Source organism: Sporomusa intestinalis (genome assembly GCF_055383785.1).
On sequence record NZ_AP042390.1, the window covers coordinates 3,290,515 to 3,751,887 of the forward strand.

At 50.0% G+C, this 461,373-nt stretch carries 407 protein-coding genes, 4 pseudogenes and 3 riboswitches (2 of these 414 cut by a window edge); of the genes and pseudogenes, 89 read left to right on the top strand and 322 right to left on the bottom strand.

Features of this window, described 5'->3' with window-relative positions; translation table 11 throughout:
• The 3 genes from ACZ481_RS15600 to ACZ481_RS15610 all read right to left on the bottom strand — a co-directional run.
• Positions 1–1,061, bottom strand: the start of a protein-coding gene (locus tag ACZ481_RS15600; protein ID WP_464766272.1) for a PAS domain-containing protein. The gene continues 1,390 nt to the left of window position 1, outside the view; only the first 1,061 of its 2,451 coding nucleotides appear in the window; the start codon lies at positions 1,059–1,061; its stop codon lies beyond the left edge, outside the window.
• Between the two features lie 387 nt (positions 1,062–1,448).
• Entirely contained in the window at positions 1,449–2,306 is an 858-nt protein-coding gene (locus ACZ481_RS15605; RefSeq protein WP_464766273.1) for an alpha/beta fold hydrolase, read from the bottom strand.
• A 107-nt stretch (positions 2,307–2,413) separates the two neighbouring features.
• Positions 2,414–2,578, bottom strand: coding sequence for a hypothetical protein (locus ACZ481_RS15610; protein ID WP_464766274.1), 165 nt, complete (start codon positions 2,576–2,578; stop codon positions 2,414–2,416).
• Between the two features lie 450 nt (positions 2,579–3,028).
• Between ACZ481_RS15610 and ACZ481_RS15615 the strand changes: the two genes are divergently transcribed.
• Positions 3,029–5,311, top strand: a complete 2,283-nt coding sequence (locus ACZ481_RS15615) for a cation:proton antiporter domain-containing protein (protein WP_464766275.1) — start codon at positions 3,029–3,031, stop codon at positions 5,309–5,311.
• A 173-nt stretch (positions 5,312–5,484) separates the two neighbouring features.
• Here ACZ481_RS15615 and ACZ481_RS15620 read toward each other — a convergent pair whose 3' ends face one another.
• From ACZ481_RS15620 to ACZ481_RS15730, 23 genes are all read right to left on the bottom strand, one after another.
• On the bottom strand, positions 5,485–6,969 hold the full coding sequence (locus ACZ481_RS15620) for an acetaldehyde dehydrogenase (acetylating) (protein ID WP_464766276.1): 1,485 nt from the start codon (positions 6,967–6,969) through the stop codon (positions 5,485–5,487).
• Positions 6,970–7,019: 50 nt separating this feature from the next.
• The gene (locus tag ACZ481_RS15625) at positions 7,020–7,655 is read right to left on the bottom strand and encodes a BMC domain-containing protein (RefSeq protein WP_464766277.1); all 636 of its coding nucleotides are present in this window, start codon (positions 7,653–7,655) and stop codon (positions 7,020–7,022) included.
• Positions 7,637–7,780 carry a hypothetical protein gene (locus ACZ481_RS15630; protein WP_464766278.1) on the bottom strand — a complete coding sequence of 48 codons (144 nt, stop codon included), beginning with the start codon at positions 7,778–7,780 and terminating at the stop codon, positions 7,637–7,639. Before ACZ481_RS15630 ends, ACZ481_RS15625 begins: the two co-directional genes overlap by 19 nt.
• 38 nt (positions 7,781–7,818) lie before the next feature.
• Positions 7,819–8,121, bottom strand: a complete 303-nt coding sequence (locus ACZ481_RS15635; RefSeq protein ID WP_464766279.1) for a BMC domain-containing protein — start codon at positions 8,119–8,121, stop codon at positions 7,819–7,821.
• Between the two features lie 112 nt (positions 8,122–8,233).
• Entirely contained in the window at positions 8,234–8,698 is a 465-nt protein-coding gene (locus tag ACZ481_RS15640; protein WP_464766280.1) for a cupin domain-containing protein, read from the bottom strand.
• On the bottom strand, positions 8,695–9,813 hold the full coding sequence (gene eutH, locus ACZ481_RS15645) for an ethanolamine utilization protein EutH (RefSeq protein ID WP_464766281.1): 1,119 nt from the start codon (positions 9,811–9,813) through the stop codon (positions 8,695–8,697). The genes ACZ481_RS15640 and eutH (ACZ481_RS15645) overlap by 4 nt, the downstream gene beginning before the upstream one ends.
• A gap of 79 nt (positions 9,814–9,892) precedes the next feature.
• Positions 9,893–10,174: a EutN/CcmL family microcompartment protein gene (locus ACZ481_RS15650; RefSeq protein WP_464766282.1), complete on the bottom strand. Its 282-nt coding sequence runs from the start codon at positions 10,172–10,174 to the stop codon at positions 9,893–9,895.
• A gap of 9 nt (positions 10,175–10,183) precedes the next feature.
• Positions 10,184–10,861, bottom strand: coding sequence for a hypothetical protein (locus ACZ481_RS15655; protein ID WP_464766283.1), 678 nt, complete (start codon positions 10,859–10,861; stop codon positions 10,184–10,186).
• A 12-nt stretch (positions 10,862–10,873) separates the two neighbouring features.
• Entirely contained in the window at positions 10,874–11,512 is a 639-nt protein-coding gene (gene eutD, locus ACZ481_RS15660) for an ethanolamine utilization phosphate acetyltransferase EutD (protein ID WP_464766284.1), read from the bottom strand.
• An 11-nt stretch (positions 11,513–11,523) separates the two neighbouring features.
• On the bottom strand, positions 11,524–12,360 hold the full coding sequence (locus ACZ481_RS15665) for a hypothetical protein (RefSeq protein WP_464766285.1): 837 nt from the start codon (positions 12,358–12,360) through the stop codon (positions 11,524–11,526).
• A 195-nt stretch (positions 12,361–12,555) separates the two neighbouring features.
• Positions 12,556–12,849: a propanediol utilization microcompartment protein PduA gene (pduA, locus tag ACZ481_RS15670; RefSeq protein ID WP_464766286.1), complete on the bottom strand. Its 294-nt coding sequence runs from the start codon at positions 12,847–12,849 to the stop codon at positions 12,556–12,558.
• Positions 12,850–12,912: 63 nt separating this feature from the next.
• Entirely contained in the window at positions 12,913–13,566 is a 654-nt protein-coding gene (gene eutL, locus ACZ481_RS15675) for an ethanolamine utilization microcompartment protein EutL (protein WP_464766287.1), read from the bottom strand.
• Between the two features lie 18 nt (positions 13,567–13,584).
• Positions 13,585–14,490: an ethanolamine ammonia-lyase subunit EutC gene (gene eutC / locus ACZ481_RS15680; protein ID WP_464766288.1), complete on the bottom strand. Its 906-nt coding sequence runs from the start codon at positions 14,488–14,490 to the stop codon at positions 13,585–13,587.
• 13 nt (positions 14,491–14,503) lie between these two features.
• Complete coding sequence (locus tag ACZ481_RS15685) at positions 14,504–15,868, bottom strand: ethanolamine ammonia-lyase subunit EutB (RefSeq protein ID WP_464766289.1); 1,365 nt, start codon at positions 15,866–15,868, stop codon at positions 14,504–14,506.
• Between the two features lie 25 nt (positions 15,869–15,893).
• A complete protein-coding gene (gene eutA / locus ACZ481_RS15690) occupies positions 15,894–17,324 on the bottom strand; it encodes an ethanolamine ammonia-lyase reactivating factor EutA (RefSeq protein ID WP_464766290.1) in 1,431 nt (476 codons plus the stop codon).
• Positions 17,325–17,456: 132 nt separating this feature from the next.
• The gene (locus ACZ481_RS15695) at positions 17,457–18,878 is read right to left on the bottom strand and encodes a sensor histidine kinase (RefSeq protein WP_464766291.1); all 1,422 of its coding nucleotides are present in this window, start codon (positions 18,876–18,878) and stop codon (positions 17,457–17,459) included.
• The gene (locus ACZ481_RS15700; RefSeq protein WP_464766292.1) at positions 18,871–19,443 is read right to left on the bottom strand and encodes an ANTAR domain-containing response regulator; all 573 of its coding nucleotides are present in this window, start codon (positions 19,441–19,443) and stop codon (positions 18,871–18,873) included. Before ACZ481_RS15700 ends, ACZ481_RS15695 begins: the two co-directional genes overlap by 8 nt.
• A 65-nt stretch (positions 19,444–19,508) precedes the next feature.
• Positions 19,509–19,940, bottom strand: coding sequence for a EutP/PduV family microcompartment system protein (locus tag ACZ481_RS15705; protein WP_464766293.1), 432 nt, complete (start codon positions 19,938–19,940; stop codon positions 19,509–19,511).
• A gap of 14 nt (positions 19,941–19,954) precedes the next feature.
• The gene (eutS, locus tag ACZ481_RS15710) at positions 19,955–20,308 is read right to left on the bottom strand and encodes an ethanolamine utilization microcompartment protein EutS (RefSeq protein WP_464766294.1); all 354 of its coding nucleotides are present in this window, start codon (positions 20,306–20,308) and stop codon (positions 19,955–19,957) included.
• A gap of 50 nt (positions 20,309–20,358) precedes the next feature.
• Complete coding sequence (locus ACZ481_RS15715) at positions 20,359–21,498, bottom strand: 1-propanol dehydrogenase PduQ (protein ID WP_464766295.1); 1,140 nt, start codon at positions 21,496–21,498, stop codon at positions 20,359–20,361.
• Positions 21,499–21,738: 240 nt separating this feature from the next.
• Positions 21,739–22,767, bottom strand: coding sequence for a nicotinate-nucleotide--dimethylbenzimidazole phosphoribosyltransferase (locus ACZ481_RS15720; RefSeq protein ID WP_464766296.1), 1,029 nt, complete (start codon positions 22,765–22,767; stop codon positions 21,739–21,741).
• A 413-nt stretch (positions 22,768–23,180) separates the two neighbouring features.
• On the bottom strand, positions 23,181–23,681 hold the full coding sequence (locus tag ACZ481_RS15725; RefSeq protein WP_464766297.1) for a nitroreductase family protein: 501 nt from the start codon (positions 23,679–23,681) through the stop codon (positions 23,181–23,183).
• Positions 23,682–23,925: 244 nt separating this feature from the next.
• Positions 23,926–24,486, bottom strand: coding sequence for a flavin reductase family protein (locus ACZ481_RS15730; RefSeq protein WP_464766298.1), 561 nt, complete (start codon positions 24,484–24,486; stop codon positions 23,926–23,928).
• A gap of 599 nt (positions 24,487–25,085) precedes the next feature.
• Here ACZ481_RS15730 and ACZ481_RS15735 point away from each other — a divergent pair.
• Positions 25,086–26,090, top strand: a complete 1,005-nt coding sequence (locus tag ACZ481_RS15735) for a DUF362 domain-containing protein (protein WP_464766299.1) — start codon at positions 25,086–25,088, stop codon at positions 26,088–26,090.
• A 73-nt stretch (positions 26,091–26,163) separates the two neighbouring features.
• Here the strand turns inward: ACZ481_RS15735 and nifJ (ACZ481_RS15740) are convergent, their stop codons facing one another.
• From nifJ (ACZ481_RS15740) to ACZ481_RS15810, 15 genes are all read right to left on the bottom strand, one after another.
• Positions 26,164–29,688: a pyruvate:ferredoxin (flavodoxin) oxidoreductase gene (gene nifJ / locus ACZ481_RS15740; RefSeq protein WP_464766300.1), complete on the bottom strand. Its 3,525-nt coding sequence runs from the start codon at positions 29,686–29,688 to the stop codon at positions 26,164–26,166.
• A gap of 71 nt (positions 29,689–29,759) precedes the next feature.
• The gene (locus ACZ481_RS15745) at positions 29,760–31,160 is read right to left on the bottom strand and encodes an amino acid permease (RefSeq protein WP_464766301.1); all 1,401 of its coding nucleotides are present in this window, start codon (positions 31,158–31,160) and stop codon (positions 29,760–29,762) included.
• Positions 31,161–31,176: 16 nt separating this feature from the next.
• Positions 31,177–32,388 (bottom strand): threonine ammonia-lyase, encoded by a 1,212-nt coding sequence (ilvA, locus tag ACZ481_RS15750; protein ID WP_464766302.1) that lies wholly within the window; start codon positions 32,386–32,388, stop codon positions 31,177–31,179.
• 12 nt (positions 32,389–32,400) lie between these two features.
• On the bottom strand, positions 32,401–32,787 hold the full coding sequence (locus ACZ481_RS15755) for a RidA family protein (RefSeq protein WP_464766303.1): 387 nt from the start codon (positions 32,785–32,787) through the stop codon (positions 32,401–32,403).
• A 329-nt stretch (positions 32,788–33,116) separates the two neighbouring features.
• Complete coding sequence (locus ACZ481_RS15760) at positions 33,117–33,779, bottom strand: helix-turn-helix transcriptional regulator (RefSeq protein WP_464766304.1); 663 nt, start codon at positions 33,777–33,779, stop codon at positions 33,117–33,119.
• A 556-nt stretch (positions 33,780–34,335) separates the two neighbouring features.
• The gene (locus tag ACZ481_RS15765; RefSeq protein ID WP_464766305.1) at positions 34,336–35,553 is read right to left on the bottom strand and encodes a CaiB/BaiF CoA transferase family protein; all 1,218 of its coding nucleotides are present in this window, start codon (positions 35,551–35,553) and stop codon (positions 34,336–34,338) included.
• A 37-nt stretch (positions 35,554–35,590) separates the two neighbouring features.
• Entirely contained in the window at positions 35,591–37,231 is a 1,641-nt protein-coding gene (gene fadK / locus ACZ481_RS15770; RefSeq protein ID WP_464766306.1) for a medium-chain fatty-acid--CoA ligase, read from the bottom strand.
• 53 nt (positions 37,232–37,284) lie between these two features.
• Complete coding sequence (locus tag ACZ481_RS15775) at positions 37,285–38,295, bottom strand: electron transfer flavoprotein subunit alpha/FixB family protein (protein ID WP_464766307.1); 1,011 nt, start codon at positions 38,293–38,295, stop codon at positions 37,285–37,287.
• 13 nt (positions 38,296–38,308) lie between these two features.
• The gene (locus tag ACZ481_RS15780) at positions 38,309–39,097 is read right to left on the bottom strand and encodes an electron transfer flavoprotein subunit beta/FixA family protein (RefSeq protein WP_464766308.1); all 789 of its coding nucleotides are present in this window, start codon (positions 39,095–39,097) and stop codon (positions 38,309–38,311) included.
• A 39-nt stretch (positions 39,098–39,136) separates the two neighbouring features.
• Positions 39,137–40,270 carry an acyl-CoA dehydrogenase family protein gene (locus ACZ481_RS15785; protein WP_464766309.1) on the bottom strand — a complete coding sequence of 378 codons (1,134 nt, stop codon included), beginning with the start codon at positions 40,268–40,270 and terminating at the stop codon, positions 39,137–39,139.
• A gap of 176 nt (positions 40,271–40,446) precedes the next feature.
• Positions 40,447–41,619, bottom strand: coding sequence for a CaiB/BaiF CoA transferase family protein (locus ACZ481_RS15790; protein WP_464766310.1), 1,173 nt, complete (start codon positions 41,617–41,619; stop codon positions 40,447–40,449).
• A gap of 110 nt (positions 41,620–41,729) precedes the next feature.
• The gene (locus ACZ481_RS15795; RefSeq protein ID WP_464766311.1) at positions 41,730–42,779 is read right to left on the bottom strand and encodes a zinc-dependent alcohol dehydrogenase; all 1,050 of its coding nucleotides are present in this window, start codon (positions 42,777–42,779) and stop codon (positions 41,730–41,732) included.
• A 60-nt stretch (positions 42,780–42,839) separates the two neighbouring features.
• Positions 42,840–43,628, bottom strand: coding sequence for an SDR family NAD(P)-dependent oxidoreductase (locus ACZ481_RS15800; RefSeq protein WP_464766312.1), 789 nt, complete (start codon positions 43,626–43,628; stop codon positions 42,840–42,842).
• A gap of 425 nt (positions 43,629–44,053) precedes the next feature.
• Positions 44,054–45,328, bottom strand: a complete 1,275-nt coding sequence (locus ACZ481_RS15805) for an MFS transporter (protein ID WP_464766313.1) — start codon at positions 45,326–45,328, stop codon at positions 44,054–44,056.
• Between the two features lie 230 nt (positions 45,329–45,558).
• The gene (locus ACZ481_RS15810; RefSeq protein WP_464766314.1) at positions 45,559–46,863 is read right to left on the bottom strand and encodes an MFS transporter; all 1,305 of its coding nucleotides are present in this window, start codon (positions 46,861–46,863) and stop codon (positions 45,559–45,561) included.
• 472 nt (positions 46,864–47,335) lie between these two features.
• On the opposite strand from ACZ481_RS15810, the gene ACZ481_RS15815 reads away from it, so the two are divergent.
• Positions 47,336–48,268: a LysR family transcriptional regulator gene (locus ACZ481_RS15815; protein WP_464766315.1), complete on the top strand. Its 933-nt coding sequence runs from the start codon at positions 47,336–47,338 to the stop codon at positions 48,266–48,268.
• A gap of 30 nt (positions 48,269–48,298) precedes the next feature.
• Here ACZ481_RS15815 and ACZ481_RS15820 read toward each other — a convergent pair whose 3' ends face one another.
• The 3 genes from ACZ481_RS15820 to ACZ481_RS15830 all read right to left on the bottom strand — a co-directional run bounded on the left by ACZ481_RS15820 (position 48,299) and on the right by ACZ481_RS15830 (position 51,620).
• Entirely contained in the window at positions 48,299–48,829 is a 531-nt protein-coding gene (locus ACZ481_RS15820) for a hypothetical protein (RefSeq protein WP_464766316.1), read from the bottom strand.
• Positions 48,830–49,148: 319 nt separating this feature from the next.
• Entirely contained in the window at positions 49,149–50,333 is a 1,185-nt protein-coding gene (locus ACZ481_RS15825; protein WP_464766317.1) for an acyl-CoA dehydrogenase family protein, read from the bottom strand.
• A gap of 372 nt (positions 50,334–50,705) precedes the next feature.
• Complete coding sequence (locus ACZ481_RS15830) at positions 50,706–51,620, bottom strand: LysR family transcriptional regulator (protein ID WP_464766318.1); 915 nt, start codon at positions 51,618–51,620, stop codon at positions 50,706–50,708.
• Between the two features lie 137 nt (positions 51,621–51,757).
• On the opposite strand from ACZ481_RS15830, the gene ACZ481_RS15835 reads away from it, so the two are divergent.
• The gene (locus ACZ481_RS15835) at positions 51,758–52,618 is read left to right on the top strand and encodes an EamA family transporter (RefSeq protein WP_464766319.1); all 861 of its coding nucleotides are present in this window, start codon (positions 51,758–51,760) and stop codon (positions 52,616–52,618) included.
• A 117-nt stretch (positions 52,619–52,735) separates the two neighbouring features.
• Here ACZ481_RS15835 and ACZ481_RS15840 read toward each other — a convergent pair whose 3' ends face one another.
• From ACZ481_RS15840 to ACZ481_RS15885, 10 genes are all read right to left on the bottom strand, one after another.
• A complete protein-coding gene (locus ACZ481_RS15840) occupies positions 52,736–53,866 on the bottom strand; it encodes a [Fe-Fe] hydrogenase large subunit C-terminal domain-containing protein (protein WP_464766320.1) in 1,131 nt (376 codons plus the stop codon).
• Between the two features lie 719 nt (positions 53,867–54,585).
• A complete protein-coding gene (locus ACZ481_RS15845) occupies positions 54,586–55,287 on the bottom strand; it encodes a response regulator (RefSeq protein ID WP_464766321.1) in 702 nt (233 codons plus the stop codon).
• Entirely contained in the window at positions 55,274–56,848 is a 1,575-nt protein-coding gene (locus tag ACZ481_RS15850; RefSeq protein ID WP_464766322.1) for an ATP-binding protein, read from the bottom strand. Before ACZ481_RS15850 ends, ACZ481_RS15845 begins: the two co-directional genes overlap by 14 nt.
• A gap of 190 nt (positions 56,849–57,038) precedes the next feature.
• Positions 57,039–57,329: a hypothetical protein gene (locus ACZ481_RS15855; RefSeq protein WP_464766323.1), complete on the bottom strand. Its 291-nt coding sequence runs from the start codon at positions 57,327–57,329 to the stop codon at positions 57,039–57,041.
• Between the two features lie 114 nt (positions 57,330–57,443).
• Positions 57,444–58,469, bottom strand: coding sequence for a rod shape-determining protein (locus tag ACZ481_RS15860; protein ID WP_464766324.1), 1,026 nt, complete (start codon positions 58,467–58,469; stop codon positions 57,444–57,446).
• Positions 58,462–58,584, bottom strand: coding sequence for a hypothetical protein (locus tag ACZ481_RS15865; protein WP_464766325.1), 123 nt, complete (start codon positions 58,582–58,584; stop codon positions 58,462–58,464). Before ACZ481_RS15865 ends, ACZ481_RS15860 begins: the two co-directional genes overlap by 8 nt.
• Before the next feature lie 210 nt (positions 58,585–58,794).
• A complete protein-coding gene (gene ppsA / locus ACZ481_RS15870; RefSeq protein WP_464766326.1) occupies positions 58,795–61,404 on the bottom strand; it encodes a phosphoenolpyruvate synthase in 2,610 nt (869 codons plus the stop codon).
• Positions 61,405–61,478: 74 nt separating this feature from the next.
• On the bottom strand, positions 61,479–62,720 hold the full coding sequence (locus ACZ481_RS15875; protein ID WP_464770641.1) for an HAD-IIA family hydrolase: 1,242 nt from the start codon (positions 62,718–62,720) through the stop codon (positions 61,479–61,481).
• A gap of 337 nt (positions 62,721–63,057) precedes the next feature.
• Positions 63,058–63,906, bottom strand: a complete 849-nt coding sequence (locus ACZ481_RS15880) for a hypothetical protein (protein WP_464766327.1) — start codon at positions 63,904–63,906, stop codon at positions 63,058–63,060.
• Positions 63,907–64,041: 135 nt separating this feature from the next.
• A complete protein-coding gene (locus tag ACZ481_RS15885; protein ID WP_464770642.1) occupies positions 64,042–64,569 on the bottom strand; it encodes a DUF3786 domain-containing protein in 528 nt (175 codons plus the stop codon).
• On the opposite strand from ACZ481_RS15885, the gene ACZ481_RS15890 reads away from it, so the two are divergent.
• Together ACZ481_RS15890 and ACZ481_RS15895 are read left to right on the top strand one after the other, a co-directional pair.
• Positions 64,459–64,704, top strand: coding sequence for a hypothetical protein (locus ACZ481_RS15890; RefSeq protein ID WP_464770699.1), 246 nt, complete (start codon positions 64,459–64,461; stop codon positions 64,702–64,704). The genes ACZ481_RS15885 and ACZ481_RS15890 overlap by 111 nt on opposite strands.
• 402 nt (positions 64,705–65,106) lie before the next feature.
• A complete protein-coding gene (locus ACZ481_RS15895; RefSeq protein WP_464766328.1) occupies positions 65,107–65,619 on the top strand; it encodes a hypothetical protein in 513 nt (170 codons plus the stop codon).
• A 121-nt stretch (positions 65,620–65,740) separates the two neighbouring features.
• Here the strand turns inward: ACZ481_RS15895 and ACZ481_RS15900 are convergent, their stop codons facing one another.
• Together ACZ481_RS15900 and ACZ481_RS15905 are read right to left on the bottom strand one after the other, a co-directional pair.
• Complete coding sequence (locus ACZ481_RS15900; protein ID WP_464766329.1) at positions 65,741–70,732, bottom strand: heavy metal translocating P-type ATPase; 4,992 nt, start codon at positions 70,730–70,732, stop codon at positions 65,741–65,743.
• A gap of 142 nt (positions 70,733–70,874) precedes the next feature.
• Positions 70,875–71,663, bottom strand: a complete 789-nt coding sequence (locus ACZ481_RS15905; RefSeq protein WP_464766330.1) for a hypothetical protein — start codon at positions 71,661–71,663, stop codon at positions 70,875–70,877.
• Between the two features lie 561 nt (positions 71,664–72,224).
• Here ACZ481_RS15905 and ACZ481_RS15910 point away from each other — a divergent pair.
• From ACZ481_RS15910 to pstB, 4 genes are all read left to right on the top strand, one after another.
• Positions 72,225–73,016 (top strand): phosphate ABC transporter substrate-binding protein, encoded by a 792-nt coding sequence (locus ACZ481_RS15910; RefSeq protein ID WP_464766331.1) that lies wholly within the window; start codon positions 72,225–72,227, stop codon positions 73,014–73,016.
• A 75-nt stretch (positions 73,017–73,091) separates the two neighbouring features.
• The gene (gene pstC / locus ACZ481_RS15915; protein ID WP_464766332.1) at positions 73,092–74,138 is read left to right on the top strand and encodes a phosphate ABC transporter permease subunit PstC; all 1,047 of its coding nucleotides are present in this window, start codon (positions 73,092–73,094) and stop codon (positions 74,136–74,138) included.
• Entirely contained in the window at positions 74,135–75,052 is a 918-nt protein-coding gene (pstA, locus tag ACZ481_RS15920) for a phosphate ABC transporter permease PstA (protein WP_464766333.1), read from the top strand. The genes pstC and pstA overlap by 4 nt, the downstream gene beginning before the upstream one ends.
• Before the next feature lies 1 nt (position 75,053).
• Positions 75,054–75,827: a phosphate ABC transporter ATP-binding protein PstB gene (pstB, locus tag ACZ481_RS15925; RefSeq protein ID WP_464766334.1), complete on the top strand. Its 774-nt coding sequence runs from the start codon at positions 75,054–75,056 to the stop codon at positions 75,825–75,827.
• Between the two features lie 98 nt (positions 75,828–75,925).
• Here the strand turns inward: pstB and ACZ481_RS15930 are convergent, their stop codons facing one another.
• From ACZ481_RS15930 to ACZ481_RS15940, 3 genes are all read right to left on the bottom strand, one after another.
• Positions 75,926–76,462 (bottom strand): PadR family transcriptional regulator, encoded by a 537-nt coding sequence (locus tag ACZ481_RS15930; protein ID WP_464766335.1) that lies wholly within the window; start codon positions 76,460–76,462, stop codon positions 75,926–75,928.
• A gap of 152 nt (positions 76,463–76,614) precedes the next feature.
• On the bottom strand, positions 76,615–77,442 hold the full coding sequence (locus ACZ481_RS15935; RefSeq protein ID WP_464766336.1) for a hypothetical protein: 828 nt from the start codon (positions 77,440–77,442) through the stop codon (positions 76,615–76,617).
• On the bottom strand, positions 77,439–78,539 hold the full coding sequence (locus tag ACZ481_RS15940; protein ID WP_464766337.1) for a type II secretion system protein GspD: 1,101 nt from the start codon (positions 78,537–78,539) through the stop codon (positions 77,439–77,441). The genes ACZ481_RS15935 and ACZ481_RS15940 overlap by 4 nt, the downstream gene beginning before the upstream one ends.
• A 639-nt stretch (positions 78,540–79,178) precedes the next feature.
• Here ACZ481_RS15940 and ACZ481_RS15945 point away from each other — a divergent pair.
• Positions 79,179–80,069: a phosphate ABC transporter substrate-binding protein gene (locus tag ACZ481_RS15945; protein WP_464766338.1), complete on the top strand. Its 891-nt coding sequence runs from the start codon at positions 79,179–79,181 to the stop codon at positions 80,067–80,069.
• A 157-nt stretch (positions 80,070–80,226) separates the two neighbouring features.
• Here ACZ481_RS15945 and ACZ481_RS15950 read toward each other — a convergent pair whose 3' ends face one another.
• From ACZ481_RS15950 to ACZ481_RS15995, 10 genes are all read right to left on the bottom strand, one after another.
• Complete coding sequence (locus ACZ481_RS15950) at positions 80,227–82,338, bottom strand: TonB-dependent receptor (protein ID WP_464766339.1); 2,112 nt, start codon at positions 82,336–82,338, stop codon at positions 80,227–80,229.
• A 3-nt stretch (positions 82,339–82,341) separates the two neighbouring features.
• Positions 82,342–89,043, bottom strand: coding sequence for a two-partner secretion domain-containing protein (locus ACZ481_RS15955; protein WP_464766340.1), 6,702 nt, complete (start codon positions 89,041–89,043; stop codon positions 82,342–82,344).
• 14 nt (positions 89,044–89,057) lie between these two features.
• A complete protein-coding gene (locus tag ACZ481_RS15960; RefSeq protein WP_464766341.1) occupies positions 89,058–90,791 on the bottom strand; it encodes a ShlB/FhaC/HecB family hemolysin secretion/activation protein in 1,734 nt (577 codons plus the stop codon).
• Positions 90,792–90,823: 32 nt separating this feature from the next.
• On the bottom strand, positions 90,824–91,165 hold the full coding sequence (locus ACZ481_RS15965) for a hypothetical protein (protein WP_464766342.1): 342 nt from the start codon (positions 91,163–91,165) through the stop codon (positions 90,824–90,826).
• Positions 91,162–91,377: a hypothetical protein gene (locus ACZ481_RS15970; RefSeq protein ID WP_464766343.1), complete on the bottom strand. Its 216-nt coding sequence runs from the start codon at positions 91,375–91,377 to the stop codon at positions 91,162–91,164. The genes ACZ481_RS15965 and ACZ481_RS15970 overlap by 4 nt, the downstream gene beginning before the upstream one ends.
• Positions 91,378–91,407: 30 nt before the next feature.
• Positions 91,408–91,860: an OmpH/Skp family outer membrane protein gene (locus tag ACZ481_RS15975; protein ID WP_464766344.1), complete on the bottom strand. Its 453-nt coding sequence runs from the start codon at positions 91,858–91,860 to the stop codon at positions 91,408–91,410.
• 51 nt (positions 91,861–91,911) lie between these two features.
• Positions 91,912–92,316, bottom strand: a complete 405-nt coding sequence (locus tag ACZ481_RS15980; RefSeq protein ID WP_464766345.1) for an ExbD/TolR family protein — start codon at positions 92,314–92,316, stop codon at positions 91,912–91,914.
• Between the two features lie 13 nt (positions 92,317–92,329).
• Positions 92,330–92,917, bottom strand: coding sequence for a MotA/TolQ/ExbB proton channel family protein (locus ACZ481_RS15985; protein ID WP_464766346.1), 588 nt, complete (start codon positions 92,915–92,917; stop codon positions 92,330–92,332).
• A 48-nt stretch (positions 92,918–92,965) separates the two neighbouring features.
• The gene (locus ACZ481_RS15990; RefSeq protein ID WP_464766347.1) at positions 92,966–93,667 is read right to left on the bottom strand and encodes a TonB family protein; all 702 of its coding nucleotides are present in this window, start codon (positions 93,665–93,667) and stop codon (positions 92,966–92,968) included.
• 83 nt (positions 93,668–93,750) lie between these two features.
• Complete coding sequence (locus tag ACZ481_RS15995) at positions 93,751–94,287, bottom strand: PadR family transcriptional regulator (RefSeq protein ID WP_464766348.1); 537 nt, start codon at positions 94,285–94,287, stop codon at positions 93,751–93,753.
• Between the two features lie 493 nt (positions 94,288–94,780).
• Here ACZ481_RS15995 and ACZ481_RS16000 point away from each other — a divergent pair, with 493 nt between their 5' ends.
• Both ACZ481_RS16000 and ACZ481_RS16005 read left to right on the top strand, forming a co-directional pair.
• Complete coding sequence (locus ACZ481_RS16000; protein WP_464766349.1) at positions 94,781–95,050, top strand: hypothetical protein; 270 nt, start codon at positions 94,781–94,783, stop codon at positions 95,048–95,050.
• Positions 95,051–95,098: 48 nt separating this feature from the next.
• Entirely contained in the window at positions 95,099–95,644 is a 546-nt protein-coding gene (locus ACZ481_RS16005; protein WP_464766350.1) for a PadR family transcriptional regulator, read from the top strand.
• An 86-nt stretch (positions 95,645–95,730) separates the two neighbouring features.
• Here the strand turns inward: ACZ481_RS16005 and ppsA (ACZ481_RS16010) are convergent, their stop codons facing one another.
• The gene (gene ppsA, locus ACZ481_RS16010) at positions 95,731–98,370 is read right to left on the bottom strand and encodes a phosphoenolpyruvate synthase (RefSeq protein WP_464766351.1); all 2,640 of its coding nucleotides are present in this window, start codon (positions 98,368–98,370) and stop codon (positions 95,731–95,733) included.
• A 502-nt stretch (positions 98,371–98,872) separates the two neighbouring features.
• Here ppsA (ACZ481_RS16010) and ACZ481_RS16015 point away from each other — a divergent pair.
• The gene (locus ACZ481_RS16015) at positions 98,873–99,724 is read left to right on the top strand and encodes a MerR family transcriptional regulator (protein WP_464766352.1); all 852 of its coding nucleotides are present in this window, start codon (positions 98,873–98,875) and stop codon (positions 99,722–99,724) included.
• A 312-nt stretch (positions 99,725–100,036) separates the two neighbouring features.
• On the opposite strand, the gene ACZ481_RS16020 is transcribed toward ACZ481_RS16015, so the two are convergent.
• Both ACZ481_RS16020 and ACZ481_RS16025 read right to left on the bottom strand, forming a co-directional pair.
• Complete coding sequence (locus ACZ481_RS16020; protein WP_464766353.1) at positions 100,037–101,452, bottom strand: MFS transporter; 1,416 nt, start codon at positions 101,450–101,452, stop codon at positions 100,037–100,039.
• A gap of 253 nt (positions 101,453–101,705) precedes the next feature.
• Positions 101,706–103,427, bottom strand: a complete 1,722-nt coding sequence (locus ACZ481_RS16025; protein WP_464766354.1) for a sigma-54 interaction domain-containing protein — start codon at positions 103,425–103,427, stop codon at positions 101,706–101,708.
• A gap of 635 nt (positions 103,428–104,062) precedes the next feature.
• Here ACZ481_RS16025 and ACZ481_RS16030 point away from each other — a divergent pair.
• The 6 genes from ACZ481_RS16030 to ACZ481_RS16055 all read left to right on the top strand — a co-directional run bounded on the left by ACZ481_RS16030 (position 104,063) and on the right by ACZ481_RS16055 (position 111,237).
• The gene (locus tag ACZ481_RS16030) at positions 104,063–104,983 is read left to right on the top strand and encodes a sugar phosphate isomerase/epimerase family protein (RefSeq protein ID WP_464766355.1); all 921 of its coding nucleotides are present in this window, start codon (positions 104,063–104,065) and stop codon (positions 104,981–104,983) included.
• Between the two features lie 26 nt (positions 104,984–105,009).
• A complete protein-coding gene (locus ACZ481_RS16035) occupies positions 105,010–107,391 on the top strand; it encodes a glycyl radical protein (protein WP_464766356.1) in 2,382 nt (793 codons plus the stop codon).
• Positions 107,392–107,507: 116 nt separating this feature from the next.
• Positions 107,508–108,251 (top strand): glycyl-radical enzyme activating protein, encoded by a 744-nt coding sequence (locus tag ACZ481_RS16040; protein WP_464766357.1) that lies wholly within the window; start codon positions 107,508–107,510, stop codon positions 108,249–108,251.
• Between the two features lie 91 nt (positions 108,252–108,342).
• Complete coding sequence (locus ACZ481_RS16045; RefSeq protein WP_464766358.1) at positions 108,343–109,053, top strand: helix-turn-helix transcriptional regulator; 711 nt, start codon at positions 108,343–108,345, stop codon at positions 109,051–109,053.
• Between the two features lie 72 nt (positions 109,054–109,125).
• A complete protein-coding gene (locus ACZ481_RS16050; RefSeq protein WP_464766359.1) occupies positions 109,126–110,178 on the top strand; it encodes a proline racemase family protein in 1,053 nt (350 codons plus the stop codon).
• Positions 110,179–110,265: 87 nt separating this feature from the next.
• Complete coding sequence (locus tag ACZ481_RS16055; protein WP_464766360.1) at positions 110,266–111,237, top strand: ornithine cyclodeaminase family protein; 972 nt, start codon at positions 110,266–110,268, stop codon at positions 111,235–111,237.
• A 269-nt stretch (positions 111,238–111,506) separates the two neighbouring features.
• Here the strand turns inward: ACZ481_RS16055 and nifJ (ACZ481_RS16060) are convergent, their stop codons facing one another.
• The 15 genes from nifJ (ACZ481_RS16060) to ACZ481_RS16130 all read right to left on the bottom strand — a co-directional run bounded on the left by nifJ (ACZ481_RS16060) (position 111,507) and on the right by ACZ481_RS16130 (position 128,227).
• The gene (gene nifJ, locus ACZ481_RS16060; RefSeq protein ID WP_464766361.1) at positions 111,507–115,028 is read right to left on the bottom strand and encodes a pyruvate:ferredoxin (flavodoxin) oxidoreductase; all 3,522 of its coding nucleotides are present in this window, start codon (positions 115,026–115,028) and stop codon (positions 111,507–111,509) included.
• Positions 115,029–115,108: 80 nt separating this feature from the next.
• Positions 115,109–115,810 carry an ethanolamine utilization protein EutH gene (gene eutH, locus ACZ481_RS16065; RefSeq protein ID WP_464770643.1) on the bottom strand — a complete coding sequence of 234 codons (702 nt, stop codon included), beginning with the start codon at positions 115,808–115,810 and terminating at the stop codon, positions 115,109–115,111.
• A gap of 52 nt (positions 115,811–115,862) precedes the next feature.
• Positions 115,863–117,035: an iron-containing alcohol dehydrogenase gene (locus ACZ481_RS16070; protein ID WP_464766362.1), complete on the bottom strand. Its 1,173-nt coding sequence runs from the start codon at positions 117,033–117,035 to the stop codon at positions 115,863–115,865.
• A 174-nt stretch (positions 117,036–117,209) separates the two neighbouring features.
• A complete protein-coding gene (locus ACZ481_RS16075; protein WP_464766363.1) occupies positions 117,210–118,454 on the bottom strand; it encodes an NAD/NADP octopine/nopaline dehydrogenase family protein in 1,245 nt (414 codons plus the stop codon).
• A gap of 366 nt (positions 118,455–118,820) precedes the next feature.
• Positions 118,821–120,212 carry an MATE family efflux transporter gene (locus tag ACZ481_RS16080; RefSeq protein ID WP_464766364.1) on the bottom strand — a complete coding sequence of 464 codons (1,392 nt, stop codon included), beginning with the start codon at positions 120,210–120,212 and terminating at the stop codon, positions 118,821–118,823.
• A gap of 91 nt (positions 120,213–120,303) precedes the next feature.
• Positions 120,304–121,116 carry a pyrroline-5-carboxylate reductase gene (gene proC / locus ACZ481_RS16085; protein ID WP_464766365.1) on the bottom strand — a complete coding sequence of 271 codons (813 nt, stop codon included), beginning with the start codon at positions 121,114–121,116 and terminating at the stop codon, positions 120,304–120,306.
• Positions 121,117–121,215: 99 nt separating this feature from the next.
• Positions 121,216–121,359: a hypothetical protein gene (locus tag ACZ481_RS16090; RefSeq protein ID WP_464766366.1), complete on the bottom strand. Its 144-nt coding sequence runs from the start codon at positions 121,357–121,359 to the stop codon at positions 121,216–121,218.
• 391 nt (positions 121,360–121,750) lie between these two features.
• Complete coding sequence (locus tag ACZ481_RS16095) at positions 121,751–122,935, bottom strand: MFS transporter (protein ID WP_464766367.1); 1,185 nt, start codon at positions 122,933–122,935, stop codon at positions 121,751–121,753.
• Between the two features lie 324 nt (positions 122,936–123,259).
• The gene (locus tag ACZ481_RS16100) at positions 123,260–123,667 is read right to left on the bottom strand and encodes a DUF2000 family protein (protein ID WP_464766368.1); all 408 of its coding nucleotides are present in this window, start codon (positions 123,665–123,667) and stop codon (positions 123,260–123,262) included.
• A 263-nt stretch (positions 123,668–123,930) separates the two neighbouring features.
• Positions 123,931–124,713, bottom strand: a complete 783-nt coding sequence (locus ACZ481_RS16105) for an AraC family transcriptional regulator (RefSeq protein WP_464766369.1) — start codon at positions 124,711–124,713, stop codon at positions 123,931–123,933.
• 5 nt (positions 124,714–124,718) lie between these two features.
• Positions 124,719–125,315 carry a LysE family translocator gene (locus tag ACZ481_RS16110; protein WP_464766370.1) on the bottom strand — a complete coding sequence of 199 codons (597 nt, stop codon included), beginning with the start codon at positions 125,313–125,315 and terminating at the stop codon, positions 124,719–124,721.
• 366 nt (positions 125,316–125,681) lie between these two features.
• Positions 125,682–126,173 (bottom strand): pyridoxamine 5'-phosphate oxidase family protein, encoded by a 492-nt coding sequence (locus ACZ481_RS16115; protein WP_464766371.1) that lies wholly within the window; start codon positions 126,171–126,173, stop codon positions 125,682–125,684.
• 67 nt (positions 126,174–126,240) lie between these two features.
• Positions 126,241–127,563, bottom strand: coding sequence for a replication-associated recombination protein A (locus ACZ481_RS16120; protein WP_464766372.1), 1,323 nt, complete (start codon positions 127,561–127,563; stop codon positions 126,241–126,243).
• A 198-nt stretch (positions 127,564–127,761) separates the two neighbouring features.
• Positions 127,762–127,887: a hypothetical protein gene (locus ACZ481_RS16125; protein WP_464766373.1), complete on the bottom strand. Its 126-nt coding sequence runs from the start codon at positions 127,885–127,887 to the stop codon at positions 127,762–127,764.
• A 31-nt stretch (positions 127,888–127,918) separates the two neighbouring features.
• Positions 127,919–128,227 carry a carboxymuconolactone decarboxylase family protein gene (locus ACZ481_RS16130; protein ID WP_464766374.1) on the bottom strand — a complete coding sequence of 103 codons (309 nt, stop codon included), beginning with the start codon at positions 128,225–128,227 and terminating at the stop codon, positions 127,919–127,921.
• Between the two features lie 233 nt (positions 128,228–128,460).
• Between ACZ481_RS16130 and ACZ481_RS16135 the strand changes: the two genes are divergently transcribed.
• Positions 128,461–129,042, top strand: a complete 582-nt coding sequence (locus ACZ481_RS16135) for a cyclase family protein (RefSeq protein ID WP_464766375.1) — start codon at positions 128,461–128,463, stop codon at positions 129,040–129,042.
• A gap of 309 nt (positions 129,043–129,351) precedes the next feature.
• Here the strand turns inward: ACZ481_RS16135 and ACZ481_RS16140 are convergent, their stop codons facing one another.
• The 15 genes from ACZ481_RS16140 to ACZ481_RS16210 all read right to left on the bottom strand — a co-directional run bounded on the left by ACZ481_RS16140 (position 129,352) and on the right by ACZ481_RS16210 (position 144,360).
• The gene (locus ACZ481_RS16140; protein ID WP_464766376.1) at positions 129,352–130,461 is read right to left on the bottom strand and encodes an Acg family FMN-binding oxidoreductase; all 1,110 of its coding nucleotides are present in this window, start codon (positions 130,459–130,461) and stop codon (positions 129,352–129,354) included.
• A 28-nt stretch (positions 130,462–130,489) separates the two neighbouring features.
• Positions 130,490–131,080 (bottom strand): hypothetical protein, encoded by a 591-nt coding sequence (locus ACZ481_RS16145; RefSeq protein WP_464766377.1) that lies wholly within the window; start codon positions 131,078–131,080, stop codon positions 130,490–130,492.
• Between the two features lie 70 nt (positions 131,081–131,150).
• Positions 131,151–131,594, bottom strand: coding sequence for a MarR family winged helix-turn-helix transcriptional regulator (locus tag ACZ481_RS16150; RefSeq protein WP_464766378.1), 444 nt, complete (start codon positions 131,592–131,594; stop codon positions 131,151–131,153).
• A 409-nt stretch (positions 131,595–132,003) separates the two neighbouring features.
• Complete coding sequence (locus ACZ481_RS16155; RefSeq protein ID WP_464766379.1) at positions 132,004–133,281, bottom strand: Y-family DNA polymerase; 1,278 nt, start codon at positions 133,279–133,281, stop codon at positions 132,004–132,006.
• Between the two features lie 1,023 nt (positions 133,282–134,304).
• Entirely contained in the window at positions 134,305–136,209 is a 1,905-nt protein-coding gene (locus ACZ481_RS16160) for a TonB-dependent receptor plug domain-containing protein (protein WP_464766380.1), read from the bottom strand.
• A 932-nt stretch (positions 136,210–137,141) separates the two neighbouring features.
• Positions 137,142–137,723 carry a DUF1694 domain-containing protein gene (locus ACZ481_RS16165; protein WP_464766381.1) on the bottom strand — a complete coding sequence of 194 codons (582 nt, stop codon included), beginning with the start codon at positions 137,721–137,723 and terminating at the stop codon, positions 137,142–137,144.
• Between the two features lie 222 nt (positions 137,724–137,945).
• Positions 137,946–138,440 (bottom strand): LptA/OstA family protein, encoded by a 495-nt coding sequence (locus ACZ481_RS16170; protein WP_464766382.1) that lies wholly within the window; start codon positions 138,438–138,440, stop codon positions 137,946–137,948.
• Positions 138,441–138,648: 208 nt separating this feature from the next.
• Entirely contained in the window at positions 138,649–139,266 is a 618-nt protein-coding gene (locus tag ACZ481_RS16175; RefSeq protein WP_464766383.1) for a TetR/AcrR family transcriptional regulator, read from the bottom strand.
• A 538-nt stretch (positions 139,267–139,804) separates the two neighbouring features.
• A complete protein-coding gene (locus ACZ481_RS16180) occupies positions 139,805–140,263 on the bottom strand; it encodes an HAD family hydrolase (RefSeq protein WP_464766384.1) in 459 nt (152 codons plus the stop codon).
• A 165-nt stretch (positions 140,264–140,428) separates the two neighbouring features.
• Positions 140,429–140,776, bottom strand: a complete 348-nt coding sequence (locus ACZ481_RS16185) for a DUF190 domain-containing protein (protein WP_464766385.1) — start codon at positions 140,774–140,776, stop codon at positions 140,429–140,431.
• A gap of 37 nt (positions 140,777–140,813) precedes the next feature.
• Positions 140,814–141,020 (bottom strand): hypothetical protein, encoded by a 207-nt coding sequence (locus tag ACZ481_RS16190; RefSeq protein ID WP_464766386.1) that lies wholly within the window; start codon positions 141,018–141,020, stop codon positions 140,814–140,816.
• 670 nt (positions 141,021–141,690) lie between these two features.
• Positions 141,691–141,753, bottom strand: a riboswitch (Fluoride riboswitch).
• Between the two features lie 97 nt (positions 141,754–141,850).
• Entirely contained in the window at positions 141,851–142,180 is a 330-nt protein-coding gene (locus ACZ481_RS16195; RefSeq protein WP_464766387.1) for an SDR family NAD(P)-dependent oxidoreductase, read from the bottom strand.
• Between the two features lie 133 nt (positions 142,181–142,313).
• Positions 142,314–143,075 carry an SDR family oxidoreductase gene (locus tag ACZ481_RS16200; RefSeq protein ID WP_464766388.1) on the bottom strand — a complete coding sequence of 254 codons (762 nt, stop codon included), beginning with the start codon at positions 143,073–143,075 and terminating at the stop codon, positions 142,314–142,316.
• A gap of 29 nt (positions 143,076–143,104) precedes the next feature.
• Positions 143,105–143,749 (bottom strand): O-methyltransferase, encoded by a 645-nt coding sequence (locus ACZ481_RS16205; RefSeq protein WP_464766389.1) that lies wholly within the window; start codon positions 143,747–143,749, stop codon positions 143,105–143,107.
• A 164-nt stretch (positions 143,750–143,913) separates the two neighbouring features.
• Complete coding sequence (locus ACZ481_RS16210) at positions 143,914–144,360, bottom strand: MarR family winged helix-turn-helix transcriptional regulator (protein WP_464766390.1); 447 nt, start codon at positions 144,358–144,360, stop codon at positions 143,914–143,916.
• A gap of 276 nt (positions 144,361–144,636) precedes the next feature.
• Between ACZ481_RS16210 and ACZ481_RS16215 the strand changes: the two genes are divergently transcribed.
• The 4 genes from ACZ481_RS16215 (at position 144,637) to ACZ481_RS16230 (ending at position 149,955) form a co-directional block, all read left to right on the top strand.
• Positions 144,637–146,373: an exosporium protein gene (locus ACZ481_RS16215; RefSeq protein ID WP_464766391.1), complete on the top strand. Its 1,737-nt coding sequence runs from the start codon at positions 144,637–144,639 to the stop codon at positions 146,371–146,373.
• Positions 146,374–146,712: 339 nt separating this feature from the next.
• Positions 146,713–147,399 (top strand): polyphosphate polymerase domain-containing protein, encoded by a 687-nt coding sequence (locus tag ACZ481_RS16220; protein WP_464766392.1) that lies wholly within the window; start codon positions 146,713–146,715, stop codon positions 147,397–147,399.
• A 20-nt stretch (positions 147,400–147,419) separates the two neighbouring features.
• On the top strand, positions 147,420–148,109 hold the full coding sequence (locus ACZ481_RS16225) for a DUF4956 domain-containing protein (RefSeq protein WP_464766393.1): 690 nt from the start codon (positions 147,420–147,422) through the stop codon (positions 148,107–148,109).
• A 37-nt stretch (positions 148,110–148,146) separates the two neighbouring features.
• Positions 148,147–149,955, top strand: coding sequence for a CotH kinase family protein (locus ACZ481_RS16230; protein ID WP_464766394.1), 1,809 nt, complete (start codon positions 148,147–148,149; stop codon positions 149,953–149,955).
• A 125-nt stretch (positions 149,956–150,080) separates the two neighbouring features.
• Here the strand turns inward: ACZ481_RS16230 and ACZ481_RS16235 are convergent, their stop codons facing one another.
• The gene (locus ACZ481_RS16235; RefSeq protein ID WP_464766395.1) at positions 150,081–151,094 is read right to left on the bottom strand and encodes a zinc-dependent alcohol dehydrogenase; all 1,014 of its coding nucleotides are present in this window, start codon (positions 151,092–151,094) and stop codon (positions 150,081–150,083) included.
• 111 nt (positions 151,095–151,205) lie between these two features.
• A complete protein-coding gene (locus tag ACZ481_RS16240) occupies positions 151,206–152,147 on the bottom strand; it encodes a hypothetical protein (protein ID WP_464766396.1) in 942 nt (313 codons plus the stop codon).
• Positions 152,148–152,439: 292 nt separating this feature from the next.
• Between ACZ481_RS16240 and ACZ481_RS16245 the strand changes: the two genes are divergently transcribed.
• Positions 152,440–153,459: an MBL fold metallo-hydrolase gene (locus ACZ481_RS16245; protein ID WP_464766397.1), complete on the top strand. Its 1,020-nt coding sequence runs from the start codon at positions 152,440–152,442 to the stop codon at positions 153,457–153,459.
• Between the two features lie 292 nt (positions 153,460–153,751).
• Here the strand turns inward: ACZ481_RS16245 and ACZ481_RS16250 are convergent, their stop codons facing one another.
• The 3 genes from ACZ481_RS16250 to ACZ481_RS16260 form a co-directional block, all read right to left on the bottom strand.
• Complete coding sequence (locus ACZ481_RS16250) at positions 153,752–155,641, bottom strand: ABC transporter ATP-binding protein (protein WP_464766398.1); 1,890 nt, start codon at positions 155,639–155,641, stop codon at positions 153,752–153,754.
• A complete protein-coding gene (locus ACZ481_RS16255) occupies positions 155,628–157,367 on the bottom strand; it encodes an ABC transporter ATP-binding protein (protein ID WP_464766399.1) in 1,740 nt (579 codons plus the stop codon). Before ACZ481_RS16255 ends, ACZ481_RS16250 begins: the two co-directional genes overlap by 14 nt.
• A gap of 566 nt (positions 157,368–157,933) precedes the next feature.
• Positions 157,934–158,479 (bottom strand): glutathione peroxidase, encoded by a 546-nt coding sequence (locus ACZ481_RS16260; protein WP_464766400.1) that lies wholly within the window; start codon positions 158,477–158,479, stop codon positions 157,934–157,936.
• A gap of 238 nt (positions 158,480–158,717) precedes the next feature.
• Here ACZ481_RS16260 and ACZ481_RS16265 point away from each other — a divergent pair, with 238 nt between their 5' ends.
• A complete protein-coding gene (locus tag ACZ481_RS16265) occupies positions 158,718–159,596 on the top strand; it encodes a VIT1/CCC1 transporter family protein (RefSeq protein WP_464766401.1) in 879 nt (292 codons plus the stop codon).
• 12 nt (positions 159,597–159,608) lie between these two features.
• Here ACZ481_RS16265 and ACZ481_RS16270 read toward each other — a convergent pair whose 3' ends face one another.
• The 3 genes from ACZ481_RS16270 to ACZ481_RS16280 form a co-directional block, all read right to left on the bottom strand.
• Entirely contained in the window at positions 159,609–159,989 is a 381-nt protein-coding gene (locus ACZ481_RS16270) for a hypothetical protein (RefSeq protein WP_464766402.1), read from the bottom strand.
• A 242-nt stretch (positions 159,990–160,231) separates the two neighbouring features.
• Positions 160,232–160,399 (bottom strand): hypothetical protein, encoded by a 168-nt coding sequence (locus ACZ481_RS16275; protein WP_464766403.1) that lies wholly within the window; start codon positions 160,397–160,399, stop codon positions 160,232–160,234.
• Positions 160,400–160,517: 118 nt separating this feature from the next.
• A complete protein-coding gene (locus tag ACZ481_RS16280; RefSeq protein WP_464766404.1) occupies positions 160,518–161,060 on the bottom strand; it encodes a TetR/AcrR family transcriptional regulator in 543 nt (180 codons plus the stop codon).
• Positions 161,061–161,235: 175 nt separating this feature from the next.
• Between ACZ481_RS16280 and ACZ481_RS16285 the strand changes: the two genes are divergently transcribed.
• Positions 161,236–162,033, top strand: coding sequence for a hypothetical protein (locus ACZ481_RS16285; RefSeq protein ID WP_464766405.1), 798 nt, complete (start codon positions 161,236–161,238; stop codon positions 162,031–162,033).
• A 304-nt stretch (positions 162,034–162,337) separates the two neighbouring features.
• Here ACZ481_RS16285 and ACZ481_RS16290 read toward each other — a convergent pair whose 3' ends face one another.
• The 21 genes and pseudogenes from ACZ481_RS16290 to ACZ481_RS16390 all read right to left on the bottom strand — a co-directional run bounded on the left by ACZ481_RS16290 (position 162,338) and on the right by ACZ481_RS16390 (position 184,815).
• Positions 162,338–162,883: an ECF transporter S component gene (locus ACZ481_RS16290; protein WP_464766406.1), complete on the bottom strand. Its 546-nt coding sequence runs from the start codon at positions 162,881–162,883 to the stop codon at positions 162,338–162,340.
• A 388-nt stretch (positions 162,884–163,271) separates the two neighbouring features.
• Complete coding sequence (locus ACZ481_RS16295) at positions 163,272–163,568, bottom strand: DUF3892 domain-containing protein (protein ID WP_464766407.1); 297 nt, start codon at positions 163,566–163,568, stop codon at positions 163,272–163,274.
• A gap of 113 nt (positions 163,569–163,681) precedes the next feature.
• A complete protein-coding gene (locus tag ACZ481_RS16300) occupies positions 163,682–164,494 on the bottom strand; it encodes an alpha/beta fold hydrolase (protein ID WP_464766408.1) in 813 nt (270 codons plus the stop codon).
• Positions 164,495–164,679: 185 nt separating this feature from the next.
• Positions 164,680–165,111 (bottom strand): EamA family transporter, encoded by a 432-nt coding sequence (locus tag ACZ481_RS16305; protein ID WP_464766409.1) that lies wholly within the window; start codon positions 165,109–165,111, stop codon positions 164,680–164,682.
• A 20-nt stretch (positions 165,112–165,131) separates the two neighbouring features.
• Complete coding sequence (locus ACZ481_RS16310) at positions 165,132–166,790, bottom strand: putative polysaccharide biosynthesis protein (RefSeq protein WP_464770644.1); 1,659 nt, start codon at positions 166,788–166,790, stop codon at positions 165,132–165,134.
• Positions 166,791–166,889: 99 nt separating this feature from the next.
• Positions 166,890–168,185, bottom strand: coding sequence for a sensor histidine kinase (locus ACZ481_RS16315; RefSeq protein WP_464766410.1), 1,296 nt, complete (start codon positions 168,183–168,185; stop codon positions 166,890–166,892).
• Positions 168,166–168,858 (bottom strand): response regulator transcription factor, encoded by a 693-nt coding sequence (locus ACZ481_RS16320; protein WP_464766411.1) that lies wholly within the window; start codon positions 168,856–168,858, stop codon positions 168,166–168,168. Before ACZ481_RS16320 ends, ACZ481_RS16315 begins: the two co-directional genes overlap by 20 nt.
• Before the next feature lie 110 nt (positions 168,859–168,968).
• Entirely contained in the window at positions 168,969–169,661 is a 693-nt protein-coding gene (locus tag ACZ481_RS16325) for a response regulator transcription factor (RefSeq protein WP_464766411.1), read from the bottom strand.
• Between the two features lie 34 nt (positions 169,662–169,695).
• Positions 169,696–171,348 carry an ArnT family glycosyltransferase gene (locus ACZ481_RS16330; protein ID WP_464766412.1) on the bottom strand — a complete coding sequence of 551 codons (1,653 nt, stop codon included), beginning with the start codon at positions 171,346–171,348 and terminating at the stop codon, positions 169,696–169,698.
• Between the two features lie 26 nt (positions 171,349–171,374).
• On the bottom strand, positions 171,375–172,928 hold the full coding sequence (locus ACZ481_RS16335; protein ID WP_464766413.1) for an ArnT family glycosyltransferase: 1,554 nt from the start codon (positions 172,926–172,928) through the stop codon (positions 171,375–171,377).
• Between the two features lie 46 nt (positions 172,929–172,974).
• Complete coding sequence (locus ACZ481_RS16340; RefSeq protein ID WP_464766414.1) at positions 172,975–173,889, bottom strand: NAD-dependent epimerase/dehydratase family protein; 915 nt, start codon at positions 173,887–173,889, stop codon at positions 172,975–172,977.
• Positions 173,886–174,926 (bottom strand): glycosyltransferase family 2 protein, encoded by a 1,041-nt coding sequence (locus ACZ481_RS16345; protein ID WP_464766415.1) that lies wholly within the window; start codon positions 174,924–174,926, stop codon positions 173,886–173,888. Before ACZ481_RS16345 ends, ACZ481_RS16340 begins: the two co-directional genes overlap by 4 nt.
• 713 nt (positions 174,927–175,639) lie before the next feature.
• Positions 175,640–176,143 carry a YqaA family protein gene (locus ACZ481_RS16350; protein ID WP_464766416.1) on the bottom strand — a complete coding sequence of 168 codons (504 nt, stop codon included), beginning with the start codon at positions 176,141–176,143 and terminating at the stop codon, positions 175,640–175,642.
• 591 nt (positions 176,144–176,734) lie between these two features.
• Positions 176,735–177,394, bottom strand: coding sequence for a beta-phosphoglucomutase (gene pgmB, locus ACZ481_RS16355; protein WP_464770645.1), 660 nt, complete (start codon positions 177,392–177,394; stop codon positions 176,735–176,737).
• 30 nt (positions 177,395–177,424) lie between these two features.
• The gene (locus ACZ481_RS16360; protein ID WP_464766417.1) at positions 177,425–178,195 is read right to left on the bottom strand and encodes a nucleotidyltransferase family protein; all 771 of its coding nucleotides are present in this window, start codon (positions 178,193–178,195) and stop codon (positions 177,425–177,427) included.
• On the bottom strand, positions 178,192–179,364 hold the full coding sequence (locus ACZ481_RS16365; RefSeq protein ID WP_464766418.1) for a glycosyltransferase: 1,173 nt from the start codon (positions 179,362–179,364) through the stop codon (positions 178,192–178,194). Before ACZ481_RS16365 ends, ACZ481_RS16360 begins: the two co-directional genes overlap by 4 nt.
• On the bottom strand, positions 179,327–180,373 hold the full coding sequence (locus ACZ481_RS16370) for a carbohydrate kinase family protein (protein WP_464766419.1): 1,047 nt from the start codon (positions 180,371–180,373) through the stop codon (positions 179,327–179,329). The genes ACZ481_RS16365 and ACZ481_RS16370 overlap by 38 nt, the downstream gene beginning before the upstream one ends.
• 793 nt (positions 180,374–181,166) lie before the next feature.
• Positions 181,167–182,297: an MBL fold metallo-hydrolase gene (locus tag ACZ481_RS16375; protein WP_464766420.1), complete on the bottom strand. Its 1,131-nt coding sequence runs from the start codon at positions 182,295–182,297 to the stop codon at positions 181,167–181,169.
• Positions 182,294–182,542: pseudogene (locus ACZ481_RS16380) on the bottom strand (hypothetical protein); the annotation flags it as partial. The gene ACZ481_RS16375 and the pseudogene ACZ481_RS16380, both read right to left, overlap by 4 nt.
• 316 nt (positions 182,543–182,858) lie before the next feature.
• Positions 182,859–183,956 carry a DUF362 domain-containing protein gene (locus tag ACZ481_RS16385; protein WP_464766421.1) on the bottom strand — a complete coding sequence of 366 codons (1,098 nt, stop codon included), beginning with the start codon at positions 183,954–183,956 and terminating at the stop codon, positions 182,859–182,861.
• Between the two features lie 517 nt (positions 183,957–184,473).
• The gene (locus ACZ481_RS16390; RefSeq protein ID WP_464766422.1) at positions 184,474–184,815 is read right to left on the bottom strand and encodes a MerR family transcriptional regulator; all 342 of its coding nucleotides are present in this window, start codon (positions 184,813–184,815) and stop codon (positions 184,474–184,476) included.
• Between the two features lie 522 nt (positions 184,816–185,337).
• Between ACZ481_RS16390 and ACZ481_RS16395 the strand changes: the two genes are divergently transcribed.
• The 4 genes from ACZ481_RS16395 to ACZ481_RS16410 all read left to right on the top strand — a co-directional run bounded on the left by ACZ481_RS16395 (position 185,338) and on the right by ACZ481_RS16410 (position 188,846).
• On the top strand, positions 185,338–185,874 hold the full coding sequence (locus ACZ481_RS16395) for a cyclophilin-like fold protein (RefSeq protein ID WP_464766423.1): 537 nt from the start codon (positions 185,338–185,340) through the stop codon (positions 185,872–185,874).
• 70 nt (positions 185,875–185,944) lie between these two features.
• Positions 185,945–187,009 carry an alpha/beta hydrolase gene (locus tag ACZ481_RS16400; RefSeq protein WP_464766424.1) on the top strand — a complete coding sequence of 355 codons (1,065 nt, stop codon included), beginning with the start codon at positions 185,945–185,947 and terminating at the stop codon, positions 187,007–187,009.
• A gap of 423 nt (positions 187,010–187,432) precedes the next feature.
• Positions 187,433–187,708, top strand: coding sequence for a metal-sensitive transcriptional regulator (locus ACZ481_RS16405; protein WP_464766425.1), 276 nt, complete (start codon positions 187,433–187,435; stop codon positions 187,706–187,708).
• Between the two features lie 478 nt (positions 187,709–188,186).
• On the top strand, positions 188,187–188,846 hold the full coding sequence (locus ACZ481_RS16410; protein WP_464766426.1) for a 4Fe-4S binding protein: 660 nt from the start codon (positions 188,187–188,189) through the stop codon (positions 188,844–188,846).
• Between the two features lie 176 nt (positions 188,847–189,022).
• On the opposite strand, the gene ACZ481_RS16415 is transcribed toward ACZ481_RS16410, so the two are convergent.
• From ACZ481_RS16415 to ACZ481_RS16435, 5 genes and pseudogenes are all read right to left on the bottom strand, one after another.
• The gene (locus tag ACZ481_RS16415; RefSeq protein WP_464766427.1) at positions 189,023–189,271 is read right to left on the bottom strand and encodes a DinB/UmuC family translesion DNA polymerase; all 249 of its coding nucleotides are present in this window, start codon (positions 189,269–189,271) and stop codon (positions 189,023–189,025) included.
• Positions 189,272–189,362: 91 nt separating this feature from the next.
• Positions 189,363–189,911, bottom strand: a pseudogene (locus tag ACZ481_RS16420) (Y-family DNA polymerase).
• The gene (locus ACZ481_RS16425) at positions 189,908–190,312 is read right to left on the bottom strand and encodes a VOC family protein (protein WP_464766428.1); all 405 of its coding nucleotides are present in this window, start codon (positions 190,310–190,312) and stop codon (positions 189,908–189,910) included. The pseudogene ACZ481_RS16420 and the gene ACZ481_RS16425 overlap by 4 nt, the downstream one beginning before the upstream one ends.
• Before the next feature lie 262 nt (positions 190,313–190,574).
• A complete protein-coding gene (locus ACZ481_RS16430) occupies positions 190,575–190,949 on the bottom strand; it encodes a Rid family detoxifying hydrolase (protein ID WP_464766429.1) in 375 nt (124 codons plus the stop codon).
• Positions 190,950–191,091: 142 nt separating this feature from the next.
• A complete protein-coding gene (locus tag ACZ481_RS16435; protein WP_464766430.1) occupies positions 191,092–191,970 on the bottom strand; it encodes a DMT family transporter in 879 nt (292 codons plus the stop codon).
• A 152-nt stretch (positions 191,971–192,122) separates the two neighbouring features.
• Between ACZ481_RS16435 and ACZ481_RS16440 the strand changes: the two genes are divergently transcribed.
• Positions 192,123–193,013: a LysR family transcriptional regulator gene (locus tag ACZ481_RS16440; RefSeq protein ID WP_464766431.1), complete on the top strand. Its 891-nt coding sequence runs from the start codon at positions 192,123–192,125 to the stop codon at positions 193,011–193,013.
• 620 nt (positions 193,014–193,633) lie between these two features.
• On the opposite strand, the gene ACZ481_RS16445 is transcribed toward ACZ481_RS16440, so the two are convergent.
• Both ACZ481_RS16445 and ACZ481_RS16450 read right to left on the bottom strand, forming a co-directional pair.
• Positions 193,634–194,275, bottom strand: coding sequence for a lactate utilization protein (locus ACZ481_RS16445; protein WP_464770646.1), 642 nt, complete (start codon positions 194,273–194,275; stop codon positions 193,634–193,636).
• Positions 194,265–195,179 (bottom strand): LysR family transcriptional regulator, encoded by a 915-nt coding sequence (locus ACZ481_RS16450; protein ID WP_464766432.1) that lies wholly within the window; start codon positions 195,177–195,179, stop codon positions 194,265–194,267. Before ACZ481_RS16450 ends, ACZ481_RS16445 begins: the two co-directional genes overlap by 11 nt.
• A gap of 119 nt (positions 195,180–195,298) precedes the next feature.
• Here ACZ481_RS16450 and ACZ481_RS16455 point away from each other — a divergent pair, with 119 nt between their 5' ends.
• Positions 195,299–195,751, top strand: coding sequence for a DMT family transporter (locus ACZ481_RS16455; RefSeq protein WP_464766433.1), 453 nt, complete (start codon positions 195,299–195,301; stop codon positions 195,749–195,751).
• A gap of 86 nt (positions 195,752–195,837) precedes the next feature.
• Here the strand turns inward: ACZ481_RS16455 and ACZ481_RS16460 are convergent, their stop codons facing one another.
• Both ACZ481_RS16460 and ACZ481_RS16465 read right to left on the bottom strand, forming a co-directional pair.
• A complete protein-coding gene (locus ACZ481_RS16460) occupies positions 195,838–196,071 on the bottom strand; it encodes a hypothetical protein (protein ID WP_464766434.1) in 234 nt (77 codons plus the stop codon).
• A 78-nt stretch (positions 196,072–196,149) separates the two neighbouring features.
• On the bottom strand, positions 196,150–196,491 hold the full coding sequence (locus ACZ481_RS16465) for a hypothetical protein (protein ID WP_464766435.1): 342 nt from the start codon (positions 196,489–196,491) through the stop codon (positions 196,150–196,152).
• Between the two features lie 181 nt (positions 196,492–196,672).
• Here ACZ481_RS16465 and ACZ481_RS16470 point away from each other — a divergent pair, with 181 nt between their 5' ends.
• On the top strand, positions 196,673–198,295 hold the full coding sequence (locus ACZ481_RS16470; protein ID WP_464766436.1) for a peptidase G2 autoproteolytic cleavage domain-containing protein: 1,623 nt from the start codon (positions 196,673–196,675) through the stop codon (positions 198,293–198,295).
• On the opposite strand, the gene ACZ481_RS16475 is transcribed toward ACZ481_RS16470, so the two are convergent.
• The 7 genes from ACZ481_RS16475 to ACZ481_RS16505 form a co-directional block, all read right to left on the bottom strand.
• Positions 198,252–198,626 (bottom strand): hypothetical protein, encoded by a 375-nt coding sequence (locus ACZ481_RS16475; protein WP_464766437.1) that lies wholly within the window; start codon positions 198,624–198,626, stop codon positions 198,252–198,254. The two genes, ACZ481_RS16470 and ACZ481_RS16475, sit on opposite strands and share 44 nt — an antisense overlap.
• Positions 198,627–198,744: 118 nt before the next feature.
• The gene (locus tag ACZ481_RS16480; RefSeq protein WP_464766438.1) at positions 198,745–199,263 is read right to left on the bottom strand and encodes a Y-family DNA polymerase; all 519 of its coding nucleotides are present in this window, start codon (positions 199,261–199,263) and stop codon (positions 198,745–198,747) included.
• A 23-nt stretch (positions 199,264–199,286) separates the two neighbouring features.
• On the bottom strand, positions 199,287–199,508 hold the full coding sequence (locus tag ACZ481_RS16485; RefSeq protein WP_464766439.1) for a hypothetical protein: 222 nt from the start codon (positions 199,506–199,508) through the stop codon (positions 199,287–199,289).
• A gap of 205 nt (positions 199,509–199,713) precedes the next feature.
• Positions 199,714–200,286: a flavin reductase family protein gene (locus tag ACZ481_RS16490; RefSeq protein ID WP_464766440.1), complete on the bottom strand. Its 573-nt coding sequence runs from the start codon at positions 200,284–200,286 to the stop codon at positions 199,714–199,716.
• Positions 200,287–200,545: 259 nt separating this feature from the next.
• Complete coding sequence (locus ACZ481_RS16495; protein WP_464766441.1) at positions 200,546–200,983, bottom strand: ASCH domain-containing protein; 438 nt, start codon at positions 200,981–200,983, stop codon at positions 200,546–200,548.
• Between the two features lie 195 nt (positions 200,984–201,178).
• Positions 201,179–201,760 (bottom strand): DJ-1/PfpI family protein, encoded by a 582-nt coding sequence (locus tag ACZ481_RS16500; RefSeq protein WP_464766442.1) that lies wholly within the window; start codon positions 201,758–201,760, stop codon positions 201,179–201,181.
• Between the two features lie 733 nt (positions 201,761–202,493).
• Positions 202,494–202,832: a winged helix-turn-helix transcriptional regulator gene (locus ACZ481_RS16505; RefSeq protein ID WP_464766443.1), complete on the bottom strand. Its 339-nt coding sequence runs from the start codon at positions 202,830–202,832 to the stop codon at positions 202,494–202,496.
• A gap of 114 nt (positions 202,833–202,946) precedes the next feature.
• On the opposite strand from ACZ481_RS16505, the gene ACZ481_RS16510 reads away from it, so the two are divergent.
• Entirely contained in the window at positions 202,947–203,534 is a 588-nt protein-coding gene (locus ACZ481_RS16510) for a nitroreductase family protein (RefSeq protein ID WP_464766444.1), read from the top strand.
• 285 nt (positions 203,535–203,819) lie between these two features.
• Here ACZ481_RS16510 and ACZ481_RS16515 read toward each other — a convergent pair whose 3' ends face one another.
• From ACZ481_RS16515 to ACZ481_RS16535, 5 genes are all read right to left on the bottom strand, one after another.
• The gene (locus ACZ481_RS16515) at positions 203,820–204,332 is read right to left on the bottom strand and encodes a GNAT family N-acetyltransferase (RefSeq protein WP_464766445.1); all 513 of its coding nucleotides are present in this window, start codon (positions 204,330–204,332) and stop codon (positions 203,820–203,822) included.
• 109 nt (positions 204,333–204,441) lie between these two features.
• Entirely contained in the window at positions 204,442–204,675 is a 234-nt protein-coding gene (locus ACZ481_RS16520; protein WP_464766446.1) for a hypothetical protein, read from the bottom strand.
• A 377-nt stretch (positions 204,676–205,052) separates the two neighbouring features.
• Positions 205,053–205,871, bottom strand: a complete 819-nt coding sequence (locus ACZ481_RS16525; RefSeq protein WP_464766447.1) for an AraC family transcriptional regulator — start codon at positions 205,869–205,871, stop codon at positions 205,053–205,055.
• Positions 205,858–206,814, bottom strand: a complete 957-nt coding sequence (locus ACZ481_RS16530) for a DMT family transporter (protein ID WP_464766448.1) — start codon at positions 206,812–206,814, stop codon at positions 205,858–205,860. The genes ACZ481_RS16525 and ACZ481_RS16530 overlap by 14 nt, the downstream gene beginning before the upstream one ends.
• 149 nt (positions 206,815–206,963) lie before the next feature.
• Positions 206,964–207,128 (bottom strand): hypothetical protein, encoded by a 165-nt coding sequence (locus ACZ481_RS16535; protein WP_464766449.1) that lies wholly within the window; start codon positions 207,126–207,128, stop codon positions 206,964–206,966.
• Positions 207,129–207,495: 367 nt separating this feature from the next.
• Between ACZ481_RS16535 and ACZ481_RS16540 the strand changes: the two genes are divergently transcribed.
• Positions 207,496–207,738 carry a hypothetical protein gene (locus tag ACZ481_RS16540; protein WP_464766450.1) on the top strand — a complete coding sequence of 81 codons (243 nt, stop codon included), beginning with the start codon at positions 207,496–207,498 and terminating at the stop codon, positions 207,736–207,738.
• 140 nt (positions 207,739–207,878) lie between these two features.
• On the opposite strand, the gene ACZ481_RS16545 is transcribed toward ACZ481_RS16540, so the two are convergent.
• The 14 genes from ACZ481_RS16545 to yedE form a co-directional block, all read right to left on the bottom strand.
• Positions 207,879–208,016 (bottom strand): hypothetical protein, encoded by a 138-nt coding sequence (locus ACZ481_RS16545; protein ID WP_464766451.1) that lies wholly within the window; start codon positions 208,014–208,016, stop codon positions 207,879–207,881.
• A gap of 627 nt (positions 208,017–208,643) precedes the next feature.
• The gene (locus tag ACZ481_RS16550) at positions 208,644–209,489 is read right to left on the bottom strand and encodes an alpha/beta fold hydrolase (RefSeq protein ID WP_464766452.1); all 846 of its coding nucleotides are present in this window, start codon (positions 209,487–209,489) and stop codon (positions 208,644–208,646) included.
• Positions 209,490–209,503: 14 nt separating this feature from the next.
• Positions 209,504–210,463 carry a DUF4180 domain-containing protein gene (locus ACZ481_RS16555; RefSeq protein WP_464766453.1) on the bottom strand — a complete coding sequence of 320 codons (960 nt, stop codon included), beginning with the start codon at positions 210,461–210,463 and terminating at the stop codon, positions 209,504–209,506.
• A 546-nt stretch (positions 210,464–211,009) separates the two neighbouring features.
• Entirely contained in the window at positions 211,010–212,398 is a 1,389-nt protein-coding gene (rlmD, locus tag ACZ481_RS16560) for a 23S rRNA (uracil(1939)-C(5))-methyltransferase RlmD (protein ID WP_464766454.1), read from the bottom strand.
• Positions 212,399–212,483: 85 nt separating this feature from the next.
• Entirely contained in the window at positions 212,484–214,904 is a 2,421-nt protein-coding gene (locus tag ACZ481_RS16565; RefSeq protein WP_464766455.1) for a Lon protease family protein, read from the bottom strand.
• 203 nt (positions 214,905–215,107) lie between these two features.
• Positions 215,108–215,845 (bottom strand): lysostaphin resistance A-like protein, encoded by a 738-nt coding sequence (locus ACZ481_RS16570; protein WP_464766456.1) that lies wholly within the window; start codon positions 215,843–215,845, stop codon positions 215,108–215,110.
• A gap of 52 nt (positions 215,846–215,897) precedes the next feature.
• Entirely contained in the window at positions 215,898–217,340 is a 1,443-nt protein-coding gene (gatB, locus tag ACZ481_RS16575; protein WP_464766457.1) for an Asp-tRNA(Asn)/Glu-tRNA(Gln) amidotransferase subunit GatB, read from the bottom strand.
• Positions 217,341–217,344: 4 nt separating this feature from the next.
• On the bottom strand, positions 217,345–218,805 hold the full coding sequence (gatA, locus tag ACZ481_RS16580) for an Asp-tRNA(Asn)/Glu-tRNA(Gln) amidotransferase subunit GatA (RefSeq protein WP_464766458.1): 1,461 nt from the start codon (positions 218,803–218,805) through the stop codon (positions 217,345–217,347).
• A gap of 18 nt (positions 218,806–218,823) precedes the next feature.
• Positions 218,824–219,114 (bottom strand): Asp-tRNA(Asn)/Glu-tRNA(Gln) amidotransferase subunit GatC, encoded by a 291-nt coding sequence (gatC, locus tag ACZ481_RS16585; RefSeq protein ID WP_464766459.1) that lies wholly within the window; start codon positions 219,112–219,114, stop codon positions 218,824–218,826.
• Between the two features lie 56 nt (positions 219,115–219,170).
• Positions 219,171–221,198 (bottom strand): NAD-dependent DNA ligase LigA, encoded by a 2,028-nt coding sequence (gene ligA / locus ACZ481_RS16590; protein ID WP_464766460.1) that lies wholly within the window; start codon positions 221,196–221,198, stop codon positions 219,171–219,173.
• Positions 221,199–221,223: 25 nt separating this feature from the next.
• Complete coding sequence (pcrA, locus tag ACZ481_RS16595) at positions 221,224–223,446, bottom strand: DNA helicase PcrA (protein ID WP_464766461.1); 2,223 nt, start codon at positions 223,444–223,446, stop codon at positions 221,224–221,226.
• Positions 223,447–223,571: 125 nt separating this feature from the next.
• Positions 223,572–223,808, bottom strand: a complete 237-nt coding sequence (locus ACZ481_RS16600; RefSeq protein WP_464766462.1) for a putative Se/S carrier protein — start codon at positions 223,806–223,808, stop codon at positions 223,572–223,574.
• Between the two features lie 38 nt (positions 223,809–223,846).
• Positions 223,847–224,056: a sulfurtransferase TusA family protein gene (locus ACZ481_RS16605; RefSeq protein WP_464766463.1), complete on the bottom strand. Its 210-nt coding sequence runs from the start codon at positions 224,054–224,056 to the stop codon at positions 223,847–223,849.
• 6 nt (positions 224,057–224,062) lie between these two features.
• Positions 224,063–225,133 carry a YedE family putative selenium transporter gene (gene yedE / locus ACZ481_RS16610; RefSeq protein WP_464766464.1) on the bottom strand — a complete coding sequence of 357 codons (1,071 nt, stop codon included), beginning with the start codon at positions 225,131–225,133 and terminating at the stop codon, positions 224,063–224,065.
• Between the two features lie 158 nt (positions 225,134–225,291).
• Here yedE and ACZ481_RS16615 point away from each other — a divergent pair, with 158 nt between their 5' ends.
• The 3 genes from ACZ481_RS16615 (at position 225,292) to ACZ481_RS16625 (ending at position 228,470) form a co-directional block, all read left to right on the top strand.
• The gene (locus ACZ481_RS16615) at positions 225,292–226,224 is read left to right on the top strand and encodes a LysR substrate-binding domain-containing protein (RefSeq protein WP_464766465.1); all 933 of its coding nucleotides are present in this window, start codon (positions 225,292–225,294) and stop codon (positions 226,222–226,224) included.
• Positions 226,225–226,339: 115 nt separating this feature from the next.
• Positions 226,340–227,659: a putative DNA modification/repair radical SAM protein gene (locus ACZ481_RS16620; RefSeq protein WP_464766466.1), complete on the top strand. Its 1,320-nt coding sequence runs from the start codon at positions 226,340–226,342 to the stop codon at positions 227,657–227,659.
• Positions 227,643–228,470 (top strand): TIGR03915 family putative DNA repair protein, encoded by an 828-nt coding sequence (locus ACZ481_RS16625; protein ID WP_464766467.1) that lies wholly within the window; start codon positions 227,643–227,645, stop codon positions 228,468–228,470. Before ACZ481_RS16620 ends, ACZ481_RS16625 begins: the two co-directional genes overlap by 17 nt.
• 22 nt (positions 228,471–228,492) lie before the next feature.
• On the opposite strand, the gene ACZ481_RS16630 is transcribed toward ACZ481_RS16625, so the two are convergent.
• From ACZ481_RS16630 to ACZ481_RS16640, 3 genes are all read right to left on the bottom strand, one after another.
• Positions 228,493–229,677 carry an MFS transporter gene (locus ACZ481_RS16630; protein ID WP_464766468.1) on the bottom strand — a complete coding sequence of 395 codons (1,185 nt, stop codon included), beginning with the start codon at positions 229,675–229,677 and terminating at the stop codon, positions 228,493–228,495.
• Positions 229,670–230,158 (bottom strand): MarR family winged helix-turn-helix transcriptional regulator, encoded by a 489-nt coding sequence (locus ACZ481_RS16635; protein ID WP_464766469.1) that lies wholly within the window; start codon positions 230,156–230,158, stop codon positions 229,670–229,672. Before ACZ481_RS16635 ends, ACZ481_RS16630 begins: the two co-directional genes overlap by 8 nt.
• Positions 230,159–230,419: 261 nt before the next feature.
• Positions 230,420–231,628 carry a divergent polysaccharide deacetylase family protein gene (locus ACZ481_RS16640; RefSeq protein ID WP_464766470.1) on the bottom strand — a complete coding sequence of 403 codons (1,209 nt, stop codon included), beginning with the start codon at positions 231,626–231,628 and terminating at the stop codon, positions 230,420–230,422.
• 251 nt (positions 231,629–231,879) lie between these two features.
• Here ACZ481_RS16640 and ACZ481_RS16645 point away from each other — a divergent pair, with 251 nt between their 5' ends.
• The 4 genes from ACZ481_RS16645 to ACZ481_RS16660 are packed head-to-tail and all read left to right on the top strand — an operon-like array spanning position 231,880 to position 235,386.
• Entirely contained in the window at positions 231,880–233,754 is a 1,875-nt protein-coding gene (locus ACZ481_RS16645; protein WP_464766471.1) for a methyl-accepting chemotaxis protein, read from the top strand.
• Between the two features lie 2 nt (positions 233,755–233,756).
• Entirely contained in the window at positions 233,757–234,089 is a 333-nt protein-coding gene (locus tag ACZ481_RS16650) for an STAS domain-containing protein (protein WP_464766472.1), read from the top strand.
• 39 nt (positions 234,090–234,128) lie between these two features.
• The gene (locus ACZ481_RS16655) at positions 234,129–234,494 is read left to right on the top strand and encodes a response regulator (protein WP_464766473.1); all 366 of its coding nucleotides are present in this window, start codon (positions 234,129–234,131) and stop codon (positions 234,492–234,494) included.
• 13 nt (positions 234,495–234,507) lie between these two features.
• Positions 234,508–235,386 carry a hypothetical protein gene (locus ACZ481_RS16660; protein ID WP_464766474.1) on the top strand — a complete coding sequence of 293 codons (879 nt, stop codon included), beginning with the start codon at positions 234,508–234,510 and terminating at the stop codon, positions 235,384–235,386.
• Positions 235,387–235,444: 58 nt separating this feature from the next.
• On the opposite strand, the gene ACZ481_RS16665 is transcribed toward ACZ481_RS16660, so the two are convergent.
• From ACZ481_RS16665 to ACZ481_RS16695, 7 genes are all read right to left on the bottom strand, one after another.
• Positions 235,445–235,939: a YajQ family cyclic di-GMP-binding protein gene (locus tag ACZ481_RS16665; protein WP_464766475.1), complete on the bottom strand. Its 495-nt coding sequence runs from the start codon at positions 235,937–235,939 to the stop codon at positions 235,445–235,447.
• A 319-nt stretch (positions 235,940–236,258) separates the two neighbouring features.
• The gene (locus tag ACZ481_RS16670) at positions 236,259–238,106 is read right to left on the bottom strand and encodes an ASKHA domain-containing protein (RefSeq protein WP_464766476.1); all 1,848 of its coding nucleotides are present in this window, start codon (positions 238,104–238,106) and stop codon (positions 236,259–236,261) included.
• A 149-nt stretch (positions 238,107–238,255) separates the two neighbouring features.
• A complete protein-coding gene (locus tag ACZ481_RS16675) occupies positions 238,256–238,642 on the bottom strand; it encodes a hypothetical protein (RefSeq protein ID WP_464766477.1) in 387 nt (128 codons plus the stop codon).
• Complete coding sequence (locus tag ACZ481_RS16680; protein WP_464766478.1) at positions 238,635–239,393, bottom strand: GTP-binding protein; 759 nt, start codon at positions 239,391–239,393, stop codon at positions 238,635–238,637. The genes ACZ481_RS16675 and ACZ481_RS16680 overlap by 8 nt, the downstream gene beginning before the upstream one ends.
• Complete coding sequence (locus tag ACZ481_RS16685) at positions 239,362–239,616, bottom strand: hypothetical protein (RefSeq protein ID WP_464766479.1); 255 nt, start codon at positions 239,614–239,616, stop codon at positions 239,362–239,364. The genes ACZ481_RS16680 and ACZ481_RS16685 overlap by 32 nt, the downstream gene beginning before the upstream one ends.
• Before the next feature lie 74 nt (positions 239,617–239,690).
• Positions 239,691–240,323, bottom strand: coding sequence for a cobalamin B12-binding domain-containing protein (locus tag ACZ481_RS16690; protein WP_464766480.1), 633 nt, complete (start codon positions 240,321–240,323; stop codon positions 239,691–239,693).
• Positions 240,324–240,372: 49 nt separating this feature from the next.
• The gene (locus ACZ481_RS16695) at positions 240,373–241,176 is read right to left on the bottom strand and encodes a methyltetrahydrofolate cobalamin methyltransferase (protein ID WP_464766481.1); all 804 of its coding nucleotides are present in this window, start codon (positions 241,174–241,176) and stop codon (positions 240,373–240,375) included.
• Between the two features lie 304 nt (positions 241,177–241,480).
• On the opposite strand from ACZ481_RS16695, the gene ACZ481_RS16700 reads away from it, so the two are divergent.
• Entirely contained in the window at positions 241,481–243,283 is a 1,803-nt protein-coding gene (locus tag ACZ481_RS16700; RefSeq protein WP_464766482.1) for an urease accessory protein UreH domain-containing protein, read from the top strand.
• Between the two features lie 109 nt (positions 243,284–243,392).
• Here ACZ481_RS16700 and ACZ481_RS16705 read toward each other — a convergent pair whose 3' ends face one another.
• The 9 genes from ACZ481_RS16705 to ACZ481_RS16745 all read right to left on the bottom strand — a co-directional run bounded on the left by ACZ481_RS16705 (position 243,393) and on the right by ACZ481_RS16745 (position 254,158).
• A complete protein-coding gene (locus ACZ481_RS16705) occupies positions 243,393–244,802 on the bottom strand; it encodes an aspartate aminotransferase family protein (RefSeq protein WP_464766483.1) in 1,410 nt (469 codons plus the stop codon).
• 215 nt (positions 244,803–245,017) lie between these two features.
• Complete coding sequence (locus ACZ481_RS16710) at positions 245,018–245,296, bottom strand: hypothetical protein (protein ID WP_464766484.1); 279 nt, start codon at positions 245,294–245,296, stop codon at positions 245,018–245,020.
• Positions 245,283–246,632 (bottom strand): L-lactate MFS transporter, encoded by a 1,350-nt coding sequence (locus tag ACZ481_RS16715; protein WP_464766485.1) that lies wholly within the window; start codon positions 246,630–246,632, stop codon positions 245,283–245,285. The genes ACZ481_RS16710 and ACZ481_RS16715 overlap by 14 nt, the downstream gene beginning before the upstream one ends.
• A gap of 170 nt (positions 246,633–246,802) precedes the next feature.
• A complete protein-coding gene (locus tag ACZ481_RS16720; RefSeq protein WP_464766486.1) occupies positions 246,803–248,470 on the bottom strand; it encodes a formate--tetrahydrofolate ligase in 1,668 nt (555 codons plus the stop codon).
• Between the two features lie 38 nt (positions 248,471–248,508).
• A complete protein-coding gene (locus ACZ481_RS16725) occupies positions 248,509–248,682 on the bottom strand; it encodes a hypothetical protein (protein ID WP_464766487.1) in 174 nt (57 codons plus the stop codon).
• A gap of 155 nt (positions 248,683–248,837) precedes the next feature.
• The gene (locus tag ACZ481_RS16730) at positions 248,838–249,554 is read right to left on the bottom strand and encodes a response regulator transcription factor (RefSeq protein ID WP_464766488.1); all 717 of its coding nucleotides are present in this window, start codon (positions 249,552–249,554) and stop codon (positions 248,838–248,840) included.
• Positions 249,541–251,451 (bottom strand): sensor histidine kinase, encoded by a 1,911-nt coding sequence (locus tag ACZ481_RS16735; protein WP_464766489.1) that lies wholly within the window; start codon positions 251,449–251,451, stop codon positions 249,541–249,543. Before ACZ481_RS16735 ends, ACZ481_RS16730 begins: the two co-directional genes overlap by 14 nt.
• A 251-nt stretch (positions 251,452–251,702) precedes the next feature.
• Positions 251,703–252,809: a uroporphyrinogen decarboxylase family protein gene (locus ACZ481_RS16740; protein WP_464766490.1), complete on the bottom strand. Its 1,107-nt coding sequence runs from the start codon at positions 252,807–252,809 to the stop codon at positions 251,703–251,705.
• A 236-nt stretch (positions 252,810–253,045) separates the two neighbouring features.
• Positions 253,046–254,158 (bottom strand): uroporphyrinogen decarboxylase family protein, encoded by a 1,113-nt coding sequence (locus ACZ481_RS16745; protein ID WP_464766491.1) that lies wholly within the window; start codon positions 254,156–254,158, stop codon positions 253,046–253,048.
• Between the two features lie 244 nt (positions 254,159–254,402).
• Between ACZ481_RS16745 and ACZ481_RS16750 the strand changes: the two genes are divergently transcribed.
• Together ACZ481_RS16750 and ACZ481_RS16755 are read left to right on the top strand one after the other, a co-directional pair.
• Positions 254,403–255,353 carry a LysR family transcriptional regulator gene (locus tag ACZ481_RS16750; RefSeq protein WP_464766492.1) on the top strand — a complete coding sequence of 317 codons (951 nt, stop codon included), beginning with the start codon at positions 254,403–254,405 and terminating at the stop codon, positions 255,351–255,353.
• A gap of 231 nt (positions 255,354–255,584) precedes the next feature.
• Positions 255,585–256,313, top strand: coding sequence for a hypothetical protein (locus ACZ481_RS16755; RefSeq protein ID WP_464766493.1), 729 nt, complete (start codon positions 255,585–255,587; stop codon positions 256,311–256,313).
• Positions 256,314–256,642: 329 nt separating this feature from the next.
• Here ACZ481_RS16755 and ACZ481_RS16760 read toward each other — a convergent pair whose 3' ends face one another.
• The gene (locus tag ACZ481_RS16760) at positions 256,643–258,820 is read right to left on the bottom strand and encodes a TonB-dependent siderophore receptor (RefSeq protein WP_464766494.1); all 2,178 of its coding nucleotides are present in this window, start codon (positions 258,818–258,820) and stop codon (positions 256,643–256,645) included.
• Between the two features lie 341 nt (positions 258,821–259,161).
• On the opposite strand from ACZ481_RS16760, the gene ACZ481_RS16765 reads away from it, so the two are divergent.
• Both ACZ481_RS16765 and atpC read left to right on the top strand, forming a co-directional pair.
• Positions 259,162–260,145 carry a helix-turn-helix domain-containing protein gene (locus ACZ481_RS16765; protein ID WP_464766495.1) on the top strand — a complete coding sequence of 328 codons (984 nt, stop codon included), beginning with the start codon at positions 259,162–259,164 and terminating at the stop codon, positions 260,143–260,145.
• A 721-nt stretch (positions 260,146–260,866) separates the two neighbouring features.
• Positions 260,867–261,283 (top strand): ATP synthase F1 subunit epsilon, encoded by a 417-nt coding sequence (gene atpC, locus ACZ481_RS16770; protein ID WP_464766496.1) that lies wholly within the window; start codon positions 260,867–260,869, stop codon positions 261,281–261,283.
• Between the two features lie 86 nt (positions 261,284–261,369).
• Here atpC and ACZ481_RS16775 read toward each other — a convergent pair whose 3' ends face one another.
• The 14 genes from ACZ481_RS16775 to ACZ481_RS16840 all read right to left on the bottom strand — a co-directional run bounded on the left by ACZ481_RS16775 (position 261,370) and on the right by ACZ481_RS16840 (position 278,559).
• Positions 261,370–262,188 carry a methyl-accepting chemotaxis protein gene (locus tag ACZ481_RS16775; protein ID WP_464766497.1) on the bottom strand — a complete coding sequence of 273 codons (819 nt, stop codon included), beginning with the start codon at positions 262,186–262,188 and terminating at the stop codon, positions 261,370–261,372.
• 174 nt (positions 262,189–262,362) lie between these two features.
• Positions 262,363–263,349: a LysR family transcriptional regulator gene (locus ACZ481_RS16780; RefSeq protein ID WP_464766498.1), complete on the bottom strand. Its 987-nt coding sequence runs from the start codon at positions 263,347–263,349 to the stop codon at positions 262,363–262,365.
• A gap of 165 nt (positions 263,350–263,514) precedes the next feature.
• Positions 263,515–263,632: riboswitch (molybdenum cofactor riboswitch) on the bottom strand.
• A gap of 572 nt (positions 263,633–264,204) precedes the next feature.
• On the bottom strand, positions 264,205–265,698 hold the full coding sequence (locus ACZ481_RS16785; protein ID WP_464766499.1) for a sodium:solute symporter family protein: 1,494 nt from the start codon (positions 265,696–265,698) through the stop codon (positions 264,205–264,207).
• A gap of 681 nt (positions 265,699–266,379) precedes the next feature.
• The gene (locus tag ACZ481_RS16790) at positions 266,380–267,636 is read right to left on the bottom strand and encodes a molybdopterin molybdotransferase MoeA (RefSeq protein ID WP_464766500.1); all 1,257 of its coding nucleotides are present in this window, start codon (positions 267,634–267,636) and stop codon (positions 266,380–266,382) included.
• 26 nt (positions 267,637–267,662) lie between these two features.
• Positions 267,663–268,685, bottom strand: a complete 1,023-nt coding sequence (locus tag ACZ481_RS16795) for a molybdopterin-binding protein (protein ID WP_464766501.1) — start codon at positions 268,683–268,685, stop codon at positions 267,663–267,665.
• Positions 268,686–268,699: 14 nt separating this feature from the next.
• Positions 268,700–269,119 (bottom strand): prenylated flavin chaperone LpdD, encoded by a 420-nt coding sequence (gene lpdD, locus ACZ481_RS16800; protein ID WP_464766502.1) that lies wholly within the window; start codon positions 269,117–269,119, stop codon positions 268,700–268,702.
• A complete protein-coding gene (locus ACZ481_RS16805) occupies positions 269,106–269,684 on the bottom strand; it encodes a UbiX family flavin prenyltransferase (protein ID WP_464766503.1) in 579 nt (192 codons plus the stop codon). The genes lpdD and ACZ481_RS16805 overlap by 14 nt, the downstream gene beginning before the upstream one ends.
• A 186-nt stretch (positions 269,685–269,870) precedes the next feature.
• A complete protein-coding gene (locus ACZ481_RS16810) occupies positions 269,871–271,370 on the bottom strand; it encodes a UbiD family decarboxylase (protein ID WP_464766504.1) in 1,500 nt (499 codons plus the stop codon).
• A 160-nt stretch (positions 271,371–271,530) separates the two neighbouring features.
• Positions 271,531–272,865: an MFS transporter gene (locus tag ACZ481_RS16815; RefSeq protein ID WP_464766505.1), complete on the bottom strand. Its 1,335-nt coding sequence runs from the start codon at positions 272,863–272,865 to the stop codon at positions 271,531–271,533.
• A 219-nt stretch (positions 272,866–273,084) separates the two neighbouring features.
• Positions 273,085–273,525 (bottom strand): MOSC domain-containing protein, encoded by a 441-nt coding sequence (locus ACZ481_RS16820; RefSeq protein WP_464766506.1) that lies wholly within the window; start codon positions 273,523–273,525, stop codon positions 273,085–273,087.
• A gap of 30 nt (positions 273,526–273,555) precedes the next feature.
• Entirely contained in the window at positions 273,556–274,539 is a 984-nt protein-coding gene (moaA, locus tag ACZ481_RS16825; protein ID WP_464766507.1) for a GTP 3',8-cyclase MoaA, read from the bottom strand.
• Positions 274,540–274,727: 188 nt separating this feature from the next.
• Positions 274,728–275,573 carry a 4Fe-4S dicluster domain-containing protein gene (locus tag ACZ481_RS16830; protein WP_464766508.1) on the bottom strand — a complete coding sequence of 282 codons (846 nt, stop codon included), beginning with the start codon at positions 275,571–275,573 and terminating at the stop codon, positions 274,728–274,730.
• Entirely contained in the window at positions 275,573–278,158 is a 2,586-nt protein-coding gene (locus tag ACZ481_RS16835) for a molybdopterin-dependent oxidoreductase (RefSeq protein ID WP_464766509.1), read from the bottom strand. Before ACZ481_RS16835 ends, ACZ481_RS16830 begins: the two co-directional genes overlap by 1 nt.
• Before the next feature lie 74 nt (positions 278,159–278,232).
• Positions 278,233–278,559 carry a hypothetical protein gene (locus tag ACZ481_RS16840; protein ID WP_464766510.1) on the bottom strand — a complete coding sequence of 109 codons (327 nt, stop codon included), beginning with the start codon at positions 278,557–278,559 and terminating at the stop codon, positions 278,233–278,235.
• Positions 278,560–278,794: 235 nt separating this feature from the next.
• Between ACZ481_RS16840 and ACZ481_RS16845 the strand changes: the two genes are divergently transcribed.
• Positions 278,795–279,688: a LysR family transcriptional regulator gene (locus ACZ481_RS16845; RefSeq protein WP_464766511.1), complete on the top strand. Its 894-nt coding sequence runs from the start codon at positions 278,795–278,797 to the stop codon at positions 279,686–279,688.
• A gap of 73 nt (positions 279,689–279,761) precedes the next feature.
• Here the strand turns inward: ACZ481_RS16845 and ACZ481_RS16850 are convergent, their stop codons facing one another.
• From ACZ481_RS16850 to ACZ481_RS16900, 11 genes are all read right to left on the bottom strand, one after another.
• Positions 279,762–280,751: a branched-chain amino acid ABC transporter permease gene (locus ACZ481_RS16850; protein WP_464770647.1), complete on the bottom strand. Its 990-nt coding sequence runs from the start codon at positions 280,749–280,751 to the stop codon at positions 279,762–279,764.
• Between the two features lie 35 nt (positions 280,752–280,786).
• Positions 280,787–281,656 carry a branched-chain amino acid ABC transporter permease gene (locus tag ACZ481_RS16855; protein WP_464766512.1) on the bottom strand — a complete coding sequence of 290 codons (870 nt, stop codon included), beginning with the start codon at positions 281,654–281,656 and terminating at the stop codon, positions 280,787–280,789.
• An 18-nt stretch (positions 281,657–281,674) separates the two neighbouring features.
• Positions 281,675–282,412 (bottom strand): ABC transporter ATP-binding protein, encoded by a 738-nt coding sequence (locus tag ACZ481_RS16860; protein WP_464766513.1) that lies wholly within the window; start codon positions 282,410–282,412, stop codon positions 281,675–281,677.
• On the bottom strand, positions 282,409–283,134 hold the full coding sequence (locus tag ACZ481_RS16865; RefSeq protein ID WP_464766514.1) for an ABC transporter ATP-binding protein: 726 nt from the start codon (positions 283,132–283,134) through the stop codon (positions 282,409–282,411). Before ACZ481_RS16865 ends, ACZ481_RS16860 begins: the two co-directional genes overlap by 4 nt.
• Positions 283,135–283,244: 110 nt before the next feature.
• Positions 283,245–284,525: an ABC transporter substrate-binding protein gene (locus ACZ481_RS16870; RefSeq protein ID WP_464766515.1), complete on the bottom strand. Its 1,281-nt coding sequence runs from the start codon at positions 284,523–284,525 to the stop codon at positions 283,245–283,247.
• Positions 284,526–284,830: 305 nt separating this feature from the next.
• Positions 284,831–285,127, bottom strand: coding sequence for a hypothetical protein (locus ACZ481_RS16875; protein ID WP_464766516.1), 297 nt, complete (start codon positions 285,125–285,127; stop codon positions 284,831–284,833).
• 280 nt (positions 285,128–285,407) lie between these two features.
• Positions 285,408–286,343: a cyclase family protein gene (locus tag ACZ481_RS16880; protein WP_464766517.1), complete on the bottom strand. Its 936-nt coding sequence runs from the start codon at positions 286,341–286,343 to the stop codon at positions 285,408–285,410.
• Positions 286,344–286,408: 65 nt separating this feature from the next.
• Positions 286,409–287,197 carry an SDR family NAD(P)-dependent oxidoreductase gene (locus tag ACZ481_RS16885; protein ID WP_464766518.1) on the bottom strand — a complete coding sequence of 263 codons (789 nt, stop codon included), beginning with the start codon at positions 287,195–287,197 and terminating at the stop codon, positions 286,409–286,411.
• A 17-nt stretch (positions 287,198–287,214) separates the two neighbouring features.
• Positions 287,215–287,556 carry a cupin domain-containing protein gene (locus tag ACZ481_RS16890; RefSeq protein ID WP_464766519.1) on the bottom strand — a complete coding sequence of 114 codons (342 nt, stop codon included), beginning with the start codon at positions 287,554–287,556 and terminating at the stop codon, positions 287,215–287,217.
• Between the two features lie 65 nt (positions 287,557–287,621).
• Positions 287,622–288,269: a 3-oxoacid CoA-transferase subunit B gene (locus ACZ481_RS16895; protein WP_464766520.1), complete on the bottom strand. Its 648-nt coding sequence runs from the start codon at positions 288,267–288,269 to the stop codon at positions 287,622–287,624.
• Between the two features lie 21 nt (positions 288,270–288,290).
• Positions 288,291–288,938: a CoA transferase subunit A gene (locus ACZ481_RS16900; RefSeq protein ID WP_464766521.1), complete on the bottom strand. Its 648-nt coding sequence runs from the start codon at positions 288,936–288,938 to the stop codon at positions 288,291–288,293.
• 26 nt (positions 288,939–288,964) lie between these two features.
• Here ACZ481_RS16900 and ACZ481_RS16905 point away from each other — a divergent pair, with 26 nt between their 5' ends.
• Positions 288,965–289,243: a hypothetical protein gene (locus ACZ481_RS16905; RefSeq protein WP_464766522.1), complete on the top strand. Its 279-nt coding sequence runs from the start codon at positions 288,965–288,967 to the stop codon at positions 289,241–289,243.
• A 12-nt stretch (positions 289,244–289,255) separates the two neighbouring features.
• Here the strand turns inward: ACZ481_RS16905 and ACZ481_RS16910 are convergent, their stop codons facing one another.
• Entirely contained in the window at positions 289,256–290,803 is a 1,548-nt protein-coding gene (locus ACZ481_RS16910; RefSeq protein WP_464766523.1) for a sigma-54 interaction domain-containing protein, read from the bottom strand.
• Positions 290,804–290,998: 195 nt separating this feature from the next.
• Between ACZ481_RS16910 and ACZ481_RS16915 the strand changes: the two genes are divergently transcribed.
• Genes ACZ481_RS16915 through ACZ481_RS16925 form a run of 3 tightly spaced genes read left to right on the top strand, consistent with a single transcriptional unit; the run spans position 290,999 to position 293,991 of the window.
• Positions 290,999–292,177, top strand: coding sequence for an acetyl-CoA C-acetyltransferase (locus ACZ481_RS16915; protein WP_464766524.1), 1,179 nt, complete (start codon positions 290,999–291,001; stop codon positions 292,175–292,177).
• A gap of 24 nt (positions 292,178–292,201) precedes the next feature.
• Entirely contained in the window at positions 292,202–293,026 is an 825-nt protein-coding gene (locus tag ACZ481_RS16920; protein ID WP_464766525.1) for a beta-keto acid cleavage family enzyme, read from the top strand.
• 14 nt (positions 293,027–293,040) lie between these two features.
• Positions 293,041–293,991, top strand: a complete 951-nt coding sequence (locus tag ACZ481_RS16925) for a 3-hydroxyacyl-CoA dehydrogenase family protein (RefSeq protein WP_464766526.1) — start codon at positions 293,041–293,043, stop codon at positions 293,989–293,991.
• A 75-nt stretch (positions 293,992–294,066) separates the two neighbouring features.
• Here ACZ481_RS16925 and nifJ (ACZ481_RS16930) read toward each other — a convergent pair whose 3' ends face one another.
• The 16 genes and pseudogenes from nifJ (ACZ481_RS16930) to ACZ481_RS17005 form a co-directional block, all read right to left on the bottom strand.
• Complete coding sequence (gene nifJ, locus ACZ481_RS16930; RefSeq protein WP_464766527.1) at positions 294,067–297,582, bottom strand: pyruvate:ferredoxin (flavodoxin) oxidoreductase; 3,516 nt, start codon at positions 297,580–297,582, stop codon at positions 294,067–294,069.
• Positions 297,583–297,634: 52 nt separating this feature from the next.
• The gene (locus ACZ481_RS16935) at positions 297,635–298,282 is read right to left on the bottom strand and encodes a hypothetical protein (protein WP_464766528.1); all 648 of its coding nucleotides are present in this window, start codon (positions 298,280–298,282) and stop codon (positions 297,635–297,637) included.
• A 22-nt stretch (positions 298,283–298,304) separates the two neighbouring features.
• Positions 298,305–298,721 (bottom strand): hypothetical protein, encoded by a 417-nt coding sequence (locus ACZ481_RS16940; protein WP_464766529.1) that lies wholly within the window; start codon positions 298,719–298,721, stop codon positions 298,305–298,307.
• A gap of 90 nt (positions 298,722–298,811) precedes the next feature.
• Positions 298,812–299,336, bottom strand: a complete 525-nt coding sequence (locus tag ACZ481_RS16945; protein WP_464766530.1) for a molybdopterin-binding protein — start codon at positions 299,334–299,336, stop codon at positions 298,812–298,814.
• A 65-nt stretch (positions 299,337–299,401) separates the two neighbouring features.
• On the bottom strand, positions 299,402–300,433 hold the full coding sequence (locus ACZ481_RS16950; RefSeq protein ID WP_464766531.1) for a hypothetical protein: 1,032 nt from the start codon (positions 300,431–300,433) through the stop codon (positions 299,402–299,404).
• Between the two features lie 39 nt (positions 300,434–300,472).
• On the bottom strand, positions 300,473–300,853 hold the full coding sequence (locus ACZ481_RS16955) for a hypothetical protein (protein ID WP_464766532.1): 381 nt from the start codon (positions 300,851–300,853) through the stop codon (positions 300,473–300,475).
• Between the two features lie 30 nt (positions 300,854–300,883).
• Complete coding sequence (locus ACZ481_RS16960) at positions 300,884–301,054, bottom strand: hypothetical protein (protein ID WP_464766533.1); 171 nt, start codon at positions 301,052–301,054, stop codon at positions 300,884–300,886.
• Positions 301,055–301,066: 12 nt separating this feature from the next.
• Positions 301,067–302,329, bottom strand: a complete 1,263-nt coding sequence (locus tag ACZ481_RS16965) for an MFS transporter (RefSeq protein WP_464766534.1) — start codon at positions 302,327–302,329, stop codon at positions 301,067–301,069.
• 40 nt (positions 302,330–302,369) lie between these two features.
• Positions 302,370–303,125 carry an SDR family NAD(P)-dependent oxidoreductase gene (locus ACZ481_RS16970; RefSeq protein ID WP_464766535.1) on the bottom strand — a complete coding sequence of 252 codons (756 nt, stop codon included), beginning with the start codon at positions 303,123–303,125 and terminating at the stop codon, positions 302,370–302,372.
• A gap of 641 nt (positions 303,126–303,766) precedes the next feature.
• On the bottom strand, positions 303,767–304,558 hold the full coding sequence (locus tag ACZ481_RS16975) for an IclR family transcriptional regulator (RefSeq protein WP_464766536.1): 792 nt from the start codon (positions 304,556–304,558) through the stop codon (positions 303,767–303,769).
• Between the two features lie 564 nt (positions 304,559–305,122).
• Positions 305,123–305,908 (bottom strand): short-chain-enoyl-CoA hydratase, encoded by a 786-nt coding sequence (locus tag ACZ481_RS16980; RefSeq protein ID WP_464766537.1) that lies wholly within the window; start codon positions 305,906–305,908, stop codon positions 305,123–305,125.
• A 25-nt stretch (positions 305,909–305,933) separates the two neighbouring features.
• Complete coding sequence (locus ACZ481_RS16985; protein WP_464766538.1) at positions 305,934–306,797, bottom strand: 3-hydroxybutyryl-CoA dehydrogenase; 864 nt, start codon at positions 306,795–306,797, stop codon at positions 305,934–305,936.
• Between the two features lie 46 nt (positions 306,798–306,843).
• A pseudogene (locus ACZ481_RS16990) lies at positions 306,844–307,095 on the bottom strand (acyl-CoA dehydrogenase family protein); the annotation flags it as partial.
• Positions 307,096–307,480: 385 nt separating this feature from the next.
• Positions 307,481–308,800: a purine/pyrimidine permease gene (locus ACZ481_RS16995; RefSeq protein ID WP_464766539.1), complete on the bottom strand. Its 1,320-nt coding sequence runs from the start codon at positions 308,798–308,800 to the stop codon at positions 307,481–307,483.
• Between the two features lie 217 nt (positions 308,801–309,017).
• Positions 309,018–309,857 carry a 4Fe-4S dicluster domain-containing protein gene (locus tag ACZ481_RS17000; protein WP_464766540.1) on the bottom strand — a complete coding sequence of 280 codons (840 nt, stop codon included), beginning with the start codon at positions 309,855–309,857 and terminating at the stop codon, positions 309,018–309,020.
• A complete protein-coding gene (locus ACZ481_RS17005; RefSeq protein WP_464766541.1) occupies positions 309,854–312,823 on the bottom strand; it encodes a molybdopterin-dependent oxidoreductase in 2,970 nt (989 codons plus the stop codon). Before ACZ481_RS17005 ends, ACZ481_RS17000 begins: the two co-directional genes overlap by 4 nt.
• A gap of 206 nt (positions 312,824–313,029) precedes the next feature.
• Between ACZ481_RS17005 and ACZ481_RS17010 the strand changes: the two genes are divergently transcribed.
• Entirely contained in the window at positions 313,030–313,932 is a 903-nt protein-coding gene (locus ACZ481_RS17010) for a LysR family transcriptional regulator (protein ID WP_464766542.1), read from the top strand.
• Positions 313,933–314,005: 73 nt separating this feature from the next.
• On the opposite strand, the gene ACZ481_RS17015 is transcribed toward ACZ481_RS17010, so the two are convergent.
• The 5 genes from ACZ481_RS17015 to ACZ481_RS17035 form a co-directional block, all read right to left on the bottom strand.
• Positions 314,006–315,073, bottom strand: coding sequence for a hypothetical protein (locus ACZ481_RS17015; RefSeq protein WP_464766543.1), 1,068 nt, complete (start codon positions 315,071–315,073; stop codon positions 314,006–314,008).
• Positions 315,074–315,354: 281 nt separating this feature from the next.
• Positions 315,355–316,830: a sodium:solute symporter family protein gene (locus ACZ481_RS17020; RefSeq protein WP_464766544.1), complete on the bottom strand. Its 1,476-nt coding sequence runs from the start codon at positions 316,828–316,830 to the stop codon at positions 315,355–315,357.
• Between the two features lie 426 nt (positions 316,831–317,256).
• Complete coding sequence (locus tag ACZ481_RS17025) at positions 317,257–318,969, bottom strand: methyl-accepting chemotaxis protein (protein ID WP_464766545.1); 1,713 nt, start codon at positions 318,967–318,969, stop codon at positions 317,257–317,259.
• 157 nt (positions 318,970–319,126) lie between these two features.
• Complete coding sequence (locus tag ACZ481_RS17030) at positions 319,127–320,266, bottom strand: uroporphyrinogen decarboxylase family protein (RefSeq protein ID WP_464766546.1); 1,140 nt, start codon at positions 320,264–320,266, stop codon at positions 319,127–319,129.
• 114 nt (positions 320,267–320,380) lie between these two features.
• Positions 320,381–321,487: a uroporphyrinogen decarboxylase family protein gene (locus tag ACZ481_RS17035; RefSeq protein WP_464766547.1), complete on the bottom strand. Its 1,107-nt coding sequence runs from the start codon at positions 321,485–321,487 to the stop codon at positions 320,381–320,383.
• Positions 321,488–322,340: 853 nt separating this feature from the next.
• On the opposite strand from ACZ481_RS17035, the gene ACZ481_RS17040 reads away from it, so the two are divergent.
• Positions 322,341–323,363 (top strand): LysR family transcriptional regulator, encoded by a 1,023-nt coding sequence (locus ACZ481_RS17040; protein ID WP_464766548.1) that lies wholly within the window; start codon positions 322,341–322,343, stop codon positions 323,361–323,363.
• A gap of 237 nt (positions 323,364–323,600) precedes the next feature.
• Here the strand turns inward: ACZ481_RS17040 and ACZ481_RS17045 are convergent, their stop codons facing one another.
• From ACZ481_RS17045 to ACZ481_RS17070, 6 genes and pseudogenes are all read right to left on the bottom strand, one after another.
• Positions 323,601–324,335, bottom strand: coding sequence for a DUF1638 domain-containing protein (locus tag ACZ481_RS17045; protein WP_464766549.1), 735 nt, complete (start codon positions 324,333–324,335; stop codon positions 323,601–323,603).
• A gap of 1 nt (position 324,336) precedes the next feature.
• Complete coding sequence (locus ACZ481_RS17050) at positions 324,337–324,903, bottom strand: DUF2284 domain-containing protein (protein ID WP_464766550.1); 567 nt, start codon at positions 324,901–324,903, stop codon at positions 324,337–324,339.
• Positions 324,904–326,408: 1,505 nt separating this feature from the next.
• A pseudogene (locus ACZ481_RS17055) lies at positions 326,409–326,624 on the bottom strand (S-layer homology domain-containing protein); the annotation flags it as partial.
• A 51-nt stretch (positions 326,625–326,675) separates the two neighbouring features.
• The gene (locus ACZ481_RS17060; RefSeq protein WP_464766551.1) at positions 326,676–327,782 is read right to left on the bottom strand and encodes a uroporphyrinogen decarboxylase family protein; all 1,107 of its coding nucleotides are present in this window, start codon (positions 327,780–327,782) and stop codon (positions 326,676–326,678) included.
• Positions 327,783–327,813: 31 nt separating this feature from the next.
• A complete protein-coding gene (locus tag ACZ481_RS17065; protein ID WP_464766552.1) occupies positions 327,814–328,989 on the bottom strand; it encodes an MFS transporter in 1,176 nt (391 codons plus the stop codon).
• Positions 328,990–329,005: 16 nt separating this feature from the next.
• The gene (locus ACZ481_RS17070) at positions 329,006–330,142 is read right to left on the bottom strand and encodes a uroporphyrinogen decarboxylase family protein (protein ID WP_464766553.1); all 1,137 of its coding nucleotides are present in this window, start codon (positions 330,140–330,142) and stop codon (positions 329,006–329,008) included.
• A gap of 274 nt (positions 330,143–330,416) precedes the next feature.
• Here ACZ481_RS17070 and ACZ481_RS17075 point away from each other — a divergent pair, with 274 nt between their 5' ends.
• Positions 330,417–331,346 (top strand): LysR family transcriptional regulator, encoded by a 930-nt coding sequence (locus tag ACZ481_RS17075; protein ID WP_464766554.1) that lies wholly within the window; start codon positions 330,417–330,419, stop codon positions 331,344–331,346.
• A gap of 280 nt (positions 331,347–331,626) precedes the next feature.
• Here the strand turns inward: ACZ481_RS17075 and ACZ481_RS17080 are convergent, their stop codons facing one another.
• The 13 genes from ACZ481_RS17080 to hisG all read right to left on the bottom strand — a co-directional run bounded on the left by ACZ481_RS17080 (position 331,627) and on the right by hisG (position 341,444).
• On the bottom strand, positions 331,627–332,343 hold the full coding sequence (locus ACZ481_RS17080) for a DUF1638 domain-containing protein (protein WP_464766555.1): 717 nt from the start codon (positions 332,341–332,343) through the stop codon (positions 331,627–331,629).
• A gap of 13 nt (positions 332,344–332,356) precedes the next feature.
• On the bottom strand, positions 332,357–333,013 hold the full coding sequence (locus ACZ481_RS17085) for a cobalamin B12-binding domain-containing protein (protein WP_464766556.1): 657 nt from the start codon (positions 333,011–333,013) through the stop codon (positions 332,357–332,359).
• 4 nt (positions 333,014–333,017) lie between these two features.
• A complete protein-coding gene (locus ACZ481_RS17090; RefSeq protein ID WP_464766557.1) occupies positions 333,018–333,746 on the bottom strand; it encodes a GntR family transcriptional regulator in 729 nt (242 codons plus the stop codon).
• A gap of 94 nt (positions 333,747–333,840) precedes the next feature.
• Entirely contained in the window at positions 333,841–334,530 is a 690-nt protein-coding gene (locus tag ACZ481_RS17095) for an LrgB family protein (protein WP_464766558.1), read from the bottom strand.
• Complete coding sequence (locus ACZ481_RS17100; RefSeq protein WP_464766559.1) at positions 334,530–334,889, bottom strand: CidA/LrgA family protein; 360 nt, start codon at positions 334,887–334,889, stop codon at positions 334,530–334,532. Before ACZ481_RS17100 ends, ACZ481_RS17095 begins: the two co-directional genes overlap by 1 nt.
• 125 nt (positions 334,890–335,014) lie before the next feature.
• Entirely contained in the window at positions 335,015–335,668 is a 654-nt protein-coding gene (gene hisIE / locus ACZ481_RS17105; RefSeq protein WP_464766560.1) for a bifunctional phosphoribosyl-AMP cyclohydrolase/phosphoribosyl-ATP diphosphatase HisIE, read from the bottom strand.
• The gene (hisF, locus tag ACZ481_RS17110) at positions 335,665–336,423 is read right to left on the bottom strand and encodes an imidazole glycerol phosphate synthase subunit HisF (RefSeq protein WP_464766561.1); all 759 of its coding nucleotides are present in this window, start codon (positions 336,421–336,423) and stop codon (positions 335,665–335,667) included. Before hisF ends, hisIE begins: the two co-directional genes overlap by 4 nt.
• Complete coding sequence (gene hisA, locus ACZ481_RS17115) at positions 336,423–337,160, bottom strand: 1-(5-phosphoribosyl)-5-[(5-phosphoribosylamino)methylideneamino]imidazole-4-carboxamide isomerase (protein ID WP_464766562.1); 738 nt, start codon at positions 337,158–337,160, stop codon at positions 336,423–336,425. Before hisA ends, hisF begins: the two co-directional genes overlap by 1 nt.
• A 7-nt stretch (positions 337,161–337,167) precedes the next feature.
• Positions 337,168–337,800, bottom strand: a complete 633-nt coding sequence (gene hisH / locus ACZ481_RS17120; RefSeq protein WP_464766563.1) for an imidazole glycerol phosphate synthase subunit HisH — start codon at positions 337,798–337,800, stop codon at positions 337,168–337,170.
• Between the two features lie 12 nt (positions 337,801–337,812).
• Entirely contained in the window at positions 337,813–338,400 is a 588-nt protein-coding gene (gene hisB, locus ACZ481_RS17125; protein ID WP_464766564.1) for an imidazoleglycerol-phosphate dehydratase HisB, read from the bottom strand.
• Positions 338,397–339,440, bottom strand: a complete 1,044-nt coding sequence (gene hisC, locus ACZ481_RS17130) for a histidinol-phosphate transaminase (RefSeq protein ID WP_464766565.1) — start codon at positions 339,438–339,440, stop codon at positions 338,397–338,399. The genes hisB and hisC overlap by 4 nt, the downstream gene beginning before the upstream one ends.
• A gap of 1 nt (position 339,441) precedes the next feature.
• Entirely contained in the window at positions 339,442–340,782 is a 1,341-nt protein-coding gene (hisD, locus tag ACZ481_RS17135) for a histidinol dehydrogenase (RefSeq protein WP_464766566.1), read from the bottom strand.
• Entirely contained in the window at positions 340,779–341,444 is a 666-nt protein-coding gene (hisG, locus tag ACZ481_RS17140; protein WP_464766567.1) for an ATP phosphoribosyltransferase, read from the bottom strand. The genes hisD and hisG overlap by 4 nt, the downstream gene beginning before the upstream one ends.
• Before the next feature lie 189 nt (positions 341,445–341,633).
• Here hisG and ACZ481_RS17145 point away from each other — a divergent pair, with 189 nt between their 5' ends.
• Complete coding sequence (locus ACZ481_RS17145; protein ID WP_464766568.1) at positions 341,634–342,590, top strand: D-2-hydroxyacid dehydrogenase; 957 nt, start codon at positions 341,634–341,636, stop codon at positions 342,588–342,590.
• Here the strand turns inward: ACZ481_RS17145 and ACZ481_RS17150 are convergent.
• The 3 genes from ACZ481_RS17150 to ACZ481_RS17160 are packed head-to-tail and all read right to left on the bottom strand — an operon-like array spanning position 342,587 to position 344,614.
• On the bottom strand, positions 342,587–343,114 hold the full coding sequence (locus ACZ481_RS17150) for an HDIG domain-containing metalloprotein (protein ID WP_464766569.1): 528 nt from the start codon (positions 343,112–343,114) through the stop codon (positions 342,587–342,589). The genes ACZ481_RS17145 and ACZ481_RS17150 overlap by 4 nt on opposite strands.
• Entirely contained in the window at positions 343,107–344,291 is a 1,185-nt protein-coding gene (gene hisZ, locus ACZ481_RS17155; protein WP_464766570.1) for an ATP phosphoribosyltransferase regulatory subunit, read from the bottom strand. Before hisZ ends, ACZ481_RS17150 begins: the two co-directional genes overlap by 8 nt.
• Positions 344,292–344,308: 17 nt before the next feature.
• Positions 344,309–344,614, bottom strand: a complete 306-nt coding sequence (locus tag ACZ481_RS17160) for a YerC/YecD family TrpR-related protein (RefSeq protein WP_464766571.1) — start codon at positions 344,612–344,614, stop codon at positions 344,309–344,311.
• 206 nt (positions 344,615–344,820) lie between these two features.
• A riboswitch (SAM riboswitch) is annotated at positions 344,821–344,925 on the top strand.
• Between the two features lie 126 nt (positions 344,926–345,051).
• Between ACZ481_RS17160 and ACZ481_RS17165 the strand changes: the two genes are divergently transcribed.
• Positions 345,052–345,873 carry a MetQ/NlpA family ABC transporter substrate-binding protein gene (locus ACZ481_RS17165; protein ID WP_464766572.1) on the top strand — a complete coding sequence of 274 codons (822 nt, stop codon included), beginning with the start codon at positions 345,052–345,054 and terminating at the stop codon, positions 345,871–345,873.
• 85 nt (positions 345,874–345,958) lie between these two features.
• On the opposite strand, the gene ACZ481_RS17170 is transcribed toward ACZ481_RS17165, so the two are convergent.
• The 6 genes from ACZ481_RS17170 to ACZ481_RS17195 all read right to left on the bottom strand — a co-directional run bounded on the left by ACZ481_RS17170 (position 345,959) and on the right by ACZ481_RS17195 (position 353,233).
• The gene (locus ACZ481_RS17170; protein WP_464766573.1) at positions 345,959–346,549 is read right to left on the bottom strand and encodes a TetR/AcrR family transcriptional regulator; all 591 of its coding nucleotides are present in this window, start codon (positions 346,547–346,549) and stop codon (positions 345,959–345,961) included.
• 13 nt (positions 346,550–346,562) lie between these two features.
• Positions 346,563–347,081, bottom strand: a complete 519-nt coding sequence (locus ACZ481_RS17175) for a DUF456 domain-containing protein (RefSeq protein ID WP_464766574.1) — start codon at positions 347,079–347,081, stop codon at positions 346,563–346,565.
• Between the two features lie 27 nt (positions 347,082–347,108).
• Positions 347,109–348,380 carry a phosphoribosylamine--glycine ligase gene (gene purD / locus ACZ481_RS17180; protein ID WP_464766575.1) on the bottom strand — a complete coding sequence of 424 codons (1,272 nt, stop codon included), beginning with the start codon at positions 348,378–348,380 and terminating at the stop codon, positions 347,109–347,111.
• A gap of 25 nt (positions 348,381–348,405) precedes the next feature.
• Entirely contained in the window at positions 348,406–349,161 is a 756-nt protein-coding gene (locus ACZ481_RS17185) for a YdcF family protein (protein ID WP_464766576.1), read from the bottom strand.
• 178 nt (positions 349,162–349,339) lie between these two features.
• A complete protein-coding gene (locus tag ACZ481_RS17190) occupies positions 349,340–351,073 on the bottom strand; it encodes a glutamine--tRNA ligase/YqeY domain fusion protein (protein ID WP_464766577.1) in 1,734 nt (577 codons plus the stop codon).
• Between the two features lie 192 nt (positions 351,074–351,265).
• The gene (locus ACZ481_RS17195; protein ID WP_464766578.1) at positions 351,266–353,233 is read right to left on the bottom strand and encodes a methyl-accepting chemotaxis protein; all 1,968 of its coding nucleotides are present in this window, start codon (positions 353,231–353,233) and stop codon (positions 351,266–351,268) included.
• Between the two features lie 153 nt (positions 353,234–353,386).
• On the opposite strand from ACZ481_RS17195, the gene ACZ481_RS17200 reads away from it, so the two are divergent.
• From ACZ481_RS17200 to ACZ481_RS17220, 5 genes are all read left to right on the top strand, one after another.
• Complete coding sequence (locus ACZ481_RS17200; RefSeq protein WP_464766579.1) at positions 353,387–355,342, top strand: spore germination protein; 1,956 nt, start codon at positions 353,387–353,389, stop codon at positions 355,340–355,342.
• Positions 355,343–355,359: 17 nt separating this feature from the next.
• Positions 355,360–356,442, top strand: a complete 1,083-nt coding sequence (locus tag ACZ481_RS17205) for a GerAB/ArcD/ProY family transporter (protein ID WP_464766580.1) — start codon at positions 355,360–355,362, stop codon at positions 356,440–356,442.
• Entirely contained in the window at positions 356,427–357,677 is a 1,251-nt protein-coding gene (locus ACZ481_RS17210; protein ID WP_464766581.1) for a Ger(x)C family spore germination protein, read from the top strand. Before ACZ481_RS17205 ends, ACZ481_RS17210 begins: the two co-directional genes overlap by 16 nt.
• Positions 357,674–357,838: a hypothetical protein gene (locus ACZ481_RS17215; protein ID WP_464766582.1), complete on the top strand. Its 165-nt coding sequence runs from the start codon at positions 357,674–357,676 to the stop codon at positions 357,836–357,838. Before ACZ481_RS17210 ends, ACZ481_RS17215 begins: the two co-directional genes overlap by 4 nt.
• Before the next feature lie 167 nt (positions 357,839–358,005).
• On the top strand, positions 358,006–359,328 hold the full coding sequence (locus ACZ481_RS17220) for a lipase family protein (protein ID WP_464766583.1): 1,323 nt from the start codon (positions 358,006–358,008) through the stop codon (positions 359,326–359,328).
• A gap of 58 nt (positions 359,329–359,386) precedes the next feature.
• On the opposite strand, the gene ACZ481_RS17225 is transcribed toward ACZ481_RS17220, so the two are convergent.
• The 3 genes from ACZ481_RS17225 to ACZ481_RS17235 all read right to left on the bottom strand — a co-directional run bounded on the left by ACZ481_RS17225 (position 359,387) and on the right by ACZ481_RS17235 (position 362,169).
• The gene (locus ACZ481_RS17225; RefSeq protein WP_464766584.1) at positions 359,387–360,244 is read right to left on the bottom strand and encodes a hypothetical protein; all 858 of its coding nucleotides are present in this window, start codon (positions 360,242–360,244) and stop codon (positions 359,387–359,389) included.
• Positions 360,245–360,305: 61 nt separating this feature from the next.
• Positions 360,306–361,481: a sensor histidine kinase gene (locus tag ACZ481_RS17230; protein ID WP_464766585.1), complete on the bottom strand. Its 1,176-nt coding sequence runs from the start codon at positions 361,479–361,481 to the stop codon at positions 360,306–360,308.
• On the bottom strand, positions 361,474–362,169 hold the full coding sequence (locus tag ACZ481_RS17235) for a response regulator (protein WP_464766586.1): 696 nt from the start codon (positions 362,167–362,169) through the stop codon (positions 361,474–361,476). The genes ACZ481_RS17230 and ACZ481_RS17235 overlap by 8 nt, the downstream gene beginning before the upstream one ends.
• A 323-nt stretch (positions 362,170–362,492) precedes the next feature.
• On the opposite strand from ACZ481_RS17235, the gene ACZ481_RS17240 reads away from it, so the two are divergent.
• Entirely contained in the window at positions 362,493–363,173 is a 681-nt protein-coding gene (locus ACZ481_RS17240) for a DUF881 domain-containing protein (protein ID WP_464766587.1), read from the top strand.
• Between the two features lie 175 nt (positions 363,174–363,348).
• Here ACZ481_RS17240 and ACZ481_RS17245 read toward each other — a convergent pair whose 3' ends face one another.
• From ACZ481_RS17245 to ilvD (ACZ481_RS17345), 21 genes are all read right to left on the bottom strand, one after another.
• Positions 363,349–364,023 carry an IS630 family transposase gene (locus ACZ481_RS17245; protein WP_464770648.1) on the bottom strand — a complete coding sequence of 225 codons (675 nt, stop codon included), beginning with the start codon at positions 364,021–364,023 and terminating at the stop codon, positions 363,349–363,351.
• Positions 364,020–364,478 (bottom strand): helix-turn-helix domain-containing protein, encoded by a 459-nt coding sequence (locus ACZ481_RS17250; RefSeq protein ID WP_464765965.1) that lies wholly within the window; start codon positions 364,476–364,478, stop codon positions 364,020–364,022. Before ACZ481_RS17250 ends, ACZ481_RS17245 begins: the two co-directional genes overlap by 4 nt.
• A gap of 317 nt (positions 364,479–364,795) precedes the next feature.
• The gene (locus ACZ481_RS17255; protein WP_464766588.1) at positions 364,796–365,206 is read right to left on the bottom strand and encodes a hypothetical protein; all 411 of its coding nucleotides are present in this window, start codon (positions 365,204–365,206) and stop codon (positions 364,796–364,798) included.
• Positions 365,207–365,250: 44 nt separating this feature from the next.
• On the bottom strand, positions 365,251–365,811 hold the full coding sequence (locus tag ACZ481_RS17260) for a C40 family peptidase (RefSeq protein WP_464766589.1): 561 nt from the start codon (positions 365,809–365,811) through the stop codon (positions 365,251–365,253).
• A gap of 23 nt (positions 365,812–365,834) precedes the next feature.
• Positions 365,835–366,296 (bottom strand): hypothetical protein, encoded by a 462-nt coding sequence (locus tag ACZ481_RS17265; RefSeq protein WP_464766590.1) that lies wholly within the window; start codon positions 366,294–366,296, stop codon positions 365,835–365,837.
• Positions 366,283–369,498 carry an efflux RND transporter permease subunit gene (locus ACZ481_RS17270; RefSeq protein ID WP_464766591.1) on the bottom strand — a complete coding sequence of 1,072 codons (3,216 nt, stop codon included), beginning with the start codon at positions 369,496–369,498 and terminating at the stop codon, positions 366,283–366,285. Before ACZ481_RS17270 ends, ACZ481_RS17265 begins: the two co-directional genes overlap by 14 nt.
• Before the next feature lie 11 nt (positions 369,499–369,509).
• On the bottom strand, positions 369,510–370,793 hold the full coding sequence (locus ACZ481_RS17275) for an efflux RND transporter periplasmic adaptor subunit (RefSeq protein WP_464766592.1): 1,284 nt from the start codon (positions 370,791–370,793) through the stop codon (positions 369,510–369,512).
• A gap of 21 nt (positions 370,794–370,814) precedes the next feature.
• Positions 370,815–372,107 (bottom strand): TolC family protein, encoded by a 1,293-nt coding sequence (locus ACZ481_RS17280; RefSeq protein WP_464770649.1) that lies wholly within the window; start codon positions 372,105–372,107, stop codon positions 370,815–370,817.
• Positions 372,108–372,469: 362 nt separating this feature from the next.
• Positions 372,470–372,673, bottom strand: coding sequence for a CopZ family metallochaperone (locus ACZ481_RS17285; RefSeq protein WP_464766593.1), 204 nt, complete (start codon positions 372,671–372,673; stop codon positions 372,470–372,472).
• A 46-nt stretch (positions 372,674–372,719) separates the two neighbouring features.
• Positions 372,720–375,140, bottom strand: coding sequence for a heavy metal translocating P-type ATPase (locus ACZ481_RS17290; protein ID WP_464766594.1), 2,421 nt, complete (start codon positions 375,138–375,140; stop codon positions 372,720–372,722).
• A 68-nt stretch (positions 375,141–375,208) separates the two neighbouring features.
• Positions 375,209–375,478 (bottom strand): metal-sensitive transcriptional regulator, encoded by a 270-nt coding sequence (locus ACZ481_RS17295; protein ID WP_464766595.1) that lies wholly within the window; start codon positions 375,476–375,478, stop codon positions 375,209–375,211.
• A gap of 230 nt (positions 375,479–375,708) precedes the next feature.
• Positions 375,709–376,938 carry an NAD(P)-dependent malic enzyme gene (locus tag ACZ481_RS17300; protein ID WP_464766596.1) on the bottom strand — a complete coding sequence of 410 codons (1,230 nt, stop codon included), beginning with the start codon at positions 376,936–376,938 and terminating at the stop codon, positions 375,709–375,711.
• Between the two features lie 215 nt (positions 376,939–377,153).
• The gene (locus ACZ481_RS17305) at positions 377,154–378,434 is read right to left on the bottom strand and encodes a nickel-dependent lactate racemase family protein (protein ID WP_464766597.1); all 1,281 of its coding nucleotides are present in this window, start codon (positions 378,432–378,434) and stop codon (positions 377,154–377,156) included.
• Between the two features lie 85 nt (positions 378,435–378,519).
• The gene (locus tag ACZ481_RS17310; protein ID WP_464766598.1) at positions 378,520–379,836 is read right to left on the bottom strand and encodes an MFS transporter; all 1,317 of its coding nucleotides are present in this window, start codon (positions 379,834–379,836) and stop codon (positions 378,520–378,522) included.
• 575 nt (positions 379,837–380,411) lie between these two features.
• Positions 380,412–381,284 carry a succinate--CoA ligase subunit alpha gene (gene sucD, locus ACZ481_RS17315; RefSeq protein WP_464766599.1) on the bottom strand — a complete coding sequence of 291 codons (873 nt, stop codon included), beginning with the start codon at positions 381,282–381,284 and terminating at the stop codon, positions 380,412–380,414.
• A gap of 29 nt (positions 381,285–381,313) precedes the next feature.
• On the bottom strand, positions 381,314–382,456 hold the full coding sequence (gene sucC, locus ACZ481_RS17320; protein ID WP_464766600.1) for an ADP-forming succinate--CoA ligase subunit beta: 1,143 nt from the start codon (positions 382,454–382,456) through the stop codon (positions 381,314–381,316).
• A gap of 12 nt (positions 382,457–382,468) precedes the next feature.
• Positions 382,469–383,032 (bottom strand): 2-oxoacid:acceptor oxidoreductase family protein, encoded by a 564-nt coding sequence (locus tag ACZ481_RS17325; protein ID WP_464766601.1) that lies wholly within the window; start codon positions 383,030–383,032, stop codon positions 382,469–382,471.
• A 42-nt stretch (positions 383,033–383,074) separates the two neighbouring features.
• The gene (locus ACZ481_RS17330; RefSeq protein ID WP_464766602.1) at positions 383,075–383,908 is read right to left on the bottom strand and encodes a thiamine pyrophosphate-dependent enzyme; all 834 of its coding nucleotides are present in this window, start codon (positions 383,906–383,908) and stop codon (positions 383,075–383,077) included.
• Positions 383,901–385,046 carry a 2-oxoacid:acceptor oxidoreductase subunit alpha gene (locus ACZ481_RS17335; protein ID WP_464766603.1) on the bottom strand — a complete coding sequence of 382 codons (1,146 nt, stop codon included), beginning with the start codon at positions 385,044–385,046 and terminating at the stop codon, positions 383,901–383,903. Before ACZ481_RS17335 ends, ACZ481_RS17330 begins: the two co-directional genes overlap by 8 nt.
• Positions 385,039–385,251, bottom strand: coding sequence for a 4Fe-4S dicluster domain-containing protein (locus ACZ481_RS17340; RefSeq protein ID WP_464766604.1), 213 nt, complete (start codon positions 385,249–385,251; stop codon positions 385,039–385,041). Before ACZ481_RS17340 ends, ACZ481_RS17335 begins: the two co-directional genes overlap by 8 nt.
• A gap of 43 nt (positions 385,252–385,294) precedes the next feature.
• Positions 385,295–386,965, bottom strand: coding sequence for a dihydroxy-acid dehydratase (gene ilvD / locus ACZ481_RS17345; protein WP_464766605.1), 1,671 nt, complete (start codon positions 386,963–386,965; stop codon positions 385,295–385,297).
• Between the two features lie 140 nt (positions 386,966–387,105).
• Here ilvD (ACZ481_RS17345) and ACZ481_RS17350 point away from each other — a divergent pair, with 140 nt between their 5' ends.
• Positions 387,106–388,017 carry a LysR family transcriptional regulator gene (locus tag ACZ481_RS17350; protein WP_464766606.1) on the top strand — a complete coding sequence of 304 codons (912 nt, stop codon included), beginning with the start codon at positions 387,106–387,108 and terminating at the stop codon, positions 388,015–388,017.
• A gap of 115 nt (positions 388,018–388,132) precedes the next feature.
• Here the strand turns inward: ACZ481_RS17350 and ACZ481_RS17355 are convergent, their stop codons facing one another.
• The gene (locus tag ACZ481_RS17355) at positions 388,133–389,077 is read right to left on the bottom strand and encodes a LysR family transcriptional regulator (protein ID WP_464766607.1); all 945 of its coding nucleotides are present in this window, start codon (positions 389,075–389,077) and stop codon (positions 388,133–388,135) included.
• A gap of 177 nt (positions 389,078–389,254) precedes the next feature.
• Here ACZ481_RS17355 and ACZ481_RS17360 point away from each other — a divergent pair, with 177 nt between their 5' ends.
• Together ACZ481_RS17360 and ACZ481_RS17365 are read left to right on the top strand one after the other, a co-directional pair.
• Positions 389,255–390,469 carry a pyridoxal phosphate-dependent aminotransferase gene (locus ACZ481_RS17360; RefSeq protein WP_464766608.1) on the top strand — a complete coding sequence of 405 codons (1,215 nt, stop codon included), beginning with the start codon at positions 389,255–389,257 and terminating at the stop codon, positions 390,467–390,469.
• A 93-nt stretch (positions 390,470–390,562) separates the two neighbouring features.
• Positions 390,563–391,330, top strand: coding sequence for an aspartate dehydrogenase domain-containing protein (locus ACZ481_RS17365; protein WP_464770650.1), 768 nt, complete (start codon positions 390,563–390,565; stop codon positions 391,328–391,330).
• A gap of 87 nt (positions 391,331–391,417) precedes the next feature.
• Here the strand turns inward: ACZ481_RS17365 and ACZ481_RS17370 are convergent, their stop codons facing one another.
• The 4 genes from ACZ481_RS17370 to ACZ481_RS17385 form a co-directional block, all read right to left on the bottom strand.
• Positions 391,418–392,566 carry an aldo/keto reductase gene (locus ACZ481_RS17370; protein ID WP_464766609.1) on the bottom strand — a complete coding sequence of 383 codons (1,149 nt, stop codon included), beginning with the start codon at positions 392,564–392,566 and terminating at the stop codon, positions 391,418–391,420.
• Positions 392,567–392,752: 186 nt separating this feature from the next.
• Positions 392,753–393,325, bottom strand: a complete 573-nt coding sequence (locus ACZ481_RS17375) for a TetR/AcrR family transcriptional regulator (RefSeq protein WP_464766610.1) — start codon at positions 393,323–393,325, stop codon at positions 392,753–392,755.
• Positions 393,326–393,807: 482 nt separating this feature from the next.
• Positions 393,808–395,112, bottom strand: a complete 1,305-nt coding sequence (locus ACZ481_RS17380) for an amino acid permease (RefSeq protein ID WP_464770651.1) — start codon at positions 395,110–395,112, stop codon at positions 393,808–393,810.
• Between the two features lie 212 nt (positions 395,113–395,324).
• Positions 395,325–396,500 carry a phosphatase PAP2 family protein gene (locus ACZ481_RS17385; protein ID WP_464766611.1) on the bottom strand — a complete coding sequence of 392 codons (1,176 nt, stop codon included), beginning with the start codon at positions 396,498–396,500 and terminating at the stop codon, positions 395,325–395,327.
• Between the two features lie 519 nt (positions 396,501–397,019).
• On the opposite strand from ACZ481_RS17385, the gene ACZ481_RS17390 reads away from it, so the two are divergent.
• Positions 397,020–399,644, top strand: a complete 2,625-nt coding sequence (locus tag ACZ481_RS17390; protein WP_464766612.1) for a heavy metal translocating P-type ATPase — start codon at positions 397,020–397,022, stop codon at positions 399,642–399,644.
• Positions 399,645–399,720: 76 nt separating this feature from the next.
• On the opposite strand, the gene ACZ481_RS17395 is transcribed toward ACZ481_RS17390, so the two are convergent.
• Both ACZ481_RS17395 and ACZ481_RS17400 read right to left on the bottom strand, forming a co-directional pair.
• Complete coding sequence (locus ACZ481_RS17395) at positions 399,721–400,212, bottom strand: ArsR/SmtB family transcription factor (RefSeq protein ID WP_464766613.1); 492 nt, start codon at positions 400,210–400,212, stop codon at positions 399,721–399,723.
• Between the two features lies 1 nt (position 400,213).
• The gene (locus ACZ481_RS17400; RefSeq protein WP_464766614.1) at positions 400,214–400,741 is read right to left on the bottom strand and encodes a ClbS/DfsB family four-helix bundle protein; all 528 of its coding nucleotides are present in this window, start codon (positions 400,739–400,741) and stop codon (positions 400,214–400,216) included.
• A gap of 116 nt (positions 400,742–400,857) precedes the next feature.
• Here ACZ481_RS17400 and ACZ481_RS17405 point away from each other — a divergent pair, with 116 nt between their 5' ends.
• Together ACZ481_RS17405 and ACZ481_RS17410 are read left to right on the top strand one after the other, a co-directional pair.
• A complete protein-coding gene (locus tag ACZ481_RS17405) occupies positions 400,858–401,577 on the top strand; it encodes a helix-turn-helix transcriptional regulator (protein ID WP_464766615.1) in 720 nt (239 codons plus the stop codon).
• Between the two features lie 109 nt (positions 401,578–401,686).
• Complete coding sequence (locus ACZ481_RS17410; RefSeq protein WP_464766616.1) at positions 401,687–402,862, top strand: MFS transporter; 1,176 nt, start codon at positions 401,687–401,689, stop codon at positions 402,860–402,862.
• A 272-nt stretch (positions 402,863–403,134) separates the two neighbouring features.
• Here ACZ481_RS17410 and ACZ481_RS17415 read toward each other — a convergent pair whose 3' ends face one another.
• The 14 genes from ACZ481_RS17415 to ACZ481_RS17480 all read right to left on the bottom strand — a co-directional run bounded on the left by ACZ481_RS17415 (position 403,135) and on the right by ACZ481_RS17480 (position 420,274).
• Entirely contained in the window at positions 403,135–403,551 is a 417-nt protein-coding gene (locus tag ACZ481_RS17415) for a MaoC family dehydratase (RefSeq protein WP_464766617.1), read from the bottom strand.
• A gap of 39 nt (positions 403,552–403,590) precedes the next feature.
• Entirely contained in the window at positions 403,591–404,730 is a 1,140-nt protein-coding gene (locus ACZ481_RS17420; RefSeq protein ID WP_464766618.1) for an acyl-CoA dehydrogenase, read from the bottom strand.
• Between the two features lie 33 nt (positions 404,731–404,763).
• On the bottom strand, positions 404,764–405,354 hold the full coding sequence (locus ACZ481_RS17425) for an indolepyruvate oxidoreductase subunit beta (protein WP_464766619.1): 591 nt from the start codon (positions 405,352–405,354) through the stop codon (positions 404,764–404,766).
• Positions 405,351–407,168, bottom strand: coding sequence for a thiamine pyrophosphate-dependent enzyme (locus ACZ481_RS17430; protein ID WP_464766620.1), 1,818 nt, complete (start codon positions 407,166–407,168; stop codon positions 405,351–405,353). The genes ACZ481_RS17425 and ACZ481_RS17430 overlap by 4 nt, the downstream gene beginning before the upstream one ends.
• A gap of 106 nt (positions 407,169–407,274) precedes the next feature.
• Positions 407,275–408,993 (bottom strand): dihydroxy-acid dehydratase, encoded by a 1,719-nt coding sequence (ilvD, locus tag ACZ481_RS17435; protein WP_464766621.1) that lies wholly within the window; start codon positions 408,991–408,993, stop codon positions 407,275–407,277.
• Between the two features lie 23 nt (positions 408,994–409,016).
• Positions 409,017–409,784: an HpcH/HpaI aldolase family protein gene (locus ACZ481_RS17440; RefSeq protein ID WP_464766622.1), complete on the bottom strand. Its 768-nt coding sequence runs from the start codon at positions 409,782–409,784 to the stop codon at positions 409,017–409,019.
• A gap of 35 nt (positions 409,785–409,819) precedes the next feature.
• Positions 409,820–411,091 carry a nickel pincer cofactor-dependent isomerase, group 22 gene (locus ACZ481_RS17445; protein ID WP_464770652.1) on the bottom strand — a complete coding sequence of 424 codons (1,272 nt, stop codon included), beginning with the start codon at positions 411,089–411,091 and terminating at the stop codon, positions 409,820–409,822.
• Between the two features lie 387 nt (positions 411,092–411,478).
• Positions 411,479–412,252, bottom strand: a complete 774-nt coding sequence (locus ACZ481_RS17450) for an IclR family transcriptional regulator (RefSeq protein WP_464766623.1) — start codon at positions 412,250–412,252, stop codon at positions 411,479–411,481.
• Between the two features lie 313 nt (positions 412,253–412,565).
• Positions 412,566–413,729: a UxaA family hydrolase gene (locus ACZ481_RS17455; RefSeq protein WP_464766624.1), complete on the bottom strand. Its 1,164-nt coding sequence runs from the start codon at positions 413,727–413,729 to the stop codon at positions 412,566–412,568.
• 48 nt (positions 413,730–413,777) lie between these two features.
• Positions 413,778–414,068, bottom strand: a complete 291-nt coding sequence (locus tag ACZ481_RS17460; RefSeq protein WP_464766625.1) for a UxaA family hydrolase — start codon at positions 414,066–414,068, stop codon at positions 413,778–413,780.
• A 143-nt stretch (positions 414,069–414,211) separates the two neighbouring features.
• Positions 414,212–415,558 (bottom strand): MFS transporter, encoded by a 1,347-nt coding sequence (locus ACZ481_RS17465; RefSeq protein ID WP_464766626.1) that lies wholly within the window; start codon positions 415,556–415,558, stop codon positions 414,212–414,214.
• 242 nt (positions 415,559–415,800) lie between these two features.
• Positions 415,801–416,730, bottom strand: a complete 930-nt coding sequence (locus ACZ481_RS17470) for a dihydrodipicolinate synthase family protein (RefSeq protein WP_464766627.1) — start codon at positions 416,728–416,730, stop codon at positions 415,801–415,803.
• 359 nt (positions 416,731–417,089) lie between these two features.
• Positions 417,090–418,493: an FAD-binding oxidoreductase gene (locus ACZ481_RS17475; protein ID WP_464766628.1), complete on the bottom strand. Its 1,404-nt coding sequence runs from the start codon at positions 418,491–418,493 to the stop codon at positions 417,090–417,092.
• Positions 418,494–418,633: 140 nt separating this feature from the next.
• A complete protein-coding gene (locus ACZ481_RS17480) occupies positions 418,634–420,274 on the bottom strand; it encodes an ATP-binding protein (protein ID WP_464766629.1) in 1,641 nt (546 codons plus the stop codon).
• A 196-nt stretch (positions 420,275–420,470) separates the two neighbouring features.
• Here ACZ481_RS17480 and ACZ481_RS17485 point away from each other — a divergent pair, with 196 nt between their 5' ends.
• The 5 genes from ACZ481_RS17485 (at position 420,471) to ACZ481_RS17505 (ending at position 426,716) form a co-directional block, all read left to right on the top strand.
• Positions 420,471–421,163: a response regulator transcription factor gene (locus ACZ481_RS17485; protein ID WP_464766630.1), complete on the top strand. Its 693-nt coding sequence runs from the start codon at positions 420,471–420,473 to the stop codon at positions 421,161–421,163.
• Positions 421,164–421,324: 161 nt separating this feature from the next.
• Complete coding sequence (locus tag ACZ481_RS17490; protein WP_464766631.1) at positions 421,325–422,293, top strand: helix-turn-helix domain-containing protein; 969 nt, start codon at positions 421,325–421,327, stop codon at positions 422,291–422,293.
• 179 nt (positions 422,294–422,472) lie between these two features.
• On the top strand, positions 422,473–424,263 hold the full coding sequence (locus ACZ481_RS17495) for an ABC transporter ATP-binding protein (RefSeq protein WP_464766632.1): 1,791 nt from the start codon (positions 422,473–422,475) through the stop codon (positions 424,261–424,263).
• Positions 424,256–425,998, top strand: a complete 1,743-nt coding sequence (locus ACZ481_RS17500; RefSeq protein ID WP_464766633.1) for an ABC transporter ATP-binding protein — start codon at positions 424,256–424,258, stop codon at positions 425,996–425,998. The genes ACZ481_RS17495 and ACZ481_RS17500 overlap by 8 nt, the downstream gene beginning before the upstream one ends.
• A 274-nt stretch (positions 425,999–426,272) precedes the next feature.
• Positions 426,273–426,716 carry a VOC family protein gene (locus tag ACZ481_RS17505; RefSeq protein WP_464766634.1) on the top strand — a complete coding sequence of 148 codons (444 nt, stop codon included), beginning with the start codon at positions 426,273–426,275 and terminating at the stop codon, positions 426,714–426,716.
• On the opposite strand, the gene ACZ481_RS17510 is transcribed toward ACZ481_RS17505, so the two are convergent.
• The 4 genes from ACZ481_RS17510 to arsM form a co-directional block, all read right to left on the bottom strand.
• The gene (locus ACZ481_RS17510; RefSeq protein WP_464766635.1) at positions 426,713–427,117 is read right to left on the bottom strand and encodes a PadR family transcriptional regulator; all 405 of its coding nucleotides are present in this window, start codon (positions 427,115–427,117) and stop codon (positions 426,713–426,715) included. The two genes, ACZ481_RS17505 and ACZ481_RS17510, sit on opposite strands and share 4 nt — an antisense overlap.
• Before the next feature lie 30 nt (positions 427,118–427,147).
• Positions 427,148–428,248 carry a GTP-binding protein gene (locus tag ACZ481_RS17515; protein WP_464766636.1) on the bottom strand — a complete coding sequence of 367 codons (1,101 nt, stop codon included), beginning with the start codon at positions 428,246–428,248 and terminating at the stop codon, positions 427,148–427,150.
• 48 nt (positions 428,249–428,296) lie between these two features.
• On the bottom strand, positions 428,297–429,103 hold the full coding sequence (locus ACZ481_RS17520) for an MIP/aquaporin family protein (RefSeq protein WP_464766637.1): 807 nt from the start codon (positions 429,101–429,103) through the stop codon (positions 428,297–428,299).
• Positions 429,104–429,205: 102 nt separating this feature from the next.
• Complete coding sequence (arsM, locus tag ACZ481_RS17525; RefSeq protein ID WP_464766638.1) at positions 429,206–430,177, bottom strand: arsenosugar biosynthesis arsenite methyltransferase ArsM; 972 nt, start codon at positions 430,175–430,177, stop codon at positions 429,206–429,208.
• A gap of 353 nt (positions 430,178–430,530) precedes the next feature.
• Here arsM and ACZ481_RS17530 point away from each other — a divergent pair, with 353 nt between their 5' ends.
• Complete coding sequence (locus tag ACZ481_RS17530) at positions 430,531–431,400, top strand: AraC family transcriptional regulator (RefSeq protein WP_464766639.1); 870 nt, start codon at positions 430,531–430,533, stop codon at positions 431,398–431,400.
• A gap of 192 nt (positions 431,401–431,592) precedes the next feature.
• Here the strand turns inward: ACZ481_RS17530 and ACZ481_RS17535 are convergent, their stop codons facing one another.
• Entirely contained in the window at positions 431,593–432,534 is a 942-nt protein-coding gene (locus ACZ481_RS17535; protein WP_464766640.1) for a phosphotransferase, read from the bottom strand.
• A gap of 211 nt (positions 432,535–432,745) precedes the next feature.
• Positions 432,746–433,234 (bottom strand): GNAT family N-acetyltransferase, encoded by a 489-nt coding sequence (locus ACZ481_RS17540; RefSeq protein WP_464766641.1) that lies wholly within the window; start codon positions 433,232–433,234, stop codon positions 432,746–432,748.
• 263 nt (positions 433,235–433,497) lie between these two features.
• Here ACZ481_RS17540 and ACZ481_RS17545 point away from each other — a divergent pair, with 263 nt between their 5' ends.
• Positions 433,498–434,778, top strand: a complete 1,281-nt coding sequence (locus ACZ481_RS17545) for an MFS transporter (protein ID WP_464766642.1) — start codon at positions 433,498–433,500, stop codon at positions 434,776–434,778.
• Position 434,779: 1 nt separating this feature from the next.
• Here ACZ481_RS17545 and ACZ481_RS17550 read toward each other — a convergent pair whose 3' ends face one another.
• Positions 434,780–435,592 (bottom strand): helix-turn-helix domain-containing protein, encoded by an 813-nt coding sequence (locus ACZ481_RS17550; protein ID WP_464766643.1) that lies wholly within the window; start codon positions 435,590–435,592, stop codon positions 434,780–434,782.
• 569 nt (positions 435,593–436,161) lie between these two features.
• On the opposite strand from ACZ481_RS17550, the gene ACZ481_RS17555 reads away from it, so the two are divergent.
• Positions 436,162–437,334 (top strand): MFS transporter, encoded by a 1,173-nt coding sequence (locus ACZ481_RS17555; protein ID WP_464766644.1) that lies wholly within the window; start codon positions 436,162–436,164, stop codon positions 437,332–437,334.
• Between the two features lie 71 nt (positions 437,335–437,405).
• On the opposite strand, the gene ACZ481_RS17560 is transcribed toward ACZ481_RS17555, so the two are convergent.
• Both ACZ481_RS17560 and ACZ481_RS17565 read right to left on the bottom strand, forming a co-directional pair.
• Positions 437,406–438,275 carry a class I SAM-dependent methyltransferase gene (locus tag ACZ481_RS17560; RefSeq protein ID WP_464766645.1) on the bottom strand — a complete coding sequence of 290 codons (870 nt, stop codon included), beginning with the start codon at positions 438,273–438,275 and terminating at the stop codon, positions 437,406–437,408.
• A gap of 156 nt (positions 438,276–438,431) precedes the next feature.
• A complete protein-coding gene (locus ACZ481_RS17565; RefSeq protein WP_464766646.1) occupies positions 438,432–439,235 on the bottom strand; it encodes a penicillin-binding transpeptidase domain-containing protein in 804 nt (267 codons plus the stop codon).
• Positions 439,236–439,924: 689 nt separating this feature from the next.
• On the opposite strand from ACZ481_RS17565, the gene ACZ481_RS17570 reads away from it, so the two are divergent.
• The 4 genes from ACZ481_RS17570 to ACZ481_RS17585 all read left to right on the top strand — a co-directional run bounded on the left by ACZ481_RS17570 (position 439,925) and on the right by ACZ481_RS17585 (position 443,972).
• On the top strand, positions 439,925–440,872 hold the full coding sequence (locus ACZ481_RS17570; protein ID WP_464766647.1) for an ABC transporter ATP-binding protein: 948 nt from the start codon (positions 439,925–439,927) through the stop codon (positions 440,870–440,872).
• Positions 440,869–441,654: an ABC-2 family transporter protein gene (locus ACZ481_RS17575; protein WP_464766648.1), complete on the top strand. Its 786-nt coding sequence runs from the start codon at positions 440,869–440,871 to the stop codon at positions 441,652–441,654. The genes ACZ481_RS17570 and ACZ481_RS17575 overlap by 4 nt, the downstream gene beginning before the upstream one ends.
• Positions 441,651–442,448: an ABC transporter permease gene (locus ACZ481_RS17580; RefSeq protein WP_464766649.1), complete on the top strand. Its 798-nt coding sequence runs from the start codon at positions 441,651–441,653 to the stop codon at positions 442,446–442,448. The genes ACZ481_RS17575 and ACZ481_RS17580 overlap by 4 nt, the downstream gene beginning before the upstream one ends.
• Before the next feature lie 468 nt (positions 442,449–442,916).
• The gene (locus ACZ481_RS17585; protein WP_464766650.1) at positions 442,917–443,972 is read left to right on the top strand and encodes a nitrilase-related carbon-nitrogen hydrolase; all 1,056 of its coding nucleotides are present in this window, start codon (positions 442,917–442,919) and stop codon (positions 443,970–443,972) included.
• A 432-nt stretch (positions 443,973–444,404) separates the two neighbouring features.
• Here the strand turns inward: ACZ481_RS17585 and ACZ481_RS17590 are convergent, their stop codons facing one another.
• The 6 genes from ACZ481_RS17590 to ACZ481_RS17615 form a co-directional block, all read right to left on the bottom strand.
• On the bottom strand, positions 444,405–447,149 hold the full coding sequence (locus tag ACZ481_RS17590; protein WP_464766651.1) for an AAA domain-containing protein: 2,745 nt from the start codon (positions 447,147–447,149) through the stop codon (positions 444,405–444,407).
• A 250-nt stretch (positions 447,150–447,399) separates the two neighbouring features.
• Positions 447,400–447,474, bottom strand: coding sequence for a hypothetical protein (locus tag ACZ481_RS17595; protein WP_464770653.1), 75 nt, complete (start codon positions 447,472–447,474; stop codon positions 447,400–447,402).
• Between the two features lie 66 nt (positions 447,475–447,540).
• Positions 447,541–447,963 (bottom strand): Fic family protein, encoded by a 423-nt coding sequence (locus ACZ481_RS17600; protein ID WP_464766652.1) that lies wholly within the window; start codon positions 447,961–447,963, stop codon positions 447,541–447,543.
• 246 nt (positions 447,964–448,209) lie between these two features.
• The gene (locus ACZ481_RS17605; RefSeq protein WP_464766653.1) at positions 448,210–449,397 is read right to left on the bottom strand and encodes an McrC family protein; all 1,188 of its coding nucleotides are present in this window, start codon (positions 449,395–449,397) and stop codon (positions 448,210–448,212) included.
• A complete protein-coding gene (locus ACZ481_RS17610; RefSeq protein WP_464766654.1) occupies positions 449,394–451,817 on the bottom strand; it encodes an AAA family ATPase in 2,424 nt (807 codons plus the stop codon). The genes ACZ481_RS17605 and ACZ481_RS17610 overlap by 4 nt, the downstream gene beginning before the upstream one ends.
• Before the next feature lie 700 nt (positions 451,818–452,517).
• The gene (locus tag ACZ481_RS17615; RefSeq protein ID WP_464766655.1) at positions 452,518–453,066 is read right to left on the bottom strand and encodes a site-specific integrase; all 549 of its coding nucleotides are present in this window, start codon (positions 453,064–453,066) and stop codon (positions 452,518–452,520) included.
• Between the two features lie 475 nt (positions 453,067–453,541).
• On the opposite strand from ACZ481_RS17615, the gene ACZ481_RS17620 reads away from it, so the two are divergent.
• The 3 genes from ACZ481_RS17620 to ACZ481_RS17630 all read left to right on the top strand — a co-directional run bounded on the left by ACZ481_RS17620 (position 453,542) and on the right by ACZ481_RS17630 (position 457,475).
• Positions 453,542–455,713 carry a TonB-dependent siderophore receptor gene (locus ACZ481_RS17620; protein ID WP_464766656.1) on the top strand — a complete coding sequence of 724 codons (2,172 nt, stop codon included), beginning with the start codon at positions 453,542–453,544 and terminating at the stop codon, positions 455,711–455,713.
• A 60-nt stretch (positions 455,714–455,773) separates the two neighbouring features.
• Positions 455,774–457,084, top strand: coding sequence for a PepSY-associated TM helix domain-containing protein (locus ACZ481_RS17625; protein ID WP_464766657.1), 1,311 nt, complete (start codon positions 455,774–455,776; stop codon positions 457,082–457,084).
• Positions 457,085–457,190: 106 nt separating this feature from the next.
• Positions 457,191–457,475, top strand: coding sequence for a hypothetical protein (locus ACZ481_RS17630; RefSeq protein WP_464766658.1), 285 nt, complete (start codon positions 457,191–457,193; stop codon positions 457,473–457,475).
• Here ACZ481_RS17630 and ACZ481_RS17635 read toward each other — a convergent pair.
• On the bottom strand, positions 457,392–458,291 hold the full coding sequence (locus ACZ481_RS17635) for a hypothetical protein (RefSeq protein ID WP_464766659.1): 900 nt from the start codon (positions 458,289–458,291) through the stop codon (positions 457,392–457,394). The two genes, ACZ481_RS17630 and ACZ481_RS17635, sit on opposite strands and share 84 nt — an antisense overlap.
• An 816-nt stretch (positions 458,292–459,107) precedes the next feature.
• On the opposite strand from ACZ481_RS17635, the gene ACZ481_RS17640 reads away from it, so the two are divergent.
• The 3 genes from ACZ481_RS17640 to ACZ481_RS17650 all read left to right on the top strand — a co-directional run.
• Positions 459,108–460,517 carry a nitrilase-related carbon-nitrogen hydrolase gene (locus ACZ481_RS17640; protein WP_464766660.1) on the top strand — a complete coding sequence of 470 codons (1,410 nt, stop codon included), beginning with the start codon at positions 459,108–459,110 and terminating at the stop codon, positions 460,515–460,517.
• 202 nt (positions 460,518–460,719) lie between these two features.
• A complete protein-coding gene (locus ACZ481_RS17645; protein ID WP_464766661.1) occupies positions 460,720–461,235 on the top strand; it encodes a DUF2867 domain-containing protein in 516 nt (171 codons plus the stop codon).
• 119 nt (positions 461,236–461,354) lie between these two features.
• On the top strand, positions 461,355–461,373 hold the 5' portion of the coding sequence (locus ACZ481_RS17650) for a hypothetical protein (RefSeq protein ID WP_464766662.1). 197 nt of this gene lie beyond the right edge of the window; only the first 19 of its 216 coding nucleotides appear in the window; the start codon lies at positions 461,355–461,357; the stop codon falls past the right edge of the window.

Below are 461,373 nucleotides of genomic sequence, written 5' to 3' on the forward strand. Positions count from 1 at the left end.
AGGTCCTCCCACTGGCGAAGCCGCGCCTTATCCGCAGGCTGCAGCCGCGACCAGAAAACCTCTCGTCCCTTGGCAGCAAACTCGTCCCGGCTGGACGCATACAGGGCCAGCAAGCCATCCGAGCAGGCAAACCGGCCTGTTGTCAAATGCAAATACCAGCTTCCCGTCTTACCGATTTTTTCGGCCTCGGTTAGTTGCCGTTTCATCTCCTGCAGTTCAGTCACATCCATAATGGCGGCAACAATCTTTGTTACCTGGCCATCCGGCGATATGACCGGCTTATATTTACCATAGGACCAGTAATCACTGTCCGCACCGTCCGGCCGGTATTGATCCAGGAACTCCATCGTCTGGCCGGTCAGGCACCTGGCAAAAATCCGCTCATGGCGCGCGCGGATTTGCGGATGGTCCGGCAGTATTTCCAAAAAGTTGCGTCCCACCGCAGTGGCCCGGTCTATGCGGCGATTGTCGGCAAAGCGCTGATTGACCAAAAGAAACCGACCGTCGGTATCGACGCAGCTAAGCATACACGGAGCGGCATCCCAGACGACTTGCAAAAACCGCTCACTATCTGCTAACTGCCGGCATACATCAGCCAGACCCTTTTGCTGGCCAAGACTGCGGCTGATGCCAACTAATTCGGCGCCGCCATCGGCGCGGCGAAAAAGAGAGCAGGCCACCTCGACCCACACGGTTGTCCCATCCCGATGCGGCTGTTCAACTACCTCGAAGAATTGAATTCCGCCGCTGTCAGCACCGGCGACTTGCTCCATCCACTCGGGCAACCTTTCGAGAATCCGTTGATAAGATGACGGGGCCAGCATCTCTTCTAGCGTCACGCCAATAAGCTCGTCCCGGTCATAACCCCGCATCCGTTTTATTGATGGGCTTGTATCAAGCAGCGTCAATGTTTCCACATCAATCCGCCATACCACCTGATCCAAGAGTTCTGTCATGATCTGAAAATATAGTTCCTGGCGGCGCAGTGCATCTTCCCGCCCCGTCCCTGCGCCACCGGCTGTTTCTATCGTGTTCGCGTACCGCCTCTCACTGCCCGTCACTCACCACACCTCCTCAGGTAAATTGCTTTTAAATACGCCTATATATGACACCAGTCTCACCAATCAGTTCAAAATGTATCATTTTATTATAAATAAGGTTTTTATTGATTTCAATTGTATTAGCCATACAAACTAATTGGATCAGAATTATACTGAACGCGCTGAAACAGGTTTCTTCTGATTACAGTATAATCCAAACAGTCCCAAATTATATCGGCGGCAAAACGGCTGGGTAATAAGTTCGCAGCAGTGCTTGAGCGGTGCTGCTGCGACATCAATTATGCCTGTACCGGTGTTTTATTTATCTCATAAGTAAGCTGCCGTAATTAAGAAATAAATTTTATGGGAAGAAAAGGAAAACAAAGAGCATCTGCACTAAACAGATGCTTAATGTGGAATCAATTTTTTGTTTAGGTAAGACTGTAAAGCATTGGCAAATTCTTCGGGCCGTTCCTTTTGCGGCCAATGCCTGCAACCTTCCATCAGGTACAACTCGCAGTCGGGAATTCTCCGGCTGGCAAGGATAGCTCCCTGCACAGGAACCGCCCTATCAAGGCTGCCGTGGATCAGCAGTGTGGGCGCCTTTATTTGTTCCAGCCTGCCGAACAAGTCGGTATGGAAACCGGTCGGTGTGATTTCGCTTCTTTGGAAGGATATGAACGGCTTGCCCGCGCCCGGCTCCAGCATGGCTTTTTGCACTTCGGTGATTAAGGCGTCGCTCACCCTGGCTTTATTGCTAAACAAGTTATATGCCAGTGACCATCTGATGACAGCGCGGCACTTGCCTGTCCATGCGTATAGATAATCGTTGAGCTTTGAACGGATATACCAATAAGTTAAGCGATGCCAGGGCAGTTTATTAAAGAGCCCCCATGCGTCCACCGGCACCAGAATCTTAATAAGCTCCGGACAGGTAAGGGCCATATGCAGAGAGATACCGCCCCCCAGGGACAGCCCGGTCAGGACAACCGGAGTGCCCCCGAACGCGGCAATGATACCCTGGACCACATTTGTATAGAACGTCAGCGTGTATTCGCCGCTGATCCGGTCGCTTGCACCGTATCCCGGCAAATCAGGCGCAATGACCCGATAGCGGCCGGAGAGCAGGGGAATTACCTCTGCCCATGAAAGCATGGCCGAATCCACACCCGCCCCGTGCAGTAATAGGATAGTCGTCTTCTTACCGGCGCCGGCACAATAACAGGTTATACCTATGCCATTCACCCGGATGCGCTTTGTCTCCATTTTATCGGTCATTTCGCTTTTTCCGTTAGCTCCCCTCGACAGCAGATCTCTTATCCGCCTTATGAACGTTAGTCAGTCCCGCCCGCATGTGAAACGTCTATGCGTTCTCAGATACCTCTAATGCTTTTTTGCCATTTGCTCATATTCACCGAGTCCCGATATGGCAGCAAGCTCGCGATCGCAACCGGGTAAGCGGCAGTTAGCTCCAGGATATGCTCTTTCATTTCCGGCCAAACATAACCGCCTGATTGCTGGTATGCCTCCATAAGCAAATCAAGCCCCTCTTCGCCCAATGTCCTGTAATAAGCAACAAAGTCAGCCTTGTAGTTCTATTATGCAGCAAATTCATTTAAATATAGGCCAATCCTGTGCGTACTTAGGCATTATCCTGTAGAACGATCCTGCGTTAGCAACCGCTGGTTACCGACGGTTGAGCGTTCACAAGCATGCTTCGGTGATCGTGATTAGGAGCTGAGTAGCTTTTGCACTTTTAGGGGGAATATGGTAAAATATATTGTCATAGGTGTTTAGTGGCTATTTAGGCAGGCGGAATTTTGGTTGCCGCGCATGGTACTGATGAACACATCATATATTTATTGTATTCGAATGGCATAAATTTCTGGAAAAATCTCTGTGCTGCCTCCCAATACGGCAATCATCCTGCAACATTCCAGGATGATTATGCCGGTTACCCAATATTACTATTTTGAAAGGAGTATGCTATGCACATACCTGAGCTTATTTCTGATTTAGCGCTCATGCTGCTGGTAGCCGGAATGATGACGCTCATATTTAAACGCTTCCAGCAGCCTTTAGTTTTAGGGTATATTATTACCGGCTTTATGGTAGGCCCTTATTTTACGCTGGTCCCGGCAGTCACCGATGTGGTAAGTATTAGTACCTGGAGCGAAATCGGCATCATTATTCTGATGTTTTCGCTCGGATTGGAGTTTAACTTACATAAACTTGCTTCTGTAGGTGGCACGGCAATCATTACCGCGATTACGGAAGTTGTTTCCATGCTGGCGGTTGGTTTTGCCTGCGGCCAGTTGATGGGCTGGAGTATTATGAACAGCGTATTCCTCGGCGGAATGCTGTCTATGTCGTCAACAACCATTATCATCAAAGCATTTGAGGATTTGAACTTAAAAGGGCAAAAGTTTACTGAATTAGTATTTGGCACATTAATTATTGAAGATATCGCCGGCATTTTTATGATGGTCATGCTGTCGACTATCGCCGTCAGCCAGGGGATTTCCGGCGGCGAGCTGGCCGCGCACCTGCTGAAAATGATTTTTTATTTAGCCCTTTGGCTGATTCTGGGGATATATCTTTTGCCAACAATTCTTAAAGATGTGCAAAAGCTGATGAATGAAGAGACCCTGTTGATTGTGTCGCTGGGCATTTGCTTTGGCATGGTTTTTTTAGCCAATCATCTTGGCTTTTCTTCGGCTCTGGGGTCTTTTTTGGCCGGTTCCTTGCTGGCAGGCACCATTCATGCGGAAAAAATCGAGCATATCAATAAACCGATAAAAGATTTGTTTGGCGCCGTATTTTTTGTTTCGGTCGGTATGATGGTCGACCCGTCGCTCATCGTAAAGTACGCAGGGCCGATTGTGCTGATTACCATCGCGACTATTTTCGGCAAGGCGATGCTGTCGGCATTAGGCGTATTGCTGTCGGGACAATCGTTAAAAACCTCTATACTCTGCGGCTTTTCCCTCGCGCAAATTGGCGAGTTTTCCTTTATCATCGCTGCTTTAGGCATCTCGCTGGGGGTAATCAGCGATTATATCTATTCGATTGTAGTCTCAGTTTCGGTTATTACGACCTTTACCACACCGTTTGTCATCCGCGCGGCCGAGGGGAGCTATCTCTTTTTAGATAAATGTCTCCCCAAAAAGGTTTCCAAATACCTGAACAGACATACCTCGGAAAACCAGTCTGAAACAGAAAAAGACAGTGATTGGGCGGCCTTTTTCAAGAAATATTTTTCCCGTTTAATACTTTATACCGTTATTATGCTGGGGATTATTTTGGCCGGTACTTCGTTGCTGGAACCATTTTTGGAGGCGCATATGCCTGTTAAGCTTGCGTCCTGGCTGGCGACGCTGGTTACCTTGTTATTTATGGCGCCATTTCTCAAGCAGTGCTTATTTAAAAAGAATGAATACTTTATCCCGCTGTGGTTCAAAAGCGCAACAAATCATTTGCCGTTGATCATGCTGATTTTATTAAGACTGGGAACATTAGTTTTCTTGATTATGCTGCCTTTTACCATTATGCTTGATTTTCCCACATCATATGTCCTGGTAGTGGCAGTAGGGCTGGTATTTCTTATTGCCCGCTCCGACTGGCTCATTGCTCCTTACTTAAAAATTGAAGCACGTTTTCTGGCTAATTTTAATGAAAGAAAATTAGAGGAAAGAAAAGGCAAGAATATTAGTCATAGCTGGCTGGATGAGCGAATTCATGTAAGTAAGTTCCGTTGCAGCGACCAAATTGCTGTTTTGGATAAAACATTGGCCGATTTACCGGGAACCGAGCGGTCAAAATTGAAAATTATTAAGATTATCCGGGGAGGCAAACATATTAACATTCCGGAAGGGTCGGAACATATCCGGGCCAACGATATTGTTTTTGTTGCCGGCAACGCCAGGGTGCTCGACTCCTTTGCTATTTTGACGCAGGTGGATTTAGACAAAAAAGCAGACGGCTGTTATGCAACGTTGCGCGAGTTTATCAAAAACCAGGAAACCTATGCGGAAGACGACCAGTTGCTTTGCTATGCCGTAACCGTTGAAAAAGATTCGGATCTGGCCGGCGTGGCGATTAAAGATTCTAAAATAAAAGGCGAGTGGGGCGGTTTTTTGCTGGGCTTGGAAAGAGATCTTTACCCAATTGTGGCTCCGGATATTAATATGTATATTCAAGAAAATGATTTGATCTGGATTTTAGGTCCTCAGAGCATGGCCGGGAAGCTGGCTAAAGACGATCTGCTGTAACAGGAATAAGAAAGGACTTGGCTGTGCCAAGTCCTTTAGGGCGACGGCGGAAGCCGCCTGTGCCCTTGGGATATAGTCGTTCTTGGGTCCACAAAATTTATTTATGAATTCTGGTAGACCTAAAAAACAGGAGCCTTTGCCGTTGCAAAGCTCCTGTTTTTTAGTCATCGTCTTTAACTGGCACCTCTGTTTTTCAGCAGCGAAAGGACTTCATAAACAATCTTCGTAACCTGTTCTTCATTGATGGCGGTGATGCCGCCGCTCTGGGCCGTGCAGGTTGTACTAGAAGGAGTTATATTTTCAGTGCAGTCTTTAATTCCATAGGCTACCCGTTTGATATTGATCAGGTGCAGAGGGGTCACATTATCGGCGGTTGCGCTGCCGCCCCAGGTCCCGCAGCCCAGGGTAAAGGCCGGGGAAAGTCCGGTGCTTGCACCCACGCCGCCCTGGCTGGAGGCTGTGTTTACTAAGATTCTGAATACAGGTTTTTCTGCAAATTTCATGGCCATGGCCGGCGTCTCGGTATGAATGGAAAGGCTGTGGCCGATACCGCCGTTATGCAGGAGTTTGATGCACAGGTCGCAAGCCTGTTCCCAGTCTTTTACTGTATAAAAAGCCAGTACGGTAGTCAGTTTTTCATAGGACAGGGGATAGTCCGCCCCTACGCCCTGTTGTTCTCCCAACAGAACTTTTGTTCCCGGTGGAATGGCTATACCGGCACTGGCGGCGATGACAGCCGCTGATCTCCCCACCATGTCAGCGTTCATAGCATGGCCGCGGACAAACAGTTTTTGGGCAACCTGGGCTGTTTCCGCCGGGGTCATGAAGTAGCCGCCCTGGCATCTGAACTCTTCCATAACCTGGTCACGAATGCATTCTTCCACAATAACCGCTTGTTCGGATGCACATATGGTGCCATTGTCAAAGGTTTTACTGGCGATAATATTTTTGACTGCTTTTTGGATGTTGGCAGTTCTTTCGATATAGGCCGGCACATTGCCCGGCCCCACGCCCAGTGCCGGTTTCCCGGCGCTATAGGCAGCCTTTACCATGGCTGAACCGCCTGTCGCAATGATCATGGCGACTTCATCGCATATCATCAGTTCGTTGGTCGCCGCCAGCGAAGGTTTGGCAATGCAGCCAATAATATTGTCCGGAGCTCCGGCAGCCACGGCGGCGTCATTCATCAGCTTGGCGGCTTGCAGCGTGCATTTCAGAGCTGAAGGATGCGGTGAAAACACAATCCCGTTGCGGGCTTTAACGGCAATAATGGCTTTGTATATGGTTGTGGACGTGGGATTGGTCGAGGGAATAATCCCCATGAGCAAGCCTACCGGCTCGGCAATTTCCACGACTTTGTTGGCTTTATCTTCTTTGATGATACCGATAGTTTGCATAGGTTTGATGAATTGGTACAGTTCCGTGGAAGCAAACCGGTTTTTGAAAATTTTATCCTCTACCTTGCCAAAGCCGGTTTCTTCCACCGCCATCCTGGCCAGGGAAACGGCATTTTCCTCAGCTGCTTTCACCATATTCCGGATGATTTTATCAATTTGCTCACTAGTAAACGCAGCCAGCTGCGTTTGTGCCTGTTTGGCTTTACGGGCAAGGGTTCTTGCGTCTTGCACGGATTGCAAGTCATAATCAAGGTTCTCCATTGTGATTCCTCCCCACTGTATTGTTACTTATCTGATTTTAGCTAGCCCGGTTACTGCCCCTGCCGGCTGCCGCTGCTGCCCCGCTCGTAATATTCCCGGAGTTTCTGGATAAGTAGGTCTTTATTTGCTTTGGATATGGCTCTGCCTGCTATGCCAAGCGCCTTATATTCTCTTGCCAGATTCCGCAGTCTTTCCACAGAGAAGGCTTGGAGGGCAGCCACGCTTTTTTCCAGGCCAAAATTCGCTACGGCAGCATCCACGCCTGCTTTCCGAAACTCTGGCAGCATTATTTGTACCGGTTTGATGCTTGCGGCACTGTCCCGGGCCGGCTCTGCTGCCTCGGGTGGCGGCTTCTGCTGGGGCAACGACTGGTTTATGCCCATAGTTGGCTCAGAACTGGGAGAAAAAATTCGGGGTTGAGCGACGATGCAGTCAATCTCCTGGTACGGCCTGGGAATTATATGTTGAGCAACCAGTGACAAGGGACCGAACCTTTCAACTGCGGTAACGCCTGCGGCCACGGCGGCTTTAACAGCCCCCACGTCACCGGTTACGCCAACGGTTACGAGGCCGCCGCCGACAAAGGTTTTCCCGACAAGTTCCACTTGCGCCGTTTTCAGCATGATATCGGCACAGGCAACGGCAGGCAGCAGTCCCCGTGTCTCAATTAAGCCAAGAGCCTGCATTGTTTACCTCCTATTGATTCGCCATAAGACAGGCTGTTTTTTTCGCATAGCCGGGCAGGGGCATTCGCCGGCAGGCGGTTGGCTAATACTGCGTTAACCGCACCGGCGCAAACGATTTTTTTCAATGTAGCACCTCCTTCGGCCAGGGTGTTGCCGATGATTCTTACCTGTTTTTGCCGCTTTCCAGCTTATCCCGGATATCTTTCATAGCGGCCTCCACTGATGCCGTATCGCCGAAAATGGCAAGCATGATCAGATTCTGCGGGCAATGGCCTTTCATATCCTCCACCACCACCCCGGCCGCTTTTTCAGCAATATCGGCAGCGTAAACCATATCAATCAGCCGCCCCTGAAGCAAACCCACAGCGCCGTAGTTTGCTATGGTATTGGCTGCAGGTGAGCTTTTGCGCCGCAGGAGAATGTTTAAGGTTCCCGGCGAGGGGGATCTTATTATGCGGTACTCCATGGGCCAAATACCTCCTGTCTGCAGGATTTTGCGGGTACAGTGTAAAGCAATACCCTCTGGAACAGAACATTGCCTTTTCTGACTACCAGAAAAGGCAATGGCTTTCACTTTCCTATACCTGATTTGCCCAATCCGCCGGATAGGTTACATATAAAAAACGAGCGTAGGCAGGAACAGAAAACTGAATTTTGGTATGTTTGGGGATAAAAATAACCTCGCCTGCGCCGGCGCGTACTTTGCGCCCTGCAATGATAATCTCCAAGACCCCTTCAATCACATAATCAATCTCATCATAGTTGAGCGTCCAGTCGAAGGTAGTTGCCTTCATCTCCATTAAGCCGCAGCCAAGGCGGGGGCTTTCTTTTAGTGACAGCAAGTCTTTAGTATAGACAATGTCCTCACTTTTGCCCGTGTCCAGCCGGTTTGACTCGTCTACAGTCACCGCTGGCAGCTGTATTGCCGCAACACCGCTGGGATCACGCTGGATATGATCCTGCGCAGGCGCGGCTGGCGCCAACTGTTCGGTAATAATCCTGCGCACCAGGTCTTCTAATGCGGTACGGTCAAGCTGGCTCATGCCGCTTCATCTCCCTGCCTCTTTTGCTCCATCTTTCCGGCCAGCTTCCTTTGATAAAGAAATAGGGCCACAAAGATTGCGGTAATCCCGCCAACAAGTTTGCCTACGATCATGGGAAAAATCATTTCTCTGGCAACGCCTGCGGTAAAGCCGAGATGGTCGCCCAGCACAAAGGCGGCCGATACGCAAAAAGCAACATTGACTATCTTGCCCCTGTCATCCATATCCTTTAACATCCCGAACATCGGGATTGAATTCGCCAGGGTAGCAATCATGCCTGCGGCGGCAATTTCATTGATTCCCAGCAAGCTGCCCATTTTCATTAACGGTTTTTTGAACACTTTTGTGAGCACCCATACCAGGCAAAACGCGCCTGCCAGTACGATCGCAATATCGCCCACGATCTTGATGCCTTCTTCAATCGGTCCCAGGCCGGGAATCAGGGTTAACCCCGTCAGTTGCTGAACAATCCCCGCCGCCAGGCCAAGTGTCGCCATAACTACGACAAATTTGCCGAAGATACTGAAGCCTGCTATCATTTGCTTCGGATAAAGCCATAACCCCAATGCGATCAATACCGCCACCAAAATAATGGGAACAAGATTAGAGAGAATCATAGAGAGTGAAAAGCCGGCAACCAAGCCGCCGGCCAGGCAGCCGGCCGGAACAGTAATTAACCCGGCCAGCACGCCTGTGGCCAAAAATTCATGATCTTCCTTATTGATAATCCCTAACGCTACCGGAATATTAAAAACGATGGTCGGTCCGAACATGGCCCCCAGAATAGCCCCCGCAAACAAGCCGGCCTCCGGCGACTGGGCCAGTGCCAAAGCCAGGGAAAAGCCGCCCATATCATTGGCCAGCAGCGTAGTGGCAAACATGGCGGGATCAGCACCAAGCGCCGTATATACCGGTACTACAATCGGACTCAGCCATTGGGCAAGCACCGGGGATAAAGCAATAATTCCCACCATGGCCAGCGTAAGGGAGCCCATCGCCATCAAGCCCTCGTCAAATTGCTCGCCCAGGCCAAGTTTGTTGCCCAGGCATTTATCAATTGCTCCCAGAACCATAAACACAACCATTATATAAATAATGATTTCATTAATACCCATCTGCAACACTCCATTTTCATGATGAATATTTTTTCCTGACCGGCGACGCGAATCATGCCGTATTTCTCATTTGCTTTTTTCAGTACGGCTCACTGTCGGCCAAGGAAACTGTATCTACGATGCCAACAATAATCGCATCAATCGGTGCCTGCTGGCTCTCTGCCAGGATGCGGGCCGCACTGCCCTGCGTAACAAGGACCGTTTCGCCAATGCCGGCACCGACATGGTCAGCCGCAACAAAGCGCTGCCGCTGCTCAGCTTTTCCTGACATCGCCGATTCCACAATGAGGAATGTTAATCCATTCAACTTGTCATGCTTACGCGTTGCCCATAAACTTCCCACAACCGTCCCAACAATCATGTTCTTCCCTCACGCCTTCCTCCGCACAGTCATTTGCTGCGCTTTCAGATAATCATGCGCCAGCGGCGTAAGCAAACTCTGTTGCTCAATGACAATCTCGGTAATATGGTTCAGGTAATATTTTTTCAAATCCGCTTCCGTAATGACTTTTTTGGTCAGCACCTCCGGAAGCTGACCAGTTGCTGAAACCGGTTCCGTCTTTTCCCCTGCCGCGGCTGGCCGCTCATCTCGCAAGAGCCCCGGCAGCAATCCGCTTGCCGGTACAATGCAGATACCGTGCTGGTGCATGATTTCCGCATAATTTTCATACATTTTATATAACCGAAAAGGTGCAGTCTGCTTGTATTGGCGGTGAAGGAAGCCTTCTTCCAGGGCGAATACTTTTTTCCCTGCCAGCAGCATGGTAAAGACAAATTGCTCCCTGCTTGTTGTACTAAGTCCGTTTGCCAGATTCCCCAACAACCGGAGGCAAATTTCCGGAATAAGCACCAAGTCGCAATCGCTTACCCCTTCCCGGTAGTAAGAAATAGCAAACTGTGCTCCCAAAATGGCTTCCAGTTCCGGCAGAGGCTGCGGCGCGAGGATGACCAAATGCGGGCGCTGGGCGGGGATCCTATTCCGCAACCGCTTCTGTACTTCCTCCGTTACCTGCCGGACCAGTGTTTCTAACGCAACATCCGGGTTCATGTAATCCCCCCTCTACTTACCGCCTGGCCGGATAATCCGGCCCCGGATTCCTTTGGCAAATTGGCAGGCGTTTGCTTCATCATAATCAATATGCATATAGGTCTTAAAAGCAGGGCTGACCCGCACCAGCACATCATCAAAAGTAAGCGGCCTTTGGCTGCTGACCGCAACCCGGACGGTATCACCGTTTTTCAGGCAAAATTTTTGCGCATCTTCCCTGCTCATGTGAATATGATTTTTCGCGACAATCAGCCCCCGCGCCAAACGGATCATCGCCTTGTCGGAGGCGATAATCACGCCCGGTGTCCCTTCTATGTTCCCGCTTTCCCGCACAGGGGCATCTATCCCTAAGGAAAGGGCGTCTGTTGAGGAAACCTCCACCTGCGGTTCGCTGCGCTCCGGCCCTAGGACAATGACCTGATGCAGGCTGCCTTTGGGCCCGATTAGAGTAACGCGCTCCCGGCATGCATATTGCCCCGGCTGGGATAAATCTTTCGTTTTTGTCAGTTGATAATCAGGGCCAAACAAAACGTCGATTTCCCGGCGGCTTAAATGGACATGCTTGCCTGAGGCCTCAATTTCCACAGTGATTTCGCCTTGTAGCCTTTGGATAACTTTATTGGCAATATCGGTTATTAATTGCTGGTCCACTTGGGTTCACCTCATGTGTTATAGTACCCGGCGCGAATTCGGAACATAATGATCCAAAACAGGGAGGAAAGCCGGTTGAGCGCCTTAATGATATCTTCCCGCTCAACTTTTCCATAGGGGTTCTTGAATGCCTGGTAAGCGGCAAGTTCGGTTTCTCTGGTTCGGGTGCGCAACGTATTTATAGCAATCAGCGCTTCTCCCATCTCATAACCGGGCTGAAAGTGTCCCATACCGAAATGCTTCTGGGGATAATGAGACTGTTCCCGCAATTCCGCCGGCGTCATTCCCAGCAGCAAAAACTCTCCCAGGGGTTGATTTAATACCTCGTTCCGCATAAGCTGGCGCACAAACAATAAAATGCTTGCCAAATCCTCAACCAGTTTGTCTAAATTCGCCCTGGCGCAGCAAAGCTGTGCCTCCATAATCTGACTCTCCAGCGAATCAACCTTGCCGCGCAATATAATCCGCGGATGATCTTTACATACCAGCATATTGCCGTATAAGTGAGTCATATGCTCCGGTTTTTCCGCAAGCAAGCCGCCAAAAATCGTTTCGTATCGCATTTCCTGCTGCAGGCGTCCGCCTGCAGCCTGCAGTTTTTCCTCACTATTTGTTGGACTCGTTGGCGCCGCTTCCGGTTGCTGGTTGTTTTCGCTACCGACCAATTGCTGTTCATTAGTTCCCGGTTGTTCCGAATATCGCAACTGGATGTGATTCTCCGCCAAAAAACTTCTTGCTGAAGGGGTTACTACCGTTCCGGCCGGAGCTTCGTAGAAGATGGAATCGCCTTTTACCTGCCGCCGTCCCTTAAACAGCTTCCGCAGCTCATTCTCCGTCAGTACTGCCATGCTTTCACATCCTTCTGCACCTGGCATTCAAGCCGGATGGTTCGCTTTTTAAGCCGGAGGGCGGCTGCCTGCCATTAGCAGGTCCGCCCCCTTCTTACCTGTCTTTTTAAACTCCCGCCTCTATAGGCGGCGTCAGTTCAGATGGAGTTGACTCGCCACCTGAACCCGCGAAGGTTCAGCTTTGGTGAAACGAGTTCACTCTGCCGATCTTGCGCCTTTGGGCAGGATTGCATCAACTTCCGTATGCGGCCTGGGGATAACATGGACGGCAATCAGCTCACCCACGCGCTCCGCCGCCGCTGCCCCGGCATCTGTCGCCGCCTTAACAGCGCCCACATCGCCGCGAACCATTACAGTGACAAGACCGGAACCAATTTGCTCCTTGCCGATTAGCGTCACATTCGCAGCCTTAACCATCGCGTCAGCGGCCTCAATCGCCCCTACCAAACCTTTTGTCTCAATCATTCCCAAAGCATTTGCATTTGCCATAAATAAACATCCTCTCAAAATTTATTTTTAGTATGGTTTTGTTCTTTCAAAACGGTACTGATATTAGTTATCTCTGGGTTTATCGGCGATAAAGCTGACGGCGTCGGCAAAAGCGTCGCAGGCAGCCTTGCAGGCTGACTGGCTTCCCGTCAACAGCCCTCCCCCGAAATTGGTTTCCGAAGGCGGTCCAAAAAAAGCGGCAACTCTGACATCTGCTGCTTTTAACGCAGCATCCAAACCATAAATGGCCTCCAGCGGCGGCGCGATCAGATAGGCGAGGGAGCCACCCTCGGCAATGCCCGCAGTCTTTGCTAAATAGGAGCCGGTACGGGAAATGCAGTGGGCGAAGTAGGGAATACTGTTGTCCTCATTGGCGCTGACGAAATGCGCACCATTCTCCACATTCTCAACAACGGCGTTCAGGCCGCTGCGGACCTCGGCCGGGCTGCTGCCGGCAAGGATGCCGATAACTTCACCCGCCAATTTGGTTGACGCATTAGCCGAGCCGGCATACATGCTTTTGGCGTAAACCACTTCCACCTCGGCGACTTTTGTCGCCTCATCCAGCGCGACGTAGGTAACGTCGTCAATATCGGCGGTTACCAGGCCAAGGCTCTTATGGTGCGGTTTTAATTCAAGCTTGTCCGCCAAGTCCGGGCTTACATTAGGGATGAGCTTTACGGCTAATACTCTGGCGCGGATTGTTTCATTTTTCATAGGGTCCTCCTATGGCTCTTAAATTTTTAAATCAATGCCTGAAGCTTTGCGTTCCAGCATGGTCTTAATCAAATCGGCAATATGCGCTCCTGCTTCCACCGCCGGGGTTCCGCCGGCATGGATATTGGAGATAACGTTGCGGCGCGCTTCCTGCATGCCCTTTGTCGGCTTATAAGCAATATAGGCGCTCATAGATTCTGCCGTCACCAGGCCAGGCCGCTCGCCAATCAGCAGACAAACCACCTCCGCCTCGGTCGCATCGCCAATGGGATCCATCGCCGGCACACGGCAGTGCTTTACAAACAGGATATCGCCCGTATCCAGATTGTGCATTTTCAAACCCTGACGAATTGCGGGGATAATGTCGCGAATGTTGGCTTCAATGGCGGCGGAGCTGAGACCGTCGCCCACAACGATCTGCACTCTGGCCTTACGTTTCGTCCTGGCTTGCATTGTGGCGATCATTTCATCGGCAAACTGGCGTCCCAGGTCAGGGCGGGTGATATATTGATCCTTATCCTGACAAAGGGTTGCAACCGGAATCAATCCCATTTCCTGTATCAGTTCCTCAGAAACATCGGAAAAAACGGCATCCTGGGCTGCGGCATGGTCTGCGGCAAAGCGGAGTGACGTGATGGTTTTGTACCGGGTGCCCGCCCGGCCGACGCCCAGTCTGGCCGGTGTTTTTTCTTTCATCTTCAGGTAGCCGTCATAGTCTTCCGGTTCTTCCACCAGCATTTGCTTGCGCAAATCAATCTCAGTGATGTCTTCCAGGCACTGCCCTGCCCCGTCTGCCTCCCGGCCGCTGCCCGCCGCTTGCGCCGGGGAATCAGGCACCGGCGGCTGAACGGCACCATTTCCCTGCGGTGCAACCATTTCCTTCAAAACACTTTCAATGATACTTTTAAGCTCCTGCTCGTTCATCTAATCCCCTCCTTTACTTAAGAAATACCGAAGCATCGCCGGCTTTTTTCGTCAGCCTGCCGTCTTCCATAAAGCCCATTTGCTCCATCCACGCTTCAAACTCGGCGATTGGCCGCAGTCCCAGCATTTGGCGCAAGGTAGCCGTGTCATGATAGCCGGTGGTCTGGTAATTCAGCATCACGTCGTCGCCATGGGGGATTCCCATAAAGAAATTGCAGCCGGCCGTTGTCAAGAGCACCGCCAGATTCTCCAGATCGTTTTGGTCGGCCTTCATATGGTTGGTGTAGCAAGCATCGCACCCCATAGGAATGCCGGTTAGTTTTCCCATAAAGTGGTCTTCCAGGCCGGCGCGAATCACCTGCTTGGCGTCATACAGGTATTCCGGACCAATAAAGCCAACCACCGTATTCACTAAGAAGGGGCTGAATCTCTTGGCAAAACCGTAGCAGCGGGCTTCCATCGTCACTTGATCCACGCCGTGATGGGCTTCTGCCGAAAGCTCCGATCCCTGCCCTGTTTCAAAATACATCACATTAGGACCGTATACCTGTCCCTGGCTTTTTGCCAGCGCCTGTGCTTCCAGCAGGGTGGCGGCATTAAAGCCGAAAGCCGTGTTTCCCTTCTCGGAGCCGGCAATGGATTGAAAAATCAGGCCTGTGGGCGCGCCCCGTTTCACCGCTTCCATCTGTGTGGTTACATGCGCCAGAACACAAGTCTGCGTCGGCACGCTCCATTTCTGCCTGAATTCCTCAAATCGCTTCAACACGCGCATGACACTCTCTACAGAATCATCCACCGGATTAAGCCCCAGTACGGCATCGCCAATCCCGAAAGTCAGCCCTTCCATGAGCGAGGCCATAATGCCGTCCGGGTCATCGGTCGGGTGATTCGGCTGCAGGCGCGCCGACAGTGTGCCTCGCTTACCGATTGTGGTATTAGCGGTGGCGGTAATTCTTATTTTGCTGGCCCCGTAAATCAGGTCCATATTGGACATGATTTTGGCAACGGCAGCGATCATTTCGGCGGTCAGAGCGCGGGAAATCCGCTTGATGTCCTGCTCTGTCGTCGAATCGCGCAGCAGCCATTCGCGCAGTTCACTGACCGTCCAGTTTTTAATCTCATCATAAATGCGCTCATTCACCTGATCCTGGATAATACGTGTAACCTCGTCCGTTTCGTAAGGAACTGCCGGATGATTACGCAATTCGGCCAGAGTAATCTGGGAAAGAACCACCTTGGCCGCTATCCGTTCTTCCGCCGAAGCTGCCGCAAGCCCGGCCAAAGTATCGCCCGATTTTTGCTCATTGGCTTTGGCCATAAGCTCCATAAGTGTCTTGAACTGGTACACTCGACCAAATAATTTTGTTTTTAAAATCATAAGAATGCCTCCTTGCGGTTGTATCTCAGGAAAATACCAGCGTTTTTACAACAACAGGCAGGACCCTGCCATTGGCAATTGGTTTGCCGATATCGATATAATCGCCATTATCCACAAGCACACTATCAATACAGACAATATCTTTTTCATAATTATAAAGAGCATAAAGTGTTTGTCCCAAAACCTTGGCCATATCATGGCGGACAATAACGATGAGTGGGTACTCGCGGGCAACCAGCTCCGCCATGCCCAGCTGCAAGCCCCGCGCGTAACGCTCGACTTCGGCAAAACGCAAATTTTGCTTCCCCTCAATGGCGATTGCCACCTTTTGCAGATCGTCATTAACCCTAAACCAGTCGAGTTTATCGGCAATAGCCTTGCCCAGCCGCTGTTCATCCCCGCTTTCATCCGCTAAGGCAAGTTTTAGGATCGGGATGTTCTTGAGTGGAAAACTATCCTCCGTATAGGTGATTGTGCTGCCGCTAATCTCGGTGGTATGCGACCCGGCGCCTACCACGGTGGCGCGGATAGTCTCAACCGAGCGCACCAGGCTCATTTGCCGGCATAAGGTAGAGGCCGCGATCGCCCGGCCAAGCAGAATGCCGATATCCCCATAGCGGAACACATCCTCGGCGGCTGGCTGATAAATATAGTCGGCTACGCCGCCGGAGAAAGAAATGCAGGCAACCGGCCGGTTCAACCGTAAGCCTTTTTTGGTTATAATCAGCGGATAAAAATCACCGGGGGGCCTGAGGCCCACACTTTCTTCCAATAGATACACCATTTCAGCGATCACAGGCTCCAGATCGGCGGGAGTTACCTGTTGTCCCAGGGTTGGGCCTATATTCTTTTTCATAATCAATTGTTGGATCTTCGGGGCGATATACGTTATTTTGTTGGTATTGCGGTCAACCCGGATGAGTCTGCCGCCGATATCAAGGCAGCCGGTATCAATGAGTTCGCCATTGGCAAATACCGCCAGATTGCTCGTCCCGCCGCCAACATCGATATTGACAATGGACGTCGCATGCTCGTGGGAATAAAGGTGAGCTCCCGCGCCTTTGGCAGAGATAATGCTCTCAAGATCGGGTCCCGCTGTTGCCACTACAAAATCTCCGGCAAACCCGCTTAACGCCTGCAGCACCTCACTGGCATTCTCCTTGCGGGCCGTTTCGCCAGTGATAATCACGGCGCCGGTCTGGATCTCCGCTTTGCTGATCCCGGCTTTGCGATACTGTTCTTCTACAAAAGCCTTAATCTGGGCAGCGTCAATCCGATTGTCAGCAAGCATGGGGGTAAAACAAATCTCGCTGCGAAAAATCACCTCCTTATCAGTAATGACAATACGGGGAACAGTAAAACTGGACGCCATATTCTCAATATGCAGTTTGGACAAAATCATTTGCGTGGTTGAAGTTCCCAAATCAATGCCGACACTTAGCAATCGCTCTCTCATCTTTCTCCCCCAATCGGCCGCTGCCCCATATTACAAAAAAAAGAGCTTAATATAACAACCACCTCCCGTTACTGCAAGGTGATTGAAAACATTAAGCCCCATCGCTCACAAACTACGCCATTGTAGCCTGATCTACCGTTTAAAAGTAAAGGTCACAGTCGTACCGCTACTATTGGATTCGATCTCCAGTTTCCCTTTTAGTTTATCCTTGACATAGCTTCTCACAATTGAGAGTCCCAGGCTGTTAAGAGAAACCTGCCGCATATCAAACCCCTTTCCGTCATCACTTACCGCCAGGGTCACAAGGCCTTCCTCCACCCGCAGGCCAATGTCGACCCGGCCTTTGTCCCGGCCGGCAAAAGCATATTTGTAACAATTCTGCATTAATTCGTTGACAACCAGCGACACCGCCACGGCCCGGTCGCTGTCTAAATATAGCGGCTGGTTTTCCGACATATTTACCCGGACATTGCCGCTATTGACAAAGCACCGTTGAATGTTGGCGCAGATAATTTTAATCACTTCAAACAGATTAACCTGCGCCCCCACTTCCATGGACAACAGCTCATGAATAGCCGCAATGGCCAGCACGCGATTCACATTGTCGGTGAGGTTCTTTTTGGTTTCGGCGCACTCTGTCTGGCGTCCCTGAATACGCAGCAGGGACGCCACGGTCTGCAGATTATTTTTGACACGGTGATGGATTTCCCGCATGGCAACCGACTGGGAAAGAATTTGTGCTTCCTGCCGCTTAATGTGGGTAATATCCTGCAGTACCACCACCAGCCCGAATTCATCGCATTCGCCGATGTTGATGCTAAACCGTTTAATCAGGTAGTACCGATCGCCGACAAAAGCCTCTTTCGGCGGATACGTGCATTCGCTGCCGCCTGCCATGATTTCACTAAATGTAAGCCGGTCAAGCGAAAGATTATCATAGTGCAGTCCCTGAATATCCTCCCGGTAGCCCAGCCGCCGGTAATAGCTGTCCGCCTTGCTGTTTTTCAGTTTGACGTGACCGTTGTGGTCAAACATCAAAATGGCATCATCAAGGTAGTTGAGCACTTCATTTTTCAGACGCAGCAAGGCTTTCTTGCCGAATGTATGTCCATCCAGGTTCTGACTGGAGTTGTCTTCTTCAAAATAAGACTTGATCTCTTCGCTAAAATGCGATTCGTGGATAACCACACAAATTACTTTAGCATTATATTCAACCGGATAAACAATTTGCCGTACAAGATGATCCTCCTGCGTATTCGCGACCAGCCCCCGTGACATAACGCCGGTCTCCAAAGCCCGCAGTACGCCGGGCTCGTTTTCACGCAATGCTTTTTCGCCGACCACAGACCGGCTATACAGCGACGCTCCCCCTGGCGGGCAATAATGATAAACCACAATTGCCTCATTTTCAAATTTGGACAGCACATCAATGAAAACATCATGATCCTCGGCGGAATTCTCGATGGTTGCCGCCACATTCAGGATCTGTTCCATCTCGTCGGCAGTCATATCGGTATGCAGCCTGCATAAATGACGGATTTGCTGTTCAATCATAAGAAATAATGATGGTGGAGGCAATTTCAATGATCGGGCACCTCCGGTCCATGCTCAGTTTGCAAATCATTTGGTAGGCTTCATTTTCCGACAGACCGTTTTCCTTCATTAGGATTCCCTTGGCCTTTTCAACAATCTTGCGTTCCTCCAGTTTCCGGGTAACCGTTGTCAGGTCTTTTTCCAGTTTGCTAATCTCCCGGCCTTTGGCAATGGCCACTTCGATCGTGGGAATGAAAGATTTTTCATCAAGCGGCTTTACCAAATAGCCGAGAACACCGACCGAAGATGCCTTTTCCACCGTTGGCTTGTCACTGTACGCGCTTAACAGGATAACGCCGCCAGCCAATTGTTCTGACATAATCCGCTTACTGGCCCGCAAACCGTCCAACAGCGGCATTTGAATATCCATTATCACTAGATCCGGCCGGTGCTTTTTGCAAATTTCAATTACCTCAAAACCATCGGCAGCTTCACCTACAACATCGTAGCCAGCTTCCTGCAAAATTCCACGAATATCCATTTTTGTAATAGGCTCATCATCGGCTATTACAATTCTTCCATTCATGCCCTGCACCTCATTATTCATTATATTTATCCTCGCTGCCATTAACCGGCTGCAAACGGCCCCACTCACTCTTCCAGATAAGCTCTTAGTTTATCGAAGCCACTGCCGGCGGTGGCAGACACACAAAATATGTCCGCAACCCCCGCCGCTGCCAAAAACTCTTTCGCTCTCCCGATTTCTTCCTCAGCTACCGCCATGTCCACTTTACTGATTATACCGATCACGGGTTTAGGAAATGCGGTTGCAAAACCCGGCGGAAAATAGCTTTCCTCTTTGGTGCAATCCTGGACAAGGGCGATTACATCCGCTTCGACACTGGACACCATCAGCATTCTGAAACGCATCCGGTTTTCGACACACTCGCCCGGTGTGTCAATCGCCTCGCCCAGCTGCTCAATTACCTGTGTTTTTTTGTAATTGATGGCCTGCCCGTTCAGCCGCTGACAAAGAGTGGTTTTCCCCGCCCCGGTACTGCCAAACAAAATCATTTTTTTCATGCTCGCCTCCCCCCTTAGGTCCGTGTAATCGGCGGCGCCGAAAACCCCAGGATCTGCCGCAAACCCTCAAGGCCTTCATTGATCGCCGACTCAACCGAGGCAATGTCCCCCGTAATCACCAGCGAACCGCTGAAGCGATCAACAAAACCAATTTGGATGCCGGCGGCTTTTATCGCCAGATCGGCGGCAATAATCGAGGCTTCACTTGGCGTAATTGTCATTATCCCGATGGCATCCTTAGCCTCGGCCGGCAGGCCAAGCTTCCGGTACAATTCAGAATTAGGATTTGCGATGATGTGGGCAAGCGTCACCTGTTTCCCCGGAACATACTCCTGTATGACGCGTTGCTTCTCCTGTTCTTTATCCATGTTATCACCCTGTCCAAACAAAGTAAATGGTAGCTTGACTTATGGTATATTCAGGAATATACCTTTTCCAGCAAGTCTATAACGTCCTGTTCTGTAGCTATGCGGGGATTGCTTTTTGTGCATACGTCACGCAGGGCATCAGCGGCGATTTCCGCTTTGAACCTTGCCAAATCGCCGGCGGTAACACCGCATTCTTGCAGTGTTTGCGGAATCTGTATCTGTTTCATCAGGTGTCTCACTGCCAGTACCAGACTCCGTACCCCGCCGCGGACCGTAACGGCCGACAAGCCTAACATCCGGGCGATAGCCGCATAGCGCTCAGCCGTTGCAGCGAGTGGCTGCCGGATGTTGCCTGCCTGGTAGCCGGCATTGAATGCTATAATGTGGGGCAGCAGAATGGCATTTATTCGCCCATGGGCAATTTTGAATTTGGCGCCTGCCCCATGCGCAATGCCATGGTTCAACCCCAGGGAAGCAACATTAAACGCCATTCCCGCCATGCAGGAGGCGGCATGCAGCTTTTGACGGGCAGTCAGGTTTGCGCCCTGCTGTACTGCTTGCGGCAGATAATCAAAAACCACTTTAATTGCTTTCTCTGCCAAGGCATCGGCAATGTCATTGGCATTAACGGAAACATAAGCCTCCACGGCGTGAGTCAGCACATCCATGCCGGTATCGGCAGTAACCGCAGGCGGGACACTTGCCACCAGCCGGGCGTCAAGAATGGCCTCTGCCGGCAACATGTCGTCGGCAATCAGCACATGCTTGACATTTTGCTTTTTGTCACTGACAACCGAAAAATTAGTCACTTCCGACCCCGTTCCGCTGGTGGTAGGGATTGTGATAAGTGGCACATATTCACAGCCAAGTGTGCGCTTCCCAAAATAAGTTATCGCTTTAGCTGTATCAATCGCCGATCCCCCGCCTACCGCTATTACCAGATCGGCCTTGCATTCCCCCAGTTTTTTTACACCTGCCGTAACAATTTCCACCGGCGGGTCAGGAACAATATCACTAAACACATGTTGCTCATTGCTGGCGTGTAAACGGCCGGTTATCTGGCTGATCATACCCGAGGTAATCATATACGGATCTGCGACAATAAAAATACGTTTGTTCTCCAGCGTTGCCAGCCGGTCAAGCGCACTCTCGCCCAAATATATGCTTGTGTTAAAGCTGATTTTTTGCATTGATACGAGTCCTCCCAGGCTGAGTTTTCCTTGACGGATTCCTGTCAGTACAGTCTTATTCAGTTTTTAGACAACAAAAAAGAGGCTCTAAAAGAGTCTGAAATCTTTTAAGCCCCATCGCTTTTGCTTATTAAGCCCCCAAGCACGCCATTGTGCCTGTTGATGTAAAAATTCTTATTATTTTGTTTTTATTATAATATCAATTTGAAAGCTTGTCAACTGTTTCTAAAACGAATGAAATTACATTGCCACCTGCTTTTGTTTTGTAGTATTTAATGCAAAATCGGCTAGCCGTGCCGTATTTTGCATGGCAAACATTACGGTTTTTAGCATAATTACCATTAAAACCGCCCCGGTTCCCTCACCTAGAGCCATATTGGCCCGGATTGGCACGTTATCAGCCAAAATATTTCCCTGCAGCAAAGAATATTCCATCCCCCGCTCTTTCGAAAGATGCGAAGGAATGGCATATTTTTCAATGTTGCCTTCTATTCGGGCCGCACATGCATAGGCTACCGCGGTAATGAATCCGTCAATTACAAAGGGAATACGCAGCTTTGCACATTCGAGCATCGCCGCACAGATGGCCACAATGTCAAAACCACCCACGCAGCGTAGAATATCTGTTACGCTTTTAAATTTTTCTTTATGATATTCCACACCTTTGGCTACAACAACCCTTTTTCTTTTTAACAACTCATGATTGTCCGGACTTGCGCCATAACCTACCACAAATTCCGGCAGCATACCTGTTAGTCCATGCAGTACGGCGGAGGAGGTTGTGGTATTGCCAATTCCCATCTCACCGAAGGATAATAAATTATGTCCCTGGCGGGCTAACTCCCTTACTATGTTACTGCCGGCCCGCCAAGCCGCTTGCAGTTCCTCCTCTGTCATGGCTTCGCTTTTAAGAAAGTTTTTTGTCCCCCTGGCGACCCTGCAGTCAAGCCCTGCCACCTTCTCATTATTAATGCCAAGGTCTATCACACAATAGGGGATATGATTGTACTGACAAAAGCAGCTAATGGTTGCCCGTCCGTCCACCATATTCCGGGCCTGCAGATACGTAATTTCGGCTGGAAAAGCAACGACGTCCTCTTCCACCACCCCATTATCCGCGGCAAAGATCACATGGTACGGCTTTATTTCTTCATACATCTCGCCCCAGCCCAGCATCACTTTTTTCAGATATGTTTCAAAAATCCCCAGACTGCCCGCAGGCTTAGCCGCACCATTGATCAAATCCATAATTTTTTTTTCAATATCCATTCTTAACCCTCTCACATCGATAAAATAATGATCTTATTAAATATCCATCTGCAACTTTCCATGGTCATGAGGAATGTTTTTCCTGACCGGCAACGCGAATCAGGTTTGCTTAATCTGCAGTAAACCACCACCTCCCCCGTAATTGCAACCATCCTCCCCTGGCCGATTTTTCCTGACTAATTCCTTTCAATACTGCCTGATTCGGTTTTTTTAGACAATAAAAAGAGGCTCTAAAAGAGTCTGAAATCTTTTAAAGCCTCATCGCTTCTTGCCTATTTAGCCACAAACACGCCATTGTGCTTTGTTTGATATAGAAAATATTCACATTATTTATGCAAAAGTATACTATTAAATCCAAAGCTTGTCAATCCTCTATCGCTCTGTCCGGCAGGTTCGGCAGCACAAGTTAAGATTCAATACTTATCATAATGAATTTTTGCTGTTTCGTATCGGTCTAGATATTGATTCTCTGCTGCCGGATATCCTATTGGTATTACAGCAAACGGCAAAATAGAATCGGGTAAACCAAATAATTCCGTAATGTATTTCATTCTTGCCTCGACCGGTGCAACGCCGAGCCAAACCGCACCTAGTTCTAACTCAACTGCTTGCAGCAGTATATTTTGCGTTGCCGCCGCCAGGTCCTGCTGCCAGTTTTCCGGAAACTTCAAATTGCCTTTATTCCCCAGCACCACTATCGCTACAGGCGCTTCTTTAACAGGCCCTGCATACGGACTCACTAAGGCTAACTGTGTAAGCAATCCTTTTTCCTGAACGACAATAAATTCCCATGGCCGCTGATTGCCTGCAGAAGGGGCCTGCATGGCCGCTCGCAATATCTGTTCCACCTTTTCGCTCTCAACCGGCTTGTTAAGGTATTTTCGAATACTCCGTCTGACAAAAATGGCTGTCATATGACTTCACCCTTTCCCATTTGTTCTAACTGCCTCGCGCTTTAGTCCGTAGCAGCTTTTAATTGTATCTAGTACCTTGACAAAGTCAAATATTAGGTTAGACAGCGCATCTTTTCCCGCATTGCTTCGTTGTCGTCACCTTACAGATTGCCGATCTGCGCGGCTCCTCCGCCTTGCATTGCGAAAAAATCTACGCTGTCTAAAACAACATCCAACTTTGCCAAGGTACTAGCCTTATCGGCAGCTATGCATTTTTATAATCCTTTCCTGCACTCCAGCAATTCGCTATGGCATCACCTGTCTTTAAATAAGTTCTGGTTGGCATCTCAAATAAGATTGGTCTGATTTTTTCATAATTGATCCGGCCATTCTCATCTAACATTTCTTCTTCCACATATGTATTGACTATCTTTAAAATGAAATTGTCGTAGTTGTCATAGTCATAGCTATCAACAACCTCACACTCCATAGCGAGATAGGATTTATCAATCAATGGCGCATTCTTCAATTCACCCATATGATAGGCAAATACTTTTGATTTATCTGTCTTGTTCCCCGTAGCAATACCAACATAATCGGCTTCAACAAGCATATCTTCATTCACCAGATTGATTGAGACGGTCTTATTTTCTTTGATTCCCCGGTTGCTGTAATGATCTTTTCTGCTGCTGATCATAACGCGGTCTAGGCCAATAATACCAATGTGAGCAATGTTTAGCCAATTTACTTTTCCGTTAACTACGGTTCCAACGACTGTTGTTGGTGTAGGATATAATCCGATCACAGAGCCAATATTTTTCTTCATACTATCTCCTTTCCATCATCTTACTACTAATTTTGCAATGCCACCCAACGGACTGGGATTACAAGCTTTGCAGCCATTGGTTTAAAGGTATTCATAGGCTACCTCCTGTGATTTCTGCTCGCTTAATATAGTAAATCATGCTTTCATTCTATCATTCTATTTCACATTAGCAAGTATGCACTTTTTTGTAATATAGTACCCAAATGGAAAGCAAGGAGAAATTCACTGGAAAAGAAACCTACATATTGCTGCCCTGTTGATGCCACGATCAGCTTGATTGGTGAAAAATATAAATCTATCATGAATTAACTACTGCCAGCAAGAAGTTACCTTTTCATTTTACAGGGAAAATTTACAAAACCTCTTGACTTAGAGTGAACTCAAAGTTGTAACATATAATACAAGCTATACTTTGACTTGTTCAGAAAGGGGAACAGAAGCATGTCCAGCAAAGTATCTTTTGCAAATTTGCGAACGGGAACAGACAAAAGTATTCCCTGCTTCGCTGCTTGATCGCAATTTTGAGGCTGGCACAGACAATCACTGCTATTTACAAATAACATAAGACAGTTACGGGAGGGGTGTTAAAAGTGAGCGGTATGTCGCGACGCAGCTTTTTGCTGCTGGCCGGCGGGGCAATGCTTGGTATGGTTTCTTATAGTCTAGTTGATGGCGGGGCTGAGAAAGTAAAAGGTGCTGAGCCAGACAGGTTTGATGCCGCAAAATCCGATGTATATTTTACGAACGATATTAGCGTGAAAGGATTACAGGCGATTTACGCGCATATCAATCAAGGAATTACCGGCAAGGTCGCTATCAAATTGCACACCGGCGAACCGCATGGGCCGAACCTCTTGCCGGTTTCACTGATTAAAGGCTTACAGGCCTCGGTTCCGCACAGTACCATTGTGGAATGCAATGTGCTCTATCCCAGTCCGCGTTATGAAACGGCCACACATCGTGAAGTCATAAGAACGAACGGCTTTGATTTCTGCCCGGTTGACATTATGGATGCAGAGGGCGACATCATGCTGCCGGTGCCGGGAATGAAAGAGTTTTTGGCAAAAGGCCAGGGCTTCACTCCGGGCGATCACCTTACGGAAATAGCGGTTGGCAAGCATTTGGCAAACTATGATTCGCTGCTTGTGTACACGCACTTTAAAGGGCATGCCATGGGCGGGTTCGGCGGATCGCTAAAAAACATCGGGATTGGCCTCGCTTCCGGCCAGGTTGGAAAAGCGATGGTTCATGGCCCGGGCTGGCCCACTGGCCCGGTTTTTCTGGAACGGATGGTCGAATCAGGCAAGGCAATCGCCGATCACTTCACAGGTCATATCACTTATATCAATGTGTTAAAAAATATATCGGTTGACTGTGACTGTGATGCCCATGGCGCTCCGCCCCAATGTGAAGATATCGGTATTCTTGGTTCAACCGATATTGTGGCGATTGACAAGGCCTCCGTTGACCTGGTGTATAATCTTCCGGCCGAACAAAATCATGATATTATTGAACGGATTGAATCGCGCAGCGGCCATCATCAAATTGAATATATGAAGACACTGGGCATGGGTAATACCGACTATAACCTCATCCAGATTTAGAATGAGTGTACAAGATTTTCTGTACTTACTAAAATGGCTACCGCCGCGTGTGACGGCAGTAGCCATTTTTTGCTTATGCTTTTGTCGCAGCAACCTGGGTTACTGCTTTATTCTCCCTATGAGCCAGCCATTTATACGTTGCCAATCTGGCCTTCGCATCCTGCTCCGTCTTGGCGAATAATGCTTCAGCCAGGTCAGGGAATTGCTTTTGCAGGGACGAGTACCGCACTTCACCCAGCAGGAAATCCCTAAAGTTCATTGTTGGCTCTTTTGAGTCCAGCATAAATGGATTGTTGCCGGCTGCCTGCAGTTGCGGGTTATATCTGTATAGTGCCCAGTAGCCGCTGTCAACAGCCCGCTTTGCTTCTAATTGACTGCAACCCATACCCACTTTCAGACCATGATTGATGCAGGGAGCATAGGCGATTATCAAGGATGGTCCCGGGTAAGCTTCCGCTTCGGCAATGGCTTTGAGGGTTTGGCTTTTATCGGCTCCCATTGCGATTTGGGCAACATAAACATAACCGTAGCTCATGGCAATCAGGCCCAAATCTTTTTTCTTGGTTTGCTTACCACCAGCAGCGAATTTGGCAATCGCGGCGGTAGGCGTGGCTTTGGACGACTGTCCGCCGGTATTGGAGTAAACTTCTGTATCCAATACCAGCACATTCACGTTTTCACCCGACGCTAACACATGATCCAAGCCGCCAAAGCCAATATCATAGGCCCAGCCGTCACCCCCGAAAATCCATTGGGATCTTTTCGCTAAAAAATCTCTGTTTTCATAGATTTCATTGAGTAAAGCGTTAGCCGCTTTTATTTCTTCGAGGCAGGCAATCAATTTATCAGCTCTGCTTCTTGTACCTTCGCTTTTGTCTTTGTTCGCCAACCAGTCTTCACAAGCCGCGTTCAACTTGTCGCCGCAATTGAGGGCCAGGGCGGCCTGAACATCAATAGCCAGCTTTTCTCTGATCTGCTTCACACCGATGAACATCCCTAAACCATATTCGGCATTATCCTCAAACAGCGAATTGCCCCAGGCCGGGCCATGACCGCGGCGGTTGGTGGTATAAGGCACTGACGGGGCGCTACCTGCATATACCGAGGAACAGCCCGTGGCATTGGCAACCATCATTCTTTCGCCAAATAACTGTGTTACTAATTTTGTGTAAGGAGTTTGTCCACACCCGGCACAGGCGCCGGAGAATTCCAGGAGCGGTTGCGCAAATTGGCTGCCTTTTACCGTAAACAGGCTCATGGGGTTGGCTTTCGGGGACACTGCCAGGGCATAATTCCATACGCTGGCTTGCTCAAGCTGCGAAGCAAGCGGCTTCATAACTAAAGCCTTTTCTTTTGCCGGACAAACCTGGGCGCAGTTGCCGCAGCCTGTGCAGTCGTACGGTGAAACAGCCATGGTAAAATACAAATCTGGCTTGCCTGGATAATTTTTAGCAGCTAAGGCTGGCGGTGCATTTTTCACTTCCGTCTCTGTCAGGAGTACCGGTCTGATAGCTGCATGGGGGCAGACGTATGAACATTGGTTACACTGAATGCATTGCTCACTCAGCCAACGGGGAACCTCAATGGCAATGCCGCGTTTTTCAAAAGCCGCAGTACCTAGCGGGAATGTCCCGTCTTCCATACCGATAAACGCGCTTACGGGCAGTTTGTCGCCTTCCTGCCGGTTCATAGGCGCCAGAATATTGCCGATAAAGGCCGGCACTTCTTTTTTAGGAGCAGATTCAGGCCTGGCACTTCCCCACGACGCCGGCACGCAGACCTTTTTAATGCCGGTTATCCCTTGATCAATGGCGGCGTGATTCATTGAGACAACTTTTTCGCCTTTGCTGCCGTAGGATTTCACAACCGCTTCCTTTAGGTAAGCAACGGCTTGATCTACGGGAATAATACCGGTGATCTTAAAAAACGCCGACTGCATAATCATGTTGATTCTGCCGCCAAGACCTAACGCCTGCGCTATGCCAACGGCATCAAGCGTATAGAAGCTGATATGGTTTGCGAATATATATTGTTTCATATTGGCTGGCAGCTTATCGTCTAACTCCTCCTCGCTCCAGGAGCAATTGAGCAGGAAACTGCCGCCTTGCTTCAGACCTTCAAGGACATTATATTTATCCACGTAAGATTGATTATGGCAAGCAATAAAATCAGCTTTGTTGATAAGATACGGAGATTTTATCGGCTGTTTGCCGAAACGTAAATGCGATATGGTAACCCCGCCGGATTTCTTGGAATCATAAGCAAAATAGGCTTGCGCATACATGTCAGTGTGGTCGCCAATGATTTTAATCGCACTTTTATTCGCGCCAACAGTCCCATCAGACCCCAGACCCCAGAATTTGCAGGCGGTGGTGCCAGGCAAAGTCGTATCGATATCCAGCCCGGCCGGCAAAGACGAATGATTGACGTCGTCCACGATGCCAACCGTAAAGTTGTCTTTAGGCTGGGACAAATTTAAATTGTCAAATACTCCGAGAATATGACACGGCAGTACATCCTTGCCGCCCACGCCGCAGCGGCCGCCGACAATGACAGGCTGATGCTCCTTGCCATAAAACGCAGTTTTTACATCCAAATACAATGGTTCCGCTTGCGCCCCCATCTCTTTCGTCCGGTCCAGCACGGCAATTTTCCGTACGGTTGTGGGGATATATTGGAAAAAATGTTCCAGCGAGAAGGGCCGGTATAGATGGACAGTAAGCAGGCCTGTTTTTTCGCCTTGCCTGTTAAGATAATCCACCGTTTCTTCTATGGTCTGGCACATTGATCCCATAGCGATTATCATCCGCTCGGCATCAGGAGCGCCATAATAGTTAAACAGATGATATTCACGGCCTGTGATCTTACTAATTTCGGCCATGTACCCTTCTACGATCCCGGGCAGCTGTTGCCAGTAGCGATTTGCTACTTCCCGCTGCTGGAAATGAATATCTGAATTCTGTACTGTTCCCCGTAGAACCGGATGTTCGGGATTCAGTGCTCTCCTGCGGAAAGCATTAACCGCATCTCGATCCAGCAATTTTGCTAATGTGCCGTACTCGAGCACGTCCACCTTCTGTACCTCATGCGAGGTCCTAAACCCATCAAAAAAATTAAGAAAAGGAACTCTCCCTGTAATTGCCGACAAGTGGGCGACTGCAGCTAAATCCATTACTTCCTGCACACTGCCTTCTGCCAGCAGGGCAAAACCTGTCTGCCTTGTCGCCATAACGTCCGAATGATCGCCAAAAATACTGATGGCATTGGCACCGACAACCCGGGCGCTGACATGAAACACGCCGGGCAACAGTTCGCCGGCAAGCTTATACATATTCGGGATCATCAGTAAGAGCCCCTGCGAAGCGGTGTAGGTAGTGGTCAGCGCACCGGCCTGCAGGGAACCGTGTACCGCACCGGCGGCACCGCCTTCCGATTGCATCTCCACCACTTCGACCGTCTGCCCGAAGATGTTCTTGCGTCCCTGAGCCGCCCATTCGTCCACACTCTCGGCCATATTCGACGACGGCGTAATCGGAAAAATCGCCGCTACGTCCGTAAACGCATACGAAACATGCGCTGCTGCCGTATTGCCATCCATGGTCTTCCTCCTGCTCCTGGTATTGTTCATTGCCATCCGCCCCTGTCTTAGATTTTTGAGTGCTGCAATTTTTATTCTTTCCCGACTACCTGGCTATCTGTTTCACTTTGCTGTGCGGCTTGCCGTTTGCCGATACCAAGGACATGGTAGAATATGGTCACGATAACACAAAATGTTGCCCCGGCAATTAAACCGCCCCGCGTATCGCTGTTAAACCACATGCCTACCAGTACCAGGCACAAAAACACAATGGTAAAATAGTTGCTAAGAGGAAACAACGGCGACTTGAAAGGGTGCGTCTCCATTTCCTTACCCCATTGCTGCCGGAATTTAATCTGGCTGATGCATAATACAAACCAGGCAGCCATGCCCGGCAGGACACTGGCGCTGTAGATATATACAAACAGCTTGGAATGAGGATAAATGTAATTAAAGAACACGCCAATCAGCAAGCAGGCAATGGTAATTTTGATGCTGTTAGCCGGCACGCCGCTGGGGGAAATTTTTTTCAGGAATTTCGGCGCCTGGCCATTTTCCGCTAACGTATACAGCATCCTGCCGGCGCTGTAGATGCCGCTGTTCAATCCCGAGGCGGCGGCCGTAAGGACAACAAAGTTGATAATACCGGCGGCGGCGGCAATGCCTACTTTGGCAAACGTTACAACAAACGGGCTGCCGATTGTGCCAATCTGGTTCCAGGGGTAAATAGAGACAATTACAAAAATTGCTCCTATATAGAAAATTAATATTCGCCAGACAATATTTTTTATCGCACTGCGCAAGGTTTGCTGCGGGTTTTGGGCCTCTCCGGCCGTAATGCCCACAAGCTCCACGCCCTGATAAGAGGCTGTTACCAGACACAGCGCAAACAAAAAGCCTTCCAGGCCGCCGGCGAAGAAACCGCCGTGGTTGAACAGATTGCCAATCCCGATGGCCTGCCCGGCATTGCCGAAGCCGAAAAAGACCATGCCAAAACCGATTATTAACATGACGACAATGGTGACGACCTTGATAAGCGCAAACCAGAACTCAAATTCACCATAATATTTAACAGCCGTTAAATTAGCCCCGGCCACGATGGCTACCCCCACTAAAGCCGGTATCCACTGCGGCAGCTCCGGAAACCAATAATTCATGTAAATGCCAAAAACCGTCACTTCCGACATGCCTACCGTCACCCAGAGAAACCAATAACACCAGGCGGTTATATAGCCGGCCCAGGGGCCGATATACTTATGTCCGTAAGTGGCGAAGGAACCGGTCACCGGTTCTAAGTACAGCATTTCCCCCATAATCCGCATAACAAAGAACATAACCAGGCCGGCCAACGCATAAGCCAGCAGTACCGACGGCCCGGCCCACTTGATGGTGCTGGCCGAACCCATAAACAAACCCACGCCAATGGTTCCGCCCAAAGCAATCAATTCAATGTGGCGAGCCTTTAAGCCCCGGGTTAACTGTTGCTCTTCCATTTGTTTTCCCTCCTACTCATCCTATGGTATTTACACAATACTGATGTTGTTCCATCAGCTGTTTGATGGCATCGATCTGCTCCTGATCGGCGGTCTCCAGCTCCAGTTCCACTGTCGCATAGCCTAACGGCACATTGCGGCTTTCCCGGTGGTGAGCAACATTCAGCACGTTGGCGCCTGTTTCGGCTGTCAGTTGCAGTAGCCGCCAGAGCGAACCGGGCTTATCGGGAATGATAATATTAAAAACGACCTTGCGCCCCGATTTCGCCATCCCCTTATTGATAATGCGGCACATCATGTTGACATCAATGTTGCCGCCGCTGATGACAGTGGCAATTTTCCGGTTTTTATAGCCCGGCAGCTTGTTTAACACCGCTGCGGCGGCAACGGCGCCCGCACCCTCGGTAATGGTTTTGACCCGCTCTAAGAGGAGCAGAATAGCACTGGCGATTTCTTCCTCATCCACGGTTACCAGGTCATCAACATAACGCTGGATAATCGCAAAGGTTAGTTCGCCGGGAGTTTTTACCGCAATGCCGTCGGCAATCGTGGGACTGCCGTTACAGGTAATAATTTCTTTTTGGGCAATGGCCTCGACCATGGAAGGCATATTTCGGGTCTGGACGCCGATGACTTTTACGTCAGGTTTTAGATTTTTAACGGCCAGTGCGATCCCGGCAATCAGCCCGCCGCCGCCGATTGGCACGACGACAGCCTCCACGTCAGGCAAATCCTCCAGGATTTCCAGACCAATGGTCCCCTGACCGGCAATGACCAGCGGATCATTAAAGGGATGAATAAACGTCAGCTGCTGTTCGGCTTGAATGCGCCGGGCCTCGGCAAAGGCTTCATCATAAACGGTTCCCTGGAGGACAACATTGGCACCATAGCTGCGCGTAGCTTTCACCTTTGATAAGGGAGCGTTCTTAGGCATTACGATGGTGGATGGTATGCCGAAAAGGGTGCCCGCCAGAGCTGTCCCCTGGGCGTGATTGCCGGCAGAGGAGGCAATAATGCCGTGCTTTTTTTCGGCTGCACTCAAATTCGCGACTTTGTTGTAAGCGCCTCTCAACTTGAAAGAACCGGTACGCTGCTGGTTTTCCATCTTTAGATAAACACGGTTGCCTGTTAAATCGCTCAGCGTATTGGTGTAGGCCAGCTCGGTCCGCACCGCAATTCCTGCCAGGTTTTCCCTGGCTTTATTGATTTCTGCCAATGAGACATTCATGCTAGCATCTCCTTATTTGCTGTGACGGCCAGCGATAACTTCAATTTCGACTAAAACGCCTTTCGGCAGATTCGCCACCCCGACACACGACCGGGCCGGCAGCTTGCCGGTAAAATAGCGCCCATAGACTTCATTTACAGCAGCAAAATTATCCATATTGGTAATAAAGACCGTGGTTTTGACAACATCGTCAAAACTCATTCCCCCTGCCTGCAGCACCTGCTTAAGGTTTTCCATAACTTGTACGGACTGGGCTTCAATGCCGCCGGCAACAACCTCACCGGTGCGGGGATCAATCGCGATTTGACCGGATGTAAACAGGTAGCCGCCAAACAGAGTGGCTTGTGAATAAGGGCCGATGGCCTGGGGAGCGTTTTTGGTTGCAATTACTTCTTTCATTCTTTGCCTCCTTTGTAATGATGGTCAGTAGTTTGATTGCGGTAAGTTTCAGTCTGTTTATATTTGAGACATGTATTTGTCTCCCAAATACAGCATAAAGGCAGGCTCATGCCTACCATTTAAACCGTATTAGACTGCCAAGCTGTAAAAACACCAAAATGCATAATAAATTATTTTTATGATAATTTTTTTTTATTATAAATACGCAAAAAAAATATTGATCCTTTTTATAATGCGAGGCCAAAATTCCCGGCACAAAAGTCGGCGGCGGTGAAGTATTGGTACTTCACCCGCTAAACCCCGCAACTTCTGCACCACAGTCTCTCCGGCTATTTGGCGGCTAGATAGCGGTAGATAGTACTTTCCGAGGTCTGTAACGTACTAGCCACTTTGGTAATGGCGCCTTTAATCTTGAAGATGCCATTCGCATTCAATTTCTGGACAATAGCGGTTTTTTCCTCAATCGACATTCGCTCCACCGGGATATCATAGGTGTCAAGAACTTTGCTTATGGCCGATTCCACCACATTTTCAATCGAGGAGTGCAAGGATTCTACGACTTTCTCATTTTCCTGCACCGATGTATTGCCTGCCCCGTTATTGGCAAATAACACATGGATGAGTTTGTCTGTCAGGTCCTTCACCACCTGGTTATTCGGAGAAACGAGAATATTGACGCACAGCATGCCGATTAATTCATCGTTTTCATCCTTAATAAAATAAGTGGATGACCTTAGTTTCTCGCCGCCGGCAGTACGGCTTAAATAGTTGACAATTGCGTTTTGTTTCAGATAGACTTTGTTTTCCAGCAATTCCAACCCAAAATCAGTCAACGGGCACCCCAGCTGCCGTCCGCTTATATACCCGTTGCGGACAGCTATTACCGAGTGTTGCACATCAACAACATCATGCAGCAGCACTTCACACTGCGGCCCGATAATATCGGCAATAAAATTCACTAGCGGAATATGTGTCTCAAGCTTTGATTTCATAGCATTCTCCCAAATCACATTTTTCAGAATATCTTTTATATTTTACAATATTCTACCACGATAATAAAATTCCTCCTTTAATAATAAAAAATTATTATCATTTTTCATCGCTGCCGCTCAACCGTCCCAGCCTTCAAGCCCGAACGATTACAGCGTAACGTTATTACCAGTATTCGCCGGGTCCCAGCCAAATCGTTCATAATAATTTTTTTGATGTTGCCCAATTTTAACGGTAAGAAAGCACTCCAAAAGCAGCGATTGATTTTAGTGTACACGCATAAAAGCGAATTTTTGCAAGCCCAATTAGAAGCAGGCCGGATTTGTACAAATAAAACCGGCCTGCTTCTTTTGCGGCAATGAATAGCCCTTAAACTCGCCACCTTGCGCATAACGTTTTAATTTGTTTTAAGCCTTCCATCAACAGGAAAGATCCCCGGTAACCCATTTCGCCTGTGTTGACGCCAGAAAAACCGCCATACGGGCTATAGTTGCCGGTTCTCCGCGGCTTGCACGGGATAAAAAGAGATAATCACCGCGCTGAAACGGTCTGGTACAACTATCCTCGAAAGCATTTAACAGCGCCGGCTGCTTCCAATCTAACAATGTCCTGCTCAGAATAGCCATATTTCAACAGGTACTCACGCGTGTGGTAGCCGATTGGCTTAGAAATTCTAAGCTCGGGGTCGCCGACACTCTTCAGTCTGATTGGACTTGTAGGAATAACCCGCCTGCCAAACGCTTGGTAATATAAAGGTCGCAAAATGTCATTCGCGTAAGCTTCCTCGTCGGCAAGAACATCATCAACGGTATGGCATTTTTGGTAGGGAATCTCGTGCTTTCTAAAAATAACTTCCCATTCGGCAAAGGTTTTTTTTGCAAACGCTGCTTCCAGCATGGCAATTACTTCCCCTGTGCGCTTATGCTCGCCGATTGCCTCCAGCGTATTATAATCAGTGTTGCCAACAAGGTGCTCAAGGCCAAATGCGGTAACCATTTCGTCAAAATATTTATTGTAGTTGCCGTTGCAGATGAGGAACCAGATATCGTCCCGTGATTTATAACAATTATTGGTGGGACAGGGAACCTCTTTTCTTGATCTGGGGTACTCGGCACCGGCCTGGCGGGAAACCATAGCAATCTGCATTGCCCAGACAGCCATGTGATAGAGATTGACAACTACTTTGTCACCCCTGCCGGTTCTCTGCTTGTTGACCAGGGCGGCTAAGACGCCGGCGGTTAAAGCAACGGACGCGTTGAAGTCGCCAAAGGCCGCCGGTACGTTAACCGGACTTTCGCCCTTCTGCGGAAAGCTGGTAATCAGGCCGCCGCGGGCCGAATAGGCGGTAGCATCAAAGCCTTTGGCATCTTTTTCCGGCCCTCTTTCGCCGTAGCCGCGCATATGCCCATAAACGATATGGGGAAATCTGGCGCTGAGGGTCTCATAGTCCAGGCCCAGTTTTACCAAAGCTTTATCCCGGAAACTGGTGACAACAATATCGGCGCTCTCCACCAGCTTATAGACGAAGGCAAGGCCCGCGGGGTTTTTGAGGTTCACACTAAGCCAGTTCTTGTTAAGGCTGCTCATATCAAAGGCAGGGTCTTCCTTGTCATTCCGCTTCATACCAAAGCCGGGGCCCTGAGTGCGTTGTTCATCACCGGTAAATGGTTCAACCTTAATGACTTCCGCACCCATTTCGCCAAGAATTCTCGGACAGGCCGGTGCCGCCACATAGGAGGTCAGCTCAACTACCCGTATTCCCTCTAAACCGTTCATATGTGTAAACTCTCTCCTTTATCCAGCTAGGCCAGTGTCAGTTGGCCAACATTTGCCGGTTTAGCTTATTTTTAATATCCTGACGCAATACAAACTTTTGGATCTTGCCTGATGCCGTCCTGGGAAGATTGTCTATTAGCTCCAGGCGCTCGGGATATTTGCACTTGGCCACTTTTTTTTCCGCAAAAAAAGACTGTATGTCGGCCAGGGAAAGTCCCTCCTCCCCTGCTTCTAAAACCACGTAAGCGCAAATTCTTTCCCCCAGTCTGGGGTCAGGCATAGCCACGACCCCGGCAGCCCGGACCGCCGGCATTTGGAGTAAAATATTTTCAACTTCAACACTGCTGATATTTTCCCCGCCGCGAATGATTACGTCCTTCTTCCTGCCGGTAATCCTGATATAGCCGTCCTCATCCATGCAGCAGAGGTCGCCGCTATAGTACCAGCCCTCCTCGTCCAGGACCTGTGCCGTTAGCCCGGGCTCCTTCAGATAGCCCACAAAGACATTGGGCCCGCGGGAGGCTTCTTCACCTTCTCCGCCTGCCGGCACTGGCTGCCGGGCTGCATCCACCACCTTTATCTCCACGCTTGGTACGGCCGCACCATCGGTATTGATCACTTTCTCCAGGGAATCATGGAGCCGTACGGCCGTATGCGGTATACTCTCAGTCGATCCGTAAACCCCCCTGACCTGCAGGCCTGCTTCCCCGGCTTCTTTAACCAGGTGCCGGGGGATGGGAGCGCCGCCGCACAAAAAGAAGCGCAGGGAAGCTATATCATGGCTCCCGCTTTTAAGGGAGCGAAGAATATCGTAGACAAAGGGTGTGGCGCCCATGCTGCAGGTGCACCGTTCCTGCGCGATTAAAGCCAGGCTGGCATCAGCGGTAAATATATCCTGGAGCACGCTTCTGGCGCCAAACAGAAAAGGGGCCGTTACGCCGTGGTGAAAGCCGGTGGCATGGGCCAGGGGCGCCATCATCAGCATGACGTCAAGAAAGTTGAAATTCAAGGCGGCGGCAAAGGCCTTCTCGCTCGCAATAATAGTATTGTGGGTAAACATAACCCCTTTGGGAAAGCCGTCCGTGCCTGAAGTAAACAAAACTGCCGCCAAATCATCCGCCCGGCGTTCGCTTTGCGCGACCAGCGGCGGGTAGCTCCGGATGATCCGGCTTAATGTCCAGCCTCCGGACACCGCCTTTCCTTTTTCCACCGCCACAGCTTCCTTTAAGCTGGGAACCTGAGGGAGCAGCAGCCGTACCATAGGCAGATAGTCAAACCGCCGAAACTCAGATGGGAAAAAAAGTATTTTAGTTTCACATTTATTCAGGATGTATCGTAGTTCGTCCGCCCGGTAACATGGCAGAACGGGATTGACAACCGCCCCCGCCTTCAGACAGGCTATATAAATTACAGTAAATTCAGCCCAACCGGGCATTTGCAGAGAGACAAAATCGCCTGGCGCCACTCCCGCCACTTGCAAAAAAGAGGCTACCCTGCCGGCGGCGTCATCAAGTTCAGCATAGGTATAACGCGTTCCCTGGAAGTCAATTACCGCCGTCTTTTCCGGCGAACTCAACACCGACAGGTTCCAGTAATCAATCAGGGTGGCATCGCCCCAGTAGCCTCGCCGGCGGTATTCCCGCTTCCGGGATTCGTTAATCGTAAGCCCTGCCGACATTCCGCTCAACTCCCCGCTGCTTTTTTAATTAGGTAAGATCAGAACAAAGAAATTCAACTTGCTTTAAGTTTCCTGATCTCTTCAATCAATACGGGAAGAACCTCAAATACATCACCGACAACGCCATAATCGGCAATATCGAAGATGGGAGCGTCCGGGTCCTTATTGATGGCCACAATAATATCGGAGGACGACATTCCGGCCAAATGCTGAATCGCCCCGGAAATGCCGCAGGCAATATATATTCTGGGCCCGACCGTCTTTCCCGTCTGGCCTACCTGCTGCAACGGCGGCACCCAGCCGGCATCCACGGCAGCCCTGGATGCCCCCACGGCGCCGCCCAGGAGCTCGGCCAGTTCTTTCAGCAGGGCAAAATTCTCAGGCTTAGCCATACCTCTGCCGCCGGAAACTATGATCTCGGCTGCCTCCAGATTGACGGCCGCCTCACCCGCGGTTTTGATAAAACCTATAACCTTAGTACGGATTTCGGCGGCAGGGGTTCTAATCTCTTCCCTGATGACCGGCGCCTTGCGAGCAGGATCAGGGCAGGCTTTTTTAAATACGCCGGGCCTTACTGTGCCGATTTGCGGCCGGGTGCCGGAACACAGGATAGTAGCCATCAGATTGCCGCCAAAGGCCGGCCTGGTCCAGGCAACGTCGCCGGTTTCTTCGTTAATCCCCAGGCCGGTGCAGTCGGCCGTCAGGCCGGTAGCCAGCCGGCCAGCTACCCGCGGGCCTAAATCCCGACCATTATTGGAAGCCCCGATTAGCAACGCCGAGGGCTTAAACTTTTCGACCAGCTTGACCATTACATTGGTGTAGCCATCGGTATTATAGTCTTTATATTCCTCACCCTCTACCAGAATGACCTCGTCGGCGCCGTAGGCAATGGCTGCCTGGACGGCTGCCGTCACCTCCTGGCCGATAACCACGCCAATCAGCTTCTCATTATGCGCCCCGGCCAGAATCCTCCCCTGGTTTAAAAGCTCTAAGCCCACATTTTTAGCTTCACCGCAGGCCTGCTCAATAAATACCCATACATGTTTATAATCAGCAATATTCATCTTCACCACTCCTTTAAACCAGCTTGGCTTCCGTTAACTTTCCTAGCAGCTTCAACGCGCATTCGCACCCTGCTTCCCCCTCAATCCTGATGCCCGATTCCTTGCGGGGCGGCGTGAAGGTTTTCTTCACCTTGGTGGGCGAACCCTTAAGGCCGATGCGCGCCGTGTCGATTTCCGGCAAATCGGCAGCCGTGAGCACCGGTATCACTGCTTTATTGGCTGCCATTTTACTCTTGATCGACGGGTATCTGGGCTTATTAATTGATTTTACCACCGTAACTACTGCCGGCAGTTTGGCTGCCACGATTTCATAGCCCTCGTCATGCTCCCGGTTGACGGTAATACTGCCTGCGTTACGCTCCAGCCTGGCGGCGAAAGTTACTTGCGCGATGCCTAGATGTTCCGCTATTTCCGGTCCAACCTGGCCGGTATCGCCGTCTATGGCTTGCTTGCCACATAGAATTAAATCGAAATTGCCAAGCTTTTTGATAGCGGTTGCCAGTATGTAGCTTGTTGCCAGGGTATCTGAACCGCCAAACAGCCGATCGCTGAGCAGCACTGCCTTGTCGGCGCCGAGTGCCAGACATTCCCGTAAGGCATTTTTGGCTTGCTCGGGTCCCATGCTGAGGACGGTGACAGTGCCGCCGTGGGCTTCCTTGAGCTGCACCGCTGCTTCCAGGGCATTGGCGTCAAACGGATTGACAATGCTTGGCACACCGCTTCGAATCAGGGTGTTTGTCACCGGATCGATCTTTATTTCCGCAGTATCCGGCACTTGCTTAACACAAACTAAAATATTCATAAAGTACTTCCTCCCCTTACGTCAAATATGCGAATAAAATTACTTTAACATTTCTCTGGCAATGACTACTCTTTGAATTTGATTTGTGCCTTCGAAGATTTGGAATACTTTTGAATCTCTCATCAGTTTTTCAACCGGATATTCTTTGCTGACGCCGTAGCCGCCAAAAATCTGAACAGCGTCGGTAGTAACCCTCACCACGGTATCGCCGCAGAAGGTTTTGGTAATTGAGCCTTCTTTGACAACAGGCTTATTGTCATCCATTAAAACCATGGCATGGCGAACCAGTTGCCGAGCGGCCTCAGTCTGTATTTCCATATCGGCCAGGAGCATTTGCACGGCCTGGAATTGGCCGATAGGCTTTTTGAACTGCACTCTTTCCTTGGCGTATTTCACGGCTTCGTCAATGGCGGCCTGGCAGATGCCGACAGCCAAAGCGCCAACAAAAGCCCGGGAAACATTCAGGGTATTCATAGCCGTGGTAAAACCTGTTCCCTCTTTGCCCAGTCGATGGCCGGCCGGAACCCTGACATCGGTAAAGGTTACATCGGTAGTGTTTGACAGCCTCAGGCCCATTTTGTCTTCATGCTTGCCAACAGTAATGCCCGGACGGTTTCGTTCCACAATAAAGGCCGATATTCCCTTAATACCCTTGCTCTTGTCGGTAGCGGCGAATACCACGTATACGTCGGCTACGCCCCCGTTGGTAACAAAACACTTATTGGCGTTAATTATATACTCATCGCCGTCTCTAACGGCGATAGCCCGCATTGCTCCGGCGTCCGAGCCGGAATTGGGCTCTGTCAGGCAAAAGGCGCCGAAGGCCCCCGGTACGATAATGTCGGCAAACAGCTTCTTCTGGGCTTCATTGCCGGCCATAATAACCGACCGCAACGCAACAAAGGTGGTGACAAGCGAAATAGCATAGCCGGCGTCCACTTTGGCCAGTTCTTCGAAGATGACGGCGGTTGTCTGATAATCCAGCCCGGAGCCGCCATATTCCTCAGGTATTTCGAGGCAATGCAGGCCCATGTCGAAAGCCTGCCTGAGAAGGGCCAACGGAAATTCGCCTTTTTCGTCAAGCTCTTTAACATGCGGTTTTACTTCTTTAGCCGCAAAGTTTCTTACCATTTCGATCAGTTCTTTTTGCTCGGCTGTTAATATATGTCCCATAATAATCCCCCCAAAAACATATAATGTAACGGCAAAAACAAACTTATAACCGCAACGTCCCTGCCGGTCGTTTGGTCTTGCCATGTTTCAATATATTACACTTCATTTTTGACCACAATATAACATTTTTAAATTATCTAATAATTTTAAAGCTGAACAGCTGGCGGTCTTTCCATTCACAGACCGCCAACCACGCCCTGCTTAGCCAGGGCTTTAATCTCGCCTTCGCTGAACCCCAGATGCGTTAACAGTTCTTTAGTGTGCTCGCCCAAGGCCGGAGGCGGCATAGCCGCCAGCAGCGATACCGGCAGGGCCGAAAGGTTTAACGGCAGGCCTGTTTGCAGTATCCTGCCAACCGCCGGGAACTCCAGATAATTCATAATCCCGGTATTGGCGGCCAGAATATCCTGTACGGCCTCTCCTATGGTCTTGACCGGAGTGATGCAAATATCCCGGCCACTGAGCCACTCCAGCCATTCCGCCTGGGTCTTGCCCTTGACCAGGTCGCACATTGCTTCCCAAGCCGCCGGATCCTCCTGGCGCCGCAAAAATTGCTTGGGAATTAACTCTTCCAGGCCGGTATTTTCACAAAACTCTTTCCAAAATTTATCTTCCACCATGCCAAAGGCCAGCAGCTTTTTGTCTTTGGTTTCATAGGTGTTGTAGCAAAGCGCCGGATATTCTATAGTTTCCGGGGAAATCTCATTCCCCTGGAAGTGGAATCTGCTATAGAGCAGACTGAGCCACCAGACAAAGGCTTCGAACATGGATACATCGACATATTGCCCTTCCCCGGTCACTTCACGGTGAAACAGGGCGGCAAGAACTCCCATCGCCCCAACCATGGCGGTGGCCGCGTCCACTAAATGAATCGGCGAAGGTTTGCCGCCGTTGAGCGACAAATAACCGCTCAACGCCTGCAGGTTTAAATCATGAATGGCTTTGACGCTTAACGGATTGTTCTGTCCGAAACCGGACAAAGAGCAATAAATGACAGCAGGGTTTATCTGCCTGATTGCCTCATAATCAATGCCCAACCGTCCGGTAACGCCGGGCCGGAAATTTTCAACGATTATATCGGCCTCTGCCGCCAGCCGCCTGAAGATTTGCCGGCCGTCGTCACTTTTGAGATTGATGGCCAGGCTTTTTTTGTTGCGGCATAAGGCGGCGAAATAATAGCTGACATCATTGATTTTAGGCTCATCTCCCCGGCAAAAATCGCCTTTTGCGATTTCCTCCACTTTGATTACTTCCGCCCCCAGATCGGCAAATACCTGGGTTGCGTACCCGCCCGGCAAATATCTTGTTAAATCAAGAATTTTCAGGCCAGCAAACGACTTGGCACTCATAGGTATCATCCTCCCCTTTTCTACCTGCGGTTAATCGATGGCTGCTAACAGTAAATTTGGCCCCAAGCTGTGTTGGGACCAAGTTTACCGTCATGTCATTACGCAACAAATCAGGGCTCCAAAATAATCCGCAATCCCTCTCTCCGGTCAAGCAGCTCCATACCTTTTTCCCAGTCCTTAAGTGGAAGCGTATGAGTGCCGATCGGTTCGACGTTCAATCCGCCATCAATCATTCTGGCGGCCTGGAACCAGGTCTTGCGTTCGTAAGCCCGGTTGCCGACAATGCTGATTTCCCGCATGGCGATTTGCGTCATCAGCAGCTCGCTGGGCTTGGCCGGCAAGCCGGATACCCCGATCTTGCCGTGCTTGGCTACCATCTGAACTGCCTGCGGCACTACGGAATGATGACCTGCGGCATCCAAAATTACATCCGCCCCTCTGCCGCCGGTAAGCTCTTTTACTTTGGCCACAGGCTCCTGCTCATCTACATTGATCGTGTAATCGGCGCCTAAGGCGACTGCTGTTGCCAGTCTCTCCCTGTCCGCACCCGCACCGATTACTATTACCTTGCCGACGCCCATATTTTTCAGAACTAACAGCATTAACAACCCAATGGCACCCGGGCCAACAACAACGGCCGTCTCGCCAAAGGCCGGCTTGACCCTTTCCACGGCATGGATGGCAACGCAAAGCGGTTCCATTAAAGCGCCAGATTTGAAGCTTACCGAATCAGGCAGTTTGATTATGTTCTGGGCCCGCACAGCAACATACTGGGCAAAGCCGCCGTTATAATCAGTCCCTAAAAAGGGGCGGTTGTCACAGATATTGATAATGCCTTCGGCGCAATAGCTGCATTGGCCGCAATAAAGTATGGGATTGACAGTAACCCGTTCGCCCACAGCCATGCCTGTGACCTGGCTGCCTACTTCGGCAATGACGCCGGAGAATTCATGGCCGAAGATAGAAGGAAACTCCAGCTTATAAGAATTGGCAATGGCTTCGTTCCAGTGATACAGGGAGTGGTCTGTGCCGCAGATCCCGCTGGCCTTGATCCGGATCAAAACCTGGTCCGGGGTAATCTTGGGAATGGGGACAGAGGCAAATTCCATGCTACAGGGAGCGGCCTTGGTCTTGATAACAGCATCCATCATGCCTTGCATAATAATCATCTCCTCTTAGTTTATTCAGGTTTGAGTGGGTTTGCCCGGCGCTTGGCCGGCTTACCAGCAGGACCAGCCGCCGTCGAGAATAAGAGTCTGGCCGGTGGTATAGGCTGACTGGGGAATGACTAGATACAAAACGGCGGCGGCCATTTCATCCACTGTCCCCATTTTGCGCAAAGGCGTACGGTCGATAACAAATTTCAACCGCTCCGGGTCAGCCAGTAAGCCGGCGACCATATCTGTCTGAACATAGCCGGGTGCGACGGCGTTCACATTTATATTATTGGGCGCCAGATCTATGGCCAGCGCGCGGGTCATGGCCATCAGGGCCCCTTTGGCCGTGCAATAGGCGACAATGCCCGGCAGGGCATTGATCCCTCTTTGCGAGGTCATGTTTACAATGCGGCCGCCACCATTCCTGGCCATAACCCGGGCCACGGCCTGGGAAACGAAAAAGGCCGATGTCATATTCAGGGCAAAGAGTGTTTCCCAGTCTTCTCTGGCCACCTCCAGCATGTTGCACCGCGGCAGCGCCATACCTGAATTATTAACAAGAATAGTAACAGTGCCAAAGGCCTTACAGGTCTGCTCCACCAGGTTATCAATGTCTGCCTGGGCCGTAACGTCGGTACGGATGCCAAGAGCTTCCCCGCCGCCAGCCGCAATTGCCGCGCAGGCTTCCGCCAGCTTATCTTCCCGGCGTCCGGCAACCACTACCTTGGCCCCGGCAGCCGCAAAAGTTTCCGCAATGCCGCGACCAATCCCGGTCCCGCCGCCGGTTACAATGGCAACCTGGCCTTGCAGGGGAAGAGTATTCACCCAATTTTCTTTAGCTGGCTTACTCATGTTTTCAGCTCCTTTTTAATTTTTTAGTTCCTAAGGTCAACCACATCGCATGGGTCTTGAAGAAGTTCGCCGCTTTCCTACAAGGTCTCCCTCAACCTTTACTTCTCAAGCTTCACTATACTCTAGTTAAATATTGCCAACAATTTAATAATCGTAAAGTAAATGTTAGTGTTAATTACAGCTACACCAATAGTAAATTGTTAGCTATTTTAATCAGTCGGAATCATCCGGCTTATTCTTCATAAACTTTTATTATTTAAAATTACTGAATTATTACATTTGTCTTTCAATAAAAAAAACGCCAACAAAGGCAGTTGGCACAATAGACATAACTCACCTATCAAATTTTAGTTTGAAAATAACCTATAATGGAAATGGCTCCTGTTCAGTATGATTGGGACTGGGCAGGAGCCATTGGCAATAATTCAGCCGGCTGCGGCTTTTACTTTAATTGCCGCCACTTTACAGGTTGTAAGCAGAATAACGGCTCCCGCCACGGCAATGCCGGCGCCTAAAAACAAAGCATACTCATAGCTGCCGAAATAATCAATAATAAAGCCGGTTATGGTGGGCGCGCTTATGCCGCCAATTGTGGCGAAAGTGGCAAATAACCCGGTTATTTTGCCGGCATTCTTATGGGAGAAGACCATTGGCATCGAGTAAAACCCGCCCATAGTCAGGCATAACAGGCCATTGGAGGCTGATATGAGCGCCATGGCGGCAGCGGCGCCGGGGGCCTGGGACCCAATTACCAGCAGAAAACCGGCGGCAATCATACCGGCAATAGGATATAGCTTCCGGCCGATATTGTCGCCAAATTTCTTAGCGGCGCGATCGGCTAAATAGCCCCCCAGCGGATACGTGAAAGTGGCAACAATGTAAGGAAACATGGAGTATAGCCCTGTCTTGGCCATGTCCAGGTGCCGACCTAAGGCAAAGTAATTAGGCAGCCAGGTCATGAACAAGTATAGCAGGTAGTTGGCACAAAAATAGGCAATCGCGCAGCTCCACACCGAACCTGTTGAAAATATATCCCGGGCAGTCAGGTTTGCCGTGGAAGCCGCCGGATCCTGTGAACCCTGATCCTCCCTGATATAAGCCAACTCTTCCTGGCTGATTGCCGGATGCTGCTCCGGCCGGTTGGCGCCATATTTTAACCACAGTAAAACCCAGAACGGCGCAATAAAGGCAAAAGAGTAAAATATCATTTGCCAGCTCCAGGTTTGCATAATCCAGATGGAAAGCGGCATGGTAACAACCATCCCGATGGGAACGCCCATAAGGCACAGACCCTGGGCCAGCCCTGATTCTTTCTTGGGCATCCATTGCGCTACTATGGAAGAATTGGCTGGTAAAGTGACACCTTCACCCCACCCCATCGCAATGCGGATTAATATCATTAAGCCCAGGGTTGAGCCAAATGGAGTCAGAAATACGAACACAGACCACCATAGGGCTCCGATCATGACAACCTTACCGCCGCCGTACCGGTCGGCCAGCCAGCCGCCGAGAAGCTGGGTACAGCCATAGCCGATAAAAAACGCGGTGGAAACCAGGCCGTACTCGGTGGCGGTCCAGTTGAAGTGTCGCATCATCACAGGACCGGCGATTGACATACAGGAACGATCCATATATAAAACTACATAACAGAGAACAATCAGAAAAATAATCCCCCACCGTTTATTTCCAACCTTTGCCATAGCGCCTCCTCCTCCCACTATTGTGAATCCTGTTTATCGCCGGTTAGGAAACCGGTCGTACCGTCGTTACAGCAGCTTCTTATCAGCAAATAGACAAAGCATCATTTTCACCAGCGGAAATGGCGATATTCAGGCTCTAAAAAACGCAGGGGCAAGGCACAAGTAGCGGAAATATAGAGCGAGAGTATCGCAGCTAGACTGGGACAGACCTGTTCAGCTCTGACAGAGTTTTACGGAAGCTTAGAAGCAGCCGGAGGAACCTCAACCGCGGCTTTGCTTTCGACCGCTTTTACACTGCAGAGGGTCAGGAGAATAATTGCACCGGCTACGGCTACGGCAGCACCAAAAAACAGGGCATAATCATAACTTTTGGTATAATCGATAATAGCCCCGGTCAATATCGGTGCGGTCAAACCGGCGCAGGTGCCGCAGAAGCCATATAAACCAATAATCTTACCTGCATTTTTGGCGGAAAAAATCGGCGGCATTGAGAAAAAAGGAGCCTGGGTTATGGATAAGAAAAATATCGAAATGGTGATAAGCGCGATAGCCCCCTCCGCACTCGCCACGCGGGTCCCCAGTACCAGGAAGATACCGGCTCCGATCAGCCCGACAATGGGGAATAGCTTTCTGCCCATATTATTGCCGAATTTTTTCGCGGCCCGGTCGGCCAGAATTCCGCCAAGCGGGTAGGCAATCATAGCAAACATATAGGGGATCATGGTCATATAACCACTTTTAACCAGGGTAAAGCCACGGCCATTTACAAAATAGGTCGGTAGCCAGGCAAAGAATAAAAAGAAGAGATAGTTGCTGGTAAAGTAGGCCAGGGCGGAGGTCCATACCGATCCATTCCGGAAGACCTCTCCCGGCGTCACGCTGGCCGCTGCCGCCGTTATTTGTCCGGGTCCCTGATCGGCTCTGATATATTCTACTTCTTCCCTGGTTATGGAAGGGTGCAATTCCGGTTTGTTCTTTCCCAGCTGGCTCCATAGCAAAATCCAAATTGGGCCCAAAAAAGCGAAGGCATAAAAAACAGTCTTCCAGTCATAGTGCTGCATAAAGAAAATTGCCAGCGGCATAGTAAGCGTTATCCCCAGAGGCGTACCAATCATAACGATTCCCTGCGCCGTTGCCGATTCCTTTTTGGGAACCCACTGCGCCAGCAAGGAGCCATTGCAAGGCAAAATTACCCCCTGTCCGATGCCCACTACGGCGCGCAGCAGGATCAGCATGCTGATTGTAGCGCCAAAAGGGGTTAGGAAAGTAAATAAAGAGTACAGTAAAATGCCAAATACCATGATTTTTCCGCTGCCAAACCGGTCGGCCAAATAACCGGCAGGCATCATGGTGAGAGCATAACCTATGAAAAATGCGGTCGAGACCAAGCCAAACTGAGTGGCGCTCCAGTTAAAATCCTTCATCATTACCGGCCCGGCAATAGACATACTGGTACGGCAGATATACATAACAGCATAGCTCAGCAACATCAGAGCTACGATCATCCAGCGTTTATTTCCCGTCTTTGCATTCATAATTATCCTCCTTTAACTATAACTTAATAAGCCATGGATTTTTTTATCGAAAATTTTCTTAATGCTGGCTTTAGAAGGTTTCCTCACTCCCTTTTATTAATAATTTATCCGGCTGGTATTTGTCTTTAGGTTTAGTCATGTTCAATGTACTATAGTTAATAATTTACAACAATTAATTAAGTTTAAATATTAAAAATATTGCGAAGATATTTTACATAGTCAACCCTATCCATTAGCAGCACTAAATAACACATTAGAAAACGCAGGTACATATTTGGCGCAATATCGGCATTCATTTACGATCAATTAGCCAAACTTAATAATTATAGATTATAAAATAACAGCAATAAATTTTTATGGTAAACAGTTTTGCATTTACAGAATAGTAACACTATCCTTTTCAAGCAGGACATTGGTTTGTTTTGACAGAATATTCATTTTAAAATATCAACAACGGAAAGGAAGTCTGCCTATGGAAATATATCAGCTTAAATACGTCTTGACGGTAGCCAAGCACCAAAACTTTTCCCGTGCAGCCGCTGAAGTTTGTGTAACGCCTTCGTCTTTATCCCAACAAATAAAAAAACTGGAGGATGAATTAGGTGTCATCTTATTCGGACGAACCACACGCTCGGTTCACTTGACGCCGGCAGGTATTGAATTTGTTGAAAATGCTAAGAAAATCATGCAGAATATTGATGGTATTAATATTGCGATGCAAAAATATGTAATCGGGGAAAGCGGACAAATATTCATTGGCAATACGCCAGCCCTTGGTGCTTATAGTATCACTTCGCTTATTGCCGAGTTCCAGAAAACCTATCCAAAAATATCCCTCGATTTTCACGAGGCGGAATGCTTTGATTTATACCCCTTACTGTATAGCGGCAAAATCGATGTAGCATTTCTTACCGCTTTCAACAAATACAAGCCCGGAAAGATCCCCTTAGAATCATATCCCCTGGTCAATGATGAAATAGTGCTGATCACCAGCACATCCCACCGGTTTGCGGCCAGAGGGACCATTGATTTGCGCGAGGCTGCACAGGAAGTGTTCATTTGCTTTTCCAAGGCCTCCGGCTTGTTTCTGGATACGCTTGAGGCTTGTAAACGGGCTGGATTTGAACCAAGATTCGGCTATAACACGCAATATACCGATACCTGCCTGGGGCTTGTGGCTGAAGGAATGGGCATTGCAATGATTTCCGGGCGAACAATTATGGCTGCGCCCCGAAAAAATATTGCTATTGTCCGCTTTACACCTAAAGCGCTGAGGACTCTTTCGGTGGTTTTCCAAAAAAAAAGACCGTCTCCGGTTCTTTCTAACTTTAAAAACTTTTTTATCCACTGGATTCGGGACTGTCGCCACACGCCCCTTGAACAGCCGGGAAGCTCACTGCCGTAATAAAGAGTTACGTTGGCCGGCAACAGCTTGCTAAAGTTTAAAATAGCCCGCCAACTTTTCCACAGGCACTGCCAGCAGTCCCTTGTTTTTGATATATAGATAAATAATAAAACCTCGCTTGCAGCGAAAAACACATTCTTGGCACATGCTCCTGTCGCAATATACATAGGCGTCCTCGTCGGCTAAAGGGAATACCAGGGGCGGTCGCTTCCTGGCAGTAACATATTTGAGATAACCGCCGGTAAACGTTTTAAGTAAAACCCACTCTGGTTTATCCTCCGGTTGCTCCATTTCCCAGAATACCTGCACCGCACTCTGATTGAACCCACCAACGATTTTATAGTCCACATTAATTTCGGGTGACAGGTCCATTAAATGCAGCGGTTTTAGCCGCTCCATGGACGCGTCACAGCAGGCCGGGGCCTGAGCCGGGGTGTCATAGCTCAGTCCCTGGTACAGTCTGCCGCAATGACTACAGCGGTAGATTACAATCTCAGGACATTCCGGCCAGGGTTTTCTTGCTGCCCTGCTTCTTAGCGGTCCAAATTCCTGCTTTGCCACACTCCAGACCTCCCAATATATTCTTAAATTTAATCGTAGCTTAAGCTCGCCCTATCTTGCAGGGGCATTATTCGCTCTTCCATATCCTGCATAGCCGGGAGGTACACGCGCTTTGGTCTTTACCCAGAACACTTTCCCAGGTTTCACGAAACTTCCTGATAATCTATTTTAATCTGCTACCTAAATAGCGGGAAGCTGGCCGGCTACATTCCGGATTGGGTTAGAACCGGCTTTGAAGCTAAATCCTCTCCGTATTGTATTAAGAGGGTCATCAGCTTAATACTGATGGCCCTCCGGCATGTCCGCAGATTGCTTTGGATTAATCCAGATATTCTAAATGACCGCCGTGTTTAATAGTCTGGCGGGAAATGGTAATGCGCTGTACGGTGGGAGTGCCTTCCTCCAGCCACATGGCGCGTGAGTCGCGGTACAAGCGCTCAGTAGGACCATATTCGCAATCCTCGAAATAACCAATGCCGCCGAAAATCTCCAGCATTTCATCGCCGCACACCTTGGTAACCCAGATGCTGAACAGCTTGCACATAGCCGCTTTTTCCTCAATATATTCCCCTTGGGGATCCTGTTCATAATCCTTCGCAAAATCATACACCATGGTACGTAGGGCATGGATATGGGTAGCCATGTCGGCAATCTTCATTCGGATAGCCTGGCGTTCAATGATGGGCTTGCCAAAGGTAATACGATCATGGGCCCGCTTAAGGGAAATATCTAGCATACGCTGAGCCATGCCCAAATTGCTGGCCGCGATGTGGACACGGGAGACAGACAGCGAGTGAATGGAGATATGAAGACCATCGCCTTCTTTGCCGAGCAGATATTTCTTGCTGACCCTCATGTTGGTAAACTTTAAGCCAGTATGGCCTGAACCGCGGCACCCCATCATATGGGGCATAGGCGTCACTTCGTAGCCTGGGGTGTCGCAAGGCACCATGAAGGTGGAGAGACGGTGATCCTTATCGGCATTAGGATCAGTAAGAACAGTAATATAGGCATAATTGCAGCAGTCAGTATGTGAGATTAAGAATTTTTCCCCGTTAATGATATAATCATCACCGTCTTTTACAGCCGTTGTTTTAATATCGGCGCCCGTGCCGCCTGTTTCCTCGGTGACGGCCCAGCAGGTAAAGACCGATCTGTCCTGAAAACCGGGCATTAACTCAGACTTAAGTTCTTCGCTGCCAAAGTCGTACAAAGGACGCCAGTTGAGATCCATGGCATAGTGCAGATGCATTCGCATGCCGCCGGGACCACGGCTAAATTCCTCTTGCACCTTCAGAATTTCCAGTTCAGAGAGGCCCCACCCGCCATACTCTATTGGCAGCGAGCAACGATACAGGTTATTTTTAATGCCTAGTTGATAAAATTCCTCGGGAAACACATTCGTAACCTCAATGTCTTTTTGCATCTTATCGAATGTGCCTTCTGTCAATTCTCTGATCTGTTTTAGATACGCTTGGAATTCTTGTTCACTCAATTTTCCCACTTTCTTTCCCCCTTTGCTATTATTGCATCACAAATTTAATATACTATAGTTAAATATTCATAACAATTTAATAATTATAAATATAAAATCTATTTTAAAGCAAAACTACATTGTCCATAAATTTGCGGTGGTGCTAATAAATTGCTGCAGAGGAACTACACCAGGTGCGGAAGAAAAGCACAGAAATCCGGCCCGCACTACATGAAAGGCACCGTAATTCGGTGCCTTTCTATTGCCATGTATTTTCCAATTTAGATAGAGTACGCTACCTTGATAATGCTAGTTTCTTACAGTCTACTGCCTGAGGCGGCTTTTCTATCCATGCCTTCTTAATGGCGGGACTGTGGAGCCTGTTACGTATCTTGATCAGAGCTACTGAATTGAAGATATCCTCCAGCCCTGTTTGTCAAGCAGCCCAAGATACCGGTTCAATATTTTCAGGCCCGCGGCCGCTGCCGGCTTAGGGGAAGCATGGGTTATTTTATAATATACCAGGGGTGGCGGTGGATCGGCTAATTGCTGAATAGCGCATTGCCCTAGCTTCATAAATGCGGTTGCTATTGTTTTAGGAGCAATGGCCCACTGCCTAGGGTCTTGCATCATCGGAAATATCATTCCGGTACTATCGATTTTAATACGTGGGGCACAACCAGTCCCCCACCACCGATCATGCCATATTGGATAAGCGTCGCCCCAGCCGGTAGAATGGATATACAGTTCATATTCACCTCTCAATTCTTGCGGATGAACTAGCCTTGTTTCAATATTTTCCGGTGTTAAAGGCCGAACCAGTACCATCTCATCAACATAAAAACTTTCTATTTCTACATTTGGCACAGACAACTCCCTTTTTACAAAAGCTGCATCTATTTCCCGCCGTTCTACACAGTTGTAAAGTTCAGACGAATGCTCAGTCCGCAGCTGAAGCTGCAATTCAGGTATATGCCGGCTTAGCGCCTGAAATACCGGTGGCAAAAGATAGCGGTTAAGGCTCATGGACCCGCCAATGGCAAGCTGCAATGCGGGGCTATGGTTCTGCCAGGCGTCTGTTTCCAGTTTTAATACTCGCCAGCGTTCGGCAATACCGATAAATTCTTTTCCCGCTGTCGTCAAGGCAACAGTATGGGCGCCTTTATTCCGTTCGATAAGCGTTTTTCCCAGAAGCTGCTCCAATGTTTTCAGCCGGTAACTGATCGTGGCTTGCGTCAAATGCAGCGAATCAGCGGCTTTTTTCAGACTCCCGGTTTGCATAATGGCCAGAAAAGCTTCGATTCCCAGGAAGTACACCCCAATCTCACCACCTATAAAAAACTTCTATAAGAAATACAAAAATATCTCGTTTTACAATTCAATATTCTATATCTAAAATTAACATAGAGAGGAAAAATCAGCAATACTTGTCACTACAACAAGGGGGGAATATTTTGACTGGCCTGGCTTTCCTGCTGCTTCTCAGCGCGGCCTTTTTTCATGCCTTCTGGAACTATATAGCCAAAAAGGCTTGTGGCGGCGCCGTTTTTGTCTGGTTGTTCAATGCGGTGGCATCGGTAATTTATATCCCGGTCGTTATCAGCGCAATGTGGACTACAAAATCCCACTTCACCTGGGAATCCGTCTTTTTTATGCTTGGCAGCGCGCTGTTGCATACCGGGTACTTTGTGTTGTTAAATAAAGGCTATGGTGTTGGCGATCTTTCGCTGGTGTATCCTTTGGCTCGCGGCTCGGGTCCCTTACTCTCCACCCTGGCCGCGGTTTTCTTGCTGGGAGAACAGCCTTCCCTGCTTGCAATAATGGGTACGGTGTGTATCGCGGTCGGGGTCTTCCTGCTGTTAGGCAACCCGGCAAAATATGCGGAGGCCAAAGCAGCCCAAGCCATAGTCTTTGCTATTTTAACCGGCTTTTTTATTGCCAGCTATACCCTTTGGGATAAGTATGCCGTCAGCATCCTGGCCATTCCCCCCATACTGATGTACTGGGGCACCACCGTCTGCCAGGCCCTTTTGCTGCTCCCCTATGCCATGAAAAACCGGGAAACGGTAACAGATCAATGGCAAACAAACCGGCCTGCGGTTTTTGGGGTAGCCGTTTTGTGTCCGTTGTCATATATTCTCGTTCTCACAGCTATGGTTTTTACACCGGTAAGCTATGTGGCCCCCGCAAGAGAAGTAAGCATCTTAATCGGCGCGATAATGGGGGCGCGGCTTCTAGCCGAAGGTGACGCTGCACTTCGTATTGCTGCCGCTCTCGTTATTCTGGCCGGGCTGACCTGTCTGGCGCTGGGCTGATTTTGAACTGTGACTAATGCTGCAAATTGGCCTGCGGAGGGTAAAACAATATGGTGGCATTATGGATAGGGGGCATAGCGCTTTTTGCAAAAGCGCTATGCCCCCCTTTTCCAGTATTTAAAATTTGCGGGTAAAGAACTTATTGTCTTCAATCAGGTTTTCCGGGGTATCAAATCCCAGCCTATGCAGCAGTTCGATCACATATGGATTGTCAATCGGAGTGGGATAAAGCGCCTTGTCACCATAGTCGTTAACATGCTTCGTGGCGGTATCCCGGTCAAGAATGGATTTGGGTCCGCCGACACAACCGCCGACACAGCCCATGCCCTCAAAAAAATTGGCGTTGACCTGTCCGGATTTTAATTCGTCGATCATGGCCTTGCAAGCCGGTACACCATCCGCTTGACGCGTTTTTATAGCGATTCTCCGGTTGGGGTTGAGACGTTCAACGGTATTTTTTACAGCTTCGCTGACACCGCCAACCCGGGCGTAAATTCGCCCGGCCCTGGAGGAATTTTCTTTCTCGCTGGCGGCGAACAGGGTCAAATCGACCTTTAAGAGATCGAATAATTCCTTGGTTTCCTGAAAAGTCAGCACATGGTCGATAGCCCCCTGCAGGTCCGGTTCTTTCGCTTCTGCTTTTTTAGCGACACAGGGGCCGATAAACACCGTCAGGGCGTCAGGATGAAGAATTTTCACCGTCCTCCCGGCCGCGATCATCGGGGATACCGTTGCCGGAACGTGAGGCATCAGGTCGCTGTATATTTTGCGAATCATGGCAATCCACATCGGGCAGCAGCAGCTTGTCAACTGGTAGTCAGTTTCTGTATTAATATTGCGGTCAAACTCAAGCGCCTCTTTGAGCGTCAGGATATCGGCAAACACGGCAACCTCAACCATGCCGTCGAAGCCCATCTGTTTAAAAGCATTGCGCAGCATGCCCGGCGTGACTTCATCGCTGAATTGACCAAGAAAAGCGGGAGCAATCAGCGCATACGCCAGCTTCTCTTTACTATGCAGCGATTCCATACAGGCCTGCCCATCTTTGGAGATTTTAATGCCCGCTTCCGCCGCTTTGGTCAGACAGGTTGCCAAGTTCCAGTATACCGGATGAATTTCGGGGTTGAACAGACAATTCAATTGGCTTTTATCAAAGTCTTCAAACAGATCGCTGGCAGGTGCGCCACTTGAATTGTCCGGCGCCGAAGCAGCTTGTATTCTCCTGTGCAGGTCTTTAAATGTTTCCATGTGTAACGGCTCCTTCCGCAACTTTTCGATTTCGTTTTATAGTATGTTTAGAGAAGTAAATCCTGTATACATGCAGAAGTATCACTGCGGCGCCACTTCCATGCTCTTCTTAACTTCCACTCGCCTAACCTAACCTCCTGCTCCGCCTCAGCCGCTTTAGCAATCTTGTGTTTTACCATAGATTTCCAAAGACCTGCAGCCGCGCGATTTTGTTTTTTCCAGCCTGACTGCCACTCATTTAGAGCCTGTTGCTTTTGCTCCCCACTGACGCTAAAGAGCGGTCAAATAAACGCAGCGGCTTTATGACGGCAGCTTTCTGCAGGGCGTCACCTTCCCGGTATAGCGGCTGTAGACCGCCGGCTATTCCTTATCTGGACAGGAGTTCGATAACGGCATCTAAAAAGATCTCCTTCACCTACCAGAAAAGGAGCTATTTCAAAATGCAATAATTCTTATCCAGCAATTGGGTTGATAGCCTTATTGGACAAAGGCCTTGTGGGGGGCGGTAAAGACAGCATTTTTTTTGTGTTCATAGTATTCTCCATATACTATCCCAGTATCCTGAATTACCATTTTTAGCCAAACAAAGCAGAATTCCTTATGATTATTAACCACTGTTGCAATGATAAAACGGCAGCCGGCTCAAAATGACTTCGTCGTATACGGATATGGCCCGGGGGAACGCATTGTATTGATGGTTCCGCTTTGCGGAAACGAGTTCACTCATCAGCAAGCCGGTAACCGACCCCTATCTCGGTCAGGATATACCGTGGTTTTGCCGGATTTTTCTCGATTTTCCGTCTGAGTCCGGCCATGAGGGCCCGCAGGGCCTGCGTATCACTGCCATAGCCCACGCCCCATATTGCCTTCAGAATTTGCTTTGTTGTCAGCACTTTGCCAATATTTTTAAAAAACAGCGTCAGCAGGTTATATTCCATAGGCGTAACATGAGTTTCTCTGCCCTCGACATAGAGCAAGCGTTTGTCAAGGTCCATTTGCAGTCCGCCTACCTTGAGGATACTTTGCACCTTGTGACCGCTATTTTGCTTATATAAATACCGCAGCACAACACGGATCCGGGCAAACAGCTCGGTTGCGGAAAAAGGCTTGGTCAAATAATCGTCGGCTCCCAGATCCAGCGCAGCCACCTTCTCCTTGTCCTGATCGCGGGCGGAAATAACGATAATCGGCATTTCCGACCATTCGCGCACTTTCCTGATGATCTCCATGCCGTCAATATCCGGCAGTCCCAGATCAAGCAGCATCAGGTCGATTGGTTCTGAGACAAGTATGCTTAATGCACTCTCACCGTTGCCGGCCGCAATGTGCCTGAAACCTTCGGCCTGCAGCAGGTAGCAGATATAATTTCGTATCTGCCTGTCGTCCTCAACCGCCAGGACATAGGTGTTATACGGATTCATGGTCATTCACCTCCAGCGGGAGCGTGAAGACAAGCTCTGCTCCCTGGCCATTCGTGCAGTTGCGGGCCGTTATGGTCCCGCCATGGGCCTTCACCACCGCATCGCATATGGGCAGTCCCAGCCCGATGCCGGGCTGCGCATCGGCATGCTTGACCCGCGATGTGTAAAACATCTGAAAGATATGGGGCAGCTCAGAGGCCGCAATTCCCTCACCGCTGTCGCGCACCGAAAAAACAGCATAACCCTCCCCGGCGTCCTTAGTCGCCGAAACACTGATGCCATTGTGACGTGCCGTGTGCTTGACGGCATTATCCAAAAGATTGATAAGCACCTGCCTGATTAGTTTTGCGTCCATTGGCACAAGCAACAATTCCTCAGGGACATGAACCGCTATTTCATACTCTGGATAATGCCGGGAAATATGGCGGATCGCGGCACCTACGACCTCTTCGGCGGCTTCCTCCTGTTTGGTGATCACCAATCTTCCATCCTGCAAGCGGGTCAGGCTCAAAATATTCTCAACCAGAGAATGAAGCCAGTTGGCATCTTTATGAATGCCCGCCAGCAGAGGGTAGCGCCGGTCGTCCTTCACCGTCATACTCAGCAGCATTTCCGACGTGCCGATGATGCCGGCAAGAGGGGTGCGCAGATCATGAGAAATTGATCGCAGCAGATTGCCGCGAAAGCGCTCTTGGGCAATTTCTTCATTAAATTTTATCCGCTGCTGTGTGGCCCGAAAGCGGTCCATTGCCAAGGCCGTGCTTTCGATCATGGCGTACAGCATTCGGGTTTGTGATTCGTTCATGGTCTTGGCGGCGGCTTGGGGAACCCGGATAATCCCGAGCGTTGTTTCCCGCCCATAGATTGGCCAGTCATAAAACTCCGGACCGATATCATAGTCGGTTTTCAATCCCACAATCCGCTGCAACAGGACGTCCACATCCTCTATTTCCCGGCGAATCTGCGTTTGGGCAGAAATCTGCTGGATAAAAGTCTTCTCCGGCTTTCCATTCGCATCAAACCAAAGGCACCCTACATTACTGGTTAGCATTTTGCTGATAGCGCTTGTTGCAATCCTCGCAATATCATGAATATCTGCTGCATCGGTAAGATGGTTTGTCAATGTATACAAAATCTTGGTGTTGCTTTCTTTTTCACAGGCTTCTGCGGCATTTTGTTTGGCATGGGTGGTGAGGGTACTCGTAACCAGCGCCGCAATGGTCATGATAATAAAAGTAATAACATATCTGTGGGCATGTACTGAAAAATTGAAAAAAGGATCGACAAATAAGAAGTTAAAGAAAAATGACGCCAGTAAGGAAGCCAGGATACCGAAAACATAGCCATCGGTAAAGCGTGCTGTTAACAAAACGGCTAAAAGGTATACAATAGCGATATTGGTTTCCAGTAATCCCACCGCACGAAAAAAATACCCGATAGCGGAAGCGGCGGTTATCAAACCAATCATAATGCCTGCCCGATAGACGACCGCTCCCATGCTGACCTCTTGTTTTGCTGTCTTTATTGATTTTGCAATGCTTTTAGCAATGGTCTTCATCATGGCTTAGGCCCTTTCTGTTTATTCCCAAGGCAACAAAAAAGCCGTCCCACCAGACGGCGGCAAAGACGCTGCCAGATCAGTCCATAAGCATAAGCAATAAAAAACACCATCCTGATTTTTCTGTTTCTTTTTAGTATACCAATAGACAGGCGAAAGCACAATCCTTGACCAGGGCGCGTAGCCGGCCCCCTTAGCTCCTGTACGGCCAATCAGCCTGAACGGAGGTCAGGATAGCCTCAAGCTGCTCTGTCCGTTCTTGCGCCGGCAGATAAGGGACTTCGCTCACTTTGGAGATCCCCTTCACCTGCTGCAATGCCATCATGATCTGCGGCTTTTGCTCCTCAAAAGCAAGCTGGCATTCGAGATAAAGTGCCCCCTTAGCCACTTCGGCAAATACTATTTCGCATTCCTTGTTTGCCAGAACCAGTGAAATATCCAGCAGCAACCCTGGTCTGTTTGCACACGGCATACATAAGCGCACAAAACCCCCTCCTCTCTTGCAATTTTCTCAGCGCTGGTCAGCAATAACCGGAAGGCTTAACAACAGCATAATCCAGGGCCCCTTTCATAAAACCGGAAAATACTTTCCAGATATTTATGGGGAGTGCGTCATCATGCGCAGTATTTTGAGGTTGTCCAATATTTTTCCGGTGCCACGGGCCACACAAGTAAGGGGATCCTCGGCGGTACACACCGTAATGCCGGTTTCTTTTACCAGCAGCACATCCAGCCCCCGCAGCAAAGCGCCGCCGCCGGTCAGGACCATGCCGCGGTCTATAATATCAGCGACCAGCTCAGGCGGTGTACGTTCCAGCGTACTTTTTACCACTTCAACAATGGCAGCGACCGGCTCAGTCAAAGCAAGGCGCACCTCCTGCTCGGACAGGACCAGTGCCTTGGGCAGCCCGCTCAGCATATTGAGCCCACGAATCTCCAGTTGTGCTTCAGCCGCCGGCATGGCGACGGTGGAGCCAATAGCCATCTTGACAGCCTCCGCTGTTCGTTCCCCGATAATCAGGCTGTGTGTTCTTTTTACGTATTGGCTGATCGCTTCGTCCATTTCCGCGCCGCCGATACGAACAGCCTGACTCCTGACAATCCCGCCCAGTGAAATGACCGCCACCTCGGTTGTTCCACCGCCAATATCAACCACGATATTGCCTGTAGGTTCCTCCACAGGCAAGCCTGCACCAATAGCCGCTGCCATAGCCTCCTCAACCAGATATACTTCCTGGGCTCCGGCCTGTGTGGCCGCCGAAACCACTGCCCTTCTCTCCACCTCGGTATTAATCGAAGGAACGCCGATAACCACCCGCGGCTTTCTATAAAAACGGGCGGAAACAGCTTTGCGCATAAAATACTGCAACATTTGCTGAGTAATGTCAAGATCAGCTATAACCCCGTTTTTCAGCGGCCGGACGGCCACGATGTTCCCCGGGGTCCGGCCCAGCATGGCCCTGGCTTCCGTTCCTACGGCCAGCACCTCGCGGGTCTGTTGCAGCACCGCCACTACCGAAGGTTCCTGCAGAACAAGCCCCTGCTCTTTGTCATAGATCAGCGTGTTGGCGGTCCCCAAATCGATTCCCAGTGCACAGCCTGATGCCCGAAACAGCTTAAACATCAACAGTCACCGCCCCGGCAATCTGCCTGACTGTCTCATTGAAGCCGGAAAACCGCCGGCATGGTTGCCCTGGTTCCAATGCCCCCCAGGGTAAATAAACCAACCTATTTATCATGTTATTATATTCTCCCTAAAATTCCTATTCAGTCGTATTAGCTGCTGCACCCTTATCGTTAAATGATTGATTCAGTAACAATCATCATAACAAAAATGCTGTGAGTATGGTGTGAGAAAGCAGGCACCGGTGTGAGCACGGTGTGAGAACTTGACCGCCCGGAAGGAATTCCGGTCCGGGGGGAGACTGAACAGAAAATGCTTCCCCTCTTTATAGGATTTCCACATACCCTTCTGTTCCCTGCACGCGAATTCGTTGTCCGTCTTTTATCAGTTTGGTAGCATTCTCCACCCCGACAACCGCCGGCAAGCCATATTCACGGGCAATAACCGCCCCATGGGTCATCAGCCCGCCGACTTCGGTGACCAGGCCTTTTATGGATACAAACAAGGGGGTCCAGCTAGGGTCGGTAAAGGCGGTGACTAATATATCTCCCGCTTCCAGAGCAGCGTCTTCCATGTTTAAGATGACACGTGCCCGTCCCTCTATCACGCCGGCGGAAACAGCCAGACCGGCAATAGCTTCGGCGGGGAGATTTTTCCGTTTGTACTCACCGGCGAGAGTTTCACCGTCTGACGTGATCACACGGGGGGGAGTTAGTTTCTCGTATAATTTGTATTCGTCTTTTCGGTTGCTGATGATCCGGTAATCCAGTTTTTTTGTGCGTACGATTTCGCGCAGTTCTGCAAAAGCGAGATAGTAGATATCTTCTTTTGCCTGGATTACGCCCGCTTGTACAAGTTGTTCGGCCTCTTGCAGTAAAGCCTGCTTATAAACGAAGTAGCGATTAATCATGCTGTATTTGGGATATTCACGATAGCCGATGAAATTCCGGATTAGGTCGATCATGCGTTTTGTTTCCTGGGCTTTTTGGTCACTATCCGGCAATCGCTTTAATCGTTCTAATAACTCTTGTTCTTTTTGCCAAGCCGCCTGTCGACCCTGCTCAAATTTCCGCTGGCTGGCATTAGGCGCAAAGTTTCTGATGTTACTGAGAATCATAGGGACAAGGGTACTTGGTTTTTCGCTCCAGCGAGGTTTAGTAATATCGATTTCTCCAGCACACCGCATGCCGTATTTGTTGAGATAAGCACAGATAGCGTCCCGGATTTCCTGTCCACCAGCCAACGTAACCATTTTCGCCAAGAAGTTATCGTCCTTTACTTGTTGTAAATAATCAATTACTTCCGGATAAGGGCGAATCACATCGGCGACATTGAGCAGCGCCAGCCCCATTTCCGAAGTGATATTGTTGGGTACAGATTGAGAAAGCGTGTCTGCTGCGTTTTTTTCACCTAACCACTCTTCCATTTTTTCATTGATCCAGGCGGAAGCATCCATCGCAGCCATAATCACACCCAAACTTTGTGGATCAAATAAGATCTTCTGTAATTGCGGGATATCTTCCAGAATAAATTCAAATAAATCCTCTCCTGCTTGCGTTTGGATGTTTTGTTTTAATTTTTCTATCGATGTTTGACTACGTTTAATCAAATCAGAAACGATTGTCGGATCGTTTTCGATTTGTGTGCGAAAACCCGCAGGCGACAGGACTGTATTGCTTTTACCGGGACTCGGTTCCTCATTTGGTGACGATTTTATAAAATCTTTTCGCTCTAGGATGGTCATAAGTGCGTCTTTTATGAGCGGATCGGATTGACCAAAGGTATCTAGTATTGTTTTTCGGCTGATAGGAGAAGCCAAACTATGTGTGACATCAACAAACAACCTGCCACCAGCTTTACACATGGGCGCAGGGGTCGTTAACAGAAAAAAAGACAATCCCAGTGGTTTCATGGGATCGGTCATCATTTGTTGATGACCGACAGACACGTAAACGTGATGCTCTTCATCATTCGCTGCCGGGATGGGGTATAAAGCAGTAATTGGACGACTCTGGACAATATAAAATGTATCATCCGCCATACACCATTCGATATCCTGGGGGCAGCCGAAATGTTCTTCGCTTTTTCTGCCTATGCGCTCAAGCTGCAAAATCTGCTCATCTGTCAGCGCCTGCCTATTCTGCCACGGCGAGGGAATGTCCCGCTGTTTCGTACCGCCATCGTCTACGGGATAGATGGCCAGTTTTTTGACAGCAACCTGCCTTTTGACGATCCGCCCGGCCCGAACTTTGTAAAGGTCGGCGTTAACCAGCCCCGATACCAACGCTTCTCCCAGCCCGAAAGCAGCGTCGATGGAAATCAGCTTGCGATTGCCGGTCACCGGATCAGCGGTAAACATAATGCCGGATACTTCAGGAAAAACCATCTGCTGCACGACTACCGACAGCAGCACCTGGCGATGATCGAAGCTATTTTTCGCCCGGTAGGCTATAGCGCGGTCGGTAAATAGTGACGCCCAGCATTTACGAATATGAAAGAGCAGTTCACCTTCTCCCTTAATGTTCAGATAGGTATCCTGCTGCCCGGCAAAGGACGCTCCCGGCAGGTCTTCCGCCGTCGCGCTGGAGCGGACGGCATAGGCATGTTGACTGCCGGTTTTCCGCCAGGCCTGGAGGATTTCCTGCTCAATAGGGAAAGGAATATCGAGATTTTCAAGATAGGTCCTTATACATTGCCCCACTGCCTTGATAGTTTTCAGTGAGTCAGCATCTATAGCCTGCAAAGATTCCAGCAGTCTGGCAAACTCTTCGCTTCTGTTCACGAAATCGGTATAAGCCCGGGTGGTAACGCAAAAGCCTGCTGGCACGTTAATCCCGGGTATATGGCACAATTCACCAAGGTTTGCCCCTTTGCCGCCGGCCAGGGGAAGACTTGACTTATTCATCTCCGGGAAATAAAGCACATATTGATTCACGCTAATATTCCTTTCTTAAGAAAGTGGACTACAATTATAATATCCCCAAACTCCTCTAACCAATGCTACTCCCGCTATCTGATCCAGGCCCGCTCTCTCTCCGCCAGCGCATCGGCCAGCCAGCGGGGATGCATAGTCATAAGGTGTAAGGGTAAGTCGTCAATATTGAAAAAACCAGCTTCGCTTATTTCCTTCTGATCCACCTGCAAAACTCCCTCTTTTATTCGACAGAAAAAAGACAGGGTAATAAAATGAGTAACTTTGCCCGATGGGTAACGAAATACTTGGGTAACAGGATCTGAATATACACCTACCAACTTCTCAACGCTTACAGTTAGTCCTGTTTCTTCATAAATTTCCCGGCAAACAGCATGAGTAACGGTTTCAGCTCTTTCCACATGACCTGACGGCAGCCCCCATAATCCATTGTCCACTCGTTTGACGAGAAGAATCTGATCTCGCTCGTTAAAAACAACACCTGCTACCCCCGGCGCTAGCGTATCCGGCCAGGGAAAAGCTGCATACTCTTGCCCGGCCGAATAATTTCCGGGGCGGAATAAATCCAGTAAGCTGCCGATTGTGGCCTCCGGATTGGGATAACCTCTATAGGCAGTATTAACAGCCTGTTCCCCTTTCACTAATATTGAATCAAGCCCACATTGACGGGCTCCCATAATATCGGTCTCCGGACTGTCGCCAATCATAACCACTCGTGCTTGCGTAGTATATTGCGCCAGGGCAAGTTGAAACATGGTTGCGTATGGTTTACCAATGAAAATAGGACACTGTCCGCTTACGGCTTGTACAGCCTGTACAATAGACCCTGTCGCTACACAGCGTCCCTGTTTCCCAGGAAATGATAAATCTGGGTTAGTGGCAATAAACCGCGCACCCTTTTGAATGTAATTGACTGCTTGTTGTATTTCGTAAAAAACAGCAGCGTCGCTATATCCAATTACAACGGCCTGGCAATCCTCTCCGCAAGCAGCAACTCTTATCCCGTGCTGGGAAATTTCCGTTTTCAGACTTTCCGTACCAACCACATAAGCACAATTTATTCTGTGCCGGCCAAGATACCATGCCGCAGCCCAGCCGGACGTTACGCACTCTGTTAAACTGGCAGTTATGCCTAAACAAGTCAACTTTTCGCACAGTTCCTGGCGCGAGATCCGGGGATCATTAGTAAGAAAGCAGATTTTTTTGTTCATGCTCCGCAATGTATCCATTGCCGCTTTACTGCCTGGCAGCAGTTGATTTCCGCAATAAATAACCCCGTCCAGATCCAGCAAGAATACATCGTATTTTTCTGCCAACATCAATAGTAACGCCTCCTTTTACTAAAAAAAGCCCAAGAAGGATATCTCGGCGTACGCAAAGTACGCCAAGCTATCCCCCTCGGGCTTTTTATGCCAATAGGTGCTTCTGTCCGGTTGGGACAGAACTGTAGCGCTCGGTCACGGCCCCTTTAGTCCAGGCGGAACCCTAGCTACCTATTCCCAGCTTATTGATTGTATCATACCATAGTAAAACTAAAATGTCATTTTCGAGTTTCACAACAGGTCAGCCAGTATCCACCACGTACCATTTATCAAACAAAATGATCAATTCGGCTGACGCTAAGTCCGCAATGGACCGGGCTTTGAGAGTGTTTTTCTATTTAGGAAAGATGTAGTCTAATTTAGCTATACGAAAAAGACACATTACAATAGGCACCACAATTATCGGCACTAAGATAAGCTGCCACGCCGAAATAGCGTCAACCTGGGGAACAAAGATATGATATTCTCCTATAATCCAGTATATAAAAGTCAAAAATGCAACACCAAGCAACCGATAATGCAGCGGCAGCTTCAGACCTATTAATAATGTAATAATCACGCTAGTGATCAAAAGATAGAGATAAAAAAATCCCTGATGAAATTTTTCGGGATCCCCTGCCCAAGAAACTTGAAATCTAAATAAATGCCCCCCTTTGTTTGCTAAGAAAATGCTGGCATTATGGATGGAGGCATAGGTTAGATAAATGACAGCAAGCCTAAAAACTGAACAGTGCCTCTTTTCCTGAAGCCCTGACCAAATTCGCCTGCTTATTCCATAGAGAATGATAAGCCCGATGCCGGTATAAGCTGACTTCCACCACAAATGCTGATAAATGCCGAGTGCCACGAAGTACCAGTCGATACCAACGAAGATAACAGCAATACCTGCGATATATTCCCAGGTAAGTGAAAACGCATTTATGGCTACCGCAGAAGCCGGTACAATGAGGGAGTTAGATACGTATGATCCCAAATAGTTATCCAGCCTCAGGTCCGCCAGAATACCGGGCAAGTAGCGATATGCATGCAATAAGATCAATACTATGATCTCGAAGGGATGAATTATGCCGGCAATGGTTAGGTGCAACACCAGTAGCTTCCAATCTTTTCTATGTATTAGTGAAGCAGTCAGCAGCACCAAGGCGATAACGACTAATCCATAGTACCAATAAGCGGATGGCATAACTTTCTCCTATCTTAAAGAAAATACACTCCGCTTAGTATTCCCGGGTTATCATAAATCAGTCAAAACAACTGTCTTGTCTAAAGCAAGGGTAAAAAGCCTTTATGCAGATGACGCACGAACTTTTAGAGCTTGTTAGTTTGGCACCCTGTCCACACCGGAATTTAGCGCCGCTAATTTAATCAGTTTGTTGGCAAGATAGCTGCCGACGCCGATAACACTCTCAATGTGGAGGAAATGTTCGATAGATAGATCAAATAAAATAGTGCCGTTGGCCGGAACTTCTTCGTCCCCCTCCCAGATAATCACACAAAGCGGAATCTTGGGGAATACCTGGAAAACAGCTGAGGTAGTGCCGAAACTGGCCGGCTGGCCATCGATCTGTTTGGCACATTCTAAGAGGCGTGCCGACTGGTGGCCAAACGCTTTAATAAGACCACGGATGGAATCTTTATAGAAGGCAGGATAGAACAGCATACCGCCGCCAGGTATTTCCTTAAGGCTGACCCACTTGAGAACAGGTTCTTTCCTGGATGTAAAAAACGTAAGATAATGCAGTATGAGCATACGCGCACCGATGCCGGGAACCAAGCCATCTGCCGCATTATAGATGGTTTGCTTGCTGCAGTCAGCGATGAACTTTTCATTAAAAAACGGGACTATAAACTGCTGCTTGTCGCTAAGGTAAGTTACCTGCATGGCATCGGCAATATTCGCGGGATCTTTGAGTTTAAGATCCCGCCACCCTTTATCAATGGCGATACGGTAATTAGTCTTTTCCAGATAAATTCCTCCTAATACTTAATTGAATTATAGTGCCAACTGCGCACTGTAAGTCCACTAGGCTTCAAGATCGCATCGTAAAACTGGCTAAGCGCTCGAGACGCCCGCCGTAAAATCGATAATGTTCTTTCATGGTATATGCCGCCTTTATGTGTATATACACATTTATTATTTTAAATATACTACTGTAATTTATGCTATGTCAAGTCTCTGGAATAATATTACCTTGCCTTTGCCGCTTCCCCTCGGCCGACTATTCTGCCGGAGAAAGGCTACTGCTGCGTATACCGTATTGCTAGTAATCCAAAATTTGCAGCCGACATGCCAGTCATAACTGCACCGTAAATCACTACTATTTACAATACATAAACACCCTCATAGCGGGAAATTTTAAATATAGCAAAGGAGGTTTTATGGATGAATATTTTTCACATAGGTTCACGCATGCTTAGCCGCAGTTCTCCGGTGCTGCTGGCAGCAACGGGAGCGGCCGTGGTGCTTGCCTTCCCGCCTGTCCGCCGTGGGTTACGCTCCGCTGCCGTCCTAGCCACCAAAGGCGCATTAATGGTCAGCGATAAAGTTAAAGATGCAGCTGCCAAGATGAGGGAAAACGCAGAAAGCATTATGCAAGAGGCTAGAGAGAAGGAAGATTGCAATGATCCCTGTCCCGCCGTTAAAGCGGTGGGCACCTCTGTAAAAAACAAAAGCCGCAAAATGGCAGTATCCACTACCGCCGGCCTGCTGGCCTTAAAAGAGCAGGCAAAGTCCGCCCGTGAAGAATGGAATAGTATTGTCAATGAGGCTAAGGAGCTTAGGACAGCACCCTTTGTCGACAACAAAGCACAACCGCCAGAGCTGAACAGCGAGAAGAAAACCGGTTCTTTTTCTAACGGATTAGAGGGAGAAATCCCGGATATTGGCCCCAGTTAACGCGAAAAAGGCGTTCCGTTGCCAGAAAAACCTGCACCCATACCGGCCCCTCCGAAATAAGTTTCGGAGGGTTTTCGTTATGAGTATCGGTGCCGCAGGCAGTATCTGCGGCAGCTTTAATCTATGCCGGAAGAATGCACCGCCGTTCCAATATGCCCTCAATACCAAAATCAACCAGAGAAGTGACACCCGCTAAAAGAGCGGCTACCATCCAATCTATGCCGGTCAGACTAACCGTACCAAAAATCCGCTGCAGCACGGGAACATGAATAATACCGGCCACCATCCCCATAGAAAGCGCAACCGCGCCAATTAGCCAAGGATTGCTAAAGAGGCCCACTTGACCGGATTCCTTCTCCAGGCGGCAGTCAAAAATATGAATAAACTGACTGATGACAAGCTGCGCAATTACAATGGTCCGCGCCCAAATAAGATCACCGGTCCGTGCCAGTTTCCAGGCGAAAAGCGCTGCGCTGGTCAGACCAATAACCAAGCCGCGGGTAATTACCTTTCGCCCCAAGCCGCCGGAGAAAACACTTTTGTCGGCCGTCTTAGGGAGTTTATTCATTATATTCTTCGCCGGTGGATCATTCACAAGCGCAATGGCGGGAAAACCATCGCCAATCAGATTAATCCACAACAGTTGAAGCGGGATGAGCGGCAGCGGCAGTCCGACAATTGCGGCCAGCAGCATAAGAACTACTTCCCCAATATTGGTTGCAACCAGATAACGGATAGCCTTACGGATATTGGCATAAATCGAACGTCCTTCTTCCATTGCCCTCACGATAGTAGCAAAATTGTCATCCGCCAATATCATGCTGGCGGCCTGCTTGGTTACATCTGTGCCCATAATCCCCATGGCAATACCGATATCCGCTGCTTTCACCGCCGGGGCATCGTTGACGCCGTCGCCGGTCATTGCAACAATGTAGCCCTTTTGCTTTAACGCTTTGACGATACGAAGCTTCTGCTGTGGAGAGGTGCGGGCATAAACATTCGTGGCAACCACGATATTCTCCAGTTCCGTATCAGACATATTCTCCAGCTCACTGCCAAGAACAATACGCCCATCGCTGCACACCAGTCCAAGCTCACAGGCAATAGCCTTGGCTGTCAGAGGGTGATCGCCGGTAATCATGACAACCTTAACCCCGGCAGCCTTGCATTTTGCAATTGCTGCCGGCACTTCCGGCCGCGGTGGATCGATCATGCCAACTAAGCCGCAGAAAACCAGCCCTGTTTCGATGTCGCAACTTTCTGCCGCCTCGGAGAAATGAGATAACTCACAATATGCGCTTGCCAGTACGCGCAACGCTCGTCCGGCCATCTCTGCATTCACCTGCTCGATTTTTTCCCTGACTGCATCATCAAGTAAAAGTACCTGACCGGCCCTTACATAATGGGTACAAGCTGCCAGAATTTTATCGGCAGCGCCTTTGCAATATACTGACTTTGTCTTCTTGTCCTTGTGCTCGTATACCACTGACATCATGCGCCGCTCTGATTCAAACGGGAACTCTTTTATGCGCTGGTAGGTTTCTGCTAACAGGCTTTGAGTGAGACCGGCCTTGGCAGCAGCAACAACAATAGCCGCCTCAGTTGGATCGCCGTCAATTCCCCAGCAAACTGTAGCCTCTTTATGTATAGGTACTACCTTGCCCTGCGCGGCCCGGGTTTCGACCAGCCTGGCATTGCTGCAAAGTGAACCGCTGCTAAGGGTCAGCATTAATTCATTACAGTGCAGCGGATTCATCGTTTCTCCCTGTAAGCGAAATTCTCCCTGTGGTGCATAGCCTTCACCTGTTACCTGCCAGCTGCAGTCTCCGGTATAGATTTCCCGTACCGTCATCTTGTTTTGGGTCAGCGTCCCCGTCTTATCAGAGCAAATCACGGTAGTACAGCCTAGTGTTTCAATAGCCGACAACTTACGGACTATGATATTGCGCTTGCTCATGCGCTGAACTCCCATCGCCAAAGCGATGATGACAATAGCGGTTAGCCCTTCCGGAATGGCCGCCACTGCCAGACTTGCGGCAGTTTGCAGCATGTTCAGTATCCGTTCTCCTCTTAATAGACCTATGAAAAATACCAGGCCCGATACCCCAAGGCAGCCGTACACAAGATACTTGCCAACTTCCTCCAGCCGCCGCTGCAGCGGTGTTACCTCTTCTTCATGGCTTTGAATAAGGGCCGCTATTTTTCCCATTTCCGTAGCCATGCCTGTGGCAACCACAACCGCACTCGCCCGGCCGCGGGTCACACAGGTGCCCATGAATACCATGTTGCGCCTATCAGCCAGCGGATATTCCGCCGGACAAGTCATATTAGCCTCTTTACGAACTGGCAGCGGTTCACCTGTCAGTGCGGACTCTTCCACTTCAAAATGTGAGGTAGCTAGCAAGCGTACATCTGCCGGTATACGGTCTCCGGCTTCAAGTAAAATTACATCTCCCGGCACCAGGCTTTCCGCAGCAAGCCTTACCGTACGCCCCCCTCTGATCACGCGGGCCTGAGGAGCCGCCAGCTTCCTGAGGGCCTCTAAAGAACTGCCCGCCTTCTTTTCCTGCACTACGCCAAGGAAGGCATTAGCCGCCACAATGCCAACAGTCAGCAGCGCATCCTTGGCCTTGCCCAGGGCGAAGGAAAGGCCCGCAGCGCCAAGCAGTACCTGCACCATAAAGTCTTTAAACTGGTCACCGAGCAACTTCCAAAACGAAGGCCGCTCCGCCTCCTGCAGTGTATTGGGGCCATATTGGCCAAAACGCAGCTGGGCGTCGCGGCCAGACAAACCAAAATTAGGCGATGTTTCCAACACACCACACACCTCTGCCCAGGGTGTGGCATGCCAGGGCGAAGAGTCTGCAGGCTTCAGCGCCACCTTATCAGGTACCGCTGTAGCAGCCGCGACTTTACTGCCTGTTGCCGCAAATTGCTGCAGGTCAATCGGTGGGCGCTTTTTCTTTCGCGAAGACAACAACCGGCCCGAGTTAAGAATAACGGCCAATGTGCTAAGATTCAGCAAAAGCCCTGCTGTCACGGGAGATATAAAGCGGGCTGCGGCCAGCGCCATACCCGCCACATTACAACCAACTGAAAGCACTATGTTTTGCCTGACTACCTCGTTGGCATGACGGCTGAGGCGAATGGTTTCGGCCACTTTGCGGGGGTCGTCACAAGCAAGTACAACATCAGCCGTCCGGATAGCCCGCTCCGTACCGCCTAAACCCATAGCAATACCAACATCGCTTGCCGCCAGCGCCGGTGAATCATTAATTCCGTCCCCCACCATTACAATCTTTTTACCTTCATGCCGGAGCCGCTCCACCAGCTTCAGCTTATCCTCGGGCACCATCGAATCCCAGTGCGCTTGCAGGCCAAGTTCAGCTGCAACATGCTCTGCCGGATAAGTCGTATCACCGGTAACAACGCCAATATCCTGTATCCCCAGTGAGCGAAGCTCGTGAATACCGGCGTAGCTCTGAGACTTGATGCTGTCGTGCACGCCGATGAGACCAACCAGCCGTCTGTCTACCGCAACATAGATACTGCTATCACCCAAAAGCTCAATTCTTTTGGCTTTGGTTGTGGCCCGGAAAATCGGGACCTTTTCCTGTTCCATTAGCAGCCGATTGCCTACCAATATCTTTTTGTTATCGACGGTTGCTTTTACGCCATACCCTGCAATCGAACGGCCTTCGGCAGGCAAAATAGGCAGATCCCGGCTACGCGCCTCATTAACCAGCATTCTGGCCAGAGGGTGGCTGGTAGACCTTTCGGCCGAGGCGGCAAGACTAAGTATGGCAGACTCATCAAAACCGGGAACAAGGGTACTCACGGCGGAGATTGTTGGCGACGAGGTTGTTAATGTTCCTGTTTTATCAAACAAAACGGTATCCGCTTGACCGGCCCTCTCAAGTGCCTCAAGATCCCGCACAAAGATTCCCCTGCCGGCAGCTTCGGCGGCTGCAGTCCCCAGCGCTGCACTGCGAGCCAGTGAAATTGCCGCCGGACAGCCTGCCAGGAGTATCGCCAGACTACGCACGCAGTCACGGGTAAGGAAAAAGACCCCGCCGGCGATAACAATTGCCCACCACATTAACTTTCCCGTATATATGTCGGCAGGCGAATCCTTTAGCTGCCGTGCTTGCGCTTGGCTGATCAGGCGGCCAATCTGTGCTACCGAAGCAGCATCGCCTACCTTATCTGCCCGCACCTTGATCGCTCCTGCCTGAACTTGCGCTCCCGCATAGACGGTGTCCCCGCTCACCTTTAGCTGCGGCTGATGATCTCCCGCGATAGCCGCCTGACTGACTGCCGCTTTACCAACAACAATCGTCCCGTCTACCGGGATACTTTCCCCTGGATGTACGACAACAATATCACCTGCTTTTAATTCATTGCCTTGCACTAATTCTTTCTGCTGATTTGACCAGCGCCAAGCTGTTTGTTGTTTGCTGTCTAAAAGCTTCTGGACGCCGCGCTGCGAGCGGATTTGCATCATTAAACGAAACAGGTTGGTAATGTGTACAATCCACAATACCGACAAACCCGTAATGCTTTCTTTCATTGCTAATAAAGCCAAGGTTGCCAAAAACAAAGCCAGATCATGATTTACCTGCTTTTTCTTAGCCAGCGTCTTGATTCCGTTGCGTAAAATCGGGTATCCTGAAATAATGGTAATGAGTGCCGCGAGGTTAAATACATGCGGTGAAGCGGACAAGGGCGAGCGGCCTACGAGAGCACGCTTAGCCACTAATCCGGCTAGTACGCCGCCTGTGGCCAGCGTGTACAGGGCATGCGCCTTTGTTTCTCGTACAGTTCCCGCCGCAGAAACTATTACTGGCTTACGATTGCTTTGCCGGGGGTATTCTTCCCTAACCGCTGCGATTAGTTTTTGCAGCTCAGCCAAACCGATAGCTGACGAATCAAAGTGGACTAAAGCACGGCCGGTCAGCGGATTGGCAGTCACCAGCCGTATTCCTTCTTTCTTCAGCAGTTCGCTGCATAGATACCGGGAAAAATCGGAATTACGCTTTAGTCCCGGTATGACGATGCGCAACCGGCCTGGCAAGAAGCGATATTCATCTGTTACTACTATTTCTGCTGCCAATAGATAACTGCCTCCTCCGCTCAATGCTGAAAAAAGTGAAAGCAAGGATTTCTCCTTGCTGCTTATTACGTTCGTAAGAATATAAATATTATCCCCATTCTTATCCGCTTCATACAAAAAAAGCCATGCATTGCTTTCGCAATTACATGACTTTCGGCACTAAATATAATCGCCTATGCGGCACCGCTACATTTAGCTGATACAGCACGCAGGCAATCTGCTTTGTACAACGCCGCGACAATTGATAATACACATTGGTGAGCATACTGTCTATACACTTTTCAATATTGGCTAGACACCGTTGCCGCTCGTCCGCAGGCTGGCAGCCGGTTGCTTTCAATACAACTGCTGCCATATTGAACTGTTTCAGTGTCTTTTTTATCAGCCAGTGCGGACTCATTTCATCCAAGCTTGTTTCACATGCATGTTGAACTGCCTTATATACTGCTTCCGCTATCGCTACCGTGGTTTTATATTGTCCTATCATCCCCATCGAACTGAGGGGAGTATAGGCCGCAATGTCGGCTGTACTCAATAATGCTTTTGTTACCGGTTCAACGGGGATGTTCCAGGTCTTACTAATCTGGAGGCCTGCCTTTTCCAGGATATTATTAATCGTTTGCTGGTTAATGATTCTCCTGCCGATCGCTTCGGTACGATAAGCTTCTTTTTCCGTCATTAGGTCAATAGCTAAGGACTTGACTTGCTTGCGGGCCTTCGCTAACGACGAGGCTAACAAATTTTGAATTAGTAGTTGGCACTCCGCCACCGCTGCCTGCAGTTCACGTTCCTCCTGCCGTCGCTTTGCTTCCAAATACATAAGCTGCAGTTGGCATCGACTGGCGAATATCTTTTCGGCAAAGGAAAGTTGATGACGCAGCCTCTGGCAGCGTACCGCTGGAGTTTCCGGTTTTATAAGCGCCAAACTCATAAAGCCCACCTAGCCTTTCCTGTCATTACTTCTTAATTATAGTGTAACTATATTGGGCATTTATTGAGTTAATTCAGTATTAATTCTATGTTAAGTTTTTTGCCGGCAAGCCTGGTTTCCCTGAGTATGCAACACAATTTTTCACCGCGTTGGAACGATATGCCCAGCAGTGGTCTGAGCGGTGCCGGGAAATGGCTCTTCTTTCCGCCCTCTTTGTTAAAAATTTGTTAATTATTGGTTAATTTTGGTTAGAGGTTCTTGCTTTTTGGAAAATAATGCTTTACACTATGTTCGAAATCATATAGCAAAATCTATTCAAAATTACTTTAGGTATTTAGTTTAATATTACATAATAGAAATATTTTTATTTATGAAATATTATATTGTAGTTTCATAGTAGAAAACAGCAACTATCCCTGTGCCAAAGATACTAAGCTGCCTGTGGAGCGCATCAGGCGTAGAAAGAGGGAGGGAGGAGCGTGAGCACCAACAATAATAATAACCACGACACTGCGGCTAGGAAAAAAGTCAATCAACAAAATGAAAATGGAGGTATTTACAGTGCGTAAAAAAATATTGGCATGCCTGACAGCAATTCTGCTGATCGGGTCAACCGCTATGGCCGCCCAAGGCAGCCTGAAAATCAGCGGCTCCACTTCCGTTCAGCCCTTATCCGAAGAACTGGCGCAGGCCTTTATGTCCCAGAATCCCGGCGTAAATATCAGCATTACCGGTGGCGGCTCTGGTGTTGGTATCAATGACGCAGCCACCGGCAAAGTAAACATTGGCAGTGCCTCTCGTGATCTAAAATCGACCGAGGCCGCCACAGGACTGGCCTCTACCACCATCGCCCGGGACGCGCTTGCGATCATCGTTCACCCCTCCAACCCGGTAAGCAATCTCACCACCGCTCAGGTAGCCGGGATTTTTAAAGGCGAAATCACCAACTGGTCGCAGGTAGGCGGCAATAACGCCCCGATTCTTGTCAATTCCCGCACCGCTCCTTCCGGAACCTTAGATTACTTTGTTGAACATTTCTTTGGTAAAGGCAATATTGTCGCCACGGCCAAACAGCATGCTTCCAATGGTTTGGTCCGTCAGGCAGTGGCCGCCAACAGAAATGCCATTGGTTTCCTTTCCATGGGCTATCTTAACGCCACCGTCAAAGCCCCCAGACTGGACGGCCAGGAAGTCAATATGGCCGCAGCCCGGTCCGGCAGCTACAAGGTGGTGCGAAATTTCAACTTGATTACCAGCGGTCAGCCCACCGGTTTGGCGAAAACCTTCATTGACTGGATTCTCAGCCCCCAAGGCCAGGCAATTGTAACTAAGGAATACCTGCCACCGCTATAACCGGGGATAAGTTTTAAACTACACAGGTAACGGCCGGCAAAATGCCGGCCGTTACCTGCTAAGAAGGTGAAAAATATGCCCAATATACACCAGCCGTCAAGTAATGCGACGGTTCCGCCAGCAACGGCCGGGCTGAAGGCCGGCCGCGATTGGTGGTTTTGGCGGCGGACAAAAGAAAAATTTGTTGAATATTCGCTGCTGACGGCAACCGTGTTTTGCAGCCTGGTGATCGTCTTCATGCTTTTCTTTATTGTCCAAAAAGCGCTGCCGGTACTGCAATATAACGGCCTGAACTTCATCCTCACCGGCGGCTGGGATCAGCAGTTTTATGACTCCTGGATGGCTGGTGAAATCGGTCCCCAGTGGAAGTTTGGGGCGCTGCCCTTGATCGCCGGCACCGTCTACACTACGGTAGGAGCATTGATTGTGGCGGTCATTCTCGGCTTGGGCTGCGCTATTTTCATTGCCGAGCTGGCCCCTTACCGGCTGCAGTCGCTGCTGGAATCGGTAATCCGGCTGCTGGCAGCCATCCCGTCCGTCATTTTCGGCCTGGTCGGCCTGATCGTCGTGGTTCCCTTTATCCAGCAGACGTTTATCAGCGATGAATTGGCAGCCCGGCACATCAATATCGCCGCCCTTGACGGGTCCAGCCTGCTGGCCGGCATCATCGTGCTGTCATTCATGATCATGCCCATTTTTACCGCGCTGGCGGTTGACGCCCTGCGGGCAGTACCCCGCTCCTACAAGGAAGGCGCCCTGGCTTTGGGCGTTAGCCACTGGCGCACCATTGTCAAGCTGCTTCTGCCGGTGGCCGGCCCGGGCATCACGGCCGGCGCCATCCTTGCTGCCGGCCGGGCAGTAGGTGAAGCCATTGCCCTGTGTATGGTCAGCGGCAGCGTGGCTTTCCTGCCCAACCCGGCGCATGGCCTGGTGTTTTTCCTTGAGCCGCTGCGCAGCATGGCCTCCACCATTGTCGATAACGCCGAAGGGATGAATGTGCCCACCCTGGAGGCGGCGCTGTTCGCCCTCGGCTTTCTGCTCTTACTTGCCAGCCTGGCTTTGAGTCTGATGGCCCGCTTCGTTTCCCGGCGGGTGGAGAAAGGAGTGCTGACAGCAAAATGAAGGCTAGATGTAACGCCGGTCCGCTGCTCTGCGGCGTAGCCAGCCTGATGACCATCCTCGTCTGCGCCAGTATTATTGTTTTCCTGTTCGTTCAAGGCGCAGGCGTGATTAACCCGTCGTTTCTATTTACCGACCCTAAGCCCAGCCTGCAAGAAGAGCTGAGCGGCGGCATTCTCGCACCGCTGATCGGCTCGGTGCTCTTGACCCTGCTCGGCATCGCCATCGCCCTGCCCCTGGCGCTAGGTACTGCCATCTACCTGGCGGAGTACGCCGCCGACAACCGGCTGGTGCGAAGCCTGCGCACAGGCATTGATGTCCTCGCCGGCGTGCCGACCATCGTCTTTGCCATCTTCGGCATCGCCATTTTTACCTATCCCCAGCTGGCATTCCTCAGCACCAAAGTGGAGGCAGTGGCGGTGGCGCGGGCGTTCGGGCGCTCCTTCCTGGTCGCCGGCATCGTCATGGCGATCATGATTCTGCCGTATATCATCAAAACGATGGAGGAGGCGATTAAAGCCGTGCCGGCGAACTACCGCCATGCGGCCTACTCCCTGGGCGCCACCCAGTGGAGCACCATCCGCCGGGTCATTCTGCCGTCGGCCCGCAACGGGCTGGTTACCGGCACGATCCTCGGCATCGGCCGCATCATCGGCGACACGGCCATTGTCTGGCTGTGCCTGGGCGGCAGCATGCGTATGACCGGCGCCAAAGAGTGGTGGCTGCCTGCCAACTGGTGGACGACATTGCAAAACACCGGCAGCACACTCACCTCCTACATCTATTATTCCTCACCGGCCGGAGAGGGCAATTCCCCCAACAAAGCGTTCGGCGCAGCGGTGATACTGATTATCCTCATTCTGACTATCAATTTCTGCGTGGACTATTTTTCGCGCCGCGGGGAGGTAAAAGAATAACATGGAACAAAAAAAACCGAACATAACTGTCCGCGACTGCCGCGCCTGGTACGGCCCGCAGCAAGTGCTGGCGGAGGTTAACCTGGACGTTTATCCGCGGGAGATCCTGGCCATCATCGGTCCCTCCGGCTGCGGCAAAAGCACCTTCCTGCGCTGCCTGAACCGTCTGAACGACCTGCATCGCACTTTTTACCTCCAAGGCCGGGTGTTAATCGACGACAGGGATATTTACCACCGCGACATCAACCTGGCCGCCTTGCGCCAGAACGTGGGCATGGTATTTCAGCATCCCAATCCATTTCCCATGTCCATCTTTGATAATGTGGCTTTCGGTGTGCGGGAAAGCAGCGAGGTCAAGAACATCAGCAAGACTATGCTGGCGGAAATCGTGGAACAGGCCCTCCGGCGGGCCAACCTTTGGGATGAGGTCAAAGACAAGCTGCCCACCTCCGGCCTGTCGCTGTCCGGCGGCCAACAGCAGCGCCTCTGCATTGCCCGTGTGCTGGCAGTAAAACCGGCAGTGCTACTCCTCGATGAACCCTGCGCTTCGCTCGATCCGGCCTCCACCGCCCATATCGAGGAGCTGCTCCATGACCTCCGGCGTCACTATACCATTGTCATCGTCACCCACAACCTTGGCCAGGCCCGCCGTATTTCCGACCGCATCGCCTTTTTCCTGAACGGCCGCCTCATCGAGCACGGCGTGACCGCCGACCTGCTGGTCAAGCCTTGCCGCCAGGAAACTGAGAATTACTTGAACGGCAATTTCGGCTGAATTGGTTCCAGAGAGTGGCGTAAATAGTATAAATAGATAAAAAAGCTTACTGATTGATTTAATGTATCAACCAGTAAGCTAATTTTTTACTTGCAAAATTATAACTTATCAAGCAGGCTGTTGACGAAGGCAATTTCACTTTGTATATATAATAGCGGGTGTTTGAACAGTGCCTGCAGGTTGAACGGCAGCGCCGGCCCCCCTTGCTCTTCAAACAGCGAATTTACACGTTCGGCTGCCTCTTTTAAAAAAGCTTTTCTTTGTTCCAGCGCCGCCACGACTTCTGCGGCCGCCACCAGGGGGCTGGCCGCAAACGCTAAATCGAACCGGTAATCCCTTTCCCTTGCCGACGACAGCGCTGCCCGGATCTCCTGCGCGAACACGTTTTTGCCGGCAGCGGTAATGGAGAATTTTCTGGGCAGCGGGCCTCGGCCATGCTTGGCGGTATTCAGATATGAGCTGACCAGCCGTTTTTTCCCTAACCTGGCCAACCCCACATAGACGGACCCCGTCCCGATACCGGCCCATTCCCGGTAGCCTCGCGCCTTTAGCCACCGGTCAATTTCGTACCCGGAAACCGCCTCTCGTTCATACAGAATGTGCAAGATGATGAATTCAACATTCGTGAGCCTCATTATACTCCACCGCCACTCACCGTAGTAATATTTTTACGAGCGAGGTAAAGTCCGGTAAGGCAAGCTGCTTTACCGGACCTTTTTCCTGTTTCTGCCCGAAAAGGTTACGCTGCAGCAACCTACGACAAATGTACCACACGCTATCATTTTCTTCAGCGATATTCATTATTTTGATAGATGATGGCCGTCTTTTTCAAACGCAGAATATCCTGCAGCAATTCACCGGGGTTGCTTAGCCACGGTATACCATTATGAGTCCATACCCAGGGCGCGGCCGTATGCTTGTAATAATAGCCGTCAAAATAACCCCAGCGGTCGAATACGCGACCGGGTCCGATATCATCGCGGCGCTGCCACAATTCGGCAAGCTTCACTAAACGGTAATAATTTTGCTCTTTAGGCAAACTGCCACCCTCGGGGTAAAACACCCGGGCACCCGGTTGAGGCGAGGTACCGGTGGGTTCCATGGCATGAGAACCTGATTTAACGGCTATCATCAAGCGTTGTTGCGAGGAAAGGCTGTTGCCGGCTTGCCAGCGTTGCCATTTGCCATTGCTGTAGGACAAGAGCATATCGACATTCTCAGCCCCTAATCCGGGCTTGCGCAGCGCCAGCAGCACACCGGTCATGTCGTTTTCATGTTCCTCGCTTCCCCCATAACGCGGATAATACAAATAATAGCCCACAAAATAGTGGGTTGTGCTTTCTACCAGAGAATAATACACCGCCGGGTCAACAACGTTGATAAAAGGTATATTTATTGCATTATTATTGGTACGCCAATCCCGGTCAAAATTTACCCGGGTAAAGACATTAACCCGCTCTACCGGAGTGGTTGAATAATTTTGCTGCTCGATAACCGGAGCCCACCGTAAAACAACCTCCAGCGGCGCTGCGGCCGCCGCTTGCGCAGCCGGTACTAAAGTAAGCAGCAGAACGGCCAGCATGGCCCCTATACAGCTTGTCAGCAGCTTGCTCATGGCTCAACCCGCCGCGGCGTGATTAAAATTACAAGCTCGGTTTCCTTCTTTTGTTTATTGGTAGACCGGAATAAGGAGCCTACGAGTGGCAAATCGCCCAATAAAGGAGTTTTGAACGCATCCTGCGTGTCCTGCCGCTGAATTAACCCGCCGATCACAATGGTCTCGCCGTCTTTTACGCGCAGTGTCGTCTCGGCCTGCCGCGTGCGGATGTTGGGATTGCCGCTTTTGGTCTGATCCGTTTTGTTGCTTACCTCCGGTTTGATATAGGCTGTAATGGTGCCGTCGTCATTCACCGTCGGCATTACCTCCAGCTTTATCCCTACGTCAATATACGTGACAGAGGTAATTTCACTGCCGTTTGCTACCTGCCGGCTCTCTACCGCCAGCTTATCGCCGATGAGGATCTGCGCCCTTTGCCCATCCAGGGCGGCGATCCGCGGGCTGGCCAGGAGGCGGCCTTTTTTTTCTTCGATCAGGTGATTGATCGTAGCCGCAAAGTTAACCCCATAGGCCCCGAAACCAACCCGGAATTTGGAACCGGTCAGGGGGGCGTCTACCAGGGTGTCGGAGGGGGGAACGCTGGGCAAAGCCGTAGTTGCGCCCCAGTCAATACCCAGATTTTTATAGTCTTCCCGTGATATTTCAACCGCCTCGACTTCAAACATGATTTGCCGTGGCGGCAGATCAACCTGCGCGATGATCGCCCTTACCGTGTCATACACCGCCTCGTCGCCGAGGGCGACCAGCTTGCTATTGATGAAATCCACCCTGAGCCGGTCAGCCGGGATCAGGGAGCTGATCAGGTCTTTAACATGAGTCGGCTTGACATATTTCAGTTGAATAACCAACGGCTGCGAGAAAGACCAATCGCTGCCGGCATTCGGCCAAACCGTATCTTGCGGCCAGTTCGGGTCCAGGCCGGCAACAGCAGGACCTTGCCCGTCCTGCGGCGCCGCGGCGTTCGGCTGGGATGGCGAATAAGCGTCAATAACGGTACTTCCGCCGGCAGCGGCCCAGGTCACTAAGGACATATTCAGCAGCAGCAGGATTGCCAACATAGTGACAGCTACCATTTTTCCACAGCTGATACGCATCCGCCATTCCTCCCTTCAGCCAACGATAAAAAATCCCGCGCAATTTATAACTGATGTTACATCATGCGCCTATCTTCTATATTTCTTCCATTATTGGAAATTCCTTCAATGAAAATATTAAGTCTCGTTTAACATTTCGCGTTCTTTTCTTAACAAACTGCCTGCTAAAGGCTGTTCGACAAGCCACCTCGCGTCGCAGATAATCACATTTACATAATATCAATTATTTTCTAATAATTATAATAAATTATTAACAATTCCTTAACCTATTCATGGTCTATTCATAGTACAATGGGAAAAAAAGGAGCTTGTACCAATATATAGCAAGGTATTCGCAGCAAAGCCAACCAACGGCTTTCGCCCCCGGGCTCTCAGCCCCGCTCCCCCGGATTACCGCCCCCGGCGCCAAGCGGGAATTAAGCCCCCCAGGCTTTTATTCCAATATACGGCAATATGCTTGGAGCGACCGCTTCAACCTCAGCCTCGATATCAAGCCGGCTATTATGCTCCCTGCGGACCTATCAGGCATAAAAGCGAAAGGAGGGATCAGCAGCATGCCGCCAGCGTACTATCCATAAGCAGGCCGACCGAACCCGAAAACCCCGAACCAAAAAACAAAAAATGAGGAGGCTACTACAAATGAGTAAAAAAGCCCTGTGGAAAAAACTTTTGGTTGGCACCCTGGCCACCGTGATGCTGGGAGTGACAGGCCTGCAGCCGGCCATGGCCGCCGACGCCCTGAAATTGAGCGGTTCCACTTCCGTCGAGCCGCTGGCCAATGATCTGAAGGCTGATTTTAATAACAGGTATCCCAACACGCTGACCATCACCATTACAGGCGGCGGCTCCGGTCAAGGCATCACCGACGTGCTCAACGGCACATCAGACATCGGCAATATTTCCCGTGACCTGAAACCGGCAGAAGCTCTTCAGGGGCTGGTGGCTACCACCATTGCCCGCGACGCGGTGGCAGTCGTCATTAACCCCTTAAACCCGGTGCAAAATCTCACCAGCGCGCAGGTTGCCGCTATTTTTAAAGGCGAAATCACCAATTGGCGGGATGTAGGCGGCCCTAACGCCACAATTGTTGTCAATTCCCGCACCGCTCCTTCCGGGACCCTTGATTTCTTCAAGGAATATTTCCTCAATAACGGCGCTGTCGCCGCGGCCAATGAGTGGGAGTCCAACGAGGCTCTCCGCGCGGCGGTCGCCGGCGCCAGCCATCGCTACGCTATCGGCTTCCTGTCCATGGGCTATCTCACCAGCGCCGTCAAAGCGCCCAACCTGGACGGCCAGGTAGTCAACCTGGCTGCCGCCCGGTCCGGCCAATACAAGGTCATCCGGAATTTCAACATGGTCACCGTAGGCCAACCTGTCGGCGCTGAGGCCACCTTCCTCACCTATGTTCTCAGCCCCGACGGCCAGGCAATTGTGACCCAGGAATATCTGGCCCCGCTCGCCGGCGGCTCGTCCTCTGCTGGGGCCAAAGGCCAGGTACGTCAGCAGCGTCAGCAGCGTCAGCTCCGCTAAGCGGAATCTAAGCCCTTAGGCTGCCCAGGGTACACGGTAACGGCCGGCGTTTGCCGGCCGTTGCTGTTCCCAGCAGGCGGCGGGAGAAACAGGCGTTCCTATCAACTTCGGCGGCGCCGGGAGTACTCCCGGCGCCGCCGCCAAGCATACAGCCCTGCTAAAACCTGATATCGGTGCCGAATTCGACGTACCGGCCGGGAGCGATCAGATAGGCGCCGGAATAGTACTGCTTATCAAGCAGGTTGTTGAATTTGATATAGTATTCGCGGTTTTTCAGCGCCTTGGTCAGCAGAAGGTCGACGGTGGCATAGGCCGGCAGGGAAACGGACCGGAATTCCGGCGGCACGCCGGGATCGGGGTCATTGGGATTATTGCCGGTGCCGTTGGAAAAATCGCTGAACCGGCTGCCCACATAGTTGAGGGCCAGATAGGCCTTCAGCCCCTGGCTGCCGGTGTAGTTCATGCCCACGGAATATTTATACTTCGGCTGATCGTTGACCTGCCGGCCCGCTTTGGGATTCTCGGCCGAAGTATAGGTGATTTGCGCAAAGGCCTTGAACTGGTCGCTGAGCTTTTGGCTGAGGCCGGCCTCGAAGCCGGTCATCGTTACCTCGGGCAGATTTTCAAACATCGTTTGGCCGATGACCGCCCGGCTCTGAATCTTGTCGGTCACCTTCTTGTTGAAATAGGTGAAGTCCAGCCGCAGTCCGTCCGGGGTGGTGTAGGCCACGCCCAGGTCGCGGTTGAGGGTCTGTTCCGGCTTGACCAGCGGCAGCGTGGTCCCGACCGTCGCGCCGCTGGCGATCTCCGCCGGCTGGGGATAGCGGAAGCTCTTGCCGATCGAGGCGTGCAGGTCGGTGCGGTCGTTGACGGCGTAGCTGAAGCCGGCCACCGGATTTTTAAAGGTCCGGGACGTGGCGACGGTGACCGGCTGGTAGCCGGCAAAGTCGATCGCGTGCTGGTTGGGGTCCATGCGCAGATCATCCTCGACGGTGTTATGCCGGTAGCCCAGGCTGGCGGTCAGCTTGCCCAGCTTCAGCGTATCCTGGAGAAAGTAGCTGCGGCTGTCGTACCGGTACCGCGCCGGGACAAAACATTCGTATTCCAAACGATCATATACCTCATCATACCCTTGCCAGGCGGTATCCTGGTCAAACCGCCGCCGTTCCTGGTTGTAGCCCCAGAGGACGGTGTTGACCGGGCTGGTTTTGATGGTATGTTCCAGTTGGTAGCCGCGCACGCCGGCCGCCGACTCCTGGCCGCCTGTAACCGTTAGCAGACCCGGGACGTGGGTTGCGGTCATGGATTTATTTTCCGCCGCTTTATACAGGGTCAGTTTGAGGTCGCTGCTGTCGCCGAGCCGCTGGTTGTAGGCCAGGCCGCCGCGCCACTCGGTAGCCGGGTCGAGCCGCAGCATGCCTGTGCGGTACCAGAACCCCTTGGTGTTGGACGGATTGCCGACCGTGCCGCCGGTGCCGGGGTTGGTGATCATCACGCCGTTTTCATCATAGCGGTCGGGCAGCTCTTCGTATTTTTTCGCGTAGCTGCCGGACAGGCTGAGCGAGGCGCTGTCGCTGAGCCGGAGGCCGAGCTTGCCGTCGTAGAACCGGGCATTTTTCTCGGTATTCCAGGTATAGCCGTCGGTGGTCTCATGCTTGTAATTGAAAAAATAATCGACTTGCCCGGTGCCGCCGCTCACCGCGGCGTTCTGGCGCTGCGTATTCCAGCTGCCGACCGCAACGGAAGCCGTCGCGGCCTGTTTACCGCCTTGTTTGGTGGTGATGTAGATGACGCCGCCGGCGGCGTCGGAGCCGTACTGGACCGGGGCCGCGCCCTTAAACACCTCGATTTTTTCAATACTGTCGGCCGGGATATTGCTCAGGTCGACGACGCCGTCCCCCACCGGGCTTAAGGGCACGCCGTCAACAAAGACCTTGGTATTGTTGGCGTCGCTGCCGCGAATGCTGACCGCGGCCTTGCCCTGCATGTTGTTGCCGCTGACCGTGATGCCGGCCGCCTTCTCCAGGACCTGGGCCGCGGTTTCCGCCCCCTGGGCCTTGATCTCGGCGGCGGTGATCTCGGTCTTCTGGATGGCCTGGCGCTCCCGCAGCCGGGTGTCGGTGACATCCACCTCCTCCGTGATCACGGTCTCATCGGGCTGCTCCGCCGCCAGGGCCGGCGGCATGTGCCACCAGCTTGAGAACAGCAGGCAGCCCAAAACAAGGGCCAGTCTTTGTTGGCGCGTCATTTTCGTTCGCTTGGTGCTCATTGCTTACTCCTCCTCCTGGTCCGTATCGTCCGTATCAGCCGGCAGGGCCACGCCGCCGTCCACAATAGTAGCTTGCAGGATGTCGTCCCGGACGTCCGGAGTGGCGCTGTCCGCCGCCCGGCCCGGCCGGGCGGCACTATCGGCCTGGGCCGTGGCGGCGGCCCATTGCCGCCGGTCCTGGGCCGCGAAGTAGGCGGGCGTCAGCCAGGGCCGTTCAACGATCCCGGCCGCGGTGCGGGGATCGGCCGCCGTGTAGACAAAACCGCTGCCGGCCGGCAGGGAGTCGCCGGCCTGGTAGCCCCACCGCACGAAGCCGGCCAGGCCGCCGCGCGTGTCGTAGACCAACTGGTCGTTCTGGTGAAGAAGCTGCATGGCGGTTTGATAGGTATAGTCCGTGTAGCGGGTACCGAAGAACAACTCGTTGAGGTTGTTGTATGTCGCCCAATAGTTAGGCATGGAGGGGTCTGCCCCTTCCAGCCAGGAGGCCAGCACCATATCCGGTGCGTAGACAAGGTAGCGGCCGCCGGCCTGGATGGCGTCGGGGCCGCCCCAGTTGACAAATAGTCCGCCCGCGGTGAGGGTGATGTCGCCGCCGGCTATAAACCGCGGCCCGCTGCCGATACCGATCACCATGTTGCCGTTATCGGTGAGGGTGATGTCGCCGGCGGCGGCAAACTTCGCGGTCGCCCCGCCCGCGCTGATCAGTTGCTGAGTATAACCAGCAGCAACGACTTGATTACCGCCAGCTGAAAAAACAGTCACCGGTCTTTGGCTGTTATCGATGGTGATGTCGCCGGCGGCATACGCCGTCTTATGGGTGGTGATACTGCCGCCGTTTATAAAGTTATTTCCGGCATAACCGGTTCGACCAGTAACACCGCTTAGGGCCCAATCGAAGTTTTTGGCCTCAAAATTGCCAGCGACGTCAAGGTCATACATATAAATTTTGCCATGGATGCTGCCGGGGCTATGCCAGTCGTCGGGAAGATGGTAGACCGGTCCCAGGGTAAACATCAGCTCGGGGTACTTGTCGGCGATGGCTGCTGCCACCGCCCCGCTTTTGAATCGACTGTCAAATACGCCTCTGAAGTCAAGCAGGTTTGCCTTAATCATATCGGATGTTCCTTCCAAAGCTACGATCAGGGTATCTTTTTTCAAGTCGTAGAATTGGGGGTAGCCGGCTTCGCTGACCATATAGATGGAATTAGCCTTGTAAGGCTGGCCCGCTACAGTGAGCAGCGCGGTATACGACAGTTTACCAAATTGTTTTGAATTGTATGTCATTCCCCCCTGCGTCATCAAGAACAGGCCGTCGGCGCCGATGGTCTCGGTCGTGTAGGGGAGAATATTGTGGGAGACCCAGTCATAATAGTATTTATTCACCGTTACCCCGGGGCCGCCGTCCTGCACCCGCCCGTAGAGCATGTAGGTAGGTGACCAGTAGAGGCCGGGAAACAGGCCGTCTTGCCAGGTGTACCAGTTGGCGAAGTCCGACCAGCCCGACCAGTAGTCCGCGCTGCCCTGGAGCATCTGGCTGTAAGTCAGCGCCGTGCCGGCGTTCGTGCCGGTTCCCACCCCTTGCTTTTTAAGGTAGCGGGGGTCGGTGCGGGCAAAGGCGGTGTCAGGGTTCCAGACGGCGTTGGCGACCGTGCCGTCATTGCGGCCGATCAGGCCGCCGACGCTGCTGTCGGCCGTGCCGGTTACCGCCCCCAGGGTGTAGGAGGTGTCGAGGCTGCCGCCGGCGTTATCGCCGATCAGGCCGCCGACCTTGCTGCCCGCGCCGCCGCTGCTGACTGCGGCGAGGCTCAGGGTATCGGCGATGGTGCCGCTGTTATAGCCGGCGATGCCGCCGACGCTGCTGTTTGCGCCGTCGCTGCGGACTTTGGCCACCAGGCCGCTGTCGGCCGGTCCGAAGAAGGCGCTCAGGATGCTGCCGCTGTTATAACCGGCGATGCCGCCGGCGTAGCTGCTTGCGCCCCTGGCGGTAACAACGGCCGCCGCATAGGCCTGGGAGATGGTGCCGGCATTGTTGCCGGCCACGCCGCCGACGCGGCTGCCTGCCCCGGTGGCCGTCACCGCGCCGGTGTTATAGGCCGTGCCGGTTGCGGGGTCCCAGGTGTCGACGCCGATGATGCCGGTGGCGGTATTTTGGCCGGCCACGCCGCCGGCATAGCTGCCGTCGCCTTTGGTCGTCACCGCGCCGGTATTGTACACCGTGCCGTCATAGCTGCCGATGGTGCCGCTGTTCACGCCGGCCACGCCGCCGGCGGAGCTGCCGTCGCCTGCGGCCGTCACCGCGCCGGTATTGGAAGCCATGGCGATGCTGCCGGCATTTTCGCCGGCCAAGCCGCCGGCCTGGCTGTCCTTGCCTACGACCGTCACTGCGCCGGTATTGGAAGCCATGGCAATATCGCCGGCGTTGGCGCCGGCCAGACCACCGGCCTGGCTGTTCGCGCCCTTGGCGGTTACCGTGGCCGTGCTGCCGGCATCGGCAATGCTGCCGCTGTTATAGCCGGCCAGACCGCCCACATAGCTGCCCGCGCCGGTTGCCGTGACAATGCCGCTCACCGCGCTGTTCGCAATGCTGCCGCCGTCAACGTAGCCCGCCAAGCCGCCGACGTATTGGTTGGCCGCCCCCCCGGCGATGTTGACGTTCATCAGGGTCAGGTTGCTGAGCGCCGCGCCTTGGGTATAGCCGAACAGGCCGAGGGCGCCGGCACCGTTATTGGCGAGAGTCAGGTTGTTGAGCGTGTAGTGATTGCCGTCGAGCGCACCGGTAAAAGCGCCGGCCGCCGTGCCGATGGGGTTCCAGGCCAGGCCGGCCAGGTCAAGGTCGCCGCCCAGCCGGTACCGGCCGCTGAGATGGTTCTGCAGCGCCTGCAGCTGGGTGGCCGTATAGAGGGTGATCCGGCCGTCCGGCGTTACCGTCCAGGCCAGCACCGGGTTGTTGGCACCGAAGCTGACCCAGTTGCCGTTACCCAGGTCATAGGTGGGAGCGGTAACCGTACCGCTGTTCGCGCCGGTTACCGGCGTGCTGCCGCCTGCGCCGTTGACGCTGCCGGCTTCATCGACATAACTTTCCTCGACCGTACCGCTGTTGTTGCCGACGAGGCCGCCAAGACTGCCGGCGCCGCTGACTTTGGCAGCACTGAACGAGGTAGCAATGCTGCCGCTGTTATTGCCGACAACGCCGCCGACCTTGCCGTCTCCGCTGACCGTGCCGCCGGTGAAGACATTGTAGATGCTGCCGGCGTTGTCGCCGGCCAGAATGCCGACGGCAGCGTTGCCGGCGCCGCCTGTGACCGTAGCGTTAGCCAGCGCAACATCGTGGATTTTCGCGCTGCTGAGCGCAGTGCCGAAGAGGCCGAGGGCGTCGGTGGCGTAATCATGGATATTCAGGTAATTAATGGTATTCCCCTGGCCGTTGAAGCGGCCGCTGAAGTTGTTGATGGGGGCAAAGCCGACGCCCGGCGCCATGTGGTAGCCGCGCAGGTCAAGGTCAGTGTCCAGCGTGTAGTGGGCCGCAGGATTAAGGGCCATGAGCTGGAGCTGGTGAGCATTCCGGATGTTGGTGCTGTATTCCGAACGCAGGAAAGGCGTGGTGTAGCCTTCGAGCATAAACCAGGTGTTGTCAAAGTCCCAGCCGGCAAAATTGCTCTTGTGGGCCACCATCTGGGCGGTGGTCAGGCCGGTGAGACCTGTGTTTTTGCCGGTATTGGCGCCAATGCCCCGGCTTTGACCGGACCGGCCGGTATCCCAGAAGCTTTTCGTAATGGCGCCGCTGTTGCTGCCGATAAAACCACCCACATGGGTCTGCTCGCCGCTGTAGCTCACCTTGCCGGTGCTGTAGGAGTTGGAGATGGTTTCCCCATTATAGCGGGCTAAAATCACGGGGGCCCATTCGGCTCCGTGGTCCCAAGTGTTCAGGGAATCGGTACTCGCCCCTACCAGACCGCCGGCGTGCACGGTGGACTTGGGGTCAGTGCTGGTAACCGTCACCGCGCCGGTGCTATAGGCCTGGTCGATGCTGCCGCCCTGGTTCAACCCCACCAGGCCGCCGGCGTAGATCGTCGAGTGCTGGACGCCGTCCTTACCGGTATTGACGACCGTAACCGGCCCGCTGCTGTAGCTGTCGCGGACAAAATTGGTGTCGGTGCTAGTCTCCAACAGCTTGCCTTCGTACCCCGGTTTATCGGGGGTATTCAGCTCGCTGTTGTATACCAGTTGGCCGATCAGGCCGCCGGCCGCCACACCGTCGGGGGCGTCTCCCGGCGATAGGTTCACGTCCTCAAACTTGCCGCCGGCGGGCGAACCGCCGTTGTTGAAGCCCCGGGCGGTCACCGCCGCCTCGCTGACGGAATGGAGGACGCTGTCCTGGCTGCCCCGCCGGCCCTCGTACACCATCCCGGCCAGGCCGCCCACGGCGTTGGCGTTGATGCCGGTCACCTTGCCGCTCACATAGACATTGTCGATGAGGGCCGATTCCGCCAGGCCCGCCAGGCCGCCCACATTAAACGAGTCCGCTTTGCGGCCGCGGCTGGCCTGCGACCGCGGTCTGCTGGTCGCGGCCAGGTTGGTGCCGGTGATATCCACATTGGTCAGGCTCAGGTTGCGGACCACGCCGCCCTCGCCGAGCATCCCGAACAGCCCGACCGACCGCGCGCCGCCATCGGCAGTCCGGCTGTAATTGATATACAGGTTGTCGATGGTATGGCCGCCGCCGTCCAAGCTCCCCGTGAACGCCTGGGGGTTGCTGCCACTGGTGTAGCCCGGGCCGATCGGTGTAAAGCCCCGGCCACCCATGCCGTCGCTCCAGGTGCGGGTGACGCTGGCGTCGATGTCCCGGCCCAGGGCGTACATGCCGGCCAGCTGCTGGCTGAGGTTCTGCAAATCGGTCGCGTTGTTTACCAGCATATAGGAGCTGAGTTTGCTGGCAGGGGAGGCGCCGTCGCCCTGCTTGACATAGGCGCCGTAAGGGCCGGTTACCGTGCCGCCGCTCCAGGTGGTCTTGTCGCTGCCTTTATAGCCGCCGGCCGGGTTATAGTAGATGGCTACCGCGCCGTCGGTGAACACATGGCCGGTGGCCGCGCCGTCGGTGAAGCGGACGGTGCCGGTGCCGACGCCGGTGTTATCGGCCCGCAGCTTCACGTCCGCCCCGCCGCTGCTCGCAATGTCGGCGTAGACGTTGACGTTGCGGTGGGCGGACAGGGTCAGCGTCGTCGGGCTGGACCAATCAATCCGGGCACCGACGTTGATATCGCCGTTGCCGCTGCCCGTGGCAGCGGTCTGCACCGTGATGTCACTGCTGTTCAGAGCATTACCCAGTGCGATATAGTTCCAGTAGTTGGCGCCGGTTGTACCCGTGCCGATGGTGAAATCCTCCGGGTCTAAGAGCCAATTGCCGGTTTTGCCTTTCGGCGCCAGCGTATTGACCCGGGCTGCATCGCCAAGCGCCAGCGTTTTGTGCCCTGATGTCTCGACCAAGCCGCCGTTGCCGCTATTGGCCCCGCCTCTGGCACTGATCTGGCCGTTGAACTTGGTGGTATCATCGGCCCAGACAATCACTTTACCGCCGTTGCCGGAATCAAGGGCATCGGCGGTAATACTGACATTGTTCTCCACCGTGGTGTTCTTAGCATTCTGTTCCGGGCCCTTGCCCTGGTAATCGCCGCCGATTAAGGCTGTGCCGCCGCCCTGAGCGCCGGACACATCAATGCTTGTCCCGTTGGCAAGCTCTACATTTTCGCCCAGCACCTTGACCGTGCCGCCTTTTCGCCCGGCTTCTTTGCCTGAGGCATCAAGCGTGCCGCTGTTTACCACTGTACCGTGGGCGCCCCCATCAAGACGAATGACGCCGTTTTTATTTTCAATGCTTCTCGCCTGGATAATCCCGCTGTTGTTGACTACCGTACCCACCAGGTCCTTGGCCGCCCGAGCGGTCATGATTACCCGGCCGCCGTCGGCAGCAATCAGCTGATGATTAACTGCGCTGGCATTGACTGCCGCCGCGTCCACTGCCAGGTTTAATAGACCGTCACCGTGCATATCAAGGGTTACCGCCTTACCGGCTCCTAACGCCACCGTACCCTGCCGCGCTACCAGGATGCCTTCATTTCTCACCTGTGGGCCCATCAGCGCAATATAGCCGCCATTCTTAGCGGTGATCGTACCTTGATTGACGACCGCGCCGCTATTGTCATTGCCGGTAAATTTATAGTTGCCGGCTAAAAAATCACTGTCGGCGATGTTGAGACTCGAGGTCACCAAACTGCCTACATTGACCTGTGATCCCTTGCTGAACAGCGTGCCGCCCTCGTTAATTAAAAACAGACCGCCGCTGGCGTTAACATTCCCATAGATGGCCGATGGGTCGCCGCCGGTCACTTTCCATAGGGCCACATCCTGCAAACCCTGGTTCAGATTCAAGGTTTCATTCGGGTTGATGACAAAGGTATCTGAGTTCACAATCAGTTTACGCGAACCCTGGTTGACGTCCATCGTATCATTCGTCTGGGTAATGGTCGCTGTGCCATTTACGATGACCGTGTTCGTCGGCAGGGCAAACGCCGGGCCGGCCGTGCTGAGCAGGATGCCTGCCGCCACGAGCGGTGGCAGCACACATTTGGCCGCTGCTTTTATGACGCTGCTGCCAATGCTGTAGCTTGTCTTTTTCTGTTCCCAGCTGCGCCGCCATTTTCTCTGCATGTCCATTCCCTCCTTTAAAAATATTGGGTGCCTGTGAGCCACCAGCGACCGCTCTTATCCGGTGCTGCCGTGTCTGTTTCGGCACTGATTTTTTTGGCATAATCGAGCCGTACGGTATAGTCTTTATGAATGTTGGCAATGAGTCCAAGCCCGGCGCCACTGAGGATGAGGCTGTTGTCGCCCGAGCCATTCCAGGGCTTCTTATGCACTGTGACCCGGCCGTGATCGATAAACGCTGCCAGCTGCAGTGATGGGACCGACCGCGTCGGCAAACTCCAGCGCAGTTCGCCGGTTACAAGGTAGCCCTGATCTCCGGACGCTTCCCCTTCCGCATAGGCTCTGACCGCGTTCGCGCCGCCCAGATACAGTTTCTGGGACGAATCCAAATTTTTGCTGGCAGTTTGTCCGCTCACGCGGAACAAAAAGCTCAGCCGCTCACTCATAAGCTGCTGGCGGCTGAATCCCAGGTTGATCTTGGTGTACCTCCCGGCGGTTTTGGCTGTACTTTGGTCAATATCTTCGGCTGGCTCGCCAAAAATACTCCGGCCGCCTTTAAAAGATAAATCGCCGGTGGCAATGGTCAGATCATACATATTGAAGCCGCTTTCGTCCCGGCTGGCCCCATTTAAGCCTATAGACCAGACATTATCCCGTTTGTCGCTCATTTTGATGCCAAAGCCGTTATCAGTCAGCCGGCGTACATCATAGCCGATTTGGGCGAAGAGATTCGTGTCACGCGAGCGGATGACGGGATAGCTGGCAAAGATGCCGGCCCCCTTGGACTTGCCGTCGAATTCCAGGGCTTTAAATTCTTTGCCCAGCTTATAGTTCATGGTGGAGTAGCTCACTCCCAGCCTGGCGCCGTCTTTGCCAACCGGCAACAGATACTGGAGGGCGGCATTGTTCAGCCCGCCGCCCGAATAGGTATCATCAAGGCTCAGTACATCTCCCTGGCCGCCAAGGTTGTTGAAGTCCACCGACACCCGGCCGCGCCCCTGGCCGGTATAATAGTTGCCATGGTTGTTTAGGGAAAAGGTGCCTGTGATTTCACCGCTGTCGGTGATGTCGACAATGAGGGTGGTGGTGCCGGTGCTTTTGCCCGGCGCCAGCGTGGCTTTAATGCTGACCCCGCTGGTGTCGCTCATTAAAAGGAGCGCCCGCTCCAGCACGTCTTTTTTGACATAATCACCGGGTTGGATGACGCTCAGCCAGTTCTCGACGATTTTGCTGTCCAGCCGCGACTGATTGCGAATGTCAATGCCTTCGTACTTGCCCGGCACGACGATGATCTCGAGGATGCCTTCGGCTACGTCCTGGGCCGGCAGGTAGGCGTTGGCCACAATGTATCCAGACTTACGGAAATGCTCGGCGATTTTCTGGGCGATGGCCTGCAGTTCGTCCAGTGTCAGATCCCTGCCCACCGAATTCCGGACCAGTTCCTGCAGCTCTTCCTGGCTATAAATATCCTGGCCGGTGATACGGAAGGCCTTGACATGAATCCGCAGGCCCTCCTCTTCCGGCCCGGCTGGCGGCTCTTCCCGCTCGACTTCAATTTCAACCCGGCTTGTTTCCGGCCCGCTCACCGGCGGCTGCTCCACACTGTACCGGATACCACCTGCATCCCCCCCGGGCGGCCGGCTTACCTCCGCCGGCGGCGCCGCCAAGACCGGCGACACCGAGCAGGCCGTGGCCAATGCCAACACCAAACCGAGACATTTCTTGCTGTAAGGCAACTTGTTCTGTGCCATACTCTCCATCCTCTCTTCCAGGTATTTTGGGGTCAGGCATCTGTGGCCGCCGGGGCGGCCTGCTCCCCCGCGCCCGCTTCCCGGCTGACGGCCCGGAGCAGCGGTGCTCCTGCGCCGGGCGGCATGGGTTCAGCCGCTTCCTCCGGGCCCTGCTTGATGACGCCGGCTGCCAGCAACTGCTTGACAATGTTGTCCTGCACGGCCAGCGACTGGATAAATCCTGCCAGCGGCATAATGATGCGCCGATTGATGTTGACCACCGGCTGGCCGTTATCATTTTTAAGCTGCGGCTGCAATGTTATGAGGTCGATCCGGACTAGATGGCCGGTAACATGGATGGCGCTGATGGCGTCCGCGAATAGTTCCTGGTTCATGATGTTCCTCCTAATTTGATTTTCCGGCAGCGAACCGCAAAACGGATATGCTGCTCCAGATCCTCGGCTAATTCTTGCTGGCTGGCAGGCGTGACCCGCTGCCAATACATGGTGCCGGCTGCTTCTTCAATGATTTGCTGGATTTGACAGGGCTGATAGCCCAGCTGTTCAAGCTGTCGAATGAGTGTTTGAATTTTTTCCGGAAGGGTCATCTTTTCATCACCCTCTTCCTCTGCGGCGGCTTAGCGCAGCTTTTTCAGCACGTCTTCGGTAATATCCAGGCCGCCATAGACAACGCTGCTTTTTTGCACCACGACCGTCAGTCCTTTGGCCTTGGCCACTTCCCTGACGGCAGCGTCAATCTTGTCCGCGATGCCTTTCAATAGTTCCTGCTGCTTTTGTCCCACCCGCTGCTGGAGCGCCATTCTCAGGTCCTGCTTTTCCTGGTCGCCCAGACCGGCCGCTTTGGCGTCGAATTCCTTTTGGGCTGCTTCGGCTTCGCTTTTGATGGTTTCATTGGCCTTTGCTGTGTCCGGGTGCTGATTGACTAAGCGGCCGATGTCGACGACGCCGACCGCCGGGGCGGCCGCGGCCTGCACCGTATTTGGCGCAGCTGCAGCCAGCCCGGCAGCCCCCAGTAACACCAGCCCAGCCAGCAGCAATCCGGTTATTTTTTGCTTAACAAAATTGATCATGCCCATTTCCTTCCTGCCCTTGGGGCCATTTTGTTTTCATTGCTTATCTGTTTAGGACGGGCTTACGGCGACCGCTACACTAATGACGCCGCTTTTACGCGTAGCGTCTAAGACTTCCACCACCCGGCCATGCTCCACGCCTTTATCGGCGTTGATCACCACCGACGGCTTTTTGCCATTGCCTTGCAGCGCCGTAAGCCGCGGCGGGATTTCCGCCGCCGAACCAATCGCTTCTTGCTCATAGTACAGTTTGCCGTCCTGCGTCAAGGTCAGCGTCACCACCTGCTTGATTTCATCCTGGCTGCTGGCCGCATGGGGCAGGTTGACCGGCAGGCCGTGCTGCTGGATCATGGAAAGGCTGGCCAGCATAAAAAATACTAGCAGAAAAAACATGGTGTCGATCATCGGGATAATCTCGATCCGGGCCTTCTTCAGCGGTTGACGCGCGATTCTCATGCCCATCCCCTCCTTACTGTTTCACCAGCAGCATTTCCAGCTGGGTGGAATATTGTTCCATGATTTCGCTTTCCCGCTCCACGCGGGCTAGAAAGTAGTTATATGGGACCAGGGTGATTACCGCGACGCCAATGCCGGTGGCGGTGGCAATGAGGGCTTCCGCCACCCCGCCGGTTACGGCGTGCGGCGACCCGCCGCCGCTTACAGTGGCCATGATCTGGAAAGAATCCACCATCCCGATAATGGTGCCTAGCAGGCCCAGGAGCGGCGAGAGCGTGATGATGGTGTCTAAGGCCTGCAAGCCCTGCCGGAGGGTCGCATACTGGGTAATTCCGGCCGCTTCCATCGCTTTGGCCGGATCAGCCGGATTGGCGATACCCGCCGATAGGACTTTCAGCACCGGCAAATGCGATGTTTCCGCCAGTTCCTGGCTGTCACGCAGTTTGCCTTTATGCACCAGTTCCAATACCTCCTCTACGGCGTCCGGCACCTGCAACCGCCGAAAATAGAAGAACCGTTCAATGATAATCGTCAGCGAGATCAGAGAACATAAGGCCAACGGCAGCATCATCCAGCCGCCTTTTACTAACATCTCTAGCATGCAAACTCATTCCTTTCGTTTCCGTTAATAACAGCTGCATAAGAAATCCTATACGGCATCTTTCAGGTCGAAATTGACCCGGACATTGCGGACGCTGCTGACCGGGCTGCCGCTGGCATTGCGGTCCGGCGAATACTGCCAGTTCGATACGGCCGCCACGGCCGCCGTACTAGCGTCCGCGCGGGCACTTTCCAGTACGGACAATACGGTGACCGTCCCGTCGGTGTTGATGCGGATCTGCAGCACGACGCTTCCTTCCCAGCCCTCTTTTCTCGCCGCCGGCGGGTACGATGGCTTGGGCGCATAGACGGCTGTGGCCGCTACGGCTCCGCTGCCGCCGCTGCCGCCGTTGCTTGCTTTAACGCGTGGAATTCCGGTCACTCGCGGTATCCCGGTGCCTTTCCCGGAGCGCAGGCCCACGGAACTCGGCAGCGCCGCTTCTCCCGGCAAAGCCTCGGCCTGGGGCGCCGGCTCGGCTTCCAGTGCCGGCTCAGGACTCAGCGGCTGGTTTGGTGTCTCCATTCTGGTTTCTTCCGGCTGTGGCGGCGTCTGGGCTATTTCCTCTGGCCGGGGCGTAACGAGCGGCTCCGGCGGGGGCGGAACAGGCAGAATTTCCACCTCAGCCAACTGCTGGGGCCGCTCGGTCGGCACGGCCGGCGGCAGGGCGAGGATCGCGGCAAGCAGCAGGACATGCAGAAATACGGATAGCAGCGTGGATTTGCCATAGGTGCTGTTTACCAGCAAAGTCAATGTTGTTCACCCCCTTTCTTCGCAAAGCTGTTTATTCTGCCGGCGCTTCGCCCAAGGCGAGGCACCGGCGGGAAAACTCCCTGTCATAACTCCTGGATCAGGCTGTCGATAAAGGCAATTTCACTTTGGATATATAACAGTGGGTGCTTGAACAGCGCCTGCATATTGAACGGCAGCGCCGGCCCGCCCTGCTCTGCGAACAACCGGTTTACGCGTTCGGCTGCCTCCCTTAAAAAGATTTTTCTTTGTTCCAGCGCCGCCACGACTTCTCCGGCAGCCACCAAGGGGATGGCCGCAAACGCTAAATCGAACCGGTAATCCCTTTCCCTTGTCGACGACAGCGCTGCCAGGATCTCCTGCTTCAACAAGTTTTTACCGGCATCGGTGATGGAGAATTTTCTGGGCAGCGGACCTCTGCCATACTTGGCGGTATTCAGATACGAGCTGACCAGCCGCTTTTTTCCTAATTTGGCCAACCCCACATAGATGGATGTCGTCCCGATATCGGCCCATTCCCGGTAACCCCGTTCTTTTAGCCACTGGTTAATTTCATACCCGGAAACCTCCTCTCGTTCATACATAATTTGCAAAATGATGAATTCAACATTTGTGAGTTTCATTGCATTCTCCTACAATTCATCATAGTAATATTTTAATTGCTTTAATATTACTTATGCGTAGTATTAAAGCAATAAGTAAGCACAATCTTCACATCGAGTCCTTAGGCCAATACCGCCTTCGCATAAAATACATTGCATCCGCGAAACACCCGAAAGAAGGAAAAAAACCTGGATACCGGTCTCCGCCAAGTTAGAACCTCTTATTTTATGCAGAGGCAGCCATTGGGAAATGTAGGATGGATTATATAAAACATTACACCATAACAAATATTACTGATGTGTAATATTTAATTAAAACTATCTTCCTTTATCTACCAAAGGCCTCTTCCGTGCTCAGTGTAAAACATTACCTGCCAATAATCAAGATCTGTAAAAAAAGCTTAACCCACAATTAACATGTTCTTAACAAAACAGAAGTCAGCCCATAAATTACCAAATTAATGAAATAATTGTGAAGGCAGTATACGTGTACTAAGATGACGGCTTATAAATTATGGAAGCTGTCCATAACAAGCTTAGGCAGGCGGCTATTACAGCAGGAGATTTTGGCGGCGCTGGCGGCGGACAGCGTAGGGATGGCCGGTTTGATTTGGTTCTGATTGACGCGCTGTCAGCCACTTGCCGGCGGGCACTCTTGCTGCCCGACACGTATCGTGCACCGTATGGCCTGACGCACCGTTATGAAAAAAAGAGTTGGGGCTGGATCGTGGCGTTTTCGAAAAAGGGTATTGGGTTAACGCTTTTTTACTTGATTAAAATATAACTCGGGTGTAATATTATATATTATAATTATAGATTGGAAAGGATGCCCATGGAACTGTCGAATAGCGAATTTATTCTATTGCAGATTATTTACGACCGGGAAATAATTTCCGGCTATGAAATCAACCAGTTGATCAAGGATCGCGGCTACCGGGAATGGGCCGATATCGGGACGACTTCGATTTATGTCGGTCTGAATAAGTTATATAAAAGGAAGCTGCTGAATTCCTATATCGACATTGAAAAGCAAGGCCGAGGCCCTGTGCCGAGAAAATTTGAAATAACCGAAGAAGGCAAAGCTATTTTGCAGCAGGAGACGCTGGAGGCTCTGTCTTCAACACGAGAACGGGATTTCAAATTCGATCTGGCCCTTGCCGCCATTCCTCATGTGCCGAAAGCAGCAGTTCTAGACGCCCTGCAGCAAAGAAAGCGTTTTTTGACAGAAGTTGCTGATGGTCTTAACCAAAAACTGGAAGCATTTAAGAAAAAACAAGTGCCGGTTAATATGCAGGCATTATACTGGCATCCCCTGATATTGATCAAGAACGAAATGGAATTTATGGATAATTTAATCCAGGAGCTGTCAGAAAAATAGGATTGACGGCAATATACCAAAACTCATTATAGGCTTTCGGGTTTTGTTCAGCATCGCCGTCGGGGCGGGAGCGTTGAGTGGTTATTTTATACTGAAGACCCTCCGTTCAGAATTTCGACATACCCTTCCGTTCCGTTCACCCGGATATGCTGCCCGTCTTTAATCAGGTGGGTAGCATTCTCCACGCTTACTACTGCCGGTAGCCCGTATTCCCTTGCAACAACGGCGCCATGGGTCATCATGCCGCCTACCTCTGTCACCAAACCTTTAATCGCTACAAACACCGGTGTCCAACTGGGGTCAGTGAAGGTAGTGACCAAAATATCGCCTGCTTCGATATTGGCATCCTCCATATTCAATATGACCCGCGCCCGCCCCTCAATGATGCCGGAGGAAACCGCCACGCCGGCCAAGGCACCTTGGGGAATGTTGCCGGTATCGTATTCACTGGCGATAATCTCACCCTCAGAGGTAATGACCCGGGGAGGTGTCAGCTTCTTAAAAACCTCATAGTCCTCTTTTCTCTTTGCTATGATGCTGCAATCCACCCGGTTTGTGCCGACTGTTTCCTTCAATTCCGTGAAAGATAGATAATATATGTCCTCTCGCTCTCTTATCACTCCCTTTTGCACAAGTTTATCGGCTTCCTTCAGCAATGCTTGCTTGATAATCCAGAGATACCGGACAAGCAGATACTTGCTATATTCCCTGTACCCAGCGTAATTGCGCAAAACACGGATCATCTTCTTTGTCTTTCGAACTTTGCTCCTTCCGCCGGGCAGTTGCTCCAAACGGCTTAGAATATCCTCTTCCTTCCTCGCTGCTTCCTCCAGCCCCTGTGCAAATTTCCTGCTGTGGGCGCCAGGCTCGAAAGTCTTGATATTGCTAAGAATCATTGGAATGAGTATAGTGGGCTTCTCATTCCACCGCGGCCGGGTTATATCAATTTCCGCGGAACAACGCATACCGTATTTTTTTAGGTAGGCCCGCAGGGAAGCACTGGCGGCTTTCCCGCCTTCCAGTTTAGCCAAATCCGCAAAAAACGTAACGTCGCTGGCCTGCGCAAAATACTCAATCACTGCCGGATACTTTCTGATATCATCCGCTACGTCCAAAAGTTCCAACCCCATTTCAGAAGTCACATTATCGGGCACCGATTGCGCAAGGGGATCAGCTGCATTTTTTTCCCCCAGCCATTTCTGGATGTTTTTATTGATCCAGGAACTGGCATAGGCGCCTGTGAAAACCACTCCGTAGCCGGCAAAAATTGCGTCCTTTATGTCCTCATAACTCTTAAAAATAAAATCGAATAATTCGTCGCCAGATACGTTGGCAATCCTTTGCTCCAGGTCGTGCATCACCAGTTCATTATCAGTCATCAGATTTTTCACAATAACGTGGTCATTCTTAAAATAGGTTTTTAGTGTGTCGATCCCCCATTGCAGCCACACTGCAACCCCCAACTTCAATCCCTTTTCCCGGGATAATCCTTTGATAAACTCCTTCCGTTTTAGAATATTGTAAACAGCCTTCTGCATCAGAACATCCACCACGTCGATGCTCTTAACCAAATTCTTGCCGATTATCGGTAAGCTGAGTTCACGGGACATATCTATATATAACCTGCCTCCGATTTCAATCATCGCCGACCCGGAAATCAATTTAAAAAAGTCCTGAAAAAAACTGTAACCTAATGGCTTCATGGCTTCGGTCATCATTTGCCGATGACCGAAGGAAAAATACACGTGGTTTTTCCCATCTTTCGCCTCCGGTACAGGATACAGGGTCGTAATGGGGCGGCTTTGGACAATGTAGAGATTATCTTCATTGAGGCACCATTCAATGTCTTGTGGATGGCCGAAATAGGCCTCAACCTTTCTGCCCATCCCCTCAAGCTGCAAAATCTGCTCATCTGTCAGCGTCTGCATATTTTGTTTTTCAGGCTCGATCTCCCGCAGTTCCGTGCCGCCTGCTTTTACGGCATAAATAGCGATTTTCTTGGTGGATATCTTCTTATCGATAATCTTTCCGTCCCGCACCTTATAGATATCGGCATTCACCAGACCGGACACCAGCGCCTCGCCCAGGCCGAAACTAGCGTCGATAGACAGTACTTTCCGGTTGGAGGTGACAGGATCGGCCGTAAATAGTATCCCCGCTGCCTGCGGAAAAATCATCTGCTGGATAATGACAGACAAATAAACCTGGCGGTGGTCAAAGCCATTTTGGATGCGGTAGGTTACGGCGCGGTCAGTGAACAGCGACGCCCAACACTTGCTGCTATGCGCAAGAATGGCAGCTTTGCCGATGATGTTCAAATAGGTATCCTGCTGCCCGGCAAAAGAGGCTGTTGGCAAATCTTCCGCCGTGGCACTGGAACGCACGGCATAGGCGTGTTCTTCACCAAGCTTTGCCAGATAGCACGTGATCTCTGCCTCTATATCCCCAGCAATGGGTATCCCTTCGATGAGACGGCGAATCTTGCCGCTGATCTCACTGATTCTTTCCTGTTCCTCCACCTTAAGCGGTGATAGCTGATCAAGCAACGCGTCAAACCCGGGTGCTCGCCTGATTGTTCTGGTATAGGCTTCGGTGGTAAGGCAAAAACCCTCCGGTACCTGTACCCCTTCAATTCTGGATAGTTCTCCCAGGTTGGCGCCTTTGCCGCCGACTACCATAAGCTTTGTCTTATCAATCTCCTGAAAACCGAGCACATATAGATTCACAAATATCCCCCTTAGCTTGCTGTCCAATTCTAAAACATCTGCGGCAGGGCCAGGACAATGGTGCGGCCGATTTTCTCCCGCTTCTCGCCAGTAATACTATTCTCCGGTTGCTGATCCCGGATACCTAAAAAATGTGAGCCAGTCATGTTGAGTTTCATCCAACCGGCTCACATTTTATTTATTCCATGCGGTAATCATTAGTTATCTAAAACAGAAAGCTTCACAGCCTGTGAACCCAGATGTTGCCTGGCTTCGCAGGCTGCATTATCTTTTCAGCCAAACGCAGCACTCCATAGCAAAATTTATTTGTTTTCCTCCTTCTTTTTAATTTAAATTTTGATATAATGAATGTGACCATTGTAGCTACAATATGAGAAAAACTATGATCGCAGCCTAAGGTTCGACAGAATATTTTCAATCTTCTCTATTTAAATAAATTGTTTTTCAAAACAAAACATGTAACTAATATTAACTAACAATATGGAAAGGTTGGTAAATAAAAATGCTGACAATTGGTCAAATAGCCAAGAAACACAATATTTCCGAGCGAACAGTGCGGTTATATCATGACGTCGGACTGCTTGTCCCCCAAAAGGTCGACGAAACTACTGGCTACCGTTATTACTCTCCCAGTCAGTCGGCAAGATTAGATACCATTATTCAAATGAAAGCGATGGGCTTATCCTTAAAGCAGATAAAAACCATGCTTGATGCCCATGACTTGTCCGCCTTTGAAGCGTTGCTCTGTGAACAGCTCGACACGGTCGAAACAAAAATTAACGAATTAAATGCGATTCGCAACGCACTCCAAAGAAACCTGGCAAGTTGCAAAAGTTTCCAGAATCCACCTACACTTGATCGGGTTTATGTTGAGTATTTTCCCCAACGGAAAATATTCTATTTTGATATCGAACCTTATGATTTTGCCGTTCAGGGCGAAATCAGCAGGAATTGTTGGCAGACAGCGTTACATTCTGTCAAAAGCGCTTTGCAAAAAAGAAAGCTGCCACCGTCATATTTTGGCGCTGTCGGTTGCATCATCAAGCAGGAAGATTTAATGCAGCGTTCTTTAATTTGCAGCGGGGCTTTCATACTGGCCCAGGGAAAGCTGTCTGATTGCGAACAGGAAATGATGCCTGCCGGGACATATGTTTGCATACTGGATAAATGGGCAGCGGGAAATAGCTGCTCAGAGGTAAGAGGGATTACAAAACTATTCGATTTTATTGAAACAAACCATTATAAAATTGCCGGCAAATATTATGGTGAAGTAATAGCCGATTCATCCGTGTTTGATTCGACAAGCAGTAATGTTCTGATGAAGATGCAAATCCCTGTAAAAATAAAACCCTGACATAAGGATAAAGCTTTCCTCTTTTTTAGATCTATCAAAAACCTGAACTTGTCTATAATATATGTCCCCGGCTATGCCGGGGACATATGTATGTTCGCCGCTTCCTCTAGATTTTAAATTGCCGTACCACCGTCTGCAGTTCTTCTGCCAGCTTTGCCAGTGACTGGCTAGAACCGGTTATTTCTTTCATGGAGGCCAGGTTGGAACCCCTTTAGCGGTGCGTTTCTCCGGCCATTGGATAAAGCCGCCTGACTCAGTACCTATGGATAGATATAAAGCACCGGGATGATATTTCGCCTAATGCTCAACGCCTCATAGATTTCCTGTTCGACTACCAATTGTATCAGCCGCTACTTTTTCTTCGAATTGTTTAGATTTGTTCAGAGAAGCAGCATCTGCTAAATTCATATTTTTTGTTTCCGGAGCCATGATTAAGCAAAGTAAAAATCCCAGGAAGAATAATGCCCCACAAATATGCAACGTAGCTGCCAAACCAAATTTATCCATAATGGTCGGGAAGAGAAACGTACCAACGGCAGCTACGATACGGGTTACCGCGGTGACAAAGCCCATTGCCGTTCCCCGCACATGGGATGGGAAAAGCTCATTTGGGTAAATCCAGTCATGAGCTCCCATCGCGACATTAAACGCTCCATAGACGATAAAGACGACTAAGACAAAAGTAAATGACATGTGCATGCCGGAGGTTGCACCCAGTACGAATAAAGCGATGGCAGATATCAAAAACGGCCATATAATAGTAGGTCTTCTCCCCCAGGATTCAACAAGGAAAAAGACAGGGATTAACCCCAGAAGATAAAAAACGTTCATGACTGCCGCTCCCAGGTATTGCATATTTCCCTCGGCAAAACCAAATCCTTCCATAATCATAGGGATATAGGTTCCTATGCCAAAGGTTGGCAGAACTTGAAGCGACCAGAAAGCTGCCACGAAAAATACCCATTTTCCATACCCATGTCGAAATATATCGAGAAAGGCGGTTTTCTTCTCGGGCTCCTGTTCCTCTGGCAGGATGACATTATCGCCGATCAGTTTGAGAACATCGCTTGCCTCTTTTTCTCTGCCTTTGCTAAGCAGCCAACGAGGAGATTCCGGCATAATAGAACGTGCTAAAAGCCAGAGGAATGCAGGGACCGCACTGCTTACAAGCATCCATCGCCAGCTTGTTTCATTTCCGAGGGGCAGTAAAAAGTAGCCTACCACAAAGGAACAGGCGTAACCGAAATACCAGAATGCATTAAGCGCTCCAACTAAGGAACCGCGATGTTTTTTCGGTGAGAACTCCGACATGTAGGGTCCGGCAATAGGGTAATCCGCTCCTAAGCCAACACCTAATAGAAAGCGCAGAACGAATATCTGCATCGGATCAACAGTAAAAAACTGAAGGATCGATATAATCGTAATAAAAAGAAAATCGAGAAAAAACATCTTCTTGCGGCCGATGATATCGGTGATGTAGCCTCCGAACAGACTACCAACAAACATACCCGCAAGAACTGCCATTCCAATTAAACCGGACATGGTTAAAGACATAGGGATTTGCGTACTCATAATAGAAAGTGATATCGCAATGATTCCGAGAACATACCCATCCAAAAATGGGCATCCGCTGCAGCAGGCAAATACCCGCCAATGAAAATTACCTAAGGGTACTTCGTCCAGGGTGGTCCATGGGCCTTTTCCGATCTCAACCTGGGACTTAGACATTAAACTCCACTCCTTACTCATTGTATTTTCCTACGTAACTAGAATGTACGTAAGCTAGAATTAAGGATAACCCTTGACGCAGCGTAAAAGTCAACAGACTTTTTAAACTTTTCCCACTTTTTAAAATTTTCACTTTACCACCAGGTTTTACAGCATATACAAATTATAAGGGTACGAGTTTTAGGAAAATAATTAACAAAAGATAGGGCGTGTCGCAACACGTTTTTTAAAAACGCAAGGCGACACGCCTCTTTTATTGATCGTCCTTCAGGACCTCGTTCAAGTCCATACCGTTCTTTTTTATGCGGTATTGCAGATTCTGCCGGCTCATACCCAGGGCGCGGGCAGTTTTAGAAATATTGCCGCCGTTTTCCCGCAAGGCTTTGCGCAAGACCCGGCACTCGACCTCCTGCAGGATACTGCTCCAGGAAGACTTGTCGGCAACACTGACGTTATTCCCGTCCCCGTTTACCTTGATTAAAATATGCTCCGGCATATAATCAGGCGTGATTACAGCTATGTGATCAGGTAAAATATTCATGGCGTGCTCGATAGCGTGTTGTAACTCCCGTATGTTGCCGGGCCAATCATAGGCATAGAATATCTCCAATGTAGCGGCGTCAACATCGCCGACGTTTTTCAGCAGTTTGCGGTTAAAGCCGCGAATAAAGCTCTTAGCCAGCAAGGGGATATCCTCTTGGCGTGCGCGCAGGGGCGGAATGTTGATGTTGATGGCGCCCAAACGGTAGAAAAGATCCTGCCTCAGCCGGTTTTCCTCGATCGCCCGGTAAGGCGGAATATTGATATTGGAGAGCACTCTGACGTCGACATGTGTTTCCGCCGCGCCGCCGACCCGGCGGACCATGCCGTCCTGCAGGACGCGCAGCAGTTTGGCTTGCAACGCAAGGTTCATCGAGTTTATCTCATCCAGAAACAAGGTACCGGTGTTTGCTTGCTCAAACAGGCCTTCCCGGCGTTCCGCGCCGGTGTAGGCACCCTTTTCCGTGCCGAAAAGCAAGGATTCCAACAGATTCTCCGGAATGGCGGCGCAATTGATGGCCAGAAACGGGCGACCGGCGCGGCGGCTGGCATTATGGATACTTTGCGTTAAGAGTTCCTTGCCGGTCCCGGTCTCTCCGTAAATCATGACAGACGAATCGGAACAGGCAATCTGTTGACATTTTCTCACTACGGTGTTCATCGCCGGACTGGCATGAATGATATCCTTGAACTGGTATTTTGCCGTCAGGGCATTGCTGGCTTGGTTGGGAGAAGTGGACCTTGCCAGTAATTTGCCGCGCAGATCTATAATCTGCTTGTTCAGTTCATCGATTTTAGACCAGTCCTCCATAACGCTGAAACCGCCAAGCGTATGGTCGCCCTCGATAATCGGGTAATTATTGCAGACGATATCCACAGCTTTTCCGTAACAGGTCGTGTAATGCTGGCGAAGGTTTAAGAGCGGCCGCTTTTCGGCAATCACCTGCGGCACGGCGAGATAGCTGCCATTCGCCGTTTGATAGACGCTTGCAATCGGCTTGCCGGAAACGTTCGCCAGCAGCAGGGAGTCCATCTTTGCCGCCGCGTCGTTAAGCAGCAAAATGCGGCTGTATTCATCGCACAGGATTACTGCTTCCTTGATTTGGTTGAAAACCTTCAGCAGCATGTCATGGCGGATGTCCTTGGTGGCATCACGAAAAACAATCAGCCGCGTTTGCGGCGGAAGATCCGCCAAAACCGGCGCCGGACATGGCAACAGGTATGCGTTGAAATCAATATTGACATAAAATGTGCCGCTGTCCTCCAGGCAAAGGAACGGGGCAATCAGTTCGAGCGATTTGCCTTTCAGTTTTCCAGCACCATGCAAAAGACGGTCGCCGGTCTTGTTGATTTCCACAATGGCATTGTCTGCGGACACCACAACGGCGCCTAACCCACAGCAGGAAAGAATATCCATAGCTTCGCAGTATTCCATGATCGTCACCAACTACTTTAAAATATTACCTTGCTATATAAACAGTTATGCAAACCAAAGACTGCCTATATTTTTGCACTACGCATATAAAAGTGCAAAATATTTTGCAATATTATATAAGTAGCTTATAATACATTGCCAGTAGTTGCAAGGATCATTTTTTCTCTGGCTGTGGCGTTTCTTAAAAAAATCGTCCAGGCTGCCTGCAAAATATTTTGCAGGCAGCTTGCTTATGTATGACTTTTGCAATTGCGTGGGACAAAGCCGGTCACTACACGATCGTCAAGGGCCACAGCTATCTTTTCATGATTCGCGCTGAAAATTTTTCTGGCAGGCCACTATTGGCATAATTTTTGCTCTTATCTTAATATCAAGAATATTCCCCATTCTCTGTCGGTTGCGCAACCGCATTGCTTCGCAGCCCTGAAGCATGAGAGAATAAAGCATTTAAAAGAAAATTATAAAAATTGTGTTGACCTTTACGCTGCGTCAACGATTATCCTTATATCGATAGTTATACGCAATGTTATCAAAATAGGATGCATCAAAATTCAAGCATTTCCGCCCGCATTGGTTCAAACGTTCTGCTATGGAACGCTAGAATAGACAATTTATTATTAAGGAGCGTGTGTCCCATGATCAAAAACAACGATAGGCAAATGCAACTCGGCATGCACACCTATACGCTGCATCTTAGCGGCCTGGGAGAGAGTTGGGGCTTTCAGGATAACTATGCCTTTACCCAGACGATTGACCTGATGAAGCTGATGGATCTAGCTGTCGAATGGGGTCTGGATGGCTTGCATGTCACCAATGTTGACCTGGTAACCCTTGATCCCAAGCATCTGGCCGAGGTAAAAGCCGCTGCCGAGGCGCACGGTCTTTATTTGGAGTACAATGTGTCTTTCCATGCCCCCTGCGACCCGCGTATTAACTCGACTGTAAAGGATGCCCTGCTCAACGCCCAGGCCTTCGGTGCCGATTTAGTTAAGTTCAGCCTGGACATTAAGCGCCCGCAAACCTTGTATGGCAGCTGCTGCCACCCGGACGTCATGTACCAGTTGAGCGAACGCTATCGCGAATTTAAAGCCAATATCCCCTTGCTGGAAGAGACCGGCCTCAGAATAGCTATCGAAAACCATTGTGACACCTATGCGGACGAGGTGATTTGGCTGATTGAGCAAATCAATCATCCACAGGTAGGGGCCTGTGTGGATACGATTAACTCCCTCTGCGTGTTAGAAGGTCCGGAAGCAGCGATAAGAAAGATGGCACCCTATGCTTTCTGCTGTCACTTCTGCGACAATGCCATAATCATCAATCCGGACGGCACACATTCCATTGGCGTTGCCATTGGCAAAGGCAGTTACGATTGCGCCAAAATTTTACAGACCCTCAAAGATAACGCACCCCGCTTGGATCGCATTACCATGGAAGTTGAATATGAAATTGGCGGCGATTCGATCGAGGTCGCCCGGGAAAAGGAACTCCAGGCCTGCCTGGATAGTATTGATTACCTGCGGAACGTGCTGAAGGTTGGCGTAAGGGGAAGGTAGCAATTAATAAAAAGGAGGTTGTTTCAATGGCACGCAATTATATGCAGCGCATCGAAGCTCTGCGCAAACAGTACCTGGACACCCGGGTAGACATGGATGTCTACAATGCCAAGTATCTGACCGAAGGCTTTAAGGAGACCGAGGGCCAGCCCTGGATCATTCAGAAGGCAACCGGCTTCCTCCACCAGTGCCGCAAAAAAAACATCTACATCTTGGACCATGAGCTGCTGGTGGGCGGCGCTGGCTTCAAGCCCCGCTGCGGCATCCTGTGTGCCGACAGCTCCTGCTCCATTCTGGACCGGGAACTGGACACCATCAGCACCCGTAAGTTCGACCCCTTCTATCTCAGTGAGGCCGGCAAGCAGATCTTCAAGGAAGAGGTCTCCGATTACTGGAAAAACAAATGCGTGCTGGACCGCTGGCGCGCCCTGGCGCCTGCAGATATGGAAACTCTGCGGGACAATGGGATGATCTACATCGACCGCAAGGCCGTCCGCGGCTACGGCGAGACTACGCCCGGCTGGGACCGGCTCTTAGCTCTGGGTATCGCCGGCATCCGCAAGGAGGCGGAGGACGCTTTGGCCAAGCTGGATGACGCCCAGGTGGGTGACCTGGAGAAGATGTTCTTCCTGCAGTCCGAGATCATCGTCTGCGAAGGCATCGTCACCCTGGCCCACCGCCACGTCCGTCTGGCCGGGGAAATGGCCGCCAAGTGCGCCGATCCTGTCCGCAAGGCCGAGCTGGAGAAGATCGCCGCCGTATGCCGCCGTGTGCCCGAGTATCCTGCCACCTCTTTCTATGAGGCTGTACAGAGTGTGCTGTTCTATGAGTACGCCATTTACATGGAGCAGAACGCTTCCTCCTATAATCTGGGCCGTATTGACCAGTATCTGTATCCCTACTACAAGGCAGATATTGAGAACGGTGTGATGACCCAGGCTGACGCCCAGGAGCTCTTAGACTGCCTGTGGATCAAGATTGCCGAGTTGAGCCTGTTCCAGGATGAGGTCACAGCCCAGTTTGCCGCCGGTTACTGCATCACCGTCCAAGTCACCGCCGGCGGCATTGACCAGTTCGGCAATGACGCGGTCAACCCCCTGTCCTACCAGGTCATCCAGGCCACTATGGACGTCCGGTTCAAAGAGCCCAACCTGTCCGTCCGCTACAACATCTCCAAGAACCCCGACGCCTTCCTGCGCAAAGCGGTCGAGTCCATCCGGCTGGGTCTCACGATGCCTGCAGTCTACCATGACGATGCCGGCATCCGGATGCTGCTCAACAAGGGCGTGCCCCTGAGCGAGGCTTGGGACTGGACCCCCTGCGGCTGTGTGGAAACCAACCTGTCCGGCCGGATGAAACAGTACACTGATATGGCCGACATGAACATGGGCGGCATCATCGAGATGGCTTTAAACGACGGCATCAGCCGCAAGACCGGCAAGCGCGTGTCCGTCTCCACCGGCGACCCTGCCAGCTTCAAGACCTTCGACGACTTCTTCGCGGCGGTCAAGGCCCACATCCGTTACTTTGTCGATGTAATCGTCTCCGGCAACCAGCTGCTGGACTACCTGAGCATGAACTACCGTCCTGTGCCCTGCCTGTCCCTGACATTTCCCCGCTGCCTGGAAAGCGCCACCGATTACAGCCTGGGCGGCGCCAAATACAACTGCGGCGGCGGCGTCATCACCGTCGGCCAGGCCGACATTATCAACTCGCTGGCCGCTGTACGCTACCTGGTATACGACGAAAAGAAGGTGTCCATGGCCGACCTGTGCCAGGCGCTGGCCACCAACTTCGCAGGCTACGAAGACATCCAGAAAATGTGTATGGCAGCACCCAAATACGGTAACGACGACGAGCGGGCCGACTGGATCGTAGGCGAGGTGTTTACCTACGTCGTCGACCAGTTCGAGAAGTACGATACCAAGTTCGGCAAGATGACTAACGGTATGCTGCCCGTATCCGGCAACACCCCCATCGGTGCCTGGGTCGGTGCCCTGCCTTCCGGCCGTTACGCCTGGACTCCTTTAACCGACGGCATTGGCGCCACCGGCGGTACTGATGTCAACGGTCCCACGGCTCTCTTAAAATCCGTCAGCCGCATCCCTCATGCCCGCTTCACCCAGGGAACCCAACTCAACATGAAGCTGGAGCCTGCCATTTTAGCGGGCGAGGCCGGCCTCGCTCACATGATGAACCTGTTAAAGACTCTGTGCACGCTGGATGTATATCACGCGCAGTTCAACGTAGTGGACCGGGAGATCCTGCTGGACGCCCAGCAGCATCCCGACCAGCACCGGGATCTGCTGATCCGGGTGGCCGGGTACACTGCTTTCTTCGTAGAGCTTGGCAAGGAAGTGCAGGATGAGATCATTGGCCGTACCTGGATTGGGAACTTAAAAAATTAAGCTTGCGCCAGCAACAGCAACACCATTATTTCAGTTATTGCCGCTAAGGAGGAGCAGCTATTTGCGACGAAAATAAAAGTAGAGAAACGAACGAAAAGGAAGAGCTTTCCGGCATCGTGCTGCGAATTGAGCGCAGCTCGATTTATGATGGCGACGGTTTTCGCACCGTTGTTTTTCTGAAGGGATGCCCGTTACGTTGCCAATGGTGCTCCACCCCGGAAAGTCAAGCCTTCCCAATTGAGTATGCGGAACAAAATACCTATGGCAGGATTATGACCGTGGAAGGGGTTATGAAAGAAGTCCGGAAAGATACCGCTTTTTTCTTCCACTCTAAAGGCGGTATGACATTGTCCGGCGGCGAGATCTTAGCTCAACCGGGCTTCACATTGGCCCTGCTCCAGGCATCGTGGCAAGAATGCATCAATACCGCGATTGAAACCTCGTTCTTTGCGCCCTGGGCGGTCATTCAGCCTATTCTGCCCTATGTGAATACCGCATTTGTCGATATCAAGCTTTTTAACCGGAAGCAGCATAAACAATACTGCGGCGTTGACAATCAGACAATCCTGGAAAACTTATTGCAGACCAACCAGGTGGAAAAACCATTCCGGTTGATCGTCCGGGTTCCCATCATCCCGGGAATCAATGATACGGAGGAAGAGCTTAAACAGATCGGACGATTTTGTGCGGGACTGCGTCATCTTCACCATGTACAGCTGCTCCCATACCATCGGTTGGGGACGAACACCTATAGCAAGCTGGGACGTCCATACCTACTCGCAACTGTTCGTTCTCCTTCTTCCGAACACATGCAGGCCCTGCGCTCTGTCATGCATAAATATGTTGAAACCATAGCATGACAACATGATAATCGCATTTCTTGATTCTGTTCGGCCTTACTGCATCAAGGTCAGTCCCTTGCTATACCATTCAGCAAATGAGGAGGTTCCCATGAACAGGTTGGATTTTCATATTTGCAGTGAGTGCCGTTGCCAGCATACCCATGATTATCCACAAATCATTATGCCGCTTGAGGAGACACTGCGTATCTCGATCGGGGACGGTAAATATGACGTAACCCCGCAGGAGCTGTGCTTTATTCCGCCCGCTATGCTCCATCAGTGCCAGTTCTTTAGCAGCCTTCTGGTCATCAATATTCCCCGGTCCATGGTCGATAAAAAGGATATGGGCATCCTGTCTTATCCACTTATTGTACCGCTCCGGGATCAGATGCTGCAGCTTGTAAATTTGATTCGGATCGAGATCGAACAGAGTCCTGACAGTAAAGCAGTTCAGCATCTTTATTCTTATTTATATTGTAAGCTGCTTGAGAACTGCTCAACCGCCTCCATGCGCTATATCAGCGAATACTATGACCAGCCCATCACCGTGACGCAGCTGGCAGAGCTTGAAAATTACAATGTCACCTATTTTAACGACTGGTTTAAACAGCAGACAGGCTTTCCACCCAGCCTGTATCTGCGCAATGTTCGCATCAGCAAGGCCAAGGAACTGCTGGAGACTACGGACTTCAGCATCATGGAGATTGCCGCCATGGTGGGATATAGCAGCAATTCCACACTGACCCGCGCCTTCCACAGTCTGACCGGTGTTACCCCGAAGGAGTACCGCAACTGTACTTTTTTCGGGAAGACGGGATAGCATAGTACGGGCCTCTTTCGTCGTGACTATAGTTTATCACAGGAATATGGCTTACCTATGAGGAGGAAAGATATGAGTTTTAAGCGGATGTTTCAGGCAGTAGAAACGCATTCCGGAGAACCCATGCGTGTTATAACAGGAGGCGTCCCCTATATTCCGGGCAACACAGTGTATGAACAGATGAAATGGCTTGAAAAAAATGATGACCAAATACGTATGCTGATGCTGCGTGAGCCTCGCGGCTATCCCCCCATGTGCTGCAATCTGCTTGTTCCCCCAAAACATCCTGAGGCGGTAGCAGGCTACATCATTATGGAACAGACCGAGTATGTGGTCATGTCGGGCGGCAATACCATCTCGGTTGCCACCGTTCTACTGGAGACCGGCATGATCCCTATGAAAGAGCCCATCACTGAGTTTACGTTGGAAGCCCCTGCCGGTCTGATTCACATCAAGGCGGAATGCCACAATGGCAAGGTCACGCAGGTTATTTTCAAGAACGTACCTGCATTTGCTGTTTATCTTGATAAGGAAATTGACGTTCCCCATCTGGGGAAGATAACAGTCGATGTTGCCTGGGGCGGCATGTTCTATGTTATCGCTGACATACGCCAGTTTAAGGGCCTGGAGTTAATTCCTGAACATGGAGCGCAAATCACTCGCGTAACTTCTCTGATTTTAGGCGCCGCTCAGGAGCAGCTGCCTGTTGCGCATCCTCACTATCCGGGCATTAATATTACCAATGTAGAGCTCTCCGGCCCCACTACTAATCCTAATGCAGATCGGAAGAACGCTGTCCGTGTGGGCAGCGGGTTCATTGATCTGAACAATCCCGCTACCTGGAATGCTGCGCTTGATCGCTGCCCCTGCGGCACCGGCACCTGTGCAAAAATGGCAATTCTCCATGCCAAAGGACAACTGACTCTCCACCAAAAGTTCCGTCATGAAGGTATTTTAGGAAATATTTATACCGGCGAGCTTGTGGAAGAGACCAAGATCGGCGATTACATCGCAGTGGTTCCCACTGTCGGCGGCCAGTCCTGGATTTATGGTTACAGTACATACATTCTTGATCCCACTGATCCGTTTATTAACGGCTTCACCGTTGGGGATATTTGGGCTTGATGCCCAGCTTGCGCTTCAGTTGAACAATCGCCGACTCTGAAAAACTGCACAGTCGGCGATTCATTATTCATACATAAAGGAGAAACTATGTTGTACTTAACAGAAGAACAAGTGCGTAAAGAGATACCTATTTACAAGGCCATTCCGATAGTGCGAAAATCACATGAGGATTGCTCTAACGGACTGATCTTTTATTGTGACCGTATCACACTATATGTACGCGGCGATGATAATTCAGCTATTTGGCTGCCTGCCTGTACTAAGCATTTACCTTATTTCGGTGTCAAATACGCTACCGGATTTCCCGCTAACGCTACCAAGGGATTACCCACCGTAAATTCACAAATCAGTCTGTATTGTGCGGATACCGGTGAGTTACTTTGCATCATGAGCGCCAACTATCTAACTGCCATTAAAACAGGTGCCAGTGCAGCAGTAGCCACTGATATAATGGCCCGGAAAAACGCCACAAAGCTTGGCATCATTGGTACAGGTACTCAGGCATTTACCCAAGTGGCAGCCATTCAGGAAATACGCCAGCTCACTGAGTTACGGGTATACGATATTGACGAAAAGCGGGTCGATACGTTTATCGAGCAGATAAAAGAAGTGCAGAACCGGCCCTATTCTATAATAAAGGCTAGCTCGGGCGATGACTGCGCAGCAAACTCTGAAATCATTTGTACCTGCACCCCCTCCGCCACTCCTGTATTCCACGCGGATTCACTCAACCCCGAGTGCCATCTAAATGCAATCGGTTCCTATACCCCTTTCATGCAAGAGGTGGACGAAGGAACCGTAATGAAAGCGAACAAAATAGTTACCGAACATGTGGACGAGTTATGGAAGGTGGCCGGCGATATTCTGATTCCTTTTAATAAGGGACTGATCACAAAAGAAAAGGTCACCGGTTCGGTGGGAGATGTGCTTACAAACAAAGTGGTTGGCCGCGAAAACGACAAGGAGATAACTATGTACGAGAGCAACGGCTCTGGTGCACTTGATTTATCAATTGCTATTGCTGTCTATGAACAGTTCCAATACGCCACCCCGCTGTAAAACAGTCGTCCAAAATTGCTGCGTAGACACCTCTAAGTTGCCAACTCCATTTTTACAATCACTTTAGAATACCGCGCTGTTCACGTAAAACGAAAACAGCGCGGTATTCAGGGTTTTTGGACAAATAATCGTCTTAGATCCATTTTCTTTGCGGTCACACAATATTTGCATTACAGCTTTTCGATATCATCAAGCTGCTGCCTGTCAAAAGGGTTCTGCAAATTAACCGAGAATCATGTCCGGAATGATTTTACGCTACGCGGAAAAAATCACCCTTGGGCAAGTTTTTTATATCTTTCCAGCCTTTCCCTGGCATCGGCCGCGGCTTTGTCAAACAGTTCGCCGGCCCGATCGGGAAAAGCGATTTCCAGCGAAGAATACCTGACTTCGCCGCGTAAAAATTCCTTCAGATCGGCAGTCGGCTCTTTGGAATCCAGGCTGAACGGATTTTTCCCGGCCTGTTTAAACAGCGGGTTATAGCGATACAGGTGCCAGTAACCGGCTTCCACTGCTTTTTTCATCTCCAGCTGGCTGTTAACCATGCCTGCTTTCAGACCATGCTCAATGCAGGGGCAATAGGCGATTATGAGCGACGGGCCCGGATAGGCCTCGGCTTCCTTAATGGCTTTCAGGGTCTGGGCCTGATCGTAGCCCATGGCCACCTGTGCGACATAAACATAGCCGTAGCTCATGGCCATCATGCCCAAATCCTTCTTCTTGGTCACCTTCCCGGCAGAGGCAAATTTGGCAATGGCGCCGGCAGCAGTGGCTTTTGACGACTGCCCGCCGGTATTGGAATACACCTCTGTATCCAGGACCAGCACGTTGATATTCTGGCCTGAGGCCAGAACATGGTCAAGCCCGCCGTAACCGATATCATAAGCCCAGCCGTCGCCGCCGAAGGCCCAGTAGGACTTATGCGGCAGAAAGTCCTTGTTTTCCAGGATAAAGTCGATCCGCTCCTGCTCGGCTGCCGATTCGGCCCGGTAGTGGCCAAGAGCCTGGGCAAAGGCGGCCGAGGCTTGCCTTGAGTTTTTGGCATCCCCCATGGTTTCGATCCACTGAGTGGCGGCGGCTTTCAAAACAGCTTTTGCCGCGAAATATTCCGCATGCTGCCTGATAATCTTGCGGATTTTCTCCGAACCCAGGAGCATACCATAGGCATATTCGGCACAGTCCTCAAAGAGCGACATGGCCCACGCCGGTCCGTGGCCTGCTTTATTTTTCGTGTACGGCGTCGCCGGCGTGCTGCCGCCGTACGCCGTAGAGCAGCCGGACGCATTGGCGATATACATTCTGTCGCCGAAAAGCTGGGTGACCAGTTTGATGTACGGTGTTTCGCCGCAGCCGGCGCAGGCGCCGGAGAATTCAAACAGCGGCTCGGCAAACTGGCTGTATTTCACCGACTTCTCCTTGTCCACCTCTTGCTTGACTGCTACCTTGTCAACGGCGTACTCCCAGTTCTGTTCCTGGTCGCGCTGGGTTGAGAGCGGCATCATGACCAGCGCCTTTTGCTTGGCCGGGCAGATATTGGCGCAGCTGCCGCAGCCGGTGCAGTCAAGGGGCGATACCTGAATTCTGTATTCATACTGTTCCAGATCTTTCCCCATGGCTTTTTTCGTTGCCAAACCGGCCGGGGCGGACTTGCGTTCCTGTTCATCAAGGAGCAGGGGCCGGATGGCCGCATGGGGACAAACGTAAGAACATTGGTTGCACTGGATGCAATTGCCGCTGATCCACTCGGGGACATCCACCGCCGCCCCCCGTTTCTCATAGGCGGTGGTACCTGCCGGGAAGGTTCCGTCTTCCATGCCGACAAAGGCACTTACCGGGATGCTGTCCCCCTCCTGCCGGTTCATGACATTGACTATGCTTTCAATAAATTCGGGAATAGCCTTTTCATTAGCAGGCTTAACCGCTGCTATTTGGCCCCACGCCGCCGGCACAGCCACCCAGACCAGACTGCTGATTCCCTTGTCCACGGCCGCACAGTTCATGGCAATGACCTGGCCGCCTTTTTTCCCGTACGTTTTTTGGATGGCGTCTTTCATATAGCCTATGGCATCGGCGATGGGAATAATATTCACCAATTGGAAGAATGCCGCCTGCAGGATCGAATTTGTCCTGCCGCCCAGTCCCAGCTCCTTGGCAATATCAATGGCATTGATGATATAAAACCGGACCTGCTTTTGCCAGATGGCCTTTTTCATGGCGTCAGGCAGGTTATATGCCAGTTCCGCCACGCTCCATTGGCAGTTCAGCAGAAAAATACCGCCTGGTTTCAGATCTTTTAAAATATCATATTTCGTCACATAGGACGGATTATGGCAGGCAACGAAATCGGCGGTGCTTACCAAATAGGGTGACCGGATGGGCTTTTTCCCAAAACGGAGATGGGACTGGGTAAGCCCGCCGGATTTTTTGGAATCATAGACAAAATATGCCTGGGTATTAAGTTCTGTATGCTCGCCGATAATTTTGACCGTGTTCTTGTTGGCGCCCACAGTACCGTCGGAGCCCAGACCCCAAAGCTTACAGCTTAGCGTGCCCGCAGGCGAGATGTCAATTTCCTCCGGCTGCGGCAGCGAGAGAAAGGTAACATCATCAAGGATGCCGATTGTAAAATTATTCTTTGGCTCTTTGGCCTGCAGGTTTTCATAGACGGCGATGATTTGGGCAGGTGTTGTATCCTTGGAGGCCAGACCATAACGGCCGCCGATAATGAACATGGGTTTATTGAGCTGGTAATAAGCCTGGCAGACATCCTGATACAAAGGCTCCCCGACAGCCCCCGGTTCTTTGGTTCTGTCCAGCACGGCAATCCGTTCCACGCTGGCCGGGATGACCTGCAGCAAATGTTCCACGGAGAACGGCCGGTAGAGGTGGACATTGACAAGCCCGACCTTTTCCCCTTGGGCCAGCAGATAATCGATGGTTTCCTTAATCGTATCGCTGACCGAACCCATGGCGACAATCAGGTATTTTGCATCCCGGGCGCCGTAATAATCAAACAGCTTGTAGTTTCTGCCGGTCAGAGCGTTGATTTCATTCATATAATTTTCGACAATCGCCGGGATTGCTGCATGAAACTGGTTGGACGCTTCCCGCTGCTGGAAATAGATGTCGGGATTCTGTGTGGTGCCACGGGTACTGGGGTGTCCCGGATTGAGGGACCTCTGCCTGAATTTCGTCAGTTCATCCATGTCCACAAGCGGTTTGAGATCTGCATAATCCAGGGTGTCTATCTTCTGCATTTCATGGGAGGTTCTGAAGCCGTCAAAGAAATGCAGAAACGGAACCCGTCCCTTGATGGCGCTTAAGTGGGCGACCGCCCCCATGTCCATGACCTCCTGGGGGTTGGCGGCGGCGAGCAGGGCAAACCCCGTCTGCCTACAGGCCATGACGTCGGAATGATCCCCGAAAATCGACAGCGCATGGACCGAGAGGGAGCGTGCGGAAACATGGAACACCCCCGGCAGCAGTTCGCCGGCAATTTTATACATATTGGGTATCATTAACAGCAGCCCCTGCGACGCCGTATAGGTTGTAGTTAAAGCCCCCACGCCGAGGGAGCCGTGAACGGTCCCGGCCGCGCCGCCTTCTGACTGCATCTCGACAATCTCCACGGTCTGCCCGAAGATGTTTTTCTTGCCCTTTGCCGCCCATTCGTCCACATATTCGGCCATCGGCGACGAGGGCGTGATCGGAAATATCCCGGCCACCTCGGTAAAGGCATAGGATATATATGCGGCAGCCGTATTGCCGTCCATTATTTCAGTTTTTTTTGACATACCTGCTCCCCTTCCTCTCCTGTATTTCGCTTCTGCGAATAGGTTATTTACACCCTCTATTGACTGATTTGTCTGCCTTGTTACAAATTACACGCCGCCACCAGGAATACGGCAAAAGAGCCGGCAGCAAGCTTGGATAGAAACCACGCATAAAATACTTTTTCATTACCAATGGCTGCGATAAACGCCATCTGGCCTCCCAAAAGATAGGCACCGCTTACCGCAAAGGCACCATTGATCTGTTTCCCCTGTTCATCCATTGCGGCCAGCAGGGGAAGCATTGCCAGGCTATTGACAGAATTCAGGAGCAGCCCCATCATTGAGGCCTCATTGATGTTCAGTTTTTTGGCAGCCCGGCAGCAGCGCAGGCACAGATTGGAAAATACCATACCGCCGCCCATGATCAAGGTTATCTTTATCACCAGCCCCAAGCTCTCATAGACCACACCGGTGTCCAGTATCGCCTGTTCCGGAAAAAAAAGCTGCCAGACAATTACACCAAACAGCAGCTGACTGCCGGCGCGGATGACACCGCCAACAATGCCCAGCAGCTTTTCCAGAAGATAGCCGGCCTTAAAAAAGCCAACACCCAGCAGCATACATACGCCGGTAATAAGCCCGGTATTGACCAAAAGCTCTTGCCAGTCCAGCATTAGCATCATGCCGCTGGCAAGGAGCCCTGCCGGCACTGCCATCAGACCATACCAAAAGCCATTGTTACTCCCAGCCGCTATAGGCGGCGTTGCTTCAGGTGGAGACTCTACTCCACCTGAAGCAACAATGTTTCAGTTTTATTGAAACGAGTTCACTACCTTTTGGCTTCTTTCTGACAGGCTATGCTTGCAGCGCCAAGCGATAAATTTCCGCGGTGTTTGCTTCCGTAAGCTTGAGAAAGCTGCCGTGATTCGGACTCTTATGAAACATGTTTTTCACCAAGGCCGGAATATCCTCTTCTTTCCCGCCTATTTCTCCGATAGTCGTCGGCATCCCGATCGATTTTACAAAAGCTTTGAAGGCCGCAATCCCTTCTCTGGCTGTCACCTCGGGATCTTCAAAATTCATCTGACAGCCCCAGACCCTTACCGCGAACTGGACAAACCGGTTAAGGTCCTGTTTCAGCGCATAGGTCATCCAGGCCGGGAACAGAATGGCCAGGCCGGCGCCATGGGAGCAGCCATAGGATGTAGACAATTCATTCTCCATATGATGCGTTCCCCAATCCTGGTCACGGCCCACGCCAGTGATGTTGTTATGGGCAACCATGCCTGCCCACATGATATTGGCCCGTGCTTCATAATTGTCGGGCTCGGCCATGACTCTCCTGCCTTCCTTGATCATGGTCAAAAGAATCGCTTCACACAAACGGTCTGTAAGCTCAACATCCTTGGTGTGCGAAAATAGGCGTTCCATGCAATGAGCCATAATGTCGGTAATGCCGCTGGCCGTCTGATAGGGCGGCAAGGTCGTCGTCAGTTCCGGATTCATAATAGCGAACTTGGGTCTAAGGACGTCCCCGTCCGCACATCTTTTATACATGCCGTCTTCATGGGTGACAACCGAGTCGGTGGAGCCTTCGCTGCCCGAAGCCGCGAGGGTCAGTACCACCCCGACGGGCAGGGCCTCCGTTACGGGCCTGCCCCCGTAGAAATCCCAGAAATCGCCGTTATAAGGAACGCCCAGGGCGATTGCTTTGGCCGAATCAATCGCACTGCCGCCGCCTATGGCCAGTACAAAGTCAACCTTTTCTTTTCTGCTCAGTTCGATTCCTTGGTAAACCAGACCGCTTTTCGGATTCGGCTGTACTCCGCCCAATTCCACGTATTCTATGCCTGCCGCGGCCAGAGAGGCTTTCACGCGGTCCAGGAGGCCCGATTTCACGACAGAGCCGCCGCCGTAATGAATCAGCGCCCTGCTGCCGCCGAAACGTTTAACATGTTGGCCTGCCGATTCCTCGGTGCCTTGGCCGAAAACGAAGTAGGTAGGACTGTAAAAGGTGAAATTATTCATAAGCTAGACCTCCTAATTTTACTTAATGAAATAAAAGCTTACGGAGCCGGGAATTTTACTTGCTCTTTTCCGGCTTGTTATTCTTGCCGCTTACTACCGCAAGGACATGCTTTCGTTAGCAAGCATGTCCTCTATCAGTTGCAGCAGCCCAGGGTCAATTTTTATAAAAGCCTATTACGCCTCCGTATAGATGCCTTCACGCAGCCAGCGGTTCAATTGCTCGCGGTTCAAATGCGCAATGCCAAGATATGCAAGGCCGTAGCCGGCATCCTTCATTAAATCGCGTTTCAGCATCGAGCAGCCCAGGGTGATCATGGCATCAATGACGGGAGTTTCAACCCCGAATTTTTTGCCTAACTGACTGATCAAATAGCAGCCAATCGGAATATCTTCCGTAATATAGCGGTTCTCAAGGGAGAATGGGCCATCGCCATAAGGCTCTTGCCTGTAACGCATATCATAATCAAAGGGAATTTTATACCCCTTACCCATGTATTCAGGACCATAGATGGAGCTGCGGCAGAAGAAATAGTCTGTGTCAACCGGAGCAATATCTGTGCCGCAAGCCTTGGCAACAGCAACGGTCTCTTTCCAGAAATCCACCTGAACCTCAGCAGTAGCCGGGCACAGTCCGTGGGCATATAACGAATAATTCTGCATCTTCTGACCAAACAGGGTAAAGTTCTGCATTACGGCAGCACCTAAGATTGCGCCCGGAACATGGATAACAGGATTGATATTGGAAAGAGAAACGTCTAACACCGTATCGCCTGTCTGATAGCCGAAATCTTCAAGATCTGAAGCATATGTGCAGGGATCAAAAGGCGGAAAATGTTTGGCTGATTCGACAAACACTGCATTATCAGTTGCCGGGATAGCAGCACCTCTCATTAAGAGTACGCGGTCACCGATATTAACCTCATTAGTGCTAAGACCACCTTTAACCAGAACACGCGCGCCATAAGGCGAGGTTCCCCAGCCGCCAACGATAACTTTTGCCGTGCTTTTTGCTTCACGCATCATCTTGCGGAGCAACAAGGTGCCATAGTTATCAGGGATGATATGAACAATCTGGCCATCCTCCAGGAGCGGAATCAGCTTTTCAAATAGCGCCTGGTGTCCAAGCGCCACTGTTGTGACCACCACAAGTCCCGCGCCTTTTACCGCTTTGGCTAAATCGTCAGTGACCATATCCATATGAGCCACACCAAGGCGGTCAAACATCACGCCGTTGGTTTGCGGGCCGCTAAGTTTAATACCCGTCTTTTCCACATTCTTAAGCGATTTTGGTGCAAAGCGGGGATCATCCCACAGCCTTACCTCCCGGCCGGCTAGCTTGCAGTCAGCCGCGCAGGGCTTGCCTACGCCGCCGGCGCCAAGAATGGCTATCGGTTTTTCCTGTGCATATTCCAGATACATAATTGATTACCCCTTTCCCAGATAACAAATTGATATTTTTAAACTAATTGTAACAGCAACGTGTTTTATGTTGTGTGCCGGTTTTCGCCGCTTTTTTGCCGCATCTCACCTCCTTCCTAATGAGTGCTATCCAAGATGTCATGTAAGGTGTAAAGCCAGCATAGCAATCAACGTTCTCAACCTCCTGGTATTTTATATTTTAGCATCGCCCCCTTTATGAGGATGTTCCCCCCTTCATCGTTTCTTTGCCGTTCTTCGTCTTTTTGCAAAAGAGGAGGAACTGTCTGCAGGGGATGAAAAAAAGCACTATTTGTTATAGTGCTAATAAATATAACTACAGCCCTTGCGGTTCTCTCCGGTTGCCGGTCATGAAACCCCCGGCGCAACTGATTTATCCTGGGCTCTTAAGCGGGAAAACTCTTTTCTTACCATGACCACAGTCCACAGCACAATGATCGCATCGATCGCCAGTGATCCATAATAAATACCCGCAACCCCCATCATCCTGGGTAAAATCAGCATGACCGGTATATAGAAAACGAGTTGCCTGGCAAGGCCAATGATGACTGCCGGTTTCCCTTTATCAATAGACGGGAAAAAGCTCATCGCCATGAAAATAGCCGCCAATAAAGGCATAATCGCCATATAAATCCGGAAATGCAGCAATTGTGGGCTGCTAAACACCTGATCAGGCAGCATCAACCCCAAAATAAAGGCGGGAGACGTTATGGAGAGAACCCAGAACGGCAGAGCCAGCAATATCGAGCCAACCGTAAACAATTTATAGGAATGAATGACCCGCTCATATTGGCCGGCCCCATAGTTTATGCCAACGACCGGCTTCAGCGCCTGCATGATCCCGTAGATCGGCGTAAGCGCAAAGACAAATATCCGGTAGACTACGCCATAAAAGGCAGTCTCCAGGACGGTGCCATATTGCGCCAGGGCGTTAAAAATAACCACTCCCTGAGCCAGAGTCATAACCACCGAAATGAGGGAAGACAGGCCCAACCGTAAAATTGACTTTACCGTTGTCATATCCCAGCAAAATGAAAAAATCCTGGTTTTGAATGAAGCAAAGCCCTTGCCAAAGTAAACCCAGCCCAGGAGTGTATACACCAGCATCCCTATATTGGTTGCCCAGGCGGACCCGGCCACGCCCAGATGCAGTGCGGCGACAAGCACATAGTTAGCCAGCACATCCACCGCCAGTCCAATCCCCATGATAACTGCCGCCGCCTTCATTTTTCCCTCAGCGCGGACAATCATATTGGCGGCCAGGCCATAGATCCAAAAAAACGCGCCGAGCACCGTAATCTTAAAATAACGGTCTCCCAGAATTAATACTTCGCCGGCTCCGCCCATGATTTTTACCAGTTGGGACGAACAAACCAGCCCGACTGCCATGTACACTGCAGTTACAAGCAAGGAAAGACAATTGACTGTTCCCAGCAATCTGGCCTGGGTGCTTTTGTCCTCACGGCCAATGGCAATACTCAATACAGCACCGGCGCCCACCCCGAGGAACAGGCCAAACCCCACACTGATTTGGGTCAGCGGATAAGCCACGGAAACGCCGGCCAAGGCGGTCTCACCCACGTATTGACCAACAAAAGCGGCGGCAACAACCGCATTCAAACCATAGAGAAGCATGGCCAGAATAGCCGGCCACGATAAACTGAACATCACTTGCCACAGGTTTTCGTTTAATATAAATTGCTTTTGTTTTTCTTTCCCAGTGCCATTTGTCTGACTCATGCAAACGCTCCTAACACAACTGATCATTTTTGCCGGTGCTGTCCAGCCTTCACCCAGCAAGCCACTTACCTAACGCTCTCGCTGCTGCTAATTATAATCTGCCAAGTTCTTGGCAGCGGGAAACACAGGCTTTTACCCCCTCTTTCAGGCAACGGTCAAAGCCGAGTTCCTCCATTTTATTAAGCGCTGCAAGTGTTGTTCCCCCCGGCAAACGGAGTTTATCCTCCAGCATTTCCACACTCAGCCCAGAATTCAGAAGCATTTCTGCACTGCCTTTCATCGTTTGGGCAAAAAGTCGTAAGGCAGTACTTTCGTCAAATCCCATCTGTACGGCTTCTGCCAATATAACACGCGCCATATGGTAGAAATACGCCGGAGCAGACCCGTTAAGCGGAACCACCTCACACATAAGCGACTCCGGTATCGCTTCGACAATACCGCAGCTTGATAAAAAACGCTCCACTTCTTTATAGTCAGCGTCAGTTACTGTATCAGCGCGGGAAACTGCGAAAGCCCCCAATCCCACTTGGGCCGTTAGCGTAGGCATACACCTAACCACTTTACAGCCTTTTCCCAATCGTTCCTGATACCATTCGCTACTGACTCCTGCTGCCAGAGAAAGAAGCACGGTTTCAGCAGGTAATGCATTCTTAAGTTGCGGCATGATCGAATCTATTGCTTGCGGCGTTACAGCAACTACCACAAGGGGAGCTTCTTTAACCAAAGCATCTATCGATGAAAAAACGCTGTATCCCTTTCCCCTAAAAGCATCACAAATTGTTGGCGAGACATCGAAAATTCCAAGCTGATTCGGAAAATAAACGCCACTCTGTTCTGCTCCCGTCAGCATTGCCTTTGCAATGTTACCGGCACCTATACAGCCAACGGCTACGCTCCCACTCATATTACTAATCCTTCCTCTCTACCGCGACCGGTTTGTTGTCAGATAAAATTGATTCAAATTGACAATTGATTTTGGACGGCCTTCTAAGAAATTTTATTTTTATTTTAGCACCGCCACTCCCGGGAGGATGTGCCACCCTTCATAGTTTTTTTGCCTCTCCTCGCGTTCTTGCCAAACCACCGCCAGCTGCCGCCGGTGGGCGGCAGCACCAAATACCACGTCAGACTGGGCGAAAACAGCCACCTTTGCAAGCAGCTATGGGCCGAAACAGCCGCATAGGCAGAAAAACAGCAGCAAAAGTACGTGTAACCCATTGCTCGCCACTGGTCCCAAATGGGTGTTCCACGCTCATCTGCCGCTGTACGTAAGCACAGGGACGCTCTTTTTGCTTCCTTATCCTAATCCAGTGAATACAGACAGGCCGGTTAAGGTGATAAACTACCCCTAACCGACCTGTTTTAGGGATATCCCCGCAGCCCGCACGCTGGGCGAATAGACGACTTTCTTTAGATTCCATCAGACGCCGGGCACCCTTGCTTCAGTTATGCGCTCTGGCACTATCTACCTGCGTTCAGGACTGCAACTGTTATAAAGAGGAGTGGCCGTTAGCTCCAGTTGCCGTGAAACTAGGTTATCAGGTAAAGTTCCTTTTAACCTCCTCCGGCCGGCGGCGGACGGCCACCGCGGCCCAGGCCGCTCCGGCCCCCAGCACCCCGGCCATACCCACGAACGCAAACCCCCAGACCATACCCGCCCAGCCGCTTATCACCCCCACAACCAGCGGCCCCAGTAACATGCCCATACCGTAAATGGTCTGAAAAAAGCCCATCGCGGTGGCCTGGCGGTGGCCGGCGATATCACGGATGCCCAGGCTCATGAGAATGGGGAAAACCAGTCCCCGGGCGAAGCCGGCTATTGCCTGGGTCACAAACAGGGTCATGATATCCGGGACAAGGGGAATGGCAAAGCAGCCGGCGGCCATCAGCAAAAAACCGCCCGCCACCATCAAGCGCTCGCTGAAAATACGCCGGAAAAAAGTAGCGCTGAGGAGCGATGCCATGATACCAGGCAGCAAGTAGATCATCGGCAGTAAACCGATCTCGGCGTAGCTGGCACCAAGGTTCTGGGCGACTAGCGGCACGAAGCTGAACACGGTCCCGAAGCTGATAACCTGGATCACCATGCCTAACAGCGACGGCAGCGCCAGCGACCAATCGCGGGCCATAGCCACGATATCGCCCAGGCTAACTGACTGCCGCACCGTCTGCGCGGGCACCTCGCGGACAACCCAGTTGCCTGCCAGGGCCGGCAAAGCGATTAGCGCCGCCAGCAGGAACGACTGTTCCTGCCCGTAGTATTGGGCGACCAGACCACCGGCAAACATCGCCGACATCTCACCGGAGTTGACGATGGCATTGACCAGCCCCATGGCCTTACCGCCCTCGGCCGGCGGATAGCAGTGGACGAAGAACACCGTCTGCAGCACCCAGGCGGTGGCGGCAATGCCGGAAAGCAGCCGGAAGAAAAGCAAGCAGTATATGTCACGGAACAGCCACATACCGAGACTGCCGGCCAGACCGAGAACGGTACCGGCTATCAGAAAAACCTTGCGGCGGTCCAGCCGGTCGGAGATTATCCCCAGCGGCAGCCGCAACAGCACCTGGGTCAGGCCATAGGACCCCAGAATGACGCCGATCATCTGGTAACTGGCCCCGAGGTCCTTGGCATAAGTCGGCAAAATGGGTATATATGTAGAAAGCGAAAACCAATATAGCCAGATCGAAAGCCCGGCTATTACCTTTTGTCGCACAAAATCCATATTATTTCCTCTTCTGAACAAACATAATATCAGCAGTTCAAGCAGGGTCCCAGTTGAAAAAACTGAATATCCGGGACTCAGGCTTCACTCAGCCCGAAATCGCTGAGACAATATTATAATATAAGTTTCTAATAACATGCCAGTTATCCTGCCTGTAAATGGAGGCAGGTAAAGAAAGTCCAAGCAATTAAGCAATAAGTGTAAGCACTATGGCCGGAACCGATAGTGCTTACACTTGGTCTCCAATATTTTATGCAACCTGATGCCAAAAAAGGACCGTCCCCACTGTCATAGGCCGACTCTTTTCAAAACCAACAGTCATTTTTACTCATGCAGACTTAACCCCTTGGTTAAGCGGTCGACATGGTTTTTTTTGCCTACCATGCCAATACCCACCAGATTAAGGTCGTTAGCATCAAACTCGGCAACCTTGGCCCGGTTATCAACGTCATTGTATGTATTAAACAGTTCTTCGGTATATATTGCCATATTTACTTCTTTGTTCAACGCTTTCAGCAGTAAGTCTTTTAATTGTTCGCCGTTTGCAGAGTATATCATGATTGGCTGTTTCGACATCGGCAAATACGTATTGCCGGTGCCGTCCACGTATGGTTCACCCAGTACATCCTGCTGTCCGCCGATCCCACTCATAATAAACGCAGTTATATTAAGCTTCTGCCACAGCAAAAGGTCTTCCCGCAGTACGGCAATGATTTTATTGTCAAACCTCATTAATAACCCTCCTCTAGTTATCAGCTTCAAGTATTCATTTGCTGTAACACCATCACTGCTTTAAACTGTCGACTTAAGTGAGTAATATCGCCCTTCGCAGGGGCAAGAAGATTAACCTTAAATTCAATTGTCAGGACCGGGACTCCGGCAGGCATTGGACTCAAAGCTGCATTAGAATCTCGATTTCACCCGGAATGACCTTCATTAGTTCGGCACCAATAAGATTCAGCACAGAAGATGGGGACATTGACACGGCATTCTCTCTAGTTCAGGTTTAAATGTGACTTATATTCGAACGCTGTTATTCCATAAATTCTTTTAAAATGCTTATTTAAGTGAGATAAATCAACAAACCCACATTCTGCCACAGCCGAGTAAATATCCTTATTTTTTTCTAATAACTGCTTAGCACGATTTACCTTGCAAAATATAAAATATTGATATGGGGAAATTCCGGCATTAGCTTTAAATAACCTGATAAACTGGTATTTTGAGATAGAAAACTCTTTACATATTTCATTAAGACTCATTACATCATCTAATTTAGAATAAATCATTTCCTTTGCTTTACGAATTAGCTTATTATCTTTTTTACAATCTATAAAGATAGTCGTTGGATTAAAGTTATCTACAAGGGATAGGAGCAGTTCACTACACAAGACTTCATCTTCATCACTCTGAATTGCATCGGAAAGATGTAAGATACTATTCCTGAGAGCCTGATTATAGACAACTGGAGTTGTAAAACGAACCATATCCTTTTTGCCTAGGATATCCAAAAACAGTCTCGGCTCAATATATAGCATAACATAATCAAGCCCCGAGCTATCATGTGCCCTGCCATCATGTATCTGTTCAGGATTGAAGAGCATAACCCCATTCTCATATGACGCATGAAAACTGCCATCTAAATTATACTCTTGAATGCCACGCAGGGTCACACCTAGTGCATATTCCTCATGACAATGCTTTTTATAGGTGAAATCTGTAAAACTAGCTGACAGCGCAGTGATATCTGATGATTTTTTATATACGAATCTTTCCATGTCCTTCATCTCCCAATAAGCTCAACCAATCCTGAGCCCATTATAGCAGAATATATCAGAAAAAGTGACATACTAACATTAACCAGTTTTTGATACTTCATCAAGATTTCTTTAAAAATCGCCCCGAAAAGCACCCAGGTGACAAATGCTAAAAAGCCAATAGCAGTAATAATCGCAATAAATATTGTTAGTACATGGGGGTCAGTGTAGTAGGGCATAACAAAACCGGGGATTACCGTCATTGTAAACAACACTACCTTGGGATTTACAAACTGCATGATAAAGCCCGACCTAAACGTGGCAACTTGTTTTTCAGTTGCCTCTGATGTATCCATTTTGTATATCTGATATGCCAAATACAAAATATAAAGGGTTCCTATTATCTGCATGCCAATCAATAGTTTCGGTATTATGGACACAAGCAGGGTATTTAATATGGCCGACATGGCAAGTAAGGCCCCAAAGGCAATTGTTGCTCCATACGAGAATTCCAGAGCTTTTTTTATGCCAAGCCCCTGTACCGTAGACAATATAACAATATTGGTAGGTCCAGGTGTAAATGTTACAATAACGCAGTATATCAAAAAAGATGTAATGTTCATGCTATAAGCTCCTTGGAGTTAATATCATAAATTATACATCAGGAAAAATAGAGCATATAGTACATTATTGCAAGGCTGTAAATTAATCAAATATCAGGCCGGACAAAATGCACTTAAGAAAAATGCCCGCTACCTTCCGGCAGCAGGCGTTAATATAATCTCGCTGTAGTAGCTCTCCACGATAGACGTCTCATTCAGGGCAATGAGCTGTTGAATCATTGCTGGGGCATTCTGATATAAATATTGATTGCCTGTACGGGAAGTGCCCAGGACAGTCTCTCTGTGCCATCCTGATAGCTCTTTTGCCGCGGGGCAACGATTTTATAAAAACTTTTTTCTGCATTAAATTCAAGGTCGCATTATGAATCAAGAATTACCTTTTCGTCTGACGTACTCAATGGCTTCCTTGCCCGTTATGTGCTCGACGTCAATTGCAATAAGATAAGATTGCGCACATCCGGTTATTTCCTGATGTTTTGCTTCTTCAGGTTGATCTCCTGAATACTTTTCAACTAAAGCCGCAAAAGCTGCCAGCCATTCATCACCTTCTGCAATTCTTGCTTTACCAAAGGCAATAACGCTGCGGAAATAAGTAGTATATTTTTCACTTGCTATCGTATCCTCATCAATTACTGAAAAAGATACCTTAGGGTTGTTCATAATCGCATCGATTTTATGTCCGGCTTTAGCTGAATGAAAATAGATTTTGCCATTGAAATAGACATAGCTAAGGGGAACTGCGTAAGGATAACCTTCATCACCTAAGCACGCTAGGACACCATTTGTACACCTGTCCATTACTGCTACAAGGTCTTCCATTGATAATAATTGCTTACCTCTTCTCATTTTTCTAAACATTAGTTATTTCCTCGCTTTCATCGCATATTGGCCGGAATTATACCTTTGCTGCTAATGAGTCGGGTCCCTACTTTTTTTCAGCCTTCAGCTTTTTGATAAATTCCAAGCGCTCTTTTATATTTTTTTCAAGCCCTTGAGCGGTAGGCCGATAATACTGACGGTCTTTCAGGTTTTCCGGCAAGCACTGCATATTCGTTACTTTATCCGCAGCCTGATGTGCATATTGATAGCCTTTGCCATAGTTGAGGTTTGCCATTAGCTTAGTTGGCGCATTGCGAAGGTGCAGCGGCACACCTGCCGCCATGGTACTGTTCGCATCCTTTTTCGCACTTTCATAGGCCATATACAGCGCATTGGACTTAGCGGCCACCGAAAGATACACTACTGCCTGCGTTAAATGCACATTGCACTCGGGCATGCCCAAATAATGGACGGCATTATACACGGCGACGGCCATTTCCAAAGCTCTGGGATCGGCCAAGCCCACATCTTCTGAGGCAAAGCGAACCAGCCTTCTGGCAATAAACAAGGGCTCTTCCCCTGCTTCCAGCATTCTGGCCAGCCAGTAGACCGCGGCATCTGGATCACTGTTGCGCATGGATTTATGCAAGGCTGAGATAAGATTGTAGTGTTCTTCCCCGTTTTTATCATACAATAATGTCTTCTTTTGCATGCAGTCTTCCACGATATCTTTACTGATTATTGTAGCATCCCCCTGCTTGTCACCACTCATCACCGCCATTTCCAGCACGTTAAGCGCGGTTCTGGCATCGCCATTGGAATATACGGCAATGAGTTCCAGCAGGTCTTCGGCAATCTCAATCGCTTGGCCACCAAAGCCTCTCTGGTCCTGCAACGCATACTTTAATAGTTTGATAATATCTTCTGGTTGCAAAGAATACAGGACAAACACTCTACTGCGCGAGAGCAAGGCGGCGTTAACCTCAAATGAAGGGTTTTCGGTGGTAGCGCCAATGAGAATAATGTTGCCTTTCTCCACGTGAGGAAGAAAAGCATCCTGCTGTGCTTTGTTAAAACGGTGAATTTCATCCACAAAAATTACGGTCCGCTCCCCCATCCGTCTGCTCTGTTCCGCTTTTGCCATGATCTCCTTAATTTCTTTGATACCGGCGGTTACGGCGCTGAAGGTGATAAACCTGGCGTTGGTAATATTGGCGATAATCATTGCGAGGGTGGTTTTGCCGACACCAGGCGGCCCCCACAGAATCATTGAAGTCATATTATCGGCTTCGATGATTTGTCTGAGCACCTTGCCTTTGCCCAGGATATGTGCCTGCCCAATATATTCTTCCAGGGTTCTTGGTCTTATTCTGTCGGCCAAGGGGGCCTTATGCATATTTTCAAAAAAAGTACCTTGCACATAATCCATTCATTTCACCTGATTTCTTTAAAGCAGTACATATGTTCTATCATATATATATTATCACTCAATTACCAATTTATTCAATGGGTAACGTCAAAGAATAAATCCAAATATCAGGAGAATGGGCTTCTGGCTGTGCTGATGATTATAGCCAATACCCATAAATACATTAGTGATGATTGCGGGTATCGTAATATCATTTCGCTATTTCACAAACACGGTATTATCGCAGACAAGCAAAATAGGCTTATTGTTTACATAGACCATATACTCCCCGAACATCTTTCTGTACCGGATTTCTCCCGCACCGGCGATTCTGGTCGCAGACATATTCTACAAAATCAAGCGTACAGGCCATCCTTTACTCCTCGTCAAACGCGGCCACCGCAATAGGCAGCGCCTGTACCACAATATTCCCAGTTGCGGGCAGCCCCACCAAAACGGCGCTGATGATTTCCTCCCGGGTCGCGCCCAGAGACTTTGCCATTTTCACATGAAAAGGCAGGCCGCCCTCAAGGCGGACTGCGGCCAGCACCGCAATATAGGCGAGTTCTTCGGTCTTTTTGTCAAGAGCGCTTGCTTTATCCAGTGTCTGCACAAACTCCATCCAGGCGTCCTGTACTCTTGGAGCCTCTTTGGCAAAGGCTTCAAAGGCTTTGCTTACCTTCATGGTTTTTCCCTACCTTCTGTTTACTTATTTCTTGAATTAGCATCTGAATTTTCCGTTCTTATGCAGCCTGATACCAACCTTACTTTATATAGTTAATATTACATTATTATTATACCGTAATGTGTATTCAAAATAAAATAAACTAAGCACAAAATAGTTTACAAGGAAACCATTTTGCGCTACAATAATATTGTTTCCTAGGAAATCATTTGCAATATAAGGAGAGATGTTTAATGAAAATTGATCTGTCAGTTACTGTTACTGAAGAAATTCTAAATTTAATGTCAAGTGTGACTGGTGCCGGTAAAATACCCCCTGTGGTTCAATTCGGCCATATCGGCACCCACTTCGACGTTATGAACAAAAAATTTCCGCTGGAGAATACCGAAAGAAGAGGAATACTGTTTGATGTCAGCCACGTGCAAGAAAGAGAAATTGAAGCAGGCGATATCAATAGGGACGAAATCGCTGAACATGATTTTGTTATGTTTTATACGGGGTGCTTAAAAGAAAACAAGTTTGGCACGCCTGCCTATCTCCAAACTAGACTCGAATTGTCAGATGCGCTAATAACCGATCTTGTAAATAAAAAGGTAAGCATGATTGGGATTGATTTCCCAGGTATTCGCAAGCCGGCTGAACATCCCCGGGCTGACCAGTATTGTGCTGATCATGGAGTCTTTGTTATTGAAAATCTGGCAAATCTGGATGCATTGCTTGCAGCGGCCAAAGGCCAGCCGTTTTTAGTGCATACTTATCCGGTCAATTATGAAGGACTGACAGGTCTCCCCTGCAGGGTTGTTGCCGAAGTGTAGTCCCTGCGGGGGCAGAACGCCGCATCGGAACCCTAATGTTTTCTTCCTTGGTCTGCGAGTACCCTATTTCCCCACAGCCCATGAACCCAGGCCCGGCCTGGATTACGGGCTGTGTTTTCTTTTCAGCCGAATGCAACACGCCAGCGTGAAAAGTCATTGGCAACAACGCAACAGGCTGAACGCCCTGGTCTCATAGCCCGCTCCGTCTCAAACGCTCAGCTGCAGCCCGCTTAAATCACAATAAAGAAAAATGCCCACAACCCTAATGATTTCAAGGATTGATGGGCATTTTAGTTTATTCAGGCTGCATCATATTATTATTTTCTGCAAAGGCATCCGCAGGCTCACCGGCCGGGGATAATGGCTGACATACCCCACGCGCAGCAATAATTGTATATCGCCGCTACTACCTAAGGCTGACGGAAGCGCTGCAGCAGTCGCTGCTTCTTCTATCGCCTGGGTCATCGGATGCAGGCCAATGTTCCGCGCCCTCAGCCTAAGCCAGATTCGCTGCAAATTTCGCCCGGTCCGAATCAGTTCAGCTACAGTTGCATTTTTACTGGCAAGCACCAGCCAGCCACTGCCGGCCGCAGCTTGTTCCTTTACCTTCTGAATAGTTGCTTCCCTGAATTCTTGCTTTAACACCGATTCATAGGTATAAAAATTTTTCACATACCAGCGTGATAGCCCTTCAATTTCCATGGTCTCCGGCGTTAATCCATTCCCATACCGCCGGCTGTCTTGATTTGACCAGCGAATCCATCCCGCCAGTTCCTGCTGAGCAGAATCACGGTAGGCTTGTATTTCATTCGCTGAAATAGTGGCTTCCTCCAGAATCTTACTTTCCCGGGAGCCTCTTGGATAATAAAAGCCATCCGGATACCCCGGCGTAAGCAATTGAGTATCCTCATTCGATAATTCTTTGGTCAGAAGAGTACTTCGCAACGTCCGGCGCAATTCCATTTGCTGGATGAGAGAATGGTCAGAATAACCTGTTTTATGCAATTTTACAGCGGCGATCTCTTGCGCTTTTGTGCTTTGGGCCAGGATTTGTATTTCGGCTTCATATCCTTGGCTGCTTGCCGCTGTTGCCAGGTTTTCCAAAAAAGCGCCTATGGAAATCATCATTTCCCGGTTTTCGGGATCAACGGCAGGCAGCCACCGTCTGCTATCTGTGCCAACAATCCAATGGCGGCCGGTAATGACCTTTACGGTCCAGGGCTGCGCATTATGCCCGCTGGGAGCTAAGGCAGCATAGTATAATATATTAGCCATCTCCGGTTCCATTATCATTGCCAAAGCAGCAGGGTTCTCCCGCTCCACGGTCTGCAGTTGATCCAGTGAAGGAAACAGCGAAAAACCACCTGCCATGATAAGGGCACTGCCACTGTAGGTAATAAATTGTCGCCTGTTCATCATTCTGCCTCCTAAGCCGGAATGTGCAGCGTTAGAGTCTCGCTTCCTCGTTTTGATTGATTTTTTCTGCTGCCGCCGTGGCCGCTCTGTGTACAGCTTCCCATACTGTCGGCTTTTTCCCGACGGAAGTATAAGGTATGTACGTTTTGTTTATCCCTGTTCCAGCTACCTCTGCAGTTAAAATGTACTGCCTCTTTGCAGCATCATACAAGCAAATTCTGAGCGTGGCTTCCGACTTGATCGCCTTATAAAATAAGATATCGCTAAAATCAGATTTAATTGGCAATATTTCTACCACTAATATCTGATTGGACCCGGAACGATTGGCCAGTTCCAACAACTCGTCGGCTTCGGCCCAATTGATTTTATTAGTCTCATTGTTTGTATTTTGATTTTTACTTTCGCTCGCTTGGTTCACTGGACTATGTAACTGTTTTCGTATTTGTGAAAATACTGCAGCCTTAAGCTGAGTACCATAGGCTTCTTTGGAACTATCCGTAACAATCAAAAAGATTCCCGGCGTTTGCCGCTCTTCATACTCGTTGGCATAACAGCCAACCGCTGCTCCAGCACTAAGCATCAGCACGATCACAGCATAAACAAGACACTTTACTATTTTCATAAGTTCCTCCTTAAAATTTTATATAATTAGTTTTAATAAACTAACCATGTGTTTTATTTAAACCCGCTTACTAGCGGGTAATATTGTTTGTCACTTTATTTAAAAGGAATGCAAATGTCGCTTGCTCCTCTTCGTTCAACATGGCTAAAATTGAGGCAGCGAATTGACGGTAGCCCTTGTTTTCCAGCTCAATTAGCTCCTTGCCTTGTTCAGTCAAACTCACGTACACTACCCGCAAATCGTCTTTTGACGCAAGCTTTTCAATAAATCCGCTTTGTAAAAGTTTATTGACCGTCACCGTAACTGTCGATTTTTGTACGCCAAATATTTCGGCAAGCTCAGTAATGGTAACATTCGCTCGTTCCTTTATTACATGCAGATAATGCAACTGGGTTATCGACAGATTAAACAGTTCTTTCGAGCTCTGCTTGTCTTCTTTATATTTGCGCATGCTTGCGCGCATTGATTCTGATATGATATTGATCGCTTTAACGATGACTTCCTCTTGCTGCATACTGATTATACCCTTCTTTTAATTAGTTTTATATAACTAATATAATACCATGTTTATTTATTGTCAAGCGCAAATTACCGTTTAAAAATCACACAACGCATCGAAAAATTATATAACCAATTGCGCCCAAGTGAAACTCCTGGTCCAGTCGCCTAAACGATCAAACAGCGGGACAAAGATATCGGTAAATGCAATGCCAATGCCGACGCCACTGTAAAGATATCCTGCCCAAGCACTCCGCCCTTGGCCTAAAGTAACACTTGAGGCAACAACGAATAAAATCGCGCTATGGGTTATGTGAAAATCACGGTTTATGCACGCGAGCGTCTTCAAGTCCCAGAAACACACCGCAAAGTGATGCATACTTATGATCATGCTGATGAGAGGCGGGCAATCGGTCCTCTTTACATCATTCACTTTTTCCTTTATGCCCGCCCACATAATCCGCCCGTTCAAGGAAGGTTCCACCAGCCAGCGACCCGGCATAAAAGATCGTTTTTTTGCCAAAGCGCTGCCGGAGATCGTCTACTACTCTATCGATCGCATGGTTCTTTTCTTCTCCGGCAAAAAACAGTTCCAACTGCTCAAGTCCTTGTGACACGATTTTCCCAGCCGTAATATTTACCGATCGTACCGGTTCACCTTGCCACCGCTTACTAAATTCCTGGCGGGCCGCTTCACTAATGATATCGGTTGCGTGTTCCGGGCGGATCAGCTTAATTCGTGCAGTAAAACCCAGCTTAAAATTCCTGTCCGAGTATCCTATCCCCAAATATACCTCTTGACATTTTTCCTGGTGCTTACGCAGCCTAGCGCATACATCTCCCACCATTTCCTTGATGATCATGAGAATTTCTGCTTTTACATAATAATCCCGCATTAATATCTGGTTTTTACTATAGGATTTACTTTTCGGCCGTTCCTTCCGGCTAATGATGCTGGCATCCAAGCCCCATGCGTGGTAATATAACTGCAACCCCATTACGCCTAGGGTTTTCTGCAACCACACTGGGTTGGCGTGAGCCAGCCCCTCAATCGTATAAATTCCCATTCGCTTGAGTTTCTCATCATAGCCTCTGGCTATACCCCAAAACGCAGTCAGCGGCTGTATTTTCCATACTGTTTCCGGCACCATCTCATACGTCCATTTTGCCATCCACGGCGGACGCTGTTTGGCTTCATTATCCAGTGCCAGTTTTGCCAACAGCGGATTATCGCCAATGCCTATAGTCACAATAAGACCCAACTCAGCCTTCACCGTCTTTAAGATGGCTTCCGCAATCGCCTCTGCCGGTCCGAACAAATTGTGCGATGCGGTAACATCCAATAGGGACTCATCAATGCTATAAATATGTAGATCCTCATCTGTTACGAAACGGCGGAATATGTTCTGTATGGCCTGGTTTATATCGATATATAGCGCCATATTTGGCTCCACTACCATAATCGGCGAACGCTGGGGAATTTCAAAGAGTCGATTTCCGGTCTTGATATTATATTCCAATTTAACCCTCGGGCTGCTGGCCAGTACGATCGCCCCGGTTCTCCTCACATCCGATACTACAGCAATATAGGCTTCCAGCGGGTCAAGCCCCCGCCGCACCGCCTCTACGGACGCAAAGAATGATTTTACGTCGATGCACAATACGCTCCTGCGGGGAAAACGGGAAAAATCAACGAGCCCCATCGCTTTTGCTTTCTTTCTCTTTCATCTGTTCGTTGTGCTCAGACAGAAGCATTCCCGCCCACTTTACCATACACCGGTCGACATAAGCTATCCGAGCCATCTGCTGGTAAATAGGGATACTTAGTAAATCTATCGTATGTTCCCTCATCACTATCCACCTCCATTTACATAATACCAGAACGTATGTTCCGTGTAAATATCGATAGACTTGGTAATTTCTGCTAACATGAATGGAAAGAAAGCCAACTGGTCAGCAAGTTGACCGCACCTGTTCCTTGGGGTTCCTATTTGGTTTCCGCCGGAGCCCCCTGCAGGCGTGGCAAAACTAGATTTTGCGGCACTACGCTCTATGAGCCGCTTCCTAAGCAAATGGCGAGTTTGCGCCAAAACGTTTCATTGAGAATGCGGAAGGTCTTTTGCAGCCGTATACGGAAGAAGAACAGATCGCTTTAATGAAAAAACACTGCGATAAAATTAATTCCGCCGAAGTTGTCTGTTATTGTGTTGCCTGTACCAAAAGCATCAATCTTGGCGGGAAAAAGGGCATTCACTTGTTAGATCTCATGTTTGGATTAGAGCCTGAATAATGGTACAATGTTCTTGAAGCGTTTTATCAGGAGGACGGTACAATGGTTTATAGAAACGCCACGATTGAGGATATACCTGCTATCATGCAGTTACAGAAAAAATATCACATTGCAACTATCAGTGAAAACGACATATACCATATTTTTTGCAGCCCGTGAACCCAGGCATCACCTGGCCTCACGGGCTGTGTTTTCTTTGATAAGTATTCGGAAAGAGAGCTGATTTTAAAAATGAATGCTCCTTTGTATGAACAACTGCCGATCAATAATACAATCCACATAGAGCGGCTTCTCCGGCGAAAGTGAGATGGCGCGAGACACCACTTTGATTTTGAAATTTAATGCACCATTGCGCTATTTACTTAATAATTTATCAGAAAACAGGCACTGTCCACTAAAAATCTGGACAGTGCCCGTAAAACACTTCATTGTATCTTTAAATGCGGTGCTCCAAACCAAAAACAAAATTGCGTTTAGCCATCGGATAAGCCAAACCATTCCCCCAAGTAGTTCCACTTTTTATCGAATAGGATTGATTTGTTAAATTATAGCCTTTTAAATACAACTTGGTTTCGGGTTTCATTTGATAATTAACAGTCATATCAAGAACGGCATAATGGCTGCCGCCAAAAGATTCTGCGTCCCGGCCGCTGGCAGACCGCAATGTTACCCCTGCATCCCACTGCTCCTGCGTATATTGAACATTAAGACGGTAGCCGTTGGGCTGGCTGTTGTCTTTGTCATTCGTAAACCCAGTTGCCCCTGTCTTTACATCTTTGTTCTCCACTTTTATATAGGAATAACCGGCAGCTACGGTCCATTGATCCGATAATTTATGAGCTAAAGTTAAATCCAAGCCCCGTCGTTTCTGCTCATCTATATTATAGGCAAATCCTGGTTGGTTCGTATAGTCATAAGCAATAGCGTCCTCCACCCGGCTTTTAAAGACACTTAACTGCAAATTTGTATTCCGATCAAATTCTCTATTCATACCAAGTGTGATGGTATCCCCTGTCTCCGGACGGAGGTCAGGATTTCCCACAAACCAGGGGGCATTACTGAATAAATCTTCTACTGTCGGCGATTTTACAAATTGTCCCCAAGAGGCAAACACATTTGTTTTTTTATTCAATTTGCGATTTGCCGTTACACGCGAGGTAACATGATTGCCGATGATACTGTGATCATCATAACGCGACCCTAATGTCACTGTCCAGTCATGGGGTAATTTCCAATTATCTTCCAGATAAATTGCTTTTGTGGTATAAGAATCATCAATAACTTGACTAACGTACTCATAATCGTTCTGCCGCCAGTCAGCTCCACTGACTAAAGTATGCTGGTCATTTAACTGCATTCTCTGCTGCCATTCCATGCCGACGGCACTGCGATGAACTTTGTAACCAATTGTAGATCCATCACGAGAAGTTTCATCATCGGAACTATGGCGATAAACCCTGAAAAAGCCATCTTTGCTTAAGTTATACGTTAAGGCAACATTACTATCCCGCGAACTTTTGTAGCCATAGGGATAATATTGAGGATATCCAGGGGCCTTCATACTGGAACCGCTATCCTTATCCACATAATTAACCTGCAATGATAAGGATTTTTCGTTATCTAATTCTTTGTCTAAGCGAAAATTAAGTGAATCCTGCTCTCCATAGGTTTGGGCAAATTCTTTAATATGCCCATCTTTATCTTTATATTTATAATTATCCTGTTTTTTTCTTTCTGCCGTAATAAAATAACTAAAACCATTGTCCAATTTATTTTCATTCGAAAAAGCATAGCGCCTGTGCCCCCAGCTACCGGTTTCGGCCGTTAAGGTAGTATTTTCACCAGTTGTCTTGCGCGTAATGATATTAATAACCCCGCCGACAGCATCGCTGCCATACAAAGAAGAGGACGGGCCGCGTACGATTTCAACTCGCTCTATATTTTTGACTGGTATATTATCAAGATTATACCCCCCTTTACTGCCTGCCATGACAATCTGGTCCCAATTCATCCTACGGCCATCCACCAGGATCAGCACCCGCTTATCCCCATTTAGAATAGGAATAGCACCGCCGCCGCCCTCCTCAACAGCAATATTAACCTTTCTCAACATTTCCGGTACGCTGGAATAATTTCCCCTGTCGATTTCTTCCCGATTAATGACCGTCACATTGGCCGCCACTTCTGTTGCTTTGACCGGCATCCGATTGGCTGTAATGACATACTCATCAAAACTGAATTCTTCCTGTACAGACTCCTCGGCCGCAACTTGTCCGGCCAGGCCGAATAGAAGAGCGCCGCTAATCAGCGAGCATAAAATTTTATGCTTTTTCTGTTTCAAACTATTTCCTCCCAATTGTAACGCAATGTGTCTTTTACCTGTGTTTACGTAATAATATGTAATGATTTCACAAACTTCCTATTAAAATACCTGAAGTTTACACTCCTTTCCTATTTTTCTCTGTCTCTGCTGCCGCTAAGCCGGTCCCCGACAGGACCGGTGGTTTACGTTTGACGAGTAGCATTAGAGAAATTATAATAATTTCACACAATAAGCTGACTGAATCAGTCAGCTTATTGTAATTGATATTGATTATCACAATCAATATCAATTACAATAATAAGCTCCCAACTTTTTTAAGTCAATAGATTATTTAAACTTCGCGAAAGAATCGAAACTCGCCTTACCGGCGGTTTCGAACAACTTCGCCTTGTGTTCCGGTGCATTGATCTGCAGTGCTCATCGCCCGCTGCGCATGTGTAAAGGGCGCTATACTACTGTAGGAAGACAGAAAGAGGCTAAATCGGAGGTCAATACAGTTGAACTACGATTTAGCCTTTTATTTTCTTTACTTTATAAGCTAGTACCTTGTCAGCCCTAATTCAGTGAATATTGACGGTCTATTTTCCGCAACTCTGCGTTGTCGTCAGTCGGCATACGTCCGGTATGCCTCCTTCCTCCGCCTTGATTTGCGAAAAATAGCCTCGCCATTATTCTACTGTTTTAGAGCTGGCAAGGTACTAGTGTTTTCTAGCTACATCCGGGGAAAGATATTCCATATTTTTCCACAGCCCTTGAACCCACTCCCCGCCTGGCTTCAAGGGCTGTGTTTTCTTTTCAGCCAAACTGTATATTCACGTGTACATAGATAATTCGGTCAGCCTGCATACGGACAAACGTCTCCAGGACTATCTTCCGTTATCTTTGCCATTCTTATTGTATCATCTTATTCAGGGACAACGCACCTGTCCGCTTGCCCTTTCCCACAATAGCTAATCCCCGTGAGCTGGGCAGCAGTATCCTGTCAGTCTATCTAACCAGGTGAGCGGGGAGTAGTTTATTTCTTCCCTGGGGTCGGTTGTGAGGATATTAGTTAAACAGTCGCTGCAAATTTTTTTGCCAGCTGCAGCAATCAGTTTCTCCGGGATGCCGCTTTCCTGCAGGCGGGTATAGCGGTCTTTAGCAGCAACATGCTGAAGCCCGACGGCTTCGCTGCTGGCCACAACGAGACCGGCTGCTTTATCAGAGTCAGAATTAACGATTACGGTATATGATTTTTGCATTTTTTTTGCAAGTAGCTGATATTTGCCAATGAAGTGGTTATCAAGGCTGCCGTTGATGATTAACTTATCGAACTTCTCATGTTCCAGCGCCTGCTTGATTTCCGGATATAGGGCTGCCTCTTTCGCCTGTTTTTGTGTGAGGTAAGCAATTACCTGCTCCCTAAAGACGCCTAAATAGTCACGTTTTTCCTCTCTTTTTATCTCGGGCGCGCCATGCAGCCCAGCAATGACAGTTTGCTCCAAGGAGTCTTTCTGATTCCAAACCTGAGCAATGTCACGCGTTTTATCCATTAATCATGCACCTCGCACCTCTTTTTGTATTGCCGGTTATCAGCTGCCTCATCATTTTTAGCTGTTCCTGTATGCGGCAGACCTGACCCACCAGGTCATCAGGGCGGTATCATCGGCGGTCGTCACATAGATCAGTCCGTCGATCTTTGGATCGTCAAAAAAGTTATAGCCTGCTCTCAGCAGCTTGCTGGCGAAGGTCCAGGGGAGAGGCTGGCAGCAACATCAGAAAGTGGAAATAAATTCCCCGGTTGCCACATTGTAAGTAACAGATATTGCCTGCCAAGTACTCTCATTCTGGGTAACCGTAACGTTGCCGTTGAAAACACACAATTTTGTTTTCCAGTCGAATTCTACCCTATCTGCAATGACCGTAAGTCCGGTCCGCCGGAAGGTCAAATCACCTTCAATCACGGCCTTGTTCTGAGAACCGAACACATGCACACTGTCTGCCTCCAGGTAAATGTCTCCCTGAGTAAGAGTGATGCCGCCCATGCCCCAGACTTCTAACGAACTTAGGCTCACCTTGGCCTGTTCGGCTGTTATGATTCGATCTCTTACCTGTATATAAACATTACCGCGCAGAACATACAGACCGGTATTGATGTCATAATAGGTCTTGTCAGCCTTGATTACTGGTTTGGTAGGCGCAGCTGCGACTATGCCCGTGAAAACGAAAATCAGTACCAAAATCCCCCAAAAAACCCTTCTATATTTCATAAATATTGCCCAAATGTCTGGCTCAACGTGCCGCCGGTGAAGATCGTATATTCCAGATGTCGGCGGCATTCCCCCTGACAGTCCTTTTCCAAAGATAATCTCGAGTCTACGGTAACTGGTATGCCGTAAACTGTCTTATTCATTTCAGCCTCTCCCTGTCATTTGTCATAATATGACTTAGTTAAGTCAGTTATAGGTAAAAATATGGTTAATTTTTAAAACTAAGACTGCCCTTTGCGGCCCCCAGCGCCGCCTCGACAAGCTTTTGTGTTATTTCCAGTCGTGCTTCCAGCCTTGCCGCAGCACCTTTTTTGTATAGCGAATCTATCAATACTCGAATATTTCCAAGAACAAATTCCACAGTTTCTTCAGGATAGGTAATGTTGAAATACCCTTGTTCGATCCCTTCGTCAATGATGTTTTTCACTAAGGGAGAAAACCGTTCGCTGTATTGGCGGGCAAACTTGTCTGATATGTGTAGGTTTTGTTCGCTAAACAAGCACGCGAAAATCAAATCATCATGGCCGCAAATGCCTTTAAGGAGTTTATGCACGATCAGGTCCAATTTACGGGGAGCATCTATATCGTTTGCGGCGGCAATGTCCTCGTTTTCAGCGAGAAGCCGATCCGCCTTTCGCCGGACGATTGCTTCTAAGACTTCTTCTTTAGCCTTGAAATAATAATAAAAGGTCCCTTGGGATACGCCTATAGCTTTGACGATGTCGCTTATTTGTGTTTCCTGGTAACCGTGTGCATTGAAAAGATCTTCGGCAGCATCAATTATTTCGACCATACGAATTTGAGGATCTTTAGTAATTCGTGACATCCAATATCACTACTTTCATTGACTTATCTAAGTCAGATTATATTTGGCTGTGTCTATATTTGTCAAGGAATAATTTGGCTGCGATAATTAGTTTCTAGAGTTATAATCTGGCGGAGGATAGATGTAGCAGCATTTTTCAATTCATTGATGTAGAAATCCGAGCTAGATAGTAAGCGTCCCACAAGAAGGTGTAGAGAAAAAAAGCAAAACCTGCTGTACACTCATGTACAAGTTTTGCTAGAATTGCATTTCAACTGAATATCTGAATTCCATGGAAGATATTGATCCAGTATTTCCGGAACTGCCGAAACGGTAGCCCGGGCAAATCCGCCAAGATAAACTTCAAACTAGCGCTGTTCTTTCGTTCTGCGGCGGCGAGGCTGTAATGCCTTCTCTTTCTCAAACAATGTATTGTGAAAAGCAAGGCCCTTGGCTGCTAAGTCGCTTCCGCGACTCGGTATCCTTGGGCAATGCATCCCCAAATTTCCTGCGCATATGGTTCCAGCCTGTTTTCGATCATAAACCGTACAACCAGTCCTTATGCACGCATAGTTGCAATTAGCCGCTTGGGCTGTAATAACAGTCTAATAGCATCCGTAGGAGACTGTACTACAATGTTTGCCGCTGCCAGTGCGCCGGTGCTAACGCCCTCTGGTCCCAGCACGCAAATTTTCAACCCTGCAATGAAAAACATGGGCTGGTCGTTGATGCCATTGCCGACAACGACGGTATGCTCAGCGCCCCACGCCTGGATACACCGAGCTTTTTCCGTCCCATCCTGATCTGCTGCTAATATAATCAGCTCTACACCTGGCACAGTCGCTAACTCTTGGCGCGCCAGACCGAAGGTGTCCGCCGTAATCACCGCCACATGCACCTTGGCTGCCAGTTCGGCTAGCAGTTGCCGCACCCCGTCGGACATACGCCCGTCCTCAGCCAACGTCCCGTTGTAATCAAATACCACATGGTGGAATTCATATTGTCTACCATTGGGCAACTGTACTGAAATCATTGTCTTCACTCTCCCTTATTCCGATAATTGTTAACTACTAAAATAATCTGGCGATCCCTACCGTGCCGTTGAGCCAATTGCTCCGCTGACAGCACCAAAATTACTTCCAGCAACTTGTTCACCGCACTTATAGCGATCGCCTTCTATATTTTAGCGTTTCGGTGGCTTGCGACCGTATTTGATAACCTCCACCTCATCAATCGTGACCATACCTTCTTCCAGCATCTCATCCAAGAACGGCAACAGCTTAACAATATACTCTTCGCTGTCGATGAGTTCCACCAAGATGGGTAAATCACTAGATAAATCCACAATACTGGCCGTATGAATCCGGCTGTTGGCCCCATAGCCCACAATGCCGCGAAACACCGATGCCCCCGCCATATCCAGTTCTTTAGCCTTTTCCACAATAGCGTGATATAAGGACCGCCGCTTCCAGTGGTCGCTTTCTCCGATATAAATCCGTAATCGTTTAGCTTGACTTGCAATTTTGGGCACAGAGATTCCTCCTTTGACTTAATATACTATTTAGTATTTATTGACCCACAAGACGCGCGCTATAAACCAGCGTGATAGCATGCGCAATCAGCTGAAACATGGTCGCACCCGCTGCCATTACGCCGGACAGTCCTGTCCGCTCCTGCCATGTTCCAGGTCGTTTCTTGCCAATCTTCTCCATTAATAAAAGGGCCAAATATACTGTCACGGCAAAAAAATAAATTAAATAGATACTCCAGCACAATTAGCAGCACGCTACTCTCCCTTCAGCTAGCTTTACGGCCCCAGGCACACGCGGCGCTCCATTTATGGTCAGCTGACCCGCCCCCGCCTTGCACCGGCGGCAAGTCGGCCGCTAGCCCGTGAATGCAATATTGGAGAATAGTTGCAATAACGAAAAACCTACCGCCCATCTTATGGCTAGATCAGCCCGTCGCGCTCTAGTGTCCTTATTACGTTTGCCCATCTCTTCTAACATGACCAGTACACAATAAACTGTACCAGCGTACATCAGCGTATTCAGTAGAAACAAAACCCAAACCATGATCCACCACACTCCTGACTCTCAGCCGGATTCCCTTTCAAGATTCCGTCTGCAGAGAAACTCCCTGCTCCCCGCCATAGGCAGCCACTTGCGCCAAGAGTGGCCGGTACTGTTTCTCCCCATCTGCGTACCATTTTTTGTTCCATTTGCGACCACCTCCTTAGATTGACCTTTGGCCAATAGTATTGGGGAAGGTAGAAGTAGTGTGGCCGTGTGTTCCTGAAATCCCTTCCAGTCGTTTTCCGCCAAACCATCTTCCGGCAATCTTACTGCTCATGGTTATTCCCCCTTTGCCTCTTCCTGGATTATTTATATTCAAAGCTTATTGCTAAGCTAGCAACGGCCGATAAAAAAACAGACTCCTACCACGTAAGTGGTAGGAGTCATCACCGTTTGGCACGGGGTTATGGCGAACTCCATCGCCGCTATTTAAATATGGCTTTATTATACCAGCCCATTGGATTTAGCGTCAATAGGAACCACCTGCTGTACAGCAAATTCTTTTACCGGGAAATTCATGATGATCTTTGCTAGTATCTGTCCGGCCGGATGGCAAATTCCTCCCGAGTGCTGTCCAATATCCGTTCTAGTTTTCCACGCGGGTTAATTACATTGCAGCAGATACCCTGCTTGGCATAGCCAAACGCTATGCTTTTTGTCAATCCGATCACGCCAGCTTTTGCGGCCGTATAGCTGGAACCGTGATTTCCCCGGACGGCGGCATACGAACCAATATTGACGATAGCGCCGCACCCGCCTTTAATCATGGTGGGAATAGCCTCTGTTGGCGTTAACCGCTCTCCCTTACCAAAAAGATCCTCCCCAAGCTCCTCCCCACCAGCTGCTTTCTTTGACGACATTGGTGGTGGGAACTAAATTCTGAAATTTTCCGCCAATGTAATTAGGTGAACTTTGGACTCTTTCCAGGCGGACACCTTGAGGCAATGTCCCAAACTTAGGATGCTGAAGATACAGACCTTATCAAGTTTTCTGTTATTTGCTTGAATCTTTCATTGCGTTGTACAATTTTTCTGTGAATGCGTCAATTTCATCTCGTGACATACGCATCCGCTCTATGGAATTGCCATATCCAATTTCCGTTTTGCCTTCTTCTAATCCCTTGAAAATGCCGTTTGCGAAGGCATCTAACGGCTCCATATGTGCGTTTAGCCACGTCCCGTTTAAATCCGTTTTTACTGCCGGTGGAGCCACTTCGATCACTTCTATGGCAGTAGCTGAAAGCTGGTATCTTAGGCTCACGGTAAAAGAATGAAGTGCTGCTTTAGTGGCTGAATAAATCGGAGTAACCGCAAGCGGTGTAAACGCTAGGCCAGACGTCACATTGATAATAGTTGCCTCTTTTTTCTCAGCAAAGAATGGTGCGAACAACATAGAAAGGTGAATAGGCGCTTCCAGATTTGCCGTAATTTCTTTGCTGAAGTAGCCCCAATTATTCTTCGCATCTGCTTTTAACACATTGAAACGCTGTAAAACTCCTGCATTGTTGACTAACACATTTACCTCTGGATAATTCACTGTTACCCAGTCAAATAATGCGGAACGCTCGGATTCTCTCGTCAAATCGCATGTATGGGTAATGATGTCCGGCAAAGTTTCTTTGGCTTTTTGCAGTGCGTCTTCACGGCGTCCGCAAATTATTACTTGATTTCCCCCCTTGATAAAGCGTTCCGCAAAAGCCAGCCCGATTCCGGAACCGCCACCAGTAATGAGTATTGTGTTTCCCGACATTTTCATATAATTTCCACCTTTCATTTAAATTATTTTTAGCTTGTTCTTTTTACCGCTACTGTCAAACCATCCCCTATCGGCAGCAAAGTACTCTCAAATTGCGGACAATCCGCAATTTTTTTATTGAATGTAGCTAATGCCTCACACATCTGGGTCAAATCGCCACAATCAGAGCCAAAATCAAATACAGGGAAGAGCGTATCTTCAGCAACTAGCAGTCCTCCTGGCTTAAGCAATCTAATATAGTCCTCAAGCATTTCGTTATACAGCTTTTTATCACCGACATCCTGGAAAATAAGATCAAACTCTTCGTTCATACCTGAGGTTATTGTGCGTGCCTCACCAATTCTAAGCTCAATCTGCCCGGTTACCCCCTCCCGTTCAAAATGTTTAACCGCTTGTCTAGCCACATCCTCGTCCATTTCAATGGTAACTATTGTACCGCCATAATGTTTAATTGCTTTTGCCATCGAAACAGTTGAAAAACCAATACTTGTGCCAATCTCAAGAACTTTTTGCGGTTTGATTATCGTTATTAAAACTTGCAGCATTCTGGCAACATCGTCATCCACTACCGGCCCAAAACCCTTCAACGCGGTATCCTCAGTATATTGTTTTTGTGTTAATTGTCTTTCCTCATATAAGCTTTCAATATAAGCGCTAACCTTTGCAAAGTTCAATTTTCTGTTCCTCCTTATTAGGTTTTTATGGTTTCAAGAAATTAAAGCATAAGGCAAATAATTAGCTAAGCTAACTATCAGGGAAAATAATATTCGTTCCTTTATAGCAAAAAGTTAGCCAAGCTAATTAAATAGGAACATAAAAACAGTGTACAATTTTATGCTCATAGACCGGTTTTTATTAGCAAACCAAGCAAACAAGCAGCCTCTTCATCTGTTAATTTTTGGGTGAGATTAGCGCAGGCCTGCCAGTAGTGCGGTATAACGCGGCTTAGAAGACGGTAACCTTCTTCGGTTATTCTGACATTAACCATTCTTTGATCTTCAGGACATATCGTTCTGGTAATCAATTGATTTTCTTCCAACCAAATTAACTGTTTGGTTACCGATGCTCGTCGTATTCCAAGCTGGTTGGCAATTTCGGAAGGCTGTAACGGCTGGTCCGTGCTTGTATTGAACAGCAGCAAAAGCAAGGAAAATTTGCTTTCGGAAATTTGATATTCTTTCAGTGTATTATTTATACCATCTAAAACATCATCTGCTATTTGCAGCAACACTTCTCCCAACTGTGCTCTTGTATTTGGGGGCATTATGGCAGTCCGCTTTTCCATAGGTAAATTCCTTTGCAATTAGTTTCCTAAGCTAACTAATAGTATAATGATGTAACATAATAAAGTCAATCAAAAATTCCTGTGGCACTGCTGTACCATAGAGTGTGTTAAATATGCCACTCGGTCCGCCACTAGTCAGTTTAACGGTAACACGGTATTGGAGCAAGCTGAAGATATAATCCGGTCTGAGAGCCAGTAGACTGGCGGCAAAGTGGCCGCACAGATTGTGCTGGATATACATAAGATAAAATAAGCAAACATAAAGGAGACACTAGAATGAATAAAAAAGTTTGTGATCATTATCATTACCATCATTATAAAATAAATCATCTTCAATATGCACCGCATAATCATCACTACTGCCTCCCAGATTTCCTTATTTGTTCTCATAGCCCAACAGGTCCGACAGGCCCAGTTGGGCCTACTGGTATAACTGGCACCACAGGAGCCACGGGGGGCATTGGTCCTACGGGACCAACCGGCCCTACCGGCGCCACAGGCAACACTGGAGCTACGGGTATCACAGGCGTAACAGGCGATCCAGGAATCACTGGTGCTACCGGACCGGCTGGCGCCACAGGTGCTGACGGCACTACCGGACCGGCTGGCGCCACAGGTGCTGACGGCACTACCGGACCGACTGGCGCAGCAGGCGCTGACGGCACTACCGGACCGACAGGCGCTACAGGCGCTGACGGCGCTATCGGACCGACTGGCTCTACCGGCGTCACAGGCGCTGACGGCGCTATCGGACCAACTGGCCCTACAGGGGTCACAGGCGCTGACGGTGCTATCGGACCAACTGGCGCTACAGGCGTCACAGGCGCTGACGGCGCTATCGGACCAACTGGCGCTACAGGCGTCACAGGCGCTGACGGCGCTATCGGACCAACTGGCGCTACAGGCGCAACAGGCGCTGACGGTGCTATCGGACCAACTGGCGCTACAGGCGTCACAGGCGCTGACGGCGCTATCGGACCAACTGGCGCTACAGGCGCAACAGGCGCTGACGGCGCTATCGGACCAACTGGCGCTACAGGCGTCACAGGCGCTGACGGTGCTATCGGACCGGCTGGCGCTACCGGCGCAACAGGCACTGACGGCGCTACCGGCGTCACTGGCGCTGACGGTGCTATCGGACCAACTGGCGCTACCGGCGTCACTGGCGCTGACGGTGCTATCGGACCAACTGGCGCTACCGGCGCAACAGGCGCTGACGGTGCTATCGGACCAACTGGCGCTACAGGCGTCACAGGCGCTGACGGTGCTATCGGACCGGCTGGCGCTACCGGCGTCACTGGCGCTGACGGTGCTATCGGACCGGCTGGCGCTACCGGCGCAACAGGCGCTGACGGCGCTATCGGACTAACTGGCGCTACAGGCGTCACAGGCGTAACAGGCGCTAGCGGACCGACTGGCGCTACCGGGGTCACAGGAGCTACAGGCGCCACGGGCGTAACAGGCGCTGACGGTGCTATCGGACCAACTGGCGCTACCGGGGTTACAGGCGTAACAGGCGCTGACGGACCGACTGGCGCTACCGGGGTTACAGGCGATACGGGCGCCACAGGCCCTACCGGTGCTACTGGAGAAGCCGTTTTGGCTTTTGGATCTTTAAGAGGAGGTAGTGTAGAGACACCTGGGGCAACATTCACACCCGTACCATTTAGTGTGGTTGGACCTTTATCCGATACTGTCACAGTTAGTCTATCGGGCAATGAATTAGTGGTAGGAGAAAGCGGAATTTATCAAATAACAATATCTATTAACGCTGAAGCCACTGTCGACCCAGACCCAGATCAACCATATCTAACTGCTATTATCACTGTCAATGGTACACCGATTTTTGGCGATACTACTACTTTTTTTAAGATATCTAATAGAAGTAGTTCAACGTTTGTCGTTCAAGCCGCCTTAACAGCCGGAGATGCAGTAGGCACAAGTATTAGTACGGATTTTCCTATTTTAGGTTATTTGAATCGCGCTTTAACGATTGTTCAATTAAGTAATTAAATGAATTTCCCAATTTCATACGTATTCCTTTTTTCGAGAAAACCCCGGCCCCGGAGCAGACAGAATCCGGGGTCTGGGTTTGATTTCATTGAGCATCGCGGGGATGGTTCCACCGATGCTATTTTTTGATGTACAAGTGCCTTTGCAGTTGTTCCTTTCATTTCGTATAATCACACTTTGTGTTAACCCCGTCAGACTGACCAGCTACCTTGTTGTAATTCCGTCAAGTATTTGTATATTCCGTCCTGCATAAAATTGTTTACAGCCGAAAAAAATAATTATATATGTTAGCTGTCTTAGCCATTCATTGGTAAAAAAAGATCAAAATTAGAGGGTAGAATGAAAAAAGAAAAATTCCGCCATGAACTAAAGCACTATATTAATCTGGCCGAATGCATTATCCTGCAAAGTAAATTACATACTGTAATGAAGCCTGATCCGCATGTGGGGCCAGATGGCAATTATTTGATACGAAGTTTATACTTTGATACGCCTGATGATAAGGCGCTGATGGAAAAAGTAACGGGGTTAAGAAGGCATGAGAAATTCCGCATTCGCTTATATAACCACAATGACGGGCATATAAAGCTGGAAAAAAAAGTGAAAATGGGCGATGTAGCTGTTAAGTCCGGAGCTTCCATTACCAAAGAACAGTGTTTGGCTATGTTAGCAGGAAATATAGACTGGCTTAAAACAGCCGAAAAGCCATTACTGAATGAACTGTATGAAAAAATAATGCATCAGCAGCTTAGACCCAAAACGATCGTTGACTATATAAGGGAGCCTTACGTATATAGTGCGGGTAACATCAGAGTAACCCTGGATAAGCAATTGAAAACCGGCCTGTATAGCATTGATATATTTAACAAGCGTCTACTTACCGTCGAGGCGCTTGATTTCAATTTAGTGATATTGGAAGTCAAATATGACGCATTCTTGCCAGAGTTCATAACAGACATACTCCAACTTGGTGAACGCCGCAAGACATCCATATCCAAATATGCGATCTGCCGCAAGTACGAGTAAGCTAAATTAGGGAGGATACCATGAATAATCAGCAATTCACCTTTAACGACATATTTAAATCAAACTTCTTGGAAAAAGCTACCAGTATATCGTTATTAGATGGCGCACTGGCTATCGGCGTGGCATTTTGTATCGGACTGTTTATTTGCGCCGTATATAATAAGACTTTCCGGGGGGTAATGTATTCAAAAAGTTTTAGTATCTCCCTTGTCGCGCTTGCTATGATATCTTCTCTGGTAATACTTGCGGTATCATCGAATGTAGTTCTATCGTTGGGCATGGTTGGCGCGTTATCAATCGTAAGATTTAGGGCTGCAATTAAAGATCCGCTGGATATTGCCTATCTTTTCTGGTCTATTGGTGTAGGCATTGTTTTAGGTGCAGGCTTAATTCCGCTGGCAATTTCGGGCTCCCTGTTCATTGGGCTAATTCTGGTTGTAATGGTAAACAGGCACAGCATGGATAATCCCTATATATTAGTTGTTCATTGTGATGACGAAAGGGTTGAAAGCGAAGTGTTACAGATTGTTGAGAAAGAAGTCAAAAAGTATGTCGTCAAATCCAAAACGGTTACCGGGGGAAAAGGCATCGAGTTTACGATTGAAGTCCGCCTTAAAAGTATGCAGTCATACTTTGTTAATGAGATAAGCAAGCTGGACGGTGTTCGCAATGCAGTAATGGTAAGCTATAATGGCGACTATGTAAGTTAATATATTAAAAAATTGACTTAAAGGTGGGCTGAAGATATTGGTCGGTAATAAAATTGCTGCCAGCTTGGTGATGTTAATACTATCGTTAGTGTTGCCGGCCATAACGGGAAGCCCTTATGCCAACAGCCAAAAAGCCGAGGCAGCTATTAATCAGCCTGAATATATGAATAAAGTATTTAATAAGGAAAAGGTTAATGAAATCCATATTGAAATCGCCCCAGCCGACTGGAATTGGCTATTGGAAAACGCAGCAAAAAAAGAGCCCCGCGGTTGTACTGTAACGGTAAATGGTACCACATTTTACAATGTCGCGATAAATCCCAAAGGTAATTCGACACTCACAACCATTATTGCTGATAAAAACTCGAATCGTTTCAGCTTTAAGCTCGACTTTGGCAAATATGTTAAAGGGCAGACCTGCTTTGGTCTTAGGAAAATTTCCCTGAACAATATGTATGCTGACAAAACCTATCTGAAAGAGTATCTTTCCTATGATTTGTTTGACTTTCTGGGAGTTCCGGCACCAGCCTACGCATTTGCAAACATCAAATTGAATGGCAACAACTGGGGCTTGTATCTGGCAGTAGAAAATATGGAAGAAAGTTTTATCGAAAGGAAATTTGGCACTACCGAGGGTAATCTTTATAAACCGGAAAGCATGGATATGGGGGGTGCCGGAGAGGGCTTCCAGGAGCGAGCCCGTCTTTTCCCCAATGGTAATAATCAACCAAACAAGCCAAATAATATCAATAAAATCCCCAACCAGCCTTTTAATGAAGGCGGGCAAGCGAATAAACAAGCTGAGGACGATCGAATCTTTCCGGGCAATATGCTGGATGTCAAAGGGACCGATTTAAAATATACCGGAGAAGCACCGGCAAACTATGCCAATATCAGAGACAATGCCATTCTGAAAACGACCAACAATCAGGAATTCAAAAAAGTTATCACCATGATTAAAAACCTTAACCATGGTACAAATCTCGAAACATACCTTGATGTCGACGAAATTCTCCGCTACTTTGCAGTAAACACGTTTTTAGTGAACCTGGATAGTTATTCAGGCGGAATGTTTCATAATTACTACCTGTATGAGAAAGACGGCGTGTTTAAGATTTTGCCCTGGGATTTAAATATGTCATTTGCCGGTTTTGGCGTGAATAACAGCACGGAAGCCATCAATTTTCCTATTGACAAACCGGTAAAAGGGAAGCTGGAAGACGCACCGCTCATTGGAAAACTATTAGAGGTTCCCGAGTATAAAGAGCGCTATCATAATTACCTGCGCCACATCATCGAGAACTATATCGAAAGCGGTGTTTTCCAAAATTCCGTATACACGCTTGATAAAATGATCAATGGCTACGTCAGAACAGATGCTACTGCATTTATTACTTATGATGACTACAGCCGGGCAATTCCTGTTTTGATTACCTTCGGCCACGAACGAGCCGGTAGTGTTTCGGCGCAACTGAAAGGAGAGCAGCCTTCCACCGCTTATGGCACCATGCCTGCAACCGTGGATTTAGCAGCTCTTGGCAGTATGCAAATGGGTAGAGGCAATGGTCAAGCTAAGGAAGGCGGGATGTTTGACTTTTCGAAAATGAATGAGATAATGGCAATCATGGAAGAATCAGCCGGAAAGCAGTTAACTGCCGAGCAAACACAAAGACTGATCGACCTTGGTCTAGACGAAGACATGATTAATAATATGAAGTCCATGGGGATGTTAGGCGGAAATCAAAATATTAAATACTATCTATACATTGGTGTTCCTATAGTCGTTTTGCTACTAGGCATATTGTTTGTCATTAATTTTAAAAGGAAAAAATTTCGAGCGTATTAATATTCAGCAGGAGACTGCCTAGCTAATTGAGGCAGTCTCCTGCCGGTGGAGCATTCCGCAGGGTCATTTCCTTGCCACCATGAAATGGACTATGCTTTAAAAACTCCTGTGGGTTTCATAAGGCATTATTCTAAATCCAGAACCACCTTAATGGCCAGGCTGGGATTGGAAGCCGTTTCAAACGCCTGGACAGCGTCGGCAAGTTTAAACTTGTGCGTAATAATTTGGGTAATATTCACTTTCTTGTTGGTCAAATTATCGATGACCTCCAGAATATCCTCTTTGGTATAACCCCGCGATCCCATGATGACAGCCTCTCTGCTCATAATTCGCATGAAATCGATGGAAATACTCTTTTTATGCAAGGCTACGCAAGATAATTTGGCCCCTAGTTTGGCATAATTGAGAAACTCCTCCGGAATATTGGGTGCGCCGGCGCAGTCAATCGCCACATCAATATTGATTGCCGAATGCCCGTGCGCTTTCCTTATTTCTCCGAATTGTTCGATTAAAAAGCTGCGTGCGTCCCCTGTTGCCGGATTAAATCCCATGCCGCCTAATTCCCTTACCGTTTCCAACCGCTTGTCGTCTATGTCCAAAACGGCTACCTGTTTGTTTCCCTGGGCAATGAGACTGCTCAGGGCGCAAAGACCGATGGTTCCGGCGCCATAAATCACCACGCGCTGCTCCGCTGTCGTCTGCGGAATATTTTTGCCATGGGTGCCTACGGAAAAAGGCTCAATTAAAACCGCATCCGCAAAGGACAGCGCATCAGGCAGGCGGTACAGATTATCGTTAAGCCTGGCATTCTGAACCAAGACAAATTGCGAAAATGCACCGGCCCGGTCAGAGGCGCTCGGATCGGGAGTGCGGGTCATCGGATTAACAAACACCCTTGTCCCTTTCTCCAGCCAGGTCACGTTTTTACCCACTTCATGCACATAGCCCACCATCTCGTGGCCAAATTCCAAATCCGGCAAAATTCCCACATATTTGCCGTCATGCAGATAGGCAGTGACGTCTGATCCGCAAATACCGGCCCGGACATTGCGCACCACTACGTCGTCGGGGCCGCAGGCCGGCAGCGGCCTTTCCTGCAATTCCACCTTTTTCGGCCCTTTATAAATTAAAGCTTTCATTAGGATCAACTCCTGTTCATTATCGGTTATTGATAGTATTGGCTTACTGCGGTCATTTATAATCGTCAATAACCAGGAGATTACCTCCTTTTTAAGCGTGGTGAATTTTCTTCAATGTCCGTTTTTTGGTGGAGCAATATAGTCATGCTGGTTACACTTTTTGTATACCCAAAATAAATATCCACTATGAATGATAGTAACAAGTATAATTGGTAATATTGCAACTGAAATATCTAATATAATACTACTAACAAGTGCATATATATGCAAAAAAACGGGAATCCACAGTATAATTGCATCACGTTTTCTGGCAAATGGTTTTGAATACTTTGCGAATTTCAAAAGAAAAAATATGCTTACAGTATAATTTATAATCATCATAACGAACTCGGCTGACTTATTATTGCTATTGGCAAAGGGCGTAGCAAAGAGTAAGAACTGATTTATTGGGCTGACCAATAATAATAGTGTAATTATAACAGAGACAAATGGGTAGGTAATACCTATCCATTCCTTGTGTGTTTTTTCGTAAATGTGTCTACCTATAAGAATAGACATCATATAGAATAGCATCATTGTCAGCCATCCGGAAAAATTAAAAAATGGGATATTAACAAAACCACCATCATAATATTTTGTCCAATTCCACTGGCCTTCTATGACACCATTGATATTTTGCAGATCATATACAGAGCTTGGATCTAATGTCATGTCCTGAATAGATGACAGAACACCAGCGCCAAACGGGATGGCCCATTTGGGCAATTGTAAATGCTCGACCAGCAATACCGTCACATAAAGGATTGCACCTTCAATAAAAAGAATACTGAACGGTACTTTGCCAAACATCATAATACGGTCGACACTATAATAATAGGTATTTACCCAGACACCTATATTTTCAAAAATACCTGCTGTAAGCATATAGCAAAAAAGTTCAAAAATGCGTAACATCGGTTTCGCTCTTTTAATAGCATGCGCTATACAGATAAATAGCAAGATTGTCCCGATAAATTCATTGATTAACCAGCTTATTGGTGTTCCCAAAATCATAATATTAATCCTCATAATTTATTTAAATTAACTACAATGCCGCCTTCAGAAATTGTCCAACTATTCTCCTATGTGGTGAAGCAGCTCAGCCAATGCCTTTAAGGCACCAACGACTCCGGTGTTTTCAGGGGAAATGGAGTGGACACAATTTGACAAGCGCTATATCATATGAATGTAAGGAAAAAGTTACCGGTCTTTCTATACAGCATAAGTTATCCAGAATCAGGCATTTATACGCTTTAGGCTGTAGGATAGGAGTAACAAAAAAATAATAAGGTAAAGGAAAATATTGATGAAAAAATCAATCGTAAAACTTTGTGCCGTTATCATTATTATCCTGGTTGCAATTGGAATAGCTGGTATACTAAAAAATAATCCAAAGGAAAACGGGCAGGGAACAAATAACTGGACGCCAGTAAAGTCCATCGATTTTTCTTCTAAGCATCATGTTATGATTAAAAACGATGACGGCAGCCTTACGCCGATGGACGTGCCCTATTTCAGGTCCACACGGATTGCGCCAGGAACCTGGCAGATTCTCGCCGATGGCGATTATTGTTACCTGGTGGAGGGCGACGATGAGGCTGTCATGATTGATACCGGCTACGGTGCCGGAAATATCCGCGAGTATTGCCAGAGTTTGACCAATAAGCCGCTCCGGAATGTCATCAACACCCACTATCATTTCGATCATACGGCCAATAATGCCTACTTCGATCGCGCCTATATGGCGGCGGATACTAAACCCAATGCCACAATTCCATACCCGAGCTTCGCGGGGATTGATTTCCCCCGGGATTACCCCACCGTGATCATTGGCGAAGGATATAAGTACCAGTTGGGTAACCGTGAACTGGAGGTTATCGAAATTCCCAACCACACGCCGGGAGGCATTGCTCTCCTTGACAGGCGAGAGCGCCTTCTTTTTTCGGGAGACGAGGTGATGGGCAAAAGCCTCTTGCTGAATTGCAGCGTTGCTCAATTTGCGCAAAACATGAGCAAACTCGTTGCGCATCGCAGCGAGTTCGATACGGTCGGCGGCGGTCCCGGGGTCATGGATGCGGCCATTGTCGACCAATACCTTGCCGCTGCAAAGTACATTTTGTCAGGGGAGGGAACGCCCGAGAAAGTACAGCCCCGCGGGGAAACGCAGACTGCCGCCGATCCGTCCGGCCAGAAGGTCTACCTCCGGAAGAGGGTCCGTGCCGAGGACAGGGGGGATATGGCAGCCAAAGAGGCGAATCAATATCTGGTCAAAATGACTTACGGCGATTGTACGCTCACCTACGATAGCCGCCGGCTCACTGACTAAGCTCTTGTCCCCAGCCATACATTAAACCGCAGTGATTTAGCCGATTTGGGGATGTAGACAATGCCTCAGCACATTATTAAATGCTTCGTTCAGACTTAACGCCCTGAGAAATAGTATCTCTCTCTTTTGTATCAGTTTATTCACTATTAGCCGTTCGTTTCGCAAAGTCCGGCTTTTCCCATCCGGCCTCAAGCATTGTCTGCTGCGGCCGAAGAAGGCATATAGGCACTTAGGCATTGGATAAAAAAACCGGCCGGCCAGCCCCCATCAACCAGCAAGCGCTACCCGTTGCTTACTCTAATTCAAAGGCTCCTGTATAAAGCTGATAATATTTTCCCTGCTCGGCAATCAGGCTTTCATGATTGCCCCGTTCGACAATCCGGCCTGCATCCATAACCATAATCACATCCGAATTCTTTATGGTGGACAATCGATGAGCTATCACAAAAACCGTGCGCCCTTTCATCAACGCGTCCATACCGCGCTGGACGATCGCTTCGGTACGGGTATCAATGCTGGAAGTGGCTTCGTCTAAAATCATGACCGGCGGGTCGGCGATGGCGGCCCTCGCTATGGACAGAAGCTGCCGCTGCCCCTGGGATAAGCCCGCGCCGTCGCCGGCCAAAACCGTGTCATAGCCGTCAGGCAGCCGGGCGATGAAACCGTCGGCATTAGCCAGTTTTGCGGCTTTATAGACGTCTTCATCGGTCGCATCCAAATTACCGTAACGAATGTTTTCCCTGATCGTGCCGGTAAACAGGTGCGTATCCTGGAGCACAATCCCTAAAGAACGGCGCAGGTCGCCCTTTTTGATTTTATTGATGTTGATGCCGTCATAACGAATTTTCCCGTCGGCAATATCGTAAAAACGGTTAATCAGGTTGGTTATGGTAGTCTTGCCGGCTCCTGTAGCACCCACAAAAGCTATTTTTTCTCCGGGGCTGGCATACAGGGTGATATTTTGCAGTACCGGTTTGCCCTGCTCATAGGCAAAATCAACATCAAAGAAGCGCACGTCGCCGGTTAATTGCGTATAGGCTACGCTGCCGTCCTGGTGAGGGTGCTTCCAGGCCCAGATACCGGTTCGCTCCGTTGTTTCAATCAGTTCGCCGCTTTCGTATTGCGCGTTTACTAAGGTAACATAGCCGTTATCCTGTTCCGGTTCTTCGTCCATCAGGCTGAAAATTCGCTGTGCTCCCGCCAAAGCCATGATGACAGCGTTCAGTTGCTGAGAAACCTGACTGACCGGTTGGCTGAACGACCGGCTAAGCTGGAGGAAAGCCGCGATTGAGCCCAAGGTCAAGTCGGCCCTGCCACTTATGGCCAGTGCGCCACCGGCAATGGCGATGAGTACGTATTGCAGATTGCCGATATTCATCATGAAGGGCATCAGGAGATTGGCATATTTATTAGCGTTTGTCGCGCTTTCGCAAAGCTGCTCGTTCAGCGCATCAAATTGCGCTTTCGCATCCGCTTCATAACAGAATACCTTAATCACCTTTTGCCCGGTGATCATTTCTTCAATATAGCCGTTTATTTTACCGAGAGCCGCCTGCTGTTTGATAAAATAGGAGGCGCTTTTTCCCCCAATTTTCTTTGCCAGCAGCAGCATGATCACGGTCATCATTACCACAAAAACCGTCAGCGGCGGGCTGACATAAAGCATGGCGCAAAATACAAACACGATGGTGATCATTGAGGAAAACAGTTGGGGGATACTTTGCGAAAGCATTTGCCGCAGCGTATCAATATCGTTGGTAAAGCGGCTCATAATATCTCCGTATGTGTTGGTGTCAAAGTAGCGAATCGGCAGCGTCTGCATATGGGCAAACAGCTCATCCCTGATCTTTTTTTGCACACCCTGGCCGATGGTAATCATCAGCCGGTTATAAAGCAGCGTGGCGATAACACCGGTTAGAAGAATTGCCCCTACCGCAACCATTACGTTAAGAAGCCCGGTGAATACCGGATTGGTACTGCCTAAAAGCGGGGTTACATAGTCGTCAATCACGATTTCTATAAATAGCGAGCTCGCAACCGCCGCCACAGCACTGATCAGAATACACCCCATCACCAAAGCAAATTGCAGTTTATAGTTGTTAAAAATGTAAGCCAGAAGGCGCTTCGTCGTTTGCCCGGCGTTGCCGTTGTTGCCGCCGGCGTTTTTTTTACTTAACGTCATGAAAGCCGCCTCTTTTCATTTGCGAATTGTATATTTCCTGGTAAATAGCGTTATGTTGCAAGAGTTCTTCATGTGGGCCGATACTGTTGATTTTACCGCCGTCCAGGACAATAATCTTGTCGGCGTCCTCTACCGAGGAAAGCCGTTGGGCGATAATGAATTTGGTGGTAGCCGCAATTTCTTCCTTAAACGCCCGGCGGATCAGCGCGTCCGTTTTCATATCCACCGCACTGGTGGAGTCGTCAAGGATCAGAATTTTGGGCTGCTTGAGCAACGCCCGCGCAATACAAAGGCGCTGCTTTTGCCCGCCTGAAACATTGGAACCGCCTTGCTCGATATAGGTGTCGTAACCATGGGGCAGGCTTCGGATAAAGCCGTCCGCCTGGGCCAAGCGGCAAGCTTTCACCAATTCTTCATCGGTGGCATGCTGATTGCCCCAGCGGAGATTGTCTTTAATGGTGCCGGAAAACAATTCATTCTTTTGCAGCACCATCGCCACGCCATCACGCAAAGCCTGCAGGTCGTATTCGCGTACATCAATGCCGCCCACCGTAACGCTGCCGCTGTCCACCTCATACAGGCGGGGGATCAGCTGCATCAGCGTGGTCTTAGCGCTGCCCGTACCGCCTATGATGCCTACGGTTTCACCGGCTTTCACCGCAAAATCAATATTCTGCAACACCGGCTTATCTGTTTTCTTGCTGTAACTGAAGCTGACATGGTGAAAGCTCACGGAACCATCCGGTATTGCCATAACCGGATTTTCGGCATTTTGCAGATCGCTTTTTTCATTAAGAACCTCAATAATGCGTCTGGCTGAGGCCTTTGACAGGGTGATCATGACAAACACCATGGAAAGCACCATCAGGCTCATTAAAATTTGCATGGTGTAGGAAAGCAGGCTCATCAGCTGTCCGGTTGTCAGGGTGTCAGCTACAATCATTTGGGCGCCGAACCACGCAAGCAAAAGCGTACAGGCATACATGACAAACTGCATGAGCGGGCTGTTGAACGCCAATATTTTTTCCGCCCTGGAAAAATTCCGATAAATGTCCGCCGATACAGACTTAAATTTTTGTGTTTCATGCTCTTCCCGGACATAGGATTTTACAACCCGTATTCCTCGCAAGTTTTCAGCAACGAGGTTATTCAGACGGTCATAAGTCCGAAATATCCATTCAAAAATGGGATGGGCATTGGTCATGATCAGGTACAGACCAAGGCCTAGGATGGGCGTGGCGACTAAAAAGACAAGGGAGAGCGTTTTGTTGATGCTAAATGACATGATCAGGGAGAGTATCAGCATGATGGGGGCTCTCGCCAGGATGCGGATAATCATTTGAAATGCATTTTGCACGTTGGTCACATCGGTGGTCAGCCGCGTTATCAGGCTTGCCGGGGAAAACCGGTCAATATTGGCGAAAGAATAGCTTTGAATGTTATGGTACATTTCCCGCCGGACGTTTTTGGCAAAGCCGGCAGAAGCAATAGCTGCATATTTCCCCGCCAGCATCCCAAAAAACAAGGAAATAAAAGCGGCTAGTATCAGGGCGATACCGATTCTTAAAATGTATCCCATATTACCGCCGGCAATACCGTAATCGATAATTTGCGCCATAAGCAGCGGGATAATGATTTCCATGATTACTTCAATTGTTACATATACGGGGGCGAGAATGCTGCTCTTTTTATATTCCCCCACACATTTTGCCAGGCGTTTGATCATGTTAGCGCCTCCTCTGTTTACCGAAATTATTCCTCAAGCTTGCATTCCGTTATCTAACAGTATAATCAAAAATAGAACCGCTGTCTTTAGCAGACAGGGTTCAGCCTTAAACGGTAATTTCAGCGGCCGGGCGGCGAGGAAGAAAAATCGGTTTTGGCTGGAAGCATGCATCCGCAAAAACCATAAATAGCCTGCGGGCTTGAAGCCGTCGGTTTAGGAAATCACCTTGACAATATTAAATACTTCAGCCCGCCAATAGGGACTAACGCCTTTACTGCGCGCCGCATAGGGCCAACCCAAATTTTTTCAAGCCAATATCCCTTTTTGTATCAGGATCATTTGTCTTCGGCTTTAGTATAACTTGCCGGAAGAAGCTTTATCCGGGCTCATGACAGTTTATGCCCTGTCAGGCGCGGGTGGGCAAGCCGGTTGCTGGCGGGGACTTTACTGCCGCCATAAAATCGGCCAATCGTGTATTCGTCACGTATGCAGCTGCGACCTTTTCCCCCAATACTCAAGACACTCTCCCGCCTCTAGGCAGCGGTCCGAGAGTGTCTTAGCTTTTCTTACAGTAGTTTTTCAACCGCCGGTTTCATCTCCAGCGGGGAGGTCGTTGGTTCATACCGCCCTACGACAGTACCCTGGCGGTCGACAAGAAACTTGGTAAAATTCCATTTGATGCCATCGCCGGCCAGCAGCTCCGGAAAGTTTGTCTGCAAGGCCTCCTGCAGCTTGCCGGCAATCGGGTGGGTTGCATTAAAGCCCTTAAACGGCGCCTGTTCGGTCAGATAGACGAATAACGGATGGGCGTTCTCCCCGCGCACTTCTGTTTTCTCAAACAGGGGAAAGCTTACGCCGTAATTGAGCCGGCAAAAATTCTGCACCTCGGCATTGCTGCCCGGCTCCTGGGCGGCGAATTGATTGCTGGGAAAGCCCAGAATTTCCAGCCCCCGGCCGGCGTAAGCGCTGTAAAGCGTCTGCAGTTCCTCGTACTGGGGGGTAAACCCGCACTTGCTGGCGGTATTCACGATTAGCAGCACCTTGCCTCTAAACTCCGCCAGGGAAATAGTTCTGCCGTCAATGGTCTTCACTGAAAAATCATAGATATTCATATGATTAGCCTCCTTTAGTCTCGCAATGACTGCCGCCACGCTACAGTATATTTTGACTCTTGTCCCCAAAAGCATACATGTCCGATGATTGCCGGTTACCTTCCGGTTAAAAAAGCGGTCTGCGCTGCTTTTTGTAAGAATTCCCAGTCTGCCAAGGGCCGCCCGGTGTGATGGATACGCGGTAAGCAGGAAATGCTAAGACAGGACACCAGCGCATACCTGTATGGAGGACAACCGCATGACCGACACCGATCTCTTGCCATTATTAACACATTTGCAGCGGGCCGAAGCCACGGAACGGGATATCTGCCTGAACATCGCCCGGCGGGTAGCCGACGGCCGGAACAAGGCGATCCTTTTAAAACTGGCCGATGAAGAAGGACGGCATTACGCGCACTGGAAACAGTATACCGGCATCGATGCGAAGCCGTTTCGCGGCCAGGTGTGGTTTTATACCGCCATCGCCGTTTTACTGGGCTATACCTTTGCCATCAAGCAGATGGAAGCCCGGCTCAACCGCTATCAAACTGAAACCCGCATGGCCCTGCTGGTGGCGAAATTCCCCGAAATCATTGAAATCAATGCTGCCGCAGCGGCCTACGAAGACGAACTGATCGCCAATTTGGACGAAAGGCGTCTTCGCTATGTCAGCTCTATGATCCTGGGACTAAACGACGCCCTCGTGGAGTTTACCGGCAGCCTGGCGGGATACACCTTTGCCATGCAGAGCAATCAATTCATCGCCATGGCCGGTCTCATCACCGGCATATCCGCCACGTTGTCCATGGCTTCTTCCGAATATTTATCCACCCGCGCCGAGGATAAAAAGAACGCCCGCCACGCGGCCGGGTACACCGGCCTCTCCTATTTGGCCACCGTTACCATCCTGCTGTCGCCCTACCTGGTTCTGCCCGACCAGTCGTACGGAGCCGCGCTCGCCATCATGCTGCTGCTGGTCGTCGTTATCATCGCGGTCTTTAACTACTACATCGCCATCGCCCAGGGGCTTTCGTTCCGGCAGCGGTTTTGGGAAATGGCCGGCATAAGTTTAGGCGTGGCCGCCATCTCGTTTTTCATCGGCCTGCTGGTCAAGAATCTGCTGGGAATTGAACTATAGGCATGGGTACCGCTACTTATTATTTTGCACCAATTCCGGAATTTCATCGTAATTAATTGTCACGCCGATACTAAAATGAAGAAACAGATCGGGATAGCCAGCTACGGGCAGCCAATAAGTAATCATTTCTTTTTCTCCGTATTTTACTTTCTTATATACGGCCTGTTGCGTGCGCATTGCCTGGTCGGCCAGACAGCCTCTATGCGCCTCCGGCGCTCCGTGGGAAGAACACTTCATCCCCTGCTTGCGCCCAAATTGGGCGCAAGCGGCATTTAACGCAATGATTTCTCTATTCTTATGAGTCAGCTGCACCGGTTCCGGGAACTTGCCCCACATCAGCTGAAAAGCCCGCTCTAAGGCAACCAATTCACTTTGTGCGATGTTTACAGCCATGATAATGACCTCCGTTTTTCGTAAAATAAAGCCCGGGCAATCAAAAGCCTCTCTTGTGGCTTATGCCGTGAGGCGCTTCAAGGACTTTCGCCGTGTAGGCATCATCGCCGGCGGTCCACCAGGACAGCCGGTGTCTTTTTTACAGCGCAACCGTTCTGGTCGTGCCTGGCAGATCGCAAAAAAGTGGCTTCGGCTTTAGCCGCCTGCTCGAAGCAAGGGGCGCTGCTTACGCACGGCTGTGGTCACTGTCTAAAAAATGTAACAAAACACAAAACAACCGCCAAAATCCCCCACACTAAATGGCATTGTCTCAACCAGCCGGCCTTGGCTTTAAAATACAGGGCACACCCGGTAACGGCCGCGCCGGCAATGGATCCGCGGAACAGTAAATCCCAAACATCCCCAACCATGTTGCTTCCCTCCTTTATTCAAAACTCTTTCCCTACTTATTATGACGAAATGAATTTCGTTTTATTGCAGGAAGAAATATAATTTTAGACAGACCGCGCTGCTTCTATTGTGTACGTTTCATTGGTCATATATTACAATGTTTCTCCAACCATTTAATACCGCCTCTTTCGCTGTCTCTGCAAGCTCTTCCAGAGACAGCTCAGAGCCGGAATTAAGCCAATCGGTATAGATACCGATAATACCGGAAGCAATATATTCCGCATGGACATTAAATTGTTCAGCAGACATGCCGGACTTGGCATAAAAGGCTTCCCTTAAGGTGACCTTAAGTATATCCTTGCATTCTGTCTGCAGGAACGCATAAGATGCGGTTTTCGAAATACGGCGATATAGGTTGATATCCTCCAGCATAATTGCATTGAGACCTTGAAAGAAAGAATTGATGTCAAACTCTTGATTTTTTTTCAGCAGCAGCAGCACTTTGCCTGCCAGCTCGGTTTCAAATTCTTTTAAAATATCGGCAGTGGAGCTGTAATGAAGATAAAATGTTTTTCTGTCTATATTGGCCAAATTTGCCAATTCGGTAACTGTAATCAGTTGGAATTCTTTGTTTTGAATCAGCTGTAAAAAAGCTTTGCGTAGGCTTTCTTTGGTTTTCATTACCCTGCGGTCCATTTTATTCACGGTAACCTCCCTGTATTAATCGACAAATTGGGGCATTCTGCGGATTAATACCCACTATTTAATAAATTGGCAATTGATTTCATTGTAAAATTTATTATAATACGCATATGATGATTAATCAACAAACGAGAATTATTAAGGAGGTCTATTTATGCTAGAAAAATTATTCACATTCTATCCGGGCAATTATTCATTGGCAGATTTCACCTATGCCTTTAGCCCCGACAACCCTCAATTTGCTCTGACGGTGAGCATTGCAGCCCTCACCTTCTTTTTTGGCTATATGGAATATATCTATAGTTTTCAGTTGATAAGGCGAGAAAAGAGTGCGCCCTACCCTGTATGGATGCATACTTTTTATTTTGCCCACGATTCAATGGGCGCCATCGTATTTGCCCTTGCGGCAAAGGCAACCGGCGGTTTCTGGTTTTTCACCGCAGCCTCTATTGGCCTGGTCATATGGAATTTATTCGAGGTGTATAACCTGTATAAATGCATCTATGTAGAACGCCAGGACATTTGGGGGCATCTGCACGCTGAACCGGTTTCAGTAAAAGAAGCATGGCTCAGAGTCATTGGTCAGATCATCATTTTTATCGGCGTTGTAAACCTGTTTAGGGTGTTTATGCATGATCCGTATATGTTTAAATGGTTTATTTTCACCAATATATTAATTGCCATCGCACCCGGATTTTACTGGGAAAAAAGAAAGACCCAGATTGGCGCCTCGTATAAACTGGCCATTGTGATCCTTTTGGGCACAATCAACTCTTTTACCCCAATTAATATGTGGGCATTGACCAGCGATTATTTTTCCTTCGCCAATAATCCATGGTTTTATATCGCCGGCATGGTCAGCATTGGTTTTGCAATCAGAAATATCGTAGTCCTGAAAAAAATGCCCATAAAACCCAGCCAGCTTGACGATGGGACTAAGACAGTTTGGTAAAACCTACGTAATTAAGTGGAAGCCTAAAAGCCTAATTAGATTAGCTTGAGCGGGACGAGTTACCATGTTTTCTGACAAAATGGAAATAAAGCCGGCTAAGATGGTCACCAAAACCACCCTAACCGGCGTTTCCTTTCACACTCAATCTCCAGACCATCAAGCAAGCTAACCCTCACTTGCTCTCTAAAACAATGTTTTTTCCTTAGTCTGCGAGAACCAACCGATATACGGTTATCAGATTTAAAATTGAGAAAAACAAAGGCTTTTGCCAAGTCCTTACAGCCGCAGGCAAAAGCCTTTGTTTTTACTTGCGACTGGAAAGCACAGCCCCTCCCAGTTCCGGCGCAGCCACATATTTTCGCAACTTTTTCACCAACGGCAGGGCGATAACCGCCGCCACGCCGATCTGAACCAAATTCCCGGGGATGGAGGTCATCGGCGCCACCCAGTTGCCGTAAATAATACCTTCTGCACCATAATAACCCACCACTTTAATCAGGCAAGCTGACACTAAGGCCAGGATATACGCCGTCAAAGTCCGGTTCTTTTCACAAATAGCTCCGACTGTATACCCCATCAGGCCGACAATCACCAGGGTAAATGGAGCCCACAAAAACCAGCCGCCCACCACATCGAACAGGGCCATACCAATGCCGCCGGCCAAAGCGCCGGTCCAGCGGCCGTAGAGAATGGCGAAAAGAAAAAGTGGCACATTTCCCAAATGAATCAGTCCGCCGTTGGCGGCAATAGGAAGACGAAGATTGATAAAGGATGTACAAGTAAATACGAGAGCAATGCCTAACGCGGCATAGGCCAGTTGTTTTGTCTGGCTGAAAGCTTGTTTTTTCATACATTTTCTCCTACCTTTATTATAAAAATGACAAGTACAGTATAAACCATATTTGACCTCTTTAAAATATCCAGATCATTATTTTTAAATAGGTACAGTTTTCATAAAGGAATTTGACTATAGATTTATTGTACTTGATCCCACCTTGCCCGAGCCTCTATACAGCCACACTAAATTTTTGACCTGAGCTATATGATCCTCAATATTTCGGTAGCACAGAAAAAGCCAGCACGTACGCTGGCTGCATTTTGGCGGCACGGAAACAACAGGAGTATTTGCTAACCGGCCAAACACTTCATACGCTTTTATATACATCAACGCTGGCTAGGAAACACCGCGCGCAGGACGTTCCTTTGTCCCCTGCCCATATCATGTCAGTATCTTTGCGTTATTGTGTTACAGACGGCAAATTGTCTAAATTATTCCCTTCGCTTTCATCCGGTAGAGATTTTAGATACTCAGTCCCGTTTCTTACAGCAACGCCGACTCCTTGAATACCTCCCTGCTTAGCTAATACAACCCCTTCTTCCTTGCTCAAGACACGACCATCCGACAATTGATAACCAGTAACTAGCCCGTCTTCCTTTACCAGGGCGACGATTTGTTTGGCATCCGCATGTGGCTGCGGTATATCCTGCAATGCCATCATCGGCAGCTTTGACAAATCATTTTTCCTATCAGACATGAACATCAACCTCCAATTACAACTTAATAGTTTAAAACGGTCTGCGGCAAAAATAGTTTTCCAATAAAAAAAGGATACTATTCCCTCAGCGTTCGCCTTCGCAGATTGACCTGTTATTGGGAGAGTTGCGGTTTTTCCGACTCACAACGCCATATAAAAGAAAGCAATAGCCTGTTGAATTGTTCAGGCTGGTCCAGATTGGTCACATGGCCCGCATGGGGGATGTTTTTTACTGCACAGCCCGGATAATGTGCCTGCCAATCCGGAAGATGCTTTTGGATGGTTCCTCGCGTATCCTGCTCACCGGCAACAACCAAAAGAGGCGCGTCAAACTGGAACGATTCTTCATGCAGGCAGGTCGTAAAACCCTTCCACGAAATTAGAAACTCCTGCCGGTCTATTTCCTCAAACAGCTGCGCAACACGCAGCAACGCCGGTTTCGTATAGGTGCTGCCTTTGGCCATAGTTTTTTTCAGCCCCTTCCAGGTGTAAAGATACTTCATCATTGCCCCGGAGTATGCGAGCAGCAGCTTTTCCCACTTGGGGTAAGGTATGAATAACGGCGTCACCCCGGTCAGCATATAACCAACGGCCCCCCCGAAAAGGAAGGCGTATTCCTGTACGACAAAGGCACCCATGGACAGCCCGCACAGTAAATATTGCCCAGGCTGTTCTGAATTTATGATGGCATGAATATCCTCTGCCGCCAGTTTCACGCTAAATTCACTTGTGGGTCTTGAATTTCCATGGCCCCGCACATCAATGTTAATCACTGGGTAGCCACTTTCCTGCAAAAATATAACCTGAGGCTGCCACATGGCCTGATGCAGTCCATAACCATGCACTAAAATAACAGTAATGGCACAGTTCCCCGATAAATGCTCATAAGCTACTTTGCAGCCTTCCCGATTGATAAACTTTTCCATGAGCCCTCCCATCAATTTAGCAAATCGCGCCGCTGATACACAACATAGGCAAAGTAACAGGAGGCTGCAAGGGGCAAAGTCGAACCAATCCTCGATAGTACCACGCCTATTGCCATGCCTAACAGCAGGAAAATTGGAATCTTAACTATCCCACAGTCGTATGCGTTTTTCAAAACTTACTTGCATTACCCCAACGCTACGAGTACCGCCCCCAACGCAATCAAAGCCACACCGATACCACCTAACATGCTAATCTTTTCCCCCAATAAAGTGATGGCAATAACAGCGGCAATTACGACGCTCAACTTATCGATGGGCGCAACCTGGGATACATTGCCGAATTTGAGGGCCAGAAAATAAAACAACCAGGACAGCGCTCCGGCAACACCACTAAGTGCTATATAGGTTATAGCTTTTTTATCAGCGATGATTGCCGGGATTTCCGATAAGCTCCCCTGGCATACAACAACTAAAATTAAAAATACTGCCATAATAACGGCTCTGATAGCCGTAGCGGTATTGGAATCAACTGATTGCAGGCCGATTTTGCCGAATACCGCTACTAATGCCGCCATGATGGCGGATAGCAATCCGAACACTAGCCAAAGCTTCTCCATATTCATCCCTCCAACCGATACTACAAGCGCTTCCTTAGAATAGTGCCAATGTAGGGAATCCTTGCGATGTCTCGCTTGGTGAGGCCACCGGTAACAATCATAATTCCCCCATAAGCGAGGCCGCCGCATAACGAAGTCAAGACGATTGCCAACAATTCACTCCGCCCCATGGCCATCAGTGGGCCATAGGAAAAATACATCACTCCGCCCATGACTGTCGCCGCGCCGATATTCTTTAACAAATCACCCGCATTAAGAAAAAAGCCGGTATAACGGTGGACAAAATATAAATTCAAGGTGGCTGCAATACCGATATCAACCAAAGTTGCCCAGGCAGCCCCCTGTATGCCGAGAGTGGGTATGGCTGTGAGCGTCCAGTTGAGAATAACCTTGACCAGGGCGGATACCCCCATGTTAATCACCGGAATTAAAGTGCGTCCCAATCCTTGCAGAACACCTGTGCTAACCTGGTGAATGCCGAGCAGGAATACGCTGGCCGCCAGTACCCGGGTGGCTTCAGCCGCGCCGGGAGCGTGGTAGATTACGCTCACCACCGGTTCAGCCAACAGCCATAGCATCACGCCAAAAGGAATGGTTGCGATGTTAGCTAGCCGCATGGCGCCCGCTGTGCGATAAAAAATGTCCTGTCTTGCACCAAGCGAATGAGCGCGAGAAATTGCAGGCACAAGGCTGGTGGCCAAAGCGGCAGTTAAAAGCGTCGCTAAATTAACCAACGGCACGGCCATACCGGTCAAATAGCCAAATAGTTCAGTCGCTTGCTCGACTGAATACCCCGCTTTCTCCAGCCTCAGCGGCACAACCAATAGGTCTAGGTTTGCCACCAGCGGCAGCATGATGCTTGACAACGACACCGGCAACGCCAGTTTGACGATACGGTGGATAAGAGCCGCGCCGCCTTCCTGGCGAACTTGAACAGCCTCTGTTTGGAGCTTTGATTGGCTATCCTTTTTTAAACGGAAATAGTAGTAAGCCAGCACCACAAGGGCGGCAGCTGCACCAGCCCCGGCCCCCAGGCTGGCGCCGCCCGCGGCGAACGCCAGGCCCTTTGGCAGCAAAAGGCTGGCAAAAACGAGCATAGCGCCTACCCTAAAAAGCTGCTCGATAATCTGTGAAACAGCTGTCGGCGTCATGATCTGCCATCCCTGGAGATAGCCGCGGAAGCTTGAGATGAGGGTAACCAGAAATATCGCCGGGGACAGGGCGATAAGCGAATAGTACGCCCGAGGGTCGCGAATGATCCGCTGCTCGATCAGCCAGCCGGCTCCAGAGTAAAGCAATACGCTTAGGCCGAGACCGGTAACAATTAACAGAATGAAAGACAGATGAAAAACACGATTAGCGCCCCGGTAATCCCGTTGAGCTATTTTTTCTGCAGTGATAATGGAAATAGCCACCGGAATGCCGGCAGACGAAATACTTAAAGCCAGAAGATATAACGGGAAAGCCATTTGATAAATGCCAATGCCTTCGCCGCCCAACACGCGGGATAAAAAAATCCAGTTTAAGCTGCCGATCCCTTTAACCACTATGCCGGCGGCCGTCAGGATAAGGGTGCCCTTAAAGAATTGGCCGCCCCTGCTTTCCTGTCGGCTGTTTTCACTTTCTGCCTTCACATTCTCAGTCCTCGTTTTGCTATTTACCTCATAGGAATCTGACATCATACCTCCTCCTATGACGCATTAGTCACAGAATTTCCACTAAATTGCCAAGCCTACTTTTTTTAGCGATTAGCGCCAGGGCTAAAATCGGTGAATATATTACAGTGGCAAACTAACAATAAAGGAACTCCCCTTCCCGGGAGTGCTTTCCACTTTTATTTTCCCGCCATGGACATCCACAATCCACTTGGCAATAGACAGTCCAAGGCCAGTACCACCTTCTTCCCGCGATCTTGCCTTATCGATTCTGTAAAACCGCTCGAAGATTAGCTTTCGCTCTTTTTCGGAAATGCCTTCCCCCGTATCGCTTACTGCAATCGTAACAGATGGTTTCGGAGTTGCTGTCCTTGTGAGCAAAACATCCACCTTACCGCCGGCAGGGGTATATTTAATCGCATTATCAATCAAAATCAAAAGCAGTTGGCTTATTCTTTCGCGGTCGGCCGTAATAGGAAGCGTTTCATCACCACGCATTGCCAAATTAAGCCCCTTTTCAAACGCTAGCGGTTGCATCGAACGAATCAGTGATTCTATAATGACAATCAGATCAAATTTCTCTTTTATAATATTGGTTGCTCCGGCATCCGCTCGGGCCAGGGTTAACAGGTCGGTTACCAGTTTGGTCATCCTGTGGACTTCATTTTTCATGTCATCAAGCACTTGAATGGAGAATGGCGATAGCTTTTGGTCATTATCAGTCTGTACCGCCTCTACGGAAGTCTGGATAATGCTAAGGGGAGTACGCAGTTCATGGGAAGCATCGGCGACAAACTCACGTTGCCGGAAAAAAGCTTGCTTAATGGGAACCATTGCCTTCCCCGCCAATAAATGTCCGGCAAAAGCAGCAATAACCAGAAAAACAATAGAAATGATCACCACCATAATCAATAATATTTTTAACATACGATAATACGCGCTGATATCTTCCCCCACAAAAACAGTGCCCAGCACTTGGGAGCCATCGTATATTTTCCTGCTGCACAACATGACTACCGCTCTGTCACCGTTAGAATCATGAAATTTCTTTAGCTTAACTTCTCCCTCCGCAGCGTCCCATTTGTGGATAATACGTAGCACACCATCCCGAATTACATGTGATGGTCCCTCGGAAGCAGCCAACTGATTATCGGTATCGAAAACATAATAAAAAATCTTCGCACCATGGTCTATATCCTCACTTTCCTTCGACGGCAGTTGAAAAAAACCAGTCTTTTCTTTATACATCCCCGCTTGTTCTCTGGCCTCTTCTTCCGTAAAAGACCGCAGGTCTTGCTGTTCCTCCTGATAAAGAATCCAAAGCAGCCCGGCAGAGCTTGTGATAATAAATGACAGCATCATTAGCATCATGACCAGTGCATAGCGCAGAGTTAGCCGGTTACGGATTTTCGCAAACATCTTGAACCTCCAGCTTATAGCCAATGCCCCGAATAGTTTGTATGACGGCGACATCCTCAAATGGACTCAGCTTTCGCCGTAATAGGCGTACATAGGCATCCAGATTGTTCGAAGAAACATCGGCTTCCAATCCCCATATTCGCTCTAAAATAACTTCACGCGGGATTACGCGCTCCTGATTGCGAACCAACAGATCAAGCAGCTGAAATTCGCGGCTGGTAAGCTGCACTTCCGTATCACCCCGTCGTACACAATGGGTCAGACCATTAAAGACTAAATTGCCGACCTGCAAAATATCTTCCTCTAATCTCACTCTACTCCGCCTAGCTAAAGCACGCAGCCTGGCAAACAATTCGGCAAACTCGAATGGCTTCACAAAGTAATCATCAGCTCCCGTATCTAAACCCAGCACCCGGTCATCAACAGCATCTTTTGCTGTCAGCATCAAAACAGCGCCGTGATAACCCCGTTTACGCAACTGATCGCAGACGGCAACGCCGGTTTCGCCGGGCATCATCCAATCCAAGATAACCACATCATAGGGATCATAAAGTGCATACTCCAGCGCCATATCCCCGTTTAACACCCAGTCAACCTGAACCCCGGATTTTTCCAGCATATGCTTGATTAACTTTCCCAGCTTTGCATCATCTTCGGCAAGTAATACTTTCATCTAGACACCTCCTTATCCAGCATCAGCGACGCCCTTATTCCGTAGTTGAATAATAAGACAAGCCTTCACTATTTTTTAACATGACCAGTGCATAGCGCAGAGTTAGCCGGTTACGGATTTTCGCAAACATCTTGAACCTCCAGCTTATAGCCAATGCCCCGAATAGTTTGTATGACGGCGACATCCTCAAATGGACTCAGCTTTCGCCGTAATAGGCGTACATAGGCATCCAGATTGTTCGAAGAAACATCGGCTTCCAATCCCCATATTCGCTCTAAAATAACTTCACGCGGGATTACGCGCTCCTGATTGCGAACCAACAGATCAAGCAGCTGAAATTCGCGGCTGGTAAGCTGCACTTCCGTATCACCCCGTCGTACACAATGGGTCAGACCATTAAAGACTAAATTGCCGACCTGCAAAATATCTTCCTCTAATCTCACTCTACTCCGCCTAGCTAAAGCACGCAGCCTGGCAAACAATTCGGCAAACTCGAATGGCTTCACAAAGTAATCATCAGCTCCCGTATCTAAACCCAGCACCCGGTCATCAACAGCATCTTTTGCTGTCAGCATCAAAACAGCGCCGTGATAACCCCGTTTACGCAACTGATCGCAGACGGCAACGCCGGTTTCGCCGGGCATCATCCAATCCAAGATAACCACATCATAGGGATCATAAAGTGCATACTCCAGCGCCATATCCCCGTTTAACACCCAGTCAACCTGAACCCCGGATTTTTCCAGCATATGCTTGATTAACTTTCCCAGCTTTGCATCATCTTCGGCAAGTAATACTTTCATCTAGACACCTCCTTATCCAGCATCAGCGACGCCCTTATTCCGTAGTTGAATAATAAGACAAGCCTTCACTATTTTTTAACAATTGATAATTAAACTTAGCTGCCTCCAGCAGAAACTTCTCTCTTTGCTGATCCTCCACGATGATCAGACGACCGGATAATGGGGGCTTCGCCCCAAAGTCAGCTATCCCCTGGGTCGGCATGGTGTATTTGCTTGACCAGTCCAACGCTTCCGCCTGCCGTGAAGACACTTCATTTGGCGGTATAAGCTTGACTGCGAGCTTGCCGCTATAAAAAACCGCCGCAGTGCTATAAAATTGATACATCCCTATCTTCTCCGCGCCAAGGCTGATCATACTTTCTGCCATCCCTTTGCCTGACCGAGTTTCCGCTATGGCAGGAAACATAAACAAGGAAAGTACGATATATGACCCTAGCTGGCACAGGCAAAGCAGCTTGAAAATATCAATCGCAGTCCCGGTTCTTGCTTTCCACGCACTGAATACCAGGAGCAGCAGCAGACTTCCTCCAGCTAAGCTAAGTTCCCATCCTGCAAGATAACGATAAGCGGCAAACATATATCCAACCATGAGCAAGACCACCGGAAACCCTATCCAGTAGATAACTGCTGCCGCTTTATTTTGCGTAAGCATTCGTTCCAGTTGAATAGCCGTTAGGATTGCCACTGGAAAGAGGATGGGAAACGTATAAGTCAGGTATTTAGTAGCCATTAGCGAATAAAATCCGAAATAAGCGGCTATCCACAGGAAAAGGAATAACAGCAGCGGGGACTTCTGGGAACGCAAGTCCTTACAGCCTTGGATCAAAGCTTTTATGGCCAGAGCAGACCAAGGCAGCATACTGAGCACAAATACAGCAAGATAATAGTAGCTTACATTATCTTTGGGGTGTTCGGAAACAGTGGCGCGAAGATAGTTATGAACACCAAAAAAGTTATTGATAAACTCCGTACCGTGCAAAGTATACATGGCGGCGTACCAGGGCAGAGCCACAACGGCAAAGAGAAAAAATCCCGTCGGCAAAAACATTGCTTTGAGTTCCGTCCAATTACGCTGCAGCACAATAATCAGTAGCATAACCAGACCAGGTAGCAAAGCACCAACTGGTCCTTTAGTCAATACAGCCAGAGCCATGCTGACATAGCATGCCAAATACCATCGCTTAGTGCCATTCCTATTTACATACCCCAGATAAAAAAATCCCAGGGCAGCACAATTAAATACAAAGAACACCATATCAGTAATAACCAGCTTTGCCAACAGAATATACTCGAAGGATGTTCCCATAATCAGCACGGCCAAAAGTGCTGCCCTGCGCGTTGTTGTCTTCATTGTAAACCAGTATAACAGCACCAAGCCTGCGGAAGCAAACAAAGCTGGCGCTAAACGCGCTGCCCATTCGGAAAAGCCAAAGAATTGAAAGGCTATGGCTGTAAGCCAGTAGAAAAATACCGGCTTATCAAACCAGACATTCCCATAGATCCTTGGTGACACCCAGTCCGCTGTCAGCACCATTTCTTTCGCTGTAAGCGCATAGTTCGATTCCACCGGATCGGTGATGGGTATAGCTTGATTAAAAAACATATAGCCCAAAAACGAAATCAGAAACAGGGCCCAATACATTTTGGGGGAAGCTGTGAAGTCGCCTACGTCATCGAATGTTTTCATTGCCACAAATCCTTTCTAAAAAACAGCTACTTGTTTTCATAGATTAAAAGAATTTTATCCTTTTGAACAACAAGCAGACGAAGCTTATTCTGAATTGCCGGGGGCAGTTTCTCATACTTTTTCTTTTTCATAACCAAATACGCCGTGTCTTTTCCGCTAGCTGTAACTGCTGCCAATTTCTCCTGGCTTAGTTCAGTCCCTGCTATACCGCTGTAGTACATAAAGCCGGGACGGTAAAACTTCTCAACATAAACCGGAGCTTGTCCGTCATAGTGCTGCTGAAACTCATTAATAAACGGTTTTACAGAAAGCCCAGGAGTAATAACGGGCAGGGCATGCGTCATTAAAACCGCGTAAAAGATCATTACGCCCAGTACCTGGGTGGTAAACACAGCGCGAAAGTTACGGCGAAAGCTCTGCAGCAAAACAGAGGCCGCCAATACAGCTAAAATCACTGCCAGAACTTTGACAGAAACCATCAGTTCCGTCGTTACCGCCGTTCCGGCATAAAACAGCCCGGCGCTCAGGAGCGTGGCGACGATTCCGAAAACGCCGCCAGCACACTGTAATGCTTTATCTCGCTGCGCTGTCCACACTTTGTCGAAATAATAACCGGTCAGTAATGCTAACGGAGGATACATCGGCAGGATATATGAGACGAGTTTTGTTTGTGATAGCGAAAAAAACAAAAATACAACCGCCGCCCATATAACCAGGAAAATGCAGGTATTACGATATTCTCCTTTTTCTTTGATCCCTGTAAAAAAAGCCTGGACTAAGAAAGCAGACCAGGGGAAGAAGCCCAGGATTAACACCGGAATATAGTAATACCAGATTGCGCCTGACGCGTGCTCGGGCTGTAAAAAACGGGTTACATTATGAAAACCTAAGAACGTGTCAATAAAGGCTATGCCATGGAGCGAATACATCGCCACATACCACGGCAGAGCAATGAGCGCAAAAAGCACACTCCCGCTAATAAGTTTCATCGTCTTTATCCTGTTTAAGCTGCCTGTTACGATCAGGTACAAGCTAATAATCACACCGCAAAAAAAGAGGGCAATCGGGCCTTTGGTCACTACGGCGAGCGCAGTACATCCATACAGCAGATAATATTGCCGGTGTAAAAACGCCAGTAATGCCGCCGTCAGGAAAAAGGTCAGTGTCATATCAGTGACAGCGGCGTTGCCAAGATAGAAATATTCCAGGCTGGTGGCCAACACCAGGGCGGCCAGCAAGCCGGCCCGTTCATTGAATAGTTTTCGGCCCGCTAAATAGACAAGAACAGCTCCGCTTACCGCGAGAAAAGCGGAAGGAAAGCGAGCGGCAAATTCTCCAAATCCCAAAACCTTAAATGCTGCTGCCACCAGCCAATAATACATTGGCGGCTTATCATACCAGAAATCACCATAAATTCGGGGAGAAATAAAATCCTCGAATTGCAGCATTTCTCTGGCTGTCTCAGCATACACAGGCTCATCGGGGTCCAACAAGGGATGCGTTCCCAGAAAAGTAAACATGAGTATACCGGCTACGCATAAAATCAGCGCAATCGAGAGCCAAACTTGTTTGTTTTTCATCGTATCAATAGTCCCTTTCCAGCTCGTTCAAATTCTCCAACGGATATTAGCAGCGCAGCGCACGCAGCATCGAACATAAGCCTTCCTTTAAGGTATAGGCCGGCTGCCAATTAAGGTTATTGACCGCAGCCTGATTGTCCAATACCGAGTATCGTATATCATCGTCACGCACTGCGTCATGAATCACTTCGGGCCGTTTTCCAGAGACATGAATCAACAGCTCAATCAATTCCCGAAGGCTGGTCTCCTTCATCGTGCTGATGTTATAACTCCGATTTGCCGCTTGACTAAATAACGCTCGGTAATTCGCCATTGCCACATCCTTAACATAGATAAAGTCCCGGGTTTGATTTCCATCGCCATATACTGTCAACCCCTGACCGGCAATCAGCTTATTTAAAAATATGCTGATTACGCCTCCTTCACCGCTGTCGCCCTGGCGCTCCCCATAAACGTTGGCATAGCGCAGTGCAACATATTCCAAGCCGAAATTTTTATAATATAAGCTCAGATAATGTTCCCCTGTCAACTTGCTCTCACCATAAAAGGAAACAGGTCGTTTCTTACAGTCCTCATAAGTCGGTAAAACGGCAGTATCGCCATAAATGGCCGCACTTGATGCGAAAACAATCCGCTTTACTCCCGATAACCGGCTTGCTTCAAGCAGATTAATTAACCCACGGATATTCACATCACAATCGTAATAGGGATCTTCCAGAGAATTAGCCACCGTTGTTTGGGCGGCTTGATGAACAACATAATCAAATCGTTCTCTTAACAACAATTTCTCAAGGTCCTCATCCCGAATATCCTTTTTCAGAAAAACGGCTCCCGGATTGATATTACTAAAAGATCCGGTACTCAAATTATCCAGAATGGTTACCTGCATATCCGATTGAAGCAATAAGTCGACAATATGTGAGCCAATAAAACCAGCTCCTCCTGTTACTAGAACTTTCATCTTTCTTCTCCTCTCACTGCTGCGATTTGATGCTTAGGCAAGTAGCTTCCACTGCGTTTTTGGTATTGCAATTTACCATGGGTATTGCCTTTTTCAAAAACGGGGTCAGTACCACTGTTAAGTTCAGCGCTGATCCAGTATAATGGCCGCTGCTTGACCTCCTCAAAAATGCGTCCGATATATTCACCGATAATCCCCAAGCCTACTAATTGGACTCCTCCAAGCATCAATATACTGACTGCTATCGTAGACCACCCCGGTACAGCATCCGAGGTAAACAATTTCGTGTATACCACATCCAGGGTCAGGCCAAAACTCAACACTCCAAAAAGCAAGCCAAGATAAAAAGCAAAACGCAAGGGCATCCTTGAATATGCTGTGATACCGTCAAGGGCAAAAGAAAGCATCTTCCTAGGCGAAAACTTAGATTTGCCGGCAAACCGCTCGGGCGCCACAAACTCTATCTGTGCTTGTCGATACCCCATATCGCCGATGATCCCCCGGATAAATCGAGCCTTTTCCTTAAACCGATGAAAAGTTTGAACCGCTTTTTTATCAAGCAGCCGGAAGTCTGACCCGCCTTCCACGATATGAATATCAGACATGGTATTAATTAACCGGTAGAACATACTTGAAGTAGCCTTCTTTAGCCAGGAGATGCCAGTTGTATCTACGCGAACAGTTTGCACAACCTCAAAACCCTCTTCCCATTTCGCCAGTAAAAGCGGCAACAGCGCCGGCGGATGTTGCAGGTCGCCATCCATAGTGATCACCGCGTCCCCCCTGGCATAATCAAGTCCGCAGGTTAAGGCCACCTGGTGCCCAAAATTGCGCGCTAGAAGAAGCGCCTTAACCTTTAAATCCCGCTTTGTCAGCCGGTCGAGAATAATTGGGGTATCATCACTGGAGCCATCATCAACAAAAATCAATTCATAGGAATAGCCCAAAGGCTCCATATATTTGCAGACTTCTTGATAAAACACATTCACATTCTCTTGCTCGTTAAAAACAGGTACAACTACTGAGATTAGTTTCATTTCTATCTCCGCCTATCCGTAAAATATCAGAAAAGTATTTTTAAAACTCCTGTGTGATCTACATGACCAACTATATCTGCAAAATGCGGGGTTAAAGTGCTTCAGATATTGCTTGTCTAATTTGCTCAGACTGAGTGTAACAAGTCAATCTGAAAATACTATGAAAAGGGTAGGCCGCAAGTAATAAATTAAAAGGCGCACCCATCTTTGCTCAAAGAATGGATGCACCTTTTTGCTGTCACTGTTTATGCAATGTTTTCTTTTTTGATTCTGCCATGCCCGGGAATCATTGAAATGTAAAGCTATCGGATCGGTCTTTTTGCCATAAGAAGTTTATAAACGAGTGCTGTCAAAAATACATGCCTAAACATAAAAAAAGAAAAGCCAGCATTATTGACCTGGGGCGAAAAGCACTTAATGGCCAAACATACTGATATCCCGGTTAAATGGATAACCGCTCCCGATACACCGATTATTAAGAAAACCAGCAAGACTACTCGTTTATAATAGTTCATCGTGTTCCTTTCGCTTGTGTTCTGATTGTTTTTTTATCACGGCGCAATTCTGTAAGTCATCTCCGTCGTCTGCACCATCTGATTCCGCGGGGGCCCGGTCGGAACTGTTCTTTTTAATTGAAGTTGCGCCCCTCACAATGACGCCTGGTTTTATAAACTTAATGAAAAGTAATACCCCGGCAATACAGACGAAAACTACTAATGCAACATTTCCCATGGAAGTTGCATTTTCCAGCATTGTAATCGCTTTGGCCCGAAATAGTAAATCAAGGCACCCTCTAATAAGAATCGTTTGGCCCTGCCTATAACAGATGCCAGGATAAAAATGGGGAGTCTGATGTGAAACATGCCGGAGGTCAGTGTAATCACTTTGTAGGGTATCGGTAATAAAGCACCAATATATACTGCCCAAACTCCGTATTTATCGGCTAGTAGCCGCATCTGTTCAATATAATGCAATGGTATGAAACGCTTAATTACCGGAAGTCCCCACGCTTTTCCGACAGCATAGCCGAGCAGTCCGCCAAGCACAGAAGCTACTGTAGCCACCATGCCATAATAAACAGCGTTTTGTGGATTCGCAATCGCCATCGGAATGAGTAAAAGGTCTGGCAGTATAGGAGAAAATACGGATTCCGCTAGAGCAATGACAAACAGACCGACAGTCCCGTAATGATTAAGATATTGTATGATAAACTCCATGACAGTTCTCCTTACTGTTAGATAAATTTATAAACTGTCCATCGATATTTCCAATCTTGATATCACCTGCTTTTTGTTCTAAAATATTTTAAGTGCTTGGGGATAAGTCTAGCCGGTGATTCTGAAATTAGCATGAAAACCCAATAGCATTATGAAAATAAGAAACGACAGACAGTGAATTGTCTGTCGCTGACACGGTGCATTGCCTGTAAAATATCTTTTGGCTTGCGAATACAAATGGCTGCTCTGCTTGTATGCAAAAAAAGCTCAATCGCAGTTAAAACTGCTGATTGAGCTTTTACATATACAATGCTCCTACCATGGCCAATAGAGAGCAGTTTCTATAAAGACTTTACTTAAACCGTTTCTACAATCCCGAATCCCGAATGCAATACAAACTCCACTTGCACCAAATTATTACTTTTATCCGCTCCACCAGCATTCCGAATAGTTCTTCGGCAACGCCCCTATTGTATCCCTAGACCGCAGAACCTCAGTTACCCTCATTTCGCCAAAATTTTCCTGACGCACGATTTCCGCCACCGCAACACTCGACCTTCTTGTTTTCAAATTCCCTATGATTCCCCATACTTACTGTCGATAAGCCAAAATCTGCCCCACATTCACAGCTGCCATCACGGGATAGCGCAAGTGAGCTTTGCGGACCAACGTATCCCCGATGCCCACCACCAGCATTCCGGCAGCCAACCCGGCCTCCACACCGGCGGCGGAATCTTCAAAAACAGCACATGCCGGCGGCGACACACCTAAACGGCGGGCCGCATCCAGAAAAAGATCGGGAGCCGGTTTGGCCTGTTTAATGGTGTTGCTGTCCGAAACGGCGTCAAACAGCGCGGCAATTTTCAATCGGCTCAAAATGACCGGTGTGTTCCGGCTGGACGAGGCCACCGCCAGTTTGAAGCCGGCTTGTTTAATCTCATTCAGCAGGTCGCTGACTCCCGGCAGAAGATTGGCTGGCGACAGATGTTCGATTAATTGCAAGAAGTATTCATTCTTCTTTTTCAACAATTGTTGAAAGTCCGCGGCCGAAGTCGGCCGTCCCTGCAGAAAAAGCTCCATGGAGTCCGGCCGTGACAGCCCTAAGAGCTGTTCATAGTCTTTGCGGGAAAAAGCCATGTTGAGTTCAGCCGCCAGCTGCTGCCAGGACTGGTAATGATATTCCACCGTATCGGTAAGTACGCCATCCATATCAAAAATGAAGGCTTTTATTGGCTTGTCAACAGAGCGCATCACTCACCTCGTCACCCGTTTATTTATCCGCTAATGACGGTCATCAACTGCTGCCGCCGCAGCGTGGTTTCGGCCGCCGGCCAGAATATGGCCGGCTTGCTGCAGGGACATATGAGCCAGAGCATCATAATCGTTCAATCTCCCAATATCCCACCATTCATAATCCTGAACAAAGCCCTGTATCGGTTTCCCTTCACGCAGCAGCACCGGGAACACATCGCCGGGTAAATCCACTTCATTCCTTGACGGGTCAAACCGTTCGATATAGGGAAAAATCGCTGCCTCCAGCAGATAGGTTCCTGTACTGACGGGACGATCCAGGTTGGTTTTTTCCAGAAAAGCAGTGACCCTGCCGTCACGGTCGACTTCTGCCAACCCAACCTCTAACCGATACCGGGTGGAAAGAGCCACTGAGACCATTCCTTTCTGCCGTTCATGAAAGGCTATAAACTCCCGATAATCCAAATGGCAGATGGTATCGCCCGGCACAACGAGAAACCGATCTTTATCCTTCAACAGTTCCCGGCAGCGCCATACTTCCCCCGCTTTGCCAGCCGGAGAGGCGCCGTGGCCGTATGCGATCTTGATCCCCCAGCGGGAACCGTCGCCAAAATAATTTTCTATTTGCTCGGCTAAGTAGCTGACGGCCAGCACATACTCGGTTACGCCATATGACCGGAGCTGCAGTATGACCCATTCCAGCAGCGGTTTGCCATGCAGGGGAACCATAGGTTTGGGAATATAATCGGTAACGGGACGCAATCTGGTTCCCTTACCGGCCGCTAATATCATGGCTTTCATATTGCTTCCGCCTTCATGAGCGCCTCTGCCCAGTCAGCCACAGCACTCGCTCCTCCGTATTTCTCACCTATTGTTTTTAGCTGTTGGGCATTTTGGCGGTAAGCGTTGTCGTGCAGCACCTTTTGTATAACTTCGACTAACCGGGATGGTGTGAGTGTTTTTTTATCGAGTACGATGCCCGCGCCAAATTGCGCAAGCACGGCCCCGTTATCCTCCTGTTCCCCCATAGATGGAACCACCACCGCCGGCGTGCCGCAGGCAATGCAGGTCATAAGCGTGGAGGAGCCGCCGTGAAAGATTGTTACGTCACTGGCTTTAATCAGTTCCGTTCCGGGGACAAATCCCCGAATGCTGGCATTAGCGGGCGGCTCAAACTGATTAATGGCCTCTGGCGAAAATTCGACACCGGCGGCAATAACGCCGGTAACCTCCGGCAGCAGGCGTAAGGCATTTAATACCGTTTCAAGAAACCGCTCACCGATCATCGCTGAACCGCCAATCGTAATATAAGCCATTTTCTGCTGCGCCTCACCGGTATGTGCTTGTTTTAACGCCTCCCGTTCGGGCAGTTGATCAGGATACTCAACCAACAGCGGGCCGGCAAATCTGAATTTTTCCTTGCTCTTTACCAGGGCGTCGCCAAACGTTTCAAACGCGATGCCGCCGCTGATTTCCGGCATCCCTTCCAGCACAATCAGATTAGCCGCCTCAAACGCATCCACCAGCATTGCCAACAGGGTTTTCATCACCAGCCCGTCGTCGTAGCGCTGCGCGAGAGTTTTAAATGCCTGGAGCGTCTTGTCGCCGTGAGGCTGGAGAAAGGTCATAATCGAGGGAATACCGAGCTCCCGGGCAACGGCGGTGCCCGTAAGCGTCCCGCTGATGATGAGGTGCGGCCTTTCTGTAAGAGCTGCCTCTCTCTCTATTTGCCGAATTTCCTGCAACATCGCAGGCAGCCTCGGTATAATCTCGTCGGGAGGAGCACTGGGCATTCTTGCCGCTTCCCAAACATCGAATCCGAAATTTTTAATAACCGGCAGCAACGTTCCCGCAGCGATAAATTTCACCTCATGGCCACGGCCCAGTAAAGCTTTGGCCACCGCTACCGCCCGCATCGTCTGTCCGAAGACATTACCGGTCCCCATTTGCGCCGTGCATAACACTTTCATGCTCTATTTCCTCCTTGAGCTCATGGATGGTCAACTGATGTTCGAAGAGAAACTCATCGAGTATTTTATGAAAATAATCCCGGTAATGCTGGGAAATCAGGCTTTTCACTTTCGGACCGGTTGGCAGATCACTAGCTTGATACGTAGCCGCTTTTACAGACCCTACCATATTTCCCAATACAACCGACAGTAGCGGACTTTGCAAGTTCGCATACGAATACACAAACCCGCCTGAAGCCGAATCGCCGCAACCGATCGTATCCACTACCGCTCCCGTATGGGTTACCGGCACAGTGGCCCAAATTGTTTTTCTGCCCCGTTGCCAGACAATCAGCGAGGATTGGTCGCCAAAAGTAATCCAGCAAGCCAGCAAGCCTGCCTTTACCATAGCAACGGCAAAGTCCAGATAGTCGGTAAAGTTCGTAAGCGAGCGTCCTGCCGCCCAGGCGGCTTCTTTCTCATTCATCTTGAGCATGTCAATTGCTTTCAGCCACTCTCCCGGCTGCTCCCACTGCTTTTTATATCGATTTCCCTGTTCATCCACACCGGTTATCAGCCCGTGTAAATCCAAGAAAATCGTAGCCGAACTTGCCTCCCGGAAGGGCTTTAGTTGGGCAATCTCTATATCAGTTTCATTTACCGGCATTAAAATAATATAATCGCAATCTTTCAGTTGCATCAATTCCGGCCAAGAAATCGGCGTCATAATCTGTGCTTGCCGGCTAATGCGTTCCTGTTGGTTAACATAGGCCAATTTGATTTCCGCGCCGGTATCATCCGGCTCCGGCCTGCAGATGAATGTTAGGTTGGGATGCTTTAGTAGTGCACTGACCGTAGCTGCATCCTGCAGTGACAAATGCGTCAAACAAACGACTTCATCTTCCGTACCTTCCGCCAGCTTGGCAATCACCGATGCCGTATAGACAATGGACCCGAATTTCGTCACCGTTTCACCATTTGGCCACGTAATTGTATCTTTGGCTATTGGCCCGACAACGCCAATCTTCATCAATTCACCGCCTTATAATCCGTCATTGCTGCAAATGCAAGCACTCAAAATTAAGATGCCCAGTATCCGGACAATGATACCTGAAAATGCCATGCCGTTTGCAGTTGCTGATGCTGAAAACGGCAATGACTATGAATTAGTCGTCCTGTAGGATTGCGGATAAATGCCGAAATATATCGGTTGATTGTGGCTTCATCTCCAATGGTGCACCTGCCTAAACAGCAAGATACAGGTTCCTTGGGTTCAAACAACATACTATGTATTTTTTAGAAATGCGATATAGGATAACCACATCTTACATTTTTTCGGGATGTAAGATGTGGTTGTTGTATGATAAAAAATTCAAAACTTGTTTTTAAGAAGGAGGAACTATGGAGTATCGTAAAATACTAAAAAGTAATGATAAGGTCAGTAGCATCGGAATAGGCGGAACCCATCTATGAACGAAGTCCACCAGTTGGTGGACTTCGCTTTCGAGCAAGGTGTGAATCTGATCAATACCGCCCTGGCCTATCCAAGCCACTAGATATGCGCGGCGCTGCTTTGAAAGGACGGCGCGATAACGTATTATATCAGATGCATCTGGGCCTCACTTTCCCCAATGGCCAGTATATGCGCAAGTGCAACAATCCAAAACCAAAAAACTCGGCGCTTGGTCAACAACCCCGGCGACAACGCACTAAAAACGTCGAACATGACGACGGTAAGGATGATCGCATTTCTAACAAAAAAAATGTCAAAGAATCCACCTTTATGCCTCTCCTATTTCGAAGCTGCCGATTTTATCAGCGTCTTATTTGATCTGTTTCCACCAGGGTGAAAAGCGTTGTTGCTGATTTTGAAGCTCTACCGGTTCTCCGATCAGGGGCGTCAAAAGTCGGTAGCTCTTATTCTGGCCGGCAGCAGCGATCCGGTCAAACGGTTCATCCCAGGGATGGTTGGCAATGGTGAATTTTCCTACGTGCGCGGGCAACAAGGCTTTGGCTTTTAGATCTGCGGCAGCCTGCACCGCCTCTTCCGGTGTCATATGGATATACGGCCAGTTCTTATCATACTGACCGCTGTCCAAAATAACCAGGTCAAAGCCATTGAAGCTTTCGCCAATTTGCTTAAAATGCGGTCCATAGCCGCTGTCGCCGCTGATAAAAATCCGTTGTTGCGGCGTTTCCAGCGCAAAGCCGGTCCACAACGTCTTGTCTCTGGTCAGCATGCGCCCGGAAAAATGGCGGGCCGGCAGCACATGAACAGTGAAATCAGCTTCCAGCGCCACTGTGGTAAACCAGTCGGCCTCCTGGATGAGGTCTGCCGCAAAGCCCCATTGTTCAAAATAGGCGCCTACGCCTAAACCGCAGATTATATTTTTAATTTTGGCTTTCAAAGCCATAATCGTAGGATAATCCAGATGATCCCAATGATCGTGGGTAATCAGCAAATAATCGATTTCCGGCATATCTTCCGCGGTATAGGGATTGGTGCCCGCAAAGGCCTTGTTGGCAAACGAAACGGGGGCCGCGTAAGGGCTAAATACAGGATCAATCAGAATTCGTTTGCCGCCAAGCTGCATAAAGTACGAAGAATGGCCAAGCCAAATCACGATATCCTGATCCTTGCCCAAGATCATCAGTTCTGTTTTTATGGAAGGAATGGGAGCTATCGGCGCCGGCCGTTCTTTTTTGCTAAATAGCTGCTCCCACCACAGAGAAACAGAACTTCTGTCTGTTATCAGGGTAGGCGTGGGAACCAGATTTGCAAATTGCCCGTCAATATAATGGGGTGAACTTTTGATTTTTTCAAGGCGGGCGCCTGCGGGCAAGTTGCCAAACTTAGGCTGCTGTAAATAAAGAACTATACCAAAAGACATAATCATCAACAGGCCGAAACTTATCAACAAAATCAAGGCTATTTTTCTCAACCGCCTTTTCATAGCAATCTCCGGAACTCTGGTTTTGAAGGATATTGGTGCCGCGGGCTTACCTCTGCCAGCGTTTCATTCATACTGCCGGTGCGATAGCCGGCCAGATCCAGAGTAACAAAGCTGAAACCCAATTGCTTTAATGCACGCCCCAAACGCTCTTTGGTAATCTCCAGGCCGTAGGCCACCCGGGACGACAGGCAGGCGGCACTGGGTTTCTTCCAGGTAGGCAGACCCCATTCAAGGGAGATTTCCCGTTCCATTAAGTGATCCAGTTTAGACTGAATTTCAGCATTCATATTTCCTGGTTCCTTTCTCCTCGACATTGGCTGCCAAGCCCGCAGCTTCAGTCGGTGCAGTCGTTTCAAAAGGGACAATCCCGGATTTCACGGGAGTATCGTTTAGAATTTCAATCGTGCCGGCGCAGGGCTGACAAGCATTTAATAAAGGCAGCCGAGCCGAACCCAGCCGCCTTCACAGGGTAATCATAAAATTAACTCTACTGTAATGCAATAAATTAACTGCTTTAATGTCCACATAAATTAGGCAACAACATGCTATACCAAAAATGGATCAAATTTCTACCAAGTTATATTTCCGGCTGCCCATACCCAGTGTGTCCATATATTTAAGCTGATGCAGGCCGCCACGGGATTCAATGCGTTCAACGATGTCACGGCGCTGATCGGCAGGCAGCTGATAAATCATATCGATTCCAGCCTGGTCAGCGGCCAGAATATCGGTCGAGCCAATAATACCGATGTCATCGCAAGTCGGTTTTGCGGCACTAGACCCGGCGCAGTCGCAGTCAACAGAAATATTTTTCAAGACGTTGATATACGTGATATGCCCTTTGAAATGATCAGTAATGGCCTTGCCGGCTTCCACCATTCGCTCATGGAATCCGTTGCCGCCCAGCCAGCCGTCCCCATGAATCATTCTTTTGCCCACTTTACCAGAGGCAAACCCAATGCCTATATTCTTTAAAGAACCGCCGAAACCGCCCATCGTATGGCCTTTAAAATGCGTATATACCAAAATAGAATCATACTTTCGCACATTTTTCCCTATCGCAATTTCCTGCAGATGAATTCCCGGTTCAAAAGGAAACGGTCCGCTGGCATCCATGTACTTGTCAAGAAACGCTTTCACTCCCGGCACCGGCAGCATAACATCTCCATCCTCATCCAGAACATCGACGGGACAAAAATCAAAACCATTGGTCTTAATTGTTTCACGATGCGTCTTGGTTTCCCGGCGCGGGCTGTTATACATCACGTTGCATTCAACAATTGCGCTGCGCGGAATTTGTCTCTGCAGGTTCTTAATGTATTCAATAGGCAATAGATTCGGTCCGTGCGGTTCACCGGTATGTAGTTTAATCCCAACTCGGCCGCTAATCCCCTGGTTAATCTTTTCATAAATCTTTTGTACGCCTGCCGGGCTCAAGTCCCGCGTAAAATACACAACGGGCTTGCTCGGATCATACGACGAAACGGCATGTGATCCCCCCCAAGTCACCTGCTTCGGCCCGCTCTGCGCATGTGCAATGATCTGGCTAAACGACGGAATTGCTGCCATTGCAGCCACTGTGCCGCCGGCAAACTTTAGAAAATTACGTCTGGTAAATTCTTTTGTTTCTTTTCCTTCCTGGTTATTCCTTGTTTCCATCTTTTCCAGTCCCTCTTTGCCATATTTTATCCTGTAAGAAAGTATAACTTTCCGCCTGGATAAGGGCAACATCGGCTTACGCCTTCGCTAAGGCTCGGCGCAAGCCGGTTTTCTTTATCACTTGAAACTTAGACGCTGCAACAATCCTATCCATATTTTCCCTTGTTGCAACTTATTGCTGTTATTGTACAACTTGAAGTTAACATCAGGTCAAGAATTTTTTTAAAATTTTTGACCTATCCGGTAATAGCGCACAGATTATCCGTGTTCGACGGCAAAACGCTAATGCTTGGAAAACTCAGTGACGAGCAATCGGATATAGCTTAAATAAGCCAGCCCCCTACTGCATAATGTGGATCAATGATCTGTATGATTACTGAATACGTTTTTATTATGAGTTCATATTTTTTCAGCCCATCTTCATTCAGTGCTCCAATATTTGTTGCTTTTGCTTTATCCGTTTAACCTAAAAGAAAAAAATTTTGATCTTCTCGGTGTTTTTTTCTATAACCTATTTTTAGTTCAAACACTCAATTTTATAATCCATACGTTTCAGAGTTGCCAGCATCTCGTCCGTTCTTTGTTGGAGCAGTTGACGCTGTTCGATAAGCAGTTTCTTTCTCGCCTCAATGGTTTCATCCCCCTTTTGATATAGGGCGACATATTCAATCAATGCTTCAACCGGAAGACCTGCTCCTCGCATACATTTGATGAATTCGACCCAACCACAGTCTGCTTCTGTATAATCCCTAATTCTGCTTTTATTACGGTTCACACGGGGAATGAGTCCGACACGCTCATAATAACGGAGTGTATCCTGGGAAATATCAAATTTTTGACTTACCTCTGAAATCGTCATGCGGTTTCACCTCCAGATACTTATTTAAACATTATAATACTTAAAGTTAACTCCAAGTCAAGGAACAGACAGAATTTTTTCTTCGACATTTTTATAACTTGCGGTTATTTCGCAATTACGCCGTTAACCACAACAATATAGATGTATACAATTTATGCTTAGTGATCTGCAATACCTTTATAAAATATGTACGCTTATAGTGCCGGCAATAATAGTTGGTCATCTTTTTAAAGAGGAGAACCACCGGACTTTTAGTGCCGTTAATGACCTGCAAAGCAAGGTCTCGGTCTATTATGATAGAAATTCTAGAGCATCGATAAAGCACCGCAAACTAAAAAATTGATAAAAATGCTTGACTTGGTGTTAACTCCAAATGCTAGACTAACCTTCAAGGAGGAAAACACACTCCATATATCCAGCATTTACAGACAAAAAATCTTAAAAATTACTGAATTTAATTCTCCTGGCAGCCTATGAGTTAGGAAAAGCACTTCAATCTGTGAAAGGAGTAGATGAAGGAAAATGAAAAAAACAATATCTATATTGCTTTTCATTCTATGTGTGATTACTTTGGCTGGCTGTTCGGGTCAACTTGCAAGTCCCCCTCCATCCTCCACTCCTTTAACGCCTTCTTCCGCTCCGCCAGAACCGGGCATACCGAAAAAACCGCTGCCCTCCGGGCAGACTTCGCAAGCAAGAGGCAACACCATGCGAACTGTAAATATCCAGGTTGGCAATAAAAACTTTACGGCAATCCTATATGACAATGCTTCCACACGGGCTTTACTGGCAAAGCTGCCTCTGACCTTGAACATGGACGAACTGAATGGAAACGAAAAATTCTACTTTTTTTCGGAAAAAGTCCCTGCCAACAGCGAACAGGTGGGAACTATCAAGACCGGCGATTTAATGCTCTATGGTTCTGACTGTTTGGTACTGTTCTATAAGAGTTTTTCCACTTCGTACAGCTATACAAGACTTGGTTATGTTGAAGATGCAAACGGATTAGCGGCTGCGCTTGGCAGCGGGAGTGTGCCGGTAACTTTTAGCGCACGGTAGAGGGGGAATGCCTGTAAAACAAATAATCGTAATTGCAATCACAAAAATATTAAAATAGGGGTCTATAAAAATGAAAAAAATGATTGCCCGTGGCTGCCAAATGCTCACAACGATGGCCTTGGGCTTAGTTCTCTCCACGACCGGCATTGGTGTTGCATCCGCGGCAGACCTGGCCAATGGCACAGACAACTTTTACAAGAGCGACAAGGTAACCGTGCAGAAGGTTACGTTCAAAAACCAGTACAACATGAAGGTTGCCGGGAATCTTTTTATTCCCAAAGATTTAAATAAGGACGCCAAAAATCCCGCGATCATTGTCGGGCATCCGATGGGGGCAGTAAAAGAACAAAGCGCGAATCTGTATGCTGCGAAAATGGCTGAACAGGGCTTCGTTGCTTTATCCCTGGATTTGTCTTTCTGGGGAGAAAGTGAGGGACAGCCTCGCAACGCTGTTTCGCCGGATATCTATGCTGAGGACTTCAGCGCGGCGGTGGATTTCCTGGGCACCCGGCCGTTTGTTGACAGGGAACTGATTGGCGTTATCGGGATTTGCGGCAGCGGCAGCTTTTCCATCAGCGCGGCCAAGATCGACCCGCGCCTGAAAGCCATTGCGACAGTCAGCATGTACGACATGGGCGCTGCCAACCGCAATGCGCTCAACCATTCCCTGACCCTTGAGCAAAGAAAGCAGATCATTGCAGAGGCCGCCGAGCAACGCTATGTGGAGTTCACAGGCGGTGAAACCAAATACACCGGCGGGACGGTACAGGAACTGAATGAAAACACCGACCCCATTCAGCGTGAGTTTTATGACTTCTACCGCACGCCAAGGGGTGAATTCACGCCTAAAGGTTCGTCAGCAAAAACTACAACGCACCCGACGCTGACCAGCAACGTTAAATTCATGAATTTCTACCCGTTCAATGACATCGAAACCATTTCTCCTCGTCCTATGCTGTTTATCACCGGCGATCAGGCGCACTCCAAGGAGTTCAGTGAGGATGCTTACAAGCGTGCGGCTGAACCTAAAGAATTATACTATGTTCCGGGCGCAGGTCATGTGGATTTGTATGACCGGGTGAATCTTATCCCCTTTGACAAACTCACAGCCTTCTTTTCCCAGTATCTGAAATAGGGTAGTACTAAAAACCACTATTTGCTGCCACGATTGAAGCACCTTACCCGAAGTTTTGGTCAAGTGATTGCTAATGTAGCCTGGTTTACAACAGTTACCTCCGCATGAAATATATCCACTGCCCATTGTCTATCTGACAATGGGCAGTGGATATTGTGTTTCTCAAGTTGCTGATCCACTACGATGATGTTGGATCTCATGGGCCACTTTATTTAATTATATCAGACAAATATGACACCTATTTGTCATATTTGTCTGATATATTAAATCACTAGGGACAATAATACCAACCTAGTAAAACAACAACTAAATAAAGAGTGGTTAGTATAGTTAATTTTTATATAGGGATTGATTTTTAATAGATTTTAGATTATATTAGCACTAACACCCCTCCCCCGAGGGAGGGATTTAAAGGAGCGAATTATGACAAAAGAAGAATTAAAAAAAAGCGTACAACAACGATTGGGCACGATTAAGGGGCATATTGCTGGTATCGAAAAAATGGTAGATGAAAATAAGAATTGTGAGGATATTCTTGTCCAACTGAGCGCCATCACAGGCGCAGTGAACAAACTAAGTGCTCATATTCTGGAAAATTATACAAATGCATGTCTAGATCAAGCCAATATCAACGATGCCAAAGCACGTCAGCAGATTGAGAATTTAACTAAAATAATGCTTAGCATGTTAAGAAAATGAAATTAATATTAGATTGTCTATGCTAATCCGGCATGATTTATCCCGGCAGTAGGCAACACCATCGGAAATTTCTTGCGGCAATATCATGCTACAAGGAATCGCCCTGTTTTTTTAGCATAGGTTATTTTAAGGGTTTGTGGGCCGCAGGGGATTTTTACCATAGCGTGGATAAACTGATACTGAGAGGGTGAGGGATTTTATGGCTCATAATTTAACCCGGAAAGTAGGCATAAGCTGGACAACCCGCAACGGCGCAACCTTCTTCCGCCGGAAGAAACATTGCGCCGTCTGGAACTGAAGGCAGGCGATAGCATGGCCGAATCGGCTGCGGCATCAGCTACTTCACCGTACGTAGGGTATCGCTCCAGGAAGAATATTCTTATAAAAGTTTCCTATTGCTTCTCAGATTGCTAAGATTTATAATGATAGTACCCCCACCCCGTGGGGTTGGGGGTACTATCATAGAAGGGGAAGTTTTATGAGAAAACGCATCCGGCCTTATTTGTTTTGGGTTTTATTAGTATTTTTTGCTGTTGGGCTGGTTTATCCGACGATCGGCATTGTTGCCTTGGTATGTATGATTGCGCCGGTTGCCGTTGCGCCGTTTCGGGGGCGATACTGGTGCGGCAATTACTGCCCGCGGGGCAGCTTTTATGATCATGTTCTGGCCAAGCTATCACCAAAGCGGAAAATTCCCGCGTTTTTTTCCCATACCGCCTTTCGTGGGTTTATGGTTCTGTTCATTATGACTATTTTTTCGGTGCAAATGTATTATGCCTGGGGCGATTGGGCGGCCATGGGCAGGGTGTTTGTGCAGATCATTTTTATTACAACGATAGTAGGTATTGTTTTAGGGATAGTCTATCACCAGCGGACCTGGTGCTATTTTTGCCCGATGGGGACGCTGGCTAGTTGGATTAGCCGGCGAAAAAAGCCATTTCCGTTAGCTGTGGAAAATTCTTGTGTTAGTTGCAAGCTTTGTACGAAAGCCTGTCCGATGCAACTGACGCCTTATGCGGCAAAAGGCATTGACGAGGGCTTTAGCCATAGCGATTGCCTGAAATGTGACCGCTGTGTCGAGCATTGTCCCAAGCAGGCCCTGCAATTTAACAGCAATACGAAACCAGGGACAACATAAGGAGGAAGCGTATGGAAAACACCGGGTGAATTTTCATCTTGTGAATATGTTAAGAATCGCTGTCTGCTTGTATTAAAAATAATATTCACACTAAAATATAAAGTGTTTTTCTATTGGAAGGCGAGAAGCATCCGAATTAGAATTTTTCATTTTGATCAAAATTGGTAATCCACCCATTAGCCAAAAGGAAAGTTCAGGGTTTTCTTTTCTTCTTCAAAAAATAGTTCCAACTGCTCATGTCCTTGTGACACGATTTTCCCAGCCGTACTATTTACCGATCGTACCAGTTCACCCTGCCACCGCTTACTAAACTCCCGGCGTGCCGCTTCACTAATGATATCTGTTGCGTTTTCCGGGCGAACCAGCTTAATTCGTGCGGTAAAACCCAGCTTAAAATTCCTATCCCCCAATATACCTCTTGACATTTTTCCTGGTGTTTACGCAGCCTAGGGCATACATCTCCCACCATTTCCTTGATGATCATGAGAATTTCTGCTTTTATATAATAATCCCGCATTAATATCTGGTTTTTACTATAGATTTACTTTTCGGCCGTTCCTTCCGGCTAATGATGCTGGCCTCCAAGCCCCATGCGTGGTAATATAACTGCAACCCCATTACGCCCAGAGTTTTCAGCAACCACACTGGATTGGCTTGAGCCAGACCCTTAATCGTATAAAAAATACCCATTCGCTTGAGTTTCTCATCGTATCCTCTGGCTATGCCCCAAAACGCAGTCAGCGGCTGTATTTTCCATACCGTTACCATCTCATACGTCCATTTTGCCATCCATGGCGGACGCTTTTTAGCTTCATTATCCAGTGCCAGTTTTGCCAACAGCGGGTTATCGCCAATGCCTACCGTCACAATCAAACCCAACTCATCCTTCACCATCTTTAAGATGGTTTCCGCAATCGCCTCTACGGGTCCGAACAAATTTTACGATGCGGTAACATCCAATATGGACTCATCAATGCTATAAACGTGTAGATCTTCATCTGGTACGAATCGGCGGAATATATTCTGTATGGCCTGGTTCACATGGATATATGACGTAAATATCACCAAACAACAAAACAAAACGGATGCCCCACAGGGTCAAGCATGACTGTCCATTCGTCGCAATACTGGGTGCCTGCTTTCGTTGCGCCACATGAAATTGCGTGTTTCACAGCACGTTCCATATCTTCCTTACTTTGTACCCCAAAGTCGATGTGTAGCATCTGCTGCTGCGCATTAGGTTCTTCTGGCCAAACAGGCGCAACGTAGTCAGGGTTGGTTTGAAAGGCGATCTTAACACCGCCCAATGGAGAGCGGATAGCTAGAAAATCCCCTTCCTCTACAAAATCCTTTTCCCATCCAAGCATCCGAATATAAAAATCAGCCAAAGCTTGAATGTCGGGGCAATCAAGTACAATTGACTTCAATTTGATTGTGGGTATGTTATTTTGTTTTATGTTATTCATTTACCGTTCCTCCCATAATATAAAGCTTTCATTCACGATTACAAAGCTTTATTTTCAAAATCAACCTGATGTTTTCTTCCTTTGTCTGCGGAAACATAGACCATATTTTCCCACAGCCCTTGAACTCAGGACCCTCCTGGCTTCAAGGGCTGTGTTTTCTTTTCAGACAAACTGTTCACTCCGGGATTCAGTTTCAGGGTTTAAAGTGAGGATTTACATGGTGGAGGCAATTCGTGGCCTTGCAAATACACCTATATTTTTATTACCTGTGAGCAATTACTTCTATTCCCACCAAGCCCTCTAGCGGCACTTTGTTTACTTCTACAGTAGTTCTCGCTGGAGGATTCTCTTTAAAATATGTACTATAAACCTGATTAACTTTGGTGAAATTGCTCATATCAGTTAGAAATACAGTCGTTTTTACTACATTGCCAAGAGTCATTCCTGCTTCTTGGAGAATGTTTTTTAGGTTGTCCAACGTCTGCTTGGTTTGGCTTTCAATACAATTTTCGACCAATTTGCCGGTAGCTGGGGAAATACCTATTTGGCTAGAAAATAAAAGGTCACCCGATAATATGGCTTGTGAATATGCGCCTACCGGTTCAGGCGCTAAATTGGTTTTTATTACTTTATTCATCGTTTGTCCCTCCACGTGTGATATGGTTTTTCCTTTCACTTGAAAATTTATGTTTATAGTGTATCATTCCTTAAGAAATTATAAAAACGAATGTTTATCATAATATTTATTACAAAATCAGATATATAATAAAGCTTATAGCCTACGAAGCATCACTCCTTATCCTTGATGCGCTAGTTTCACCTATCCAAATGGAACCCAACAACAAGGTGGCCCCGAACAATTGCTGTAAAGTCATTATTTCTTTCACTATTAAAACAGAAATCACCAGTGATGTAAGAGGGTCAATATAACTCAAAACGGCGATACTTTGAGTTTTTAGTCCTTTCATACCGATAAAAAACAGATAAAGTCCAACGCCTCCATGAAGGACACCTAGCAGAAGCATCAATATAACCGTTTTGCCTGTGATAGAAGAAAAATTGAAGCCATCCGTGAACAATACAAACGGGAATAATAACATAATCGACAAACCAAGTTGCACAAGCGTAATGGTCAACCCATCTAGCTCCCGAATAAACTTATTGGTCAGTGTCATCGCGGCGTAGAAACTCGCCGCAATCAATCCATAACCGATGCCAAGCAAATGATTTCTGGTGGTTTCCAGTGTACTATTTTCCAATATTAAGAATAGCCCCAGCAAAGCAACGCCTATGCATATCACCTTTTTTAACGACAGCTTTTCTTTCACAACCAAAGGGGAAAGCATAATAACCAGAACAGGCGCAAAATAATAGCTCAGTGCCGCATTAGCAATTGTTGTTTCCTTATACGCCTTAAATAAAAAAATCCAGTTTCCACTTAATGCAATGCCTGCCATAACCAGAGCGGCGGCATTTTTCTTCACACTGTCCCACGCTACCTTCTGTTTCTTGCATCTAAAAACGATTAATAAAAATATTAATCCAATCAGGCATAAAAACAACGCTATCTTGCTGGAGGACATGTCGATGTATTTCACAAATACGCCAACTGCGCCGACGATAATCATCGACAGTACAAAATATAGCTTTTCCTTCACATATGTTCCCCCTTTTTACTTAAGATGATTAAAATGATAATTTTACTTGATTTTGCAATATATAAAAGGTAACATATGTTTACAGATTACAAAAGCGAATTTTTATCATAAATCTTATAACAAAATCAGATGATAAAAGGATCGAACGCCATATGGATATGAACATCCAAAAATACATGGCTTTTGTCAAAACCGTCGAATATGGTAGCTTTACAAAGGCGGCAGAAGTCTTGAACTATTCCCAATCCGGCATCAGCCGCATGATTAATGATTTGGAAAAAGAATGGAAAGTGACGCTTCTTGAGCGTGGGCGCGCCGGTGTGCGCCTGACTTCCGAAGGATTAAAGCTATTGCCGTTTGCTAAAAATGTATGTAATGAATATCAGAGATTGCAAACGCAAGTAGATGAACTGAACGGCTTGCAATCAGGGCTAATTAGGATTGGCACATTTTCCAGTGTAACAACCCATTGGCTTCCGAATATCATCAAAGCGTTTCAAAAGGACTACCCCAATATTGATTACGAGTTTCTGTTGGGCGACTATACGGAAATTGAAAGCTGGATTTTAGAGGGGCGCGTGGATTGCGGCTTCCTCCGGCTTCCTGTATACCCGGAGTTTGAAACGATATTTTTAGAGCAGGATAAACTGCTTGTTGTTTTGCCAGAGGATCATCCGCTGGCCGACTGTGAACGCTTTCCTGTAAAGGCGCTATGTCATTACCCTTTTATGCTTGTAGAAAAAGGCGCCAAGGCTGAAATATCGGAAATATTTGAGAAATGCAATATTGAACCAAAAGTACAATTTACGACATGGGATGATTATGCCATCATGTCAATGGTCGAAGGTGGATTGGGTATCAGTATTTTACCGGAGCTTATTTTGCAACGTATTCCATACAGAATTATAACAAAGGAGCTGGACATACCTGCATACCGACAAATTGTTCTTGCAATGAGAGATAAAAAATCTGCCTCGCTTGCGGTAAAGCGATTTTTGGATTATCTGATTTACAGGAATAACCCTAGGAAAGAAATGGTATAACAACTATTTCTCAGTATTTCAGATTTCTCACAAAACGGTAAGTCGTTGGAGTGTATTGAAACTTGCACATTTTTAGGATTTTCCCTACGGCCAACTCCTAAAAAAGCACCCAACCCCTGCAACTTCGGGCCACCTTGGCCCGAAGTTGGCGCGCTGCGTCTTACTTTTCCGTTTTGGCAGTATCCTTCTGTTGCCCCTTCCATTCATCCAACTAGCGGGTCAATTCCCCGCCGAACCGCCTCTACGGACGCAAAGAATGATTTTACGTCGATGCACAATACGCTCCTGCGGGGAAAACAAGAAAAATCAACGAGCCCCATTACTTTTGCCTTCTTGGTCTTTCATCTGCTCGTTGTGTTCAGACAGAAGCATTCCCGCCCACTTGATCATATACCGGTCGACATAAACTATTCTAGCCATTTATTGGTAAACAGGGATACTCAGTAAATCTATCATATGTGCGTTCATCACTATCCACCTCCATTTACATAATGCCAGAACGTATGTTCTGTGAAATGTCGATGGGCTTGGTAATTTCTGCTAATTTGAATAGAAATAAAGCCGGCTAAGCTGATCATCAAAACCACCCTAGCCGGCATGGCATTATGCGTTTCGAAGAACTAATAACCGTAACTCCCTGCCACAATGATTACTTTGATTCGATTCGGATCAAACTGCCGCTTAATAATAACAAAATCATTGCAGATTCGATCTTCACTTTGGCAGTCAACACAGTAGCCAACCGTAGTACACGGTGTCTTTTTATTTAATCTTTTAGCATCCATTGGGGCCGCGTAATTTCTCACCCTGATTTCGGCTTCCTGCAGATTTTTCACAATTTTATTGACTCCGGCGACAATAATTACCTGCTTGGGTCCATAAATCATCGCAGCAACCCTGCTGCCGTTTCCATCAATATTATAGAGTTCACCGGCCTCCGTTAAAGCATTTGTACTGCATAAAAACGTATCAGCGGAAAACGTCTGCCTGTAAATCTGATCTTTTTCAATCCGGGTAAGGCCGGGATCGTACTTATCGAGAAATTGATATTTCCTACTGCGCAATCGTTCAATGACACCTGTTTCAAAGAGAGTCATTGAATCTCCTACCGCCACAAGGGAATTTTCAGGTATCAATTCCTCAATTTTATTCATGAGCTGTACCCTATTTTCCACATAAATCCCCTGCATATTATGCCTCTTCAAGCTAGCAATCGTTCTTTCCACTTTTTTCTCGAGATACCATTTAACATTAGCATCCATTTTCCACACTCGCCTTTCTATCGCTCGTCAGAAGTGTAACAAATTGCCGGGCAGCCGTTGATAATGGGACATCGCGTAATATCACCAAACCGATTGACCGTTTTGGAATCGGTTCCTTGATCTTGACTTCATACAGTTCCCCGTTTTGCAATTCCTCTCTGATAAAATCCTTTACCACACAGGAAATTCCTAGTCCGGTTTTAGCAAAATGAACCAATAAATCAATTGTTCCTAATTCAAACTCAGGCTGCAATACCAGACCATTGGCGTTCCAGTACTTTTCCAGAAAAGCTCGTGAATTGCCACCCTTCTCTAATACCATAACCGGATATTTCGTTAACTCCTGTAAACTGATTTCACCTATGCTCAAATGCTTGAATTTGGGACCAGCGACAAAACAATCCTGAATCTGTTGGGTTTCCGTGATTTCGATAGCATCCTCCGTCTCAATCGGCAAATTAATAATACCCAGGTCGATCTTACCTGCCTTAAGAAAATCAAGGATTTCAAACGTAGTCTGATTAGTTACGTGTATTTGAATCTGCGGATGGCATTCGTTAAACTGGCCAAGATAAGGCAGCAAATAATATTTACTCAGCGTATCTCCTGCACCAATGCGAATCTGTCCGGTCATTAGATGCAGCATCTCCTGGAATTTATGTTCGGCAGTCTGTATCAACTGATACCCCTGTTCAATATAGCGAAAAAATATTTCCCCTTCGGCAGTCAGCGAAACACCCCTAGACGTACGAAAAAACAATTGTCCGCCAAGCTTTTGCTCTAATAGTTTAATTGACTGACTAACGGCAGGCTGAGAGGTAAATAACTCTTTTGCCGCTTTAGAGATGCTTCCTGTTTTGGCAGTCATGTAAAAGATACGGTAAAGCTCCAAATTTATATGCATATAATCACACCTTATATCTCATATATTTAATATCGATTTTTCTTATATATTAAAAATTATTATAATAAAAGTGCAGCTAACTTACAAGGTCACTTAACTATAAAAATGAGGTGTGAGTCATGAACTTTATGTATTATTTATTGTCATTTTTATCAGGAACAGCCATCAGCACGCAGGCAGCCATTAATGGGAAATTATTATCAAGTCTCGCCAGTCCGCTTTTGACATCTACTGTCAGTTTTGCCGTCGGTACAGTCGGCCTATTTGCCACTTATCTGATTGCAGTAAAATTAGGATTACAGAATTCACCCTCACTTCATCAAGTCATCCAAACAAGCTGGTGGATGTGGACCGGAGGTTTACTAGGCGCTTTTTACATTCTCACAACGGTTGTTGCTTCTCCTAAAATCGGTTTCGCTAATTTATTCAGTCTTATGATAGCAGGGCAAATTCTTTTTGCCCTCATCATTGATCATTTCGGTATTCTCGGGACGACGCACGCTGTAAATACAGCCAGAATACTGGGTGTAACTTTTCTAATTCTAGGCGTATATACAATACAGACACACTAAACCTCGGCTTTTTACATTCTGATTAAATCGATTCCTAAGGTTAGATTACAAGGGTATTATTTGAAACTGCCGTCATTTGATTTATCCTAAACTTTGTCCCTTTTTAACAGCAAAACATCAGGACCAAAAGCCTGATGTTTTCTTCCTTTGTCTGCGGAAACATAAACCATATTTTCCCACACCCCATGAACCCAGGCCCCGCCTGGCATTACCTGCAAGGCGTCACCGTCAATGAATTCGGTTGGCAATGCCATTACTATACCGGGGAATGCCTCAACAAATGTGAAGAAAATGAAATTACCGCCATCGTAGCCAAGCAAAATCCACCCTCAACTACCGGGAATCCGGCCTATACCTTGGATAAATTCAAATAGGTAAGACATCCATCAAACCCGTATTTACAGGAATATCGTCGATCCATGAATACCACGTTCTTTTACGAACTGTTGCTCTATAGCCAGTCCATTTTTCAGTTCAAAAACTAAGTGCGTTGGCGTGAGCACTTTTACGCGCTCCACCAACTCACTGCATATTTCTTCATCAAACTCTTCCATTATATAAACTCGACCTTCCAGAACCGCAATCGTTTTTTTGCCAAATCTCTTCCGAAGATCATCTACTACTCTATCTATGGCATGGTTCTTTTCTTCTCCTGCAAAAAACAGTTCTAACTGCTCATGTCCTTGTGACACGATTTTCCCAGCAGTAATATTTACCGATCGTACCGGTTCCCTTGCCACCGCTTATAAACTCCTGGCGTGCCGCTTCACCCGCCATGCTTTCTTGAGCTATGCCGCGAAAGCTGATTAAGGCATCCTCCACACGCTCCCGACCTATCAATCATATACTAAATTATAATGGCATTTTTTTGTAATACCGTAGCATGAAAAAGTGCAAGGTGTATATAGAGGGGGTATCCTGATGCAAACATCTTTGCAAGCCGAACGGCTGGCAGCCGGTTTTATTCAAGCCGGAGCTAACGTTATTTTTGATTCACCGATCTACTCGGAGGGCGCTATCTCATATGACAGCGCTACAGGCGAAATCACTATAAATCAGATTGGAACATTTGTCATACAGTGGCTGATATCTGTCCAAGCCTCTTTTTCCACCATCGGTTCCGTATTCGGAGTGCAGGCTGCCGACGGCGGAACAATTATCGGCAACTCACCCATCAAAACAGGAGAAACGGTGGGCTTTGCCGTAGTTCGCGTGGACACAACGCCGGTTGTTGTCACATTGGTCAATGAAAGCGCCGCCGTAGTGTGGTATTCTGCTGTCACGCCAATCAAGTCCTCTATCGTCGTATTCCGAAGCAGCGGCCTTGAACATCTTGTGGACGGAAACACCGTTGGTTCTCTCGCCGGGATCGGCACCTATTTTGACTATGTCATGGGCGAATATGCAGTGGCGCTGGGCTATCTTACCCGTGCTTCCGGCAACTACGCTCTGGCCGAAGGCTGGCTCACAACTGCCTCGGGTTTGGCGTCCCACGCCGAGGGGTACAATACAACGGCTTCAGCCCAGGTATCGCATGCGGAAGGAGGCGATACGGCAGCCTCCGCAGACGGTGCACATGCCGAGGGGTTTGGCTCAATCGCCTCCGGCCCCTACTCCCACGCGGAGGGCGACAACACCAGCGCTCGGGATGTGGGTTCCCATTCGGAGGGGATGGGTACAATTGCTACAGGTCGTGCTTCTCACGCGGAAAACGGAGTTAATAACGCAATAGCGCAATTTTCGCACGCAGAGGGGATTTTGAATATCAGCTCCGGCCCTCAATCACACGCAGAGGGGATTCTGACTAATAGCTCCGGCAACGCCTCACATTCAGAAGGCTTTCAGACTACCACGGGGGGATTCATAGGTGCCCATATTATGGGTACCTATGGGGACGCGGAAATGAATTACTCATGGTTTCTGGCCAACGGATCAATCGCAGCCAGAGGGCTGGCCGCAAAAATCCTCACAACGGGAGAAGCGTTTATTGACCAGAACTGGAATGGTGGCGGCGCTGATTATGCCGAAATGTTTGAATCGGCCGACGGTACGGCAATCGAACCCGGCTATTTCGTCACGTTTGATGACAGTGACGGTGAAAAGATCAGGCTGTTTAATGCGGCGGCAGACAATTATGTGCTGGGCGTAACCAGCGCGACCCCGGCATTTTTGAGCAACGCGGGAGAACTTCGCTGGGAAGGAAAATACCTTACCGATGAGTGGGGCAGAATCCAATTTACAGAAATAGAAATTCCTGATTTTATCTATGAGCCGACAGGGATGGTCATTATACCGGCCCATACTGAAACCAAGCCTGTGTTCAGTCCCGAATTTGACCCCACGGTTCCTTATGTGCCGCGTTCCCAAAGGCCGGAATGGGTTCGCATTGGACTGCTGGGAAAGCTGCGCGTCCGGGATGACGGAAGCTGCATACCCGGGGGCTATTGCCGTCCCGGCGAAAACGGTATTGCCGTGTCTGCGTCCCAAGGTTACCGGGTGCTCAGACGAACCGGCGCCGAACAGGTGATGATTCTGCTCCGGTAAGATTCCTTGCAGCGATTTTGTCAACAAAAACGGAAGATGGCGATACCTCAAACTTTATCCGTCCGTTCCGCCTGGCGCAAACTTCTCCCACCATCTCCTTAATGATCATTAGAATTTCTGCTTTTACATCGTAATCCCGCATCAATATCTGGTTTTTACTATAGGATTTACTTTTCGGCCGTTCCTTCTGGCTAATGACGCTCGCATCCAGGCCCCATGCGTGGTAATATAACTGCAACCCCATTACGCCTAGCGTTTTCTGCAGCCACAGTGGATTGGCGTGGGCCAACGCCTCTATCGTATAAATAACCCATTCGCTTGAGTCTCTCATTGTATCCTCTGGATATGCCCCAAAACGCAGTCAGCGGCTGTTTCTTCCATACTGTTTGCGGCACCATTTCATACGTCCATTTTGCAACCCATGGCGGACGCTTTTTTGGCTTCATTATCTAGTGCCAGTTTTGTGCCAAAAGCGGGTTATCGCCAATGCCTACAGTCACAATCAGACCCAATTCATCCTTCACCATTTTTAAGATGGTTTCAGCAATCGCCTCTGAGGGTCCGAACAAATTGTGTGATGCGATAACATCCAATATGGACTCATCAATGCTATAGACGTGTAGATCTTCATTCGGTACAAACCGGCGGAATATGTCCTGTATTGCCTGGTTTACAGTGATATATAGCGCCATATTCGGCTCTACTACCATGATCGGGGAACGCTTGGGAATTTCAAAGAGTTGATTTCCGGTCTTGATATTATATTCCGATTTAACCCTCGGGCTGCTGGCCAGTACGACCGCGCCGGTTCTCCTCAAATCCGATACTACAGCAATATAGGCTTCCAGTGGGTCAAGCCCCCGCCGCACCGCCTCTACGGACGCAAAAAATAATTTTACGTCGATGCACAATACGCTCCTGCGAGGAAAACGGGAAAAATCAACGAGTCCCATCGCTTTTGCCTTCATTCTCTTTCATATGTTCGTTATGCTCAGGCAGAAGCATTCCCGCCCACTTTACCATACATCGGTCGACGTAAAATATCCGTGCCATCTGCTGGTAAATAGGGATACTTAGTAAATCTATCGTATATTCTCTCATCACTATTCACCTCCATATACACAATACCAGAACATATGTTCTTATGTAAATGTCGATGGGCTTGGTAATTTTCGCCAACTTGAATGGAAATAAAGCCGGCTAAGATGGTCATCAAAACCACCCTAGCCGGCGTTTTCTTTATAGAAAAAATATTTGCATTTTAATGATGTTTTCTTCCTTTGTCTGCGAGAACATATTCCACTATTTCCCACAGCCCTTGAACCCGGTCCCCGCCTGGCTTCAAGGGCTGTGTTTTCTTTTCAGCCAAACTGTACACTCAATCTGCCCTTCCTCGTAAAATCAAGTTACCTAGTGTGTTATAGGCCCAGGGACCTTTTGTAATCATTTCCATCCTTGAACACCGTGCCGACAACCTTGCCTAATTCAAAATATGAGGGGAACATCATGACCATCGGGTTTATTTTTACAGGATCGATCTGCCCATCGGTTAAGCCTTTTTCATCTGCATAAACGGCCACTATTTCGCCCAGAAACATCAGGAAACCCGATAATGTAATCGTTTGGTTTACTCTGCAAAGTATATTGATTGGGCACTCCTGTATCATCGGCGCTCTGCCTGCCTCATCGTAAAACGGGGTGAACAATTCGGATTTATCCGTTGTTTTCCCTGATACCACGCCACAGAAATCAGTTTTCTCAGCCAAGTCCGGCGAGGGCAGATTGACGCTGAAAAATCCGTTCTCCTTAATACCGGTGGTTGTATAATGCGTTTCTTTCAAAGAAACATACAACATCGGCTCCAAATTCACTACCCCGCAAGCGCCAACTGTGCAATAATTAGGTCTGCCGTTAACATCCGCGCCTACGAGGATAGTTGGAAAAATCATAGCGGGCCTGTTTGGCATTTTTATCTTTTTCAGTTTAAACACCTACACCTCCCCTACAGATTTAGTATCTGCGGTTCTGATCGGTAATATTGGGTTTTCCGCAAATATTATGCCCAAGGTGGAGCGAACCGACTCCCCCATTTCGGATATTAATCAAGAGCACGTTATCGAATTTCGGAGTTCCAAACCCCCAGTGTTTTCTAGGCATGTCAGCGGAAACATAAACCATATTTTCCCACAGCCCGTAAACCCAGGCCCCGCCTGGCTTCACGGGCTGTGTTTTCTGTCATCACTATAACAGCTATGATAAAGCGCTCCAATTCCAAATTCGCTGGCCGCCCTTTGCCGGAATGGGTGTATCTAACATCTTCATGTTGGTAAACTCCCACGCATATCTACCGGGTTGCCAATCTCCCAATGAAACTTGTTGTTCGCTAATGGCATAAAATTCCCATATACCATGATTGCTACGCCATAATCCGATACTTCCCTTTTCGTCTTCTTTTATCTCATGGCAAGCAATCAAATCAGCGGTTGCAATTACAGCTCCTCTTGGATAGTCTGTTGAATTATCTGCCCCAAAAATTGAAGTAATAATGCCAAACATTTGATATAGCAGCTTTTTAGGTTCGTTAGCTGCCGCATGAATCGCTATCGGTCCACGATAGTTTGTAGTCCACGACCGTGTTTCGTATTCTATTACGCCGCAAGCCAGTAAAGATGCCCATGGTTTTGCCATAGTGTTATTGCTTTCATTTCCACACACCCTGTTATCACTTTGCTACTTGTATTATTATAAACAAAAACCGTGTCACTATCTGCAAAACTAGTGGTTTCGCATCTATCTAACAACGAGCCCTTCAACCATGATTTTTATCTCGTATTGATGAATCTTCACCAGACACTCGGCATTTAGATTCGTGTAAATTGGAACTTAGCAGAAACCCATTGCTTCTTTTACAATTCCCATTTGCTCAGCAGAGGTGAGTTTCTCCAATAACTTGAAAGCAACGCCCGAAGCGGTTTCAGGACAATATGAAGTAATTACATTATCATCGACCACAATGGGACTATCCAACACATTCGCGCCAAACTGGGCTAATTGTTTTTGGCGGTGCCCCCCTTGCAAGTGATATGTCGTCGCATTTCGGCCTTTCAAAATGCCGCTTTTTCCGAGCGCCAATGCTGCAACGCAGATAGTGGCAATCGTTTTGCGCTTTTCATTGAATTCGCGGATCAGATGCAAAAAGTTCTCATTATAGGCTTCTTCATAAAATCCGAAGTCTTCAAATCCTCCGGGTATTGCCAATGCATCGTAATCGTCAACACAAATTTCATTAATCAGTCGATCCACTATGACAGGGACATTAAATGTGCTGGTAACTGTTTTTGTAAATCCGCATGTTATCACGTCAATATCATAATGATAATCATGCCTTGCCCAGCCAAGCACATCTACAAAAACACTGAATTCCATTGTCTCAAATCCTTTAGCCAGAAACAATAAGACTTTCATACAATCGCCTCATTTAATTATTAAATTTCTCTTTATCTGTGAGTTATATCACTAAAACCAACTAAATTATACCAGTTTGCCACTATGTTTTCAATTATAGCAATATAGACAGCCCTGCCGGTTCCTCCGTCCGTTCCTGTGCCGGAGGTTAAGCCGCTGGAAAGGTTAAGGAGCCGCCCACAAAAAAGCGGAGCCGAGAACTTGACCTCGCCCCTGTCCGGGAGCTTGTTTCCCTGCAACGCAGGTGCGCCAATAATCTGAATTAGGTTACCATTCATGCCAATGCCTACGGCGTGTACCCGTCCGAGATTGCGGCTTTGCAAAAAGACTATGCGGAATTACGGAGCCGGGTATCCGATGTTCTCAAACAGCTTACGGCGCACAGCTTCTTCGCTTATTCCTTTCTGCTTGGCAAGTTTATTTAATGCTTTTTTAGCTTTGACAGTACCCATTGTTTTCTCTCCTTTTCATTGGCATGTGTAAGGTGCCTGATTGTGAGATTAGCGACATGCTGGAATTTGTCGCCTGAGAAATGACTTCGGGCCGTCTTGGCCAGAAGTGGCAGGGTTTGGGGAGGCCCCCCAACAAGCAATTTTTTTATGATTTGACCGCAGGGCAAATTATAAAAAAATTGTGACTGTGGGCACAGTCACATTGCTTGCCGTTTAGCATTGACTAGAAATAAAACTATATCCTTCTGTTCAGAAATGGCGGGTTCCCCACACAAATAGAGTTAGGTCGTTTTGTTGTTTTGACCATTCCAATAGTTTCCCCAGTCTTCTATAATCTCTACTGCAGGTATAATAGCTCTTCCTTTATCTGATATTCTATATTCAACCTGTGGGGGAATTACTTCATATTGAGTTCTCTCAACAAGACCGTCATTTTCCAAATCTCTGAGTGCGCGTGTCAACATAACATTGGTAATCCCACCGATACAGCGTTTTAATTCATTATACCGCCGAGGTGATTGATTGAGATACCACAAAATAGGAATTTTCCATTTGCCGCCAATAATGCTCATTGTAGATACAAGCGGACAGTTTTCTTCTTTCCGATCATTATCTATCACGGTATATGTCCTCCTTCAGTTTTAAGGAACAAAAATGTGCGTACTTGCAAAAATGTTTCTATTAGTTAATAATAACTTATAAGAAATTAATTTTCAAGAGAGGTGCAGTCTATTATGGAATTTTTTGATTTAGTAAAAAATAGGCGGTCTATCCGAAGATACAAACCTGATCTTGTGAAAAAAGAAGACATTTTAAAAGTTCTGGATGCTGCCAACTGGGCCCCATCGGCAATGAACTGGCAACCTTGGGAATTTATTGTTGTATCAGGGAAGCGGTTAAAAGAGATGGGCATCAGCTACGAAAATGTAGTGCGAAATTTCTCGCAAAGCTTATATGGAAAAGATGACGACCAAATAATTTCAAGCAAAGAGTTTATTAAATTTGCCGCTGTGTACGGCGGTGCTCCTTTAGCAATCGTCGTCCTTGCAAAGTTAAGCGACAAGCCAGACGAGCAGAAATCAAATCTTGAAAGCGTATCCGCCGCCATGCAAAATTTAGTGCTTGCCGCTGCGGATTTGGGACTAGGTACATGCTGGATGACCAGCCCGATTGACGATGAAAATTATTTGCGTCGTATTCTTGATATTCCTAATGATCGAGAAATCGTGGCGGTTACTCCCCTAGGATATCCGGATATTACTCCGCCAAAGCCTCCACGGAAAGACCCAGAGCTAAAAGATAAAATTAAGTGGTTTGTGTAACTGGATACAAAATCCTAAAACACGTCAGGAACTTAGTTCAGTAACTCAATGGATAGAATAAGTTAGTGGCCGGCTCGTATTTGTGAAATAAACAAAAAGAATATAGGGACACCCGCCAAATAAAAAAACGTGGGTTTAGCGGGTCTTCCCTATGCTTAATACAGTTTTCCCCTCCAAATATGCGGGTTGGAGGGGATTTTTTGTACCAATTATTTGAGCAACCTATTAAATAAATTGGAATTTGTACCTCTACATTGTTGATATAAACTGCGACAAAAACAATGCTTATATTATAAGACTATAAAGAAGATGAGGCATGTCTTTGTTTTTATAACGTCTAATAAACTGCTTCTTTATGGACATGCCAAGTTTTTCAGCCACTTTTCTTGAAGTCGCATTCTCCGGTCGAATTTGCGCCGTAATTTCATTTAAATGCAAAATATTAAAAGCATAATCAACACAAGCAGAAGCGGCTTCAAAGGCATACCCGTTTCCCCAATATAATTTTTTATAAATATAGCCAACTCCGACATAGTTTTCATCATCTGCTTGTTCAGAAATTAACCCGGTAACGCCAATTAACTTATCAGACGCTTTTTCTATCACTGCCCAGTAACTATAGCCGTCCCTATTATACCTCATAATATTTTCGTCAATCCACTGCACTACTTCCTCATCAGAAAAGGCATGTTCCCAAGCATACATGACATCAATGTCTTGCAAAATTGAGCAGACAGAACTATAATCATCTATTTGTATTTTCCGCATGTACAAACGTGGTGTTCGCAAAATAACCATGCCCAAATTTCTCCTACAAAATATATTTGATACACCTTTTGCACGATTATGAACATTGATAAATTTCTGTTTATCAAATCCTCATTCTACTACTATATTATCGCTAGGTTTATGCCGGTTTGCTTGCCGTAGGAGGGGTAACTTTATGTGCTTTAAGGACTTCCTGTGCTTTGAAAAAAATGTCAGGACTGATTAACGGCTCGATCTCTATAGTTTTCCATTCTCCCGCTTCAATCACGAATTTCTTTTTAAACCTGCTGATCTCTTCGATTTTTTGCTTATTACATTCGATGGCATACATAATTTCTTGGCACATTATTTGGTCAGCGGTTTTGGGGTTCATTATTCTACCCCTTTTGTCATCCTTTTGTTACCCTTATGGTCTAACATTCTAGCTCTATAATATTAATCCGTCAATAGATATTATGACCATGCTGATGAGAGTCGGGCAATCGGTCCTCTTTACATCATTCACTTTTTCCTTTCACACTCATTCTTCATACCATCAAGCAAGCTAACAATCACTCTGCTCCCTGCCAACTACTATTTAAAATGATGTTTTTTATCTATAGTTAGGGGAAACATATACCATATTTTACTACAGCCCTTGAAGCCAGGCAGTTTCTGGGTTCAAGGGCTGTACTTTCTTTTCAACTATACGATCCAGTCCATGTAATACATTTCTTTTTTATCATTAGTATACATGTTAACAGAACTCAATTATAAGCAATAAGCACGGGGTGTTATTCCTACCATACGCTTGAAATGCCGGGTGAAATGGCTTTGATCGGCAAATCCCATCTCTTGCGCAATGGAAGATAATGGCCTGCCTTCCAACAATAAAGCTTTAGAACGCTCGATTCTAACAAAAATCTGATAAGCATGCGGCGGAAGCCCAAACCTTTCTTTGAAAATGCGCAATAAATGGAATGGACTTTTTCCTGCAACCGATGACAATTCAACCAAAGAGATACTCTTAACGTAATGATGGTCTATATAGTCACGAATGCGCCCGGCTACCATATTGTCGCAACTCCACTTTCTGGCTTCATATCTAAAAAGTGCATGCTTATGTATGATCTCGGCCATGGTTATAAAAAAGATTGACTCACTCTCTAACAAAGAGGTTGGCTCCTCTAACGCTTTAAATAAACTCAATAATCTATTTGCGCTGTCTGTGTCGCCTACCACAGGCTGAGGAAAATAGGGGAGATTGGTTGAATTTTTTTCTAGTTGTTCAACTACTTTTTTTATCAAAACAGGAGGGGGATACATAATTCGATACCGCCAGCCTAATTCCTGTTTAACAGCCTGACCGGTGTGTACAATACCGGGATTCATCAGTATGATACTTTGAGGCGGCGCGTAATATTTCTCTCCTTGGTAATCAAAAACCTCACATCCCGCTTCAATCACACCGATGCCGAACCCATCGTGCCAATGCCGGGAAAAAGCCTGGGTTGTATAAGAAGCCTTATATAGCTCTAATCCGTTCAAATTTTCTATAAAACTATGACTGACGTGATTAACTTTGGACATGGATCTCCGTATCAACTCCTTTTAGACGGTTTATTGTTCGTATCCCAAACAACACCCCACTTAGGATTATTATAATACCTATCCACTCAAAAAAGTAGGGAAGACGTACATCAATAAAGAAAACATAACCTAGACCGCAGAGTGTTTCTCCGACGATTAACTGTCCTGCCAATGAAACAGGTAATAAATGTGAGGCTCTGTTCCAGAACATCGTCCCTATCCATGACACTACTACTCCTAGAATGATGCTGCCTATCAAAAATTGCCAACTGCTACTGCTATAGAATATTGAACCTACATTTATGGCTTCAGGAATAAATAGTATACTTACCGACGTAAAAACTGGCAATAAACATAATGTTGCTATGCCGGTAATACTAGCCCAATTTGCCGGTGAAATCCGGGGATTATCTTTCAAAAATTGCGCATTAGCCACTCCATACCATGTCCAAAGGGCCAGAGCGATCAGACTACAGGCAAAGCCGTTATAGTTCCATTCCTGTTCATTATTATTAATGATGTGCGAATAATTAATAGCAACAATACCAATAAAAATGAGGCATACAGACGGCCAAACCTTTATAAAATTAAACTCTCGGTTCAACCAGTTGCCATATAGTGAAATGGAAATAGGCAATACCCCGATAACCAATGTTGCAATTGTTCCTCCAGTTAATTGAATTGCAAGAACAAGGAAAAAATAATAGCCAATATTACCACAGAAAGCAAAAAGTAATGCTCTCCGCCACAAATTTAAATCAATAGCAGTCTTCTTGCTGAAGCCGAAAATAATGAGCGAAATTATTCCATATGTTAAATAGCGTCCAAAAGCAATTTCGACTGCACTATATGTAGATAATAATTTAGGAATAACAAACGCAAGCCCCCAAACCAAATCAGCGGCTACCGCATAAAAAATACCAATGATCGGTATATTTCCCACAGTTAATCAACCTCCATTGTATTGTTAATAGCAACAGGATATCAGTCTTAACACTTGTAGTCTTGAATGATATTGCTAAGATTGTAAAGTATTCGACTGATATGCCAAATAAATAATTTCAAGTAAAACAAAGAGAGACTTAGGCAACTTTAATTGCCTAAGTCTCTCTTTGTTCCTAAAATATTCCAGATTATTATTTTTGCATTTTTGTAATGTTTTCTATCTTTGTCTGCGGAAACATAAACCATATTTTCCCACAGCCCGTAAACCCAGGCCCCGCCTGGCTTCACAGGCTGTGTTTTCTTTTCAGCCAAACTGTACACTCCACGTGCATTGAAGTTACATAATGGCTGAAAAGAAAACACCAACCAACTTGATGTGCCTTAAGAATACAAAAAAGCCACTTGAACCTAGTGAGTGCCTGGGCTTCAAATTCGTCTTATTCTTCCTTCTGACCACAGTTATAATTCAATGTATATTTACTTTAAAAGGCTTTCCATCCCATATCCTCAAAGAAACCCGAGCCATCTTGACTATAAAATAGAGCTTCTCTTCCATCTTCAGTAACTAAAGTAGCGGATATAAACTCTTTACTCAATAGAAGTCGTTTAAACTCAACATCTTTTTTGTTAAGAGATAATATATCAACTAATTCATCCGATAATTTTAAATTAATACCAGATGCAGAAACAAAAAAAAGAAAAAACTTTGATTGTACACCACATGATGTCCATCCACATGAATTACAATATTCCGTCCATAAGAACGACCCTTGGGCCTGCTTTTATCGCAGCCTCACGTGCTGCCGGGGTAAAAGTCGAAGTAGTAATGAATATTCCCTTTTACGCCGCCTTTAGTTGCAATGCGCCAATCAATCCTTGTATTTCGGGGCTTCCCGCAGAACCATTCCAGCGTTTAGATTGAACGTAGTTAAGTCCAAGCCTAATCGATCTGCTTTAATGATGCCGTCAATTCCCCCATCGCCGGATTTTCCCACCACCTGAGCTGCATCTTCTCGTGAACCGCCCTAACCCATTTTTAACAATAAATCCAGCACCAAATGTTCAAAGAAAGCCGGGGAACAATACTTGGCGCAGCTCTTTAAGGGAATGTACTTGCCCATCTGCTAATTGTTTCAAAAACGGCAGCATAATATCTTCATAGGTTGGCATGGCCAAAGGAAAAATCTCCTCAATATGCATTGCGAAGGCACTCATCTTAATAGAAAACAATTATTTATTCGTCATATTATGTGGTATCCCCTGTTGTTTTCTCCCGGTTTAACCTTTGGTAATATTATGAAGCTGGTAGCAATGATCAAGCTTTATCTCACATCGTCTGACGAAAGTCTTCAGTTATTTCGATGAACCTAATAGAAAACACCAAGCCATAAGCTTGATGTTTTCTAGCGGGTCAATTCCCCGCCGAACCGCCTCTACGGAGGCAAAAAAAGATTTTACGTCGATGCACAATACGCTCCTACGGGGAAAACGGGAAAAATCCACGAGCCCCATTGCTTTTACCTTCTTTCTCCTTCATCTGCTCGTTATGCTCAGACAGGAGCATTCCCGCCCACTTTACCATACATCGGTCGACGTAAAGTATCCGAGCCATCTGCTGGTAAATAGGGATACTCAGTAAATCTATCGTATATTCGTTCATCACTATCCACCTCCATATATACATAATACCGGAACATATGTTCTGTGTAAATGTCGACAGGCTTGGTAATTTCTGCTAGCTTGAATGGAAATAAAGTCGGCTAAGATGGTCATCAAAACCACCTTAGCCGGCGCTTTCTTGATAGGCAGGGAGCAAGACTGGTCATCTTAATGCCGCAAAAACACTAATATATCATCCACTAAACCGATAAGCGTATGACCCGCTTCCTGCAACACGGTGACTTTTGCATTAGGCACAAGGTTTCTATAGCGTTGTGCTGTTTTTAGCGAGTGAAACATGACATCTTTCTGTCCCACAAATAAAATGGACGGCATAGTCAATTGCGTTAGTTCGGCATCTGAAAAAAGCGGAATTTGCTCCCGTCTAAAATTGAAGTTTTGTCCAATTAGTTTTTGATAATCCATCATGACCTGTGGTATGGGTTTGCCTCCATTCACTTTACGATACAGCCGCTCAACGCCTTTTTCACCCAAAAGCAGCATATGGAATAAAGACACATACGTAAAGGAAGTTTTTGGCGTGCCAACACCGGCTGGGCATAACAGAACAAGTTTATCGACCATTTGGGGATTAGCTATCGCAAACTTTAGCGCTATCCATGCTCCCAACGAGATTCCGACTATACTGGCTTTTTCGATGGACAGTCCCACAAATACATCGTGAAGCCAATTTTCAAAATCAGAGCCTTCAAAGGGTAATTGCTGATCATCGCTTTTGCCGGGTTCGCCTTGTAAATCAACAGCATATACCCTGTAATGCTCGGAATACTTTTCCATGTCCTCGATCCACATGACTGAATTTATACCGCTACCGTGAAGCAGTACCAAAACGGGCGCATCTTCTTTACCTGCCGCTATCACAAAAGCCTTCCCAAAGCGAGTGTCAACATGGACTTCTTCATGGGGAACTCTCATGTTGCCAAGGAAAGCATCATACGCTTTGTATACAGCGTTCTTACCTTCGGTCGTTTTAAAGGCAAATGTATTTGCCATTTTAAATTCCTCCTCTATACTAACAGCCAGCTTACGGCATCATCCAAATTGGTAAATATGCGAAATGTGTTTCCAGTGCTATGTTCGGAAACCATTTCCTGAAAACGCGCAGGAAAATTCTGCCCGCCTTTTATGGCTACCGCCGCTTTGATATTATAGTTACCAAGCTTCTGTAGCACGGCGCCGGCAAGTCCTGTCCTTAACTTTACGAAATCATCTGAAAGGATATCGCCGTCCAGAACGACTGCGTTCGTGTCATGTTCAGCACAAAGTGAAATGATGTCCAGCGCATCTTGCTCCTTATGGATTAAAGAGCCACTGCTTGTAAGATAGAGATATCTTTTTCCTTGACTTTCCATTATTTGATAATTCATTGTTGCTTCCACCTCATTGTTTTCTGTTTGTATGATAGTTTGCTTCGTAATGTTTCTCTCATCCGGCAGCCACCTAATAAATTCTTTCACCTTTTGAATCCACGCAAGTTCGCTGGAATAAAAGGATCGCACATTTTCTCGTATTAAATCTACGAAGAAGGACTCGTCGGAAGGCTCTTGTCCAGCAAAATAGCATTGATCGAGGTCTCTTTCAGACAAAACAGCTTGCATCTTAACTGCATCTGCATAAGAAGTCAGCATATTATCCAAATCACCACGTTTTAATTGATTAGCCAAAGCTAGTTTGATCAGAAACTGCTTTTTGAAAACCGGTACATCGGTCACGGAAAGCAGCCAGTTGTTAAACTCGTTTATGCCGTCATCGGTGATTGTGTAGATATTTTTGGTCGGTGAGCCATCTTGGTGCTGCACCTCTTTTGTAACAAAGCCTTCGTCCAATAATTCAACAAATGCTTTATATATCTGGTTATTGTTTCCAGACCAATACATAAACGGTGTATTTTGAATTATTTTTTTCATTTCATATCCAGTCAATGGTTCTCGGTTTAAGAGTCCCAGAATCACATGGTTTAATGACATAAAAACCCCCCTTATTTTTTTCTATAACATATGTTAATAATAACATATGTTATTTATGTAATCAATAAAATTTTTGATTCTAAAACTGCACAAAGAAACCGACAGTTGATATTTTGACATTCCAGAAAAAAATGTTTCCAAACACCAACCGTCGTTCAAATAGGGGATGCCCTGAGAGGGTTCACCCTCACGGGAATAGCAGATGCACATTGTTCCAGCTTTTAAGCAGAGAGAACTGATCCAGCTATGGTTACAAGACCGCAAACAATACTCAATCCATCATTCCCCTTTAAGTTTCCATAGTGCAAGGGCAAAGCTGCCGCAGCACATCACCATAACCGATAAAATGAACAGCACCGTCTGATATGGTTGACGGTGCTGTCATACTATTATATCTGTACAAGTAAATTATATCGTACTGGGAAGGACTAAAAATTGCGCCAGCCGAAACAGCAGGCCCAAAATCAACCTAATGTTTTCTTCCTTTGTCTGCGGAAAGATAAACCATATTTTCCCACAGCCCGTAAACCCAGGCCCCGCCTGGCTTCACAGGCTGTGTTTTCTTTTCAGCCAAACTGTACACTCCACGTGAAAAGTCATCGGGAACAAATCAACCGGCTGAATCTCCCTGGTCTCATACCCCAATTCGTCCAAAACGGCCAGATCCCGGGCCAGCGAAGCCGGGTTGCAGGATACGTAGACAATGCGGCTGGGCTCCATGCGCGCAAACGTCTCCAGTACCGGCTGCTCACAGCCGGCGCGGGGCGGGTCGACAACGATGACGTCAGGCCGAACGCCTTCTTTAAACAGGCGCGGCATCACGTCAATCGTATCACCAACCATAAACTCCACATTAGTCACCTGATTGTTCACGGCATTCTGGCGGGCATCCAGGATAGCCGGTTCGACAATTTCGATGCCATATACCCGGGCGGCCTGGCGGGCGAGAAACAGAGTGATTGTGCCTGTACCGCAGTACGCGTCAATCACGGTTTCCGTACCGGTCAACCCGGCGTATTTAACAGCCTGCTCATACAGCACTTCCGCCTGGGCGGTGTTGACCTGAAAAAACGACCGGGCGGAGATAGCAAAGCGAAACTCGCCCAGCCTGTCGGTAATCGTATCCCGGCCCCAGAGGGTAACCGTTTTCTGGCCCATGATGATATTGGTGCGCTGGGAATTGACATTCTGGACAATACTGACAAGGCCTGTCAGCCGGCCGCGCAGTTGTTCCACAATCTCTTTACGGTGCGGCAGGTGGTCTGTGGCCGTTACCAGTACAACCATCACCTCGCCGGTAGCCGTGCCCACCCGCCCCAGTATATGGCGGATAATGCCCCGGCCCGTATGCTCATCATAAGGCTCAATGCCAAGTTCATGTATGACTGACCGGGCTACCCGGATAATATCGTTATTGGCCTGATGCTGGATCAGGCAGTTATCGGTATCAATAATATGATGGCTGCCCTGGGCATAGCAGCCGACCACCAGCTTGCCGTTCTGCTGTCCCACCGGAAACTGCATCTTATTGCGGTAATGCCAGGGAGTGTCCGCTCCCAGGGTCGGATGAACGGCCACCCCGGTCAGCTTGCCGATCCGGGTAACCGCATCCACCACCTGCTGCCGTTTATGTTGTAATTGTTCTTCATAGCTGATATGCTGCAGCTGGCAGCCGCCGCATTGGCTGTAGATGGTGCATTCCGGACGAACCCGGTGCGGTGACGGGGTATGGACAGTTGCCAGCCGGCCAACCGCATGGGTCTTTTTGACAGTCGTAATCACCGCTGTCACACTTTCTCCCGGCAAGGCGTGCGGTACAAAGACGGTAAAGCCCTGATAACGGCCTACCCCCTCCCCGCTATGGCCAAGGCCGGTAATTTCAATGCTATAGCTTTGTCCTGTTGTCAGGGGGATTGCTGATTTCTTGTTTGCCACAAACTGTCACCTTTTCTTTGCTATTTAAACAGAGGGCGGAGATTCCGCCCTCTGTGCTCAATCAGTTTTTGCCTGGAGAAAGCTATTAACTTTCCTTGTTTGCCTTATCCTCTGCCGCCTTCCCCAGTTTGATCAGGGTCTCCGTGTATTCCTTCAGCTTCCGGCTGACGCGGGCGTTGATTGTGCCGTCAGGGTAAGTGCCGTCAGGGCCGGCCTCACCGGCTGGGATGCCTGTCAGGATCTCAATGCCCTGATCAATGGTTGCGACCGGATAAATGTGGAACCGGCCCTGCCGCACAGCCTCGACCACCTCGTCATTTAAGGCCAGGTTGCTGACATTCTGATGGGGAATCATTACCCCCTGCCGGCCTGTCAGGCCTTTCAGCTTGCAGACCGCGAAGAAGCCTTCAATCTTTTCCGTCGCGCCGCCGATGGGCTGAATCTCACCCTTCTGGTTGACTGAACCGGTGACGGCGATATCCTGCTTAATCGGCACATCGGCCACACTGGACAGGATGGCATACAGTTCGGTGCTTGAGGCACTGTCGCCGTCGACGCCGTCATACAATTGTTCGAAGGTGAGGCTGGCGGTCAGGGTCAGCGGGTATTGCTGGGCGTATTTCTGGCCAAGATAGCCACTGAGGATCAGCACGCCTTTGGTATGGCTTGTCCCGCTGGTTTTGGTCTCCCGTTCGATATTAATAATCCCGCTTTTCCCCAGATAGGTGTTGGCAGTGATACGGGACGGTTTGCCAAACATATACTCGCCGACAGACAGGACGGCCAAGCCGTTGACCTGCCCTGTTTTTTCGCCCGCGGTGTCAATCAGGAGCTGCCCTTCGGCAAACATCTCCTGCAGGCGTTCTTCATACTTGTTCGCCCGGTAGCGCTTCTCTTCAATCGCTTTTTTAATATGGCCGGCAGTAACAATTTCACTGTTGTCCATCGTGGCCCAGACATCGGCTTCACACAGGATCTCAACAATATCATTGAACCTGGTTGTCAGCTTATTTTGCGAGCCCGTCAGGCGGGAGCTGTATTCAACAATCCGGGCAACGGCGGAACGGTCGAAATGCTTGAGCTTCTCCCGGCTGACAGTGGAACTGATAAACCCGGCCAGCTTCTGAATATTGACAGGGTTGTTCTCCATAATCACGTCAAAATCGGCATGAGCCTTGAACAGCTTGCGGAAATCCTCGTCATAGTTGTACAGCAGCTGATAGATATAGGGATTGCCGATCAATACGACCTTGACATTAATCGGGATGGGTTCCGGTTTCAGCGAGGCCATGGCCAGCACGCCATATTGCTCGCCCAGGTTTTCAATTTGGAGTTTCTTGGTCTTAAGCACCCGTTTTAAGGCATCCCAGGCCCCGACATTGGTCAATACGTCGCGGGCATTCAGGATTAAGTAACCGCCATTGGCTTTATGCAAAGCCCCGGGCTTAATCATGGTATAGTCGGTGCTGACAACCCCCATCCGGGTTTCGTATTCGGCCCGGCCCACCAGGTTATAGTAGGTGGGGTTGATCTCAACGACAACCGGTGCTCCCTGCGGTTCCCGGTGTTCTACCAGCAGATTGACATTATATTTATCTTTTGCATCCTGGGCCGGCCGCTTAAAAATAGCCAGGGGGTTGTTGTCCTCTTCCGGCTGGGGCTTGAATTCATTAATGTTTTTCGATACGTCCTGCCTGATGGCTTCCAGATAATCGACAACCGTTTGGTGGCCGTCATACTTCTCCTTCAGCTCGTCAATCAGATGGCCGGCAACAAACAGGCCGACTTTGCGGTCCAGCTGTTTCATTTCTTCCCGGGTTTCCCGTTCCAGCAACTGAATCCGGCGTACAACCTCCATGCCTTTTTCATGGACTGCAAACAAATTTTTTTCAATCGCTTCCCGCTGTTCTTTCTCCAGTTTCTGAAACTCCTCCGGCGCCAGCGCTTTGCCATCCACCATCGGCAGGCCGACAAAGCCGGTTGAACTCCATTGGGGGGAAATGCCCTGCGTTTCGGCATACTGGGTAAACTCCTCCACCATCACCGAGCGCTGCTCCTGATACTGCTTTAACAAGCCGGCTTTCGCCTGCTCATAGTCTTCGCTGCTAAATACCTTGGGAATATCGGTTTTCAGATTTTCAACAAGCTCCTGCATATCCTGCTTGAAAACCTGGCCAACGCCGGCCGGCAGCGCCAGCGCAATCGGCTGACCGGGGCTCTCCAGATTATTCACATAACACCAGTCGTAGGGAAGCTCCTGTTGACTGGCCACTTTTCTGACTGCCGCTTCGGCATAGGTAATCTTGCCGGTGCCGACTAACCCCGAGATAAAAATATTATAGCCGGGGTTTTTGGTAAACAAACCGAACTCAACGGCTTTTACTGCCCGTTCCTGTCCAATCATGACCTCCAGTGGCGCTACTGTCTCGGTGGTAGTAAAGTTAAACACGCTGTCATCACAGGTAAAGCGGAGTTTTTCGACCGGCAATTCCTGACTTATGGTCATGAAAATAAGTCCTCCCTTTGTTTTCATTTACCCAGCATTTGTACCGCAGGCCTGCTTCAGCGCTGACTGATGCTGAACGCGGCCCTGCAGACTGCTGGCTTTCGATTGGCAGGTGAAGCGACACACATTGGCAGCACTGCGAAGATTGCTCTATGCAAAAATTACCACATAAAAGTTTTCTAGCGGCTGCCGGCAAAATCCTGCTACAGGAGCGACATACCCATATACATCATGAATATTTTACTGGTATTAATGAAAGAATGGGCCGTAATGGCAGTGAGCAGCGACCCTGTCCAAACATACAGCAGGGCGAACCCAATACCAACGATAATCATCTCCACAAGCCAATAAGCATTAAAATGAAACAGGGCAAAAATTGCGGCACTGAGCAAGGCGCCGCCCCACAAACCCCATTTATCTTTCAGCGGCAGAAAGGTAAACAGGCGATACAGAACCTCTTCCGTGACCGGGGCGGCAATACCGGCCAGAAACAAGGGCATGATCAACTGCTGCCAGGATATTGCAGCCTGCACCTCGGTCACAATCGGATGCTGAGCCGGTGCTACCAGCAGCATCGTGGTGTACACGCGTTCACTGTACAGACTGATCATGAGCAGCACCAGTCCACCGGCCAGGCCTTTGCCGACATTGCGCCCCCAGTTGCGGAACGAAAGTCCCAGCTTGGCCAGGTCGCCTTTAGTATCGCGGACTTTCCACACCACTAACGCCAATACGATCAGGCGGTCGGTCAGTTCGATAACCCAGGGACTTGCCGTAAAAAAAAGCGGATATACCAGCCGCACAATCAGGATGCCGGCTGCCAGACGCAGGACATGCACAGCGAGCACGGCCCGTAGATCCCAGGTAGCTTTCAGCATGATAATAACCTCTTTTTCGGCGTTATCAATACTACCATTATGCGCGGTCAAACAGGCTTTCATGCAAAAAACAGGACGCGGAAAACCGCGTCCTGTCTGGCAATTTATGCTTGCCTTACAATAAAGCCAGCCGCTCTTTTAACAGTTTGTTGACAAGTTCAGGATTGGCGCGGCCTTTACTTTGCTTCATAACCTGGCCGACCAAAAAGCCGATCGCTTTTTCTTTGCCGGCTTTAAAATCAGTTACCGACTGGGGATTGGCGGCAATCACACCGTCAACGATAGACACGATGGCACCTTCGTCGCTGATTTGCACAAGCCCCTGCTCTTTGACAATGACCGCGGCGTCCTTGCCGCTGTCCCACATGCCTTCAAACACGGTTTTGGCAATCTTGCCGGAAATCGTGCCTTTGGCAATCAGGGCAATCAATGCGGCTAACTGGGCCGGCACCACCGGGCAATCGGCAGCGGACTTGCCGGCGGCATTAAGGTGCTTAGAGACATCACCCATCAGCCAGTTGGCGGCTGCCTTGGCATCGGCCCCGGCCTTAACAGTGGCATCATAATAATCCGCCATAGCCCGGCTGGCGGTGATGGTTTCGGCATCATACGCCGACAGGCCATATGCGGCCATCAGCCTGGCTTTACGGGCATCGGGCAGCTCGGGCAGGCTGGCCCGGACACTCTCGACCCAGGCCGGGTCGACGACGATGGGAACAAGCTCCGGCTCCGGGAAATAGCGGTAATCATGGGCCTGTTCCTTGCTGCGCATTGACAGGGTTATGCCCTTATTTTCATCCCAGGAACGGGTCTCCTGGATTACACGGCCGCCTTCTGTCAACAGCTCGGTCTGCCGTTCCACCTCATATTCGAGGCCTCGCTGCACGGACCGGAACGAATTAAGGTTCTTGAGCTCGGCCTTGGTGCCAAAAGGCTCGGTGCCGGCCGGCCGCAGCGAGATGTTGGCATCGCACCGCAGGCTGCCTTCTTCCATTTTGCAGTCCGAGACATCAATATATTGCAGGATGGCCTTCATTTTCTCCAGATAAGCCTTGGCTTCCTCCGGGGAGCGCAGGTCCGGCTCGGAGACAATCTCGATCAACGGCACGCCGGTACGGTTATAATCGACCAAAGCGTATTCGCTGTTGCTGATTGTGCCTGAATGGACCAGCTTGCCTGCATCTTCCTCCATATGGACGCGGGTAATGCCGATGCGCTTGGTCTCGCCATTGACCTCAATATCCAGGTAACCGTTAACGGCTATCGGCAGATCATACTGTGAGGTCTGATAGTTCTTGGGCAAATCCGGGTAATAGTAGTTTTTGCGGTCAAATTTACTGAACGGCAGGATCTGGCAGTTCAGCGCCAGGCCGGCCCGGACGGCAAACTCCACCACCTTTTCGTTAATCACCGGCAATACGCCCGGCAAGCCCAGGCAAACAGGGCACACATTGGTATTCTGGTCAGCGCCGAAGCGGGTGCTGCAGCCGCAGAATATTTTCGATTGGGTTTTTAACTCAGAATGGACTTCCAATCCAATGACTGTTTCATATTTCATGGCCTTAAACCTCCCCCAGCGGCGCAAAACGCGTATGGTAATCATTCGCCTGTTCAAAGGCATAAGCCGCCTGGATAATGGTAGCTTCAGCCAGCGGCTTGCCGATAATCTGCATACCCACCGGCAGGCCGTGGACAAAACCGCAGGGGATGGAAATCCCCGGCAGGCCGGCCAGGTTAACCGGAATGGTAAAGATATCCTGCAGGTACATCGCCAGGGGATCGCTGAGTTCGCCGATTTTAAAGGCCGTTGTCGGCGCCGTTGGCGTAACCAGCACATCGACCTCGGTAAAGGCCTGATCAAAATCCTGTTTGACCAGGGTCCGGACCTGGAGGGCCTTCAGGTAGTAGGCATCATAATAACCGGAGCTGAGGGCATAGGTGCCCAGCATAATGCGGCGCTTTACCTCCGGTCCGAAGCCTTCACTGCGGGTTTTTTTATACATGTCGATAATATCGGTGCCTGCCGCCCGGTGGCCAAAGCCTACACCGTCATAGCGGGCCAGATTGGAGCTGGCCTCGGCCGGGGCCAGCAGGTAATAGGCCGGCAGGGCATACTCGGTGTGCGGCAGGGACACTTCTTTCACCTCAGCCCCCAGGCCCCGCAGTTGATCAACCGCCTTTTCAATCGCGGCCGCAACCTCCGGCTGAATACCGGCGCTAAAATACTCTTTGGGCAGACCGATCCGGAGACCTTTGACCTGCTTCACCAGCGCCTGGGTATAATCGGGGACATCGCCAGGAATGGAAGTCGAGTCCTTGGCATCATGCCCGGCAATGGCATTCAGCACCAGGGCGCAGTCGGTAACATCCCGGGTAATCGGACCGATTTGATCCAGCGACGAGGCATAGGCCACCAGGCCGTAGCGGGAAACCCGGCCATAGGTTGGCTTCAGGCCGACATTGCCGCAATAGGCAGCCGGCTGACGGATAGACCCGCCCGTATCGGAGCCCAGGGCCCACACGGCTTGGCCGGCGGCCACCGCCGCAGCCGAGCCCCCGCTGGAGCCGCCGGGAACCCGCTCCGTGTCCCAGGGATTGCGGGATACAAAAAAACCGGAGTTTTCGGTGGAACCGCCCATGGCAAACTCATCGCAGTTGGCCTTGCCGGTAACCACAGCCCCCTGGGCGGCCAGCTTGTCTACCACCGTGGCATCATAGGGGGGAACAAAATTGGCCAGAATTTTAGAGGCACAGGTCGTTTTGGTCCCGCGGGTGCAGATATTGTCTTTCAGCGCCCCGGGGATGCCGGCCAGCGGCGCAATCGCCTCGCCCCGCGCGATTTGGGCGTCGACTTGGGCAGCCTGCGCCAGCGCCTGGTCCCGGGTCTCGGTTATGTACGAGCGTATGCTGGGTTCAACCGCATCGGTTCTGGCAAATACGTCCCGGGCCAGTTCAACGGCCGATATTTCTTTTTTTACCAGCAGTTCATGCAGAGCATGTGCTGTTTGTGTAAACAATTTCACTGTTTTGACCTCCAATCCTTACCCTTCCATGATCTTCGGCACCTTAAAATAACCGTCCTCGGCCTCCGGTGCATTAGCCAATGCCTGGTCCTGCGGCAGCGAAGGCCTGACCACATCGGGACGCATGACATTTTTCAGCGGCAGCACATGGGCGGTCGGCTCGACGTCTTTGGTATCAAGCTTATTTAAAATATCCGCATATTCTAAAATGGCGTTAAGCTGTACGGCATAGGCGTCCAATTCCTCAGGTGCCATCTCCAGTCGGGACAGGAGGGCTACATTCTCAACAGCTTGGCGGTCAATTTTCATAAAATCCCCTTCCTCAAGGCAAAAACATGCCAATATTTTCAATAACAGTTATTATATCATGCCTGCGGCTTTTGCACCAGCATCCGGAACTGTTCTTCATCCAGCACCGTAATGCCCAGCTCCTTTGCCTTGTCAAGCTTGCTGCCGGCCTCAGTACCGGCAACGACATAACTGGTCTTTTTGCTGACAGCCGACGACACCTTGCCGCCGCAGGCGGTAATAAGCTCTTCCGCCTCTTTCCGGGGCATCGACAGCGTACCGGTCAGGACGAAGGTTTTACCGGCCAGCTCCTGGCTGGCCGTCTGCGTCTCTTCTGTCAGCTTAATCCCGGCCGCTTTCAGTTTTTCAATATAGGCCAGATTGGCAGGATTAGCAAAATAACTGGCCGCGCTTTCCGCAATTTTGGGGCCGATTTCATCGATTGTCAACAGTTCTTCCGCACTGGCAGCCGCCAGCCTGTCAATGTCTCCGTACCGCCGGGCCAGAATCGCCGAGGCCTTAGCCCCGACATAGCGAATGCCGAGGGCAAAGAGAGCGCGGGCTAAACCGGCTTTTTTACTGACCTCAATGGCGTCCACCAGATTTTGAGCCGATTTTTCCCCCATCCGGTCCAGAGCGGCCAGGGCTGCAGGCTGGAGGCTGTACAGATCGGCGGCATCCCGGACCAGCCCTGCTGCGAGCAGACTGGCAATGACCGCCGGCCCCAGGCCGTCGATGTTCATGGCATCGCGGGAAACAAAGTGGATCAGCCCTTCCCGGAGCAGGGCCGGACAGCGGGGATTGACACACTTATGGGCCACCTCGCCCGGCTCACGCATAATCGTCTGACCGCACTCCGGACAGACAGACGGCATAACGAAGGGTGCCTCACAGCCTGTCCGGCGGTTCGTCACAACCGCTATCACCTCGGGAATAACCTCCCCGGCTTTATGGACAATCACCGTATCACCAATGCGGATGTCTTTTTCTTCGATATAATCGGCATTGTGGAGCGTAGCCCGGCTGACAGTGCTGCCGGCCAGGCGCACCGGCCGCAGCACAGCGGTTGGCGTCAGCGCCCCGGTACGGCCGACCCGGACAAAGATATCCTCCACAATCGTAGTAGCCTGCTCGGCCGGGAATTTATAGGCAATGGCCCAGCGCGGGTCCTTGGCCGTGGTCCCCAGGGCACGCTGGCTGGCAAGGCTGTTGACCTTAATCACCAGGCCGTCAATATCATAGGGCAGGTCAACCCGCTTTTCCGACCAGCTTTCGCAATAGGCGGCCACATCGTCAATGTTAGTAAACAGCCGGTAGTGAGGATTAATTTTGAAACCCAGAGCCTGCAGCTTTTCCAGCATGGCCGCATGGGTTGCCACCCCCAGCCCCTCTTCGGTCCCCAGGCCGTGCATAAAGATATCCAGTGCCCGTCCGGCCGTGATTTTGGGGTCAAGCTGGCGGATGGAGCCGGCGGCTGCGTTCCGGGGGTTGGCCATCAGGGCTTCGCCGGCGGTTTCCCGGAGCTTGTTGAGACGGTCAAACTCGCGCCTGGGCAAAAACACCTCGCCCCGCACCTCCAGCAGCGGCGGCACCCCGTCGTCAGGGTGGAGAACCAGCGGCACCGACCTGATAGTGCGGATATTTGTGGTAACGTCCTCACCATAAGTGCCGTCGCCCCTGGTGGCCCCCCGGGCTAACCGGCCGTTTTCGTAAACCAGATTCATAGCCAAACCATCTATCTTAAGCTCGACAACATATTCCACCTCGTCCCTGTCAAGCCCGCTTCTGACCCTGGCATCGAAACTCTTCAGCTCGGCCACGGAAAAAGCGTTGCCCAGACTAAACATCGGGGTCAGGTGGGCGACCCGCGCAAACCCGTCGGCCGGCGCGCCGCCCACCCGCTGGCTGGGTGAATCAGGCGTTATGAGTGAAGGATAGGCGGTCTCGACGTCAATCAGCTGCCTGAGCAGCCGGTCATACTCAGCATCACTGATTTCCGGGCTGTCAAGTACATAATAACGGTGACTGTGGTAATAAAGCGTCTTTTTCAATTCTTCAATGGTTTGCGCGGCGGCCGCCAGGCTGGCCGGTATTTCTGTCTTCACATCATTAACCCCCGAAAAGAGTATATTATATCCTGCTGATTGGCGCCATTTGGGCCAGCAGTTTTTTAATGCCTTCGTTGGGAAACGCAATACTAAGCTGCAAGCTGCTGCCGCTGCCGGTAACGGCAACCACCGTGCCGGTGCCCCACTTGGCGTGATAAACCTTTTCCCCCGGCTTCCAGTCGGTAGGGGCAGGCTTGGCCGCAGACGGGACCGGGTCTTTGAGCAGAATCAGTTCCGGCTTGGGCAGCGCCGGGGACGGCATCACGGTGGCGGCCGCCGGACGGCTTGGCCCCGAGACCGGATAGACGGGGCGCCGGGGCGCATACCGTTCAATCAAGGCCGGTGGAATCTCATCCAAAAAGCGGGACGGCGCGTAGCATACCGAATTGCCATAGATCATGCGCTGTCTGGCATTGGAAATATACAACTTGCGCTCCGCCCGGGTAATCCCGACATAACACAGCCGGCGTTCCTCCTCTACTTCCTGTTCATTCATCAGGGTGCGGACATGGGGGAAAATCCCCTCTTCCAGCCCAGCCAGGAATACGGTGGGAAACTCCAGACCCTTGGCCGAATGCAATGTCATCAGCGTAACCTTATCATCACTGGCTTCCGCTTTATCCGTATCGGTCAACAAAGCTACATGGCTCAGGAAATTCTCCAGGGTGTTGTCCTCTTCAATTGCGGCAAACTTTTTGGCATCACTCTTGAGCTCTTTCAGGTTCTCAATCCGGGTCTCAGCCTGGGGGTCGCTGTCGGTTTCCAGTTCGGTCAGATAGCCTGAATCGCGCATGACTTTTTCCAGCAGATCGGCTACAGACAGGGTATGCTGGCAGGCCATCAGGTTGAAAATCAGGGCCGCTAACGATTCCAGCTGATGTTTAGCCCGGGCGGTAAGGCCCGGAACCAGGTCCGGATTGGATACGGCATCAAACAGCGGCACATCATTGCGGGCCGCATAATCGGCCAGACGCCTGATGGTGGTCTCGCCAATCCCCCGGCGCGGCACATTGATAATCCGCAGCAGGCTGATGGCATCGGCCGGATTAAATACCAGCTTTAAATAGGCCATGATGTCTTTTATTTCCTTGCGGTCATAAAAGCGCAGCCCCCCCACCATCGTATAGGGGATCGCGCCGTTGCGGAGACCTTCCTCAATGGCCCGGGACTGGGCGTTAGTCCGGTACAGGATGGCAATATCCTTATACGGTGTGCGGTACACCGTATTGAGCTTAATGATCGTATCGGCAATATGGCGGGCCTCGTCCCGTTCATCCATCGCCAGATAATGGGTGATTGCATCGCCGGCCTGATTATCGGTCCACAGGGACTTGGCTTTGCGGTTGCAGTTGTTTTCGATAACCGCATTGGCCGCGTCCAGAATCGTTTGGGTCGACCGGTAGTTTTGCTCCAGCTTAATGACCTTGGCCTCAGGATAATCTTTTTCAAAATCCAGGATGTTTTGAATATCTGCCCCCCGCCAGGCATAAATGCTCTGATCGACATCGCCGACAACACACAGATTGCGGTATTTGGCCGCCAGGGTGCGGGCCAGCAGATACTGGGCCCGGTTCGTGTCCTGATATTCGTCAATCAGAATATAATGGAACTTATCCTGATATTTTTCCCGAACCATGGCATTATATTCCAGCAATTCAACCGACAGCATCAAAAGATCGTCAAAATCCAGGGCATTATGTACTCTGAGTTTGTCCTGATACAGCTTGTACACCTCGGCCACCTTGAGGTTATAGAAATTATCGGCCTGAGTAGTAAATTCCCGTACATCCAGCAGACCATTTTTGGCATTCGAGATCGTAGCCTGGACGCCGCCGGGGGTAAATTGCTTATCATCCAGATTCAGGTCCCTGATGCAATTCTTGACAAGGGTCTGCGATTCGCTGGCATCATAAATAACAAAATTGCGGTTGTATCCGCCCAGGTTTTCAATCTCTCGCCGCAGGAATTTGGCACAAAAGGCGTGAAAGGTACTCAGCCAGATATCGCGGGCGGCCGGGCCGACAATGGCGGTTACCCGTTCCTTCATTTCGGCGGCGGCTTTATTGGTAAAGGTAATAGCAAGAATATTGTAAGGTGCCACCCCCTGCGCCAGCAGGTTGGCAATCCGGCTCGTCAATACCTTGGTCTTGCCTGAACCGGCGCCGGCCATAATCAGGAGCGGTCCGTTGGTGTGGGCGACAGCTTCCTGCTGAGCCGGGTTCAGGCGGTCAAAAATTTTATTCATAGCATCCTCCCTCAATCCGAGTAGGGTAAACATATTTATTTTCTCCATCTGTTTCCTTTTTCCTGTCAAGAAAAGAAAAAAGAGCCTGTTGTACAGACTCTGTTTACTATTGACCTGTGCTCCATTCAATAGGCCTGAATCAGCTTAACACCCTTTTGCAGCATGGCAATGCCTTTAGCCCCCAGTACCTCGATGGCCCTGTCAATCTCGTGCTCGGCAACCTGGGCGGCCAGACCTTCACAGGATGCGCTCAGTTCACGCGGCACCGGGATTAGTTCGGCCAGGATGCCGTTCTCTCTTAAAATTTTTTTCGCCCGGAAGGCGTGATAGACGGACGGAAATGTAATGACACAACTAGGCATATATCTACCCTTTCTAAAACCGGCAACATCATTGACCGCTATTTGGATATGTTAATAGTATATTCACCGCCGGCCTCAGCCCATTCAACCTGCAGCTTCTGCGACCTCGCATATTGTACTATTTTTTCTTTAGCCGCAGGCTCATCCGCCAGGATGCAGATACTGCCGTCAGCCGCCGCCAGCGCGGCTTGGGCCCTGAGCAGCGGCAGGGGGCAGCTTAGGCCCCGTACGTCAAGAGTATTCGCCACAGTTTATCAAACTCCTTTACCTGCCGGCACAAGTTTTTCCCTGAACAGGCAGCCAATGCCGGCAACTACGGCGATACCGGCTATGACGGCAATCTGCCCGTTGATGCCGACACCGGCTGCCGAGCCGGCCGCATTAAGATTATGGGCTATACCGGCCCCGGCCAGCATGCCGAGCACGCAAAATATCGCATCCGTACTGCCCTCGCCGGACAGTATCAGCTGCCGGAGGGGACAACCGCCCGCCAGTGTGGCTGCCAGACCGGTCAGGAACAGACCAAGGAAATTCCAGATATGCATGGTATGAGCCAGCGGCTGGTTCTCAAAGCCCAGCTTAAAGAACCCGAAATACAGGTTGCCGGCGAGGGCGGCGGCGAACATAACCCCGTAGATTTTAAGCAGCGTGGTATCCCCGGCCAGCATAAAATCACGAAAACCACCGCTCAGGCACATCCGGGTCCGCCAGGCCAGGGCGCCACCGGCCAGGCCGGCGCCCAGGCTCAGGATGACTGGCGCATGCATAGAGCCTGGCCCGTTAACACTGAAGTGCAAAAAGCCCGCCTCCAGACTTACGCCAAGCAGCAGGATAAGGGCCGCTGCGGCAGCCAGATAACCGGTCACCCGGCTGCCGCCCGTATAGGTATAGGCTCGTCCCAGATTAAAACCGCGCTTCAAAAATAGGATCCCGGCCCCAATACCGGTAATAAAGCCGGCCAGGGCTGTGATGCCGTTGAGATCGCCGCCGGCCACCCGCAGGATGGCTCGCAGGGGACAGCCTAAGAACACCAGCGCCCCCAGCATCATCGCCATTCCCAGCACAAAGCGCACGAGCGGGCTGGAGCCGCCCCTGGCTTTGAACTCGCCGCCGGCGCGGGACAGACCGAAAGCACCAAGTACGAACCCCAGAATCTCAGGCCGGGCATACTGCAGGGTGGTTGTGTTATGCAGCCCGACGGCACCGGCAATGTCCCGCAATTGACAGGCAGCGCAAAAACCATAATTGCCGGGATTACCAAACTTGACCAGCAGCACCGCCCCGAGACCAAAAACTACGCCTGTGACAATAATCAACCAGTTCAATTCCTTCACCCCATATACAGAAAATTTTTAATACCACCATATATATTATATATAAACAATTATATTCCTCCCCTGCCAGGCTTTAACAGGATAATTTATCTTGGCTTACGAATTATTAACAATAAATTAACACCATACTAACTAGTTGAGGTGAGTGCATGTCATATATCCAATCTTTAACTGTGTTTTCCTATGTTGCTGAAGAGGGAAGTTTTTCTGCTGCGGCAAAAAGGCTGGAACTCACTCAGCCCACCGTCTCCTTTCACATTGATAACCTGGAAAAAAGTTTTGGCTGCCCCTTGTTCTTCCGGACATCCAAAGGTGTTTCCTTAACCATATATGGCGAAAGACTGTATCAGACTACCCGGATAATAAATGACCTGACTACCGCTACCCGCAAGGAAATTCAAGCCATGGCGCAGGGTTCGGCCGGCCGAATACTGCTCGGCGCCAGCACAATCCCCGCCGATTATATCCTGCCGCCGCTAATGGCTCAGTTCCTGCAAAGCAACCCCGGCTTGAGCGTATCGCTCATAACCGGCGACAGTCATACCATCCTGGCAAAGTTCAGGCAGGGTGAATTCCCTATTGCCGTAGTCGGTACCAAGCCGGATGACAGCCTGGTCAGCCAGCCGCTGTGGGCAGACGAACTGCTGCTCGTCGCCCACCCGGACTATCAGGCAGTGACCGGTGATGGCCCGGTAAAAAACTGGCTTTTGCCGCTGCCGTTTATTCTGCGCAAAAGATCATCAGGCACAATCAGCTCGGCCCTGGATGCCCTAGCCCGCTTTGGCATCAACCGGGACGAGCTGACTGTGGTTATGGAAGCCGGCAGCAATCAGGCGGTAAAAGCGGCTATCCTGAATAAAATCGGCGTAGGTTTTATTTCTTCCTGGGCGGTGGAGGCGGAGATTATGTCCGGCCGATTAATCTCCCTGTCGCTGCCGGTACCGGTAATCGAACGCCGGTTTTATGCGGTTTGCCGCCAACCGCTGCTGCCGGCCTGTCTGGACCGTTTCTGGCAGTATCTTATCGGGCAGGCTAACGGCCCGGTTCACCACCTGCCAACGCCGACCGGCCCGACTGCCTGAGGAACCCTTCGCCCCTGCCATCAGCTGCTGCTTTTACTTGCGAAAATATTTATCTCCCTCTTTACTAGAACATATGTTCTCGGGTATAATAAGGGCATGCAAGGAGCTGATGAACGTGGATGTGTTCGATAAACTGAAAATCTTAACCGACGCAGCAAAATACGATGTGGCCTGCACCTCAAGCGGAGTGAATAAAAAAGCTTCAGCCGGCGGGATCGGCAGTGCCGCCGCCTGCGGCATCTGCCACAGCTTTTCCGCTGATGGACGCTGCATTTCCCTGCTCAAAGTGCTGCTGACCAATATTTGTGTTTATGATTGCAAATACTGCGTTAACCGCCGCTCCAACGACACCCCGCGAACCGCGTTTACGCCCCGGGAATTAGCTGAACTGACCATCAACTTTTACCGCCGCAATTATATTGAAGGCCTGTTTTTAAGCTCAGGCGTGCTGAAAAATCCGGACTACACCAGCGAACAGATTATCGAGACCTTGCGCATCCTGCGCGAGGAATACCGGTTTGCCGGCTATATTCATGCCAAGGCGATTCCCGGCGCCGACAGTGCCCTCATTGCCCGTCTCGGTCTGCTGGCAGACCGGATGAGCGTGAATATCGAACTGCCGTCGCAAAACAGTTTGCAGCTGCTGGCGCCGGACAAATCCAGGCATTCTATTTTTACGCCCATGGACTATATTCAGAACCAGATCCGGGAGAACTCGCGGGAGCTGGTAAAGTACCGCCAGGCACCCAAATTTGTTCCCGCCGGCCAGAGCACCCAGATGATTATCGGGGCTACGGCCGACACCGATTATCAGATTTTAAACCTCACGGAAAACCTGTACAGAAGATATAAATTGAAGCGGGTTTTCTTCTCCGCCTATATGCCGGTAGCAGTGGACAGTCTCCTTCCCGCCCCGGATACCACCCCGCCGCTGTGGCGCGAGCACCGGCTTTACCAGGCCGACTGGCTGCTCAGGTTTTACGGTTTTGCCGCCGGCGAGCTGCTTGATCAGCAGCATCAAAGCTTCAATCCTTATTTGGACCCTAAATGCAACTGGGCCCTTCGGCATATGGATTCCTTCCCGGTGGAGATTAACCGGGCTCCCTACCGTGATTTGCTGCGGGTACCGGGGATCGGCGTAACCAGCGCCCAGCGGATAGTAACAGCCCGCCGGACAACCTCCCTTCATTTTGACAACCTGAAAAAGCTGGGAGTTGTCCTCAAACGGGCCCAGTATTTTATCACCTGCGTCGGCAAAACCGCCAGCGGCATAAAAATCACCCCTAATGCCATGCTCCGCTCTTTGCTGTCGGCCAAAACGCTGGAACTGTATCACTCGCAATTCTCCAGCCAGCCGGAACAGCTCTCGCTCTTTCACCAGCCGGCACCGGTTTCTTTACTCCAGGAGGCTAACAACAATGCCGACCGGGTCTGATCTGATTTACTGCTATGACGGCAGCTTTGACGGTTTATTGTGCTGTGTCTTTGAAAGCTACGAAAAAAAAGAAATTCCCCTTGCTATCCAGATGACGGCTGCCGCTCAGCCACTGCTGTTTGCCACCAAACAAATTCCAACTGACAGCCAAAAAGCCGGCCGGGTATTGGCCTCTATTCCCCAAAAACTGGGCCCGGCCGCGCTGAATTTTGTCCAGCATGCCTTCTTAACCTGTCTTAAACAAAAAGAGTTAACCATCCTGCTCTTCCTGCGGCTCGGTTACCGTTACGGCCCGTCGGTGATGAATAGGCTGACCGACAACGTGGTGGGCACACTCTGCCAAGCGGTAAAGCATTTGGAACGGGAGAGTCATTTGTTCAAAGGCTTCCTGCGCTTTTCCATCTTTAACAACGTCCTGGTCGGCGAAATCGAACCCAAAAATTATGTATTGCCGCTGCTGACGCAGCATTTTTGTGAGCGCTATCCGGAAGAACGCTTTTTAATTTATGACAAGACCCATGGCATGGGCCTGGTATACCAGCCCTACCAGTCTGCCGTCATCCCGATCGACTCGCTTGAGCTGCCTGCGGCCGATGCCGAGGAACAGAAGTTTCGCGAGCTCTGGCAGCTATTTTACGATACCATCGCGATCCAGGGGCGGTATAATCCAACCTGCCGCCTGAGCCACATGCCCAAACGGTACTGGACGTACATGACGGAGTTCGGCGACCGGCCAAAAAAAGCCTGGCCACAGCTGCCTGCGGCCGGCGGGACCTTATTGGGCACCTCTGGACAGGATAAATTGCCCTGATAAATTCATTATGCGCAGCGGTTTATTGCCCGGTACCGGGCTGAGCCGTTTTTGACCGCTCGCCCTCCCTGGTACCAAGGGCAAATAATACAATTCCCAGGCACACAATAATACCGCCCACACTATACATGGTGCCATAACCCCAATACTCACTGACAATTCCCAGAATTACGGCCCCGGCCGTAATGCCCACATCCATAAAGGCAGTGAAAAAAGCCAGGGCACTGGCCCGGTCATGCGGCAGCGTCCGGTCGACTACAAAAGCATTCAGCGCCGGCATAAATGCCCCAAACCCCAGGCCGAAGCACCCGCCAATTACCACCAGTAACCACACATCATCCAAAAATGACAGCAAAAAGGTTGCCGCCGCCAAAAGGGTTAAAAAGGGCAGAATTACTTTTCTCCGGCCATAGCGATCAGATAATTTGCCGGCAATCACCCGGCTGATTAAGGTAAATATCGCATAGGTGGTAAAGAATAGGCCGAAATTGGTTATCCCCTGCAAGGGTGCGTATACAGGCAAAAAGGTTATCACCGCCCCATAGGCAGTCGCAGCGGTAAAAAACGTCAGCGACGCAACAAGCACCGCCGGTTGACGGCCAACAGCCCAGATGCTTACCGCCTGCTGCCGCGTTGCCGGCGGTTTAATCTCATCGACACAGCAAGCAGCTGCCAAAGCAGCACCGGCTGTAATAACTGAATAGAAAAACAAACGGGAAAAATCATGCGTACCCGCGATAATCATGCTGCCCCAGGCCGGGAATAAGGCCATCGCCATCACATTGCCAACGCCATATATGCCCATTACCTCGCCGCGGCGTTGAGGCGGGGCCAGATCAGCCACATAAGCGAACGCGGCTGCCAGATAACTGCCATGGGCAATGCCGTGTAGTATTCTCAGTATATATAAGGGGATAATCGTCTGCGTCTGACCATAAAGCGTAAATAACAGGGCAAACAGCCCTGCCCCAAATAGCATCAGCTTTTTGCGGCCATGACGATCTGCCTGTTGGCCGAAATAGGGACGCAGGATTACCGAAGACATGGTAAAAATACCTACAACAATCCCAATCTGGCTTGTCGTTCCCCCTAAGCTGGCCACAAACTGGGGTATTGTAGGCAGCAACAGGTAGAAACTGCCAAAATAAAAAAAACCGGACAGACATATCATGATAAAATTTCTTGACAGCAAACTAAATTCACTCATCTTTTTCCTCTCCCCCGCCGCCACAGCCGCTATGGCCACATTCATTTTCTTCTTCAGATTCACTTACCCATTCGATTGCCGTCTTGCCTGCTGTTTGCATTAACCGCAGCAGCAGAGTCTTCTCCGCGCCGGTGAGCTTGCTTGTCAGCATATTTGACCACTGGTTTTCAATGGCAATGATTTCCTGATAAATTGCCCTGGCCTTGGCAGTAGAATATAAGCGGGCGGTACGCTTATCTTTTACACATGGTTCTTTATAAATAAACCCGTTTTCTTCAAGCTTCGCCAACCCCCGGGTAATATTGCTTTTATTAAGATGCACTAGTGGCAACAGCTTATCTTGCGTAATGCCTTCATTCTCGCAGATATGGATAATAAACATATGCTGACTCGTGTTGATTCCCAGTGCTTCAAACTTTTTATCCAGATATATCTTGCTAAAGCGGTCTGTAATAGCAATCCATTTGTATAATTTGCCCATCTGTTAGCTCCTTCCCTGACTTTTTACACACTCCATATTTGCGCGCGCAACTAACAAATTGCGCGCGCAACCAATACTTTAAAGTATAGTCAGGTTATTTTGTTTTGTCAATAAAAAGTACACCCCGCTAAGGCCGAGCCGCTACTACAGCGCCGCCAGCAACGGGGTGCATTTTTTTACATCATCAGAAAGTATTTTCCCTGCCGCTAAAGGCCAGAACAACTATTAACCTCCAGGCTTGGCTGCAGGCCATGCCTTTTCTTATCTGATTAACTGATCGGCATAGACCAGCCTGACGCCGGCGGCTTCTATCTCCGGGATCATCTCCCGGACGGCAATGACCGAGTTGGGCCGGGCATGGCCAATAACCGTTACACTGCCATTTCTCCGGGCCATAGCAATAGCTGTCCGCAATTGTTTTTTTATTAATTCAATGTCTGAGCTATTATCCAAAAACAGCTCGTTTTCCCCGGTTCGCAGCCCCAGCTGCCTTGACACCTCGGCCGCCACCGTTTTGGCGCTGGTCCGGCTGTCGATAAAAAACAGATTATGGGCCTTAATAACACCTAAAACGGTTGTCATTACCTGCCTGTCGGCAGTTGCTTTTGATCCCTGATGGTTGTTGACACCTTTGAGGCCAGGTATAGAGGCGATCGCCTTCTCCACCGTCTGTTTAATCTCAGCCTCCGTCATGTTGACGGTAATAACGGTAGGCTCTGTTTCTTCCGTTGCCGACAGCGGCTCCAGCGGCAGGTGCAGCATCACCAGATGGCCGGCGCTGAGAGCTGCCGATGCCGCCTCGGTACTATACTGGCGGTAAGGTAAAACGGCAAAAGTGATTGGCCGCCCCATATTGGCATAGGCAGCAATGGGTTCCCGGATATAACCAAAATCATCAATTATAATAGCCATCTCGCCAACAACGGCTTGGGCCTTGCTCTTAGGCTTAGTCTGTGGTGCCGGGCTTTTTGCCTGCGCAACATAGATCCTGTCAGTTACTAAGGTCAGGGGCTCATTGTTTAACATATCCTTAATACCAACATCAATCCGCACAACCGGGGCCCCATTATGAACATCCGGCTCGGTGCCGATTACCCGGCCGCCGGCATTAGCAGCCAGCGGGGTTAAAGCCTGCTCCACCGCTGCCGGTGACAGTGTGGACGGCACCGTAATCAGCATACTGCGGCTGTGCCAGCGAATCAGCCCCTCAACCCCTGGGCGCGGGACCTCCTGACCGGCTTCCTTCAGCAGCTCCGTCTTCCCCTGGACACTGCTCAGGCCAGTATCAACAGCGGCATGAATTTTATTGGCGGCATCAGTAAAATCAAGCACCACACCGGCCCCGGTTTTTTCCAGCTCATAGCCGGCCGGCGGCTGGGCCGGCGGACTGCCGGCCTGATAATAGACAGCGGCAATAATCAGTGCCGCCAGCGCCAGTATCCATTGTAAATAATTGCTTTTTTTTGCCATAATATTTCTCCTCGTATGTGTTTGCCTGCATTTCAGCCTCTGTATAATTATATAGTTTTGTGACTGCTTATGTCTACCAGCTGGTGTTGATTATTATCAGCAGCGTCGTTAACAAAAACTTAACATAAAGTTAATACTCCCTTAAAATGCCAGAGAAGGATAATACCCTGCCAAAGACTAACATGTTATAAAGAAAACAAAATGGAAAAAGATACAATGGGAAAACTACACAAAAAACAAAGGAGTATAGCGTGAGACTATTAAAACGCATGGCAAGCAAGGCTAAATTGCCAGGAAAACTAAACAGTAAACTACTGGCCGGCTTCCGGTTCCCCGGTCAGCTAAAACTGCCGGCAATGGTAAAACAGCTGCAGCTAACAGCACTTTCGTCTGTATTAAGCCGCCTGCATCTCAGAGCAAAACTCCTGATTGTGGTGGCTGTATTTTCGCTGTTGTCCGTGGTTATCGGCCTGGTCGGACTGCAGGGTATAAAAACGGCCAACACAGCCCTTGAGGCTATGTATGCAAACCGGATCACCGCCCTCCAGGAGCTCAAAATCATGTCCGACGCCCTTACCGTCAATGTTGTCGATACCTGCCACAAGGTTAGCGACGGACATATGGCCTGGTCATTGGGCAGAGACAGGCTCAAGGACGGTTCCCAGACAATCAGAAGCCAGTGGGACGCCTATAAAAGCCATGTGACGACCCCGGAAGAAGAACAGATGGTCGCACAGATTGACGGGTTCCTGGGTATGGCTGACGGAGCCCTGGCTAAAGCTGCTGAAATTATGATCAGAGAAGATAAGCCGGCCTTGCATGCTTTTATGATTGAAGAACTGTACTCCAGCATTGAGCCCGTATCAGATAAGCTGACTGAACTCACCCACCTCCAGCTTGAGTTGGCCAAAAGAGAATATCAGGCGGCCGATAGCCGGTACACTTGGCTGATTATGCTATTTTCGGGCATGATTATCGCCGGGCTGGGCATCGCGGTTACCCTGGCCCTCTTTATCCTGCGCCAGGCGTTGCGGGAGATTAACAATATGGTGACAAGCGTGGAACAGGTTGCGGCCGGCAATTTGGCATTATCAGCCATCTCCGTCACGACCACCGATGAAATCGGCCGCCTGGCCACAGCCATAAATTCCATGGTCCTTAGCCTACGGTCGCTTGTAAAAACAGTTTCGGCCTCGGCCGAACAGGTAGTGGCCGGCGCCGAGGAGACAGCCGCAGCGGTGGGGCAGGTATCGGCTACCGCCGCGGAAGTGGCCGGCAACAGTTCCCGGCTGGCCGCTGCGGCGGCGGTCGGCACAACCTCGGTTGTTGAGGTCTCTAAATCGCTGTTAGAACTGTCCTCCCTGGTCGATATTGCCAAACGCGAAGCCACATCGGCCGCCGCCAATTCCCAGGCTACCCTCAATACGGCCCTGGAAGGCCGGAGCACAGTGGACAACACGGTAACCTGTATGGGCAACATTAAAGACAAAACCCTGGAAGCGGAAGCGTTAATGACAACCCTTAATCAATATATTGCCAAAATTGGTGCCATCACGGATACCATAACCGGGATTGCCTCCCAAACCAACCTGCTGTCGTTAAATGCCGCCATTGAGGCGGCCCGGGCCGGCGAAGCCGGCCGTGGTTTTGCCGTAGTGGCGCAAGAGGTTAAAAAACTGGCTGACCAGTCAACCAAAGGCGCAGCCGAGGTATCGGCCCTTATTCAAAGAGTAAAGGAAAGTACCGCTGCCGCCGCGGCGGCCATGCAAAGCAGCCGGAACGAAGTGGAGGACGGCGTAGCCAGCGCCGGCCAGGCGCAAAACGCCCTGGAAAATATCTTTGCGGCCGTCAGCAGCACCGTCACCGACATCGAGTCCGTAATGGCAATCACTGATGAGGAGGTCACGCAGTCTGACCGTATTATCGACCTGATCGACTCACTCGCCACGGTAATCGAAAATACCGCCCAGCAGGCGGAAGAAGTCTCTGGCGCCACCCGGCAAACAGCAACGGTAATGGACTCTCTTGCCGCAAACTCCACCGGCACCAACAAAATGGCTGTCAGTTTAAAGGCTGCCATTGCCTTTTTTAAAACAGACCAATATACAAATAAACAGGAGGCCTAATAATGAAAAATCAGGAATTTATCCTCGACAACTGTCAGGTAACCGCAATTCTTACCGGCGATCTGCAAGGGCAGCTGGCCGCCGGCATCCGGGAAACGCTGCTGGCCTATCTAGCCGACGGCTACTGCAACCTGAATGTTAATCTGGCTAACGTACATACGATTAACGCCACCGGCCTGGGTATGCTTGTCAATATTCAGAAACGGGCCTGCCAGCAGGGCGGCAATATCACCCTGGAAGGCCTGCAAGGCACAGTGAAGGCAGCCTTTGACCGCACCAGGCTGAGCAAAGCCTTTACAATCCAGGAAAGCAAACCATTCACCGCCAGGCCATAACAGGCCAATCTTGTCTGCAAGGAAAGGGGTATGTAAGGAGTGAAAACTGATCGTTCCAAAGTCCTGATCTGCGATGATTCCCTGCTTGTCCGCAAACAGCTGCGCGACTTGTTAGCCGAGCTGCACTGCCAGGTATATGAGGCCAAAAACGGCCTGGAATGTGTGGAATTATACAAAGCGCACAGGCCCGGCACAGTATTCCTGGATATTATCATGCCTGAATGTGACGGCCTGGAGGCCCTCCGGCAGCTTAAGGAGCTTGACACCGACGCCAAAGTCATCATGCTGTCGTCCACCGGCACTTCAGCCAAAGTATTGGCAGCCCTTAAATATGGCGCCGCCGATTTTATCCAGAAACCGTACACCAAAGCCCAGATCGCTGCGGCTGTCGGTTATCCGGCATAGTAAAGGAGACAATATGTTTACTCAATATTTTGGTCAATACCTGCTCAATAACGGCCTGATCGCCAGGGATCAGCTCTGTGATTTATTGGTTTATGAGCAATCGGTCCGGGTAAAGCTTGGTGTGTTGGCCCTCAACGCCGGGCTGATGACCGCTGCGCAAATCGCCGAAATCCACGAACTGCAGCGCAAGCAGGACCGGCGTTTTGGCGAAATCGCCCTGGCGAAAGGTTATCTTACCCCGCAGCAGCTTGACAGTCTCCTGGCTATGCAAAACAGCCGCCATTTAGGCTTAAATCAGGCGATCCTTGATAAACAATATCTTACCTTACCCCAGCTGGCAGCAGCCCTCGAAAGCTTTAAGCAGGATAATCAGTTGTCACCGGCGATGCTGCATTCTTTGCAATGTGCTGATATGGATCAAATTGTTCGCCTGTTTTTTGACTTTCCCCCGGATGAAGCCGGCAGCCTGCATTATGACTATATCACCCTGCTGTTAAAAAACATTGTCCGCTTTCTTGACGATCAACCGCTGCTCTCCCGGACGCTTCCCCCGGCCCGGCCGCCTGCCAGCTGGCTTATTTCCCAGCAGGCCAGCGGTGATCGCACCCTTGCGACCGCCTTATTGCTCGACGATACCGCGCTGCTCGGTCTTGCCAGCCGTTTCAGTCAGGAAAAACTCACGCAGGTTGATGAACTGGCCACAGACAGTGCCGCTGAATTTTTAAATCTCCAGAACGGTATTTTTTTAGTCAATCTGTCTGACCGGGGTTTGGAACTGGACCTTAAGCCGCAGACAGTTGCAGCCGCGACTGGCAATACCATGATAAGCGGCTGCCGGATACCTCTTACTCTCACCTTTGGCTCAATGGAGCTTATATTCTCGCTTACATAAGCCGCGGCCGTACGCCATATAAAAACCGCTAACCCTTCGACCGTTAGCGGTTTTATCATTACGAGCGGAAATTAACGCATTGCAGTTCGATCCCGAAATCCTTTTCTTTCAGCTTGTGAATAACAGCCTGCAAATCATCTTTTTTAGCCCCGGTCACCCGCAGCTGGTCATCCATAATCTGCGCCTGAACTTTTAGCTTTTGTTCCTTAATAAAGGCAATTACCTCTTTCCCTTTTTCCTTGCTGATCCCTTTTTGGATCGTGACCGTTTGCTTAACCGTACCGCTAAAGGCGGGCTCCGCCTTACCCACATCCAGACATTTTAAAGGAACATTGCGCTTAACCATTTTGGTCCGCAGAATATCGAGCATGGCACCCAGCTTATATTCATCTTCGGCTGATAATTTTAAGGACTGTTTATCCAGAACGATTTCTGCTTTGCTGCCTTTAAAATCGTAGCGCTGCGCAATCTCCTTGGTAGTCTGGTTGACAGCATTATCCATTTCCTGCATATCCACCTCGGATACAATATCGAAGGAACAGTCTTTCGCCATCGGTATGACCCCTTTCATTGCCTAATATCATTTAATTATAATACCATATTTCTCTAATTTTGCCAAAAAACCTGCCCCGCCGGGGGATTTTGGTCAAAAGCCAGAGGTGACAAAAGGCAGGGCCTAGTAGCTTGTCAGCCCTAATCCAGTGAATACTGACGGTCTATTTCCCGCAACCCTTCGTTGTCGTCAGTCGGCATACGTCCGGTATGCCTCCTTCCTCCGCCTTGGTTTGCGAAAAATAGCCTCGCCATTATTCTTACTGTGTTAGAACTGACAAGCTACTTGTTGCCCTGCCGTCCTAAGAAATAACGGGGATTTATTGCCGGGGGAAGGCAAGGTTGGACAGAAAGCGCTGCTGAAAACCGGGTTGAGCTGCCAGCTCGATATAATGAGCCTTACCGGCAATGGCAAAACACCGCTGCATTCTTGCTGCCGACAGCAAGGCCTGGGCGGCCCCGGTCCCGGCGGCATTGCCGGCCGAGCGGACGAGCTCTTTTTTGCCTGCCGGCAGCATGCCGATCGCCAAGGCACTGTCAATATCAATGTAATTACCAAAGGCACCGGCCAAATAGACTGTCAGCTCCCGGTCAGGGTTCAACTTTTCCAGCAAAAACTCAATCCCCGTATAGATAGACGATTTCACCAGCTGGATCTGGCGGATATCAGCCTGCGTAATCGCGATATCCGCCCCGCTGGCACTATTTGCCCCTTCAACCAGAACAAACTCCCACTGTCCGTCCTGCTTCCGCAGGCGTGTCTGCAGGCCTGGCGGCAGTTTGGCCGCTGCGGCGCCGGTAAAGCGGCCGCTGGTATTGATTATGCCGGCTTTCACCAGCTCGGCCACGGCCTTGACAATCCCTGACCCGCACAGGCCAACCGGTTTGCCTTCGCCAATTAGCTGGACCTGCACGCCCTGTTCTGTCAGCACAACATCGGTTATGGCTCCGTCAGCGGCCCGCATGCCGTCACGGATATGAGCCCCCTCAAAAGCCGGGCCGGCCGCAGTGGAACAGGCATACAGCTGATTGCCGGCACCGATCACCATCTCGCCGTTGGTTCCCAAATCTACCAGCAGCAGTGGTGCTTCCGCAATATCCTGGTCTACAGCCAAAATAGCGGCCGTTGTATCTGAGCCGACAAAACTGGCAATATTGGGTAATACGATAATTTTTCCCTGTGGGTTAATTTCCATCTCTATATCCGGTGGATTTAGCGGCGCCATGTATTTAAATAACGCGGCATAGGGCTTGCGTACCAGGGTTGACGGAGAAATTTCCAGCACCAGATGCGACATCGTGGCGTTGCCGGCGATAGTGACAGCATAGATATTGTCCGGCGTAATGGCCGCCTTCGCGCACAGCTCGGCAATAATCTGATTCAAACAACGCCGGATCAGCTGTGACAGCCCTTCCAGTCCGCCCAGCAGTTCATGGGTCGCCTGAATCCGGGAAATCACATCAGCCCCCATGGACGCCTGGGGATTATTTTTTGAGCAAACAGCCATAACCTGTCTTATATTAAGATCAATCAGCATACCTACAACCGTAGTTGTCCCAATATCAAACGCCACGCCGTACAGCACCTTTGCGGTATCGTGCGCTTCAACGGCAATGGCTTGCTGTTCCAGCAATGTAATCGTAATGAGTTCAGGCTTTGTTTCCACAACCTCGCTTAACCGCCGCAGCATAGCCGCATTGTCAATAAAGCCGGCACCGGGCAGGCAACTGTTAGTTGTCCCGGGCGCCAGGGCCTGCTGAATCATCTCCTGCAAAGAATAATGATTATCTACGGTGGGATAGGCCGGGGCCAACACCACTTTCCTTACCAGCGGCATATCATCATCAACACTGATTTCGGTGGCTTGTCCTTTCTGACTGGCCTGTGCCTTTTTTAATATAATAGTTATGTCAGTCTGAGGATACACCTGGCAGGCCAGGTAGGTATTGTCACTGGCTGGTTGTACTGCCAGGCCGTTCTTATCCATAACCTGCCCTTGAGCGACCTGGATCTTGCACTTACCGCAGGTCCCCCGGCCGCCACAGTTAGCCTCCAGAAACACGCCGCCATCAATCAGCGCCCGCAAAACGGTCTTGTCCTGCGGGCACGGCAGGCACAGGTCATTGCCTTCAATGTATAAAGTATAGGTTGCGGATGGCACAATCATGTGTAAACCCTCTTTCGTATTATCATTCCCGATACGTTAATAGGCCGCTATAAACCAAAAAGAAGAACTCCTATTTTATTAGGGGATAGTTCTTCTTCCGGTGGAATGTATGTAGCGCGCCTGTCGGTAAAACAGACGTCGAAACAGCGTTATTCTTTACATAAATTACTTTGCCGCAACACGGCCAGGGCCGCATCGACGGCTTTGGCAATGACCGCTTCGTCATAGCCAAAGACCAGGACATTGACATCCAGATCAAACCGGGCCAAACCACGCTCGGCCGCAATCGGCCACTGCGCGGAAGCTCTTACATCTACCCGGTCGAGGCGAGTTAGCGATACAAAGATAAATTCCCCATCCGGCAATTTGGCCAGCACTTTAATATGGCCCACAATAATACCCTTATGGGATAACGGGCCGCCGACATCCAGCACAAGCCGCTTTACCATGCTCTCCAGATCAGGCTTGGTAATTTCCCGGTCCAGGGAAATCGTGTAGGTTTTACTGAACACCGTGGCATCAGTTAATTTATTCAAAATCAATTACCTCCTCCATTACGTCCACAGGCAATTGATTGGCCGCACTGGCGACCCTGACCGGAGTGTTGCTGACAAGCTCCTGGATATCGGCGATAATCTCCGCCTGATCGGTACCAACAATATCCGCTTTATTAATAATGACAAAATCGGTTTTTTCCACCTGGCTGGTAACAAGCGGTCCCAACACCTCTTTTAATTCCGGCCAGCGCCCCATGTCGACAATCGTTATTGTTTTAAAACCGGTATAGAAATGACAGTATTCATTAATTAGCTTGGCTATGTTGCCGGGTATCGCCAGGCCGGTCATCTCAATCATCAGCCAGTCCGGCTTTATCGTTTCGTGGATCTCCCGCACCGCACTGACCAGATCACTGGTTATCTGGCAGCATACACAGCCGCCGAACAAGGGCCGTACTTGTAAGCCGCTGTCGGCCAGCAGCTTATCGTCAATCCCGGCTTCGCCGATTTCGTTTTCAATAAGGGCCACTGTTTCCTGCTTGTTTTCTGTAATATATTTCGCGATTTGCAGTATCGTCGTTGTTTTGCCAGAGCCCAGGAAACCGCCAAAAAGTAAAATACGCATATTCTCCGCCGCCTCTTGATACAAATTTAACGGGCTTGCCACCGCAGCGCCAAGCAGCCGGCACCGGCGCAAGCTGTGTTTTTTATGTGTCTCCAGCAGGAAATCCGGCTTGCTAAAGCAACCCGGATTGAACTCACTTAGGGGATCTGTCATACGTATGTTCACTGGCTTGGGAATCATTTGCAGCTGATCGGGCTTCTATCGGAATTTTCCGTTCAGACAGGCAACAAATCTCTTTCGCAATGCTTAATATCCTGGTAATAATGGGTGCGATCTCATCCCGGTCATACGTTGCAGCTACTAAGGTTTGTGTGTCCTGGCCATCAGGCAGGGTATCGGCCTCTTTCCTGCTAACACTGGTTTGTATCTTGCTGTTGCTACAATTCATGCCGAGCCGACACCTGCCTTCAGGTCATCTTTAATAAGCGTTTCCCCGGACTATAGAGGAGGCTATAGAGGAGACTAGGCTACAGCGCCTGATGCTTTTTTGGACATTTCCACTGCATCATAGGCATTTTTGCAATATCCGTCAGCTGAGCACCAGGTGGCAACATTCTCATCAACAGGACCGCCGCCGACAAGAACTGTGGTTTTAATACCGGTGGCTTTCACTGCGGCAACGGTTTCTTTCATCACATCAAAAGCAGTCGTCAGCAGGCAGAACATCCCTACCACATCAGGGTTGTGGGTTTTTACGGCCTCAACGAAGGTTTCGATCGGAGCATCAACCCCGATGTCCACTACTTTGAAACCATTACAGCTCAAAATTGTGGAAACGATATTTTTGCCGATATCATGAATATCATCTTTTACAGTACCAAGGATAACGGTGCCGATTGTTTTGTTCTCGCCGGCATCAGCCAGGGCTGATCCGAGCAGCGCGGCCGCATTGGCAAACACCTCGGCCGACATAATCAATTCCGAGAGATAGTAGTCACCGGCTTCATACAGCTTGCCTACGCCTTCCATACCGGCCTGCAGCTGGGCCAGTATTTCTATTGCGGGCACACCGGCGGCTGCCTGTTCTTTTACACCGGCAATTACTAAATCTTCTTCCAACTCGGTTACCGCTTTTACAAGATCAATTTTTGACATTCCAAACTCCCCCTAATTTTATATATTTATAAATAGGCTTACTTCTGTTTTATTCGTAAAGCCCTTTTCTGTGAGCCTTCAGGTATTTTGCGCAATATCTGTCGTTGCCCAGTAAAGCCTGTCCGGCGTAGACCACACCCATCATGGCTTTGTCGGTCGGGTTCAGGATGTAGCCGTCCATGCCCACCGTCATGGTTTGAACGACAAACAGCCGGTTGAGCACAGCCCGGTTGGGGAAACCATAAGAAATGTTGCTTAAGCCGCAGGTCAGGTGAACGGCAGGATATTTCTGCTTGATGGCATAAATGGCATCCAATACGGATTTGCCATATTTATCATTGGTGCTCAGCGGCTTGATCAGCGGGTCAATATAGATATCATCCTGATCAATACCCTCTTTTTCCATATCGTCGATCAGCTTGCTGGCAATACGCAGACGGTCCTCGGCAGTTTCCGGCATGCCGGCGTCTTCAATGCACAGGGCAACAATTTTAGCGTTAAACTCTTTAACCAAGGGGACAACCGCTTGGTAACGGGCCGTTTCAGCTGTTGTCGAATTGATCATGCGCTTGCCGTTGCCGGTTTTAGCCAAGGTAAGTCCGGCTCGTAATGCATTCACGTCAGGGCTGTCAATGCACAGAGGCAAATCGGTAACCTCTTGAATGGTATTTACCAGCCATTCCATACACTCAATTTCCTGCCCCACCATAGTGCCGCAGTTTACATCAAGATAATTAGCACCGGCTGCCTCCTGCTGCTTGGCAACTTCCTGAATGTAAGCGGCGTTTCTTGTTTCCACAGCTTCGCGAATCGCCTTGCGGCTGGTGTTAATGAGTTCTCCGATTATTAACATTAATCCTTCTCCTCCTGGTCGCCATCTATGTTGTATATACATCTATATATAGAGTAACGCGATCTGTTTTTTTTGTCAATACTATTTATTCTTATATTTCAAAAAAATCTCATATTGGTGAATGGGCTTCTCTGCCAGTACAGACCAGGCGGCCCCGATAAAACGCCAGTCTATACTGTTTTAACCGCTCTCAGAATATACAGGGCGGCGAGAAACCAAAATAAAGACAGTGGCTCCATTGCTTCTTGGCCACGAGTTTAGTATTATCATTAGTAGGATATTCTGGAAAAGCAGGTGAGTTTGATTGTTAACCACAACTACTTTCACTGTTGGTGATATGCACTGCCCGGCTTGTGAAAAAAAGCTTGAGCAAGCGCTACAGGGCTTACGGGGGGTCACCGCCGTCCAGGCCAGCTATTTCCAAAACACCGTTACTGTCGAATTTGACCCGGCCATCTGCAGCGAGGCCCTGCTTCAGAAAACGATCCATAAATGTGGTTATACCGTTGACGGTCAATCCCAGGCGAAAAGTAAACTGAAAAACTATCTGGGCATAGCCTGTGTATTTTGTGCCATTCTTATACTCAGCCAAATTACCGGCCGCTTTGACATGAGTTCGCAATTAACAGGGCAGGTCACTTATTTGGTAATTTTTATTATCGGCCTGATGACTTCACTGCATTGCGTGGGCATGTGCGGCGGCATCATGATGTCGCAAACTGTTGCCGACGTGCCGCACGGCGGACCTGCTCCCTGTTTGCGTTCCCTGCGCTATAATGCCGGCAGAATCATCAGTTATACCCTTGTCGGCGCCATTGTGGGAGCGCTGGGATCAGTATTCTCCGTTTCGATCGGCTTTATGGCCGGAGCCGCAATCATTGCCGGCCTGTTTATGATTTTTATGGGACTCAATCTGACCGGGCTCACACTCTTCCGGCGGTTTCTAACCCTGCCCCGGCTGTTTAACTTACCGGTAAAGCCGGCCAATTCCCCTTTTATTGTCGGGTTGGCTAACGGCTTAATGCCCTGTGGCCCCTTGCAAACGATGCAGCTTTATGCGCTAAGCACCGGCAGTATGCTGGCGGGAGCAACGGCAATGCTGGTCTTTTCGCTGGGCACATTGCCGTTAATGCTGTCTTTTGGCACCATAACGACTATGCTTAGTAAAAACTCAACCAAAGCAGTACTCCGGTTCAGCGGTGTACTTGTTATCATTTTAGGTTTAATCATGACCAACCGGGGTCTTGCCATTGCCGGCATCAATACGTCCTTCCTCTCCAGCTACACTGCCAAAAACACCGCCACCAGCGCCATGCTGGTAAAAGCCGAAATAAATGACGGGCAGCAGACCGCTACAATAGCGGCAACAAATCAGGGGTATGTGCCAAACGTTTTATATGTTCAGAAAAACCTGCCCCTGAAGCTGATCGTTACCGGCGATCAAATCAATGCCTGCAATAATCAGCTGATTATTCCCGCCCTGAACATAAAAAAGAACCTGACTGCCGGGCAAAACATCATTGAAATGACACCGCAGGGCGCAGACCTGAGCTTCAGCTGCTGGATGGGTATGCTGGGCGGCTTGATTAAAGTAGTGGATGACCTTGACAGCATCGATCTCTCCCGGCAAAACGTCGTGGTGCCGCCAGGCAAAGGCTGTTGCTCTGCGAATGGCAAAGCCCCGTGCTGCGGCAACCGGGAAAACCGCCCCAGTATATACGGTGATGATATTAGCCGGATTCCCACTGACCGGCTGTTGAAAAAGGCCGTGGCCGGCAGCCAGGGGCAAACCGTACATATCGCGGGCATTGGCTATGAACTGGAACCTTTGATTATCGTTATCAGCAAAGAAATACCGGCGCAGGTGCTGTTTAATTTTGAAAAATTCGATGCCCCCGCAGGTAAATGGGAAATTGTCGCCTATGACCGGAAACAGGTGATTCAAACCTTTAACGGCACCAAAACCACCTATGCATTAGACCTTCCGCCCCAGTCGCCGGGAACCCTCGGGATTTACCACCAGGGAGAAATTGTCGGCGTCGTTGAAGTAGTAGAAAATGCGGCAGCTGCTGATCCGGCAAAAATCCTCGCGAAATTATTGCATTAGCAGCCAGCCGCTCTGCCGCACCTTCTCCCACCCTGTAAATGCATAGGCCTGATAAAAATTCCCCGCCACTCATCCGCAGTGGCGGGGAACTTTTATGTCTGGCGCTTTGCTATTTCTTTACCAACGACCCCAGAATCGTTTTGCCGCTGGCAATGACCATATCGCCAAAGCTTTTATTGTTCGCGCAGATTACGTCCAGGGCAGCCAGTAACCGGTCAAGTTGTTCATAAGAGACAGTAAGCGGCGGCTCTAAACGGATTACATTGGGATTATTCAGGGTATAGGCCGTTATGATCTGATGATTGTTAAGGAGCTCTCCGGCTACCATTGCCCCCAGATATTCACCGGCTAACTTTTCCACGGCACCGCCGGTCAGTTTGTTGAGCAGCCCTTTTTCCGGCTGGGCAAACTCCAGGCCGATGATGAGCCCTTGCCCGCGCACCTCTTGTAAAAACGGATATTTCGCCTGCAGCTGCCGCAATTTACCAAGCAGGTATTCGCCCTTTTCGGCCGCCTGGCGGGCTAGCTCGTCGCGGACAAGAACGGTTAAAGTGGCAATACCAGCCGCTGCCGCCCGGGTATTGCCGCCAAAAGTCGAGGTATGCAACGTAGCTTTTTCCGTACTGCCGTAGGCTGTCTTCCAGATTCTTTCGGTCGTCGTATAGGCCGCAAGCGGCATGATCCCGCCGCCAAAAGATTTGGACAGGCACAAAATATCCGGCGCAATGCCCGCCAGTTCGCAGGCAAACATTTTCCCGGTGCGCCCGAATCCGGTCTGGATTTCATCGACAATCAGCAAGGTATGATACTTCGTACAAATATCCCTGACTTCTTGCAGGTACCCTGCCGGCGGAACAATGATGCCCCCTTCTCCCTGAATCGGCTCTACGATAAAGGCCGCTGCCGCATTGGCCGATAAAATGTTCTCCAGGGCCCGGGCGTCGCCAAAAGGAATAAAAACTACATCAGGCAGCAACGGGGCAAAGGGCTTTCTGTATTTCTCCCGGCCCGTAACCGACAGGGCGCCAAAGGATTTGCCATGAAAAGAGCCTTCGCAGGAAATGATTTTGGTTCTGCCGGTGGCGGCCCGCGCCAGTTTTAAGGCCCCTTCCACCGCTTCGGCGCCGCTATTGCAAAAAAATGAGTATTGCAACTCGCCGGGAGTCAATAGGGCTAAATTCCGCGCCAAAGCGCCGGCAATCGGGTTGAGGGCAGCCTGAATCAGATTCGGCAGTTCATTTACCGCCGCTACGGCGGCCTCGATTTCCGGGTGGTTATGCCCCAGGTTGAGAGCGCCATAACCGCCTAAAAAATCCAGGTATTCCTTATTCTCCCGGTCCCAGATGGTTGTCCCTGCCGCTCTGACAAAACTTTTATCAAAATTTAGCAGTCCCATAAGGTTTACCAACTCCGGATTTATAAAGTGCCGGTGATTATCCCGGTTTTGTTCCCGCGATAACGCCATTGCCTCTTTCAGCTCCAAAAAATCCGGCATTACCTCTTTTATATTTCTGGCCATTTCTGTATCCCTCCGCAACATAGATAGTGTTGTTAATAACTTATTATGTAATAACTTCCCTGTATTGAGGATAATTACCTGCAATCAGACCGGCAAAAATTAGTGCCTTATAGATAATTATGGCATTAATTGCCGTTCTGTAAACATCTGCCCCCAACAAATAAATAAACTGGCACCTGCCGTTCAGGCTGCCAGTTTGTTCTCCGGTTCAATAATCATAGTTTTTTCATTGTTGGTACTTGTTGATCAGACAGTAAGCCGATTTCTTTCGCAATCGCAGCCATCTTCTTAATGATCGCTACGACTTCGCGCTGTTCCCTGCCGGAATCGCTCATAGACCGGCAAGCCTTTTGAAAGCTTTCCGCAATCAGCTGTAAATCAGTATCTAGGTTTTTCGTAGCGGCAGGGTGTGTGGCATTTTTCCTGCTGTATTCTGCAACACGGCAGTCCTGCTGATGATCCGGCGCAGCACTTTTCACTTCATTCACCTCCATTCCCCGCGGCTTGGCTGTTCTTGACCAAATTGCCAGCTTCCTCCGTAAGAACAAAGCTTTTATCATTCAAGGCGAAAGTAATCAGCAAACCTGCCAGCAGAATTACGGCGGCCGCGACAAAGGTATACGGGGCAGCCTGGCTTGCAAAATTATCTTTCAGAAAGGCGACAATCTGGGGTCCCACAATGCCGCCGCACCCCCAGGCGGTGAGAATGGCACCGTAAACAACAGGCATCAGTCTCTGGCCGAAAACATCCAGCACAAAGGAAGGCATGGAGCCGAAGCCGCCGCCGTAGCAAAGCAGGATATAACAGACAAGCACGCCAAAAATAATTGGATTATCCACAAATAAGAGGGCGATAAAAACCACAAACTGTGTGCCAAGGATAAGGCGGAAGGTCTGTACCCGGCCGATTTTGTCTGACAGGCTGCCCCAGAAGAAGCGCCCCAAACCATTACAGATCGAACTAATGGCAATCAAAGTTGCACCGGCGGCAGCCAGTCCGGCAACCACCTGCGGGTTAGACAACGCAACCGGGTCCATATTCCTTTTCATCAGATCCTGCAGCAGGGGCGATTGAAAACCAATAAACATGATGCCGGCAATAATGTTAAAGAAGAATACCGTCCACATCATCAGAAATTTGCCGGAAAAAACACACTGTTTGGCTGTAATAGCCTCCTGCTGCGCCTGGGCTCTGGCAGCTGCGGCCGGGGGAGCATAACCTGCCGGCGCATAGTTAGGCGGCGGGTTGACAAGAAAATAGCCGGCAGGCAGGGTAAGCACGAGCATAACCGCACCTAAATAAAAAAATACCAGCACAAGGTTGCCACCGGTTACAGACATGAAAAAGGGGGCCAAAAGCTTGGCCATGATCAGGGCCCCAAAACCAAACCCCATAACCACCATGCCGGTGATAAACCCCTTCTTGTCCGGAAACCACTTGGCAGCCGTGGCCACCGGGGTTACATAGCCAAGCCCCAGACCGCTGCCGCCAATAAACCCATAGCCGGCATAGAACAGGGCGAGACTTTTGCTATAAAGCGCATAGGCAGCAACCAAATACCCGAGGCTAAACAGCAGGCCCCCCGTCATGGCGAGCCGGCGGGGACCGTACTTGGGCAGATTAATGCCGCCCCAGGCCGCTGCCAGGCCGAGAAAGAAAATGGCCAGGCTAAAGGCCCAGGCGGCCTGAGAATTAGTCCAGTTGTTAGCGTCCATAACCGGTTGCTGAAAAAAGCTCCAGGCATAGACTGTGCCCAGCGCAAGCTGCAGCAAGGTCCCCATGCCCGCTATCAGCCACCGGTTGGGAATTGACTGTGATTCTGTTCTCATACTTTTTGTCTCCTTTCCAATTAGCCTTGCTGCGAACAAGTCAATTACCCTAATGAAAGCCAAATAAGCTGAGAGCCCTGGAAGAAACCGCTGCCCATGCTGAAGCGAGGAAAGCCGGCAGCAGGCAGCGACGGCTTTCCTCGCTGGGGGCAGATTTATCTTCGCCAGGATTAAAACAAACCAACAATCTTCCCGCTGTTGTCAATATCCATTCTAACTGCCGAAGGCTCTTTCGGCAGTCCCGGCATAGTCATAATCTCGCCGGTAATCGCCACTAAAAAGCCGGCGCCGGCCGCTACCCTGACTTCACGGACCGTAATCGTAAAGCCGGTGGGACGCCCGATCTTGGTCAGATCGTCACTCAGTGAATACTGGGTTTTTGCCATGCAGACAGGTGTCTTATCAAACCCCATCGCCGTCAGTTCCTGAATGATTTTTTCGGCTGCCGCCGTGTAGTTTACGCCGTCAGCGCCATAGATTCTTGTGGCGATTGCCGCAATTTTATCTTTAATCGGCGCGGTTTCATCATAGGCAAAACGAAAGCTATTCACCTTCTCGCAAGCGGCCAATACCTTTTCGGCCAGTACCTGACCGCCAAGGCTGCCCTTAGCCCAAACCTCGGAGAGTGCGACTTCCGCCCCCATGGCCTGGCATTGTTCCTCCACAAACCGCAGTTCTTTATCGGTATCTGTAGGAAAAGCATTAATGGCTACCACAGCCGGCAGGCCAAACTGCTGGATGTTTTCAATATGCTTGGTAAGATTGGCAAGCCCTTTTTCCAAGGCCGCCATATTCTCACCGGCCAACTGATTCTTGGGCACGCCGCCATGCATCTTAAGCGCCCGCACTGTGGCGACAATAACAACCGCACTGGGCTGAAAGCCGGCAAAACGGCACTTGATATCAATAAATTTTTCCGCCCCCAGATCGGCGCCGAAACCAGCCTCGGTTACACAGTAATCAGCCAGCTTCAGGGCATATTTAGTCGCCGATACACTGTTGCAGCCATGGGCAATATTGGCAAACGGCCCGCCATGAACGAAAGCCGGTGTGTTTTCCAGGGTCTGCACAAGATTGGGTTTAATCGCATCCTTAAATAACAGGGTCAAAGCGCCGGTTACTTTTAAATCATTCGGGGTGACAGGCTTGCCGTCATAAGTGTAGGCAACAATAATCCGGCCAATACGCGCCTTCATGTCGTCAAGGTCATTGGCCAGGCAGAGAATGGCCATCATTTCCGAAGCAACGGTAATATCAAAGCCGTTTTCCCGGGGCACGCCGTTGGCCTTGCCGCCAAGGCCGCAGACAATGGCCCGCAGGGCCCGTTCATTAAGGTCAAGCACCCGCCGCCAGGTAATGCGGCGGGGATCAATGCCCAGTGCATTGCCGTGGTGAAGGTGGTTGTCGAGAATAGCCGCCAGGAGGTTGTGGGCCGTGGTAATGGCATGAAAATCACCGGTAAAGTGAAGGTTGATATCTTCCATCGGCACAACCTGGGCATAGCCGCCGCCGGCAGCACCGCCTTTTACGCCAAAACAAGGTCCCAGTGATGGCTCGCGCAGGGCAATTACTACCTTTTTGCCCTGGCGGCGCAAAGAATCCCCCAGTCCAACAGTTGTTGTTGTTTTACCTTCACCAGCCGGCGTGGGATTAATGGCCGAGACTAAAATGAGTTTGCCATTAGGCCGGTTATGAATCCGCTCCCAGGTCTTAAGAGAAACTTTGGCTTTGTAATTGCCGTAGAGTTCTAATTCTTCGGCCGGAATCGCTAATTCGGCAGCGACTTCTACAATGGGCTGCATCGAGGCTTCCTGGGCAATTTCCACATCACTTTTCATAAATAATACCCCCTAAAATGCGCTATTTCTATTACCAATTAATTCTGCGACTCTGCCGCCTGAGCCAGTTCTGTATTTGAGCCGTGAATCCCGCAGACCGGGCAAACCCAGGTTTGCACCCTTAACAGCACTTCCTTGTCTTCAAAACAATACTTAACCGTACTGTATTTTGAAGTCTTTTCATCATGTTCACACCACAAAGACAGATTCATAATTGGTCCTCCTTTATTAATATTGCAATTGCCAGGCAAAGCTCAGGCGATCCTGGAACTTTAATGATTAATTCCATATTAACGCATTAATCATTAAATTCGCATAAAACAAACAACTTCAACATTACAAAAACATAACAAATCCCACCAATTATTTACTGGTGGGATTTTTCCCCTTCCATATTCGGAATCATATAGCCAACGCCCGGATAGGTTACAATAAAGCCCCCGTCAATGTCGACACTCTTAATCTTCTGGCGGATCCTGGCAATGGCTACCCGCAGATATTCCACATCGTCGCGGTATTCGCTGCCCCACACATCCGTAAGCAGTTGCTCATGCGTCAAGACCTTACCCGCATTCGCCATCAACAACGAAAATAAATTATACTCTGTTTCCGTCAGCCTTAGCTCCCGGTCGCCGGCCCAGGCCCGCCGCTGGGCCAAATTAACCGTAACCTCGCCATTTTTAATTTCACTGGTCATATAATGATTCTCCACCCTGCCGGCAGAACGCCGCAAAACAGCCTTAACCCGCGCAAACAGCTCCTCCAGCGAAAACGGTTTGGTAAGATAATCATCAGCCCCCATGTTCAGCCCCTGTACCTTATCGGTCGCATGCCCCCGGGCAGTCAGGATAATCACCGGCACATTAGTAAACGTGCGCAGCCGGTTCAGCACGGCCAGGCCATCCAGTCCGGGCATCATGAGATCCAGCAGGATAAGCTCCGGGTCCAGCAGATCAAACTTCGCCAGTGCATCGGCGCCATTCTGAAAGATATGGGGCTCATAACCCAGCGACTTGAGGTTGGCTGAAATGAAGCGCAATATTTTGGGCTCATCATCAATAATAAATATCCTACACTTTTTCATAGTTACCACCACTGCCTCTGTATTTCGGTATGGAAACGGTAAAAACACTACCGCTTCCTTCACAGCTTTCCACCCTGATCCGCCCGCGATGGGCATCGACAATGCCTTTACAGATTGCCAGGCCCAGGCCCGTGCCGCCGCTGGGGCGTTCACAGCCGGTATCAACACAATAAAAACGGTCAAATACTTTTGTCAGGTGCTTTTCACTGATCCCGATCCCATTGTCGGCGACACTGATATGAACATACTTGTCATCGCAATCGGCCGTAATTTTAATATGCGGACTGCGCACGTTATAACGAATGGCATTAGTGAACAAATTGGACAGCACCTGCCCCAGCCGGACCCGGTCACCATACAGCAACGGCAAATTTTCGTCCACTGTGGCTTCAATCTTCACACCGCTGGCAAAATGTTTGGGCAGCTTTCTGACGGCATGATCGACAACAACACTCGGCCGTACCGGTTCCCGGTCCAGGCTGATCGCTTTCGCATCAATGCGGGAAATATCGAGCCAGTCATTAACCAGCTCCTGGATACGGCCAATATCCTCATGAATTCCGGTCAGCATTTCCTGTTTGAAATCCTCGTCCCAGTCCGTGTCTACCCGCAGCAAGGTTTCCACGCTGCCTTTTATACTTGTTATCGGGGTCTTAAATTCATGAGAAACCATGGAGAGTAAATCGCTTTTAAGCTTATCCACCTCATGCTCCTTGGTAATATCCCGCCAGACAAGCCCCTTGCCGATTATATGGTGTTCATCGTCGGTAACCGGGAAAGCGGACAGCATGATATGCCGCTGCGTATCGCCATAATTCATCTTAAAGCGGAAGATCCCATTGCCCTGCCTCACTTGCTCAAAAATCTGCCGGTCCGAATCCGCCAGGCGGCCGGCAATCACCTCAAAAATATGCGCCTCCGGCAACCCCCGCATCTTATCACGGGGTATATTCAGCAGCTTGGCCATCCGGCCGTTTGCATACACAACTTCCCGCTTTTTATCAATCAAGGTAATGGCATCATACATACTCTCCAGTACGGCTTTTAATACTGCATGATTTTGTTGCAGCGTCAGCGATAACATTTCCTTTTGAATAATGATCCCCGCCGAGTGCGACAGGGTCTGCAGAAACTGGCAGTCCGCCTCACTGAGCGGCGAGTTGGCCACCACCAGATGGCCGAAAGTGGCATTGCCTGACCGGATAGGCTGAACATAGTACCTGTGGACATAGTATTTGTGAACATTGGCCTGCCTGCTTCTACCACCGGACTCGTTATCCCCGCCTCTTACCATATCCTCATAAGCTCCCAGCAAAGAAAACACCGGTTTTGTGAGATATAATTTCACGTTTACCCCTGACAACTCGCAAAACTGCCGCACACACCCCCCGATAATATCGGCGCCCCCCGGTGCAGGCGCCGTCGGGGTGATTAACTGATTTAGGATTGCCAGCTCGCGGTTGGTTCGCAGCAAACTCATCGTCCGTTCCTCTACCCGCTGTTCCAGGTCGGTATTTAAATTAATCAGTTCCTGACGGCTTTCCTTGATTTTTTGGGCCATGATAAAAAAATTTCCCGCCATAAAATGAAACTCCTGCGGGGCAAAGCGCGGAAAGCTGACCGGATTGATCTCATCTTCGCTGCTGATGACTGCCTGAATATATTCCAAGAGAATTTTAATCGTACTATTTATCCGTTTCGCCAGAAAATAACCTAACAATAAGGTAAATGCCAAGGTAACAACAACACTCAAAATTACCGACTGCAGCGGAACTGCCTGCGACTGCAAAAGCAGCAGGCTGCTAAGAATGACTACGGGAATTATGGGGATAATGGCAAAAGCAATCCATAAATGCGCTTTTATTGATAAGTTTTTCATCGTAACGGCTTCAGGCATACCGGCCCCTCCTTTGCACACTGCACTCTATTGAGTCATTTCGCCCTAAGGTTACAATATCCTGTAACTGTTAACAAAATAAAAAAATCACAAAATATTTATATACCGGCCGGGGCTGCCAGGAGGGCAGACACCGCCCTTTGCCTCTTGGCCGTCAGCAGCGTAACAGATAAGGTGGTCCAGGCACTATCTGCGGGAGTAAAGAAAAAACCCCGCAATCCGGTAAACCGCGATTACGGGGGATGATTTTTTTATTTACCGGTAGCGGCGGCAATCATGGCTTTGACATTTTCAACCTTGGCATTCGGCGGTATCGAGCAGCCGGAAGAGAGGATAAAGCCGGGTCCCATATCCCGGATTAACTGGGACGAATAATCATATACCTCGTCCGGTGTTCCCAGCGTCAGTTTTGCGGCCGGAACATCCCCTTTAATGCACATGACGTCACCGATGACTTCTTTAACTTTATAAATATCGGTGGCATTGTCGGTCTCAAAAATGCATTTTCCTTTCGGCAGGGTCCGGAAGTATTCCAGATCGCGCGACCAGTTGGAATCGATATGAATGTCTGCGAATGCCCCCTCCTCCAGGATAACATCGATTGTTTCTTTCAGATATTTCCAGGTAAACCGCTGCCATAATTTAGGCGAGAAAAATTCACTGGCCCCGCGGGCAGGAGACATGAAGACAATGGCGGCATTCGTCGCCCGTATTTGCTGCCGCAGCGTTTCGAGGCATTCTTTTTGAATCACATCAAGAACCGCTTCCACCTTATCCGGTATCTTATACAAATCCCGCATAAACTTCGGCATGGAGCGGCCGCCGCCAAGGAGTTCCGGTACGGCCACGCCGATGATGGGCGAATAGATCATGTAGCCGGCATCCTCAAAGTTTTTGACAAACTGCGGCGTTTGCGCCAGATCCTCCATAATCTGCGGCAGCGGATAATGCAGCCTGTTCACCAGATAATCCTGCATAAACGGGCCCCAGCCCTTATTGAGTATCGTATCGTAGTCCTCCACTGTCATGACTTCCTTCTCGTCCAGCTGCCACAGAGCCTCTGCCGGCAGTTCCCGCCCGGGCAGCTTCACATGGGTCATAAACAACAGCGGAAACAGCGGTCCGGCTGCATATGGGGCGTTCATACCGTCAATATCGCCCAGAGCTTTCGCTGAATTCAACATAGTTTGGTTTTGCAGGACAATGCTTGAACAAAAATCGGCCATCTTGACCCCCATATGGTTTGCGCAAAAGGCATCAGCCATGATGATGACCGGTGTTCTGTCCGGTTTTTCCAAAGTGATGGCTTTATGGACCCTGGTCTTACGTTCCAAAAGTAATTCTTGTGGTGTTTTCATGTCAACACTCCTTTGTATATAATGATTAAATATTTATTTTTCATCAGCGGCGCACCGTTAATTCGCAGCCGTAATACGCAGCCTTTCCCCTAGTTGACACTACTGCCCTGAGCAGGCTATGACCAGTTATGGGGGGCAGGTCTATTGCGGAAATCCCGTATATTCAAGTCCCACTGCTTCTGAATCATAGTATTGTTTATGTCTGTCAGCAGTATACGCAACCAGCCATATAATGCCTATTTACCGGTAGCGGCTGCAATCATAGCCTTAACATTTTCAGGCTTGGCGTTAAGCGGAACACAGCAGCCAACTGCCAGGATAAATCCGTCCGGTCCTAAATCGCTAATCAGTTTTCGGCAATACTGATACACTGCCTCCGGTTCTCCCAGGGTCAGCAAAGCGGCCGGAACATCCCCCATTACACACATGTGACCGGCCAGCACCTGTTTTGCTTTATATAAGTCGGTGTTGCTGTCAGAGGATAAAATGCATTTGCCTTTTGGCAGGTCTTTTAAATAATCAATGGCGCGAGTCCAGTTGTTATCCCAGTGCAGCAAGGCGTAGGCGCCTGAGTCAACAACAAGCTGCACCTGCTTTTTAATCAGCGGTAAGGCAAAACGCTCCCACATTTTTGCCGACATATATTCAGGCGCGCTGCGCGTTGCGCCGATGAATACGGCAAAGGGCTTAAATGCAGCAAGCTGTGCTTGCAGCCCTGCCAGCATATCAGCGGCCATAACCGCCAGCACGGCTTCGACCTTATCAGGCATCCGGAACAAATCCTTGGTCAGATTGGCCATTCCCCGCGCACTGGAAAGAACGTCAAACGGGATGACCGATATAACCGGGCTAAAGGGAACAATACCCGCATTGGTATAATTGGCTATAATTTTTTTCCAGTCGGCCGCGATATATTTTTGCAAATCGGGCAGGGCATCGGGGAAATGGGCAGCAAGCACCTGTTGTTGATAGTAATTGAAGCCTTTAGCCAGAATAATATCATAATCGGCAACTGTCATGGGCGAAGTTTCATCAATCTGCCACTGACTATCAGGCGGCAGTTCTCTTCCCGGCAGCTTTACTTTGGCGAAGGTCGCCGCTCCCAAGGCATGAACACACGGGGTTAAGTACTGAATACCATCAATTTCACCCAGTTGGGCGATTGATTGTAGGTGAATCTGACTGCTTACCTCCAAATCCTGCAGATATTCAGCCAAGGGGATGCCCATATGGCGGGCAAAAAAAGAATCGGCGGCAAGAATTACCGGAGTTCTGTCCGGTTTTCCCAGCGTAATCGCTGTTGTTAGCCTGTTGGTGTGCATACTTAGTAATTGTGCATTACCTTCCATACATCCTCCTAATGAATAATATCTTAACAGGCAATCTGCTTCTTCAATACAAATGTACGGTCCCGCACATTGCTTAATTTTTATGTTAGAATATTTTGTAAGCGCCGTCAAATTCTCATAATTCCGACTACTATTCCTAATCAGCATAATAAACAGGTTTAGCCATCTATCGTTTTGTTGGCAGTTATATTATGATATATATATATCTATATATCATAATTCGGGCAGGCAGGAGGAATCTGTCATGGACATTCGGAATTTGCAGTCCTTTATAACGGTTGCGCAATGCCTCAGCTTTACAGAGGCTGCTAAACGGATCTACATTGGCCAGTCAGCCCTAAGCAAACAAATTGCCGACCTTGAATCAGAATTGGGCGTTGAGCTATTTATTCGCCATCATAGATCATTGGCATTGACACCTGCAGGCAAGACGCTGCTAAAAGAAGGCAATGGCCTAATGGCCAAAATTACCGATATAGTGGAAAAAACCCGGCAGGCCCAGCGGGGAATCCGCGGCAGTTTGAAAATTGGCTGTTTTGGATTCGAGAATGCCTTTCTCCCCTATTCCCTCAAAAAGTTCCGTGCTCTCTACCCGCAAATCAGTGTTGATATCCGTGTCTTAACCCTAAGAATGATCGAAAACGCTATCGAGGCGGGAGAATTAGACCTTGGCTTTACCTTAATCATGGGCAGTGAATTAAAGGCTAACCGGTTCTCCCGGCGTTTAATTCACCGAACCCCCCTGTGCTTTTTGCTGCCTGGCGACCACCCCTATGCCGGCACCGCTTCATTAGATATCTCGGCTTTAGCGGCGGATTCTTTTATTGTCCTGTCTGAGTCCGAAACACCGGATGGCTTTAACTGGTTTATGAATCTATGCGCCGACAGGGGGTTTACCCCCAGCATTGCCAGTAAAACCACGCGTATGGAAAGTGTATACTGGTATGTGGAGGCAGGAGTGGGTATTTCTTTTATGCCGAAAGATCCCTCGCTGGTCAGGCACGTGCCTGCCAATATTTCTTTAGTCAGCATGCAGGGAAAAGAGGCCTATTGCAACATTATGGCGACCTGGAAAAAGGAGCATACGAACCCGGCCGTTCCCCTCTTCCTCAAAGTCCTCAATCAATTCAGCCAGGATACCCAGCCTGATCCCCCAAAATACCTTCTGACACCAGCGGCAGGGGCGCGGAATTAAATAGCGAAGGCCCAGCCCGCTGCATTCTCCCCGCCCCTTTACTTATATAATACAATTATTGTAATATATACATAGAAAGGATGGTGCATTCCTATAGCCAGACATGCAGAAACGTCTGACGAAAAAGTTACCGTTAGTGCCAGGGTCAACGGAGCCGCAGTCAGTATTTTAAAGCGTTATGATATTCCAATTTCTGATGTAATCGAAGCCGGCCTCATCTATTTTTTATGTTTGGATGATATCGACAAAGTTGCCCATTACTTAAAAAACAATTCCGATGTCGTTGACAGGTCTGATTTTAAAATTCCCCATACCGCCTGGACGGAGTGCATACGGCATGTACTTGATTTGAGCGCTGCCGCCGACGTCAAGGAAGAAGTAAAATCTTTCAAGTCGGCAGCGAAATGGCTGCCTGACAAAGGAGCGGCCCGGATTAATCAACTGAGCCTGCGCAAACTAACGACGTCAGAAATAATAAAAAAAGCCGACGACCTTATCCGGACAGGTAATATTCAGGAAGCACTCCTTTATTACGATTATGCGGTCATGGTCCTAAAAAATGCCGCAAACTCTCGGCAGATCGGGAAACTGCTGCTAATTATTGGTGACGCTTATTGTAAAATGGGCAACTTTTCCCTCGCTTTAAGTGCCTATGAGGGGGCGGAAGTATATTTTGCCAAAGACAATAATGAAAATGATAAGGCAGAACTGGCTTATTCCCGCGGCGTTTGTTTCCAGCTGTGGGGCAAACACAAAGAAGGCTACGACTATTTACTCACGGCCCATGAACTTTTTACTACGGTGCGCAACTTTGATAAAGCCCACAAAACACTGTCCCGCATGTCGCTCAGCCTTAGCTTTTTAGACCCCGAGGATGCGATTAAAGCCTGCAATGATGCTATAGATTTTTTTGAACAGCAAAAGGCCATTTTTCAGGATAAACTGGTTAAAAAATTATAAAAGGGGCCGTGTTGAAACGTAAGAGTCTCCACACGGCTCTTTTTTAGATCAATGGCTCGGCTGATTACACCAATAATATGGTTAGCAGGTATCAGGGTCTCCAAGTCCATCGGTAGCATCAATGGCTTCTGGTTGTAGTCTTTAAACGCTACTTTATCATGCACTTTTTGCCCTTTTCGATACATCTTTCTACACCCGCCACGCTTACTATTTCTTATCTTTATTTTCCCATTATTTCCTTGTCCGCATGAAAAAGCCGCTAAAGCTCATTGCTTGAGCGGCTTTTTCGGCCAGTTTTCACTTGGCCCTCTTACTCTGTTATGAACTGCCTACCAGCGATGAGTAGCTGTCAGGAGGACTGTCCGGTCTTCACCTGCATAGCTGTAAGTACTTTCATATTGCTTATTAAATACATTGCGGATATTAAGGGCGTAATGCCAGTCAGCGACATCATAGCAAAGTTGCGCGTCAGTCAGTAAGACATCGCCAAGCTTTACGGTATTATCATAATTATAGCGGGAACCAATATAGCGAAGACCTGCACCAAAGCCCAATCCTTTTGCTGTTTTGCCTGGTAGGGAAGTGTCAAGCCACAGGGTGGCATTGTGCCGCGATACGCTTTGGGGTCGAAGACCAATATCGCTTGCAGTGCTGCTTTTTGTTGTTTTGGCGTCAAGCAAGGTATAAGAAGCTGTAAGATTAAGACCTTTAAAAGCAGCCATGTTGGCTTCCAGCTCCAGACCTTTGGATTTGACTTCGCCTACCTGTACCTCATACCATTCGGTGGATGTGTTGAGCGGGTCAGGCGTCAATACATTTTGTTTGCGCAGGTCAAAAAGGGAAGCGGTAAAGCGGGCGTTCCTGTGTTTCGGTTCATATTGTATACCCAGTTCGTACTGCCGGCTGGAAGACGGATCAAAGTTCTTGCCGTATCGGTCCTGTCCCTCCACTGGTTCAAAGGCTTCTGTGTAGCTGAGATAAGGTGATAATCCGTGTCCGGCATGATAGACCAATCCTGCTCGTCCGGAAAATTGATTCGCCTTGTGCCGGATTCTTTCCCCGGTCTGGGGATTCATGGCATTTCGGTCGTAGTGATCCTGCCGTCCGCCTAACAAGGTTGTCCATTTATCGCCAAGCTTAAGCTGGTCTTGGGCATAAAAACCAGTCTGTTTAATGGTAGCTTGATAGTTTAAAGCGGTTTCGGGAAAAGTTAAGGGAAGACTATTGTATTGTAAATTGTCCAGATCAAGGGAGGCATCAGTATCGGCATAGCCATAACGCTGTTTCAGATTACCTTTTCGGTAATCAACGCCAATGACGGTATGATGGCTTACGATACCGCTTTGCCATTTTGCTTCCCCATAAGTATCCATAGTATAGGAATCGGCTGTATAATCATACACTTCCAAGGGTCCTAGTGCAACGGTATGGCCATCATTCTGCAGCGTTGCCCAGTTCATGTTATAAACGGTTCCCACATGACCGTACCGGAATTTGTTGTGCAGTGTCCATGTGTCATTCACTTTGTGATCCAGGAGATAGCCATAATAATACTGCTTGCGGGTATAGCCGCCCCAGCCTGGTATGCCTAAATATATTTTATCGGAAATCCCGTAAAGGCTATCGCCGGGATGGTAAACATATCGGTCATCACTGCCGTCAAGTGCATCTTTTAAATAATGAGCCTGGAAAGTAATGTTAGTATCATCGCTGATTTTCCAAGCCAGAGACGGAGCAATAAAATTGCGCTGGGAATTGCTGTAGGCGGCAGCAAAGTCACGGTCGCGGCTTAAAGCCGTCAGGCGGAAAGTCAGATTCTCCTGTCCGCCGGCCTGTCCGCCAAGATCAAGGGCTGCACTTCGATAATGGTCGGTACCTCCTTGAATCCGGACTTCTCGCAGCGCTTCGGCAGTCGGTTGTTTGCTGACCCAATTAAATAGACCACCGGGTGAGCTGCCGCCGTAGAGTGTGGAGGCTGGGCCGCGCAGGATCTCCAGACTCTCCATGCCATACGGTTCAAAATCCCATAAAGCATAGCTGTTGGTGGATAAGCGCAGACCGTCAACGCCGGTGCCTTCATAGCCGACACTGAAGCCCCGTACTAGGCTCCAGTTCCAGCGGGTATCGTTGCCCCAGGGGCTGGCGGTGATGCCGGCGCTATAGGACAAAGCCTGAGCCAGGTCAGTGACGCCGCGGGCGTCCATCTGCTCTCTTGTTATAATACTGATGGATTGTGGCGTGTCGCTAAGCGCCGCTTCCAGCTTCGTTCCAATGGTGCTGTATTTGGCTATCCGCTCGGTGCCTGTTGTAATTTTATTAGCAATGACCTCAACTCCGTCCAGTGAAAATTCACTTTGTTCTTTGGTTGAGGTCATTGGATTTTGCTCGCTGGCGATCTGATCAGTGGCTGCTTCTGATGCCGCAGAGACCATTGGCATCTGCCAAAACAGGATGTTGCCAAGCAGGGCATAGAGCAAGTTCTTTTTAGTATGGGAAAGTTTTTTCATGATATCGCTCCCTTGTTCTATACACAGAGTGGCCATCTCTGTTTAAAAATAGTAACGCGTGACTTGTTGCCAATTATAGCAAGGACTTTTTATTTGCGTCAAGGCACTAGCAACAAGGAGTTTCTGAGCTTGCTTCAGCAGTCAATCCTTCAGAAAGCGAGAACGTTTATCATTTATACGTTTGTAACGTTACAATAATTGCGATAAAAACCAATAGTATTATGTTAGTTTCAAACAGCAGATTTGTGCCCAGGTTATTTTTTTTTGCTAAAGCATATGCTATCATAAACAAAAAAGCTGATCCAAGCGCAGTTTATAAAATGGGCTAAAGGATGGTGACGATGGGGACAAATGAGTATCTGTTGGGGAATGGTGAACTGGCGGAACAATTAGGCTGCAAGAAATCAGAGTATGGTAACAGTATCTTATATAAGCTGCCGCCGGCAAATGGTAATAGCTGGATCATTGATATTCATCCGGCCCCGGGATTATTTGTCACCAATGCTTTTTTTCAGCTGCTGGAACCGGTCACAAGAACCTATGCTATTACGCAAACCGGGCTATGGCTTTGCTCGTGGGACAGCGGTGATGCTACGATTATTGAGATAGGTAAAAAGGCCAGAAAATTGTGTCAGGGAATCCATTTAGTGGTAAATAGAGGCCAGATGATAAAAGTAATTTTCAGTGCTGCTGAGCCTATTTGGTATACCAGTGTGCTGCTATTTGATGATTTTTTGACAGGGTATCTAAAAGGCAGGCCTTTGGAAGAAGGATTTACTTCAGCCGCTGCAACCGCCTGGAAAAATCCGCAGTATAATACCCCGGACTTAGTGATGGTATTTGAGCAGATAAAATATGCCATTAGAGACGCAACGGTACCCATGCTGTACTACGAAGGCAAAATCGGTGAAATTCTGGCACTCATTATGCGTAATATCCAGCATGAGGCTTACTACAAGACCCATTTTAAGAAGCATCGCCCCGAACATTTAACCTATCAAAATTTGCAATACATCTTGCGGGTTAAGTCTGCATTGGACAAGGATATTTTAAATCCGCCAACAATAGAAGCACTTACCGCCATTGCTGAAATGGGGGCAACCAAACTGCGCCAATGTTTTAAGATATTATACAAAATGACCATTGCTCAATATGTGCGACAAGAGCAAATGAATTATGCCTTGCGCTTATTGTCTCATGACAACATGAGCATTTGTAATATTGCGGGTATCGTGGGGTATGATAGTGCCAGCCAGTTTACTGTTGCCTTTAAAAAAGTGCATGGTTTCGCACCTAGCGAAATTAGAAAATCCTTTCGGATATAAGGGGATGAATTCAGAAAAAGGGGCCGTGTTGAAACGTAAGAGTTTCCACACGGCTCCTTTCTTTTGCCCACCAGCCAGAAACCTGCTAAAAAAAGGAGGCTGTCAATAGTAACAGCCTCACGATGCGTTCAAAGACAAACGAAGGTGGGTACGCCTGCCTCAGCATTCCTCAACTAATGAAGAACCAGCTTACGCCAAAACTATATAATGCTCTGAAAGAAAGTTTTTCACCTTCCAGGAGAGCCAAATAACGTTTTTCTGGCCAGGCTCACGCAGTTTCCTCGCTCTGCCGGCGAAAATGATAGGAGAAGTAAATCCGGAACAACAGGCCGCTGCCAACTTGCTAATAACATCATCAGACTGGCCCGGGTAAAAAGCGAAATAAAATCTCCCAATTATGTATTACAAAAAGTAAATTTATATAATACAAATATAGCCTTCTATTATTTTTTTGTCAAGACATATTTTCCCTGCCGCCAAACCTTCTGCATTTAGAAACAGCGCCAAAGCTTAACAGGGTTATTGCCGCTTCTATAGCCAATCGCTATATGATCTGTGTCAAGATAAAAATGCCATTTTCTATTGACAATCGTTTGCCCGGTTCTGTAAAATAATATTATATATAGATGTATATACATCATGGTAGTTTTTGCAATAAATAATATATTTTCTTGTCAGTTCACTTGTAAAACGCAAGGTTAAAGATAGGAGAAAATAATAGATGGCTGCCAAAATACGGTTGGATATTGTTACTCCTGACCGCATGGTCTATTCTAAAAATGTCAGTAAGATTATTGTCGCAACGCCGGCAGGCGATTTGACCATTCTTCCCGGCCATTCCCTGGGGGTTGCCAGCCTCGAAATCAGTTCCCTCAGAATTATCAGGGACAAAAGTGAGCAGCAGCTGTTGATCGGCGGCGGCTTCCTGGAAGTACGCAAGAATAAACTCATGGTCTTAGCCACTTATGTGGAAACCCAGGCGGAAATTGACAGCAAACGCGCTAAAGCAGCCAGAACCCAAAAAGAATTGAAGTTACACGGCGGTATTGCGCTTACCCGCCGGGCCCGCATCCGCACCTATCATGCAGCTCCGCGCGTTACGTCTTCCCGGACGCAAGAACAGCAAAATAAAAAATAATTTTCAGCCGACATTTACGCAGTTACCTTTCCCTGCTATTAAACCGGGGAGAGGTGGCTGCTCTTTTTGCCCATTAGCACTGTCCTTCAAACACGAAATGCAAGCTCCTGTACTCTTGCAGCCAGGCCGGTCAGTCCTTCAATAGCTTTACTTATCTCATAGCTGGCAGCTTTCTGCTGTGCACTGATTTTATCAACCTCGTCTATTTCTTTTTCAATCTGTGTTATTTCCCCGCGCATGCTTGCTAAAATTTCCTTGATCTCCTTAACAGATACCTGGCTGTTAACAGACAACTTCCGAATCTCCTGCGCCACCACCGAGAATCCCCGCCCTTGCTCTCCCGCTCTCGCCGCTTCAATGCTCGCATTTAGCCCCAGTAAATTTGTATTTGCTGCTATGTCCCGAATGAACATAAGGATAGCGTCCGACTTGCCAATATGTTGCACCATAGATTGACCTGTGGTCCCGAGCAGTTCTAATCTCCTGTTAAGTAAGGCCGCATTAGCTGCCAGTTCCTGGCTGGATGCCGCCACCTGCTCAGACGCTGCGGCGATGGTTTGCGCAACATCATGCAGAATCTCCTGCGTTTCTAAACTGCACGCCAGGCCAATTGCACCGACAATTTCACGGTCTTCATTAATGACAGGCGCACTAATACTCCGGAACGGAAAGCCCCACACGTCTTTTGCCACCACAATATCCTGCGTAATTCTACTGCTTATGGCTTCCCACATACCATCGCCTTTGTTCACAGCTTTACCGACCGGAGACTCATGCTGCATCTTTCTGCCTGGACTATAGTATAAAAAGGTGTTTCTGTCAGATATAACGGCCATGGCGTCAAACGGCAGCACCGTTTGCATGATAGGTATGCATAAAATGAGTGATTCTAGTGTTTTATCCATAATCGATACTTCCCCCTTTTGCTCTACTTCCTCTTTCTTATGCCTCTATTTATAAGCAATAAACGTGCCAAAGCAATATTGGCCGGCGCCGGCAGAGCAAAATACGGAAAAACGAAGAGCATCCCCTATAGCAGGATGCTCTTTAGTATTGGCTGCTTGTAGCTAACGATCTCGTTACAGGCCTGATGACAAACAACGATTAACTGCCTGCTTGCCATAACAATTATATCGTTGCAGATCGTGGGAGCTGTTCATTTCTTTTCCACCTGTTAGGGCTGCATTGGAACCGGAAAAACCCTTAACAAAAAACGGAATTGCCGGATTTGAATGCTTGCGATTCCAAGCAATCATTACATCAAAGAAGCGTTGCGGATAAGTAAGTTCAATAACGCAAATTTCAGGGCCGGCGACTTCACGGACAGGTCCGGGAACTACCATCACTCCCAAACCGGCTTCAACCATAAACAACAATGAAGCTAAGTCCTGACTGTGGTTAGCTACATGGGGAGTAAAGCCGCTTTCGCCACATATTCGATAAGTTAAATCATGCAGCAGGCAATCTGCTTGCTGATTGAACATGACGAACGGTTCATTAGCAAGCTCTGCTATATCAATTTTCTCCTGTTTGGCCAATGAGTGCTGGCGGTTAACGGCTACGCAGAATACATCGCTTAACAACCGCTGACCAACAAGATCAGGAAAACTATGTAATTGATACGACAGGGTAAAGCCAACATCTAATGCGCCCCGCATCAGTGCTTCATTCATCTTTAGCCAATTGTATTGATACAGTGTAATATGAATATCAGCGTATTTTTGATGAAAGCCTCTGATTGCTTGGGGCAGTATCGCTTTCTCAATGCCGCCCAAAAAACCTATTTTCAAAAATCCGGAAATTCCTTTAACAGCTTGCTCCATCTTACTTGCTATTTCATTAGACACAGCCAGCAGAGCATACGCCTCTTCTAATAAGACTTTTCCCGCCCAGGTTAGCTCCAGCGGGCGTTTATTCCGGATTATCAGTTGTACGTTCAGTTTCTTTTCCAATTCTGAAATTTGCTGGCTTATGGCCGATTGCGTAACACCGGCCTGCGCAGCAGCATCGGTAAAATTCAAGCATTCTGCCACCGAAATAAAGTACTTCAATTTTTGAATATCCATCCTTTTGCCCTCACCCGCCTCTCCTGCGCACCATGTTTTGCTAAGACAAGAGAAGAGATACACTTTCTGATAATGAAAAAAATAAACCAAGCCTTCTATGTTTAGAAAGGACTTGGCAATAATTTAAGTCAACATAGGCAGCCCAAACCAGACGCGTAAGCTGCGCTGACCTTTTCTTGCACTCCTTTCCAATAGGGAAGCATAGCAGTTTCCCACTATACCGATCGGCCGGCTACCATGCCAAAACGGGTTAGGTAGATCGGCTAAGGAGTAGTAGCTAATTCAATTTTTCGCAGCATGATGCGGCCATGACAAAACAAGGCAACCTCTGATTACAACTATCTTAATACATCTGCCAAGCACTGTCAATCACTATTGCTAACATAATCAAACATAAACGATTTAGTGGTTAAAGTTAATTAGGCATCAGTACATTTGCGTTTTATTGTTGCCGCTAAATCAAAGGACCCGGAAGTTGTCTGCGCTGCCTGCCGGAAGTATACGGCATAACCAGCGGGAGTGAAAAAAAAACGTCCCTGGTGCTGCTGTACCGCAGTAGCACCAGGGGCGTCCGCCCCTAGACTTTCCAGCCGGAGAGGGATGGAGCTTACATTATTTTTTTTGGTTTTGTCTCATTTGCCCCACCGTGCAGATAAGACCGAGAATCAGCATTAAGCCGCAAAGATAGGAAGCAACACCAAGGTCGACACTCATTTCCCTTCCCCCTTTTTACCATTTTTTCCCCGGATTGGCGAACCGCCAGGCGCCATAAAGGATAAAAGCGATTATCAGCGTTAATATTAGCTCTTGCATAAATAATTGTACAACCCACATATTTCTTTCCTCCCAATGCAGTTATTTCAGGTTAGGATGATCTGCGGCAGCATAAGCAACAGCCGCGGTATTGGTCCGGCGAAGCATCCCGGGTTCGCCGGGAAGAGCGGCAAACAAGATAACGCCTAACACAATGGAGCATAAAGTCACAGGGTACATATTCAAGGCCCATGGACCGGATGCCCAGGCCGGGGTGGCAAAGGTCCACCAAAAGTTTACAATATAGGTAACAATAACGGTTATCCAGGCAGCGGGCTTACTGGTCTTCCAAATTAGGCCAAACAGAAAGATCAGGAACAGCGGGATGCCAAAAGAAAAGGCCCACAGGAAAACAGGAAATAAAATAGGGGCAATCATGGCGGGAACAGCTGCCAGCAGGCCACACAGCAGAATCATCGGCCGCATCAGCTTAAGCCTGGTGCTGTCAGACATTGCCGGGTTACAAGCACCTTTGAGAATATCGTTAACAAATACGGTTGCGTTCCCCATAATAATAGCACTGCCTGTCGACAATACAGATGTCAGTAAGCTAACCATTAGCAAGGCATAAACCCACTGCGGCATCGTTTTCAGGGCGACTTCCATGACTATCAGCTTAGGGCCTATAGCAGCAAACGCCGGAATGGCCATACCGCACAGCGCTATAACAACCCACGGAAAACAAGTAAGAACATTAGTCAAGCTGCAAATCCAGAAGCCTTTCCGGCAGTCTTCATCTGTTCTTGCCGATAAGAGCGGTATATACATCCCCTGAGCAACGCCACCTGCACAGATATGCAATACAGCTACCGGTATTATGACCTGAAATAATGTTTCCGGTGAGAAATTAAATAAATCAAATTTCCATAATTGATCGACTTGCGCATAGGTGGCGAGTATACCTTCCCAGCCGCCAACATTAGCAGCAAGCCACGTTCCCAGGAAAAACAAGGCAAGATAGGAGCCGACCGTCATTACTATGACGTTGATCGTACTTATCCATACCAATTCCAATACCCCGCCAAAGATAATGTACCCAATCATTAACAGAAAAGCCAGGATAATACACCAGGGCTGATACGGGAGTACTCCGGCACATAAACCGTAAATAGCGCCGGCTGTAGCCAGCGTTTCAGCCATAGCAATCGCGGTCCAGGTACTAATCTGTATACTGCAATGTAAAAAACGCATCTTGTGCCCATAGAGAAGTCCCATAGCCTCAGGAATTGTTTCCACTTTTAAGTTGCGCACCCACGGTCCGGTCCAGAACATCATAATCGGGATAAAGGCGCCGCCGACAATGATCGGCCACCAAAGTACTGCCGCTCCCATTACCGAGGACGACTCCCATAATGACATGGTATGTCCGGAGCCATGCGGGATAAGCGCTAAAGCTAAAGTAACCAACCCCCAGGTTAGCGACTGTCCCCCCATTGAAAAATCAACCATGTTCTTGATGCGGCTATGGAGAAAATAATTCGCCAAGCCGATTAAAATGACAAAATACAAAATAGCAATGATTAACGGTCCCCACATAGTAACAACCTCCTCCTTTTTGGCAATATATTACCTGCATATTCATCATTATTTTTTTATTTATCCCCTCCCCACGCCAGCACCGGCCAGTCATACTGCTCTCCCTGCCTGGCGCCTTCCCTCCGGCCTTAAAATTGCTGTTTAAAATATGCGAATATTCATTTTTTATTGCAATTCATGTGCCAAGCTAAAAATCCCGTTTTAGCAGTAATTTTCTTACATTCTGCAATCTATCGATGATTTTTTTCATCGCAAATATATAAGTTGATTTAATTTTTCCATAAACATTACTAATATTAGGCGAAATATTCTGATGCTGTTATTCATCATACGATGCCTTCTGCCATCTGTTGTGGCTTCTGATTTCTCCATGGTGTAATCATTATAAAAAAAAGCGGCAAACTGGTTGAACCACCGGTTTGCCTGACAATATTTCATCAAAAAGGGGTTATCGCGCCGGGAAATTAGCGGAATACTACAGCAAATCTCCTTACAAAATTATAAAGTAACTCTGCTCTTGCCCACCAGTAACTAGTAAGTCCTCCGGCGTGTTAAGATTGTGGATATCGCCTCTAATTCGCCGCTAAACCTTAAATCCTGTTCATTACCTGCAGCATTTTTACCTTAGAATAGAATTGAAATACGCTGATCCCATAATGCCGCCTCCTGTGCAAAAGCTCCTTACAGGCCGGGGAAAACCGCTGTTGACTGTTCATCAATGGTGCCTACCAATACGGCGGAAACTTTCTGGCCGGCCCAAAGCGGACCGCTGTTAGCAGGTACGTCAATTAAAGCATTGCACATAATCATAGATTTTAATATGCCATTACTCTGTTCCCCTGTCAGTTTTATATAATTTTTTTCATTTTGCCGGTAAAGCCTGCCCCGCAAAAATCTCCGTTGCGGGCTTTGCTTATGAAACGTATCAGCAAATACTGCCGAAATACGCAAAGGCAGCTGACCCGCAAGCCCCATCATTTTTTTTAATAATGGCACAACGATTAAGTCAAAAGTTATCAGGGCTGCAGCAGGATTTCCCGAAAGGGCAATAATCAGTTTATTGTTTTTTTCAGCTGCAATAATAGGTGCTCCTGGTTTCATATCGACTTTCCAAAAAATAATATTTGCTTCCAGTTGCTTCAGAGCATGTAAAACCACGTCATAATCACCGACAGAAGCTCCGCCTGTGGTAATTACTATATCGGACACCATCATGGCTTGAGAAATCCGCTCAGTAGTAACCGCCTGCTTATCAGCGACAATCCCAAAAGCAATCGGTTCCGTACCTAACTTTAGGCAAAGCGCCCGCAAACTATGTAAATTACTATTATAGATTTTTCCCGGCTGCAGTTCTTGCGCCGGGTCTAACAGCTCATCTCCGGTGCTAAGAATAGCTACCCGTACTTTATTAAATACCGGCACTTTGCCTAATCCAATCCCAGCGCATAAACCAATCAGCGACGGGCTTAGCAACTGATTTTTATAAGCAACGGTTTCGCCTTTTTTTATATCCTCTCCCGCCTGAATAATATTGCTGCCGCCGTTTAAGCTAGCCCGGATTGTTATATAGTCCCCGTTTCTGTCTACGTCCTCATATTTAACAATCACATCAGCGCCAGCCGGCAAAGGCGCACCAGTCATTACTTTGCTTGCGGTACCTGCGGTTACTTTCTTCGCCGGGAGATATCCCGCCCGGATCTCCTCAATCACCCTAAGTCTGACAGGCCCCAGTTGGGCAACCTTTTCCGTATCTTTTGCCAGCAGGGCATATCCGTCTAATGGCGATTTGGCAAATGGCGGCAAATCCTGATTTGCCTGTATATCTTGACTTAAGACACGGCCTGTGGCGTCGAATAAAGACACATAACCTGCTTTTACAGGCTTAGCCAGCGCCAAAAGCAAATTCTGAGCTTCTTCCAGAGAAATATTTGTCTTCACCTTTTTCCCTCCTATCACGATTAATACTATGCGCCGGTGCCAAATGAACAGGCCGGATACTGGCAGACATCACATTCCAGACATAAGCCTCCCATCCCCAATGTAATGATATGAGATCTTGTAATCACCTGCTTTGTCAGTACAAGCGGCAGCAGGAGATCGAAAATGGTAGTCTGATGATACATGACACAACCGGGAAGTCCTAATATCGGTACGGTCCCCAAATAAGCCACCATCAGCATCGCCCCTGGTAAAACAGGTGCGCCGTAAGTTACTATTTCAGCCCCGGCTTTTTTAATTCCACTTGGTGTTACATCGTCAGGATCAACCGACATCCCACCGGTAGTCAGGATAAGCTCTGCCCCATCGGCAAGTAAGGTTTTAACAGCATTGGCTATTAATTCTGCCTTGTCCGGAACAGTAATATGCTGTATTACTTTGCAATCATATCTTTCTGCTTTCCTTCTGACAACCGGCGTAAATTTATCTTCTATGCGGCCATGATAAACCTCGCTCCCGGTAGTAATAATACCGACCCTAAAGGGATGAAATGGTTGTATGGATATTACCGCCCGGCCATTGGCGATAGTATCCACAAGCTCCAGTTTCCGTTCAGCAATGACTAAGGGAACAACCCGGACACCGGCTATTTTATTCCCTGTTTTTACCGGTCTGTGATTATTGCGGGTAGCAACTGCTATTTCCTCCACCGAATTAATTTGCCGCAAAATCTGCTCGTCGATCATGCAGATTCCATCATACTCAGCCGTCATGGTGACCTTACCTTCACTAGGCTCGGAAAGAAGAATTCCTTCGCCGCTTATCGTCCGGGCAATGCGTAGTCCTGCATCATTTTCATGGACGAAGCCCTCTTTGCATTCCCAGACAAAGATATGCTCCTTGCCTAGCTTTAACAGTTCGGGAATGTCCCGGGCCGTAATGATGTGACCCTTTTTGAATGCCTGCCCCTTAAATTCTCCGGGCACGATTTTGGTAATATCGTGGCACAATATACAGCCAACAGCATCTTCCACTCTCGTTTTCTGCATATACTTCATCTCCCTCAGGGTTCATTATCCGAGCAAATTCCTTTTACGTCGGCAATTATTTTTTTTATAAGCAACTTACAGTTAACCATAAGTTGACTCATATCTGCTGTGGATATCTTATCAATATGAATACCTGCCACAACCGTTACCCTGCAATTTGTTGCCGCCGCTATTTTCCTCGCCGCCTTCCGGGCTAACCCATCCTCTTTGTGGCCGGTTACACACAGGACAGAAACACTGGCAGAAACCTGCGAGGAGTCAGCAAGGCTGGGGCGCGGTATCCCCAGAGCCACGGCCCCGATGTGATAGGCAGTGCCGCCGCCAATGACTACCACTACATCGGTTCCGCAAATACAGACTGCTGCTTCCACTTTGTGAACCCCTGTGCCCCAGCTTACCCTGCGCATTTCGATCTGACTGCTACTCTCGTTCACGCATTTTTACTCCTTTCCAGGGAGCGAACTCTGCAAAAGCAATATCAAACAGCAGCATAATCTTCCCCATAAGGTGATTAACCATATCTTGAATCGAGCCTGGGTTATTGTAAAAAGTCAACATCGGCGGAAGAATGATGCAGCCCTGTAGAGCAGCCTTGGACATATTCTCCAGGTGAATTAAACTTAATGGCAGTTCTCGGGGTACCAGCACCACCCGGCGCCGTTCTTTAAGGCAAACATCGGCCGCCCGCAGCAAAAGATTGTCCGTAAAACCTGTAACAATACCGGACAATGACTTCATACTGCAAGGAATGACGACCATTCCATCTGTTTTAAATGACCCACTGGCAATTGGTGCCGCAAGATTATTAATATCATGCTGATAGTCCGCCCAAACGGCGATATCCTGAAACCGCATATCGGTCTCATATTCAAAGGTTTTTTTCGCGCCATCAGTAACAACCAAATGAGTTTCACAATCTGGCTGCGCTGCCAGTGCCTTCAGTAAACTCACGCCCAAAATTACACCGCTGGCGCCGGTGATGCCAACAATTATTTTCATGTATCTGTGCCCCCTAGAGTATAACTAAAGAGATGCCAGGGTCTCTGGCCGGCAGGCCCGGCCAAATTTACCGGCGCACGGGGTGCGTATACCAGGCGACCCCGACCGGGTCGGGGCCGCCTAGCCTGCTGCTAACAGAAAAGCCCAATTTTCAGCATACAGGTCTGATGCAGCTAATTTATGTTGCTACCTTTTTTTGAATAACTCCGGCGCATAACGGCTGGGGTCCACCTCCATAAAATTCGCCCTGTGGAAATGGTCCTTTAGGGAAAAAGGTACTGTACAATCAAAAATTACCTTGCAAGAAATGCCACGATCACGGATCAGGGGATTATAGTCGGCAGTCTGGGAAGGGTCTAACGGATGACAACGTACGCCGGGTATAAAAACTGTGTCAATATCACCTTGATAACGGGTATTTAGAGCCCACAGAACATCATTGCTGTCAAAGGGGTCCACATCCTCATCGACTAAAATTACATGTTTTAGCTCCGAGAAGGCCGAGAAGGCCAATAACCCAGCTTGTCTTTGCCGGCCTTCATCACTGGGCATGCTCTTTTTGAATTGCAGCACCGCCATATATTTGCCCCCACCGGCCGAATGGGCATAAACATTCACCAGACGGCCTGGCATGGCCTTTTCCACCATCTGCAATATACTTGCCTCGGTCGGTATGCCGGCCATAGTTACATGCTCTTCACTTGGCCCGATGCAAGTTTGCATAATGGGATTACAGCGGTGAGTAACTGCTTTTACTTTGATCACCGGCAGTTCCGGTGCCGCCGGCCCTGAATAACCGGGGAATTCCGGCATAGCTTTGCCGGTATTACTGTGGAAATCTTCGCGCATGCGTACTCCCGGCAGCAACTCGCCTTCAATAACATATTCCGCATTAGCAATGGCCCGTTCGTTAATCGTTAAGCAGGGGACCATCTCTACGGCTTGTTGCCTTATGGCTCCGGCCACACTTAATTCATCAAAGCCAAGCGGGGTCGTCGGCGGTTCAAAACATGACCCCACCGCAATAGCCGGGTCTACGCCGATACTGATTGAAATCGGCAGCGGCTTGCCGGCAGCTTCGGCTGTTTTAAAAAAAGAACCTATATGGCGCGCTCCGGGGGTTATCCACATCGACATTTCGTCCTTGCTTTGTAAGCACAAGCGGTGTATGGTGACATCTGATTCACCTGTTGCGGGATCTGAGGCATAACACATACCCAGGGTAATATAGGGACCTGCGTCTTCTGCGGTATTGGTTGGCGCAGGAATCAATTTTCTAATATCGAAACCGGGTTCTGTTGCATAATGGACAATTTCCTGACACAGGGCCCGCTCGCGGGGAATGGTTACAGGCGCGATCGGCTCTTTAACGGCCTCATTTAAAAGAAAGCCAAGATGCTCCGGCTTGGTACCAAGCAGTAAGGCTACTCTTTCCCGACTGGCCAAAATCCCGGTGACCACTTTTGCCCCTGCGTGCCCTTTTATGTTATTAAAGGACATTGCCGGTCCAATTCGCGTGGGCCGCTGCACCGTCCCGCCGGCGCCCACATGGCGATAAACCCCGGCTAGTTCTGCCTGGGGATCTACTGGTTCGTCGGTCTCAATTAATTGTCCCGGAACGGCCCTTAAGAGGTCCAGGGCGGAACGCAAATCAGTTATTTTTGCATTGGTATTTGCAGACATCATACACCCTCCCCTAAAAATCGCGGCAACGGTATCCGCGGCCAGCACGCCAGGTTATTAAATGCCCCGCCGGCAAACCGCTTTACCGCCTCGCGGTTGCAAAAAGTTCACCCAATCTCGGATAACATAAGTTAGGCTTTGTATATCCACAATACAGTCAATACTATTTTGCTAACCCGTTATCCATTGCCGAATTTATATCTTTTTGGAAAAAATCAGTGGTAAAACTAACTACTATGGCGCTAAAGACGGGAAACAGGGCAAAAAACATCAGATTATAGCCCACAGGCAGGTTCATGGCTAACAGCATGCCGCCGATCAGCGGGCCGGCCGTACCGCCAACACGGCCCAGGCCATAGCCCCAGGTGGTACCTGTGGCCCGGAAAGAAGTTGGGTAGGACTGGGCGATGTAGGAACCGGCCACGCCGGACAGACCGTGCTGGGTCGATCCGGTCAGGAACAAGCATACTGCCAGCAGGTAGGGATTTGGCAAAAAACCGATTAGCGAGACAAGCACGGCTAACGTAACCAAGCCGATTTGCAGCGACTTCTTACCGCCAATAGTATCCTGCATCCAGCCAAACAGGGGGATACCCAGTAAGAACCCAAGATTCCAGGTCATTGTAAAGAATAAGCTGGTATTTATGCTCCACCCCAGCATGGTCATAAGTTTAGGCAGCCACATCAAAACCCCATAGATGAATATGTAGTTGCTCATCATCATCAGCCAGAACAGAATGGTATTTTTGCCGTAGCCGGCTGAGAATAAACTGGCCAGACTGGCTTTACCGGTATCCTTCATATCCAGCTGATAATCATCTGCCGGCGTAGCCTTGAACGTCGGTTCAACTTTTTCTAAAATCCGGCCAATTTCCTCCTGTCTCCCTTTCTTCTTAAGAAAGGCTAATGATTCAGGCAAAGAATACTGCGCTACAAGCAGCAGCACCATAACAGCAGTAAGAAGGAACATCGGTCGCCAGCCATAGGAAGAAATAATCGCCATCCCCACCAGAGCAGCGATCACTGTACCTGAAGCCATACCGGAAGTAACCCAGACAGTTACACGGCTGCGAATTGGCTTCGGCGAAAACTCTGAGGCATAGGCCACTGCCAGCGGAAAAACACCAGCCAGGGCGAAGCCGCCCAGGAAACGGTAGACGGCAAACTCGGTCAAAGTGGAAACAAAACCGCACAATACGGTGAATACGATATACATAGCCGTGCCGATCATAATTGCCAGCTTCTTGCCAATCTTATCGGCTAAAGGGCCGAAAAACAAGGAACCGAAAATCATGCCAAACATGCCCCAGCTGCCGAGCATACCGATTTGAGCAGGGCCAATATTCCAATCCTTCATTAAGGAGGGAATAATCAGGCCAAAAATGTTAATATCGATACCATCACAAATTGTGGTAATCATACAAATACCAATAATTTTCTGGAAAAATCGATTAAATTTAGCCTTATCAATTATTTCACTTATCAATATTGGACGCATTTCTTACTCCCCTTTAATCTTAAATCTGTTTTGCTCCGCATCCCTGGCAGTACCCAGTGTCTTGGCCATTTTGGCCGTCATCAAACGAAAAAGATAATGTGGTCAAGACACTAGTTTAAAACCTAATTCTGCCGTGGCAAGAATTAGATAAACGCAATAATTTTTCTAATTATTCGGTATATTTAGGTTGTGCCCGCTCACTTCGCAAACCCCCCAGACTTAGACAACCACTGCTACGGCGTCGCCTGTTTTTATGACCCCGCCGCGGAGAACAACCGCAAAAATCCCTTCTGTGGGCATGATACAATCGCCGGCCTGATAATAGATGGCACAACGGTTATGACATTTTTTACCGATCTGGCTTACTGCCAGAACCGCTTCACCTATGCGGAGACGAGTTCCCAGCGGTAAAGCCGGCAAATTTAAATTAACGGTTGTAATGTTTTCTGCGAAATCACCGGGATTTACCAGGAGACCCGCCTGCCGCATTTTTTCTATACTTTCTAATGCCAGTAAGCTTATCTGCCTGTGGGCAAATCCGGCGTGCGCATCACCCTCTAAACCTAAACCCTCTAGTAGGCGGGCCGAACTAACATTTTTTTTGCGCTCCCCCTTGTTAAGGCTGGTGGATACGGCGACTACCCTGCTTTCCAAATCCATGTCCCTTCCCTTCGGCTTTATTTTTTTGGTTCATCCCCCAATTTGCGACATTCGCCGTTTAAAATCCGGATAGCCACTGGCGCGGCAAAGGGAATGGCCCTGCGGTTTGGCCTTGACGGCCTCATGAAATAACATAGCCAATTCCCTGTCACTGGCCCCACTGCGTAAAGGCGTTTTAACATCCACCTCCCGGTTGGCTAACAGGCAGGGTCTAAGCATACCATCAGCAGTCAGTCGCAAACGATTGCACTCGCCGCAAAAATGGTCGGACAGGGGTGTAATAAAGCCGAATGTGCCTCTGGTCCTGGGGAATTGGTAATATTTCGCCGGTCCGTTGCCCTTAATATTGCCTGCCGGCCCCAATGCCTGGCTACCAGCAACCGTACTTAATAATTTTTTCACAGTAGCCGTATCTGACCCGCTGCCAATACCGTTGCCGCCAATGGGCATATATTCGATAAACCGAACCGCTATGGGATGGCGATAAACCAGTTGATTAAAATAGGCTAAGTCGGTTTCTTGCAAGGCATCGGTCATCACTACATTAAGCTTTACCGGATGCAGTTCTGCCTGCAAAGCACTTTCAATCCCCCGCAGCGTGTCTTCCAGCCGCCCGCAGGTCGTGATTCGGGAAAAGCTGGCCGGATTGACAGTATCAAGACTGATATTGACGCGATGCAGGCCGGCGGCTTTTAAAGCCTGCGCCAGCGGCGGCAGCAAACTGCCGTTGGTGGTCAGAGATATATCATCGATAATGCCTATTTCCTTAATGCTGCGAACGAAATCCACAAGGCCGGCCCTTACCAGCGGCTCTCCGCCAGTAAGCCGTATTTTGGTGATTCCTTCGCGGCCAAAGACCGTAATTAACCGCAATAGCTCTTCATAAGTAAGAATTTCCTTGTGCTCCAGCCACTGGGCCCCTTGGGGAGGCATGCAGTATACACAGCGAAAATTACAACGATCGGTAACAGAAATCCGCAGATAGTTCACAACGTGCTGATAATGGCCCGGCATACCTGTCCTCCTCTCCCGATATAAGTAAGCGAAATTAGCAAACGGTAATCTGATTTCGGATTTCTTTCGGCATGAATCCTAATTGGCGTCTGACTCATGGTCTACCAGCAGCATGTATCTCCCTGCTCTGATAGACCATTTATCATAGCCGAACCTCTATTCAGCCCCTGGTCCGGGGGCGGGCTGCATCAGGGGTTCAGATAAAAGGTTCCTACATTCACACTTTCACGCACAGCAATCTCCCTGGTCTGGACAGCATAGCCGGGATACTCAACAGTAACGGCATAGGCGCCGCTATTAGGTTCCAGTTTGTCGATTTTAAAATCGCCATAGTTGTCGGCAGCTGCCACCCAGACTTGCTTTGATGTTATATTCGTCAAGGTGACTTTTGCACCGTCAGCGCATTCCTTTTTATCATGCAGTTCTATGCTGCCGGCAACATGGCACTTAGTGAACCGGTATAAATTTTTGTACCATACGCGGGGTTTGGTGCCATATTCCGGATGGAAATACTCCAGGCCCTCAGCTGCTGTTTTTTCAGCCATTTCGCCATCAGTGGCATATAAAAAAGTCAACGACCCGGTCGGGCAGGCAAACGAGCACCGCGGCTGGCTCCATTCACCGCTGTCCAGTAAGTGGGCACACATGGTGCACTTTTGCGGCAATTGGCTCTCTTCGTTCCAATAAATAGCCTTATACGGGCAAGCATCAACAATCGGCTTTTGCCCCTTGGCTTTCACCGGGTCAATGATGACAATGCCATCATCCCGTTTGAAAACTGCGCCGTCTTTGGCAGCCTTGATACAGGCCGGATCATCACAATGCATGCAGGCGTAGGATAAAGAACAAACATCCTGCAGCGGATATTGCCCCCGTTCTACATAAAGAACATCACGCCATTTTTGACCGAAGCGCGGTTGAGCCGCAGCAATGGGTAGATGGTCATTGTCCCAATGCTCATCTTTGCAGCTAAGAAAGCAGTTATTGCAGTCATGGCACCTGGCGACATCCACAATCATATTAACTTTTTTCATTACTTCATCTCCTCCCATTTTTCCACTTCTACCAGGTAGGAGTTGGCAGCCATACCACAGGAATTTTTGGTCATAAACCGCTTGGAGTTCAAGTGGTTGATGCAGCCTGCCCGGTCCGGAGAATTGCCGGGTTCGCCGATCGGCTGGTAATCGGCGCAAGACTCATAAGTATGACAAGTTCCCGGCGGAACCCGTTCCGTCAGCTGGGCGGCACAAATAACAGCGCCTCTATCGTTGTAGACTTTGATTAAGTCATGCTGTTTGATACCTCTGGCCGCAGCATCCTTAGGATTCAGCCGCCAAATCCAGTAGCGATAGCCATCTTCTTTTAAAACACGGTGGTCTCTCAGTTCATTGAGGTGACTTTCCTTGCAATCTCCCATAGTGTGGAAGCTAAACCTGGGATGGGGGGCAACAGCCTGGAGCGGATATTTAGCGGCATGGGCGGAATGATGTCCTTCCCATGATTCAATATACCGGGTTACCGGATGCCTTTCCCCGTCATCAGGATCAAACCGGGCCAGGCTGGTGCTGACAAACTCAAGTTTGCCGCTGCCGGTCTGGAGGCCTTTGCGTTTGACCTGTTCATGAGGCATCGGGCCCCAATCAGGGGTATCAATTTCTCGGTCTTCGGCAAACCAGCGCATGGCCGGGGTAGACTTCGCTGTCTTCGGTTTATTAGGCACAATATAATAGCCCTTGGCAAAGAATTCTTCCCAGGTAATGACTTTAGGCAGGTCGGTTGCATAAAAATGCTGTTTAACCCAGTCAAGGTCAGTCTTGCCGCCGTCGGTGTAAATTTCCCACAAGCCCAGCCGTTTAGACAATTCGGAAAATATTTCGTAGTCGGACTTAGATTCACCAAGCGGTTCAATGCATTTCTTTTGCAGAGTGATTACCCGGTGGTTACACTGACTATAGGTGTGGGGAATGTAACCTGAGCAATTGGCAAATTCGCTGATGTCCCAGCGTTCAAAGTTAGTGCAGGCCGGCAGGATAATATCAGCGAATCTTGCTTCGCCTTCAAACCAAATAGACTGATTCACAGCAAACGGCAGATTCTTGGTCCGGTACATTTTTGCATAGCGGGCTGTTTCGGTCATGGTCCCAATAAAAGAACCGCCATAACGATAATACATCTGAATTTTTGAATACCCGGGAGCCGGATATTCGTATTTCTGGAATTGAGCTTCTACACTAGCGCCGCAGAAGCCCTTACCCCGCCATTCCAGCTTGCCTTCGAGTATAGCCTCAGGAATTCGTAACCGGGGAATGTGCTGTCCTTGGGGAGAGTTAATCGGATTGGTGACAGGGCGCGAATTGGCAAACATCCGGTACGCAAACTCGTACCCTGCTGCTGAATTGCCGGTATCGCAGGCAATGCCGCCTTCAGCGTAGCCAGGGAAAAAGAAGCTTTCATCGCAGGGAGCCCCTTGGGTTGTGGACCAGATGTTGATACCGGGTTTGCCCATACCTTGCATGGCAATCAGGCAAATCATCATCCGGGCCCATTCGTTGCCGGTTGCAGCGCGGCAGGCGCCACCCCAGCCGCCTAATCCGCCCGCGCCTAACATAGTCTTCTTTGCGGCCCAGTCACGGGCTAAGGCTTTAATTTCCCGGGCGGGGATGCCTGTCTCATTTTCTCCCCATTTGGGATCTTTCGGAATGCCGTCTTCCATACCAAGAATATATTCCGACCACCGCTCAAACCCGTGCGTGCGTGTTGCCACATATTCTTTATCATACAGGTCCTCAGTAATCCAGACATAGGCGATACTGGCCGCCAGAGCGGCATCGGTACCGATACGCGGCGAAAACCATTTATCTGCATACAAACGGGCGCTGTGGTTGTAGTAAGGATCAATAAAGATCATTTTTACGCCCAGTTCCTTCAGCCAGAAGCGCCGGGGAGTACTTTCAAAGGCGGAGTAAATACCGTTATTTGTTTCCGGGTCAGCTGACCAGAAAACAATCATTTCCGTATTCTGGAGTCCGTCTTCCAGCAGGTCGTATTGTTCAGGGTTGCCAAGGCGCCAGCTAAATCCCCAATTGTGCATGCCACCCCAGTGCCAGCCTTCCCAACTGTCAGGGTTATGATCGGCATAGGTAAAACCAGCCAGATTCATAAATCTGAATAACGTACTAAAACGGTAGCCAACATTGCCCCACAGGTGATGAGAGCTGGCAGTACTTAAAATGGCGCCAGGGCCATAATCCCGTTTGATGCGGATTATTTCCCTTGCTACTATATCTAAAGCCTCGTCCCAGCTAATCCGTTCGTAACCGGAACTACCACGGTTCTCCTCATTTCTTTCACCATCAGGATCAAAATCTACCCGCTTCATGGGATAAAGTATCCGTTTCGGTGAATAGATCTGAGACTTCCAGGCGGCAGTAACCGGAGTAATAGTAGTTTTACGTGGCGGTGTAAACGTTTTGCCTCTGGCCTCAATCTCCCAGGACGGGGCATCTTCATCAGTGAGTTCCATGGGATACATCCGCAGAATCTTGTTGGCTTCCACATCGACATCGACAAATACCGGGCCACCAGTAGTACCATTGGTAAATCTTTTAATTTTCCCCATTATTTATCCTCCTTTTACATAATTAAGGCTAGCCCTGTATGATAGGACACACAACTAGCCATACAAGTCCACTGTCAGGCTTTACCTGCCTCCCTGCTACATCCTGATACACCTCCTTTATCTAAACAAAGCCTCCCGTCCGTCATCACCGCGCGGTTCCTCCAGCCAGATGCCGGCTGCCAAGCACAGACAATTAGAAAATATTCTGCACTCATTACTTTTTCTAATGCAATTAATATGCCAACCTGTCTGACCTGACAAATCGGGTTATTACTCAGAAATTTTCGTTTATTCTGATGATATCTTGCATCAAGCAGACGCCATTTCAGCAAAACATTCAGGTCTCTTTTCCTTTTGTGAATGATGATAAATTGCTTATTGTTGATGCCACAATTCATCATTTTCCTAATATAAAAATTAGTTAATCTAATAAAATAAATTATGCAGTGAAACAGGCTAGAATTTATTTTAATTTTATAGCAATTTCGATAATAAATTAGCTTGCGAAGCAATAGCCTCGCCTTACATATGTCCGATATGTGCGGCCTGCCGCCTATATTTCGAAATTGCAAATTTGCCGTTTAGCCTATAAACAAGGTATAATTGTGAAAAAACCATCAAGGTAGTGGAGGAAAAATGGATATTCAAAAACTAAAATATTTTGTTTCTGTTGCCGAATCTTTGAGTTTTACAGAAGCAGCTGCCCAACATGGCATCTCCCAGTCGGCAATAAGTCAACAGATCTCCGAATTAGAAAAACAGCTGGAAACACAATTGATTATCCGGAATAAACGCCCGCTGCAATTAAGCTGGGCTGGCAAGATACTGCTGGAGGAGTCGCATGCCCTGATCGCAGCATCGAACGAGGCATTAAAAAAAATACGGCTGGCCGCAATGGGAATGACCGGTTACCTGAAAGTTGGTTTTCTGGGAGGAATCGAAAAAGTTTTTTTACCGCAGGCAGTCAGAGATTTTAGAAAAAATTTTCCCAGCATTCACGTAAGTTTGCATCAATATAACTGGGCGGAAATTAACGAAGCGCTGATGAGAGAGGAATTAGATATTGGCTTCACTCTTTCCCACAATCTTGAAAAATTCCCTGATCTTGTTGGCAAAAGCTTACGCAGCGATGTGCTTTGCGCCGCCATCCATATCAATCACCCCCTGGCCTCCCAGGAAATGATCAATGTCGCCGATTTAGCCAATGAGTCCTTCGTTTTATTTACGAGAAACGCCGACTATCTCTTGAATGATTTAACCTATCAAATATGCTCGGAAAACGGGTTTACACCAAATGTAGTAAATCAAAGCCGGGATCTGTCAGCTTTGCTGTTTATGGTCGAGGCCAGCTTAGGGATAATGATTGTTCCCGGTCCTGTCCGCGAGGTTGCCAGTCCGGACCTTCGCCTGATTGAACTTAATACCCAGCATAAGCATTTTGACGTTATGGTCGTCTGGAACCGAAACAACTTAAATACCTCAATCCCAGTGTTTGTTAAGCATCTGACCAGTTATCCCCTACCGAAATAATGGTGATTGCTATAGTAAATTAAGAAAGGTGAAGCCTAAGCTTACAGGCAGCACCTTTTTTCATTTCCCAGGCTCAATCCCGCTTGTGGCAGTGAGAATCTTGGGCCCAGCGGCGGGCTGACAATATTTCAAAACCGTACCGTTCATAAAGTGTCCCCATAGCGCCTTTAGGCGCAACAAAAATAATTCCGATAGCAATGATCCCCAGAATAATCATGCTGATGCCGGGATAATCGTAAAGATATTGTTTCAATATCACATACAATACAGCGCCCAGTACCGGCCCTTCCACAGTACCGGTTCCACCGATAATAACCATAAAAACCATAGCTACCGTCCAGTCTATCCCAAAAGCGGCAAACGGCTGAACATAGGCAATCGACAAATATAAGGCAGCGCCTGTTATCCCGGTAACAAAAGCGGCTATCAAAAAACACTTTAATTTGGTCTTGTATAGTTCAATGCCTACCGTTTCCGCCGCCGCCTCATTATCACGCATGGCCATCAGCGCCAGACCCAGGGGAGAGCGCAGCAAGGCATATACTAAAACAACAGCCCCGGCGCCAACAACCAAAGCGATATAATACAAATCAACAGTCGTCAGCTCATAACTGGCAGTTATATTAAAACCCTGCCCGGACCTAACATACGTCCAATTGCTAAAATAAACCGCCAGGGCCTCGGCCGCTATCCACGTGCCAATGGAAAAATAGACACCGCGCATTTTAAATATTGGTTGCGAGATAATTAGCGCAAAGATTACGGAAATCACCCCGCCGGTAATTATGCCCCAAATCATCGGCAGCTGGTAAATCTCAGTAATTACGGCTAAGGAATATCCGCCTAAACCAACAAACATTTGTTGTCCAAGTGAAACCAGCCCGGCATAACCGGCAAGCAGATTCCACATCTGACCTAACGTCATATACAGCAAAATCTGGATTAAAATTGACGTTATATATTCGTTAACCACAAAAGGCAAACTGCAAAGTATCACTAGCAATATAGCCGGAATAAGCAATCTGGCCTTTAATCTCCGGAATTGTGACTGTATTGGTATCACCTTAATCAATTAGCTAACCCCCTAAAATCTACAGCCTATTTTCTTGTTTTGGCCGCTAGGAGTCCCTCTGGTTTAACTGTCAATATAATCAGTAAAACCAGATAGCCTGACAACAATTGATAGCCGGAGCCAAAAAAGAAAGCGCCGAGTAACTGAGCAAGCCCCAGTATAATGCCTCCTGCCAGGGTTCCTATCAGGCTCCCCATACCGCCAATAACAACAACGCCAAAAGCGATAATTAAATATTGCGTACCGGTCGAAGGATAAAAGACAAAGGTCGTCCCTACCAATAAACCGGCAATTGCCGCTGAAATCATTGCCAGCCCCATGGTATAACTAAATACTTTTTTCGTATCTACCCCCATAAGCTCAGCAGCGCGGCTGTCATCGGCAGTAGCCCTGATCGCCCGGCCCAAATAGGTATGGTTTAGAACATAATGCAGTGTAACAATGACACAGATTGCGACTATGAAATCAACTGTGTAAACCGCCGGCACCGTGATTAATTCAGTTGCGACAATATTCGTTGTCGCAAACGAAATGTTAATGGAACGAGCATCGGCCCCAAAAAATAAAAGCAAGGCATTGGACAAGCAAATGGAAATCCCGAAGGTTGTGAGCAGTGCCGGCTCAGGCCCTTTGTCCAGTACTTTGTTAATTAAGAAATTTTGTATGACAAAGCCCATTACGGTCATCACCAATATGGTTATAGCCAGGGCCAGCCACAGGCTGCCAACAAGCTCGGCAGCCAGGATCATACAGATAAAGGTTCCTACAATAATAAAATCACCGTGAGCCAGATTAGTTAACCCCATGATGCCAAAGATCAAGGACATGCCGATGCCGATCACCGCATATAATCCACCTAATAAAATTCCATTAAGCGCGGATTGTATGATTTCCATAGCATTTTCTCCTTACCCTTATTGTTTATCAGCCTGATGTAAGCCAAAATAGGCCTCCTTTACTGCCTCCTCAGCCAGCGCGGACGATTCCCCGGCCATAACAATCTGCCCTTTCAGCATCACATAGCTAAAGTCGGAATGCCTTAGACTCCGCCGGACATCTTGGTCAACCAGGACAATGGTAAGGCCTTGTTCATTGATTTTTTTGATTGTCAAATAGATATCTTTTATGATTATCGGGGCTAAACCTAAGGAAATTTCATCACAGAACAGCAGTTGCGGTTCTGACATTAGCGCCCGGGCTATTGCCAGCATTTGCCGCTGGCCGCCACTTAAATAAGAGGCCTCCTGCTCGGCTTTTTCTCTAAGCACCGGAAAAAGCGTATACACTTTTTCTAAATTTTCGTTTTTATGTTCCCTGGCCCGGGGTAAATAGGCTCCCATGAGCAGGTTTTCTTTTACCGTCAGCTTCCTGAAAACGCTGCTGCCTTCCGGCGACATCGCCAGCCCCTTGGCCACAATTCTATTTGCCGGCAGGCCGTGAATCCTATCGCCGAGGAATATGATTTCGCCGCTGGCAGGTTTATTCAAGCCTAATATTGTATTTAACAATGTCGATTTGCCGGCACCGTTAGCGCCGATAATAGAAACAATCGACCCTGCCCTGATTTGTAACGATACCTGGTTTAGGGCTTGAAAATCACCATAATGAACATTAATTTTTTTCACTTCCAATACCATATCTTTACTGTTCATTCGTCTACCGCCCCTAAATACACGTTATGTACTGCCTGGGATTGCATGACCACCGCCGGCAGATCGCAGGCAAGGTTTCTTCCTCCGGCCAGACATAAGATCCTGTCAGTGCCTTCATACATGGTTCTTAATACATGCTCTATCCAGACAATACTAATGCCCTGCTCCTTAACCGTTTTTACAATAGCAAGAATATCCGTAACTTCTACATCGGTAAGCCCGCCGGCGACTTCGTCAAGTAATAAAAGCTTGGGGCTGCCAGCCAGCGCCCGGGCAATTTCCAGCCTTTTTCGATCTAACAGTCCCAGTTTGCCGGCAAACCAGTCCTCCTTCTTACACAGTCCGCTTATCTCAATGATTTCGCGGGCTTTGGCCTTAGCTTGCGTCTCACTCATGCGACTGCCATATACTGCTCCCACCACAACGTTTTCAAATACAGTCATTTTTTCAAATGGCCGGGGGATCTGGAATGTACGGCCCAAGCCCATTCGGCAACGCTCGGTTACCGTTTTATGGGTAATGTTTTCTGCATAAAAAGAAATCTCTCCCCGGGTAGGTTGTAAAATGCCTGTTAAAATATTTAACAGCACTGTTTTTCCGGCTCCATTCGGCCCTATTACCCCTAAGACCTCATTGGCCTGTACATCAAAAGTAAGTGATTTGAGTACATCATGATTGCCAAAAGATATGCCTAGATTCTCAACCTGCAACACTGACCCCACTGTCGTCACCTCCACCCTGCTGGGCGTGAACTTTGCAACTGCAAACCATAAAGACTTTGCAGTTACTTAGCCTGGCACCATTCCCGCTATAGCAGGGAAATATGATACTGCTACGGCTGCGAGCCTGGTATATATTGCATGGGCGCCGGCGATAACGGCACAATTGTCATTTTCCGGTTGCTTACAATATTCATTTCCCAGGGCCAGGTTTTACCTTTGACCCATTGTCCGCCAACCACGAAGGTCTCGGCTAAATTCCGGTCATTATATTGAACATGGCCAACAACAGTGTCAATATTGGTAGCTTTGATGGTCTCTCTGATTTTATTTCTTTCCAGCGACTGAGCCCGTTTCAATACGTCAACAACTATTTCCATGCTGGCGTGTTTATAGCCCAGGGTAGCCATCGGCTGCTTACCTGTCAGCTCGGTCCAGGTTGCAGCCAGCTCTTGCGAACTTTGTCCTGTCAGGGAGGATGTATTGCCCGCCATCGGGCTCCACCAAACCTCAGTTGTCAGATTTTCTCCCAAGCTGCCACCCAGCGCAGCAACATCGGCTGGAAATAGAATTGCTTTGGCGGCAGACATAATCTTGGGAACCAGCCCTTGCTGCTGCATTTGTTTCCAGGCCGTCGCAAAGTCGGGCGGAATCTGCATGGCAAGCACAATGTCAACATCAGCCTGTCTGAGCTGGTTAATCATTGCTGTGTAGTCTTTGGTATTGGGCGGGAACCTGCCTGGATCTATCAGGGTATAGCCTCTGGCCTGCACTTTTTTCTTAAGCGTATCGGCAATGGCAAGCCCGTCAGGATCGTTAGGAGCAATTAGGCCAATTTTTTTATTAGTAGCCAGTTGATCCCACATATCCAGATAAACATCAACCAGCGTATCTACTTTCCAGAAAGCATGGTAGGTCCATGTATAGGGTCCGCCCGCAAGCCATGCATCTGATAAGGCATCCACTGTGATACACGGAATTTTGTGCCGCTCTGCGGCAGCAGCCACAGGGTTAACCGTATCTGGCGTGTGAGCCGCCATCAGTATATCTACTTTATCCTGAAGAATCAGTTTATTGGCTGCTTCGGCCGCTTTGGTCGGACTGCTCTCAGAATCGGCAACAATTATTTTAAGCGGCAGTTTCTTGCCATACTCGGCAATGTAAATCCCGCCTTCTTTATTAATTGCTTCAATTGCTTTTTCCTCAATCTGCGGCGTTCCCGCCCCAAACGATGCTAATGGGCCGGTCACCGGATTTACCCGCCCGATTAAAATGTAGTCCTTGCGGGCTTCGACTGGTCCGGTGCTTCTTCCACATCCGGCGAATACACTCATAGCGGCTAACACTACAATAAAAATGATCGTCGCTAACTTATCCATGCTTGGTTTACCCATTTTTTCTCCCTCTTTCCATTTATCGATTTATAGCCCGCCTAATCAAGTACGCGCTTTACCATAATAAGATTTTGTTTTCCATCAATCAGTTAAACTTATATTACAAGCCATAAAACGGCCAGCAGTAATTCTTTAAAGATTCAGATAATAATTAAAGAATTCTGTCTATGCCACTCCCTCTAGAAACGCAAGCTCATTGCCACGTTCAACAGGCAAAACCTATTATTGGCCGGAGAACCAATAATACCGGCCGTGTCCATGAATTCCCGGCAACCAGGGACGTGAACTGGCTTGTGCCAAATCGCTTAAGCCTTCAATCTTATACGGACTGTGCATACTTCCTTGCCATCTTCCATACTATAGGTTTCACCTAAATCAGGATCCGCCTTCACCGTTGCGTCATACTCCTCCTTAGTATAAGTAATATTGCCGCCATTCTTATGACAAAGGACCTTTAAATGGGTCATCAGCAGTCTTGCACCAGATGAGATTTCCTCACATTTCCGCATGGATTCCTGTACTGCCAGAATCAATTCTTCCCGCCCCATTGCTTGCAAGGCATCCAAGCCCTGCTTTTCTTCTTGTTTTATTGGTTCATCCACTGTATAGCCTCCCTTACATTTTCTACCCTATCTCGACCAAGAGACAGTGAGGTTATAATTACACTTCCAATTCAAAATTCCTGCAATATTTTAATTTTTTCTTCTATTATTATAATTTTTTCTTATATTATATTTATGTCTTTCCGGCTCACACGATATTGAACAAGACTGATACTGCAAGGAATACAGTATCAGTCAGGTTTTTAACGTGAGCTAGTGGTCTGCTGATCAACACCGGCAGCTTATTCGTTTGTCTGCGGTAAATCTGTCCGGTACGGGATTAAAATCCACCGTAATTGTATACTCTGTCCGGTACCGGATTGAGATCATCTTCATCTATTTCAGCAACGCAGCGGACCATAGCGCCATCGCCCAGCCACCAGCGAATCGGGAAGGCCATGAATTTAAACCGTTTGCCTACCACTTTTTCCAGATCGCCACCAATGTTTTCGACCCCGACGATGCCGTTACCCATCATATATTTATGGCAGGGCTCCCAGGTTCCCGCCAGACCGTGATTCTCCAGCTTGCCATACGCCTCCATATATTTGTCTTTGCCAAAGGTTTTAATAAATACATCCTTTTCGAACTCTGCATAAGCCTCAATGCCAAATTGCTCAATGAATTCCTCGGTAATCGGCTTGCCTGAATCACCGATAAGATTCATTGCCGGCGGACCGTTCTTGCCCATGGTGGTGTGCAGAGGGTGGTCAAGGGCTTGCATATCCATGGCCACACATTTGGGTCGATATTTATCAAACCATTGTCCCGCTTCCCTGCCGCAGCCGCAGGAATAATGATAGTATTCCTTGGTGTCGTCAAATTTCAGATGCATGCCTGTTCTTAAAACAAGTACCATGCCGTTTACTTCCGCATGCGTTACACCCGCCCGGGCCAAAGCATCATCAAGATGTTTGGCTGTAATAAGGCCCCAGCGGTCAACACGTATATCCAGGCAAACTGCCTCGCCATAATAAGCATCCAATGGCAGCTCATGGGTGTAACGGGCGCGTTTACCGTCAAACTCGTATTCCATAACATGGCGGGGGGCATCGGCGTGGGTGCCGCAATGCATAACAACATCTATTTTTTGTGTTAAAACGCCGCTTTTGGCCAGGCTATGCATAGTATCAATTTTAGGTTTGGCAAAATACGGCCATACGGGTATGTCAGCATGGAATGGATGAGTTAAATCTATTAATACTTTTTTTCCCATTGTTTGATTCCTCCAATTGTATTAATTTATTATCGGGTCTCTAGCTAACGGATGCAGCAGTGATATCAGCCGGCAGTACAGCCGCCATCAACGTAAAGAATTTGGCCTGTTACAAAGTCGGAAGCCGGTGCAGCCAGGTATACGGTTGCTCCGACCATATCCTCGGTCACAGCGGCACGGCCCAACGGGATGCGGGACAGGAAGATTTGCTTGAGTTTTTCGTCCTCAAGCACCTGCTGCGTCAGCGGTGTCCAGAAGATAGTCGGCGCAATGGCGTTCACCGTGATATTGTATTTAGCCCATTCGGCAGCCAGTTGTTTGGTCAGGCCGTCGACGGCAGCCTTACTGGGCCCGTACGCCGCATAGCCGCCAGGATGTCCGGCAAAACCGCGCACGGAAGAGATAGTAATGATTTTACCAAAGCCCTGTTCTTTCATGACCCGGCCTACGTGCTTGCAGGTAAGAAAAGTGCCTTTAACGTTGATATCCATGACCTGCTGGAAGTCTTCAGCCGGAAAATCTTCGGCCGGATAGCGCTTGGCAATACCGGCTACCGTCACCAGGATATCAATCTTGCCGAAGGTATCCACAGTCTGCTGAACCATATTGATTACATCTGCTTCTTTACTGACATCACAGGCCACAGCCAATGCTTTCCGGCCAATTTTTTCCACCCCTTTGACCGCTTCTTCCAACGTGGCAATGGTGCGGCCGGTAACAACAATGTCAGCACCATAGGCCGCCAGTCCGGCGGCAATCGACTCGCCCAGGGCACCGGCACCACCGGTTACTACTGCTACTTTGCCTTCAAGGCAAAACAGTTTTTTAATTTTGTCCAAAGTCAGTTGTTCCATTTACATCACCTCTACAATTATGCTTCCGGGTAGTTCATAACCACCAGCATGCTTGCCGGTTTATTGGTTTCATTGATAATTTCTCTGCCTTCATTGGCCCCAATGTAAATAGAATCCCAGGCCTGCAAAACGACCTTTTCCGTCTTGGTAGTAACAGTTACTTCGCCTTCCAGGACAAAATAGATTTTCTCGACCGGAGATGCATCATATTCAGCGCCGCCAGCCGGCAGGAAATGCGACAGGCCCATCCAGAACTTCTGCGCCCCCGTTTCCTCCTTCCCGTGCAATTTCAGAGCAACCATATTAAAGTGCTTGGGTGCCTGATACGGCTTTACATCCTTTAATTCGACCTTCTTCATGTTTTTTGCCTCCCCCTTTCGTTGTTTTTTCTTTTATCTGCTTCCATCACCAGCAAAAAACGTACTTAGACCGCCATCTCTTTGACATCAGGCGAGATAATATAATCGGCACCGGTAGCTTCCCTTACAGTCTGCAGCGTAACCCCCGGCGCTATCTCGGTTAATAGCAGCCCCGGTTTCATTACTTGAAACACACACAAATCAGTAATGATTAAGTCCACTTCCTGCGAGGCGGTAAGCGGCAGCGTGCACTGCTTAACAATTTTAGGCACACCACCCTTACCGACGTGCTCCATGGCGACAATAACCCGTTTAGCCCCCACGACAAGATCCATGGCGCCACCCATGCCCGGCACGATCTTGCCGGGAACCATCCAATTGGCCAGATTGCCTTCCTGATCCACTTCCAGGGCCCCCAGCACAGTGGCGTCAAGGTGCCCGCCGCGAACAATGACAAAGGACATGGCGCTGTCAAAGGTAGCGCCGCCTGGCAGAATGCCGGCCGGTTGTCCGCCTGCATTGCTCAGGTCAGGATCAATGGTTTCGCCGGCAGGCCCCAGTCCGATAAAGCCGTTTTCCGAATGCAGGATCACCTGTTTATCCTTGGCAATATAATTGGCAACAAGCGTGGGTATACCAATGCCCAGATTCACCACATCGCCATCTTTAAGTTCTTGCGCTACCCGTTTGGCAATTAATATCCTGTTTTCCATGAACGCTCCTCCAATCTCCCGCTACGCTTGCACGATGCTGTTAACAAAGATTCCCGGCACCATAACCTCATCAGGAGCGATCTCGCCCACAGGCACGATTTTTTCCGCTTCCGCAATAACAACATCAGCGGCCGTGGCGATTTGGGGATTAAAATTACGTGTCGACATTCTAAATACCAGGTTGCCCGCAGTGTCGGCTTTATGGGCTTTTACCAGGGCAACATCAGCCCGCAGGGGTTTTTCCAGTAAAAACTCGCGGCCGTCGATGGTTATAGTCGGCTTGCCTGCGGCCACAACCGTGCCTACACCGGTTGGTGTGAGCACGCCGCCCAGACCGGCCCCGCCTGACCGTATGCGTTCAATCAAGGTTCCCTGCGGGGATAATTCCACTTCCAATTCATTTGCATTCATTTGGCGGCCGGTTTCGGGGTTTGTGCCAACATGAGAAACAATGGCCTTTTTCACCTGGCGGTTAACAACCAGTTTGCCAATGCCCCGATCCGGAAAGCCAGTGTCATTGGCGATGATCGTAAGGTCTTTATAGCCTCTGCTAACCACAGCATCAATTAAACCTTCCGGCGTTCCAACCGCTAAAAATCCCCCAATCATGATAACAGACGAATCTTGTATTTTGTCTATTGCCTGTTTCATACTGATTACCTTAGACATTGTTTCCCCCTCAGTTCTTAGCGTTTATGACCTTAACGTCTACGCTTATCTTTATTTGCAAGAAATATGCCAATCCCAAAACATTGATTGATTATTTGCATATTTTAAAAAACAAATACCAGCTTACCAGCTTTTTACGGCTATTCCCTTCCCGCCTCCTGGCCTGTAAACAATATGCCCACATCATGGCCCGGGGCAATAAGGCGTCCTCCTGCCGGGTCCGGCTGTCCTTTGATGAATTTAGTCATCATATTTCCGGGATAAATTTTACCTATATAGTGACAGCCACTATTCGCAAGAGATGAAAAGACGCATCGCTATTGATGCGTCTTTTCATCTCTAAGGACAATACCAAGTCTCTTGGCTTTCTTAACAATGGTTGATTGATCTACCTTTAAAATTTTGGCGGCTTTTCTTGTACTCCCGCATAACGCCAGGGCCTTTTCGATCGTCTTTTTTTCAATATTGCTGACGATTTCTTTAAGTCCCATCTCTTCCACGACCAGTTCGGACATGTACGAAGGATGGATATTCAGCAAATTGCCGATTTGCTCGTTACTAATCGTGCCGTCGTGGTCAGATACGATAACCAGCCTCTCAATGATATTTTGCAATTCCCGAATATTTCCCGGCCACGAATATTGCCGCATCATCTCAAAACCAAGCGGCTCAATCGCTGTGTTTTTGGCGTATTTCGTGTTGTATATTTCCAAAAAATGGCGGGCCAAAGTCTCAATATCCTGGCTCCGTGAACGCAGCGGCGGAATATGAATAGGAAATACATTCAACCGGTAGTAAAGGTCTTCACGAAAACGTCCCTGTTTGACCAGGTCCTTTAATTCGCAATTGGTTGCCGAAAGAATTCTTACATCTAACTTAACCGGTTTCGACCCGCCGATACGGGTTATTTCCTTGTGTTGGATGACCCTGAGTAATTTTGATTGCAGTTCCATCGGCATGTCGCCGATTTCATCAAGCATAATGGTTCCTTTGTCCGCTAATTCGAACAGGCCGGTTTTGCCGGTCGTGGCCGCACCGGTAAAGGCCCCCCTGGCGTAGCCAAACAACTCAGCTTCCAGCAAATTGGCCGGGATTGCGGCACAATTGACTTTGATGAAGGGATCATTTTTCCTGGCGCTATTCAGATAGATTTCATTGGCGACAACCTCCTTGCCTGACCCGGTTTCCCCGGTAATCAAAACAGTAACATCCAAACCGGCGACCTGTTGAATGCTCTTGATGACCTGCCGCGTTTCCAGACTGTTGCCAATGAGATTTTTATTTAAATGCAGTTTCCTGAGATGTTCTACCTCAAGTGTACTTTTAATTTTATCTTTTTCCACAGCTTTGATCTGTTTCTGGGAGGCTTCCAGATCAGATTTCATTTGCAGCAGGTCGGTTATTTCCCGGTCAATAATAACCACTTTTTTGACATTCCCCTCGGCATCCAGAACCGGACTGCCGGTAACCAGCATTTTCGTTCCGTTCCTTAAGCTTTCGCCCATGGAGTTTACTTGTTTTTTGTGCTTAATGACTTCCGGTGTTACGGCATTGAGATAAACGCCCGCCGTCACAAGCTCGTCCACATACTTGCCGACAACCTCTTCCGGGCGAATACCGGTTATCCGGGTATAGGCCGCATTGACATACAAGGTCTTCCCGTTGCCATCGGTAATATAAATCCCGTCATAAAGATGGTCCCCGATCTCTCTAAAATCAAGCTCCCTTGCCTCAGTGAGCTCACTGAGCACTTTGTTCAACCCGGCAAGAAGCTCCTGATGCGACGAAATATCCCAGTTTTGTTTTTCTATCCTAGCGATTAATTCTTTTAGAATAGCTTCACTGCTATCTATTTTGTTATTCATTTCATCGCTCCCTACTATTAACTAACTGTTTTCAGCCTTATACGCCATCAGTTATCTATTAACCAAATCATAACCAATCTTTATCCGCTTGTAAATATTCAAGTTTGCATTTATTTGTGAATATTGGCACGAAAATTGCGATTGTTTTTTGTTGTAAGCAGTCTATCGTCAATAATCACCTAGAAGGAGGAAAAGATGAGAGAAGTCGTTATTACCGCCGCCCTGCGCACAGCCATCGGTACCTTTAATGGCGCCCTGGCCCCCTTGGCAGCGACCGAGCTGGGCAGCATTGCTATTCGCGCTGTGCTGGAAAAAGCCAATATAGCCCCAGACGCTGTTGACGAGGTCATTATGGGCAATGTACTCCAGGCAGGCCTGGGCCAGAACCCAGCCCGCCAAGCAGCCCTGCAAGCCGGCTTACCGGTTGAAGTGCCGGCGTACACAATTAATAAAGTGTGCGGTTCCGGGCTAAAAGCGGTAAACCTGGCCGCCCAGTCCATTATGGCCGGCGACGCCGACATTATTGTGGCCGGCGGCATGGAAAGCATGACTAACGCCCCTTATCTTCTGGAAAAGGCCCGCTGGGGCCACCGGATGGGCGACGGCAAGCTGATCGATGTCATGATCCGCGATGGCTTATGGTGCGCCGCCAATGACTATCATATGGGGATCACTGCTGAAAATATCGCCGCCCAATACGGTATTACCAGGGAAGAACAGGACCGGCTGGCTGCCGCCTCACAGGCCAAAGCCCTGAAAGCAATCGACAGCGGTGCTTTCAGCCAGGAGATTGTGCCTGTGACCATTAAAGGCAAAAAAGGAGATACCCTTTTTGCCACCGATGAGTTTCCCAAGCGCGGCACATCGGTTGAATCCCTGGCCGCCCTGCGGACAGCTTTTAAAAAAGACGGTACCGTCACTGCCGGCAATGCCTCCGGCATTAATGACGGTGCAGCGGCACTTCTCGTCATGTCCGGCGAAAAAGCCAAAGCGCTCGGCCTCAAACCACTGGCACGAATCGCCGGTTACGGCGCCGGCGGGGTCGACCCGTCTGTCATGGGTCTGGGACCTGTGCCGGCCAGCCGCAAAGCGCTGGCCAAGGCCGGACTGACGGTGGCCGATATCGACCTGTTCGAAGCCAATGAAGCCTTTGCCGCCCAATTCCTGGCGGTCGGCAAAGAACTGGGGCTGCCCGGCGAGAAGGTCAATATTCACGGCGGGGCGACCGCCTTAGGCCATCCCATCGGGGCCAGCGGGGCCCGCATCCTGGTTACCCTTCTCCATGCCCTGCAGCAGCACGGGGCTAAACGCGGTTTAGCCACCCTGTGCATTGGGGGCGGGCAGGGCATTGCCACCATTGTGGAACGCATTTAATTACTATTATGAGGTGAACTAATCATGGAAAAAACCATCATTACTGTCGCGACAACCGGCGCTTGGCCAACTAAAGAACATAACCCCAATATTCCCTTAACGCCCCGGGAGATTGCCGATGATGTCTATGACTGCTGGCTGGCAGGCGCGGCTGTGGCCCACCTGCACATGCGTGATGACGCAGGCAAAGGCACGATGTGCAAAGAGAAATTTCGGGAAACCGTAGAACTGATCCGCAGCAAATGTGATATTGTCCTCAATCTTACCACCTCCGGCGACCTTCACGCTACTGATGAAACCAGAATGGCTCATTTAATTGAACTCAAGCCGGAAATGGCCTCCTACGATGCCGGTTCAATGAACTGGATGCATAACAGCTTGTTTCTGAACCCCCCTCACTTCCTGGAAAAGCTTGGCCGGACCATGCTGGAAAATGGGGTAAAACCGGAGATAGAGATTTTCGACGCCGGCATGATCTACAACTCGCTTTATTATATGAAACAAGGCGTTCTCGCTCAGCCGGCCCATTACCAGTTTGTTTTAGGCGCCGCCGGCGGCACCGCTGCTACGATTGAAAACCTGGTATACCTTAAATCCCTGCTGCCCCAGGGATCTACGTGGTCAGCCCTGGGGATCGGCAACGGCCATGTGCCTATCATGCTGGCCGCCATTGCCATGGGCGGTCACATCCGCGTAGGCATGGAAGATAACGTGTACTACGCGAAAAAGCAATTGGCAAAATCCAACAGTGAATTTGTCGCCCGGGCCGTAAGGATAGTTAAAGAAGCAAACAGAACAGTGGCCACCCCGGCCGAAGCCAGGGAAATCTTAGGTCTTACAAAGAACTAGCTAGGAGACGAACTATGATTAAAAATATCGGTGTTATCGGCGCAGGCACCATGGGGCATGGCATTGCCCTGTCCTTTGCCCTGTACGGGTATGATGTAACTCTATATGATGCCTACGATAATCAATTAAAAAAAGCAATGACGGAAATCGCCGCTGAACTCGCCCTCCTGGCTGAGGAGCAATTCATCGGGACCCAGTCCATTCCGGCCACCCTTGAGCGCATTACAGTTTGCAGCGATCTCCGGCAGGCCGTTCATGACAGGGATTATGTCATTGAAGCCACGCCGGAAATACTGGAACTCAAACAAAATTTATTCAAACAGTTAGATGAACTCTGCCCTAAGCATACCATTCTGGCGAGTAATACGTCCAGCCTCAGACTGGATGGCATGATGGCCCTGGTTGCAGAAGATCGTAAACAGCGCATGATTGTGAACCACTGGTATAATCCTGCCCACTTAATGCCGATTGTCGAACTGTCATACTTTGGCAATATGCCTGAGGATTTTTACGCCGAGGTGGAGCAATTACACGCGGCAATTAACAAACAGACGGTCAAAGTATTAAAAGATGTGCCGGGACTGGTTGCCAACCGTATCCAGCAAGGTGTTGCCAGAGAAGTGTTTTCGCTGATGGAAATGGGTGTTGCCGAACCTGCCGATATTGATAAAGCCCTCAAATTCGGCCCGGCCTTTCGTTACGCAACCACCGGCCAGTTAGAGGTTGCCGATTTCGGCGGTCTTGATATCTGGAGCATTGTCGGGGATAATCTATTGAAAGAAATGGATAACCGTCAGGAGGCCAACGATCTCTTAAAGCAAAAAGTAGCGGCAGGCAAGCTGGGGATAAAAACCGGAGAAGGTTTCTACAAGTATGAAGAAGATAAGATCCCTGCCATAAAAAAACAATTTATGAAAAAGTTAATCCATCAGTTAAAAGCCTCCGAGTACTATAAACAGAAATAATAGCCTAAAAAATGCACCCGCCGGGGGTGCATTTTTTAGGCTGCTGTTATCGCAAGCGGTCTCTGGTAAGAAAGCTCACTGACCGGCCAGCCGTTTATAAGTATCGAGCCTGTTTTTAGCATCCTGTTCGGCCTTGGCAAACAACGCCTGGGCCTTGTCCGGGAACTGCCGCAGGAGCGCCGAATAACGGACCTCACTCTGGAGGAAATCCTGGAAACTGGCCGTGGGTTCGCGGGAATCCAGTTGGAAAGGATTGTTCCCCTGCGCTTTTAACTGGGGATTATAACGGTACAGGGACCAATAGCCGGCCTCCACCGCTCGCTTGGCCTGCAGCTGGCTCTTTAACCCGCCCCGGATGCCATGGTTGACACAGGGAGCATAGGCAATAATCAACGCCGGCCCCGGATATGCTTCCGCTTCGGCAATGGCCTTTAAGGTCTGGTTTTTATCAGCTCCCATGGCAATTTGAGCTACATAAACATAACCATAGGACATCATCATAACGCCAAGATCCTTCTTGCGCATTTCTTTGCCGCCGGATGCAAACTGCGCAATGGCGGCGGTTGGCGTCGATTTTGAAGACTGACCACCCGTGTTGGAGTATACTTCCGTATCAAATACCAGAACGTTTACGTCTTCACCGGCCGCCAGCACATGGTCGAGGCCGCCGAAGCCAATATCATACGCCCAGCCGTCGCCGCCGAATATCCACTGGGAACGTTTAACCAGAAAATCCCGGTACTCGTAGATTTCGTTCAAAAGCGGCCGGGTGTCTTTTTCCCTTTGCAGGCTGGCGATTAACCGTTCGGCCCGCTCACGCGTGCCTTCGCCCTTGTCTTTGTTGTCCAGCCAGTCTTGTAAGGCCATTTTTAGCGGTTCGCTACTGCTTTCCGTCAGCGCCGCCTGCACCAAACCGGCTAAAGTTTTTCTTACCTGCTGTACCCCCATATGCATGCCAAAGCCGTATTCGGCATTATCCTCAAACAGCGAGAACCCCCAGGCCGGACCATGCCCTTGGGCATTCGTGGTATACGATACCGATGGCGCACTGCCGCCCCAGACGGTGGAACAGCCGGCCGCATTGGCAATCATCATCCGGTCCCCGACAAGCTGGGTAATCAGTTTGGCATAAGGTGTCTCACCGCAGCCGGCACACGCGCCGGAAAATTCCAGCAAGGGCTGCTGAAACTGGCTGCCTTTTACCGTGAGCTTCTGTTTCCCGGCGATTTCTTTACCAGGAATCTTACCGGCAAACGCCCACAAATCTTCCCCGTCCCGCCGCTGGTCGGCAAGCGGTTTCATCGTTAAGGCTTTTTCCGCTGCCGGACAAATGTCAGCGCAGTTACTGCAGCCGGTACAGTCAAGGGCGGAAATAGCCAGATGGAAGTTAAGTCCGGGGTAACCCTTGGCCGGGGTGACGACAAATCCCGGCGGTGCCTCCACCAGCTCTTCATCCGTTGCCAGCAGCGGCCGGATAGCGGCATGGGGACAAACAAAAGCACACTGATTGCACTGAATACATTTGTCGGAATGCCATACCGGCACCCGGATGGCAATACCGCGTTTTTCATAGGCTGTAACCCCCAGCGGGAATGTTCCGTCTTCCCGGCCGTTAAAGGTACTCACCGGTAGCTTGTCGCCTTCCTGACGATTCATCGGCAGCATAACTTCCCGGATGAATTCCGGCAAAGCCCCGGCCCAAGCACCTTCTTCGTCAACCGCATTCAGCCAGGCTTGCGGCACTTCAACGCGGTACAGCTCCTGAATTCCCCGGTTAATCGCGGCGTTATTCATTTCAATTACCGCCTGGCCTTGCTTGCCATAAGACTTCACGACAGCCGCTTGCAGGTAGCGGACCGCAGCTGCGACCGGGATAATATTGGCCAGCTTAAAGAAGGCGGCTTGCATAACCATGTTGATCCGCCCGCCCAGACCGAGCTTTTGCGCAATATCGACGGCATTGATTGTGTAAAATTCGATAGCATTTCGGGCAATATACCGCTTCATAGCCGCCGGAATATTGGACTCAATCTCGGCCGGATTCCATAAGCAGTTAAGCAGGAATTTTCCTCCCGGCTTTAAGCCGGCTAACACAGCATACTGACGCACATACGCCTGGTTGTGGCAGGCCACAAAATCCGCCTTGGTAATGAGGTAGGAAGATTGAATCGGCTGTTTGCCAAAACGCAGGTGTGATATGGTCAGACCGCCTGATTTTTTAGAATCATACGCAAAATAAGCCTGTGCATATAGATCCGTGTGATCACCAATAATCTTAATCGTATTTTTATTGGCCCCTACCGTTCCGTCCGCGCCAAGTCCCCAGAATTTACAACTGGTTGTTTCAGCCGGAGTTGGGTTGATGTCTTCCGGATATTCCGGCAGCGATGTAAAAGTAACATCATCGACTATGCCGACAGTAAAACCGTCGCACGGGTTTTCCTGCCGGAGGTTTTCATAAATGGCGGCAATATGCGCCGGCGTGAAATCCTTGGAACCCAAACCATACCGCCCGCCGACAATAACCGGGGCATCCTTTTTACCGAAAAAGGCATTACGGACATCGAGGTATATCGGTTCCCCCGCTGCTCCCGGTTCTTTGGTCCGGTCCAGAACGGCAATCTTTTTAGCACTGGCCGGTATGGCTTTCAGAAAATGGCCAACAGAAAAGGGACGGTACAAATGAATCTCTGCTAGACCGACTTTCTCACCACGGTTTTTGAGGAAATCAATGGTTTCCCGGATTGCGTCGCAGCCTGACCCCATGGCAACAATCACGCGCTCCGCTTCGGGGTCGCCATAGTAATTGAATAATTGATAATTCCGCCCGGTTAGTTTATTGATTTCACCCATATAATCCGCAACAAGCGCCGGAACGGCCGCGTAAAATTTGTTAACCGCCTCACGGGTCTGAAAATAGATATCCGGATTTTGGGTTGTACCCCTGAGTACAGGATGGTCGGGATTAAGCGCCCGGCGGCGGAACTGGCGTACCGCTTCTTTATCAAGCAGCCTTGCCAGCTCATCTGCTGCCAAAACCTCAATCTTCTGCACCTCATGCGAGGTACGGAAGCCGTCAAAGAAGTGCAGAAAGGGAACACGTCCTTTAATTGCGGCTAAATGGGCAACGGCACTCAAGTCCATGACTTGTTGAACACTGCTTGATGCCAACAGGGCAAAACCGGTTTGACGGGTCGCCATAACATCCTGGTGATCGCCGAAAATGCTCAGGGCATTAGCGGCTAGTGCCCTGGCACTTACATGAAATACTGCAGGCAGCAGTTCACCGGCAATTTTGTACATATTGGGAATCATCAACAGCAGCCCTTGGGATGCAGTATACGTAGTCCCCAGGGCCCCGGCCTGAAGGCAGCCATGAAAGGCACCGGCCGCTCCGCCTTCGGATTGCATCTCGATAACCCGGACCGGCTGGCCAAATAAGTTTTTGCGCCCGTGCGCAGACCAGTCATCAACCAGTTCCGCCATCTGCGAGGAAGGGGTAATCGGATAAATTGCCGCCACCTCGGTAAAATGATAGGAAACATACGCGGCGGCAGTGTTTCCATCCATAGTTTGTTGTCTGCGCTTCATGATAAGAATACTCCTTCCTTAAAATTAGGACAGTGAATCAGGCTTTCGGCAATTACGCCGACGCGGGCGGATATATATACAGTTCCAGACTGTATGCACCACTGACGCCGTTTCCCGGCAAATGGTAAACTTTTTTACTGTTAGCGTGTTTAATAGAAAAACCGCCGCCGGGGTCCCCGGTTCCGCATCCGTCTAAAATAACCAGCGTTGCTTTCGCTGCCGTCGCTTCCGCCAACGTCAGCAGATGATTCACACTACGCCGGGACACGTCGGTTTGCTTTACGATCGCAAAAAATTTTTCCGCCGCCTGGCAGCCGACACCGATTAAAGCCACGCCGGGCCCGCCTGGATAGGTTATGATACATATATCGGGCGTGATAAACTCCATTTGGCTTTGCGCCGCTTGAAGGCGTTCATAAGGGGAACCGATTATGCCGCCCCCGGCTTCCTTCACCTTCTCACTGCTTGCACTAAAGCCAATTACCTCAACCGCCTCAATCGCAAACAGCCTGCTTTTTTGGGCCAGCCAAGAGTCCAGTGCCACCGGATCACAAATCTTTGCCAGTGCTTCCTTTTCCGCTTCGATCTGCTTATGCAAACGGCTGATTGCCGCCAATAAGGCTTGGTGGCGGCTGCCAATATCACTAGCGGCGTTGCCATATCCCACAACCAATAGGGAAAAAAGTGAACTTACCACCATTCGAAAAACGAATATAAGCAAATTACTCCCTCTTTTCCTCTTTACTGAAACGGTAGTGCCGTTCTTTGGTATTCGTTTTGAATTTCAGCCATTTTTCCGCCGCACAGCCTTCTTTTTGCGCTGTGATGGCGATTAAATCAGCAACCGATATTTCCGGCGCCTGTTCGGCTTTCATTATTTTGGCAACTTCAGTCCCCCTGATGCCTTCATTGGCAATCGCTTCCACGATATTCCGTTCATTTTTATATACTTGTTCCGGCGAAAACTCATATACATCAAATTCCAGACTTTCCCCGGATACGCCAATTACCCTTACCGGACGCTCCAAAACAGCAATCAGTTCTTTCTCGATTGCGGTTAAATTAATCCTCGCTATTTTTAGCCCCGTTATTTTGACAACGGTCTTATCAACATAAACAATCACGCGGTTACAACCCATTAGTGACCAACCCCGGCTTTCCTATTTCACTCAACACGCTTTGTTGTTTGCCCACCGGCTGCAAGAGTAGCGGCAGCACCACTCCCCCACTTACGGAGAAAGGATGTTTTTTACACGATATTGCGCCAATATGGCTTGGGCAACTTTGGTTGCTATCCGCTTTAAATCCAATTCCCCGGCCAGGTTTTCCAAAACGGCCTTGGCGCCGCCAACCGCCTCAACCGTAGGCCCCGGCAAGGTAACAAGCAGCTTGTCTTCATATTTACCCACTACGATTTTCGCCAAAAGATGACCATTGCTGCCGATTATCTCGACGGCTTCACTGCTTTCCAGGAGTTCCTCCACCGCCGTATGCGTGCAATCTACGGCTAAATCGCTGTTAAACGCCCTGCCGCCGCCGGAACCCCCGGTGAGAAAGATAAGGCCTTGGCCGCTGCCCCAGCCCCGGATTTCCTTTTGAATCTCCTCTTTTACATCCTCTGCCGGAACCGCTCTGACAATTCTGCAGGCCGGCCAGCAGCCAAGCACCAGTTCCATAATGCGAGGGGAATTGGTATCCAATACCAGTCCGTTTTTAATTTCGTCGCCGGTGGGGATAATAATAACTTCTTCCATTATTCTGTAAGTCACCCCTTATTCGTCTTCAGGCCGGTTTTTCTCCTCTCATTCCTGCCTCGGCTCTATATAGGGATTACCACTCTTTGTATCACTTGCGTACTCGGAAGCCGGGTGGCATTTTCAACTCCCGGAATAATGGCATCGGCTTTGGCGATAATTTCCTCGCGGCTTAATTGGGGCACAGTGTCCAGCATCGTATCGACATGGATGCCGATGGCTGCCAGTTCCAGCCTGGCGGCAGGTGTGATATTCTGCGGATTTAATTCTACACCATACGCGGCTGCCACATGCAAAACAGCCGGTGAGCAACCCAGTTCCCGGGCCGGCCTTAAGCCAAAATCAAGGGCAGCCAATATGGTTTTGGCTAAAACGTCTTTCGGCGCAACAATACAGGGCAGTTTTGCTTTTAAAGTCTGGGCGTATACTCCCGAATTATGCGCCGTATCACCCGGCTTGCATTTCATAAATTGCTGAGAACGGCTATAATCTTCTACAATCGTGCAGCCAATACCCACGGAAATCTCTTTGCCGGTAATCCCCCATAGGATATCCTCATCCTTAAGCACCTGCAACTGGCCTAAAATCGGCACAAGCATCTCTTCCATGGTTACACAGTCCATAACTTCCGTGCCGGAATTGTTATTCACTACCCGGCCGCTAATGGCAACATTGTGCAAGGGTACCAGTTTGTGGGCCGGATCCGGCCCAATAAACAGTTTCTTATCGGGAAAAATTTCATGGCCCATCCGCAGATGCGGTTCTTTTTTACATGTTTCCGCGGTAAATTTCCGTTCTTTGCAATACAAGAGGCCAAATTCGGGATGAATTTTCCCGCCGTCGGCAGCGGCAAACGCGATGATGGAGCCCGCGACACACAGACCGTCACTTGTTGTGGTATAGGAATTTTCCATATCGAAAACATTCATGGCCGTCGGGCAATGAAAATGCTTGGCCATAATTGCCAGACCCTCATGGATTTCCATTCCAGCCTGTCTAAACTCACCGACATCGACGTAGGCGATATTAACCGGCGCACCGTGTTTAGGGCCACACCCCTTGGGCAACAGTCTGACTGTTATTTTGCTGCACCCCATAAATCCACCTCATTTTAAAAGTTTTATAGTAACGTACGCTTAGTGCTCCCCGAGTCGGGGCCGCCGATCGTCAATTTCTGTGAAACCTGTCAGTTCTACATCTTCCGTAGGGTGTAATATATTGGTATTTTCCAGTATGGCTTTCACCGGCTCGCCGTTTTCATCAAAACCTTTGATAATAATGGTGTGCATTGTTTCCGGTATTCTTGGCACCACAACAATCTCTACATTTTTGATGCGATTGTCGGCGGCAATTTCCGCAACGGCAAATTCCACTCTCCCGGTGCGGAGCGACTGGAATTTCGCGTATTTTAAGTTCTCAATTCCTTTAATAGCCACTGTTTTAAAAGGAAAACGGTCATAAACAGCGGCCTTAAGTTTAATAATCCAATCAGGCAGGCTGGTATGCATGGCTCTCATCTGTGAAATTCACCACCTATATACATTATTTTAATCCAGGCAGGTCATTGCCGGCCGGTTGAGTAACAGCACATCAGGAAGGACGCCGCAATGACCAAATCGTATTCCTTTCATAGAACAGCCTGTCACGGCCAGCGGCGGCGAATCCTCCTGAAATTCTTTATTGTCCGGGCGTATGTTATTTATAGTACGCCCCGCCAATGAATTACCCGCTTACGCATTGGATGCGGTGGAACCCCGGAATGATTTTGCAAAGACCGCTACCAGCAAAGCACCGGTGACGGCCAGGCCGCCGGTTAGGAAAAACGCGCTCGAGAAGTTGCCGGAAACCTGTACGATATAGCCGGTAATGCTGGGGGCAAATATGCCGGCGGTATTTGACAGAAAGTGGACAAAACCGCCTACGCGGCCTACGCTGTCGCTCTTTACCGAGTCCTGGATCACCGCCCAGTAGGACGGGGTGGCAAGGTATGCAAAAAAGATGCCGAATGACATTAATAGTACCGCGGCCGTGGTCGTTGACACCATGCCGCAAATGGCGATAGAAGCAGCCGCCCCGGTCAGGCATATGGATATAACTAATTTTCTGGCCAAAACCAGATCACCCAGTTTTTTGACCAGATAATCGGATATAAAACCGCCGCCGGCATAACCGAGCGCCCCAAATAACCAGGGAATGACACTGACAATAGCCATGTTTTTAATGCTCAGGTTATGGGCCATTACCAGGTAACTGGGAAACCAGGTGAGGAAAAAATATGTTGCATAATTCGTGGCAAAAAACGCTACGATCGTGGCTAAAATGATCGGCTGTTTAATATAGTAACCAAGTGGCAGCTTTTCCGAAACCTGCACGGACGTAACTTTGCCGGCTTCAATTTCTTTTAACTCTTCCGGCGAAACTTTGGGGTGATCCTTAGGAAGATCCGTTACCATCCTGCACCAGAAGATGGACCAGACAAAGCCCATAAGCGCCAGCGTAATAAAGGAAATCCGCCAGCCATACTGAACGGCAATGAGTCCCACAATCGGCCCCGCCAATGCCGCCCCCAGAGACATCCCGGTGTCGGTAATGCCTTTGGCCTTGGCCCGTTCGGTTGCCGGGAACCAATTATTAATCATTTTATTGGTAACTGAGCTTACCGGCCCTTCCCCGGCGCCAAAAATTATGCGAAATATCAGCAGCGAGGCAAAGCTCCAGGCGACGGCCGGCGCAGCGGCAAATATCGACCATAGTATCAAAGCAATCGTAATCGTTTTCTTCGGGCCCCAGATGTCGGATACATAGCCGCCGACAAAACAAAACACTGCATAGCTTGCAAAAAAGCCACTAAATAAAACACCCATCTCGGTGGGCGAAAGGTCAAACTCCTTCATAACATACGGGGCAACGATTGATAGGGAAGCCCTGTCCACATAGTTAATAAATGTCAGCAACACCATCAGCATCAGAACTACCCAGCGGTATCTTTTCATTGTCCAACCTCCTTGTAATGCGAATACCTTGCTTTACTCCTTAGCTGGCAGTCCAGCCGCCGTCAATAACTATGTCGGCACCCGTAATATAGCTGGCACGCGGGGATGCCAGGAAAAGAATCAATTCGGCAACCTCTTCCGGAGTTCCGGCCCGGCCCATAGGCGTACGCGACTCAATCAACTGCCGCCAGGAATCATCCCCCAGTACTTTCTGTACCATCGGTGTACTAATAAAAGCCGGCGAGATGGAATTGATTCTAACTCCGCTCTTAGCCCATTCATTCGCCATCCCCTTGGTGAATTGTCTCACCCCGCCTTTACTGGCGGCGTATATTGTCCTTTCCGGCAACACGATATGTCCCTGCAGCGAACTCAAGGTAACAATCGCGCCCGAGCCTCTGGCAACCATAGCTTTGCCGCATTCCACGCAGCTGAAAAAAGATCCTTTCAGATTAATGTCAATAATATAGTCCCAGTCTTCTTCCGTATAATCCAGCGCTAATTTTCGCACATTTACGCCGGCGCAATTTACCAGCACATCAATACGGCCAAAACGCGCCAGTACCGTCTGAACCATTCTCTTGATATCACTTACTTTGCCAACATCGGCGCTGGCATAGCTGGCTTGATACCCTTTACCGACAAGTTCCTCGGCGTATTCCTTACACTTTTCTTCGTTTCTGCTAATAATAACGCAATGCCCATCCTCTTCGCAAAACCGCTTAACCGCCGCTCTGCCTATTCCTTCACTGCCCCCGGTAACCATGACAATTTTTCCACTAAACTCTTTCACCATGACTAATGCACCTCCCGCTTTGATTCGTTCCTTCGCCTGTCATAAACTAGTTGCAAGCCTGACGCAGCCTCGCCATCCCCTCCTTGTTTTCCTAATAATAAAAATATGGCAATGCTCAAAAACCCAAAAGCAAAGTCATTGTTATCATAATTGGGCCTTTGTTCCATATCAGCTTAGATATATGTATTTCTCAAGAGTCGCAATTTTAAAAAACCATCAAAACAAGAATGTACCATTCCATTATCAAATTTATTAGATTTTATTTTTTTAGTAATTTTTACATTATTCGCCAATAAAGCTTAGCATTACTAGGCAAAAACCCATAATTCGTTCGTTATTATTTGATTTTTTTCGTTGTTTATTAATCTTATTATATTTTTTCGGAATTTGTCATTCCATTTATAAGCATATTTCGTTTCAATTTTTATTTTTCCTGCTGGTAATTTATAATTGTTTTATTTTTTTGATAAATTGTTTTATAGTCTTGGCATTACCAAATTTTCTTAGCAGGTGAACCAGAAAATGCAGAAAAGGGATGTGAAAAACGACATCTTTGCAGGTCGTTTTTTACACCCCTTTTTCTGCTGGTATCAACATTTACCGAAACTAAAGCCAAACTACCGTTGAAATCATACGGCAGCTTAATTTGACGGTCTGTCAGCCAAACAGAATATATATTCAGCGGAAATTTTCCGCGCTGTGTCAATTACAGCGGGAATTAGCCTGGCAATTGTTTCCGGCGTCATTCTTACCTTCGGAGCCGTTACACTTAAAGCAGCTACCACTTTGTTGCCAACCCCAAATACCGGCCCGCCAACACAACATAGCCCTAGATAGAACTCTTCATCATCAATGGAATATTTTTTTCCCCGGGTTTCTTTAATTATCTTAAGCACTTCTTGTCTGTCGACATTCGTATACGGAGTTAACTGCGGTATTGATTCAGGCAGAATCGCCATTACCATCTCGTCGGGAAGATCGCACAAGAGACTTCTGCCTAACACCGTGCAATAAAGCGGGTAACTGTCATTAAACGTAAAGTTCGGGCGCAGCAGGTGTTTTGATTCTACCAATTCAATATAGGCACATTTATCATGGTTGCGGACCGCCAAATTGACACTTTCCCCAAACATGCCATTCAATTCAACCATATGCTTCCTGGATTGTTCACGCCATTTTACAAAACGACTGCATTTCGTGGTAAACTGTAGCATTTTGGGAGTTAAGCGGTATTTCTTATTGTCCGGGTTCTGGTACAAATAACCCATAAACTCAAAAGTATTGACAATTCTTTGCACGCTGCTCCCCGGCATGTCCGTAATATGCGCTAATTCCGTTATACTAAATTCATCATAATCCTGAAAGCAATCAAGTATATTCAAGCCTTTTACCAGTGCATGGATTTGATATTTTGTATCATCATTTTTTTTCATAATATCCCCTTCCCTTTCCCTAATCTTGTCGCTATAACTGGTAACATTCCATTAGGCATAGGCCCTGCTCGCCTAGCCCTCGATTCTGTCAAGCAAAAGTATTCCAAAATAGCCGTTATAACTCACCAAAATTAGCGAGCATACATTTCAAGATACTTAGGGTTAGAATACCACAAAAAATATATTTAATAAAGTGCTGTAGTTTCCTTCCTGCCGCCCCTTTCCCCTCTCCTCCGGCAACCCAGTGCCGTACTCCATGATTATAGTGATTAATTTGTTTGTAGAACGGCCCCGATAGTTTCTACAGCCACTTTATCGATTCCATTGAAAAGCAGTTTTGGTTGAAAAACACTGGATGAGGCCGTAAACCAATTCCCCAACGCTTACGTAAAGCATTTTGAACTCCGCTCGGGGGAAATCGGTTTGGTCTAAATTGGTAATGATCCTTTCATAAGAATCATGAAAAAAGAGCAGGGTATCTTTTTGGATACTCTACTCTTTTTTGATAGGTATTGCGTTTTCCTAACTTAATGACATTGCCCGCCGGGGATGCATTTCTTGCTTCTACTTGCCGCTAAAACCTGGTTTCCTTTTTTCGATAAAGGCCGACATCCCTTCGGTCTGGTCTGCAGTGGCAAAACATAACCCGAAGGCTTCCGCCTCATAGGCTGTGCCTGAGGCAAGATCCATCTCCAGCCCCTGGTTGACCGCCGCTTTACACAGTTTTACCGCCACCTCGGCCCGGGACATAATCCTTTCCGCCAAGGCTCTGGCCTCATTAAGCAAGTTATCCGCAGCAGTTACTTTGTTTACCAGCCCCAGCCGGTACGCTTCCTGGGCATCAATGATATCACCGGTATACAGCAGCTCTTTCGCCCGGCCTTTGCCAATCAAACGCGGCAGCCGCTGGGTGCCGCCAAAGCCGGGAGTAATCCCCAGCCCCACCTCAGGCTGGCCAAACTTAGCCTTTTCCGAGGCTATCCGTATATCGCAGGCCAGCGCCAGTTCGCAGCCGCCGCCAAGCGCAAACCCGTTAACAGCGGCAATGACCGGCTGAGGCAGGTTATCCAGTTTGGCAAACACGCTTTGACCGAATTTACCGAAATTACGCCCCTCCACTGCCGTCAAACCACGCATCTCAGCAATGTCGGCCCCGGCGACAAACGATTTATCACCGCTGCCGGTCACGATAACCACGCTAATGGTTTTGTCCTGGGCGATACTGTCCAACAGGCTGTTTAATTCTGTAAGCAGTTCCGTGTTTAGGGCGTTTAATGCCTGGGGCCTGTTCAATGTAATCAGGCCAATGCCATTACCTGCCTCATACAGCAGATTATTAAATTGAGTCATAAACTGCACCTCCAACCTTTTTTGCTTAACTGTAATTATAGAAGCCTTTACCTGTTTTGCGCCCTAAATAACCAGCCTGAACCATTTTTTTCAAGAGCGGGCAGGGCCGGTATTTGGGATCGCCATAACCATGATACAAAACCTCCATGATCGACAAAACCGTGTCATTGCCAATCAAATCCGCTAACGCCAGCGGCCCCAGCGGATGGTTAAATCCCAGCCTGGCTACCTGATCGATATCCTCAGCACTAGCAACCCCCTCCATCAAGGTGTAAACCGCCTCATTAATCATCGGAACCATGATGCGATTGCCAACAAAGCCTGGATAATCTTCCACCTTTACCGGATTCTTATCCAGTTTTTCAGTCAGCGTCCTGACGGCGGCAAAGGTGTCCGCGCTGGTGGCCAAACCGCATATGATTTCCACAAGCTTCATGATGGTGGCAGGATTGAAAAAATGCATGCCGATAACCTTATCCGCCCGTTTGGTATAGGCACCGATCGCCGTTATTGGCAGGGAAGATGTGTTGGTGGCCAAAATAGTATGGGCAGGGCAAAGCTTGTCCAACAATTCAAAAACCTCACGCTTGATGCCGGCATTCTCCACAGCCGCCTCAACCACCAAATCCACATTGCAGATCGAGGTATCAAGCTCGACAGCGCCCCTGATGCCTATCATGGCAGCAGCCTTTTCATCTGGAACCAGTATACCTTTTTCCACCAATTTATTCAAGTTCCGTTCTATCCGGGCTATTCCATTTTGAACAAATTCAGGCTTAATGTCCTGCAAAACAACAGCAATACCATGTTGGGCCATAACCTGAGCAATACCACAACCCATTTGACCGGCACCAATAATGAGCACTTTACTTATTGCATGTATTTCCAAAATGATTTCCCCCTCTGTGGCTTTGAATAATTCTGCAATGCTTATATTAACGTAATAAGCTGCCGGCAATAACCATCCGCTGCACCTGATTGGTGCCTTCATAAATCTGGGTAATTTTCGCATCCCGCATCAGGCGCTCCACCGGATATTCGCGGCTATAGCCATAACCGCCGAAAATCTGTACCGCATCGGTGCTGACCGCCATAGCCGCATCGGCAGCGTACAGCTTCGCCATCGCTGCCTCTTTGGCATATGGCAAACCCTGATCTTTTAAATAGGCCGCCCGGTAAACAAAAACTCCTTTTCTCATCCCGCTCGGCCGCACCTGGCGCCACTGCCTTTTCGGCAAATTCACGAACTAGTTTTTGCATGGTTTTTTGCTCGTCAGTAAGCTCAAACTGCATACTTTCATCTCCCAGTTTAATAGTGAGGCCACTTGCGCCTATACAGGTAATATCGCAAAAATCATGCCAGCCAAACAGCACCGTAAACGTTAAAAAAATCACATAAATAAGTAATTATGATGAAAAAAATCATCAGCAAAATTGGCAGCGTTAATAAAACCGCGAACTTATTCTGATGCTTATTTTCATCTCCTTAGATGCCAATAAGCATCTTTTTTTTAAAAAAGCAATCCAGTACTATAATTCACAGCCGGACAACGTCAGTTCCTGGGCCTGCATCTATAAAAACTGCTCAAGCAGAATGCAGATCACCAGGCCGTCCACCATACCATTGAGCAACAGGTAGCGCAGCAGCGGCGGCAAATGGTTAAACACCGCCTGCGGTAAAAACATTACTCCGACCCCTACCATAAGCGCTATCCCCGCTATATACATTTCCCGGTTAGTCAGATCAACCTTCGCAAACTCTTTTAACCCCATCCCCAGAATCAAACAAAAAACAACAAACATCACCGCATTGCCGACAGCAGGCGGTATGGCGGCAAAAAATACGCCAACCTGCGGAAAAAGTCCCAATATAGTGATTGACAGGGCCCCGGCAATAAAAGGCTTTCTTGACGCTACGCCGGTCATTGCCGTAAACCCGATCGCCGATGCATACGGAATAAAGCCGATGACCGCCCCCAGGCCGGCAAAAAGGTCTGACACACCGGTAAAGACCGCACCACGATTGAACATTGCCGGTGTAAGAGGCTCGCCCGTCACTGTGCTCATCCCTAAAATACTGGCAACTAAATTGGAAAAAAGCAGTAAAGCGGCAATAACGCAGGTCAGCACAACCCCGATATCAAAGGTGGGCATACCCCAGGCAAATATTTCAGGCCCAGCGGGCAAAGGGGCTCCATATTGACTGGCCTGCGGCGAAATACCAAGGCTGAACGCCGTAATCCAGCCCAGGCCAGCGCCAAGGAGAACGGCTATACGCTGGATAAAGCCCCTGCTTTTCAAAGTGATCCACAGGATCAAACCGGTTGTAATGGCAAAAACAAAAAAACTGGTGAAATCCACCATCTGCTGGGCGCTGCTTATGCCCAGCATGCCTTGTATCATGGCCGGACTCAGCTGCAGGCACATCAGCACCAGAAAAACGCCATTTACCAACGGGCTGAAAACCCTGGCAACCATCCCCGCCATACCGGTTACGCCGATGAAAACGCACACGATCCCGGCGATGATAAAGCCCATTTCAATATCGGTTCGCAGCACAGCCAGACTTTTTCCCAGACTCGGTGCCGCCGTGGCCAAAGTAATGAGTACACCGTACCACAACCCTGCCGGCCCTTCCATGATGGGAAAACGATGACCCCATACCGCCTGGAATAAGGATAAGATTCCGCACAGAATAAACGTCCGCTGCACCAGACTGGCTAAACCAGCCTGGTCAAGCCCCAGGTATCCGCCTACAATGACCGGCAGAATAGCAGCATTGGCCAAAAAATAGGTCAAATGCTGCAAACTATAAGAAACCAGCTCCTTTAGCGGCATATCATCCTGTAAACCATATCTCAGCCCTGACGGCGGCGTACCTTTCCGGCCCATGCTTAGTCCTCCTATATCGTCACTACTGTATCTTGCCAGCTTAGCGGCTGGCATCTATTCATATTGCAATAAGCATGCCAACAAAGAAATAGCCTTGCCTTGCAATTGCAAGGCAAGGCTATTTCTCTAATTGTTCTTTGTAGAGTGGCTGATGAGTTCCTCAGCGACGAAGCAGATAGTGAAACCCACGCTAACGCCAGCCCTTATTCTAGTAATTTTATCCCAGGTATACAGTACCGATATTCTGGCTGGTAGTTAATTCAACTGTTACTGTGGTCTTCTTAAATCCGTCCTGCTCAATTGCCAGTGAGTATTGACCACTGTTCCCGGGCAGGTTATCTATTTTGAAATCGCCAAAATTATCCGTAACCGCCTCGGCCAGCTTTTTCCCGTCTGAGAACAGGCTGATCCTCACCCCTTCGGCACAGTCCGTAACCCCGTTATGCTTAACGGCAATACTCCCGGCAATAAAACACTTGGTAAACCGGTACAAATTTTGATAATACACACCGGGCTGGGTATTGTACTCCGGCTGCAGCACCTCTAAACGATTGCTCTGGCAGATACGGTTCATCTCCGCCTCTTCCCCGTATTCCACCCGGAGCGCGCCGGTAGGGCAGGCCTGCACACAGCGCGGCTTTTGCCAGCCCTGGTCAAGCAGGTGGGCGCAAAAGGTGCACTTTTGCGGAACGTCCTGTTCCTCATTCCACCAGATTGCCTGATAAGGGCAGGCCTTGACCAGTTCCCGCCGGCCTTGGGCCTTATCGGGATCAATAAGCACAATGCCGTCCGGACGTTTGACAATACTGCCGCCGGCCGCTTTAATGCAGGGAGCGTTCTGGCAGTGCATGCAGGTAGTCGGCCGGTAAGCCACATCAATAAGCGGGTATTGCCCCCGTTCGGCGCGCATGATATTCAGCCAGCGATGGCCGTGCCGGGGCTGGGGCCGGGTATACCCCGGCCAGTCGTTGTCAACATGCTCATCCTTGCAGGCTAAAAAACAATTGTTGCAATCCACGCATTTCTCCACATCAATAATCAGATGCCACTTTTTCACGACACGCTCTCCTCTCCGTCCCATTTGCCGATTTCAACCAGACAGGAATTAGCGGCCATGGCATGGGACTTTTTAATCATCATCCGGCTTGGCGTCAACAGGTTGATGCAGCCGCCGATATCCGGCGACTTGCCCGGTTCCCCCACCGGCTTGTAGACGGCTGAGGATTCGTAGGAATGTACGGTTCCCGGCGGAATGCGCTCAGTCAATTGCGCGGCGCAGATAACGGCACCGCGGTCATTGAAGACCTTGACCAGATCGTTGTCCTTAATGCCCCGGGCCGCGGCATCACTGGCATTGATTCTTACAATCCAGTAATAATGCCCGTTGATCAGCACGCGGTGATCCTTAATATCGTTAATGGTGCTGTCTTTACCGTCACTTTGCGTATGAAAGGTAAACTTAGGGTGCGGTGATATGAGCTGCAGCGGATACCTGGCATACAGCTCCGGTGCATGCGGTCCTTCCCAGGCCGGATTATATTTCATAATTGGCGGCCGTTCAGGGTCATTGGGGTCAAACCGTTTCAGGCTGGATGATTCAAATTCGAGTTTTCCCGACTGGGTCTGCAGCCCCATCCGGTATTCGCCTGTATAGTCGGCCGGGGCCGGAAACGGCTCCGGCGTATCTTTCGCCCGGCCTTCGGCATACCAGCGGAAAGACACCGGGTCCCGGCGGTTCTCCGGCAGCGGCGGAATCACATAATAGCCTTTTTTCAGGAATTTTTTCCAGGAGATCCGGTTGGGCAGGTCGGTGCCGTCAAATAAGCGCTTGCACCATTCCAGCTCGGTGGAACCTTCTGAGTAAACCGATCCCAGCCCCAGCCGTTTGGACAGTTCCAGGAAGATTTCAATATCAGACTTGGATTCTCCCAGCGGTTCAATGCACTTGTGCTGCAGTACAGCCACCCGGTGGTTAACCTGGGTAAACGAGTGGTAAATATAGCCGCCGCAGTTGGCAAATTCGCTGATATCCCACCGCTCGAAATTCGTGCAGGCCGGCAGGATGACATCGGCGAACTGGGCTTCGCCTTCAAACCAGATCGACTGGTTGACAACAAACTCCAGGCCATCGGAACGGTACATATTTACGTAACGGTTGGTATCGACCATTGTGCCGATATGGGAGCCGCCATATTTATAATACATTTTTACCGGTGAATGGCCGGGGGACGGGTATTGGAAGGGGAAGAACTGGCCTTCGATGGTTTTGGCGTCAGCCGACCAGCCTTCGCAGTGGCCGTCCATGATGGCTTCCGGTATCTTGAGGCGCGGCACCCCCTGGTTAACGGTATTCATTGTCACGATATTAGGCATCCGCTGATATAAATTAAGGAAGTTGCCTGTACCAAAAATATCACCGGAAAAACCGCCTTCGGCATAACCGGGGAAATAGAAACGGGTATCGACCGGCGTGCCTTGCTGCATGCCGCCCATATTGACGCCGGGTTTGCCCAGCCCCTGCATAGCCATCAGACAGACCATGCCTCGGGCCCAGTCGGTGCCGGTGGCAGTGCGGCAGGCACCGCCAAAGCCGATAATGCCGCCGGCCGCCAGATAGGTCTTCTTGCGGCCCCATTCCCGCGCCAGGGCTCTGATGTCTTTAGCCGCTATGCCGGTTTCCGCCTCCTGCCATTCCGGTGTTTTCGGCACCCCGTCCTCTTTGCCCAGGACATAGTCCCGCCATTTTTCAAAACCGGTGGTGCGTTCGGCCACATACTCTTTGTCATAGAGATTTTCCGTCATCCACACGTAGGCAATTGCCAACACCATGGCACTGTCTGTTCCCGGCCTGGGTGCCAGCCACTTACCGCCCATCAGCCCGGCCGTGTGATTGTAATAGGGGTCAATATGGACAATCTTGATGCCCAGCTCTTTCAGCCATTGCCGGCGCACGGTCCCTTCCTGGGCGCCATATACGCCGCTGGTGGATTCGGGGTCGCTTGACCAGAACACAATCATTTCGCAGTTTTGCAGACAGTCTTCCACCAGATTGTAGGTTTCCGAGCCGCCGTTGCGGGCGCTTTGGCCCCAGTGATGGGTCGCCCCCCAGAACCAGCCTTCCCAGCTGTCAGGGTTGTGCACCACCGGCGTCCAGCCGATGGCATTGAAAAACCGCAGCCTGGCACTCAGCCAATAGCCTAACGCCCCCCAGGTATGGTGGGAACCGCTGCCGTTCATAATGGCCCCGGGACCATGCTCCTTTTTCACCCGCTTAATCTCGTTGACCACAATGGTCAGCGCTTCATCCCAGCTGATCCGTTCATAGCCTGATAGCCCCCGGTTTTGCGGGTTCCGTTCGCCCTGGGGATCAAAGTCCACCCGTTTTAGGGGATACAGCAGGCGGTCGGGCGAATAAATCATCGATTTCCAGGCTAAGGTATGGGGGTTAACGGTCGTTTTCTTAGGCGGGGAAAAGGTTTTGCCCCTGGCTTTGACCACCCAGGGATCGGCATCCTCTTCATCAAAATCAATCGGGGTAATGCGGATAATCTTGCCGTCTTTTACATAAACAAAAACCGGTCCGCCATTGGTATTGCTGGTATAGCGCCTGACACCGTTGCCGGCATCAACCCCATATTCCGGATCAATGCTCATCGTCATATTCAGCGTCTCGGCAAACCAGAGTGTCAATTCGTCCGGCCCTTGCATGTCTATCTGAAAATGCTTGGCGGCACTGATAAACTCCAGCTGCGTCCTGGCAGGGCTCATTAGCCTGACCGCCGTCTCGGCATCCTCGAAGATCATGGCAATATCAGGGTTGTCATGGATACCGGCCTGGGAAGAGACCTTGCCGTCCCGGAAAACAAAATACCGGCCCTGCGAGTTATCCCGCAGTTTGATCTGGGCGGTCAGATTTTTTTCTTGCAGCCGCCGGGCGAAAGTTTTCGTGCGTATTGCCGTCATCTTCAGGATTTTTTCCAAGCCAAAAAGAATAACAGAAAATTGCGTACTTTCAAATGCCATCTTACTCTTCTCCTTTCAAAACACTGCCTATCCTGTCAACCTAATCATATCGCACTCGGCTTGTTACGTGAAATACGATGTATGTCTAAGCTTATGACAAAAAAGTATTACGTCCTGAATCCATGCATGTTTTTACCGAAAAGAACTTCCCCTTGGCCCCTAATCCTTTTATACTATTGTTAGAGAGTATTTCGCCGGGAGGTACTATGGAAATCCAGTTGCTACGTGAATTCACCTGCCTCGCAGAGCATTTAAACTTTAGTACGGCTGCCAAGCAGCTTTTTATTGCCCAGCCTGTTCTCAGCAGACATATCGCCGATTTAGAATATGCATTAGGCGTGCAGTTGTTTGCCCGTAATAAACAAAGCGTCCAGCTAACACCGATTGGCGCCGTGGTGCTGGCTGAAGCCAAAGCTATTCTTGCGCATTATGATGAAGGCATAAAAAAAATCCAGCTTGCGATTGCCGGGTTTGCAGGTCAATTAAAAATTGGCTTTTTGGGAGCACCTGTAAAAAACTTTTTTCCGGAGCTAATCTCTCGCTTTCGCAGCACTTACCCCAATGTCGATTTACATTTAAACCAGCTCAATCTGGGACCCCTTACCCATGCACTAAAACGCGGGGATATCGACATTGGTTTTACTCTTTCGTTTGATTTGCCAAAGCTGACCGGCTTTTGCTGGAAAACCCTGTATTCCGAATCGCTGGCCGTTGTTCTGCGCCACGACCATCCTGCTGCCAATCAGCCTAATATCAGGCTGGCGGCATTGTCCCAGGAAAATTTCATCCTGTTGTCACCGGAGGAATCACCGGGCCTGCATAATCAAATTATCGACCTTTGCGCTGCCAATGGGTTTTCCCCTAAGCTGGCCAAGCTTTCGGCCTTTCCCGAGAACGCTTTACTTATGGTCGAATCGGCAATCGGCGTGGCTATCTTACCCCGCCACATCCAGGTATACGCCAGCCCTGAGCTACGCTTTTTGGACATCGACGGCGGCGGCACTGACTTTGATGTCGCGGTTGCCTGGGGAGAGGTGCATGCCAATCCTGCCGTGCCTTTGTTTCTGCAGGAGCTTGAGAGTCTGCAGGCGGCAAACCGCCTCCCCTAATCCCCCAAAATCTAAAACAAACACAGCCTCACCTGATGTACGCAGCAGGTGAGGCTGTAAATAATTGCAGGCGTTAGAAATACAGTTTTAAATCAGCAGTGAAATAGCTGCGGTCTTTGGGAACGCCGCCCATATCCTTGACCCGGTCGGCCGGGGCATAGTTGAGCTTTAATACCGTATTGTCGAATACAGTTTGTTCATAGGTAATTACCAGGCCTTTAAAGTTGTCAAAATTCGAACCGTTGGTCGGATAGCCCCAGCCGTTAGGGGTAGTCTCAAGGACCGTATTCGTGGAGGGGTCAAAATACGGATCGGCTTTAACATACATTAAGGCCGCGCCGTTGGAACCGACTTTCTCCGGCACCGCTCCCCGGTATTTCACCCGGGCAAAGTAAGCATCGGCGGCCGAACCGCTATTCTTCAGATTAGCCAGATTAGAGTCATTGCGCCCGTACTCACCGGTAAAGACCCAGTCCTGGTCCAGCTTTTGCTGGTAGCCTACAGTTACTGTCTTATAGGCATTATAGAGATCTTTGTCGGTATCTTGCCACAGGGTAGCTACAATCTTCTTGTCAGGCTTCACATCATAGGCCACATCTACCCCGTAATAAGTCCGGTTATTGGTAACTGGTCCCCCCAGCTCAGGTATGAAGGTGCAATTGATTACATTGCCGGCGGTTACAGTAGTTGTCCATTTGTCATTTTTCAATTTGACGCTTGCTCCGTCAAAATAGGGGCTGGACCCGGTCAGGCCCAGGCCCTGCCAGGTGATTAAACGGCCGATATTAAATTCGGCGTTACCCTTTTTGGCAATAATCATGGCCATCTCCAGCGAGGTTTCATCAAACCTCCGGCCCAGGTTATAGTTTTCGTCCGTGTTATGAGAGCCGGCGAAAATCATCCCCATAAACGACACGTCTTTGGAGACCGGCGCAATCAGGCCGATATCGGCCCGGTGATAAAAACCGCTTTTGCTGAAATCATCGGCGAAATTATAAATCCCTTTATCATTGGCACTGCTATATCTGGTATTGAAGGTACCGGTTATAACCACATCGGCACCCGATATGGCCAGACTGGTTGAAGTTGTTGCTACTCCCAGCATGCATACCGCTAACATAGCGGCTATTTTCTTGTTCATGATAAATCCCACCTTCTAAATTATTTAAGCTACTGTTTTTTTAGCGAACGATAGACGGTTATGGCCCCAAATACCAGCATCATCACCACAATCGAAGCCATCCAGCTGGTTTCCAGCAACGGGCCGCTATTCATAACTACTCCCCCTTATCTGCGATTTTGGTACCAAATGACACATTGCCCGACAAAGCAGACAAAAATCATAACGCCCATATTGGCAAGGAACAAGTCCCAGAAAAGCATGCAGATTCCTCCCCTTTACAATCATCCTGATAACTTTGCTTACGCTTGGGCCGCTTCCGCTTTTTCCCGGGCCAGCGCCGGTTGCGATAATCTGAAGATCCCCGGTTTTCCCTCACAGCAGGCCGTCAGCAGCACACCGACCACAACCGATACACTTAAGGTTGCATATACGTTCGCAGTTGTCAGCATTTCCAGACCGATAGCGGCAGGCAGGCTGGTAAAGGACCACAGCATGTTAACAAGCCAGGCGGCAAACATGGTCGTAATGGCGGCCGTAGTCGACCGCTTCCAGAACAGACCGATCAGGCACATGACCATGATGGGGGCCGGCCAGGAGAAGAGCCAGTTTATGGCCGTCACAATCGGCGGCAGGATGGGCGCCACAATCGTGGCCAGGATGCAAAAGACGACAATGGTAATCCGGGCAATCCGGTTCTCTTCTGTCGGCGACATGCATTTGTTGCTCGTATAAGCAAAGATGTCTTTGGTGAACAAGGTGGAGGTAACCAGGGCGATAATGGAAAAGCCGGACAACATCGAGCCAAAGAAGGCTGCCAGCACCAAAGCAATGGCAAAGTTGGGCAAATACTCCAGCAGCATCGCTATGGCCGCCATTTTAGGCCCCAGGGCATGGAATTCGGGAATGCTCTTGGCCGCCAGCCCCATGGAGATAGTGAATACAGCCAGCATGCCGTTTACAATAACGGCCATCCACATGGAATTAGCCACAACCCGGTCGTTTTTAGCCGCCATACAGGGCTGCATGAGCTGCTGGCCCAGGCTGTGGTTGACAAGGATGGCGATAACCGTGCTCATCCCAAAAGAAATCAGTATCTGGGGCGTACCCCAGATACTCAGCATCCAGGGCTGCCCCTGATCAATGAAGTACTGAGACACACCTTCCCAGCCTAACGGCAGCCTTTTGGTCAGCAGGATCGTGGCCACAGCAAGCCCCACATATTTAATCACGGCATTGATGATATTGAGCCAGACTACCTGATTCAATCCGGACAGGCATACATACAATACCCCCAGAATAGCTCCCAGGTACACCCCCTGCTCAACCGTAACCCCGGTCATCAGGGCAAAGGATATCCCCATACCTTGTAATTCCAGAGTCATTACCGCCCAGATGATGGGGATCATGACTGACGGCAGAATCAGGCGCATTTTTTCACCAAACAGCATGTGCATCAGCTCAGGCATGGAGGATACATTCAGCCGCCTGACCCACCGGCCGGTAAATACGCAAACTACGACCAGGAGGATGGAACAGCCAAAACCAAACCATAAACTGGCCGCGCCCATAAACCAGGCCATCTCAAACATGCCGTAAATATGGGGTGTCCCTAAAATACTCAAGGCCAGCGTAATCGATAACAGCTGCCAGTTGAGGCTCCGGCCTGCCAGCAGAAAACCATCCTGTTTGTTCTGCTGCCTGTTCAGGTACCAGCCAACGGCAATGATGCATAAGAACTCAAAGGCCAATACCGCGATCAAAATTCCCAACTTCATTATTTGTCCTCCTTCATACATCAAGCGGAAGATTGCAAAATAATTGCTGGTAATGAGGGAATTGCCGGTATTTCTTCCATTCCGCCTTCCTGCTATTTAACTCAAACCCGCATAATAAAAATGATTTCTTGTGCTTGCAAAAACTGTCCGCTTCCTCCTCTCGTCTATTTTTTTAATTTTCTGCAATATTAAGCCCTTTGCAGGTCTCAACATGTTGCCCCATTCCTGCAGGCAAAGGGATGGTAGGAAATCTATATTTATAATAAACGGAAATCTATTTTTATGGAAATTCACATTCCTCATTGCAGCAATAACAGAAAATAATACCCTGGCCTCCGGTTTAAGCAGTAGGTTCGCAGCGGCCGGCAGCAGAACGCCCCGTCCCGGCTAGGACGGGAGCGCCTGTGCCGGTAATCCGGCGTAAACCTACACTTTGAACTGCTGAACAGACACTTGCAGCTCTTCCGCTATTTTTGCCAAGGTCTGACTCGAAGCGGCAATTTCCGCCATTGAAGCGGCTTGCTCCTCGGTGGCGGCAGATACCGTCTCGGTTTGTGCTGCCGAGTCCTTGCTGCGCCCATCAATTGCCTGTACGGCAGTGACAATTTCCTGACTGCTGGCAGCCACTTGCTGAATAGCGCCGGAAATATCCTGAACTTGCCCTGATACCTGGCTGATCAGCGCCTGAATCTGACTGAATGCGGTTCCGGCAGTGTTTACAACTTCTGTTCCCAGCCGTACCTCCCGGTTGCCTGTAGACATAGTCGCCACGGCCCGGTCTGTGTCACTCTGAATTTTGCCAATGAGTCCGGCTATCTGCTTGGCCGCCGCCTGCGACTGTTCAGCCAGCTTGCGTACTTCCTCGGCTACAACAGCGAAGCCCCGGCCCTGTTCGCCGGCGCGGGCCGCTTCGATAGCAGCATTGAGCGCCAGCAGATTGGTTTGACCGGCAATACTGGCAATCGTATCGACAATTTGGCCAATTTCCTGCGACTGCTCGCCCAGCGCAGAAACTACCTGGGCCGATTCGCCAACTACGGTTTCCACACTGGCCATTTGCCTGATCGCCGTCGCAATGGCATTATCGCCGGCGGCGGCGGCCTGGGCGGTCTGTTCCGCCATTGCGGCCACGCCGCTGGCATGAGCGGCTATCTGCTGAATACTGGCTGCCATACCTTCGACAACATGGTTGGCCGCATCGATGGCCTTAACCTGGGCCGCCGCGCCGGCGGCAACCCCGGTGATGGCCCCGGCCACCTGGCTTACGGCCTGGGAGGATTGTTCCGCACTGGCCGTAAGTTCTTCTGATGAAGCGGCCATATGGGCTGAAGCCATTTTTATATGCGTAACCAGCCGGCCGAGGTTTTCGACCATCCCATCGAACTCAGTGGCTAAGCGGCCGATCTCATCCTTTGCCCCCACTGCCGTTTTTCTGCCGGTCAGGTTGCCTGCGGCAACTGCCTGCGTCTGCGCAACAAGCAGCCTGAGCGGAGTAATAATTACCCCTGCGGTGTACCAGGCTATACAGCCGGTCAAAATCAGGGCAATTACCAGAATGATGGCCAGCGACAGGTAGGAGGCCTGCCGGCTTTGGGCGGAATTCTGCAGCGTTTGCTCGGCCTCCTGCGCGGAGTAGGCTGCTAAATCCCTAAAACTGGCATTGATCTTGTCAAAACGTCCAGCCACGTTCTGAGTAAACTCAACATAGGCTTCCTGCCTGTTTCCGGCTGCGGCCAGCTGCATGGTTTGTGTAAGCGGCGCCGCCGCCTCTTGTATCACCTGCATCCCGCCGGCCAGCCGTTCCTGTTCGCCCGGGCTCAGCGGCTGCTGGCTAAAAGCCTCAAGGACCGCCATGTTCTCCTGCAGTAATTCGCCGAGTTTCCGGAAATCCTCTTGCGCCCGGGCCTGATCGGCTGTAGTCGTCAGTTCCAGCATCAGCGCCGTTACCTGCTGCCCCCGGAAGGCTATATCGCCGGCAACCACCGTCTTGCCCATCTGGCGGTGAATTTCGTCCGTGTCCTGCGCGAGCTTCGTCAGGTAGTAGATGGCAAAAGCTCCTGCCGCCAGCTGGCAAGCCAGCACGACGGCGACTAAGACGGCAAATTTTCCCTTTACTGCTAAATTTCGAAACCAGTTCAACAGTTTGTCCCCCTAAACATATTTGTACCTTCTGTGCTGCACAATAAATTATCCCGTGCTCATCATCATGATCACGGGATAATTTATTTCAATGGCCAAACTTAATTCATACCCAGTGCGTAGATGAGCTATATATCCAGCAGGCCAATCGCCTTGATTAATTATAGCGTCCGTACTTTTCCACTGCGTCAAAGAAAGCTTTCATATTCTCGTTTTTCGCGTTCATGGGGACACAGCAGCCGGAGGAATAGATGAACCCGCCGTCTTTGCCGACAACGGTAATCAGTTTTTTGGCATAGGCGTCGACATCATCAACCGACCCAATCGTCAGCAATGCCGCCGGCATATCCCCCATAATGGCACAATGGCCGCCCAATATTTCCTTGGCCTTAAAAATATCTGTATCGCCATCAAGCTGCAAAACGAATTTTTTGGCAGGCAGTTCCAAGAAATATTCGAGGTTTTTGGTCCAGTCTGAATCACAATGGAGAATGGGCACAATATCCTTCGCAGCCAAACCGTTTACCAGGCGTTTCATAATCGGCAGCAATAATTTTTCGAATCTTTTCAGGGATATCCATTGGGCACTGCTGCGGGAATCACCAATAAAAGTCCGCCTGATGCCGATCTGATCGGCCTGGGCTGCCAGGATGCTGATCATATCGTCGGTGGTTACTTCCATTGCCTGATATACTTTGTCGGGGATTCTGAACATATCTTTGAAAAAGCATTCCATCGAGCGGGTCATGGATAAAACGTCAGGCGCCGACCCGCCGAGAATCCCCCAGGTGGAACTCTGCCCGCGGCGTGCCGTACGCTGGTTTTCATCGGCAAGCAATTTGCCTTTCTCGATCATCGCCTGCAGCATTTCCTCGGGGTTTGTGCCAAAAGCAACCTCGTTGAATTTTGTCACATACGCCAGCAGGCCTTTTTCGATCAGCAGATCATAATCAGCCTGGGTAGTAATCTCGACCTCGTGCATCTGGAAAGAGGCATTGTCCGGCAGCTCGGTGCCAGGCATCTTGGTCCGCATAAGGCCAACCTTCTTCATCAGCGGGGCGTAACGCTCGCACATGATAAAAGGGTTGCTATCCCAGACCGGAAACGCCTCATGCACTTTATCAATCGCAGCCATGCATTTTTCCCAGTCCCACATAAACTCTTTGTTGGTAAGGCCGGCGAACTGGCCGGCATACTGGTCAATCATGGGCGCACATACCACCCGGTCCACAGGCTCAAGGTTAATTGTGGCCACAAGTCTTTCTTCTGCTGTCATAACATCTTTTTTTGCTGTCATTTATTCCACCCCACAACAGTAGTTTTATCTTTCTGTTAACATGATAGCGCAAATGGTACCGCTTGGGAAATTGATTCTCCTTATTGCACCGATTGACAAATAAAATGCTCCGTCTTACTTCCCGGTGGCGGCCGCAATCATGGCCTTGACATTTTCCACCTTGGCATTGACCGGTACGGCGCAGCCTGATGCCAGAATAAAGCCCGGTCCCATATCCCTGATTAATTTTGCGCTGTAATTGTATACTTCATCAGGGGTTCCCAGGGTAAACAGGGCGGCCGGCACATCACCCTTAATACACATGCGGCTGCCGAGAACCTCCTTTATCTTGTAAATATTAGTGGCGCCGTCTGTTTCAAATACGCATTTGCCGACCGGAAAATCCGTAAAGTATTCTAAATCCCGTTCCCAGTTGGAATCAATATGGAAATTAATTACCGCTCCTTCTTCGATAATTACATCCGCCACCTGTTTTAAATATTTCCAGACAAACCGTTCCCACAGCTTCCGCGAGAAGAATTCGCTTGCGCCCCGGGCCGGCGATATAAATACATACGTAGAATTGGTCGCGCGGATCTGGTTGCGCATATTAACCAAAACCTCTGCCTGGATGACATCCAGCACCGCCTCGACTTTATCAGGGCGCTTATACAGATCCTGAATAAATTTAGGCATGGAGCGGCCGCCGCTAAGCAGTTCATTAACCAGATTGATAACAAGCGGGGAGTACACCACATAACCGGCATCTTCAAAGTTTTTTACCATTTGCGGGGTATCTGCCAGTTCCGCCATGATTGAATCAAACTGAACATTGAGCCGGTTAACCACATAATCCTGCATAAAAGGGGTCCAGCCCTTATTCAAAATCGTGTCATAATCCTCGACTGTCATAACCTCTTTTTCATCAAGCTGCCACACCACATCGTCGGCCAGTTCCCGTCCCGGCAGCTTGATATTGGTCATAAAGCCTAAAGGAAACAGGAGGGCCGCCGCAAACGCGGAATCAAACCCGTCTATATCTCCCAGCTCTTTTATGGAGTCCACCATTACTTTGTTGGAAGCTTTTAGGCTTGAGCAAAAATCGGACAGCTTAACCCCCATATGGGTGGCACAAAAACCATCAGCCAGGGTAACTACCGGTGTGCGATCCGTTTTCTCCAGCGCTACGGCCTTTCTTATTCTCTCTTTCCGCTCCAGCAGCAATTCTTGCGGTGTTTTCATAATTTGCTCCCCCTTACATGTTAGTTGATGACCGGGCCTCAAAATCTTATTGTTTGTATGCAAACAGCAGGCAGCATCATATATCAGACATGTTTATAATAAACCGGAATAGATTCTGAGGGAAATTCACTTTTCTCATTGCAGCCATAAAAAAAAACAATGCTTTTATGTTACAATAAAGAAAAGCAGAAACTCCACCGTACAGCCGGATGACTATATGCCATCGCTGTTGTCATTGCCGGCTGGAGTGCTCTTGCCGTCACCGGTATGGTTAGCCGCCGTCTGATCCGTATTGCCAGCGCTGCTGCTGCCTGCTTGCAGCCGTTTGCCCTCAAGGCACCGTGTCTTCTAATTTCTCCACAGGTAAGGGAAGCAGTCTTAGTATGCTCGCAGGCCGGACGCGTGATGCGCACAGTATAGCTACATGCCGGCTCCCTGCCACGGCGTGCGCATAATTAATAGGTAAAGAAAGCACGGCTTGCGCCGAGCCTTAGCGAAAGCGGAAGCCGCTGTTGCCCTTATCCAGGGAAAGTTAACCTTTCTAGCAGGATGAAAAAACGCATCGAATATGATGCATTTTTTCATCTCTGTTAATTGGCCAGGGCTAAACAACAGCACTGTCTAGCTGACAACTGTGATGACACAATTCATCAAAAAGCTGAAATAGGCCGGGTAAATGCTTACATCTCACTTGGCACAGTACTTGCGTATAGATAAATAATAAGAAATGAGAGTATCACCAACAGCTGTCTGTCGCAACGCACCGGGCTTAGCCATTGTAGCGTCACGCTAGAATTTACTTAATATTCTCACATCTTCAAGTCTCCATATATTCTAATAGCAGGAGGAGTTTATGGACATTCGACAATTGGAAATCTTCATTTGTGTCGCAGAGCGGTTAAATTTTACGGAAGCCGCCAGGCACTTATACCTCACACAATCAGCAGTAAGTCTACAAATTGCAGATTTAGAAAAGCAGCTTGATGTTAAACTATTTGCGAGAAATTCCCATTCGGTCCAACTGACAGAAGCCGGTCAGGTTTTTGTGAAAGAGGCCAAATTCATTATCGCCGCCTCGGAAGAAGCAATAAAAAAAGCCCGCCACACCGCTTCCGGTTTTGCCGGCACTATAAAAATCGGTTTTTTAGAATCCCATACCAAACACTATCTGCCTAAATTGGTCAAAGACTTTCGCAGCTCTTATCCGAAGATTAAATTAATCCTCAAACAGTTGAATTGGGGCAGTCTGAACACGGCAATAGAGCGGGGGGATGTGGATATCGGCCTGACGATGTCGGTTGCCCTGCAAAACACCCCTAAAGTAGTCTGGCAAACACTGTACTGGGATGTGGAATGTTTTGTAATGCCCAGCGACCACCCGCTGGCGAATGAACCGCAACTGGATTTAGCGGTTGTATCGCGGGAGCCCTTTGTTGTTCTTAACCGCGAAGTGGCGCCCTGCCCTTATGACTTTACCCTGCGCCTGTGCAACAACAGGGGCTTTACGCCTAATTTCGTCGAACGTCCTTTTCTGACCGAGATTTTACTCACGCTGATTGAGTCTGGCGAAGGCATCGCTATTCTCCCCTATTTCACCACCAAACCTTATGCCAGCCCTAATCTCCGGTTTCTGAAACTGGAAGGCGACGACGCCCAGGTGGAGATGGTCGCATCGTGGAAACGGACAAATCGGAATCCGGCCATTCCCCTGTTTCTTAACAAAGCCAAAAGCGCCATTCAGTTTTTTCAAAACAGTATGGGGCTGCCGCCGTTCAGCGATAACGATATCTTCCCCCCTCCCATTGAGTCACCGCTTTGGAACCGACAGGGGGCAGGAGGTTCTGCCGGTGTTAAGCTAAGTGTTAATTGCAGATAACCTGCAAAGGAGCGGCGAATGACCGTCATCGCCTTACGCCAGAAGCCTAGTACCTCATCTTTCTTAAAAAGCGAGGGAATAGTTTGCGTAGATTTTTTCGCAATGCAAGGCGGAGGAGCCGCGCATATCGGACATATGTAAGGTGACGACAACGAAGCAGTGCGGGAAAAGATGCGCAAACTATCCTTGGTTTTAAGGGAGATGAGGTACTAGGTCACCTGCACCCAGGCTTCTGTTCTATGCGCCGGGGGCTGGTTTGTCTGGCGGCAGGCTGCCATTCTCCCGTTTACCAAACAAATGCTCCATCACAATGGTCTCCCCCGGGTTTATGATGATAAAATCCTGATCCCAGGGACCGGTGAGAAATTTACGCAGATAAGCCAGGGTTCCGGGAATCACCTCACATGTCAGCTGCAGAAAATCGGCATGCACCTGGGCTTTGGCCATCAGTTCCGCCAGCGGAAACTCGCCGGTATCGATTAACCCTATTCTTTTATAGTGCTTGAAGGTAATGCGCAGTATTTTATCCGCCTTTTCCCGGCCATACCGCTTAATCGTCCGCTCGTACTCCTCAAATATGGTGCGTTCCATTTGTTCCCAGCTCGTAAGCCAGCCGCTGGACAGGAAATAGGTTGGCATTGTTCTTTGCACCTCGGCCCGTTTCTGCTGCGACCCCAGCAGCATAGTGAGACAGTCGTCCGCCCGGGGGATGACCAGCCTGAAGCCTGCCGGTTTCAGGCCCAAAATGGCATTGCCGCAGTATCCCATCAATACCAGTACCTGGTCAACATTGCCGGCCCGGTTCAACACCTCCTGCAGAACACCCCTCAGCTTATCCGGTTCGTTATGCAGAGCCGATTCCAGATAAAGCACCGGAAAGCCACAGTCTGTCTGTTTAATGGCCTTATCAACCTCGGCCTGAATGGTCCGGCAAGTTATGATAAGGGACTTCAGCCCCTGCTGCCTGTTCATCTTAACACTCCTCTTCCAGGTTAAACAGGATCAGTCCGACATACGATACGGTGTTCTTGCCATTGTAATAGGGAATGCCGCAGGTTTTTTCCAGATTGATGACATCAATGCCGTAGGCTTCCACCGAGGCAAACGCCTCCTCCGGAAACCGGCAGGGCTTATTGTCCAGATAGGCGCACTTTTCACAATACTCACAGGCGCCGGCATTTAAAGGCAGAATTCCCTGCAGCTTGTAATCTTTTTTAACCCGGTCCAACAGTTCCCGGAATACCCGATCATGGATTTTTTTCGCCGCCACCATGCCGTTCCAGTCAAACGAGCTTTTCATTTGGTGGACGGTTTGAAACAAGAGCCCGTACTTATACTGGCAGGCCTGGGCTTTTAATTCTGCAAACGGCCCGACAGCAGGGGGACAGACCCAGTTCGTGTTATACTTCCGGCAAACATTCTGCTCACAGGCTTTTCTAAAATCCTCAACAAATTTGATTTGGGCTACTTCGGCAATCGCCGCATGGTCCGCCTTGGAGTCTAACGCGGCCTGCACTAAATCACTAAAAATTGCTTCCATGTTTTTACCTCCCTAGTACTTCATCTTTCTTAAAATCGAGGGAATAGTTTGCGCAGATTTTTTCGGCCGGCTAGGCGGAGGAGCCGCGCATATCGGACATATGTAAGGCGACGACAACAACGCAGGGCGGAAAAAGATGCGCAAACTATCCTTGATTTTAAGGGAGATGAGGTACCAGACGCAATGGCCTGGCACGATAATGAAAAACTTACTATCCAGATGCTGTAAACAGGTAAAAGAAGACTGCCGGCGGCAATCTTCTTTCTTATATATACATCTAGATATAGAGTAATGGATAACCCTTGTGGTGTCAATATTTTTATACTATTCTTGCAATTAAATTGCTTTTTTCCGCTGCCCCATTAGAAGAAAAAGTCCAGCTCGGCCTTCACAGTATTTAATTTGCCGGCATGAATACCGTCCGTTGCTTTCAGGGACGAAGCCCAGAACATGATGCCGACATTTTTATCCACCATCACCATACCGCTTAGCTCAGGCCCTTCCAGCCCCCAATCGTACTTTGAGACCCAATAATTGTCAGGGGCGATGGAGGATTTGGCCTCAGCCCGGATATACCGGGCCGTAAGGCCATAAGAGCCGGGTTTGGTTAGCTCAGCCCGTTTGTAGTTGAGACCGGCTATGTAGGCTTTATTCTGCTCGGACGCGTTGGATTGGCCAAAAGTTGCAAACAACTGCAGATCCTTGGCAATGATCTTATCCACACCGGCTTCCCACAGTCTGATGCGATCGGAAAAAACCCGCCCGTCAGCGCCGTCAGTGCTGAGATAATGATAGGCCGCTTTTAAATTAGTATCTCCCGCCAGCGGTGTATTAAACTCCAGGGCCACATAGCGATTATCGGTTGTGCTGGCAATAAGGTACGGATTCGTCGCATTGCCGGCCCAGCCCTGTCTGAAATACCCGTAAGTCCATATTGTTTTTGATTTTTCGCCTACAGCGAACTGCACCCCCTCCACGCCTTTTCGCCCCGGGGCCACCATCAGGCCATAGGCAGCGCCATAATCAAATTTGCCGGCCTTAACAGTGGTAGCACCGACAAGTCCCTCCGCATACATCTGGCCATTACGCTGGCTGGCGCTCACGGAACCGTCGGCCGCACCGCCGTTTGACCAATAGCCGCCGCTCCGGAAATCCCTGACGGCTTCATCTTCAATCTTTACCTGCCATTTATCGTTGACCTTGTAATTAATATATAAGTCAATACCCAGGGCCGGATAATGGCCATCCCGCGGGTGCGGGGTGTCGCCGGTCAGGCCGGTGCTGTTTTTAAAATCGCCGCTGTTATCCCAGACCTGCTCTGACAAATGCAGAAAGCCGTTAAAGGTTAACCTGTCGCTTTTCTTCTCCACGGCTTCCATCCGCACGCCCAGGCTGTTCAGCTCATTGGTAAACTCAGCCGCAAGCTTGTCAATCAGGGCTTTGTCTTTTGCATCGGCTCTTTCCGCATTCCACACGGCTCGCGCCACCATCTGCGCCATCTCATAGCGGGTAACCGTTCGTTCGCCCTGGAAATTGCCTGTGCCATCACCGTCAATCAGGCCTTCCTGTTGTAGCTTGCTCACTGCCTCATAGGCCCAATGCCTGGCAGGAACATCACCAAAAGGGTTGGGAGCGGCCGCCAGCACGCTCGCGGTGCAACCAGTCAATGCGGCCCACGCCAGGGTAACCACCAGTTTTTTCTTTAGGCTGTCCTTATTCATATTTTCCCCACCTTTTATTGCCTGCTTTTTCTCTCTAAATAACCGTCAGCCTTATTTTCCGGTCGCAGCCGCTACCATGGCTTTGACGTTTTCCACTTTGGCATTGGGCGGTATGGTGCAGCCGGAAGCAAGAATAAACCCTGTTCCCATATCCTTAATTAATTTTGTACTATAGTTATAGACCTCATCCGGCGTGGCCAGCGTCAGCAGCGCCGCCGGCACATCCCCTTTTATGGCCATGTGGTCGCCGAGTATTTCCCGGACCTTATACATATTGGTAGCGCCGTCCGACTCAAAGATGCATTTGTGCCGGGGCAATGTCTTGAAATATTCCAGATCCCGTTCCCAATTACCGTCAATATGCAGGTCGGCCACCGCTCCTTCCTCAATGATTACCTCGGCTGCCGCCTTGAGATATTTCCAGACAAAGCGCTCCCAGATTTTAGGGGAGTAAAACTCACTGGCCCCCCGGGCGGGGGATATAAATACCACCAGCGGCTTCAGCGCCCTGATTTGCTGCCGGAAATCAAGCAGCGTCTCTGCCAGTATGACATCTAAAACAGCCTCTACTTTGTCGGGCATTTTAAATACATCTCTCATAAATTTGGGGAACGACCGGCCGCCGCTCAGGTATTCATTAACCGTAATTGACGCGCTGGGCGTATATACCAGATAACCGGCCTCTTCAAAATTTCTGGCAAACCGGGGAACATCGGCCAACTGGGCCAGCAGGGAATCAACATCAACGCCTAAGCGGTTTTTCAGATAATCATTGCTAAACTCCTTCCAGCCTTTATTCAAAATGACGTCATAATCCTCCACCGTCATCATTTCCTGTTCGTCAAGCTGCCACGGCGTGTCCTCAGGCAGCTCGCGCCCGGGCAATTTGATCCTTGTATAAAACATTAACGGAAACATCGTCGCCGCGGCAAAGGTGCCGCCGGTGCCGTCAACATCGCCCATGTCTTGGAAGGAGCTTAAGATGGCCTCATGGGAAGCCTTCATATTTGAGCAGAACTCGGACAGCTTCATGCCGACATGGCGGGCGCAGAAAGCATCGCCGGTCAGGATTACCGGAGTCCGGTCGGTTTTCTCAAAATGAATGGTTTTTTTCAGTCTCTCTGTACGCTCCTGCAGTAATTGTTGTGCTGTTTTCATACTGTTCCACCTCTCCCTTTGTATTTGCATTTTAACCTTTCACGCCTGTTGTCCTGGGCTGTTGCGTATAGTTATGCAATAGCAGCAGCAGCCCGACAGCCAAAAACGCCACCGCACTGATCAGCAGATAAAAACGCCCCGGCCCCTGGTTAAAGGGAGCAGCAAGCAACTCAAACACGAAAGGCGCGGCAAACTGGCCAATCCCGCTCAGGGCTGAGGCCAGCGCGATACTAAAGGCAACCCGCGGCGGCGGTGACAGTACGGACAGGGCCACAAAAAAGGCCGGACAGGTTGTGGAAAAGCCAATGCCCCCGAGCAGGCAGCCTGCCAATAGTATTCCGAAATCATGCCCACCGGCGACAAGCGCCATGCCGCTGCCGGTTACCAGCCAGCCCAGGGGGATGGTAAAGCTTTTCAAGGCTTGCATCGTCTTGCCGAACAATAATCCCCCCAGCAGTCCGCCGCCGGTAAAGACGGTCAGCGCCAGCCCGGCACTGGCTGCATTGCCCAGATTTTCCCCGACAACCAGAATTGCCACATTGGTAAAAAAGGCAAAGATCAGCAGATTGTAGCTAAACACCAGAAATTCTGTAAAATATACCCGGCCGGGCAAGGGCTCCTTAACCGCCGGCTTATCCGGGCCGGCAGCCGTTTTGACCCGGTCCGGCTCGGGCAGGTAAGCGTAAACAAACAGGAGGATCACAAAACCGACCGCGTAGGCAAGAAAGGTGTTATGCCAGTCAACCGTACAGAGCAAACCGCCCAGCATGGTAAAAATAATCCCGCCCAGATTAACGGCAACACTTTGCAGCCCCATGACGGTATCCCGCTCATTGCCGGCAAAGAAATCCGAGATGAGGACAATGGACAGGGGAAAGATGAGGCCCAGACTCAGGCCCAGCACCGCCCTCATGCCGAGAATCAATGTAAGGTCATTCATAAAATAGGGACTTATGCCGCCGGTGAGAAAAAGCGCCATCGCCAACTGGAAGAGCCCCCGCCGGCTCAAATAATCGCTCAGCTTGCTGAATACCAGCGATGCCAGCACCATTGTCATGGATGGCAATGCCACCAGCAGCATAATGGTCTGGGCGCTGGCGCCGGGAAAAGCCGCGCCGATATTGGCCAGGGCCGGCGACACGGCCGTAGCTGCCAGCAGCAGCAGGGAAATGGATAATACCGCCGCTTTCAGACGCATTCGTTCCATAGCTTCACCTTCTCGCTTAATAGTAGCCGTACTTTTCCACGGCCTCAAAAAAGACTTTTACATTGTCATGCCTGGCATTCATCGGCATACAACAGCCACAGGCGTATAAAAAGCCGCCGCCCCTGCCGACAACAGTGATCAGCTTTTTGCAGTATTCCTCAAGCTCGGCCGGTGATGCCACCGTAAGGTACGCAGCCGGCACGTCGCCATGGAGGGCGCAATGACCGTTCAGTATCTCTTTGGCCCGAAAGATGTCGGTGGCCCCGTCCAGCGCCAGAATGAATTTGCCTTTAGGCAGCTCCAGGAAGTACTCCAGATTTTTGGTCCAGTCACAGTCAAAATGCAATACAGGCACAATATTTCCGGCCACTAATCTTGCCACTAACTCTTTACAATACGGCCAGACCAGCCTGTCAAAATATTTCTTGGCGATAAACTGTCCGGCCGACCGGCTGCCGCCGATAAAAACCCGGTTTACACCGGTTGCGGCCACTGTTTTTTCCGCGCCTGCCACAAAAGCGTCAACCAGAATCGGCATTAATTCTTCCAGCCGGTCGGGAATCTGAAACATGTCTTTATAATATTTTTCGATTGACCTGGTCAGAGAAAAAGTGTCAAAAGGGACCAGGCCGCCCAGATCGCCATACAGCGGCGCCTGCCCCCGCTGCCGGATGGCAGCAAGCTCTGCCGCCCGCACCCGTCCTGCTTCCGCTAAGCCAGCCAGCACTTCCGCCCGGCTGATGCCGTTAGCCCGCTCCAGGAAGTTTAGGTGGTACTCGCCATACCCTTGGTCTGTAACGATTTGATAATCTGCCCGGGACATAACCTCTGTTTCCAGTACCTGGCTGGGAGCATTGTCCGGCAGTTCCCGGCCCGGCAGCTTCATCTTCCCCATACCGGCTCTGGCGGCGACATAACCGCTGGTAATGCCGTTAATATCACCGCAGCAATCCCACAGGGGATAGTCGCCGGCGAGTTGCTCAATCGCCGCCAGGCCCTTGGTAGTAAACTCCCAGACAAACTCTTTATTGGTTATGCCGGCATATTGCCCGGCGTAATTGCCGGTTTCCGGCGCGCACACTACCCGGTCAACCGGCTTAAGAGCAATGGTGGCCTGCAGGCGCTCCTCGGCCGTCATGCTATCCTTCCCCATACCATCCCCCCTAGCTTTACGTTGCCTACCTGCCGCCTTGCACCCCCTTTGCCAATTTTTTGAATATTCTTTCCGAAGTCATGATAGCATGCCGGGAAAGCCTCTGTGAAATTCAAAAATTGACTTATGGTTGTGCAAAAAATCATAACCAATAGCCTGTAGCTGCTGTTGAAAATACGTATTGGAAGCGATATGATAATTCTAGTCAGAAAATTTCGAACATATATTTTATAGCAGGTACACCGGCAGATTATCCTGAGGGGGAGAGGCTAGAATGGAAGATATCCGGCATTTACGTTCCTTCATCTATGTGGCTGAGCATTTAAACTTCACCAAGGCTGCTGAACAGCTCTATATAAGCCAGTCAACGCTCAGCAAGCATATTGCCGAATTGGAGGAGCAACTGGGCGTTCAGCTGTTTGTCCGTACACATCATTCGGTCCGGCTGACACCGCCGGGGGCCACGTTGTTCGCTGAGTCCCGTTCACTCCTGACCAGAATCAGCGAGGTCTTCGAAAGAACCCGCAAATCACAGCTGGAGGTTTGGGGGACGCTGCGTATCGGCTGCATAGGCCTTGAACATGTCTTTTTGCCTAAAGCCCTGAAACACTTTGCCGCCCTTTACCCTCATGTCAAGCTTGATATCCAGGTTATGCCTGTCCCCTTGATCAACGAAGCGCTGGCCCGCCAGGAACTGGATATCGGGTTCGATACCTTCGTAGGCAGTGAGTTTACCTCAAAATTTGAAACCTGTACCATCCGCCGGGCCCGGCTGTGTTTCTTATTGCCGCGCCATCATCCTTATGCCAGCAGATACTCAATTGATCTGGCCGAGTTGAAACAGGAACGTTTCATTCTTATGTCTCCCGCGGCTTTTCCTATTGGCCTGGAATGGTTCATTCAGCAATGCACTGCCCGCGGCTTTACTCCGGACATTGTCAGCCAGCCGCTCCGGGTGGAAACCCTCTTCTGGCAGGTTACAGCCGGGCTGGGTATTTCCTTTTGGGGTTTTGACCCGGTCTTTTGTCAAATGCTGCGCCATAACATCTCCCTGGTGGCGATGAACGGGCCTAATGCTTATGGAAATATCGCCCTGATCTGGAAAAAAACCAATCCCAATCCGGTCATCCCGCTGTTCCTCAAGGAGTTTGATAACCTAAAACTCAAGGACAAACCCCCGCTGAGGAAACTGGCCGCCCGTTAGTTCCAGTAAATAAAAAAAACACGGCTTGCACCGAGCCTTAGCGAAGGCAAAAGTCGATGTTGCCCTTATCCGGACGGAAAGGTATACTTTCTTACAGGCTAAGAAAAGACTTGGCTTGCGCCAAGTCCTGTAAGACGACGGCAGAAGCCGCCTGTGCCCTGTAAAGTATAGATTTTTACCCCTTGCATTATGAAATTATAATGTTTATCAATGCGGAGGAAACTAACAAAAAAAAGACGTCCGCAACCCCGCCAGAGGTTCCCGGACGTATATTTTTTGTTTATTTGTTGCCGCACAGCTGTAAGGCTGTGCTTTGAGTGAGACGGACCTGCCCGCTGCTGTCCCGGCAAATATCCTGCATCGTCACAGCCTGACCCGGAGGCAATACCAGGAACTCATCATCCCAGTCCCCCTGCAGGAGCTTATGGAATAACCGCAGCGAACCCGGCACCACCTCATGACACAGGTTAAGCTGCTCGGCAAAATTCTGCGTCTGGGCCAGGATGCTGTCCACAGCATAAGCCCCGGTATCGATCAACATAAACCGTTTATAGTGACCCATCATTATTTTCATAATTCTCAGGGCTTTCGCCTGGCCGTAACGCTCAATACAGCGCTCAAACTCACGCAGCAGGTTGTTTTCATAATCCAGCCAGCCTTTGGTTAAAAAATAGGTGCCTGCTTCTTTTGATATATTTCTTTTCGCTTCACAGGAGCCCAGCAGCAAGGGAATGCAGTCATCCACCTTGGGCAGCACCAGTGTAGCTTTGTCGGACTTTATATTGAGCAGGCTATTGCCGCAATAACCAAACACTAATAGGATTACATCCACATTATCGATACGGTTGATTTCTTCCTGTATGCGCTTATGCAGCAAGTCCGGTGTGTCATGCAGCCCTGACTCGATATAAAAAACCGGATAATCGGCACCAGTGGTTTTAAGTGCCAGTGTTAGCTCATCCCGCAGGGTCTGACAGGCTAATATTGCCGTCCCCATGCAATCCCTTCCTTTACGACGACTGAATCATTCGCTGATTTGTCACAAAAATATTGCGGCATAATTCTGTAACTTTAGTGCAGTCGGTCGCCCAATAATCGGCGCCTGTATATTTCCTGACACTTTCATTAACTAAGCCGCCGATAATTACGCTGGTCTGAGATCGAAGCCCGGCCTCATCCAGAAGAATAATCGTGTTCTTCATCGATTCAAAGGCCTCGGTAACAAGCCCGGTTAAACATACCACCCGGCTATTATATTTTTTTACGGCTTCAACAAATTTAGGTCCCGGCACATCAACCCCCAAATCGCAAATATCAAACCCATTATAGCGCATAATGCCTGTGGTGATATTTTTGCCGATATCATGGATGTCATCTTCAACGGTCCCGAAAATAACCGTAGGATAAAGAGAACGCTGAGTAACCGTCTGGTCTTTGATGACCAGGGTCAGCACATCCTTAAAAATCTCAGAGGCCATAATCAAATCTGACAAAAAATACTCGCCTTTGCTGTACAGCTCGCCGACCCGGTCGGTGCCGGCCCTGATTTCATCCAGCAGCACATACGGACTTATTCCCATTTGCAGGCCTTGCTTGACTAAATTAATGACCATGGCTTCATCCAGGCGGGACATGGCGGCAACAAGCATCTTCTGGGTCTTTAACATAGTTTCACAACCTTCCTGAAAGTGGATATGAGGTTGCCTTTAATTCAAAGCGGTCTTTATGACAAACCATGATGGAAACGCCCAGCGGATTATCCCCCTTGGCATAAATAACCTGTTTAATGACAAGCGCCGGCAGGACCTCATCAGCCTCTAATAATTTGGCTTGTTCCGGCAACAAAGCTGCCACCGATATGACCATATCATTGCGGACAGGTACACTTTCCTGATGTTTGGCCACCAATTCAGGAAAATCGGCATATTCCAGCTGCGTTTCGAGCAGCGGCTTTCCTTTCTGATACCGCAAAAACTTCTCTTCAATCGCTACAGGCTGAGCGCCTTTTAGCAGGAGGCGCTTTACGGTAATAATGCTGGATTGCCCGGTAAAACCTAACTCGCTGGCCAAATTCAGGTTATTGCGGATCAGGTTGACACCTAACAGCTTGTAACGCAGCTGTTCATCATTGACACCGCTGTTCTTCAGATCGATGACCAGCTGATTCAGGCGAGGCCGGGTTACAAAACTGCCTTTGCCCTTAACGGTGTCAATCAAGCCGGCTTCGGCCAGCAGCGCAATCCCCTGCCGCACGGTCATCCGGCTGATGCCGTATTTTTCCCCCAGTTGCGCTTCCGTTGGCAGCAATTCACCATCTTTAAGCTCGCCTGCCTCGATTTGCTGTTTTATATCTTCGGCTAACCGGTAATACACAGGGATCAAATTTTCGCGACTTTTCATAAAACCGCCCCTTGCCGTCACTCTTTACTCATTCACGTATATACATATATATATACAGTTTACACAATAAATAAGAATTGCGCAATTATTTTATTTAGCCAACAAACAAACTGACAAGAACAGGCGCTGCCAGAGCCGTAAACACACCGGCCAGGGCCATGGCCACACCGGCCATCGAACCTGGCCGCTCCCCTTCCAGGAGCGCCATCGCCGTTCCCTGGCCATGGGCTACCGTTCCCATAGCCAAACCGCGGGCCACCGGGTCGTGGATCTTAAACCAGGTCAGCAAGCTGAGACCGGCCACCGAGCCAAAAGTGCCTGTGGCGACAACAAAGGCTACGGCCAGGGCCGGGTTGCCGCCAGCCAGTTGGGCAACCCCGACGGCAAAGGGGATTGTTGATGACTTGGGGATGATGGAAACAATAATATCCCTTGCTAAGCCGCCGGCCTGAGTAATAAACAGCACAGCTGCCATTGACACTAGGCTCCCTGCGCCGACACCCAAAATAATTGCCAGGCCATACTGTTTCAATAAATCACGGTTGCGGTAAAGCGGCACTGCCAGGGCAACGGTAGCCGGCCCCAGCAAAAAAGTCATGATGTCTTTAGCCGGGACATAAGCGGTATAAGGCAGTTTGCAGGCAACCAGCAGCGCGATAATCGCCGCCGTGCTGAGCAGCACGATATTGATCAACGGATTATTATAGCGGAAATATAAGTAGCGGCTAAAAAGATACACCCCTGCCGTAGCTAGAATCGCAACAATAGTAATCACCGTCTGCATTACTTGTCCCCCCTGCGCAGCAACTGGGTCAAAGCCCCGACGGTAAAGAAGGGTAATACGGCACCGGCCAGCAGGGCTGCTGCCAAAACCAGGCCGTGCTCATAAAATACAGCGCCCCAGTCCATTAGACCTACAGCGATGGGGATAAAGAAAAACAGCATATGCTTAAGCAAAAAGTCGGCCGCCTCCTGGATGTAGCGCAGCTTAATAATGCCACTCAGCAAAAGTAAAAACAGCAGCACCATCCCAAATACGGTGCCAGGAATGGGCAACCCGGTAATGGCAGTGATTTGGTTGCCCAACCAATAAACAATCCACAACAACGTTCCTTGCCCGATCATCTGCAACAACTTCAACACCCGATCCCTCCTGCGCTCACTATTTCACCTCAATATAAAAAGCGTAGCGGAGAGAGGTAATTCTGTCAACCTTTTTAATGTCCCAAACAATAACACGCCGCATCCTGGTGGATGCAGCGTGCCGGCTATTGCCTGCGTTTTTTTAATTCCGCCAGCAGTTCACTGGGAGCAATGTTATGGTTAGCCAGCAATACCAGGCAATGATACCAGAGGTCGGCCATCTCGTACAGGATCTCGGCTTTATCCTGATTCTTGGAGGCAATGATGGTTTCCGCCGCTTCTTCGCCAACCTTTTTCAGTATCTTATCCTGGCCTTTTGCAAACAGGTAATTGGTATAAGAACCTTCTTTAGGGTTGTGCTTGCGGTCGTTGATGACATGATACAGTTCATAGATAATGCCGGCCAGCGGCTCTTTAGCCACCGCATCCGGCTCAACCGGCTTGTCTGTCTGCCCGTTGCCGCCATCCAGCCTGCGGCTGAAACAGGAGAAGGTCCCTTCATGGCAGGCGGCACCGGTCTGGCTGACTTTGACCAGGATCGTATCGGCATCACAGTCATAATACAGTTCTTTAACAGCCTGCACATGGCCGGAGGTTTCCCCTTTCTGCCAGAGCGTACGCCGGCTGCGGCTGTAAAACCAGGTCACGCCGGTTTCCCGGGTCTTGCGGAGCGCCTCGGCGTTCATATAGGCCAGCATAAGCACAGTACCGCTGGCTTCATCCTGAATAATGGCCGGTACTAGTCCCTTGTCATCATATTTGATGTTACTATCATTCATAATCTCACCTCTACCCCGCGGGCTTGTAGATATTGTTTTACCTGGCCAACAGTAAACTGGCCATAGTGGAAGACTGACGCCGCCAGTACGGCATCGGCTTTGCCGGCTGTCAGTACCTCATAGAAATGCGCAAGCTCACCGGCCCCGCCGGAAGCGATGACCGGCACATTGACAGCTTCAGATACCGCTTTGGTAAGCTCAATATCATAACCATCCTTAGTCCCGTCTTTATCCATACTTGTTAAAAGAATTTCGCCGGCCCCCAGGGCGGTGGCCTGCTGTACCCAGGCCAGTACATCCAGGCCTGTCGGTGTCCGGCCGCCGTTAATATAGACCTCCCACCGGCCGGGCACGGTACGCCGGGCATCAACAGCCAATACGATACACTGGCGGCCGAACCGCTTGGCTCCTTCGGCCAGCAGCTCCGGCTTTTTTACAGCGGCCGTATTCAGGGAAACTTTGTCCGCCCCGGCTTTGAGCATCGTCCGGATATCCTCCACCGTACGTATGCCGCCGCCCACCGTAAAGGGTATAAACACCTCGGCCGCCACCCGTTCCACCACATCCACCATCGTCGTGCGTTCATCAGACGAGGCCGTAATATCCAGAAAAATCAATTCATCGGCAAGCCTGATATCATACACCTTCGCCAGTTCCACCGGATCGCCGGCATCCCGCAGGCCGACAAAGTTCGTGCCTTTTACCACCCGCCCGTCTTTTACGTCAAGGCAGGGAATAATCCGTTTCGTATACATTATGCCCCCCCTTCCCTGGCCAGGCGGATGGCTGCCGCCAAATCGACCGCTCCGGTATAAATGGCTTTACCGACAATAACGCCCTCAATCCCCTGCGCCTGATTAACCGCCTGGAGGGCCGTAATGTCCGCCAGGCTTTTAACACCGCCCGAGGCAATGACCGGAATCCCGGCCGCCGCCGCCAGCGCCGCTGTCGCCGCCACATTAACCCCCTGCAGCGTACCATCACGGGCAATGTCGGTATAAATAATACGGGCCACGCCGGCGGCCGCCATTTTTACAGCCAGCTCCTCGGCCCCGATTCCGCCTGCCACCTCCCAGCCTTCCAGCGCGGCCTGGCCGTCTCTGGCATCAATCCCCGCCACAATCCGGCTGCCGAACTGCCGGCAGGCTTCCTTCACCAACTCAGGCTTGCGGACTGCGGCTGACCCCAGAATCACCCGGCTGACGCCGGCCGCCAGCACTTGCTCAATGGTCGCCAGCGACCTGATGCCGCCCCCCAGCTGCACCGGTATGGACACAGCGTTAGTGATGGCCCGGACCGCCTCAAGATTGACCGGCTTACCGGCTAACGCGCCGTCCAGATCGACAACATGCAGATACTCGGCCCCGGCGGCTGCCCATCTGAGCGCCATCGCCGCCGGGTTATCGGCAAATACGGTCTCCTGGTCGAAACGCCCTTCTGTCAGGCGGACGCAGCGTCCGCCCCGGATATCAATTGCCGGATAGATTATCATGAATTGTTCAACCCCTTAAAAAATTGGCTAAGATTTTCAGACCGGTCGCGCTTGATTTTTCCGGATGAAACTGCACGGCCTGCACATTGCCGCAGCCTACCGCGGCCGTAACCGTGCCGCCATATTGAGTGACTGCCGTTACCAGCCGGTCATCTGCCGGTACGGCATGATAGCTGTGGACAAAATAAACAAACGGAGCTGACGGCAGGTCCGCAAAAAGATAGCTGGACGACTTCATGTCCAGACTGTTCCAGCCCATATGAGGAATTTTTACACCGGGGGCACTGAGCTTGCATACCATTCCCGGCAGAATTCCCAGCCCGGGCACACCGGGGTCTTCTTCACTGCCGGCAAACAAAAGCTGTAAGCCCAGGCAGATTCCCAGAAACGGTGTATCCCGTCCAGCCACTTCTTTAATAATAGGAATAAGGCCATAGCGGTCGAGGTTGGCCATACAATCGCCAAAGGCCCCTACCCCGGGCAGCACGACCTTGGCCGCGCCGCCAATCACCGTCGGCTCGCTGGTCACAACAATCTCATAGCCGCCGCCGGTTTCTGCGTTTAATTTAGCAAAGGCTTTGGACACACTGTGCAGGTTGCCCATGCCGTAATCAATAATTGCCAACGTGTTGAGCGCCATGGCTAATCCTCCTTATAATATCCCCTTGCTGGACATAACACCCTGTATCCGTTCGTCCCGGCCGGTGGCCTCGGCCAGTGCCCGGCCCAAGGCCTTAAAGATGGCTTCGATAATATGATGGGTATTCTTGCCTGCCAACAGCCGCACATGCAGGGTAAGACCGGCATGAACACAAAGGGCCCGCAAAAATTCCTCTGTCAGTTCACTGTCAAACTGGCCGACCCGTTCACTGGGCAGTACCGCCTCAAACACCAGATACGGCCGCCCGCTGATATCGAGCGACACCATAGCCAGCGCTTCATCCATCGGTACAAAGGCGGTGCCATAGCGTTTAATGCCGGCCTTATCCCCCAGGGCTTTAGCCAGAACCTGACCGAGGACAATCCCGGTGTCTTCCACCGTATGATGCCCGTCAACCTCAAGATCACCCCGGGCGTCAACCTGCAGGTCAAACAGCCCGTGTTTACTGAACAGGATCAGCATATGATCAAAAAAACCGATACCGGTGGCCACCCTGGCCTGGCCGCTGCCGTCAAGGTTCAGGGAAACAGTTATGGCGGTTTCTCCGGTTATCCGCTCGCTCACGGCAGTACGGCTCATCCGGCAGCCACCTCCAGCACAGCATCATTTTCCGCCGGTGTGCCAATGCTAATCCGGATACAGCCGGCAAGTCCGGGCGCGGCGCTAAAGTCGCGCACCCCGATGCCCCGTTGGCGGAAGCGGGCCGTCAGCGCGGACGCCTGCTCACTCTTTATCAGCAGGAAGTTGGCTTGCGACGGATAGACGTGGATGCCGGCCACCGCCCGGAGGGCGGCTGTCAGCCGTTCCCGCTCCCTGCTGTTTTCAGCCAGGCTACCGGCAAACTCCCCCCGCATGCCGAACACCGTCGCGGCCGTAATCAGCGTTAAGGCATTTACACTATAAGGCAGCAGCGCCTTGCCGATCGTGCCGGCCACTGCCTCGCCGGCCAGCAGATAGCCCACGCGGGCCGCCGCCAGGCCGTAGGCCTTGGAAAAGGTGCGGGCAATCGCCACATGCGGGTACTTGCCCAGCAGGTTGACGGCCGTCTGCCCATAAAACTCATGATAAGCCTCGTCAACTACCACCAGGCTCCTGGTATTGGCGGCAACATATTCAACCTGTGCCGGCGGCATCACCGTACCGGTCGGGTTGTTGGGATTGCACAGCAGAATCACACTGGCCGCGGCCTGCTTAGCTGCCGCCAGCATTTTGTCCGCATCCAGCGTATAGTCGGCATTCAGCGCCACCGGCACCGGCTGGCTGTCTGCCAGTCTGGCATAAATTCCATACATGGAAAACGACGGGCTGGGATAAACAATACTGCGGCCGGCCCCGCCATAGGCAAAACACAGGGCCTCTAACAGCTCGCTGGAACCGTTGCCAATCAGAACATTGGTTGCACTCAGGCCAAACTCCGCCGCAATTGTGGCTTTTAGCGACTGGGCGCTGATCTCGGGATAACGGTTAAACGGCAGGTTTCCCAGCCGCTCAATGACCCGGGCTTTAACCGCCGGCGGTAAATCTGCCGGCCGTTCATTGGCATCAAGCCGGACGGCCCAGTCGGTGTCGGCTGCAGCGTATGGTTGTAATGCTTCCAGCCCGGCACGAGGCATAAACATATTAATTCCTCCTTATCCTGACGGCATTGGCATGGGCGGCAAGCCCCTCGGCCTCGGCCAGCGTGATCACCTGACTGCTGACGGCCGCCAAAGCCGCCTGTGTATAGGCGATTACACTGGTTTTTTTCATAAAGGTATCCACAGTAAGCACCGAATAAAAACGGGCGGTGCCGCCGGTGGGCAATACGTGATTGGGACCGGCGAAATAATCGCCCAGCGGTTCAGGCGAATAGGGCCCCATGAACACGGCCCCGGCATGGCGCACAAAAGGCAGCAGCTTGAAAGGCTCGGCGGTTAGCAGCTCCAGGTGCTCAGGGGCCGAAAGATTGGCCAGTTCCACTGCCTCGGCCAAATCCTTGGTAATAATAATCAGGCCATTGTCCTCAATAGACCGGGCGGCAATCTCTTTGCGCGGCAGGGCGGCCAGCTGACGTTCGACTTCCTGGGCCACCTTGCCGGCTAAATCGGCACTGTCTGTAAGCAAAATACTTGAAGCCAGCACGTCATGTTCGGCCTGGCTCAGCATGTCTGCCGCCACATAACCGGGGTCGGCCGTATTGTCGGCAATAATTAAAATCTCACTGGGACCTGCCAGCATATCAATATCGACATGGCCATAGACGGCTTTTTTAGCCAAAGTGACAAAAATATTGCCAGGCCCGGTAATCTTGTCCACCCGGGGAATCGTTTCCGTGCCAAAAGCCAGGGCCGCTATGGCCTGAGCCCCGCCCACCCTGAATATCCTTGTGACTCCGGCCAGCTTGGCTGCGGCCAGGACATAGGGATTCACCCGGCCTGCCGCATCGGGCGGCACAACCATAATAATTTCCTGGACCCCGGCCACTGCTGCCGGCACCGCGTTCATCAGCACAGAAGACGGATAAGCGGCTGTCCCGCCGGGCACATAAATGCCCACCCGGTCCAGGGGCGTGCATTTTTGTCCCAGCACAGCCCCGTGCTCGCGTTCGGTAAACCATGATTCAGGCACTTTTTCGGCATGAAACTTTTCAATATTGGCGGCCGCCGCCGCCAGGGCAGCGAACACCTCCTGGTCAATCCCGGCGATTGCGCTGTCAATCTCAGCCGGTGTTACCGCCAGCGTCGCGGCCGTTAAATCGGCACCGTCAATTAATCTGGTATACTTGAGGACAGCCTCATTGCCCTGGCAGCGCACATCATCGACAATGCGCTGGGCAACCTGCGCGGCCGACAGTTCTTCGCCAAACAGCATTTTTACCTTGGCCCTGGCGCCAGCCCCGAGCACCACCTTGTCAAAAGCCGGTTTTTCCATAATCTCCGCGATTTCTTCTTTGCTCAAATAGCTGCTGTATATCCTTTTCATGCTTTTCCCTCACTTTCTACCAGCGCTTTTAACCCTTCCACCATGGTGTTGATCCGGTCAAATTTCATTTTGAAGCTGACCCGGTTGGCGATAAACCGGGCGGTCGCAGTGTGGAGCTGGGCCACTTCAATCAGATTATTCTCTTTTAAGGTCCGGCCTGTTTCCACCAGGTCAACAATGATTTCCGCCAGTCCCACCATTGGCGCCAGTTCAATGGAGCCATTGAGCTTAATAATCTCCATCTGAATACCGTTGCTGTGGAAAAAACGCTCCGCCACCCGGGGATATTTGGTTGCCACCCGCATATGGGCATAATCACTTAATTTTTCCTGCCTGAGCGCCTGGGGCACGGCTACCATCATCCGGCAAAAGCCGAACTTCAGGTCGAGCAGCTCGTAAACATCTTTATTTTCCTCCAGCAGTACATCTTTGCCAATAATGCCGACATCAGCGGCACCGTATTCAACATAGGTCGGCAGATCAGCGGTTTTGGTAATAATAAAGCGGATCTTTTCCGTCTCATTCGCAATCACCAGTTTACGCGAATTTTCACTGAGGCCTGCGGCCGTATAACCGAGTTGACCCAGGCGGCCGGCAGCAAGATCAAACAACTTGCCCTTCGGCAGGGCAATGGTTAAATAATCCATATCACTTGAGGTCATCGTATGCCTCCATTTTTACTTTAATTAATTAAAGTGTTAATATAATAATATATTAACACTTTGCAGTCGCGAGCGTCAATCCCCTTTATTTGTTTTTTACCTGTTGCGCTTACGTTTTTCCAGGTAGGAAAAGTCTCTGCATATGTAGAACTAAATGGCAGGATAATAAACCTGATAAGGAGGTTCTGTATGTCTGTACTTAATATAGTAGTGCTCAATCCGCTTGCCGACCGTCATCTGGCCGTCCTGCAGGCGGTTGATCCTGATATTACGATAACGGTTGCTGATAAGAGCAACGCCCTCGCAAAAATGCCTGCCTGTCATATACTTGTTACCTGGGGCTGGATGGAAACCAGACCTCTGTTCCAGGCCGCCCCGCACCTCGAATGGATTCACGCCTTAAGCGCCGGCGTGGAAAATCTTATTTTTTCGGAAATCCAGGCTGCCGACACCATTCTGACCAATTCCAAGGGGATTCACAGCATTCCCGTATCGGAACACGTACTGGCCCTGATGCTGGCCTTCAACCGGGGACTGCCTGTCAGTATCCGCCAGCAGACGCTGAAACAATGGCAACGCATGCCCACCAACGAACTCCATGACCAAACGATGGCGATTGTCGGCCTGGGCTCCATCGGCCGGGAAATTGCCAAAAAAGCAAAAGCCCTGGGTATGAAGGTCCTGGCCAGCAAACAGGAAATTACTACCGAGCTGTTTGTTGACAAGCTCTATCCCGCCGATAATGACAGCCTGCTGGAGATGCTGAGCCAGGCCGATTTTGTCATCATCGCCCTGCCGCTCACCGAACATACCCATAATCTGATCGGCCTGCCTCATTTCTCCGCCATGAAACGCTCGGCCTACTTTTTTAACATTGCCCGGGGCCCTATCGTTAACGAAGCCGAACTGATTGCCGCTTTGCAGCAGCAGCTTATTCAGGGCGCAGGCCTGGATGTGTTTGCCGCCGAGCCCCTGCCGGCCGACAACCCCCTGTGGGATATGCCCAATGTCATCATTACGCCCCATGTGGCGGCCCTGTCGCCGGCCTATCTTGACCGGGCGGTTAAGCTGTTTGCCGACAATCTGACCCGCTTTGTCCAGGGCCGGGATATGATTAACGTTGTTGACAAAATAAAAGGGTATTAATGCAGGCTGTCAGCTGTGCGCAATACCGCCAGCTCCGGCGGGTCATCAACGGCCGGCGCCGCGTGATGCCGTTCCACAATCCGGACCATGGCCGGGGAAGCGCCGCTAGCCTGCAGCAGGGCGGCCCCCCGGGCCGCATGGTGATAATAGACATAGATGGCGTGGCGCAGATTGGCCACTTTCCCGCCCCGTCCCGCCCGCGCCCAGCGCCGGGCCCAGCCGGCAGCCACTGTATCGAGAATAACGGTCAGCACTTTATCAAAGGTGCTGACATCGCCCCGTACTTTACCGACATCATGAAGCAGCGCGCATGTAAGCAGCAGTTCCCGGTCCAGCGTATCATCGCCGGCGGCAAGCGCGGCCGCTGTATAGGCAACATTCAGGGCATGCCGCTGGTCAGGCAGATTCATCTGCCAGAAAAGGGCCGCCTGGGCAGTAGACAAATGGCCGGCAATAAACTCGCGGTCCTGCCGGGTAATCCGGGCCGACAAGGCTGTAACCAGCTGCTTCACCCGTTTATTCAATATAAATCAACTCTTCACAGCCGTATTCGGCCGCCAGCCGTTCCGCCTGGTCCCTGGCCGCCGGGGCCAGAGCCAGTTTGGTGCGCCGGCCGGCTTTACGGCAGTTCTTCGCCGCCTCAATCGCGGCGGCAAGCCGCCCTTGCGCCCAGGCAATATATACCTCCTGCGCCGGCAGGCTGGCACTGATGCCCTGCCGCTCCATCGCCAGCAGCACCCGTTCAATGCCCAGCGCAAAGCCGGTGGCCGGACTGTCAACACCAAAGGCCGCCAGCAGCCTGTCATACCGGCCGCCGCCGCACAGGGGGAAGCCCAGGCCTGGTGTATAGCCTTCCAATACCATGCCTGTATAGTAATCGAAGTCACGAATAATCCCTAAGTCAAAATTAACATACCGGTCCACACCATAGCCGGCCAGCAGCCTGCGGATATCAGCCAGATTAGCCAGAGCCTGCCGGCTCAGGTCATTGTTTACCAGCCGGTAGGCCTTGCTAAGCATCTCCTCCTGGCCATGGAGCAAAGGAATTTGCTGCAGCAAAGCCTGCGCTCCCGGCGATAAGCCGCTAGTTGCCAGGATCTCACCCAGCCCTACTAAATCCCGGGCGACCATAGCGCCCTTGACCTGCTGCTGACATTGCGGTGTTAACCCGCTCTCGGCCATCAGGCCATTGATAAAATCCACCTGGCCTAAGCTGATTTGAAAATTAGCCAGACCGGACTCCAGCATGGTTTCCACGGCCAGCGCCACCACCTCGGCATCGGCCGCCGGCCCGGGCGCGCCTAACAGTTCAACCCCGGCCTGATAAAACTCGCACTGCCGGCCGGCCTGAGCCTGTTCGTGACGGAATACATTGGTCAGATAAAACAGCCGCAGCGGCAGCGCCCCTCCCTTCAGCCTGGTCGCGGCCACGCGGGCAATCGGCGTAGTCATATCCGGTTTAAGCACTAAAATACGGTTGTTGTTGTCGAAAAACTTAAATACCTGCTGATGCATATCACTGCCGGTACCCACGGTGAGGGTTTCAATGTATTCGAACGTTGGGGTGACCACCTCATCATAACCCCAGCGGGAAAACAGTTCCGCCAGTGAGCCTTCGACCAGCCGCTTCTGCCTGGCTTCCCGCCGCAGCAGATCCCGTGTACCATAAGGAATTTGCGGTACAAACTGATTTTTGTTCATTATCCCCACTCCATTTTTTAGTCAGCCTTTTTTCCTTCTAAATGATCCAGTACCGCTTTGTATCCGTCGGCACCGTAATACAGGCAGCGCTTTACCCGGCTGATTGTCGCCGTACTGGCGCCGGTCGACGCTACAATATCATCATAAATGACCCCTGCTTTTAATAAGCGCGCCACTTCCAGCCGCTGGGCCATGGCTTTGATCTCGCCGATTGTACAAACATCCTCAAAAAACTGATAACATTCCTCTTCATTTTGCAGCGACAAAATACCCCTGAACAACTGATCTGTCAGTTCATCTTTCAATTTGGGATTTACCGGCATGCTATGCGCCTCCCTGTAAATGACTTGCTATTGCTATGATTAGTTCGCTGTTAACCTGGATTTTCCTTCTTTAATCCTTTTTATCTTTATTTAATTAAAATGGGCTATATAGTAATAAACTTTGTCTTCTTCACGTAAATAATACATCAATAATCCTGTTGACAGATACATTTTGCCATGGTATCATAAATTTTGTAAATTAAATATACTCATCAAGAGCTGGCTGAGGGAATGGCCCTATGACGCCGCGGCAACCATCGCGCATGCGAACGGTGCCAATTCCACCAGGATTAACTCCTGACAGATGAAGAACTGGACAACAAGCCTCTTCACACTGTCGGAGAGGCTTTAATTATTGGCCACGGAGGAGGGAGGACCGCAACCACTTTGTCTGCTGTCAACAACCATATTATATTTTTATCCAGGAGGAATCATGTATGAAAAGAATAACCTTATTATTGCTTACAGCCTTATTGGCCTTAGCTACCTTCATCAGCGGCTGCGGCGGCAAAGAAACCCCGGCGCCGGCAGCTGCGGAAAAAACGACGGTTAAGGTTGGCGCTACCGCCGTACCCCATGCCGAGATTCTCAATGTAGTCAAACCTGCTTTGGAAAAAGACGGGATTAATCTGGTTATCGTGGAAATGAGCGATTATGTCCGTCCGAATATCGCCGTGGCCGAGAAAGAACTGGACGCGAATTTCTTCCAGCATATTCCCTACCTGACTAAATTCAGCAGCGAGCGTAAACTGGATCTTACCTACACCGCGGCCGTACATATCGAGCCCATGGGCATCTACTCCAAAAAAATCAAAAGTCTGAATGAGCTGCAAAGCGGCACCCAGGTTGCCATTCCTAACGACCCTACCAACGGCGGCCGGGCGTTAGCCCTGTTAGAAAAAGCCGGTATTATTAAACTGAAAGACGGCGTTGGGATTAATGCCACGGTAAAAGACATAGCGGACAACCCCAAAAACGTTAAAATCCGCGAACTGGAAGCCCCGCAGCTGCCGCGCGCCCTGGACGACGTTGCGCTAGCGGTTATCAACACCAATTACGCCCTGGAAGCACAGCTTGTCCCGGCCAAAGATGCGCTCTTTATTGAACAGAAGGACTCTCCTTATGTCAACATTCTGGCCATCCGCAAAGGGGATGAAACCCGCCCGGAAATTCAAAAGCTGACCAAAGCCCTGACCTCGGAAGAAGTAAAAAAATTCATCAACGACAAGTACCAGGGAGCCATTGTCCCGGCCTTCTAAATTATCAACAATACAGGTAAGGCTTGAACCCTTTCGCCCAGAAAGAGGTTCAAGCCTTTTTTCACGCAACCAGGCGTCTTTACACTCAGCGTTTCACAACACCATAGAGAAAAATGTCGGCAATATTGTTGGCATTCGCTTCAATCGAATCGGCCCGGGCATCGACAAAGCCCTGAAAAACCATCATTACAATGACACTAAACAGCCCGTGGGCCGCTTTATGCACATCACACCGGCGGATAGCCCCCTGCTCAATACCAGCCTGCAAAACCGTCTCCAGCACCCCAATGGTATGGCCAAACCGTTCGCGGTATTTTTCGCGCTGGGCCGCAGTAAAGTTTGATGCTTCCTCATGGCCCAGGCCGCGCATCTCGTGCATCAGTACCCGCCATAAATCAGCATTAGCGACATAAAATTCTAAAAAAACCTTAATTACTTTCTTTATTTTGATTAGCGGCAATTCATCAAGACCGGCCAGCCGGTTAAGCTCAGCTTCAAATTTGGCGCTGCGCTCTTTGACCAGGGTATAAAACAGCTGCTCCTTACTGGCAAAATAATTATATACCGTGCCTTTGCCGGTATCGGCCATGGCAATAATCTCATCGACAGTGGCCCGGTGATACCCCTTGCGGGAAAAAACAGTATAAGCGGCATCGAGTATTTGCTGTCGTTTCATATGGTTCCTCCTGTCACCCTGCCCACGTTAGCCTGGAAATGATCAGCGCCACCATGCCGATGGCCATCGCTAGTTTGAAGATAAGCCCCAATGCCTGACCGACCACAATACTTTTTGCCACTCGCCCGGCCTTTTCCGAGTTGCCTGTGGCAGCGTATTCCGCCAGATAGCCGGCGGCAAAAGAACCGCCCACGGCTCCGGCGATAGACCCCAGGCCCGGCATGATCCCGGTACCAAGAATCCCGCCGGCGATACCGCCGATAAATGCGGCCAGAACCGCCCTATTTGAGGCATTTTCCTTTTTTGCCCCTAACGCGCCGGCGACAAACTCAACCAGTTCCCCGGCCAGCACAGCGCCAAACAGAATAAGCAGGACCGTATGATTCATATAGACAAAGGATTCCAGATAACCATAGCCCAGGGCAATGAAAAAAATCAGCCAATTCCCGGGTAAGCCGATAACCGTTAAGCCAATGCCGATAACAGTCACAACAAGGACCAGTAAATTGATGGCTATTAAACCAGCATCCAAAGTATGCACTCCTTCTGCGCGCTGCCTTTACTTCCGGTTCAACGCCCGGTGGGCAATGTCTCTACGATACTGCATGCCGGCAAACTGTATCGCCGGCACCGCCTGGTAGACCTTAGCCACCGCGGCCTGAATGTCAGGGGCAACCGCAGTCACACCCAGCACCCGGCCGCCATTAGTCACAATCCGGCCATCCTGGCAGCCTGTCCCGGCATGAAAAACCAGGGCCCCCTGCGCCTCAGCCTGTTCGAGCCCGCTGATAGGATCGCCTTTGGCATAGCTGCCGGGATACCCGTCAGCGGCCAGTACCACACACACGGCGGCTTGGTTTGCCCATTCAAGGGTGATGTCTGCCAGCCGTTCATCGGCACAGGCTTCCATAATGGCAACCAAATCACTGTTCAGGAGCGGCAGCACCACCTGGGTTTCCGGATCGCCGAACCTGGCGTTAAACTCTATAACCTTCGGCCCCTGTTCAGTAATCATTAAGCCGGCATATAAACAGCCTTTATAGAGGATGCCTTCCTGCCGCAGGGCATCCACCACCCGCTGCAACACCTCCCGCGTTACCTGGGCCCGCACCGCCTCGGTAACCACCGGCGCCGGCGCATAAGTGCCCATCCCGCCGGTATTGGGTCCCTGATCATTGTCAAATATCCGCTTATGGTCCTGAGCGGCGATCATAGGCGCTACGGTAAACCCGTCGGTAAAGGCCAGCAGGGAAGCTTCCTCTCCCTCCAGGTATTCTTCAATAACCACCAGGTTGCCGGCATTGCCAAAGGCCTTATCCTGCATGATCATAGTCACTGCCGCAATTGCCTCCGCCACGGTCATGGCGACAACAACGCCTTTGCCGGCTGCCAGTCCATCCGCTTTCACCACGATCGGCGCCCCCTGCGCTTGTATGTAGGCAATGGCCTGCTCCGCATCGTCAAAGGCGGCGGAGGCCGCAGCCGGAATGCCGTATTTATGCATAATCTCTTTGGCAAAAGCCTTGGAGCCTTCTAATTGGGCCGCCTGGCGGGACGGGCCGAATACTTTAAGATTAAGAGCGGTAAAATGATCGACGAGGCCGTTGGTCAAAGGCAGTTCAGGCCCGACCACGGTTAAACCGATATTGTGGGCCAGGGCAAAGCTGCCTAAAGCCTCATTATCGGTTATATCAAGCGCCACACACTCTGCCAGTGCCGCCATGCCGGGATTGCCCGGCACACAGTACAGCTTTTCCACCCGGGGGCTCTGCTTCAGTTTCCAGGCTAAAGCGTGTTCACGCCCGCCGCCGCCAATAAGTAAAAGGTTCAAAATACCACTCCTCAGAATAAATTCATTAAAACCAGTTAACAGCCATAAGGCCGAGATATTCTTTGACAGCCAGCTGCGAATTATAGAACGCATCGGCCCGGGGCCACAGCTGATGCCATTCAAAAATAAACCTTGTATTCGTTTGATAATCGGTAGGATAGGGCACCACCGGCACCTGATATTTGGCAAACTGCGCCACAGACCGCTCCATATGGAAGGCGGAGGTCACCAAAATCGGGCTTGTGAACCCCCGGGCAGACAAAATTCCGGCCGTGTACCTGGCATTATCGGCAGTATTCAGGCTCTGGCCTTCGACAATAATTTTATCGCCGTCAAGCCCCAGCCCCTGCAGAATATGGCTGGCAATCTCCGCCTCTTTGCCGCTATTGGCAAACACCTGCCCGCCGGAAACAATAACAGGCGCGCCGGTTAGCAAGTGCAGTTGCGCTGCCGTCAGTAGCCGGTTGGCGGCAAAGCCTGTCAAATGGCCCTGACCATGAACGTTAGGGGTATCTGCCGTCGCCCCGCCTCCCAGCACCACAATCACATCGCCGCTGACATGAGCCGGCGGCTGGTAACGGCTTTCCAGCGACCGCATCAGCCAGTCACCTGCCAGGGGCGTGGAAATCAGGTACAGCAGGCCGGTGATTACCGCCAGCACCACCCCTACCCCCTGCTGCCGGCGACGGAACAGCCACAGGCAGAGCAGTGTCAGCAGGGCAATAAAGAGACCGGGCGGCAGCAGAAAGGTTATATACAGGAACTTAATCAGGACTAACACGGCAACATTCCCCGCTTCGCAGATGGCAGAAAGACTTTTACCGGCAGGCCTGCCAGGCAAAAGTCTTTCGTGCTGTTATTTCTTGATCTACCAGAATTTACAAGTAAATTCTGTGGACATAAGAACGACTATACCCTAAAGGGCACAGGCGGCTTCTGCCATCGTCCTAAAGGACTCGTCACAAGCCAAGTCTTTTCTTATCAAGCTTAGCCCAGGAGTCTTTTAAGGATATAATACGGTTAAATACCGGTTTGTCCGGAGCCGAGTCCCGGTCCACGACAAAATAGCCGTTGCGTAAAAACTGAAACCGGCTTCCCACCGGCGCCGCCTTAATGCTTGGCTCAACAAGGCAGTCTACCAGTCTTTCCAGGGAGTCCGGGTTAAGTTTATCCACAAAATCCTTGGCTTCTGCGCCTTCGTCCTCCTGGTCCTGCTGGCTTGTCAGCAGGTAATCGTACAGGCGTACCTCAGCCTGGCCGGCCTGGGCTGCCGATACCCAGTGCAATACGCCTTTGACCTTGCGGTTGGCAGTGCCGCTGCCACTTTTGGTATCAGGGTCATAGGTGCAGTGTACGGCCACAATCCTGCCGGTTTCCTCGTCCTTTACCACCTGTTCGCACTTTATAATGTAAGCATGCTTAAGCCGGACTTCAGCCCCCGGCGCCAGGCGGAAAAATTTTTTCGGCGGGTTTTCCATAAAATCATCTTGCTCAATATATATTTCCCGGGAAAACGGGATTGTCCGCGTCCCCATCGCCGGGTTTTCCGGATTATTCTCAGCCATAAGCTCTTCTACCTGCCCGGCCGGATAGTTGTCAATAATGAGCTTCAACGGTTTCAGCACAGCCATAACCCGGCTGGCCTTTCCATTGAGATCTTCTCTGATGCAGTGCTCCAGCAGCGCCACATCCACCGTGCTGTTGCTTTTGGCCACTCCAATCCGGTCGCAGAAATCACGAATGGCTGCCGGCGTAAAGCCCCGCCGCCGCAAACCGGAAATGGTGGGCATCCGCGGATCGTCCCAGCCACTGACATAGCCTTGTTCCACAAGCCGCCGCAGATAGCGCTTGCTCATGATCGTATTGGTAAGGTTCAGCCTGGCAAATTCAATCTGCTGGCATTGATAAATGCCCAATGCCGCCAGCGTCCAGTCATACAACGGGCGGTGATCCTCAAATTCCAGGGTGCAGATCGAGTGCGTCACCCCTTCGATGGAGTCTGAGATCGGATGGGCGTAATCATACATAGGATAAATGCACCAGTTGTCGCCGGTACGGTGGTGTGTAGCGCGGATAATCCGGTACAGAACAGGGTCCCGCAGGTTAAGGTTCGGGGAAGACATATCAATTTTGGCCCGCAGCACCCGGCTGCCCTCGGCAAATTCGCCGGCTTTCATTCTTTCGAACAGGGCCAGGTTCTCTGCTACTGCCCGGTTCCGATAGGGGCTCTCTGTGCCCGGCTCAGTCAGGGTGCCGCGATACTGGCGCATCTCTTCGGCCGACAAATCACAGACATAGGCCTTCCCCTTTTTAATGAGTTCCACCGTATATTGATAGATTTTTTCGAAATAATCCGAGGCGTAATATTTGCGGTCGTCCCAGTCAAAGCCCAGCCATTTTACATCTTCCTGGATAGAGTCCACATACTCGACATCTTCTTTGGTCGGGTTGGTGTCATCAAAACGCAGATTACATTTGCCGCCGTATTTGAGGGCCAGTCCAAAATTCAGACAAATGGCTTTGGCATGCCCGATATGCAGATAGCCGTTCGGTTCCGGCGGAAAGCGCGTGTGAACGCGGCCGCCATATTTTCCTGTCCTTATATCTTCATTGATAATCACTTCAATAAAATTTGCAGGCATAGCAGGATTGGCTTCAGCTTCTTTATCCACATAATCATTTTCCGTATTCATGCAAATCCTCCTTAGGGTAATGTGTCCATTATATTATATCCTTATATTATACAACATTCCTGCCTTTTCCAAAAGCAAGAACAGGAATTTATTAATATTTTCTTATTCTCCGGCTCATAAGCAATCATTTTCCGCTGCCGATGAGACATAAAGGCCTAACTGCGTATGCGGTCAGGCCTTTATGCGGCGTTCTTATACCCGGAATTTCAACACGGCCTGCTGCAGCTCAGCCGCCATGTGGGCCAAACCGGCGGCAGCGGCGGTGATTTCCTGGACGCTGGCGTTTTGCTGCTGGCTGGCGGCGGCCACCTCCCCGGCACTGGCGGCATTAAGGCGGGCCGAATCCGCAATACTGTAAACAGCAGCTTCCACCTGGCCGCTGCGCTGCTGCTGCTCTTCTGTCAATGCCACAATCCGGCCGACTTCAGCCCGCACCTGTTTAACCGCCTCATAGATTTCTTTAAAAGCAGCCCCCGAGGTTTCCACTGCCCGGACACCGGCGGCTACTTCCCGCCCGCCCTGATCAATCGCCTTGACAGTGGCCACCGTTTCCGTCTGGATCGCCTCGATAATACCGGCAATCTCACGGGCTGCCGCTTCCGACTGCTCAGCCAGTTTGCGAACCTCATCCGCAACCACGGCAAACCCCCGGCCCTGCTCACCGGCCCGGGCAGCTTCAATCGCCGCATTCAGCGCCAGCAGGTTTGTTTGCCCGGCAATCCCGGCAATTACATCAACAATCTGGCCAATTTGCCGGGATTTATCACCAAGGGCATGAATCATTTTCGTAGCCCTGTTAACATCCTGCTCAATCTCATTCATTTTAATGACAGCCTGGCCAATCTGCTGAGACCCGGCTTCAGCCACCTGCTCGCTTTGCCGGGATGCCGCCGCTACCGCCTGGGCGGCGCCGCCCGTGTTGGCCATCGCCGTCACCATTTCCCGGATGACCTGAACGGACTGCTCGGCGCTATTCACCTGGCCGGCAGCCCCCTCGGCCACACCCTGGATGGTGACAGCCACGGCCTCGGCGGCTTTGCCCACCTCACCGGACGATGCCGCCAGTTCTTCCGATGACGCAGCCACGGTTTCAGCAGTAGCCGCGGTTTTGGCCACAAGCTCGCGCAGGGACCGGATCATGGCATTAAAGGCAGCGGTGAGCTGGTTAATCTCGGCCACCCCCCGTACTTCAATCACCTGGGCCAAATCCCCGGCGGCCACCTGGCCGGCCCCATGCACCAGCTTGCCAAGGGGGCGCACAATGTTCCCCGCTACATAATAGGCACTGATCAAGGCAATTAAAACGGCCAGCAGGGTTACGGCCCCGGTTACCAGTGCCGCCCGGGTTACGGCAGCCATGACCTCGCCGGTCGGCTCATAGACAATAACGCCCCAGTTATAGCCGTCAATGGATGAATAGGCAACAAGCGACTTGTCGCCCCGAGTCGAGACGGCCTCCTGCGAACCCTGGCGGCTGTTTATAGCCTGAGCAACATAATCATAAGCAGCAAAAGACTCTTTTTTCAGCACCCGCGCCTTATCCGGATGGGCAATCACCGTACCTTTATTGTCCACAACATCAACATAGCCGGTTTGACCAATCCGTACCTGATCAACAATCTCCCATACAGCCTGTAAACTGACGTCAGCCGCCATAACCCCGGCAATCTGTCCGGAACTGTTGGTGATCGGGACGGCAATCGTTATACAGGGGGCATTGGTGAAAGAGGATATATATACATCGGTGAAAAAATGCTTCCCCTGCATCGCTTCTTGAAAATAAGGCCTGTCGGCACGGTTAGCCAGGTTGCCCGAGGTTCTGGCAATCTGCATGCCTGTAGCGTCCATAACAAATATCAGCTCAAAGATGGAATGATTCTGTTGGGCTGCCAGCACCAGTTCTTTCATGGCCGCCGGATTCATTGACCGGGCGGTCGGTGTGTCGGCAAGCAGCTTTACAACTCCCTGGGCATCGTCTACCATCCGCGTAATTTCGTTGCCGATTTGCTGGGCCGTATTAAGGTTGGCATGGATCGTGGACTCCCTGATCGCCTGTGAATTTATGTACCCGCCCACGAGGCCGCTGATACAGGCCGGAATCAGAGCAAATAAAACCAGCAGCACAATCAATCTTGTTTTTAAACTATTGCTGACAAACACAACCTTTAACCTCCATACATTATGATTATTCCTTCGCTGTAATAATTATAGCTGTAACAATTCTATTCAGCAATCGCCATTTCCCCGGGTTCACTGTAAGTTCACGTAGGATTTTGTAGGTTAGCGGCCGTATTTGCCATCAACAGTATAAATATGTTAATAATGCTAAAAATATCCATAGATGCAAAGGAGTGGTGCGCCCTGATCGATAACTCGATTTTTAAAGTATACCGCTATATGAAAAGGCTGTTGCTCTATCAGCCGCCCACCCAGGCCGCACCGTTTATCCTTGAGGAAACCGCGGCCGAAAAACCCCAGCCGGAGAAAGACTCCGCTCCATACCGGCAAGCCTGCCGCGAGGGACTCAAGGAACGGCACCGCGCGTTCCGTTCGCTGCTGCGGCAGGCTTACCGGCTTACGGAGCTAATGGAAAAAACCACAGCGGCCTTAACCCAAGCACCGGATGAGGCCAGCCGCCGGGAGCTTGAGGCTGCGTTGCGGCGCCTTGACCGGCAACAACAGGAATTAACCCCTTTGCTTCTGGGCTATGATAACCAGCAGGACCGGACAAGCCTGGGAACAGCCCCGCTGCAGTCCAGCCTGGAAGAAAACCTGCATGTTGTTAAAAACCTGTACGAGCTGCCGGCCAATAAGGACCTTGTCATCAGAGAGATTACCCTGCCGCTCTGTGCACCGGTGCCGGCAGCGCTGCTGTTTCTTGACGGCATGGTAGACTCCAGGCTGCTGAACCTGACTATTATGCAGCCTTTACTGCTGATGCGCCCGCCCCGGGACCTCGACAGCAGTGACGGGCTGATCAATTACCTGCGCAAAGAAATACTGCCTGCCAATCAGGTGGCTGCAGGCACAACCTTCGGCGACCTGCAGGAGGGCATTAACAGCGGCGACACGGCGCTCCTAATTGACGGTATCGATGAACTGCTGATTATCGGTTCCAAAGGCTGGGAACACCGGGCAGTGGGCAAACCCACCACCGAACAGTCCATCCGCGGCTCGCAGATGGCCTTCAGTGAAAACCTGCGCGTCAACACGGCCCTGATCCGGACCATGCTCCGCACCAGCGACCTGGTGACCGAAATGATTAAAATAGGCGAGCGCAGCCGGGTCAATTGCGCCGTCATGTATGTGAAATCCATTGCCAATGACGCCCTGGTCAGTGAAGTTAAACGCCGGATTGGCAGTATCCGAACAGATTATATTGACGACATCGGCCTGCTGGAACAATTCATCGAGGATCATCCGTCCCTGCCTTTCCCGCAGACCATATCGACAGAACGCCCTGACCGGGTATCGGTCCACCTGGCGGAAGGGCGGGTGGCCATTGTCCTGGAAGGCAATCCCTTTGTGCTGGTAGTCCCGGTCAATATGTTTGCGCTGCTGCACTCGGCCGAGGATTTCAGCCTGAAGGTGCCGGCCGGCAGTTTTATGCGGCTGCTCAGAGTTGTCGGTACCCTTATTTCCACGATGCTGCCTGCTTTTTATATTGCCATCAGCTACTTTCACCAGGAGGCCCTGCCCACCGAGCTGGTGCTGGCGATTGTCGGCGCCCGGGGGGATGTCCCGTTTCCGGCCTATTTTGAGGTTATTGTTATGGAAATATCGTTTGAGCTGATTCGTGAGGCCAGCCTCAGAATCCCGAATATCCTTGGCTCCACCATTGGCATTGTCGGCGCGATCATCCTGGGGCAGGCCGCAGTAGCCGCCCATATTGTCAGCCCGATTATGGTAGTGATTATTGCCATTACCGGCCTGGCCTCCTTTACCATTCCCGAATACCGCTTTGCCTTTGCCGTAAGAACTGTCCGGTTCGGCCTGCTGCTGCTGGCGACGCTAGCCGGGCTGGTAGGGCTGTCGTCGGGAATTCTCCTGCTGATCACGACCCTGGCGTATATGAAATCCTTTGGCATGCCTTATCTCTCGCCGGTCTCCCCCAAATCGATGGGGGGCCTTGATGTATTCATCCGGGGCGCCGTTTTCCGGCAGGAAGCCCGGTCGGATGCGCTGAACACCAAAGATCCCACCCGGCAGCCCCATATTAGCCGCCGGTGGACCAAGGCTGCCCCGCAGGAAGGAGATGACGAACCATAAGCTATCATGTCGGCCACATGGGGATCAGCGAAGGGCTGGCCCTGGTCTTTCTCAATACCCTCCCCCGGATCTTCCTCACCCGTCCGGCGCAGACCATTGAAGCCAATGCCGGCCTGGCCTGGCTGGCCGCTGCCTTGCCGCTCCTTACCGTACTGATTCCCGTGGGTATGTTGCTGTATGTGTTCCAGCGGAACCAGGGCGATATTTATGCAGTAACACAGCAGTTGTTAGGCAAAGCCGGAGCCTGGTTCGTATCACTGGTGCTGATTACCATGTTTTTGAGTGACGCCGCCCTGCTGCTCCGCCAGTTTGCGGAAAACACGCTGTTGACGGCGCTGCCCTTTATGGAGTTTAGCAATGCCATTTCCTGGTATACGGTCAACGCCGTTATTCTCTGTTACCTGGGGATTGAATGCATTGCCCGCACTGCCTATATTATCCTGCCGTTTGGTGTTGTCAGCCTGGGGTTTGTCATGGCCGCGCTCATTCCCTTCTATGATATCAACCTGCTGGGGCCATGGCAGGGGCATGGGTTCAGCACAGCCCTCCGGTCAGGTATCGCCATTTCCGGGATCAATTTCGGTGTCCTGCTCCTGTTTGTGCTGGGGCCGGTATTGCAAAACCTGCGCACCATCAAACGGGCGGCGGTGTTCGGCCTGGGTGGCAGCACCCTGCTGAAAGGATTGTCCATATTCGTATTTACCCTGACCTTCGGGACGAAAGTAGCCCTTGAAAAAACCATCCCGTTTTTCGAAATGGCCCGCCTGGTGTATCTCAACCGCTATGTCCAAAGGGTGGAATCGCTGTTTATCGTGCTGTGGGTTATTGCCGGCATTATGGGCATTGCGATTGATATCTATATGGCCGGCTACCTGCTGACAAGGGTGCTCAAGCTTGCGACCCCGCGCCCGCTCATTGCCTCCCTGGCCCTGCTGGTAACCGGAATCGCCATGATCCCGCCGGATATTGCCAGCGTCATCCGGCTGGATACATTGATAACTCTGACACTGCATAATGCCGGTCTCTATGGAATTCCTTTGTTGTTATTTGCCGCCACTCTATTCAAAGGAAGGAAAAAAAAATCATGGACGTCCGCTTAAAGCTCGCCGCCTGCCTGCTGTTGCTCACGTTATTTACCACCGGCTGCAACGGCGCCAGAGAGATTGATGATTTTGCCTATGTAGTCAGTGTCGGCATCGACCCCGGGCCGGACAATCAGCATATTATTACCTATCAGATTGCAACAGGCCAGGGACAAGGCGGCAAAGAAAACGGTTCAGGCGAGGCCAGTACCTTCCTTGTCACCATTGTTGCCCCCTCGCTCGCCGAAGCCCGTAATCTGCTGAACTCTGTCGTTGCCCGCACCCCGAACCTGTCTCATACCAAAGCGGTAATCATTGGCGAGGACCTGGCCAGAAAGGGCATCGGGGATGTACTGGGACCGCTCCTGCGCTTCCGGGAATTTCGCGGTTCTATGTTTATCACCGTTACCCGGGGCTCGGCCCAGGAATTTATGCAAAAAAACAAACCCTCCATGGAAAAGCTCCCCTCGCGCTGGCTGGAAAACTCCCTGGCGTCCCGCCAGGATACCGGTTATTTCCTGGCTGCCAACCTGCACCAGTTTTACACAAGATTAAAATCTGTCAGCGGTGCCCCCTATGCCACGTATATGGGCATCAACCCCCTTGATCTCCAGCCTAAGCCTGTCGGCAAAAAGGGAGCAGGCGAAAAGGCCGACGCCTATTATCCGGCCGGGCTGGGACGCGAAGGCGGCGATCCGGCCGAGGTAATCGGCACCGTCGTATTTGTGGCCGACAAAATGGTTGGCGCACTGAACAATGAGGAATCACGGGCAGCTTCGATCCTCAGCGGCGATTTTGTCAGAGGGTTTATTACCGTAGCCGACCCGCTGGCCCCGCAGCATGGCATTAATGTCCAGCTGCGTCTTGGCCAAAAGCCGGAAATTAAACCGGCCTGGCAGGATGATAGGCTGATCTTTACCATTAAGCTCCTGCTGGAGGGGGAAACAACCAGTATTCCCAGCGGCATTAATTACGAAAATCGGGAATACGGGCAGCTGCTGGAGCAGCATATCTCTAATATCCTGACAAATCAGATGCAGCAGATGCTGGACCGCACGCAGGAGATGAATACCGATGTGGTCGGCTTTGGGCTGCATACCCGCAATCTTTTCAGCAACTTCAGTGAAGTTGATCAAATCAACTGGTATAAAATCTATCCGACAGTGGGATTTGACCTTAATGTTTCGGTAAAGATCAGGCGGACCGGACTTATGTATAAGTCCTCCCCCATGAAGACGGAGGCGGGCCAATGACCGATACCATGTTTTTAATTGTCGCCATCCTGGCAGGCATCCACGCGTGCAGCTATGCCCTCTATGAACATAAACAGGGAAACCGCCTCGGCGCCGGCGGCGTTATCCTTTTAGCCCTGGCCAGTACCGGGGTGTTTGTCTACCTGCTCTTTGCCGCTTAACCCCCGGGGCCGGTCCCCAGCCCCGGACGGGAACGCCGTCCGGCCAGGGGGAATATATTGGCACTGAGATTATTCTTGACAGTTGCTGCCTATCACGTACAATAAAAGTAATCCATACTTTGCACCTGCTGACATACATAAGGGAACAGTCAGCCGCCGGAGGGATTATGAGAAAAATCCAGTTGCTTCTGTTAAGTGTTATCCTGTTATGGCATTCAGCCATTGGCTATGCCGGCCCCCGGGAGGATTATGAAGAGGCCCGGGCCCTATATATAGCCGCAGCCGCCAGTGTAGCTGCCTATGATGACCGGGTCGGGGAACTGGCCAGCCGCTACCTTGCGCAGGAGGGGTGGCATATTGACCATTATGTTCAGCCCCAGTCCCGCAGCGGTGTCCGGTTCCTGCTGGCCAAAAAAGAAAATGAACCGGGAAAATATCTTTATGTCATGGCCATTGTGGGTACAGAAACCACCGGTGATATGAAAATCAATCTTAAATTTGACAAAGTTTATTTTGCCGGCGCTACGGCGGAAGAATTTGCCCGCAACGCCGCCAAAAAAGAGCCGGCCCGCACTGACCCGCAGGTCCACAAGGGGTTTAACGAATTTATCGAGTCCGGCCCCTCGGCGGTACTCCGCAATGCGGACAATACGCCGCTCCTGCTGCCGGACCTGCTGCACATGAACCCGAATGACAAACTATATCTGACCGGCCACAGTCTGGGCGGGGCCGCCGCCACCCTGGCCGGGGCACGCCTGCTCAGCCTGGGAACGAAACCTGAGCAGCTTCAGGTCATCACCTTTGGCGCGCCCGCGGTCGGGAACGAAGCTTTTGCCGCTGCCTATGGGCCTGCTTTGCCTTTAACCCGGGTTGTAATCGCCGGCGATCCCGTAACCGGTGTCCTGCAGACCTTAGTGGGCGGCTATAAGCAGTTTGGCCGCGAAATCACCTGGAGTAAACCGGCCACAATCGATGACCCGCATAAAATAACCGGCTATGTTGATGCCGCCTTAAAAAATTATTATGATAAGCGGCAGCTGGCGCGGCAAGCCGGCGTCAGTATTGCCGAGCCGGCGGTCAAACAAACAGTAAACCCCGGCCGGGTCTACATTGCCCCGATGCAAAACAACCTCCCGGCTGCCCTGACAGACGATTTTTGGTATATGCGCGAAGCCTTAGTGGACGAATACCGTAAAACCCTGCCGGACTGCCTGATTATCGATGAAGCCGGGACCGGCAATTGGCGGGAAGAGGCCGTCGCCGCCGGCTGCCGGTGGGTCATCGTGCCGGAGGTAAGCGGAACACGCTTAAAAGAACAGAAGAATTCCTATTTAATTACCTTCAATCAAACTGTTTTTGATGCTGCCACCGGTGTCGCCGTTGATGCGGCTATATTCTCCACCCGCACCTACAACATAACCCCCTTGGAGGCCTTTATTCACACCTTCAGGGGCATTAGCGCCCATCAGGCTGCCTGGCTGAAAGACTAGCAATAAAGGCGGACGTGCTGTTTAGCACGTCCGCCTTTATATACCTGAACAAGGAAACTCAACTGGAACTGCCGGCAGCCGGGGGCAGGTTGATGTGGAGACTGACCGACCGCGGCTCCCATTCCTGTCCGTTATAGGCCAGCACGGTTTCTACAGTGGCAAGCCCGTCAGCGTTGTAAGCGCCGGCGATGCGTTGCCGGCCTTTCAATTCATAAATCCCGTCATGATTGACGTCAACCGGTTCCAGCCGGCCGAATGGCGTAACCATGGTCCCGGTCTCCTGCCGGAGGGTTCCGTCCTGATCATAAAGCCCCAACCGCAGGTAATCGGCTTTACGTTCACTGACATCCAGCGTTACCGCCGAACCGGTCCCGGCTTCCTGGTAAAATTCAACTTTGAAACCGTCCTTAAATCGGCCGGCCACAAACATTTTACCATTGTCCTGCTGGTCAAAAATAACCGCTTCCTTATTGGTAAAGGTGACAACCCGGTTATCATACCAGCCGCCGCTGCCGCCGGATGCCGCCGTAACCAGGGCATCGGCCAAACGGTCTCCGGTAAAGTCGCCCAGGAATAGGCAGGCTTCATAGCCGCCCATTCCCGCCATAGCGGTTTCGGTCCGTTTTTTTGTAGCGCCGTCCTCGACAATCAGCCGGATGGAGTCCGCATAACCCGATGCGGCCGCCGGCTTATGGGCGATCAGATACACGCGGTCCGGAATTTTATCCCCTGTAACATCCGCCGCCTGTACGTCCAGTATTTGATACCCGGCAGGCAGCCGCCAGTCAACGGCCAGGGCAGCGCCGCCGGCAGGGCCGGTGATTTCCCCGTTCTGGTGCGGACCGGCCAAACCAGGCAGCGGCATAATCAAAAAACTGAATACCAGCGCCGCCGCGAAATAATATTTTTTAAGCATAACAGCAAGTCCTCCTTATCACTACAGCTGCGGCAATCCATATACCTTGTTAAACGCCAGCTCACTCCAAAAGTAACGGCTTATAATTATTTTTTTTCAACATTTGCACAGGCAGCAAAACAGAAAAAACACTCCCCTGGCCGACAGTGCTTTCCGCCTGCACTGTGCCGCCATGGATTTCGGCAAGCTGTTTGACAATGGCCAGGCCAAGACCGGTGCCGCCGCTTTTTCTGTCCCGTGACTTATCGCCCCGGTAAAAATGATCGAATAAATACGGCAAGTCAGTACTCTCGATCCCCTGGCCGTTATCGGCAACCGTAACCTGTACCCAATCCCGCTCTTCCTGCCTGGTTTGAGAGGTGGCAATTGTTACCTGCCCTCCGGCCGCAGTATACCGGATGGCATTGGTAATCAAATTGTAAAAAATCTGGCAAATCCGGTCGCCATCAGCCATAATTGGCGGCAGCCCCGGCAGCAGGTTCCGTTCAATGGTAACCCCCTTCTCATCCGCCAGGGGCTTTAACATGTATACCGCTTTATCCACAGTCTGATTCACACTAAGCTCAGTAACCTCCAGGGATAACTGGCGCACTTCGGCCATAGACAAATCTTTTAGGTCTGTAATCAGCCTTGACAGGCGGATGGCTTCTTCATGCAGGGAGGTCAGCTGCCTGCGGTTAGGCTCAATAATGCCGTCAATCATACCTTCCAGATGGCCCTGGATAACAGCAAGCGGAGTACGCAGCTCATGGGCGATATTGGCTTGAAACTGCTGCCTTAACTTACTGTTGTTATCCAGCGTTTCCGCCATACTGTTGAAGACCACGGCCAGTCTGCCCACTTCATCATCTGAAGTCACAGGTACTTTCTGGGCAAAGTTTCCCCGCCCGATCTCCAGCGCGGCGGCACTTAATTTACGCAGCGGCGTGGTAATACTGAGGGCTAAGACATAGCTCGCTCCCAGTCCGGCTACCAACAGGGCAACGCCGACCCAAATGAGGGACTGATGGACTGATGTTAAAAAATTCTGCTCCAAATTCCCCATCATAACCGCCTGGCCCTCACCGCCGGCGTTCATATGCGTCATCATATGACGGTGCATTTCGATCTGCTGGACAGTCACATACTCCTGAAACAAGCCTGTCATTTGGATGTTGGCCAAATAAATGAGCGAGAACACGGTCATCGCCACCGCGAGGAACATCAGGCCTGTAATCCGGTAGATAATGCTATTCATGGGGGGTGCCTGCCATCCGGTAGCCTACACCGTAAACAGTCTGGATATAGACCGGTTCGCGGGGGTTGTCTTCAATTTTCCGCCGCAAATTTTTTATATGGGCGTCAATCGTTCGCTCATACCCTTCAAAAGAATAACCCTGAGCCTGTTCAACAATTTGCAGCCGGCTAAAAACCCGGCCCGGATTGGCCGCCAGCAGCTCCAGCATTTTGAACTCGGTCGGCGTAAGTTCCACAGGCTGCCCGCCTTTTGTTACCTGATACTGTTTCAGGTCAATAACCACATCCCCCAGCCGGACCGATTCCGTTTTGGCGGTTGTCCGCTTGGTCCGGCGCAGAATGGCCTTAACCCGGGCCACTACTTCTTTGGGGCTAAAAGGTTTGGTCACATAATCATCGGCACCAATTTCCAGCCCCACCAACCGGTCGCTTTCTTCCGCCCTGGCGGTTAGCATTAAGATCGGAACCTCACTGCCGCGGCGCAGAGTCCGGCAGATATCCCAGCCATCCATTCCCGGCAGCATTAAATCAAGCACCAGAATATCCGGCTCTTTCTCGCGGGCGGTTTTCAGGGCAGTCAACCCGTCATTGGCCGTAAATACCACAAACCCGTCTTTTTCAAAATACAATTGCAGCAATTCAACCAGCTTGCTGTCATCGTCAACAATTAAGACTGACCGTTGTGACATAGCTTTCACCCTCCAGCGGTTATTATCAGTTGCACGCCATAAGGCTGTATCTGTATATACCGTTACCTCTATTTATATTATAGCACAGGACCTAACCCCCGGCTGCAGCAACATCTTACCAGAAGCGGTGCGCAAAAGACGGATAATTAATACGCCTGCAGCCGGGTGCAAAATACCTTCTTTGGGGTCAATTAACGGCTGTAGCGAACTTCTATGATTTACTGGGCCCTGTTTTTCTGATAAGATATGCCTATACACTTAATGTGCTGACAATGTCTATACTCTGCCATCCCGGATACCAGTATACTAGTTGAGGTGATTTTATGGTACCCAAAAAAGGCCAGGCGGCGATTAGTCTGGTATGTGTTGTGTTAGGCATCATACTAGCCGTACAGTTTAAAAGCAATCAGGACTTCCGCTATTCACTCCAGAATCAAAGAGTCGAAGATTTAACCCTCCGTTTGAGTTCGTCGGAAAAGGAAATTGCCATTTTGCATTCGCAAATTAGGGAATTGCAGTCCGCCGATGCGGCTCATAAAGAGGCGCAGCGCATTGCCATGGGCGCAGGCACCCTTGCTCTGACAGGTCCGGGTATCCTTGTCACGCTTGAGGAAGACCGCCGGCAAACGCTAAATACCAAAAGCTCGGAGCTGTATTTAATCAGAGCCGAGGACATGCTTAAGATTCTCAATGAGCTGCGGGCTGGCGGAGCGGAGGCCATCGCTATCAATAATCAGCGTCTTATTACCGGCTCGGGCATCAGCCAGAACGGACAGTCGATGTCTGTCAACGGCACCGCCTTTGCCGCTCCCTTTGAAATAAAGGCCATTGGCAACCCGGCAACACTGGAAAATTCATTAAAAATGCGAGGCGGGGTCATTGAAACCCTGTCCTTCTGGGGGATTAAAATAACGGTTTCCCAGCAGCCGGATATTCAGATTCCAGCCTATACGGGCGGGTTTCACTACCAGTACGCCAAACCGGTTGAGGAAGCCGGAAAGTAGTACCTCAGCTTTCTTAAAAGCGAGGGAATAGTTTGCGCGGATTTCTTCGGCCGGCTAGGCGGAGGAGCCGCGCATAGCGGCAATCTGTAAGGCGACGACAACGACGCAGGGCGGAAAAATCTGCGCTGTATAACCTAATATTTGACTTCGTCAAGGTACTAGTACATTGACACAATTAGAATTTAGGATACAACCATTTCAGTTTATCTCTCGCATTATCCGTTGTAAAGTGCCATGAAACATTCTTTGCAGAAGCGTTGCGCCGGCTTTGCCAAGCTCCGATTTGTAGCTGCAATTGCCCCATATCAGAAATTCTCCGATTCAAGCACTGTTTTGTCATGGCACTAAGTTCTATTTCTGCAATATTGAGCCAGCTTCCATGCTTTGGAGTGTAATGTATTTCAAGCCGCTTGGCCAGCTTTAACGCAACCTCTGGCGGGAAGGTTTCATAAAGAGAAGAAAGCGAGTGGGTATTTAGGTTATCCATGACCAAACGAATACGTTTTGCCTGAGGATAATGAACTTCCAAAAGTTCTTGAATTTGCAATGCCCAATCTTTTTTTGTCCGGCGTTGGGTTGCCTGAACCTGTCGCCATCCCCCCAGCGGTTCGGTGAATATGAATAGGCAGCAGGTGCCCTCTCGCGTATATTCATAATCTTCTTTGTGGGCTTTTCCAGGACTCATGGAAAGCGGTTTGCGTTTTTCTCCCAACAGCTGATACGGTTGTTCATCCATGCAAATCAACGGAATTTCCTCATCGTAGGGCAAGGCATATACCTCTAAAATATCTTCCATGCGCGCAACAAACTCACCGTTGTACTGGGGTGGAATGCACCACTGCTTTTTCAGGTGAGGCTTAAGTTCAGTTTTTTTAACGTCCGTCTCACGGTTTCCCGGCTGGCTGTAGGGACTATGGAAAGCTCAATAATCTTTTCTGTCAGCAAGCGGACTGTCCAGCGTGAATAGCCTTTCGGTGGTTCTCCGCAGGCAAGCGCTATGATCCGTGCTTCTTTTTCGCCCGTCACTATGGCGGCCCTTGGGGGAGTTTGCGACTTCTTATACTGGAGGGCATATTCTATGCCATGTTGGCAATAATCCCGAACCGTGTGGTACACCGTTACATCACTCACCCCGCATCGCGCAGCTATTTCCGCTTGGGTAGCGGGCTTACCTACGCTTTCATCTAACAGCAGCAGTACATTGGCTCGTTTCTTATATCCTGCTGCTGTCTTTTTACTATTTAGTATTTCGTTGACTAATTTTTTCTCTTTTTCGCTTAACCGTACAACATATTTCTTGTTCATTTCTATACCTCTATCTTTTTTCTCTCTAAGGTATAGTTTAATGCTAATATCTAATTGTGTCTATATACTAGTGTCTTGGCCATGTTATATTTTAGTTTTAGGGCGAGACAAAATGGCCAAGGGCAAGGAAGCACCGACGACGCATACTGGAAGGGGTCTGCTAGGAGGGGCTGACGCCGCCATTGGTCATTTTGGCCGTCATCAAACTAAAAAGATAATGTGGCCAAGTCACTAGGCAAACAGCCCTCCGCTTTACAGGCAGAGGGCTGTTTGCTTATCCAGTACCAACGATTGGTTTATCCAACCTGCCGGTCGTTTTAGCCGTGATGCCCGCTATGACCGCCAGAAAAGCTGTCGCCAGCCTGCTCTGCCGGTTGCTGCGGCCCATGATCGCTGTCCATATCCACAGAATTTACCAAGTCGGCCATAATTTGATGAAAGGCCATATCCTGCTGGAGCATTTGCTTCAGGACCCCCTGCATTTCCGGCGTTTTCAGCATCTCTTTCATTGCCTGCTGCATGGCAGGATTGTTCATCATGTCCAAGCACTGCTTTTGCATCGCCGGTGACTGCATCATTTCCGCCATGGCCCCTGGCTGATTGGCCTGTGGTTCGCAGGCCGGCGCCGATTTTTCGGGCGCGCCGGCGCTGGCAGGACCGACCCCCGCAACCAGCACCGCCGCAGTTAAGAGACCGCCAACAGCCCAAACAATAAGCTTTTTATTCATAGTAACCCTCCTGAAATATTATTTTGCTGTTTCCGATGCGTTATTCACTGCCATACCCGCTTGGCTCCATAATAGCGGCTGACGAAATAGGTGTCGTTCATATCACCAGTCGCCACCAGGCCCTGGCCAAAAGAGGTATGGATAAACTTGCCGCCGCCCGTATAGATGCCCACATGAGAGGGCCCCGGTTCATAAGTGGTGAAATACACCAGATCGCCTGGCTGCAGGTCGGCCGGCGCCACAGTTCGCCCGACCATAAACTGCAGGTCGGCGGTCCGCGGCAAATTGACACCGGCCTGCCTGTAGACATACTGCACCAGGCCGGAGCAATCAAACCCCTGAGCCGGCGAAGCCCCGCCCCACACCACCGGCCAGCCCAGCAGATTCCGGGCGGACGCTACAACAAGCGCCGTCCGGCTGGCTAGGGCGCGACTGGCAGCCGGGTTTTGCGACTCGTCAGCGACAGGCATAACGGCACCGGCTAAGATCGCATCAAGCGACTGGATAAACTGGTTATAGCCGGGAGCCGCCGGAGCGGCGGCGGCCGCCGCAGTGCCGCCAAGCAGGGCTCCGGTCAGGATTATGGTCAGTATCTGCCTGCGCATGCTCCGCCCTCCTGCCTGTTCAATTAATGACTCATCGTCTGCAGGTGGGCTGTCGTTTGCTGCATCAGGTCCTGCATCGCTTTCGCCTGATCCTCAATAACGGCGGGATCCACCTTGCCGGCATTGACCCTATCCTTAATGGCAACGGCCGCTGCGCGTAATTTTTCTTTTAAGCCGGCATCCATCATATGGGGCATAACCTTATCGGTAATACTCACAAGCTGGCCGGCGCTGTTTTGCGCCGCCATGATCTGGCCGGCCTGCACCTGCTTGACGACGTCCTGCAGGTTTTTTTCCATGTCTTTCATCATTGGCATCGGATCTTCCTTGGGCATCGTGGCACTATGACTTTGGTGCCCGGCAGCCTGTTCCTGGCCGGCTGAAGGCGGCGCAGCCGCTTTCTGACCGCCTCCGCCGCAGCCTGTTACCAGAACAACGGCCGCCGTGATGGCTAACAGGCCCAGAACCACTTTACTTTTTTTCATATTTTACAGTCTCCTTGCTTAATAAATTATTTGGCAACAGGCTCCCTGCCGGCTGCCTGCGCTCCCGCCGCTGGTTCCAGACCAGGTAAATGCAGGGCAGGACGATCAGGGTCAGCACGGTGGAAGTGACCAGGCCGCCCACGACAACGGTGGCCATAGGCCGCTGCACCTCAGCCCCGGTGCCGGTGGCAAACAGCAAGGGGAACAACCCCAGGCTGGCGACAAGGGCGGTAATCATAACCGGCCGCAGCCGGGTTAAAGCGCCTTCAACAATGGCTTCCTCCAGTGTCAGGCGGTCACGCAGGTGTTTAATATACGTTACCATAATGACCCCGTTTTGCACGGCAATACCAAACAGGGCAATGAAACCGACCGCCGCGGCCACCGTGAGGTAGGTGCCGGTAAGATACATGGCCACAATGCCCCCCACCAGGGAGAAGGGGATATTCAGCAGGATGAGGAAGGCATCGCCGGCCGACTTGAAGGTCAGATACAGTAAGAAGAAAGTCAGGACAATGACTGCCGGCACGACCAGCGACAGCCGCTCCTTGGCCCGCTGCTGGTGCTCATACTGGCCGGTCCATTGCAGGGAATAGCCGGCAGGCAGGTCGACTTTTTCTTTAATCACCTGATTGGCTTCCTTAACAAAGCCGACAATATCCCGGTCGCGGGCATTCATTTGGATAATCATCCGGTATCTGCCGTTATCACTGCTGATCATGGACGGGCCATCCACAACCTGGAACCGGGCGACCTCGCCCAGCGGCACATACGCCCCGCTGACCGGCGCGGCTGGGGCGGCAGGTGACCCGTCCCCCATGCCGTCCATCCCGCCACCGCTGGTTTTGGCCATAGCCCCGCTGGCCGGTACCGGTATAAGGATGTTCTGCATGGCCTCGATCGTCTCCCGGTTTTCCCGGTTGTAGCGGACCAGGACGTTAAAACGCTTGCGGCCTTCAATTGTGGTTGTGGCGGTTTTGCCGCCTACTGCCAGTTCGACGGCGTCTTCCACGTCGGCAATATTCAGGCCATACCGCGCCGCTTGTTCCCGGTTGACCTCAATCTCCAGATAGGAAGCGCCAAACACCCGCTCGGCTAAGAGATCGCTGACCCCCGGCACCGTGGCCAGGGCTTGTTCAATAGCAAAGGCTTTTTGCTGCAATACCTGCAGATCCTCGCCATAGAGCTTGATCCCCAATTCGGTGCGGACGCCGGTTGTCAGCATGGCCAGCCGGCCGGCAATCGGCTGGGTAAAGGCTAAATTCAGTCCGGGAATATTAGCGAGTTTAACCATCATTTCCTGCTCGATGGCCTCTTTGGTCATCCCCGCCCGCCACTGCTCTTTTGGCTTGAGGGTGACAATCGTCTCAATCATACTGATGGGCGCCGGGTCCATAGCCGATTCGGCCCGGCCAACCTTGCCCACAGACATCTCAATCTCGGGAATTTCCAGAATAACCCGATCCATCGTTTTGGCTGCTTCCACCGCCTCGGTGAGGGACACACTGGGCAGCATAGTCGGCATAACCAGGAATGTCCCTTCATCCAGAGACGGCATAAAGCTGGTGCCAATGAGCGGCAGGAGGGCAAAGCCGGCCAGCATGACAATAACGGCAATGGCAATCGTGGCCTTGCTGTGCCGCAGCACTGATTTGACCACAGGCCGGTACCATTGATGCAGCCGGGCTACAATCCAGGTATCTTTTTCCTGAATTTTCCCTCTGAGCAGCAGGGTGCAGAGTACCGGTACCAGCGTAAAAGCCAGCAGCAGGGAGCCGCTCATAGCGAAGGACTTGGCCCAGGCCATCGGCGTATACAGCTTCCCTTCCGTACCGGTCATGGTAAATACGGGCAAAAAGGTTACGATGATAATCATAATGGAAAAGAAAATCGGGGCCGCCACTTCTTTGGCCGCTTCCAGGGTTACCTCGACAATATCACGGCGGCCCCGGTCTTCGGCCAGATGGCGGTAGATATTCTCCACCATAACAATAGCCGCGTCGGTCATAACACCAATGCCGATGGCGATACCGCCAAGGGACATCAGATTTGCCGACAGGTGGATCTGCTGCATGGCAATCAGCGCGATAAGAATCCCCAGGGGGATGGCGCTGGTCACAATCAGGCTGGACCGCAGGTTGCCCAAAAAGGCGACGACAATGATGGATACAAGAATGAATTCTTCCACCAGAGCCCGGGTCAGGGTATTAACTGCTTTTTTCACCAAATCAGTTTGATCATAGAAAGGTACGATACGCATGCCTTCAGGCAGGGTTGGCTGGATTTCGGCAATCTTGGCCTTCACCTGCTCAATCACATTCAGCGTGTTTTCGCCCATCCGCTGAATAACAATCCCCCCGGCCGCCTCGTAACCGGATTTAGTCAGCACACCCCGGCGGAAATCGGGCCCGGTGGTTACCTGGGCCACATCTTTAATATAAACAGGCACATTATTATTCTGGGTAATGACAATATTCTTGATATCGTCAGGCGACTGGATTAAGCCCAGCCCGCGGACGATAAATTCCTGACCGTTTTGCTCGACCACCTTGGCTCCGATATTGGCATTGTTGGCGCCAAGGGCGGCGAATACCTGGTTGAAGCTGACCCGGTAGCTTTGCAGCAGCTGGGGATCAAGGTTGATCTGATACTGCATTACATAGCCGCCAATGCTGGCAACCTCAGCTACCCCCGGCACAGCGCTCAACTGCTGCTTAATAGTAAAATCCTCAACGGTCCGTAAATCAGCCAGGTTGTGGCGGTCACTTTCCACGGTATACATAAAGACCTGGCCCATGGGGGTGCTGACAGGTCCTAAGGCCGGCTGCACTTCCCGCGGCAATTGGGGAATGGCCTGTTGGACCTTTTCATTCACCACCTGGCGGGCAAAGTAAGGCTCTACCCCATCTTCAAAAATAACCGTAATGAGTGACATCCCAAACGAAGAAGCCGAGCGTACTTCCTTCACGTCAGGCAGCCCCCGCAGGGCTGTTTCCAGCGGATAGGTGACCTGATCCTGAATTTCCTGCGGTCCCCGCCCCATCCAGTCAGCTGAAACCAGCACCTGATTTTCACTGAGGTCCGGAAAGGCGTCAATGGGGGTATCATGGACCACAAAGACGCCCCAGACGACGACCAGAGCCGCCAAAGCGAGGATAATCACGCGATTGGTCAAAGAAAACTCGATAATTCTGTTTAACATGCCGTGCCCCCTTAATGACCGCTATGGCCGCTGTGTTCGCCCCCGGCAGCGGGTGCAGCCGGCGCACGCGGTACAGGTGCCGGCGCCGCCGGCGGTGCGGTGCCGGCGGCTGCTCCGCCGCCACCCTGGCCACCATGGCCGGCATGGCTGCCAAAGCTGCCCAGCTTGGTCTGCGAATCAATCAGGAAGGTAGCCGCGGTAACTACCGTTTCACCAGGCTCCAGTCCGGACAGGATTTGCACATAACCATCGGTCTGCTGTCCGGCGATCACTTCCCGCTTAACAAAGGTATCCTCGCTTTGCGCGATAAAAACGATCTTGCGGCTGCCCGTATCCAAGAGGGCCGATTCCGGTATCACCAGGCTCGGCGCTAATGGCGTCTGCACCCTGGCGTTAACGAACATATTCGGCTTTAGCCTGCCGCCGGGGTTAGCCATCTCGACCCGGACCTTGACGGTTCGGGTCGCATCGTCCAGTACGGGATTAATAAAAGTGATCCGGCCGCTAAATTCCTGACCCGGATAGGCGCCGCTGGTTACCACAACCTCCTGCCCGGGAGTTATGCCGGCAATATCTTTTTCATAAATATCGGCATACAGCCAGACAGTAGATAAGTCCGACAGACTGTATAATTTATCCCCAGGCATAATAAAGGCCCCGGGCAGCAGTTGTTTTTCCAGCACCGTACCGCCGAACTGGGCATACACCGTCATCTGCTCCTGCGCTTTCCGGGTGTGCTCCAGGTGAGCGATCTCACTGTCAGGCACATTAAGGAGCTGCAGCTTGCGGCGGGCCGCTTCCAGCAGGCGGTTGTTGATCTGGACAACATCCCGGCCGGCATGTTTTAGTTTTTGCACAGTCTCCAGGGCTAGCAAATATTCTTCCTGGGCGGCGATATAGTCTGGGCTGTACACGGCGGCGATGGCCTGGCCGGCGGCAATGGTCTCCCCCTCTGCCGCCACATACAGTTCATCCACCCGTCCCTCCACCCGGGATGTAATATAAGTCCGGCCATTTTCATTCATGGCAATCTTGCCGGTAGTCCTAATTTCTTTGGTCAACGCTTTCACCAGCGCTTGCGCAGTTTGTACCCCGGCCAGCTGCCTCGCCCTGGCATCCAGGGTTACCGTATCGCCCATAGCCATAACCGGCCCGGACATTTGATGGCCGGCATGCTCTGCCGTCGCCGGTTTGTCGAGCTGCAGGGAATAGTAGTAGCCGGCACCGCCAACGACCAGGACACCGGCGGCCATGCCGATGAACATCTTTTTTTTGGCCTGTAGTTTTTCGATCATGCTGTCCTCTCCTTCTCCCGCTTACTCACGATAGCCATCCACGCTGGTAAATAAGGGCTTGCCCACCGCTTTTTCCAGATTGGCCGCCGCTTTTTCATAATCCACTTTTGCCTTGTATAAACCAAGCTTGGCGTTGCGCAGGGTATTGACCCCTTCCAAAACAGTCATGAAGTCAACCTTGCCGTTGGTATAGCCCACTACCGCCGCCTGGTAAGTCTGCTCAGCCTGGGGAATAATGGTATTTTTATATAATTCAATCTGGCGCCAGGTTGCCTGCGCTTCTGTAAGCGCCATCTGGACATCAAGCTCGGCCATGTTTTTCATATTCCGGAGGGCGGCCTGCGAAGCCTCGAAGCCGGCCTGGGCCGCTTTGATTTCGGCTTTGTTTTTGCCTTGCCAGATCGGGAACATCGCCATGACCTCAATCTTCCAGGTTGGTTTCCGCTCCTCCAGCATCAGAGTGGTATTCATGGGGTTCATATGATCCACCTGTTCTTCCACCATTGGTTCTTTGTTTTTTTTGTAGCCCAGCCGGACCTCAAAATCAGGCAGCCGCTGCTTCTTGGCCAGTTCAATGCCGTTTTGGGCCATTTCCACCTGATATTCCATGCCGGTTACAGCCGGCTTGCGTTCCGCGGTTTTAACCAGATAGGGCAGATCAAAGTTGGGCGGCGGTGCCGTAAACTCTTCTTTCACCTCCAGGCCCGTATTGGTGCTGCGGCCCATCACATTGTTCAGCTTGGCTTTGGCCACCGCTTCCATTGACGCCATATTTAACAGATCAATTGTCATCTGCGAGAACTCGGTCTGGGCTTTCAGGGTATCCTGCAGGGGTACCATACCGGTAGAGTAATTGATTTGAGCCAGTTGCACCAGCTGGCCCATAAGCTGCTGGCTTTCCTTGCCGATAATCAGGGCCTGCCGGGAATACAGATAATCGTAATAAGCCTGTTTGGCCTGGGTATACACCTCCAGCTGCTTGTCACTCCAGCCTGCTTTGGCCATGTTGGCCTCACTGCCGGCCATCTTTCCCATCGCTTTTAGCTTGGACGGATTCATAAACTCCTGGCTCAGGCCAAACTCGGTCATCATCCCCTGGCCGGGATTGAAACTTGAAGTGGGAATGTCGTCCTTCATAATCCCGAAGCTAAGATTCGGTTGGGCCGTAACAGCGGGAATCCGGCTGGCTTTTTCCTCCCATTGCTTCTGCGTCTCGACAACGGCCGGATTGTTGCTGACTGCATAATTTACAATCTCCTGCAGCGTCAGGGGCTGCTCGGCCGCCAGCAGCGGCGGCAGATTGGCTGTCATCATAATAGCAAAGACGATAAGTGCCCTGAGAACGCCAGAACTGCGCATGATTCAACCTCCCTTTGGTTATATTCATCGGCTCCGGCTGCGCCGGGCCTATGTACCTGTCTGTACTATAGCCTAAAGTTTTGAAGAACTAATGAAGAAACTGTGAAAATGTTATGAATTTCCGTAAACCCAACCTAAAAATAAGAAAAGACTTGGCTTGTGCCAAGCCCTTCAGGACGCCGGCAGAAGCCGCCTGTGCCCTTTAGGGTATAGGCGTTCTTAGGTCCACAGAATTTATTTATAAATTCCGGTAGACCAAAAAAATACGCAAGCACCTGTACAATCAGGTTCTTGCGTATTGGCGTCCGGTTATACAATTATACTACATCAAACCCGGTATCTTCTACCGCCTTCACCAGTGCCGCCCGGTCAGCAGTGCCGGTTACCAGTGCTTCTTTTTTGGCCAGGTCCACACTGGCGCTCACGACGCCGGGAACAGCCTGCAGGGCCTTTTCCACACTCATTTTGCAATGTCCGCACGACATGCCCTCAATTTTCAGTATTGTTTGTTCTTGGCTCACAACCTCACCTCCCCTCGCCCCGGCCTTAGCCAGCTTCACTCCAGTCTTAGGCTTTATAAGGGTTAAACCGTTTCAGCCGCAGGGCATTGGTTACCACGGATACCGAACTAAAGGCCATGGCCGCGCCGGCCAGCACCGGTGACAGAAAACCGGCCGCCGCAACTGGAATGCCCAGGGTATTATAAACAAGGGCCCAGAACAGATTCTGCTTAATGTTCCGCATCGTTGCCCGGCTTAAGCGGATAGCCGCCACAATACCGGTCAGGTCGCCCCGCATCAAGGTAATATCGGCCGCCGCAATCGCCACATCGGTGCCTGTCCCGATCGCAAAGCCCACATCGGCCGTAGCCAGCGCCGGCGCATCATTAATGCCGTCGCCGACCATAGCGACAACCTTGCCTTCCTGTTTCAGCGCCGCAACCTTTTCCGCCTTATGCTCTGGCAATACCTCAGCCATAACACTGGTTATGCCGACCGCAGCGGCGATAGCCTGGGCGGTGCGGCTGTTGTCTCCGGTGATCATCCATACTTCGATGCCCATATTTTTCAGTTCGGCCACCGCCGCGGCCGAGTTTTCTTTCACCGTATCAGCCACCGCGAACAACCCGCTGAGCTTGTCTGCCAAGGCAAACAGCATGACAGTCTTGCCCTGAAGCTCCAGTTCTTCCATTTGCCCGCTTGCGCCGGTAATGTCAATCCCGTTGTCCTGCATCAGTTTCCGGGTGCCTACCAGAATGCTTTGCCCGTCAATGGTAACCGCAACCCCGTGTCCCGGTATGGCTGCAAAGGCGGCCGGATCCTCCGGCACAAGCCCCTGCTGTTTGCCATAGCGGACAATTGCCTGCGCCAGGGGATGCTCGGAGTTTTTCTCGGCTTTAACAGCCAGCTGAAGGAGTGTCGCCTCATCCAGACCTGCCAGCGGGATAATATCGGTAATTTCCGGTTCCCCTTTCGTGATAGTGCCGGTTTTATCTAAAACAATGGTTGTCAGCCGGTGGGCATGCTCTAAATGCTCGGCCCCCTTGATTAAAATCCCATGCTCGGCGCCTTTGCCGGTGCCCACCATAATCGAAGTCGGTGTGGCCAGTCCCAGGGCGCAGGGGCAGGCGATAACCAGCACGGCGGTAAAATTAACCAAAGCCCGCGAGAAATTGCCGGGGTCCAGGATAAAGAACCAGCCGGCAAAGGTTAACAGCGCCAACCCGACAACGGTCGGCACAAAATAGGCGGATACCACATCGGCAAAGCGTTGGATGGGAGCCTTCGAGCCCTGGGCCTCTTCCACAATCCGGACAATCTGGGCCAGGGCGGTGTCTTTGCCCACCTTAGTGGCTTCAAATTTAAAGGTGCCTAATTTATTGATAGTGGCGCCAACCACCTGGTCGCCGGCCTTTTTATCAACAGGCAGGCTTTCACCGGTCAGCATTGATTCATCAATTGTCGAGGTCCCGTCCACAATCACCCCGTCGACCGGTACTTTTTCCCCCGGGCGCACGACAACAATATCACCGGTCAGGACCTCAGTAATAGGAATGTCAAGCTCCTGGCCGTCGCGCACCACCCTCGCGGTTTTGGCCTGCAGCCCCATAAGCGCCTTAATTGCCTCCGAGGTCCGCCCCTTGGCCGTCGCTTCCAGCAATTTCCCTAAAATGATCAGCGTAATTAAAATAGCCGAGGTTTCAAAATACAGATCCGGGGCCTGACGCAGCACATTGGCCACACTGTAAAAATAGGCAGCGGAGGTGCCGAGCGCTACCAGCACATCCATATTGGCACTGCCGTTCTTCAGTACGATATAGGCCCCTCGGTAAAACTGCCAGCCGGCAATAAACTGAACCGGTGTGGCCAATACCCATTGCAGGTAGGGATTCATCAGCAAATGGGCAATGCTGTCCATTACTCCCAGCATATGCAAAATCATGCCCAGCAGCAGCGGCAGGGAGAATACGGCAGCTGTCAGCAGCCGCAGGCGCTGTCTGGTTACCTCGGTTTCACGGGCCTCTTTCTCTCTGTCCACAGCGGCGGTATCGGTTAAATCATGGGCGCCAAACCCCAGCTTCTCGATCCTGGCCTTGATCTCAGCAATGCCGGTTACCCCGGAATAATACTCTACCGTTGCTTTTTCCACCGCCAGATTGACAACCGCACTTGTCACCCCGGGCAGTTTGCCCAGGCCTCTTTCTATCCGGCCGGAGCAGGCGGCGCAGGTCATGCCGGTAATCTTTACCTCCACTTTGTCTTTAATAACCTCGTAGCCCAGGGCTTCTATCTTTTGCGCGATTTCCCCCAGGCTGGTCCGGGAACTGTCATAAGTTACAGCAGCCTTCTCCGTAGCCAGGTTAACCGCCGCCTTTTCCACCCCCGGCAGCTTTGCGAGCCCCCGTTCCACCCGGCCTGAACAGGCGGCACAGGTCATCCCTCCCACTTTTAAAAATACATTTTCCAGCGATGCCTTTGCCTCAGACATATGCCTCACTCCCTGATGTAGTTTTTCCCCCTGCGCTTGGGCAGAGTATACGCCGGCACGCTCCGGCCTTACTTTGTAAATCTGGATAAAACACCCATTAATTCATCAATGGCTTCCTCGGTGCGGTCTTCCCTGATAGCATTGACCACACAGCTCTTCGTATGGCTCTCGATCATAATCAAGGCAACCTGATTGAGGGCCGCCCTGGCCGCCATAATCTGCTGCAGGACCTCCACACAGTAGCGGCTCTCATCGATCATTTTCTCGATACCGTTGATTTGACCACTGATTCGCCGCAGCCGTTTCTTTATATCAACTTTTTCCTTATCATTTAACACATGGTCAGCCTCCTACTATACCCCCGTATAGTATGTATTTTAAATCCGGGTGCAATATATTGTCAATACTTTAATAGTATTCCCCAGCTGCGTGTAAAAAAAAATGAGCAGCCATAACCCGCTTTTTAGAGGTACGGCTGCTTGCTCTCATTTTAACTTGTTGCCGTGTCTGACCCGGAAAGCCGGCAAACAATACGCACTTGCATTACCGGCCGCAGTGATGCCGGCCTTTATTGGCCCAGTTTCACCCGGGCGGCCGTTTTCGCTCTCACAGTCTCCGGATCAACGGTAATCCTGGCCACCCCTGTTGCCATCGCCGCCCGCGCCACGGCGGCAGCCACAGCCGGCGCCACTATTGGATTAAATACCTCGGGGACAACATAGTCCTCACGCAGTTCATCCTCAGGAATAATATTAGCGATAGCATAGGCCGCCGCCAGTTTCATCTCCTCGTTAATCTGCCGGGCTCTTACGTCCAGGGCACCGCGGAACAGCCCGGGAAACACTGAGGAGTTGTTGACCTGATTCGGCGCATCCGACCGGCCGGTGCCCGCCACTCTTGCCCCGGCGGCTTTAGCGTCGGCATAGTAGGCTTCCGGAACCGGGTTGGCCATGGAGATTACAATGGCATCTTTCGCCATACTGCCGATGATTTCCCTGGTAAATACACCGGGGGCTGAAACACCGATGAGAACATCCGCCTCGGCGGCAATCTCTGCCAGCTTTCTCTGCCGCTTGCTTTTATTTGTGTCTTTTGCTAATTCCGCCTGTACCCTGTTTAATCCGGGCATCCCTTCATAGAGTGCGCCCCCGATGTCCACCATAGTAACATTCCGGGCACCGGCATTGACCAGTATCCGGCCGATAGCCGTTCCGGCCGCCCCGGCACCATTGACCACAATGTGAATGCCTGCCAGGTCTTTTTTCACAAATCGCAATGCCCCGAGGATGCCGGCCAGGGCTGCAATGGCCGTACCATGCTGGTCATCATGAAATACGGGAATATCCATTTCCTTTTTCAGGATGTCTTCAATATCATAGCATTTAGGCGAAGAAAAATCTTCCAGATTAATCCCGGCAAAACTGGGTTCCAGCAGCTTGATTATCTCAATAATTTTGGCCGGGTCTTTCGTGCCAAGGCAAATAGGCACTGCATCCACATCGGCAAAAGTCTTATAAATTACGCTTTTTCCCTCCATAACCGGCATGGCGGCTTCGGGCCCGATGTCGCCAAGGCCAAGCACGCGGGTGCCGTCGGAAATAACGGCGATCATGTTGCCGCGGCAGGTATATTCAAAAGAAAGCTCTTTGTTCAGCTTGATTTCCTTGCAGGGTTCGGCAACCCCGGGCGTATAGGCAATGCTGAGATCATGCATGTTTTTAAGCGGCATCTTGCTGCCGACCTGTAATTTGCCCTGATGCTCTTTATGGGCTTTTAATGCTTCTTCTCTAATATCCATGTACATTCCCCTAACTTTGTTTATCTTAATCTTATACTCTGAGCCAAGACCCCGCCTCTACAGGCGGCGTAAGTTCAGGTGGAGTAGACTCTCCACCTGAACCCCCGATGTTTCAGTCATGCTGAAACGAGTTCACTACGGCCCTGCACCGCCGTTATCCTTAAGTTCCACAGCTTTCAGCCAATACCCTGCAAGCCGGTTGCCCGCTATTGCCGCTATTTGCCGTTATTGATTAAGGGAACGGTGAGGCTTCCCATTGGCATCAGGATGATGCGCGGCTCTGTCAGGCCTAATTTATGCACGGCCAGCGTCATTGCCTCCTCCATATCTTTGGCTGGCGTAAACAGCAGCAGTCGGGCAAGCTCCGGTGCCATGGAGGAAACTAAGATAAAATGGGCCTTTTTCATCAGCCTGGTAACCGCATAGGCCTTATGTGCGCCTATTTGAAAGTCGGCGCGGATGGCTCCTTCCACCTCTGCCGGTGTCCTGTATTGCCGCATAGTTTTTTCGTATGTTGCCGAGCCGGAGCCTTCCGCGCATTCGCCGAGGATAATCACCACGCCGCCTTCCCGTACCGCACACCAGGCATTATCCATGGTCTTCTGCAGCTGATATACATTAATATCCTTTGGGTAGCCGCCACAGGAGGCAATAACCAGATCGGCCTCTTTGGCCACCGGAACCCCATAGACGCCGTTTACAAACGCGCAGCATTCCCGGTGAGCCTGAATATAGTCGCCGGCAAACACTCCCAAAAATTCTTTTTTTTCGTTTAATACTACATTAACCAGAAAGGCTGGGCGGCACATCTCTGTGCCTTCCACCTGGTCATGATATATCGGATTGCCGTCCAGCTTACCGATCACTGCCTTGGCGTCAAGCATCAGGCTATGATTTTTGCGAACCGTTTCATAGGCCGCGGCACCTGGCAGCATGGCCTTGCGGCCGCCGCCGAACCCGGCGAAAAAATGATGTACCACACTGCCTGTGCACACAATATGATCGGCCTCGACAACCTTATTGTTAAAGTAAACAGGCGTCCCATAGGATGTTGTCCCAAAATACCGGAACTGCCCTTCATCCCGGCAATCGCTGTTATACATCCTCACCCGTTGAGCCACGGCCATGCCGACTTCGCCAATCATTTCCTCCTCGGTCATCAGCCGGTGCGTCCCCAGCGCGAACACAATCCACATATCCTGGTCCGGGATGCCGGCCGCATTCAGTTCGTCGAGCAGGACAGGCATAACAATATGGCTGTTGGCAACCCGGGTAGTATCATTGACAATGAAGACAACCGTTTCACCGGGCTTGACAATATCCCGCAGCGGCTTAGAGCCAATGGGGTTGCGAATTGCCTCCCGTACAAACTCGGCCGGATTCGTCAGAACCGGACATTGCCTGATATATAGTTCATCTGTTACCAGTGATTCATCAATCGTGAATCCCACTTTACCCCGGCCATATTTATAGATATAATTTTTTTGCATTTTCATTACACCCCATATTTTTGCTCAGCTGCCTTTGCTCTAACAGTAGCGGCTTTCATCCATAATATCGGTATTTAGGCCTGTTTCTATTTTATTGTTTATCTGCATTCGCCGGCAACACTACCCGGTAAATATCCCGGACTATGAAAAGATAGGAAAGCGCTCCGATCATTGCCAGCACGCCCACATATACCAACGCCAGTTCAAAGGAGTTGGTTACATGCAATATATAGCCAATAACAATCGGCGTGGCAATGCTTGCCATTTGTCCGATGAAGTTGAAAATTCCTCCGCTCAGGGCTACCATTTCTTTCGGTGAGGTATCACCCACAAGGCACCAGCCCAATGCCCCCAGCCCTTTGGAAAAGAAGGCCAGTGACATAATAGCGATAACCGCGGTTTCCGACTGAACATAGTTGCAGACAACAATGCTGCTGGACATAACCAGTCCGAGAACAATGGGAAGCTTCCGGGCAAACGTAAGGGTGTGGCCCCGTTTAAGCAGCCAGTCCGACCAGGTGCCCCCCAGCACGCCGCCGATAAAACCGGCAATGGCCGGAATGGAGGCGACAATCCCCACCTTCAGGATTGACATGCCTTTGGCGGTAACAAGATAGGTCGGGAACCAGGTCAGAAAAAACCAGGTAATCGTGACTACGCAAAACTGAGCTAGATATATGCCGATCATCTGCCTGTTGGTCAGTAATACCTTAACATTCTCCCATTTTACCGGAACCTTTTCTGTGCCGATATCCGTTAGGCCGCCGCCTTCCCGAATATAGGCCAGCTCCGCCTGATTTACGCTTTTGTGCTCATTGGGATCACGAATTACTTTAAACCAGATCAAAGCAATGACAATGCCGGCAAGGCCGGTGCAATAGAATACGTAAGGCCAGCCATAGGCCGATAAGATCCAGGCCATTAGTGGCGTGAATGCTGCCAATGCAAAATACTGGGCTGAATTAAATATAGCGGTTGCAAAGCCGCGCTCTTTGGTCGGAAACCACATGGCCGCAATCCGGCTATTGGCCGGAAAGGCTGGGGCCTCAAACATGCCCATAAGAAAACGAAACAGAAAAAGCATGAAAAAGCCGGTCGAAAATCCTTGCAGGTAAGTAAAAACCGACCACATAAACAAACCAACACCATAAACTACCCTTGAACCCCATTTGTCCAAAACCCAGCCGCCAGGTATCTGGAAGGCCGTATAGGCCCAGCCAAAGGCGGAGAACGCCAATCCCATGGAAACGGCATCCATCCCCAGATCTTTTCTAATAGCCGGTGCGGCAACCGAAAGAGTTGCCCGGTCTACATAATTGAAGGTAGTGACAATAAACAACATCGCTAAGATAAAGTAACGAATATTGGTTTTTTTAGTTACCGATTGAACAGCTGCATTCGCGTTCATTTTTCAATCTCCCTTCAGGATTACTTTCCGCCCTGTATATCAACAAGATAACAGTCATGAAACCTGCAGGTTCACTAAAGCATCCGGAAACTTAAGCGAAATAAAGCCTGCCATATATATTCTCTTGTTCCCCTCCTTCAATAACAACGAATATCGGCCGAATATTCTTTCTATAAAAATATTAGTATAATTCAAACTATTAGTAAAGCGAATACTTTAGATAAAAATTATTCCAAATCACGATAAGTATGATTAAATGAAGTACCGCTTATGTGCCTGCTTTAACGGATACGCAAAAGGGTTGTTCCTGCTGTCAAAGCCCGCAGCAGAACAAGGGAGAGCATGCAAATACTCCGCTGGCCTCTGAGGAAATCGGCTTGGAAATAGTCCAGGGTTACCAGTAAATATAACTGGGCAGGCGAAAGCATGCAGCCGGCAAAACCGGCCACACTAGGCGCATGAGGGTCTCCTTTTCCGGCTGTTGTCAAGCGGCAAGCCCTATACCGGTGCCGTGAAGATAAGCGAATAGACCGTGTAAAATTTAGGCTCCACTTTTACACGGCCAGTACGCAGTGTTACAAAACTTGTTTTAACAATTCGACAATCTGGGCCGGGCTGTCGGCAATACGCACACCGGCAGCCATCAGGCTGTCAATTTTGGCTTCGGCGCTGCCTGCACCGTCGGCACCGACAATAGCGCCCGCATGCCCCATTACTTTGCCTTTGGGGGCGTGTCTGCCGGCAATGTAAGCGATAACCGGTTTTTTCATGTGCTTCTTTATATAGCTGGCTGCCGTCTCTTCATCGGTGCCGCCGATCTCGCCGATCAACACAACGGCTTTCGTCTGCTCATCCTCTGCAAACAGCGGCAGCAGCTTGACAAAGGAGGTTCCCGGGATTACATCCCCGCCCACCCCCACACAGGTGGATTGACCGATACCGTTTTTTGTCATTTCATTCACAGTTTCATACGAATTGGTGGCACTGCGGGACATTAAACCCACCGGGCCTTCACTGTAAATCCGGTGGTCCATGAACCCCGCCTTGCCTTTACCCGGTGAGATCACCCCAAAGGAATTGGGGCCGATAATCATCAGGTCCTGATGGGCTCTGTTAATATGATAAAGAGTACGCATATCTCTAACAGGCACGCCTTCGGCAATGGTAATTACCAGCTTGACACCGGCCGCAATCTGTTCCAGAATTGCGTCCAGCGTCCGCTGCGGCGGCACAAACAGTACGGCGGCATTGGCCGCTGTTTCCTTTACCGCTTCTTCGACAGAATTAAAAACAGGTACGCCTGCCACTGTCTGGCCGCCCTTGCCGGGGGTAACACCGGCGACTACCTTGGTGCCGTATTCCAACATCCTTTGTGTGTGAAAAGAACCCTCGCGGCCGGTAATCCCCTGCACGATCAATCTTGTTGACGAATCAACCAAAATACTCACTATCAACACCCCTTAATAACAATTAGGCATCAGCTTTGCGCTTCAAGAACCTTTTCCGCTGCTGCTTTGATGGTATAACCGATTGTAATATCGGTTCTGTTAGCATTAACCAGCAGTTTCATACCTGCTTCCTTGTTCGTGCCATCCAGTTTAGCCACAATCGGCACAGGAATATTTTCAACGGCTTTGATGATGCCGCCGGCTATCTCGTCACAACGGGTGATACCGCCGAAAATACTGATTAGGATCGCTTTGACACGGGGATTCTGGGCCATTATCCGGATACCCTCGGCCACTCTGTCAGCGGTTGCGCCGCCGCCTAAGTCCAGCGCGCAGGCAACTTTGCCGCCTTGCTTGGTAATCCAGTCAACACAGGACATAATCATACCGGAGCCATTACTGATGACCCCGACCGTACCGTCCGGCTCACAATCAATATACAGGAATTTGACAGCCTTGGCCTGTTTTACCAGTTCGCCGGCAGCCATTTCTTCCCGCCAGGCAACTACATCCGGCTGACGGTAAACGCCGCTGTCATCAATATCTACCTTGGCATCGGCGGCAATAACGCTGCCGTCCGGCAATATCATCAGCGGATTAATTTCCACCAGCATGCAGTCATAGTCGGTAAACAGCGCATAAAGCGAAGTAATAACTGCTTTAATCCGGCTCTTAACTGCCGGCTCCGTGAGCCCGGCTTGCCTGAATATAGCTTCCAAATAAAAGTCTTGCAGACCAATGAGCGGGTCAATAATCACTTTGGCAATACGTTCCGGCTGGGTCGCAGCCACCTCTTCGATATCAACACCGCCATATTTGCTGAAAATAACTACCGGCATTCTGCTGGCACTGTCCAGGGTGATGGACAGGTAATACTCCGCCACAAAAGGAACACATTCTTCGATAAGAATGGCGTCAATTTTGCAATCCTTGAGCTCCGCCCCTAACAGCTCAGCGGTGAAAGCCGCCGCTTCCTGCGGATTCATGGCCCGTTTGACACCACCGGCCTTCCCCCGCCCGCCGGACAGAACCTGCGCCTTGACCATGGCGGGATAGGCTAGGGCCTGCGTTTTTTCCGCTATTTCGGCCGGGCTATGGATCACAATGCCTGCCGGGGTGCTAATGCCGCCCTTGTTGAAAAGCTCTTTACCCTGGAACTCATATAATTTCATGTATTTTCACCCCTATAACTGCTTTTTTAAAAGTGCTTGCGCTTTTTGGTAGCCTAACGCCAACGCCCGGCTATTTTCTTCCCTGGACTTGTTCCCCACCTGATCAACAAGTGCGGCCATAAGGGTTTCCGGTTTCACATTATTCATGATGCCATTGAGGAAGCCAAGCGCAAGCGTGTTGGTGAACAACTCCTTGCCCATTTCGGTGATGGCGATTTCCGTTAAAGGGGCTGCATATACTTTGATGTCGTGTCTTTGCGGCAGCGCATCAATATAATAGGAATCACAAATAACGATTCCACCGGCCCGCACGGCTTTAACATATTTATCACAGGCTTCCTGGGAAAGGGCTAACAGGACGTCCGGAGCCGTTACATGCAAATGATTGATGATTTCTTTACTGTAAATCACTTCACCGCTGGAAGCGCCGCCCCGGGCCTCGATGCCGTACGCCTGGGTCTGAATGACGTTGAAGCCTTCCTTGGCCAGGGCATTGCCATAGATTATGCTGGCCAGGACAACCCCCTGCCCGCCAAAACCGCTGAACCGCATTTCGATCTTATCCCCATTTATCACAAGTCTGTTCCTCCTAGCTTTACTGGATTCGCACCGGTCTGCTCAGCCCATGGTAATTACCACTTCCGTGTCTTTTTTCCGCGTAGCCAGCAGCTTGGCATATCTCTCGGTAAGTTCAAGCTGGCGGGTATTGACAAACTCGCCGATAACAAACTTTTCCGCCAGTTCTGCCGGCGACAGTTTTTCCGCCGCGGTTTTAGTGACCACCATATTCTTGATCCGTTCCACCATCCTGGCCGGATCAGCCAGTTTGTTGCGCCGGCCGAATTGTATGGGACAGCTTGTCAGCGCCTCCACAACGGCAAACCCCTTGTGTTGGAGGGCAGCCTTCATAACCTGATACAGATTGCCCACATTATAGACATCCCCCCGGGCCACATAGGTGGCACCGGCACTGGCCGCCAGACCGCAGGTATCAAAGCTCGGCTCGATCATGCCATAAGGAGCTGTTGTCGCTTTGTGCCCCACCGGCGTTGTCGGCGAATACTGGCCCCCGGTCATGCCGTAGATCTCGTTTCTGAATACAACCGCGGTTATATCGATGTTTCTTCTGGCGGCGTGGATAAAATGATTACCGCCAATAGCCAGCGCATCGCCGTCGCCCATGAAGACAATGACCTTGACATCGGGCCTGGCCAGCTTTATGCCGGTGGCAAACGCCAGCGCCCGGCCGTGGGTAACGCGCAGCACGTTAAAGTCCAGATAGGTCGGCGTCCGGCCGGCGCAGCCGATAGCGCAGACAATAACGGTTTTGCCGCGGTCAAGCTGCAGTTCGTCAGCGGCCCGGACGAAGGTGTTGATCACCGTGCCGTGGGTACAGCCGGGGCAGGTAAACAGGGGAAACTGATCTTCTTTTATATAATCGCGGCTACTCATGCGCAACAGCCTCCTCAATGGCCTGGCTGATCTGCTCCGGCATAATCAGCGAGCCGTCAAATATATTCAGCTGTATGACTTTGACATCATCAGCAACAATTTCATTGATTTTGTGAACCAGCTGGCCCCGGTTCATTTCCGGGACAATAACAGTCCTGACCTGCTTCAGCGCCTGTTGCAGCGGTTCGTCCAGAAAAGGCCAGATAGTAACAGGCCGGAACAGCCCCACTTTGTACCCCTTGGCCCGGGCGGCCTGCACCGCAGCCAGCGCCGAACGGGAAACACAGCCACAGGCGATAACCAGAATATCGGCATCTGCGGTGGCGACTTCCTCCCATTCCCAGATATCTTCCCGGTTGCGCTCAATCTTGCCGTTGATCCGTTCAATAGAATTATAAATGGCATCTTTGCTCAGGCTCGGCATGCCGTCGGCAGTATGGTGCATGCCGTTGATAACATAACGGTAGTTTTGCTCGTTGCCGAACGGCATCAGCCTTACCACCCCTGACTCATCCGGCTGGTAGGGAAGATAGTCCGCCGGTGGTACCTCCGGCAGCTTCCTGTTAATAATCTCTGCGGTTGCATACTCATCCAGGTTAATATTTTCCCGCATATGGCCGATAGTCTCATCCAGCAGCAAGATGACAGGTGTCATATATTTTTCCGCCAGATTAAAGGCCCGGATGGTGGTTTTATAAATCTCTTTCACTGAATTGGGATAAAGGGCAATAGTCGGACAGTCTCCCGACCGGCCGTACTTGGCCTGCAGCAAATCCCCCTGGGCGCAGATAGTCGCGCCGCCGGTGCTGGGACCGCTGCGCTGAACATCGACAATGACGGTGGGGATCTCGGCCATGGCGGCAAAGGCGATATTCTCCTGCTTTAGATCAAACCCCGGGCCGCTGGTGCAGGTCAGTGATTTTACGCCCATAACGGAGGCGCCGATAACCGCTCCCATACTGGCAATTTCGTCTTCCATCTGGATGAATTTTCCGCCGGTATCAGGCAGCTCCTCCGCCAGTATTTCCATCACTTCCGAGGAAGGGGTAATGGGATAGCCGGCACAAAACCCAACACCGGCTTTTATCGCCCCCAGGGCGCAGGCCTGGTTGCCTTGCATCAATTTGGTGTTAGCCATTAACTGCCGTCTCCTTTCGGGTAATCGTTATTGCGAGATCGGGGCACCGGTACTCACACATTTTACAGGCGACACATTCGTCCTCTTTGTCAATAATCAGCTTTTTTTTCTCAGTTACGGCAAATACCTTTTTCGGACAGTACGCAACGCAGATACCGCAGTTCTTACACCATTTCGTATTCACACGTACGCTATTTCCGGCCAACTAAACCGCCTCCTAAATTATGTTCCCGTGACAGGAAACGACATTATTCCCAATCATCCCGGTAGAGCCAGACAGCGCCTTGCTCGGCTCCCGCCACCCCGGCCCGGTAAGCGGCCAGGACACCCTGCAGTTTGCGCACAGGTTTTCGCACTGCGGCTTTACGCCGTTCCAGCTCCGCCGGCGCCACCTGAAGGGTGAGCAGATTCTTATTCAGATCGATTTCGATAATGTCACCGTCTTTCACCAGCGCTAACGGGCCGCCGGCCCAGGCTTCCGGCGCAACATGCCCCACACAGGGGCCCCGGGTGGCGCCCGAGAAACGCCCGTCGGTGACCATGGCTACCGAGGTATGCAAGCCCATGCCGACCAGCATGGCCGCCGGTATCGACAGTTCTCGCATACCCGGTCCGCCCTGGGGCCCCTCGTAGCGGATGACTAGTACCGAACCTGGCTCGACTTTCTTATGGAGAAGATAATCCCGCACTTCTTCCTCCGAGTTGAAAACCACGGCCGGGCCGACGTGATGATGCATCTGCGGCTCCACACCACTTTTTTTGACTACGGCGCCCAAAGGCGCCAGGTTGCCGGTCAAAACGGCGAAACAACCGCCCGTTTGCAGGGCGTCGTCCACAGCATGGATGACCTGTCGGTCAATATTGCCTTGATAGGCATCCAGGTATTCGCCTAAGGTTGTACCGGCAAATGCCAACGGCACATTGACATCAAGATATTGGCGGATGGTGGCCAGCACGGCCGGGACTCCGCCGGCGCGGTGGAAATCATTGATAGTAAGGCCGGCGGACGGCTTGAATTTAGCGATAACCGGCACCGCGGACTGTATGGCATCCACATCCTTTAAGGTTAGTTTGGATCCCATTACCTTCGCTATGGCCAGGCTGTGGAGCACGGCATTGGTTGAGCCGCCGGTAGCGGACACATGCTTAATGGCATTAGCCAGCACCGCCTCGTTCAGATAGGTGGAAAACGGCCGGCCTTCTTGCACCAGCTCTACAATCCGTTCGCCCACGTCTCTGGCCTGGCGGCCTTTCTCTCCGTCACAGAACAGCATGGTGGAGGAGCCGAACGGGGCAACACCGGTGGCCTCCAGCAGGGCCCCCATCGTGTTCGCCGTCCCGTACATGGAGCAGGTGCCGGCCGAGGAGCACATATTGGTCCGCCAGCGGTCAAAGGTTGCTGCGTCAATCTCCCCCTTGTTAAACTTGCCGATGGCTTCCTTCAGATCGCTTGTACAGTATGTCCTGCCGCCATCTTCATAAGGCAGCATGGCCCCTGCCGTCAGAAACAGTGCCGGCAGGTCCAGATAGATAGCTGCCATCAGCATCCCGGGGATAATCTTGTCACATGATCCCAGGAATACGAGACCGTCAAAGCCATGAGCGGAAACCATGGTTTCCACCGCGGCGGCAATCAGGTCGCGCTGGGGCAGTATGTAATGCATGCCTGCGCCCTGAGCCATGCCGTCACAGGGGCCGGGTACCCCAAATTCGGCCGGTGTTCCGCCGGCAGCCCAGATTCCTTCTTTGACGTATTTGACCAGTTCGGCAAACGGCTTGTGTCCGGGGTTGGCGTCGGTATAGGAATTAACTATCCCAATGACCGGTTTGGCCAAATCTTTTTTTCTATAGCCGGCAGAACTCATCAGGCCGGTCCAGTAGGCTTCCATCACATCGTTTTCATTGCCGCGCTTGGGCATATTCTTCACTCCATTCTAAATAGTCATTATTGACTGAATTCTCTTACTGAGTTAATATTAATGTAATTCAACTTATAAGTAAAATGAGATATTTGGATATAACCTATTCCGATATTCGATAAGATTGCGAGGGATGCCGTATGTATAATGCCGGTCTGGAGGCTTTTCTGGCTGTGGCCAGGGTGCTGAATATCAGCCGGGCGGCCGAGCAGTTGAATCTGGCCCAGTCAACCGTCAGCAAACGGTTAAAAGACCTGGAGTCCGAGTTGGGTACAGCCCTGATTGAGCGTGGCCAGGGCTCCAAATCCATCCGCCTGACCCCTGCCGGCGAAGAGTTCCTGGATATTGCCCAGCGCTGGAGCGTTCTCTGGAATCAGGCCCTGGCGCTTAAAGCTGAAAATGCCAGGCTATCGCTGACCCTGGGAACCCTGGACAGCCTCAACTACGCCTTATTTCCGCCGCTGTACCACGCCTTATGCCAGCACCGTCCCAAAATACGCCTGAGCGTAACCACCTCTCATTCGCCCGACCTCTACGACCTTCTCGAACGCAGGCAGATTGATGTCGGCTTTACGTTGATCGAAAGATCCCATCCAACCATTGTGGTGGAAAAATTATTCAGCGAGCCAATGGTGGTTTTGCGCCCTTGCCTGGCTGACGGCACAGACTGCCAGGTTCTGCATCCCCGTGAACTGGACTCAAATTACGAGCTGTTTCTGGCCTCCGGTCCCAGTTATAAAATATGGCATGACCAGTGGTGGGACCCCTTAAACAGCAACTGCATCCGGCTGGACTGCGCTCAATTGATCTTTTCCTTTTTGTACTCGGATAAGCAGTGGGCCATCGTCCCCCTGTCTGTTGCCCAAAGGGCCAAAAGCAGGGGCAAATTCACCATCTCCCGTCTTTCCGAGACGCCGCCTGACCGGGTTTGCTATAAAATCACCCATAAGTATCCCAAAGCCAGCACCCTGGCCAGCTTGGCACTGCTGGACCATTACCTGAAGCTATATCTGCCGGACACGCTTACCGCCGCAGGTCAGCCCCCCGGCTGACCTGCTCCCTGCCTGACATACGAAAAGACAGCCTCGACAATTCATTCTTGTCGGGCTGTCTTTTTTGGCTGTCGGGCTTTCCCATTTTACCGGCTGCAGCTTACCACTTTTCCGGCTATATGGCAAACTCCCCGGCCTGCATAAAATCAATAAAATCAGTGCCGATTTTCGAGAGGGGCTGTGATTTTTTGCTATACAGCATAATATTGCGCATGGCATTTTTATCATCCAGTTTATAAAAAAACAACTTATCGGTCGGTTCCAGGCAATGGGTGACTCCGGCCCGCACAAAGGTGATTCCCTTGCCGCTGCAGGCAATATAGTAGGCGGTAAGCAGCTGGTCCAGATACATGGCTACTTTGGGAACAAAACCTGCCTGGCGGCACATTTTCAACCCCCGCTGGTACATGTCGTTGCCTTTTTTAAGGAGCAGAAAGGGTTCCTGCTCAAATTGTTTCAGGCTGACCTGAGGACAGGTCTGCTCCCGGTACCGGCCACGGCTCATATCGGCAAAGGTCAACCGGCAGCTCGCCAGCCGGCGGTTAATCTCATAGCCTGACGGCACAGCCAGGACAATTTGCTCTTGAGCCCATACCCGGGATTGGAAGGTATTGGCATCCAGATTCTCCACATCCAGGATAATATCAACAATCCCGGACCGCAGACATTTGACAAGATCGTCGGCATTGGCTTCCAGAATATTTACCGAATAGCCCGGAAACTTCACTTTAAACTCCTGCACAATGGTTGGCAGAATGTAGGCACAGAAAAACGAAGCGCTGCCCACATGCACAGTTCCCTGCTTGCTCAAGCCGTTAAAATGCGCCGCCATTTCCTTCTCTATCGCCATAATCTTCTCTATCGATTCTATATAATACTCGCCTGCCGCTGTCAATTGTACAGGATTGCAGCTTCTGTCAAAAAGCGGCAGCTGAATCTCTTCTTCCACTTTTTTAATGGCCGCACTGAGCGCCGGCTGAGAAATATATAGCTGCTGAGCCGCCCTGGAAAAGCTTTTATTCTCATAAACTGCATATACGTAATCCCTATTCTTCAGCATGAATACTCCTTTGCAATATAAATAAAATCATATATTGCTATATAAATTTAAGTATTTGAAGCTACCGGCAGAACTTACTATTATTATAATATAGCTTGCTATCACACCACAAAGCAAATTTATCACGGTAAAACAGCGCAGGCTGCTCAGTATTACACAGGAAAGCGGGGAATAACATTGGACTTACTTAATGAAAAGTTTTTAAAAATCGGCGTAGAGAATGCGCCCGGTCAGGAAGCACGCCAAAAAACGGAGGCGATCACACTGCCGGGGGAAAAGCTTGCCGGCACACCGGTTGATTTTTCCCATGGCGATGTGGACGCCTTTGTGCCGGTTCCCGGGGCCCTGGACCTCTTTACCGCCGGTGTTCATCGCGGCGGCAGGCAGGCTTACACCGAGTATCGCGGCAGCAAAAGCATGCGTGAGGATACAGCCGCAAAGCTTGCCGGTTTTACGGGCACTGCCGTTGATGCCGACCGGAATCTTATCATTACCCCCGGTACACAAGGCGCGCTTTTCCTCGCCATGGGCTCTACGGTCTCCCGGGGTGACAAGGTTGCCATCGTAATGCCCGACTATTTTGCCAACCGCAAGCTGGTCGAATTCTTTGACGGCGAGGTTGTGCCTGTTCAGCTGAACTACTCACAGGCAACCGACCGTGCCGGTCTGGACTTAAACCAGCTGGAAAACGCCTTTAAAGCCGGTGTTAAGCTCTTTTTGTTCTCGAATCCCAATAACCCCACCGGCGTAATCTACTCACCGGCTGAAATAGGCGCAATGGCAGCGCTGGCGCAGAAGTACGGCGTCTTCGTCATCGCCGATGAGTTATATTCGCGCCAGGTCTTTGACGGCAGAACCTACACGCACTTATGCGCGCAATCCGGCCTGGCGCCGGAAAATGTACTCACCATCATGGGCCCATCCAAAACGGAATCGCTAAGCGGCTACCGCCTGGGGGTGGCATTTGGCGCCGGTAAAATTATTGAACGGATGGAAAAGCTGCAGGCTATTGTGTCCTTGCGGGCCAGCGGCTACAGCCAGGCGGTGCTGAAATGCTGGTTCGCCGAACCGCAAGGCTGGATGAGCCAACGGATAGCTCAGCACCAGGCCATCCGTGATGATTTATTGGTAAAACTGCGCGCCGTTGACGGCATTGCCGTAAGAACCGGCGAAGCGGGCAGCTATCTCTTTCCTTCCCTGCCGGCTTTGACTGTTACCATCCAGGAGTTCGTAAAAATTCTGCGTCTGCAGGCCGGTGTAACGGTAACACCCGGAACGGAATTCGGCTCACAGTTTACCCGCAGCTTCCGCATAAACTTCTCACAAAATCACCAGGCAGCCCTTGCTGCTATCGACCGCCTGATCCGGATAATGGAAAGATACCGTCAATAATAACCCCAAATTCTGGTAGACCAAAAAAATAAGTTTTGTAAACAAGGTCAGGCCTTGCTTACAAAACTTATTCTATAAGGAGTGATCCATGTGATGAAACAGGCTGCCTTGATTGGCTTTGGCACAATCGGCCAGTATTTATTCGAACGGCTGAACGCCTGTGACGGCATTAAGGTTACCTGTGTTTACGATGCCGACAGGGAAAGAATAAGAACGGTGCCGGCTACGGCTGCCGCCGGCTCGCCGGCCGGGCTTGTGGAACGGCTGACCGGCGGGATGATTGACCTGGTAGTCGAAACCGCGACCCAACAGGCTGTCCTGGAGTTGGCACCGGCCATTTTACCATATGCCGACATAGTAGTATTCTCCACTACGGCCTTCGCCGATGAGCATTTTGAAGCCGACGCGCTTGCCCTTTGCCGCAAACATGCCAGAAAAATATACATACCCCATGGGGCGGTATTAGGGCTGGACGGCATCAGGGACAGCAGGGATATGCTGGAATCGGTGACAATAACCACCGTAAAAAAACCGGCAAACCTGGGCCAAACCGATACCAAACGAACGGTGCTGTTTGACGGTCCGGCCCGTTCCGCCTGTAAACTCTATCCCCGGAACGTGAATGTACATGCCAGTATCGCTATTGCCGGGCTCGGTTTTGACAAGACCCATTCCCGGATTATTGCCGACCCGGATGCGGCCGGTAATGTTCATCACATTGAAATGGTTGCTGCAGGCGTAACGGCCAAAATAGAGATCTGCAGCCCACCGCTTGGCTTGGTGACCGGTATCTATACACCGGTTTCCGCCTACAACTCGGTAAGTAAGATATTTACCGGCAGCGGTTATGCAATAATCTGATATCCTGGCTCTATACTTTCCTGCCAGGATTTAAACAGCACCACGCGAGAATCGGGCTGCCGCTGCCTGTCTGTTTAAGCCAACAGGCTATTCAAATAATGCGGAAATGTTCTTCATCTCTTCCTTAATTTTAATCCCCTGGGGACAGTGGCTTTCGCACTGGCCGCATTCCACACATTTGGATGCCGGCGCCGCTAATTTTGTCATGATTTGATATCGCTGCCTTGCGGCCGGCGTACCGTCAAAAACATGATGATCATTATATGTGGCAAAACAGTTAGGAATATTTATGCCCGCCGGACAGGGCATACAGTAGGAACAAGCCGTACAGTTGACTTGAATCCGCTCCTGAAAGATTTTCTTGACTGCCTCAATCAGGCCCAGTTCCCGGGCTGTCAGCGAACGTGCCTCTGCCGCCTGCGCTATGTTTATATTCTCCACAACCTGCTCCATGGCCGACATCCCGCTGAGAACCACCGACACCTCCGGCTGGTTCCACACCCACCGCAGGGCCCATTCGGCCGGTGTTCTTTTTATTGCCGCCTGGTTGAGAACAGCCAGCGCCGGCTGGGGCAGATTCGTTATATTGCCGCCCCGTAAAGGTTCCATGATGGCTATGCCCAGGTCTCTGGCGGCGGCATATTCTAACCCCTGTTTGCCGGCCTGGTAATCCTCGTCTAAATAATTATACTGAATTTGGCAGAAGGACCAATCATAATAATCCACAATTTCCTTGAACAATGCCGCCTGATCATGGAAAGAAAAACCGGCATATTTTATTCTGCCGTCTTTTATTGCCTGATCCAAAAAGCTGCTGATGCCGGCTTCTTTGAGGCTGGGCCAGGTGCCGCTGTTCAGCGAGTGCACCAGGTAGAAATCAATGGAATCGGTCTCCAGACGCGCTAATTGTTCATCAAGGTATTTATCCATATCGGCTCTTGTTTTAATCAACCAGCTGGGAAGTTTTGTTGCCAGCTTAACCCGGGCCCGGTAGCCGTCTTTCAGGGCCCTGGCCACAAACGGTTCACTTGCGCCCCCCTGGGTAAAGCCGGTACCATGATACGGATACGCCGTATCCACATAGTTGACCCCGGCATCAATCGCATAGCGGATCATAGGTATGGCCTGTTCATCATCAATCTTAGTGGGGTCATTGCCGATAACAGGCAGCCGCATACAGCCAAAGCCCAGGGCCGAGACCATTTCCTCCGTTTTACCAAACCTTCTGTACAGCATAATACTCCTCCTCGTTTCTGAATAATAACCGCAAACAGCCGCAGGTGTTACTGCAGGGTATTGTGATTATGAACTATAGCTATATATATAAACCAGTTTTAACCGGTTTTATGCACCACTGCCGGCACAAGCCTATTTTTATCCAGGAATGAACGTTCATTCCTATATTCCGAAAAAATTATAGCATTACTTTTTAATTGCGTCCCATATTGCCCTAACCCCTGCATCAAGTATAGCTTTCTCAGGTTTACCGCCGCCAAACAAACATAATTTCACCAGCGAGATGGCTGCACCATAAGCGAGGGCGCTTAACATTTCCAGGGGCAATTCTTTAAGCAGGTGTTCCTCCCGGGCCCGCCTGAACAACTGGGTAACCGGGGAGAAGGTGCGCATCCCTTCTTCACGGGTGGCAGCAGTAATCAGGGGTGAGTTCGCATATTGCTCCATAAACAGCAATTCGGCCGGATTCGCCAGAAAATAATCAATCATATTGCCCATCAATACCAAAAAACTCTCATGCACAGCCCGCTGCTCCGTGTAATCGTGCAGGGTATGCCGGACGAGGCGCAGCTTGACATCAATATACAAGGCGTTGATCAGGTCGTCCTTGCCGGTGAAGTAACGGTAAATCGTTCCGACGCCAATATTGGCCCGCTGGGCAATCTGCGACATAGGCGTACCATGAAACCCCTGTTCTGATATGAGTTCCAGTGCTGCCTGCAGGGCGGCAGCCTTTTTGTCAGGTAATTTTTCTCTCATGTTGCTCTCCCGCTCGTGAGTTTGCAATAGGGTCAAAAGGAATGAACGTTCACTCCTTTTGATTGGTTTAATTTTACTGAAAAAAATCCTGTTTGGCAATACTTTATCTAAGTCTTTTTACCTGAGTCGTTACATGCCATTTTATTGCCTGCCCTTATTCTTTCTTTTTCGATATTTGGCTTGTTGCTGCGCAGTCTGCCGCTATCAGTCGTCCTTTGCTATGATTCCCCCGGCCAGAGATACTCCTGACCGGTGCATATTTTTATCTATGGTTATACTAAACAAAGGACTGACGTGTGCAAACACGCCAGCCCCGCAGACTGTCTAACCGGAGTACAGTTAGTCCAAGCTTTAGTGATTAGAAATACCGCCGCTATAGTCGTGACCAATACCATGAGCGTGGCAAATGCAACAGCAAATGTTAATGTCTCATAGATACTATACCGGCAGTGGCATTGCGCAACAGCACAAATATAACCGGCTTAAGATTGCGGCGTCGAATTTTTTATTCTATAACCGATATACAGGCCCAGCAGCCAGACGGGCGCAATATAGACGGAAAAACGCAAATCCGGCATATAGGCCATAATGCCGACAACGCCGGCCAAAAAGGCCAGACTCACATAAGAGGCCACTGGATACAAAGGCATCTTGAACGCCGGCGTCTTAGCGGCCAGCTCCTGAGCTTTGCGGAATTTCAGCTGAACAAGCACAATTGTCGCCCAGTTAATAATAATGGATATCGTGGCGACAGCCATCAAATAGATAAAGACCTTCTCCGGATTCAGGTAGCTCAGCAGCACGGTAATCAGGGTAAACCCCGTGGAAACCAGCACAGCATTTACCGGTGTTCCGGCTGAATTCAGTTTCGCAAACATTTTCGGGGCATTTCCCTGCTTGGCCAGCCCGTAGAGCATCCGGCCATTGCTGTACAGGGCGCTATTATAGGCCGACAGGGCGGCGGTAAGCACCACGAAATTCAGCAAATGAGCGGCGGCCGGAATCCCCACATACGAAAATATCTGCACAAAGGGGCTGCCGGTTGTGCCGATCTGATTCCAGGGGAAAATCATTAAAATAACCGTCAGGGCCCCCACGTAAAACAGCAGAATGCGCCATACGATCTGATTAATGGCGGCGGGAATCGTCTTGTGCGGGTTTTCCGCTTCGCCGGCCGTAATCCCGACCAGTTCCACGCCGCCAAAGGAAAACATGACAAGCACCAGCGACAAAATAACCCCATGCAGGCCATTCGGGAAAAAACCGCCATGAACCCATAAATTGCTGATCCCCACAGGCTGGCCGCCATTGCCCGTACCGAACAGGATCATCGCCAGGCCAAACACGATCATGCCGATAATGGCCAGAACCTTAATAATGGCGAACCAAAACTCCGTTTCCCCATAGGCCTTTACATTAATGGTATTAATAAAGGTTACCACAATTAAACAGGCCAGCGCCGACACCCAGGTGGGAATATCGGGATACCAGTAATTAATGTAGGTGCCCACCACCGATAATTCAACCATCTGCACAATCACATAATTAAACCAATAATTCCAGCCGGAAATGAACCCCGGCAGTTCGCCCCAGTATTGATACGCATACTGACTGAACGATCCGGAAACAGGATGTTCGACCGCCATCTCCCCCAGGGCCCGCATGATAAAGAAGATCACAATACCGCCCACTAAATAGGCCAGGGTAATGGCCGGCCCCGCCATTTTCACCATCGAGGCCGAACCGTAAAACAGGCCGGTGCCAATCGCGCCGCCCAGCGCAATCATTTGGATGTGCCGGTTTTTTAGCCCCCGCCGCACTTGCTCCTCATTGTTCACACTTTTTCCTCCTTATTTTTTTCAGATCACCCTGCTGGCCTTGCCAAACTATAAAAAAATAGACTGCCAAATTATATAATGTACCTTTTACAGGGTTTTGTCAAACTTTTATCGCGATTGTCCCTGTTGGGCGTACATTTTCCCGCTCCGGCCGGAAGAAGCTACTTCCTCTCCCACCACAGGAGCAGGGAAACGCAAAATGCCAGCCACATGGCACCGGCGCTATAGCCGGCAACTACGTCAGTCGGGTAATGAACCCCCAGGTAGACGCGGCTGATACCGATGGCAGCCGCCAGCAACACGGCCAGCATAGCGGCCGCCAGCCGCCAGCGCCAGCGCTGGAGGCAGCGGGCGATCAGGAAGGCCAGCATGCCATAAAAGCACAACGATACCATGGCATGGCCGCTGGGGAAACTAAACCCCGCCGCCTCCACCACCCGCAATAATTCCGGCCGGCTGCGGCCAAATAAATGCTTGAGTAGAATATTTAACAGGGTTGCCCCGCCCAGACAAACGAGCAGCCCCGCAATCTCCAGCCGCCGCCGGTAAAAAGCCAAAGTCAACAGCGCGGTGAGCAACACTGCCCAAAAAGGATAGCCATAGCCAAGATCAGAGATCACAATCATCGCCTGATCAAGCCCCGGACTGGCAAAGTACCGCACCAGCCAGATAAATACATTGTCAAACATGTCGGCTTCCTGGCTGAACAGTGTCTCCCAGGCCAGTTTTGCAAAAACCACTAACATCAGGCCGCTTAGAGCCAAAGCTAAAAGGATATACAGCGCCGGCCAACGCCGCTGCAGCAGTAAAAATTGTTCTTTCACCCATAAATAGGCCTGGTTATGTCTTAGTATCCGGCCAGCAAGCCATACCAGGACAGGGAGTGCGGCCAGGCCGACGGTTCCCGCCAGCAAAAGTCCGCCGATCACAACCCCGGCAACAGGGGTTGTGCCTGGCGCCAATACCAGAGCGTGCTGCTTGAGCTTAGCCCCTTCCTCGAGCTGCACCTCTCCGCCGAGAACTACAATCCCGTCTTTAATATGGGCGCCGGCGGTTATGATCAGGTTCCCGTCAACCACTACGACCCCTTTTTCCACTACTCCGCTCACAGTGGCGGTTCCCCCGGTCACCAAAAGCCGCTCCACCGTCTGACCGGCTTCGATGCGGATATCTCCATGGGCAAAGATATCGGCATAGTCCGGCTCTAAGCTGAATGCGGCCAGGGCGCTCCCCCGGGCCAATAGTAACAGGATGATGACAATGGCCAACCAGCGGCACTGGCAAAATAACTCCCGCCGGCTTTTCGCCTGCTCGCATTTTATTAGCCTTTTCAACATAGATCCCCCCTGAATCACGCAAGCAACCGTCTCAATCCGGTTCTGTTCCGGCGTAATAGCCACCGGAATACCGGCTCAATAGATAAGCTACCGGCTTTTACCCGGACTGCTGGTCCTGCAGGCCGGCTCTCTCTTATAACTTCACCATTAAGCCGTAATCCTATGAAATAGACAGCAACACGGCGGCAGATCACATTGACAGCAGCTTACCAAGCCAGCCCCGTCAGCCCTTGAATCCGCTAAGCACCTGTGCAAATAAGGTTTCGCGCTCCCTCCCCCGCTCTCCTGTTTTGACAGGCCAAATCTATACCGGCACAGCGGTCCCTAAGTTCAAAAAGGTGCAGGGGGCTGCTTTTATTTTTCTCTTGACTTATTTAGCAAAGCGCCATATATTATACACATGAATACATAATCATATGTAATACAAAAATCAAAATTACCTGCCCACCCGCCTGGAGTCTTGCCCTCAGTCTGTAAATTCAATATTAATAATAGAATAGATAGGACGTGAAATTAAAAATGGCCTTAAAAAAATTAGCAGACAGAACAACGCCCGGAGAAACCGCCTGCCAGAGTGGCTGCTGTTCCTCAGCGCCGGCAGCAGCGCCCTGCGCCTGCTGCCCCCCGGCCAGCCCGGTTACTAGCGAAACAAGCGGCCGTTGCTGCTCGGAACCTGAGCCGGTCCGTTCATTGCCCGAACCGGCGTGCCCTTGCTGCGCGGACCCAGGCGCCAGCGCCGCCCCGGCGCCGGCAGCCGGTGACTGCTGTGGTGATAACGCCGTTCAGGCAAGCCCCCAGGCGTCGCCTGACTTACTGACCAGTACATTTACGGTCGCGGGTTTGGACTGCGCCGACTGCGCCGCCAAGCTGGAAAAAGGCCTTGGCAAGCTGCCGGGCATAACCGCTGCCAAAGTCAATTTTGCCACCGCCAAGCTGCAGGCAACCTATGATCCGGCCCGGCTCCAGGCAGCGCAAATCGAACATGCGGTCAGCGGCTTTGGTTATCAGGCTGTACTTATCCCCGCCGCCGGCAGCCCGGCCGGGACTCAGCAATCGGTATTCCAGGTTTCCGGCCTGGACTGCGCCGACTGCGCTGCCAAGCTGGAAAAGCGGGTGGCTGCGCTGGCAGGCGTAGTGGCCGCCCAGGTAAATTTCGCCGCCGGCAAAATGACAGTAGACCATACCGCCCCGGTGGCCGCCATCCTGCAGGCAGTGGATCAAGCCGGTTATCAAGCAGAACGCCTGGCGGCAGGCCCCCGCCGGCCGGAGGTAAAAGCGGCTTGGTGGACCAACCGGCGTACCCAGGCGACAATAATCTCAGGCCTTATCCTGGGACTGGCCACAGCCCTGGAATGGTTAAGCTACAGCGACACCGTCCTTATTCCGCTCTACCTGGCTGCAGCCCTAATTGGCGGCTATAGTGCCGCCAAAAGCGGCTTGTATGGCTTGCGCTCCCTGACTTTTGACATGAACTTTCTCATGACGGTGGCCGTAATTGGTGCCGCGGTGATCGGCGAATGGAGCGAAGGGGCAACGGTGGCCTTTCTATTTTCCTTTGGCAATACCCTGCAAACCTATACCATGGACAAAACCCGCCAATCCATCAGGGCTCTCATGGAACTGGCCCCGCCGGAGGCGCTGGTGCGGCGCAACGGCAAGGAAGAGCGGCTGCCGGTGGAAGAAATCGTGCTGGGCGATCTGATTATTGTCAAACCCGGCGAACGGATTGCCATGGACGGCACAGTCATCCGCGGTGCATCGGCCGTCAACCAGGCCACCATTACCGGCGAATCCCTGCCTGTGGAAAAAGCAGCCGGCGATATGGTGTATGCCGGGACTGTGAATGAGCATGGCGCATTGGAAATTGAGGTCACCCGGATTGCCGCCGACTCGACGCTGGCCAAGATTATGCACCTGGTGGAAGAAGCCCAGACGCAGAAAGCGCCTTCCCAGCAGTTCGTCGATGTCTTCGCCAAATACTATACCCCGGCCGTCTTGCTCGCTGCCGCCGGCATCATGGTCCTGCCCTGGCTGCTGTTCGGTCAGCCCTTTGCCCCCTGGTTCTACAAGGGACTGGTGCTGCTGGTTATTTCCTGCCCCTGCGCCCTGGTTATCTCGACGCCGGTCTCTATCGTAGCGGCCATTGGCAATTCCTCCCGCCACGGTGTCCTCATCAAGGGTGGAGCCTATTTAGAGCAAATGGGCGGCATTCGGGCCATTGCCTTTGACAAAACCGGCACCCTGACCCACGGCCGCCCGCTCGTTACCGATGTCCTGCCGCAGAGTGAAATCAGCGAGCACGAGCTGCTGTCCCTGGCGGCGGCAGTGGAAAAATGGTCTGAACATCCTTTAGCTGTGGCGATTGTGGAAAAGGCGAAACAGCTCCCACTGCCGCCGGCCAGCAATTTCAAGGCCCTGGTCGGACGCGGCGCCCAGGCCGATGTCAACGGCCAAACAATCTATGTCGGCAACAGCCGGCTGTTTGCCGAACTGGGCCTAAGCCTGGAGCAAACGCAGGCTGCGCTGCTGCATTTGGAAGAACAGGGAAAAACGGTTATGCTCATTGGCTCCGCTCAGTCCGTTTGGGGAATGATCGCAGTGGCCGATACGCTGCGGAGCAACAGTAAAGACGCGGTCAGGAAACTGCGGCAGGCCGGCATGAAGCATATTGCCATGCTGACCGGGGACAACAGCCGGGTTGCCGCCGCCATTGCCGGCAACCTTACGCTTGACGCCTATTACAGCGATTTACTGCCCCAGGATAAAGTGACTACCGTGCAAAAGCTGACTAAAGACTATGGTGCGGTCGTGATGGTCGGCGACGGCGTCAATGACGCCCCGGCCCTGGCTGCCGCCAATGTCGGTGTGGCCATGGGGGTCGCCGGCTCGGATACGGCCCTGGAAACGGCCGATATTGCCTTGATGGCCGACGACCTGGGCAAGCTGGCCTATGTAATCAGCCTGAGCCGGAAAACAGTGGCTGTCATTAAGCAAAACATCGGCTTTGCCATATTGATTAAAATCATATTTGTCATATGCACCTTCTTCGGGTATGTTGATTTGTGGCTGGCGGTGCTGGCCGACATGGGCTCGTCCATTCTGGTAACCCTAAACGGGATGCGGCTCATGCAAACCATCCGTTAACTGTTATTTCCTGGAAATAACGAACAAAGGACTGGCTGCCGGCCAGTCCTTTGTTCGCCTTACTATTCTTAGCTGCTCATTTTTGCCGGATGTGATTCAGCCCCTGCTGCAGCAGGTCGGCTACATGCTCATCATTAAGTGAATACCAGGCCAGGGTTCCCTCTTTGCGGTATTTGACCAGCCGGGCGCCGCGCAGCAGGCGAAGCTGCTGCGATACGGCCGACTGGGCCATCTCCAGCACCGCCGCAAGGTCGCAGACACACAGTTCCCGGGTCGCTAACGCCTGCAGGATTTTGAACCGGTTCATATCGCCCAATAACCTGAACATTTCTGTCACCTGCCGGATTTCCCCCATGGGCGGCAATTCGCTTTGCACCTGACAGACTGTTTGGGGGTGTTCGCACAACTCTTCACACATATCGGCATCACAGGGACACTTTTTCATCACACACCGCCTGAATATATAGTCATGTAAAATATATCTGTTCTTATCCCGGCTGTCAAGGAATTGCTTCCCGGCCAGGGACCGGAAAAGCGCCGGCCAGCCTATATTTTTGCTGCAGCTCATTTTATGCGAGCTTTTTCCACTTTCTAAGCTTAGTTCTGAAAGTCCGGAAGGGTGCGACTGAGTTGATGTGTACCCATTTCCACAGGGGCCAGTTGGCATTTGTTACAGTCCATTTGCGCATATTAGGTCTAAACAGTTCCTCATCGCTTAATTGTTCAATCCAGGCACACCATTTGTCAATGCTTTGCTGAAACATTGCCCGTAAGTCTTGTAAGGAATAGCCGCGGTATTCCGTATAAAACTGCTGATAAAGAGGCCCCAGCTGGTTCCATTTATAGTCAGGGGAAGGAGTTATCACTTTTTTGCCAGCCAGTTCATCTTTCTCCCAGCCCATTACGAGATTTAACCAGCCAAGCTGATAGGCAATCATCTCCTGAGGAGTTCTGTCCACTTCTGTAATGCGGATATTCATTTTTTCTTCGGGAATACCGTCGAACTCTTTGGCCAAAAGCGTATATGTCTTTTGAATTTCGGCAATTAGGGCTTCTTTATTACTGTACTCTTGCATCCACAGCACCTCTTTACGCATTTGCTTCTATTGTATCAAGATTGTATTAATAAGAAAAGTTGTCAGCAACAGGTCAAACACTATATACTAATGCTAAGATCATTCGCGTTTAGGTCAGCTAGCCGGAGGTGAAACTAATGAAGCCGCTCTCTTCAACCGTCGCTGAGAAAATACAGTTTATTGATATTGAGCATACCCACAGCCATTCATTCGGGCACTTAATTCTGCCATTACAAGGAACGTTGTGTTTAAAATCAGGTCAGCGGTCGCTGCTGCTGGACTATCACCATATTCTTTTCCTGCCGCCCGCATGTGAGCACAGCTATTATTCAAAAGATCGAAATGAATTTTTGGTATTTTATATTCCCTATACCTTACTGTCCCATACCTGTACCGGCGACGAAGTAAAATATTTAGACTTTGACGACCGCTGGCGTGCCCTGCGGTTTCTGATGCTGAACGAGTGTGAATCGGAAAAAACAACTACCGCCGCCATGAATCAGCTGCTTCAGTATTCATTGCAATTAATCCGGCAGCAGCAGGAGTATCCATCTATCCGCTATCTGCACGAGCATTATCATACCAGCATCTCTCTGCACACGTTAGCGGCTTTAGAACATTATCATACCGGTTATTACAGCCAGTGGTTTCAGAAAAAGATGGGAGTCAGCGTACAGACCTATCTGCAAAAATTAAGGCTGCTGGCAGCCAAACGGCTGCTCCGGGAAACAAACTACAGCATGCTGGCAATTGCCCAGCAGGTCGGCTACGAACACCAGGCCTCATTAACCAGATTGTTTAAGCAGTGGGAAGGAATAACGCCCCAGGCCTACCGCAATGATTCTACAAATAAGTAAAATATTATCCTGCCTACGGTGAAAAAACCTCTTTTTACCGTGTCTATAATAAAGTAAGGCATATGCCTTGCTTTATTATTTTGCCCTGCGGGAAAAAGAAGGAGAACCGATGGAGAAACACTCCCAACTGTTATTATTAAGTTTTGCGGTTTTTTTGCTGATGACAGGCGACGGCATGGTGCTGGCTTTGCTGCCCAACGTCGTCATTACCCTGACCGGCGCCAGCGCCTCTGTTTGGCATCTGGCGGCCGCCTATGCGTTAGCCCAGGTATTATCGCAGCTTCCTGTCGGCCTGCTGGCCGACCGCTGGGGCGCCAAACCTTTCCTCCTGCTGGGATATATATTAAGTACCATTGCCGGATTATTATTCTACGGTGGGAATAATGTGCATTTGATTCTTTTCGGCCGACTGCTGCAGGGCATGGGCGAGGCACCGTTACTAAGCCTGGCACCGGCTCTATTGTCAGTACGTTATGCTGCCAATAAGGGCAAAGCAATTGGTATCTATAATGCGGCTATTTACCTGGGCCTGACGCTTGGCCCGTTGTTGCGGGTCATGGTGCTGAACGCTTGGTCAGATCGTCAAATTTGCTTGCTTTACGCCGTCTTTTGCCTCTTCAGTACGTTCATTATTGGCTGCTGCTTACAGGCTCACGGAGACAGCCGGCACTCAACCGGAGCAACACTCACGCCGGGCGATTGCCTGCTGCTAATAAGAAAACCTCAAATTGCAGCCGTCCTGTGGGGGATCGCATTGTATGGAGCCGGCTTCGGTTTGTTTATGACCGTAATTCCCGCCTTTTTGCTTACTGTGAAAGATTACAGTCAAGCCGGTATTAATATCTTTTTCTCAATGTTTTATGTTGCCATCAGCCTGGCGCAGTTGACAATCGGCTGCCTGTCAGACCGACTGGGGCGGCAATTGTTTATGGTTGCCGGTATGCTCGTCGCCGCTGCCGGCATTGCCGCGGCCGTGTCTTTTCAGTCTTTGGCCCTCATCCTGGTTTTGTGTTGCGCCAGTTTTGGCTTAGGGGCTTATTACCTTGCTTCTATGGCTTTTTTAACGGAAAGAGTACCGGCAGGCTGCAAGGGGGCCATTACGGGAATTTATTATCTGTTCTGGGGAACCGGCATGTTCTGGGGGCCGATGCTCCTATCCGGTTACATACAAGCCACCGGCTATCAAAGCGGGTTCCAAGCGTTTTCCCTACTGCTGCTGCTACAGGTTATTCTGCTGGTAATTACGGCCAGCCCGGCAAGGCTAAAAAGGACAAAAACCTATTGACAGGGGGCGGGGCGTAAAGAAAACACGGCTTGCGCCGAGCCTTTGGCGAAAGCGGAAGCCGATGTTGCCCTTATCCAGGGAAAGTTAACCTTTCTATCAGGATAAAAAATCCCGGCGTAAAACGCCGGGCAGCACTACCCTACAACAGTATATACTTTTACCTTTTCCCGGCCCTGTGTCTCACCGGCGGCGCGCTGCGGGCATGCCCGGCACCAGCGTCCTTCGCGGCGTCTCAAAGGCATACTTTGCTTTGCTCACCTTCGCCGGTGGCGTTATTTTTTTAACATGGTGGCCTTGCCGTCAACCACAAGAGTTCCGTCCTGGTTGGTCACCGTGGTTCTGAGAACGACACGCTGCTTCGCCGCCATCTTTTCAACGACTTCCACGGTGGCGGTGACGGTATCGCCGATTTTCACCGGCGCTTTGAAAGTCAGCTCCTGCCCCAGATAGATCGAATTGGCGCCAGGCAGCGCGGTGCCGATAACCGCCGAGATAAACCCTGCCGACAGCATCCCGTGGGCGATGCGTTCCTTGAACAGAGTGGTTTTGGCATATTCGGCATCAATATGGATCGGATTGAAGTCACCGGTCACGCCGGCGAACGTATAGACGTCGTATTCTGTTACCGTTTTGGCCATACTGGCTTTATCGCCGATTTTGAGATCGGTGAATTTAATATCCTGAATCACGGCTCACACCTCTATTAATTTTGATTTTCCTGATTGCCGTTACCGCAGCAAAGCGCCGGCAATAACCATGCGCTGCACCTGATTGGTCCCTTCATAAATCTGAGTAATTTTGGCGTTGCGCAGCAGCCGTTCCACCGGATATTCGCGCGAATAGCCGTAGCCGCCGAAAATCTGCACGGCATCGGTAGTGACAGCCATTGCCGCATCAGACGCATACATTTTGGCCATAGCCGCTTCCTTGGCAAAAGGCCGGCCCTGGTCTTTGAGAAAAGCGGCGCGGTAAACAAGATAACGGGCTGCCTCCACCTTGGTGGCCATATCGGCCAGCATGAAGGCGATAGCCTGATTGGCGGCAATTGGCTTGCCAAACTGGGTTCTGTCTTTAGCATATTTGACCGCATGGTCAAGAGCGGCCTGGGCAATACCCAAAGCCTGCGCGGCTACACCGATCCGGCCGCCGTCCAGGGTGCTCATGGCAATTTTAAAGCCCTCGCCCTCTTTGCCCAGTACATTTTCTTTAGGGACCTTCACAGCCTGGAATATGAGTTCCCTAGTGATCGAACCGCGGATTCCCAGTTTATGCTCTTTTTTGCCGAATGTAAAGCCGGCCATACCCTTTTCCAGCAGGAAAGCCGTTATGCCTTTTACCCCTTTGGCCCTGTCGGTCATGGCGAAAATTACATAGGTCTCGGCTTCACCGCCATTGGTGATAAAGATTTTACTGCCGTTTAGCAGGTAGTGGTCGCCGTTATCGACAGCCACGGTCTGCTGGGCGGCGGCATCGGTACCGGCATTGGGCTCGGTCAGGCCGAAAGCGCCCAGAGTTTTTCCCTCCACCAGCGGTATGAGGTATTTTTGCTTTTGTGCCTCGGTGCCATAGGCCAGAATAGGCCACTGGCATAAAGAGACCGAAGTTGCCAGCGTTATACCGACACTGTCGTCAAAACGGGACAGCTCCTCCACCGCCATAATATAACTCAGGTAATCACCGTCAGCACCGCCGTACTGCTCCGGAAAACACAGGCCTGTCAGGCCCATGTCCCCCATGGCGTCATACAAGCTGCGGGCAAACTCTTCCTTTTCATCCCGTGCCGCTGCCCCGGGCGCCACCTCTTGCTCGCCAAACTCGCGCACCATTTTTTGCAGCATTTTTTGCTCTTCAGTAAGTTCAAACTGCACGCTTTATCCCCCCTGTAATTATTGAGTGTACCATCAGGCCTGGAGCAGGGTGCGCCCGCACTGGAACGCCCTGGTGTCGGCCTCATGAAATCTGGCATGTACCATGGTGAGCAGTTTACTGAGTACTGCCTCGGCCGGCAGGATCGCGGTAATGGCGGTAAAAGCCCCCAGCATGATTACATTGGTCAATAACACGTCGCCAATGTCTTTGGCCTGTTGCGTCGCATTCAGGAAATAACCGGTAAGCCCCTGGGCCTGAATGGCAGCCACTATATCCGCCTGGGAGGGATATTCGTCAACCATGAGGTTGGCCAGGATGGTCGGCACCGGCGCCGTGTTGATGATATATTGGCCCGCCGGGTTCAGCATGCTGATATAGCGCAATGCTTCCAGCGGTTCAAAGCCGAGCAGCACATCGGCCTGGCCCTGAGGGACAAGGGGCGAATAGATCTCGCCGGCGGCGACCCGCACATGGGACAGTACCGAGCCGCCCCGCTGCGCCGCGCCCTTAGTTTCGGTGTTAACCACGTTATAGCCGGCGTCCATTGCACATTTGGCGATAACCTGCGAGGCCAGTATATTTCCCTGGCCGCCGACGCCGGCAATTACTAAATCAAATTTCATTTAAGCGCCCCCCTTTTGCATACAGCCACACATACGCCGCAGCCGTTGCAGCTGCTGGTGTCGATTACCGCCTTTTTCTCAACAATGGTAATAGCCGGGCAGCCGAAGGTACGGACACAAAGGCTGCAGCCGTTGCAGACATCATTGTCAACCTGTACCTGATGCGGTGTATAGGAGATTTTGCCTTCCCGTCCGAATTTCAGGTAACACAGGGCTTCGGCCACGACCACCTTTACGCCCGGCTGGGCTGTTGCCTCGGTAAGCACCCTGACGGTTTCTTCCACCTGATAAGGGTTACAGCGGTAAACCCTGGCCCCCATGGCCGCAGCCACCACGCCCGGGTCCATCGGCGCCAGGCCGGCCCGGGTCAGATTGCCGGTGCTGCCCGGATGCGGCTGGAAGCCGGTCATAGCCGTTGTCGAGTTGTAACCGATCACAACGGTAACGTCCGCGCAGTTGAAAATGGCGCTGGCCAGGCCGGTCAGCCCATTATGGAAAAAGGTCGAGTCGCCAATCAGCGCATAAGTGGGCTTGTCAAAACCGGCGGCTTTGATGCCGTAGGCCATGGGAATGGAGGAGCCCATACAGTAGATGGTGGTTTGCAGCTTCATCGGTTCAAAGGTCCCGGCATCATGGCAGCCGATATCACCGGTCACCACCCCGCCGTTTTTCCGGGTGACCTCCTTAAGGGCCATCAGCAGGCCGCGATGGCTGCAGCCCACGCACTGCGTCCGGGTCCGGGCCGGAATATACTGTGCTGCCTGTACCGGATAGGCCTGGCCGGCCAGCGCGGCGTTCACGGCGGTAAGAATGAGATTGGCGGAGAGTTCGCCTTCTTTGGGGAGAAAGGTATCGCGGCCAAGTATTTCCAGACTGATTTTGTTTTCAAAGCACAGTTCTTTGATCAGGGTTTCCACAACCGGTTCAATTTCTTCAAAAATGACCACCTTGGTGCGGCCCTGGACGAATTCCAGAACTTTTTTCTCAGGCAGCGGCAGGGTGGAGAGCTTGAGTATAGGCAGCTTTTGACCCAGTATCTGCTCCGCTTCCTTTAGGAACGCGTAACCGATGCCGCAGCCGATAAAGCCGACCTCGCCGTCAGCGGACTCCGCCCAGTTAAACGGGGATTCTTCCATGAGCGCCGTAAGCTCGGTTTGCTTTGCGTTCAGCCAGCGATGGCGCATCTTGGGCCGCAATTCGCCGCCGAGCTCTTTTTCGACGACAGCGGACATGACAAAGCGGCTGCGGTCCGGAATGTATTCAGGCTGCCGGCCGGCAAATTCCACTTCGCCGCGGTAGGTCACCATGGCACCGGCATGATTAATGCGCATAACCGGCCGCAGCGCGAACAATACCTCGGTTTTTTCCGCAAGGTCATAGGCCGCCTTGGTCATTTCATACGCTTCCTGCACACTGGCCGGGTCAAATACCGGCAAATGCCCGTAGGTATGGATAAGTACCCGGGTATCTTCCTCACACTGCGACGAAAGTCCGCCCGGATCGTCGGCCGAAATCAGCACCATACCGGCTTTAATGCCGGTAAAGTTGATGTGCATTAAGAAGTCGGCCGCCGCGTTGGTGCCATTGTGCTTCATAACCGCCAACGACCGCTGGTTGGTCAGCGAGCCGGCCGCGGCCACCTCAAAAGCATGCTTTTCGTTTGTCGACCATTCTGCATACACGCCGGCAAAACCGGCACAGTGATCGACAATTTCCGTTGCCGGCGTGCCAGGATAGCCTGCTACTACCTTCACACCGGCTTCCACTGCGCCCCGGGCAATGGCTTCATTGCCCAGCATAAACTGTTTTTGCATTTTTTTGCCTCCCCCAAATCTGAGAATAATGGCTCAAGTCCTAGCACTGCCCGCTTTATCAGGTTTACGAACCTCCTGGCTTACAGCCGCAGGGACGGCCTTGCGGTTACTTCATATAGGCGCCGGCCATGGCCGAAACGGCTCTTTCCGTATACTTTTTCAGTACGCCTTTTCTGGCCTTGCGGACGGGAAGCCGCCATTGTTCCTGGCGCCGCGCCAATATGGCGGTTACTTCCCCGGATGGTTTTCTTGCCCCCCCAAAACCTACGATAGCAAGCTGGCGGGCCGGTATGTCAATTTCAATCAGATCATCGTCCTCAATAAGGGCAATCGGTCCGCCCTCGGCGGCTTCCGGCGAGACATGGCCCACGCAGGGACCCCGGCTGGCCCCGGAAAATCGGCCGTCGGTCACCAGCGCCACCGTGCCGTTTAAGGTTTCGTCAAATACAAGCGCGTCCGTGGTCATGAACATTTCCGGCATGCCGGAACCCTTAGGCCCTTCATAACGGATGATCACGACATGCCCCGGCTTGATCGCACCGGTAATAATCGCCTGTTGGGCGTCTTCCTCGCTGTTGAAGACGGCGGCCGGGCCGACATGGTGCTGCATGGCCGGGATAACGGCGGAATATTTGATAACCGCGCCCTCCGGTGCAATATTCCCTTTCAGCACGGCAATCGAACCGTATTGTTTGGCTGTAGCCGCCGGCCGGATAATCTCTGCCGCCGGCACGTTATAGCTTTTGAGGTAATTCAGCCCCCGTTCAAAAAAGCCTTCCTGCTGCAGCTGTTCCAGGTTTTCCCCCAGCGTCCTGCCGGTTGCCGTCATAACATCAAGGTCCAGATAATCTCTGATCTGCCATTGAATCATCGGAATACCGCCGGCAAACCAGAACAATTCGGTAACATACCTGCCGCTGGGCTGGATGTTGGTTAAATAAGGGATCTCGCGGCTGTATTTATCAAACATTGCCGGATCAATCTGTAGCCCCAGCTCATGGGCGACAGCCGGCAGGTGGAGCAGGGCATTGGTGCTGCCGCCTATCGCCGCATGCACTTTCATGGCATTTTCAAAAGCTGCTTGTGTCAGTATTTTGGCGGCCGTTATTCCCTGCTGCGCCAGATAGAGCACCTGGCGGCCGGCACGCCGGGCGTTGCGCCGGATCTCGGCAAAGGTCGCGGGCATTAAAGCGCTGCCCGGCAAGGCCAGCCCCAGCGCTTCCGCCATGCACTGCATGGTGCTGGCCGTGCCCATAAACTGACAGGCGCCGCAGGACGGACAGCCGGTAAGCTTATAGTTGCGCAGCTCGGAATTGGCGACTTGTCCTTTTTTGGCTTTGGCGGACAAGGGCCCGGCCAGGCCGGAGGTCCCCAGGTCCGGCCCCACCCGCATGGAACCGCCGGGAATATGGATAGTGGGGATGTCCATGCGGGCGGCGGCCATCAGATGGGCCGGCCCTGACTTGTCACAGCTGGAAATCAGGATCATGCCGTCCCAGGGAATGACCGAGGCGTGTATTTCCACCATATCGGCAATGACTTCCCGCGATGCCAGAATATAATTCATGCCGTCATGCCCCTGGCCCCAGCCGTCGCAAATATCGGTAACATGGTGTTTGGCCGGCCGGCCGCCATTCTCATAGACGCCGACCGCGGCTTCGTCGCTGAGGACATCCAGGTGAAAGCTGCCGGGATGGCTTTCGCCGAAAACATCATCTATCAAAATATGCGGCTTATCTGTATCGTCCTCCGACCAGTTCATCCCCAGCCGCAACGCATCTACCTGCGCCCACAGTTTGCGGGCGTCCTGACATTTTTGCTGCATGGTCTGTCTCGTCTCCCTTACGTCTATACTTTTTCTTCCTTAAAGGCTCTGGCCGCGGTGCTGAAGGCCTGATACAGCAGGCCGACGTCAGCGGCAAAGGATAAATACTGTATGCCCCACTGCTTCCACTTAATGGCTGTTTCCACATCATCCACAAAGAAGCCGATGGCGACGCCGGCCTCACTTGCCAGCTTCATGTTCTTCTGCATTTCGGCCACCAGGTCGGGATGATCCACCTGCCCGGGAATGCCTAAAGAGGCCGACAGGTCGTAAGGGCCGATAAACAATACGTCAATGCCCTTAACGGTAAGAATGTCGGTCAGATTGCCGATGCCTTCCTTGCCTTCCACCTGCAGGATTACGGCAGTTTCCTCATTGGCGCCGCCGAAATAGGCAAATTTGTCCTTGGCAGAGTAACCGGCAGCCCGCACATAACGGTTGCAGCCGCGGGTCCCTGCCGGCGCAAATTTGGCAGCCCGCACAGCGGCCTCCGCTTCTGGTTTGCTGCCAATTTGCGGAACCTGCACACCTTCGGCGCCAATATCCAATGCTTTAGCGATCAGTTCCGGCTGATTGCCGTACACCCTGACCACCGGGCTGACACCGGCCAGCTTGGCGGCCCGCACCATGTCAACAGCCCGGTCAGAGGATAGTTCCCCATGCTCGGTGTCAATAATCGCAAAGTCGAAGCCGGCTAAACCCGCCACCTCCAATACGGCCGGATGACACAGGTTTACAAACAGGCCAAAAATTGGCTCTCCCAGTTTCAGCCTTTCTTTCAATAGCGTCATATCACACTCTCCTTTATCTGCAGCTTGCGTTCCAGTCACCAAAGCAGGTTGTCGCTGCCGTCGAATTGCATGGGCGCCGGTTCACCGCCGATTTTAACGGCCCGATTAGCCCCGGCTTCCGCCAGCAAGGCTGCGGAAATATAGATCTCGCCCAGATGCAGCGTGTCTTTAATTCTTACTACTTTTACTTTTGCCAGGTCGCGGGCATTACAGGTCTTAATGGCCGCCAAAACGGCTTCCTTATCGGTCTCCATAATAAGGGGAATCCGGGCGGGAATGGCAATGGTCGATGTCAGACAATTGGCGTAGGTGCTGGCAAAATCAATTTTATTAAACAGCTTGCGGGTCGTGAAATCAGCGGTGCCCATCCCATTGGCATTGCCGTGAGTCTGCGGCGTTAAATCCAGCACCACCAGCTTGGCGACCTCCGGCCCGCCGCTGGCGTAGGGAGTGGAATACCGGCCGGTAATATTCGGATCCATACCGTCACCGGATATTTCCTTGCCAATCCGGTCGACAATCAGCACATCAATCTGGTCAAACAGGATCCGGGGCATGCTGGCCTTGGCTTCCTGCAGCAGTTGCTGATCCACGGCAATGATCTCGGCCGCCGGCACGGCTACCAGCTTGGCTACCTTGTCATAGGCATTCTCCACTGTCGCAATACCAAACAATACCGGGGTTCTCTCGATCTTGATTTTTGCCATGGCGACAACATGCTCGGCCATATGCTTGAAGCTGTAGGCATGACAGGAGTCGGCGCCTTTTTGTTTTCCCAAACCAATAGTAAGCATTTTGGCCAGTCCGCTCTCGCAGGGTCCGCGATAGGCGGTGTGAGGCTTGACCCGGTTTATGACCACAATGCCGTCGGCCTCGTACGCCTGTTTGTCGATTAAAACAGCAAGCCCGTTGGCCAGTTTGCCCACCTCCACCACCTCCATGGAGGATATAATCGGACAGCCGGCAGCCGCTTCCGTGACCCCCAGTTCAGCCAGCACCTGCCTTTGCCCCGCAGCTGTCGCGCCGCCGTGACTGCCCATGGCAGGAACTACAAAAGGCTTGCCGCCCCGTTTTTTTATTTCCTCCACCGTCGCCCGGGTTATCGCCGGAATTTCGGCAACGCCCCGGCTGCCAACAGCGACAGCAATCCGCATGCCCGGCAACACGCGGTCGCCGACACCCGGTTTGAGAAACTCGGCCCGCAAAGTTCCGACTACATCGGTTAATGCAGGCGCAACGAAGGTTTGACAGACTTTAACCATTTTCGGTATAGGTATATCAGCTAAAAGCTCCTGAATGATGCCTATTTTCGCCACCTCCCCTAATTAGCAATGGTTTTTCATTGCTTTTTGTTCTTGTTTTTGAACTTTGTTCAATATCGAGAACAATCTTTACCTGCCTGGTGTGCTCCGACTACATTGAAAGCGTAAATAATTTACGGGGATTTTTTTGCAAGACGAGGCGAAGGCCGCTAACTGATTCAGTAAGATCTGCTTTCATAAGGCCAGTAGGTGCTGGGTCTCTTGCAGGTGATTCTTCTCATGTCACAACCAGAAGCCGCGTTAGAGCAGGCCATTTTTTGTTCTTATTCATGAACTTAGTTCATTAAAATATTTACTAATAATTACATACTACATTGCTGGCAGTTTTCCTGCCTCTGGCAAAGCTATTTTATCAATTTTTTCAAGTTATCACTATACTTTCCCCAAGCGCATGGATATATTGACGCCGGCCGCTTTAACTTTCCTGATCAGTTCCTGCAAGAGGTCATCCGTCAAGCGCATAGCCGGCACAGTGGCACTTATGGCCGCAATCATTTTGTGCGTTTTGTCATATATCGGCGCCGCTACGCAAACCCCGCCGGGAATAATCTCCTGATTGTCAATCGCATATCCTTGCTCAGCGACCACTTTCAACGCTGCGACTATCTCCGGATAAGAAACTATCGTTTTTTCCGTATACCGTTCCAGTTCGACATTGGCCAGCCTGGCTGCCAATTCTTCCTCGCTTAATGATGACAGCAATACCTTCCCGACACCGGTGGTGTGGGCAGGAATTCTAAAACCAATATTGGAAACGGCACTAAGATCTTTTGTCCCCTGGCATTTGGCAATGTAAACGGCATAGCGCCCTTCCAAAATAGCCGCATGGGCTGTTTCTCCCCCCAGGGCGTCACTGAGCAGCTTAATTCCCTGCCATATTTCCTGGGAAACATTTGTGTTATTGATGCAGGCGGCACTTACCTGAATCAGTTTAAGTCCGGGATAGTATACCCTTGTCTCATTGTCGATCTGGAGATATTCACGGTTCAGCAGGTCCTGCAGCAAATAGGAAAGCGAACTCTTGGGAATGTCCATATAATCCAATATGGCGCTAAAAGTAGGCGGTTTGGGATTCTTCACAACAAATTCGATTATATCCAGGGCCCGCGACGCCGATTTAACAATTGCCGGTTTGTTTTTGTTCATAAGTCCTCCACTCTCGCTTGGGGTTGTTCTTACATTTTAAAAACACGCCCATAGTAACACGCAAACATAATTCCGCTGGGTTTGCGTGCTGCATTTAAGACTGATTTTACAGGAAAGTTTCTTTTCCTGTCAACAGCGAGTGTCTTGGCCATGTTATATTTTAGTTTTTTAGGGCGAGACAAAATGGCAAAGGGCAAGGAAGCACCGGAACTTTCGGCTGCAACCTGCCAACATCGGCTTATCGTACAGATTAACTGCACCGGTTCGTATGGTAAACCGGCGCAGTTAATCCGCCCCTTACTCTAAGCAAAATCTACAAAGTCGGGCCAATCCGCTGAATGCCAAAATCGTTATGCCCCAGAATTTCGGCTTTAGTCAGTTTGCCGGAGGCCACCCGGATCATTTCGGCTAAAATGCGCTGGCCTACCTGCTGTATAGTCTCGTCGCCGTCAACTATCGTGCCGGCATTGATATCCATGTTGTCTGTCAGTCTAGTATACATCGCTGTGTTGGATGCCACTTTTATTGTCGGGACAATGGCCGAACCGGTCGGTGTCCCGCGGCCGGTAGTAAAAATGCATATATGACAGCCGCCGGCCGCCATCCCGGTTAATTGCTCAATATCATTACCGGGCGTATCCATATAAATCAGGCCCTTCTTGGTAATTTTCCGGGCATAACCGATAACATCCACCAACGGCCTGGTGCCGCCTTTATAAACACACCCCAGTGACTTTTCCTCGATCGAGGACAAACCGCCGGCAATATTGCCCGGCGTGGGATTGCCGCCGCGCATATCAACGCCAATCGCGTTCGCGTTGTCTTCAAAAGCCTTGATGGTGGCAATGCACCGGTCAGCCACCTCTTGGCTGACAGCCCGGCCGGCAAGAATATGCTCAGCCCCGATAAGTTCCGGCGTTTCCGAAATAATGGACGTGCCGCCGGCATCCACCAGTAAATCGCTGGCCGCCCCCAGGGCCGGATTGGCGGAAAGGCCGGAACAGGCGTCGGAGCCGCCGCACTCGGTTCCCAGAATCAGCTCTGACACGGGAAACGGCTCACGGGCCAGGCTGGAAGCTTGTTCAACCAGCCGGTGCGCCGCCACAGAGCCCTCGGCAATGGCTTTATAAGAACCGCCCGCGTCCTGAATAATTACACAATGCACCGGCTTATACGGGCATTGCTTCTTTATTTCCGCCGCCACATCCTGCGCCCGCACCACCTCGCAGCCCAAACCGACGACAACCACACCATATACGTTGGGATTTGTACCGTGGCCCACACATACCCGTGCTGTTTGCGCAGCATCCGGCGCCAGTTGGGAACAGCCATGCTGGTGCTCCACCCACACACTGCCTTTTACAGCCTGGGAAATTCCTCTGGCTACCTGATTTGCACATACCACGGTAGGTATAACCAATACATGATTACGAATGCCGACCGCTCCGTCCGGCCGGCGATATCCCATAAACTCCATATCTATTCCCTCCTGTGATGGTTAATCCCTCCTGGTGGCGGCTCTGATTTACAAATCACCGCGGCCGCGGCAGCCGCCCAGATTATGCACATGCGTGTGCTGCCCCGGCTGAATGTCTGTTGTCGCTTCACCAATCACTTCACCATATTTAATAATTTTTTCGCCGGCTGCGATTTTCCGGATAGCCACCTTATGGCCAAAAGGAATGGTTTCCCTGACATGAACAGCAACCACAGTGCCGTTAACCTGTACTTTTATATCTGTTGCCGGCAAAAGCTCCTGGGTCGCTGTCGCCACATTATCGCTGGCTTTCATCACAATTGCCTGAGACTTACTCATGTTCACTGCTCCTCTTATTAATTGCGAACTCTTTCGCTATACGTTATCTGTCAAATCTTAAAATTCAGTTAAATTATCCACTGGAACAGGAGACCCGCCTATTCCCGGCCGGCAGATAAGAAAGGGCTGCCGTGCATGTAGTACTACACAGTGTGCCGCGGGCCGCCCGTGGCGGGGTCGGCGGGCACAGCCGGCTTGGTATTGCTGCCAATCCCCAGCGGAATGGAAAGCAGGAACAATATGGCCCCGACAAAGGATGCCACCCCTAATACATATAAACCGGCGGCAGGACTGTGGAAGGTCTGTTCCGCCCACACCCGCAGGTTAGGAGCCACAAAACCGCCGAGATTGCCGATTGAGTTGATCAGGGCGATTGCGCTTGCAGCCGCCACCCCGCTTAAAAACCGGGTCGGCATCGTCCAGAATACGGGCTGACAGGAAAAATATCCCGCTGAAGCAACACATAAGGCAGCTATGCCAATTAGCGGCGAACCGGTGGCCGAGAAAATAACCCCCAGGCCGGCCAAAGTCATCAGGCCAGCGGCGAGAATACCCCGTTTGCCTGATCTGTCAGAATAACGCGGAATGGTAGCATTGGCCATTAAGGTACATACCCAGGGAATCGCACTGACAAACCCCACCAACAGACCGACTTTTTTCCCTAATAAACCGGCCACCTGCGTGGGCAGATAGAAGGTAACGCCATAGACGCTGATTTGAATCATGAAGTAGATGGCGCAAAGATACAAGACCTTCGGATTGGCAAGCGCCTGCCAGGCGCTGACATGGCCTGCCGGTTTCTGAGCGTTTTCTGCTGCGAGTTCGGCAACAAGGCTTTGCTTCTCTTCTTCCGGAATAAAGCTGGCCTTTTCCGGCCGGTCAACAAGGTAAGACAGCGCCCAAATACCGACCGCTGTAGCCATAAGGCCTTCTACGGCAAACATCCACTGCCAGCCGGTAAAGCCAAGGATTCCATCCATCTCCATAAGCAGGCCGGACAAGGGCGAGCCAATGATAAAGGACAGCGGCGCGCCAAAGTAAAACAGCCCCATAACCGTACTGCGCCTGCTGGCAGTAAACCAGTAAGTCAAGTAGTAGATAATTCCGGGAAAAAAGCCTGCTTCACAAATACCGAGCAATACGCGGAGTACCAAAAACTGCATTTCTGTTGTCACAAAAGCAAACCCGGCGGCAACAATACCCCAGGTAATCATAATCCTGGCCAGCCACATTCTGGCGCCGATATGGTGCATAATAATATTGCTCGGAACCTCGAACACTGCGTAGCCGAGGAAAAATATCCCGGCGCCCAGCGCAAAGGCCGCGTCACTAATGCCGGTGCTTACCTGAAACTCTTGCTTGGCAAAGCCAATGTTGGCTCTGTCTAAAAACGCCAATACGTACATAAGCAGGATAAAGGGTACTAGTTTTTTCTGGGCTTTGTCCATTGCCAAATTTGCGAGCTGCTGCCTTGTGGTTAAAGATTCCATTCGTAAAATACCTCCCTGACCAATAAAGTTTTTTGGCTGTTAGAATTCCCGAGCTTTATTGGCCGCTACGGCTGCGACAACTGGAATATGTGACGAGGAATGGTCATATAACTACCAGCATATTAGCGCCTATGTATACAAAATACTGACCAACCGTTCGCCTTAAAATGATAGTAACAACGCTCAAGCGGCATGCCAACCACTATGTCTGCTGACCAACCAACCCCCTTCTGCACTCACGCTTATTCAGTTTTATCTAAACCTTCCTGTTGAATAAAGGTAAGTACCGCTTGCAAAGCAGCTGCTATTCCCGCTTTTACCCCCTGCAGCTTTTCCTCCTCGCCGGCGGACAAAGGCTGCTTATACGGTCCCATCGCGAAGCCGCGCATTTCCAGGGCTGCCTTGAAGCCAACCGGGAATGGCGCCGCAAACATGGCTCTGATAAGCGGCAGCATAGCCTGCTGCGTGCGGTTGGCTTTCCCATAGTCGCCGGCCTGCCAGGCCTCCCAAATCCCTACCATGATTTCGGGGATAATCCCCGCGCTTGCCGTCATACAGCCGCAGGCGCCTGCAGACAAAGCCGGCGCCAGTATTTCTTCCCTGCCGACCAGAAAACTTAAATCGGCACCGGTACGCCGGACCTTGTCCATATAGTGCATCAGGTCCACCATACTGCCGCTTGAGTCTTTCATCCCCACGATATTGGCGCGCCGGCTTAGCCTTTGGACAACATCGGCCGAAATAGGCGCGGCAAACAGCGGTATGTTGTATAAAATAACCGGCAGTCTGGTAGCCCCGGCCACCAGTTCAAAATGCTTTTCCATACTTTCCTGGCTAATGGGATAATAATAGGGCGGGCAAATCACCACACCATCACAGCCTAACGCCTCTGCCTTGCGCGTTAGCTTAATCGAATTCTCCGCACAGGTCGAACTGACCCCCGGGATGACGGCAATCTTTCCCCGGGCCTGCTCAACGACTACCTCCATAAAACGATAACACTGCTCTAGCGACAGGTGGACAAATTCACCTACTGAACTGATCGGAAATACCCCGTGCAGCCCCTTGGCAATCATAAAATCGATCATGTGCCTCAGTACTGCTTCATTGATGTCGCCGTCAGTTTTAAACGGCGTCAGCATGGCCGCATAAATCCCGGCTGGCTTAAACATATAACAACCTCCCAAGCCCATATCACATTATTCTTATACATGAATTACGTTCAATATACAGAACACACTTCATGTACCTTGCGATAGATGCAGCTACAATCTAACTAGCTGCATCTATCGCAAGGTACACATATATGAACTAAGTTTTCATATGTGATTTATTTAAATTTACCACTTTTGCCGAAATCAGTCAATATATTTTCTTTATTTTCAGATACTATTTTAATCGCGAAAATTTATACAACCGCTTTTTCAGAAAAAAAAGCTGTGCCGGATACTTCCCAGCACAGCATATTCCACGCTGGCCTGTAAAGCCACTGCGCGGTGCGGGTATTATTGCTTGTAAGACGTGCCTCCTATCACTCAACCAGGAAGACCGTGCCCGGATTTAAAATAAGATTAGGGTCAACAGCCTTTTTGATAGACTGCATCATTTTAAGCTGCACCGGATCGGCGAATTTGTGCATCCATTTGGCTCGCTTGGAGCCGATGCCGTGTTCGCCGGACATCTTGCCGCCGATACGGTAGGTAAAAGCCAAGAGCTCCTCCAAAATTTCGTCTATCTTGGTGGGCCATGCTTCGGCCGGTATATCCCCCTGCAAAATATTCAAGTGAATATTGCCGTCACCGGCGTGGGCAACAGTCCGGCTGACAGCCGAATGTTTGGCGCAAATAGCGGCGATTTCTTTCATGGCGTGCGGCAGGTGCTTAACCGGAACCACCATATCCTCCGAACTATGAATGTAGCTTTCTTCCCGGACGGCATCGCCAAAGGCCTTACGGGCCGCCCAGATTTTCTTGGAGTCAGGCACCAGCGTGGCAATTGCGCCGTTGGCATTACAGATCTCATCAATTTGAACGGCTTTGTCATCCAGCGCGTCTTCGTCGTTGGTTTCGATGGTAATGATGAGATAATTGCCGTCTTGCTGGTGGGGAAGGCTCTCCTTCAAATATCTGGCACATATATTAACGGCGCCATTATCCATATACTCCAGGGAAGTAGGATCAATACCCGCTTTCAGAAGTTTAAACACGGTGCCGATCGCTGCTTCCGCATCGGGAAATACGGCCAGCAAATCCATTTTGTGTTGCGGCAGCGGTATTAATTTCAGCGTAGCTTTCGTAATAATTCCCAGCGTACCTTCCGAGCCGATTACTAACTGTTCCAGAGAATAGCCGGAAGTGCTTTTATTGAGTAATCCCCCCAGTTCGGTTATTTCACCGGTGGGGGTTACGATTTCAATCGCATAGACCTGCTGACGGGTAGTCCCATACTTAATCGCTTTATTTCCACCGGCATTTGTTGCAATATTCCCGCCGATAAAGCAGTTATCCCCGCTGGACGGGTCGCCGGCGTAGAGCAGGCCGGCTTCTTTGGCTGCCGTTTGCACATCCTGGGTTTTAACCCCGGCTTCTACTACCATGTACATGTTTTCGGCATTAACCTCCAGGATTTTGTTCATTTTTTCCAGGCTTAGCACAATCCCGCCATATATAGGCGCAGCCCCGGCCGCCAGGCCGGTGCCGGCCCCGCGCGGCGTAACCGGAATCAGCTCCCGGTTCGCCAGTTTTATAATTTCAGCGACTTGTTCGGCCGTTTCCGGAAACACAGCCGCCTCCGGCAAATGCTGATAACGGCTGTCCGTTACTTCATCCTGACTGTAAGTCACCAGCTTGTCAGCGTCGGTTACGACATTTTTTTCACCCGCAATGGCTCGTAAGGAAACTAATACCGCTTCATTAATCTTGTTATACGCTTTCATAAAAGACCCCCAATTCGTTCTTTGCAATGAACAGAGTTCGTCAATAAGAACATTTATTTTATGGCTTATTTATAGTATTTTGTTGCCAGAATCAAAACTCCTGCTATATTTTTCATATTTTTTTGTAATAAGCTGTATACCTAAAATAGCAGATAAAAAATACTCCCGCCGCCCAGTTTACTTTCGACCCGGATTTCCCCCTGATGTTTATGCAGCATTTCCCGGGCAATGTACAAACCTAAACCGATAGATTCTTTTTTCGCATGCTGTCCTTTGTAGTATCGGTCGAAAATGTGGGGAATATCCGCCGGCTCAATACCCGGCCCGTTGTCTTTGATGGCAATCTCCACTTTGCCCTGCCCCGCAGGCACGGCGGACACTTCAATCCGGCCGCCTTTGCCGGTATAGGCAATCGCATTGGTCATAATGTTTTCGACCGCCCGGTACAATTTGACGGCATCCACCGTTTTGCAGACAGCAGCTCCCGCGGCCACAGTCAGGAAAACTTCGATTTGTTTAGCCGCCGCTTTCAGTTCCGCATCTTCGACGATTTGTTGCAGGAAGCAGTCTATTCGCACCGGTTCCCGGTTAAGCACCAGATTATTGTCTTCCAGTCTGGCCAACAAAAAGAAATCATCCACGATGGCGCTTAAATACTTGACTTTTTCGCTTATTTTCCGAATATACCGGGCTTTATCGTCCTCTGTTTTCACCTGGCCTTCCGTCAGAGCCTGGGCATACCCCAGGATCACCGTCAGCGGGGTCCGCAGGTCATGCGAGATACTGGCTATCAGCTGGGTTTTGTCACGGTTGGCCTGTTCGGCTGCTTTTTTCGACCGGATCAGTTTGCGAAAGGTCCGGCAGAGGAAATATACGGCAATAAGCAACAGGCTCCCCAGCAGGACGGCGAGCGCAAGCAGCCGTTTTTCGGCCCGGTTGTTTTGCGGAATTACCATTGAGGCTTCATAAATTTCATCATAATTGATGTGTTGAATTACTTTGTTGATTATGGGAATTAATTGCCCATGATCTTTTCTGGCGCCAATAAAAATCTGATTCTTTTCCCCCAGTTCACCCACTATCTTTATGTCTTTGTACAGTCCCTGCTCTTTATAATAAGTGAATACCGGAGTTTCGCAGACCGTATAGTCTGCTTTTTTTTCGGCCACATACTGCAGGGCCTCTTCCATATTTTCCACCTCAATGATGCCGGCCTGGGGAATCTCCCTGGCAATGATATCCCAAAACCAGTACCCCTTGGGTACGGCAAAGGTGCTGTCCTTAATCCTGGCAGCATCCCTGACCAGCTGTGTTGCCTCTTTATCGCCGACAATAACCTGGGTCGTTTCCATATAAGGCAGGGAAAACTCCAGGTATTCCTCGCGCCCCTGCGTAAAAGATACGGTCGACAGCACATCAATCCGCCGGGCGGCGGTGCTGTGCAGAATTTCTTCCCAGGTTTCATTCTTGCTGTTTGGATACAGCATAAACGTAAGTCCTGTCAGCTGCTGCACCTTCTTGAGCAGCTCAATGCCCATCCCCCGGGGGCGGCCACTATCGTCCAGATATTCAATGGGGATATAGTCCTGAGCTACCCCCACATAAAATACCCGGTCCTGCTGCGCCTTAATCCACGTTTGTTCCTCCTCCGTAAACAGCCACAGCCGGATATCGGCCTTTTCGCTTTTTATCTCCAGGCCAGCCGGACTCCCGGAAACTTGTGAGCCGAAGCCCAGGATAAATGCCAAGCACAGCCCGGTCATTACCAGCAGATTTTTCATGGTCATAACTCCTCATCCGCGCTCTGTCTGTTTATACCATACCAAAATGCCGGTGCCTTGACCACATTATTTTTTACGTTTGGTTGTCACACTACTATTGCCACTCCTTTTTTTACCGGCGGGAACATGGTAAAATAAAGAAAATACCCAAACCGGGGGAAAGGTGGTGAAAGGTTGCCCGCCGTAACCGCTTGCCATGAAAAATTACACCATTCTTGTCGTCGATGATGATCCGGATATTGTCGAGATTGTAAGCTTGTATCTGAGCAATGCCGGCTATCGCGTATTCACTGCCGCCGACAGCGCCGCAGCCCTGGAGAAAGCTGCGAGCATCGACTTTGATTTAATGATACTGGATATTATGCTGCCTGCCCTGAACGGAACCGACCTTTGCCGGCGGATACGCAGCACCAGTTCCTGTCCGATTCTGTTCATCAGTTGTATCGATGCGGAGGAGCAAATTTTGCAGGCCCTCACTGTCGGCGGTGATGACTACATCCGCAAACCGTTTTATCCCAAAGAATTAGTGGCCCGCGTGGCAACCACGCTGCGCCGGGTGGAACTGGAGCGCCGCTCTGCTTCGGCTCCGGCTGCTGAATTGTGCGCCAGGGACCTGGTGGTCGATGTAAAAAAGTGCGCCGTTTACAAAAATCAGCGGGAAATTCTGCTATCACCGATTGAATTTGACATTTTGTTATATATGATGAAGCATCCCCGCCAGCCCCTTCCCTCTACGGAAATCTATGAACAGGTCTGGCAAAACGAAAGTCTGGGCGACGCCCGCACCGTCATGGTCCATGTGAGCAACCTGCGCAAAAAACTGGAAGAAAATGATACCAAAAAATATATCAGAACAGTAAAAAAAAGAGGCTACGTCTTTCTGGCGTAAAGCCCCTGCCTATCCGCTCCAGCCGGATACCTTGGCAACAGTCCGCCAAACGCATATCCTTTTGCAGTCAGCCCCGAGAGGGGCTTTTTCTGTCTTTTACAAAAACATTTTGTTAGGTATAATATAATTGATTATTATTATCAATAAGCGGGGATTTTGTTATGGAACACCGGCAAAATAATTTCTTATATTATGCTGATGATGTTATCATCAGCCGGCAGTCGGATCACTGTATTGTTTACGAACTAAAAAATGCCGGCGCACCGGGACGCATCACCAGTTATCAGGTTTTTCCCGGCATCAGGCTGACTTACAACGATTTTTATACAGATAAATGCCCGGACCACCTGATTCCGGACCAGGATATAACCGATATACTGGAAATCAATCATTGCCGGGAAGGCCGGTTTGAGTGCGAGTTTGCCAACGGTATGTACGCCTATTTGAGCGAAGGCGATCTTGCCGTCAATCCGGTAATGAATAACCGGATCACCCATGCCGCCTTCCCGCTGGAGCATTATCGCGGCGTTTCCATCTGGATCGAGCTGGAAGTCGCGGCCCATATGATTTCCACCGTACTAAAGGATATTTCAATTGATTTATACGGGCTGCGCACTAAACTGTGTGCCGGCGAGCGCTGCCTTATCCTCCGGGCCCAAGAGTCCATCCAGCATATCTTTTCGGAGCTCTATACCGTACCTGCGTCAATAAAGTACGGCTATTTCAAACTAAAGGTGCTGGAATTGCTGCTGTTTCTCAGTGCCCTTGACGTTTCCGAGCAGTGGGAAGAGCGTCCGTATTTTCCTAAAAACCAGGTAAACAAAATCAAGGAAATCAAACAATTGCTAACCCGGCATATAGCAGATCATTTTACGCTGGAGGAACTGTCCAAACGTTTCGAAATTTCACTCTCGGCCATGAATTCCTGTTTTAAAGCGGTTTACGGCATGTCCATCTATGCGTATATCCGCGCCTACCGCATGCAGGCGGCAGCGGCCATGCTGCTGCAGACCCAGGACAGCGTCACTGTGATTGCCGGCAATGTCGGCTATGAAAACGCCAGCAAATTTGCCAGCGCCTTTAAATCTGTTATGCAGGTGTCCCCTTCCGTTTACCGCAGATCACGTTAACCAAATGGAGCGAACACCGTTTATATGGAGTATTCGTTTCCCCCTATCTTCTTTACAATAGAAATCAGCTGCAGCCTTGCAGCCGGTTTCTATTTTTATTGGCAGCCAGTAGAAACAAAAAGATTTTTACACCTATTCGCCTTATGTTTGCCGCTTTTTTACAGTTAGGAGGGATAACCGTGGATAATCAAAAAGATTCCTTGTTTGCCAGACTGTTCGCATTTGCCGGGAGTTACCGGCTCCTGCTGGTAGTATCCTGGCTGTTGTCAGGCGTTAGCTCCGTACTGTCGCTTGGCCCGTTCCTCTGCCTCTGGTTTGTCATCCGCGAGCTGCTTAACGTATTGCCGGATTTTTCCCAGGCAGTGGACCTGGTTCGGTTTGGCTGGCTGGCGGTGGAATTTGCCTTTGCCAGCATTGCTTTTTATTTCGCCGCGCTGCTGTGCTCCCATCTGGCTGCCTTCCGCGTGGAAAAAAATATGCGGCAGGCGGCGCTGCATACCCTGGTACATTTGCCGCTGGGGTATTTTACGGCCAATACCAGTGGCAAACTGCGCAAAATCATTGATGATAATGCCGGCTTGACCCATGCTTTCTTAGCTCATCAGTTGCCGGATTTGGCCGGCGCCGTCATTATGCCGCTGGCGATTTTGGCCGTTTTCCTGGTCTTTGACTGGCGCCTGGGGCTGGTTTGCCTGGTTCCGGCATTGCTCAGCCTGTTGTTTTTGCGGCAGCTGGTGGGCAGCAAAAACGCCGCGGCCATGAACCGCTATATGAACGCCCTGGAAGAAATGAATACCGCTGCGGTGGAATATGTAAGAGGTATTCCGGTTGTAAAGACCTTTCAGCAAACCGTTTACTCTTTTAAGAATTTCCACGCGGCAATTACGAGCTACTGGCAGTTTGCTGCGGATTTTTCCCTCTCCTGCCGGGTCCCGCTGGTCGGTTTTATGCTGACAATTAACGCACCGTCCTTGCTGTTGATCCCGGCCGGCCTGTTGCTGCTCTTAACCGCCCCTGACTACAAAAGCTTTCTCCTGGATCTTATTTTTTACATGCTGTTTGTCCCCGTATGCGCCACCATGCTGGGAAAAATCATGTATGTGGGGGAAAGCATCATGGCGGCCAGGGAAGCAGTTGGCCGGATATATGCCATCACCCGGGCGCAAACCCTTCCCGCCGGCAGCGGGGCCGGCCCCCTGCAGGATACGGGCATTTGTTTCGAAAATGTAACGTTTACCTATCCCGGCAATCCCCAGCCGGCTGTTGACCAAGTCAATCTTACGCTGCCGCCGGGGAAGACCTACGCGCTGGTCGGTTCTTCCGGCGGAGGGAAAACCACGTTGGCCAGCCTGGTGCCGCGCTTTTGGGATGTAGATGAGGGCAGGGTAAAAATCGGCGGCATCGATGTCAGGGATTTCCCGGAAGCAGACCTGATGCGGCAAATCGCCTTTGTTTTCCAAAACACCAGGCTCTTTAAAGCCAGTCTGCTGGATAATATCCGCGCCGCCAAACCGGAAGCCAGCCGGGAAGACGTGCTGCACGCGGCCCGTCTGGCCCGGTGCGATGATATTCTGGCCAAGCTGCCGCAGGCCTTGGATACGGTCGTGGGAGCAGGCGGCGTGTATCTGTCAGGTGGGGAACAGCAGCGGATTGCGTTGGCGAGGGCTATTTTAAAAGATGCGCCGATTATCGTTTTGGATGAAGCGACTGCTTTCGCCGATCCGGAAAACGAGTATCAGATCCAGCAAGCCCTTAAACACCTGACGCAGGGGAAAACCGTACTAATGATCGCCCATCGCCTGTCTTCGGTTAAAAACGTCGATGCCATCGTCGTGCTGCAAAAGGGCTCGATTGTAGAGCAAGGCACGCACGATCAATTACTGCAGCAGCAGGGCGTGTATGCCGGTATGTGGCGGGAATACCAGACAGCCATTGCCTGGAAGGTGGGGAGGACGACAGAATATGCTTAACTTTTTGCAGACTCAATTTGCTCTCAGCGAAAAAGGCGCCCGGGATTTATGCAAAGGCAGTTTATACAGTGCGCTGGTGAATCTCAGCCTGATGCTGCCGGCCGGCCTGTTTATCCTGCTGCTGGCTGAGCTGCTGCCCCCCCTGGCGGGGCTATATGCACCGGCCCCTCAGCCCATAATGTATGTGGTGCTTGCAATCGCCACGTTTCTGGTGTTATACCTTTGCCATTTTCTGCAGTATTCCAGCGTGTTCCTGGCTACCTATGAGGAAAGCGCCGCCAGGAGAATTGCGCTGGCCGAGAAACTGCGTCAGCTTCCCTTATCTTTTTTCGGCAAAAGAGACCTGGCGGATCTGACGAATACAATTATGGGCGACTGCACAACACTGGAACATGCTTTTTCCCATGCTATTCCCCAGTTATTGGGAGCGATCCTGTCCACACTGCTGCTTACAGCCGGGCTGCTTTATGCCGACTGGCGGCTGGGCCTGGCTGTATTATGGGTTATTCCCGCCGCCTTACTGCTGATTGTCGGCTCAAAATATCTGCAGAACAAGGCCGAGCTTACTCACTATCAAGCCAAAAGAGCCTGCGCCGACGGGATTCAGGAGTGTCTGGAAACCATGCAGGATATAAAAGCCTGCGGTATGAAGGAGCGTTATCTGGCGGACCTGGACAGAAAACTCAATGCCGCCGAGCAGGCGCAGATCCAGGCCGAACTGATTACAGGCACCCTTGTAACCAGTGCCCAGGCCGTTCTCCGGCTTGGCCTGGCCTCAGTGGTGCTGGTAGGCGGCGCTTTATTAATGGCCGGAAAAACAGACTTGCTGACCTACCTGATTTTTTTGATTGCGGCCTCAAGATTATACGATCCCCTCGCGGGAACACTGGCCAATATTGCCGAGATTTTCATGGTTCAGATCCCCATGAAAAGAATGCAGGCAATGAAAGCCCAGCCTGTCCAGCAGGGTGAAAAACAGTATACCCTGCAGGGCTGCGACATCGCCTTCGACCATGTCGCATTTTCCTATCATACGGGCGAGCCGGTTTTAAAAGCTGTTTCGTTCGTAGCCAAACAAGGGGAAGTAACCGCGCTGATAGGCCCCTCCGGCGGCGGCAAAAGTACGGCCGCCAAACTGGCGGCCCGGTTTTGGGATGCAACAGCCGGCAAGATTACCCTGGGCGGCCGGGATATAACGACAATCGATCCGGAAGCCCTGCTGGAAAATTACGCCATTGTTTTTCAGGATGTCATTTTATTTAATGACACGGTCCTGGAAAACATCCGCCTGGGAAGGCTGTCCGCCACCGATGAGGAAGTAAAAGCGGCGGCCAGACTGGCTAGGTGCGATGAGTTCACAGCGCGCCTGCCGCGGGGATACCATACGGTCATTGGCGAAAACGGCTCGCTCTTGTCAGGCGGAGAACGGCAGCGTGTCTCGATCGCCCGGGCGATTCTGAAAAACGCGCCCGTCATTTTATTAGACGAAGCTACCGCCTCGTTGGATGTGGAAAACGAAACAAAAATTCAGGCCGCCTTGACAGAACTTATTAAAAATAAAACGGTTTTGGTTATTGCCCACCGGCTGCGGACGGTTGCCAACGCGGATAAAATCGTCGTTTTGGCCGACGGCGGTGTCGTTCAGCAGGGCAGACCGGCTGAGCTGCTGAAGCAGGATGGCTTATATCGCCATATGGTTGAGCTTCAGCAGCAAAGTACGAACTGGACCTTATAAGAGCCAGGCCCAAGCACTCACGGCGGTCGCCGAAACGAAAGAGCAGGTCGTAGCTTGGACGAGCCACTCACCCTGACGTTTTCATGCAGGCCCTGCGGAATACGCTAGTCCCGCAGGGCTGCCGCGGCGGCACCGGGCTGTCCGGTTTCAGTATTTGTCCGCTTGTTCCGGCTTATCCGGTTTGGAACGTCTGCTTGCAGCGATATCATGCGAAAGGGCGAGCAGCCAGTTGTTGTGGTAAAATAAAGAAAATAAAGAAAGGAGGCCCGCTTATATGAATCGCATCAATCTGATATGTCTTGGCGTCAGGAATATGGAAAAATCCCTGCAGTTTTATAAAGACATAGGCTTTAAGACATATGCAAAAGAAAACAATCCGCAAATTGTTTTCTTTGACAATCAGGGAACGAAATTGGAATTATACCCCCTTGACAGTTTAGCGAAGGACATCAATGAAAAAAATCCACCACCCCTTAATACAGGCGGATTTTGTGGAATCACCCTGGCGATCAACCTGAAATCCACAGCGGAGGTTGATCAGTTTATGGCGGCCGTTGCCGCCGCCGGCGGTATAATTGCCAAGAAACCGGTAAAGGTTTTCTGGGGTGGCTATAGCGGATATTTTCAAGACCCTGACGGCTACTACTGGGAAGTCGCTTATAGTGCGGACTGGCAGTTTGACCACAACGGCATGTTGGTGATAGACGAAAACAATTAGTCCCTGCTATGCAAACTATTCTGGATCCTGCCTCTGGCAAAATCCAAGAACAAACCGATCGAATATCTGTAGTCCTCCAGTGTGTTGATCCAGGTTTTAAGACAGTCCAGCCCATCATCCGTTATTCGATACAGTCTTTTGGCCGGCCCTGAATTGGACACATCCCACACGGCGGTAACATACCCGCCCTGCTCCATTTGTTTTAAGCACCGGTAAACGCCTGAGGGATCAGGCTTTTTGCCTTGAAACATGCAGGTAGCCTGCAGTTTTTGCACAATGCTGTAGCCGTGCAGCTCCTCATCTGCCAACAGAGTGAGAGTGGCCGGATGGATTAATTTTTCCAGATTCGCTCCCGTGCAAGGACAATTATTAAATTTTTTCTTAATACTAAATTTACGCATTCTCGTTGCACCTCTTGCAACCTGATTTATTCAGCAACTTGGCGCGATGATTTGATTGTAGCGGTAAGTCGGATTAGGACGTCCCGGCTTTAGGCATTTTAATGCGGCGAATTCTGCCATCACAGCACTCCCGCCGGCTTTGGAAATTTCCTCTAACACAATAGCTTTCAGTGGTTCCGGCTCCATCTGGGCCCGGGCATTCAGCGTCATTGTCGCTTTTTGACCTTCGCCGGCAGAGCCACGCACCTGGATCAGGTTATCCGGGCCTGTAATATTGCCAATCACAAAGCCGCTGCCTGTTTTTACAAGCAATTTCACATGACCGACCGCAGCTGGCAGCCCGGCAAAGCGCTGTTTCAATGCCTGCAGCAATTGATTGGCGTAACGATCCCAGTCTGCCGATTGGCTCTGCAGGTGGACAGTGGTGTTAAGCCAGCCGAGAACGGCCTCGCCTTCGGCGTAAATATCATAGTCTACCTCGGCTAGATGCTTCCCGGCGGCAGCAGACTGCAGCACATCGTTCAACCAGTTTTCCAGGCCGGCCCCGCTTTGGGCACTGATGACATAGACGTTAGCCCAAGGCCATTCTGCAGCGGTGCGTTTTTGCAAGGCTGCGGCTGTTGCCGGACTTAACAGGTCTGACTTATTGATAATAATAAAATCCGCCTCTTCCAGCTGCTTCCGGAGAATATAAACCGCACTCGGATGCAGTCCTGCCACGCTCCCGTCAAGAAGATGAATTAGTTGTTGAGGATCGACAAGCACAGACAGCGGCGCAACCCGTAATGTATCGGCAAACTTGTCTTTCAGCGGCTGCAATATGGTCGCCGACAGATCGGTACAACTGCCAACCGGTTCGGCAATAATAACATCTACCGCCTTTTTTTCAGTAATATCGGCAATCGCTGCGGTGAACCCCGGAAAGTTGCAGCAAAAGCAGCTCCCGCTCACTTCTGAAACCAGCGCGTTTGTATATTCAAGAAATACGGTGTCTACCAATTCGGATGCCTGATCATTGGTAATCAAGCCGACTTGGTTGCCTGCCTGACTGAGTCTGCCGGCGGCCTCTCCCAACAGTGTTGTTTTACCGGCGCCAAGGAATCCGCCGACTAAAATTAGCTTTGTTTTCATAACCATTCGCCTTCCTTTATTTAATACTCTATTTAAAGCTTATCTTTCTTAGCTGCATTGGCAGGCTGATTTTTTCATGAGCGGCTCCAATACCCGGGTGAAAAGCAGCCCTGCTGCCAGCGCCCCCATTATGGGAGCAAGAATGTACACGAAGAAGAAGCCACCGGCTTGGTCGGGAAAGGCCGCATTGCCCCAGCCAAAGATCCAGGCCACCAGACGAGGGCCGAAATCACGGGCGGGATTTAACCCCGCCTGGGTTAAGGGTGCGACTAAGCAAATGACGGAACTCACAGATAAGCCAATAAATAAGGGCGCTACATTGTCATCAGGCCGACCGAGATTGCAGCCTTCCGTAAGCGAAAATATCATAAGCACCAGCAAAAAAGTCCCAATCGCTTCGGCCCCGCTGGCCAGCGGCATGGAAATAACGGTTTCGCTGCCGGGCAACTGATAATATTCGCCAAACATTTTCGCCACTTTCATAGATTCAGGCGTACCGCGCACAATCTGCTGTGCCTTCTCCAAGGTGACAATAAAGGGATTAAATAAAAAGTACAACATGAGGCCGGCGAAAAACGCCCCTATAAATTGGGCGATAAGATAGACCGGCATTTTTTTCAGCGCCATTCTTTTACTTGCCACCATGGCGACTGTTACTGCTGGATTAAGGTGGGCACAGGATAAGTTCCTGGTGGCATAAATCGCCAGGCTAACCCCGACACCCCAAATCAATGCGATTTGAAATAAACCGCTGTGGGAATTGAAGAGAACCGACACCGCAACAGACCCGCACCCAAACAGAACCAGCAAAAAGGTTCCTAAAAATTCACCAATAAAATCACGGGAATATTCCACACCCTATCATCTCCTACTCATTTTTCAGCAGCGCGCTTATAACAATAATTTTAGCTGCTGACATATTTTCCACCCCACCGGTTGACTGTTTCCGCCGGCCTGTTAGCAGCAGCTCCAGCCTGGACCGTTGTAGTGGTATGTCGGCGCAGTCACAACCATATCACAGCGATTTAGCTTACGAAAATAATCTGCGGTTTTTTGACACACCGGATGAGGAATGTCACGGGGAATAATAAAGCCTGCTTCATCTCTTAAGCGCTCTTTGCCAAAATAAATAATGGTTTCCCCGGCAAACACCCGGGCTCCGCCGGCAGGTACAGGAACCTTATAGGCGACAATATCAATTGATTCTAAAAAAATAGGCTCGGTCAGCCCATACCGTTCTCTGTCCAGCACCCGGAAAGGCCGCCGCTGTCGAATCTCTATGGTGCCAAAGCCGGCACCGCTAACCTGATCCAGATATTCTTGATAGCGCAAAGCCCCCGCAAGGCACATCGCCCGCAGCCGTTCATCTTGCCGCAATTTCTCAGGAATCGGTTTGTTAGTAATAGGATCGGATATATAGAGTCTCCCCCCCGCTTTTAATACGCGGTGCATTTCCGCCAGGGCCTGCGTTAAATCAGCTTCTTCGAAGATGTTAAACAGACAGTTCTGGGCGGCAACATCCACGCTGCCCGCTGCTACAGGCAGATTAAGGGCATCCCCTTGGACCAGCTTAATGAAATCCAGCTGGAACCAATCATTCATTTTTACCGCAAGGTTAAAATTTCCCCTGGCTTTTTCCAGCATTTCCGGAACTTTATCCACGGCAACAACAGCCTCGGGCCGCCGGGTAAAATAAGCAAATTGCAGGGCCTCCAAGCCTCCGCCCACACCAATGTAGAGAATAGTTTCTTCCGGGCGCAAATCGCCAAAATGAACGGTTGTGCCGCAACCATAATTCATCGCCTGCATTATGCCGGGAACAGCCAGCCCCGGCAAAAACCGCTCCTGGCTGCTAACACAACATAAACCAGCCTGAGGTGTTAAGGCCGCTTTGCGGTACACCTCTTGTGCAGTATCCAAATACCCCATATATCGCCCTCCGTTTATTAATGCTTATGATATCTATAGGACTAATACTAATAGTAGACTTTTGCAATTATTGTGCCAGAAACAAACTTCCTTTTTCATCCCGGCTTTCCATCGCTAAAAAGCAGCAGGATTCGCTATTGGCGGAGATCGCTGCGGCTTGTCGAGCAACCGCCGACTGCAAACAAGCAGTACAGGTGTGTAGCGAACTGTCACATTTTTGGCACACTTTGGTACAGTTGTTTACATTGCGGGACTAACAACCGGGTATCCCGCACCATGCAAAACCAGTCCCACTAATGTCGGATAGATCATCTTCGTTTTTGATACAATGCAAAAGAGAGGAGGTCATACGTATGGATGCACTGAAACAGATGAATCTGGCAATGAATTATATTGAGGCGAATTTAGCCGGGGAAATTGATTATCAAAAAGCAGCCCGGCTTGCCTGTTGCTCAGAATACCATTTTAAGAGGATGTTTTCCTTCCTAGCCGGCTTTACCCTTAGCGAATATATTCGCCGCCGCCGGCTTACCTTAGCCGCATTGGAAATCCGTAACCGCAATATAAAAGTCATTGACCTTGCCATCAAATATGGATATGATTCACCGGATTCATTCACAAGAGCTTTTCAAGCATTACACGGTGTCACGCCGACGGCAGCCAGAAAAAGTGATAGTAGTCTAAAAGCATTCCCGCCAATGACTTTTCAATTAATTATTACAGGAGGAAATGTAATGGATTATCGAATCGTGGACAAGGAGGCCTTCCAAATCGCCGGCCTAAAAAAACAAATCACCCTGATGTATGAAGGCATCAATCCCCAAATGGATGCTATGTGGACAAAACTGACGGAAAACGATTTTATCGAGTTAAAGCAGCTTGCCAATGTGGAACCCCAAGGCATATTATGTGTATCCGCTAACTTTACCGAAGACAGAGCCGAAGGCACACTGCTGGACCAGTACATTGGTGTTGCGACCACTAAACAGGTCCCGGCACGTTGGCAGATTTTACCCGTTGCTGCAGGTACTTGGGCGGTGTTTACGGCAATGGGGGAGTTTCCTAACGTGTTGCAGGCTGTCTGGGCCAGAATTTATTCCGAGTGGTTTCCCACATCCGGCTATGAGTTAACCGGCGGGCCGGAAATACTCTGGAATGAAAGTAAAGATACCAGCCGCCCGGATTATAAAAGTGAGATTTGGATTCCGGTTATAAAAAAATAAGATACTTTTTGCCAGGCTTGTCGCCCTGGCTATAAAAACCAAACAGGCTTACGATGTGCAGCCACCGGGGGCTGTGGCGCTCATCGTAAGCCGTCATACAGAAGGACTAATATATTATATCCTGCCCAGCTCAGTTCCCTTTGGCCGTCCTAATACACAGCAAGCCGGGTTAGGCGCAGTTCCTCTTGTTCGCTATTTAACCAAAGAACTTAACTCACCTTTCAGGTACTCCAGGGTTTCCGTCCTGGCTTTCTCCTCCTGCCCGTCATACAGCAACTGCTCCATAAACTCCCAAATATCCTCCAGGCTGCGTCTGATTTTATAGAATTGCAGCGTGTCAGGATTGATTATATAGCGGCTGTGGGTTTCGCGATAAATGTCCAGCAACCGGTTAAAATACGGGGCCTGCGTCAACAATGCGAAATCCGCTTCAGGCGGGGCAAGTTTCAGCCCTTCCCAGTCGAGCAGAACCAGTCCCCGTTTTGTCGCCATAAGATTCCAGTGGTGTATATCGGTATGGCACAACACATACGGTAACCCTGAGGCCTGCAAGCGGGAAGCTAGTTCTTCCACCTGAAAAACGCGTGCCATGATTTCTTCCCGGTATGGCTCCACAACGTATTTTATATCATGCTGACACGCCACGAGCTGATTGTTTAAGAAATCGGCCACCTGCCCGCAAAATGGCAGGTGAAGCTCCTCTTTGAGGTGCACTGTTGCTACCGGTATATCCGCGCCGAATGTATGCAGTTCGGCCAAAATTCGGGCGAGCTGGTCAACCTGGCCGGGCGCAAGCCGGGCGCGGCCAATGGTAACGCCGTCAATATAGGCGAAAAGCATATAGATGCACTGCTCGTCTGCACACTTGTTTTGCCTGTTAGCGGTCTGCACAGGCTGAATGATCCTGCCTTGTAAGGCAGTCGTATTCAGCCAGGCTATAACCGGAACATACTCGTCGATCAGAGCTGTCCACTTTGGCGTGGAGGCTCTGCTTTTTTCATAAGCCTTGAGAAAATATACGCCTTGAAGGGCTTCCACCTTGAAGGCGAGCGACGCCCAGCCGCCGGTTTGTGGCGTAATACGCAGAACATCCAGCTGATATTCTTGTTTTAAGATGTGATTTACCTTGAGCATATCGAAACCTCCGGCCTCATTCATGAATCATAAAAAGCTTTTTCAGTTAAATATTTACGAAATGCTGGTAATAAAAAAAGCCTGCCAAAAGCATACAGCACCTGATAGAGTGCAGAATGCTTCTCAGCTTTCGATAAAATAAACGGCCGCGTCAGGGAAATAAACGGCGGTTGCCACCGGGGCAGACGAGTGGCGGCAGGTGGCCCGGGCTCTATAATGTTAACTCCATAAATCCGACTAAAAACGGTAAATGGGGATAAGCCTTCGTTCCAGTGCTAATAAACCCCTGCTCCAAATACCAATCCTTTAACCGGGTATTTTCTGCAATGATACCAATCGTTATTTTACTCCCGCCCAGTTCGGTAATGGCTTGACGGGCAAATGCCAGCAGTAAGGCACCATAACCTTGATGCCTCTCCTGCGGCAACACCGCCAATTTTTTTAATAGGTATACGGCAGTGTTTTTTTGTTCCAATTCCATGAACCCAATTAAATGACCTTGTTTAAAAAAACCATACATGCCGTTGCCTTTGTTCCAGTCCGAATAAAGGTGCTCCAGCTGAATAAAGGCGCCATTAGTCGGACAATTCTCTCTGGTCAAGCCCAGGTCATTCGCAACAGTGGCAAAACTCTGCCGTATCACCGCAGCGGCTAGAATCAGTTCCTCAAGGTATAGTTTTCGTATAATGCAGGCTGGCATCAGCATTTCCCCCCCAAATGAAAAATTAGGATACCGATTAAAAGCAGCGCATGTATGTTATCCTGGTAAAAAATCTCGCCATACGGACGGGCCGGCACCTCGGCCAGATTATCTTAGGATAGGCTCACCTCGCCCCGGCAGAAATGGCACAGGGGCTTGCCAGACTCAGAATGGCTATCGTTCAATAGCAAGAAAATACAATATAAAGCGATATAAAGCTGTTAAAATAGTGTCCAGCAATGCGCGGGAGGAGGCATTATAGGATGAATAAAGGCACGAATCAACAAGGTCGCCTGAGGTTGCCGGTTCATTATGGCTGGATTATCGCCCTCATTACGTTTCTGGTGTTACTGATAGCCGGTGGAATTCGGTCGCTACCAACGGTTTTCATTGTTCCTTTTGAACATTATTTTGGCTGGAACCGGGCAATTATCACGTTTCCCCTGGCAGTTAATCTTTTACTATATGGGCTCTGCGGACCGGTGGTTGCTGTCCTGATGGAGTTATATGGAGTCCGGCGCATCATGCTTTTGGCCTTGCTCCTGCTGAGCGGCGGCATCGGCCTGTCGGGCTGGATGCAGACGCCCTGGCAAATGACCTTTTTGTGGGGAATTATCGTCGGCACCGGAACCGGCTTTTTGTCAACGGTTGTGGGATCAATTGTTGCCGTTCGCTGGTTTGTTACACATCGAGGGCTGGTTGTCGGGCTATTCAGCGCCGCCGGCGCAGCGGGACAACTCATTTTCTTGTCGCTATTTTCAAAACTGCTCGCAATATTGTCCTGGCAAACAGTCATGTGGTCTATTTCGCTCCTGGCGCTGACCGTTACGGTATTTGTCGCATTAATGATGCGGAATACCCCCCGTGATGTCGGCCTTCTCCCATATGGGGCCTCGCTGGCACCCGCTTTGGAGCCGCTTCCGCCAGTTGCGGCCATTGCGCTGGTGTTCAAAACGCTAAAAATAGCTCTGCCAGTAAAAGAATTCTGGTTGCTGGCCGGCAGTTTTTTTATCTGCGGCGCCACCAGCAATGGACTAATCGGGACGCATTTTATTCCTGCCTGCGTCGATCATGGTCTATTGGCAATGACCGCTGCGGGCCTGTTATCCGTAGCGGGAGTATTTAATGTGATGGGAGCAGCCGCGTCCGGCTGGCTCTCGGACAAATTCGACAATCGGTGGCTGTTGTTTTGGTATTACTGTCTGCGCGGTTTATCGCTGGTGTTTTTGCCCTTTGGCTTGGAGCAAAACAATATTACTTTGTTATTTTTTATTGTTTTTTATGGTCTTGATTGGGCTGCTACCGTGCCGCCGACAGTACGCCTGACTGCCGATGTCTTTGGCGGGCAGCAAGGCCCCGTTATATTCGGCTGGCTTATGGCCGTTCACCAGGTAGGCGCGGCGTTGGCCGCTTGGGGCGGAGGCATCTTACATACCTGGATTGGCAATTACCTGGCAACCTTTGTGGCGGGGGGCGCCCTGTGTTTTATTGCCTCCTGCATGGTGGGCATCATCCGCAAACAAAAACAAACCAGGGCCGAGTAAATCACCATTCATATTGTCCGGGCGTTATGCCGAATTTTCTTTTAAAAGCTTTCTGAAAGTGGCTTTGGTCGCAAAAACCCGTAGCAAGGGCTACCTCCACCAGGGGTTTACCGGCAGCCAGCAAATCAGTGGCTTTTTTCAAGCGGATCTGTAGTTGATAGCTATGAGGCGGCACACCGATTTCTTTTGTAAACACGCGGGCTAAGTGAAATGCACTGAGCCCTGCAAGGTCCGCTAATTGTGCCAATGATACATTTTCATGAAAGCAGTCTTGCAGGTATTCACAAACGCGGGCTACCGGAGTGCCTTCGTCACCGTCAGCAACCTTCTTTAGCCCTTCGCAGGCATAGCGGGCATAAAGCTGCGCGAGAATATCCAGCAAAAGGCACTCCTTTTCCAATCTTGCCCCGTCTTCCCCCAGAATCCTGTGTAAGCCGCTGATTTGCCGGGCCAGTGCCTGATCATAAACAACCGGTTGGCGCAAGCGGATAGTGTTATCCTGTCGCCGGTCAGTGATTTGCTGCAGCAACGCGCTGAGCTGCACCGGGTCTATTCGGATGGAGCGGCTCGAATAAGTATAGCCGTCAGGCACGCTGCTGCTGTGCGCCTCGCCGACATTTACAATCAGAATACTGCCAGGTGTTATATACTGTCTGCCCTGCTTCGTCTCGTGAATTCCTACGCCCGCCTCACCCACGCTCAGGCTAAAGACCCAGTGGATGTGCCGGGAAATTGAACGAGCAGCATCAACGCTCCGGTATAGCTCCAGGTTAGGTACATCCTTAACCCGCAGAAATTGAACCTTTTCTTCCACGCAATCACCGCCCACACTCAATAGAAAAATACCGGAGAGGCTCATCTCTCAAATACAATCAAAACGCCTATTTCTAATATAGCATACATAGTATGGCAATTGTCCAGCCTATTTCCATTGACGAGTTGAAGAAAATGCTTGTGGTAAACGGTCCCGGCTATGATCAAACGCGTTCGGCAATCGATAGGATATGTGATTTGTTTTAATCCTGGTAGAAAGACACTGAACTATTCGATTTTTGCATGCACCGCACGGGAATTAAGAAAAAGGAGTATAAGCAAGTATCACGAATACAATAAAGCATAGGCCTTTCATGACATCTCAATTATATTTTCAAAGCTTGGGAAGAGCAAGAAAAGGAACATTAAAATAAATATAAGAAGCTGATCAGGAAAAAGCTGAAGGCTATAAAGCCCCTTGCAATAAGGGATTTTACAGCCTTCAGTTTTTTAATGGAAAAACAATGGAATTTATAATATATAACAAGTAACAATGGAAAATCTAAATAGCAGCAAATAACGTTTGGACTGGTACATTAAACATTTTTTCTAAAATTGAGGAGGACGGAAATGGACGAGACTTACAAAGCACACGCCGTGTTATGGAGTGCTGATTTCATCCGCATTTGCCTGGCCAATTTTACTGCCTTTACTAGCTTATATTTTATCATGCCTACGCTGCCACTCTATGTCAAACAAATCGGCGGCACAGAGGCAGTTGTCGGCCTTGTTGTTGGCATTTTTACTTTTTCCGCCGTTGGTATCCGGTTAGTGATTGGCCGGGCTCTGGATGAGTGGGGGCGACGCAGCATCTATCTAGGCGCCTTGGGAGTACTCAGTATCGCCGCCATTGGTTACCAATGGGCAGGAACGGTGGCAGGCCTTTTGGCAATACGGGTATTGTACGGTTTCGGCTGGGGCGCATCACACACGGCGGCGGGAACCGTAGCCGCAGACATTATTCCGGCATCGCGCCGGGGAGAAGGTATGGGTTTCTTTGGACTATCGAATAACCTCGCTATGACGATAGGACCGGCGGCGGGAGTGTTTATCGGCGTTCAATGGGGTTTCCCTATCCTTTTCAACCTGGCAGGGCTTTGTGCGCTGCTTGGTTTGGTGCTGGCATACAGTATCCGCTATCGTCCTGTACAAGCGGCCGGGCCGAGAGGAAGCTTAATTGAACCTGCTGCTTTACCCTTTGCGGCAATGAGCTTTTGTTGCACTACTATTTATGGGGGAATTGTAGCCTTTATGACCCTTTATGCGCAGGAACGAGGAATACATAATCCGGGCATGTATTTTAGTGTATTTGCTGTTGCGGTAATAGTAGTACGCCCAATTGCCGGTAAACTTTATGATCGATTGGGCCTGCGGGTAGTAATGGTGCCGGGCCTCTTGCTTGTTACCCTATCTATGACAATCCTTGGCTTGTCCCACCATCCTGCCCTTTTTTTGGTCAGCGGGATATTCATGGGCTTGGGGTTCGGGGCCACCCAACCGGCACTGCAGGCTATGGCGATTACCGTTGTTGGACCTCAGCGCCGGGGCACCGCTACCGCGACGCTGATGCTGGGGGCTGATTTCGGCATCGGTACCGGGGCAATACTCCTGGGCTTAATTGCCCAGACTGTAGGTTATGCGACCATGTACCTTTATTCCACGGTAGGGGGAATAATAGCACTGATCCTGTATATTGGCTATGAATACCACACCGTAAGAGGCGTGCCGGCTGATGGCCAATAGATGAAAAGGAGTTTTTTCCTGAAAAAATCCGGCAGGCTGCACGCCCCTATTGATAAGGCCGCTTGTTTTGTTTACCTGATTTTTTGCGCCGCTAAAGCAATCCAGTCACCACCCGCCTTATATGGTGCTCCCGTTAAACTATTCCACCGGTGTACAATCTTGAAATTATGCTTGGCCAGTACTTTTGCTATGGTTTGCAACGAATAGTCATGAAACCACATATGATATCTTCGGCAACTGCCATCTTCCTGGATGACCGTATATTGGTCGACCCAGATATCCTGTTCCGGATAATCAAAACCCTGCTCCAGTACTATATGTTTTCCTGAATACCAAAAACCGCCATCAGAAAACTGCCATCTATTTTTCAGTCCTTCGCGTTTTCTTAGTTCACGGGTGGAAACATCAAAAATAAATAAGCCATCTTGCTTCAACGCTTGGTAAATCATTGTTAGCAACCGGTCCCGCTCTTCATCAGCAAAGGTGCATAACTCACCATATATCTGCAGAACGCTGTCAAACATTCCATCATAGCTCATGTCAAAAAAATTCCCGTGAACATATTCGATGGGCTGTTTTTGCGCCTGCGCTTTTTTCCGGGCGTATTCAATTGAGCGCGCGGAGAAATCAATGCCGGTCATATGGATGCCAGATTGACTAAGCCTGCTGCTGTATAAGCCCGGACCGCATCCCAGGTCTAATACCTTGTCACCGGGTTTTAACAAAGCGCTGCTTGTAAGATGCGCGACTGTTTTCTCGATAGCAGCCAGTGGACGGCTCGCACCGTCAAATTCTGGATTTAAATGGGCGGCCAGCAGCTGCCCAGAAATATAAGGGTCATCCCAAAAGGGAACCGCATCTTTTTCAAATAAGGCCGGTCTTTTAGCCGACGCAGCAAGTGCTGCAAATAGGTCGGGCCATTGTTGCTCTATGCTGGTCATAGTTGCCTACCTCCAACTAATTGTATTATTACATCATTAACCTTGCTATCGGCCGGCTATCACTAAGGACGGGCGGGTAGCCTTTGTGGTAATACACCTCCCCCTACTGGGCCGTCAGGGCGCAGTCCCGACTTTCTCCTTGCTGGGCTTAACGAATTATAAAATTTCCAGGTCTCTCAAAATGGCCTTGCTTATCTCCCTGGCCCTGCCGCCGGTCGCTCCATCCGGCGCTTGAATATTGGCGGCAAAGAAATACCGGTTTCCTTGTTTTTCTACACTGCCAACAAACCAGCCAAGCTTCCATTTCCCATCTTCAAAACCTGAGCCTGTCTTGCCCAGCAAGCGTATTCCATTGTTTTCGGACACCGTGATATTTCTCTTGACTACCTCTATGTTTTCTGGCGAAAACGGCAGTTTTCCCGCATATAATTTGCGTAACAGTTCAACTTGCTCACGCGCCGAAATTTGCAGCGAAGAACGCAGCCAGAAGGTAGTCAGCCCGCCGGAAATGTCCCGGTTGCCATATTCAATTGTATCAAGATATTCCTGCATTTTTTGTTCGCCAATACGGGAGGCGAGCACCTGAAAATACCAGACGACGGAATCCCGCGTGGCTGATGCCAGGGTTTGGTCCCGGTTCCAGGCGGGAAAGGAATATTGCTTGCCATTCCAGGGAAACAAGGTGTATACGTCTTCCCTATCCAAGACACCCGTTTCCAGGCCAATCAAGGAATTGTAGATTTTGAAGGTGGAACACGGCGATAAGCGGACTGTGCTTTGCGCTTGGTTAAATACGGTGTATTGGTCTTGCGCCTCATCATACAGGACAAAAGTACCGGTAAAGTCTGAAGCATACTTTTTCAAGTCGCGGCGCTCCACGAGATCAGCGGCATTTACGCTGGCTATAGCACACATAAAAAAGAGTGTCGTAGCCAGTAACGCCAGAAATGCTTTTTTCACTCTAAACACCTCCTAAAAATTACAAATCAAAATTAGTATAACACTGTCTGGTTTATTCTACCAGTAAAAAGCGGCGGGTTGGGGCCAGCCACTGGTGGCAATTATTTTTTATCCTATTAGCGGTAGTGTCTCAACCATTTACAAACCCGCGGTTTCATGCTATGCTAAAACCATCTTATCGACGAAGGAGTTGTATGAATGATTGTTCGGTCTGTAACGGTGATATTCAACTAAATAGTTGAATAGGCTGCTTGACAACGACAGGGGTCTCCTGTCTGTTTAAGCTTGCCTGTTCCGCAAGTTGCCGGCATTGCCGCCGGTGCTTTCGGGCTGTCCTGCAGACTGCTTCCGTCAATCAATCAATACGGCCGGGTGAACACGGGAAATCCGTGGTTTATCTTAGTGCCGCAAGCCGGGTGTAACAGGTCTGTCCTGTTATGCTTTTTATTTTATCCGATGACTAACCTGCAGCTGGGGTTAAACCCCCCACCTGAAGCTAAGTCTACTTTATCGCCGGGGTTTATGATGCCCGCAGAAGCATGTCGCGCTTGCCCACAAGAGGCAGTCCGTCTTCTGCGGGCATTTTTGCGTCCATTGCGCTTTTCCGCCGCTGTCGGACGACAGGCGGCAAGGCAACATCGTTACAGAAACGGAGATGACCGGAATTGAATAGTATTACAGTCAATAACTTGAGTAAAGAATATCGGTATTTTGAAAAAGCTGCCGGCTTAAGAGGCTCCATCCAGTCGCTGTTTAGGCGGCAAACCAAGGTAAGACAGGCTTTGTCGGACTTTTCCTGCACCATCGGCGAAGGCGAGTTTGTTGGCCTGATGGGGCCGAACGGCGCCGGCAAAACAACGCTCATCAAGCTGCTGACCGGGATTATTCAGCCAACCGGCGGCGAGGTGACGGTAAATGGCTTTTGCCCCGCCAAAGGCGAAGCCGCTTTTAAGAAAAGCTTTGCTGTGGTAATGGGACAGAAGTCACAGCTGTGGTGGGATTTGCCGGCCAGCGACAGCCTGCTGCTGACCAAGGCCATCTATGCGCTACCCGATAGGCAGTACCGGGAGGCGCTCGCCTATTTTAGCCGCTTGTTTGCCGTGGAAGATATCCTGTCCGTTCCCGTGCGCAAGCTGTCGCTGGGGGAGCGGATGAAGCTGGAACTGATCGCCGCCCTGCTGCATTCGCCCCGGCTGCTGCTCCTGGATGAGCCGACCATCGGCCTGGATGCCGTTGCCCAGCGGCAAATCCGAGGCATGCTAAAAACCGCCGGCCGGGAGCGGGGCGTCACCCTGCTCCTAACCTCCCATTACACCGAGGATTTGCTGGCGCTGACCAAGCGCTGCATTGTGCTGCGCAGCGGGCGAAAAATCTATGACGGCGATTTGCAGCAATTATTGGCCGGGCACAGTCTGACCAGCACGATTACAGTGGCCTTCGCCGCCGCGAAAAAGCTCCCTGCGCTGGACCATGCGGAAATTTTGCAGCAAAGTGACTATGCCGCTGTCATCCGCACCCCCAAACAGCAGATTGGAAATTGCCTGCGACAGGTGCTGGCTTTATCCGATATCGCGGACATCAAAATTGCCGATGAGGATGCAACCCTGTTGGTGGAAAGGGTGTATCAGGGCCTATGAAAAAATATGGTTTCATCATCAGCAGTGAATGGAAAAACTCCCTGGCTTACCGGGGCGACACCTGGCTGACGGCCATTTTCAGCGTGTTCGCGGTTGTCCTCGCCTACCTGTTATGGAGCGCCGTGTTTGGCGGCGCAGACACGCTGAACGGTTTTACGCTGCAGCAGATGACCACCTATTATCTGCTGGCTGGCATGCTCGCCCCGCTGACCCAGAGCGACGGGCTGCTGCAGGATTTTGCCGCTGAAATCAGGGGCGGCGGCTATGCCAAGTACCAGGTCAAGCCGCTGTCGCCGCTCGGCTATTTCCTGGCCGCCGGCCTGGCCAGGGCGCTGTTGCCGCTGCTGGCGTCAATCACTGTACTATCTGTTGCCCGCCTGGGGTTTGCGGACGCCTTCGCGGTTATTCAGCCGGTCCATGTCCTGCAGGCGCTGCCGGTCATTCTGCTGGGAACGCTGTTCAGCCTGCTGACCGGCCACCTCATCGCGATGACCACCTTTACCTTCACTGACGTCGAGTTTATTTATGTCCTGCAGAATGTGATTAAAGCCTTTCTGGCCGGCGCCGTCATTCCCCTGCATATGGTCTTTGGCGACAGCCTGCCCCTGTGGTCGCCCTTCTCGTATCTCACGTATTATCCGGTGCTGTTATGCCTGGGCAAGGCGGAAATTCCACCCCTTACCGCCGCTGGCGTGCTGGCCGGCTGGGTGCTGGCGGCGCTGGCGCTTTGCCTGGCGCTGCAAAAACAGGCTCCCAGGCGCTTTGAGGGGGTGGGCTTATGAGCCGGCAGGCCGTTCATACCCTGAAAGTCATCGCCACCCTGGCCAGGCTGCAGCTTAGCACCGCCATGATGTACCGCGTCAGCTTCTGGGGCGCCTTCCTGGTCGATTTGACCGTATTTTCCATCCAACTGTTATTTTTCGGCGTACTGGCGCAAAACGGCGGCATCGGCGACTGGAACCTCCACCATTTGACGGTGTTTACCGGCGCCTTCATTGCCCTTGACGGGCTGTATATGGGTACCTACTTCTTCGGCGTCCTCGCGCTGCCTGATAAAATCCGCACCGGCGCGCTGGATTTGGCCCTGGTCAAACCGGTCAACGCGCTGCTGTATACCAGCTTCGGGCAGACAAATCCGGGCGCGCTGACGCTGTCCGCCGCCGGCCTGGGGATTGCCGCCTACGGCGGGGCCGGGCTCGGCGTCCTGTCGGTCGGCAATGGGCTGCGGTTTATCATCGTGCTCCTCTGTATGTACCTGCTGATGTACGCGTTAATGGTGGGCCTGCGCACAGCGTCCTTCTGGCTGACCAGGGTAAATGCCTTTCAGCAAATGGAGGGTGCCCTGGTCGAGTTTTCGTTCCGGCTGCCGGCGCCCGCCATTCAGGGGGCCTGGAAACTGCTATTGTATGTCCTCCTGCCCTATGGCCTAATGGCCAATATGCCCGCCCAGGCGCTGTTTTCTCCCTTTGGCCTGCAGGAATGGCTGTTGTGTACCGGCGTTACCGCCTTTTTCCTGGGGCTGGCGCTCTGCTTATGGCACGTGGGCCTAAAGCGCTATGACAGCGCCAGCAGCTAACGGCTTACACTGGACAAGGCGGTACGTCAATTGACATACCGCCTTGTTCTAATGGAATGGGTACGTATTTGCAGTGTGCGGGGCCGGCCGCGGTGGCCCCGGCTGCGCCTCCAGGCCGGCGGTAACGGACAAAGCGCTTGAATACAAGCGCTCTAGCGCCTTCCTCACCGGCCGCAGCCTCAGCCTGCACAGGATTTCCTTTTGCCTCTGCGAAAATATCCAGAAGAACACAAGGGGGGTTTCCATATGTCCGCCTTAGTGCCTGCAAAAAATAGGTTTCCTTATAATTTGCTGTCCGCTGCCGGCCTAAGCGCCGCCCTGTTCTTTTTCTCCACTGGTTTTTATTAACTGGCCACTGACCTGGCTGGCACCGCTGCCGGTCTGTCTGTATTCTTTTGCGGCGCCCGCCGGCCGGCGCTGGCCGCGCTTACAGCCTACAGCCTTGGCGCACTGAACCTGTGGGGGTATTTGCCGCTGCCGCTTTTCGCCGGCTTGACCGCACTGAGCGCGATCGCCTTTGCCGCGTCGGTCCTGCTGCTTCGCGCCCTGGTCCAGTCCGGCCGCCCCGCTTTCGCGCCGTTTGCCTATGCCGCTGCTTGGACGTCCTTTGAATATAGCCGTTCCCTGTTATCCTCGTTCGGCACTTTCGAAAGCCTGGCCTATACGCAGGCACTCAATCTGCCGGTCATTCAACTGGCTTCTCTGACCGTCATCTGGGGCATTATTTTCCTACTCATGCTGGTTCCCGCCTGCCTGGCCGTTGCCTGGCACTGCCGCCGGCACGGCAACGAGTATCGCCTTGTCTTGCTGCCCGTTGGCGGTCTGCTGGCAGTCGCGCTGCTGTACGGGGCCTGCCGGCTCTATCTGCCGGCCGCTGGACCTGTGGTAACCGTCGGCCTGGCCGCCGTCCCGGTAACCAGGGCTGAACTGGTTAGTCAGGACACTGCAACCGTGAACCATACATTGCAAAACTACGGCCGTAGTGTGGATGCTCTGGCCGCCGCCGGGGCCCAGGTAGTCGTGCTGCCGGAGAAGCTGGCGTTCTTAGCGCCGAAAAACCGGGAGACCGGACTGGCGCTGTTAAGCCGGATAGCGGCGAAAAACCGGGTTGTCCTCATTGCCGGCCTCAGCCTCCGGCAGGAGCGGCTGGCCAATACGGCACTCGCCTTTACCCCGGACGGCTCCCTGGCCGCCGCCTATGACAAGCAGCATTTGCTGCCGGCCTATGAAAGCCGTTACACGCCCGGCGACAGCCTGGCCTGGCTGGATGCCGGCGGGGCCGTCACGGGGCTGGCCATCTGCAAGGATATGGATTTTGTCCTGCCGGCCAGGGAATACAGCCGGCAAGAGGCCGGCCTACTGCTGGTGCCGGCGCTGGATTGTCACACTGATGGCTGGCTCCATACCCGTGTTGCCGTCCTGCGCGGCGTGGAAGGCAATATGGCCGGCGACTGGCTGGCCTGGCTGTGCCTCATCACAACCGCCTTGGCTGTATTTCAGATCAGCCGGCCCAAATGCGACTAACCCGCGCCTTGGTGAAGCATCCTGCTTTCACGGCCAGGACACAAAAACAATCGGCCGCGAGGTTGCCAAATTGATATAAACGAAAAAAGAGCTTTATGAAATCCTCGCAAAACCCTTGCTATACCTATGGCGGCCCCGGCAGGATTCGAACCTGCGACCATTTTGATTCGTAGCTAAGGTTTGATTCTATATTACGTTTCTAAACGCCATGGAACGTCACAGAATTTTTAGTGTGTTTGTTGTAAATTGTTGTCAAAACTACTGATCAGGGGAACTATATATGATCAATTTTCAAATTCACACTAGCTTCATCTGACGCTTTACTTTTGCTTAACTAATCTGTGTCCGTATCCACTGTACTTTCTGTATATTTTGCTCTGTCGATACCACCATATTGTGGTGGTATCTTTATACTCTGCCTAAATACCTTACTTATCCATTCAATACTTCATCTAGTCTTTGCTTTATTTTTTCTTTTTCGCCGCTTCCCATTGTTGCAAACCGTAAAAGAGGTAGCCCATGTTTATCTAAAATACTATTTTTTAATGCATCTCTTGCCAATTGTCTCGGATTATTTTCATGAAAGGCAAAACCATCAACTTCAATTATTAACACTGGCTTCCGATTCAGTCTGTAATAAACTACAAAATCTACAGAAGCATTATGATTTACATAGCTTACTTCTTCCGGCGTTAGCTTATCGTCATTTTTGAGTAAGTTCTTCAGCAATACTTGCATAGTAAATTCAAGACAATTATATGTATCTTCACTAACGATATCGTCTAACAACTGCCACATTATGTTTTCCGATTTGTACTTTGACTTGTTAGGTAAGCGGTTTTGGAATGTGATTAGCTTGCTCGAATACTCCTTATACAATAAATCGAATACAGAAACCACTTCACTCTCAATCAAATGTTCATCTAACGTATGGTATTCGATGTAACGAATCAGATCACTTACTTCTTTTCCCGCTTTTTCAAAAAACGAGTTATCGGTAACCAATACAAACTGATTTTGCGCTCTGGAAACGGCAACGTTTATTTTACAGGGATCATCCACAAAGGCAAGTCCCCTCTTACCGGAAAAAGTATTATCCAGAACCGTCGACATAATCATAAGTTTTTTCTCTCGACCTTGATATTTATGTACAGTATCACACTCCATACCATTATCAAATGTCTTTCCCGCTCTATCCGCCTGGTTTCTGTAAGGTGTGGTAAAACCAATCTCAGTAAATTCTTTTGTAACAATATGAGGATTTTGTAAAACTTCTTCGATAACATCCAGTTCGCGTTGATTATATTTGCCGCGACTTTCCCCTTTTGTTACTTCCCGCATATGGTTTCCCTTGACAGTACGATATAAAATAAATGGAATGTCGCTTGCATCTTCCCGCGTAAATGGAATCAGTTCACCACGGTAATATTTTTGGTTGCAGAATCCAATAATCTTGGGATGACACCGATAATGCTCTTTAAGAATAACTCTGGGAAGTTCTGGATAGAGAGCAAGTATGGAAGAAAGAATATTGTGCTGGAAATAATCGTATATATTTTCCACATCCGCTGTTTGTATTTTTTCTTTTGTCTTCTCATCCACGATCTGCGGTAATTGTTTTGTATCTCCTACAATAATCGCATGTTTACAGCAGGACAAGGCTAACGCGCCTGACAGTAGATCAACCTGTGAGGATTCATCAACAATTAGATAATCAAACAGATAGTTACCCGGTATGCAATTACGTAAAGAATACGTGGTGCTAAGTATAACCGGAAACCGTTCAATGAATTTATCAAAATCCCGCTTGTAAGAGGCACTAGTAAATTGAACGACTTCTTTAGCGTGATATCGGCCAAACAATTTCTGCCTGAATAAAATTGTCGAGTATTCCTTGTGCTGGTCCAACAATTGATCAAACTTCGCATTGGCTAATTCTTGCTCTAATGCCTTCTTGCGCTGCTCAAGGCCTGCTATTTTTAAGTCGTAATACTCTTTTTGTAAATTTAATACAATAGCGATTTCATTCTCTTTTAGTTTCTTAAAATCAGTAAAGCCATATTTTATTAGCAATTCCAACTTGTATGTAAGCTTGTGGGCTTTCTGTTCTTCCAGTGCAAAATAATGATCGGATAGAAAAGATATAACTCGTTCCGGCGTTTTACGATAAAACAACAATCGTTTAATTTCTTCAATATCTTGATTGTCATAGTATCGATTAAAATGTTGTCTCTCTATATAATAAGCCGCTAATTCTTGTTGAACTTTAGCCTGCTCATTATTTAAATTCAACAAATAATTGATTTGGCCATTCAAACTATTAATCTTCTCAAGTAATACGCTTTCCTCAATCTTGCTTTTCCAATCGGTTACATCATACTGGGGAAACTTCTCAAAGAAAGCCTTTCGATTCTCCTTCTTTCCAAGAAAAGCGACCCAAAAACCATATTGCTCTTTTTCCAACTTATCTTTAACATTTTGTACAGCTGCGTTATTGCCTGACACTACCGCCACTGTCTTGCCCTGCATAATGGCAAGGTTCGCAATGATATTTAAGATGCTTTGCGTTTTTCCTGTTCCCGGAGGCCCTTCTATGACTGAGATGTTCGCTTGCAGGGCATTTTCCAATGCTTGCTTTTGGCTCAGATTAAAACTGAAAGGAAATATTACATTATCAGCGTCATGGTTCAAACGCTGCAAAGGGGCCTTAGTTATATAACAGCCTAACACACTTTCAAGATTTATACAGGTTAAACGATCATACTCCCACTTCAAGAAAGCTTCTTCATCATCGTCGATTCTGGTATACGGCGCTATTTCCTTCCAATAGTTTAAGATATCTTCTGCAGCATTATGATTTAAATAGTTATCATCTACCCGTATAGCGTCAGAATTACATACTTCACTTTTCTGTTTCTCAAATATTATTCTTACTCTTCCATTAAAATGTAATATTTGCTTTACGCCGGTTAAAAGAATGTTGTTGTAATATACTACCTGATCTATGACATCGATTACTGCTGGATTTTCTTCAATAATTACGTTTTGACGTTTGTATAGATACGACTTTAAGCTTTTAAACGTGACATTCACTTTTGTACCATGACTGGTATACGACAAAACATTTGAAGTTTCATCTTTCCCCTTAATCAAGATTAAATATTTGGTTTCATCCATATGCTTATGTCCTTTAGTTCAAGTATTTTTATAACTTGATGAGCAGAAGGAATAAGTATTATATATATCAGATATCAAATAAGTAAGAATTGCAAGACTAAAACGTATCCTGTATCTTTTTCTGCCATCTCTGTTTATATCTCAAGTTAATTGAGAATTTTCATCCAACACTACAGTCCATCATTCCGAATTGCAAAATTTATTACCCGAGTTCCCTTTAGGTCCCCGCGCCCTGAACCACCTCAAATAATTACTTGTTGAGATAAATTCGCTCCTTGCCAATTTTCTTCGATACAAGGAAACCACCTTCTTCTAGAGCTGACAAATAAGCGGCCGCTGTCTTGCGCGAAACGCCAAGCCTGCTTCCATGTATGCCGTTCTGGTATAAAACTCATAAATAATAGCTCCACCAGTTCTTTTGAATAAACCCGTGGCAGCATATTTTTATGTCTTCTGCAGTCTTGTCCACCATTGCATGAATATTCTTCACCAATAGCAATGTCTCTTCGGCGGGTTGCTCAATGCCATCTAGGATAAAAGAACCCATTCCGGCCCAAGCCTCCTTCTTCCACACTTCCTGTATTAGCCGATAATAGGCGTTTTTGTTGCGTATGATGTATTCACTAAGATATAGAATCGGACTGCCTAACAGCTCTTTAAGAACCAGGTATAAAACATTTATGATTCTCCCGGTGCGTTCATTCCCATCATAAAACGGGTGGATCGATTCAAACTGGTAATGAATGGGTGCCGATTTGATCAGCGGGTCAATCGTATCATAATCATCATTGATATATCTTTCCAGGTTTGACATGAGTCAAGAATTTCTTGTTCACTACTGGGTGGTGTATAAATCACTTCACCTGTGGTCTGGTTTTGCAAAACCGTTCCCGGTAACTTTCTGATACCGGCTCGTTTTTTCTCAGTGTCTTGTTGGATTTCAACAATCATATTCGTGGTCATCATTTTTTTGCTTTCACGAGTTCATACCGGAGCTGTCCGATAATTTACAACTTATTTGTCAGTCTCTCCTTTTTTAGGTGCAGTTTCGCCTTCGACCTTACTCTATAATATCCTTCAACGCAGCCTTACCTGCTGCCTCCAAATCGCCCTTAATCGAGAAAGACAACGACCGTACACGTATATCCCGAACTTGCTGATCAAACGATTGAATTTCGTCTGTCGGATAAAGCAATATTGCCTCCTGACATCCAGCAGCCACCGCATACGCTATCACCTGGTTTCTATCGGCTGTGGCAGGCGTATAATCTGTTTTATATTTCGTATCCAGCACACAGATCGTTTTCCGTTTTTCACGGTCATACAGCACCAGATCAATAGTAAAACGCAAATCACCTGCATCTCCAAACTGCAGGCGTTCTTGCGACTTTAACTCATATCGCGATGGTAAATGGACCTGTAACCATTCCGAAACAAACAATTCAAACAAACGCGCCATATCCACCAGGAATGGCAACATCACATGTGTCCCTGCCTCATGCTTAGGGCCACATTGATCTAAAAAGAACCGGCAGAGCCCATGGATTGGTTCATAATCCTGATTTAACCGATTATATTGCCGCCGCAAGCATTCACTTGCGGTACATTGACACAAGCTGGCATGTCCTTGCAAAGAGCGATATGCCTTTCGAATCGTTGGCAACACCCGCTCAGAACACAAGCCACTGCGTATAATCCGATGCAAGGTCCATAGAATAATTTGATTATCCTTGATATCTGCTAAGTGTTCTTGATATTCACAAGGAAAGCTCGCGCGATTCGGGCTTGTGAGCATCTTGGTTAAATTCAGTCGCCCACGAACTGCATGTAATGTCTCAGTATAGTCTTCATATTCCCGATAGTAGCCTTTTTTCGCTCGCGTAAGAACACGTAACGTCAATAGATGAGCAATACGCTCATAGAACTCTTGTAAGCTTCCGCAAGTTGTGAGCCCTTCTAAAATTCGGAAACTTTTCAATCGATAAGCATATTCTAGCATTCCGAATAAATTCTCCAAAGGAACCTTCGGTAAAAGCGAAATCCCAAATTCTTTGGCGAGAGGGAGATAGCCCACCCAGCCTTGCGATATAAGTTCCCAGTGATCATTATTTTTGAATGATGGCGCTTCAATGCTCACCTGCTCTCGGTATTCTTGCCAAATGTAGGTGGCAGTTTTCTCTGCAATTCGATCCTTAGGCAGATAAGCTGGCGTATACTCTACAAGCTCAATGCAATCTGCTTTGCTCATAAGAAAACCTTACTTTTTATTTGTTCCCACCGAAACTCGTGAATTTTATCAGGCTGATCGCAAAAATATTCTTCTAAATACGGTTCAATCTCCATTGTCCATATATCTTCTATTTGCTCAGTAAGATCTTCACACATAAAAAAAGAGATGCCAATTTCATAATGCTTATCAGCAATTTGCTGATTGATATTCCTTATAACAGAAAGCAGTCCTTTGCTATTAAAACCTGTACCTTGATGGAACTGTTCTAAAACATCCAGATTTGGCTGCAATGCAAGAAATGCAAATCTACGCCGTAACGCATGATCAACCAATGCGATTGACCGATCTGCCGTATTCATAGTACCAATAATAAAGACATTGTTAGGAATATTAAACAGGCCACCCCCGGCTAAAGGGATTTGCTGATTACGATACTCCAGCAAAAACATTAGCTCACCAAAAACACGTGCTAAATTAGCTCGATTAATTTCATCAATAATGAATACGCATGTGCCTTGGCACATCATGGCACGCTGACAGAAATCCAAAAAACGACCAGGCATAAGTGAATAGCCAATTGATCCGTCCTCTTGCGTCGTTGGCCGTATCCCTTGCATAAAATCTTCATACGAATAAGCCGGATGGAATTGAACCAACTCGCTAAAGCCCTCTCCTTCACTAAGAAGTAATTTAGCTAAGCGCTCCGCAACATAGGTTTTACCAGTACCCGGTGGACCATAAAGAACGACTTGCCCTTTTCTCCGAATGGCTCTCAACCAACGAGTTGCTTCGGTGGAATCAAGATAAGTTTCCGCGACAAACTGATCCATTGAATAGGCTTCATTACATATACGTTCAGGCGTGGCAGAACACTGTGCCAATTTCTCCTGGGCTAAGCGTTCGAATTCCATATATTCTTGTGCTGTTGCCGAAAATATCCTCCCTTGTTGTCCAATATGCAAATTTGCCAAGTTTTCATTGTCAGTGATTTGAGTTTGCAAAATAGGGCAGTCAACCAATGAATAGTCGATCAGTAAATCACACCCCGTGTATTCTTCATGCTCTTTTGTTTTATTGACCCAGTACGGAGATACTTTGTCTTTTATCCAATCTACATCTGAGGTTACTGTTGCTAGGGCATAACAGCCCGCTTCTGCTCCAGTAATCCACAAAATGACTTTATCGCCTTTTTTAATCGCCTGCTGATGTGTAAGGACCCGCCAATTATGGACAGCCTGATCACGCAAAGCGTCTACCGCCTTATAGTATTGGGGATTACTCTTGAAAATCCAATACTTAACCGCCTCTTCTCGGTCTAACTGGGTAAACTCAGGCCATTTTGTTGCCAAGTGGGTTTGTTGAATACGCTGTAGCGCTTTCTCATTAAAGCGGAATAGATAACCCTGTTTTACCCCGCCATTACTATCAAATGGACCTTGTTGAATATCCAAAGTTTGTAGTGCAGACGTTACCATTTTTAGAGGAATCGCTGGTTGCAGTTCATAATACTCAACCTTAGCCAAGTAGCCTGGTCGATCGTGGTAGGAATTTTTTAATGCTTGTGGTTGCTGACTTTCTACAGCAGGAACTAACACCCGGCTAACATAACGCAAAGCACCATTAGAATAATGTAAAACAATATCATCTTCCTGTAGTTCTGTCATTGTATCCCAATGATACAACGATTTGCCGTCACTACTCTTTTGTGGCGACCAAAGCACGCCTTCCGCTTGCTCTGCCTGTTGGGAAGACCCTTGATTAACCCACCAGACACCAATTGTTTGATCAATATCCGACTGTTTTAAACCATCTTTCAGCACTGTAGTTAAGCTATCCTGTTCAAACATAGCCTTACCTAATGTCTCCATATGACTCCTCCGATAACGGCTCCGCTTATATTGCGCAAACCGTTTCTTAATGTTATCCATCGTTTGGGCTATTGGTCCTTTTAATTTATCTGCCAAAATAAGATAGGTCTCAACGGGAAGTGCATATAGACTAATTTGGTGCTCATCTGGCTTACAAGCATAACGAAAGTCACAAAAAAGTGCATCTATTGCTGCTAACTCATCAAGTAGCGGGAAGAGAAGCAAAAGTTGGTCTTGTTTGCGCACAAACTGCAAAACTAGCCAATCACAAAAGACAAAGTTCAGCTTATCACCTCGTCGACTCAAGCGGATAGAATAGCGAAGGTCATGAGCATCAGTTATTCCAAGTTGTATGGCAACAGCAACTATTGTTTGAAATGCCCATTGAGCCTGGCCTATATCCTGAAAAAGCTTACTAAAGGATAGGGCAAGTATTGCCTTTGTTGAAGTATGAAGCTCCAGACGATAAGTAAATGGTTCGTCTGTTCTGTAGAAATCGATATATTCAGCCAGTTCATCTGGAACCCGTATAGCGCTAGCATCTTTTGCTATCGCCTTTTTTTCGCGCACCTGTTGGAGATAGTTATAGCTTGTACGAAATTTATCAATAAAAAATTCCTTTACAATTTTGTTAGTATCGTAACGGATTTGTAATGTATTGGCTTCAACGCCTTTGCGCTGAATATTAAAAAGCTTTACTTGAAACCGTTGATCTTCAACTAATAAGGTAATCTCGTGATGTTTTCCACGCTCAATATGATACCCATCATTTGCTTGTTCAAAATCGGGATGAAACTCTACTGGAATATGGGTGCCATATACAAAAACCGACCAATCAACGTATTTTCGTCCCAGCAGATCAGGAACATCTGGTTGTGACCAACTCCGAACTGTTTTAATAATGATATTTCATCCTTTCTACTCCAATACGTGTCGATTTATTAGATAAATAGTCTATAAATTAAATTAATTATACCATAATATTTCTATCAGGAAGTAGGCTGCAGCAATTCATCCAATACTTACCAAACTATTTTCCTGTATTGTGCCAAACCAAAAAAAGCTGCCGGCATCACCGGCAGATCTCCTGCAAAAACTGAATAACTATCCCCCAGCACGAGTGAAGGGCCCTGCCGGGGCCGCGTACCCCATTCGTGCAGTTTGGCCTCCAGGTTTCGTGCTTTATTTTCGTTCCCGGCGGCCCGCGGACCCCGCCTGGGTGCCTGTATCTTTCTTTTTTTAACGGCCGGTTACTCCCTTCGCCATCGGCCTATAAATTTAACCGGAGATATACATTGTCAAGCTCCTCTTGGGTAATACCGATATAAGCCAAAGTAATGGCGGGAGCGGAATGGTTGAGCAGCTTTTGGATGCGGGTAATATCCACGCCGCTCTGATACACATGATAGCCGAAGGTTTTGCGCAGCGTATGCGTGCCGATGGCGTCGCGAATACCAACCTGCATGGCGGCAAGGCTTAAAATCCGGTAGGCCTGAACCCGGCTAATTGGTTTGCGCCCTTTACGGCTGGCAAACAAATAGCCCTGCGTCACGCCTGTCACGGCAATATATTCCTGAATGGCCTTTTTGCAGGCATCCGACAAGGGAAAGCTCTTGCTTTTCCCGGTTTTCTGCTCACGAACCTGAATGCGTTCTTTATTGTACACATCCTCCACCGTCAGCCTTAGCAGGTCCGATATACGCAGACCGCAATTGATGCCCAGGACGAATAACAAATAATCGCGGATATTTTGCCGTTTGAGATATCGTTTCATCTTTTCGATTTGTTTCTTGCTGCGAATTGGTTCTACTAACTCCATAGGATCTCCCCCTGTTGTTCAATGTAGTGCGTATAGTCTAATTATAGATTGCCATACATTGAATGCAACCGGACAGAGCCTTAAACAGGTAAGTCACAATACCCTCCTATTCCTTATGTTGCCTGGCTTAATCGGATTTCTGCGAATGTAACAGTTTCTTCTTGTGTTACATTCATGGTAATCGCCACAGATTCAGCTTGTTTCGCCTATAAGACAAAGTATATAAGATAATGATAATCAATGTCAACTAAATTCCTCCTGCTATGCACAAATCATATAAAGAGGGCTCCTAGCCGCCTCGTTCCTATTGGTATGACAAAATAAATTTAGCAATTCCGTCAATATAACACAAGAAGAGTAAGTTACGTTCGTTCAGCGCCGTTTTGCTACCTTAGCCATTGCCATTGCGCCGGGACAAGCAGGCTTTTCGGCATGAGCCAGGGACCCTAAATCTTAAAGGAGTGTGAGGGAACGAATGAAAAACAGTACACTAAGCCCGGCCAAAAAAAGGCTGCTATACGCCCTGATCGGCAGCAGCCTTTTTTGGCAATATCCCGTTTACGCCGCCGCAGAAGCGGCGCAACCCCCGTCTGAGCAGACCGCCCGGGAAACAGCAGCCGCCGGTGATGCGGCGCAGCGTGAATTTGCCCTGGAAGGCGTGGAGGTAACAGCCACAAAAGACACCGGCTATATTGCCAAACGCAGCTCTGTTTCCACCAAGACCAACACGCCACTCAACGAAACGGCTCAGTCCATCAGCGTAGTCACCCGGGAGCAGATGGAAGCCCGCGCCGTACAAACCCTGGATGAAGCCATCGCCTATACGCCGGGCATCACTCCCACCACATACGGCAAAGACGCTCGCGGCTACAGCTATGTGCTCATTCGGGGACTTAGCAGCGGCAACTATTCGTCCTTTACCGACGGCCTGCGAAACCCGGTCGGCGTGTTTGCTACAACCAGTACCGACACCTATGCCTTTGACCGGATTGAAATCCTGCGGGGTCCGGCTTCTATTCTTTATGGCGCCAACGCTCCCGGCGGTCTGTTTAATCAAGTTACCAAGCAGCCGCCTGAGCAGGAACTGCATGAAATCCAAATTCAGGCCGGCAATAACGCGAATAAGAGTATCGCCCTGGATATCGGCGGACCGGCACGTACGGACGGCAAACTGTTGTTTCGGCTGACATCCCGGACCCAGGAGCAGGATTTTGAACGGGATTATACCAGCGGCAGAAGTGTTTTTATTGCTCCGGCGCTAACGTGGATACCGGATGCTGACACGAAATTGACCATCTTAGCTACTTACCAAAAAAATGATATTAAAGGCTCTTCTACCGGCACCCGGCAAATTTTTTCATCCGATCATCCTCTGTACGGGTATCCCAGTACCCTGTTTATCGGCGAACCGGATTACGATCGCTTCGAGCGGGAGCAGAAGCAGATCGGCTATATTTTTGAACATAAGTTTAACGATATGTGGTCAGTAACGCAGACTGCCCGTCACTCCGATATTGACCTACGGTATCAATATATAGACATAGGCGGCGGGCTTAGCAGCGACGGCCGAACCTTAGACCGGGTCGCATATGCAATGCCGGAAACCTTGAGTGCCGATAGCATCGATACTCATTTTCAGGCCAAATGGTCAAACGGGGCGTGGTCGCATACAGCTTTACTGGGCTTGGATTACCTGCGGCGCAACTTTGATTCCCGTTGGCTAATGGGCTCTGCCCCCAGCCTCGATTTAGGGAGATTAAATTATGGTCAGGCGGTAACCGCGCCGAATATTCCCTTTTATTCTCAATTATCTCATATGCGCCAGCGCGGTTTGTATCTGCAGGACCAGGCGAAATGGGGAGATCGTTGGGTGTTTTTGGCGGGCGGCCGCCGGGATTGGTATGAAGATAATGCGAAAAGTATCAAACAGACGGCCACTACCGGCCGGGCCGGTATCGTCTATCATGCTACCAGCGAGCTGTCCCCTTATATCAGTTATACCGAATCCTTCGAACCGCAGTCCGGCTCAGACCGGTACGGCAAGGCTTTTGTGCCTACCACCGGAACCCAGTACGAACTGGGTGTCCAGTACCAGCCAACCGGAAGCACTGCCCGGTTTACCGCCGCCGTATTTGACCTGCGCCAGCAAAATGTGCTGACCGCCGACCCGCTGAATGAAGTCATTATCAGCCAGCCTGACTACAATGTACAAACCGGAGAGGTGACATCCAAAGGGTTGGAACTGGAAGCCCAGCTGACACCGGTTAAAGGTCTTAATATTATCGCCGCTTATACCTTGTTGGATAATAAAACAACGAAGAGCACTGTTGCAACAGACATAGGCAAGCGCACCGCAGGGATTGCCAAGCACGGCGCCTCGCTCTGGACCGATTACACGATACAGGAAGGCAAGCTGAAAGGGCTTGGGGTTGGCGGCGGGTTGCGCTATATCGGTTCTCGTTATAATAGCGCCAACACCATTAAGCATCCGGGGGTGGTAGTGACCGATGCGATGATCCGCTATGACCTGGATGAATGGCGGCTGGCGCTGAACTTCCGCAATCTGTTTGATAAGTTTTATGATGTCGGCACCGGCTATGCCGGCGAAGGCCGGACCGTGCTGCTGACAGCCACGCACCGCTGGTAAGAATAGAAAACACTCCTGTCAGCACCAAAATTTTGCGACAATGCGATAAAAGGAGGTTTCATGCGGTACTGGTATTCCCTTCATAAATGGTCCAGCCTGATTTGCGCCCTTATCATGCTCATGCTTTGTATCACCGGGCTGCCGCTCATCTTCCATGATGAGCTGGAAGATGCGCTGGACAGCCGCCCGCATTTGACGGCGCGGCCTTCTCTGTACCGGAATCTGGACACACTGGTCGCGGCCGCCGCCGCCGAGTATCCGGCCTATCAGCCGCGCTGGGTCATTATTAATAATGAAAAACCGGAAGTTTCAGTCGGCCTGGCGTCGCCGGACAACGGTGAAAATCCGTGGATTACCTTGAATGCTTACACGGGGAAAGCCATCACGTCCTCAGAAACCAAGTCTCCGGAAAAAACCGCGCTGACCTGGATCTCCCGTTTGCATGCCGATCTGTTTGCCGGTTTGCCGGGACAGTTGTTTCTCGGCTTTATGGGATTTTTATTCCTGCTGGCCCTGGTATCCGGCGTCATCCTCTACAAGCCGTTTACGCGGTTTACTGCCTTTGGCACCATTCGCGCCGCAGGTGCGCCGCGCCAAAAATTTGCCGATCTCCATAAACTGCTGGGCATAGTGGCTTTGGTATGGGCTGTGCTCGTGACGGGAACCGGCGTCTTACATACGCTGTCCGCCCCTTTGTATCAGCATTGGCAAACTTCGTCTATGCAGTCCCTGTTGGAGCCTTACCGCCAGCAAGCGCCGCCTGACCGGCTCAGCCCTGTGCAGCAGGCTGTCGCTACCGTCCGGGCGGCGCTTCCCGGCCACCGCGTCGCCTTCCTCTATTTTCCCAATGACCAATGGGGCAGCCCCTATCATTATATGATTTATACAACAGGCGCAACATCGTATACCACTCACTGGTATACGCCGGCGCTGGTTGATGCGGCAACCGGGCAGCTAACGGCCGTCGCCGCCGTTCCCTGGTATATACGCCTGCTGCAGCTCGCCCATCCGCTTCATTCCGGAAATTATGGCGGCCTGCCGCTGAAAGTCCTGTGGGCCTTGCTGGATGTCGTCACGATCGGTATGATTGTCAGCGGCAGCTATCTGTGGCTATTGCGAAAACGGCCGGCGCCACCGATTATAGCACAGCAAATACCGGCAGTTTCCGAACTGGCGGCCGCGAAAGCGCCGCAGCCGCAATCCACCTGGCAAATATGGAAACTGCCCCTGCTGCTGGGATCCTTAACCGTCCTAGGCTGCGTGGCCGCACTGTTCGGAGCCGGAATCTGGCAGGGATTGTCCTGGTTGTTTCTCAGCCTGCCGCTGCTGATTGCCATAAAGTTATGTTTGCGTTCACGGCAAAACCGCTGACGCGGAGCCCAAACGTTAAGTGAATAGAAATAATCGCCGCTATTTGAGCAGTGAAGTGCCCCCCTTTTATTAGACAAAACCAAATCTACTGAAAGGGGGTTTTTCTATGGCTAAAAGGATGTACAGTACGGAATTAAAAATAGAGATTGTTCAAAAATATTTGCAAGGAACTGTTGGCGCAAAACAACTGGCCCAGAAATATCCCGCTGCAGCCAGGCACTGGCATAGCCAACAGGATATAAAAGACCCGCGATCTCTAAAAATGAAGCCGGGAGCTGAAATGTTCAGCGCCCGGCTTCTCGCTTATTTATTTTTCCTGCTGCTTTATCATCAACACATTCGAGCCCAAATCAAATTTTACCACAAACGCTTCAAAGAAATCCCGCCCTAACAGTCCGTCTGCTTCAAATTCGGGTGGAAGATCTTCAAGCAAAGCCGCATAGAACCGTGCAATGGGCTGCTTATTATCGCTTAAGTCTAATTCTACCAAGTCTAACCCAAGCCCCTTGAAAAGGTCAGCGTTTGGCAAGAAATCAACCTTGTCGGCGGGTACTGTCTCAACATTTGTGGCGAGCGTTTGCGCTTTAATGATTGAAAGCGATGCGCCAGTATCCAATATCATGCCGCAGCGTTGTTTTCCATGAGCAACCTCAACCTTCAACCCTTCCGGAACAAGCTGAAAAGGCAGCCGTATCCACTCGCTCTCATCTTCTCTCCCTGACAGAACAGGCGTATCTTCAATCCTTAACAAACCCTTTTTATAATCGATAGTCACTGTATGCCGGTTGAAAAAGCCCAGACCGATTACCGGCAAATCTTCGTCATCAGGCGCATCCACCGGGTCGCCAAGCGAAAGCCCCCAAGGCTGAAGCTCTTCACCGGAAACCGCCGTAAATCGCATCCCGTTCATATCCAGTTCTTCGATAATAAACCGCTCATTAGTAGCGGTTCTTCCCGCCAAGTCTATCCTTTTCTGCGTTCCGATTATCTTCAGCTTCGGAATAGAGTCCATTATTCGTCTTGGCAAATGCACGCCTCCACTAGAACCCAGATCAAGTATGCCAACCTGTGGAGTTCCATTAATCTTTAGTTCAAGCATGGGGATTCCGTAATCAGTTATGTGAAACGGAATATCAATCGCTTTTGCAAACACGTTGGCACTCAGGGTTAACAGAAATGTAAACATAAATAAAATTTTGTACTTCATGCTTTATCTCCTTTACGTCATTTTTCCTCTTATTTAAGGCTTTATTTTCGGCGCAGTATCATAGCAGCCGCCGCATGCAATCATTGTAATAACAATCTGCCAGATGATTAACCCCAGAAGCGAGCTTGCATTTGACACCGCAGACCGGTATAGGAGGCAGAACAAAAACAGAAGAAGGGCATTGTCATTCGGGTTAATACCATCTCCCGCAAAGAACTGGACATTATTAACCGAACACTTAGCTAAAGCGTAATTACCATCCAAAAAGGCAAAAACAAAGCCCCCAAAATTATATAATATTTTAATTTATATTTTTTCTGTATCTAGCTTACATTCTTGGCAGGGCTCAGCGATTCCTTTTACTTGCCCAGAAAAAGTATACCATTCCTTAAGGCAGTATAGCCTATTTTACCCAGGGTAAAAAAAAGAAAAATTCCCCGGCTATGCGTACGCCTTCCTAACCAGAGGGCGGTCTTTTTATTTCCCCGCCGCGCAGTCCGGGGCTCCCTTGCTGCCGGCAGGCCCGTCGCACGGGACGCGGCGGCGCGGGTTTGGCCGCCGTGGCCGGTGCGCTTTCCTTGCTGACGCAAAGGAGCAGGCCCAGCTTACGCAGGGCGGCCGCGCGCTTTTGGCGGCAGTGCAGGGTAAGCCGCTTTGGGCCGTGAGTGTGGCGCGGCGGCTTTCCCCCTCCCGCTTGTTTCCCGGGAGGGGGTCAGGGGGTGGGTCCGTCCCATCCGGCACAGGATTTCCTTTGCGCCTGGCGAAAATATCCAGAAGAATGCAAGGGAGGTTTTCCGTATGTCCGTCTTACCGCCCGTGAAAAATCGGTTGCCTTATTATTTTCTGTCTGCCGTCGGCCTGAGCGCCGTCCTGTTCTTTTTCTCCACCGGTTTTTACGATAACTGGCCGCTGACCTGGCTGGCCCCGCTGCCGGTCTGCCTGTACGCTTTAGAGGCACAGGCCGGCCGGGCGGCGCTGGCCGCGCTTGCGGCCTACAGCCTTGGCGGGCTGAACGCGTGGGGCTATTTGCCGCTGCCGCTTTTCGCCGGTTCAACCATCCTGAACGCGGCCGCCTTTGCCGCGGCGGCGCTGCTGCTGCGCAGCTTGGTCCGGTCCGGGCAAGCCGCGTTCGCGCCGTTTGCGTTTGCCGCCTGCTGGACAGCGTTTGATTATGTCCGTTCCCTGGTATCCTCGTTCGGCACGTTCGCCAGCCTGGCCTATACCCAGGCGCTCAATCTACCGGTCATTCAACTGGCTTCTCTGACCGGCATCTGGGGCATCACCTTCCTGCTCATGCTGGTGCCGGCCGGCCTGGCGGTTGCCTGGCGCTGCCGCCGGCAGGGGCGCGGGCGTCGCTCTGTCCTGCTGCCCGCCAGCGTCCTGCTGGCGGCAGCGCTGCTGTACGGGGTCTGCCGGCTCTATCTGCCGGCCGCCGGACCGGTGGTAACCGTCGGTCTGGCCGCCGTCCCGGCCACCAGGGCCGAGCTGCGCAGCCAGGACGCCGCAACCGTGAACCGTACCCTGCAGGGCTACAGCCGCAGCGTGGACGCGCTGGCCGCCGCCGGGGCCCAGGTAGTGGTGCTGCCGGAAAAGCTGGCCTTCTTAGCGCCGGAAAACCGGGAAGCGGGGCTGGCGCTGTTCAGCCGGACAGCGGCGAGCAACCGGGTTGTCCTCGTTGCCGGCCTCAGTCTCCAGCAGGAGCGGCTGGCCAATTCGGCGGTCGCCTTTGCTCCTGACGGCTCGCCGGCCGCCGCCTATGACAAGCAGCATTTGCTGCCGGCCTATGAAAGCCAATACACGCCCGGCGACAGCCTGGCCTGGCTGGACGCCGGCGGGACCGCGGCGGGACTGGCCATCTGCAAGGACATGGACTTTATCCGGCCGGCCAGGGACTACAGCCGCCAGGGGGCCGGCCTGCTGCTGGTGCCGGCACTGGATTTTCACGCTGACGGCTGGCTGCACGCCCGCATTGCCGTCCTGCGCGGCGTAGAGGGCAATATGGCCGTCGCCCGCGCCGCCCAGTGGGGCCTGCTGACGCTCAGCGACAGCCGCGGCCGCATCCTGGGCCTGACCGCCGCCGATGCGGCCGCCGGCGAAGCGACCCTGCTGGGGCGGCTCCCGGCCGGCGGCGGCCGCTCGCTGTACAGCCTGACCGGCGACTGGCTGGCCTGGCTGTGTCTTGCCGCCACCGCCCTGGCCGTATACCGGCTCAGCCGGCCCGGATGAGGTCGGCAAACACCGTACGGGACGTTGCCGCCGGGCCGGTGTCACAAACGACTGCGTTAAACCCAATAGGCAAGCCATTGATACCAGCTTGCAAGTGTCATAAGATGAAGAGAGAGTTCTCCAAGGATATCAAAAGCGATTTGAAAATTTTAAAGCAAATCGCTTATAATTAATGCTCAATTGTAAAAGCGAGGGAATTTATATGAGTATAGTTAAAAGACGGAACTGTATACCTAATGGCTCTATTATTCGCAATGGCTTTGGGGAGTTTAATTATTGTGATTCCTACGAAACTGTGATCAATGTGCAAAATAGAAGTATTGATCAAATTCTAAGCGACCTTTTTGATTTATCATCGCTTCCCTGGATAGTTCTCCTGAAACGCATTAGAGACAGCTTAGTCCAACCGTTCGGTCTCCAAATAGACGAGGGTATACTAACGAATAAAACAAGCAGTTATAATCCAGGTTCTAAGGTTTTTTTATTTGCCTTTACGGTCTTGAAGCGAACTGTAAATGAAATTGTAATGGGAAAAAACGATAAGCATCTCAATTATAGGCTTTCCCTATTTTTGGCTCAAAACGATTCGAAAGTTTATGTGACAACAATCATAAAATTTCATAATTTAGGAGGACGAAGCTATTTTGGGCTAATAAGGCCTTTTCACCAACTTATTGTCTATTCTTTAGTCAAGAAGAATTTAAGTTTAACAATCTGAGAAGTACAACGCCGCCGATGAAAATTCAGATACTGTCTGTTTTGGGGTTGCCGTCACCAAGAGGCGGCCTTTTTTATTTTCCTCTCCCGCGTATTTTCCGAGAGAAGTCATGTGGGTTAATGGCGTTCTTAGCGCCGA

Bases quoted from the DNA above. Each gene is read 5' to 3' on its own strand.
- ACZ481_RS16385 (WP_464766421.1), bottom strand. From the start codon at position 183,956: ATGGAAACAAGGAATAACCAGGAAGGAAAAGAAACAAAAGAATTTACC.
- ACZ481_RS16335 (WP_464766413.1), bottom strand. From the start codon at position 172,928: ATGAAAAACAAACAAGTTTGGCTCTCGATTGCGCTGATTTTATGCGTA.
- ACZ481_RS17600 (WP_464766652.1), bottom strand. From the start codon at position 447,963: ATGTCAAACCTGGAAAGATATATCAATGATGATTATGATACGATTGAC.
- ACZ481_RS16955 (WP_464766532.1), bottom strand. From the start codon at position 300,853: ATGAGAGCCATGCATACCAGCCTGCCTGATTGGATTATTAAACTTAAG.
- ACZ481_RS15615 (WP_464766275.1), top strand. From the start codon at position 3,029: ATGCACATACCTGAGCTTATTTCTGATTTAGCGCTCATGCTGCTGGTA.
- ACZ481_RS16330 (WP_464766412.1), bottom strand. From the start codon at position 171,348: ATGAAAACATTCGATGACGTAGGCGACTTCACAGCTTCCCCCAAAATG.
- ACZ481_RS16105 (WP_464766369.1), bottom strand. From the start codon at position 124,713: ATGGAAAGATTCGTATATAAAAAATCATCAGATATCACTGCGCTGTCA.
- ACZ481_RS15810 (WP_464766314.1), bottom strand. From the start codon at position 46,863: ATGAATGCAAAGACGGGAAATAAACGCTGGATGATCGTAGCTCTGATG.
- ACZ481_RS17560 (WP_464766645.1), bottom strand. From the start codon at position 438,275: ATGACCAGCATAGAGCAACAATGGCCCGACCTATTTGCAGCACTTGCT.
- ACZ481_RS17200 (WP_464766579.1), top strand. From the start codon at position 353,387: ATGTTAATAATGCTAAAAATATCCATAGATGCAAAGGAGTGGTGCGCC.
- ACZ481_RS17275 (WP_464766592.1), bottom strand. From the start codon at position 370,793: ATGATCGAAAAACTACAGGCCAAAAAAAAGATGTTCATCGGCATGGCC.
- ACZ481_RS15640 (WP_464766280.1), bottom strand. From the start codon at position 8,698: ATGAGCCAGCTTGACCGTACCGCATTAGAAGACCTGGTGCGCAGGATT.
- ACZ481_RS16650 (WP_464766472.1), top strand. From the start codon at position 233,757: ATGAAAAATCAGGAATTTATCCTCGACAACTGTCAGGTAACCGCAATT.
- ACZ481_RS16225 (WP_464766393.1), top strand. From the start codon at position 147,420: ATGAATAATCAGCAATTCACCTTTAACGACATATTTAAATCAAACTTC.
- ACZ481_RS15755 (WP_464766303.1), bottom strand. From the start codon at position 32,787: ATGAAAGAAGTAATTGCAACCAAAAACGCTCCCCAGGCCATCGGCCCT.
- ACZ481_RS16730 (WP_464766488.1), bottom strand. From the start codon at position 249,554: ATGAAAAAGTGTAGGATATTTATTATTGATGATGAGCCCAAAATATTG.
- hisD (WP_464766566.1), bottom strand. From the start codon at position 340,782: ATGAAAAGGATATACAGCAGCTATTTGAGCAAAGAAGAAATCGCGGAG.
- atpC (WP_464766496.1), top strand. From the start codon at position 260,867: ATGGCTGCCAAAATACGGTTGGATATTGTTACTCCTGACCGCATGGTC.
- ACZ481_RS16170 (WP_464766382.1), bottom strand. From the start codon at position 138,440: ATGAAATATAGAAGGGTTTTTTGGGGGATTTTGGTACTGATTTTCGTT.
- ACZ481_RS17335 (WP_464766603.1), bottom strand. From the start codon at position 385,046: ATGGCTAACACCAAATTGATGCAAGGCAACCAGGCCTGCGCCCTGGGG.
- ACZ481_RS16200 (WP_464766388.1), bottom strand. From the start codon at position 143,075: ATGAAAATGTCGGGAAACACAATACTCATTACTGGTGGCGGTTCCGGA.
- ACZ481_RS15805 (WP_464766313.1), bottom strand. From the start codon at position 45,328: ATGGCAAAGGTTGGAAATAAACGGTGGGGGATTATTTTTCTGATTGTT.
- ACZ481_RS17330 (WP_464766602.1), bottom strand. From the start codon at position 383,908: ATGAGTAGCCGCGATTATATAAAAGAAGATCAGTTTCCCCTGTTTACC.
- ACZ481_RS16280 (WP_464766404.1), bottom strand. From the start codon at position 161,060: ATGAAAACCAAAGAAAGCCTACGCAAAGCTTTTTTACAGCTGATTCAA.
- ACZ481_RS16520 (WP_464766446.1), bottom strand. From the start codon at position 204,675: ATGAACCCCAAAACCGCTGACCAAATAATGTGCCAAGAAATTATGTAT.
- ACZ481_RS16175 (WP_464766383.1), bottom strand. From the start codon at position 139,266: ATGTCACGAATTACTAAAGATCCTCAAATTCGTATGGTCGAAATAATT.
- ACZ481_RS17240 (WP_464766587.1), top strand. From the start codon at position 362,493: ATGGTACCCAAAAAAGGCCAGGCGGCGATTAGTCTGGTATGTGTTGTG.
- eutL (WP_464766287.1), bottom strand. From the start codon at position 13,566: ATGAAAAATGAAACAATCCGCGCCAGAGTATTAGCCGTAAAGCTCATC.
- ACZ481_RS17485 (WP_464766630.1), top strand. From the start codon at position 420,471: ATGAAAAATTACACCATTCTTGTCGTCGATGATGATCCGGATATTGTC.
- hisF (WP_464766561.1), bottom strand. From the start codon at position 336,423: ATGTATACGAAACGGATTATTCCCTGCCTTGACGTAAAAGACGGGCGG.
- ACZ481_RS15760 (WP_464766304.1), bottom strand. From the start codon at position 33,779: ATGAAATCAAAGCTTGAGACACATATTCCGCTAGTGAATTTTATTGCC.
- ACZ481_RS16240 (WP_464766396.1), bottom strand. From the start codon at position 152,147: ATGATTTTGGGAACACCAATAAGCTGGTTAATCAATGAATTTATCGGG.
- pstC (WP_464766332.1), top strand. From the start codon at position 73,092: ATGCCCAATATACACCAGCCGTCAAGTAATGCGACGGTTCCGCCAGCA.
- ACZ481_RS15960 (WP_464766341.1), bottom strand. From the start codon at position 90,791: ATGGCACAGAACAAGTTGCCTTACAGCAAGAAATGTCTCGGTTTGGTG.
- ACZ481_RS17350 (WP_464766606.1), top strand. From the start codon at position 387,106: ATGTATAATGCCGGTCTGGAGGCTTTTCTGGCTGTGGCCAGGGTGCTG.
- ACZ481_RS16785 (WP_464766499.1), bottom strand. From the start codon at position 265,698: ATGTGGGGACCGTTAATCATTGCTATTTTGTATTTTGTCATTTTAATC.
- ACZ481_RS16150 (WP_464766378.1), bottom strand. From the start codon at position 131,594: ATGCAGCAAGAGGAAGTCATCGTTAAAGCGATCAATATCATATCAGAA.
- ACZ481_RS17620 (WP_464766656.1), top strand. From the start codon at position 453,542: ATGAAAAACAGTACACTAAGCCCGGCCAAAAAAAGGCTGCTATACGCC.
- ACZ481_RS17505 (WP_464766634.1), top strand. From the start codon at position 426,273: ATGAATCGCATCAATCTGATATGTCTTGGCGTCAGGAATATGGAAAAA.
- ACZ481_RS16390 (WP_464766422.1), bottom strand. From the start codon at position 184,815: ATGACGATTTCAGAGGTAAGTCAAAAATTTGATATTTCCCAGGATACA.
- ACZ481_RS17365 (WP_464770650.1), top strand. From the start codon at position 390,563: ATGAAACAGGCTGCCTTGATTGGCTTTGGCACAATCGGCCAGTATTTA.
- ACZ481_RS16995 (WP_464766539.1), bottom strand. From the start codon at position 308,800: ATGGGCCGGAAAGGTACGCCGCCGTCAGGGCTGAGATATGGTTTACAG.
- ACZ481_RS16760 (WP_464766494.1), bottom strand. From the start codon at position 258,820: ATGAAAAAACTTTCCCATACTAAAAAGAACTTGCTCTATGCCCTGCTT.
- ACZ481_RS16345 (WP_464766415.1), bottom strand. From the start codon at position 174,926: ATGAAACTAATCTCAGTAGTTGTACCTGTTTTTAACGAGCAAGAGAAT.
- ACZ481_RS16305 (WP_464766409.1), bottom strand. From the start codon at position 165,111: ATGGAGAAGCTTTGGCTAGTGTTCGGATTGCTATCCGCCATCATGGCG.
- ACZ481_RS17630 (WP_464766658.1), top strand. From the start codon at position 457,191: ATGGCTAAAAGGATGTACAGTACGGAATTAAAAATAGAGATTGTTCAA.
- proC (WP_464766365.1), bottom strand. From the start codon at position 121,116: ATGAGTGGGAGCGTAGCCGTTGGCTGTATAGGTGCCGGTAACATTGCA.
- hisZ (WP_464766570.1), bottom strand. From the start codon at position 344,291: ATGAACAAAAATCAGTTTGTACCGCAAATTCCTTATGGTACACGGGAT.
- ACZ481_RS16115 (WP_464766371.1), bottom strand. From the start codon at position 126,173: ATGTTTAGAAAAATGAGAAGAGGTAAGCAATTATTATCAATGGAAGAC.
- ACZ481_RS16710 (WP_464766484.1), bottom strand. From the start codon at position 245,296: ATGGAGGTGAATGAAGTGAAAAGTGCTGCGCCGGATCATCAGCAGGAC.
- ACZ481_RS16970 (WP_464766535.1), bottom strand. From the start codon at position 303,125: ATGGTGAAAGAGTTTAGTGGAAAAATTGTCATGGTTACCGGGGGCAGT.
- ACZ481_RS17575 (WP_464766648.1), top strand. From the start codon at position 440,869: ATGAAAAAATATGGTTTCATCATCAGCAGTGAATGGAAAAACTCCCTG.
- ACZ481_RS17015 (WP_464766543.1), bottom strand. From the start codon at position 315,073: ATGAACAAGAAAATAGCCGCTATGTTAGCGGTATGCATGCTGGGAGTA.
- ACZ481_RS16000 (WP_464766349.1), top strand. From the start codon at position 94,781: ATGGAAGCTGTCCATAACAAGCTTAGGCAGGCGGCTATTACAGCAGGA.
- ACZ481_RS16815 (WP_464766505.1), bottom strand. From the start codon at position 272,865: ATGCGTCCAATATTGATAAGTGAAATAATTGATAAGGCTAAATTTAAT.
- gatC (WP_464766459.1), bottom strand. From the start codon at position 219,114: ATGAAAATTGACCGCCAAGCTGTTGAGAATGTAGCCCTCCTGTCCCGA.
- ACZ481_RS17310 (WP_464766598.1), bottom strand. From the start codon at position 379,836: ATGAACGCGAATGCAGCTGTTCAATCGGTAACTAAAAAAACCAATATT.
- ACZ481_RS17170 (WP_464766573.1), bottom strand. From the start codon at position 346,549: ATGAAACGACAGCAAATACTCGATGCCGCTTATACTGTTTTTTCCCGC.
- ACZ481_RS17480 (WP_464766629.1), bottom strand. From the start codon at position 420,274: ATGAAAAATCTGCTGGTAATGACCGGGCTGTGCTTGGCATTTATCCTG.
- ACZ481_RS17075 (WP_464766554.1), top strand. From the start codon at position 330,417: ATGGAAGATATCCGGCATTTACGTTCCTTCATCTATGTGGCTGAGCAT.
- ACZ481_RS16255 (WP_464766399.1), bottom strand. From the start codon at position 157,367: ATGATCAAACGCCTGGCAAAATGTGTGGGGGAATATAAAAAGAGCAGC.
- ACZ481_RS16055 (WP_464766360.1), top strand. From the start codon at position 110,266: ATGTTGTACTTAACAGAAGAACAAGTGCGTAAAGAGATACCTATTTAC.
- ACZ481_RS15800 (WP_464766312.1), bottom strand. From the start codon at position 43,628: ATGAGTAAGCCAGCTAAAGAAAATTGGGTGAATACTCTTCCCCTGCAA.
- ACZ481_RS16835 (WP_464766509.1), bottom strand. From the start codon at position 278,158: ATGGGGAAAATTAAAAGATTTACCAATGGTACTACTGGTGGCCCGGTA.
- ACZ481_RS17430 (WP_464766620.1), bottom strand. From the start codon at position 407,168: ATGCAAAAACAGTTTATGCTGGGCAATGAAGCCATTGCCCGGGGCGCA.
- gatB (WP_464766457.1), bottom strand. From the start codon at position 217,340: ATGAAATATGAAACAGTCATTGGATTGGAAGTCCATTCTGAGTTAAAA.
- ACZ481_RS16480 (WP_464766438.1), bottom strand. From the start codon at position 199,263: ATGAAGGCAAAAGCGATGGGACTCGTTGATTTTTCCCGTTTTCCTCGC.
- ACZ481_RS16095 (WP_464766367.1), bottom strand. From the start codon at position 122,935: ATGGATTTTGTGCGACAAAAGGTAATAGCCGGGCTTTCGATCTGGCTA.
- ACZ481_RS17470 (WP_464766627.1), bottom strand. From the start codon at position 416,730: ATGTTTAAGCCAGCCGGGATTTATGCGGCCATGCTGACGCCGTTTAAA.
- ACZ481_RS16670 (WP_464766476.1), bottom strand. From the start codon at position 238,106: ATGATTGTGCCATCCGCAACCTATACTTTATACATTGAAGGCAATGAC.
- ACZ481_RS16430 (WP_464766429.1), bottom strand. From the start codon at position 190,949: ATGAATAAAGTAATAAAAACCAATTTAGCGCCTGAACCGGTAGGCGCA.
- ACZ481_RS16210 (WP_464766390.1), bottom strand. From the start codon at position 144,360: ATGGAAAAGCGGACTGCCATAATGCCCCCAAATACAAGAGCACAGTTG.
- ACZ481_RS16740 (WP_464766490.1), bottom strand. From the start codon at position 252,809: ATGAAAACACCACAAGAATTACTTTTGGAACGTAAGACCAGGGTCCAT.
- ACZ481_RS16635 (WP_464766469.1), bottom strand. From the start codon at position 230,158: ATGGGCAAATTATACAAATGGATTGCTATTACAGACCGCTTTAGCAAG.
- eutS (WP_464766294.1), bottom strand. From the start codon at position 20,308: ATGGATAAAGAACAGGAGAAGCAACGCGTCATACAGGAGTATGTTCCG.
- ACZ481_RS16920 (WP_464766525.1), top strand. From the start codon at position 292,202: ATGGAAAAAACCATCATTACTGTCGCGACAACCGGCGCTTGGCCAACT.
- ACZ481_RS17035 (WP_464766547.1), bottom strand. From the start codon at position 321,487: ATGAAAACACCGCAAGAATTGCTGCTGGAGCGGAAAGAGAGAATAAGA.
- ACZ481_RS17625 (WP_464766657.1), top strand. From the start codon at position 455,774: ATGCGGTACTGGTATTCCCTTCATAAATGGTCCAGCCTGATTTGCGCC.
- ACZ481_RS16915 (WP_464766524.1), top strand. From the start codon at position 290,999: ATGAGAGAAGTCGTTATTACCGCCGCCCTGCGCACAGCCATCGGTACC.
- ACZ481_RS16765 (WP_464766495.1), top strand. From the start codon at position 259,162: ATGGGGACAAATGAGTATCTGTTGGGGAATGGTGAACTGGCGGAACAA.
- ACZ481_RS16565 (WP_464766455.1), bottom strand. From the start codon at position 214,904: ATGACCATAAGTCAGGAATTGCCGGTCGAAAAACTCCGCTTTACCTGT.
- ACZ481_RS15995 (WP_464766348.1), bottom strand. From the start codon at position 94,287: ATGAAACTCACAAATGTTGAATTCATCATTTTGCAAATTATGTATGAA.
- ACZ481_RS17080 (WP_464766555.1), bottom strand. From the start codon at position 332,343: ATGGGGACGGCAATATTAGCCTGTCAGACCCTGCGGGATGAGCTAACA.
- ACZ481_RS16315 (WP_464766410.1), bottom strand. From the start codon at position 168,185: ATGTTTGCGAAAATCCGTAACCGGCTAACTCTGCGCTATGCACTGGTC.
- ACZ481_RS17050 (WP_464766550.1), bottom strand. From the start codon at position 324,903: ATGGAAGCAATTTTTAGTGATTTAGTGCAGGCCGCGTTAGACTCCAAG.
- ACZ481_RS16860 (WP_464766513.1), bottom strand. From the start codon at position 282,412: ATGAACAGTAAAGATATGGTATTGGAAGTGAAAAAAATTAATGTTCAT.
- ACZ481_RS16270 (WP_464766402.1), bottom strand. From the start codon at position 159,989: ATGGCTGTAAACATCGCACAAAGTGAATTGGTTGCCTTAGAGCGGGCT.
- ACZ481_RS15985 (WP_464766346.1), bottom strand. From the start codon at position 92,917: ATGCTAGAGATGTTAGTAAAAGGCGGCTGGATGATGCTGCCGTTGGCC.
- ACZ481_RS15695 (WP_464766291.1), bottom strand. From the start codon at position 18,878: ATGATTGAACAGCAAATCCGTCATTTATGCAGGCTGCATACCGATATG.
- ACZ481_RS15845 (WP_464766321.1), bottom strand. From the start codon at position 55,287: ATGAATCCGTATAACACCTATGTCCTGGCGGTTGAGGACGACAGGCAG.
- ACZ481_RS17370 (WP_464766609.1), bottom strand. From the start codon at position 392,566: ATGCTGTACAGAAGGTTTGGTAAAACGGAGGAAATGGTCTCGGCCCTG.
- ACZ481_RS15905 (WP_464766330.1), bottom strand. From the start codon at position 71,663: ATGAGTTTGGCGCTTATAAAACCGGAAACTCCAGCGGTACGCTGCCAG.
- ACZ481_RS16640 (WP_464766470.1), bottom strand. From the start codon at position 231,628: ATGGCAAAAAAAAGCAATTATTTACAATGGATACTGGCGCTGGCGGCA.
- ACZ481_RS16950 (WP_464766531.1), bottom strand. From the start codon at position 300,433: ATGGGGTGCAGCAAAATAACAGTCAGACTGTTGCCCAAGGGGTGTGGC.
- ACZ481_RS16555 (WP_464766453.1), bottom strand. From the start codon at position 210,463: ATGTCATTAAACCATGTGATTCTGGGACTCTTAAACCGAGAACCATTG.
- ACZ481_RS17020 (WP_464766544.1), bottom strand. From the start codon at position 316,830: ATGAAGTTGGGAATTTTGATCGCGGTATTGGCCTTTGAGTTCTTATGC.
- ACZ481_RS16745 (WP_464766491.1), bottom strand. From the start codon at position 254,158: ATGGAAGGTAATGCACAATTACTAAGTATGCACACCAACAGGCTAACA.
- ACZ481_RS16895 (WP_464766520.1), bottom strand. From the start codon at position 288,269: ATGGAAAACAGGATATTAATTGCCAAACGGGTAGCGCAAGAACTTAAA.
- ACZ481_RS17380 (WP_464770651.1), bottom strand. From the start codon at position 395,112: ATGATTGCGCTGGGCGGCGCGATTGGCACCGGCCTGTTTTACGGTTCG.
- ACZ481_RS16470 (WP_464766436.1), top strand. From the start codon at position 196,673: ATGCAAACATCTTTGCAAGCCGAACGGCTGGCAGCCGGTTTTATTCAA.
- ACZ481_RS15965 (WP_464766342.1), bottom strand. From the start codon at position 91,165: ATGAACCAGGAACTATTCGCGGACGCCATCAGCGCCATCCATGTTACC.
- ACZ481_RS16350 (WP_464766416.1), bottom strand. From the start codon at position 176,143: ATGGAGTTTATCATACAATATCTTAATCATTACGGGACTGTCGGTCTG.
- ACZ481_RS15775 (WP_464766307.1), bottom strand. From the start codon at position 38,295: ATGAATATTGCTGATTATAAACATGTATGGGTATTTATTGAGCAGGCC.
- pstA (WP_464766333.1), top strand. From the start codon at position 74,135: ATGAAGGCTAGATGTAACGCCGGTCCGCTGCTCTGCGGCGTAGCCAGC.
- ACZ481_RS17305 (WP_464766597.1), bottom strand. From the start codon at position 378,434: ATGAAAATGCAAAAAAATTATATCTATAAATATGGCCGGGGTAAAGTG.
- ACZ481_RS16780 (WP_464766498.1), bottom strand. From the start codon at position 263,349: ATGGATATTCAAAAATTGAAGTACTTTATTTCGGTGGCAGAATGCTTG.
- ACZ481_RS16070 (WP_464766362.1), bottom strand. From the start codon at position 117,035: ATGAATAATTTCACCTTTTACAGTCCTACCTACTTCGTTTTCGGCCAA.
- ACZ481_RS15605 (WP_464766273.1), bottom strand. From the start codon at position 2,306: ATGGAGACAAAGCGCATCCGGGTGAATGGCATAGGTATAACCTGTTAT.
- ACZ481_RS16100 (WP_464766368.1), bottom strand. From the start codon at position 123,667: ATGAGGTTTGACAATAAAATCATTGCCGTACTGCGGGAAGACCTTTTG.
- ACZ481_RS15635 (WP_464766279.1), bottom strand. From the start codon at position 8,121: ATGGAGTACCGCATAATAAGATCCCCCTCGCCGGGAACCTTAAACATT.
- ACZ481_RS15620 (WP_464766276.1), bottom strand. From the start codon at position 6,969: ATGGAGAACCTTGATTATGACTTGCAATCCGTGCAAGACGCAAGAACC.
- ACZ481_RS16005 (WP_464766350.1), top strand. From the start codon at position 95,099: ATGGAACTGTCGAATAGCGAATTTATTCTATTGCAGATTATTTACGAC.
- ACZ481_RS16130 (WP_464766374.1), bottom strand. From the start codon at position 128,227: ATGAAGGTAAGCAAAGCCTTTGAAGCCTTTGCCAAAGAGGCTCCAAGA.
- ACZ481_RS16440 (WP_464766431.1), top strand. From the start codon at position 192,123: ATGGATATGAACATCCAAAAATACATGGCTTTTGTCAAAACCGTCGAA.
- ACZ481_RS16525 (WP_464766447.1), bottom strand. From the start codon at position 205,871: ATGTCCAAAGTTAATCACGTCAGTCATAGTTTTATAGAAAATTTGAAC.
- ACZ481_RS17400 (WP_464766614.1), bottom strand. From the start codon at position 400,741: ATGCGTAAAGAGGTGCTGTGGATGCAAGAGTACAGTAATAAAGAAGCC.
- nifJ (WP_464766527.1), bottom strand. From the start codon at position 297,582: ATGAAGCGCAGACAACAAACTATGGATGGAAACACTGCCGCCGCGTAT.
- ACZ481_RS17490 (WP_464766631.1), top strand. From the start codon at position 421,325: ATGGAACACCGGCAAAATAATTTCTTATATTATGCTGATGATGTTATC.
- ACZ481_RS15880 (WP_464766327.1), bottom strand. From the start codon at position 63,906: ATGCCATCCGCTTATTGGTACTATGGATTAGTCGTTATCGCCTTGGTG.
- ACZ481_RS15890 (WP_464770699.1), top strand. From the start codon at position 64,459: ATGCAGTATGAGCATACGCGCACCGATGCCGGGAACCAAGCCATCTGC.
- ACZ481_RS16615 (WP_464766465.1), top strand. From the start codon at position 225,292: ATGTCATATATCCAATCTTTAACTGTGTTTTCCTATGTTGCTGAAGAG.
- ACZ481_RS17385 (WP_464766611.1), bottom strand. From the start codon at position 396,500: ATGTTGAAAAGGCTAATAAAATGCGAGCAGGCGAAAAGCCGGCGGGAG.
- ACZ481_RS17555 (WP_464766644.1), top strand. From the start codon at position 436,162: ATGGACGAGACTTACAAAGCACACGCCGTGTTATGGAGTGCTGATTTC.
- ACZ481_RS16495 (WP_464766441.1), bottom strand. From the start codon at position 200,983: ATGGCAAAACCATGGGCATCTTTACTGGCTTGCGGCGTAATAGAATAC.
- ACZ481_RS17530 (WP_464766639.1), top strand. From the start codon at position 430,531: ATGGATGCACTGAAACAGATGAATCTGGCAATGAATTATATTGAGGCG.
- ACZ481_RS17060 (WP_464766551.1), bottom strand. From the start codon at position 327,782: ATGAAAACAGCACAACAATTACTGCAGGAGCGTACAGAGAGACTGAAA.
- ACZ481_RS16965 (WP_464766534.1), bottom strand. From the start codon at position 302,329: ATGAAAAGATACCGCTGGGTAGTTCTGATGCTGATGGTGTTGCTGACA.
- ACZ481_RS17225 (WP_464766584.1), bottom strand. From the start codon at position 360,244: ATGCTTAAAAAATATTATTTCGCGGCGGCGCTGGTATTCAGTTTTTTG.
- ACZ481_RS17405 (WP_464766615.1), top strand. From the start codon at position 400,858: ATGAAGCCGCTCTCTTCAACCGTCGCTGAGAAAATACAGTTTATTGAT.
- ilvA (WP_464766302.1), bottom strand. From the start codon at position 32,388: ATGAATGTCTCATTGGCAGAAATCAATAAAGCCAGGGAAAACCTGGCA.
- ACZ481_RS17070 (WP_464766553.1), bottom strand. From the start codon at position 330,142: ATGGGGAAGGATAGCATGACGGCCGAGGAGCGCCTGCAGGCCACCATT.
- ACZ481_RS15720 (WP_464766296.1), bottom strand. From the start codon at position 22,767: ATGGATATTGAAAAAAAAATTATGGATTTGATCAATGGTGCGGCTAAG.
- ACZ481_RS16265 (WP_464766401.1), top strand. From the start codon at position 158,718: ATGACCGACACCGATCTCTTGCCATTATTAACACATTTGCAGCGGGCC.
- ACZ481_RS16475 (WP_464766437.1), bottom strand. From the start codon at position 198,626: ATGAGAGACTCAAGCGAATGGGTTATTTATACGATAGAGGCGTTGGCC.
- ACZ481_RS15815 (WP_464766315.1), top strand. From the start codon at position 47,336: ATGGAAATATATCAGCTTAAATACGTCTTGACGGTAGCCAAGCACCAA.
- nifJ (WP_464766361.1), bottom strand. From the start codon at position 115,028: ATGTCAAAAAAAACTGAAATAATGGACGGCAATACGGCTGCCGCATAT.
- ACZ481_RS17215 (WP_464766582.1), top strand. From the start codon at position 357,674: ATGACCGATACCATGTTTTTAATTGTCGCCATCCTGGCAGGCATCCAC.
- ACZ481_RS16840 (WP_464766510.1), bottom strand. From the start codon at position 278,559: ATGATGAATTGTGGCATCAACAATAAGCAATTTATCATCATTCACAAA.
- ACZ481_RS16510 (WP_464766444.1), top strand. From the start codon at position 202,947: ATGGAATTTTTTGATTTAGTAAAAAATAGGCGGTCTATCCGAAGATAC.
- ACZ481_RS17220 (WP_464766583.1), top strand. From the start codon at position 358,006: ATGAGAAAAATCCAGTTGCTTCTGTTAAGTGTTATCCTGTTATGGCAT.
- ACZ481_RS17190 (WP_464766577.1), bottom strand. From the start codon at position 351,073: ATGAATACGGAAAATGATTATGTGGATAAAGAAGCTGAAGCCAATCCT.
- ACZ481_RS16295 (WP_464766407.1), bottom strand. From the start codon at position 163,568: ATGTCTGATAGGAAAAATGATTTGTCAAAGCTGCCGATGATGGCATTG.
- ACZ481_RS16015 (WP_464766352.1), top strand. From the start codon at position 98,873: ATGCTGACAATTGGTCAAATAGCCAAGAAACACAATATTTCCGAGCGA.
- ACZ481_RS17590 (WP_464766651.1), bottom strand. From the start codon at position 447,149: ATGGATGAAACCAAATATTTAATCTTGATTAAGGGGAAAGATGAAACT.
- ACZ481_RS15685 (WP_464766289.1), bottom strand. From the start codon at position 15,868: ATGATTTTAAAAACAAAATTATTTGGTCGAGTGTACCAGTTCAAGACA.
- ACZ481_RS17450 (WP_464766623.1), bottom strand. From the start codon at position 412,252: ATGAACAAAAACAAACCGGCAATTGTTAAATCGGCGTCGCGGGCCCTG.
- ACZ481_RS16795 (WP_464766501.1), bottom strand. From the start codon at position 268,685: ATGCAGAAAACGAGAGTGGAAGATGCTGTTGGCTGTATATTGTGCCAC.
- ACZ481_RS16660 (WP_464766474.1), top strand. From the start codon at position 234,508: ATGTTTACTCAATATTTTGGTCAATACCTGCTCAATAACGGCCTGATC.
- ACZ481_RS15625 (WP_464766277.1), bottom strand. From the start codon at position 7,655: ATGCAGGCTCTTGGCTTAATTGAGACACGGGGACTGCTGCCTGCCGTT.
- ACZ481_RS17500 (WP_464766633.1), top strand. From the start codon at position 424,256: ATGCTTAACTTTTTGCAGACTCAATTTGCTCTCAGCGAAAAAGGCGCC.
- ACZ481_RS16215 (WP_464766391.1), top strand. From the start codon at position 144,637: ATGAATAAAAAAGTTTGTGATCATTATCATTACCATCATTATAAAATA.
- ACZ481_RS17235 (WP_464766586.1), bottom strand. From the start codon at position 362,169: ATGTCACAACGGTCAGTCTTAATTGTTGACGATGACAGCAAGCTGGTT.
- ACZ481_RS16545 (WP_464766451.1), bottom strand. From the start codon at position 208,016: ATGCATATTGAGGAGATTTTTCCTTTGGCCATGCCAACCTATGAAGAT.
- hisH (WP_464766563.1), bottom strand. From the start codon at position 337,800: ATGGCGCTCAACACGTTGGCAATTATTGATTACGGCATGGGCAACCTG.
- ACZ481_RS16805 (WP_464766503.1), bottom strand. From the start codon at position 269,684: ATGAAAATAATTGTTGGCATCACCGGCGCCAGCGGTGTAATTTTGGGC.
- moaA (WP_464766507.1), bottom strand. From the start codon at position 274,539: ATGCCGGGCCATTATCAGCACGTTGTGAACTATCTGCGGATTTCTGTT.
- ACZ481_RS17250 (WP_464765965.1), bottom strand. From the start codon at position 364,478: ATGAACAAGAAATATGTTGTACGGTTAAGCGAAAAAGAGAAAAAATTA.
- ACZ481_RS16145 (WP_464766377.1), bottom strand. From the start codon at position 131,080: ATGAAAATAGTAAAGTGTCTTGTTTATGCTGTGATCGTGCTGATGCTT.
- eutA (WP_464766290.1), bottom strand. From the start codon at position 17,324: ATGAGAGAGCGATTGCTAAGTGTCGGCATTGATTTGGGAACTTCAACC.
- ACZ481_RS16500 (WP_464766442.1), bottom strand. From the start codon at position 201,760: ATGAAAGTCTTATTGTTTCTGGCTAAAGGATTTGAGACAATGGAATTC.
- ACZ481_RS17460 (WP_464766625.1), bottom strand. From the start codon at position 414,068: ATGAGTAAGTCTCAGGCAATTGTGATGAAAGCCAGCGATAATGTGGCG.
- ACZ481_RS16405 (WP_464766425.1), top strand. From the start codon at position 187,433: ATGACAAAAGAAGAATTAAAAAAAAGCGTACAACAACGATTGGGCACG.
- ACZ481_RS17095 (WP_464766558.1), bottom strand. From the start codon at position 334,530: ATGCAGACGGTGATTACTATTGTTGCGATTCTAGCTACGGCAGGGGTG.
- ACZ481_RS17425 (WP_464766619.1), bottom strand. From the start codon at position 405,354: ATGAAATTTGATTTAGTAATTGCCGGCGTCGGCGGCCAGGGAAATATA.
- ACZ481_RS17045 (WP_464766549.1), bottom strand. From the start codon at position 324,335: ATGAACAGGCAGCAGGGGCTGAAGTCCCTTATCATAACTTGCCGGACC.
- ACZ481_RS16300 (WP_464766408.1), bottom strand. From the start codon at position 164,494: ATGGAAAAGTTTATCAATCGGGAAGGCTGCAAAGTAGCTTATGAGCAT.
- ACZ481_RS15745 (WP_464766301.1), bottom strand. From the start codon at position 31,160: ATGGAAGAGCAACAGTTAACCCGGGGCTTAAAGGCTCGCCACATTGAA.
- ACZ481_RS16665 (WP_464766475.1), bottom strand. From the start codon at position 235,939: ATGGCGAAAGACTGTTCCTTCGATATTGTATCCGAGGTGGATATGCAG.
- ACZ481_RS17605 (WP_464766653.1), bottom strand. From the start codon at position 449,397: ATGAGCAAAGCAGATTGCATTGAGCTTGTAGAGTATACGCCAGCTTAT.
- ACZ481_RS16320 (WP_464766411.1), bottom strand. From the start codon at position 168,858: ATGAAAGTATTACTTGCCGAAGATGATGCAAAGCTGGGAAAGTTAATC.
- ACZ481_RS17090 (WP_464766557.1), bottom strand. From the start codon at position 333,746: ATGAAAAGTCGCGAAAATTTGATCCCTGTGTATTACCGGTTAGCCGAA.
- ACZ481_RS17615 (WP_464766655.1), bottom strand. From the start codon at position 453,066: ATGGAGTTAGTAGAACCAATTCGCAGCAAGAAACAAATCGAAAAGATG.
- ACZ481_RS16235 (WP_464766395.1), bottom strand. From the start codon at position 151,094: ATGAAAGCTTTAATTTATAAAGGGCCGAAAAAGGTGGAATTGCAGGAA.
- ACZ481_RS15970 (WP_464766343.1), bottom strand. From the start codon at position 91,377: ATGACCCTTCCGGAAAAAATTCAAACACTCATTCGACAGCTTGAACAG.
- ACZ481_RS15785 (WP_464766309.1), bottom strand. From the start codon at position 40,270: ATGGGACATATATTAACAGCCGAGCAAAAAGAACTGATCGAAATGGTA.
- ACZ481_RS16775 (WP_464766497.1), bottom strand. From the start codon at position 262,188: ATGGATAAAACACTAGAATCACTCATTTTATGCATACCTATCATGCAA.
- ACZ481_RS16220 (WP_464766392.1), top strand. From the start codon at position 146,713: ATGAAAAAAGAAAAATTCCGCCATGAACTAAAGCACTATATTAATCTG.
- ACZ481_RS15955 (WP_464766340.1), bottom strand. From the start codon at position 89,043: ATGCAGAGAAAATGGCGGCGCAGCTGGGAACAGAAAAAGACAAGCTAC.
- ACZ481_RS15790 (WP_464766310.1), bottom strand. From the start codon at position 41,619: ATGAGTGCCAAGTCGTTTGCTGGCCTGAAAATTCTTGATTTAACAAGA.
- ACZ481_RS15650 (WP_464766282.1), bottom strand. From the start codon at position 10,174: ATGATTGTTGGGACGGTTGTGGGAAGTTTATGGGCAACGCGTAAGCAT.
- ACZ481_RS17395 (WP_464766613.1), bottom strand. From the start codon at position 400,212: ATGAGCTGCAGCAAAAATATAGGCTGGCCGGCGCTTTTCCGGTCCCTG.
- ACZ481_RS16285 (WP_464766405.1), top strand. From the start codon at position 161,236: ATGCTAGAAAAATTATTCACATTCTATCCGGGCAATTATTCATTGGCA.
- ACZ481_RS16260 (WP_464766400.1), bottom strand. From the start codon at position 158,479: ATGAATATCTATGATTTTTCAGTGAAGACCATTGACGGCAGAACTATT.
- ACZ481_RS16725 (WP_464766487.1), bottom strand. From the start codon at position 248,682: ATGAATCTGTCTTTGTGGTGTGAACATGATGAAAAGACTTCAAAATAC.
- ACZ481_RS15865 (WP_464766325.1), bottom strand. From the start codon at position 58,584: ATGATAAATAGGTTGGTTTATTTACCCTGGGGGGCATTGGAACCAGGG.
- pduA (WP_464766286.1), bottom strand. From the start codon at position 12,849: ATGGCAAATGCAAATGCTTTGGGAATGATTGAGACAAAAGGTTTGGTA.
- ACZ481_RS17040 (WP_464766548.1), top strand. From the start codon at position 322,341: ATGGACATTCGACAATTGGAAATCTTCATTTGTGTCGCAGAGCGGTTA.
- ACZ481_RS16030 (WP_464766355.1), top strand. From the start codon at position 104,063: ATGATCAAAAACAACGATAGGCAAATGCAACTCGGCATGCACACCTAT.
- ACZ481_RS17005 (WP_464766541.1), bottom strand. From the start codon at position 312,823: ATGGCATTTGAAAGTACGCAATTTTCTGTTATTCTTTTTGGCTTGGAA.
- ACZ481_RS16880 (WP_464766517.1), bottom strand. From the start codon at position 286,343: ATGGGAAAAAAAGTATTAATAGATTTAACTCATCCATTCCATGCTGAC.
- ACZ481_RS15975 (WP_464766344.1), bottom strand. From the start codon at position 91,860: ATGATCAATTTTGTTAAGCAAAAAATAACCGGATTGCTGCTGGCTGGG.
- ACZ481_RS16035 (WP_464766356.1), top strand. From the start codon at position 105,010: ATGGCACGCAATTATATGCAGCGCATCGAAGCTCTGCGCAAACAGTAC.
- ACZ481_RS16830 (WP_464766508.1), bottom strand. From the start codon at position 275,573: ATGAAAAAAGTTAATATGATTGTGGATGTCGCCAGGTGCCATGACTGC.
- ACZ481_RS17475 (WP_464766628.1), bottom strand. From the start codon at position 418,493: ATGAAAGCGTATAACAAGATTAATGAAGCGGTATTAGTTTCCTTACGA.
- ACZ481_RS16625 (WP_464766467.1), top strand. From the start codon at position 227,643: ATGCCGACCGGGTCTGATCTGATTTACTGCTATGACGGCAGCTTTGAC.
- hisA (WP_464766562.1), bottom strand. From the start codon at position 337,160: ATGATAATCTATCCGGCAATTGATATCCGGGGCGGACGCTGCGTCCGC.
- ACZ481_RS16310 (WP_464770644.1), bottom strand. From the start codon at position 166,790: ATGTCAGATTCCTATGAGGTAAATAGCAAAACGAGGACTGAGAATGTG.
- ACZ481_RS16250 (WP_464766398.1), bottom strand. From the start codon at position 155,641: ATGACGTTAAGTAAAAAAAACGCCGGCGGCAACAACGGCAACGCCGGG.
- pstB (WP_464766334.1), top strand. From the start codon at position 75,054: ATGGAACAAAAAAAACCGAACATAACTGTCCGCGACTGCCGCGCCTGG.
- ACZ481_RS16445 (WP_464770646.1), bottom strand. From the start codon at position 194,275: ATGGATGCTAATGTTAAATGGTATCTCGAGAAAAAAGTGGAAAGAACG.
- ACZ481_RS16925 (WP_464766526.1), top strand. From the start codon at position 293,041: ATGATTAAAAATATCGGTGTTATCGGCGCAGGCACCATGGGGCATGGC.
- ACZ481_RS17580 (WP_464766649.1), top strand. From the start codon at position 441,651: ATGAGCCGGCAGGCCGTTCATACCCTGAAAGTCATCGCCACCCTGGCC.
- ACZ481_RS17065 (WP_464766552.1), bottom strand. From the start codon at position 328,989: ATGGAACGAATGCGTCTGAAAGCGGCGGTATTATCCATTTCCCTGCTG.
- ACZ481_RS15980 (WP_464766345.1), bottom strand. From the start codon at position 92,316: ATGAGAATCGCGCGTCAACCGCTGAAGAAGGCCCGGATCGAGATTATC.
- ACZ481_RS16155 (WP_464766379.1), bottom strand. From the start codon at position 133,281: ATGGGGCTCGTTGATTTTTCCCGTTTTCCCCGCAGGAGCGTATTGTGC.
- ACZ481_RS17085 (WP_464766556.1), bottom strand. From the start codon at position 333,013: ATGTTAAAGACCCAGAAGATGCTTGTTGCCGCCATGTCCCGCCTGGAT.
- ACZ481_RS17440 (WP_464766622.1), bottom strand. From the start codon at position 409,784: ATGACGCTATTGAAAGAAAGGCTGAAACTGGGAGAGCCAATTTTTGGC.
- ACZ481_RS16550 (WP_464766452.1), bottom strand. From the start codon at position 209,489: ATGGCAAATACATTTGCCTTTAAAACGACCGAAGGTAAGAACGCTGTA.
- ACZ481_RS16945 (WP_464766530.1), bottom strand. From the start codon at position 299,336: ATGGAAGAAGTTATTATTATCCCCACCGGCGACGAAATTAAAAACGGA.
- ACZ481_RS17260 (WP_464766589.1), bottom strand. From the start codon at position 365,811: ATGCGCAGGCAGATACTGACCATAATCCTGACCGGAGCCCTGCTTGGC.
- ACZ481_RS16735 (WP_464766489.1), bottom strand. From the start codon at position 251,451: ATGCCTGAAGCCGTTACGATGAAAAACTTATCAATAAAAGCGCATTTA.
- ACZ481_RS16340 (WP_464766414.1), bottom strand. From the start codon at position 173,889: ATGAAAGTTCTAGTAACAGGAGGAGCTGGTTTTATTGGCTCACATATT.
- ACZ481_RS16375 (WP_464766420.1), bottom strand. From the start codon at position 182,297: ATGAAAAGGCGGTTGAGAAAAATAGCCTTGATTTTGTTGATAAGTTTC.
- ACZ481_RS16365 (WP_464766418.1), bottom strand. From the start codon at position 179,364: ATGAAAGTGTTATGCACGGCGCAAATGGGGACCGGTAATGTCTTCGGA.
- ACZ481_RS15860 (WP_464766324.1), bottom strand. From the start codon at position 58,469: ATGTTTAAGCTGTTTCGGGCATCAGGCTGTGCACTGGGAATCGATTTG.
- ACZ481_RS17645 (WP_464766661.1), top strand. From the start codon at position 460,720: ATGAGTATAGTTAAAAGACGGAACTGTATACCTAATGGCTCTATTATT.
- ACZ481_RS16045 (WP_464766358.1), top strand. From the start codon at position 108,343: ATGAACAGGTTGGATTTTCATATTTGCAGTGAGTGCCGTTGCCAGCAT.
- fadK (WP_464766306.1), bottom strand. From the start codon at position 37,231: ATGTCGGCAGGGCTTACGATTAACGAATCCCGGAAGCGGGAATACCGC.
- ACZ481_RS15715 (WP_464766295.1), bottom strand. From the start codon at position 21,498: ATGCAAAAAATCAGCTTTAACACAAGCATATATTTGGGCGAGAGTGCG.
- ACZ481_RS16720 (WP_464766486.1), bottom strand. From the start codon at position 248,470: ATGAAAAGTGATGTGGAAATTGCCCAGGAAGCCTCGATGCAGCCCATT.
- ACZ481_RS16820 (WP_464766506.1), bottom strand. From the start codon at position 273,525: ATGGATTTGGAAAGCAGGGTAGTCGCCGTATCCACCAGCCTTAACAAG.
- ACZ481_RS16450 (WP_464766432.1), bottom strand. From the start codon at position 195,179: ATGCATATAAATTTGGAGCTTTACCGTATCTTTTACATGACTGCCAAA.
- ACZ481_RS17635 (WP_464766659.1), bottom strand. From the start codon at position 458,291: ATGAAGTACAAAATTTTATTTATGTTTACATTTCTGTTAACCCTGAGT.
- ACZ481_RS17010 (WP_464766542.1), top strand. From the start codon at position 313,030: ATGGAAATCCAGTTGCTACGTGAATTCACCTGCCTCGCAGAGCATTTA.
- ACZ481_RS15730 (WP_464766298.1), bottom strand. From the start codon at position 24,486: ATGAAGAAAAATATTGGCTCTGTGATCGGATTATATCCTACACCAACA.
- ACZ481_RS16325 (WP_464766411.1), bottom strand. From the start codon at position 169,661: ATGAAAGTATTACTTGCCGAAGATGATGCAAAGCTGGGAAAGTTAATC.
- hisG (WP_464766567.1), bottom strand. From the start codon at position 341,444: ATGACCTCAAGTGATATGGATTATTTAACCATTGCCCTGCCGAAGGGC.
- ACZ481_RS16810 (WP_464766504.1), bottom strand. From the start codon at position 271,370: ATGATGTCTGCAAATACCAATGCAAAAATAACTGATTTGCGTTCCGCC.
- ACZ481_RS15655 (WP_464766283.1), bottom strand. From the start codon at position 10,861: ATGAACCCGGATGTTGCGTTAGAAACACTGGTCCGGCAGGTAACGGAG.
- ACZ481_RS15945 (WP_464766338.1), top strand. From the start codon at position 79,179: ATGAGTAAAAAAGCCCTGTGGAAAAAACTTTTGGTTGGCACCCTGGCC.
- ACZ481_RS15940 (WP_464766337.1), bottom strand. From the start codon at position 78,539: ATGCGTATCAGCTGTGGAAAAATGGTAGCTGTCACTATGTTGGCAATC.
- ACZ481_RS16455 (WP_464766433.1), top strand. From the start codon at position 195,299: ATGAACTTTATGTATTATTTATTGTCATTTTTATCAGGAACAGCCATC.
- ACZ481_RS17300 (WP_464766596.1), bottom strand. From the start codon at position 376,938: ATGGATATTAGAGAAGAAGCATTAAAAGCCCATAAAGAGCATCAGGGC.
- ACZ481_RS15875 (WP_464770641.1), bottom strand. From the start codon at position 62,720: ATGTTGGCAGAAAAATACGATGTATTCTTGCTGGATCTGGACGGGGTT.
- ACZ481_RS16980 (WP_464766537.1), bottom strand. From the start codon at position 305,908: ATGACTCAATTTAATAATCTGCTGTATGAGGCAGGTAATGGCATTGGC.
- ACZ481_RS16570 (WP_464766456.1), bottom strand. From the start codon at position 215,845: ATGAAAGCCTGTTTGACCGCGCATAATGGTAGTATTGATAACGCCGAA.
- ACZ481_RS16080 (WP_464766364.1), bottom strand. From the start codon at position 120,212: ATGAGTCAGACAAATGGCACTGGGAAAGAAAAACAAAAGCAATTTATA.
- ACZ481_RS16690 (WP_464766480.1), bottom strand. From the start codon at position 240,323: ATGTCAAAAATTGATCTTGTAAAAGCGGTAACCGAGTTGGAAGAAGAT.
- ACZ481_RS16165 (WP_464766381.1), bottom strand. From the start codon at position 137,723: ATGGATAAAACGCGTGACATTGCTCAGGTTTGGAATCAGAAAGACTCC.
- ACZ481_RS15705 (WP_464766293.1), bottom strand. From the start codon at position 19,940: ATGAAAAAAATGATTTTGTTTGGCAGTACCGGGGCGGGGAAAACCACT.
- ACZ481_RS16975 (WP_464766536.1), bottom strand. From the start codon at position 304,558: ATGAAAAAAAATGATGATACAAAATATCAAATCCATGCACTGGTAAAA.
- ACZ481_RS17230 (WP_464766585.1), bottom strand. From the start codon at position 361,481: ATGAATAGCATTATCTACCGGATTACAGGCCTGATGTTCCTCGCGGTG.
- pcrA (WP_464766461.1), bottom strand. From the start codon at position 223,446: ATGAATAAAATTTTTGACCGCCTGAACCCGGCTCAGCAGGAAGCTGTC.
- ACZ481_RS16275 (WP_464766403.1), bottom strand. From the start codon at position 160,399: ATGGTTGGGGATGTTTGGGATTTACTGTTCCGCGGATCCATTGCCGGC.
- ACZ481_RS16905 (WP_464766522.1), top strand. From the start codon at position 288,965: ATGACCTTAACGTCTACGCTTATCTTTATTTGCAAGAAATATGCCAAT.
- ACZ481_RS16050 (WP_464766359.1), top strand. From the start codon at position 109,126: ATGAGTTTTAAGCGGATGTTTCAGGCAGTAGAAACGCATTCCGGAGAA.
- ACZ481_RS16845 (WP_464766511.1), top strand. From the start codon at position 278,795: ATGGATATTCAAAAACTAAAATATTTTGTTTCTGTTGCCGAATCTTTG.
- ACZ481_RS17290 (WP_464766594.1), bottom strand. From the start codon at position 375,140: ATGTCTGAGGCAAAGGCATCGCTGGAAAATGTATTTTTAAAAGTGGGA.
- ACZ481_RS16900 (WP_464766521.1), bottom strand. From the start codon at position 288,938: ATGTCTAAGGTAATCAGTATGAAACAGGCAATAGACAAAATACAAGAT.
- ACZ481_RS17255 (WP_464766588.1), bottom strand. From the start codon at position 365,206: ATGAATAAAAAGCTTATTGTTTGGGCTGTTGGCGGTCTCTTAACTGCG.
- ACZ481_RS17455 (WP_464766624.1), bottom strand. From the start codon at position 413,729: ATGGAGTTTATGGGATATCGCCGGCCGGACGGAGCGGTCGGCATTCGT.
- ACZ481_RS17510 (WP_464766635.1), bottom strand. From the start codon at position 427,117: ATGCGTAAATTTAGTATTAAGAAAAAATTTAATAATTGTCCTTGCACG.
- ACZ481_RS16140 (WP_464766376.1), bottom strand. From the start codon at position 130,461: ATGATGAACAGGCGACAATTTATTACCTACAGTGGCAGTGCCCTTATC.
- ACZ481_RS17030 (WP_464766546.1), bottom strand. From the start codon at position 320,266: ATGACAGCAAAAAAAGATGTTATGACAGCAGAAGAAAGACTTGTGGCC.
- ACZ481_RS15935 (WP_464766336.1), bottom strand. From the start codon at position 77,442: ATGAGCAAGCTGCTGACAAGCTGTATAGGGGCCATGCTGGCCGTTCTG.
- ACZ481_RS16600 (WP_464766462.1), bottom strand. From the start codon at position 223,808: ATGCCTAGTTGTGTCATTACATTTCCGTCCGTCTATCACGCCTTCCGG.
- ACZ481_RS15765 (WP_464766305.1), bottom strand. From the start codon at position 35,553: ATGAACGGTTTAGAGGGAATACGGGTAGTTGAGCTGACCTCCTATGTG.
- ACZ481_RS16135 (WP_464766375.1), top strand. From the start codon at position 128,461: ATGAAAATTGATCTGTCAGTTACTGTTACTGAAGAAATTCTAAATTTA.
- ACZ481_RS16870 (WP_464766515.1), bottom strand. From the start codon at position 284,525: ATGGGTAAACCAAGCATGGATAAGTTAGCGACGATCATTTTTATTGTA.
- ACZ481_RS17465 (WP_464766626.1), bottom strand. From the start codon at position 415,558: ATGGAATCTTTAACCACAAGGCAGCAGCTCGCAAATTTGGCAATGGAC.
- ACZ481_RS15795 (WP_464766311.1), bottom strand. From the start codon at position 42,779: ATGCAAGGCATGATGGATGCTGTTATCAAGACCAAGGCCGCTCCCTGT.
- ACZ481_RS16940 (WP_464766529.1), bottom strand. From the start codon at position 298,721: ATGGGTTGTAACCGCGTGATTGTTTATGTTGATAAGACCGTTGTCAAA.
- ACZ481_RS15895 (WP_464766328.1), top strand. From the start codon at position 65,107: ATGAATATTTTTCACATAGGTTCACGCATGCTTAGCCGCAGTTCTCCG.
- ACZ481_RS16195 (WP_464766387.1), bottom strand. From the start codon at position 142,180: ATGTCGTCAAAGAAAGCAGCTGGTGGGGAGGAGCTTGGGGAGGATCTT.
- ACZ481_RS16360 (WP_464766417.1), bottom strand. From the start codon at position 178,195: ATGAAAGCCATGATATTAGCGGCCGGTAAGGGAACCAGATTGCGTCCC.
- hisC (WP_464766565.1), bottom strand. From the start codon at position 339,440: ATGTTTATGCCTCGTGCCGGGCTGGAAGCATTACAACCATACGCTGCA.
- ACZ481_RS17375 (WP_464766610.1), bottom strand. From the start codon at position 393,325: ATGAGAGAAAAATTACCTGACAAAAAGGCTGCCGCCCTGCAGGCAGCA.
- ACZ481_RS16705 (WP_464766483.1), bottom strand. From the start codon at position 244,802: ATGGCCAGAAATATAAAAGAGGTAATGCCGGATTTTTTGGAGCTGAAA.
- ACZ481_RS15930 (WP_464766335.1), bottom strand. From the start codon at position 76,462: ATGAGGCTCACGAATGTTGAATTCATCATCTTGCACATTCTGTATGAA.
- ACZ481_RS16695 (WP_464766481.1), bottom strand. From the start codon at position 241,176: ATGTTAATAATCGGAGAACTCATTAACACCAGCCGCAAGGCGATTCGC.
- ilvD (WP_464766621.1), bottom strand. From the start codon at position 408,993: ATGCAGCAAAAATGTCAGGACGCCCGCAAACTGTGGGCGCAGGTAGAT.
- ACZ481_RS16890 (WP_464766519.1), bottom strand. From the start codon at position 287,556: ATGAAGAAGGTCGAATTAAAGGATGTAAAGCCGTATCAGGCACCCAAG.
- ACZ481_RS16245 (WP_464766397.1), top strand. From the start codon at position 152,440: ATGAAAAAATCAATCGTAAAACTTTGTGCCGTTATCATTATTATCCTG.
- hisIE (WP_464766560.1), bottom strand. From the start codon at position 335,668: ATGAATGATAGTAACATCAAATATGATGACAAGGGACTAGTACCGGCC.
- ACZ481_RS15950 (WP_464766339.1), bottom strand. From the start codon at position 82,338: ATGAGCACCAAGCGAACGAAAATGACGCGCCAACAAAGACTGGCCCTT.
- ACZ481_RS16370 (WP_464766419.1), bottom strand. From the start codon at position 180,373: ATGAAGATTGGCGTTGTCGGGCCAATAGCCAAAGATACAATTACGTGG.
- ACZ481_RS15700 (WP_464766292.1), bottom strand. From the start codon at position 19,443: ATGAATGGAAGAATTGTAATAGCCGATGATGAGCCTATTACAAAAATG.
- ACZ481_RS17165 (WP_464766572.1), top strand. From the start codon at position 345,052: ATGAAAAGAATAACCTTATTATTGCTTACAGCCTTATTGGCCTTAGCT.
- ACZ481_RS17535 (WP_464766640.1), bottom strand. From the start codon at position 432,534: ATGCTCAAGGTAAATCACATCTTAAAACAAGAATATCAGCTGGATGTT.
- eutC (WP_464766288.1), bottom strand. From the start codon at position 14,490: ATGAACGAGCAGGAGCTTAAAAGTATCATTGAAAGTGTTTTGAAGGAA.
- ACZ481_RS16485 (WP_464766439.1), bottom strand. From the start codon at position 199,508: ATGACCATCTTAGCCGGCTTTATTTCCATTCAAGTTGGCGAAAATTAC.
- ACZ481_RS17355 (WP_464766607.1), bottom strand. From the start codon at position 389,077: ATGCTGAAGAATAGGGATTACGTATATGCAGTTTATGAGAATAAAAGC.
- ACZ481_RS17540 (WP_464766641.1), bottom strand. From the start codon at position 433,234: ATGCCAGCCTGCATTATACGAAAACTATACCTTGAGGAACTGATTCTA.
- ACZ481_RS16025 (WP_464766354.1), bottom strand. From the start codon at position 103,427: ATGGAATACTGCGAAGCTATGGATATTCTTTCCTGCTGTGGGTTAGGC.
- ACZ481_RS17210 (WP_464766581.1), top strand. From the start codon at position 356,427: ATGGACGTCCGCTTAAAGCTCGCCGCCTGCCTGCTGTTGCTCACGTTA.
- ACZ481_RS17280 (WP_464770649.1), bottom strand. From the start codon at position 372,107: ATGATGACAGCCAATCTGCCGCCGCTGCTGGCGGCCGAGCAGCCCCTG.
- ACZ481_RS17265 (WP_464766590.1), bottom strand. From the start codon at position 366,296: ATGAAAAAAAGTAAAGTGGTTCTGGGCCTGTTAGCCATCACGGCGGCC.
- ACZ481_RS17160 (WP_464766571.1), bottom strand. From the start codon at position 344,614: ATGCCGGTAAATCCCAAATTGAAAGATGAACTGACAGATCAGTTGTTC.
- ACZ481_RS16750 (WP_464766492.1), top strand. From the start codon at position 254,403: ATGGACATTCGGAATTTGCAGTCCTTTATAACGGTTGCGCAATGCCTC.
- ACZ481_RS16715 (WP_464766485.1), bottom strand. From the start codon at position 246,632: ATGAGAACAGAATCACAGTCAATTCCCAACCGGTGGCTGATAGCGGGC.
- ACZ481_RS16110 (WP_464766370.1), bottom strand. From the start codon at position 125,315: ATGAACATTACATCTTTTTTGATATACTGCGTTATTGTAACATTTACA.
- ACZ481_RS17545 (WP_464766642.1), top strand. From the start codon at position 433,498: ATGAATAAAGGCACGAATCAACAAGGTCGCCTGAGGTTGCCGGTTCAT.
- ACZ481_RS16395 (WP_464766423.1), top strand. From the start codon at position 185,338: ATGAAAAAAACAATATCTATATTGCTTTTCATTCTATGTGTGATTACT.
- ACZ481_RS16515 (WP_464766445.1), bottom strand. From the start codon at position 204,332: ATGGTTATTTTGCGAACACCACGTTTGTACATGCGGAAAATACAAATA.
- ACZ481_RS16630 (WP_464766468.1), bottom strand. From the start codon at position 229,677: ATGAGTGAATTTAGTTTGCTGTCAAGAAATTTTATCATGATATGTCTG.
- ACZ481_RS16290 (WP_464766406.1), bottom strand. From the start codon at position 162,883: ATGAAAAAACAAGCTTTCAGCCAGACAAAACAACTGGCCTATGCCGCG.
- ACZ481_RS16540 (WP_464766450.1), top strand. From the start codon at position 207,496: ATGCAGAAACAAAAAAAAGAAAAAACTTTGATTGTACACCACATGATG.
- ACZ481_RS16415 (WP_464766427.1), bottom strand. From the start codon at position 189,271: ATGTCAAGAGGTATATTGGGGGATAGGAATTTTAAGCTGGGTTTTACC.
- arsM (WP_464766638.1), bottom strand. From the start codon at position 430,177: ATGGGGTATTTGGATACTGCACAAGAGGTGTACCGCAAAGCGGCCTTA.
- nifJ (WP_464766300.1), bottom strand. From the start codon at position 29,688: ATGGATGGCAATACGGCAGCAGCGCATGTTTCGTATGCGTTTACGGAC.
- sucC (WP_464766600.1), bottom strand. From the start codon at position 382,456: ATGAAATTATATGAGTTCCAGGGTAAAGAGCTTTTCAACAAGGGCGGC.
- ACZ481_RS17410 (WP_464766616.1), top strand. From the start codon at position 401,687: ATGGAGAAACACTCCCAACTGTTATTATTAAGTTTTGCGGTTTTTTTG.
- ACZ481_RS17390 (WP_464766612.1), top strand. From the start codon at position 397,020: ATGGCCTTAAAAAAATTAGCAGACAGAACAACGCCCGGAGAAACCGCC.
- ACZ481_RS16855 (WP_464766512.1), bottom strand. From the start codon at position 281,656: ATGGAAATCATACAATCCGCGCTTAATGGAATTTTATTAGGTGGATTA.
- ACZ481_RS16910 (WP_464766523.1), bottom strand. From the start codon at position 290,803: ATGAATAACAAAATAGATAGCAGTGAAGCTATTCTAAAAGAATTAATC.
- ACZ481_RS15725 (WP_464766297.1), bottom strand. From the start codon at position 23,681: ATGACAGCCATTTTTGTCAGACGGAGTATTCGAAAATACCTTAACAAG.
- eutH (WP_464766281.1), bottom strand. From the start codon at position 9,813: ATGGGTATTAATGAAATCATTATTTATATAATGGTTGTGTTTATGGTT.
- ACZ481_RS15850 (WP_464766322.1), bottom strand. From the start codon at position 56,848: ATGATGAAGACCATTGCTAAAAGCATTGCAAAATCAATAAAGACAGCA.
- ACZ481_RS15780 (WP_464766308.1), bottom strand. From the start codon at position 39,097: ATGAATATTTTAGTTTGTGTTAAGCAAGTGCCGGATACTGCGGAAATA.
- ACZ481_RS15665 (WP_464766285.1), bottom strand. From the start codon at position 12,360: ATGGCAGTACTGACGGAGAATGAGCTGCGGAAGCTGTTTAAGGGACGG.
- ACZ481_RS15840 (WP_464766320.1), bottom strand. From the start codon at position 53,866: ATGGAAACATTTAAAGACCTGCACAGGAGAATACAAGCTGCTTCGGCG.
- ACZ481_RS17270 (WP_464766591.1), bottom strand. From the start codon at position 369,498: ATGTTAAACAGAATTATCGAGTTTTCTTTGACCAATCGCGTGATTATC.
- ACZ481_RS16885 (WP_464766518.1), bottom strand. From the start codon at position 287,197: ATGGAACAACTGACTTTGGACAAAATTAAAAAACTGTTTTGCCTTGAA.
- ACZ481_RS16685 (WP_464766479.1), bottom strand. From the start codon at position 239,616: ATGAATTGTAGCAACAGCAAGATACAAACCAGTGTTAGCAGGAAAGAG.
- ACZ481_RS16125 (WP_464766373.1), bottom strand. From the start codon at position 127,887: ATGTCTGCGACCAGAATCGCCGGTGCGGGAGAAATCCGGTACAGAAAG.
- ACZ481_RS16935 (WP_464766528.1), bottom strand. From the start codon at position 298,282: ATGGTGGTAAGTTCACTTTTTTCCCTATTGGTTGTGGGATATGGCAAC.
- ACZ481_RS15735 (WP_464766299.1), top strand. From the start codon at position 25,086: ATGTCGCGACGCAGCTTTTTGCTGCTGGCCGGCGGGGCAATGCTTGGT.
- pgmB (WP_464770645.1), bottom strand. From the start codon at position 177,394: ATGCGCTCTGTTGACAAGCCAATAAAAGCCTTCATTTTTGATATGGAT.
- ACZ481_RS16075 (WP_464766363.1), bottom strand. From the start codon at position 118,454: ATGTATCTGGAATATGCACAGGAAAAACCGATAGCCATTCTTGGCGCC.
- ACZ481_RS16120 (WP_464766372.1), bottom strand. From the start codon at position 127,563: ATGGATTATGTGCAAGGTACTTTTTTTGAAAATATGCATAAGGCCCCC.
- ACZ481_RS16400 (WP_464766424.1), top strand. From the start codon at position 185,945: ATGAAAAAAATGATTGCCCGTGGCTGCCAAATGCTCACAACGATGGCC.
- ACZ481_RS16425 (WP_464766428.1), bottom strand. From the start codon at position 190,312: ATGAATAACATAAAACAAAATAACATACCCACAATCAAATTGAAGTCA.
- ACZ481_RS17515 (WP_464766636.1), bottom strand. From the start codon at position 428,248: ATGAAAACAAAGCTAATTTTAGTCGGCGGATTCCTTGGCGCCGGTAAA.
- ACZ481_RS17205 (WP_464766580.1), top strand. From the start codon at position 355,360: ATGGGGATCAGCGAAGGGCTGGCCCTGGTCTTTCTCAATACCCTCCCC.
- ACZ481_RS16410 (WP_464766426.1), top strand. From the start codon at position 188,187: ATGAGAAAACGCATCCGGCCTTATTTGTTTTGGGTTTTATTAGTATTT.
- ACZ481_RS16020 (WP_464766353.1), bottom strand. From the start codon at position 101,452: ATGTCTAAGTCCCAGGTTGAGATCGGAAAAGGCCCATGGACCACCCTG.
- hisB (WP_464766564.1), bottom strand. From the start codon at position 338,400: ATGAGCCGTACTGCCGTGAGCGAGCGGATAACCGGAGAAACCGCCATA.
- ilvD (WP_464766605.1), bottom strand. From the start codon at position 386,965: ATGCCCAAGCGCGGCAATGAAAACGATGTGATGGAAGCCTACTGGACC.
- ACZ481_RS17145 (WP_464766568.1), top strand. From the start codon at position 341,634: ATGTCTGTACTTAATATAGTAGTGCTCAATCCGCTTGCCGACCGTCAT.